Source organism: Sphaerimonospora cavernae (assembly GCF_042435035.1).
Taxonomy (GTDB): domain Bacteria; phylum Actinomycetota; class Actinomycetes; order Streptosporangiales; family Streptosporangiaceae; genus Sphaerimonospora; species Sphaerimonospora cavernae.
In genome coordinates, this window is record NZ_JBHMQT010000044.1 from 1 (window position 1) to 432,559 (window position 432,559).

The following is a 432,559-nucleotide window of genomic DNA, read 5'->3' on the forward strand; positions in this document are numbered from 1 at the left end:
AGCGGTCAGATCGACGCCGGGCCAGCGGCCATCACGCTCTGCGCACCGGCTGGTTGTTTACGTGACGACAAGTGGGTCTGCTCGGGATCGAGCGCGGCACGCGACGATTAAAGAGCCACAGGAACAGTCAAGGCCCGGGTGGGGATGTACTCCCTGAACTGGGCCTTTGCTCTTGGAGTGGGTGACGGGAATCGAACCCGCGCTGTCAGCTTGGGAATTGCATGGATCATGCCTCGTAGGGCGGCTGACCTGGGCGTCGGGCGGGTCATGAGTGACCGTAGTTGACCCCTCGTCACCCTGCTTAATGGCCCGCTAATGGCCCGACGATCAGCCCGTGACCTGGCCTTTCCTTGCGCGGTGCGCACGCTCCACCTGCCTGACCATCCCGTCGCCGTCGACCCGCCCGAAGGGCAAGCTGGCCCTGGTCTGCTCGGCTTGTCCCGGGTCGATGGCGACGGGATGATCAGGCCCCTACCTCAGCCCCCTACGGTCTTCGGCAATGTGCGGGCGATCACCCTGGAGCCGGAGCGCCCCCGCCGGAGGAACAAGAACGCCAGCTCACGCAATGGGAGAGTTGCGGTCGGCGGATCCCGCGAGCCCTCCGAGCCTCAGCACCATTCCTCGATATAGAGCAGACGTTGCCCAGTTTCATCGCCGAACTCGTAGCCCATGTACGCGATGTCAGAGGCCGCAGACCCATCTGTGAATGCATAGTTCCGGCGTACCAACTCAGACAGAGCACCCCGCTCCTCGTCTGTGACCCACCGCAAGTCAAAGCCGCCGGATTCGCCTAGCAATACCGGAACGTCGCGGCGGCGCATCAGGCTCCGGACAGTCCTGGGGTCAAGCTTGCGCCTCCGCACTTGCCAGGTGCGACCGTCGGGATCGGTCAGTTCCCCCGAAGAGCCGGGGCTCAGTTTAGCCATGTCACGAGTTTCGCCTACGTTGTGCTCGGCATACGATTCCGCGGCGGCCCGAGCTGCCGGCGGCCGGGACCGGCCCCCAGGCCGCATGCCCGGCCTCCGAGCGGGCGAGGGGCCGCGAGGCGGCGCGGAGCGCCGCCCTTGATCTACATAATGGCAATTCGGCAAACTGTTCATGCCCGGTGCGTCGCCTCGGGCTGATCCATCGAGAGGAAACGGGCCAGATGTCCGACGAGGCGTTCCGGATGGTCATGCTCTACGTCACGTTACCCGTACTCGTACTCGGAGCTCTCCTGTGCTTCCTGGGTATCTTCGTGCTGATCACTCATCGGGTTCCCATCTGGCTGCCGTCGCGTGCACGACAAGCTCAGTGGAAGCCGTACGGCTGGTCACAGATTTTTACGTTTACCTGGGTAACGACGATGTTTCTTCCTCAGGCGCTTAGTGTCGATCCACTATTGAGACTTGGCTTGATGGTTCCCGCCGTTGGCTTCATGATCATCTCATGGGTTTTCCTGTTCAAGGCTCGGCGCCCCGAAGAGGTCGAAGCATCACCCATATCCTGATCTCTCATACGCCATCGAGCCTGCCGGACGGAGCTTTACGTTTTGGTGTCCGGGAAGATAGCATCGATCATTACAATCAGAAAAACGACGGCTATCGCTGTCTCTAGAGCTATGCTGCCTGCCCTGATAAGGGTGACGTAGTCTCGATCCGACACATATACAACGTCGTTCTCTGACAGCTTAATCAAGCCCTGCTGGGCGGCGAGCGGATCTCCGTGGATTAGGCTGTTGTACTTGGCGACGGCATCCCCGAAACGAGAAAGTATCTCCTCGCTAGCTCCCGGGATCAGAGTAGCGAGACGCTTCCGCAAGCTAGCGCGCTGACCGTGTGGCCAGCCAGCCTCCCATAAATCAACAGCTTCTTGATGCTCGCGCAAATAAGAGAGGGTTGCAATTCTTTCAATTAGATGGCGAAATAGTATCATGGCCGACAAAAGGTATCCATCTTTGATCATTTGCCTGATACTTTTTGCAATGCTAGCCGATGCAGGAACGAGCTGGAGAGCGGCCTTTTGTAGCCGGGTAAGATTACTGCTCTTTCTGCTGCTCTCGCCGATTCGGGTGATCCGACTTTGGAGCATCTCAAGTTTTTCATCGAGAAAGATGACTCCCGAGAGCGACGAGTAAGGGTCCGTGGCTGGGTTGGGGTGCACGCTCAATACTGTCCTGCAAATCTTTCAATCCAGAAGCTCCGGACGACGGCTGGTGAGGGTGCGTCGGGCGGTGATAAATCGATCGTGGAACTCGTTGGCTAGGGCTTCGCGGCGATAGCGCTGCCGCAGGATGCGGTCCAGGTCTCCGGCTCGGTTGACGAGGTCGGGGAGGGACTTGCGTTCGATGTCGAATGCGGCCATGCCTTGTTCTACGGCGGCGTCGAGGTCTCCTCGTCGGGCGTGGACGATGCCGAGGTCTATGTGAGCGTCGGCAACCCGCATGGGCGCGTTGGATGTGCCGTCTGGGCGGGTGTGGATCTGGATCGTCTCCAAGGCGTGTTCCTCGGCCCGGTCGTTGTCCTCCAACCATGTGTAGGCGGTGGCGGCGTAGAAGACCCACTTGGCGTGGTCGAACACGAAGTGGTGATCCGGGTTCTCCGGGAGTGGAAGCTTGGCGAGGATGTCGGCTCCGCGTGAGAGTGCCTTGTCGGCTTCGCGGCGGTCGCCGATGCGGGCCAGACCGCGGGCTTCCTGCAACGTGAGCTGAACCTGTGCGCTGGATTGGCCGGCGACTGCCTGCCCCTGGCGGGCCGCGGTGACCACGTCTTCATAGCGGCCTTCGACCAGGGCGAACCAGGCGGACATCTCGTGTGCCCATCCCATGAGTTCGCCGTGCCCGACCTGGCGGCCCATCTCGAACGCGGCCCGTCGCGCTGTCTCGGCCTCTTCCCGCTCGCCCAGGTCGTAATGGACGCAGCCGAGCAAGGCGGTAAGCCATCCCGTGATGACGAGCAATTCGCGGTGCTGGTCGAGTGTCAGCCGACCGGAAAGCAGTCGCGTCACCTGGGCGAGGCGCTTCTGTGTCCTGTCACGCAACGTCGCGGCGGGAACGACGGGATAGGCGCGGCAGAGCAGATCGACGGCCTCGGCAAGGGCCTCCAGCGTGCCGGTTCCGACATCGGACGCTTGGAGCTGCTGGGCGAGTTCCATCGTGCCGTACAGGTCGGCCTCGGCCCGTAGCGCGTCCACGGGAATGATCTGGGTCTCGATCAGGCGGCTATTACCGTTTCCCTCTTCACGGGGGAGAAACCGAGATCTTCGGGTTGGAGTCCGGTGCCTGTGTCAGTGCGAGGCGGAACGGTGCGCGGGGCCAGGAAACTTCCCCGGACTCCCATCGTCGGATGCGTTCCTCGTCGACGGCAAGCCGTTCCTTGATGCCTATGGGCGTCTGGTTGATCCGGTCGGCCAGCTCGGCGCGGGTGAGGTGCTGCGCATTGCGCCAAGCGCGGAGCTGGACATTCGGGACGCTATTTGGCATCTCGGGGTCTTCCTCCCGTCAAGGGGTCCAAGAGGGGGGCAAGAGGGGGCCTTTCCGGGGGTCCTGTCGCGCTCACGTTGCCGGTGGACTTGCCATCAAGCGACACGGTACGTCAAGCGGCCTCCCGACGAAGGGAACGCCGGATGAACAAGGAGATGGCGACGGTGACCCGGCCAGAGGCGAACAGCGAGGCAAGACCCTGTCCTTTGTGTCGAGAACATGGCACCAAGCAGTGTCATTCGCGCCGTCAGCTTGTCGTCGGCGGGGCGAATGACGATCACAGCGACTCGGATGGGGAGCGGGATTGCCTCGACTGCCTCGACTGTTTCGATTTTCTCCAAGGGGCCGGGCCGAAGGGAACGGGTGATGAACCCCATTGATGCCGCTGCGGTGGCGAACATGAATCAGACGGCGGAGGCGAACAAGCTCATCCGGCTTCTCGACGCGTTGATCAGGCTTGGCATCGTCGCGGAGCTGCGCGACAACAACACCGCGCTCATGGTGAGTCCCCCTGGCGGCCGTGGGCTGCCGGTGTGGGTGTTCGTCGGGTACGGCGGGGCGTACTTCTCCTGGCAGTCGGCGGAGAAGCGGCGCCCGATGGCCGACGTGGCGGGCGCGGCGCAGGTGCTGGCCGCCTACGTGCGGCGCTGAGACCGGCGCGGCGCGGCTGTGAGCCGACCGGAGGCGTAGGGGCCGCCGGTCGGCGTCCATGAATCCTGCTCCGTCGCGCCTTTCCCCGGCAGGGTCACGTGCGCCTACAAGCCCCCGTAGTCCGTCTCCGGTCCTGCCGACCAGTGCTTTCACGCGCGCTGGGTGTAGATCAAGGCTTCTGGCTGAGGGTGGACGCTGCCAGCTTGTCTGCCCAGTCGTCCAGGCCGGCGGTGAGCACGTCCTCCAGCTTGTCCTTCCCGGTGGTCTCTGCAAGATCAGCGAGACACTCGCAGCGGGTCAGATCGCCGGTGACAGCGCAGAGGTAGATACCCATGATCCGCAGTGCGTGAGCACACGCTTCGTAGACCTGCTCCCCAGGGATCGGGATCTTCTTGGCGTACTCTCGTAGGAGTCCCCAGAGCCATCTGCCTGCCCTGTTCGGAGGGGACTCGCCCACCAGTATCTCGGCGACCAGGGCGTGAGCTTGGTCTCGCGCTTCCAAGAGATTGCGGGCGGCGACCGCAAGCGGGACGCATCCGGAATGCCGCATGGTCTGGAGTTCGCCCCAAAGCGGGCTTCCGAGGAGATTGGAAGCCCGTGTGACGACAGCGGACTTCCAACCGTCGGTTGTCACGCCGGTGGCGAGATCGATGATCGTATTCTCTATGGTGGCGACGGGTTCGGTAGCTGCTGCAGGTTCCGTAGAGCGCGGTCTCCTGGCTGCTGCAGCAAGGCGTCCTCGGTGATCAGCGCAGGGGGCTTTCCTGCGGCGGCGGCAGGGGAGACCTGTACGCGTCTGGGTGGAACCGCATAAACCGGCCATGAGCCGACCATCCGATAGACCGGCGTTTCGCCCTAGTGGCCAGATCGTCATGCTTTCCCATCCAGGCGGTTGGCCCATCCAGCCTCTCGGCAACATCGTGAGAGACAGTCCGTGAGGCCGTGCCGGCAACTCCTGTCATGCACAGATGGGCGTTCTGGTGGGGCCGTTTTCTTGTTCCAGAGGCAGGGCCCTTGCCTCGCGTATAACGTTCATGTTATGAGTTGGGGAGAGGTGGAACTGGAGCCCGAGGTCGACGAGTGGTTCGACTCGCTCAGCCAGGATGACCAGGAGACGGCTGTCTTCTACGTTGACTGCTCGCCGAGCGGGGAGTGCTCCTCGGCGAGCCGTACACCAGGCAGTTGTACGGCAAGCTCCGCGAGCTTCGATTCCATCTCGCCCGCGAGGCCGTACGCATCAGCTACTGGATCGCACCGGGCAGGCGCATCATCCTGCTCACGGTCTTCCGTAAGCAGCGAATGCGTGAAACGGCCGAGATCGAACGTGCGGTGCGAGCAATGAAGCGATGTATCGCGGAGGCTCACACAGCGGAAGAGGAGTGAGTGCCATGGCCGAGCGCAGGGCGTGGTCGGACAAGCGCGCCGAGATCATGAGCCGGCCCGGTGCCGGGGTCGCGTACGAGGCCGCACGAATCCGTTTCGAGCTCGGCGAAGCCGTACGGCGGCGGCGTGAAGAGCTCGGTCTCACCCAAGCCGAGCTCGCCGAACGGGCCGGACTCAAGCAGCCGGCGGTGGCCCGCTTCGAGGCAGGCGGCACCATGCCCACGATCCCCATGCTGGAACGCCTCGCCGAAGCGCTGGAACTCCGGCTCAGCGTCCAACTCCAGCCGCTTCCCGAAGCGAGCTGACCTTCGCTCCTGGAAGCCTTGACCGATCTATCGGCATGCGGCAGGCGGTGCTGGAAAGGCGATCACCGACGTGATCGACCGGCATATCGGCGCGGCCGACGAGCAGAGCGACGGCTCGGCGGGCGCGCTCGCTTCGCACGGGAGATCGAACGACCATAGAAACGATCAAGGCCCAGGTTGGAATTCACTCCCTGACCTGGTCCTTTGCGCGTGGAGCGGGTGGCGGGAATCGAACCGGACCAGTAAGAGACTTCTCACCCGCGGGTTTGCCGTTCGCGCTGGTCGCGCCTACCGGGTTGAGCCGGATTCTGTGGCGTTCTACCCACTCGTGCGGGTCCGATGTGCCCACGTGGGCACACCGTTGGTCCCGGCGTCCTGGAAGTGGATCAAGATGTCTGGTCGAGGGTGGGCGCTGCCGGCTTGTCTGCCTAATCGTCCAGGCCGGTGGTGAGCACGTCTTCCAGCCTGTCCTTGATCACCTCCCTCTCTATGGCATTTTCAATGGCATACTTGGTGGCATGGCTGACAACGTGGGCTTCCTCTCCGGTGACGGTCCCACCAGTGGCATCTCCGTCACCCTGACCGCCGGCACCCTGCAGGCGATCCGCGAGCGGGTCGGCAAGCGGGGCGTCTCGGCCTATCTGGAGAAGGCGGCCCGGCGGCAGATCGAGCGGGACAACCTGGACGAGCTGATCGCCGACTTCGACAAGATACATGGCCCGGCCGACCCGGAGGCGGTGGCGGCCAAGCGAGCCCGGCTCACCGGCGGTACCTCGGGCGCTGGGGCGGCAGCGTGAGCGGTGCCCTGCTCCTGGACAGCGAGGGCCTGGCGAAGGCAGTGCAGCGAGACCGGGAGGTCCACGAGTGGCTGACGGCCGCCCGCGACGCGGACCTGCCGGTGGTCACCTCGGCCGCGGTGCTGGTCGAGGTGATCCACCCGAAGATCAATGACGCCGCGCTGAAGTGGGCCTTATCGCGGCTGCGCGTAGAGCCGGTCACCCAGACGGTCGCGCAATCGGCCGCTGCCCTGCTGCGGATCGCGGGGCTACACGGCCACAAGTACGCCATCGACGCCATGCTGTGTGCGACCGCGCTCCAGTATTCCGGCCGGGTGACGATCCTGACCTCCGACGTGGAGGACATCGGACTGCTCACTGTCGGCCACTCACGCGTGCGGGCCGAAAAGGTCTGACCACGACGGCTCGACCTCGCTGCCACAGCACCGAGTCCTCGGAGTGCACGGGTCGCCCGCCCCCTTGGCGAACGGGAGTGATCCCTTCGCCGCACCGGGGCAGGCACTCAGCCCGCGGCGGCCGTATTCAAGAAGACCTGGGGCCTTCACCTGCTGGGAGCTTGGTGCGCCGATACCGAAGAATCGCTGGCGAATGCTGCTGCGCATGGGGGTCGGCCGGGTCGAACATGGTAGCCGATCACGTCAGGTGCTCGCTGTCCGAGTCTTGGTTCGGACCCGGACTCGATTCGTTCTCTCGTGGGCCGACTGATGGCTCGGGTCTGCTGCCGATGCCGATGCGGGCCGGAGGTGGGTTGTCCAGCGGACTCACCCAGGGGGCGCGGCGCCGCCTCACCTCCAGCCGGTTCGCTGTCGTAGCCACTCCAGCGCCGCCCTGCCCTGCGCGAGTTGGAACGCACGCAACGTGGGCAGGCCAGGCGGCGGAGGGAGGAGCCCTCTCTGCAGGAAGTATCCGGTCATCGCGGCCAGAACTGCGGTGACCGCGTCGGGGTCGGCATCCTTGGCGATCGGGTGGTCGTCGAAGACCGTGGCCGGCGGCGGCCCGCCCTGCATGGTCACGCTGGGCAGCATCCCGAGCAGGTCGAACCACGGCGCGGCCAGGCAGGCGTGGGGCCAGTCGACCACGAGTACCCGGCCATCGGCGGTGAGCAGCAGGTTGTCGGCCCGCATGTCGGCGTGGGCGAGGGTGGCGCCCTCGGCCGCCCGGCCCCAGGATTCCTCCAGGTCGGCCAGCCGCGGCAGGTGCCGTACGGCCCAGGGGTCGAGGGCGGCGGCGAGGTCTCCGTCACCGGCGGCCAGGCGTCGCCAGCCCCGGAACTGGTCGTCGAACCGCTCGGCGGCCGACGGGACGTCCACCGGGGCGGGGGTGAGCGCCTCGGCCAGGCCGGCCAGCGCGTCGAGCGCGAGGGACAGTTCGCCGGGGACCCAGGGCTGGGCGGGCATGCGCCCCTCGACGTCCTCGAACAGCAGCACCACCCAGCCGTCACGGTCGAATGAGGTGAGCAGCCGGGGCGCGGGCACATCGGCCGGCAGCGCGGCGGCCACCCTCGCCTCGGCGCGGTGGAAGCCGGGGCTGTGGGGGTTGGGCCGCGGCCCGACCGCCTTGACGAACGCCCGGCCGCCGCCGGCGAGCCGCAGCCGGGCGGCCACCCCCGGCGAAAAGCCCCCGCACTGCGTGACCGCCTCGGTCACCCGGTCGCCGAGGTGCCGCTCGACGGCGAGTCTCAGGTCCTCCGGCACCGCCGACCACGGGATCCGTACGCCCTCCGCAGGTGGTGGGGACGGAAGCACTTCCTGGTTCATCCCGGCATGATCCGTCCCCGTGTACAGGCACGACAATCGAGTTTCCAGGGCTCGGTGTCCGTCCACGATCAAGGCAGGCTGTGCCGCAGCAGGTGCACCGGCAGGCCTTGGATACCGGGAGCCCTTTCGCCGTGACGATGCTGGTCAGGTGCTCTGCGTCGCCCATCCCGACGGCGCTTCGCTGTGGCCAGCTATATCCCCTGCCAACAGAGCTCGCCCAGACCGTCGGTGCCACCGTCACGGTTGATCCCGGCTGAGCAAGCACGGCAACCGCCTGTTCGCACCGCCATCGGATGGTTGGAGGGGTAGGCGAAGCCGTCTCGCTCATCGATGGCAGGCTGTCGTCGCTGATCCCGCATGTCTCGCTCTGGCACCAATTCCCGTGATCTTCACGCACGCGATGAGGCGACGCTGCCGATCGCGAGGCGTAGACGATCACGGCGTTGCTTCGGATCTTGTTCGGCCGAATCGGGCCGGTCTTGGACTGGACTCGAACCGTTGGCCGTCGTCGTTGACGGCCGGAGCACAGGTTTGTGGAGTCGACTCAGCAGCCCGGGGCGGACCTCGGCCCAGTCGATCCAGCTCCTGGACTCAGAAGTCCTCCTCCTGCTGTGCGGTTCACTCTCCGAAGCCGGGAATCCAGGACAAGTCTTCATCGCTGTCTTCCGGGGGAGGCGGGAGGATCCCAGACAGGCCCTCGTCTACTTCGATCTTGTATTGCGTGGCTATTGCGGCGATGTAGAAACCCATGCGAGACCGCAAATCGCCCAGCGCAAGACCGAAAGCATTGGCCCCTGGTGGCCCCATTCGGTGTTCGAAGTTCCTGCCGTCCGGACCAGCGGCATCGACGAATTGACGACACGCGGCCCGCATAGCCTTGAGAATCTGGCGGAGTTCTTGCCCGATCTGATGTTGTGTGAGCTGTTCGGTTAGGAATGCCCTGATCTGGATGGCTGATATAACGCAGTGAACTTCGTCCTCGACATGCCTATCGCCGAAGAGCAGCCTGCGATCTTCAAGGAAAGCAACCACCTTATTGGCGATCTTCCTGTCCGTGTCTGCCTTCTGCCACTGGATACCGAAGAGCGATGTGCTCAGGCCTGTGATTTCGTAAGGGATGCGACCCATAGGCGTGAGCGTAGTTGTCCGGTTGACCGATCGTGGCCGATTCACGGTCGCTACCACTATCTGCGGACGCTCTTGGAGAGAACGCGAGCGCGTGCAGCGCCGATGCGGAGTTCCTTGCGGAGGGTTTCGGCGGAGATAGGCCTTCCGCCGGTGCGGGCACGGTGCTCGGTATCGAGTCGTCGCGCTGTCTCCAGCAAGGCGTCGTCGACACTGGCGTTGTCAGCGCGGGCAGTGCTGTCCGTAGTCCGGGTGCGGACTGTGACCGTTGATCTGGCAGGAGCGGAGCGGGCCACAGCGGCGACTGGGAGTAGTGCGGCGGGAGCGGGCGGCGTCGGGCTGGGGTCGGGTCGGTCCGGGACCGGACCCGGACTCGGTTCGTCGATCGTCGCCGTTAGGACGGTCGGGGACCCGGCTTGGTGGAGGCGGCTCAGAAGTCCGGGGCCGACCTCGGCCCAGCCGATCAACAGCAGCGGGGGGATGCTGTCGTAGGCCGCACGTCCCGGTGAACCCGCAGCGAGCGGCTCGGCGATGTTGAGCGCCAGCGTCGCGAGCCCGGAGAAGGCAAGCAGGATGCGGGCAGGTCTCAGCTCCGCAGGCTGAACGCCGCGGAGCTGCATGTGACGGATCCCGACCAGGAGACCGATGACCGACAGGTCGACGCTGGGCCCTACCAGCGGGGCCAGCCACGGTGCCACGCCCAGACGTAGTCCGAGAGCCCAGCAGTTGCCGAAGGAGAAGGTGAAGGTAAGGGCGGCGATGGCCACCATGGTCGTGGTGACGGTACGGCGCGCGAACGCAGCCGCGTGCGTCGCCTGCTCCTCGGGCGGCGAGTCCTGGCCCAGCCCAGGATCCGCCGGCTCTGCTTCATCTTCAAGCTCTTCATCAGTAGGGCGCCGGTTTGCGGTACGCCCGTTACGCCGGGGAGTCGCTGCCTTCCCTCCGCCTGTCCCTCGCTTGGAGGGGCAACCCGGCACCGGGCTGTCGGCCGCGACTGATTCCTTCGTGTCGTCCGTGATGAAAGTCACTGGGCCTCCGAGGCTGTCAGGCGACGGCGCGCAGGGAGCCGGTGAGCGCACGGTCGATGGCGTCGATGAGGTCCTGGTCGACGTAGGGGAGCAGGTGGCCGTACCGGTCGATCGTGGTGGTGATCGACTTGTGGCCCATGCGCCGCTGGATCGCCGCGAGGGGGATGCTCTCGGAGATCAACCACGCCACATGTGTGTGCCGCAAATCATGAATGCGAGGCCGCTTGGTCAGGCCGCGGCTGCAGGCGTCGTCGATGGCGGGGATCCAGCGGCGGTCATAGAAGGAGGAGTGGCGCCACCACGAACCGGTCGGTGAGTTGAAGACGAACTCCTTGGGTCCCTTGCCGACGATGTTCGGCAGGATCGCGTCCATCACCTCCGAGGACAGGGCGATGGTCCGGCGGGACTGCTTGGTCTTGGGCGGGCCGAGCTTGAAGGTGTTGTCCGCCTGACGCTTCCAGGCTCGCCGTACACGCAAAGCCGGGACAGGCTTGCCGAACGGGTCAATGTCGCGTACCTGCAGAGCAGCCAGTTCGGCGTAACGCAGGCCGGTGCCGACGAACATCGTGAGCATGTCGCGCACGTCCGGCTTGGCGCAGGCGCGGATCAGGGCGAACTCCTGCTCGGTGAGGAACACCATCTCGTCGTCGCCTTCGCCGTCGTCCAGGCGGGGCAGGCGGGTGCGCGCGGCGGGGTTGGAGGTGCGGAGCGGGGGGTCGGCCTCAACGGCGTCTTGGAGGATGGCGAACAGGATCCCGTGGAGGTTCTGGATGGTCTTGGGTGCCAGCGGGCGTCGCAGCCACTGCTTGGGGTTGGCAGGGTCGGCTACGCCGTGCTGGAGGGTGTTGACCCAGGTCCGCACGAGGACGCGGTCCAGTACGTTCCCGTCGCGGATGTCCAGGTCGCCGAAGGTCGGCAGGATGTGGTTGCGCAGGTCGCGTTCGTAGTCGTGGCGGGTCCGCTCCTCGATGCCCGACAGGCTGGCCACGAAGGTCGCCGCATAGTCGCGGAACGGGATCGGATCCACCTCGGGTTCCGCGGTTTCCGGTTCCGGCGTGGGCGGTGCCCAGCCGTACCCCCGGATCCACCCCCGGGCCACTGGTGGCCGGCGGCCTCGACCGCCAGCTTGAAGGTGACGGCCTGGGCCTTCTGCTCGAAGGTCTCCGACTGCCAGGCACCGTCACTTGCCCCGCCGAGCCGCCAGCGGACTCGGTAGCTGATCTTCTTTCCCTTGCCGGGACGCTTCTCGATACTCGCCACGAGGCAAGTGTCAGCAGGCCGTCGGTGATCCCAAAGGGAATCGATGGAAGAGGGATGTGCCCAAGATGTGCCCAAACGATCACAGTGAACAAGAAATGATCAAGGAATGCCCAGTTCAGGGGCTGTTTGGAAGTGGAGCGGGTGACGGGAATCGAACCCGCGCTATCAGCTTGGGAAGCTGATGTTCTGCCATTGAACTACACCCGCGTGGACCGACTGTGAAGTCGACCGCGTCCATACTCTAGCGGAAACTCGGCGTGCTGCCGCATACCCGGGGCCAGAACGTGGCGGGGTCGCCGGCATCCGGCCCGGAGCGCCCTGCCGTACGGCCCGCGCAGGGGACGGCGACCGGGGGGGCCGAGCCCGGGCGGTACACCCAGGGCGTGTGGGGGCCACTAGCCTTGCTCCCGTGCTGCTTTCCGACCGTGACATCCGCGCCGAGATCGAATCGGGCCGGGTCAAGATCGACCCGTACGACCCCGAGATGATCCAGCCGTCCAGTGTGGACGTGCGCCTGGATCGGTACTTCCGGGTCTTCGAGAACCACCGGTACCCGCACATCGACCCGGCGACGGAGCAGCCCGACCTGACCCGGCTGGTCGAGCCGGACGGCGATGAGCCGTTCATCCTCCATCCGGGTGAGTTCGTGCTCGCCAGCACCTACGAGGTGATCAGCCTCTCGGACGAGATCGCGTCGCGTCTCGAGGGCAAGTCGAGCCTCGGCAGGCTGGGCCTGCTGACGCATTCCACGGCGGGTTTCATCGATCCCGGCTTCGAGGGGCACGTCACGCTCGAGCTCTCCAACGTGGCCACGCTTCCGATCAAGCTGTGGCCGGGCATGAAGATCGGCCAGCTCTGCATGTTCCGGCTCAGCTCGCCGGCCGAGTTCCCGTACGGCTCGGCCAGGTACGGCTCCCGCTACCAGGGGCAGCGTGGCCCGACGCCGAGCCGGTCGTTCCTCAACTTCCACCGGACGCGGGTCTGATCCTCACCGTGTCCTCGGCGCGCATAGCCGGACAGGGTCGTACAGTCTGGAAGTCTCCCCCAGGCTACGTGTTTCCTGGGAGCATTGGGGCAACGTCAAGGGGGAGAGGGATGCAGGTGGGTTAGCCCGGGTCGAACTTCGTCTTTCCAGGGCCAACCCGTACTCTTCTCTGCGGACCATCCCCGCACATCTGGAGAAACCACGTGCGACTGCGTCTCACGCCTCGTGAGGACAGCTTCTACGATTTGTTCGCCCAATCGGCCAACAACATCGTTACCGCGTCCCGCCTCCTCGTCGAGATCATCAGCGACGGTTCGGACCGGGACGCCCTGGCGGAGAAGATGCGCGCCTGCGAACACGCGGGCGACGAGCACACTCACGCGATCATGAAGCGGCTCAATGAGAGCTTCATCACCCCGTTCGATCGTGAGGACATATACCGCCTCGCCTCGAACCTGGACGACGTGACGGACTTCATGGAGGCCGCCGCCGACCTCATCGTCCTCTACCAGATCGAACACCTCCCCAAGGAGGTCGTACTCCAGGTCGAGGTGCTGGAGCGCGCCGCGGAGCTGACCGCCGACGCGATGCCGCGGCTGCGCTCGATGCAGCACCTCAACGAATACTGGATCGAGATCAACCGGCTCGAGAACCAGGCCGACCAGGTGTATCGACGCCTGTTGGCGAAGCTCTTCAGCGGGGAGTTCGACACGCTCACCGTCATGAAGATGCGTGAGGTGATCGAGCAGCTCGAGTTCGCCGCCGACGCTTTCGAGCATGTGGCGAACACGATCGAGTCGATCGCGGTCAAGGAAAGCTAGGCGCGGGAAAGCCAAGTGGAGCTCGCCCTCGTCATCGGCGTGATCGTCATCGCGCTGGCCTTCGACTACACCAACGGTTTCCACGACGCCGCCAACGCGATCGCGACCTCGGTCTCCACGCGGGCGCTGACCCCGCGGATCGCGCTGCTCCTCGCGGCCGTGATGAACTTCATCGGCGCACACCTCGGCACCGCGGTCGCCCAGACCGTGGGTAAGGGGATCATCGGCGCACCGGTCGGCACGCAGGGTCTGTTGATCGTGGGTGGCGCGCTTATCGGGGCGATCGTCTGGAACCTCATCACCTGGTACTTCGGACTGCCGTCGTCGAGCAGCCACGCCCTGATCGGCGGCCTGGTCGGCTCCGCCCTCGCCGCCAGCGCCAGTGTGAACTGGTCCGGCGTGGTGGAGAAGGTCGTCATCCCCATGGTCGTGTCGCCCGTCATCGGGTTCTGCCTGGGCGGCCTCGTCATGATCGCCATTCTGTGGATCTTCCGCAGGTCCAACCCGCACCGCACCAGCCGTGGTTTCCGCTACTTCCAGCCGGTGTCGGCCGCCGCGATCGCGCTCGGTCACGGCCTGCAGGACGCGCAGAAGACGATGGGTGTCATCTTCCTGGCGCTCGTGGTCGGCGGCTACACCTCGCCCACGGCGGACATTCCGGAATGGGTCATCACGGCCTCGGCGCTGGCGATCTCCCTCGGCACGTACGCCGGAGGATGGCGCATCATGCGGACCATGGGCAGGCGGATCATCCACCTGGACCCGCCGCGCGGGTTCGCGGCGGAGGCGGCGGCGTCGTCGGTCCTCTACACGGCGGCCATCGGATTCGGCGCGCCGATCTCGACCACGCACACGATGACCACCGCGATCATGGGAGTGGGCGCGACCCGGCGTCTGTCGGCCGTGCGCTGGGGCATCGCGGGCAACATCGTCACGGCGTGGGTCCTCACCATCCCCGCCGCCGCGGTGGTCGCGGCCCTGGCCTACTTCCTCCTTCACCTGATCCTCGGCTAGCGGCGGCGCGGAACCAGGCCGCGCCCCCGCCGTACGGCTCCGCCACCGGGCGCCTCCACCCACCCGGGTACGGCCCACCGTCGTCACCGGCTGTACATCACGTCCGTGTTCCACCTGGTGAAGCCGAGGGACTCGTAAAGCCGGATCGCGGGGACGTTCTCCTCATCCACGTAGAGCATCGCCTGGGCCAGGCCGAGCGAGCGCAGGTGCGCCAGCCCGGCGAGCGTGAGCGCGCGGCCCAGGCCCGTGCCCCGCTCGTCCGGCGACACCCCCACCACGTAGACCTCGCCGATCGGCTCGTGGCCGTCGCCGGTGTCGTCGCCGCCGTGGACCTTCGTCCAGTGGAACCCCGCCAGCCTGTCGCGCCCCTGCCCGTCGTTCCCCTCGGTCACGCCAGGCCGTACGGCCAGGAAGAAACCGGCGGGGTCGAACCACGGCTCCTGTTCACGCCGCTTCAGGTCCTCCAGCGTCCACGCGCCCTGCTCCGGGTGGGTCGCGAAGGCCAGCGCGTTGAGCGCGAGCCAGGCCTCCTCGTCCCGCTCCGGCTCGAACGTGCGCAGCCGTACGCCTTCGGGGAGCTTCGCGGCGGGCAGCGGAGCCGGCAGCGGACGCCGCATCTGCCACAGCGACCTGGCCCGGGTGAGGCCCAGGCTCGCGGCCAGCCGGGAGGCGCCGGGGTGGTCGCCGTGCGCCCACAGGCGCAGCCGCCCGCCGCTCTCGGTCAGAACCGCCTCCAGCAGCCGCCGGCCGACGCCACGCCCGCGGAACGCGGGGTGCACCACCAATTCGCCGCTCGGGCCCTCGACCGGGTCGATCGGGTCCAGATGCGCGAAACCCGCGAGTTCCCCCTCCTCGCCGTCCTCACCGTCCTCACCGGCTATTCGGATCAGTACGGCTCTGGCCCCGGGATCGCCGCCATATCGCAGGTGGAGCAGCACGTGCTCGTTGAGCGGGCGGACGCCGTCCGCCTCGGTGGCCGCCTCGACGAGGGCCAGCACGGCCGCCACCTGGTCGTCTCCAAGTCGTCCCTGAATCTCCACATGCGTGTTCATGTCCCGCACATTAGGTGACCCGAGACCGAGGCGGGGCATCGGGTCGTCGGCGATAAACGCCATCTGCCGGCCCGACGGGGGCGGGCCTGGCTCAATGCCCGGCGGACCTGGTCCGTGCGCCGGCCTCCGGCTTCTTCGTCTCCGGCCGGGCCCGTGTCTCCGCTGTCTCCGTCGTCGCCTGGGTGCGTGTCCGCGGCTCCGCGCGGGGCTCGGCCTGCGGTTCGCCGGGGACGAACCGGTAGCCCACGTTGCGCACCGTTCCGATCAGCGCCTCGTTCTCCGCGCCGAGCTTCGCCCGCAGCCGGCGGACGTGCACGTCGACGGTACGGGTGCCCCCGAAGTAGTCGTAGCCCCAGACCTCCTGCAGCAGTTGCGCGCGGCTGAACACCCGGCCCGGATGCTGGGCGAGATATTTCAGCAGCTCGAACTCCTTGAACGTGAGGTCGAGCACCCGGCCGCGAAGGCGCGCGGTGTAGGTGGCCTCGTCGATCGCCAGGTCACCGCTGCGGATCTCGTCCGGGACATCCTCGGCGGCCTGCAGCGCCAGCCTCCCGATGGCCATCCGCAGGCGGGCCTCGACCTCCGCGGGGCCGGCCGTGTCGAGGAGGACGTCGTCGACGCCCCACTCGGCCGTCATCGCGGCCAGGCCTCCCTCGGTGACGATGACCATGAGCGGGCAGGTGATCCCGGTGGTACGCAACAGGCGGCACAGGCTCTTGGCGTGGGCGAGCTCACGGCGGGCGTCGACCATTACGGCGTCCGCCGGCGGGACGTCTATCAGCGCGGTGGCCTCCGCCGGCGCCACCCGAACCGAGTGCAGGAGCAGCCCGAGCGCCGGGAGGACCTGCGCCGAGGGCTCCAGCGCGTTGGTCAGCAGGAGCAGGTTGCTCACGTTCGCCTCCTCGGCGCGGCGGCCGTAGCCTACAAAACACGTATGGACCCGGGGGCCACGTCGCCCAGGTCCATTACTTCTAGGCTAGCTCACAGCGTTTATGCGTCCGGTGTGCGTCGGTCGTCTCAACGGCACGCGGCACGTCCGGTCTTGGCAATGCGCGGCATGGGCGTAGCGGAGGGAGTTGACGGCGATGGCCACGGGGACGGTCCGTTACTGGGCCGCGGCGAAGGAGGCCGCGGGCGTCGCGGAGGAGCCGTTCTCCGCTGAGACTCTGGGAGAGCTGATCACGCAGATCGCCCGGAATCCGCGGATCGAGCAGGTGCTGCGTCGTTCGTCGTTCCTCGTCGACGGCGCACCGGCGGGGCTTCGCGACCCGGCCACGATCGACCTTCCACAGGGTGCCGTGGTCGAAGTTTTACCCCCCTTCGCCGGGGGATGACGGGCTAGGCTGATCGCCCGGCCTGGCGTGCTCCATGGAGGAGTCGGATGCGAAAGTTGATCCTGTCGTTGATCGTGCTCGTCATCTTGCTCGCCATAGTCGACCGGGTGGCCGTCACAGGGGCGCAGCGGGAGATCGCCCGGCAGGTCGCGAGCGCGTACGACCTGGCGGAGACGCCATCCGTGGAGATCAAGGGCTTCCCCTTCCTCACCCAGGCGATCTCGGGGCGCTATGAGGAGATCGAGGTCGGCATCGGACCGATGACCCGGGAGGGCATCCGGCTGTCGAGCATCGACGCCACGCTGAACGGTGTGACCGCGCCGCTGGCCGACCTGATCCAGAACGCCTCTAAGACCCCGATCCGGGCCGAGCGCGTCACCGGCACAGTGGTGATCTCGCGGGAGACCCTGGCCGCCCGTGCGCCGCGCGGCATTCGCGTCGAGGGGGACGGCGGCGACACCCTGAAGGTCTCCGGCGACCTGACCGTGCTGGGCCGGACGGTGCCGGTCACCGCCGACCTCAAGATGGACGTCGTGCCGGGAGCGGTACGGCTGACGCCGACCAACGTGAAGATCGCGGGCGGCATCACGGTGCCGAATGTGGCCAGGCACCTCGGTTTCACCGTCCCGGTGAAGGACCTGCCGCTGAAACTCAAGATCATCAAGGTGAAGACGACGTCCCAGGGGCTCGCGATCCAGGGCGTAGCCGCCGATGTCCCGCTCCACTGAGCCGGACGGCGCCGCCGAAGCGGGTGGGCCGTCGAGAGCCGGTGGCTCCGTTGAACCGGACGGCCCCGCCGTACGTGATGAAGATGTGAGTCCAGCCGGAACCGCCGACGAGGAGCTCATACGCGCACTTTTCGAGGATCACGGAGGGCCGCTGTACGGCTACGTGCTGCGGTTGACCGGCGATCCGGGCAGGGCGGAGGACGTGGTGCAGGAGACGTTGCTACGGGCCTGGCGGCACCCCTCGGTGCTCGAGGGACGTCCGGTCCGCGCGTGGCTGTTCACCGTCGCCCGCAACCTCGTCGTCGACCAGCACCGGGCCCGCAGGTCGCGGCCGCAGGAGACGGGGGACGAGGCGCTCGCCGTGCTGCCGGCCGACGACGAGCTCGACCGGGCCGTTGAATCGTGGGCGGTCGCGGACGCGCTGGCGTCGCTGCGGCCCGAACATCGTGAGGTCGTCCTGGAGACGTACTACCGGGGGAGATCGGTGAAGGAGGCGGCCGAGATCCTCGGCATCCCGCCGGGGACGGTCAAGTCGCGCACCTATTACGCGCTCCGGGCGCTGAAACTCGCTCTGGAGGAACGGGGGTTGGCGCCATGACCTGCGACGACGTCCGGATCTCGCTCGGCGTCCACGTCTTGGGCGCGCTCGACGCCGAGGAGACCGCCGAGGTCGAGGCGCACCTGGACACCTGTCCCTCGTGCCGGTCCGAGCTCGCCGAGCTGTCCGGACTGCCCGCCGTGCTCGGCCGGGTGTCCGAGCAGGACATCGAACAGGCCGCCGCACCGCCGCCGGTGGTGCTGGAGCGGCTGATCGCCGCCTCGGCCCGGCGGGGCCGCCGATCGCGGACGATGCTGGCGCTGGCGGCCTCGGTGGTCGTGGCCGCGCTGGGTGGTACGGCATGGCTGTCGTCGGCCGTACAGCCCCCCGCCTACGACGCGAGCGTGGCCTCGGGGGCCTCCACCGTCGCCGACGGGGTGGCGCCGCGGGAGGCGAGCGACACGGCCGCCCGCGCCGCCGAGCAGCCCATCGAGACCAGGGACGGCGAGTCGCGGCCCGCGATCGCGCAACCTCAGGCGAAGGCCTCCCAGCCGGACACGACGCGGGAGAAGACGGAGGCCCACCCCAGCCCCGGCGCCACACCGTCCACCGCTGACGTCGCCACGCCCGGCCCTGAAGCCCAGACGTTCGGCACGACAGAGGCCGCGCCGCCCCCGCCGGTCTCGGAGGCGCGCGGACGCAGCGGCGACGTGACCCTCGCCGTACGGCTCACCGCCAAGGAAGGCGGGACCGACGTCCTCGCCAAGGTCGCGGGGGTGCCGGCCGGGACGGTGTGCACGCTGCGCGCCATCGGCCCGGACGGCGGCGCGTCGGCGGTCGGCACCTGGACGGCAGGGCCGGGAGAACTCGGGCCGGGCAAGAACGTCTTCGAGGGGTCGACATCGCTACTCGCCGGCGACATCCGGCGCCTGGAACTGTCCACATCGGACGGGCGCACGCTCGTGACGACCTCCGCCCCGGTCGCGAAACCGTCGTGATTTCGCCCGGGAATGAGCCGTCGGGGAGTGAAACCGCCGGGAAGTGAGCTGGCGGGGAATGAAACGTGCACAGCCGTGGGTTCCAGCACCTGATGGCAGGGATCGTCGTTCTCGTGGTCACGCTCGCGGTGGGCGTGCTCATCGGGCTCGTCAAGAGGCATCGCGACGGGAGGATGCGCGCCGTGGACAGTGGGCTCGCCGATGATCTCGCCGGTGGTCTGGGCGCGGAGCTCGGTGAGCGGGCCACTCTCGTACAGTTCTCCACCGCCTTCTGCCAGCCCTGCCGGGCGACGCGCCGGATCCTCGGCGAGGTGGCCGCGATGGTGCCGGGGGTCCGTCACATCGAGATCGACGCCGAGTCGCGGATCGATCTCGCCAGGCGTTTCGATGTGCTGCGCACCCCGACCGTGCTCGTGCTCGATGGCGCGGGAAACGTGGTGAAAAGGGCCTCCGGCCAGCCACGGAAGGCTGATGTGATCGCGGCGCTCGGTGTGGCGATGGTCGATCCGTCTCACGAGTCATCTCAACAAGCGGACAGCGAGTGACAGATTCCGAGACGACGGGTACTGTCATGGTCATGACTCCCACGACAGAGCTGCTGACGAAGCGGCGCGCGGTTGACTTCTGCCGCGTCGCGACCTCGCTCTGTCGCATGGCCTGAGGGTGATTCCCGCGGCTGCCTGCCGCTTTCCGCGAATCCTTCAGGAGCACCCCGAACGATGCAGATCGACCCGCGTGGTCCCCGTTTCGGTGCGGCCATAACAACCCTTGTTCTCGCGACAGTCCTGGTGACGCGCAGCTCCTGGCTGCTCGCGGCCCAGGCGCTGGTGTTCGCACTCGGCGCGTGCGGCGTCTCGCCGTACGGGCCGGTGTTCCGGGCGCTGGTGCGTCCGAGGCTGGGGCCGCCGCGCGAAATGGAGGACGCCGCACCGCCGCGCTTCGCGCAGGCCGTCGGTCTGGCGTTCGCGGTCGCGGGCCTGATCGGATTCGTGGCCGGGCTCACCCCGCTGGCCTTGGGTGCGACAGCAGCGGCACTGCTGGCCGCCTTCCTCAACGCGGTCTTCGGCTTCTGCCTCGGCTGCGAAACGTACTTGTTCATCCGCCGTCTACAACCTGGGAGAATGCAATGAGCCGTTCCGCCGTGCTGGTGGACGCCGACTGGGTGGAGGCCAACCTCGACACGCCTGGTGTCGTGCTCGTCGAGGTCGACGAGGACACCAGCGCCTACGCGAAGGGCCACATCCGCGGCGCCGTGAGGATCGACTGGAGGGACGACCTTCAGGACCCGGTCCGCCGTGACTTCGTCGACAGGGCGGGCTTCGAGGCCCTGCTGTCGGCCCGCGGCATCGCCAACGACGACACCGTGGTCCTCTACGGTGGCAACAACAACTGGTTCGCCGCCTACGCGTACTGGTACTTCAAGCTTTACGGTCACGAGAACGTGAAGCTGCTCGACGGCGGCCGCAAGAAGTGGGAGCTCGACTCCCGCGAGCTGGTCACCGACGTGCCCGAGCGGCCGGCCACGCAGTACCAGGCCAAGGAGCAGGACCTCTCGCTCCGCGCGTTCCGTGACGACGTGGTGAACGCGATCGGCAAGCTGAACCTGGTCGACGTGCGCTCGCCCGACGAGTTCACCGGCAAGCTGCTCGCCCCGGCCCACGTTCCGCAGGAGGCGGCGCAGCGGGGCGGCCACGTGCCGACCGCCCGCAACATCCCGTGGTCGAAGGCGGCCAAGGACGACGGCACGTTCCGCTCCAACGAGGAGCTCAAGGAGCTCTACGCGGGCGCCGGCGTCGACCTCGGCAAGGACACCATCGCGTACTGCCGCATCGGCGAGCGCTCGGCGCACACCTGGTTCGTGCTGCACGAGCTGCTCGAGCAGCCCAACGTGAAGAACTACGACGGATCATGGACCGAGTACGGCTCGCTCGTGGGCGTGCCGATCGAGCTGGGGGAGGCCCGCTGATGACCACTCAGGGTTGCGCCGCACCGGAGCAGACCATCGCGCTGCCGGCCGGGATCGACCTGTCCACCCAGGCCGTCATCCAGGGGGTCGTCTCCGGCCCCGGTACGGCCTACGCCCGCCTGCTCGACCACTCCGGCGAGTTCACCGGTGAGGTCGTCGTCTCCGACGAGGGCGTCTTCCGCTTCTTCGCCGCCCCCGGCCAGTGGACCGTCCGCATCATCGCGGGCGGTGGCGTCAGCAAGGACGTCGCGGTCGAGGCCAAGCTCGGCGAGGTCGCCCAGCTCGCGGTGTCCGTCTGACCGTCTCTTCCCCCATCCGTGCGAAGGCCGGTGCGTTCCCCTCGAACGCACCGGCCTTCGTCTGCGGATAGAACGATGCCTATGAGACGCAAGTACCGTGGTCTCTTGCGATGGGGAGCGAGGAGGGAGCATGTCTAGGATGAACGGGGACGTTCCGACCTCCGGTGGCGTACCGATCACAGAGGAGCTCATAGCCGCACTGGCGGAAGAAGCCGAAGCCGGATACGACGTGGATGTTCTTCGCCGCCGGGGGGGTAGGCGGCCAATCGGTTCCGCGCCTGCCGATGTGGTTCCGGTGAGGCTCGACCCCGAGCTGCGCTCTGCATTGCTCACGCGGGCCAAGCACGATCAAACCAGTGCCAGCGAAGTCATCCGCTGTGCGCTGCGGGCATGGCTCCACGTAGCCTGATCGAGCCAGGGTACAGCATCAGTTTCGATCACCAGTCGGCGTTGTCCGCCGCTGCCAACTCCTCTGGCGTTGGTACGGGGTCGGCTTCGGGCGGTGGGGCGGTCCGATCCCTGTAGTACTCGGTGATGCCGAGCACCATGGCTTCGATTTCCGCAACGTTGTCCACGTCCGCCACGAAAAGTCGCTCGACCCCTACGCTCCCTGCCCGGGAGCGATGAGCCGGATCCTCGGCACCGGAGCCACGAAACAGCTCCATGATCTCGTCGGCGGTCATCGGGGTTGTCGCTGTTCCGCGCAACCGACTGTTCACCCGCATTCCGTCACCTGTATCACATAGCTCCAATGTCCAACCTCTCAATGCTCAAGGTGACCAGGAAGACTTGCTCGGGTTGGACCTCACGCTCAGGCGGGTGGTGGCAAGACGGCGCCGACGGGGGAGTGGGTGAGCCGATAGCATGCGGCAGGTGTCTGGAACGTCCGAGATCGCCGCTCCTCGCCGGGGCGTCGGCAGGCCGACCTGGCTGCTGTCGCCGTACGCGCTGCCGTTGCATGCCTTCCGGATCGCCGCGAAGTGCGCACTGCCGCTGATCATCTGGTTCTCACTGGGGCGTCTCGTGCGGTGGGGGCTGCTCCTGCTGGCCGCGACGCTCTCGCACGGGTCGTGGTACCAGGCCCGGCTGGTCGTGGTGATGTTCCTGTTCACGCTCGTCGTGATGACGTCGCTCGCGACAACGGCCGGCATGCTGTACGCCATCCGGGACGCCCTCATGGAGACCAGGGCGCGCAGAGAAGCGGGAGAGGGCCGGGAGAGCCTACTCGGCGCACTCAACCGCACCGCCCTCGTTTTCGCCGGCATCTACCTCACCTGGGGATTCGCCTCCCAGGACGTCCGTGATTTCATGGAGATCGACCTGCGCCGGCAACCGGATCGCATCCTGGTCGACGTGTTCGCGGGTGAGGACAGTGGCGTGATGGCCGGGCTCATCAGCCTCGACGTGAAGATCTCCCTGGTGGCGATGGCGGTCGCCTACCTGATCAAGACGTTCTTCGGTCGACGCCACGAGGCCGGCAATGGTCGCCTCTCCGGCATCCTGGCCACCTTCGGTGAGCTCGCTTTCGTGTTCTATGGGATCAACGCGGTATACGCCGCCGTGGGGGCCCGCTCCGACTGGTTGGGTAGCCGGGAGATCGTCGCCGGATGGCAGGACTGGACGGCCGAGGCCAATGCGAGTGTTCCGGGCTGGGAGCCGTTCACCGGCTTCATCGGGGAGATCTGGCCGTACGCCATCGACGCGCTTGTCGTTCCGCTCGTGTGGCTGACGGTCGGCATCCTGGTCTATGGGGCGTACGCGGAGGATACCCGGACCACGATCAGGGGGACCCGTCTGGAGCGGGCGGTGGTGCATGTGGAACGAACGCACAACTGGACTCGACTGGCGCTCATCAAGCTGGGTGCTGGATGGACCGGCCGGTGGATCCCGCTGCTCAACTCGCTGCGACTCACCGTGCGCGGCGGGGCCCCGCTCTTCGGACTGTTCGCCCTGTGCTACGTGGGGCTGCGGGTGGGCGGGGATTACCTCGGGCGGGCAGGAGGCTATCTCGTGGCCATCGATGAGCCGTACATCTGGTTCATGACACATGTACCCGTCGGCTTCGTCACCGATCTACTGGTCACCACGCTGACCATGTGTCTGGTCGCCGCCACCTTCGATCTGGCGGCGACCAGACAGCGGCTCGGCCGCCGGTAGTCCCCGGGGGGATCTCCCGCGGACTCAGCGCAGGAACCGCAGCACGTGGTCCGGCTTCTCTGTTTTCACAGACTCCTTGAACATGTCCTCGACGGACTGCCCCGGGACGCTACGGGCGATGCTGGGGCGTAGGAGGATCTCGACCTGATCGGCGACGGACGGCGGGACCACGCCGACCAGCTCGATCCGGTACGGCGTGCCGACCTTGTTCTCCTCGGTGTCGAACGGTGTGTCGTTCTTGAGTTCCTCCATGAGCCAAAGGCGGCCGGACTCGTCCGTCAGCCGTAGCTCTGGAGAACCGTGGCGGATCGCGCCCTCGCCGTCGAGCGCGGTCCTGGTGACCACGGCCCTCATCCACTGTCGATCCGAGGTGTCCGGCTGTCCCGTCGGGTCGGAGATTTTCTCAAGCGACGCCTGCCAGGAAACGTGCTGCCAGACGCCGGGCTGGCCGGGCTGCACGGACTGGGTGTGGTCGCTGGGCCGCATATACCTGTAGACGTTGTAGCCGAACCAGGCAGGGGCACCGACGGCGAGGACTACCGACAGCGCCGCACCTGCCCTGAGCAGCACCGTACGGCGCGGGCTTCGGTTGGGCTCCTCACCACTGGGCTCCTCACCACTGGGCGTGGACTCGGCAGGGGGCTGCTCGGCAGGTGAAGGCTGCGCCGGCGGTGACTCCACGGACGGCCGCACCGTGGATGACGGCGCGCCGTGTGAAGGGGAGGCCGCGAGCGGGGTGGCTCGGAGGGCGGGGAATGGCTGGGTGGAGTCCGCTTCCCGCTCAGGCGGCCAGACCCGGACATCCTGGGGCGGCCGCAGCCGGCCGGGAATCGGGATCGCGACCGGCGCCTGAGGCAGCGGACCGCTGTAGGTGATGTCGGACGGGTCGTCCGGGATCTCCGTGGGCTGGCTCGGCGGTGGAGCGAACCAGTCGCGCTCGTGCGGCGTCTCGTTCGTGGGAGGCTCGGTCATCGCTTCTTACTCACGAGTGAGTGGTAGTCCTCTGCCTGCTTGATCAATCGGGAGGCCGCGTCGCCGGACAGGCCGAGGTCGATCTCGGCCTCCGGGGCGGAATAGTCGACGATCACCTCGGACGGGGGAGCGACGATCATCCGAGCGCCCGGTACGGCGTCCTTGGGTACCTCGAAAACCAGGACGCCACTCGACCAGAACCCTGGCTGGTAGCGCCTGTTGAAGGCGGTCAGGCTCACGTCCACCTTGTCGGTCGTCTGGTAGCGGCGGCCGTCCTCCGTGAGCAACACGACATTGGAGCCCGGGCTCAACCGCATGGGCACGCGGGTGGTGGTGATCGAGATGTCGACCAGGAGGAACAGGTTGCTGGTGCCCACCTTGGTCACGTTGTCGCTGAAGTCTGTGGTGTCCACGGCATTGGCCGCGGTCACCGAGCTCACCTTGATGCTGAAGCCGTGGGTCTCCACCACCTCGCCGACCAGCCCGTTGGCGGTGACCCGTGAGCTGCGCTGTTCGGTCGGCAGGATGAAGGTCTGCGCGTACACCGCCGCCGCCGCGAGCACGACGCCGGCGATGGCGGTCACGACACGCGCCCCGGCCCCCCTCCTGCTCGGCCGTCGGCACGACTCGACGGGTTGACGGGTCACGGGGGAGGCCCCGGACTGTGTCACGGCCATCACGCCTGCTCCTGCCGTACGGGCAGGGAGACCTGCGCGGCGACGGTTGGCGTGAACTCGCCGTCCTTGTCCTCTCCGACGAGTTGCCAGTAGTGGGTCCGGTCCCGAATGCCCAAGGCGCCGTAGAAGAGACGGCCCACGTCGACCCGGATCTCGGCGGGTGCCGTGGCCGTGGGTTCCAGTTCGTACTTCACGACCACCGTCGTGGTTATCCCGGGATGGAGCTGACGGCTTTCTATCCCGTAGCTCAGCACGAACACGTCGGCGCCGTACTTGCTCTTGATCTCCGGATTGACGCTGAGGAGGGATCCGGCGAAGGAGAGCGGCATTTCGGAGATCTTGCCGGGTTTGGGGAGGAGGCCGACCCTCGTGGTCTCTTTGCCGAGGTTGGTGACCTTGATGAAGATTTCGAGGTAGCGCTTGGTCATGCCGAAGCTGCCCTGCTCGGTCGTGTCGACGGCCTCGAGGAACTCCGTACGGAACTGGCCCTGGTCGATGGCCTGCCCCGGGGTGAGCTGTGGAGGCTTCTCCGGCGGGGCCTCCTTCAGCCCGCCCAACGCGGCGGTGACGCCGATCCCGGCTGCGGCCAGCGCTGCGGCGACCGGGACCAGGACCGGGCGTCGGCGACGGGTGCCATGACTGGGTGACGTCATGGCAAGCGATGGTAGTACGACCACACTCGCCCCATCCGCCTCGTTGATCCCGCCTCCGGCAGGACCATGCTCTCGATCCCGCCTGCGGCAGGAATATAAAGGGCGCGAATGGCGAGAAGCCCACCCTGACAGGGCTTTCAACTCCTACGCTGGTGATCGAGGCGGACATGGAGGACTGGGCTCGTGGGCGACCCGCACCCTGAGCATGCCCAGCCCCAGGCAGATCGGATCTACCTGGGCTGGCAGTACGCTCTGTTGTACCCGGATCCCGGGCCACCACCGAAGCGTCCGGCCCGGGATGACGTCGTCGCCGATGAGGATGCGGCCGGGCAGGACGACGAGTGGCTCCGCAGGGCACGGCTCCAGGAGGACCTGCTCAACCGCCCGGTACGGATCTTCCGTACGTTCATGACCGTTGTGGCGGCGGTGATCCTCGTTCTCGGCGTATTGGGCCTGCTGGCCTGGCCGCTCGTACTGCTCGGCCTGGTGGCGGCCGGCGGCGTCGCCGGGATCTGCGCGTACGCCATCCGGCAGGGCAACCGGACCGTCGACGCGCGGGTGAGCCAGCGCCGGGAGTCGGCCCGGCGCGAGCAGGAGCGGCGCCGCCGCGAGATCGTCTCCGCGCAGGAGGAGCACGCCGCGAAATACCGTGACTGGGCGGAGCGGAAGAACCGGTTCGACCGCCAGCTCACCTGGTACGCGGTGGCCGTGCCCGACGAGATCGACCGGGTCGACGTGGCGGGCGGCACGCTGCCGGGTTGGTCGGCGCTGATCACGCTGATCGGGGCGACCCGCCTCTACAGCGGGGGCCACCTGACCGTCCTCGACCTGTCCGAGGGCGCGATCGCCAAGGACCTGATCGAGCTGGCCAGGCGGGGCGGCGACGACCCGCTCGTCTGGGTGCTCCCGGTGGACCTGCCCCGCCTCGACCTGGGCGCGACGCTCAAGCCCGAGGCGTTCGCCGACGTGCTGGCGCACGTGGTCAGCGTCAGCGAGGAGACGAGCCGGGACATCGGCTTCGACAACGCGATCCTGGAACGGGTGCTGGAGGTCCTCGGCGAGAACGCGACGATCAGCCAGGTCACCGCCGCTCTGCGGGCACTGGCCCAGGTGGGCGACCCGCGCGACGACATGCGGTTCGGCCTGCTCACCGCGGGCCAGCTCGAACGCATCGGCATGCTGTTCGGCCGGGGCGTGGCCGACCGGGTGGTCATCGAACGGGCCTGGGCGCTGGAGTCCCAGTTGCGCAAGCTGGAGGCGCTCGGCACCGAGGCCGTACGGCTGCCGCCCGCCCGGCTGCGCGTGGTCAGCATGGATCGTCAGGCCGGCGTCTTCGGCAACCGCGTCCTGGGGACGTACGTCGCCACCGCGCTCACCCACATCCTGCGCCAGTCGCCGGCGAGTGAACGGCCCTGGTATCACACGATCATCGTCGCCGGGGCGGACAAGCTGCGCGGCGATGTGCTCGACCGGTTGATGGACGCCTGCGAGACCTCGCGCACCGGGCTCGTCCTGACCTACCGCAGTCTCACCCCGACGGTCCGGGAGCGCCTGGGCCGTGGCCACGCCGCTGTCGCGTTCATGCGCCTGGGCAACGCGGAGGACGCCCGGGTGGCGAGCGAGCACGTCGGCACCGAGCACCGCCTGCAGTTGGCGCAGCTCACCGAGACGTTCAGCTCGGCGGTGCACGGCGCCGGCGGCTTCTACACCTCCACCGTGGGTGCGGGCCACACCAACCAGGAGGAGAAGGGCGAAGGCGACCTCAGGGAGGACATCACGGAGTCGACCGAATGGGGTCGTCACGCCAACACGGTCGCCGAGGGGGTGCTGCAGCGGTCGCGCGAGTTCCTGGTCGAGCCGCACCAGCTCCAGCAGCTCCCCACGACGTCTGTGATCGTCACGCATGCGACGGCGGAGGGACGGCAGGTGAGGCTGGCCGACGCCAACCCGGCGATCCTCACCCTCCCCAAGACCACGCTGCACGAGTTCGGCGAGGTACGGCGGGCCGCGCTGGCCGCCGAGGAATCGAAACCGCACAGGTATGGAGGGCGGAGCCACGGAACGCGGCCTCAGGGAGCGGGGAAGTCGGAGCCACCCGAGCGGGAAGCCAGCGACAACCAGGACGATAGAGACAATCGGGACGAGGGAACCGCACCGCCGGGCGCTCCGCCCGCCGACGCAGCCCGATCTGAAGCCGGCCGATCTGAAGCCGGCCGATCTGACGCCGTACGACCCGGGGCCGCCCTGGCCGACTCCCTGCCCACTGAACCCCTGCCCGCTGACCCCCTGTCGGCCGACGCCCCGCCGCCCAATCTCGGCCCTCCGCCGCCGCGGCTGGACTGGCGCAGGCGGCAATAGACACGGTTTGGAACGGGTAAGGGCATCGTCAACACGGCCATGCGCACGTGATGGTTGAAGGAGTCTCTTCCCTGTTCGTCGTCGACCGAGGGTTCTCATGCATCCGTTTCCCCTGAGCGGGCCGTGGTACCGAATCCAGGCGATAACAGCCCCCTCGCGCAGTTCATCCGCTGAGTGGGACTTCGTCACGGTTCTCCCGGCTGTCCTTTCCGCCGCCCAGCGCAACCGGCCGTTCGTCATCGGCTGGCTCTCCCGGGGCTCGGGCGCCCCGCTCGAGCTGATCACGAACGCCGGGCCGCTCTCCCCGCCCCGCCCGCCCAGGCGTGCGACGGCACCCGGTGAGTCCCACGTCGCCAGTCCCCAGCCGCTGCTGTTCCCCGGTGGCGCCCGTGGGGTGGAGATCGGCGACGAGTGGCTGGACGACCTGGCGGACCTGGTGTGGACGCCGTGCCCCGGCCGCCAGGCACCCCCGTTGTACGGCAGGCGCGAGCCCGAGCCCGACGAGCACAAGCGGCCGACGCTGTTCGAGTCCACGCTGGTCACGCTCATGTCCCGGCCGTTCGGCTGGGTGGTGGTGGCCGAGCCGACCGACCTGCTCGACGCGGAGGTCACCCACCTGCGCACCCAGCTCAACGTGCTGCGACAGTACGGCGACGCCTCCGAGCGGTCGCGGTTCGACGCCGAGCGGGCCGAGCGCAGGATGCAGGAGCTCGACGCCTTCCGCGAGGCCGGGCTGTGGAACGTGCGGGTGCTCGCCGGCGCCGCCGGGCCCGACGAGCTGCGCCAGATCGCACCGGTGCTCGTCGGTTCCGTGGAGATGAGCCACCACCCCTACCGGCTGCGCAGCGCCATGTCGCTGCCGGCCCTCACCGGGGACGGCGGGTGCGATTCGGTGTACGGCTTCGCCGAGGCGCTCACGGTCAACCTGCAGGACTCCGCCGACGGCGCGGGCGCGCCGTTCGCGGCCACGGCGGGCGCGCTCGCCGCGCTCGCCGGACTGCCCCGGCGGGAGGTGCCGGGAGTGCGCGTGCTCGACGCCGGCTTCTTCGACGTGACGAGCGAGGCCGAGGTGGAGGGCTCGGGCGAGCTGATCGATCTCGGCGCGATCGTCGACGGACAGGACCGGACGGTCGGCACGTTCCGGGTGCCGCTGGCCACGCTCAACCGTCACGCGTTCGTCACCGGGGCGACCGGTTCCGGCAAGTCCCAGACCGTCAGGCACCTGCTGGAGCGGCTCACCGAGGCGGGGATCCCCTGGTTGGCGATCGAGCCGGCCAAGTCGGAGTACGCCGCGATGGCCGGCCGCGTCGAGCAACTGGCCCCGGTGACCGTGATCAACCCGTCGGCGCCCGGCAACGTGCCGATCAGCGTGAACCCGCTGGCTCCCGAGCCGGGCTATCCGGTCCAGGCGCACATCGACATGGTCCGGGCGCTCTTCATGGCCGCCTTCGACGCCGAGGAGCCGTTCCCGCAGATCATGTCACTCGCGCTGCAGCGGGTGTACGAGGCCAACGGGTGGGACGTGGTGACCGGGGGCGGCATCCCCGGCGCGGCCGTACAGCCCGCGGTGCCGACCCTCGAGCAGCTCCAGCAGCACGCGCTCGAGGTGATCCAGGAGATCGGCTACGGCAACGAGGTCCAGGCCGACGTCGAGGGGTTCATCAGCCTGCGCCTGCGCAGCCTGCGGGTGGGCAGCGCGGGCAGGTTCTTCGAGGGTGGCCATCCCGCCGACATCGGCGGGCTGCTTCAGCGCAACGTCGTGCTCGCGATCGAGGACGTCGCCAACGACGAGGACAAGGCGTTTCTGATGGGCACGTTGATCATCCGGATCGTCGAGCACCTGCGGATGCGGGCCAGGCAGGAGCCGCGGCACGAGCAGCGGGAGCGCGGGCTCCGCCACGTCATCGTGATCGAGGAGGCGCACCGCCTGCTGCGCGACCGCGGCGCCCAGCGCGCCTCCACCCACGCGGTCGAACTGCTCGCCGGGATGCTCGCCGAGATCAGGGCGTACGGCGAGGGCATCATCGTGGCCGAGCAGATCCCGACCAAGCTCGTGTCCGACGTCGTGAAGAACACGGCGCTCAAGGTCGTGCACCGGCTCCCGGCCGAGGACGACCGGCAGCTCGTGGGGGCGGCGATGAACCTGAGCGAGGACCAGTCCCGCCAGGTCGTCTCGCTCCAGCCCGGGCACGCCGCGGTCTTCGCCGACGGCATGGACCGGCCGCTGCGGATCCGGGTGCCGCTGGGGGAGGACCGGGAGCGCCCGACGCACAGCCCGGTGCCGCCGATCCGGGGGCGCCGCTCGGCCGCCTGCGGCGGCGAGTGCCGTACGGGCAGGGCGTGCACGCTGATCGAGCTGCGGGAGGCCGACCTGCTCGCGGCCGCACCCGAATGGGCCTGGCTGCGGATCTGGACCGACACGGTGATCCTGGCGTTCGTGACGAACCGGTCGCTGCCCGGGGTGCCGCGCGTGCTCTCCGACCTCTGGGCGGAGCTGCCGGTCAAGCGCCGGGAGTGCCTGCTGGCCACGCTGGTCGAGCAGGCGGTCGCCGGCCGGGCCTGGTCGCTGCGCACGTGCTTCGACCCCGCGCGGCTCACCGAGAGGGCCGCCGAGGTCGCGGCCGGGCTGCTCGGACAGCGGGAGCGGACGCCGCCGATGCGCGCCGGCGAACGGCCCGGGCCGGGCTGGGTGATCCCACAGGTCCGCTGGCTGCACGAGGTGGACCGGCTGTTCCCCTTCGGCCGCCCGGCGCCCGACCTGCGCAGTCCCGCTCCGGCCATGGAATACCCCCTGTTCGGGACGGGGGAGCCCGTCGCCGACGGCCCCGCCGAGACTGCCGAGACTGCCGAGACCTCGACGGCCTCCGCCGGCGGGCGAGGCGGCGCCGTGGCGCTCGGCGTCCGTACGGAGTTGCTCGGCCATCGGGCCAGGGCGCTGCGCCATCACCCGCTGTCGATGGAGGTCGACCGCAACCGGGCGCTGGCCTGGCGGGTGATCCTCGGCGACGACGAGCACGAGGGCATCCAGCGGGACGTGATGACCGTCGCGCTCGCGGTGGAGCCACGCGACCGGTTCAGGTACGTCGCCCAGACGATGGCGGCAGGCTGGCTGGAGACCGTGCTGTCGTGGCCGCGCCGCTTCGTGCTCCCCTTCGACGGAGAGACCCCGGCCGAGCTCTCCTTCACCGGCCCGGACGGGCTGGGTCGTGTTTCGAACGCCCCCTGAAGCACCCGACGCGCCGGTGGCGGCCGGGACGCGCCCGACAGGGACCCGTGGCAGGCGCACTAGGATCACGGGCATGAGTCAGCTTCCGTTGCGGGCGCAGCTTGCCAGCGCCCTGGGCCGTACGGCGGCGACGCTGTCCCGGGCCACCGGGCGTGGTGACGGTTCGGTCATCGGCGGCAGGGTCGGCCTGATGCTGGAGCCCGACCTGCTGCGCAAGCTCGCGGCGGACCGCAAGCTCGTGCTGGTCAGCGCCACGAACGGCAAGACCACCACGACCCGGTTGATCACCTCGGCGCTGCAGGAGCTCGGCGAGGTCGCGACCAACGCGTTCGGCGCCAACATGCCCGCCGGGCATGTCTCGGCGCTCGCCTCAGCCAAGGACGCGCCGTACGGCGTGCTGGAGGTCGACGAGAAGTACCTGCCCGAGGTGCTCGACACGACCCAGGCCGGCATCGTCTGCCTCATGAACCTCAGCCGTGACCAGATGGACCGGGCGGGCGAGATCTGGCAGCTCGCGCAGAAGTGGCGCAGGGCGCTCAGCGGAAAGCCGGTGCACGTGATCGCCAACTGCGACGACCCGCTGGTGACCTGGGGCGCCTCCACCGCCGCCCAGGTCACGTGGGTGGCGGGCGGGCAGCGCTGGCGTGAGGACTCCTGGTGCTGCCCCGAGTGCGGCGGTCCGCTCGACCGCTCCGCTTCCGGGGCCGCCTGGGCCTGTCGCGAGTGCCCCTTCCGCCGCCCCGAGCCCAGTTGGGTGCTCGACGGGGAGGACGTCATCGACCCGCGCGGCGCCCGCTGGCGGCTCGACATCCAGCTTCCCGGTGAGGCCAACCGGTCGAACGCCGCGATGGCGCTGGCGGTCACCGAGGCGTTCTGGCTCGATCCGGCCAGGGCCCTGCCCAGGTTGCGCATGGTCACCTCGGTCGCCGGGCGTTACACCATGGTCGAGCGCGACGGCCGCGCGCTGCGACTGCTGCTGGCCAAGAACCCGGCCGGCTGGCTGGAGGCGTTCGATGTCGCCGATCCCGCGCTGCCGATCATCCTGTCGGTGAACGCTCAGGGACCCGACGGCCGTGACACCTCCTGGCTCTGGGATGTGGACTACCGGGTCCTGGCCGGCCGTCCCGTGTTGGTGGCCGGTGAGCGGCGTCTCGACCTGGCGCTGAGGCTCGCCGTGGCCGGCGTGCCGTTCCAGGTCTGCGACTCGTTCCAGCAGGCGATGGCGCTCGTGCCGCCCGGTCGGGCCGATGTGATCGCCAACTACACCGCGTTCCAGCAGATTCGAGCGGAGTTCGGCCGTGCAATCTGAACTGTCTATTGTCTGGATTTATCCGGACCTGCTCAGCACCTACGGAGATCAGGGCAACGTGCTGGTGCTGGAGCACCGCGCCCGGGCCCGGGGCATCGCGACCAGGACGATCCACGTCCGCTCCGCCGATCCGGTGCCGCAGCAGGGGAACATCTACCTGCTCGGCGGCGGAGAGGACCGGCCACAGATCCTCGGCGCCGAACGGCTGCGCAGGGACGGCGGGCTGCGTACGGCGGTGGCGCGCGGCGCGGCGTTGCTGGCGGTCTGCGCCGGCTACCAGATCATGGGCTCGGTTTTCGGCGGTGAGGACGGCCGGCCGGTGGAGGGCATCGGCCTGCTCGACATCAGCTCGGTCCGGGGTGAGCGGCGCGCGGTGGGTGAGCTGGCCGCCGACGTCGATCCCGCCCTGGGCGGCCTGCCCAGGCTGACCGGATTCGAGAACCACATGGGCGTCACCAGGCTCGGGCCCGGCGTGCGCCCGCTCTCCCGGACGATCGTCGGGACCGGCAACGGCGACGGCACGGAGGGCTGCTACGCGGGCAGGGTCATCGGGACCTACCTGCACGGCCCCGCGCTCGCTCGCAACCCGGCCCTCGCGGACCTGCTGCTCAGCTGGGTCGTCGGGCCGCTCACGCCGATCGACGACAGCTGGTACCAGCGGCTGCGTGAGGAGCGCCTCACAGCCGTGCTGCCCCCCGCCTGAGTAGGAGAGTTCAGTAGACGAGGGCCTGGGTGCCGTCGGTGAGGATCTCCTCGACGAACGTCGAGGCCCCCGCGATCCGCACGCCTTCGATGACGTCGTCGACCGTGATGCCGCGGCGGGCGGCGCACTGCGTGCACAGTGTGACCCGGCCTCCCGCGAGCATCGCGTCGAGCAGGTCCTGCAGCGGCGGCGCCTCCGCCAGGGAGAACTCCTTGGCCCGGCCGGGCAGTGCGAACCACGACGACTCGCCCGTCAGCCAGAGCGAGACCGGTACGCCGGCGGCCAGGGCGGCCGCCGCGACGGTGAACGCCTGGTTGCACCGCTCGGGTGCGTCGGCCCCGGCGGTCACCTTGATCACCAGTGATCGTGCCATGCTCGCAGCCTAGTCCCTGAGCCTTCGGGCGACGGCGTCGCGTGCCGTACAAGTAGGGATAAATGCCTCCATGGGCGGGGAGTGCGCTCTCGGACGACGAGCACGGTGTCCTGTTGCTTCTAAGCTCGATTCCATGGACCAACATCCCGACCTTGAGCCGATCGCCTTCCTCCTTGGCCGCTGGGAGGGGGCCGGTGTGATCGGCTATCCGACGATGGAGAGCGCCAACTTCGGGCAGGAGGTGGCGTTCGGGCACAACGGAAAGCCGTTCCTCACCTACGAGAGCCGGACCTGGCTGCTGGACGCCGAGGGCGTCAAGGTCCGCCCGCTGGCCAGGGAGACTGGTTTCTGGCGGATCCTGCCCGAGCGCCAACTGGAGGTCTGCATCGCCCATCCCACCGGCATCGTGGAGATCTACGTGGGCGAGGTCGTCTTCCACAAGATCGAGCTGCGCACCGACATCGTCGCGCGCACCGTGACGTCCAAGGAGTACAGCGCGGGCCACCGGCTCTACGGCCTGGTGAACGGCAACCTCATGTACGCCTATGACATGGCGGCGGTCGGACAACCGCTCCAGTCGCACGCGTCGGCCGAGCTCAAGAAGGTCGCCGACTTCGACCCCGGAGCCGACGCCTGAGGCATGGAAGAACCCCGGGCGTGCTCCGCTTCTCAAGAGGCTCTTCTGGAGAGGATCTCTCTGAGAGGCGGGCCGGCTGGACCATGGCCGAGGACGTGAAACGTGCTCGGCCGCCGGCCGCCCGGGGTTCCGGTGACTGTTGTGGATTCGCCAGACGTCGTACGACATCCGGACGGAAGGTCCCGATGGGCGCCGCCTAGCGGACAGCCACCTCGCTAGCCCAAGAATGATCAACCATTGTTTGGACCACCTCCCTTCTGCGTATCTGCACCGTATGCGAGCCGCCCCGGGCCGGGCAAACGATTATCTGTGGGGGGATTCGCCCGGATATGTAACGTATGGCGATCTGGCCGTGCACAGCAGGCCATGACTCGTGAAACACGACCTAAACTCTGGTCATGGTCGAGACTTGGCACGAGGAGCTGCGCGCGCGGGGCTACCGGGTCACTCCCCAACGGCAGCTCGTGCTGGAGGCGGTCACCGAGATGGGGCACGCCACGCCGGAGGAGATCTGCTCGCGCGTGCAGGAGACCGCCCGGGGTGTGAACATCTCGACCGTCTACCGCACGCTGGAGCTGCTCGAAGAGCTTGGGCTGGTCACCCACACCCACCTCGGCCACGGCGCGCCCACCTACCATCTCGCCTCCGAGGCCGATCACGTGCATCTCGTCTGCCGGGGATGCGGTGAGGTCACCGAGGTCGCCCCGGATCTCGTCCACGGCCTGGTGTCCGCGCTCAACGAGCAGCTGGGCTTCGTCACCGATGTCCGGCATCTCACCGTTTTCGGGCGCTGCCGCGGCTGCCGCTGATCCGTACGGCGCACCCCAGCGGTAGCCTTGGGCCATGCGGAGCCCATTGCTTGACACACCTGGGGCGGTCGCCGGGGATGCACCGGACAATTCGGTCGCCGCGCATTACAGTGATCCGTACGGGGAGCAGCGCGCGCTCGCGGCCGGCCGGGCGCTCGTCGACCGGAGCAACCGGGGGGTCGTACGAATCTCCGGTCCCGACCGGTTGAGCTGGCTCAACAGCCTGAGTTCGCAGAAACTCGACACCCTCGAACCGGGCGCCCCCACCGAGACCCTGTTCCTCGACCCGCAGGGCCGGGTCGAGCACCACCTGACCCTGGTGGACGACGGCGAGGCCATCTGGGGCCATGTCGAGCCGGGCACCTCGGGAGAGCTGGTCGCCTTCCTGGAGAAGATGCGGTTCACGCTGCGGGTCGAGGTGACCGACGTCAGCCCTGATTACGCCGTGGTCTCCATCACCGCGCCGGGCGCCGCGGAGGCGGTGGCGATGGTCGGCGACGGCATCGTGACCGTCGGCGGCGATCTGCTGGTGCCGCGTGACCGGCTGGCCGGCCTCCCCGCCGACCTGGACCTGCGGCCGGCCGGGCTCTGGGCGTACGAGGCGCTGCGGATCGCGGCTCACATCCCCAGGCTGGGCTTCGAGACCGACCACAAGACGATCCCGCACGAGGTCGGCTGGATCGGCGCCGCCGTACACCTGACCAAGGGCTGCTACCGGGGCCAGGAGACGGTCGCCAGGGTCCACAACCTCGGCCACCCGCCGCGCAGGCTGGTCTTCCTGCATCTGGACGGCAGCGTGGACGTGCTGCCGCCGCACGGTGCGCCCGTGACGCTCGGCGTCGGCAAGCCGGTGGAGGCCGAGCCGGAGGCGGCCGTCGAAGGGGCGGCCGAGCCGGGTCAGCTCGGGTTCGTCGGCTCGTCGGCCCGCCATCACGAACTGGGCCCGATAGCCCTGGCCGTTGTGAAGCGGACCGTGCCGGTGGACATCGATCTGCTGGCGGGCGGCGTGGCCGCCGCACAGGAGGTCGTCGTCCCCCCGGACGCCGGCCGGAACGTCAAGATCGACCCAGCCCTGCGCCGCCGCCTCCGCTGACGAGGCCGGGATCAGACCTCGAGGATCAGGGTGATCGGGCCGTCGTTGGTCAGCGAGACCTTCATGTCGGCGCCGAACACCCCGGTCTCCACCCGGGCGCCCAACGCCCGCAGTTCCTCGATCACGGCCTCGACCAGCGGCTCGGCCACCGGGCCCGGCGCCGCCGCCTGCCAGGTGGGGCGGCGGCCCCGGCGGGCGTCGCCGTACAACGTGAACTGGCTGATCACGAGCAGCGGCGCGGCCACGTCGGAGCACGACTTCTCGCCATGCAGGACGCGCAGCCCCCACAGCTTGGCGGCGAGCCTGGCCGCCTCGGCCCGCCCGTCGGTGTGGGTGACGCCGATGAGCACGAGCAGGCCCGGCTCGTCGATCGCGCCGACGACCTTGCCTTCGACCACTACTGACGCGGAGCCGACCCGCTGAACGACAGCACGCATGGCCCCGAATTCTGCCATGCCGACCGGCTTCATAAACTGCCCACTATGTCTGAGCTGATCGTCGAGGTGGTCCGTTCCGGGTTCGTCGAGTCCGTCCACCGGGCGCGGGTACACGTGGTGAACGCGCAGGGTTCGCCGGTCCTGGTCCACGGCGACACGGAGAGCCTCACCTCTCCCCGCTCCGCGATGAAGCCGCTTCAGGCGCTGGCCATGGCCCGCCGCGGCCTGCCGCTCGAGGACGAACTGCTCGCGCTCGCCTGCGCCAGCCACAGCGGCGAGTCCTTCCACATCGACGGCGTACGGAAGATCCTGGCCGGGGTGGGGCTGGACGAGCACGCCCTGGGCTGCCCCGAGGACATGCCTCTCGACCGGGCGTCGCGCGATCGGGTCGTCCGGGAGCACGGCGCGCCCGCCAGGATCTACATGAACTGTTCGGGCAAGCACGCGGCGATGCTCGCCACGTGTGCGGTGAACGGCTGGCCGACCGAGGGATATCTGCGTCCCGGGCACCCGCTGCAGCGGGCGATCAGGGCGACGGTCGAGGAGCTCACCGGTGAACGGGTCGCGGCGACCGGCGTGGACGGCTGCGGCGCCCCGTTGTTCTTCGTCTCGATGGCCGGTGTCGTACGCGCCTTCCGCCGGCTCCCGGTGGCCGCCCCCGGCAGCCCGGAACGGCGGATCGCCGACGCCATGCGCGCCCACCCCCAGTGGACGAGTGGTACGGCACGGCCGGAGGCGGAGCTCATGCGGGCGATCCCCGGGCTGCTGGTGAAGGTGGGCGCCGAGGCGTTCAACGCCTTCGCCTTCTCCGATGGCCGGGCCGGCGCCATCAAGATCGTGGATGGCGGCGACCGGGCCCGTACGCCGGTGACGGTCGCCGCGCTGCGCGCTGTCGGACTGGACGCGCCGGAGCTGGCCGGACTCGCCACCATGCCGTTGTTCGGCGGCGGCGAGCCGGTCGGCGAGATCCGCGTCCGTCAGGCTTGAGCCGCCCCGGTCACTGCGATCGGGCGTGGCGGGCGGCGGAGATCGCACCGGACGTGGTCATCGTGAACGTCCGCATCGAGTCGGCGAACCTCGACAGATCCCACTCGGCCGGCCCCTCGTACCAGTACAGATTGTCGGCCCTGTGCCCGTTGCCGGTGCCGTACTGTCCGGCGACGCCGTCGCCCGTGCTCACCACGCGCGCCCACCGGTCCACGCTGTCGAAGATCACCGCGTACGGCAGATAGCGTGAGAACAGTTCGATCCGCTTGACGGCGGGCACATCGTCGATGCCGCCGGTCGCGAGGTGCTCCCGGAACCCCAGGACGCGCGCCAGGGCGGCGGCGCCCTTGGCGGTCTTGGCGGGCATGAACTGCCCACCGTATGCCAGCGCCGCCCCTGCGATGATCACAGCGAGTCCGAGCAGGCCGTACGTCGTGAGCCAGGCGAGCAGTGCGGTCGTCGCCATGCCGAGCACGATGACGATCACGCCGGCGGTCGTCCATCGAGTCCGGACGGAGTCCGGGCGCCTGGCGAACCATCCCTGTGTGACGACATCCTGATACAGCGCGTCACGCACCTTGTCGAGCTCGGCGGCGAACGACCCGCGAAGCCGCGACAGCGCCACCTCGTCCCGGCCGTCGAAGATCGCGTTGTGCAGTGCGCGCTCGTAGGGGAGCAGGCTGCCCAGCGGCGCCCTGGGCAGCCTGACAAGCCGCCAGTCCGGAGTCTCGTACGTCTGCCGGGGCTGTTCGTCGATGCGCAGATAGCCGCGTACGGCGAGATCGACGATGGTGGCGGTCACGTCGATCACGTCCGCGTGCTCGTCGAAGAGCGTGCCGATCTGACCGGGCCGCACCCCGTCCGGCGGAGTGAAATGACCGCTCTGGTGGCCGCTGACCTCGCCTGGTTCGCCGCCGATGATCCGGGCGTCGCGACCGCGGGCCCAGTACAGCAGGCCGACGCCGCCCAGCAGCAGGACCAGCAGCGCCACGAGTGAGAGCACGGTCACCGTGTTGAGCGCGAACGCGTTGGACAGCTCGAAGCGGCGCTCCAGGATCGGGGCGGCCCCGGTGGCGCCCGTCGGATAACCGACGATGACGGTCAGCGTCTGGCCGGCCACGAGGCCCTGGTGCTCGAACGCCGCGGTCGTGCCGGCCTCGTCGGTCGACGCCGCCGTACACGCCATGGCCGAGGTCGGCTCACCGGCGAAGCAGGTCAGGTTCTGCACCCTGCCGGGGCCGGTGACCCGCACCGTCGCGTTCCGCACCGGACCCGCCACGGCGAACCAGCGCAGCTCCTCGCCGGTCGCCACGGGAGTGACCGCGCCGGTCACGTCGTACTCGACGGTGCCGCTCTCCTTGACGGTCAGCGTCTCGCCGTCGAAGGTCGCGCCCTTGACGTTCGCGATCTGGTAGAGGCGGTCATGGCCGTCGTCGTAGCGGGTGCGGGTGAGCAACGTCCGCTTGAGCGGACCACCCGACAAGGTGATCGTCTCCTTGACGTGGAGCACGCCGTTCTTGCCGAGCTCCATGACCACGTCGTCGTCGGCAACGGTCGTTCCGCGATCCGCGGACGCGGACGCGGGCGCGGCCGCGGGGCCGAGCGCGGCGAGTGCGGCGAGGACGGCGAGCAGGACCGCCAACCGGAGCTGGCGAGCGACATCCATCATGAGGCCGCAGATTACCGGCCCTGAATGTCCGGCTCGTGCATTAGCTGGTCCTCGGCCGTAGGCTGTTCGGTCATGGCACGTACGCGCCTGTACCGGCATGGGGTCCTGACGGCCGAAGGCTTTCCGGTCGTCGACGTGTCGGATCACCTGGAGGATCCGTCCGCCGTCGTGTGGGTGGATCTGCACGCGCCCACCGAGGACGACCTGCGCGCGATCAGCGAGGAGCTGGGGCTCCACGAGTTGGCGGTCGAGGACGCCCTGCAGCGCAAACAGCGGCCGAAACTCGACGTCTACGACAGCCACAAGTTCCTGAACGTCTACGCCGCCCGCTTCGACGCGGAGTCGGGACGGCTGGAGGTCGCCGACGTGGCCGTGTTCATCACCGGTCACGCACTGGTCACCGTACGGACCTCCGACGACTTCGCCATCGACGAGGTCGTCCGGCGCTGGGACGAGTCGCCGCGCCTGGCCGAACACGGCGTGGCCTTCCTGATCCACGGGCTGCTCGACTACGTGGTGGACAGCCACTTCGACACGGTCGAGGCGATGGACGAGCAGATCGAGGCGCTCGAGGAGATGGTGTTCGATGAGCGGCCGGTCGGCCCCGACGAGCAGCGGCGCACGTACGAGCTGCGCAAGAGCCTGGTCACGCTCCGCCGGATCGTCATGCCGATGCGGGAGGTGGTCAACACTCTCCTGCGGCGGAACGAGGAGATCGGCGACGGTGCGCTGTCTCCGTACTTCCAGGACGTGTACGACCAGGTCCTGCGTGCCTCCGAATGGACCGAGTCGCTGCGCGACCTCCTCGGCAACGTCCGGGAGGCGCAGCTGACCATGCAGGGAAACCGGATGAATATGATCATGAAGCGGGTGACGAGCTGGGCGGCCATCATCGCCGTGCCCACTATGATCACCGGCTTCTATGGGCAGAACATCCCGTTTCCCGGCTTCGGCGCCCCGTGGGGGTTCCTGACGTCCACCTTGGCCATCGTGCTCGTGTCGGTGGTGCTCTACCGGGTGTTCCGCGCCCGTGACTGGCTCTGACCACCCGTCGCCGGCGCCTTACCAGGGACCGTACGGCCCCTGGCTGCCGCCGCCCCCGCGATACTCGTTCACCGCGGGCTTCACGTCGGCCAGGTAGATGCCGGCGGCGATGACCGAGATGATCGTGAGGAGGCCCGGCATCCCCATCCCGTAGTAGTTCACCGCGCCGGCGAAGGTGAACAGCGTCGCGAAGCCCAGGATGATGAGCCAGAGCGGCTTGGTCTGCTTGCCCGCCGCAGGGAAGGCGCGAGTGGGGATGCGCAGCGCGTGGATGAGCGCCCAGGCGCACATCACGAACGCCGCGATGGAGAGCAACCAGAAGATGAGGCTCAGGATGCTGTTCACCGGCCCGAACATGGACTCTCCCAGACGGTCATGGTCGCGTGACGTCCCCCAGACTAGTGTCCCCGGGCGACAGGTGTTGTCGGCCGATGATCGAGATGACTGGATCAGGGTCACCTCGGCGCATCCGCCATGTCACGCGGGATAGCAAAATATCCCTATTAAATATGGATATACGGCGTTGACTTTCGCCCTTGATGGGGTTTTTATGGAGATAGTTCCATAGTTCGACACTATGGAAACTCGAAGGGTATTCGACGTTAACTCTCGGTGTCAGCTTGGGGTTAGTCCGACTATTCGGGCTTTCTCACCCCCCAGGCAGAGGAGACATCGAGAGTGGATTCCAGGAAGAGGTCAGCGGTCGTCGCGGTGCCCGCGGCGGTCATTGTGATCGCCACCTCGCTGACGGCGGTGCCCGCTGCCTCGGCGATGACGAGGACCGCGGCCGCCCAGGCCGTCGCCGAGACACCCACGCCGCAGCCGGTGTTCGAGCCACCGGACGACCAGGAACGCAAGAGCGCCATGGTCAGCGCCGACAAGGCCCTCCTCGCCAACGCGGCACTGCTGCACAAAACAGCGGATGACCAGTTCAAGCTGGTACGGAGCATCGCCGGCACCCGCGGCCTGCAGTACCTGACCTACCAGCGCAGCTACCGCGGGCTGCCGGTCTACGGCGGCGACGTGATCGTTTCCACCGACAAGACCGGCCAGGTCGTCGACACCGTCGTCACCGGCCAGCAGGCCACGGTCAACGTCAACCCCAAGGCCACCGTCAAGGCGGACGCGGCGGCGGCCACGGCCCGCGCCGAACTGGCCACCGTCGAGAGCACGAGCACCCCGGAACCGCTGGTCCACGCCACGACCGACACCCCGCGCCTGGCGTGGGAGGTCGTGGTCACCGGCATGAGCAAGCAGCAGGCCCCCAGCGTGCTGCACGTCTACGTCGACGCCCGCACCGGCAAGGTGATCGACACCTGGGACGAGGTCAGAGACGGCATCGGTCACGGTTACCACAACGGCACCGTTACGATCGACACCTCCTATATCGACGGCTTGTACTACTTGATTGACCCGAATCGGCCTGGCATACGTTGCGACTGGCCGAACGGCACGTCCTTTGGCAAGACCGTCGACATCTGGGGCAACGGCTCGGGCACCGACCTGGAGACCGCCTGCGTCGACGTGATGTACGCCGCGCAGCAGGAATGGGACATGCTGCGCGACTGGCTGGGCCGCAACGGCCACAACGGCTCGGGCGGCTCCTTCCCCGCCCGGGTCGGCCTCAACGCCGTCAACGCCTACTGGAACGGCTCCTACACCCAATTCGGCCACAGCTCGGCCGGCAACCAGCTGACCTCGATGGACGTGGTCGGCCACGAGTACGGTCACGCCATCTTCCAGTTCTCCGGCTCCGGCGCCGGCAGCGGCAACGAGGAAGGCGGGCTCAACGAGTCCACCGGCGACATCTTCGGCGCGCTGACCGAGCACTACGCCGACAACCCCAACGACCCGCCGGACTACCTCGTGGGCGAGAAGGTCGACCTCGCCGGGCGCGGCCCGATCCGCAACATGTACAACCCGAGCGCGCTGGGCGACCCCAACTGCTACAGCTCCTCGATCCCCAGAACCGAGGTGCACGCGGCGGCCGGCCCGCAGAACCACTGGTTCTACCTGCTGGCCGAGGGCAGCAACCCCGGCGGCGGCAAGCCGGCCAGCCCGACCTGCGACAGCAGCACGGTGACCGGGATCGGCATCCAGAAGGCCGGCCAGATCTTCATGGGCGGCCTCAACCTCAAGACCGCTCCGTGGACCCACGCCAAGGCGCGGGTGGCCACGCTGCGGTCGGCGCTGTCGCTGTTCCCGGACAGTTGCACCGAGTTCAACGCGGTCAAGGCGGCCTGGGGCGCGGTCAGCGTCAACGCCCAGTCCGGTGAGCCGACCTGTACCGCCCCCCCGGCCAACGACTTCTCGCTCTCGATCAGCCCGTTCTCGGTCACCGTCCGGGCAGGCCAGTCAGCGAGCGCGACCCTCAGCACCCGGGTGACCAGCGGTAGCGCGCAGCCCCTGACGCTGTCGGCCAACGCGCCCTCCGGAGTGACCGTGACCTTGAGCCCGGCCACGATCACCGCCGGCCGGTCGTCCACGGTGACGATCGCCACGTCCTCGAGCGCCGCGGCGGGGACCTACACGATCGGCCTCAACGCGGCCGGCGCCTCCGCCAGCCACGCGACGTCGTTCTCGCTGGTCGTCATTGGCCGTGGGGCGACCACCTGGGCTCCCTGGACGGCGTACAGCGCGGGCAACGTCGTGACCTACGACGGCGTGCGCTATCACTGCCTTCGGTCGCACGTCTCGCTGCCCGGCTGGGAGCCGCCGAACGTGCCCGCCCTCTGGCAGCAGGAATGGTCCCCCTGGACGGTGTACAGCGTGGGCGACGTCGTGATCTACGGCGGCGTGAGCTACCGGTGTCTCCATGCGCACACCGGGCTGCCCGGCTGGGAGCCGCCGAACGTTCCCGCCCTCTGGCAGCGGCTCTGAGCACGACGCTGAAACACCGGTGGGACCGGTGACAGGGCGGGCGGCCCTTTCAGGATGGCCGCCCGCCCAAAGTCGTCCCCACAGGACTCCGCCATACCTACATCGGCGAGATTCTCAGGACTGGGTCGTCGTCTTCGCGCGGGTGCCGGCCGCCGGGCGCCGGGCGGCGGGCGCTGCGGTCTCGCCGGTGGGAGCGGGCGCGGCGGCGGGCTCGGCCCTCTCCGAGACGTCCTCGAGTTCCAGGGCGGTCTCGCCGGTCACCTTGCTGACGATCCTCCGGCCTCGGACGGCGAGGTCGTCATAGAGCCGGGTGAACCGGGTGGTGGCGGCGTCGGCGTACTCCCGTGCCTTCTCCGGGAAGTCCCTGGCCACCGTCTCGGCCTTGCCCTGGACGGTCGACGCGTACTCCCGTGTCCGCTCCACGGCGAAGTCGCCGACGCCGGCGAGCGCGTAGAACGGCTTGGAATCCGCGATCCTTTTAACCTGCGTTGCGAGGGTCATGGGCTATCCTTCCTTTACTTCCGGTGTAATGCCGTCGCGCGAGGGAACCGGGTCGTCCCCGAGATGCTCAGCCGATTGCGGCGGCTGGGCGGATTCGGCCCGGTTCTCCTTGCGGAACGATTCGTAGATGTCGATCAGCACCTGGCGTTGCCGCCCGGTGAGTGTGACGTCTGCCCGGATCGCGGCCAGCACATCGCTGTCCGGCTGCCGGTCCTCGATGAGGCCCGCCTGAACGTACAGCGCCTGCGCGGAGATGTGCAGGCCCTTGGCGATCTGGTTCAGGATCTCGGCGCTCGGCTTGCGCAGCCCCCGTTCCACCTGGCTCAGATACGGGTTGGACACGCCGGCCTGCGCGGCGAGCTGGCGGATCGAGATCTTCGCCTGCTGCCGCTGCTGGCGGATGTATTCGCCGAGCGAGCCGACCTTGGGCAGTTCCATGTCTCCAGTCTGCCTCCTGGTGCTTGCAATTGCAAACCCAGCGATTAACTTAAGCTAGCGCCCAAGAATCAGCCAGGAATCAGCCACAGCAACAGCGCCGATGCCGTCAGCACGACAGAGCCGGTCAGGATGAGGAAGCGGTGCGGGGCCGGGATCGTGGCCTCCGGCCGTACGAGCCGGTTCACCCTGGCCATCACGTTCGCTCCGGCGGTGCTCTTCGGCCTGCCCGGCATCCGCGCCGGGCCCGCGGGCGTACCACCGAGTGTGCCGAGTGCGCCGTCCGGAGTCGGGAGCGTGGCGGTCGCGGTCCCGAAGCGCAGCAGCGCCGTGGCGAGCCGCCGCGGGCTGCACTGCCGCCGGGCGCGGTCGTCGGCCGCCATCTCGATGAGCAGTTCCACCGATGCCTGCGCGTCCCGGATCAGCCTCGACCAGGGCAGCGCGCGGCGCAGCGCGGCGAACGGCAGCAGCACGAGGTCGTGCCGCTCCCGCACATGCGCGCTCTCGTGTGCCAGCACCGCGTGGAGCTCGTCCGGGGACAGCAGGCTCAGCGTCCCATTGCTGATCACGACCTCTGACCTCAGCCCGGGCAGGCAGTACGCCGCGGCTCCCGGGAAGTCCACGACGCGCACGCCGGGGACCGCGGGTTCGTCGCGGGCGATCAGCGAAAGCAGTTCGCGGTGCCGGCGCCGGGCACGCAGCGTCCGGGCTCCGGCGGCGAGTGGCAGCGCCACGAGAAGGGCCAGGAGCGCCAGACCGGACACGAGGGCGGTCAACCTGACCAGGTCGCGCAGGTCGTGCACTCCGTAGCTGAACGTCGTCAGCACCCCGGCGAGGCCGTGGACGACGCCCCTGCCGTACGGCTCGAGCGCGTAGGCGAGCAGCGCGCCGGTGGTGGCCAGTCCCCAGGTGACGCCGACCGACTGCCACAGCAGGATGGCGGTGCGGGGTGCGTGCCAGGTCCACCTGGCCTGAATGAGCCCCTCCGCCGCCAGGACGCAGGCGGTGGCGAGCGCCGCGAGGACAGCCGCCGCGATCAATGGTCCTCCAGCTCCGTGAGGGCTCTTCGCAGGATCTCCGCCTCGGTGCCCGACACGGCCTGGGCGAAGCGCGTCAGCGCCGCGTCGCGGTCGCCGGTCAGGTCGAGGGCTTCGAGCATGAGCTCGGCGACGTAGGCGTCGCGGCTCGCCGCGGGCTGGTAACGCCAGGCCCGCCCATCCCTCGTGCGGTTCAGGAAGCCTTTGCGGGAGAGCCGGTCGAGCACGGTCATCACGGTGGTCGGCGCGAGGTCGCGGTCCTCGATGAGGCGCCCGACCTCACGGGCTGTCAACGGGGCGCTCTGCGCCCACAGAATGTCCATGATGGTGCGTTCAAGCTCGCCGAGTCCCTTCACATCTTCAAGGCTACCCGTAGTAGTACTACGCACTGTAGAGAGGTAGGAGACATGAACGTCTTGCTCGTCCGCGGCGACATCACCGAGCAGCGGGTGGACGCGATCGTCAACGCGGCCAATTCGTCCCTGATGGGTGGTGGCGGCGTGGACGGGGCGATCCATCGGCGTGGCGGCCCCGACATCCTGGCCGAGTGCCGGGAACTGCGCGGGTCTCGTTACCCGGACGGCCTGCCGGCCGGCCAGGCCGTGGCCACCACGGCCGGGCTGCTGCCGGCCAGGTGGGTGATCCACACAGTGGGGCCCGTTTACTCGCGTGGCGAGGACAGGTCGCATCTGCTCGCCTCCTGCTACCGGGAGTCGCTGAACGTCGCCGCATCGCTGGGGGCCGCCACGGTGGCGTTCCCCGCCATCTCCACCGGGGTCTACCAGTGGCCGATGCGCGACGCGGCCCGGGTCGCCCTCTCGACGGTACGGCAGGCCTTGTCGCCGGGGTCGTCCGTCAACGAGGTGCGGTTCGTGCTGTTCGATTCCGCAGCCTATGCCGTGTTCGAGGAGAGCTTGGCGGAAACGAGGTAAGCATTCGGTTAGGGAGTGTTTCACCAGTGCTGCCCGTCGGCGGAGCAGACGCCAGGCTCCCAAGAACCTTCGGCGCCGCGACGGGGAGTCAGGGGGCCACGGCGTGCCAGGGAAGGGTGAGTTCGCCGAGCCGCCAGCGCGCGGGCCCACCGGTCGGGGATGCCGTCGCCACGGGCCAGTCCCGGGCCAGCGACTCGGCCGCCTTGATCCAGCGCTGGCGGCGGCCGTACGCACCGAAGGGGGCGCAGGCGGCCCATGCCCGGTCCCAGTCGGCGAGGAAGGCGTGCACCGGCTCACCCGGCACGTTGCGGTGGATGAGCGTCTTGGGCAGCCGTTCGGCCAGTTCCGATGGCTGTCCGAAGCCGCTGAACCGTGCCGCGAAGGTCAGTGTGCGAGGGCCTTCAGCGCCGAGCGTGACCCACACCGCCCGATGGCCGATCTCCGAACAGGTGCCCTCGACGATCAGCCCGGAGGGGTGGATCCCAGCGCGCAGACGGTCCCAGTGTGCCCAGGCTTCGGCCTCGCCGTACTGTCTGAGCACGTTGAACGCGCGCACGACCACGGGCTGCCGGTCGACCGGCAGCTCGAAGCCGCCGCGCACGAAGGACAGGCCCTCCCGTTCGTACGGCTTGGCCGCGGCGACCCGCTCGGGATCGATCTCGATGCCCACGATCTGAACCGTCGGGCACACCCGGCGCAACCTGCCGAAAAGCTCACATGTGGTGATGTGGGAGGCGCCGTAGCCGAGATCCACCACCAGAGGTCGCGCGGCCGACCGGAGCAGCGGGCCGTGCACGGCGGCGATCCACCGGTCGGACCGCCGCAGCCGGTTGTGCCCGGTGGTCCCCCGGGTGATCGTCCCGATCGGCCGGCTCCTCACGTGCCCCACGGGACTCACGTTGTCGAAGGAACGCGATGCACCTTGTGCTGGGCGGCCTGCGCACGCGGCCGGACGACCATCCGGTCGATGTTCACGTGCGACGGACGCGTGACGGCGAAGGTGATCACATCGGCGATGTCGTCGGCGGTCAGCGGGTCGGGGACGCCCTCGTACACCCTCTCGGCACGCTCGGCGTCGCCCCGGAAGCGGGTCAGTGAGAACTCCTCGGTCTTGACCATGCCGGGTGCGATCTCCACGATCCGGACCGGCTCGCCGCACAGCTCCAGCCGCAGCGTCTCGGTCATCGACGTCTGGGCGTGCTTGGCGGCGCAGTATCCGCCGCCCCCCTCGTAGGAGACGAGCCCGGCGACCGACGTCAGCATCACCAGCACGCCGTCGCCCGAGGCGATCAGCTTCGGCAGCAGGGCCCTGGTCATCCGCAGCGAGCCGAGCACGTTCACGTCGTACATGCGCTGCCAGTCGGCCACCCGTCCGGCGGCGACCGGTTCCAGGCCGATCGCGCCGCCGGCGTTGTTCACCAGCACGTCGCAGCGCTCGAGCGAGGCGGCCAGGGCGTCCACGGATTCCTGCGAGGTCACGTCCAGAGTCGCGGCCCGGACCCCGGGGACCTCGTCGGCCAGTTTGTCCAGCCGGTCGCGTCGCCGCGCCGCCGCCACCACCTCGAACCCCTCGGCGGCGAGCCGCCGGGCGGTCGCCTCGCCGATCCCGCCGCTCGCGCCGGTCACCACCGCGGTCCTGCGCTTCGTCACCGCAAACCGTCCTTCCCGCATCGTTCGGAACCTCGCTTCGGCCCCCGCGCGGGCGGCGTCGCGGGACACGTCCGGAGCGGGGACACCATCCTCTCAGGAGATGCATGTGGTCGGACGCACACGCACCCCCGGGAAGTTTGTAAAGAACTTTTCGGTTATAAGCCTCTCGGAGGTGGTTCGGGTGACGCTCAGACGGCGTCGGATCAACCGGGTCGCGACGATCAGCGTGCACACATCCCCGCTGGACCAACCGGGCACGGGGGACGCGGGAGGGATGAACGTCTACATCGTCGAGGTGGCCAAACGCCTGGCGGCACTCGGCATCGAGGTGGAGATCTTCACCCGGCGCACCGCGCGCGATCTGCCGTCGGTCGCCGAGATCGTCCCCGGCGTCCTGGTCCGTCACGTCACGGCCGGGCCGTACGAGGAACTGGACCGCGCCGACCTGCCCGGCCAGCTGTGCGGCTTCCTGTCCGGCGTGCTGCGCACCGAGGCGATGTACGACCCGGGCCGCTACGACGTCATCCACTCCCACTACTGGCTGTCCGGTCAGGTCGGCTGGCTCGCCAAGGAGCGCTGGGGAGTGCCGCTCGTGCACACCATGCACACGATGGCCAAGGTGAAGAACCTGCTGCTGGCCGAGGGCGACCGGCCCGAGCCGAAGATGCGGGTGCTCGGCGAGGAGCAGGTCGTCGAGGTCGCCGACCGGCTGGTGGCCAACACCGAGGCCGAAGCGGGGGAGCTGATCGACCTCTACGGGGCCGTCCGCGAGCGGGTGGCCGTCGTGAACCCGGGTGTCAACCTCACCGTCTTCCGGCCGGGCTCCAAGAGCGAGGCGCGTCGCCGCCTCGGCCTGGCGCGGGACGCGCACGTGCTGCTGTTCGTCGGCCGCATCCAGCCGCTGAAGGCTCCCGACGTCCTGCTCAGGGCCGCGGCGCGCATGCTCGTCGAGAACCCGGCGCTGCGGTCGAGGCTGGTCGTCGCCTGCGTGGGTGGTCCCAGCGGCAACGGCCTGGCCCATCCGTCGCTGCTCGCCGACCTCGCAGCCGAGCTGGGCGTCTCCGATGTCGTACGGCTCGCGCCTCCGGCCCCGCAGGAGGAGCTGGCCGACTGGTACCGGGCGGCCGACCTGACGGTGGTGCCCTCCCACAACGAGTCCTTCGGCCTCGTCGCGCTGGAGTCCCAGGCGTGCGGTACGCCGGTGGCCGCCGCATCCGTGGGCGGGCTGCGCACGGCCGTCCAGGACGGCGTCTCCGGAGTGCTCGTCGGCACGCACGACCCCGGCGACTGGGCCCGGGCCCTCGGCCGCCTCGTGGAGCGCCCGTCGCTGCTCGACGAGCTGTCCGCGAACGCCGTACGGCACGCGACGGGTTTCGGCTGGTCGGCGACGGCCGCGCGGCTGGTGGACGTCTACGCCGGCGCGATCGCCCAGCTCCACCGGATGCCCGTCGCGGTCAACTCGTAGTCTGGATGTATGAGACCGGACCAGGAAGGCCGCCGTCGCGCGGGTACGGACCCGGAGGGCGTGATCGAGGCCGCGCTGAAGTCGGCGGAGCTGTCGTACGAACGGCCCAGGCCCGGGGCGTTCCTGGTCAAGCTACCGGGCCAGCACAAGCTCGCCACCATGACCTGGCTCATCGTCGGTGACCAGGCACTCAACGTCGAGGCGTTCTTCTGCCGGCAGCCGGACGAGAACCACGCCGAGTTCTACCGGTGGCTGCTGCTCAAGAACGGCTCGACGTACGGCGTGCACTTCGCCGTCGACTCCATCGGGGATGTGCATCTGGTCGGCAGGCTGCCGCTCGACTCGGTGACCGAGGCGGAGATCGACCGGATCCTCGGCTGCGTGCTCACCTACTCCGACGAGTCGTTCGACCGTGCCCTGGAACTCGGCTTCGCCTCGTCCATCCGGCGTGAGTGGGAGTGGCGGGTCAAGCGCGGCGAGTCGCTGGCCAACCTCGAACCCTTCGCCCGGGTGATCGACTCCTGACGCCGCTCGCCGACGGAGTGAAAACCGTACGCCGATAAGATTGGCCGCATGGCGACTTTGGTGCTGCTGCGGCACGGTGAGAGCGAATGGAATGTCAAGGGCCTGTTCACCGGATGGGTGGACGTCACACTCTCGCCGACCGGCGAGGAGGAGGCACGACGGGGCGGTCGGCTCCTCGCCGAGGCGGGCATCCACCCCGACGTGGTGCACACCTCCGTGCTCACCCGGGCGATCAAGACGGCTGACCTCGCCCTCGAGGCGGCCGACCTGCTGTGGCTGCCGGTCCGCCGCTCCTGGCGGCTGAACGAGCGCCACTACGGCGCGCTGCAGGGGAAGGACAAGGCCCAGACCCGTGCCGAGTTCGGTGACGAGCAGTTCATGCTGTGGCGCCGGTCCTACGACGTCCCGCCACCGCCGATCGCGGACGACGACGAATACTCCCAGCTCGGTGACCGCCGGTACGGCACGCTGCCGCCGGAGCTGCTGCCCAGGACCGAGTGCCTGAAGGACGTCGTGGAGCGCATGCTGCCGTACTGGTACGACGAGATCGTGCCGGATCTGGCCGTCGGCCGTACCGTGCTCGTGGTGGCCCACGGCAACTCGCTGCGCGCGCTCGTCAAGCATCTGGAGGGCATCGGCGACGCGGAGATCGCGGGGCTGAACATCCCGACCGGCATTCCGCTGCGCTACGAGCTGGACGCCGACTTCCGCCCGGTCGGCAAGGGCGAGTACCTCGACCCCGAGGCCGCTGCCGCCGCCATCGAGGCAGTCGCCAACCAGGGCAAGAAATAACCCCCAAACGACCCCCTCCCGCCTCCCCACCCCCACCCCAGGGCGTGATCTTGCAATGCAAGATCACGAAGGGTGTTCGGCCTGATCGGCGGGCATGTCTGCGAGTTTCTGCGAGATCACAAACCGTGTTTGCGCAGGTCGGCAGGTAAGTCTGCGAGTATTCGCAAGATCACGGGAATCGGGAGGGTGTGGCGGTGTCCATGAACGAATATTGACCGCTGGGTGAAATTTGCCGGAAAGACCTGGTCATGACCAGGACGGCAGGGCAGGCGGATGGAATCGCCGCCTAGCATTCTTACCGTGAACGAGTTGCTGGCGAGTCTCGCGGCGATGGGCGGATTCGTCGCCGGCTCAGTCGTGATGCTCGCGATCCGCTGGCAGGCGAACTCCGAGGCGCGCGCGACGGCGGTACGGCCCGCCGAAACCCTGCCGTCCGGCGTCGCGTCGGTCCTCGCCGTGCTGCCGTCCTCGGCCGTCGTCCTGGACCGGGAGGACCGCGTGCTGCGCGCGAGTTCGGCCGCCCGGGCCTTCGGCCTGGTCCGCGGGGACTCTCTCATGGCGGCCGAACTGCTCGCGCTGGCCAGGAAGGTACGCAGGGACGGCGAGATCCGCGAGAGCGAGATAGAGACGGCCGGTCGCGAGTTCGGGCAGGAGACGACCACGTTCGCCGTCCGGGTGGCCCCGCTGGGCGCGCACGGCCAGGTGCTCGTCCTCGCCGAGGACCAGACCGAGCGGCAGCGGGTCGAGGCCGTACGCAGAGACTTCGTGGCCAACGTGAGCCACGAGTTGAAGACCCCGGTCGGCGCGCTGAGCCTGCTCGCCGAGACCGTACAGGGCGCGGCCGACGAACCCGACGCGGTGAAGCGCTTCGCCGGACGAATGCAGCATGAGGCGTCCCGCCTGACCTACCTCGTACAGGACCTGATCACGCTCTCGCGCATACAGGGCGGCGAGCCCATCCCGGCTCCCGGGCCGGTACGGATCGACGAGGCCGTCCATGACGCCATCGACCGCTGCAACACCAAGGCCTCGGCGAAGGACATCACGCTGGCGGCGGGCGGTGCGGAGGACCTGGTGGCCTGGGGAGACGACGAGCTTCTGGTCACGGCCCTGCGCAACCTGATCGACAACGCGATCGCCTACAGCCCGGAGCGCACACGCGTGGTGGTGAGCGCGCGGGTGACGCGGGGCGCGATCGAGGTGAGCGTGAGCGATCAGGGCATCGGCATCCCGGAGTCGGCCCAGGAACGGATCTTCGAACGGTTCTTCCGGGTCGACCCCGCCCGGTCCCGGGCCACCGGCGGCACCGGGCTCGGGCTCGCGATCGTCAAGCACGTGGCCGTCGCCCACGGCGGCGAAGTCAGCGTGTGGAGCAAGGAAGGCTCCGGATCGACCTTCACCCTCCGCCTGCCCGCGTTCGAGGACGGTCAGGCGGTCGACGCATCGAGTACGACCAACCCCCTGGAGGCCGCCAAGTGACGCGGGTTCTCGTCGTGGAGGACGAGGAGTCCTTCTCCGACGCCTTGTCGTACATGCTCCGGAAGGAGGGGTTCGAGGTCGCCGTGGCGGCGACCGGACCGGACGCTCTGGACGCCTTCGACCGCGACGGCGCGGACATCGTCCTGCTCGATCTGATGCTTCCGGGACTGCCCGGGACAGAGGTGTGCCGTACGCTCCGGCAGCGGTCGAACGTTCCCGTGATCATGTTGACCGCGAAGGACAGCGAGATCGACAAGGTCGTCGGCCTGGAACTCGGGGCCGACGACTACGTGACCAAGCCGTTCTCGTCCAGAGAGCTGGTGGCCCGCATCCGTGCGGTGCTGCGGCGGCGTGGCGACGTCGAGGAGCCGGAGTCGGCGGTGCTCACGGCCGGGCCGGTCCGGATGGACGTGGACCGGCATGTCGTGGCCGTACGCGGCCGGCGGGTGCAACTCCCGCTCAAGGAGTTCGAACTGCTCGAGGTGCTGCTGCGCAATGTCGGGCGCGTGCTGACCCGCGGCCAGCTCATCGACCGGGTATGGGGCGCCGACTACGTGGGCGACACCAAGACCCTGGACGTCCACGTCAAGCGCCTGCGCGCGAAGGTCGAGGCGGATCCCGCGAACCCGTGCTGCATCCGCACTGTCCGCGGCCTCGGCTACAAGTTCGATCCGATTGAGGACTGACCCAGGTTCCGGTTCCGGTACGGCTGTGACGTACCGGAACCGGATCATCAGGTGTCTCAGGTCTGCTCGTTGAGATCCGGGGCCGGGGACTCGGACGGCGTCGGGCTCGCGGTCGGAGACTCCGACGGCGTCGGGGTGGCGGACGGCGGGGCGGCCGGCGGAAGCGAGGCGAACTCGCGGCTCCTGGTGATCACCGGCACGTCGAGCGGGATGGCCCCGGCGTTCTTGAACTGCAGAGTGAGCCGCAGGGTCTCGCCGCCGCGCAGCGGCTGCTTGAGCCCCTCGACGGTGACGCCGGGCGTCTTGACGAGCGTGGCCGGCTGCACCTCGATCGGGCTGGGAACGTTGACGCGGACGGCCTGCTGGTCGTCCGTCGCGATGGAGGTGAGGGTGTCGGCGCCCTCGTTGTTACTCACGAGCGTGAGGTAGAGCGACGCCGAGCCTCCGGCGGCGATCTGCTGACCCGAATCCGGGCCGAGGACGAACGCCTGGCTGATCATGACGCCGTTCTTGCCGTAGCTCATGCCCGAGCCGGTGTTCTCTATGAGGACGCCCGCCTCTGTCGGGGAGTAGGGCATGTTGGTGTTGGCGTCGAAACCGGCGCCACACGCGGCCAGTGCAGGGATGGCGGTGAGGAGCGCGGCAATGGCGATCACCCTGCGGCGGCGGCTGCTGGTCACGGTTCGAGGTCTCCTTGGTACGGACGCGTATGGGGCAGCAATCACCTTATCCGCGCCGCTGACCGGTTCGACGGCCGCTCCCGGCGGTGTCGGAAAGGCCCAGCAGCGCAGGTCACCCCGTATGCCGGAAATGCCCATTCATAGAGTCGACGGCTTGTCAAGTCCCAAAACGAGGCTTTGACCTGCAGTTATGTTCCTTTCACTGTTCCGGGAGGCGGTGGCCGCGTGGTACCCTGGAGTACAGCGGAAGGGGTACTCGTCACATGACTTTCCAGGTCGGCGACACTGTCGTCTACCCCCACCATGGGGCTGCTCGGATCGAGGCCATCACGACCCGAACCATCAAGGGTGAGGAAAAGACCTATTTGGTGCTGAAGGTCGACAAGGGCGACCTTACCGTACAGGTGCCAGCGGAAAACGCCGAGCTCGTCGGGGTACGCGACGTCGTCGGCCAAGAGGGACTCGAGCGCGTTTTCGACGTGCTGCGCATGCCGCACACGGAGGAGCCCACCAACTGGTCTCGCCGCTACAAGGCCAACCTTGAGAAGCTCGCGTCGGGTGACGTCAACAAGGTGGCCGAGGTCGTCCGTGACCTTTGGCGCCGGGACAAGGAACGCGGCCTGTCCGCGGGTGAGAAGCGAATGCTGGCGAAGGCACGGCAGATTCTCGTGAGCGAACTCGCCCTGGCCGAGAAGACCAACGAGGACAAGGCCGAAGCTCTGCTCGACGAGGTGCTGAACTCCTGAATATGACATCGCCAAGGGTGGGCGTCGGAGTCGATGTCCACCCTTTCGCGTTCGGTAGGGATCTCCACCTCGCGGGGCTGTACTGGCCCGGGGAGACAGGCCTCGCCGGGCACTCGGACGGCGACGCCGCCGCCCATGCGTGCTGCGACGCGCTGCTGTCGGCCGCCGGACTCGGAGACGTCGGCGGCCTGTTCGGCACCGCCGACGCGAGATGGGCCGGGGCCTCCGGCGTCGCACTCCTCGAGGAGACCGTACGGCAGGTGCGGGCGGCCGGTTTCGAGATCGGCAACGTGGCGGTCCAGATCATCGGCAACCACCCGAAGATCGCACCGCGACGTGCGGAGGCGGAAAAGACACTGGGGGCGGCGATCGGCGCGCCGGTCAGCGTCAGCGCCACCACCACCGACGGTCTCGGTCTCACCGGCCGGGGCGAGGGCATCGCGGCCATCGCGACCGCTGTCATTCTCCGTTGACGTCGACCGTGACCACCCGGTGAGAACGTACGGGACCGCCGCTCTTTTTCGTTTGCTGGACGCATATTTCCCGGACGCGGGGTATCCCTCCCCCCTGAGAGTGAAAGGGTCACCCTCAAGGGGAGGTCGATATGACAATCGGGACGATTTTCGGCGCCATCATCATCGGTGCGATCATCGGTGCTCTCGGACGCCTCTTCCTGCCGGGCCGGCAGCCGATCGGCTGGATTCTGACGATCGTGGTCGGCATCGTCGCCGCGCTGATCGGGACCGCTCTCGCCCAGGTCATGGGCGTGTCGACCACGCCCGGCATCGACTGGATCGAACTGATCATGCAGGTGGTGTTGGCGGTCATCGGCGTCTCGATCGTGGCCGGCATCCGCGGCCGATCCCGCGTCTAGGCAATGGGTAGCCCGCAAGCCGGCGTGCGCGCAGCACGCGTCCGCCGCGCTGCGGTAGGCGTGGCCCGTCCACCGTGCGTGGCGGAACCGGTAAGCCGTGTCATGACCAGTGAGGGCCCGCCAGGCCGTTGAAGCGACCCGGCGGGCCTTAGCGCGTTGTACGGGTGTCACGGGTGATCCCCCGATCACATCCGTCTGGGTTCTCTCTGCCTCCGGGCCTGATTCCGCTGCCGCGGATGGTGGCGTGATCCGTGGTGTGATTCAACCGGTCAAGGTGGAATCGGCGATTATCGGCCGATCCGGTCGTTTCGGGGAGCTTCGTTATTTGGGCGGGAGCGGGGTGCTGCGCATGCGCCCGGACGGCGGGGCGAGTGGCACGTCGTCGGGGTCGTCGGGGTCGTCGTGGGCGCCGCTGGGGGCGTGCTGTCCCTCCGGGCCGGCGGCCTCCACGCCATGGGCCGGGTCAGAGGCGCCGGGGATGTGGCGGAGAGGTTGCGTGTCGACGCCCGACTCGTCCATCGTCGCGGGTTCCATCGCCCGTTCCGGCGCGGACGTGGGGTCGGACACGACATCGGGCACCGGAGCGGGCAGTGGGCCTGGCGCCGGCGTGGACCCGGCGGTCGAGGTGTCATCGGGAGCCTCGGACGCTGCGGAGGTGTGTGTCGACTCGGGCTCGTCGGGAGGTTCGCCGGCGGTCCGGCGTCTGGGATGGACGAGCACGTCACCCGTATGGGGACGGACCAGGTCACCCCAGCGGAGGGGGCGGTGGCGTGGCGGATCTGACGGCTCCGGTGACTCCGATGTCCTCGGGGATTCGGGTGGCTCTGGCGAGCCGGGTAGCTCTGCCGACCGGGATGGTTCTGGGGACTCCGAGGGCTGGTGAGCCTTGGCCGGTTCAATGGCCGAGGCTTCGGCGGCAGAGTCCCTGGTGTCGGTGCCTTGGGCGCCGGGGGACTGATCGGTGGGCGGCCGCCCCGCCGTGGACCGGAGACCGGAAACCGCATCCGCCTCGCCGGGGTCGGCGGGAGCGGGTGGCACAGCCGACGCGGCAGCCGTACCGACCGGGCCTGCCGGGGCGGTACGCGGATCAACGGCTGGACTGGGTTCAACGGCTGGACTGGGTTCGACGCCGGGCACGGACTCGAGGGGGAGGGATCTCCGCTCTCGGTCGAACGGCACGAAATCCTCGTCCTCCCCGGCCTCCCCGGCCTCCTCCTCGTCTCCCTCGTCCTCCTCGTCGTCGAGGTCGGCCCGGTTCGTACGTGCGTGCTTGAGAAGGAGCAGCAGCAGCCAGAGCCCGAGAACGAGCATCCCCCAGGGAAGCATCGCCACGACGACGGCCGCCTGCCCGGGGTCAAAGGTCGTCTCGGTGGCGGTCGACACGGCGGCCGCGGCGGCGGCCGCCAGCAGGAGGACCAGGATGAAGCCGGCCTGCGACCGCACCAGCGGTCGTACGCCGCGCAGCAGGGGAACGCACACCAGGGCGACGATCAGCAGAATGTCGAACGCCGCGGGGTAGAGGTAGGCGAGTTGCGGATCAGCGCGTCCGGCGAGGGCCAGTTGGCGCAGATCCTCGAAGGAAAGCGCGCAGGCCGCCCCAGCCAGCAGGGCAAGGGCGACGGCCGCCAGGCCGACGGCCGTACGGCGCAGCGCGAGGGGGGTCTCGGCGGCGGTGGATCGAGAGGAGCGGGAAGTGGACCGCACGACGGCGCGGGTGCCGTCGGCAGTGGTACGGCGTTCCGAGGTGCTGGCGACACCGTGTCCTCGAGAGTCGGCGCCACGGTGTCCTTGAGCGGGGGGAGTCGCGTTCATGGCTTTTCGAGCCTACAGAATGGGCCCGGTAGGTAGATCGGTACCGCAGGATCCAGTGTCGAAGTGGCACCACGGGGTCGTCGAGGGCCGTCGAGAGGCAGAGCCGGGCGGGAAGGGAGTGGAATCATCTGCGGCCGGAGAGCGTTAGGCGCTCTTCGTACAGCTGCTCTTCACATGAACAAGGGAGGATCCCGATGCTGCCGGACGGCGCCCGTGATCTGTTCGATGGAACCAACTTCGCCACCATCGCGAGCCTCAACCCCGACGGAAGCCCCCAGGCGTCGGTGGTCTGGGTCAAGGCCGACGGCGACGACGTCCTGTTCTCGACCGTGAAGGGCCGCCGCAAGCACCAGAACATCGTCCGCGACCCCCGGGTGTCGATCTTGGTTGTCGACGCGGCCAACCCCTATCGCTACGCCGAGGTCCGCGGTACGGCCGAGTTCGTCGATGACAAGACGGGCGAGCTGATCCAGGAGCTGTCCCGCAAGTACACTGGCCAGGACTGGGCGGAGGCCGACCCGAACGCCGAGCGAGTCATCGTGCGTATCACCCCGAACAAGACAATCGTCCGCTAGGTGATTTTTCGCTATTAGCGGGACTTATGGGGCACGAGTGCTGGCCGTACGGTGGGAAATGCGCCCGAGAACGCGTCCAGGGGCCTACAAGTAGGCCAGGAGCGCGGCGTCAGGCGTTAGCCTTGCGTGTGTGAGCCTGCACCTCTACGACACCAGCACTCGTGCTGTCCGCGAATTCGTTCCGGTCGAGCCCGGCCGGGTCTCGATGTACCTGTGTGGTGCGACCGTTCAGGCTCCGCCGCACATCGGTCACATCCGGTCCGGCGTCAACTTCGACGTGCTCCGCAGATGGCTGACGCGGCAGGGCTACGACGTGACGCTCTGCCGCAACGTCACCGACCTCGACGACAAGATCATCCGAGTGGCCGCCGAGGAAGGCGTTCCGTGGTTCGTGGTCGCCGAACGCAACCAGCGTGCCTTCGGCTGGGCGTACGACCAGCTCGGCTGCCTGCCGCCCACGGTCGAGCCGCGCGCGATGGGCCACGTCCCCGAGATGGTCGAGCTGATGCGGCGGCTCATCGACAAGGGCCACGCGTACGCCGCGGGCGGCGACGTCTACTTCGACGTCGTGTCGTACGCCGAGCGGTACGGCAAGCTCTCCAACCAGAGGCTGGAGAACATGCGGGCCGCCGGCGACACCGACACCGACTCACTCAAGCGCGACCCGCGTGACTTCGCCCTGTGGAAGGGCGCCAAGCCCGGCGAGCCGACCTGGCCGACGCCGTGGGGCCGCGGCCGTCCCGGCTGGCACCTGGAGTGCTCGGCGATGGCCACCAAGTATCTCGGAGAGACCTTCGACATCCACGGCGGCGGCGTCGACCTGATCTTCCCGCACCATGAGAACGAGATCGCCCAGTCGCAGGCGGCGGGCGACGGCTTCGCGCGCTACTGGCTGCACAACGGCCTGCTGAAGCTCGGCGGCGAGAAGATGAGCAAGTCGCTCGGCAACTCACTGCTGATCCCCGAAATGCTCCGCAAGGTCCGCGCTGTCGAGCTGCGCTACTACCTCGTCGCGGCCCACTACCGGTCGGAGATCGACTACTCGGAGGAGGCCCTCCAGGAGGCCGCCGCCGGTTACCGGCGGATCGAGGGGTTCGTCACGCGTGCGGCGGAGGTGATCCACGACGTGGACGCCGACGCCCCGCTGCCGCAGGCGTTCGTGGACGCCATGGACGACGATCTGAACGTCTCCCAGGCGCTGGCGGTGATCCACGAGGTCGTCCGCGAGGGCAACGTGGCATTGGCCCAGGGCAACAAGGAGCAGGTCGCCCGGCTGCTGGCCGAGACGCAGAACATGCTCGACGTGATCGGTCTCGACCCCAGGTCGGAGCAGTGGCGTGTGAGCGGCGACTCGGGGATGCGCGAGGTGGTCGACGCGCTGATCGCGGTCGCGCTGGAGCAGCGCCAGGCCGCCCGAGCCCGCAGGGACTACGCCGCGGCCGACGCGATCCGCGAGCAGCTCGCCGCCGCCGGCGTCGTGGTCGAGGACACCCCCAAGGGCCCCCGCTGGGAACTGGCCCGTTAGGCCGTGTCTGACAAAGCTCCCCGGCGCGGGCCGTACGCTAGAGACCATGGCTGGACGGGCTTCAGGGAAGCCATCAAAGAAGCAGGGGCCGACCAGGGGCACGGGCGGGAAGGGCCGTCGCTCCCTGGAGGGCCGCGGAGCGACTCCGCCCGCGCACATGCGACACTGGTACAAGGACAAGGCCCGCGCTGAGCGGGTCGAGCGCGAGGCCGCCGGGCGCGCGTCCGGCGAGCGTGCGGCGCGCACGCCGAGCCGCCAGCGCCGGGACGACGCGCCGGAGATCATCGGCGGGCGCAACCCCGTCCTGGAGGCGCTGCGCGCCGCTATCCCGGCGAACGCGCTCTACGTCGCGCAGCGGATCGACAACGACGACCGGGTCCGGGAAGCGATCAAGATTGCGGCTGATCGTGGCATCGCGCTGCTGGAGGTCACCCGCGACAAGCTCGACCGGCTGACGGAGAGCACTGTCCACCAGGGCATCGGTCTGCAGATCCCGCCCTATGAGTACGCCCACCCAGAGCAGCTCGTCGAGCGGGCGCAGGACGCCGCGGAGGTGCCGCTGATCGTGGCCCTCGACGGGGTGACCGACCCGCGTAACCTCGGCGCCATCGCGCGTTCGGCGACCGCGTTCGGCGCGCACGGGCTCGTCGTCCCGTCGCGCCGCTCCGCCGGTGTCACAGCGGGCGCGTGGAAGACCTCGGCCGGCACACTCGCCACCCTCCCGGTCGCCCGCGCCTCGAACCTGACCCAGACGCTCACCGCGTACCGCGAGGCCGGCCTGTTCGTGATCGGCCTCGACGGCGACGCGACCGTGGACGTCGCCGACGCCGAGTTGGCCACCGAGCCGCTCGTCGTGGTCATCGGCTCCGAGGGCAAGGGCCTGTCCCGGCTGGTGCGGGAGGCGTGTGACCTGGTCGTACGCATCCCCATGAACGCCGCGGCCGAGTCGCTCAACGCGGGCGTCGCCGCCGGGATCGCGCTCTACGAGGTCGCCCGTCGCCGTCGCCGGTGATTTCACCGTGACGATCGGGCCTCCGGCCCACTAAACTCGTCCCGGTAGGCCGCCTTAGCTCAATCGGCAGAGCATCTGTCTTGTAAACAGAAGGTCTGGGGTTCGATTCCCCAAGGCGGCTCTGACGTGCAAGGCCCCTGACCAGCAGTTTCGCGGTCAGGGGCCTTGTGATTTCGCGGCTCATCCGGTCTCTTCGCTGTCTTTGGGAGCCACCCTGGGAGCCACCCGCTTCCGTTGCCCCAGTAGAGCGCCGGTAATGGCCTCTGTCGCCGCCCGCCGGTCGCCCTCCATGAGATGGCCATATACGTCTTTGGTGATCGCGACGCTGGCATGCCCGAGGACTTCGGAGACCACGTGCAACGGGGTGCCCTGGGCGAGCATGAGCGAGGCCCCGGAGTGACGGAGCTCATGCGGGTGCCAGTGGCCCAGGCCCGCGTGTTTGGTGAGCCGGGAGAAGACGTGAGAGAAGTTGTCCGGGTCGGACGGACGGCCCGACGAGGTAGGGAAGATCAGGCCATGTTCCGCCCACGCATCGCCGGCCTTGAGCCGCGCGGCGTTGTGTTTCGCCCGGTGGGCCTTGAGCGCGTCGACGAGTTCGGAGGTCAGCGCCAGCGTCCGGCGTGACTTCGGGGTCTTTACCTCGCTTATGACGATCTTCGTCTTGGTCTCCGCGTTCGCGTCACGGTTCTTGAGCCGCTTCACCGAATGCGTCACCCTGAGCGTCTTCGCTTCCGGGTCGAAGGAGTCCCACATCAGGCCCAGGGCTTCACCCCGGCGCAGGCCGAAGACGAGCGAGAGGAGAACCACCAGGCCCAAGCGGTGTTCCGCGACCGCGTCAAGGAGCATGTGCGCCTCGTCGACCGTGAGGGTTCGGCCCTCGGCCTGACGGATGCGCGGGGGAAGGGAGAGCGCCGCGACGTTCCGCACAATCAGGCCCTCCCGTTCCGCCTGGCTGAGCGCTTTCCGGAGCACCGCCCGCATGTTGCGGATGCTGTTGCCCTTGTAGCCCTGCTCCCGCTTGGCCTGCCACAGCGCGTCCACCTTGGCGACCGTGAGGCCGGTCAGCTTGTGCCGCCCGAGGGTGGGCTTCAGATGCAGCCGTACCGTGTCCTCGTAGTCGTCCAAGGTCGAGTCGGAGATGTGGCCCGGCAGGGTGGCCAACCATCGGTCGAGGAACGCCCCGACCGTGATTTTGTCGTCGGGCACCGGAAGGCCCTTGTCCAGGCCCTCGCGGATCTTGCGGATCTTCTCGGCGACCTCGGCCCGCGTCTTGCCCGACACCTTCTTGCGGGCTCGCTTGCCGTCCGGTCCGTAGCCGAGCGAGATTGCCCCGCGCCACCGGTCGCCGTCCTTGTAGATGGAATCTTCGTTCTGGCCGCGCTTCCTGGTCATGCCGCTTGCTCCTGTTCCAGCCGGGCGACGAACTCGGCGAGAGCCGTCGCGGGGATCCTGCGAAGACCGTCGATGCGAACGGAGCGCAGCGCGCCGCACCGCATCAGTGCGTAGACCTTGGTCCGACCGATGCCGAGGAGCTTCGCTGCCTCCTCGGGCCGGACGAGCAGGGGAGAGAGATCACCTTTCATGCAGCCTCCTCTCTGATTGCCGAAGGATCTTGTCCGTCTGCTTCTGCTCTGAGCCGGTCCATGTGGTCGCGCCAGCGCTGGCGTTCGTGGACTGAGCGCAACAGCCGTACGCCGATCGGGTCGAGGTCGGCATCGGTGGGCTTGACGGGCCGCCAGAGGTAGCGGTGGGGGTCGGCCTGTTCGCCGTTGGGGAGGCCGAGGGCTTCCAGGACCCAGGTGCGCCGGTCCTGCTTGTGCTCGGTCAGGGTCTTGTTGGACCACTTGCGGGAGACCAGGACGCGCCGGCCTGCGTAGCCGAGGTGTTCGGGCTTGTGCGCCTTGCCCTTGCACCGGCCCGGGGCCATCCCCGCCTTGGCGCCCTTGGGCTGGATGCCGTACCGCAGCCAGTTCGGGCACGTCGGCGCGCACGGCTCGAACCGCAGCGCGTCGAGCATCCGCTCGGCGTGTTGGGCGGGGTTGTCGGTGTCGAGGCCGTCGCCGATGCTCTTGGTGAGGTACTTGGCCAGGTAGCGGATGCACTGGTCGGCATCCGGGGACCCCGCCAAGACGCCTTGGACGTCGAGCTGTTCGCCGAAGCGAAGCACATGCAGGGGCTCGGCGTCCTCGTCGGCGTCGAGCTGGTCGAGGGCCTGATCCCAGGTCGGCAGGACCTCACCGGTTTCCGGGTCGAGGTAGCCGACCCCCTCGGCCCACACGGGCAGGTGGTCACCGTCGAAGACGACCCGATCGGTTGGCGGCCACCACACTTGGTGATAGGTCGCCGCGACGATCTGCCGCAGCTCTGCCCGTGGCAGCGTGCCGCGCACGGCCATGTGCAGGTGTGGCGCGAGCCGCTTCTGTGGTTCGACGGTGGCGAAGTACTGCACGTCATAGCCCGCCACGCGGCGGAGGTTCTGCACGAAGCGGTCCACCAGCTTGGAGAAGTGCAGCGCATCCCGAGCCGCCCGCGCATAGTCGTACGTCGAGGGATCGACCGGCACACCGTCTTTGATCCGCCCGTAGGACGGGAGCGTGAGCGTGAGGAACATCGACGGCCGGAACGTCTTGCCGTCCTTCGTCGTGAAGGTCCGCCCGAGCGTCGTGGCGCTCATCTGCCGCTTGGGCAGGTCCGGGGCATCCTGTCGCCGCCTCGTCGAGCGGGACCGCTTGCCCGAGGTGCGGCCGAGGACGTTGCCGCGCATGCCCGCGGCGTTGATCTCCTCGTCCAGGTCGGCGAGCGCGGCGTCCAGGTCGGTGGTGTCGTCTCCGGCCTTTTCGGCCTCGTCGCGCCAGGCCTGGGCGTCGGCCCGCAGTTCGACGAGGTGACGCTGATAGTCGTCCGGTTCGTCGGGGGTGTTGACCGGCTCGGCTTCCAGGTGCCAGCCCTCCCGGCACTGGGCCATGCGGAGTTGCCGGTTCCGCTTGGCGCACGGCGGGCACTTGCTCTCCAGCGTGGCCCCACACGGCACATCGACGATCTCGGTTGCGCCGGTCGTCACGTCGAGGCGCTTGAGCGGGACGGGGCGGATGCACACGCCGTACCGCTTGGCGATCTCTTCGACGACATCCCGAGCGAGCGGCATCGCCATCCGCACCGCCCGAGGCGTCGCCCGGTCATTCGGATGGGTCACCAGCCACCCCCACACGAGCCGACCAGGTCAAGGGTGTCGAGGTTGTCGACGGCCCCGAGCGAGCCGAGGACGCCGAGGTTGTCGGCCGACTCAACGGTGTCGAGGAGGTCGGGCAGGCTGGGGCCATCGACCAGGACGCGGGCTTTGTGGCCACATTCGGCGCACTCGACGATGCCGCGCAGGGCGTCGAGCCAGAGTGTGTCGAGGGTGCCGCAGCCGGGGCAGTGCAGGCCGTCGAGGATGTGAGCGAGGCTCGTCATGGTCACGCTGCCTCGCTTCCGTACTCGAAGCCGTCGACCCCGCCGCGGCAGCCGTGCCCGGTATCGCCTGCGCAGCCGTTCGCCGTGTCCGTGCTTTCCGTACTGGCGTTGCCGTAGCGCTGGGCCATGTCGCGGACGTCGGCGTCGGAGACATACGCGGCCCGCACCCGTACCGGATCGGGTGAGGTCTTCAGGCGCAGATAGCCGACCCCGGCCCCGCGGTGGGGGATGGGTGAGATGTGGTCGGCCAGCGCGCCCCGGTCTCGTGCGCCGTCGCCGAGGACCATGTCCACCTGTTCGGACTCGTCGAGCCGGAGGGCGATCTTGTCGGGGAACAGGTTGCGGATGTTCATGACCTCCTTGCGGGGGTCCTGAAGCGCGGCCATGATCCCGACGCCCACGGCCCGGCCCTGCGTGGTCAGCGTGGCCAGGGCCGCCGTGATGCGCTGGCGAAGGTGCTTGTCCGGTTGGTAGGCGGTCAGGAACGCCACCTCGTCGACGACCACGAGGATGAACGGGTCATCGATCGTGGGTGTGTGGGAGCGCTGGAGGCCGGCAAATCGGTCGGCCCGCTCTTGCATCACCGAGACCGCTTCGTCGAGCAGGTCGGCGCACTCCGCCGGATCAGCGGCATACCGGCCCCGGAACAGGTCTCGGCCGAAGGACAGTTCCATCCGCTTGGGGTCCAAGGCCCAGACCTGCACGAGACCCGCGCGGATCGTGGGCAGCAGGCCCCGGATGGTGCCCCACAAGTAGGAGCCCTTCCCGGCACCGGTCGCGCCCGCGATCAGGACGTGGGTGCCGTGGACCTTCAGCCGCAGTGGACGCCCGTCTTCGCACCGGCCGATCTCGACCGGTCCCACGTCCGGATCATCGGGAACGGGGACGGCGGGCAGTGGCACGGCCAGCGGGTCACGCCGGGGGAAGGTCAGCACCAGCCGCCCCGCCCGCGCCACCGCGACTCGGCAGGAGGGGGCGCCGAACCCGTGCGCGAGGTGCTCGGCTCGGTCGGCCCAGTCCTTGACCGCCTGACCGGCGAGCATCTTCACGCTGACGCGGTCGGCCCACTCATCGCAGGTGACCCGGCGGAGGTGGGGCAGGTAGTCCCGGCCGCGCAGGTGGCGGCCGAGGCCGGAGATGACCACGACCGGCTGCCAGTGCCGCCGGTACACGACGATGAGCCGCCACCAGGCGAGCAGCCGCCAGCCGACCAGACGCAGGAAGGAGTCCCGCTCCAGCAGGAACCACGACAACCCCATCGCCGGAACGAAGCCGCCCACAGTCAACGCCATGGTTCGGCCGTACAGGGTCCAGATCACGCCGAGGCCGACCGGGACGGCGACCGCGACGGGGTGGCGGACGACGAGGCGGACCAGGCCCGCGATCAGGCGGAAGAGCCAGATCAGCAGGGTGACGATCGCGGGGGTCTTGACGACGGCCGGGCGGAACACGACCGCCGTGTCCGGGGTGGTGGAGACGAGGTTTCGCGCCTCGTCTCCGGGCAGTTTCTTGAACATTAGACTCAAGTCCTCTTCTGATATGCAGTCGGGAGAGAGTTCGGGGGCCGCTGGAATGCCAGTTCCAGCGGCCCCGCCTTATGTGGTCAGGCCGCCGCCGCACCACCGGGCGAGATGGCCGGACTGGAGCCGCCGGAGTGCTGGTGGTGCAGGCGCTCGCAGTCGGCCAGGTAGGACGCGGCGACGTTGAAGATCTGCCGGGCGATCGCCAGGTCGGTGGAGGTGACCGCGCCGGCCCCGGTCGTCGAGATCGATACGTCGGCGGTCTTGCTGCAGATGTCGAGGAACGGCCGCCCCGAGTCGAGGACACCGGCCGATACCCGCAGGCCGGGGGTATAGAACGACACCCCGACGCGGGAGGCCCCGTCGGAGTCGATCGACACCGTGACGTAGGTGTAGGGGTCCCGGGTCACGCCGCCGCCTCCTTACCCGCCGAGCCCGAGCCGGTGGTCTTGGTCGACTGCGGGCGCGGTGCCCGCATCACCCGTGCCGAGATCGAGTAGGCCAGGCGGCCGGTGGCTTGCTGCACGTACGGCTTGACCTCCAAGCCGTCGAACTCCACCGGTGCGATCGGCAGGCCCGGCAGCGACGGCGGGACGACCGGCTGCACCTCGGCGAGGATCTTCACGGTCACCGTCTTCTGCGCGGCCTTCAGCGAGGGGTCGGCGTCCATCACCGGCACCTGCCACACCGGCAACCCAGTGAGCTTGTCCTTGGCCTGCGTGTCCCGTTTGGCGTCGAAGTCCTTCGCCGCCTGCACCTCGCCCACGACGTAGCAGCCGTGCGGGAACAGCAGCGTGAAACTGATCGGAATGGGTCCCTGAAGAGCCATGACGAGTCTCCTTCCTTCCAGGACGAGGGGCCATCCGCTCGTCCACTTGTCCGACTGAGTTGATGGTAAGCCTTCTCCACTCGTCCGCACAAGTAACTAAGCGGATTTCGAGCGGGGAAAGGTCGTCAGCTCACCGGGTACACGTCTTCAAGCTCATGCAGGCCGCCCGGCAGGGCCAGGCTGAGCGCGAGCAGGACGACCCCGGCCGCGTCGTGCACGGTGGCCAGCACCCCGAGCACGGGAGCAGTCGAGCCGAGAAGGTCGGCCTCCTCCTTGGTCGGCTTACGCGCGGCCAGTCGTTCGGTGACGTGATCGAACCGCAGATGCTTGACCGCCTGGAGATGCTGGCGCACCCCGTGCCGCAACGGGTCGGGCTTGTCCAGGTCGGTGCCGAGGGCGATCTCCAGCGGGAACCAGAAGGTCTCCACAGCCGACGGCCGGTCCCCTTGTTTCGCGAGGCGTTGACGGGCGATCACGGGGGTTCGCTCGTCGACGCCGAGCAGGTGGGCGATGTGACGGGGTGCCGGCACCCGCTCCACGCTCACGATGGACTCGGCGGTTTCCGGGTGTTCGGTGGCGGCCAGGCCGGGCCGTACCCGATCCGTGGGGGTCTCGGGCCGTCCTTTGACGAACGAGCCGCGGCCGTGCTCGCGCTCGATCCACCCTTGCATGGCAAGGGTCTGCAATGCCCGGACCACGGTGGTACGGCCCACGCCGAACTCGCGGACGAGTTGCGTCTCTGAGGGCAGCATGGTGCCGGGGGCGTACTCCCCGTCCCGTATTCGCTGCTGGATCGCCGTCATCACCTGGGCGTACTTCGGAGGGGCGAAGTCCATGCTCATGCCAACCGCCCAATCACTTTTCCACTTGTCTGCATGAGTACAGTAGCGGCTGAGGCGCGGCCTGTCAGGAGGTCAACGGCCTGCGGGTGAGGGCTATCGCACGTGGCCGGACAGCAGCGCCGCCCAGACCTCCCGCGCTTCGGTCATCGTCCAGGCGTGGGTCTGGGAGACTTCCGGCTTGACCGGGTCGCCGCTCATCCGGCGGATGTAGGCCATTCCCCCGCCCGAGCACAGCTCATACCAGGTCTCGCGGTGTTCGCTGCAGGTCCAGGCCAGCACGCTGAATCGGGCGAACTGCTGGGAGGCGTGCCACAGCAGCGGCTTGGCCTCATCCGTCAGGGGCGGCAGGTGCGGCGCCAGGCAGGCGTTGAGGTCGTTGATCTGTCCGGTGACCGGGCTGATGCTCTTGTCGGGGGTTTGGGTGGTCACTTGGCCGTCCTTCCGAACCGGACCTGTCCGGCCGCGTCGAGGGTCGCCCGGAAGATCACCTTCCGGGACCAGTCGTCAGGGACCGTGCCGAAGTCGTAGACGCGGTGGATGATGTGTCCCCACGCCTTCGCCTCCGGAGCGGTCCGGCGCAGAGCCAGCCGGAGGGCGTCCATCGAGGCGGCCTGCTGGCTGCTGGTTCCGCATGCTCCGAGCTGCTCGACGCCACAGACCGTTTGGAAGACCTCCCACTCGAACATCTCGGCCGGCAACTGGCCGCCGTCGCAGTACAGGCAGTCCTCACGGGAGGAGGTGGCCAGCCCGAGCACGGTGGCCGCGACTTGGCCGCGACGGGTGACGATCTTCCAGCCGCGCCCGTCGCACGCAGTGCACTTAACTGGTGCTGTCATGCCGCAGAGAATGCACCGGGGGTAACTCTCTGGCCTATTCCCTTGGGATATACCACCGGGGTATATAGAGTTCCCGTCAACAGCCGTCATGCGCCACCAGCTCAGAGAAGCGACCGGAGGCCAGAATGCACGGGAACGCTTTCGAACCAATCCAGATCCCCGTCTCGGTATGGGACCGTGACGAAAGCCACGAAAGGCTCAAAAACCGCGACGTGGGGGGACTGTTCACCCTGGCTGTCAAGTACGCCGGGGCAAGTCAGATCCGGATCAGCGCCGCAACCGGCATAGCGCAGGGCCGCGTCAGTCAACTCATGCGCGGCCAGCGTCAGGTCACCGACCTTGAAGTCTTCGAGCGTGTCGCCGCAGGCCTGGGCCTGCCCGATCACGCGCGCATGCTGCTCGGCCTGGCCCCGCTCAACATCGCCTCACCGAACAACGATAACGACGACGAGCACCAGGAGCAGACCCGGGAATTGACCGCGCGGATCGAAGCGGCCACCGCGATCGACCCCGCAATGGTGATGATCCTCACCACCGACACCAACAATCTCCGCCTGTTGGACCGTCGGCTCGGCAGCGTCGCCATCGCCGAGAAAATGCGCGCCCAAATATCCCAAATACGGCGCGCCCATCGCCACGCTGTACGGCCCGGCATACGCGCACAATTGGCGCACGTGCTGTCCGAAACTGCCGCCCTGGCCGGATGGCAGGCCATCGACACCTGCACCCTGAACGACGCATGGGACCATCACGAGAGCGCCATAGCCGCCGGCCACCAAGCCGACAATGACGCCGTACTGGCCTACGCGCGAGGACAGCAGGCATACGTACTGATCGACCTTGGGCGCCCGGCCGAAGCCGCCGAGGTCATCCGCCACGTCCGCGCCACCTACGACCATCGCGTCCCCGGCCACCTGAGAACCTGGCTCGCAGCGGCCGAAGCCGAAGCCGCCGCGATCCTGGGCGACGAGATGGCCTGCCGTACTGCCCTGGACCAGGCCGCCGCGCTCCTGCCCGATGAGGAGGCGGACCCGAGCCTGCCCTACCTCGCGTTGAACGCCCACCACTTGGCGCGCTGGCGCGGAAACTGCCTGGTCCACTTCGGCGACCCCGAGACGGTCGAGGACCTGCGCTCAGCGCTCGCGGGCATGGACGGCACCTTCAACCGCGCCGAAGCCGGACTCCGGTGCGACCTGGCGCATGCCCTCCTCGCAATGGGCGAGACCGACGCCGCTCAGCCGCACCTGTACCGGGCCGAACATCTGGCCACCATGACCGGCTCACGCCGCCAGGGCCGACGAGTCCGCGAACTGCGGAACGCCCTTATCCGCGCGACCCGCTGAGCCGTTCCCGCGCGTAGAGCAGGCCGACCAGCACCCCGGAGTTCCATACATCCCCACGGGCGATCATGTCCGGGATCTCCTTCATCGGGATCCACTCGATGAGATCCGCCTCGACCTCCCCAGTAGGCTGCCCGACCAGCTCGGCCCCGCGGGCGAGGAACACCAGGTGCTCGGAGTCGACCATGCCGACCATCGGCTGAAACGTGATCAGGTGCTCGATCTCCGTGACCCGATAGCCGGTCTCCTCCTCCACCTCCCGAGCGGCCGTGTCCTTGGGGTCTTCGCCAACCTCGACCAGGCCGCCGGGCAACTCCCAGCCCCACCGATCGAACAGAAACCGATGCCGCCACATCATCAGCACCCGGTTCTGATCATCGACCACGACAGTCATGGCCGCCCGGCCCAGATGCACCGCATGATGCTCGAACCGCTCCCCATCGGGAATCTCGACATCGACCAGGCCCAACCGGATCCACTCGTTGTCATAGATCAGCCGCTCACCGTGCACGATCCAGCGCGTCTGCTCGTCGTTGATAGCCACACAGTGAAACTACCGCTCAAGATGACCTATGTATACGCCAACTCCAGAACGGCACCAGAGTAGAGACGAGGGAGCAGAGGACAATTAGGTCGCTGCCAACTGTCGATCACCTTGTCAGCCCGCCATTGAGGAGATGGCATGTTTGAGTTGCTCAAAAAGTGCGTTGCCCGCCATTCCGACGATTAACCCTTCTCCTACACGGGCCACGACGATCATAGCTCGCCTAAGCTTCGGTATTGGAACTTCTCCTTCCTTTGTTGCGGCGCGCAGAACCTCTAAAGCCTCCTGTAGCCCCTGAGGGTCCGCGGTGTCGGAGAAGCGATCTACGGCACTGTCGAGAACAGTCACGAGACGGCCGATCAGTCCATAATCGACCGTAGTGGAGACATTATAAACTGATCCGTGATCCCCGATATTTGAACCATAGATGTCCCCCAGGAAAACGTACTTACCTTCAGTCATAACCTTCGCCTGCCTTCTTTGTGGCCGATACTTATTTGCCTCAACCCACATCTTTCCGATAGTACTTAACTTCAGATGCCTGCTGGGCGAAATATTTAAGAAGCGAATAATCGCAAGCAGTTCAAGGGGAAGGTTGTATAGATTGCGGCGTCTAGTCGTCAGTTTAGCGACCAGTAGAGCTCGAATCGCGTGTAAAACAATCGGTGCTTCATGTCCTCGCTCGGAGAATTGGGCCAGGATCTGCGCTTCACTAACCTCTCCCTCTTCGGAGAGTTTCAGCAATAGGTCCTCAATCAGACGCCCCTCGAGGCTCGAACTCTCCCTGAGTGGCAGAGTCGAGTATCTGTCACGCCTGAGAAAAATCTCCTCCGGATTTGCGCAATAAGGATCACACCCCAAGCGAGTTAGCTGGAGAGACTCGCCGTCGACAGAGGGGATGATAGCCACGACAGGAAGGAAGTCCGGAAATGGATCTGCCCAATCTTCTGGCGCACAATGTGAGCTTACAGTCGATGGGGCGCGTGGCGGAGAAGTCGAATATCCTCTTTCAAGATCCATTTCCCATCGCTTCATATCGTGTACATAGCGCTCGCGCTCCCAGTCGCGATCTCTTTCTATTCGCTCATGGTGGCGCTGCCGTCGCTCCTTATTTGCTTTTCTGGTAGGGGCGCATTGTCTTTCGTATTCGCTTTGCGAGCAGACCCAGTCTCCCGGCAAAATCTCCGCCGCTTGAACAATAGAATACTTCCTGGCTCCTCGCCTAAAGATGGAGCGAGGAAAACGGGTAAATCTTGCTGACAGCTCGGCGCCTAATTGGAGTAGGTGAGAACCATTCGCGCACCAGGTAATCAAGCAGCCGGCACATACCGCAATAATCCCACCCAGAACACCAAAAGTTCTACTCAGGTTTGCGGAGGCCAAAGAAAACGTTATTATGCCCAACATCAATCGGGCGGCCCATAATGCTGCTTTCCGCTCAGCCCAAACCGACCGAGCGATCACGTCTGCGCTTATGCGTAGGTGATCTTTATCGTTCGCCTGCACATACTCATTATGTCTTATCGCGGACCCAAAGGCGTCGATCTAGCTGCTCGGATGAGAGCAAGCACCTAAAGCTGGGCAAACTTGCAACGAGATAGCTCGATGGCTGCCGAATTACCCTTTTAATGATCAAGGGCGGCGCTCCGCGCCGCCTCGCGGCCCCTCGCCCGCTCGGCGGCCGGGCATGCGGCCTGGGGGCCGGTCCCGGCCGCCGGCAACTCGGGCCGTCAGACCCAGAGAACATGGCCAATGCGGCTCAACCAGTGGCATCGCGGCTCCTGGTGATCTAACCTCTTTTTGATCGTCGAAGCCTATGGTCCTGCCCGTGGAGCGACTATGACTAACAACCTCCAAGCACGGCAACGAGAGACAGCCACCGCTTTGGATCAGGGGCAAACCGTTCTTCGAGGTCTTAGGGCGGTCCAGCGCCTCCGCGCGATATGGCTGCTAGCGAGCTTGGGTGCTACCGGGTTCCTTGGCTGGGCAATGCTCGTGGGTATATGGACCAACTATCGCGATATCTTCAGCGTTGTGGGAACGATTGCAGCTCTTGTGTCGACAGCCGCAGCTTCCATATTTCTTTTAAAAGCGAGACCTGACATCGATGAGGTCCGATACAAGCTTCACGAACTACAAGCTCAGCAGCGTAATTTGGCGGCAGCTCAAGAGGCCGATCCCTTAGTCGCCCTTCGGATCTATAGAGTGTCCGCTCTTGATGACATCAAGGATCTGGAACACCGCGCTAGTCGCAACCGGCGCACAGCGAACCTATTTCAGTGGGCAATCATCGTAGGCTCGGTGTCCGCCACTAGCCTTACTGGTGCTGCTGCAACTAATCCCGATACGCAGGATTGGTTCAGATGGCTTGCAGCGGCGATTAGTGCAGTGGTCAGTATATCTGCGGGGGCTACAGGGTTCTTCAAGTTTCGGGAGCGTAGCTTTGGTCAACAGCAAACAGCAGATGCCCTCAAAAAGCACTATAAAGCTGTTGAGCTTCGCATAGGCGAGTATGAAGGAAATGACGAAGAAGCTACTCTCGGGCGTTTTGCTCAAAATGTCGAAGCTTTGAAGGATGAGCAGCGTAAACGTGAGCTTCAATTGGAAGAGTCGACCGAAAGACGAGAGAGCCGGCAGGGATAGCGACAACAGCGGTTCCTACCCTTCTCGTTGCTCAAGTGCCCCGTTGTTGGGTCGGCAGTTACGGGGAGGATTGACGGAGGGAGATCAGTAGGGCTGGAGTACTACCCCTCTCGCGTAACCGTTGCCCGTTCGGCGGTTGGACCATAGACGTTTGAACTCTAAGCTCCCCACTCCTTCAAGATTGCCTCGCGTGCATGCTCAATAACTCGAAGCCCATTCACTGCCGTGTGGAACTGGCGCGCTGCGTTTCCGGCTGCACTCTTGCTCAAACGCCATAGGCGGTCCGACGACTCGTCAGGTCGGAATGCAGTCAAATTGAAATCAGTCTGGGGCGGAAAGGCATACATAGTAAGACTGCCGCAGTGATATTCAACCTTACTAAGCGACATGCTAAGGCTGGGAATTCTCTTAGATATATCATCGAGAGTGTCTCGGGCCTCATTAAAGCCAGCTTTGTCTAGTTCTTCGTCACTGAGGCTCTCATGCTCAGCAGTCTCGAAAATCTTCTGAAGCTGGTTGAGGGCCTGAGTCGCCCTCTTATAGTCATCGCGATGCTGTTCGCGTCGGAGTGCCCGCCGGTCGCGTTCTATCTGGTTTTGGCGACTTGATTCAGCCTCTTTGCGTGCCCTCTTCTGTACCTCAATATTATCCCGCTTCTGCAGCCGGTACACCATTACGGCCACAAGGATTGTGGCGATCAGGCTAAGTGAGCCGATAAATGACTGAACCAAGTCTCCAACTGACATCCGAACAGAATGCCACATGTGGGCCTCCGGCGGGGCGCTCCGGTTCCGGGCTGACAACCTGCTCTTTCCCGCAGCCCTTACGATCGCCTTGCTGCGGCTGGCCGCCGTAGCTGGTTGGGGGCGATCGACGGGCCGGGGGCCCGGCCCACCGGTGTCCCGGTGCGTTGCCGAAAGACTCACGGTGCAGATACGCGGCGCGCTGCCCGGCGGACTACCTCCACGGAGTACGAGCTGGTGGAGGGAGCGGTATCGATCCGGGTTTGGGAGCCACCTTGGGAGCCACCCGGACGGGCGATCATGAACTGAGTCGGACGGACCTGAACGACCAGAGCCCTGACCGGCAGCAGTACGAACGGCCCTGAATGATCCTGGAGATCGTTTGGGGACCTTGTAAACAGAAGGTCTGGGGTTCGATTCCCCAAGGCGGCTCTCGTGCACAAGGCCCCTGACCAGCAGTTTCGCGGTCAGGGGCCTTCGTCTGTCCGGGGCATTCTGGCAATCTTGCTAACACTCTTGCTACCGGATTCGTCCGCAGTGCTCCGGCCTTCAGGCTGGGGGTGAAGCGGACTCTCCCGCGTAGCGGGGCAGAGAAAGCCGATCCGCCGCCAGGCGGATCGGCGTCTTGGCAGATCAGGCAGGGCGGTTTTGCTGCTCGATGTACTGGCGCAGGACGCTGATCGGTGCGCCGCCCACGCTCCCGGCGAAGTAGGAGCCCGACCATAGCTTGTTCGCCTGGTAATAGTGGCGGGCCAGCTCGGGGAACTCTTGCCGCATCCTGCGGGAGGAGACGCCCTTGAGGCTGTTGACGAGCCGGGACAGGGCGACCTTGGGCGGGAAGTTCACCAGCAGGTGCACATGGCTGGCCTCGCCGTTGAACTCCGCCAGTTCGCACTCGAAGTCGGCGCAGACGTCCCGCATGATCTGCTCCATGCGCTCCAGGTGAGCACCGGTGAATACCCGATGCCGGAACTTGGTAACGAAAACCAAGTGAGCATGCAGGACGAAAACACAGTGCCTACCGGTTCTGATGTCTCCATATTCGGCCATAGACCAATGGTAGGATCATGGTGTGCAGCTCAGGTACAACTTCCGCCTCTACCCGACGCCGGGTCAGCGTCAAGCGCTGGCTCGGGCGTTCGGATGCGCTCGGGTGGTGTTCAACGACGGGCTGCGCGCACGAGGGGACGCCCGGGAACACGGCTTGCCGTACATCTCGGATGGCGAGTTGTCCAAGCGGGTCATCACCGAGGCGAAGAAGACCCCGGAACGCTCCTGGCTGGGCGAGGTCTCAGCCGTGGTCCTGCAGCAGGCGCTGGCGGACCTGAACACCGCCTACCGCAACTTCTTCGCCTCCCTGGCAGGGAAGCGGAAGGGTCCGAAGGTGGCTCCGCCCCGGTTCCGGTCGAAGAGGGACAACCGGCAGGCGATCCGCTTCACCAAGAACGCCCGGTTCGCGATCACGGCGGGTGGGAAGCTGCGCCTGCCGAAGATCGGGGACGTGGACGTCCGCTGGTCTCGCTCCCTGCCCGCCGGACCGTCCTCGGTGACGGTGGTCAAGGACGCGGCCGGACGGTACTTCGCATCCTTTGTGGTCGAGGTAGCCGAACAGCCCCTGCCGCCGGTCGAGTCCGAGACGGGAATCGACCTCGGACTCACACACTTCGCTGTCTTGTCGAACGGGCAGAAGGTCGCCACGCCGCGTTTCCTGCGCCGGGCGGAGAAGAAACTCACAAAGCTCCAGCGGGCGCTGTCCCGCACGGTCAAGGGGTCGAACAACCGGGCCAAGGCCCGCCTGAAGATTGCCCGCCAGCACGCGAAGGTCACTGACGCGCGCCGTGAGTTCCACCACCAGCTCTCCATTCGGATCATCCGTGACAACCAAACGGTGATCGTGGAAGACCTGGCCGTGGTGGGACTGGCACGCACGAGGCTGGCCAAGAGCGTGCATGACGCGGGCTGGTCGCGGTTCGTGACCATGCTGGAGTACAAGGCCGCCCTGTACGGGCGCGCCCTCCACCGGATCGACCGGTGGTTCCCCTCCTCCAAGCTGTGCTCGGAGTGCGGGACCGTCCAGCAGTCGATGCCGCTGAACGTCCGGGAGTGGACCTGCCTGTGCGGGGCGGTCCACGACCGGGACGTGAACGCGGCGAAGAACATCCTGGCCGCCGGACGGGCGGACAGACTAAACGCCTGTGGAGCGCAGGTAAGACCAGGCCCCGGCCTGGCACAGCGCGACGAAGCAGGAAGCCTCAGAGGTGCCGCATGAACGCGCGGCACGGGCTGAATCCTCGGCCTTCAGGCCGAGGAGCGCGTCAAACCAACTGGACGACCAGCACCCAGGCCAACGTCTGGTGCGATGGGACCGGACCGGACCAGAGCGGTACGGAGCAAGCATCGTCTGCGCGAAGGGGTCGAAGACAAAGCAGATCGATTATAGTAACGGTCCGTGGTTCGGAGATCGTCGAGGAATTACGATGACCTGTCCGTCGGGCTGGACGCGTGCGACGCAACCTAACCGTGAACACGTCAAGGCCTGACTAGGGCTTTGGAACGTTCTCGCTATTGGCGGGAAACCAGAAGCGCCCTCGGGCGCCGGCTTGTCATCGCGACAGGACGGGCCGGGGGCGCTTTCTCCTCGCTGGTGAATACCGGCCAGACACCGGGAAGCGCGCATGCTCCGTCTTGTTCCTCAGCGGCGACTTCCTGCCGGTTTCCGTCATGGATATGCGGTGGGAGCACTCGGTGCACTGGCATTTCTGGCATATTCGCTACTCGGGCTGGTCAAGTTCGCGACGTTACGGACCGGCATCTACGACCTGGTCATCTTCGATCAAGGCGTCCGAGGATATGCGAACTTCGAGCTACCGATGTCGTACGCGAAGGGAAACTGGCAGGAACTCGGATCGGCGTTCTCTCTGCTGGGGGATCACTTCTCGCCGATCCTCGTGTTACTGGCCCCGCTGTACTGGATCCATGACGGCCCCGAGACGCTCATCGTGGCCCAGGCCGCTCTTTTCGCCCTTGCGGTGCTGCCGCTGTGGGTCTACGTGCGACGGCAACTCGGCGCCGAGGCCGCATATCTGCTTGGCACCGCCTACGCCCTGTCTTGGCCGGTCGCTGAGGCGGTGAACTTTCATTTCCATGAGTATGCGTTCGTCCCGTTGCTCACGGGGATCCTGTGCGAACGGTTGCAGGCGGGACATCGAGGCCATGCCCTGGCGGCGGCCACAGCCTTGCTCTTGGTCAAGGAGGACTTGGGGATCTTTGTGGCTGGCCTGGGGGTCGGACTTCTCTTCATCAGCCGATGGCGCCGTATCGGGGCCCTGATGTTCGTCGGGGGAGCGGGCTTCCTGCTACTGGCCAGTCATGTGATCATCCCTGCGTCAGGCGGTGATCCCGATCGTTACTGGTACTTCAACGGATGGGGCCGGACCCCGGGTGAGGCGATCGAGCGCATCGTGACGCGGCCGCAAGAGGTACTGAGCGTTCTCGCCACGCCCGACACGAAAGTGTGGACGATCCTACTGCTCTTCGCTCCGTTGCTCTTCCTCCCACTGCTCTCGCCGTATGTGCTGGCACCCGTGGCCTTGCTGGCCGAACGCATGCTCGCCACCGACCCCGGGGCGGCCGGCTGGTGGGGAACGCGTTACCACTACAACGCCGCGATCATCATGGCTCTCTTCTGCGCCGCTGTGGATGGTGCGGCACGGCTTCGCCGGATGACCAAAGGTCGGCGAGTGCGGCAGTTCACCCGCTCCTGGGCGGCCGTCACGGCGATCGTGACATTGGGGATCATGCCGTTCTTCGCGCTGGGTGACTTGCTCAAGCCGAGTTGGTACCAAACGGGTCCCCGGTTCGCCACCGCCACGGAAGCTATGCGCCGGGTGCCGGACGGCGTCCTCGTGGAGGCGACCAATGCTCTCGGTCCGAACATTTCGGCGCGGGCCAAGGTCGTGGCCTGGGCAGCGAGGACCGCCGAGCGCACCGCCCGTGCACCGTGGATCCTGGCCGATCTCCGGGACAGACAACCGCACTTCGACTCGCTTCAGGACCAGGTTACGGACGTGGATCGGCTTCGGCGGCGCGGATACCGCGAAGTCTTCGCGAGAGATGGATATGTCGTCCTGTGCGATCCATCCTCGGTGTACCAACTGGCACAGGACAGGCTGTGCCCAAAATGAGTTCTGGGCCTCACCACGCCTGTGGACATCCCGGAATCGCCTTGTAAACAGAAGGTCTGGGGTTCGATCGGACGGACGAGCGAGCTTTCCGTTCGATCACGATCGCGTTGCGGGGTTTCGCGGCATGCCGAACGCGTCGAAGTCATGGGAACACTCCTCCGGTTTTCACGAAGGTCACGTACCCCAAAGGACCCATATGATCGCGATTATGCGTCGAGGCGTGGTGATGGTTGTGGCCGCACTGGTGGTGGCGGGCTGCACAGCCGAGTCGGAGCAGCCCAAGCCATCTCCTGCGGTCGCGTTCACGCGGGGGATGGCGGAGGCGGTCCTCGCCGAGGTCGTCGCCGGAGTCGGCAAGAACGGCGTCGCCGATTTCTGCGCCACGTTCGCGCGGAGCAAGGAGACGTGTGAGATTCTCCTGAAAGATGCCCTTCGAGAGTGCCTCCTGCCCGGAGACAAGCCGACCGTGAAGAGCGCGGTACGTCTGCCGGCCACAAGCAGGTCCGAAGAGACCTGGCGGTTGGTGGTTCAGGGGAGAACGCTCGACGGCCAGAAGTACGTTTCGGATTTCCCGGTCATCCGATCGGCGGGTGTGCCGAAGGCAGCATTAGCCATCTACTGGACAGGTTTGGGCTACGGCGAGGATATGGATGACCCGCCGAACTACACGATCGTCCCACAGAGCACCTGCCCCAAGTGACAGTGTCACGCCGCCTCTCACAGTTCGGCGGCGCGGTCGAGCAGCGCGTGAGGTTCGGACTCGCTGTGGGTGTGCGCAGCCGCCTGCCGGAAGAGGGCGGCATGACCGAGCCTGAGCGTCAGGGGACGGCCACCGCTTCGGTCGCGACGGCGTCGTCGTCCGAGGATCTGGCCGGGTGTGCGGGAATGGCCGAGGCGGTGGCGGCCGCGAGGAGCGCGATGCCACAGCCGATCAGCATGCAGGTGCGGAAGCCGCTTTCGGACGGCAGGGTGTGTCCGCCCAGTCGCACGGTCATCTGGGCCAGGACGACGCCGACCACCGCGGCCGACACCGAGGTGCCGATGGAGCGCATCAGGGAGTTGAAGCTGTTGGCCGCGGCGGTGTCCGACGAGGGAACCGCCCCCATGATCAGTGCTGGCATCGCCCCATAGGCCACCCCGATGCCCATGTTGCAGACGCAGGCGACGATGAGCAGGCCCCACGTCGACCCGAGCAAGGCCATAGAGGATCCGTACCCGAGCGCGATGACCAGGCTGCCGACGATCAGGGTGACCTTGGGGCCGCGGGCGGCCGACAGGCGTCCGCCGAGCGGTGAGACCGCTGTCATCACCAGGCCGGAGGGGGCCATCCACAGGCCGGCGGCCAGCATCGACTGGCCCAGGCCGTACCCGGTGGCCTCGGGCAACTGCAGGACCTGCATCACCACCAGTGACTGGGCGTACATCGCGAAACCGACCAGGATCGAGGCCAGGTTGGTCAGCAGCACCTGCTTGCGTGCGGTTATGCGCAGGTCGACCAGCGGGTCGCTCCGCCGCAGCTCCCACCAGCCCCACACCACCAGGATGATCGGCGATGCGGCGAGCAGCCCGATGGTGGCGCCGCTCGTCCAGCCCCAGTCGGCCCCGTTGGAGACCCCCAGCAGCAGACACACCAGACCGGCGCCCAGGCCGAGCACGCCGACCACGTCGAGACGGCCGGTGGCCCGCGTGGGCGTGGCGGGCACGAGCAGCCAGATCAGTACGGCGATCAGCGCGCTCAGTGCGGCCGAGCCCCAGAACAGGGCCCGCCAGCTCGCGTATTCGGCGACCGTCGAGGCGATCGGCATGGCGATCGCTCCGCCGATGCCCATGGACGAGCTCATCAGCGCGATGGCGGAGTGCAGCCGCTCGGGCGGGAGCAGATCGCGCATGGCGCTGATGCCCAGGGGGATCACGCCCATGCCCATCCCCTGCAGTCCCCGACCGACGATCATTGGGGCCGCGGTGTCGGCCAGCGCACTGATCATCGATCCGGCGATGAGTGGAAATGTGCTGATCAGCAGCATGCGGCGTTTGCCGTACAGGTCGCCGAGCCGGCCGATCACCGGCGTGGTGACCGCTCCCGCCAGCAGCGTGACGGTGATCACCCAGGCGGCGCCGGCGGGGGTGGTGTGCAGCATGCTCGGTAGTTGACCGATCAGGGGCACCACCAGGGTGTGCATGAACGCGGCGACGACGCCGGTCACCGCCAGCACGCTGACGATCCCGCTGGAGCGTGCGGTGGGCGTGGAGTCGGCCACGTGTATCTCTCTTTTCAGGACAAATCTGAGCAAAACGCATGATACATAACTGTGATTTAGGCATTCCTAAGTGGTCACGGACATGAGGAGGCGGCGGAGCGCGTCGAGGTACGGCTGGGCCGGGCCACGCCGGCGGCGGGAGGTGGCGATGCCGATGAAACGGCAAGGGCTGGACGGCTCGAGCGGGATCGCGACCAGGTCACCGCCTCGGGCATTTTCGGCCTCCGCCGCGACTTGACCTTGACGTCGGCGTCAAGGCTTAGCGTCTGGGATCGGGAGGGCGGCGGCTGATGCGGATCGGAGAGCTGGCCAGGCGCACGGGAGTGAGCACCCGTGCGCTGCGCTACTACGAGCAGCAGGGACTCATCCACGCCGAACGCTCGGCGAACGGATATCGGGAGTACGACGAGTCGGACGTGCGGCTCGTCGCGGAGATCCGCACGCTGATGACGGTCGGTTTCACGCTGGAAGACGCCCGGCCGTTCGTGGAGTGCCTGCGGTCGGGACGTCCGACGGGGAGTTCCTGCCCCGAGTCGGTCGCCGTCTACCAGCGCAAGCTGCTGGAGATCGACGCAGAGATCCGTACGCTGCTGGCCCGCCGGTCGGAGGTCGCCGCCCAACTGGCCGAGGCCTGCCCCGGCTGTCTGCTGTCGCGACGAGGAGAGACGCGAGGAGTGACATGATCACGCTTACCGCCGAGAATTTCGCCGAGCAGGTGCTGCGGAGCGACAAGCCGGTGCTGGTGGACTTCTGGGCCGACTGGTGCCCGCCGTGCCGGATGATCGCGCCGATTCTGGAGGAGATCGCCGAGGAGTACGGCGACCGCCTCACGGTGGCCAAGCTCAACGCCGACGACCACCCCGAAATCGCGCAGCGGTACGGCGTCATGGCGTTCCCTACGCTCAACCTCTACCGGAACGGCGAGGTTGTCCAGCAGGTGCGGGGCGCGAGGCCCAAGCGCCTCCTGCTGGCCGAGTTCGCCGCCCATATCTGATCTCTGCGCGTCTTGGGCGGTTTCGCCGCGACACTGCCCCTGAGCAGGTCCGCCGAGCCCATCGGCTGCAGGAGACCCGCGGCCCGGGCCGCCCGAAGGGACGGATCGTCGTACGGCCCTGACCGGCGCACCGAACAGTCGGGAGGCTTGACCAGAGGGTCGCAAGGCGAACGGAGCATTGACCGACACAAGGTTGTACGGACGTTGGTCCGCCATAACGTTGGACGTGAGGCTCATCGATCCAATGGACTGCCCACGCTCTCCTGGGGACCGGAACACATCCGCGAGCGGTGGCAGGGAACAGGGGACTCCCGTGATCGAGATGGCACGGCCGATCGCGCTGCTGCTCGCCCGCGTCGCTCTCGGCTTCATCTTCTTCGCGCATGGTTGGGAGAAGTTCGTGGTGTCGGGCATCGACGCCACGGCCGCCTACCTTCGGTCGGAGAGTGTGCCGCTTCCCTGGGTCGCCGCTCTGGGAACGGCCATCCTCGAGCTGGTCGGAGGCGCGGCCCTGGTGCTCGGGCTGCTGCTGCCGGTGTTCGGCATGCTGTTCACGCTCGACATGCTGGGAGCGTTCATCTTCGTCCATGCCGACAAGGGCATTTTCGTGAGCACCGACGGCTTCGAACTCGTCCTGGGGCTGGCCGCGGCCAGCCTGGCGATCGCCTTCAGCGGCGGTGGGATGCTGGCCGCCGACAGTCGGCTGCGGAGGCACCGGGCGAAGGCTTCCGAGCACGCCGTGCGGTGAAGCGCGCGCCAGCCGTACTGGCCGTACCACCCGGGTCGCGAGAGACTGGCGTCATCACATCCGTCGCACCACTCACGGCAGCAGGGAGCACGCCTGATGGCACAGCCACAGCCTACGTTCGTGATCGTCGGAGCAAGCCTGGCCGGGGCGAAGGCGGCCGAGGCGCTGCGCGGGCACGGGTTCGACGGCCGGATCGTGCTCCTGGGGGACGAGCAGGAGCGGCCGTACGAGCGTCCGCCGCTGTCCAAGGGATATCTGCAGGGCAAGCAGGAGCGGGAGAAGATCTTCGTGCACCCGCCGGAGTGGTACGCCGACCAGCGCATCGATCTGCGGCTGGGCAGCACGGTCGGCGCCATCGACCGGGACCGGCGTGTGGTGACCGTCTCCGGCGGCGACCGGGCCGGTGGGGAAGAGATCGGCTACGACAAGCTGCTGCTGACCACCGGTGCCTCCCCGCGCCGCCTTCCCGTCCCCGGGGCCGACCTCGACGGCGTCCTCTACCTGCGCGGCGTCGGCGACTCCGAACGCATCCGGCAGGTCTTCCAGACCGCCTCCCGCGTCGTCTTCGTCGGGGGAGGCTGGATCGGCCTGGAGGTGGCCGCCTCGGCCAGGGAGGCCGGCGTCGACGCGACCGTTCTGGAGGCGGACGAGCTGCCGCTGCTGCGCGTCCTGGGCCCCCGGATCGCCTCCGTCTTCGCCGACCTGCACCGCGAGCACGGCGTGGACCTGCGGCTCGGGGCGCAGGTCACCGAGATCGTGACCGATGGCGGTCGCGCCACCGGGGTACGGCTCGCCGACGGCACCCGGATCGACGGCGACGCTGTCGTGGTCGGCATCGGCGTCACTCCCAACACCCGGCTCGCCGCCGAAGCCGGCCTGGAGGTCGACAACGGCATCGTGGTCGACGCCTCCCTGCGGACCAGAGACCCGGACGTCTACGCGGCCGGTGACGTGGCCAACGCCTTCCACCCCCTGCTCGGCAGGCACATCCGCGTGGAGCACTGGGCCAATGCCCTGAACCAGCCCCAGGCGGCCGCGCGTTCGATGCTGGGCGAGCCCGTGGCGTACGACCGTGTCCCATACTTCTTCACCGACCAGTACGACCTCGGCATGGAGTACGCGGGCTACGCCGAGCGGTGCGATGACGTGGTCGTACGCGGCGACCTCACGCGGCGGGAGTTCATCGCGTTCTGGCTGGCCGACGGCCGGGTGCTGGCCGGGATGAACGTGAACATCTGGGACGTCGTAGAGCAGATCCAGGGCCTGATCCACTCAGGAGTCCGGGTCGACCGGGACCGGCTCGCCGACCCCGACGTCCCCCTGGATCAACTGATGACCAGTTGACGACCAGCTGCACACCGACTCCGGCCTCGTGCTCGCCTTCCAGGGTGTGGACGAGTACGTGCCGCCCCGCTGGCCTGATCCGGCCCGTCCCCAGCATTTCCATCTGGACGTCGACGTGCCGGACCTCGACCGAGCCCAACGGCAGGTCCTCCGGCTCGGTGCGACGCTGTTGGACGAGGGCGACGGGACCCGTGGATGGCGGGTCTACGCCGACCCCGCGGGGCACCCCTTCTGTCTCGTGCGCGGCTGAAGGCGCGATGTGTATCACACCGCCGCAGTCCGAGGCGGTGTGTGCCACCCATTGTTCTCACGGAGGCCCATCGTCAGGTCAGCCGGGTTCGGAGCGCCGTGCGGAGCGATCGCGGGTCGATGCCGGCGTCGGTCATGACTCTCACACCCAGGCCCTCGCCATCCCTGAGGATGCCGAGCAGGATGTGGCCGTCGCCGATTTCCCTGCTCTTCATCGCGAGCGCCTCCCGCAGCGACAGCTCCAGGGTCTTCTTCGCTCGGGAGGTGAAGGGAATGTAGCGGCCGCTGCGCAGCGTCCCGCGATGATTCAGGCTGGGCGGGCGGTCGAGGGAGCCAGGACCGAAGACGGCCTCGACCTTCTCCCGGACGGCTGACAGGTCGATGCCGATCACCTCCAGGGCGTCGGCGTCGAGGTCTTCGGCCGGGCTGCCCAGAAGCCGGGTGATCGCGTTGAGCGCCCGTTCGTGGTCGAGTCCGTGGTCGTTCAGCAACTGCGTCGACAGGCTCTCGGGCTGCCGCAGGAGGCCCAGGAGCAGGTGTTCGGTGCCGATGTGGGTGTGACGCAGCCCTCGCGCCTCTTCTTGGGCACGCTTGACCACCTGCCGGGCATCCTCGGTGAATCGTTCGAACATCTCTACTTCTCCCGCCTCATCAGTCCTCGTCCACCCGCGTACTTCTTGTGCACCGCCTGGCGCGAGACGCCCAGCAGCAGCGCGATGTCCTGCCAGGACCACCCCGCTTCACGTGCGTTCTCCACCTGGAGCGCCTCGAGCCGCTCGACCAGCAGCCGCAGTGCCCGTACGGCACGCAGGCCGATGGCCGGGTCCCGGTTGCTCGCGTCTGCGGCCAACTTCGCCGTGTCGTTCATGATGTCAACCTACGTTGACGCGACTCGGCTGTCAACCTATGTTGACGTCACTTTCCGCGGGGCTCGTGGGCGTCAGAGTTAGCCGAGGCCGAGGCAAGGTAGACGAACTGACCGCCGGCTACCGGATAGACCTCTAAGATCCCGAGAATTCCGGCTTTTCCGGTCCAACTGATCAAGGAGGGAAGACATGGTCGGCAACGTGCAGTGTGTGGTGCTGGACTGCCCCGATGCCGTGGCTCTCGCCCGCTTCTACCAATCGATTCTCGGCGGCGAGGTAAACCGGCCCGATCCTCGCTGGAGGGTCAGAGACACCTGGGCCACACTGCACACCGCTTCCGGTCTGGTGCTCGCGTTCCAGGGCGTGGACGAGTACGTGCCGCCCCGCTGGCCGGATCCGGCCCGCCCGCAGCACCTCCATCTGGACATCGACGTGCCGGACCTCGACCAGGCCCAGCGACAGGTCCTCCGACTCGGTGCCGCGTTGCTGGACGACGGCGACGGGATACGCGACTGGCGGGTCTTCGCCGACCCCGCAGGCCATCCCTTCTGCCTGATTCGCAACTGAGCGCGTGATCTCGTACGGCCCCGCCGTTCAGGCGATCGCGTGGGCGGCCGAACGGCTCCGCCAGGGTCGTACGGAAATGCGTGGTACGCGAATTTTTCGCGGACGTATCCTGCGGAGATGGCTGATCACCAGAGGGTCGTCGTCAACGGCATCCGGCTCGCCTACCGCGTCTACGGCCCCGCCGACGCCCCGCCGCTGGTGCTGCTCCACGCGCTGGGCGAGGACTCGACGGACTGGAACGGCGTGATCGACGCCTTCGCCGCGCACCGACGGGTGTACGCCCTCGACCTGCGTGGCCACGGCCGGAGCGACTGGCCGGGGGAGTACGGCCTCGAACTCATGCGGGACGACGTCCTCGCGTTCCTGGACACGCTGTCGCTCGCCCAGGTGGACGTGATCGGACATTCGATGGGCGGGATGGTGGCCTACCTGCTGGCCGAGGAGCACCCGGGGCGGGTGAACCGGCTGGCACTGGAGGACATCGGGGCCCCGATGCCGCGCGAGCGGCGCGTTCCCGCCAGACCGGACGGGCCGCTGCCGTACGACTGGGCGATGGTGACGGCCATCAGGGCGCAGATCGACGACCCCGACCCGGTCTGGCTGGCTCGACTGCAGGAGATCACCGCGCCCACGCTCGTCGTGGGCGGCGGACCGGCCAGCCCCATGCCGCAGGAGCGGGTCGCCGAGCTGGCCCGCCGCATCCGCGACAGCCGGCACGTCACCATCCCCGCCGGACACCTCATCCATCAGGCCGAGCCCGAGGCGTTCACGAGAGCCGTGCTGGCGTTCCTGCTGGGTACGGAAGATCCGCCGCGGTGACGGGTCCCGGGCTACCCGCCGTTGACGTCGCCGTTTCGCGGCAGATCGTCGAGTGCATCGAGGAGCCGGTCGACGTCGGACCGGTCGTTGTAGTGGACGAGCCCGGCCCGTACGGCGGAGCCCTCGTCGCGGATGCCGAGCGCCCGCGTCAGCTCCCAGGCGTAGCAGTGCCCGTCCCACACGTTGACCTTGCGCGCGGCGAGGTGCTCGGCGACCCGCTGCGGCGAGTGTCCGGCGACGTTGAAATACACGGTGGCGGTGCGACGGGCGGGCGAGCCGACCAGCCGCACACGGGACAGAGACGACAGGCCCTTGAGCAGGTGGGCCAGCTCGGCCTGCTCGTACGCCTCGACCGCCGCCATCGAGGCGAGCAGCCGTTCCCGGCGGGTTCCGGTGGCGTCCGGGTCCAGATCGGCGAGGTGATCGACCGCAGCCGCGACCCCGGCCAGGTCGGCGAAGGGCAGGGTGCCGGTCTCGAACCGGTCGGGCACCTCCGACGGCGAGGAGGCCAGCTTGTCGGGCTGGAGTCGCTCCAGCAGTTCCGGCCGGGCGATGACCGATCCGATGTGCGGGCCGGACCACTTGTAGGAGCTGGTCGCGTAGAAGTCGGCGCCGAGCGCGGCCACGTCGATCGGCAGGTGCGGGGTGGCGTGAACGCCGTCCACGTAGGTCAGCGCCCCCACCGCGTGGGCCCGTTCGGTGATCCGCGGAATGTCGGGCATGGTCCCCAGAATGTTGCTCGCCGCGGTGACCGCGACCAGTCTGGTGCGTTCCGTCACGAGCTCGTCGTACTGCTCGGCGGGCAGTTCACCGCTCGGCACGTCGACGGACGCCCAGCGGACGCGCGCGCCGGCGCGGGTCGCCGCCTGCACCCAGGGGCGTACGTTGGCGTCGTGGTCGAGCCGGGACAGCACGATCTCGTCGTCGGGTCCCCACTCCTTGGACAGCGCGTACGCGAACCGATAGGTCAGGGTGGTCATGTTGGGGCCGAAGACCACGCCCCGGGCATCTCCGCCGACGAGGTCGGCGACGGCCTGCCGGGCCTGCCCGACGATGGCGTCGGACCGGGCGCTGGCCGGGAACGCCCCGTGTGAGTTGCCGATGCCCGTGGTGTAGGCGGCGGCGATGGCGTCGATCACCGGCTGGGGCACCTGGGTGCCGGCTGCGGCGTCCAGCCAGGCGTAGCCGTCGGACAGCGCGGGATAAAGGGCGCGGACGCGTTCGATGTCGAAGCTCATGGCTCACCAGTGTCGTGAGATATCAGGCCGGTGGGAAGAGGGAATTTCAGTACGATATCGGGAGGAATATCGCCAAACTGGTAACCTCTGCCGATGAGCGGAAGAGCAGTGCTGGTGACGGGGGCATCCCGCGGCATCGGACGGGCGATCGCGCTGGCCTTCGCCGCCCAGGGCGACCGGGTCGCCGTCCACCATCGAAACTCCCCCGACCTGGCCGAACAGCTCCGGGCCGAGCTACCCGGAGACGGCCACGTGGTCGTACGGGCCGACGTCGCCGATCCCGCCGAGGCGCGGCGGATGGTCGAGGAGGTCGCGGCCGCCCTCGACGGCGTCGACGTGCTGGTCAACAACGCGGGGATCTTCGCCCACCACCCGATCACCGAGGTGACGTACGAGGAGTGGCAGGCCGTGTGGCGGGAGACGCTGGACGTCAACCTCATCGGTCCCGCCAACGTCACCTGGAATGCCGTACGGCACATGGGCCGCGGCGGCAGGATCGTCAACGTCTCGTCACGCGGCGCCTTCCGCGGTGAGCCCGACAGTCCCGCCTACGGCGCCGGCAAGGCCGGCATGAACGCCATGGGCCAGTCGCTCGCCATCGCCCTCGCCCCGCTGGGCATCGCCGTGGCCACCGTGGCGCCCGGTTTCGTGGAGACCGACATGGTGACCGAGCATCTCAAGGGGGAGCGGGGCGACGCGATCCGGACGCAGAGCCCGTTCGGGAGGGTGGCCAGGCCCGAGGAGATCGCGGCGGCCGTGCTGTATCTCGCCTCCCCGGCCGCCGAGTGGGCCAGCGGCACGATCGTCGACCTCAACGGCGCCTCCTACCTCCGCAGCTGAACTCAGAGAGGGTTTTCGAGACTTCGGGCGTATCTGACTTCCGGAACGGAGATTCCTCCGACGGGCCATTCGGTCTGGGATCCGTCGAAACGGAATCCGGCGCGCTCGTAGAAGCGTCGGGCACGGTGGTTCTCCGCCAGCACCCACAGGGTGAGAGCGGTGAACCCCGACTTTTCCGCCCGTCCGACCAGTTCTGCCATGAGGGCGCGGCCGACGCCTGTGCCGATCCGCGCCGGGGCCACGTACAGCGCGTATATCTCGCCGTCGGTGTCGGCGGCGTCGTCGTCACGGCAGGGGCCCAGAGCTCCCCAGCCTGTCACGCCCTGATCGTCTTCAACGACGAGGTTCTGGATGCGGGAGTCCTGTAGAAACAGCCTCCCGCGCCGTTCCGCGTCGGCCTCGACGCTGAGCCCGTCCAGGTAGTCGTCGGGAATGATCCCGCGGTACGCCGTCTGCCAGCCGGTGACGCGGAGCGTCGACACCGCCCGGATATCGTGCTCGGTCATGTCCCGGACGTGGACACCGCTCACGACGTGCTCCCCCTGTCAGGCGAATCCGATGCGGTGATCCTACGGTCGGGACGACATTTCGGTCGATCGGATACTCTCGTGGCCCTGATCGTCGCCTGACAGCGGGTTTACCGACGTGGGAAGAGGCAATTCGTGGCTCCCCGACATTTTCCGGCCGTTGCGATCGGCGTCCTGGTGGCGGGCGTGCTGACCGCGGGTGTGGCCACTGTTTTCAGCAGCGGGAGCGCCGAGACGGGCGGGCCCCCGGTGCCGGTGCCCACGTCCGCCGAGGACTTCGTCCTCCCGATGGACGCCTACAACGTGTCGGCCGCACAGCACGTCGAGATAGCGCGGGCGCGCGCCGATCTGGTCGAAGACTGCATGCGTGCGTTCGGGTACGACCTGCGGATCCAGGTGCCCGATGTAGCCTCTTATTCACAAAATGGGCTTGTCGATTGGCTTGGCGACCTGCAGGTCGACCGGTATGGCTATGCCGGACCGCCCGGCCGTACCCGGCAATCCGCAGCAGACGACGATCGAGGCATCTTCGCGGTCACGGACGACGAGTTCCGCGTCATGGTGGGCAAGACCGCCCGCGTAGGCGGCAAGAAGGTCCCCGTCGGAGGATGCGACGGGGCGGTCGAAGGAATCCTCAACGCCGGTGCGTCGGGTCTCGACGGTCAGGAGACCCCCGGAAAGACGGACGTCTACCGACTGGGCGACCTTCAGAGCGGGGCGGCCGAGTCCGCGTACCGGGACCCGGGATTGCACCGAGCCGGCGCGGCGTGGGCCGAGTGCATGCGCAAGGCCGGGTATGCCTATTCTCAGCCCGAGGAAGCCACAGCCGATCCTCGCTGGGCCATCACCGCCAAGAACGACCACGATCCTCCCCCGCAGGGGACCCCGGTGGAGATCCGAACCGCGGTGGACGACCATCGGTGCCGCCTGGAGACCAACTATTACGGGAAACGCCAGGCCATCTATGCCGCCCACCAACAGAAGGCCATCGACGCGAACCCACGTCTGCTCGCCGGCTTTCACGACCTGATGACCACTCGACTGCGTAACGCCCGGCAGGTCAACAGCGGCGCGCCGGTCGTACGCCCCTGGGACTGATCGGCCGGCGGCGCCCCGCGTCAGAGAGAGCGTCCGGCGGGTCGTGGTGGATGGTCGATGGTTTGCCGTGTCCACGTCACATAATGGTTGACGATGGATGCGGAGCGTGATGGAGCGGTCGACGTCAGCATCGTGGTGGCGGCGTACGACTGCCGTGCGCACCTCGACGACTGCCTGACCGCCCTCCTCGTGCAGCGCGTGAGCACAGAGATCATCGTGGTGGACGACGGCTCCCGCGACGGCACGCGTCGGCTCCTCGAGCTCTACGCGACCCACCACCCCCGCGTGATCACCGTGATCCGTCAGCGGCATACGGGCCTGCGCGGCAGGGCGCGCAACGTGGGGCTGGCGGCGGCGACCGGACGCTACGTCTTCTTCTGCGACCCGGCCGACCGCCTCGGCGTGGAGGCGCTGCGGCGGATGGTCGCCATGGGCGACCGGAACGGTTCCGACATCGTGCTGGGTAAGGTCGTCCGCCATGGCCGGGCGGTTCCCCGCCCGCCCGCCGCCCTCTACCGCGAGAACGCCGAGCGCGTGGCCTTACGCGGCAGCGCCGTCTACGACGATCTGTCCTGCGCCAAGCTGTTCCGGCGCAGCCTGCTCGAACGGCACGGCATCCGCTTCGACGAGGCGCTCCGCCTGGACGCGGACATGGGCGCGGATGCCGGTGTGGACGTGGGGGCGGGCTCGGCGGCGGATTCCGACACGGATGCCGCCTTGGACCTGGTCTTCTCGGTCCACGCGTACTGTCATGCCCAAGTGATCTCCGTGGTGGCCGATCACGACTGTTATCACCGGCTTCCTCATGCTGCCCGTCCCGACCTCGACGCCGCCGAGGCGGAACACGACGACCTCGATGCCGACGACTCCGACTCCGACGATCTGGACTCCGGCAACGTGGACTCCGGCAACGTGGAGTCCGGGTGGCAGGGGCCGATGGCCGGCGCCGACCCGCTCACCTGGCTGCGGGTGATCCGTACCCCCATCGCGTTGATGGCACGGCACATTCCGCCGGGGCCGCTGCGCGATCATCTGCTCCTGCGCCATTTCCACCTGGACATCTTCGCCCAGCTCGGCGCACCGTTCCTGGCCGCGGGCGAGGCCGAGCGCGAGAAGATCGCGCACGAGGTGGCGGGCATCTGCGCGGACTGGCTGACCAGGGGAGTGCGGGACCGGCTGGAGGGAGCCGACCGCGCCCGGGCCGGCTCGCTGCACGATCTCGACCGGCTCGTACGGCTCGCGCGCGTGGAGACGGCACGCCTCCGGCACCGCCTGACCGGCGTGGAGTGGCAGGGCGGACGGTTGACGATCTCCGGACGCGTCTCGCTCGGCGGCCTCGACGGGCAGCCGGGTGTCGTGCTGCGCGAGCGGACCTCGCTGGAGGAGCGTCGCCCCCCGGTCACGCGGGTGGCCGACGTGTTCAGTGCCGTGATCGAGGCGGCCTCGCTCCCCGCGGGCGTGTGGGACGTGTACGCGGCCGTCGAGTGCGAGGGTGCGCGCAGGCTGGCCAGGCTCGGGCGGAGGCGGGCCACCGGCGTGTGCGTCCCCGGCCCACGGTTCGCCGACGGCGTCGTGGTCGTGCCGTTCCTCACCCGGGCCCACGGTCATCTCACCCTCGACGTCGGCGGCCATGTCGTCCGGGTCCCCGGCTCGGTACGGCTCACGCGCAGCCAATGGGTGGGCAGACGTCTGCGGGTCGCGGGCCGCGTGCACGTGGGCAAGACGCCGGGGGCGGCAGCCGTACGGCACCTGATCTGGCGTGAGCGGTCCTCGGGCCTGGAACGGCGTGTGGCGGCGCGGGCGACCGGGCCGCAGACGTTCGCGGCGGAGACGGGACGCCTGCGTCCCGGGACGTGGGACGCGCATCTCGAGCTCGACGTCGGCGGGCCGCCCGCCAGGTTCCCGGTGAAGGTCGGCAGGCCGGAGGCGCTGGAGCGGCCGCTGCGCTGGTGGCACGGCCCGGTGCGGTGGACGGCCAGGCCGTACGCGACGGCGGTCAACCGTCGTCTCAGCCTCGCGGTGCGCGCGGCCACGCCGCTCACGTTGCTCCGGCGGGCGCTTCGCCGTCTCCGTGCCCTTCGTGTCGGCCCCGGTCTCGCCATGCCCCGTCTCCGGCGTCACTAATGGGGCACATCACTAGTTGCAAGTAGTTTGCAACTACACTCTCTTGCCTTAGAGTCGAAGCAATTACCCGTTTTGAAGGGGTTTGGCATGCACGTGCCCGATGGGTTCTTCAACCTCCCCGTGTCCGTCGGTGCCGGTGCCGTCGCCGTGACCGGGGTGGGGGTCTGCCTCCGCGGCGCCCGGCGTGAGCTGGATGATCGGACCGCGCCGATGGCCGGTCTGGTCGCCGCGTTCATCTTCGCGGTGCAGATGCTCAACTTCCCCGTGGCGGCCGGGACCAGCGGGCACCTGCTGGGCGGGGCGCTGGCGGCGATACTCGTCGGGCCGTACACAGCGGTCCTGTGTGTGTCCGTGGTCCTGCTCGTCCAGGGGTTCTTCTTCGCCGACGGCGGCCTGACCGCGCTGGGGATCAACATCACCCTCATGGCGATCGTGACGACGATCGTCGGCTGGGCGGTCTTCCGGCTGATCACGCGTAGCGTGCCGGGCAGCCGTGCCGCCATCGTGGCCGCGTCGTTCGTGGCCGCACTGGTGTCCGTGCCGGCCTCGGCGCTCGTGTTCACGTTGCTGTTCTGGATCGGTGGCACCGCGCCCATCGACATCGCCTCGGTGGCCGCCGCGATGGGCGGCGTGCACGTACTGATCGGAATCGGGGAGGGGCTGATCACCGCGCTCACCGTGAGCAGCGTGCTGGCGGTCCGGCCCGACCTGGTGTACGGCGCGCGCGGCCTGGCCCGGCGCCTGGTGCTGCGCACGGCTGAGGGTGGCGAGGTCCCGGTCACCGAGATCCCCGTCACCGAGGCCCCCGAGCCGACCGCCGCCCCCTCCGCAGCCCCCTCCGCCGGTCGCCTCCGTCCGCTGTTCATCGGTGGTGGCCTCGTGGCCATCCTGCTCGCCGGTGTGGTGTCCTTCTACGCCTCCAGCTCCCCTGACGGCCTGGAGAAGGTGGCCGCCGACAAGGGGCTGAACGCGCACGAGCAGGATCACGGCCTGAGCGACGCGCCGCTGGCCGACTACGGCGTCAAGGGAATCGACAACGAACGCCTGTCCGGCGGCCTGGCCGGGGTGGCCGGGGTCGCCATCACCGTTCTCGCCGGCGGCGCCGTCTTCTACACGGTACGGCGGCGGCAGCGGCACAAGGCCGCGGTGTGATTGTGGGACGTCAGTGAGCGCCGGGCATCACCACCAGCTCTACCGGGCGGGCGACACGCCCGTCCACCGGCTGCCGCCGCAGTGCAAGCTGGTGGCGGTGGCGGCCTTCGCGGTGGCCGTGGTGGCGACGCCGCGTGAGCGCTTCTGGGCCTTCGGGGTCTACGCGCTGCTGCTGGCGGCCGTGGCGGTGGCGGCGCGGGTGCCCGCGGGGTTCATCCTGCGCCGCATGGTCATCGAGGTGCCGTTCGTGCTGTTCGCCGTGGCGATCCCGATCATCGGCACGGGTGAGCGGGCCGAGGTGCTGGGGATGTCGCTCAGCGTTCCGGGTATGTGGGCGGCGTGGAACATCCTGGCCAAGGCGAGCCTCGGAGTGGTCGCCTCCATCCTGCTCGCGGCGACCACGGAGCCCCGGACGATGCTCCTGGGCGCGGAGCGGCTCCGCCTGCCGCGGCTGCTCGTGCAGATCGCGGCGTTCATGCTGCGCTACATGGACGTGATCCTCGACCAGATGCGCCGGATGCGGATCGCCAGGGAGTCGCGGGCGTTCGTGGCCAGGGACATCCGCCAGGCCCCGGTGCTGGCCAGATCGGCGGGTGCGCTGTTCATCAGGTCGTACGAGCGCGGGGAGCGGGTGCATCTCGCCATGCTGAGCCGGGGCTACGCCGGAGAAATGCCAGTAATTCGGGATTTGTCGGCGTCTGGGCGAGACTGGGGTATGGCCGTCATCCTGCCCTGCCTCGCCGCCGCGACAGCCGTACTCTCCTGGAGCATCGCATGACGGGCCCTCGCATGACGGGTGTGGACGCGCCGCCGTCGCTGAGGGTCAGCCGGCTGGCGTACGCGTACCCGGACGGGACGCAGGCGCTGTTCGGCGTGGACCTGACGATCCGGCGGGGGGAGCGGGTCGCGCTGCTCGGCCCGAACGGCGCGGGGAAGACCACCCTCGTCATGCACCTCAACGGCATCCTGACCGCGGGGCACGGCACGGTCGAGGTGGCCGGGCTGCCGGTGCGCAAGGACACGCTCCTGGAGATCCGCCGCCGCGTCGGCCTGGTGTTCCAGGATCCCGATGATCAGCTTTTCATGCCGACGGTCCGGGACGACGTCGCGTTCGGTCCCGCCAATCTCGGCCTGCGGGGCGATGAACTCGATCGGCGGGTGCGCGACGCGCTGACGCGGGTCGGCATGCTGGACGCGATCGACCGGCCGCCGCACCACCTGTCCTTCGGGCAGCGGCGGCGGGTGGCGGTCGCGACCGTGCTGGCGATGGAGCCGGAGATCCTCGTGCTGGACGAGCCGTCGTCCAACCTCGATCCCGCTTCGCGCCGGGAGCTGGCCGACATCCTGAAAAGTCTGGACGTGACCGTGCTGATGGTCACGCATGATCTTCCGTACGCGCTGGAGTTGTGCGAGCGCTCGCTGATCCTCTCCGGCGGCGTGATCGCGGCGGACGGCGCGACGCACTCGCTGCTCGCCGACGCCGGCCTGCTCGCCGCCCATCGACTTGAACTGCCGTACGGCTTCGCCGTCCCCGCTCTTCAGGAGTGATCCCCCAGTAAAGTGGGCCTCGTTGAGGAGGTACACGACGATGAAGCTGCGGCTCGCACGCCGTCCGCTCTCCGATGCCGTCGTCGTCGTGGCGGTGGAGGGGGAGCTGGATCTTTTTACCGCCCCGTTCCTGCGCGACGAGGTACGCGACGCCATCATGAATGACGGTCCGACGCTCGTTCTCGACCTCACGGATCTGTCGTTCATGGACTCGAGCGGGCTCAGCGTGCTGATCGAGGCGTGGCGGCTGGCCACCAGCGAGGGCGGCGTCGTCACCCTCGCCGCGCCGCAGCCACCCGTGGCCCGCATCCTCCGGACGACCGGGCTCGACCGGCGGATCAAGGTGTATCCGGACGTCGAGACCGCGATTTTGCCCGACCCCGAGTAGAACTTCATTCGGTTGTCGGGTTAGGGTCCGGCTATGGATCTGAACGGAGCATCAGCAATCGTCTCGGGTGGTGCCAGCGGCCTCGGCGAGGCCACGGCACGTGAACTGGCTCGGGTCGGCGCGACCGTGGTCATCGCGGACCTGAACGCCGAACGCGGCAAGGCGATCGCCGACGAGCTCGGCGGCGTCTTCGCGCAGACCGACGTGTCCGACGAGGCGTCCGTACAGGCAGCCGTGGAGGCGGCCGTCGCCACCGGCAAGCCGCTGCGCGCCGTGGTCAACAGCGCGGGCATCGGCTGGGCGCAGCGGACCGTCAACCGCGACGGTTCGCCGCACGACCTCGCGTCGTACCGCAAGGTGATCGACGTCAACCTCATCGGCACCTTCAACCTCATGCGCGTCGGCGCCGCCGCCATGGCCAGGACCGAGCCGGCCGACGCCGACGGTGCGCGTGGCGTGGTCGTCAACACCGCCTCGGTCGCCGGCATCGAGGGCCAGACCGGCCAGGTGGCGTACTCGGCCTCCAAGGGCGGCATCATCGGCATGACCGTGCCGGCCGCACGCGACCTCGCGGCCATCGGGGTCCGCGTGCTGACCATCGCGCCCGGCATCATCGACACCCCGATCTACGGCAAGATCGGCGACAAGAACGCCGATGAGTTCAAGGCCAAGCTCGCCGCCCCCGTGGTGTTCCCCAAGCGGATGGGCAGCGCCGCGGAGTTCGCCCACCTGGTCCGCTCGCTGATCGAGAACGACTACATGAACGGCGAGGTCATCCGCTTCGACGGCGGCATCCGCTTCCAGCCGAAGTGAGCCCACACCACTCAAGTCCGATCGGCGGAGGTGTTCATGTCTGACGAGGTTCTGGTAGAAGCCGATGGCGGCGTGGCCGTCGTCACCATCAACCGGCCGCGGGCCAAGAACGCGGTCAACGGTGCGGTGGCGCGCGGAATCGCCGCCGCCCTCGACGAACTGGACGAGCGCCGGGATGTCTCCGCGATCGTCATCACCGGTGCGGGCGGCACGTTCTGTGCCGGTATGGACCTGAAGGCCTTCCTCGGCGGAGACTTCCCGGTCGTCGAGGGGCGCGGCTTCGGCGGGATCACCGAGAGGTCGGCGCGCAAGCCGATGGTCGCGGCGGTCGAGGGGTACGCCCTGGCGGGCGGTTTCGAGATCGCCCTGTCCTGCGACGTCATCGTCGCGTCGGAGGAGGCGAAGTTCGGCCTGCCCGAGCCCAAGCGCGGTCTGGTCGCCGCCGCGGGCGGGGTCATGAGGCTGCCGCGCCGGATTCCGTACCACGTGGCGATGGAGATCGCGCTGACCGGCGACTTCTATCCCACGTCCCGGCTCTACGAGCTGGGGCTGGTCAACCGCGTGACACCCGCGGGCGAGGCGCTGGCCGGGGCGCTGGAGCTGGCCCGCAAGATCGCGGCGAACGCGCCGCTGGCCCTCGCCGCGACCAAGCGGGTCGTCATCGAGTCGGCCGACTGGTCACAGGAGGAGATGTTCGCGAAGCAGAGCGAGATCACCGGTCCGATCTTCGCTTCGAAGGACGCGATGGAGGGCGCGGCGGCCTTCGCCGAGAAGCGCGCCCCCAACTGGTCGGGGGAGTAGCCCTCCCGGACCCCTCCCTGAAGGTCCCGGCGCGTTCGGCGATGCCGAACTGCCGGGTTACGCCAAGCCGTACGGCACGGGCACGTGAGGCCGTGCCGTACGGCTCGAGCGGCGGAGGGGGAGGTCAGAGCCGGTCGACGACGTAGTCGACGCAGGCGGTCAGCGCCTCGATGTCGGCGGGGTCGACGGCCGGGAACATCGCGATGCGGAGCTGGTTGCGGCCGAGCTTGCGGTAGGGCTCGGTGTCGACGATGCCGTTGGCGCGCAGCACCTTGGCGACCGCCGCCGCGTCCACCTCGTCGGCGAAGTCGATCGTGCCGACGACGTTGGAGCGCTGTGCGGGGTCGGCCACGAACGGCGTGGTGTAGGAGGTCTTCTCCGCCCACGTGTACAGCCGGGAGGCCGAGTCGGCCGTCCGGGCCGTCGTCCAGGCCAGACCGCCCTGGGCGTTCATCCACTCGATCTGGTCGGCGAGCAGGAACAGCGTGGCGACCGCGGGAGTGTTGTAGGTCTGGTCCTTGACCGAGTTGTCGATCGCGGTCGGCAGGCTGAAGAACTCGGGGACGAAACGGCCGCTCTCGGTGATCTCGGTCACCCGGGCCAGCGCCTTCGGTGAGAACAGCGCGATCCACAGGCCGCCGTCGGAGGCGAAGCTCTTCTGCGGCGCGAAGTAGTAGACGTCGAACTCCGACGCGGAGACGGGCAGGCCGCCGGCGCCGCTGGTGGCGTCGACGAGCACGAGCGAGTCGTCGGCGGCGTTGGTCGGCCGCTGGATCGGCATCGCGACGCCGGTCGAGGTCTCGTTGTGGGTGAACGCGTAGACGTCCACGCCGTCCTCGGCCACGGCCGTCGGGTGGCTGCCGGGGTCGGACTTGATGACCGTCGGGTCGGCCAGCCAGGGGGCCTGCTTGGCCACCGTGGCGAACTTGCCGGAGAACTCCCCGAAGTGCAGGTGCTGCGACTTCTCCCGGATCAGCCCGAAGGCCGCGATGTCCCAGAACGCCGTGGTGCCGCCGTTGCCCAGCACGACCTCGTACCCCTCGGGGAGGGAGAACAGGTCGGTGAGGCCGGCGCGGACGCGGGCCACGAGGTTCTTGACGGGCTTCTGGCGGTGGGACGTCCCCATCACGCTCGCTCCGGCATCGGCGAGAGCGGCGAGCTGCTCGGGACGTACCTTCGAGGGCCCGCAGCCGAAGCGACCGTCGGCGGGCTTGATGTCAGCGGGAATCACGATGTCAGCCACGTGTTCCAGGGTAGTGAGCCCTGGCAGTGGTCCAGACCGCAGGTCCGGATGATGAGATCGAATGTCCGGAAAATCACATCGACCCAGGTGAAAGCCGGAGGAAAAGCCGAACAGGGCCCGCGGCGGTCGCCGCGGGCCCTCCCGAGGTCGTGACGTCAGTCAGGGCTTGCCGATGACCTCGGAGGCGCCGGGGACGTCGCCGATCGAGCGCTGCGGCGGGCCCACATAGTTGGCGCTGGGGCGGACGAGCCTGCCCGTGCGCTTCTGCTCCAGGATGTGGGCGGCCCAGCCGGCGGTGCGGGCACAGGTGAACATCGAGGTGAACATGTTGGACGGGACCTCCGCGAAGTCGAGGACGACCGCGGCCCAGTACTCCACGTTCGTCGCGAGCACCCGGTCCGGCTTGCGGGCGTGCAACTCTTCGAGCGCGGCAGTCTCCAGAGCCGCCGCGACCTCGTAGCGCGGCGCACCCAGTTCCTTGGCGGTACGGCGCAGCACCCGGGCGCGGGGGTCCTCGGCCCGGTAGACCCGGTGGCCGAAGCCCATGAGCCGCTGACCCTTGTCCAGCTCGCTCTGGACGTACTTGCGGGCGTCACCCACCTTCTCGACGCCCTCGATCATGTGCAGCACGCGGGCGGGGGCGCCACCGTGCAGCGGGCCGGACATCGCGCCGACCGCGCCGGACAGGGCGGCGGCCACGTCGGCACCGGTGGAGGCGATCACCCGGGCGGTGAACGTCGAGGCGTTCATGCCGTGCTCGGCCGCGGAGGTCCAGTACGCGTCGATGGCCTTGACGTGCTTGGGGTCGGGCTCGCCGCGCCAGCGGATCATGAAGCGCTCGACGATGCTCTCCGCCTCGTCGACGCGCTTCTGCGGCACCATCGGCAGGCCGGGACCGCGCGACGACTGCGCCACGAACGACAGCGCGGTCACCGAGGCACGGGCGAGATCTTCGCGCGCCTGGGCGTCGTCGATGTCGAGCAGCGGCCGGAAGCCGTAGGTGGGCGCCAGCATCGCCAGCGCGCTCTGTACGTCGACGCGGATGTCACCGGAATGGACGGGAACGGGGTACGGCTCCGCCGGGGGCAGCCCCGGCAGGAACTCGTTGTCGACGAGCAGGCCCCAGACGTTGCCAAAGGGTACGTTGCCCACGAGATCTTCGATGTCGACGCCCCGATAACGCAGGGCGCCCCCTTCTTTGTCCGGTTCCGCGATCTCGGTCTCGAACGCCACCACGCCTTCGAGCCCGGGTTTGAAGTCGGACATTCTCGGCCGCCTCCCTCTCTTGTGAAGTCCAGAGCCTTGATGTCGAGATACCGGCGCGTCAATTTAACCCTCATGGTCACGTTGCCGTGCCGCCGCCCCTCCCGAACGCAGTTCTCCCTGGTAGGGGCGATGCGCCGGGCATGCGTTGAGCGCGCAACAATACCGTTCCGTGGACAGCGCGCATCTGCCGGGGCTCCGGCACAGCTACGAGGGCGAGCCCCTGCTCGAATCGGACATGGCCGACGACCCGGTGACGCAGTTCACGCTGTGGTTCGCCGACGCCGTCGCCGCCGGGCTGCCCGAGCCCAACGCCATGATCCTCGCGACCGGCTCGGCCGGGGGGCGTCCCTCCGCCCGCACCGTCCTTCTCAAAGGTTTCGACGAGCGCGGTTTCGTCTTCTTCACAAACTACGAGTCCCGCAAGGGGCGCGACCTCGCCGAGAACCCGCTCGCCTGCCTGCTGTTCCCCTGGCATCCGATCAGGCGGCAGGTCCGCGTCGAGGGCCACGCCGTACGGCTCCCGCGCGAGGACAGCGCGGCCTATTTCCATTCTCGCCCGTATGGCTCCCGCATCGGCGCCTGGGCTTCGCGGCAGTCAGCGGTGGTGGAGTCGCGTGAGGCGCTGGACGTGCGTTACCGGGAGCTCGCCGGACGGTGGCCGGAGGATCCGCCGGTGCCGGACTTCTGGGGAGGTTTCCGGGTGGTGCCCTCGGAGGTCGAGTTCTGGCAGGGGCAGACCGACCGCATGCACGACCGCATCCGCTACCGGCTGACCGGCGGCGTCGGCGCGCGAGACGGCTGGACCCGCGAACGCCTCGCTCCCTGAGAGCCGCTGCGAGCCGCTTTGAGGGCCGCTTCGAGGGCCGCTTCGAGAGCCGCTCTGAGAGCCGTCCCGCTCTTCGGCAACGCGGCAGAGATCCGGACTGAGATAACGAGATCGTGGCGGCGGCCCGCAGATCGGCGAGGAACCCGGCGTAGGCCGTGCCGCGTCGGCGAGTGCGGGCAGGCTCAGCCCGGCCGGAAGGAATCGTTCCGCACCGATGTTTCCCATCCTGACACGCTTCCCCAATAAGGTCGGCTGCGAACGCGCGGGAGGTCGTAGCATCGATTTACAAGGACTGGAGGAGCCTTGACCGCACACGGCCTGATCGATACGACGGAGATGTATCTTCGTACGATCTTCGAGCTCGAAGAAGAGGGCGTCGTGCCGCTGCGCGCCCGGATCGCCGAACGGCTGCAGCAGAGTGGGCCTACGGTCAGCCAGACGGTCGCGAGGATGGAGCGCGACGGTCTCGTGAAGGTGCAGGGGGATCGGCACCTCACGATGACCGAGCTCGGGCGGCGGCTCGCGATCAGGGTCATGCGCAAGCACCGGCTGGCCGAATGCCTGCTGACCCAGGTGATCGGCCTGCCCTGGGAAGAGGTCCACGTCGAGGCGTGCCGCTGGGAGCACGTGATGTCGGAGGCGGTGGAAAGCAGGATCGTCGACCTGCTCGGCAACCCTCAGTCCTGCCCGCACGGCAACCCCATCCCGGGGCTCGCCGAACTGGGGGTGTCGCAGTCCACTATGACCGGAGATGAGGCGGTCTCGTCCATGGCGACCGTCGCCGGGGTGGGCTCGATCCCCGTTGTAGTGCGGCGAATCAGCGAACAAGTGCAAAGCGACCCCGCCGTGATGCTTAAACTCAAGCAAGTTGGGATACAACCCGGACGCGAGGTGACGCTCGCGGCTAGCGACGACGGTGTGCGGGTGACGGGTGATGGTGAAGCGGGCGGCATGGCCGTGGACCTACCGCGGGACGTCGCCGCGCACGTTTTCGTCACCAGACGATGACGGAAAGAGTTGTGCCTGGTTGAATCTGGACAGGAAGTCTCTCCTCCTTCTCCTCTCCCAGACCCAGCGGTCCCTCATGACATCAGCGACCCCTGCAGGAGCGCACGTGGCAGGCATGGCGAACACGCGTCCCCGGGGGGTGGTCGCGGGATGAAACGTTGGGGAGACCTGTCTAAGGAGGCGGCCGACCATCTGACGGCCGGATCGGTGCTCGACCAGGCTGAGATGGCGGTGGTCGTCACCGATCGTTTCAGTAACGTCCTCTACTGGAATCCGTTCGCGGAACGACTGTTCGGCAGGGCAGGGGCGCCGTCGGGCAAGGAACCCCTGGTGTCCCTCGGCATCATGGAGAAGGACCACCCGCACGCCGTCGACCTGGCCAGGCACGTGCTGCGCGGCGGTGTGTGGGAGGGCACGTTCGACGTCGTCCGCGCCGACGGCACGATGGTCTACGTACGGGCCCAGGCCGTACCGCTGCGGCACCCGTCCGGGCCGATCAGCGGCATCGTGATCACCGCACGCGAGGCGATGCGCGGCAACGAGCGGGAGAAGGACCGGTTCGGTCTGCTGGAGCGCATCGGCGAGCGGCTCGCCGGTTCCCTGTACGTCGAGGAGACGCTCAACCGGGTCGCCGACATGCTGGTCCCCCAGTTCGCCGACCATTGCTTCATCGAGTTGGTCCAGGGCGAGCGGCTCGTACGCAAGGTGTCCAAGCACGTGCACGGCTGGACGCCGCCGCCCGGCACCTGGTTGCCGGTCGGCGCGGAGATCAAATATCCGCTCGGCCACTACGCCGACACCGCGCTGCGACGTCAGGAGACCATCCTCGTCGAGGACTTCTCCCAGGTGAGCTATCCGATGCCGAGTGAGGGCTCGGCCCGGCTCTTCGCGCAGGTCGGGATGACCTCGGCGATCGTCGCACCGCTGTGCGTGCGCGGCGAGACGCTGGGCCTGATGTACCTCGGGCTGTCCAACCTCACCGAGCGGCACTCCCCGCACTACGACACCTTCGATCGGGACTTCATGGGCGCGGTCGCCACCCGGGTCGCGCTCGCCGTGGACAACGCGCTGCTGTTCGAGGAGGAACGGCACACGGCGGAGTCCTTCCAGAAGCACCTGCTGCCGCGTGATCTCCCCTCGTTCGACGGGCTGGAGATAGCCCACCGCTACTTCCCGGCCGCCCCGCTCGCCTCGCACGGCCAGGGCATCCAGACCCAGGTGGGCGGCGACTGGTACGACGTGATTCCGCTGTCGGCCGGCCGGGTCGGCATCGTGATCGGAGACGTGGAGGGGCGGGGGGCCAAGGCGGCGGCGGTCATGGGCCAGCTCAGGGCCGCGTTGCGGGCCTTCGCCCAGGACGACAAACCGCCCGCCGACATCCTCGCCCGGCTCGACGAGTGGACCCGCGTAGTGGCCGCGCCCGAGCGCGACGACTTCGGCGCCGACATCACCAATCCGCCGATCGTCACCTGTCAGTACCTCGTGTACGACGCGTGGTCGCGGCAGCTCTCCTTCGCCAACGCCGGTCACGCGCCGCCGCTGCTCATCGTCGACGGCAAGGTGACGGAGTTGGACATCACCGAGGTGGGTCAGCCGCTCGGCGTCCGGGCCAAGGGCGTGCACGCCGATCTCGTCTACAAGGAGGAGACGCTGACGCTGCCCCCCGGCGCGACCCTGCTCCTCTACACCGACGGCCTCGTCGACCGCCGGCCCCTCCGTGACTTCACGGGGCCCGCCTTCGAGGAGCCTGAGGATGACGAGGCGCTGCGGATGCTCCGGGAGGCGCTCGCCAAGGTCTCCATCGAGTCGGTCGAGCGCATCGCGGACGCGGCGATCGTCGCCGTGCCCGGTGAGATCGACGACGACATGGCGATCCTCGTGGTCAGATCGGTCGGAGCGGAGCTGGAGCTGCAGGAGCACACGTTCCCCGCTCAGCCGATCATGGTGGGGGAGGCCAGGCGGATGGCGTCCGAGGCGTTCGAGCGCTGGCGAGTGCCCGAAGAGCGGGCCGACCTGGCCTGCCTGCTGGTCTCCGAGGTCGTGACCAACGTCGTGCTGCACGCCGCCGGCGCCGGCGTGCCACGCCGTGAGCTGGTGCTCGAAGGCCCCCCGCTGCCGTTCGACGAGTCCTGGGACGTGCCGGGCTTCGAGGAGGAGATCGCCGGCGAGAAGGAGTTCACGCTCCGGCTGCGCTGCGGCCGGGACTCGATCTGGGTCGAGGTGTTCGACCAGGATCTGCGCCTGCCCCGCATCCGCAGCGCCGCTGAGACGGACGAGGGCGGCCGCGGCCTCTACCTCGTCGATCAGCTCGCCCGGCGCTGGGGTTCCCGGCCCACCAGGGAGGGCAAGGCCGTCTGGTTCGAGATCCCCATGAGCGGTCGCTGAGCGTCCCGACGATTACCCGCGCGTGTGGCTGGAAACGGCCGCATACTGATCACATGGACCCCGGACTCATCCTTCTTGTCTTCCTGGCGTTCCTGTTCGCGTGGCTGCTGAACCGGGTCCGCAGGTTCTTCCGGCTGGGCACCATGGGCTACGCGGGCGTGATGATCGTGTTCGTCATCGCCATGCTCGCCATCTGGGGCCAGCACGTCCGCTGAGCAATGGATATCTCTCAGCCGCTTGCCCGTGCGGCGATTCCCCGCAGCAGGCAGGCCAGGCCGCACTCGAACTGTTCGTCGAAGGAGCGGTCGCGAGCCTCGACGACCCGCCGGGCGAACTGGGGATACGCACCGCTCGTGACGACCTTGTGGATGTAGGGGGCCATGCTCGACCGCCACTGCTCCTCGGTGAGGCCCGTACGGCGCTGTGCCTCTCGCTCGGACAACTCCCGGGAGACGGCCCCGGCGACGTAGTCGCCGATGAGGGCCACGATGTCAGCCGCCAGGGTGATGTCGGAGGTGAGCTCCCCGGCCGTGGCGAGCGCGTGCTCCATCTTGCGTAGCGAGTTGGGGCCGAGCGCCGGACGGCTCGCCAGGACCGCGCAGAGCCAGGGGTGACTCAGGCGCGCGGCCCGCTGCCCGCGGGCCATCGTCGCCAGGTCCGCGTGCCAGTCGCCGGTCAGCGGTGGATCGGCGTCCCCGCCCAGGACGGCGTCGATCATCAACTCGATCAGCTCGTCGCGGCCGGCCACATGCCGGTAGAGCGATGTGGTGCCTGTGCCGAGGTCGGCGGCGACCCGGCGCATCGACAGCGCCTCCAGGCCCTCCGCGTCGGAGATCGCGACGCACACCTCGACGATCCGCTCGACGGTCAGTGCCGGCCGCCGGGGCGTCCGACGCTCCCGGCTCCACACCTGGCCGGGAAGTGAGCTCTCCGCACCCATGGCGCACATCGTACTCATGTGGATACACTGTTCCCTAAACGGGAACAGTGTTCCCAGAGGCCTTCGGGAGTCTTCGGAAGGGGAGTCATGCGTTCGACAGAGGTGCTGATCGTGGGCGGCGGGACGGTCGGCCTGGCCGCGGCGGTCTTCCTGGCCCACCACGGGGTGCGGGCCGAGGTGGTGGAGCGAGCGGATGGCCCACAGGTCCACCCTCGAGCCACCGGGGTGGGCAAGCGCACCGTGGAACTGCTGCGCGAGGTGGGCCTGGCCGACGTGGTGGACTCCGTGGCGATCGACCTGCGGGAGGGCGGCCTCGGCATGATCACCGTCGACACTCTGGCCGCGGCGGACCCGTCCGAACCTGCCTCATGGCCGTCCGCTGCGCCGTCCTCTTCCAGGCCGCCCTCTCTTGCGCCGTCCGGGCATGGTCGCTCGCCCTTCCCCTACACGCCCGCGGCGCTGCGCGGCACCTGCCCCCAGAACCGGCTCGATGTCGTTCTGCTGGCTGCGGCGCGAGAGCGTGGCGCGACTGTGTCGTACGGCACCGGGTTGGTGTCGTTCGAGCAGGACGGAGAGGGAGTCACGGCCGTTCTGTCGACGGGGGAGAGGGTGCGCGCCCGCTACCTGGTGGCGGCCGACGGGGCTCGCAGTGAGGTCAGAACCGCGTTGGGGATCGGACTGTCCGGCCCGGGGACGCTGGGGGAGCCCATCCAGAACGTCCTGTTCCGGGCCGACCTGGGCGGACTCATCCGTGGACGGCGCTTCGCGGTGTGCAGGATCACCAACCCGGAGGCGCCGGGCACGCTCATCATGATCGACGGCGAGAAGGAATGGGTCTTCCACATCGGGCTGGACCGGGAGCCGACGCCCGACCTGATCCGCACCGCCCTCGGCGTGCCGGACCTCCAGGTGGAGATCGTCAGCACGCTGGTCTGGCGGGTTCGGGCCCAGGTCGCGGACAGGTTCAGGGACGGACGGGTGTTCCTGGCGGGCGACGCCGCGCACACAGTTCCGCCACTGGGCGCCTTCGGCATGAACACCGGGATCGCCGACGCGCACAATCTCGCCTGGAAGCTCGCCTCGGTGCTCCGCGGCGAGGCCGGCCCCGCGCTGCTCGAGACGTACGGCACGGAGCGGCGTCCCGTGGCGGTGCTCGCGATGGAGCAGGCCCTGCTGCGCCTGACCGACCCCGCCCTGCACTGGGACCGCAGTCCGGCACAGGCCGAGGCCCGGGCGCGGGTGGGTGCCGTCAACGCCCCGATCGTCGACCTCGGGTATCGCTACGCGTCGGCAGCCGTGATCGACCCGGTTCCCGAGCTTCCCTCCGCGGAGGACGTCGCCCTCGACCTCGACGGGTCGCCGGGCTCACGCGTCCCGCACGCCTGGGTGGCCGACGGGGTCTCCACGCTCGACCTGATCCGCTGCCGCTTCACGGTCCTGACCACGCCGGACGGGTCGCCCTGGCTGGAGGAGGCGGACCGGCTCGGCCTGAACGCCCACGCGGTGGACCTGCCCGCGATCCCGCCCGGGGGCGCCATGCTGGTGCGTCCCGACGGGTTCGTGGGCTGGCGTACCGCCGGCGCGTCCGCGACAGCGCCGGACGGTGGACCCGAGGGGCTCGGCCGGGCGCTCGACCGTCTGCTGTGCCGTAGGGAGAGTTAGAGCTCAGAGGTCGAAGGAGCGCCCGATGATCTCCTTCATGATCTCGGTCGTGCCGCCGTAGATGGTCTGGACCCGGCTGTCCAGCCAGGCCCTGGCCACCGGATATTCGAGCATGTAGCCGTACCCTCCGTGAAGTTGGAGGCAGCGGTCGATCACCCTGTTCTGCAACTCGGTCGTCCACCACTTGGCCTTGGCGGCGTCCACGACCGTGAGCTCACGCGCGTTGAGGGCGAGCACGCACTTGTCCACATAGTGCCGCGCGATCTCCACCTCGGTGGCCAGCTCGGCCAGCAGGAACCGGGTGTTCTGGAACTGACCGATGCTCCTGCCGAACGCCTTGCGGCTCCGGCAGTATTCGATGGTCGTCTCCAGCACGCTCTCGGCGGCCGCCACCGCCGCGACCGCGATCGACAGACGTTCCTGCGGCAGATTGTTCATCAACTGGACGAAGCCCCGGCCGTCCTCGTCGCCGAGGCGGTTGGCGACCGGAACGCGGACGTTCTCGAAGAACAGCTCGGCGGTGTCCTGGGCGTGCATGCCGATCTTCTCGAGGTTGCGCCCGCGGGTGAAGCCCGCCATCCCGCGCTCGACCACCAGCAACGTGATGCCGCGGGCGCCCGCCGCGGGGTCGGTCCTGGCGACGACCACGACCAGGTCGGAGTTGATGCCGTTGGTGATGAACGTCTTCTGCCCGTTGACCACGTAGTGGTCGCCCTCGTGTACGGCTGTCGTACGGATGCCCTGCAGGTCGCTGCCGGCCCCCGGCTCGGTCATCGCGACCGCCGTGATCAGCTCGCCGGAGGCGAACCCGGGCAGCCAGCGCCCCTTCTGCTCCTCGTTCGTCAGGTCCACGAAGTAGGGAGCCATGACGTCGTTGTGCAGCGAGAAGCCGAGGCCCGTCGCGCCGGCCCGGATGATCTCTTCGACGATGACCGCGTTGTAGCGGAAGTCCGTGATGCCGGCCCCGCCGTACGCCTCCGGGACGGAGAAGCCGAACATGCCCAGCTCGCCGGCCTTCTTCCACACCTCGCGGGGGACGATGCCGTCCTTCTCCCACTGACCGTGACGCCGGGTCACTTCGCGGGCGATGAAATCGCGAACGGTCTCGCGGAAGAGCAGGTGCTCCTCGTCGAAGAGGTCTCGCCGCATCTGGTACGCCTCCGGCTCGGGGACTGCACTGCTGGGGGATTGGACTGCTCGGGGACTGGTCGACCTGGCCAGAATACAATTCTGTTACTCGTCGGTCGGTCGAGGCGGGCTCCTTGCTCCAAATCGGGCCAGGTGATTACAAATCCGCCACCATCGACGCATTCACCCGTACGGGTCTTGACCCAGCCCGTAAGATCTACCTTCGATTTACTTGCTTTCGCCTGTCTGGGCGGCCCTCGCGATCGGAGTGTGCGGTGGTTCGGTGGAAAGCGGGGCGGCGTGGTGTGCTCGCCGCCGCGGTCGTGAGCGTGATCGGAGGCGGGCTCCTCGCACTTCCGCTGACCTCAGCCCAGGCGGAGATGGCCCAGGTCGACCTCACCTACAGGTGTACCAAGGGCGTCGCGCCCAACCCGGTCGACCTGAAGATCACTCTCACTGTGCAGACCGCGCTGTCCGTCGGGCAGCCGCTGGATGTCAAATGGAACATCGCCTACGAGAACGGCACCAGGTTTCTGTCCCCCGGCCTGTTCCAGCCCGGCGCCCGTCTCTCGGCGACGGGTAAGGTCGGCGTCCTGGGCGAGAAGTGGCAGGGCGAGCTGCACTCGCTCGGCGCGAAGGACCAGGAGCGTCTGCAGGCCGGCGGTCCTCTGGCCCTGCCCGAGCTGATCTCCGGCGCGGTGAGCACGACGGACGAGGGCGTGTTCGCGATCGAGCCTCGCGATCTCCTGATCGACTTCACCCCGCCGCCTTCAGAGAAGGTCGTCAACGACGACGACCTCTCGAAGATCAGTTACGACGCGAACTGGATCGACTTCAACGACCGTGACCCCAAGTTCCACGACATCCACGAGGACGTACACGCGACCGAGGTGCAGGGCGCGAAGGCGACGTTCGAGTTCACGGGGACGGGCGTCGACTTCATCACCGAGCAGGACCACCGCGCCGGCGAGGTGGACTTCAAGATCGACGGGAAGCCGGGCATTCCGGCGACCGCCGACGCGTCCAAGGACGCCGACGGCAACCCGGTCGTGGTCGTCAACCAGGGAAACCACACGCTGTGGGGCATGCGCGGCCTGCCGTACGGCCCGCACACGCTCGAGGTGACGAACCTTGAGAACAAGTGGATGATGGTGGACGGTTTCAGGGCGGTCACGGAGCAGCTCCTCGACCCGCCGAAGCAGTTCCAGGCGACGTGCAAGCCGGTGAAGAAGCCCACAGCCATCAGGGTCGTCATCGGCGGCGGGAATTCGACCGCTGGCCCGTCGACCAGTCCTTCTGGTTCGGACGGCCCTTCGAACACCCCGGGTGGGACCCCTGGCGGGAACACCCCCGGCGGGAACACCCCCGGCGGGGAGACCCCGGGTGGGAGCACCCCGGCGAGGACGCCCTCGTTCAGTCCGCGTCCCACCGTGACCGTCACCGCCACCGCCACCGCCACCGCCGCCGCCTCGCCCAGTCCGACCGCGACGACCACGGTGACGATGACCGCGACGCCCACCGTCGCCCAGGTGGAGGTCACGCCCAAGGGTGGGGCGCAGACCGGCGAGGCCCCGGAGCAGACCTCCTCCGGGGGACTGCTCCTCGGCTCGGGTGGTCTGATGCTGCTGGTCGGCGTGTGGGGTGGCGTGGCGACGCTCAGGCGCAGGGCCGCCCATTCGGGTGACTCGTCGGCGACGCGCTGAGGGGACCGCGACGATGATGTCCACTCCAGACGGCGCCCCCGCCGCGGGGGAGAGCTCCGTTCCCGCTGAAGGTGCTCCGGGCGCGGAAGCCGCCAAGCCGGCGCGCGGGGCGCTGCCGCAGCCCGTCCTCGCGGCGCTGCTGGTGGTCGGCTCCTTCGGCGGGATCATCGCGGTCATGATCGGGATGTTGGCCGTGCTGTCGCCGGCGGAGCCGGAGTCGCCCGGCGGTCGGGTGGACATCCAGGGCGCGGGCAACATCGCATACCTTCCGGCGACCGTCGGGCCTGGCGGGCCGGACGCGCCGCTGACCGCGGCCGACCCGGCGGCGCCACCGCCGGATCCCGCGCTTCAGCCGTTTCCGCCGCTCACGCTGACCCCGAAAACGGCCTCGGCGGCGACGTCGAGGATGTCCGCGCTCACGAGGGCGAAGGGCAGGCCGACCAGGATCAGGATCCCGTCGATCGGGGTGTCCGCCCCGATCGGTTCGATCGGCGTGGACAAGAAGGGTGAGATCGATGCCCCGCCGCTGAGCAAGCCCAACCTCACCGGTTGGTACCGGTTCGGGCCCGCCCCCGGCGACCAGGGGCCGGCGGTCATCCTCGGTCACGTGAACACGCGTCAAGGCGCCGCGGTGTTCAGCCGGCTGCGCGAGATCAAGCGCGGCAACAAGATCGCCGTACAGCGTGCGGACGGTAAAACCGCCATTTTCACCGTGGACGGGGTCGAACAGGTCAGCAAGCTGAAATTTCCGACCAATCGGGTGTACGGCAACACCGCCACGGCGTCACTCCGCCTGGTCACGTGTGGCGGAGTGTTCAACGCCAAAGCGCATCACTACACCGACAACATCATCGTGTACGCCACGCTGACCTCGACCCGCGGCAAGAAGTGACCCCGCGGTTCGAGGGGTCTTTCCGAGCATCGTCGCCACGAACGCTTGTCAAGATCAGACCGGGGGGAAGTTGACTGGTAGATTACCTTCCTGTGGGGAGATCATGCCAATTTCACGACTTGTGCGGGCCCCGGCGCGGGTCCTGCGCGTACCCGATTGAGGATTCTCTCTCCAAGAGTGTCCGAATCCTGAGATCCTGGTGCGCCGGTTATTGGGGTGATTTGGGATGGGAGACAAGCCAGTGCTGAGGTCAGGGGCGCGGGGTCCTGTCATCAGGAAGGCGGCCCTGGCCGGAGCGGTCGGCGCCGGCGTCATCTTCTTCGGGCTGCCCGCCCTGGGCGCGCTGGCGCCGGCTCCCAAGACCGTGTCGTACGTATGCGTTCCCACGCCGTCGACGGAGGTCCCGCCCTCGCCCGATCTGTCGGTGACGCTGGGAGGTCCCGCGAGCGCGACACCATCCGAGCCGGTCACGCTGTCGTGGGAGAACTCCCAGGCGAACGTGCCGGTCGAGCGGCAACTCAAGGCCGTTGCCGAGATCCCCACAACCGATCACATCGTCATGGTCGGTGAACTCGTCATCACGGGGCCCGCGGCCAACACGACCGCCACGGTCACGGCTACGGCGACCGCTGTGCCTCAGGCGAAGATCGAGGCCGGTTCCCCCATCCCGTTCCCGACGATCAGCGCGACGGTGACGCCCACCGTGGCCGGGACGCTCGTCGTGAAGGCCGAGAAGTTCACGCTTCAGGTCGTTTCGGCCGCCGGTGGCGGTGTCATGTACATCTGTACGGTCGGGACCGCGGGGGCGAACATCGCCCCGGCCGAGGTTTCCGTCACCGTCACGCCCTCCGCGTCGAGTTCGTCCAGCCCCTCGCCCAGCCCCTCGCCCAGCCCATCTCCGAGCGCCACACCGAGCGCGACTCCGACACCCCGGCACACGAAAACCGTGTACGAGACGGTGACACTCGGCGCGTCGCCGAAACCGAAGAAGAAGGGCCAGGTGAATACGCCCGACGGCGGCGTGTCCACGGGCGGGGGCGGTGAGGCCGGCCCGGATGCGAGGGTCCTCATTCTCACCGGGGCGGGACTGATGCTGGCGGCGGCCGCCGGAGGACTCGTGCTGCGCACCCGCCGCCGGGCCGTACGGCAGTAGGGCAGCTCATGGGCACGCCACCGCCCGGGCACTATCCGCCGGATGGGTCCGGCGGGCCGTTCGGGCCGCCCACGGGGAACGCCGGCGCCCAGGGTGTTCCCGGTGCTTTCGTGCCGCAGGGTTATCCCCAGCCGGTGTACGGCCAGCCGATCTTCCAGCCGGTCGTGCTGCACCAGCAGGTCCAACCGCGGACTCAGGAGGACGCCGAGGCGCGGCCCGGGAGCGGCGTGGAGGGGCTCGGTACCCAGGCGATCAGGGGCGTGCTCATCCTCGCCGCCGTCGTGGGCCTGGTGATCGTCCTCATCGGGGCCGGATTCATGATCATGTCGCCGGACCAGTACACCACGCCGGACCGTACGTCGTTGCAACGGCCGGACGGCGTGAACCAGATGGCGGCCACCGTCGGCCCCGGGGGCCCCGGGAACCCCCTGACGCAGGCCGACCCGACCGCACCTCCGCCGCTCCCGCGCCTGCCCGCGGCTCCGCCGATGCAGCCCTCCTCGCCCAAGCGGCTGATCATCCCCAAGCTGGGCGTCAACGCGCCGATCAGATCGGTCGGTACGGACAAGTCCGGCGCCATCGAAACTCCGCCGATCAACAATCACAACCTCGCCGGCTGGTATCGGGGCGGCCCGACGCCGGGCGAGGTCGGCCCGGCCATCATGCTCGGCCACAAGGACACCCGGACCCGCGGCGCGGTCTTCAGCAGACTGCACGAGATGCAGTACGGCGACCAGATCGAGGTCGTTCGGATGGACGGCACCATCGCGGTCTTCACCGTGGGCGGCATCGAGCAGGCGGCCAAGCAGACGTTCCCGACCGGCCGGGTGTACGGCGATGCCGCGAACGCGGAGCTCCGGCTGATCACCTGCGGAGGTACGTACAGCCATGCGACCGGCCATTACGTCGACAATGTCATCGTTTATGCCGTTATGACCGGAACTCGGCTCGCGAAGGCGGACTCCTGAACGTCGTGAGTGCGCGCAGGTCCGCGGAACTGCTCGTGTATCGCGCCGGGTGAGGCTATCGTCTCAACAAGCGATCAAGAGGAGGGGCTGTGGGCTGGTTCTCCGATCTCCTACTGCCCGGCCGGCTGCGCACCGGACCGACGGTGCTGCTGTCCACCCGGCCGGACCCGAAGACGCTGCTGGCCGTCGCGCAACTCGCCGACCCCGAGGCGGTCTTCGACGGTGACGACATCCTTGCGGGCAGTTCCCGGATTCTCGCGGCCATCGAGGTGACCGGCGCGATCCTGGCCAAGCTCGGCCTGCAGGGCGAGGAACGTCTCTGGGCATGCCGGGTCACCGCGGAGGGGCCGCTGCCGGTGGACTTCTTCGACAAGAGCCTCGCGGAGGGCATCGCGTTCCGCCTGGCCGGCTGGTCCCTGTGTCAGGGGGAGCCGACCGATCCGACAGAGAGCGAACGGCGCGACCCCGTCGTCTACCTGCCCGCCGCGCCCTCGCCCGAGGAGACCATCGAGATCCTCCGAGAGCTCCTCAGCCCGGTCGAGTCGCTGGACGTCGACCGGTGGCCGGACGGCGAGCTGGTCGACGGCATCGTCCGCGTGCCGATGGGGCAGGGCGCCATCACGGACGTCTACGTGGGAGCCGACACGGTTGTCACCATCGAGGAAGGTCGTGGGATCCCCCCGGCCGCCCGGGTCCGCTGGCCGTACCTCACCGAGATCGTAATCGCGAAGATCTCCCCGCTCGCTTCCCCGGACGCGAACGAGCCCACGGGTGCCGTGGGCGATGGGCCCGGCGCCGAAGACGCCACCGGCACCGTCGACGGGTCCCAGGGCGACACCGACGGACAGGCGTTGGCGGCCCGAGCGGAGGTGGCGCTGGCATTGGCGCAGCGGCTGCGGGGCATCGCCGCCGACGAGGGCGGTTTCCAACTCGTCGAGCCGGCGGACATCCTCCCCGGCCGCCACACCTGAACTTCCGACGGCGATCCCCCCACCCCAGGTTGTGATCTCGCGAAAACTGTCAGTCATGCCTCTTGGCCTGCGCAAACCCCTGTCGTGAGCTTGCAGAAACTCGCACACATACCTCCTGACCTCGCGATATGTCGTCCATGATCTTGCATTGGATCGTCGGGGTGTGGCCCATGTGCCGGACAAACGTTCTGATGTAGCCTCTCAAGTAACCGAACTTTGCTCGGTTTGTTTGGAGGACTCCTGTGGCAGAGGCGTACATCGTCGGCGCGGTCCGCAGCCCCGTCGGCAAGAAGAAGGGCGGGCTGTCCACGGTTCACCCGACCGACCTGGCCGCGCACACTCTCGCTGCCCTCGTCGAACGCACCGGCGTGGATCCCGCCGCGGTCGATGATGTGATCATGGGCTGTGTCATGCAGTTCGGCCCGCAGTCGATGGACATCGCACGCAACGCCTGGCTCAGCGCGGGCCTCCCGGAGAGCGTGGCGGGCGTCACGATCGACCGGCAGTGCGGGTCCTCGCAGCAGGCTGTCCACTTCGCCGCCCAGGGCGTGCTGTCCGGCACGCAGGACCTGGTGGTGGCCGCCGGCGTCGAGTCGATGTCCATCGTGCCCATGGGATCGAGCATCACGGCCGCGCTGGAGAAGGGCATGCCCTTCCCGTTCGGCGAGAAGTGGGTCGAGCGGTACGGAAACCAGGAGATCTCCCAGTTTCGCGGTGCGGAGCTGATGTGCGAGAAGTGGGATCTGCGGCGCGACGAGTTGGAGCGCTACGCCTACGAGAGCCACCAGCGGGCCGCCAAGGCCGTCGCCAACGGCTACTTCAAGGACCAGATCGCGCCGGTGGGCGGCGTCGAGGACGACGAGGGTCCCCGGCCGGACACCACGCTGGAGAAGATGGCCGAACTCAAGACCCTGCGCGAGGGCGGGCGGATCACGGCGGCCACCTCGTCGCAGATCTCGGACGGCTCGGGCGCGGTGCTCGTCGCCTCCGAGCGGGCGGTACGCGAGCACGGCCTGACGCCACGCGCCCGGATCGTCACGCTGTCACTCGTCGGAGACGATCCCGTCTACATGCTGACCGCGCCCATTCCCGCGACGCGCAGGGCGCTGGAGCGGGCCGGCCTCGGCATCGAGGACATCGACGTCATCGAGATCAATGAGGCGTTCGCGCCGGTGCCGCTCGCCTGGCTGCGCGAGATCGGCGCCGACCCCGCGAAGACCAACCCGAACGGCGGCGCGATCGCCCTGGGCCACCCCCTCGGGGGCACCGGCGCGATCCTGATGACCAAGCTGCTGCACGAGCTGGAGCGCACCGGCGGGCGGTACGGCCTGCAGACCATGTGCGAGGGCGGCGGCCAGGCCAACGTCACGATCATCGAACGACTCTGATCTCCGTACGGCTTCGAGGGCACCCCGCGCCGGGGTGCCCTTCGCCCCGGGCTCCGCTGGGTTACGCTGAACCGTGACTCGTGGAATCCGGGTGAAGGAGGCGGGATGAGCGTCGCTTACGACGATCGTGAGCACTCCTATAATCACGGACCGTACATGATCGCCGACCTGGATCGAATGCCCAGGGATGCTCGGTATGAGCTCGTCAACGGATGGATCGTCATGTCGCCCTGGCCCAGCATTCGCCACGACCACGCGGTTCGGAACCTGCGGATGCAGCTGGAAGCGGCGGTCACACGAGTCGGCGCGGATCTCTACGTGAATGGTCCTGTCGACGTGTTCACGTCCACCGGGATACGCGTGCCCGATGTCGCGGTCATCGACGGCAAGGCGGCTCGGCGGGCAATCGAGCGAGACGATCGGGCCTATCAGGGAGCGGACCTGCTCCTTGTGGTCGAGGTCGTATCTCGAGAGAGCGGCAGCGAGCGCACCGACAGATACGAGAAGCCCAGCGAGTACGCCGCAGCGGGGATCGGCGAGTACTGGGTGGTGGACCTGGAACCTAAGCCGAACATCACGGTCTGGACGCTGGTGCCCGGTCATGGCGTCTATCGGCGGGCCGAGCGGGTCTTCGCCGGGGACCTGCTGGAGGTCCGCGCTCCGGTCGAGCTCACGATCGATCCGGCGGTGCTCGTCTCGGTCTGAGGTCGGCTCCTCGGCCCCTGGCGGGAACGGCCGGTCCGGGCCCCTCTCGATCGAGAAGAGGCCCGGACGGGCCGAGGGCCGACAAAACTACCTGACGTGCCGATGCACGTCCTCGAAATCCGACGGCCCGGGTCGCGACTGGGCGATCCAGGGACCGTCCAGTGAGGGGTCGAGGACGCCCTCCTCCAGGAACGCGTACCGGCCGTCGAGGACCAGGCGAGCCAGCCGTACGTCACGGGAGTCGGTGTTCTCCCACAGTCGGTCGAACATCGCCTCGGCACGCAGGCGCGCCTGATGGCAGAAGGTGTCGGCCAGTTCGTACGGCCTGCGCCCGTACTCGACGGCGTCCTCCTGGGCCTGGACGCATACGGCGGTCATGGCGAACAACTCGGCGCCGATGTCCACGATCCGGGAGAGGAAGCCCTGCTTGTGCTCCAGCCGTCCCTGCCAGCGCGACATGCCGTAGAACGTGGACCTGGCGAGCCTGCGGCTGGTGCGCTCGACGTAGCGCAGGTGATGGGCGAGCGCGCCGAACTCGGCGTAGGAATTCGGCAACTGCCCTGCCCCGGCGACCAGGCTCGGCAGCCATCTGGCGTAGAAGCCGCCCGCTTTGGCGGCCGCCCGCCCCTTCGCCTTGAGATCGGCCTTCGGGTTGATGAGTTCCCCGGCGACCGACAGGTGGGCGTCCACGGCCTCGCGGGCGATGAGCAGATGCATGATCTCGGTCGAGCCCTCGAAGATGCGGTTGATCCGCAGGTCGCGCAGCATCTGCTCGGCGGGCACGCCGCGCTCACCGCGAGCGCGCAGGGACTCGGCCGTCTCGTAGCCGCGCCCGCCCCTGATCTGGACGAGCTCGTCGGTGGCCTGCCAGGCCAGCTCCGATCCGTACAGCTTCGCCAGGGCCGCCTCGATGCGGATGTCGTTGCGCTCGTCGTCGGCGAGGCGGCTGACGAGGTTGACGACGGCTTCGAGGGCGTAGGCCGTGCCCGCGATGAAGGCGATCTTTCGGGCCACCGCCTCGTGCTCGCCGAGGCGGCGCCCCCACTGGACCCGTTCCCCGCACCACTCGCGGGCGATCTTGGTGGCCCACTTGGCGGCGCCCGCGCAGGTGGCGGGCAGCGAGAGGCGCCCGGTGTTCAGCGTGGTCAGGGCGATCTTCAGGCCCTGGCCTTCGCGGCCGATGAGGTTCTCCACCGGGACACGGACCTGATGGAAGCGGGTGACGCCGTTCTCGATGCCGCGCAGGCCCATGAACGAGTTGCGGCGCTCGACCGTGATCCCGGGGCTGTCGGCCTCCACCACGAACGCCGAGATCCTGGCGCCGGTGCGGGCCATCACCACCAGCAGGTCGGCCACGACGCCGTTGGTGGTCCACAGCTTGACGCCGTCGATGACGTACGAGTGCCCGTCGCGGACCGCGGTCGTGGCCAGCCGCGCGGGGTCGGACCCCACATCGGGCTCGGTCAGGAGAAACGCGGAAATTTCCCCACTCGCGCACCGAGGGAGGAAACGCTCCTTCTGCTCAGGCGTCCCGAACAGCCGCAGCGGCTGGGGAACCCCGATGGACTGGTGCGCCGACAGCAGCGCGCTCAGCGCCGGGCAGTACGACGCGGTGAGCTGCAGCGCCCGGCAGTAGTAGAGGTGAGCCAGGCCGAGCCCGCCGTACTCCTCCTCGATGGTCATCCCGAACGCGCCGATCGAGGCCAGGCCCTTGACCACCTCGTCGGGGATGACGGCCGTACGCTCGATCTGCGGCGGATCGACCTTTTCCTGCAGAAACCGCCGCAGCGTCCGCAGGAAGGCGTCCCCCTTTTTGATCTCTTCTTCCGGCAGCTTCGGCGCTGGGTGCACGAGGTCGAGCCGGAAGTCCCCGAGGAACAGTTGCCTGCCGAAGCTCGGCCGGGTCCATTCAGTCTCACGTGCCTGCTCGGCGACTTCTCGTGCGGTGGCGTAGTCGGTGGTCATCGCGGCCTCCTCAGACAGTGGGCCTCCCGCCGCGTCCCGGGATCCGCGGGACGCGTCCCGTAATGGGATACCTACCCACCAGTAGCCTGATAAGCGCTGTCGATGTGAATACTCGCCCGATACCAACCGCGTGGACTGCGTTTATTGAGATTGCGCCTATTGAGGGACGCGTGCCACGCAGAAGACGGTCTGGCCGAAGGGCGGCCGGATGATGCGCTCGATGAACCGCGTCATCGGCACGACGGTCCGGTCGTAGATCTTGACGAGCCGCGGATCGGGATAGCCGACGCCGCCTCGCCGTACCGCGGCCCACCACGCGATGCCGCCCAGGAAGTTGATCGGCTTGAGCACGTCGACGCCCAGCCCGGCGGCCGTGACCGCGGCGCGGAGCGTGGTGGGGGTGTACCGCCTTACATGTCCGACCTTGCGGTCAAAGTCCCCATAAAGCTGCATGTATCCGGGAACCCAGATGATGATACGTCCGCCCGGCGCGGTCACCCTGGCGAGGGACCGCAGGGCCTCGGCGTCCTCTTCGATGTGCTCCAGGACATTCATCATCACGACCGTGTCCACCGGATCGGCCAGGGGGATCTCGGCCGGCAGCCCGAACTGGAGCACGGAGACGTCGTCGCGATGGGCGAACCGCTTCTCGAGCTGCTCGACACAGTACGGATCGAAGTCGCTCACGACCAGCCGATCGAGACGCGGGAGGAACTGTTCGGCGAAATGCCCCAGACCGGACCCGATCTCGAGCATTGAGCGTCCGACGTGCGGGGCGACCATGTCGAACTCGTACTGCCGGTAGTTCTTCGCCTCATCGCCACCGAGGTGGTTCTCCAGAGCATCGTCTCCGGCCGCGGGCTGGACTACACGGTCATACCCAGACATAAGATCCTCTTTACGCGCTGACGGACGTCGAAAGTGTAGTGGTCACCGGATTCCGGGGTGCCGCTTCCGCGGCCTTCACCCGATGTCCTACCCCTAAAGCCTCCTGGGAGCGGGTGACGAGGCCGAGGACGTCGTTCAGGGGGCCTTCGTCAAGGCGTTCCGTCACCTGGGAAGCTTCCGTCGCGACGCGGCTTTCAAACCGTGGGGGGATCACTCCGGGGTGGTCAGCCAGGTGTCGATCTCAGTGATGATCTCCTTCTTCACCGTCTCCGGCGCCGCCGACGACCTGATCGACTGCCTGGCCATCTCCGCGATCTCCGCGTCGGTGAAGCCGTACACGTCCCGGGCGAGCTGGTACTGCGGCAGCAGCCGGGCGCCGAACAGCAGCGGGTCGTCGGCGCCGAGCGCGATCGGGACACCCGCGTCGAACAGCCGTCGCAGCGGTACGTCCTCGGGCTGCTCCGCCACACCGAGCCCCACGTTGGACAGCGGGCACACCTCGCAGGTGATCTGCCGGTCGGCCAGCCGCTCCATGAGCCGCTGCGACTCAGCCGCGCGGATGCCATGGCCCAGCCGGTCGGCGTCCAGATCGTCGACGCACTCCTCGACGCTGGCCGCGCCCAGCAGCTCACCTCCGTGCGGTACGGCGAGCAGCCCGGCCCGCTTGGCGATCCGGAAGGCGTGGTCGAAGTCCCTGGCGCGTCCGCGCCGTTCGTCGTTGGACAGGCCGAAGCCCACGACCCCCTTCCCGGCGTACTGCGCGGCCAGCCGGGCGAGCGTCCGCGCGTCGAGGGGATGGCGGGTGCGGTTGGCCGCCACGACCACGGCCATGCCGATGCCCGCGGCCCGCGCCGCCTGCTCGGCCGCGTCGAGGACGAGCTCGAGCGTCGATGTCAGCCCGCCGAACCGCTGGGCGTACCCCGAGGGGTCCACCTGGATCTCCAGCCAGCGGGAACCCTCACGCGCCTCGTCCGCCGCCGCCTCGTGCAGCAGTCGCCGGACGTCCTCCGGCCGCCGCAGCACCGACCGTGCGATGTCGTAGAGCCGCTGGAACCGGAACCAGCCCCGCTCGTCGGTCGCCCGCAACTTGGGCGGCCAGTCCTGGACGAGCGCGTCGGGCAGATGGACGCCCTGCTCCCGGGCCAGCTCGATCAGCGTCGTGTGCCGCATCGAGCCGGTGAAGTGCAGGTGCAGATGTGCCTTGGGCAGCGTGTCGAGTGGACGTGCCATTTTCATATGGTGCCGCATCCCCCGAGCACGCGTGATGCGCTCCTGGACTCGGCGGCCATCTCGGCCGGCTAGGACATGCGAAAAGGCCCGGATGCCGCCATCCGGGCCTTCGTCGTCAGCCTAGTGAGCTTCGCCGAGGAACTTGGCCAGACGGCTGACGCCTTCGACCAGGTCGTCGTCGCCCAGCGCGTACGAGAGCCGGAAGTAACCAGGAGTGCCGAACGCCTCGCCGGGCACCAGCGCGACCTCGGCCTCCTCGAGGATGATCTCGGCCAACTCGGCCGACGACCGCGGCCGCCTGCCGCGGACCTCCTTGCCGAGCAGCGCCTTCACCGAGGGGTAGGCGTAGAACGCGCCCAGCGGCTCGGGGCAGACCACACCGGGGATCTCGTTGAGCATCCTGACGATGGTCTGGCGGCGGCGGTCGAAGGCCGTGCGCATGGCGGAGACGGCCGACAGGTCACCGGAGACGGCGGCGAGGGCGGCGGCCTGCGCGACGTTCGAGACGTTGGACGTCGCGTGCGACTGCAGGTTGGTCGCCGCCTTCACGACGTCGGTGGGGCCGATGAGCCAGCCCACCCGCCAGCCGGTCATCGCATAGGTCTTCGCCACGCCGTTCAGCACGACGACGCGGTCCCGCAGCTCGGGTACGGCGGTGGCCACGCTGGAGAACGCGGCGTCGCCGTACACGAGGTGCTCGTAGATCTCGTCGGTGACGATCCACAGGCCCTTGTCGAGCGCCCAGCGGCCGATCTCCGCCACCTGCTCGGGGGTGTAGACGGCGCCGGTCGGGTTGGAGGGGGAGACGAAGAGCAGCACCTTGGTGCGCTCGGTCAGCTTCTCATCGAGCTGCTCGACCGAGGCGAGGTAGCCGGTCGTCTCGTCGGTCACGACGTCGACCTGGACACCGCCCGCCAGCTTGATCGCCTCGGGGTAGGTCGTCCAGTACGGAGCGACCACCAGGACCTCGTCGCCCGGGTCGAGCAGCGTGGCGAACGCCTCGTAGACCGCCTGCTTGCCACCGTTGGTCACGAGCACCTGGGCGGCGTCGACCTGGAACCCGCTGTCGCGCAGCGTCTTGTCGGCGATCGCCTGCTTGAGCTCGGGCAGGCCCCCGGCGGGCGTGTACTTGTGGAATCTGGGGTTCCTGCACGCCTCGACGGCCGCCTCGACGATGTAGTCGGGTGTGGGGAAGTCGGGTTCGCCGGCGCCGAAGCCGATGACCGGGCGACCGGCGGCCTTCATCGCCTTGGCCTTGCTGTCCACGGCCAGCGTCGCGGACTCGGAGATCGCGGAGATACGCGCGGAGATGCGAGGTCGGGTCATGCCTCCATCGTTCCAGATCCCCCATGTGGTTTCCCCGCCATATCCGGCACTGGAAGGCCGTGCTGCGGTACGGTCGAGGGGCACGGAGGCGATCTCCGGGCGACGCTGTGAGCTGGGACGCGGTCGGCGTGGACAACGTCGGTTCGACGTAGCCGCGATTCCCCCGTACACTTCACCGTCTAGTGGGCCACGCGGGGAACGTGCGGACGCATCAGGGCGTTTCTCGGGTATCGTGGTGCACGGCCTAGGGCACTGGCGCAATTGGTAGCGCTCCGGTCTCCAAAACCGGCGGTTGGGGGTTCGAGTCCCTCGTGCCCTGCGGAGTGCGGTCCGCGCAACAATGGCGTGAAAAGCGCGCCGCAAGCTGCGACGGACACGACGGATCAGGTGAGGACTGTGGCGATCGACACCCGCGGCGAGACCGCTGGAAAGCCAGGCAAGTCGACCGGTGAGAAGAAGACCAAGCGCACCTCTCCCGCCCTCTTCTATCGGCAGGTCGCCGCTGAGCTGCGCAAAGTCATCTGGCCACGGCGAAACGAGCTGGTCTCGTACACGGCTGTGGTCCTGGTCTTTGTGCTGATCATGGTTGGCCTTGTGTTCGGGTTCGACACCCTGCTGGGTAAGGCTGTGCTCTGGCTCTTCGGCAGCGGATCCTGATCCGGATTCGATCCGAGACGTCCCAGCACGTCAAGTCACCGAACGAAGAAGGAAGAGTCTCGTGTCCGAGTCCCCGATGCCGGCCGACCACTCCCGCGACGAGTGGGAGACCGAGCAGGACGAGGCCGTAGCGGAGGTCGGCGACACCGCGGCCGTCGACTCAGACGCTGCCGGCGACGACGCCGACTCGACCTCGGCCGCGCCGGAAGTCGACGAGGACGGCGACGTCGTCCCGGACGTCGACCCGGTTGAAGAGTTCAAGCGTCAGCTTCGCGGGCAGATCGGCGAGTGGTATGTGATCCACTCCTACGCCGGCTACGAGAACCGTGTGAAGCAGAACATCGAGAGCCGGATCGGCAACCTCAACATGGAGGAGTTCATCTTCCAGGTCGAGGTGCCGACTCACACGATCACCGAGTTCAAGGGCGGCAAGAAGACTCCGATCAAGGAGCGGGTGCTTCCCGGTTACGTGCTGGTCCGCATGGAACTGAGCGACGAGTCCTGGGCCGCTGTACGAAACACGCCCGGTGTGACCGGTTTCGTCGGCCTCTCGAACAAGCCGAGCCCGCTGAACCTCGACGAGGTCGCCAAGCTGCTCGCACCGGAGCCCTCCGAGGAAGTCAAGAAGACGACGACCAAGACGGTCACCGCGACCGTCGACTTCGAGGTCGGCGAGTCGGTCACCGTGATGGACGGGCCGTTCGCCACGCTCCCGGCCACCGTCAGCGAGATCAGCGCCGAGTCGCAGAAGCTCAAGGTGCTGGTGTCGATCTTCGGGCGGGAGACGCCGGTGGAGCTGTCGTTCAACCAGGTCTCGAAGATCTGACCGTCTGACTTAGACTCGATAGTCGTCCTCGCGCGCATGCGCGAGGATTTTGTAGGACCAAGGACCCGGAGAAGGACAAATGCCTCCTAAGAAGAAAGTCGCGGCGCTGGTGAAGGTCCAGCTTCCCGCTGGACAGGCCACGCCCGCGCCGCCGGTCGGTACCGCGCTCGGTCCGCACGGTGTCAACATCATGGATTTCGTCAAGCAGTACAACGCTGCCACGGAATCTCAGCGGGGCAACATCATCCCCGTCGAAATCACCATCTTCGAAGACCGCACCTTCACCTTCATCACGAAGACGCCCCCGGCGCCTGAGCTGATCAAGAAGGCGGCCGGCCTGCAGAAGGGCAGCCCGAGCCCGCACAAGGAGAAGGTGGGCAAGCTGACCCGCGAGCAGCTCCGCCAGATCGCCGAGACGAAGATGCGGGACCTCAACGCCAACGACGTCGAGGCCGCTGAGAAGATCATCGCCGGCACCGCCCGTTCCATGGGCGTCACGATCGCCGACTAGTCCTCGCGAGCCAAGCAACCGAGCACTGTGGCAGGGCCTGCGCCGGCCCGGACCACGAACTCCACAAGGAGCATCAAGTGAAGCGCAGCAAGAGCTGGAAGAACGCGGCCGCCCAGGTCGACCGCGAGAACCTGTACAGCCCGCTGGAGGGCGCCCGGCTGGCCAAGCAGACGGCCACCACCAAGTTCGACGCAACCGTCGAGGTCGCCCTGCGCCTGGGCGTCGACCCGCGCAAGGCGGACCAGATGGTCCGCGGCACCGTCAACCTCCCGCACGGCACCGGTAAGACCGCCCGGGTCCTGGTCTTCGCGACCGGTGCCCGTGCCGAGGAGGCCCGCGCCGCCGGCGCTGACATCGTGGGTGCGGACGAGCTCATCGACGAGGTGTCCAAGGGCCGCCTCGACTTCGACGCTGTCGTGGCGACCCCGGACCTGATGGGCAAGGTCGGCCGCCTGGGCCGCGTGCTCGGTCCGCGTGGTCTCATGCCCAACCCGAAGACCGGTACGGTCACGCCCGACGTGGCCAAGGCCGTCACCGACATCAAGGGCGGCAAGATCGAGTTCCGTGTCGACCGGCACGCGAACCTGCACTTCATCATCGGCAAGGCGTCCTTCAGTGAGCGTCAGCTCGTGGAGAACTACGCCGCCGCCCTTGACGAGGTGCTGCGTCTCAAGCCGTCGGCCGCCAAGGGCCGCTACCTCAAGAAGGTCAGCTTCAGCACGTCCATGGGTCCGGGCATCCTGGTCGACCCGAACGTGACGCGAGGACTGACCGCCGAGATCGAGGCCTGATCGTCTGATCGAAAATCGGAAGAACCCCTGCCCATCGCCGGGCGGGGGTTCTTTCGTGCATTCAGGTTTTCTTGTTTCCACCGAACAGCGTGATTCGCGCGAGACCGGCTGTGCCGTACGGGCGGAGAAGAGTGCAGCGGCTGTACACACTTCATGGGAATTTCCGCGGTTCGCCGCGTTCGGCTCCTTCGCCCAATAGGGTCAAGGGTAAGTAAACGGGGAACAGAAGGGATGCAACGATGCGCCGACTTCTGGTGGCCGCTGGTGCGGCGGCCGTGATCACGATCGCGGGATGTGGCTCGACCACGACGCCGACGCTGGAGAACGCCAAGCTTTCGGCCGCCGCGGTGCTCACGCAGAGCGCGAAGAAGGCCGATGAGGTCACTTCCTACTCTGCCGACCTCGTCATGGACATCACGGCGGGTGCGCAGGGTAAGGGCAACATTCAGGGGACGATGCTCTACCAGAAGACCCCTGAGCTGGCCACGGACACGACCCTCGACAAGGTCTCGTTCGCCGGCCAGGACCTGCCCGGGGGCATGCGGGTGATCCTCCTGGGCGATGTGATGTACATGAAGATGGACATGCTGAAGGCCCTCACGGGCTCTACCAAGCCGTGGGTCAAGGTGGACCTCAAACAAATCGGCTCCTCCGCGGGAGTCAACGTCGACCAGCTCCTCGGACAGTCCAAGCAGATGGACCTCAAGACCAGCGTCACGATGCTCACGGCGTCCAAGGACGTCAAGGAGGTCGGCGCGGAGCAGGTCGGGGGCGTCGACACCACGCACTACGCGGGAACGTTCCCGATCGACGAGGCGATCAAGCAGCTTCCGGCGGAGGCTCAGAAGAACATGAAGGGCCAGCTCCCGGCGGAGGCGAAGGACATGAAGTTCGACGCCTGGATCGACGGCGACGGGCTGCCCCGCAAGGTGCAGCTCAGCGGGGAGCAGAAGGAGGGCGCGTTCGCCGCCACCATGCTCTTCAAGGCATTCAACGAACCCGTCGAGATCAAGGCGCCGCCGGCCGACCAGGTGGGCGATCTTCCGCAGAACCTCCCGATGGGCGGCTGATTTGGCGTCCTGGGGATTGACACGTATTCTGGCTTCTGCCGAAGACCGCCGGTCGTCGCCGGGCTCACAGCCTGGCTGCCGAAGGATCCACTCAGTGGGTGGCCCGCGTAGGTGTATGTAGAAGCTTGGGACGTGTCACGTCAGTCCAAGCCCCGTGCGCCTGCGCCGGGGCTTGTCCGCTTTTGTGGGCCTTCGCCGGTGGCACATCTGGAAGGAGGCCCATGGCGAAGGCAGACAAGAGCGGTGCGATCGCCGAACTCAAGAGCGAGTTCGAGAGCTCCAGCGCCGCCGTTCTGACCGAGTACCGTGGTCTCACCGTCGCCCAGCTCAAGGAGCTGCGCGTTTCGCTCGGTGGGAATGCGAAGTTCGCCGTGGCGAAGAACACGCTCACCAAGATCGCGGCGAATCACGCCGGGATCAGCGTCCTGGACGACCTGTTCCAGGGGCCGACCGCCATCGCCTTCGTGAAGGGCGACGTGGTCGAGGCGGCCAAGGGTCTGCGTGATTTCGCCAAGGCCAACCCCCTCCTGGTGATCAAGGGGGGTGTCGTCGACGGCAAGTCGATGACCCCGACCGAAATCACGAAGCTTGCCGACCTCGAGTCCCGTGAGGTGCTCCTCGCGAAGCTGGCCGGTGCGCTGAAGGCCAAGCAGTCCCAGGCTGCCGCCACCTTCGCCGCGCTGCCCACCAACATGGCTCGACTGGCCGAGGCTCTGCGCGCCAAGCGCGAAGAGGCCGGCGAGTAAGGTCCGCGCAGGCGGCGGGGGAAGCGCGCACCGCGGTCCCTTTTCACGTTTTTCGCTAGATCCACGAGAGGAACACCATCATGGCGAAGCTCAGCACCGACGAGCTGCTCGAGTCCTTCAAGGAGATGACCCTCCTTGAGCTGTCGGAGTTCGTTAAGGTCTTCGAGGAGACCTTCGACGTCAAGGCCGCTGCCCCCGTCGCCGTTGCCGCGGCCGGCCCGGCCGGCCCCGCCGCCGCCGCTGAGGAGGCCGAGGAGCAGGACGAGTTCGAGGTCGTCCTCGAGGCCGCCGGCGACAAGAAGATCCAGGTCATCAAGGAGATCCGCGCTCTGACGAGCCTGGGCCTCAAGGAGGCCAAGGACCTGGTCGACGGTGCTCCGAAGCCGGTCTTCGACGGCAAGGTCAACAAGGAGCAGGCCGAGAAGGCGAAGGCGGCCCTCGAGGGCGCCGGCGCGACGGTCACCGTCAAGTAACGCTCTTCCGAAAGGGGCGGGTCCATCCAGGTGCCGGATGGTCCGCCCCTTTCGCATGTTCGCAGTCCGTGTGGCCGCGCGGCGTGGAAGTCGTACGACGATCGCCGAACCGGTGGGCAGATCGCGCAAGCTGATCTATGTTCGGAACTACCGCTCCTGGCGCGGTCGGCAGGGGAGCAGCGGGACCATCGGGAGCAGGGGGTGGCGGGCATGCGGCGGCGAGTTCCGTTCATCGGGCTCGTCGTCCTCGTGGCGGTCCTGTCGGGAACGGCCTTCCAGGTCAGGGCGAGCCGGGGCGCGGCGTGGGACGCGGTCGAGGCTCGACAGGAGGCGGTGCGTGCGGCGGCGGCTCATGCGATGAGCCTGTTGTCCCTGAACCACCGGACCATCGATGAGGACATGAAGCGGGTTCTTGTCACATCCACGGGCCGGGAGCACGAGCGGTACGCCGACGGCCGGGCTGCGTTACGGGCCGCCACCCTGAAGAACAAAGTCGTGCAGACGGGGGTGCTACGGGCATCCGCCCTGGAGTCTGCCCAAGCGGGAAAGGCGCAGGTCCTGATCGTCGCCGACGCGGTGATCCATTGGGAGGACGGCAAGAAATCTGCGCCTGAGGAGCGGTTCTTCCGTTGGCGCATGACGGTCACCGGGGTCTCCGGCCGGTGGCTGGTCTCCGACTCGGAACTGGTGCAGTGAGACGGAGACACGGGTGAGCCGGAGGTACGGGTGAGCCGGAGGCGCGGGCGGAGCAGGGTGCTGCCCGCCCTGCTGGCGCTCGTGGCCGTCGGGTTGGCCGCCGCGGCCCTGTGGATGTTCCTCGACCTGCGCCGCCTACAGGGGAGTGACGCGTCGGCCGCGTCGGCCCGCACGGCTGCCCGGTTATATGCCGCTGAGATGTTGTCGTACGACTATCGTACGATTGATCGGGATTTGGCCAGGGCGAGCGGTCATGCCACCGGAAGCCTCGTGGCTCACTTCCGTGAACTCGCCGGGACGCTGGGGCCACAGGCCCGGCAGCGGAAGACGGTTCAGCAGGCAGTGGTGGTGGCGGCGGGAGTGGAGTCGGCGACCCCGGACGAGGTCCACGTGCTGGTGTTCGTGAACATGGTCACGACCAGTACGCCACCGGGGAAGGAGAGCCCCCGGCAGGAGATCAGCCAGGGTAGGGCCCGGCTTGTCCTGGTTACGCAGGGCGACGGCTGGCGGGTCGCTCGGCTGTCCACCCTGCTGGGCGACGCTCCCGTTCGGTAGTTCGCGTTATTTAATTGTTAGCAAAGGCCGTGTTTAGGACGCGGATACGGGTGGGATACCTACGGCACGGCAGCGTCGACCCACGGTCAGCGTTGGACCCTTCGCGTGACAGAGCGTTACCCGGACGGGCTCTCGGGTAGGGACTGGAACCCTGGCGTTCGCGAGTCCCGTGAAGGGAAACACCCAGCGTGGCGGCTGTGAGTTAGGCGAAATGTCGGCTCTTGGGGTTGACGTATCGCCGCTGACGGGTGATGCTGCCAGCAACGTGGAGCGTAGAGCGAAAGCGGAGTGGACAGGTGTATGCCTATCGGCTACACTGCCCCTTTGCGCTGCCCTTTGACGACCGCTTCGCTGAGTGACTCCGAAACTCCTTGATTCTGGTCGTCTGGCGTGCGTGTAGTCAGTCCGCGAGCCCTCGGAAGGACATCTGTTGGCAGCCTCGCGCAACGCCTCCGCCGTACCCGTCGGTCCCCGTACCGTGTCGTTCGCACGTATCGAGGAGCCGCTCGAAGTTCCCGACCTTCTCGCCCTGCAGACCGAGTCTTTCGACTGGTTGGTCGGCAATGAGAAATGGAAGGCCCGGGTCGAGGCAGCTCGCCAGGCCGGGCGCAAGGACGTTCCCGCCCAATCAGGTCTCGAAGAGATCTTCGAGGAGATCAGTCCCATCGAGGACTTCTCCGGAAACATGTCCTTGTCGTTCCGCGACCATCGGTTCGAGCCGCCCAAGCACTCCGTGGACGAGTGCAAAGACAAGGACATGACCTACTCCGCCTCGCTCTTCGTGACGGCGGAGTTCATCAATAACGAGACCGGTGAGATCAAGAGCCAGACGGTGTTCATGGGCGATTTCCCGCTCATGACCTCCAAGGGCACATTCATCATCAACGGCACCGAGCGTGTCGTGGTCTCCCAGCTTGTGCGTTCGCCGGGGGTCTATTTCGACCGCACGATCGACAAGACCTCTGACAAGGACCTGTTCGGCTGCAAGGTGATCCCGTCTCGGGGCGCGTGGCTCGAGTTCGAGATCGACAAGCGCGACAGCGTCGGCGTGCGCATCGACCGCAAGCGTAAGCAGCCCGTCACGGTGCTGCTCAAGGCACTCGGCTGGACGAACGACCGGATTCTGGAGCGTTTCGGTCAGTACGAGTCGATGCGGGCAACGCTGGAGAAGGACCACACGTCCGGTGAAGAGGACGCGCTGCTCGACATCTACCGCAAACTGCGTCCGGGTGAGCCGCCGACCAAGGAGTCCGCGCAGACCCTGCTGCAGAACCTCTACTTCAACCCCAAGCGCTACGACCTGGCGAAGGTCGGCCGCTACAAGCTCAACAAGAAGCTCGGGGTCGACTCGGAGATCACGCAGGGCACGCTGACCGAGGACGACGTCGTCGCCACCATCGAATACCTCGTACGGCTGCACGCGGGCGAGGAGACGATGGGCGAGAACGGCTCGGTCATCGTCGAGACCGACGACATCGACCACTTCGGCAACCGGCGGCTGCGCACGGTCGGCGAGCTCATCCAGAACCAGGTCCGCCTGGGCCTGGCCCGCATGGAGCGCGTCGTCCGTGAGCGAATGACCACCCAGGACGTCGAAGCGATCACTCCGCAGACGCTGATCAACGTCCGCCCGGTCACCGCGTCGATCAGGGAGTTCTTCGGAACGTCGCAGTTGTCGCAGTTCATGGACCAGACGAACCCGCTGGCCGGTCTGACGCACAAGCGGCGTCTTTCCGCCCTCGGTCCGGGTGGTCTGTCCCGGGAGCGCGCCGGCTTCGAGGTCCGCGACGTGCACCCGTCGCACTACGGCCGCATGTGCCCCATCGAGACGCCGGAAGGCCCGAACATCGGTCTGATCGGTTCGCTGTCGTCCTTCGGCCGGGTCAACTCCTTCGGCTTCGTGGAGACTCCGTACCGCCGGGTCGTCGACGGCCGGGTGACCGATGAGATCGACTACCTGACCGCCGATGTGGAGGACAGGCACGTGGTGGCCCAGGCCAACACGGTCCTGAACGCCGACGGCGGCTTCGCCGAGTCCCGGGTGCTGGCCCGCCGCAAGGGCGGCGAGTTCGAGGCGGTGCACCCCTCCGAGGTGGACTACATGGACGTCTCGCCGCGCCAGATGGTGTCGGTCGCGACCGCCATGATCCCGTTCCTCGAGCACGACGACGCCAACCGCGCGCTCATGGGCTCGAACATGCAGCGTCAGTCGGTGCCCCTGCTCAAGAGCGAGGCTCCGCTGGTCGGCACCGGCATGGAGTACCGCGCGGCCACCGACGCCGGTGATGTCATCGCCGCCGAGAAGGCGGGCGTGGTGGAGGAGGTCTCGGCCGACTACGTCACGGTCATGAACGACGACGGCACACGCATCACCTACCGTGTCGCCAAGTTCAAGCGCTCGAACCAGGGCACCTGCTTCAACCAGAAGCCGATCGTCGCCGAGGGCGACCGGGTCGAGGTCGGCCAGGTCGTCGCCGACGGCCCGTGCACCGAGAACGGCGAGATGGCGCTCGGCAAGAACCTGCTCGTGGCGTTCATGCCGTGGGAGGGCCACAACTACGAGGACGCGATCATCCTGTCCCAGCGCCTGGTGCAGGACGACGTCCTCTCCTCGATCCACATCGAGGAGCACGAGGTCGACGCCCGTGACACCAAGCTGGGCCCGGAGGAGATCACGCGGGACATCCCGAACGTCTCCGAGGAGGTCCTGTCCGACCTCGACGAGCGCGGCATCATCCGCATCGGCGCCGAGGTCGTGACCGGTGACATCCTGGTCGGCAAGGTCACTCCCAAGGGTGAGACCGAGTTGACCCCGGAGGAGCGGCTGCTGCGGGCGATCTTCGGTGAGAAGGCGCGTGAGGTCCGAGACACCTCGCTCAAGGTGCCGCACGGCGAGTCCGGCAAGGTCATCGGCGTCCGCGTGTTCAGCCGCGAGGAGGGCGACGAACTGCCCCCGGGCGTGAACGAGCTGGTCCGCGTCTACGTGGCGCAGAAGCGCAAGATCACCGACGGTGACAAGCTCGCCGGCCGCCACGGCAACAAGGGCGTCATCTCCAAGATCCTCCCTGTGGAGGACATGCCGTTCCTCGAGGACGGCACGCCGGTCGACATCGTGCTCAACCCGCTCGGCGTTCCCGGGCGAATGAACGTGGGCCAGGTGCTGGAGACACACCTGGGCTGGATCGCAGCCCGGGGATGGGACGTCACCGGCATCGAGGAGGCCTGGGCCGAGCGCCTTCGCGAGAAGGACCTGGCCACGGTCGAGCCGAACACCAAGGTGGCGACCCCGGTGTTCGACGGCGCGCACGAGCAGGAGATCGTCGGTCTCCTGGAGAACACGATGGTCAACCGGGACGGTCAGCGTCTGGTCGGCGCCAACGGCAAGGCACGGCTGTACGACGGCCGCTCCGGCGAGCCGTTCCCGCATCCGATCTCGGTGGGCTACATCTACATCCTGAAGCTGCTCCACCTGGTCGACGACAAGATCCACGCCAGGTCGACCGGTCCGTACTCCATGATCACCCAGCAGCCGCTCGGCGGTAAGGCCCAGTTCGGTGGCCAGCGCTTCGGTGAGATGGAGGTGTGGGCCCTCGAGGCCTACGGCGCGGCGTACGCCCTTCAGGAACTGCTCACGATCAAGTCCGACGACGTGCTGGGCCGCGTGAAGGTCTACGAGGCCATCGTCAAGGGCGAGAACATCCCCGAGGCGGGCATTCCCGAGTCCTTCAAGGTCCTTATCAAGGAGATGCAGTCACTCTGTCTGAATGTCGAGGTCCTCTCCAGCGACGGTATGTCGATCGAGATGAGGGACACGGACGAGGACGTCTTCCGTGCCGCGGAGGAGCTCGGCATCGACCTGTCCCGGCGCGAGCCGAGCAGCGTCGAAGAGGTCTGATCTAAAAGCGAGGGGACATCAACGTGCTGGACGTCAACTTCTTCGACGAGCTGCGCATCGGTCTGGCGACCGCCGACGATATCCGCCAGTGGTCGCACGGCGAGGTGAAGAAGCCGGAGACCATTAACTACCGGACTCTCAAGCCGGAGAAGGACGGGCTCTTCTGCGAGAAGATCTTCGGTCCGACCCGGGACTGGGAGTGCTACTGCGGTAAGTACAAGCGGGTCCGCTTCAAGGGCATCATCTGTGAGCGCTGTGGCGTCGAGGTCACCCGTGCCAAGGTGCGCCGCGAGCGGATGGGCCACATCGAGCTGGCCGCTCCCGTCACTCACATCTGGTACTTCAAGGGCGTTCCTTCGCGCCTGGGTTACCTGCTCGACCTGGCCCCGAAGGACCTGGAGAAGGTCATCTACTTCGCGGCCTACATGATCACGCATGTCGACACCGAGATGCGTGAGCGCGACCTGCCGTCGCTGGAGGCCAAGATCTCTGTCGAACGGCAGCACATCGAGCAGCGCCGCGACGCCGATATCGAGGCCAGGCAGAAGAAACTCGAGGCCGACCTGGCCGAGCTGGAGGCCGCGGGCGCCAAGGGCGACGCGCGCCGCAAGGTGCGGGAGGGCGCCGACCGCGAGATGCGGCAGCTCCGCGACCGGGCACAGCGTGAGCTGGACCGGCTGGAGGAGGTCTGGAGCCGGTTCAAGAACCTCAAGGTCCAGGACCTCGAGGGCGACGAGCTGCTCTACCGCGAGATGCGCGACCGTTTCGGCCGCTACTTCCGCGGTGGCATGGGCGCTCAGGCGATCCAGGAGCGGCTGGGCAGCTTCGACCTGGAGGCCGAGGCGGAGAACCTGCGCGAGACCATCCGCAGCGGCAAGGGCCAGAAGAAGGCCCGCGCGCTCAAGCGGCTCAAGGTCGTGGCGGCGTTCCTCAACACGCGGAACTCGCCCAGCGGCATGGTGCTGGACTGCATCCCGGTCATCCCGCCGGACCTGCGCCCGATGGTGCAGCTCGACGGTGGCCGGTTCGCGACCTCCGACCTGAACGACCTTTACCGCCGCGTCATCAACCGGAACAACCGGCTCAAGCGTCTGCTGGACCTCGGCGCGCCCGAGATCATCGTGAACAACGAGAAGCGGATGCTGCAGGAGGCCGTCGACGCGCTGTTCGACAACGGCCGCCGTGGCCGTCCGGTGACAGGCCCCGGCAACCGTCCCCTGAAGTCTCTCAGTGACATGCTGAAGGGGAAGCAGGGCCGGTTCCGTCAGAACCTGCTGGGCAAGCGAGTCGACTACTCCGGCCGTTCGGTCATCGTCGTCGGCCCGCAGCTGAAGCTGCACCAGTGCGGCCTGCCCAAGCAGATGGCGCTGGAGCTGTTCAAGCCGTTCGTGATGAAGCGCCTGGTGGACCTGAACCACGCGCAGAACATCAAGTCGGCCAAGCGCATGGTCGAGCGGGCCCGCCCGGTCGTGTGGGACGTGCTGGAAGAGGTCATCACCGAGCACCCGGTGCTGCTCAACCGCGCGCCCACGCTGCACCGCCTGGGCATCCAGGCGTTCGAGCCGCAGCTCGTCGAGGGCAAGGCCATCCAGATCCACCCGCTGGTCTGCACCGCGTTCAACGCGGACTTCGACGGCGACCAGATGGCGGTGCACCTGCCGCTGTCCGCCGAGGCCCAGGCCGAGGCTCGCATCCTGATGCTGTCCACCAACAACATCCTCAAGCCGGCGGACGGCAAGCCGGTGACGATGCCCACCCAGGACATGGTCATCGGGCTGTACTGGCTGACCACCGAGAAGGAGGACGCCCAGGGGGCCGGCCGGGTGTTCACCACGGTGGCCGAGGCGCTCATGGCATTCGACCGCCGGGAGCTGGACGTCCAGGCCAAGATCCAGATCCGGATGAAGGACGTTCCGCCCCCGCGGGGCTGGGAGGCGCCCGAGGGCTGGGAGAACGGCCAGGCGTTCCGGCTGGAGACCACGCTGGGCCGGTGTCTGTTCAACCAGACGCTGCCGGACAACTACCCCTTCGTGAACTACCAGGTCGGCAAGAAGCAGCTCTCCGGCATCGTCAACGAGTTGGCCGAGCGGTACCGGAAGGTCGAGGTCGCCAACGCGCTGGACGCACTCAAGGACACCGGGTTCTACTGGGCGACCCGCGCCGGTGTCACGATCTCGATCGAGGACGTCGTGGCGCCGCCCAACAAGGCGGAGATCATGGATTCGTACGAGAGGCGGGCCGACAAGGTCCAGCGCGAGTACGACCGTGGTCTGATCACCGACGAGGAGCGCCGTCAGGAGCTCATCGAGATCTGGACCCACGCGACGGCGGACGTCGAGACCGACATGGTCAACGCGTTCCCGGACACCAACCCGGTCTGGATGATGGTCAACTCCGGTGCCCGCGGTAACAAGATGCAGGTACGGCAGATCGCCGGCATCCGCGGCCTGGTGTCCAACACCAAGGGTGAGACGATCCCGCGGCCGATCAAGTCCTCCTTCCGCGAGGGCCTGTCGGTGCTGGAGTACTTCATCTCCACCCACGGCCAGCGGAAGGGTCTGGCGGACACCGCGCTGCGGACCGCGGACTCCGGTTACCTGACCCGTCGTCTGGTCGACGTCGCCCAGGACGTCATCGTCCGGGAGATCGACTGCGGCACCGACCGGGCCGTCCCGCTGCGCGTGGGCGAGCGAGACTTCCAGGGCAGCCTGGTCAAGGCCGAGAACGCCGAGAGCAACGTGCATGGCCGGATCCTGGCCGAGGACGTCGAGGCGGACGGCAAGCTCGTCGCCTCGAGGGGCACCGACATCAACGACTCCGTGGTCACCGCGCTCGTCGCGGCCGGCGTCGAGCAGGTCAGGACCCGTAGCACCCTCGTGTGCGAGGCCAAGATCGGTGTCTGCGCTTTGTGCTATGGCCGTTCGCTGGCCACCGGCAAGCTCGTCGACGTCGGCGAGGCCGTCGGCATCATCGCGGCCCAGTCGATCGGTGAGCCGGGCACGCAGCTGACCATGCGTACCTTCCACACCGGTGGTGTGGCCGGTGCGGACATCACCCACGGTCTGCCGCGAGTCCAGGAGCTGTTCGAGGCGCGCATCCCCAAGGGTGTCGCCCCGATCAGCGAGGTCGCCGGCCGGGTGCGGATCGACGAGACCGACAAGACGCGCAAGCTGGTCGTCACTCCGGACGACGGCTCCGACGAGATCGCCTACCCGGTCTCGATGCGGTCCCGGCTGCTCGTCTCCGAGGGGCAGCACGTCGAGGTCGGCCAGTTGCTCGTCGCGGGTGCCCGCAACCCGAACGAGGTCCTGCGCATCCTCGGTCCGCGTGCCGTCCAACTCCACCTGGTCGACGAGGTCCAGCAGGTCTACCGCTCGCAGGGTGTGTCGATCCACGACAAGCACATCGAGGTCATCGTCCGGCAGATGCTCAAGCGGGTCAACGTGCTCGAGTCGGGCGACACCGAACTGCTGCCCGGCGAACTGGTCGAGCGGCCGCGCTTCGAGGCCATGAACCGCCAGACCGTGGCGGAGGGAGGCCAGCCCGCCGCCGGTCGTCCGGTGCTCATGGGGATCACGAAGGCGTCGCTGGCCACCGAGTCGTGGCTGTCGGCGGCGTCGTTCCAGGAGACGACACGGGTGCTCACCGACGCGGCGATCCACGCCAAGTCGGACTCGCTGCTCGGCCTCAAGGAGAACGTCATCATCGGAAAGCTCATCCCGGCCGGTACGGGCATGCCGCAGTACCGCAACATCCGGGTGGAGCCGACCGAGGAGGCGAAGGCGGCGATGTACACCGTGGGTGGCTACGACGGCTCCGCGGCGGACTACACGTTCGGCGCCGGCAGCGGCGAGGCCGTCCCGCTGGAGGAGTACGACTTCGGCCAGTACGGCCGCTAGGGAGACGACCCAGGTCGATAGGAAGTCAACAGGAAAACGCCCGGAGTGGTTCGCCACTCCGGGCGTTTTCCGTTTCCCGGCACAGTGACCCCGCTCATGCCGGTAGACTCAACGAGGGCCTTGTGTGGTCTGCGTGGAAGCAGGCCGCCGGAACAGGGAACGTGGACAGCGTCGATCCAGGCACGTTCGTTTTGACGAGCGGCGTCGGCCTGGGTAGTGTTGTCCTTCGTGCCCACGGTTTGTGGGCTCACATGCGTGTGCTCGAGAGCTCGCTCCTCGCATGGGAGACGGGTGTAGGCGCCGCGTGATTCCTCCAGATCGACCGGGTCTGCCCGGGTGTGGTGCGGCAAGCCTGCGACACGCCCGAGCGCGTGGGTCGGAGGGCGAGGAAGACCAGCAGGTCATGACACCGGCAGTACCTGCGAAAAGCACAGTCGGACGAAGAAACTGGGCCGAGCGTGGCCAAGGGATCTCGATCCGGCAACGACGTAGCACCGGCCAAGGCGCGAAATGGAGACGTAGTGCCTACTATCCAGCAGTTGGTCCGTAAGGGCCGGCAGGACAAGGTAACGAAGACGAAGACACCGGCGCTGAAGGGAAGCCCGCAGCTCCGGGGCCACTGCGTGCGCGTTTACACTACGACTCCCAAGAAGCCCAACTCGGCCCTGCGCAAGGTGGCGCGTGTCCGCCTCACCAGCGGCATCGAGGTCACCGCCTACATCCCGGGCGTTGGGCACAACCTTCAGGAGCACTCCATCGTGCTCGTGCGTGGCGGTCGTGTGAAGGACTTGCCGGGCGTTCGTTACAAGATCGTCCGTGGGGCGCTCGACGCTCAGGGTGTTCGCAACCGCAAGCAGGCCCGCAGCCGTTACGGCGCGAAGAAGGAGAAGAGCTGACATGCCGCGCAAGGGTTCCCCTGGCCGCCGCCAGTTGGTCGCCGACCCGGTGCACAACTCGCCGCTGGTGACCGCGCTGATCAACAAGGTTCTCCTGGACGGCAAGCGTTCGATCGCCCAGTCGATCGTCTACGGGGCCCTCGAGGGCTGCCGGGAGAAGACGGGCAACGACCCGGTCGTCACGCTCAAGCGGGCTCTGGACAACGTCAAGCCCACCCTCGAGGTCCGCAGCCGCCGTGTCGGTGGCGCGACCTACCAGGTGCCGGTCGAGGTGCGCGCGTCGCGCAGCACCACCTTGGCCCTGCGGTGGATCGTCCAGTACGCGCGGGCACGCCGCGAGAAGACCATGACCGAGCGCCTCATGAACGAGCTGCTCGACGCGAGCAACGGCCTCGGCGCCAGCGTGAAGCGGCGCGAGGACACGCACAAGATGGCCGAGTCCAACAAGGCTTTCGCCCACTACCGCTGGTAGTAGGCACCTACGACGAGTTAGGACGCGAGAGAAGTGGCCACCACGACCGCTCTTGAACTGGCCAGGGTCCGCAACATTGGGATCATGGCCCACATCGACGCGGGCAAGACCACGACGACTGAGCGCATCCTGTTCTACACCGGCATCAACTACAAGATCGGTGAAACCCATGAGGGCGCTGCCACCATGGACTGGATGGAGCAGGAGCAGGAGCGCGGCATCACGATCACGTCTGCCGCGACCACCTGTAGCTGGCTTGATCACACGATCAACATCATCGACACTCCCGGTCACGTGGACTTCACCGTTGAGGTGGAGCGTTCGCTCCGCGTTCTCGACGGCGCCGTCGCGGTGTTCGACGCGGTCGCCGGCGTCGAGCCGCAGTCGGAGACGGTCTGGCGCCAGGCCGACCGGTACGGGGTGCCCCGCATCTGCTTCGTGAACAAGATGGACCGTGTCGGCGCGGAGTTCCACCGCTGCGTCGACATGATCGTGTCCCGTCTGGGCGCGACGCCGCTGGTCGTCCAGCTTCCCTGGGGTGTCGAGGCCGAATTCAAGGGCGTCATCGATCTGGTGACGATGAAGGGCCTGATCTGGAGCGCCGAGGCTGCCAAGGGCGAGATGTACGACACCGTCGACATCCCCGCCGACCACGCCGAGGCGGCCCGCGAGTGGCGCGACAAGCTGATCGAGACCGTCGCCGAGAACGACGACGAGTTGATGGAGCTCTTCCTCGAGGGCGTCGAGCCCAGCGAGGAGCAGTTGGTCGCGGCCATTCGCCGGGCCACCATCAAGGGCGCGGTCAACCCGGTCATGTGCGGCACGGCGTTCAAGAACAAGGGCGTGCAGCCCCTGCTCGACGCGATCGTGGCCTACCTGCCGGCGCCGACCGACATCCCCGCCATCGACGGGCACGCCCCGGGCAACGAGGAGAAGGTCGTCGAGCGGCACGCCGACCCGGCCGAGCCGTTCTCCGCGCTCGCCTTCAAGATCATGAGTGACCCGCACCTGGGCAAGCTCACCTACATCCGTATCTACTCGGGCAAGCTCGAGGCCGGCACCGGGGTCATCAACTCGACCAAGGGCAAGAAGGAGCGGATCGGCAAGATCTACCAGATGCACGCGAACAAGCGCGAGGAGCGCGCGTCCGCGTACGCCGGTCAGATCGTCGCCGTCATGGGTCTGAAGGACACCACCACCGGTGACACGCTCAGTGACCCGGCGAACCCGGTGATCCTGGAGTCGATGAACTTCCCCGCTCCGGTCATCAACGTGGCCATCGAGCCCAAGACCAAGGGCGACCAGGAGAAGCTGGGCACCGCGATCCAGCGCCTGGCCGAGGAGGACCCGTCCTTCCAGGTCCGCCGCGACGAGGAGACCGGGCAGACGGTCATCTGGGGTATGGGCGAGCTCCACCTGGAGATCCTTGTCGACCGGATGCGCCGCGAGTTCAAGGTCGAGGCCAACGTCGGTCGCCCGCAGGTCGCCTACCGCGAGACCATCCGCCGGAAGGTGGAGAAGGTCGAGTACACGCACAAGAAGCAGACCGGCGGTTCCGGTCAGTTCGGTCGCGTGATCATCGCCGTTGAGCCCCTCGGCGAAGGCAACGACGGGTACGAGTTCCAGAACAAGGTCACCGGTGGCCGCATCCCGCGGGAGTACATCCCGTCGGTCGACGCGGGCTGTCAGGAGGCCGCCGAGTTCGGTGTGCTCGCCGGCTACCCGATGGTGGGGGTCAAGGTCACCCTCCTGGACGGCGCATACCACGAGGTCGACTCGTCGGAAATGGCTTTCAAGATCGCCGGTTCGATGGCCTTCAAGGAGGCCGCTCGTAAGGCGGACGCGGTTCTCCTCGAGCCGATGATGGCCGTTGAGGTCACCACGCCCGAGGACTACATGGGTGACGTCATCGGTGACCTGAACGGTCGCCGCGGACAGATCCAGGCGATGGAAGACCGGACCGGGGCCAAGGTCATCCAGGCCCTCGTCCCGCTGTCAGAGATGTTCGGCTACGTCGGGGACCTGCGCAGCAGGACCCAGGGCCGGGCGGTCTACAGCATGCAGTTCGACTCCTATGCGGAGGTGCCCCCGGGCATCGCCAAGGAGATCGTCGCGAAGGCTCGGGGCGAATAGGTTCCGCTCAGGACGACAGTCCCGCACGTACGGCGGAGCACTCACGCGAGTGCCCCGCCGTACAGAGCCTGAGTTAGTAGACGCAAGTCAAGTCAGAATCTCTAAGGAGACAGACCAGTGGCCAAGGCCAAGTTCGAGCGGAACAAGCCGCACGTGAACATCGGCACCATTGGGCACATCGACCACGGCAAGACCACTCTGACCGCGGCGATCACCAAGGTGCTTCACGACCGCCTCCCGCAGCTCAACGAGGCGACCCCGTTCGACAAGATCGACAAGGCGCCCGAGGAGAAGGCTCGCGGCATCACCATCTCGATCTCCCACGTCGAGTACCAGACCGAGAAGCGCCACTACGCCCACGTGGACTGCCCCGGTCACGCCGACTACGTGAAGAACATGATCACCGGCGCCGCCCAGATGGACGGTGCGATCCTGGTGGTCGCGGCCACCGACGGCCCGATGCCGCAGACGAAGGAGCACGTCCTCCTGGCCCGCCAGGTCGGCGTTCCCTACATCGTCGTCGCGCTGAACAAGTCCGACATGGTGGACGACGAGGAGATTCTGGAGCTCGTCGAGCTCGAGGTCCGCGAGCTGCTGTCGGCTCAGGAGTTCCCCGGCGACGACGTGCCGGTCATCCGCGTCTCGGCGCTGAAGGCGCTCGAGGGCGACGAGAAGTGGGGCGACGCGATCATCGAGCTGATGAACGCGGTCGACGACAACGTCCCCGAGCCGGTCCGTGACACCGACAAGCCGTTCCTGATGCCGATCGAGGACGTCTTCTCGATCACCGGTCGCGGCACGGTCGTCACCGGCCGTATCGAGCGCGGCATCGTCAAGGTCAACGAGGTCGTCGACATCATCGGCATCAAGGAGAAGGGCACCACGACGACCGTCACCGGCGTCGAGATGTTCCGCAAGCTCCTCGACGAGGGCCAGGCCGGTGACAACGTCGGTCTGCTCCTGCGCGGCATCAAGCGCGAGGACGTCGAGCGCGGTCAGTGTGTCATCAAGCCGGGCACGACGACCCCGCACACCGAGTTCGAGGCGCAGGTCTACATCCTGAACAAGGACGAGGGCGGCCGCCACACGCCGTTCTTCAACAACTACCGTCCTCAGTTCTACTTCCGTACGACTGACGTGACCGGCGTGGTGAACCTCCCCGAGGGCACCGAGATGGTCATGCCGGGCGACAACACTGAGATGCGCGTCGAGCTCATCCAGCCGATCGCCATGGAAGAGGGCCTGAAGTTCGCGATCCGCGAGGGTGGCCGCACCGTCGGCGCCGGTCGCGTGACGAAGATCATCAAGTAACCTTGACGATCACCAGGTAGGACCGTTGCCGGGCGGCGGTCGGGTCCGTCCAGGTAGTGTCAGACGGCACTGCCGAGGGGCCTGACCGCCGCACCGCGAAGGGGCCGCCAGCCGGCCCCGCCCACGGCGACGACACCGTGATCTCGCAGTCGTCTCGGCCGGAACGGCCGAGGGTACTGCCAGATCACGGTTCGGCTGGGTGGGATGACCTGCGGCATAGGGTGGAATGCCCTATCGGCCGCGTGAAGCTTTATACGACGACAGCGAAGGACACCGAGGCCATCATGGCGGGACAGAAGATCCGCATCCGGCTCAAGGCGTATGACCACGAGGTCATCGACAGCTCGGCCAAGAAGATCGTCGAGACGGTGACGCGGACCGGCGCCAAGGTCGCTGGCCCGGTGCCGCTTCCGACCGAGAAGAACGTGTACTGCGTCATCCGGTCGCCGCACAAGTACAAGGACAGCCGCGAGCACTTTGAGATGCGCACCCACAAGCGGCTGATTGACATCATCGACCCCACGCCGAAGACGGTCGACTCGCTCATGCGCCTCGATCTGCCCGCCGGCGTCGACATCTCGATCAAGCTCTAAGGAACGCACTGACATGGCTAAGCAGATCAAGGGCGTCCTGGGCAAGAAGCTCGGCATGACCCAGGTCTTCGACGAGGCGAACCGGGTGGTCCCGGTGACCGTTGTCGAGGCCGGTCCGTGCGTGGTGACCCGGGTTCGCACCCCTGAGAAGGACGGCTACTCGGCGATTCAGCTCGGGTACGGCCAGATCGACCCGCGTAAGGTCAACAAGCCGCTGGGCGACTACCTGCGCAAGCACGACATCACGCCCCGCCGCTACTTCGTCGAGGTTCGGACCGACGATGCCTCCGAGTACACGCTCGGGCAGGAGATCCTCGCCGACACCTTCGAGGCCGGGCAGTACGTGGATGCCACCGGCAAGAGCAAGGGCAAGGGCTTCGCGGGTGTCATGAAGCGCCACAACTTCGGTGGTCTGAGCGCTTCGCACGGCACCCAGCGCAAGCACCGCTCGCCGGGCTCCATCGGCGGCTGCGCCACCCCGGGCCGTGTCTTCAAGGGCCTGCGCATGGCCGGCCGGATGGGCAACGTCCGCACCACCATTCAAAGCCTCAAGGTCCACGCCGTGGACGCCGAGAAGAACCTCATCCTGATCAAGGGTGCGATTCCCGGTCCCAACGGCAGCCTCGTTCTCATCCGCACCGCCGCCAAGAAGGGGGTTGCCGCCAAGTGAACAGCATCGACGTCCTCGACGCGACCGGTGCCAAGACGGACACCGTGGACCTGCCCGCGGAGATCTTCGGCGCCAAGGTCAACGTGCCGCTGATCCACCAGGTCGTGGTCGCGCAGCTCGCGGCGGCCCGGCAGGGCACCCACTCCACCAAGACCCGCGGCGAGGTCCGCGGCGGCGGCAAGAAGCCGTACCGCCAGAAGGGCACCGGCCGCGCCCGCCAGGGCTCGACCCGCGCACCGCAGTTCGCCGGCGGTGGCACCGTGCATGGTCCCAAGCCCCGCTCGTACGACCAGCGGACGCCCAAGAAGATGAAGGCGGCCGCGCTGCGCGGCGCCCTGTCCGACCGGGCCGGCTTCGGTCGCATCCACGTGGTGACCGGCTTCAACACCGGTGAGACGCCCAAGACCAAGGTGGCCCTGGAGGCGCTGCGCAAGGTCACCCAGGCCCGCCGGGTGCTGGTGGTCCTGGACGCGAACGACGAGGTCACCTGGTTGAGCCTGCGCAACGTGCCCGAGGTTCACCTCCTGGACTCGGGTCAGCTCAACACCTACGACGTGATGTGCAGCGACGATGTGGTCTTCACCCGCGAGGCGTACGACCAGGTCGTGGCCCGGCTGGCGAACAGCGGGAAGGAAGAGGCCTGATGGAGAAGATCACCGACCCGCGCGACATCATCGTCAAGCCGATCGTCTCGGAGAAGAGCTACGGCCTGATCGATGAGCACAACCAGTACACGTTCCTGGTGCGCAAGGACGCGAACAAGACCCAGGTGAAGATTGCCATTGAGCAGATCTTCGGGGTCAAGGTGACCGGCGTGAACACGATCAACCGGCAGGGTAAGCGCAAGCGGACCCGCCAGGGTTACGGGCAGCGTCCGGGCACCAAGCGCGCGATCGTGAGCCTGGCCGAGGGTGAGCGGATCGACATTTTCGGTCAGATCGGCTAACGCGGCGGGATCATCACCATGTCAGCGCCGGGGGGACCGCCGTGAGGCGGACCCCGACCGGTAGGAACCGACAAAGGATGAACGAAAGAGATGGGCATCCGTAAATACAAGCCGACGACCCCGGGTCGTCGCGGCGCGAGCGTCTCGGACTTCTCCGAGCTCACGCGCAGCACACCGGAGAAGTCGCTGCTTGCTCCCCTGCACAACAAGGGCGGTCGTAACGTCCACGGCCGGGTTACCGCCCGGCACCAGGGAGGCGGGCACAAGCGCGCCTACCGGATCATCGACTTCCGCCGCCACGACAAGGACGGGATCCCGGCCAAGGTCGCGCACATCGAGTACGACCCGAACCGGACCTCCCGGATCGCGCTGCTCCACTACGCCGACGGCGAGAAGCGGTACATCATCGCCCCCGTCGGTCTGAAGCAGGGGGACCACGTCGAGAACGGTCCCGGCGCCGACATCAAGCCGGGCAACTGCCTGCCGCTCCGCAACATCCCGACCGGTACCTTCATCCACGCGGTGGAGCTCCGTCCGGGCGGTGGCGCCAAGCTGGGCCGCAGCGCCGGTGCGCAGATCCAGCTCCTCGCCAAGGAGGGCAGCTACGCCACGCTGCGTATGCCGTCCGGTGAGATGCGCCAGGTCGACGTGCGTTGCCGGGCCTCCGTGGGCCAGGTCGGCAACACCGAGCAGGGCAACATCAGCATCGGCAAGGCCGGCCGCAACCGGTGGAAGGGCAAGCGCCCCACGGTCCGCGGTGTCGCCATGAACCCGGTCGACCACCCGCACGGTGGTGGTGAGGGCAAGACCTCCGGTGGTCGCCACCCGGTGAACCCGAAGGGTAAGCCCGAGGGCCGCACCCGTCAGCCGAACAAGGCGAGCGACCGGCTGATCATCCGTCGTCGGAGCAAGAGGAAGAAGCGGTAGGAGCAGCCGACATGCCACGTAGCCTCAAGAAGGGTCCCTTCGTGGACGACCACCTGATGAAGAAGGTGGACGCCCAGAACGAGAAGGGCACCAAGACCGTCATCAAGACGTGGTCGCGGCGCTCCATGATCGTGCCGGACATGATCGGTCACACGATCGCCGTGCACGACGGCCGCAAGCACGTCCCGGTCTTCGTCTCCGAGTCGATGATCGGTCACAAGCTCGGAGAGTTCGCCCCGACGCGGACGTTCCGCAGCCACGTCAAGGAAGACCGCCGCAGCCGGCGGTAAGCGCCTTCAAGTAAGCATCAGAGGAGACAGCGATGGAAGCCAGGGCACAGGCGCGGTACGCGCGCCACACGCCCCGGAAGGCCCGCCGCGTGGTGGACCTCATTCGCGGGCTGCCCGCTTCGGAGGCGCAGGCCGTGCTGCGGTTCGCTCCCCAGGCGGCGAGCGAGACGGTTTACAAGGTGCTCTCGAGCGCGATCGCGAACGCCGAGCACAACTTCAAGCTCGACCGGGACACACTGGTCGTGAGCCGCGCGTGGGTCGACGAGGGACCGACGCTGAAGCGGTTCCGCCCGCGCGCCCAGGGTCGTGCCTATCGGATCAACAAGCGGACCAGCCACATCACCGTGATCGTGGAGTCCCGCGAGCCGAAGGGGAGGACCCGCTAGTGGGCCAGAAGGTTAACCCGCACGGGTTCCGCCTTGGTATCACGACCGACTTCAAGAGCCGGTGGTACGCCGACAAGCTGTACAAGTCGTACGTCGCCGAGGACGTGGCGATCCGCCGCATGCTGCAGAAGGGCATGGAGCGGGCCGGCATCTCCAAGGTCGAGATCGAGCGCACCACCGACCGCGTTCAGGTCGACATCCACACCGCCCGGCCGGGCATCGTCATCGGCCGCCGCGGCGCGGAGGCCGACCGCATCCGCGGCGACCTGGAGAAGCTGACCAAGAAGCAGGTCCAGCTCAACATCCTCGAGGTGAAGAACCCCGAGATCGACGCGCAGCTCGTCGCGCAGGGCGTGGCCGAGCAGCTGTCCAGCCGCGTCTCGTTCCGCAGGGCGATGCGCAAGGCCATGCAGTCCGCGATGAAGAGCGGGGCCAAGGGCATCCGGGTCCAGTGCTCGGGCCGTCTGGGTGGCGCCGAGATGTCGCGCTCGGAGTTCTACCGCGAGGGCCGGGTGCCGCTGCACACGCTGCGCGCGGACATCGACTTCGGCTTCTACGAGGCCCGCACGACCTTCGGCCGCATCGGCGTGAAGGTGTGGATCTACAAGGGCGAGGCCCCGACGAGCCGCGCCGAGCGTGAGGCGGCGGCTGCCGCCGCGGGCGCGCGGGCGGGTCAGCGCCGCGAGGAGCGGCGTGGCGAGCGTCCGCGTCGCGGCGGTGGCGGTGGCGAGCGTCCGCGTCGGGGCGGCGCAGGCCGCGGGGACCGTGCCGGCCGGGGCGAGGGCCCCAGGACCGACGCAAGCAGGAGCGAGGCGGCTTCGCAGGCCGCCCCCGAGACCGGCCCGGCGCAGCAGCCGGGTGCTGAAGGGAGCTGACCATGCTGATCCCGCGCAGGGTCAAGCACCGCAAGCAGCACCGGCCTGACCGTAGCGGCGCCGCCAAGGGTGGCACCCGGGTCGTGTTCGGCGAGTTCGGCATCCAGGCGCTTGAGCACGCCTACGTGACGAACCGCCAGATCGAGGCCGCGCGTATCGCCATGACTCGGCACATTCGCCGTGGTGGAAAGGTCTGGATCAACATCTTCCCGGACCGTCCGCTCACGAAGAAGCCCGCCGAGACCCGAATGGGTTCCGGTAAGGGCTCGCCGGAGTGGTGGATTGCCAATGTCAAGCCCGGCCGCGTCATGTTCGAGCTGTCCGGCGTCGCCGAGCCCGTGGCCCGTGAGGCCATGCGGCGCGCGATGCACAAGCTCCCGATGAAGTGCCGGTTCGTGAAGCGAGAGGTGGGCGAAGCCTGATGTTTCAAGCACAAGCTCCCCATGCTGTGCTCGCTGGGTTCGTCAAGCGTGAAGTGGGTGAGGCGTGATGGCGAAGGGTCTGACCGCCGCTGAGCTGCGGGTGGAGGACCAGGACGTCCTGGTCCAGAAGCTGAAGGAAGCCAAGGAGGAGCTGTTCAACCTCCGCTTCCAGTCGGCGACCGGCCAGTTGGAGAGCCACGGGCGGCTCCGCGCCGTCCGTCGCGAGATCGCCCGTATCTACACCGTGATGCGTGAGCGCGAGCTCGGCATCGTCACGGTCGAGAAGGAGTCGAGCGATGGCTGAGACAACCGAGGCAACTGAGGCGACCGAGGCCGGTCGCGAGGCCGCGCGGAACTACCGCAAGACCCGTGAGGGCCTGGTGGTCAGCGACAAGATGGACAAGACCGTCGTCGTCGCTGTCGAGGACCGCGTGAAGCACCCGCTGTACGGCAAGGTCATCCGTCGGACGACCAAGTACAAGGCCCACGACGAGCAGAACGCGTGCGGCGTCGGCGACCGCGTCCTCCTGATGGAGACCCGGCCGATGTCCGCCACCAAGCGCTGGCGAGTCATCGAGATCCTCGAGAAGGCCAAGTAACACGAACGCGCCTCGTGGGGGGTGGGTGGACCACCCCCCACGACGGTGTCCAAGGGGTCGGGCGGATCACCCGCACGGCCCGCCCGCGGCGGCGGTCGTACGGCTGTCGCCGGGGGAACAAGACCACATCAGGTTCCGCCAGGCTCATCCGCGAGGGTGAGAACCGGCGCGACACACAGGAGTTGACGTGATCCAGCAGGAGTCGCGGCTCAAGGTCGCCGACAACACGGGTGCGAAGGAAATCCTCTGCATCCGTGTTCTCGGTGGCTCGGGTCGGCGCTACGCGGGAATCGGCGACGTCATCGTTGCTACGGTGAAGGACGCCATTCCCGGCGGAGGCGTGAAGAAAGGCGACGTTGTCAAGGCGGTCGTGGTGCGCACAGTGAAGGAGCGCCGCCGCCCCGACGGCTCCTACATCCGCTTCGACGAGAACGCGGCGGTCATCATCAAGGACAGCGGCGACCCTCGGGGCACCCGCATCTTCGGCCCGGTGGGCCGGGAACTGCGCGACAAGAAGTTCATGCGCATCATCTCGCTCGCCCCGGAGGTGCTGTGATGCCGACGCCGAAGCTGCATGTGAAGAAGGGTGACCTCGTCCAGGTCATCGCCGGCAAGGACAAGGGTGCCAAGGGCCGTGTGATCGCCGCCAACCCGCGCGACCAGCGCGTGGTGGTCGAGGGCGTGAACATGATCAAGAAGCACTCCAAGGTGACCCACCAGGGTCCGCGCGGCGCCAAGGAGGGCGGCGTGCAGACCATGGAGGCCCCCATCCACGTGAGCAACGTCAAGAAGCTCAAGGACGAGGACAAGGCCGAGAAGAAGTCCGCCGGCAAGGACGAGTCCGGCGCGGCGGGTGAGGACAGCTGATGACCGCCACGACTGAAGAACGCGTCGTTCCGCGCCTCAAGCAGCGCTACCGCGAGGAGATCATCGCGAAGCTGCGTGAGGAGTTCGGGATCGAGAACATCATGCAGGTGCCCACGATCACCAAGATCAAGGTGAACATGGGCGTCGGCGAGGCCGCCCGCGACTCGAAGCTCATCGAAGGCGCCGTTCGCGACCTCACCGCGATCACCGGTCAGAAGCCGGCCGTCGCCCGCGCCCGCAAGTCCATCGCGCAGTTCAAGCTGCGCGAGGGCATGCCGATCGGCGCGCACGTGACGTTGCGTGGCGACCGCATGTGGGAGTTCCTCGACCGCCTGCTGTCCCTGGCGCTGCCGCGCATCAGGGACTTCCGCGGCCTGTCGCCGAAGCAGTTCGACGGCAACGGCAACTACACGTTCGGTCTGACCGAGCAGGTCATGTTCCACGAGGTGGACCAGGACAAGGTCGACCGGCAGCGGGGCATGGACATCACGGTCGTGACCACCGCGAAGAACGACGAGCAGGGCCGGGCGCTGCTGAAGCTCCTCGGATTCCCCTTCAAGGAGGCCTGATCATGGCGAAGACGTCGCTGAAGGTCAAGGCAGCGCGCAAGCAGAAGTTCGAGGTCCGGGCGTACACTCGTTGCTCCCGCTGTGGCCGGCCCCGCGCTGTCTACCGTAAGTTCGGGCTGTGCCGCGTGTGTTTCCGTGAGATGGCGCACCGCGGCGAGCTGCCCGGCATCACCAAGTCGAGCTGGTAAGCCCCGCCGGGCTGCCGGCCGTACGTCAGAAGTAGTAACCAACCGGGCGCTGTTCGCAGCGCCCACGACCGCACCGAAGGTCCGCCGCGTTTCGAGGAGACGAAACGAACCGGGCGGAAACCGCGGTGAGGAAGGCCACCGGCCATGACGATGACCGACCCGATCGCAGACATGTTGACGCGTCTGCGCAACGCGAACTCGGCCTATCACGACAGCGTGACCATGCCCTACTCAAAGATCAAGGCCCACATCGCCGAGATCCTGCAGCAGGAGGGCTACATCCAGGCCTGGAGCGTCGAGGACGCCAAGGTCGGCAAGAACCTCGTGGTGGAGCTCAAGTTCGGGCCCACCCGCGAGCGTGCGCTCGCGGGCCTGCGCCGGGTGTCGAAGCCCGGTCTGCGGGTCTATGCAAGGAAGGACAACCTGCCTCGAGTCCTGGGCGGGCTGGGCGTCGCGATCATTTCGACGTCCAGCGGCCTGATGACCGACAGGCAGGCCGGCAAGCGTGGAGTGGGCGGGGAAGTCCTCGCCTACGTCTGGTAACGAGGGGAGGAACCACAGCATGTCGCGAATCGGACGGCTGCCCATCCCCGTACCGTCGGGTGTCGAGGTCACCATCAACGGCCGGGATGTCCAGGTCAAGGGGCCGAAGGGCACGCTCGCTCACACCGTCGTCGAACCGATCGAGATCGCCAGGGCCGAGGACGGCACCATCGCCGTCACCCGCCCGAACGATGAGAACAAGGTTCGTGCGCTTCACGGGCTGTCTCGGACGCTCATCGCCAACATGGTGACGGGTGTGACGCAGGGGTACACGAAGACGCTGGAGATCGTGGGCGTCGGTTACCGTGTCCAGGCCAAGGGCCCGAACCAGCTCGAGTTCTCGCTGGGCTTCAGCCACCCGGTGGTCGTGGACGCTCCTGAGGGCGTCACCTTCCGCGTCGAGAAGCCGACGCTGTTCCACGTGGACGGCATCGACAAGCAGAGGGTCGGCGAGGTCGCCGCGAACATCAGGAAGCTGCGCAAGCCGGACCCGTACAAGGGCAAGGGCGTGCGCTACCAGGGTGAGGTTATCCGCCGCAAGGTCGGAAAGGCTGGTAAGTAGGCATGGCTGGGAAGACTGCGTTCGGCAAGCACACCGCCGCCCGCACGGTCTCGCGGGCCCGCCGGCACCGCCGCGTCCGGAAGAAGGTCGTCGGCACGGTGGAGCGTCCGCGCCTGGTCGTCAACCGGTCCACGCGGCACCTGTTCGTGCAGATCGTCGACGACACCAAGGGCCACACGCTGGTGAGCGCGTCCACCATGGACGCCTCGCTGCGCGGTGCTGAGGGCGACAAGACCGAGAAGGCGAAGAAGGTCGGCGAGCTTCTCGCTCAGCGGGCCAAGACCGCCGGGATCACCGCTGTCGTGTTCGACCGCGGTGGCAACCGCTACGCGGGGCGCCTCGCGGCCCTCGCGGACAGCGCCCGTGAAGGCGGGCTGGAGTTCTGATGACCTCGGCCCGTGACATGAGCAACGAGAAGAGGAACCACTGATGGCTGCAGCTCCGCGTCGCGGTGCGGGCGGCGGTGGCGAGCGGCGGGACCGTCGTGACGATCGCCGCGGCGGCGCCGCCGACAAGGGCGTCTCGTACATCGAGCGCGTCGTAAAGATCAACCGAGTGGCCAAGGTCGTCAAGGGCGGCCGGCGCTTCAGCTTCACCGCGCTGGTCGTCGTCGGCGACGGCAACGGCATGGTCGGAGTCGGGTACGGCAAGGCCAAGGAGGTGCCCGCGGCGATCGCCAAGGGCGTCGAGGAAGCCAAGAAGCACTTCTTCAAGGTGCCCCGCATCCAGGGCACGATCCCGCACACGGTGCAGGGCGAGGAAGCCGCCGGCGTCGTGCTGCTGCGTCCGGCCTCGCCCGGTACCGGAGTCATCGCGGGTGGCCCGGTGCGTGCGGTTCTGGAGGCCGCCGGGATCCACGACGTGCTGTCGAAGTCGCTCGGCTCCCAGAACCCGATCAACATCGTCCACGCCACCGTGCGGGCTCTGAAGGACCTCAGCCGTCCCGAGGAGATCGCCGCCCGCCGTGGGCTGCCGATCGAGGACGTCGCCCCCAAGGCCATGCTCAAGGCGCGTGCCGAGGGTCTCGCCGAGGCCGCGGCGGCGGCGAAGGCGGTGAGCTGACCGATGGCCCGACTGAAGATCACCCAGCTCCGATCGAAGATCGGTGGCAAGCAGAACCAGCGTGACTCGCTGCGCTCGCTGGGTCTGAAGCGGATCGGCGACGTCGTCATCAAGGAGGACCGCCCGGAGATCCGTGGCATGGCCGCCGTGGTGGCGCACCTCGTCCACGTCGAAGAGGTCGATTAGGCATGACTGAGAACGCTCCTCTCAAGATTCACGACCTCCGTCCCGCCCCCGGCGCCAACAAGGCCAAGGTCCGTAAGGGTCGCGGCGAGGCTTCCAAGGGCAAGACGGCCGGTCGCGGCACCAAGGGCACCAAGGCCCGTAAGACCGTCGCCCTCGGCTTCGAGGGTGGCCAGATCCCGCTCCAGCGGCGGCTGCCGAAGCTGAAGGGCTTCTCCAACGCCCTGTTCAAGACGACCTACCAGGTCGTCAACCTGGACAGGCTCGGCGAGCTGTTCCCGGCCGGCGGGACCGTCACCCTGGACGACCTCGTCGCCAAGGGCGCGGTGCGTAAGAACCAGCCCGTCAAGGTGTTGGGAACCGGAGACATCTCCGTGGCGTTGAACGTGCAGGCGCACGCCTTCTCGGCCACCGCCAAGGAGAAGATCGCCGCCGCCGGTGGTTCGGTCTCCGAGCTGTAGACACAGCCGAGGTCCGGCCAAGGATGTGCGGAGGCGCGGAGGTTCGTTATGAGCCTCCGCGCCCGTAGTGCGTTAGAGTTCGCTGGGCAGCGAGTTGACTCGCTGTTCGACCCCGTTTGTTGGCAAGAAGAAATGTCGATGGTCGCCCCCCAGCCCATCGCCGACCATTACCGCGTCTCTGGCGCGCAGGAGGGACCGTGCTAACCGCGATTACCCGGGCATTCCGGACGCCGGACCTGCGCAAGAAACTGCTCTTCACCTTGGGCATCATCGCGCTGTTCCGGCTGGGCTCGGTGCTTCCCACTCCCGGCGTCAACGCCGAGAACGTGCGTCTGTGTCTCGAGCAGGCCCAGGCCGGGGACGCCGCCAACATCTACGGGATGGTGCAACTTTTCAGCGGCGGCGCGCTGCTGAGACTTTCAGTCTTCGCGCTGGGCATCATGCCGTACATCACCGCGAGCATCATTCTGCAGCTGCTCGTGGTGGTGATCCCCCGTCTCGAGGCCCTCAAGAAGGAGGGCCAGGCGGGCACCGCCAAGATCACACAATACACGCGATATCTGACCATCGGGCTGTCGGTGCTCCAGTCGACGGCCTTCGTGGCGCTGGCCCGCAGCGGGCAGCTCTTCCAGGGCTGTCGTGAGCAGATCCTGCTCAGCCAGGAGGTCTTCCCGCTGGTGACCATGGTGATCGTGATGACGGCCGGCACCGCTGTGATCATGTGGCTCGGTGAGCTGATCACCGACCGCGGCATCGGCAACGGCATGTCGATCCTGATCTTCACACAGGTCATCGCGGTCTTCCCGGCCGAGCTGATCAACATCTTCCGGCTCAGCCCGTTCAAGTTCGCCGTGGTGATGATCACCGGTATCGCGATGATCGCGTTCGTGGTGTTCATCGAGCAGGCGCAGCGTCGCGTCCCGGTCCAGTACGCCAAGCGCATGGTGGGCCGGCGGATGTACGGCGGGACCTCGACCTACATCCCCCTGAAGGTGAACCAGGCCGGCATCATCCCGGTCATCTTCGCGTCCTCGCTGCTCTACCTGCCGCAGTTGGCGGTCACCCTGTGGGGTAACACCGAGAAGCCCAACATGGTCGTCGAATGGCTGGCGCGGAACATGGTCCGGGGCGACGAGCCGTTCTACGCGGCCGGCTTCTTCCTGCTGATCATCTTCTTCACGTACTTCTACGTGTCGATTACCTTCAACCCCACTGAAGTGGCCGACAACATGAAGAAGTACGGTGGGTTCATCCCGGGCATCCGTCCGGGTCGGCCGACCGCCGAGTACCTGGGCTTCGTGCTCAACAGGCTCACGGCAGCAGGCGCTCCGTATCTGGGTTTCATCTCGCTGATCCCGATCGTCGCGCTTGGTGCGGTCGGCGCGAGCCAGAACTTCCCGTTCGGAGGGACCAGCATTCTGATCATGGTTGGTGTGGGCCTGGACACGGTCAAGCAGATCGAAAGCCAGCTTCAGCAGCGTAACTACGAGGGCTTCCTGAGATAGTGCGCCTCGTCTTGGTCGGGCCCCCCGGAGCGGGTAAGGGGACGCAGGCCCAGTTCATCGCATCTCACCTGTCGATCCCGAAGATATCGACCGGTGACATCTTCCGCGCCAACGTGTCGGGAGGCACGCCCCTCGGCAAGCTCGCCAAGGAGTACATGGACCGCGGCGACCTCGTCCCCGACGAGGTGACGGTCGCCATGGTCCGCGACCGCCTGTCGGAGGACGACGCGCAGGAGGGCTTCCTCCTCGACGGCTTCCCGCGCAACGTGCCCCAGGCGGAAGTGCTCAAGAAGATGCTGGCCGAGTTCGGCACGGCACTCGACCTGGTCCTGGAGTTGGTCGTCGACGACGATGAGGTCGTCAGGCGACTGGCCGGCCGGCGCACCTGCCGCTCCTGCGGCAAGGTATGGCACGTGCTGTTCGATCCGCCGGCGGAACCGGGTGTCTGCGACGCCTGCGGCGGCGAGTTGTTCCAGCGCGACGACGATCGGGAGGAGACCATCAGGCACCGCCTGGAGGTCTACCAGGAGCAGACGGCTCCGCTGGTCGCCTTCTACGCCGACGAGGGCATCCTCGTGGGGGTGGACGCGACCGGGCCCGTCGAGGAGGTAACCCAGCGGGCGATGGCCGTACTACGACGGTTCGCCGACTAGGGGGCCGCCTGGCCGGGCCTGTCCGTCGCGACCGTGGGCCGCGCGCGTCAGGGCTGGTTTGCCGGTCGCGACCGAGTTGCTTACTCAAGGCGTGAACGCCACTCCAATGTATGGAGTGGCGTTCAGTCTTATATGGGACAATTGACACGAGGGGGTGCGAATACGTGTTCAAGAAGAGCCGGCACGGGATCCAGATCAAGAGCGCCGAACAGCTGGACAAGATGCGTGCCGCGGGACTGGTGGTGGCCAGGACACTGGAGCTGCTCCGGGCGGCCGTGGAGCCCGGGCTCACCCCTCTCGATCTCGATGCCGTCGCGGAGAAGGCCATTCGGGACGAGGGCGCCATCCCGTCGTTCAAGGGGTACCAGGGCTTTCCCGCCACGATCTGCGCCTCAGTGAACGAGGAGGTCGTGCACGGCATCCCGACGGACCGCCGGAAGCTGCGCGAGGGCGACGTCATCTCCATCGACTGCGGCGCGATCCTGGACGGCTGGCACGGCGACTCGGCCATCACGGTTCCGGTCGGCGAGGTCGACCCGAAGCTGACCGAGCTGATGCGGGTCACCGAGGAGGCCATGTGGCGGGGCATCTCGGCCCTGCGGGTCGGCGGCCACCTGTCGGACATCGGCTTTCGGGTCGAGCGCTACATCCGCTCTCAGGGCCGCTACGGGATCCCGCCTGAGTACGGCGGGCACGGGATCGGCACCGAGATGCACATGGACCCGTGGGTGGCCAACCACGGCAAGCCCGGCCGGGGACCGCGCTTCGAGGTGGGCATGTGCTTCGCGGTCGAGCCCATGGTCAACCTCGGCACCGAGCGCACGAAGGTTCTCGCGGACGACTGGACCGTGATCACGCTCGACGGCAGGGCCTCGGCGCACTTCGAGCACAGCGTCGCGGTGACCGAGGACGGCCCGCTGGTGCTGACCGCCCTCGACGGAGGCGCGTCCCGCTTCGGCTCCGGCGCGGACACCCCCTGACATACGGTTCACCTGGAGCTCCGGCGCCTCCAGCGCGGGATAATGGTTTCATCGCTCGATCAGCGGGAGTTGGAATGGCGGCAACGCCGGAGATGCGAGCCTCTGACGGTGACCGGGACCGGGTCGCCGCCGCGCTGCGTGAGCACGTGGCCGAGGGCAGGCTCACCGTCGACGAGTTCAACGATCGGTTGGAGCAGGTCTACCGGAGCCGGACGTACGGCGAGCTCGCCAAGCTCACGGCCGATCTGCCCGAGATCGACCTGCACACGCTGCCCGCCACCGTGGGCAGGACCGTCAGCCCGGCACCGCAGACGACGAGGCGTCGGACGGCTCTGAAGGCGGCCTGGGCCGGGTGGGCGACGGTCAGCGCCATCAACTGGTCGATCTGGCTGATCCTGGTCATCACCGGGGGGCAACTGATCTACCCCTGGCCTCTTTGGGTGATGGGCCCGTGGGGCGCCGCCCTGCTGCTCGGCTCGATCTTCGGCACGGCGGGCCAGGCTCGCCGCCGGTAGCCCGGTCTGGTCCGCCCGGGGCTCGTTCGGCCTGACACCGCGTGTTCGTTTCGCATTCCGGGCCGTGTTGTCGTAGACTCCTTTGTCGGTTCACTATGACCTTTTGCGCCAAGGCGGCCTGGCTGGCCGCCGCTCTCTGGAAGCGCCCGAAAGGTCGCGGCTACTTAGTGTTCCGAAGCCTCTGACGATCAATCAGTGAAACGCGAGGGCCATGGCCAAGAAAGACGGCGCCATCGAGATTGAGGGCACTGTGATCGAGTCACTCCCGAACGCCATGTTCCGGGTGCAGCTCGACAACGGCCACAAGGTCCTTGCCCACATCAGCGGACGGATGCGGATGCACTACATCCGGATCCTCCCCGACGACCGAGTTGTGGTCGAACTGAGTCCCTACGACCTGAGTCGTGGGCGGATCGTCTACCGGTACAAGTAGGTTCCCCCTCCCAGGAGGGCGGACCGCGCGGAACGAATTAGGACTATGAAGGTCAAGCCGAGCGTCAAGAAGATCTGCGACAAGTGCAAGGTGATCCGCCGTCACGGTCGCGTCATGGTGATCTGCGACAACCTGCGCCACAAGCAGCGCCAGGGCTAGTCAAGTCGCAACGGCCCCACTGAGTCCGCTCTGGAGGCGGACTCGAGGCACATGGGGCCGGACAACAGAAATCGCGTCTCACACCCGCGCAGGCGGTTTCCGGAAGCGGAAGCCGTACCACGTGGGAGACCCCCGGTCGGAGGCCGGGGCCCTCGCCCCGGGCATGGGGAGGGGAGGCGAGGCGCAGGACCTCCGCCATACCGAAGGAGAATGCCCGACCATGGCCCGCCTGGTTGGCGTCGACCTCCCCCGCGACAAGCGGCTGGAGATCGCTCTCACCTACATTTACGGAATCGGCCGCACCCGCGCCCAGGAGATCCTGGAGGCGACGGGCATCAGCCCCGATCTGCGTGTTCACCAGCTCACCGATGCCGAGCTGGTCCCGATGCGTGACTTCATCGAGGCGAACTACAAGATCGAGGGTGACCTCCGCCGCGAGGTTCAGGCCGACATCCGCCGCAAGATCGAGATCGGCTGTTACCAGGGCATCCGGCACCGCAAGGGGCTGCCCGTCCACGGCCAGCGGACGCAGACGAACGCCCGCACCCGCAAGGGCAAGAAGAAGACCGTGGCCGGCAAGAAGAAGCCGGGCAAGAAGTAGTCCTAGCAGCCACCATTCCAGGAGATAGCGCTTAAATGCCGCCGAAGAGCCGCCAGGGCGCACCGAAGAAGGTGCGCCGCAAGGAGAAGAAGAACGTCGCTCACGGGCATGCCCACATCAAGAGCACGTTCAACAACACGATCGTTTCGATCACCGACCCCAACGGGAACGTGATCTCCTGGGCCAGCGCCGGTCACGTCGGGTTCAAGGGCTCCCGCAAGTCCACCCCGTTCGCCGCGCAGATGGCTGCCGAGAACGCCGCTCGCCGGGCCATGGAGCACGGCATGCGCAAGGTCGACGTGTTCGTCAAGGGTCCCGGCTCCGGTCGGGAGACCGCGATCCGTTCGCTCCAGGCCACCGGCCTGGAGGTCGGGTCCATCCAGGACGTCACCCCCGTTCCGCACAACGGCTGCCGCCCGCCCAAGCGCCGTCGCGTCTGAGCTCAGGAGATAGAAAGAAATGGCTCGTTACACGGGTCCGGACTGCAAGCTCTGCCGCCGCGAGAAGACGAAGCTCTTCCTCAAGGGCAAGAAGTGCGAGTCCGCCAAGTGCCCCATCGAGATCCGTCCTTACCCGCCGGGTGAGCACGGCCGCGGCCGTCCGAAGGAGTCTGAGTACCAGCTCCAGCTTCGTGAGAAGCAGAAGACCCGCCGCATCTACGGCGTCCTCGAGAAGCAGTTCCACAACTACTACGAGGAAGCCAACCGCAAGGCAGGCAAGACCGGTGAGAACCTCCTCCAGATCCTGGAGAGCCGTCTCGACAACGTGGTCTACCGCGCCGGTTTCGCCGAGTCGCGCGACGCCGCCCGCCAGCAGGTGCGCCACGGCCACTTCCTGGTGAACGGCAGGAAGGTCGACATCCCGTCGTACCGGGTGCGCGAGCACGACATCATCGAGGTGCGCGAGAAGGCTCGCAACCTCATGCCGTACGAGGTCGCGCGGGCGGTCGCCGGTGACAAGACCGTCCCGGCGTGGCTGGGCGTGTCCGCCGAGCAGATGCGCGTCCTCGTGCACCAGCTCCCGGTCCGTCAGCAGATCGACACGCTGGTCCAGGAACAGCTGATCGTCGAGCTCTACTCGAAGTAGTAGGGCTCGTGGCCGGGGCTCGCGGTTAGAGTCCGCGGTCTCAGATACCGCATGGCGCCGTACGGCCCGCCCCGCGCGAGCCGTACGGCATCATGGTTGTAAGCGAGTGGCGTCAAATAGCGGGCGTCACCGTAATCGGGACAGGGAGTTCCCACATGCTGATCGCACAGCGCCCGAGCCTCCAGGAGGAGACGCTCGAGGAGCATCGGTCCAGGTTCGTCATCGAGCCGCTGGAGCCGGGCTTCGGTTACACCATCGGCAACTCGCTGCGGCGCACGCTGCTGTCGTCCATTCCGGGGGCGGCCGTCACGAGCATCCGCATCGAGGGCGTGCTGCACGAGTTCTCGACCGTGCCGGGGGTCAAGGAAGACGTCACCGACATCATCCTGAACCTCAAGTCGCTGGTCGTCTCGTCCGAGCACGACGAGCCCGTGGTGATGTACCTCCGCAAGCAGGGCCCCGGTGAGGTCACCGCCGCTGACATCGCGCCTCCGGCCGGTGTCGAGGTGCACAACCCCGACCTGCACATCGCCACGCTGAACGGCAAGGCGAAGCTGGAGATGGAGTTGACCGTCGAGCGCGGTCGTGGCTACGTCTCCGCGGCGCAGAACAAGCAGCCGGGTCAGGAGATCGGCCGGATTCCGATCGACTCGATCTACTCCCCGGTGCTCAAGGTCACCTACAAGGTCGAGGCCACCCGTGTCGAGCAGCGCACGGACTTCGACCGCCTGATCCTCGACGTCGAGACCAAGCCGTCCATGAAGCCCCGCGACGCGGTGGCCTCGGCCGGTAAGACCCTGGTCGAGCTGTTCGGCCTGGCTCGCGAGCTCAACGTCGAGGCCGAAGGCATCGACATCGGCCCGTCGCCGACCGACGCCGCCCTCGCGGCCGATCTGGCACTGCCGATCGAGGAGTTGAACCTCACGGTCCGCTCCTACAACTGTCTCAAGCGCGAGGGCATCCACACCGTGGGTGAGCTCGTCGCCCGCAGCGAGCAGGACCTCCTCGACATCAGGAACTTCGGCGCCAAGTCGATAGAGGAAGTCAAGCAGAAGCTGCACGAGATGGGCCTCGCTCTCAAGGACTCCCCGCCCGGATTCGACCCCACCGCGGTCGCCGGCGCCGGGTTCGACGACGAGGACGGCGGCTTCATCGAGACCGAGCAGTACTGACCTGCACGGTTCGTCGATCCGCTGATCACAACTGTCCGTCTCAGCTCGATGAACTGATGAGACGGCGATGACAAGTCACGACCGGTCCGCCGGTCGGCCCGACCCCGGTACCTCATACGGCCGGGGCGGGTTATTCACGAGGAGCATGAAATGCCCAAGCCCACCAAGGGCACCCGTCTCGGCGGCAGCCCGGCGCACGAGCGGCTGATCCTGGCGAACCTCGCCACCCAGCTGTTCCAGCACGGCCGGATCCGCACCACCGAGGCCAAGGCCAAGCGTCTCCGCCCGCTCGCGGAGAAGCTGATCACCAAGGCGAAGAAGGGCGACATCCACAACCGGCGCCAGGTGCTGACCGTCGTCCGGGACAAGAGCGTCGTCCACCACCTCTTCACCGAGATCGCGCCGACGTTCGCGGAGCGTCCCGGTGGCTACACCCGGATCACCAAGCTCGGCCCGCGCCGTGGCGACGCCGCGCCGATGGCTGTCATCGAGCTGGTGAGCGAGCCGATGAACGCGGTCCGCGTCGGGCGTACGGCTCCCGCCGAGGTGGCAGAGGTGGCCGAGCAGGGCCAGACGGAGGCGCCGGCTCAGGAGGGCACCGCTCAGGAGGCCCCGGAGGCCGCCGTCGCGGAGTCCGCTGAGACCGCCGTACCCGCCGAGAGCAGCGGAGAGACCAAGGCCTGATTCGCGGCATGGTGCGCGGACCCAGTTTCCCCTTGGGGAACCTGGGTCCGCTTTTCGTTGTACGGCTGCCTGAGGGAGGAGCTTCGTGGATCGAGACGTACGGCTGAGGCTGGACCTGGGCTATGACGGCACCGAGTTCTCCGGATGGGCCAAGCAACCCGGACGGCGCACCGTCCAGGGCGAGTTGGAGGACGCCTTCGGCCGGATCCTGCGACTGGAGGTCGCGCCCGCGCTGACTGTCGCCGGCCGCACCGACGCGGGAGTCCACGCCCGTGGCCAGGTCGCGCACGTGGACGTCCCCATGTCCGCGTTGGCCGCGGTCGGCACACGCCAGTCGGCCGCTCCCCGCGGCATGGACCAGGGCGGGAGCGAGGCATCCACCGGTTCGGCCGCTGGGGCGGCCGTCGGCTTGATCAGGAGGCTGGCCGGTGTGTTGCCGCCAGATGTCCGGGTTCATGCCGTCTCCGTCGCTCCTGAAGGCTTCGACGCCCGGTTCTCCGCGCTTTCCCGCCGGTACGGCTACCGCGTGTGCGACGCGCCCGGGGGCGTCGATCCCCTGCGCCGCCGCGAGGTGCTCTGGCACAGCCGTCCGCTGGACGTCGAACTCATGAACGCGGCGACCGTCCGGTTGCTGGGAGAGCACGACTTCGCCGCCTTCTGCAAGCGCCGCGAGGGCGCCACCACGATCCGTGAGCTGCGGCGGCTCGACCTGGACCGGGGAGCCGACGGGATCATCCTCGTGACTGTTTTGGCCGACGCGTTCTGCCACTCGATGGTCCGGGCTCTGGTGGGCTCCCTGCTGGTGGTCGGAGAGGGCAGGCGGCCGGTCGAGTGGCCGGGAGAGGTGCTGGGCAGAGCCGTACGCGACTCGGGCGTGCATGTCGCGCCCGCGCACGGTCTGACGCTGGAGGAGGTGCGCTATCCGGCCGAGGCCGAGCTGGCCCGGCGCGCCCTGCAGACGCGCCGGGTCCGCACGCTCAGCCGGTGACGCGCTTTTCGATCACCTTGGCGGTGTGATCGCGGAAGGCTCCGCTGATCGGCGCCAGGGTCTTGTCCTTGTCGTCAGGGGTGTGACCATCGGCGTAGGTGGCGTAGCTGAAGACGATGTAGCGCCCCCACACCATGCCGGCCGCGTAGCCGCCGGAGATCGAGACCCGGTCGGCGCGGCTGGCCCGGCTGCCGTCGAGACCGCGGAACCACACGTTGCCGCCGAGGTCCTTGGCCTGGTCGACGGCGAGCGCGGCCTCCTTGGAGGGGAGCACGGCGATGCCCGTCGTGACGGCGTGCTCCCGCTTGCCGTCCACATAGGTGGCGCGAACGACGCGCCGGCACTGGTGCTGCTCGAGGGCTCTGGCGAAGGCACCGGCGGCCACGTGCTCGCACTTCTCGGTGATGCCGACCTTCACTCGCCGGTATGTGCGCCCGGCGAGGGTGATCTTCTGCTCGGGGAACGTCTCGGAAACGGTCAGCGTCCGCGGATCGGTCGTCTCGGAGTCCAGGATCGCGGAGGCGGCGCCGGTCTGCTGGGGGAAGGAGGTCGCGTCGGGATCCGGGGCGGAGGCGTCCGCGGTGGGAGCGACGGTGGCTCCCGCCGTCCCGCCGTTCGCGGAGCCTGCCGACTGGTCGGCGTAGGCGAAGTAGGCCGCCGTGCCGATCGCGCCGATCACTACCACGGAGCAGGCGGTGAGCAGCAGCTTCCGCAGGCCACCGCCCCCGCCGCCGGTCGTGGCGGCGCCCGGGGATCCGTTGCCCGGCACGCCCGGCACGCCCCGTGTGGCCTCCGATGGCGGCGCGGCCGGTCCGAACCCCGGTGGCGGGGACGGCTTGCCGGCCCGGGCCGGTGTCACCGGGGTAAAGGCGAACGGCGTCGAGCCGGGTGTTGGGGAGCCGGACGGGGGCCCCTGCTGGGACACCGCCGGAGACATGGGGCCGGCGGGGGGCGCCGCGGCGGGAATAGGCCCTGGGGGCGTCTGGAGGGATGCCTGGGGCCGCACCTCTCGCGGGGCATCGGACGGCGATCCTCCCCCCGCCGGGAGCGCCCGCGTCTCCGGTGTCTCCCGCGGCGCGGGGACGCCGATCGGGATGCCGTCCGTGCTGTCGGTCGTGTGGGCGGTCACACGGGCGGACTCATGGGCGGACTTATGGGCGGAACCGGTGTCGGCCGCGCCGGCGGCGCTCTGCGAGGGGGCCGCGTCGGTCGGCTGGAGGGCCGGAGCTCCGTCCGGTGGTGGGACCTGCGCCTGTGGCGGCCCGGCCGATGTCGCCTCCGCCCCGCGCTGCGGGTGCCTCTGGTCGTCCCCGTGCGAAGTGGGTGCCGGTGAAGTGGGCGGCGGTGAAGTGGGTGCCGGGGAGGGGGGCGGCGGCCATGGAGCGCCGAACGGACGGGTGACGGCGGCGGCGGGCGCGCCGGGCCAGGCGGCGGGCGACGGATGGTCGGGCTCACCCGGCAGCCGGGGCGGCCACGCGGGAAACTCGGGGGGACCCGGCATGCGGAAGCGCGCGGTGTCGTCGGGCTGTGGGGTTTCAGGAGGTCGTGGGGTTTCGGAGGGCTGAGGAGGCTGCCCGTACGGCCGTTGGTCCCCCTGCGTCGGGGCATCTCCGTAGATCGGCTGATATCCCTGCGCTTCCTGACGCCAGTACGCCTGATGATGCCCCGGGGCCTGGGGATGGCCGTAGGTCCAAGTGGTATCGGCGGTGCCGTGCTCACCTGTGCCGTACTCATTTGGGCCGTATTCATTTGGGCCGTGCTCATTTGGGCTTCCCGCAATACCTGGGGCTCCCGGGGCGTCTGCCGGCGCCTGGCCGAAGCTCGGCGGTGGCATGGGGGGCGCCGCCGAGCCCTCGGCGTCGGACTCGCGGCGAGTCCACGCCGGGTCGTTTTCGTGCTCGGAACCGGAATCCTGGCCACGCATACGCGGAAGCGTATAGGCGCGCGCGAGATCGACGTGCCGCTATGGGCGTTTCCGTATATGCCCCGGCGGCGGCCCGCCCCCCGCTTCCATCGCCCAGAACGACGCGTCGACCGGCCGGTTTCAGGTGCGGCGACCCGTCAGCGAGCGGTGCTCCAGGGCCGGGAAGATGGTCTTGTCGGCGATGTCCGCAGCGGCTTGATACAGCTGCTTCTGCTCGGCCTTGGTGGGCTTGTGGCCATCCTTGAACTGGAACCACAGCAGAACCGCGTAGTGGCCGTACGCCCAGCCGCCGGCGTACGCATCCCCGGCGCCGCCCAGGTGCTTGGTGGCGTCGTCCTTGCCGGGCAGGGGCTTGAGGTAGTCAGTGCGCTGGGCGCCCCCGCCCGCCGAGGTGACCTTCTTGGCGTGGGCCGAGGTTGTGAGGTTGGCCACGCCTACCGTGCCGATGATCGTGCCCTTCGCGTCGGCGAAGCTCGCCCGGATGAGCTGGGCGCACCTGCCCGTCTTGAGCGCTTTCTGGATCTTCTCGCCGGAGACCCCGTCGGTGCAGGTCTTCTCCTTGCGGCGCACGGTCATGACATATGCCCGTCCGCCCCTGCCGAACTTCTTGTCGCCGAAGAGTTCCCCGAGCGTCAGCGGCATCTTGTCGGTGGCCCGCGATCCGGCGAAGCCGTACTTGCCCTTGGGCGCCTCCGGCGCCTGAAGCGTCGGTGTGGGCAGGGCGCGCGGCGCCGGCGGCTTCTCGCTGCGCGCCGCGACCCACAGCCCGAGGAAGAGCGCCCCGATCAGGGCCAGCAGGGCGCAGCCGAGCACGACTGGGCGACGCCACAGGGGAGCCGGGGCGTACGGATCCCATTCCGGGCCCCCGGACCGGGGTGAGGGCGTGCGTTCCGACAGCGGGCGGTCGGCGGCCGCGGCCTGGTCCGGCCGACCTCGGCGCCGGCCGGCGTACGGCGAGCTCTCGCCGGGTTCCTCCTGCCCGGCTTCCGGCGGTCCGCCGCCCGGGCTCTGCCACGGCGTCTCGTAGCGATTGCCATAGGGGTTCTCCCGAGACGCGCCGTAGGGCGAGGCGCCGTCGCCATATGGGGAGGAGGTGTTGCCGTAGGGCGAGGCGTTGCCGTACGGGGAGGTGCCCTGCGCACTCGGCGGAGGCGGTGACGATGGTGCAGGTGCAGGTGCAGGTGGTGCAGGCGGCTGGCGGGGTGTTAGCGGATCGCCGGGGTAACCCATGCCCTGAGATTAGTCGGCTGGCCGGACACGGGAGGAACGGTCAGGAATAACCGAAGTCCTCGGTCCACCAGGGGCCGCCCGGCCCCATGTTCACTCCGACGCCGGTCGCGACCAGGCGGCAGTTGAGGATGGTCGTCCGGTCCTGGCGGTCGGCCATCCAGCCTCGTACGACTTCCTGGGCGGTCTGGTAGCCACGAGCGATGATCTCCGCGCCGCTGTTGGTGTATCCGGCCGCGGCCATGCGGTCCCAGGGCGTGGCGCCGTCCGGGGAAGAATGATCGAAATGGTTGGCGGCCGCCATCTCGGCCGAGTGGGCGCGGGCGGACCTGACCAGACGACGGTCCAGCCGAAGCGGCGCGCATCCGCGCCTGGCGCGCTCGGCGTTGACCAGTCGTACGACCTGCCGCTCGAGCGAGGGGAAGGCGTCCGGGCCGACTCCGCCGTCGGTCGTCCCGCCGGTGTTCTCCCGGCCGAGCGTGCTCCACAGCGGACTCTCGCCATTCGAGCCGTCGATCACGTTGGCGGGTCGGCGCGGCCGCGAGCGGGGAGCCGGAGAAGGCTTGGGCACCTGCCCTGTCCTGGGTACGTCGGTACGCAGCACGTGGTCGAGCGGCGGGCGGTCCCTGGAGGGAGCGGCAGGGGCGCTCTCCACCGGAGTGGGGGAGGGAGCCTGGTTGCGCAGATAGACGTCGTCGATGTCCTCTCCGGGCGAGGTCGCCCGGCCGATGACGACGCCGATCAGCAGGATCGCCGTCGAGCACGCGAGCAGACCCAAAAGAGTCCCGCGCCGGGGCGTCCGTTGGGTATGCCGGTTGTGAGGGGGCTGCCACATACCGCAATCAAATATAGGGATGTCGGGGAGAGGGAGGTAAGTGTCGGCAGATATGGATTTGATGAAAGTTCAAAAACCATCTTTACGGACGGCTGAGCCCGATGCCCGGCCGCTGTTTTGACCGGGGGTCGGGAGGTCGGTAGTCTGCTAGTTCGTTGTGTGTGGATCGGTCTGCTCGATCGCGGACCGGTGCACGGCGCGTCCGGCGTCTTCTCCCGTACATGTGGAGACGGAGGTTGTGCCGTGCCTGCGCAACCTACCGAGTGTTCACATCCCGACAGAAGGCAGCACTGCCGTGCGCACGTTCTCACCGAAGCCCAACGACGTCGAGCGTCAGTGGTACGTCATCGACGCCACCGACGTCGTGCTCGGCCGGCTGGCCAGTCAGGTAGCGACCCTGCTCCGTGGCAAGCACAAGCCGATCTTCGCTCCGCATGTCGACACCGGTGACTTCGTCGTCGTCGTCAACGCCGACAAGGTCGCCCTGTCCGGCAACAAGCTCCAGCAGAAGAAGGCCTACCGCCACTCGGGTTACCCCGGCGGTCTCCGTGCCGTCACCTACGGCGAGCTCATGGAGAAGCGCCCCGACCGGGCCGTGGAGAAGGCGGTCCGCGGCATGCTGCCCAAGAACTCGCTCGGCCGGAAGATGGCGAAGAAGCTCAAGGTCTACGCCGGCCCCGAGCACCCGCACCAGGCCCAGCAGCCGGTGCCGTACCAGATCACCCAGATCGCCCAGTAATCGCCGAGCCAGGAAAGTTAGAGGAGAGCCGTGGCCGAGCCCACCGGTATCGAGACGCTCGTCGAGGGCGAGCCGGAAGAAATCTCCTCGGAGGAGTTCCCCTCCGAGTACACCACTGAGTCCGCTCCCGCCGACGACGCCGCCGTTCGTCAGCCCATCACCACCGGCAACTCGTACGGCACCGGCCGCCGCAAGCAGGCCATCGCCCGAGTCCGGATCGTGCCGGGCACCGGCAAGTGGACCATCAACGGGCGTTCGCTCGACGCCTACTTCCCGAACAAGGTCCACCAGCAGATCGTCAACGAGCCGTTCGTCGTGCTCGGCGCCGAGGACGCGTTCGACGTCATCGCGCGCATCGACGGCGGCGGCGTGACCGGCCAGGCCGGCGCGCTGCGCATGGGACTGGCCCGCGCGCTCGCCCTGCTGGACGTCGAGGTCAACCGCCCGCCGCTGAAGAAGGCCGGCTTCCTCACCCGTGACGCCCGCGCCACGGAGCGGAAGAAGTACGGTCTCAAGAAGGCCCGCAAGGCTCCGCAGTACAGCAAGCGCTAGCAGCAGTGTCTCTGGAGCCAGCAGGCGCCTCCTTGAGGGGACGCCTCTTCGGCACCGACGGGGTACGTGGGGTCGCGGGTCGCGACCTCACAGCCGAGTTGGCCATGGATCTGTCCGTGGCCGCGGCGCATGTCCTCGGCGATGCCGGGGCTTTCCACGTCAGCGTCGGGCGGCGCGGCCGCCCGATCGCCGTCGTAGGCCGGGACCCGCGAGCCTCGGGGGAATTCCTCGAGGCCGCCGTGGTCGCCGGCCTCGCGTCGTCAGGCGTGGACGTGCTCCGGCTCGGCGTGCTGCCCACCCCGGCGGTCGCGTACCTCACCTCAGCGTTGGGGGCTGACCTCGGGGTCATGCTTTCCGCTTCGCACAACCCCGCGCCTGACAACGGGATCAAGTTCTTCACGCGCGGCGGGTACAAGCTGCCCGACGCGGTTGAGAACGAGATCGAACGTCGGCTCGGGGAGAAATGGGACCGCCCGATCGGTGCGTCCGTCGGCCGTGTCCGGGACGCGTACGGCGAGGCCGACCGATATGTCTCGCACCTGCTGACCACGCTGCCGCACCGTCTCGACGGTTTGCGCGTCGTCGTCGACTGCGCGCACGGGGCGGCGCACATGGTCGCCCCGGAGGCGCTGCTGCGCGCCGGCGCCGAGGTGGAGACCATCGGGGCGGCTCCGGACGGTCTGAACATCAACGACGGGGCGGGCTCCACCCACCTGGACACTCTGAAGGAGGTCGTCGTCAAGCGCGGCGCCGACCTCGGGGTCGCCTACGACGGAGACGCGGACCGGTGCCTGGCGGTGACCGGCTCCGGCGAGGAGATCGACGGCGACCAGATCATGGCGATCCTGGCCCTGGCCATGCATGCCGACGGCCGCCTGGTCGGCGACACCGTCGTCGCGACCGTGATGTCCAATCTGGGCTTCAAGATCGCATTGCGGAACGCGGGCCTGACCATGGTGGAGACCGCGGTCGGCGACCGGTACGTCCTGGAGGCCATGCAGGAGGGCGGCTACAACCTGGGCGGTGAGCAGTCGGGCCATGTGATCATGCGTGATCACGCCACCACCGGTGACGGCCTGCTCACCTCGCTCCAGCTGATCGCCGAGGTGGCGAGGTCGGGGCGTTCCCTGGCCGAACTGGCCACTGCGATGACCAAGATGCCGCAGGTGCTGGTCAACGTCCGTGACGTGACCAAGTCGAAGGCGTCGGCGCCCGAGCTCCGTGCCGCGGTCGAGAAGGCCGAGGCCGAGCTGGGAGACACCGGCAGGGTGCTGCTGCGGCCGAGCGGGACCGAGCCCATCATCCGCGTCATGGTCGAGGCCGAGTCGCACGAGCGGGCCGCCGCCGTGGCGAACCATCTCGCCCAGGTCGTCCGTACGGTCTGCGGCTGACCGCCCCCACGCACTGAAGCGAACCAGGGCCGTCCGGATCCCGGGCGGCCCTTCGTCTTCATGCCAGGGCTTCTACCAGGATTGTCCGGTGATGCGTTCGTAGGCCTCGATGTAGCGGGCTCGGGTCGCGTCGACGACCTCCTGGGGGACCTCCGGAGCCGGAGAGGTCCTGTCCCAACCCGTGCCGGTCGCCCAGTCTCGGACGTACTGCTTGTCGAACGCGAACTGGGGGCCGCCCGGCTTCCAGTCGTCCAGCGGCCAGAACCGTGAGGAGTCGGGGGTGAGGACCTCGTCCCCGAGCACGAGCCTGCCGTCGGCGTCGCGGCCGAACTCCAGCTTGGTGTCCGCGATGATGACGCCGCGCCCGCGGGCGATCTCCGCGCCGCGCCGGTAGATCTCCAGCGTGATCCGGCGGAGCTCCTCGGCGACGTCCGAGCCCTCCTGGTCCATCACGTCGTCGAACGTGATGAACTCGTCATGCGCCCCGAGCTGGGCCTTCGTAGTGGGAGTGAAGATCGGTTCGGGAAGCCGCGATCCCTCCACGAGCCCGGCCGGCAGCGGCACGCCGGAAACCGAACCGTCGCGCTCGTACTCCTTCAGCCCCAGGCCCGCCAGGTAGCCGCGGGCGATGCACTCGACCGGGATCATGTCGAGCCTGCGGCACCGTACGGCACGGCCCGCGAACTCCGCAGGCACGTCCGACGCGGAGATTGTGTGGTTCGGCACGATGTCCGCCAACTGTTCGAACCACCACAGCGAGAGCCGCGTGAGGACCTTGCCCTTGTCCGGGATGGGCGTAGGCAAGATCACGTCATATACGGACACCCGGTCGGAGGCGACGAGGATGATGTCTCCACGGTCCTCGTAAACGTCCCGGACCTTCCCCGAATGGATCAGCTTCACTGTTGTGCTTCCTGTGGATCGTCAGATGGTGAGGAGCTTGTGTACGCGGTCGGCGCCGACGGCGAGCAGCAGGGTCGGCAGCCGGGGGCCGGTGTCGCGGCCTACCAGGAGCTTGTAGAGCAGGGCGAAGAACTCGCGCTGCGCCGTCTTCAGCTCGGGGGTGGGCTTGGCGTCGGGGGTGAGCCCCGCCTGGATCTTCGGCACGCCGTACACGAGTGTGGTCAGACCGTCGAGCGACCAGTGCTCGTCGAGGCCGTCCAGCAGGATCCGCAGCGACTCGCGCTCGGTCTCGCTGAGTGAGGTGAGCAGATCGGCGTCGGGGGTCTCGCGGACCTGGGTGCGCTGCTCGGCCGGGACCTGCGTGGTGATCCACCGTTCGGCGCGATCGAGCCGGGGCCGGACCTCGTCCAGGGAGGTCACCGGGCTGTCGGGGTCCAGGTCGCGCAGGATGCGCAGGGTCTGCTCGTCGTGGCCGGTCGTGATGTCCACGATCGAGGCCAGGGTCCGGTACGGCAACGGCCGCGGGGTGGCCGGGAGGAGGCCGGCGGCGGTGCCGACCGAGCGTTGGTGGGCGGCGATGTCGGCCGGCTGTGCCGTACCGTCCGCGACCTTCCGGACGAGCGAGTCCCACTCGTCGTACATCCGCTGGACCTCCTGGTCGAACGCGACCTTGAAGGACTGGTTCGGCCGGCGGCGCGCGTACAGCCAGCGAAGCAGCGGCGGCTCCATGATCTCCAGGGCGTCCGCCGGAGTGGGCACGCCGCCCTTGGAACTGCTCATCTTGGCCATGCCCGAGATGCCGACGAAGGCGTACATCGGCCCGATGGGCTGGTCGGCCTTGAAGACGTCCCTGACGATCTGCCCGCCGACGACGAAGGACGACCCGGGAGAGGTGTGGTCGACTCCGGAAGGCTCGAAGACGACGCCCTCGTAGGCCCAGCGCATCGGCCAGTCGACCTTCCACACCAGCTTGCCGTGGTTGTGCTCCGACAGCAGCACGGTCTCGGCGTGCCCGCACGCGCAGGTGTAGTCCAGCGCGGTGGTGTCGTCGTCGTAGGAGGTGACCGTGGTCAGGTCGCGGTCGCAGACCGAGCAGTACGGCTTGTAGGGGAAGTAGCCGGTCGCCGCCGAGCCGTCGTCCTCGCCGGCCGCGCCCGACCCCTCCAACGCGGCGGCCTCGTCCGCGTCGGTGACCGGCTTGGCGGCCTTGGGCTTGGTCCGATACTGCGCCAGAATCGCGTCGATCCTGCCGCGTTCGCGCATCGCGAGGAGGATCTGCTCCCGGTAGGCGCCGGAGGTGTACATCTGGGTCTGGCTGATGCCCCGGAACTCGACGCCCAGTTCGGTCAGCGCGGCGGCCATCGCCGCCTTGAAGTGCTCCGCCCAGTTCGGGTACGTGCTCCCGGGCGGAGCCGGCACCGAGGTCAGCGGCTTGCCGATGTGCTCGTTCCACGCCTCGTCGATCCCGACGGGGACCTTGCGGAAGCGGTCGAAGTCGTCCCAGGAGATGATGTGCACGCAGTCGTGGCCCCGGCGCCGGATCTCGTCGGCCACCAGGTGTGGGGTCATGACCTCGCGCAGGTTGCCCAGGTGGATCGGCCCGGATGGGCTGAGCCCGGAGGCGCAGACGATTGTTTTGCCCGGCGCACGCCGCTCCGCTTCGGCGATGACCTCATCCGCGAAACGAGAGACCCAGTCGGCCTCGATGCTACGAGCCACTGTCGGCGTGTCCTTCCTAGAAACCTGGCGTATCCGCTCTGACGCCCCAGAATCAATCCATAGCGTAGTCGCCTTTCCCGCCGCGGGTTTCCAGCGATGCCGGTGGGTCCCTCGTCACAGCCCTCACTCCCCACGCTCCGCCGGCTGGATCCATCGGAAGCGCCGAGCGTGAAGCACGGCGGGGCGTGCATCGCGGCAGGCGGTTTGCAGACCGCTTGACCATGGGGCGGCAGGCACGGTCACGCTCTCGTAACGAGTCCCGGTTCGAGCCCTCGATTCGTTGATTTATGGCCATATCTGGGTGATGCTGCGCAGCAATGATCAGGGGACGTACGCACAACGTTGCTGCGCCTGTCATCGGTGTTCACGCGGGCCGAACAGGGACGGCCAGCGCTGATCGAACGGGAGGGCGTCAGGGCTACTGGTACGCAGGTCTTTCTTAGGTAGGTCTTTCTGAGGGACGGGCGAACATCGCCCGGGGCGGCCGGATCACAAGCACGAGGTATGCGAGTCAAGGAGTTGACTTGAGCATTTCGTTCTTATCTGCCGTGTCCGCCAGGTGGGTGCGGCGGAGGAACCGTGACCGGAGCCGGCACCCCCGGGCCCGAACGATCACCGCCCTGACAGTCGGCGCGCTGCTCACCGCGTCTCTCACCGGTGCCATGACGAACGGCGGCGCCTCAGCCGACGCGACGGCGGTGCCCGTCGCGCCCCGAGTCGTCCCACTCCCGGTTTCGATGACCTCCGGCAAGGCCGGGGATGCCTTCACGCTCGGCTCGGGCGCCCGCATCGTGGTGAACGACGCCTCCGCCGTCGCGGTGGCCGACCGGTTGGCGGCGATCCTGCGTCCGTCGACGGGCTATGCCCTGCCGGTTTCGAAGGCGCCCGCTGTGGCGGGTGACATCTCGCTGGCTGTGGGTGATCCGGGTGTTCCCGATGCCGAGGGCTACCGGCTGGACGTCACGCACAGCGGTGTCGAGATCGTCGCGGCGAACGGGCATGGCCTGTTCAACGGGGTGCAGACGTTGCGGCAGTTGTTCCCCATCTGGGTCGAGAGCAGGACCGAGCGGCCGGCCGGCTGGACCATCCCCGGGGTGAAGATCTCCGACTATCCGCGCTACCAGTACCGGGGTGCGATGCTCGACATCGGCCGGCACTACGAGCCGCCCTCGGTGATCAAGACGTATATCGACGAGATCGCGGCGTACAAGGTGAACACGCTGCACCTGCACCTCAGCGACGATCAGGGTTTCCGCATCGCCATCGACGGCCGCCCCGAGCTCACCGACATCGGCGGTCAGTATTCCGGCGGCACGAGCAAGCCGCAGGACGGCGCAGAGAACGCCGACCCGGGCGGCTACTGGACGCAGGCGGACTACGTCGACGTGGTGAAGTACGCGGCATCGCGTTTCGTCACGATCGTGCCGGAGATCGACCTGCCGGGTCACACCAACGCGATCATCATGTCGTACGCCTCCGACGAGGCACAGGCGTACAAGGGCGGCACGATCTACGACCCGAGCGTCAACTGCAGCAACAAGAAGCCACCGGTCTGGAACCTCAGCAACCAGGTGAACTTCAGTGCGTTGTGCCCGGACAGTCCACTGACGTGGAAGATCGTCACGGACATCATCGAGCAACTGTCCGCCCTGACGCCGGGGCCGTACCTCCACATCGGCGGCGACGAGGTCTCCCCGCCGCTGCTGTCCCACGACCAGTACCGGGACTTCGTCGCGCGCACAGCGAAGATCGTCAAAGTCCAGGGGAAGACCGCGATGGGCTGGAACGAGATCGGCGTGGCGCCCTTCGGGTCGGATCCGGAGATGCCGCAGGGCGTCGTGCAGTACTGGGGCGTCGCTCCGGCCGGCGCGGGCGGTGACTCGGCGCGGACCGCGGTCCAGAAGGGCATGAAGATCGTCATGTCTCCGGCCAACAAGACCTATCTGGACATGAAGTACACCCCCGGCACGCCGATCGGCACCAGTTGGGCCTGCGTCTGCGACAACGACGTCTTCTACGACTGGGAGCCGAGCACGCTGGTTCCGGAGCGTACGGCTTCCGGCACCACTCTGCCCGCGGTCACCGACGAACACATCATCGGGGTCGAGGCGCCGATCTGGACGGAGACCCTCAAGAACCTCTCCCACATCGAGTTCATGGCCTTCCCCCGGCTCACCGCGATCGCGGAGATCGGCTGGTCTCCGAAGCCCGGATCTGATCACCCCGACCGCTCCCTGGCCTCGTTCAAGGTGCGTGAGGCGGCCCAGGGCGGGCGTTGGCAGGTGAAGGGGCAGAACTTCTACCCCTCTGCTCAGGTGCCGTGGGGCCTCGATCTGCTCGCCGGTGACAGGACGCTGAGCGACCGGAACGAGGTCTCCGGAGCGCTGGCGACCCTCGCCGCGCCCGGCAGGGCCCTCGGTGAGCTGTCGGCCACGATCGAGTGGGGCGACGGCACCAGCTCGAAGGGCGGGCTGACCGGCGTCGAGGCCACTGACCGGACCGCCAACGGCCTGTACACCCTCAGCGGTGATCACACCTACCGCGCCAATGGCGAGTACCAGGCGAAGGTGACGGTGTCCGTCGACGGCCGCGACCCCGTCGTCGCCGGTTTCACCGTGACGGCGAGCGGTGTGCCCGCGTGCACGACGACGATCACCGGGGCCCGCTCCGGTCCGTTGACCGTCTCCTCAGGTGTCGCGTGCCTGGACCGTGCGACGATCTCTGGCCCCGTGACGGTGAAGGCCGGTGCGGGACTGTACGCGTCCCGTTCCCGGCTGACCGGCCCGTTGACGGCGTCCGGCGCCGTCGATGTGCTGATGTGCGACACCACCGTCTCGGGGCCGCTCTCCCTGGCCGGCGGGGGGCGGGTCTGGCTCGGCAACCGGAACGGCGGCTGCGCACCGGCGAAGATCAACGGCCCGGTGACGGTCACCGGCACGACGGGTCAGGTGACGATCGACGGCGGGGTGGTGAGCGGTCCGCTCCATCTGCGGGACAACAAGGTGTCGGCGGCGCCGATCGTCGCCGGCAACCGCATCGGCGGCCCGCTGTCATGCGCTGGAAACTCCCCGATGCCGAGCAACGACGGCAGGCCCAACACCGTCTCCGGTCCGAAGACCGGCCAGTGCGCCGAGCTCTGATCCCCACCCCACGTGCGTGATCTCGCGGAAACTCGACCCGCGAGATCACCACGGGGTGGTGTGGTCAGGTGGTCCCCGGTTCGGGGTGGGTGTAGCGGTCACGGCCCGCCCACAGGGCGACGCACGCCTGCGCGAGCGCGAGCCCTGCGGTGAGGACGATGACGGGGGTCCAGGATCCGGTGCCGCCCGAGAGCCGCCCCGCGGCGATCGGTCCGGCGGCGGCCAGCAGGTAGCCCACCGACTGTGCCATACCGGACAGTTTGGCGGTCTGCGCGAAGGTACGGGTGCGCAGGCCGATGAGGGCGAGGGCGATCACGATGGTGCTTCCGGAACTGATCCCGGCGAGTACCACCCAGACCGGGCTCCAGCCGGGAGCCCACAGCATGCCGGCCATCGCGGCGACCATCGGCGTGCTCATCAGCACGCCGGTCGCGCGCTGGTCGGCCCGGGCGCCCATGATCACGGTCACCGTCAGCCCCGAGACGATGCCGACCGCCTGGAAGAGGAAGAGGTGCCAGCCGGCCGCGCTCGCCGGCACCCCGCGTGCCGTCTGGATCGCGGGCAGCCAGTTGATCAGCAGATAGAACGTCGCGGACTGCAGGCCCAGGAAGAACGTCACCTGCCAGGCGACGGGCGACCTCCAGACCGAGGTCTCCCGTATGGCGGGGACGGCGGGCGCGGCCATCCCCGCGGCCGTTCCCGCGGACGCCGTGCGGGAGCGCGTGCCGCGCATGCGCAGTGCCCAGACCCCGGCGGCCAGCAACGCGGGGCCGGCCCACACGGCCAGCGACCACCGCCAGCCGCTCCCGGTCGCGGCGGCGATCGGGACGGCGACGCCCGATGCGAGCGCCGCGAATCCGGTCATCACGGACGTGTAGAGGCCGGTGACCCGCGAGATCGCGCCGGGATGGTCGCGTTTGACGATCGAGGGGACGAGCACGTTGCCGAGCGCTATCGACGCGCCCACCACGGCGGTGCCGGCCCACAGCCAGGCGTTGCCCGGGAGCGACCGTACGGCGATGCCGGCGGCCAGCGCGACCATCGCCCACAGGACCACGCGTTCGGCCCCGAACCGGCTGCTGGTCCCGTGGGCGAGGGGGGACAGGACGGCGAAGGCGAGCAGCGGCAGCGCGCCGAGCGTGCCGAGGGCGGCGGTGCCGAGGCCGGTGTCGGCGCCTAGCAGGTCCAGGACCGGGCCGACGGAGGTCAGCGGCGGCCGCAGGCAGCCGGCCACGAGCAGGACGGCCAGGAGTTTCACCGCCGGGTGCACCGCGCTGCGATTTTCTCCGGTGGTGTGCGGTGTCGTGGATGTGCTCGACACGGTCATCCGCGACACCGCCACTCCCATGCATGTGGTTTGTCCATCATCGTAAGCGTCGCCGGAAACGCGGCCGCCGCTCGCCTCGGTCACAGAGCCCGGGATTCGGCGTCCTGCTCGAGCCAGGCCTGCAGCGGGTCGACGCTGCCGGTGATCGCCTCGTGGAACCAGGCGAACTGGCGCGAGGTCAGGTAGGCCTCGGCCCTGGTGAGGTCGGGCTCCGGCTCCGGACCGTCGTACAGGTCGCCGATCGACTTACCGGCGGGCACCACCAGGTTCCCCCGATGATCGCGGATCGGGCCTCGCCAGACGTCCAGCTCGCCGGCCTGGAGCGCGCGGGAGGCCTGGCGGGCGCGCTCCGCGGCCTCCGGTGGCACCACCGCGGCCGGTTCGGTGTTGCGGACCACCCCGTCCCTGGACCGCAGGTAGGCGTGCCGAGCCCGCCATGTCCCGTCCTGGATCGCGCGCACCTCACGGATGTAGAACGGCGCCCAGTCGATGTAGGCCACGTCCAGCACCGCACTCTGGTGCGCCGACCGCAGGTCCCGTCCCATCGACCACAACCCGCGCTCGGAGGCCATCCTGGTGATGGTCGGCATCTCGGTGAGCGTGCCGCCGAAGGTGTCGACGCCGAGGTCGATGAGCTCGGTCACGACCGCCGCCTCCAGCTCGGCCTGATCCTCGGCGAAGTAACTGCCGACCCAGCGGTCGTGGATGATCGCGTCGGGGTTCGCGGTCCGGACGCCGATCGCCCAGGCGTTGACGATCTGCAGGTCCAGCGGCCCGGGGGTGCCGCCGACGGCACCCAGGACACCGGTCTTGGTCATCGCCCCGCACAGCAGCCCCGACACGTACGCGTGTTCGTCGCGGGCCTCGCGGAAGGTGCCGAAGTTGGCCGCCAGATCGACGCCCTGGTTGTGCATGAACCGGGTGCCGGGAAAGCGTTCGGCGACCGGCAGGACCTCGAGTCCACCGCGGGTGTCGCAGGCGAACACCAGGTCGAAGCCGCGCTCGGCGAAGTCGGTGGCCGCCGCGGTGAAGCCCTCGGCCCGGCCGGCGCCGTCGGCCACCTCGGTGTGCACCGCACCGCCGAACTCGGCCTCCACGGCTTTCCTGGCCCGCTCATGGCTGTGCAGCCAGCTGCTGATGCTGTCGCCCACCTTGGCGCGGTGGATCCAGCCGACGCGGACCGGTGAAGAGGTAGTCATGATGTCCTTTGGGTCGTGGTGTCGAATTCCTGGGCCAGCAGCTGTCCGCCGTCGTCGAATACGGCCGAGGCCGAGATTTCGACGACGTCCACGCCGCTGTGGCCGCGCAGCCGCCCTATCGCGGTCTTCAGGTCCGGCCGGGGCGCGACGAGGGTGAACTGGGCGAGGAGTTCCTCGGGCACCAGATCGGCGGCGCGGTCGAGTGTTCCGCCGCCGAACAGCTCCCGCTTGACCGCCTCGACCAGCGTGGCGTCGATGCCCGCGGCCTCGCGGTACTCGTCGCGGAGATTGCCGAGTTCGAGCGCGACGCGGATCAGACCGTCACGGGTGACCGTCGTGCCGTCGCCGCCGTAGGCGACGCTGAGGCCGATGGTGACCGGCCGATCCATGCCCGACCGCAGCTCCGCCGTCACCTGCGGCAATAACGCGTGCGGAATGCCGGAGAGCAGCAGTCCGTCGGCATGGCGCAGCGCCATCTGGGCCATCGCCGGGCCTTTGGTGGCCACCCAGGTTTCGGCGCCGGGACACAACTCCCTGACCGCTCCCAGGGCCTCGCGGACCGCCGCGATCGGCCGCTGCGCGACCGCGCCGCCACCGGCCAGGATCCGCTCGCCGCCGCGTGCCAGCACCACGAAGGCTCTGCCGCCGGTCAGCTCCCGCAGGGTGCGCAACGCGTTCGCGGTGGTGGCCGGCGTCCGGGTGAACGGGTTCGTCACCAATCCCAGCCGGATCCGCTCGGTGGCGCCGGCCATGACGCCGAGCATCACCCACTGATCGCGGCCGTCCAGCCCGCGATCGGCGAGGTGGAACCGCCCGAACCCGCACCGGTCGGCGGCCCGTACCCGGTTCGAACCCGCATCGGTCGGACTGTCGGCCAGCATTACCCCTGAATGGGCGGTTTTTGCCGTCATGCCGGTTCCTTTCGCTCAGCAGGGTCGGCCAGATGACAGGCGACCCGCGTACCGTTGGCCGGCTCACGCATGGCCGGCACCTCCGTCCGGCACCGCTCGATCACCAGCGGGCAGCGGTGTTGGAAGGCACAGCCGGCCACAGGGATGGAGGTCGGCGGCTCGTTCAGCGAGAACCGCCGGCGCTCCTCGCGCCGCCGCCGCTGCCGTACCGGATCGGCCACCGGCGTGGCCTCCAACAGCATCCGGGTGTAGGGGTGGCCGGGCCGGCGGAAGACCTCGACCACCGGGCCGATCTCGACGATCCGGCCGCGGAACATCACCGCCAGCTGATCGCTGACGTGCGCCACCACATCCAGGTCATGGCCGATGAACAGGTAGGACATCCCCAACTCCGCCTGGACATCGGCGAACAGGTTGATCACCTGGGCCTGGGTCGAGACGTCCAGCGCCGCCACCGGTTCGTCGCAGACGATGAGCCGGGTCTGGCTGGCGAGGGCGCGCGCGATCGCGATCCGCTGCTGCTGGCCGCCGGAGAACTCCGCCGGGTAGCGATGCCGATGGTGCGCGGCGATACCCACCATGTCCAGCAGTTCGACCACCCGCGCGTCGGCGGCCGCGCCGCGCAGCCCCAGGTGCAGCCGCAACGGCTCGGCGATCGCATCGGCGACGGGGTGCGAGGGGTCCAGCGACGAGCCCGGGTCCTGGAAGACCGCCTGGATCTGCCGCCGCAGCTCCCGCGGCATCCGTGGGGAGGCCGCGCCGTACTCGTGATCGCCGAAGCTGATCGATCCGGTTGTCGGCCGCTGCAGTCCGAGTACGGCGCGGCCGGTGGTCGACTTGCCCGAACCGGACTCGCCCACCAGACCGAGCGTGCTGCCGGGCGGGATGGTGAACGAGACGTCCTCCACCGCCCGGACTACGCCGGCGCGGGTGAACGGCAGGCCTCGATGGGCGAAATGCACGGACAGGTTCCGCACCCGGAGCAACCCGGGATCGACCGGCCCCGAGGGCGCGCCGGAGCGCGGCTTCTCATCCGGCGGCGAGGCGGCGGGTTCTGAGGTGTTCACAGCCAAGGGTGCTCCTGTGCTCGCAGGCAGCGTGACCGGTGATCTCCGGTGAGCATGATGGTCGGGACGGCCGCGGCCGAACAGTCGGTCCTGACGTGGGCGCAGCGCGACTGGAAGCGGCAGCCGTCGGGCCACTGCCCCGGGGCCGGAACCGAGCCGGGAATGGTCGGCAGCCGCCGGCCGGTCAACGCCACGGGCCGGGCACCGAGCAGGCCGTGGGTGTAGGGGTGCGCGGGCGCGCGGAACAACTCCTCGGCCGGCGCCTGCTCCACCAACTCCCCCGCGTAGGCGACGATCGTGCGGTCGCAGGCATCGGCCACCACCCCCAGGTCGTGAGTGACCAGCAGCACGGCCATTCCGAACTCCGCGCGTAGGTCCAAGAGCAGATCCAGGACCTGTTCCCGGACGCGTACGTCGAGCGCGGTGACCGGCTCGTCGGCGATCAGCAGCTTGGGACGGCCGGCGATGGCCATCGCGATCATCGCTCGCTGGGCCATTCCACCGGAGAACTCGTGCGGATACTGCCTGGCCCGGCGTGCGGGGTCGGGAACGCCCACCTTCTCCAGCAGGGCGACCGCTTCGGCGCGGGCGGCGCGGACGCTGTGCCCGGCCAGCCGCAGCGGCTCGGCGATCTGGTCGCCGATCCGCATCGTCGGGTTGAGGCTGGTCTGCGGGTTCTGGAAGACCATCGCCAGGCCGTGTCCGCGGGTCCGCTCCCAGTCCGTCGCCGAGGCGCCGACCAGTTCGGTCCCGGCCAGACGGATGGAGCCGGCGGCGACGCGTCGCTGCTCGTCGAGCAGCCCCATCAACGCCAGGGCGATCGTCGACTTCCCGCAGCCGGACTCGCCGACCAGACCCACCACTTCGCCCTCGGCGATGTCGAAGGAGACATCCGAGACGACCCGCGTCTCACCGGCGGTGACCGTCAGTCCACTCACCCGGAGCAGCGGTTCGGCGTCGTCCGGTTCCGTGGCCGGTTCCGTGGTCGTGGTCGTGGTCGTGGTCGTGGTCGGGGTGGGCTGTGGGACGGTTTCCGCCCGCCGGCGGCGACCCGGCCGGATGCGGGGCATCCGTCGGCCGCCGCCCGGCTTCAACGCGGCCAGCAGCCCGTCACCGACCAGGTTCAGGGCGAGCACGGTGACCGTGATCGCCACCCCGGGCCAGACCACCAGCAGCGTGTCGGCTCCCTGGATGCTGGTGGCGGCCATGGCCAGCAGAGTGCCCCAGCTGACGTCCGGCGGCTGGGCGCCGAGGCCGATGAAACTCAGCGAGGCCTCGATGGTCAGCACCACACCGCATTGCAGCGCGAGTTGCACCATGATCGGCCCGAGGGCGTTGGGCAGCACGTGCCGTCGTACGAGCTGCCCGGTCGGCACCCCGATCACCTGCGCGGCCGCCAGATAGGTCTCCTCGCGGATGGCGGTGACCGCGTTGCGGCTCACCCGGATGAAGCCGGTGGAGAACACCAGCCCGAGCGCCGCCATCGACGGGCCGAGACCGGTGCCGAGCACCGCGATCACCAGCATCACCAGGACCAGCGCGGGGATGGCGAACACCAGGTCGTTGAGCCGCATCACGATCCGGTCCAGCAACCCACCGCGGAAGCCCGCCAGCAGCCCGATGGGCACGCCGACCGCCACCGCGATGCCCACGGCTTCGGCCACGGCGAGCAGCGAGATCCGGGTCGCCACCAGCATCCGGCTGAGCTCGTCCCTGCCCAGCTCGTCGGTGCCGAGCCAATGCTCCCAGCTCGGCTCGCCGAAGGCCTGTAGCAGGTCCTGCCGCTCGGGATCGTGGGGAGCCAGCCACGGCGCGAAGACCGCGACCACGACCAGCAGCCCCAGGTAGCCGGCGGCGATCAACGCCCACCGGTCGGTCCGGAACCGCTGCCAGATCCGGAGCACCTGCCCGGTGGGCGCCGGCTCCTCGGCGGCGGGGGCGGACGCCGGGTTGGTCATCGGGTCGGCTGTCGGGTTGGACTCAGCTGCGGACATGGTGCTGCTCATGCCTGCCTCGTCTTCGGATTGAGCGCCGACAGGAACAGGTCGACGACCAGGTTCACCAGCACCACGATCACCACCAGGGCCAGGGCCAGTCCCACCAGCAGCGGGACGTCGTGCTGCATGATCGCATTGCTCATCGCGCCGCCGATGCCCGGCAGTGAGAACACCTGCTCGACGATCAGTGAGGTACCCAGCATGATCGCCACCCAGAAACCGAGCTGAGTGACCACTGGGCCGGCCGCGTTCCGCAGGGCGTGCCGCCGGACGATCTGCGCCCGTGGCATCCCCTTGGCGTGGGCGGTGCGGACGTAGTCGCTGCCCATCACTTCGGCCATCGAGTTGCGCATCTGCCGTGCCAGCGCGGCCGCCGGGGTCAGTCCGAGCGCGACGGCCGGGAGGATGATGCTGCCCAGCCAGCCGGCCGGATCCGCGTCGATCGGGACATAGCCGATGGCGGGCAACCAGCCCAGCCGCAGCGAGAAGATCGCGACCAGGATCAGTCCGAGCCAGAAGGCCGGAAAGGCGACTCCGATGGAGGCCCCGGTGGTGGCCGCCCGGTCCCAGAGGGTTCGCGGCCGCAGACCGGCCATCACCCCCACGGGGACTCCCAACAGGCAGGCCACCACCGCACCGGCGACGGTCAGCGACAGCGTCACCGGCAGCCGGTCGGCGATGGTTCCCGCCACCGGCGCACCGTCGATGAGCGAGCGGCCGAGATCACCGCGTACCGCGTCCAGCAGCCAGGAGAGATACTGACTCGGCAACGGGGCGTCCAGCCCCATTTCCTGGCGCAGCCGAGCCACCTGGGCGGCATCGGCCTGCACTCCGGCCACGGACTCGGCGGCGTCACCGGGCACCAGATAGGTGATCCCGAAGATCACCGCCGACATCGCCAGCACGACCAGTGGTAGAGACACCAGCCGTTCGGCAAGGACCTTGCGCATGGGGTCAGCCCTGCCTGTCGACGCTCACGCCGTACACGGGCGGGCCCATGTAGCCACCGGCCCACGGCTGCAGGCCCTTGACATGGTCGGCGTAGGCCACGCCGACCGGGCTCCAGAAGGCCGGGATGACCACGCCTTCCTCGGTCAGGTCGGCCATCATCTCGCCGTACAGCGCCCTGGCCTTGGCCTCGTCGGAGACGCTGGCGACGGCCGCCTGCTTGGCGAGGTCCAGAGCCTTGGCGTAGGGCTGTCCGGTGGGGTTCATCGAACCGCCCTTGGGCGCCAGGGCGTCGGCGAGCATGGGAGCGTCCGGGACGAATACCGGCACGTACGCCAGGTGGTACTTGCCGGAGAAGACCTCGCGGCCGATCATCTGCGGCGGCGGGGAGACCACCTTCGCCTGGAAGCCCACCGCGTTGAGCATTCCGGCGACGGCCTCGGCCTCCGTCTTGTTCTGCGGGCCGGGCATGGCCGGAATGGTCACCGGCACGTCCTTCACACCGGCCTCGGCCAGCAGCGCGCGGGCCTTGTCCGGGTCGTAGGCGTAGGTGAAGGCGGGGTTGTCGACGTGACCGGGGTTGCCGGGAGAGAACAACTGGTCCGACGGGGTCGACATGCCCTTGCGGAACGGGGTGCCCGTCAGGGCCGCGCGGTCGAGCGCGTAACCGACCGCCTGCCGTACCCGCTTGTCGGCGAACGGCCCGCTGGGGTCGACGGTGACGACGCCGATCGGGTCACCGCCCTCGGAGACCGCGGTCGTCACCCCGGCCTGCTTGTAGCTCTCCAGTTCCTGGGCGTCGCCGATCATCGAGGCGTCCACCTGGCCGGTGCGCAGTGCGGCGACCCGCTGCTGTGCAGTGTTGATCAGCACGATCTCCAGCCGCTCCAGCGTCTGCTGGCTGGGGTCCCAGTAGTTCTTGTTCTTGGTGTAGACCCACTTCGAGCCCGGTACGGTGGCCTGCTCGTCCAGCACGTAGGCGCCGGCTCCGACCGGCATCCGGCCCAGGTCGGGGGAGTCGAATGCCTTCGGGCTCACCATCATTCCGGCGCCGGTGGTCAGCCCGAAGAGCAGCGCCGGCTGTGGGCCGTCGGTGTTGAGCACCACGGTGGTGTCGTCGGGGGTATCGATGCCGGTGACGTGGGCCAGCGTGCTGCCACAGCCGCCGCCGACGGCCTGGCATCGCTCCAGGTTCGCCTTGACCGCGGTCGCGTTCAGGGGCTCTCCGTCGCTGAACTTGAGGCCCGGCCGCAGGGTCAGGGTGACATTGTCGGCACCCAGCTTCCACTGGGTGGCCAGCCCCTCGACCACCTTGCCGGTCGGATCGGTACGCAGCAGCGGATCGTAGACCGGGAACAGGTAGTTCAGTCCCGAGGTGCCGGCTGAGCGCTTGGTGGGGTCGAAGGTGTCGGGAACGGTGAAGGTCGCGAACCGGAGCACCCCACCGGTGGTGTCCGCGGCGCTGGGACGGGTGGTCGGCGACTGCCCGCCACCACAGGCGGCCAGCGTGAGCAGACCGGTCAGGGCGACGGCGGCTGCGAGGCCTTTGGGACGATGACGCACAGCAGTCTCCTTTCGTTCGTTCGTTCGTTTCGTGTCGGGGTTGGTCAGAGCCGGGTCCGTACCGCCCACAGCTCGGGGAAGAACTGGTGTTCCACGATCTTTCGCAGCCAGCCGGAGCCGCTGGTCCCGCCGGTGCCGGGCTTGTAGCCGATGATCCGTTCCACGGTGATCAGGTGCCGGTAGCGCCACTGCTGGAAGCGGTCGGCGATGTCCATCAACGCCTCACCGAGCTGGTGGAGGTCGTTGCCGGGAGCCGGGTCACCGTAGACCTCGAACCAGGCCTGCTCCACCGAGTCGTTGGCGGCATAGGCCTGCGACCAGTCCCGATCCAGCGCCTCGGCGTCCACCTTGTGGCCCCGGGCGGCCAGCAGGCCGATGACGTCGTCGTACAGGCTGGGCGCGTGCAGCGCTTCCTCCAGCTCCTGATACACCCCGGCCACACCGCGGTGCGGGTTCAGCAGCGCCCGGACCTTGTTGCCCAGCAGGAACTCCAGGTGCCGGTACATGTAGGACTGGAAGCCCGACGCGGTGCCGAGATGGTCGCGGAAGGCGTTGAACTGAGCCGGGGTGAGCGTGCCGAGCACGTCCCAGGTGGAGACCAGCAGTTCCTGGATCCGCACCACCCGGCGGAAGGCCTCGAACGCGCCCGGCAGATGGTCGGCCCGGATGTGCCGCTGGGCGGCCAGCAGCTCGTGCCGCATCAGCTTGAACAGCAGCTCCTTGACCTGGCCCATGATGTAGAAGGCCATCTCGTCGTGGGCGCCGCTGCGGGTCTGCTGCAGGTTCAGCAGCACGTCGATGCTCTCGTAGTCGATGTACGGCGTGCTCCCGCCCGGCAGCTCCAGCAGCGGGGTGCCGCCGGTTCGGGCGACGGTCGCGGACCTGGCTTCGTCCGACGAACGCTCGATCAGCCGGGGTGTGGTGTTGGGGGAACCGGTCAAGGTGTCTCCAAAAGGGAAAGGGTGGACGCTCCCACCGGCGTCGCCGGGTCGGTGAGCGCGAAGACGTTGTCGAAGTGGTTCAGCCCGGCCAGTTCGTAGGCCTCGACCCGGTTGCCGGCCGCCGCCATGGCGGCGGCGAAGTCCCGACTCTGTGCCACGAACTCGCTGGTTTCGATCTCGCCCCAGGCCACCGCCACCCGGGCCGCGGTGCACCGCACCCGGTTCATCGGGCTCAGCCGCCAGGCTTCCCGCTCGGTCAGCCCCAACGGGTCGTTGACGGTGGTGGTGACCAGCGGGCGCAGGTCGTAGACGCCGGAGAGCAGGGTGACCGCGCGCAGCGGCACGCGGCCGTGCAACAGCACACAGGCCGCCAGGTGTGCGCCGGCCGAGCTGCCGGCGAGCTGGATCCGTTCGGGGTCGATCCCGTACGCGGGCGCGTGGCCGTGTAGCCAGCTGACGGCCCGGCAGACGGCGTCGGTGATCTGGGCCACGGAGGCCGCCGGCGCCAGTGGATAGCCCACCGAGGCGTAGGCCGCGCCGCGGGCGAGCACGGCGTCCGCGGGGAAGCCGGCGTCCTCCTTGCCGAGTTCCTGCCAGTAGCCGCCATGCACGAAGATCAGCAGCGGTGCGGGCCCGGGAGTCTCGGGCAGGAACAGGTCCAGCAGTTCGCCGGGGCCGGGGCCGTAGCGCAGCTCGACCGGCGGATGAGCCGACCGGGTGCGGGCGCTGGCGGTGGCGTAGGCCTCCAGCTCAGCGGCGAGCGAGTCGATCACCGAGCTGGGGGTGTACTCGCGCTCCAGGTCGGCGGCGTCCAGCGACTGCCACGATCTGCTCATCTCAATACCCCCCTTCCTGCCGGGAAGATCTGCTTGACGGAGGTCCGGCTCACCACCACGCCGTCCTTGAACACCACCCGGGCCGCCGGTCGCTCGGCGATCGCCTCCCGCGCGGAGGCGGCCGGCAGAGCGACCAGGTCCGCCCGCGCGCCGACCTCGACACCGGCCGGGGGGAGCCCCAGCACCTGCCGTGCCGTGCTGCTGACGGCGCTGACGGCGGCGTCAACGCCGGCGTGCCCGGCCAGCATCAGCAGTAGCGCCACGTCCAGCGGGTCGCCGTTGCCGAGGGGATTGAAGGGGTCCTGCACGTTGTCCCCGCCAGCGGCGACCAGGCAGCCGGCGGCGCGTAGTACGGCCACCGAGGTCAGGCCCCGGGGGGTGGCGACCGGGTGGCCACGGCCCTGCAGCCACAGATTGGTCGGGGGACAGGCCACCACCGAAATCCCGGCGGCGGCGGCAGCGGCCGCGATCCGGATCTGGGTCTCGGCTTCCTGCATCGCCAGGCTCGCGCAGTGGCTGGCGGTGACGCCCGTCGAGCGGCGGGCCATGACGAGCCCGGCCAACGCGAGCAGGTCAAGGTCGGTGCGCAGGTGCTCGTCCATGTGCAGGTCCACCGGGCAGCCCCGTTCGGCGGCCAGATCGAGGCAGTAGCGCATGGCCTCCAACGGGTCGGACTCGCCGTGGGGCACACCGCCGACCACGTCCGCGCCCTCAGCGAGCGCCCGCTCCAGGTCTGCCCGGCCGGTGGCGGCGTCCGGACCGCTGAGCGGTGCGCCCATGGCGACGATCTGGATGTCGACCAGGCCGGCCAGTCGGTCTCGGGCCGCTGCCACCCCGGCCAGCGCGGTGAAGTCGACCCCCGGGCCGCCGACATGGGTCCGGATCGCGGTCGTGCCCCTGGCCAGACCCGCCAGCGCGGCTCGGACTGCTCGCTCCTCGATGTCGCGAGCGCTCAGACCCGCGCGGTATCGCCGCCAGCCCCGCACCGCCCCGGAGAGATCGTCCGTCGGGTTCGCCACCGCCTCGGCGGTGTAGGCCTTGTCCAGGTGGGCGTGCGGCTCGGCGAAGGCCGGCCAGAGCAGATGTCCGGTCAGGGCGACGGCCTCCTCGCCGGGTGACGTCGTCAGCGACCCGGCGGGCACCACCTCGGTGATCAGCCCTTCGGCGACGCGCACATCCACCCGGTCACCGGCGCCGGTGGTCACGTCGAGCAACGCGGTCATCGGGGCGGCCAGACGAGGGGACGGCGGGTGGCTTCCGCACGATGGCAGGTGTCGGCGGCCTCGGCTTCGACGAACTCGTCGGAGCGGGCCGTCGCGATGCCGTCGGCGATCCGCCGTAGAATGGGGCACGGCCTCTGAACGCTCATCCGCCCCCGGGAGCCGGCGAGCGCCGGGTGAGCGGCCCGCACCGCCGCGTCGACGAGGTCGCGCGGGGCTTCGGGAAAAATTCCTACCTGGCTCCCGTCGACGGGCGAAAGCAGCGGAAAGGCCGGTCCCGTCGTCGTGAAGACACCGTTGACGTAGTGCGCGGGCTTCATGGCCACCATCGTGCAGCCCCTCGCGCATAACGGTCTAATACCACTATTCACCTTATATATATCAATTTCGTTATAGGTGTCATCAAAGTAGCTAGTCCGGAAATCGGGCCATTCTCGGGCAGGCGGCAGCGAGCACCGGCGCTCGGTGACGCGCCGGGGCCGGCCGTAGCTCCGCCGGTCAGGCGGGGAAAGCCGAACGGGACCTCTGGTGTCACGAGTGATCGGTCAGGATGCACCCGATCCCAGAAGTCCCGCTGCGCGCTGAAACCCCCTCATTCACGAGGGGGGGTGTCAAGCGTCCTTCGCCACACAGTCGGCCAGCGCGATGGCGGTACGCCAGCAGTCGTGGTAGGTCGAGTAGAGCGGTGTCGGCGCTATTCGGATGATGTCCGGCTCGCGGGCGTCGGCGACGACCCCGTGCTCGTGGCGCAGCCGCCGGGTCAGTTCCGCGGCGCTCCTGCCGCCCTCGACACGCAGGGAGAGCTGGCAGCCGCGGCGGGAGGGGTCCCGCGGAGTGACCACGGTGATCGGTCGGGTCGCCGTGACCTCGTCGAGCAGGCTCTCCAGGTAGCCGGTGAGCCGCACACTGCGAGCCCGCAGCTCGGCCATGCCGATCTCGTCGAACAGGTTGAGCGAGGTGCGCACCGGGCCCATGGCGTAGATCGGCGGATTGGAGATCTGCCAGGCGTCGGCGCTGGCCGGCGGCCGAGAGATCGGCTCCATCTGGAAGCGGGTCTCGGGCTCGGTGCTCCACCAGCCCTCGAACCGCTGAAGCGAGAGGTCGCCGAGGTGCCGCTGGTGGACGAAGACCCCGCCGAGGGCGCCGGGGCCGGAGTTGAGGTACTTGTATGAGCACCAGGCGGCGAAGTCCGACCCCGAATCGTGCAGCCGCAACGGGACATTTCCGGCGGCGTGCGCCAAGTCCCATCCGACGATCGCGCCGGCCGCATGTCCGGCCGCGGTGATGGCGGAGATGTCCAGGAGTTCGCCGGTGAGGTAGTTGACCCCGCCGAGCATCACCAGTGCGACCGTGTCGCCCTCGCGCTCCAGGAAGTCGAGCACCGCCTTGCCGTCGCCGAGCCGTACCACCGCCTTGTCGGGATCGAGGCCGTGAAAGCGGGCCTGGCTGCGTACCGCGTAGCTGTCGGAAGGAAACGCGGTGTCCTCGATGACGATCCGAGTCCGCTCACCCCGCGGCCGGTAGAACGACACCATCAGCAGGTGCAGGTTGACCGTCAGCGAGTTCATGACCACGGTCTCTTCGGGCAGTGCGCCGACCAGCCGGGCGGCCGGACCGGTGAGCTGCTCGTGATACGGCATCCAGGGGCGGTCCGCCTCCAGATGGCCTTCGACGCCGAGCCGGGCCCACGCGGCCAGGTCCTCCAGCAGTTCCTCCTGGGTGGCCCGGGGCTGCAGGCCGAGCGAGTTGCCCGCCATGTAGGCGCTCTCCGGATATTCCCCGCCGTCGGCGGGTGGGATCCGGAAAAGGTCCCGGTGGCCGAGGTCCTCGGCGTCGCGTCGCAGCGCATCCTCTTCGGTCGACTTCAGCGGGCCGTTTTCCAACGGGGCGATCATGTCCGTCTCTCCCTTCACGTGTGAGTTCTGGCCGACTGGAGATCGAGGGCGCCGCACCTCCTGCTTGAGCCGGTAACCCGGCACGTACGCGGCGACCTGCGTGGCCGCCTCGTTGTTCCGGTGCGCTCCGGCGGACGTCGCGTCCAGCACCACGGACACGTCATCGAAGCACGAAGCACCCTGAACATCAGGTCGGTGCCGATGTTCCCCGATCCGATGATCGCGACCTTGGCCTTGCTCATCGCGTTTCCTCCTCGCGGCGGCGGAACGGGTCGAACTCCTCGGTCATGCCAGCCCCAGGAATCTCCTCGCGTTGCCGCCGAGGATCGCGGCGCGCTCGGCCTCGCCGAGACCGGCGCAGGCGCGGACGGCCGCGCCCGGCTCCTGCTCGCCGAGCGGGAAGGGGAAATCGGTGCCGAGCATGACCCGCTCGACGCCCATCACGTCGATGAGCAGGCTCAGCGCCCGCGGGTCGAACACCGCCGAGTCGACGTAGAAGCGGTCGGTGTACGCCGAGGGGGGCTTGGGCGAGTCCTTCCTGACGATGTCGCGGTTGCGCCAGGCGTTGTCGGCGCGGCCGAGGAGGAAGGCGAAGCTGCCACCGCCGTGGCAGAAGCACAGGCGCAGCGAAGCGGGCAGCTTCTCGAACGCGCCGGACAGTGTCAGCGACAGGATGCTGAGCTGCGTCTCCGCGGCCATGCCGACCAGCCACGGCAGCATGTACCCCGTCATGCGGTCGGCGGCCAGCATGTCCCACGGGTGGACGAGCACCGGCATGTCCTCATCCGCGCAGTGGGTGAGGAATTCGATGATCTCCGGATCGTGCAGGTTGCGCGGGCCCACGTGGTTGCCGATGTGCACGCCCCGGTGCCCGGCGGCCCTGGCCTTGGTGACCATCGTGCGGGCGGTCTCCAGGTCCTGCAGCGGGACCTGACACAGGGGCAGCAGGCGGTGGGGGGCTTCGGCGCAGTAGGCGAGGATGCGGTCGTTGACCATCTCGCACCAGTCGGCGGCGCGTTCCGGCTCTGCCGCGTACCCGAACAGCAGCGGCGTGGACGAGACGGCCTGCACGTCGACGCCGGAGCGGTCCATCGCCTCCAGGCGCGCGCCGGCGTCCCACAGCTCCGGGGTGACGGGCCGGTAGTCGTCGTCGCCGCTCATCATCATGCCGTCGCGCAGCCAGGGCTCGCCGGCGCCGGCGAGGATCCGGCTCTCCTCCCGGGAGATGCGCGGGAAGACGTGGGCGTGGACGTCGATGATCTGGGTGGCGACCTGGGCGGCCGGGATCATCGGACCACCGGCCGAAGGTGCTCGGGCCAGTCCTTTCCGGGATGGGTCGCCCCGCAGTGCGGGCACGTGCGGTCGCCGTCGTAGTACGCCTGGAAGACGGGGGGCAGATCATCGACGATCGACTGGAGCTGGATCTCGGCACGGTGGACCAGCCGGTGACAGTCCATGCAGTACCACTCGAAGGCGTCCACTTCCCCCTGCGGACGGGCGTACTCGACGACCAGGCCGATCGAGCCGGGCACCGGCCGCTGCGGGGAGTGCCGGACATGCGGCGGCAGCAGGAAGACATCACCCTCCCTGATCCGTACGTCGACGGGAGGCCGGCCCTCCTCCTCCATGACGCGCAGCACCATGTCGCCCTTGAGCTGGTAGAAGAACTCCTCGATCGGGTCGTCGTGGAAGTCGGTGCGCTGGTTGGGGCCGCCGACGATGGTGACCATCAGGTCGGCGTCCTTCCAGATCTGCACATTGCCGACCGGCGGCCTGAGCATGTCCTGGTGCTCGTCGATCCACTTCTGAAGGTTGAAGGGAGGAATCATACGGCGCTCCTCTGCGGAATGTGGGCGATGCAGGAGATCTCGATGAGCAGGTGGGGGTGGGGGAGTTGGTGGACCGCGACCGTGGTGCGGGCGGGGCCGTTCTCGTCGAAATACTCTCCGTAGACCTCGTTGTAGCCGCCGAAGTCGTTCATGTTGACGAGATAGCTGGACACGTTGACGACGTCCGTGAGGTCTCCGCCCGCCGCCGCGAGCAGGTCGCGGATGTTCTCGATGACCGCCCTGGTCTGCTCGCGGATGTCCAGCGTGGTCGTGCCCATGGCGTCCGCGCTCGCCCCGGCGAAGGAGCCGTCGGGGCGGCGGGAGCTGGTGCCGGAGACGAACACGAAGTCGCCCGCCCTCCTGACGTGGGGGAACCTGCCGCGTGGAGCGGCCTTGCCCCGGACGAGCAGCGCGTCGTTCGTCTGGCCGTTCGTCTGGCCGTTCGTCTGGGCGTTCGTCTGGGCGTTCATCGTGTCGTCACCTCCGCACGGCCGAGACCCGCGGCGCTCACACGGACGTGGGTGCCGGCGGGAAGCGGGATGGCCGCCGTCGCGGCGCCCGCGAGGATGACCCACCCCGGCTGCAGCTCGATCCCGGCGGCTTCGGCCAGGCGGGCGGCGGCGACCAGCGACCGCATCGGGTCGCCGAGAATGGCCGCCGACGAGCCACTCGCGACGGTACGGCCGTCGATCTCCAGCAGCATGCCCACGTTGCCGACATCTCTGGGCCTGTGCCAGGGGCCGAGACCGAAGCCGGCGGCCGAGGCGTTGTCCGCGATGACGTCGGGCAGGGTGAAGCTGAAGCCTTCGTAACGGGAGTCGAGCACCTCATAGCCCACCGCGATCCCGCCGACGGCGTCGACCGCGTCGGCGGGAGTGCGCACCGGCCGATCGATCAGGAACGCGATCTCCGGCTCGATGCGCGGATGGATCAGATCGGCGGTGTCCACGTGGGACTCGATCAGCATGGCGTCGGTGAGCAGGCCCCAGATGACGTCGTCGACGCCCATCTGGACCATCTTGGCGCGGCTGGTGAACCCCATCTTGACGCCGATGAGGGACTCGCCGCGTGCCAGGCGCCGCTCGATCACCGCCCGCTGCACCTCGTACGCGGAGGGCACGTCGAGCGCGGCGGCGTCGGTGAGCCTGGGGACCGCGCGACGGTTCAGCGCCGCCTTGTCGAGGATCTCGGCGAACGAGTCCAGGTGCGGGTTCACATGTCCTCCTGGGGAGCGGGCGCCTCGTGGGCGAAGGCCGTGCGCACGTCGCCGAGCCCGTCGATGCGCGCTTCGAGCACGTCGCCGGGCGCGACGGGGACGACCGGCCCGAGTGCCCCGGTCAGCACGGTGTCTCCGGCCTGGAGCGGACGGCCGATCCTGGCCAGCGTGTCGGCCAGCCACACCGCCGCGTGGAGCGGGTGCCCGAGGCAGGCCGCGCCGACGCCGGTCGACACCTGCTCGCCGCCCCGCTCGATGACCATCCCGGCCAGCCGCAGGTCCACGTCGCGCAGCGGCACCGGGCGGGTGCCGAGGACGTACATGCCGGCGGAGGCGTTGTCCGCGACCGTGTCGGCCAGGGTGATGTCCCAGCCGCGGATGCGACTGCCCACGATCTCGATCGCGGGCAGCGCGAAGGCCGTCGCGCGGATCACGTCGGCGACCGTGTGCCGTTCGTACGTCAGGTCGTGTTCCAGCACGAGTGCGACCTCGGCCTCGGCGCGGGGCTGCAGCACCGCGCCGACGGGGATCTCCTCGCCGTCCGGTACGGCCATGTCGGCGAAGAGCATGCCGAAGTCCGGCGAGTCCACCCCCAGTTGCCGCTGCACCGCCGCGCTGGTCAGTCCGATCTTGCGACCGGTCAGGCGGCGCCCCTCCGACAGCCACCGCTGGGTGATCAGGTCCTGTACGGCATAGGCGGCGTCCGCGCCGTCGATCAGGTCGCGCACCGGTTCACAGGGGCTGCCGGACGCGTACGCCTCCAGCAGCCGCGACGCCGCGGCCTGGTGTCTTTCTGTCACGGATGTCCTCAAATCTTGACGCACACGTTGACGGGTTCCGAGAAGAAGTCGAGCGAGTATTCGCCACCCTCGCGTCCGATGCCGGACGCCTTCACACCTCCGAAGGGGGTGCGCAGATCCCGGAGATTCCAGCAGTTGACCCACACGATCCCGGCCTCCACCCGCGGAGCCACGCGGTGGGCGCGGGACAGGTCGGTGGTCCACACCGTGGCGGCCAGGCCGTACGGGCTGTCGTTGGCCAGCCGAACCGCCTCGTCTTCGTCGTCGAACGGCGCCACATGGCAGACGGGCCCGAAGATCTCCTCGCGGACGGTTCTGGCGGTCTGGGGCAGCCCGGTGAGCACGGTCGGCTCGACGTGGAACCCGCCGTCACGCCCGTCGCCGAAGCTCGGCACCCCGCCACCGGCGACCACCGTGGCGCCCTCCTCGACGGCGAGGCGGTAGTACGACAGCACCTTGTCGCGATGCTCAGCCGAGATCATCGGGCCGTAGTCCTTCAGCGCGCGTACGCGCTCGGCCAGGGCGTCGACGAACTCCTCGAAGCGGGGGCGCTGCACATAGACACGCTCGGTGCACAGGCAGATCTGGCCCGAGTGGGTGAAGCTCGACCGGACGGTCCCCTCGACCGCCTCGGCGAGGTCGGCGTCGGCGAAGACCAGGGCGGCGTTCTTGCCGCCGAGTTCGAAGGAGACCGGTGTGATGTGGTCGGCCGCGCTGCGCATGATGGCGGTCCCGGTGGCGGACGCGCCGGTGAAGGCGATCGCGTCGACGCCCGGGTGGGATGTGAGGTGCTCGCCCGCCGCGTTCGCGCCGTGGCCGTGCACGAGGTTGAAGGCGCCTGCGGGCAGCCCCACCTCGTCGATTACGGCGGCGAGCAGGGTCGCGGTGGACGGCGTCTCCTCCGACGGCTTGGCGACGACCGCGTTGCCCGCGGCCAGCGCGGGCGCGACCTTCCAGGTGAGCAGGAGCAGCGGCAGGTTCCAGGGCGAGATGATCGCCACGACGCCGAGGGGACGGCGGACGGTGTAGTTGAGCGCCTGACCGCTGCCGCTCCAGCCGGGAACGGTGGTGGGGTAGGCCCGTTCCGGACGGCCGTAGGCGAGGTCGGCGTAGGAACGGAAGTTGCCGATCGCCCGCGGGATGTCGACCGTGGCCGCCAACTCCCTGGGCTTGCCGGTGTCGACGACCTCGGCTTCGACGAACTCGTCGAAGCGGGCCTCGATGCCGTCGGCGATCCGCCGTAGCATGGAGCACCGCTCCTCGACGCTGGTCCGCCCCCAGGGGCCGGCGAGCGCCGTGCGGGCTGCCCGCACCGCCGCGTCGACGACGTCATGCGGGGCTTCGGGAACGACTCCTACCTGGCTTCCGTCGACGGGTGAAAACAGCGGAAAGGCCGTTCCCGTCGTCGTGAAGACACCGTTGACGTAGTGCGCGGGCTTCATGACCATCATCGTGCAGCCACTCGTACATAACAGTCTAATACCACTATTCATCACATATATATCGATCCTGTTATATTGCGCCATCGACGCCCAGATCGGTTCAGGGCGGCGAGGGGCGGCGAGGGGCGGCGACGGGCGGTCACGCCGTCGACGGCCTACGTGTCTCGGGGTGTGGGCATCGGCGGCGCTCTCAGTCCGCTCCCGCGGATATATCAAAGTGAGCCCCGATTCTGTGGCTCATATGATGTTCCGGTGATGTCCCGCCCCTTGGACCTGCTGAACGGCCGCCTCAAACTCAGACACCTGGTGCTCGTGACGACCATCGCCGAGCAGGGCGGCATCCTGCGTGCCGCTGAGCATCTCCACCTGGCGCAGCCCGCCGTCACGCGTGGGCTGCGGGAGGTGGAGCAGATCCTCGGGGTCGAGCTCTTCCACCGGGGCCCGCGCGGCGTCACTCCCACCCTCTTCGGCGCCGCCCTCGTCGACCACGCGCGCGCCGTACAGGCGGAACTGCGCCGGGCGGGTGCCCGGATCGCCGGCCTCGCCGACGGTGAGACCGGCACCGTCACCATCGGCACGCTCCTGGCCGCCACCAACGTGCTGCTGCCCCGCTCGATCGCCGCCCTCAAGGCAGAGCGCCCGGGCATCACGGTGATCGTCAAAGAGGGCACCTTCGACTCGCTCGTTCCCCGGCTGATCGACGGCGAGACCGACCTGATCCTCGGTCGGCTCAACTCCATCGAGGACTGGCCGGGCCTCCACCAGATCCCCCTCTACAACGAGCCCACCCTGCTGGTGGCCCGCGCCGGGCATCCCGCTCAGCAGGCGCGGACCCTGCCGGAACTGCTCCGATATCCATGGATCGTCCCGCTCGAACAGACCGCGCTGAAACACGAACTGGAGCAGGTGTTCCAACGCCAAGGGCTGTCAATTCCGGAAAATCGGGTTGAGTGCACATCCATTCTGACGATCCGCTCGCTGCTCCTGGCGACCGACATGATCGCGGCCCTGCCCGCGCTGCTCGTCAGGACCGACGATCGGCTCGCGGAGCTACCGGTGCCGCTCGCCTCCGTACGGCGCTCGGTCGGCGTGACACTGCCCGAAGCCCGCACCCTCACGCCCGCGGCCAAGGCCATGCTCGACCATCTGCGGCGGCAGGCGGAACCACTCCGCCGGGAACTACCCGACGAACCCCAGCGAATAGATCATGGCGGCGCGGCTCACTGATCGCTGCGAGAGGAGCTCAACCGACTGATCTCCCAGTCGTCTTTCCTAGTCGTCGCCGGTCAGGGAGAGGCCGCGCAGGCGCCGGCCGGCCCACAGCAGCGCGCCGACCGTCACGATGGCCATGGCCGGTACGGCGAAGCCGAGCGTGACGTCCGTGGAGAAGAAGGGCGACGTCGAGAAGTGGTCCGCGACGGACTGGGCCCACTGCTGGATGGAGAGCTTACGAGCCCCGGGGACGTAGCCGCCGACCACGCCCTCCCATACCAGGGCGTAGATGACCCCCACGGTCACGGCGTGCCGGGTGACCACGCCCAGCAGCAGGAACACCGCGGCGTAGGCCACGCCGCCGAAGAGCGCCCCGAGCGTGAAACCGTACGCGACGCCCGATTCGGCGCCGGTGAGCAGGTAGGCGGCGATGAAGGTCGGCAGCGCGGCGAACACGACGAGCAGCGAAGCGGCCACCGCGAACTTCGTCACCGCGATCACGGGCCGGGAGATCGGCTTGGCCAGCAGGTGGATGATCGTGCCGTCCTCGATCTCCGGCGCGATCACGCCGGTTCCCGCGATCAGTCCGAGCAGCGGCAGCATCGTGCCGATGGCGAACGTCTTCATCAGGATCACGGCCGTGTGCTCGTCCGGCCCGTCGACCGCTCTGAGCAGCGCGGCCATGCCGATCAGTGCCGTCGGCAGCAGCACCAGCAGCCAGATCCGCTTCCGTCCGAGCATCGCCCGGTAGGTGATGTCGGCCACCACAGCGTTCATCGGGAGCCCCCAGAGGTCGGGCCGCTGATCAGATAGGAGAAGACGCTCTCCAGGTCCTCGTCGGTGGGGGAGACCTGCCACAGGTGGACGCCGATGTCACGGGCGACCTTGGGCAGCAGCCGGGTGAAGCGCCGGAAGTCCACCGTCTGGACCTCGATGCCCTGCTCGGTCAGGGCGACCGCGCTGGAGGAGGAGTCGGAGATCAGCGCGGCGGCCAGTCGCCGGTCGTCGCTGGACCTGACGTGGAAGAGGTGCGGCCGGTCGGTCATCCGGCGCCGGATCTCGCGGTAGTCGCCCGACGCCGCGTGCCGCCCGGCGACCAGCACCTCGATCTGCTCGGCGACCCGCTCGACCTCTTCGAGGATGTGCGAGCTGAACAGGATCGTACGGCCCGCCCGGCCCATGTCGCGGACCAGATCCATGAGGTGCATCCGCTGCCGGGGGTCCATGCCGTTGAACGGCTCGTCGAGGAGCAGCACCATCGGGTCGTGCACCAGGGCGGCGGCCACCTTGACCCGCTGCCGCATGCCCTTCGAGTAGGTCTCGATCCTGCGGTCTTTGGCGGCGGTCATCTCCACCAGGTCGAGCGCCCGCAGGGCGGCGTCCGCCGGAGACGGCAGCCGGTGCAGCCGGGCGGCGGAAAGCACGAACTGCCAGCCGGTCAGGAAGCCGTACACGGCCTCCTTCTCGGGGACCAGGCCGACCAGCCGGTAGATCTCGTGGTTGCGCCAGATCGGCTGCCCGTTCAGCGTGGCCGTACCGGTCGACGGGGCGAGGAAGCCCGCCATCATGTGCAGCAGCGTGGACTTTCCGGCGCCGTTGGGGCCGAGCAGGCCGGTCACGCCGGGGCCGATCGTCATCGTGACATCGTTGACCGCTACGACGTTGCCGTACCAGCGGGACACCTGGCCGAGCTCGATGACGCCCTGCCGGGTGGTCGTGGGAGAGGTCGTCATGGTCATGCGGAGGCGGCCTTCCGGTAGCGCAGGAGGATGCCGGTCGCCGCGAGGGCTCCCACGGCCACCAGGATCAGGACCGGCCCCGGGCCGTTCGGGTAGCCGTTCGACGCCGCGACGCCGAACAGCGCGGACTGTACGGCTTCGACCAGGAAGAACGGATTGATCAGCAATGCCCAGGCGGCGGTGTCGTCCCGTCCGGTCGCCGACAGGACGAGGTAGAACACCCCGGCGACGGCCGAGGTGAACAGATAGAACGCGATCACCGACGCCACGCCCAGCCCGCGGCGCGGGGTGACGGACGCCAGCGCGATGCCGATCAGGGCGAGCAGCAGGGCCAGGATGACCGCGCCGCCCATCGCGGCGGCGTAGTCGCCGGTGTGGAGCGGCCCGGGCAGGTCGACGAGCAGCTCGCCGACGAACAGGACCGTGAGCGGCACGGCCAGCAGCAGGAACAGCGCGACCGTCAGCGCCGCCGCCTTGGCGATCACGTAGTCGATGACGCCGAGGGGGCGAGACAGGTACAGCGGCAGCACGCGGAACCGCAGGTCGGGCGCGACGAGGTACGGCGACTGCGCGGCCATGAAGATCGCGATGACCGGCTGCATGACGACCGCGTAGGTCGGGTATTCCGTGCCCAGCTCCGGCCGTTTCAGGATGGCCATGGCGGCGATCGTCACCGCGGCGGGCAGCAGCATGATGACCATCAGCAGGATCGGGATGATCTTCGCGCGGGCCGGGCGGCCGAGGCCGAACGCGCCGCGCAGGCTGTGTACGGCCAGGGCGTACACGGCGTTGGCGCGCCCCAGCCGCGGGCCCTCGTAGTGGCGGTATCCGATGTCGTGGATGACCGCGGTCGGCTCGGAGGTCATACCGCCGGCTCCTTCGGCGCGGGGTCCTTGGCTGTGTTCTCTTTGAACACATCCTCGATGCGGCCGCGGCGCTGCTCCAGCCGCACGAGATGGAGGTCGAGATCGCAGACGGCGTCGCGGACGGCGTCGAACGTGCGGGCCGGGTCGGCGTCCGGCGGCACCTGCACGGTCAGCAGCCTGCCCTGTACGGCCACCGCCTCGCCCATCCGGCCGAGGCGCTCGGCGAGGGACTCCAGCCCGTCCTCCACCTCGATGGCCACCGCCTGCGTGGTCCGGGTGAACTCGCGGATGGCCGAGGAGCGCAGCAGCCGCCCCCCGTCGATCACGATGACGTGGTCGCAGACCCGCTCGAGCTCGCCCAGCAGGTGCGAGGTGACCAGCACGCTGATGCCGAACTCGATGCCGATGCGCCGGATCAGCGCGAGCATCTCGTCGCGGCCCTGCGGGTCGAGACCGTTGGTCGGCTCGTCGAGGAAGATCAACTTGGGGTCGTGGACGAGCGCCTGGGCGAGCTTGACCCGCTGGCGCATGCCGGTGGAGTAACCGCCGATGGGCCGGTACCGCTCCTCCTGGAGGCCGACGTGGCGCAGCGTGTCGGCCGCGCGTTCGCGGGCCGCCGTACGCGGCAGGCCGGACATCCTGGCCATGTGGACCACGAACTCGGTGGCCGACATGTCGGGCGGCAGACAGTCATGCTCGGGCATGTAGCCCACGGCCCGCCGGATCCGCGGGCCCTCGGTGGTCGCGTCCATCCCGAGCACGCTCGCCCGGCCGGACGTCGGGGCGGCGAGGCCGAGCAGGATCTTGATCAGCGTCGATTTGCCCGCGCCGTTGGCGCCGACCAGGCCGGTCACCCCCGTTCCGGCCGACACCGTCAGCCCGTCGAGTGCCGTGACGCGGGGGAACCGCTTGGTCAGGCCCTCGGTCGCGAAGCATGTGCTCGCTGTCATGATCCGCACCCTACCCAGCGACCGGGCCCGGCGCGCGGCCTCCGCACGTGCCCTTCAGGTACGGCGGAGCCGTACGTGACGGATGGAGTGGTCGGAGCCCTTCCGCATGATCAGGCCGGCCCGGCCGCGGGTGGGCGCGATGTTCTCGATCAGGTTGCGTTCGTTGATGTCGCGCCACACGTTCCTGGCGAACGCGGTCGCCTCGTCATGGGAGAGCGCCGCGATGTGGTTGAAGTACGACTTGGGGTCGGAGAAAGCCGTACGGCGCAGCTTGTGGAAGCGGTCGACGTACCAGTTCCTGATGTCCTCGACCCGGGCGTCCACATAGATCGAGAAGTCGAAGTAGTCGCACACGGCGAGCGAGGCCGGCGGCGCCGGCTGGAGGACGTTGAGACCCTCCACGATGAGGATGTCGGGACGGCGTACCGTCTGCGTCGCGCCGGGCACGATGTCGTACTCCAGATGGCTGTAGACCGGCGCGTCGACCGCGGGGTGACCGGCCTTGACGTCGGCGACGAAGCGCACCAGCGCCCGCCGGTCGTAGCTCTCGGGGAAGCCCTTGCGGTGCATGATCCCGCGCTCCTCCAGCACCTTGTTGGGGTAGAGGAAGCTGTCGGTGGTGATCAGATCGACCCGCGGATGCTCGGGCCAGCGGGCCAGCAGCGTGTGCAGGAGGCGGGCCGTGGTCGACTTGCCGACCGCGACGCTTCCCGCGATGCCCAGCACGTACGGCAGGGGTGAGGCGGACTCGCCCAGGAACGCCCCGACGGCCGCGCTGCGCTGGCGGGAGCCGGTGAAGTGCAGATTGAGCAGCCGGGCGAGCGGCAGATAGATGTCCGTCACCTCGGCGAGGTCGATCGGGTCGTCGACGCCGCGCAGTTCGGCCAGCTCCGCCTCGGTCAGCGTGAGCGGCGTGTTCTTCCTAAGGTCACGCCACTGCTCCCTGCTGAGCTGGACGTATGGGTCCCCACCTGCCACGTCGGCCAAGCGTACCCATGGCCCGAGGGCCGACCGCCGGGGGGTGCGCGTGGCGTGTGCATAGCCTGTGGAGGAGCGTACGCTGACGGCGTGATCGTGGGCATCGGGGTGGACGTGGTGGACGTGGCCCGCTTCGCCGCCGTGCTGGAGCGCACGCCTGCCCTGCGCGGCCGCGTGTTCACCCGGGGCGAGCGTGGGCTCGCGGTGCCGTCGCTGGCCGCGCGGTTCGCCGCCAAGGAGGCGGTCGCCAAGGCGCTCGGCGCGCCGCCGGGCCTGAGCCACCACGACGCTGAGATCGTCATCGGCGAGTACGGCAGGCCGAGCCTGCGGATCACCGGCCGGGCGGCGGAGGTGGCGGATGGCCTGGGCGTCACCCGATGGCACGTGTCCCTGACCCACGACGGCGGCGTGGCCGTCGCCTACGTGATCGCCGAGTCCGGGTGACGGTTGTCCACAGGGCGATCGCGATCTAGGTTTCTGGAGGCTACCGTCGGACGCATGCGGACCGCCTACACCTCTGACCAGATCCGCGCCGCCGAGTTGGCGCTCATGGCGAAACTGCCTGAGGGAACGCTGATGGGCCGGGCCGCCGCCGGGCTCGCCGCCGTCTGCGCCGGACTGCTCACCGGGGTCCGCGGCCGGGTGTACGGCTCCCACGTCGTCCTCCTGATCGGCAGCGGGGACAACGGCGGTGACGCGCTGTACGCGGGCGCCCGCCTGGCCCGCCGGGGCGCCCGGGTCGTGGCGGTCCTTGCGGGATCGCGCGTGCATGAGGGCGGCCTGGCCGCACTGCGGGCAGTCGGCGGCAGGGCGACAGACCTACGCGTTCCGATCCCGGAGCAGGCGCGTGAACTGATCCTCGAAGCCGACCTCGTCGTGGACGGGCTCGTCGGCATCGGCGGCAGCGGAGCGCTGCGCGAGCCGTACGCCACGCTGGCCGGGCTGACCGCGCAGGCCTCCGGCCTGGTCGTCGCGGTGGACGTGCCGAGCGGGGTGGACGCGAGCACCGGGGGGGTGGACGGCGCCGCGGTGCGGGCCCAGGTGACCGTGACCTTCGGCGCGTACAAGAACGGCCTGCTCATCGATCCGGGGGCGCGGTTCGCCGGAGCCGTGGAGTTCGTGGACATCGGGCTCGGGCCATATCTCCCGGACCCCGGCGTCGCCGCGCCGACCGGCGAGGACGTGGCGGACCTGCTTCCCCGGCCGGGCGCCGAGAGCGACAAGTATCGGCGCGGGGTCGTGGGCATCGCGGCGGGCAGCGACCGGTACACAGGGGCGGCCGTGCTCGCGGTCGGCGGAGCCGTACGGGCCGGGGCCGGCATGGTCCGCTTCGTGAGCTCGGCGGAGCCGGTGCGTCTGGTCAGGGCCCGCTGGCCGGAGGCGGTCACCACGATCGTCGCCGATCCGCTCGGGGGGAATCCCGTCGAAGAGGTCGGGCGCGTGCAGGCGTGGGTGCTCGGCCCGGGTCTGGGGACCGGCGCCGAGGCGCACGCGGTGGCCCGTGCCGTGCTGTCCACCCAGGTCCCGGTGCTCGTGGACGCCGACGGGCTGACGCTGATCGCGCGGGACCGGGGGCTGCTGCGCAGGGACGCCCCCACCTTGATCACCCCGCATGCCGGTGAGCTGTCTCGCCTGCTCGGTGTGCCGAGGGAGCGGATCGAGGCGCGGCGTCTGGAGCACGTACGGCGGGCCGCCGCCGAACTGGGCGTGACCGTGCTGCTCAAGGGATCGACCACGCTGGTCGCCGAGGAGGACCGGCCCGTGCGGGTCAACACCACCGGCACGCCGTGGCTGGCCACCGGCGGCACCGGCGACGTGCTGGCGGGCATCGCCGGGACATTGCTGGCGGGCGGGCTCAGCTGTTACGACGCCGCCTCCGGCGCGGCGTACGTCCACGGGCTGGCGGCGCGCCTCGCGGTGCGCGGTGATCTGGCTGGGCGGGCCGAGGCCCCGATCGCCGCCCTCGATGTGGCACAGGCGCTCCCCGAGGCGCTGCGCGTCCTGTGACACCGGTCACCCTGTTATCGGGTCGTGATGCCCGTCGCGGTGTGGATCGCGTCCCGCTCAGTCGGGCCGACCTGCCACACTGGGAAAGTGAACTTTGCGACAACGCACCTGGTCACCCCTGCCGAGGCACGGGTGGATCTGGGCGCGGTACGGCACAACCTCGGGGTCCTGGCCGGACACGCCGAGGGCGCGGAGACGATGGCGATCGTCAAGTCCGACGGCTACGGCCACGGCGCCGCCGCGATCGCGGCTGCGTGCCTGGAGGCGGGAGTCTCGAGACTCGGCACCGCCCTTCTCTCCGAGGCGCTGACGCTGCGCGAGGCCGGCGTGACCGCGCCGATCCTCGCGTGGCTCATCACACCCGGAGAGCCGCTCGACGAGGCGGCGCTGCGGGAGATCGAACTGTCGGCCGCGGCGCCCTGGGCGATCGACGAGATCGCCGCCGCCGCGCGCCGCACCGGCCGCCCGGTGCGCGTACACCTCAAGGTGGACACCGGGATGTCCCGGGGTGGGGCGTCGGCGACCGACTGGCCGTCGCTGGTCAAGCAGGCGCTCGCGGTACAGGCCGAGGGCGCGATCGAGATCGTCGGCATCTGGTCGCACCTCGCCTGTGCGGACACGCCGGAGCACCCGGCCAACAAGCTTCAGCTCGTGGCATTCGACGAGGCGCTCGCCGTCGCGGACGAACTGGGGGTGTCCAGCGGTGCGATCCGGCACATCGCCAACTCGGCCGCCACCGTGACGCTCCCGCAGGCCCGGTACGACATGGTCCGTCCGGGCCTCGCGACGTACGGTCTCAGTCCGGTTCCCGAACGCGGCGATTTCGGGCTCCGCCCGGCCATGACCCTCGTCGCGCGGCTGGCGAACGTGAAGCGCGTGCCCGCCGGTTCGGGCATTTCCTACGGTCATCTGTACGTTACTGACCGTGAGACCACGCTTGGCCTCGTTCCGCTCGGGTATGCGGACGGCATCATGCGATCTGGTACAAATCGGGTCGAAGTGCTAGCGGCAGGGAAGCGCCGGCGGGTCGCGGGCCGGGTGTGCATGGACCAGTTCGTCATCGACCTCGGCGATGACTCGGCCGATGCGGGGGACGAGGTGATCCTGTTCGGGCCCGGGGACCGCGGCGAGCCGAAATGCCAGGACTGGGCGGATTCACTGGGCACGATCACTTATGAGATCGTGACGAGGATCGGTTCCCGCGTGCCCCGCGTTCACTCGGCCGGGGTTGATCCGGCCGGGGTTGATTCGGTCGGGCGCTGAGTCGCGGTTACGAGGAGGGCAGGTATGGGCACACGTCGTAAGGTCGGGATCGCGGGAGCGGTCGTCGGCGCGGCTTCGGCGGGCGCGGCAGTGGCCACGCTTGCCAAGCGGTACGCCGTCGGACGGATCCGGCTACGGCCCGACCTGGAGGCGAGCGAGCCCTTCGGCGAGTTGCGCGGACAGCCGGTGGCGCTGACGACGTCCGACGGCGTGTCGATCCAGGCCGAGGTCGACGGCGTCGAGGACGCTCCCCTCACGGTCGTCCTGTGCCACGGTTACTGCCTCTCGTCGGACTCCTGGCACTACCAGCGACGCGACCTGCGCGACACCCATCGGCTGGTGCTGTGGGACCAGCGATGTCACGGCGCCTCAGCCCGGGCGCACGCGGACGACTGCACCATCGACCGGCTCGGCGAGGACCTCGCCCTCGTCCTTCAGGAACTGGTCCCCGGGCCGTGCGTGCTGGTCGGCCACTCGATGGGCGGCATGACCATCATGGCGCTGGCCGAACGGCGGCCCGAACTGTTCGGCGACAAGGTCCGCGGGGTGTCGCTCATCGCCACCTCCGCCGGGAAGCTGGCCGAGGTCACCCTTGGCCTGCCCGCCCTGGTGTCGAGGATGGTGCACATCGCCATCCCGTCCGCCGTTTCGGTCATGCGCCGCCGTGGCGCGCTGGTCGACCGGGGACGCGAGGCGGGGACCGACCTGTCCTTCCTCGCGCTGCGCCACTTCGCCTTCGGCGACGCGAAGAACGTGAGCCCGACCCTGGTGGACTTCGTCGAGTCGATGATCCGGGGCACCCCCTCCGAGGTGATCGCCGACTTCTACCCGGCCCTCATGTCGCATGACAAACTGACCGCGCTCGACGTGCTGAACAAGGTTCCGACCGCGATCATCGTAGGTGATCGCGACTGGCTGACCCCGGTCGACCACAGCCGGGCGATCGCGGCAGCCGTACCGACCGCACAGCTGACCACTGTGCCGGACACCTCTCACATGGTGCAGCTCGAACGGCCCGACCTCGTCAACGAGGCGCTGCGCGAACTGCTGAAGCGAGCAGAGCGGGGGAACGGATGACCGACAGGCCGGAGTCCCGGGAGTTCCGGGCGGCGAACGCGGAGGAGACACGGGAACTGGGTGCCCGGATCGCGACGCTGCTCGGACCCGGTGATCTCGTCGTGCTCACCGGACCGCTCGGCGCGGGCAAGACGACGCTCGTGCAGGGCCTCGCCGAAGGGCTGAAGGTACGCGGTCCGATCACCTCGCCGACCTTCGTGATCGCCCGGGTCCACCCGTCGCTGTCCGGCGGCCCCGCGCTGGTGCACGCGGACGCCTACCGGATCGGCGGCGCACTGGAGATCGACGACCTCGACCTCGACGCCTCGCTGGCCGAGTCCGTCACCGTCGTCGAATGGGGCGAGGGCCTGGTCGAGGGCCTTTCCGAGGACCGCCTGGAGATCCTCATCAAGCGATTCGAGGGCGAGGAGCATCATCTCGAAGATGAGGGCCATCGTTCCGAAGACGAGGAGCGGATCGTCCGCCTCACCCCCGTCGGCCCCCGCTGGGCCGACATGACCCTCGCCTGATCCACCACCTCCCCACCACCCGGACCTCAGCCTCACAACCCCTTAACCCCGCCCGTGATCTTGAATTTGCTCGCACGGACCCTATCTGACCTGGCCGAACAGCTTTCATGATCTTGCAGTTTCTCGCACGGTGTGCCGTTGATCTGCGTGAACGCCTTGCGTGATCTTGCAGTCGTGGACAGGGGGACGGTCCAAAACGAAGATCTTGAGTCATGAATTGGCCTAGATTTTCGGGGTAAGGGATCCGGCGTGGGAGGGGTGGGGCCGATGGGCAGGGCCATGCGGGGCGCCGCGGCGGGGGCCGTCCTCCTCGCCGCGGTCGGATGTACGGCCCAGGCCGACGCCGGAGCGTCCGGCTCCCAATCCGGGACGGCGCAGCCCACGCCGACAGAGTCCGTACGGAGTTCCCGGCAGGACATTCGCGTCACGGTGGACCCGAAACGGATCGTCGGCGGCTCGACCAAATCCAACGACATCATGGCGACCGTTCTCATCACGGCGGCGTGCCCGTTGCCGCGGGGTGGACCTGAATATCGGGCGACCGCCAGGTCCGACGCCTTCACGGGCCTTGTCACGCTGGTGCCGCCGGCACGGCGGCCGGGGAAAACCGGCACGGCGACGTCCTCGCCCACCCCCGCTGCCGTCGTGCCGGAGGTGCGCGGCAGCGCGGTGATCAGGGCGAACGCCAAGCCGGGTGGCTACCGGGTGCAGGTGCGCTGCGAGGCCACCAACGACATCGGCGATGCCAGGTTCCGCATCGTCGAGCCCAAGCCTGAGCCTGAGACGACTCCGACCAAGACGAAGAAATACCCCACCAGGGCGCCGCACGCGGGCGGCGGCGGCACGGCCGCGGGCGGCCCGGCCGACGATTCCGCCCTGCCGATGGGCCTGACCATCGCCGTGCTGCTGGCCGCCGCCGGCGTCGGCGTCGTCGTGGTGCGCAGGCGTTCCGCGCCCCATCGACCCGCGCCCCGCCGACGTTCTGGGGACTGACCTTGGCGGTTCCCACCCGGTGGGTGGTCGTGGCGGGCATCGTCACCGGGTTCGCGATGTTCGTGCTGGCCGGTCCCCAAGATGACACCGAGAGTGGTACGGCTCAGCCTCGACGGGCGTCGTACGTCGTGCCCGAGCGGATCGACATCCCGGCGCTGAAACTCCAGGCCCCGCTGGTGAAGCTCGGTCTGACGACAGAGGGAGATGTCGAACTGCCGCCGTTCGACAAGCCGTCGGCCGCGGGTTGGTACACGGGCAGTGCCGTACCCGGCGATCCCGGCGCATCGGTGATCATCGGACATGTCGACACCAAAACGGCGCCCGCCGTGTTCTTCCACCTGCGCGATCTGAGCGCGGGCGCCGCGGTGAAGGTGCTGCGCAGCGACGGCATGACCGTGTCGTACCGGGTCGATTCGGTGGAACGCGTGCCCAAGGAGCGGTTCCCGGCCGAGCGTGTCTACGCGGAGGACGGCCTGCGGCTGATCACGTGTGGCGGTTCCTTCGACTGGTCGCGACATGAATACCGGGACAACGTCATCGTCTATGCCTCCCGGGCCGGCTCCACCTGATCCGCGCACGTTCCTGATCCGGCAACTGCAAGATCATGAACGTGATAATGCCTGGTCGGAGGATATGAGTGCGAGTTTCTGCAAGATCACGGAGGGTGAAGGCGCAGGTCGTACGGCACGGCCGCGAGAATTCGCAAGATCACGGGGGTGAGTGGGGGTGGGGTGGGGCGGGTGAAGGACTACGCTTGACGTTCGTGCTTGTCTTGGCCTTCGACACCGCGACCCCCGCCGTCACCGCGGCCCTGCACGACGGCGATCATGTGGTGGCCGAGTCGACCACCGTCGACGCGCGCCGCCACGGGGAGCTTCTCGCTCCCGCGATCGAACAGGTCCTGCGGGACTCCGGCGTGAGACTCCGGGACGTCACCGCGATCGTCGCGGGGACCGGACCGGGGCCGTACACGGGATTGCGGGTAGGCCTGATGACCGCCACGGCGCTCGCCTCGACGATCGGGGCGCCGGCGTTCGGGGTGTGCACGCTCGACGCGATCGCGTACGCGACCGGGCAGACCGGGCAGACCGGGCAGACCGGAGAGATCGACGGGCCGTTCCTGGTCGCCACCGACGCGCGCCGCAAGGAGGTCTTCTGGGCACGGTACGGCGACGCGGTGACCCGCCTCGACGGGCCGCGCGTCGACCGGCCGCACGACCTCCCGCCGGACCTGCCCGTGGTCGGGGCCGGTGCCCGCATGTACGCGGAGACGATCGGCGCCGACCGGGTCGCGGGCCCCGAGCATCCTTCGGCCGGCGCGCTGGCGGCCCTCGCGGCCGGGCGGCTCGCCGGGCTGACAGCCGAAGAGGCCGCCGAACTCGCCGAGATGCCGGACGGCCGCATCGACTCGGTGGAGAAGGCGCGTGAGCTGGGCGTGCTCGGCCCGCCCCGGCCGATCTATCTGCGCAGGCCGGACGCCCAGATCCCCGGAGCGCCCAAGCGCGTGACGGCGTGAGCGTGGTGGACCTGTGACCGACGGCACTTCGGGGCGGAGCGGCACGGCCGGACAGACCGTCGTGCTGCGCCAGATGCGCATTGAGGACCTGCCCGCGGTGATGGAGATCGAGCGCGGCACGTTCCCGGCCGACGCGTGGAGTGAGTCGATGATGCGCGGTGAGCTGCGGGACCAGCCACGCACCCGGCACTATGTGGTCGCGGAGGCGGGTGGGGAAATCGTCGGATACGCCGGGCTCGCGGCCGCGGCCGACCAGGCCGACATCCAGACGATCGCGGTCCTGGCCGGGCACCGCCGCTCCGGTGTCGGCGCCGCGATGATGGACGCGCTGCTCGCGGAGGCCGTACGACGCGGCGCGCGGTCGGTGTTCCTCGAGGTGCGCGCCGACAACGCCCCCGCACAGGCGATGTATGAGCGGTTCGGTTTCCAGCCGCTCGGGCTGCGGCGACGCTACTACGACGACGGGATGGACGCGATAACGATGGTGAAGGAGCTGGATCGAACGGGGGAGCGCCATGAGCAGGACTGACGAGCCGATCGTCTTGGGGATCGAGACTTCCTGCGATGAGACCGGCGTGGGCATCGTCCGCGGTCACACGCTGCTGGCCAACACGATCGCCTCCAGCATGGACGAGCATGCCCGGTTCGGCGGCGTGGTCCCGGAGGTGGCCTCACGCGCCCACCTGGAGGCGATGGCGCCGACGGTGGAGGGCGCGCTGGCCGCGGCGGGCCTGCGGCTGTCCGACGTCGACGCGGTCGCGGTCACCGCCGGACCCGGCCTGGCGGGTGCTCTGCTGGTCGGGGTCGCCGCCGCCAAGGCGTACGCCATGGGCCTCGGTGTCCCGCTCTACGGGGTCAACCACCTCGCCGCGCACGTGGCCGTCGACCAGCTCGAACACGGCCCGCTGCCCAAGCCGGCGATCGCACTGCTGGTCTCCGGCGGCCACTCCTCGCTGCTGCTGGTGCCTGATGTCGCACAGGACGTGGTCTCGCTGGGCTCGACCGTGGACGACGCGGCCGGCGAGGCGTTCGACAAGGTCGCGCGCGTGCTCGGCCTGCCGTTCCCCGGTGGCCCGTACATCGACCGGGCCGCCCGTGAGGGCTCGGGTACGGCTGTCGCGTTCCCCAGGGGGAAGTACGACGACGGCACGCTGGACTTCTCCTTCTCCGGGCTGAAGACGGCGGTGGCTCGGTGGGTGGAGGCACGTGAGGCGGCAGGAGAGCCCGTGTCGGTGGCCGACGTGGCCGCGTCGTTCCAGGAGGCGGTCGTCGACGTGCTCACCCGCAAGGCGCTGCAGGCCTGCGCGCGGTACGACGTCAAGGACCTTCTGATCGGTGGCGGAGTGGCGGCCAACTCGCGGCTGCGGGTGCTGGCGCAGGAGCGCTGCGACGCGGCGGGAGTGCGGCTGCGGGTGCCCCGGCCCGGGCTGTGCACGGACAACGGCGCGATGGTCGCCGCGCTCGGAGCCGACCTGGTCGCGGCCGGCGTGGCGTCGTCGTCGCTGGACATCCCGGCCGACTCATCCCTGCCGATCACGACCGTCCACGTGTGAACTGACCGATCACCGCCGGCGGCCCGCCTCTCCGTCAGGGCGGATCCGCCTCGATGCGTCAGCTCTGGTGAGGGCCGGCAAGCACATCCTCAGAATCATGGTGTGACCGCCAACCGCGGTTCAGTAGGTCGAACACTGTCTTCACGGCCGCGCGTGGATCGTGTCGACCCCTGGACAGGGTCGGGATTTCCAGGACGAACCGTGCGAGTGCCGCGCATGCGAGATCGTCCGTCGCCCGGCCGAGTTCCTCGGCGATCACGGCGCCGAGGACGTCCGCATGCCGCATCCACATACGCTCCGCGTACTCGCGGAGCGCGGGTGTCTGGTCCACCAGCGCGTTGAACCGATCTAGACGAGGATCCGAAACGATCGGCACCCAGGAGCTCAGCGCGTGGTCGCGGAGCGCCTCGACCACACCCTGGTCCTTGGGCCGTTCCCGGACGGCGGCGGTCAGCTCTGCCTCAACTTTCTCCTCGCGGTCGAAGACCAGTGCCTCTTTGCTTGGGAAGTGCGCGAAGAGGGTCGTCGTCGACACGTCGGCCCTGTCGGCGATGTCGCGGACGCTCACGCGTTCGAAACCGTGCTCCAGGAAGAGATCCAGGGCGGCGTCGGCGATGGCCTGCCTCGTCGCGGCCTTCTTGCGCTCGCGACGACCAGCGGTCGGAGAGTCGGGCATGGCGTCACCATATCCCAAACCTGGAGTGGAGCAATAACCGTAACGGTTGCACTTATGTACTCGCTTCTGCTTTGGTGGTCTCCGTAGGGGTGCCGCCCGTGGAGATCGCGGCGCCAGACCGACGAAAGGAACCACCGTGGACTCTCCAATGCCCGCGAACGCGCGGATCAGCATCATCGGCGCCGGCCCGGGAGGCCTCACATGCGCCCGCATCCTGCAGCGGCACGGCATCCCGGTGACCGTGTACGACCGCGATCCGGAGGTGAACTCCAGGAACCAGGGAGGCTCGCTCGACCTGCACGAGGAAGACGGCCAGTTCGCACTCCGTGAAGCGGGCCTGCTGGAGGAGTTCTTCGCGCTCGCCAGGTTCGAGGGGCAGGAGATGCGCCGGATGGACCCGGTGGGGAGCATGCTTTCCCACCATGTGCCGGACGAGGGCGAAACGATCAGCCCCGAGATCGACCGCGGCCAGCTTCGCGGTCTCCTGCTGCGCTCACTCGCCGCGGGGACGGTTCAGTGGGGACGTACTCTCGAATCTGTGAGCGGACCGGCCGAGGGGCCGCGAACGTTGACGTTCGCCGACGGGACGGCTGTTGAGGCGGATCTCGTGATCGGTGCGGACGGCGCCTTCTCCCGTGTCCGCGCTGCCGTGTCGCCCGCGACGCCGTACTACACCGGGGTCGGTTTTCTCGAGGCATGGTTCGAGGACATGGAGAACGCGCACCCCGAGCTGTCCGAGTTGGTCGGGAAAGGCAGCGCCCACGCGGCCGACGGGGAGCGCGGCCTCTTCGCGCAGCGGAACAGCGGCGGCCACATGCGCGTCTACATCATGCGGCGCGTCCCCGTGGACTGGATCGCGGTCAACGGGCTACGCCCCGAGGACACCGAGGGCATCCGCGCACATCTCCTCGGCGAGTACGCGTCCTGGTCACCCCGGATGCTCCGGTTGATCACTGACAACGACGGCGCCTACGTCGATCGCCCGCTCTTCGCCCTGCCGGTGTCGCACACCTGGGAGCACTCGCCCAGTGTGACGCTTCTCGGAGACGCCGCGCACCTCATGCCGCCGTTGGGCGTCGGCGTCAACCTCGCCATGCTCGACGCTGCCGAACTCGCGCTCGCACTCGTTCGCTCCGCCACCGTCGATGACGCCGTGCACGGCTACGAGAAAACGATGCTTGCGCGCTCAGCTGAAATTTCCCGGCTTCTCGAACACGGCGCCGACTCCCTGCTGGCCCTGCCCGACCTCGGACCGTTCAGTCGGGTTTGACCGGGTGACATAGCAGGGCGTACGGCCGATCTCCGATTCGAGTCAGTGTGATCACTGTCGAATTTGCCCCGGAAAGCCGGAGGTCTTTACGCAGTCGTTCGATATCGACCGCCGATCCGCGTTTCTTGATGGTGACGTTTCCGATGTCCCGCTCCCGGAGCGCCACGCGCAGCCGCTTGAGCGAGAAAGGCATGACGTCGGTGATCTCGTAGCATGCCGCCCATTCGGTTGCGACGGCACGGTCACCGGTGATGTAGGCGATCCGCGGGTCGAGCAGGTGTCCTTTGACGATCTCGGCGACCTCCGCCACCAGGTGCGCCCGGATCGCGGCTCCGTCGGGCTCGTAGAGGTACCGGCCCACCGGCCCGGCGGCCACCTCGGCGCCGGTGGACGTCAGTGTCGCGCCGGAGGGCAGCAGCGTCGCCCGGCGGCCCTCCGTGCCCGTCCCGGTCCAGGCGGTCCCGGTCCAGATGGCCGCTTCCTTCACCTCGCCCTTGTAGGAGACCCATTCGGCCTCCGCGCCGTCCGGGATGAACTCGTACGGGATGCCCGGGGCGACCTTCACGCAGGCGACAGGCGCCCGGGCGACCAGTTCGAGCACCGTCGGCCAGGCGGGGGAGTAGGCCATCGGGTCGAATACGCGGCCCCTGACGCTCCGCCTGGCCGGATCGGCGAACATCAGGTCATATCCGCGGGGATCGCACTGCGCGGCGTCCGCCGTACGGACCCGGACCGGGGCGGGCAGGTCCGGTGAGGACAGGCCCAGCGCGGAGGCGTTGGCGCGGGCGACCTCGGCGGTGAGCGGGTCGAGATCCACCGCGTCCACCGGGCAGCCGGCGCGGGCGAGCGCGACGAGGTCGCCGCCGATCCCACAGCACACGTCGAGCACCCTCGGCCCCGTTCCCGCCGCCGTGGCCGACTTCGAGCCGAGTGCCGCGATCCGGCGGGCGCGGTGTGCGGCGACCTCGGCGCGGGTGGCCTGTTCGAGGCCGTGCGGGGTGAAGTACATGGCGGCCGCGTCCGCGCCGAACTTGGCCTCGGCCCGGCGGCGCAGCGTCGCCTGGGTGAGCGAGGCCGAGGTCAGCGCGGGGGAGTATGTCCTGCGCAGCGCCGTGACCGCGGCGACCGGCTCGGCGCCGGCGGCCACGAGATCCACGGCCTCGGCCAGGGCCCGGCGTCCTTCGGGCGCGAGTAGTTGGCGAAACGCGTCGAGGTCCACGCCCACCGACGCTACCGCTGATCGGAGGCTTCCGGTCATGCCCCATCTGACCTGCGAGGCGGGTTCGTGTTGACTGTCCGGGCGCACTTGCATACTGTTTCGTGTTGGCACTCACCCGTAGAGAGTGCCAACTGCGACGAGACTGGTCTGACACCCGCGACGGCAGGCCGCTGGTCGCCTCTTCAGCTCATTCATCGCAATCTGAAGGGGAGGTCCGATCGTGACGACCGCCACCAAGGTTCCCGTTAAGCCGCTCGGCGACCGCATCGTGGTCCAGCCGCTTGAGGCCGAGCAGACCACCGCCTCCGGCCTGGTCATCCCGGACACCGCCAAGGAGAAGCCGCAGGAGGGCAAGGTCCTCGCGGTGGGCCCGGGCAACTGGGACGAGGACGGCAAGAAGCGGATCCCGCTCGACGTCAAGGAGGGCGACGTCGTCCTCTACAGCAAGTATGGCGGCACCGAGGTCAAGTACGGCGGCGAGGAGTACCTGGTGCTCTCCGCTCGCGACGTGCTCGCCATCATCGAGAAGTAAGCCGCGTACGGCATGCGGAGCCCCGGGACACGTGCCCGGGGCTCACTGCTCAGAAGGAGACGTGAATGCCCAAGATCCTGGAGTTCGAAGAGGACGCGCGGCGCGCTCTCGAGCGTGGCGTGAACGCCCTCGCCGACGCGGTCAAGGTGACCCTCGGCCCGCGCGGCCGCAACGTCGTCATCGACAAGAAGTTCGGCGCGCCCACCATCACCAACGACGGTGTGACGATCGCCCGTGAGGTCGAGCTCGAAAAGCCGTACGAGAACCTCGGCGCGCAGCTCGCCAAGGAAGTCGCGACCAAGACCAACGACATCGCCGGCGACGGCACGACGACGGCGACCGTGCTGGCCCAGGCGATGGTCCGCGAGGGCCTGCGCAACGTCGCGGCCGGCGCCGCGCCGCTGGCGCTCAAGCGCGGCATCGACGTCGCGGCCAAGACCGTCAGCGAGCGGCTGCTCGACAGTGCCCGCCACGTCGAGGACAAGAAGGAGATCGCCAATGTCGCGACGATCTCCGCTCAGGACGCCAAGATCGGTGAGCTGATCGCCGAGGCGTTCGACAAGGTGGGCAAGGACGGTGTCATCACCGTCGAGGAGTCCAACGCGATGGGCCTGGAGCTGGAGTTCACCGAGGGCCTCCAGTTCGACAAGGGCTACCTGTCGCACTACATGGTGACCGACCCCGAGCGCATGGAGGCCGTGCTCGAGGAGCCGTACGTCCTGATCCACCAGGGCAAGATCTCCTCGATCGCGGACTTCCTGCCGCTGCTGGAGAAGGTCGCCCAGACCAAGCGGCAGCTGCTGGTCATCGCCGAGGACGTCGAGGGCGAGGCCCTGGCCGTCCTGGTGACCAACAAGATCCGCGGCACCTTCACCTCCGTCGCCGTCAAGGCGCCCGGTTTCGGCGACCGGCGCAAGGCCATGCTGCAGGACATCGCGATCCTCACCGGCGGCCAGGTCGTCAGCGAGGAGGTCGGCCTCAAGCTGGAGCACGTCGGCCTCGAGGTGCTCGGCACCGCCCGTCGCATCGTGATCAACAAGGACAACACCACGCTCGTCGACGGCGCCGGTGACGCGCAGGCGATCGAGGACCGGGTCCGCGAGATCAAGCTGGCGATCGAGCAGTCGGACTCCGACTGGGACCGCGAGAAGCTGCAGGAGCGGCTGGCGAAGCTCGCCGGCGGCGTCTGCGTGCTGCGGGTCGGCGCCGCCACCGAGGTGGAGCTCAAGGAGAAGAAGCACCGTCTCGAGGACGCGATCTCCGCGACCCGTGCCGCCATCGAGGAGGGCATCGTCTCCGGCGGCGGCTCCGCGCTGGTGCACGTGTCCAAGGAGCTGGACGACCTGGGCCTGTCGGGCGACGAGGCCACTGGTGTCGGCATCGTGCGCAAGGCGCTGGTCGAGCCCGCCCGCTGGATCGCGGAGAACGCCGGCATGGAGGGGTACGTCGTCGTCTCCAAGATCTCCGCGCTCGACGCCGGGGAGGGCCTCAACGCCGCGACGGGTGAGTACGGCGACCTGGTGGCCCAGGGCGTCATCGACCCCGTCAAGGTGACCCGGTCGGCCGTGCAGAACGCCGCGTCCATCGCCGGCATGCTGCTGACGACCGAGGCGCTCGTGGTGGACAAGCCCGAGGAGGAGGCCCCCGCCGCCGCCGGTGGTCACGGTCACGGCCACGGTCACGGCCACTGAGCCCTCAGCCCATGATGCGCTGATCACCGGACCGCGGTCCGGTGACGCGAGCCGCGTACGGCTCCCGCCTCCCGAGGCGGGAGCCGTACTTTTTTCCGGCCACCACCGGCCGAATAAGCGGCAATAGGGACAGGTTGTTGGAATGTTCCAATGTTTAGTGATCGCTCGATTACTTATCGTTATCGGCGCGTCAATGTGACCAATCCGTAGCCGTCAACCATGACGACATGAACGATCGTGGCGGGCATCATGCCTAACGTGACCGAGGGACGCGTCGCCGACGCCGCAACTGGGGTAAGGCTTGCGACGAGATCGGATGAGTCCGACCTCAGGGAACTGACGAGCCTCGCCGTACGGGGAGATCGCGCCGCGATCGAGTCTTTGCTGGGACATCTGCGCCCGATGGTGGTTCGTTACTGCAGAGCCAGGCTCGGCAGGGTCTCGGGTCATTATCACATCGCGGACGATGTGGCCCAGGAGGTGTGCATCGCCGTGCTGTCGGCGCTGCCCCGTTACCGCGACATGGGGCGCCCGTTCGCGTCGTTCGTGTTCGGGATCGCCTCGCACAAGGTCGCGGACGCGCTGCGCAGTTCGGTGCGCTCGGCGGTGCCGACGCAGGACCTGCCGGACGGGCCGGACGAGAGGCCTGGGCCCGAGGAGACCGTGGTGCGTTACATCGAGGCGCAACGTGCGCGGGCCCTGCTCTCGCGGCTTCCCGAAAACCAGCGGGAGCTCCTGATCCTGCGGGTGGTATCGGGGCTCTCGGCCGAGGAGACCGGTAATGTACTGGGCATGTCACCAGGTGCCGTCCGGGTTGCCCAGCATCGCGCTCTCGCCAGATTGCGGCAGATCGCCGAGCTGGAGTCGATTGCTTGACCGCCCACGTGGAGGACGACACAGCGCTCACCGACACCGTCCTCGATGCGCTCGCACGTCGCGAGATCGTGGAGTCGGACGCCGACCCGGCCGTCCGGCTGCTCAGTGATCCCGCCGTCCGGCTTCTCAAAGCGCTCGTCGCCGACGTCGACGAGGCGGGCGGGGCGGCCGACTACCGGCTCTCCTCCGTGTCGATCACGCCGTCCACGTAGCCCCTGGCGTACTCCCAGCTGACGTAGTTGGCCGGGTCTGGGCGATAGGCCGGTTCGTGCACCTGCGGTCGGCCGTTGTCGATCATCTGCCGTAGGTTGCCGCGGAGCAGGTCCCAGTCGAAGTAATGCTGGTCGCCGCACTCCGGACAGTCGAGAACCAGGCCGAGCACGCCCTGAGGCTCCAGCAGGGAGCGGAAGACCTCCACGTCGGCCAGGTCGGTCAGCGCCTCGTCGCGCTCGGCATGGGTCAGCGGCTCGGGGTCGTCCGGCGCTCCGAGCTCCCCTGCGGGGTCGTTGGGGTCATCCGCGAAAGGATCGCGGGGGACGTCTTCCAGCACGCATCCCACCCTATGGCTACGACCGACCCGGCGGTGGAAAGTGAGCCCCGGCCGACAGGAGTCGGAGCGGCCGAGCAGCCGCCGTTTCTGGGCCGGCATCTATCTGATCTTCGGGGCCTGTCGTTCGCCCTCGCCGTCGTCGTGCCGCTGACTGCGGCCGCCGCACACGTTCAGCGGATTTCCGCGCAGGCATTGCGCATTGACGTTCCGTGACGCATCATTGACTTTGCGTTAGCACGGTGGCCGCGTCACTCGGGCGCGGAGGGGGGTTCGATGGCTGCGGCCGGTGCGATGCCCGTGAAGGTGGGGGGATCATTCGTGATCCCCCCACTTTTGGTTTGCGTGCGACCCATAGACTGACGTCGGTGCTGCGGAACAACCCCCCCGCCAAGGCGGGACGGGTTGGCGCAGGAGGGGTCGGCGCAGGAGGGTTGGAGATGGCCAAGTTCACCGAACCGGGGCTCACGTTCGACGACGTGCTCCTCGTTCCCGCCTATTCGGATCTTCAGCCGGGTGAGGCCGACACCACGACTCGTCTGTCGCGGAGCATCACGCTGCGCATCCCACTGGTGTCCGCGGCCATGGACACGGTGACCGAGGCCCGGATGGCCGTCGCGATGGCCCGTCAGGGCGGCATCGGGATCCTGCACCGCAACCTCTCGATCGAGGACCAGGCCCAGCAGGTCGACCTGGTCAAGCGCTCGGAGGCGGGGATGGTGACCAACCCGGTGACCTGCTCTCCGGATGACACGCTGGCCGATGTCGAGCGGCTGTGCGCCACGTACCGGATCTCCGGTGTACCGGTCACCGGCGCCGACGGCATGTTGGTAGGGATCGTGACGAACCGGGACATGCGGTTCGAGACCGACCACGGCAGGCCGGTCCACGAGGTCATGACCGCCATGCCGCTGGTGACGGCCCTCGTCGGGGTTTCCCGTGACGAGGCATTCCTGCTGCTCCGGCAGAACAAGGTGGAGAAGCTCCCACTGGTCGACGAGGCCGGGCGGCTGCGGGGCCTCATCACGGTCAAGGACTTCATCAAGAGCGAGCAGTATCCCCTCGCCACCAAGGACGCCAACGGGCGGCTCATGGTCGGCGCGGCCATCGGCGTCGCGGGCGACGCCGAGCAGCGCGCGGCGGCCCTCATCGAGGCCGGGGCCGACGTCATCGTGGTGGACGTCGCCCACGGGCACTCCCAGGGCCTGTGCGACATGGTCGCCAAGGTGAAGGCCAACGCCAACGGGCGGGTGGACGTGGTCGCGGGCAACGTGGCCACCCGGGCCGGGGCCCAGGCCCTGGTGGACGCGGGCGCGGACGCGGTCAAGGTGGGCGTGGGCCCCGGCTCCATCTGCACCACCCGCGTCGTCGCGGGCGTGGGAGCCCCCCAGCTCACCGCGATCTACGAGGCGGCCCGGGCCTGCGCGTCGGCGGGCGTGCCGGTCATCGGCGACGGCGGCCTGCAGTATTCGGGGGACATCGCCAAGGCGCTGGCCGCCGGCGCCGACACGGTCATGCTGGGCTCGCTGCTCGCCGGCTGCGAGGAGTCGCCCGGCGACCTGATCTTCATCAACGGCAAGCAGTTCAAGTCCTACCGGGGCATGGGCTCGCTCGGCGCCGTACGGAACCGCGAGCGCGGCGGGGAGTCCTTCAGTAAGGACCGCTACGCCCAGGCCGAGGTGTCCGGGGAGGACAAGTACATCCCCGAGGGCATCGAGGGTCAGGTGCCCTATCGCGGCCCAGTCGCGGCGGTGGCCCACCAACTCGTCGGCGGGCTGTGCCAGGGCATGTGGTACGCCGGCTGCCGGACGGTCTCCGAGCTGCACGAGAAGGCGCAGCTCATGCCCATCACGGCGGCGGGCCTCAACGAGAGCCACCCGCATGACATCCAGATGACGGTCGAGGCGCCGAACTACCACCGGCGCTGACACCACGTTCAACGGTCAGGAAGAAGAGAACAGGCGGCGATGAGTCAGGTGGAGATCGGGCGCGGCAAGAGCGGGCGGCGGGCGTACGCACTGGACGAGATCGGCATCGTGCCATCCCGGCGTACCCGCGATCCCGAGGAGGTCTCGATCTCCTGGCAGATCGATGCCTACCGTTTCGGCCTGCCGCTGGTGGCGAGCCCGATGGACAGCGTGGTCTCCCCGGCCACGGCCATCGAGATCGGCCGGCTGGGCGGCCTGGCCGTGCTGGACCTGGAGGGGCTGTGGACGCGCTACGACGACCCCGCACCGCTGCTGGAGGAGGTCGCCACCCTCGATGAGGCGGCCGCGACCCGGCGGCTGCAGGAGATCTACACCGCGCCGATCCGGGACGACCTGATCGGACGGCGGATCGAGGAGATCCGCGCCGGGGGCGTCACGGCGGCGGTACGGCTGTCGCCGCAGCGGACCGTTCAGCACCACAAGGCCGTGATCGACGCCGGCGTGGACATCTTCGTGATCCGCGGCACCACGGTCTCCGCCGAGCACGTGTCCGGCCGGGCCGAGCCGCTGAACCTGAAGCAGTTCATCTACGAGCTCGACGTCCCGGTCATCGTCGGCGGCTGCGCGACGTACACGGCCGCGCTGCACCTCATGCGGACCGGCGCGGCGGGCGTGCTCGTCGGGTTCGGCGGCGGCGCCTCGCACACCACCCGTAACGTGCTGGGTGTGGCGGTGCCGATGGCCACGGCGATCTCCGACGTCGCGGCGGCCCGCCGCGACTACCTGGACGAGTCGGGCGGTCGATACGTCCACGTGATCGCGGACGGCAGCATGGGCGGGTCGGGTGACATCGCCAAGGCCGTCGCCTGCGGCGCGGACGCCGTCATGGTGGGGTCGCCGCTCGCCAGGGCGTCCGACGCCCCCGGTCGCGGGTTCCACTGGGGTTCGGAGGCGCACCACCCCGAGCTGCCGCGCGGCAGGCGGGTCGAGTTCGGCACGATTGGCACGCTGGAGCAGATCCTGCACGGCCCGTCCGTCGTGGCCGACGGTTCCATGAACCTGATGGGCGCCCTCAAGCGCACGATGGCCACCGCCGGCTACTCGGACCTCAAGGAGTTCCAGCGCGTCGAGGTCGTCGTCGCGCCGATCCAACCCTGAGGCCGATCCAGCCCTGAGCTGATCCGACTCTGGGGTGACGCGCTGAAACGCGTGGGCGGGCGCCGGTCTCGTGGACCAGGTGCCCGCCCGTTGTGTTACACGTCGCGTCCGTCGTTTTGGGCCGGGCGCGACCGCCGGCCGGGTCAGGCCAGGTCTTGCGGCGTCAGGTCAGGTCTTTCCGGGGCCGGTTTTTCCGTCCGCCGCGCCGGGCGATGGTCCAGGTGACGGTGCCCCCGCCGAGCAGCAGCGCCATCGTCAGGCCCCACAGCGGTGGGACGTCGCCGGGATCCGCCTCCGCCGAGATCACCGGCCCCGGGCCGTAGCCGCCCGCGGCGCCGTCGTTCGCGTAGGCCGAGCCAGGCAGCTTGTCCGCGTATCGGCCGGCCACCAGGCGCTGGTAGTCCGCCAGCGGCATGCCCTGGTCACCGACGGAACCGCGCGCCTCGTCGTTGAGCGGGACGATCCGGCCACCCCTGAGTGCGTACCAGGCGTTGATCTGCGGTTCGCGGAAGATCTTGCCCGGCTGTGAGGCGTAGCGCTGCTCGTCATCGCCGCTGGCGATGTTGCTCACCTCCCAGCGGCCGGTACGTGAGCGGGTCGTCCAGATCGAGGCGGTCTGTCCGTCGGCCGAGGTGGCCGGGGTGGCCAGGAACGCGAACTGGGCGACCTCACTCGAACTGCCGGCGACGAACGCCGGATTGAGGTAGTTGACCACCACCATCTGCTCGCCGACCCGGGCCGCCACCGCCGGGGGCTGGACGCCCTGCGCGGGGGGTGCGCCCTTGTTGGCGAAGAACCGGCCGAGGGTCTGCCGGACTTCCACGCTGTTGGCCGCCGAACGGGCCGCCGCCATGTCGGAGGGCCCGGGCTGTGTGACCTGCGCGGCCGCCCGATCCTCCGCTTGCACGGCAGGGGCGGGGTCGGGATCATCCGATGCCGCGTGGGCGGCGACGGCCGGGGCGAGCACGACGGAGCCCGCCAGGGCGGCGACTGCGACGATGCGCTTCATGCGGGCCTCCTCATGCACCGATGTTGTGGAGGGAATGGGTCCAGAAGAAGTTCGAGTTGCTGACGTAGTAGTTGTAGGTCGCCCAGTTGTAGCGGGAGCTGGACGGCCACGGATCGCCCCAGTAGACCCACGACGTGCTCTTGTCGTAGCCGTAGATCGTCTGCATGTGGCCGCCGCCGGAGGTCCACTGGATGCGGGCCATGACCGGGTGGCGGGCGTCGATGTTCCTGATGATGGTGCTGTAGTTCAGGTAGCTGTTGATGTAGTTACCCGGCGAGATGCCGATCTTGTAGAAGGCGTTCTGGTCGTTGGCGAGGGTGGCCTGGTTGTTCGGGCAGCCGCTGTTGATCGTCCGGTTGAAGGCCAGGTTGCAGAACTGGTTCTGGCTGTAGGAGTAGCCGTAGTAGGCGGCGACCGTGTTGCCGGCGGCCGCCCAGCACCAGTTGGAGTACTGCTGGGCCTGCATCGTGATATTGAGGCGTTGCCAGGTGTAGGCGTGGGCGGTGCCGGTCGCCGCCATCCAGGTCCCGGCCGCCAGCGCGAGCGCGCCGGTCGTCCGCAGGAGCCTGCCGACTGGGGAAGGCATGTCGCACTCCTTGGGGGGAGGGGGGTGTGTTCGGCACGATGGTCCGGCTCGGCGGCGTGCCGTACAAGCGGCGTTACAGCTCGCCGTGGGTGGTCTGTGAACGGGTATGTGAAGCCCGGCATGACGTGGGCCGACAACCGTGACACCAGAGCAAGAGTCTGTGAATATTCACACATGTCGAGTGAGCGGGAATTGCAGGCCGCGCTCCGGGACGGACCCTTCCACGTCGCGTTCCGTGCCGCAGTGGAGTCGCGCGGCCTGACGCTGGACCGACTGCGGCACCGCCTGCGGGAACGCGGCCTGCGGGTGGGCACGACGAGCCTGAGCTACTGGCAACAGGGGCTGCGCCGTCCGGAACGCGCCGAATCGCTGCGTGCCGTACGTGCGCTGGAGGAGATCCTCACCCTGCCTCCCCGTTCCCTGACGGACCTGCTCGGCCCGCCCCGGCCCCGGGGGCGCGGCACGGGGCTGCCGCCGGGCGCGGTGGGCTATGCCACGATCCTGGACGCGGCTCCCGATCTGTCCGCCCTGTTGCGGGAGCTGGACTGGACGGCCGACGACCGGCGACTGCACATCGCCGCCATGTACGAGACGGTGCGGATCGGGGCCGACCGGAGCATCATCCGGCGCGAGACGCTCCAGGTGCTGCGCGCGCACGAGGACGCGGCCGACCGCCACATCACGATCTACCGGGGCGACACGGGCTGCGACGTGGATCGGGTCCGCATCCGGGCGCTGGAGGACTGCCGGCTCGGTCGGATCCGCCGCCATGGGCCGTCCGGCCTGGTGGCGGCTGAGCTGCTGTTCGACCGGGAGCTGCGGACCGGCGACACCCAGGTCGTCCGGTATGACCTGATCGACCCCAGCGGCATGGCGGGCACGGAGTACGAACGCGGCTTCCGCTTTCCAGCCGGTCAGTACACGCTCCGCGTGTGCTTCGACCCGGTCGCCCTCCCCGTCCGCATCCACGGATACACCCGGCGAGGGCCGGCGGCAGGCGAGAACGACCGCAGAGAGCTGACACTCAACGCGCACCACGCGGTCCACCTGATGGCCGAGTCCATCCGGCCCGGCCTGGTAGGCATCCGCTGGGACTGGCCCAGCTAATCCCCGTGATCTTGCGAATACTCGCACATCGAGCCATGACCTGTGCTTATGCCGTTCGTGATCTTGCAGTTTCTCGCAGACCTGTCCTTTGAACAGCGAAAACACTGTTCGTGATCTTGCACTCGCGACTGCAAGATCACGAACGGCATAAGCACAGGTCAGGTGGCTCGCCTGCAAGAAACTGCAAGATTAAAAAGTTGATTTGCGCAGGTCAAGGGGGTGGTGTGCGAGAAACTGCAAGATCACGGGGAGGGGGGTTGTGGCTCGGTGATCCAGGTGCCGCGCTTCATGACGCCGTCGACCTGGAGATCGTCGCCGAGCAGCACGAGATCGGCGTCCTTGCCGACCGAGATCGAGCCGACCCGGTGGTCCAGGCCGAGGACGCGGGCGGGCGTGAGCGACGCCATCAGCGCGGCGTCGACGAGTGAGGCGCCCATTTCCCGAACGGTCCGCCGGAACGCCATGTCCATGGTCAGCGTGCTCCCCGCGATCGAACCGCCCCCCGGATCGCCCCCGGCCAGTCGCGCCACGCCGTCCGCGACATCGACCGTCATCGGGCCGAGCCGGTAGCGCCCGTCGCCCATGCCCGCGGCGCCCATCGCGTCGGTGATGAGCGCCGTACGGCCCGGGCCCGCCTGGTGCGCGGCGAGCCGCAGCATGGCCGGGTGGACGTGTACGCCGTCGTTGATGAGCTCGACCGTGATCCGCTCGTCCTCGAGGAGGGCGGCGATCGGGCCGGGAGCGCGGTGGCCGAGCTGCGGCATCGCGTTGTAGAGGTGGGTCGCGACCGTGGCCCCCGCGTCGATGCCGGCGATCGTCTGCTCGTAGCCTGCGTCGCAGTGGCCGATGGCGGCGATCACCCCCTCGGCGGCGGCGTCCCTGATGAGGTCAAGGGCATCGGGCAGCTCGGGGGCGATTGTGAGCATGCGAACGTGGCCCCGGCCGGCCTTGAGCAGCGCCCGGAACTCCGCCCGGTCCGGCTCGCGCAGCTTCGCGGGGTCGTGCGCGCCGCACCGGGACTTCGCGATGTACGGACCCTCGAAGTGGATGCCGGCGAGGACTCCCTGCTCGCACAGGTCGGCCAGGGCGGAGGCCGCCCGGGCCAGCGCCTCCGGCGAGGCCGTGACCAGGCTGGCGATCGAGGTCGTCGAGCCGTGCCCGAGGTGGAAGGCCGCGACGGCGGCCGCGGACTCCGGATCCCCGTCGGGATAGGACCCGCCCGCCCCGCCGTGGGTGTGGATGTCGACGAACCCGGGCACGATCACCCGTCCGCCCAGGCTGTGCCCGTTGCCGTTCCGAGGACCCGGCCCCCGCCCGATGTGCGTGATCCGCCCGTCCTCGATGGTGAGCCAGCCGTCGTGTACCTCGTTCGGGGTCACTACGCGCAGATCCGAGAGAGTCATGCTCATGCGCCCCATCTTTCCGCTTCCGCTCGGCATCCGCCGTACTGGGTGGGCTCGCATGGCATGGATAGATTGAGGGTGATCGCAAAATATCTCGCGGTATGGAGAGTCGATGTCGCCGACAGAGGTCCAGTTGCTGCCCGTCACTGTTGGCGCCGATGCCCTGGCCGAGCTGACCGATATGGTCAACCGGGTGTACGCGGTCGCGGAAGAGGGCCTGTGGGTGGACGGCGCCGCCCGTACGACGGTCGAAGAGATGTCGGAGCTCGTCCGTGCCGGGGAGATCGTGGTGGCCCGGATGGACGGCCGGATCGTCGGCAGCGTCCGCGTGCAGCGGCTCGAGGGCGGAGTGGGCGAGTTCGGCATGCTCGCCATGGAGCCCGAGCATCGCGGAGCCGGCATCGGCCGGCAGCTGATCGAGTTCGTCGAACGGCTGAGCCGTGAACGCGGGCTGGCGACCATGCAACTCGAGGTGCTGGTCCCCCGGGATTGGCGGCATCCGTTCAAGGAGTACCTGAACGGCTGGTACACCCGGATCGGCTACCGGATCGTGCGCATCGGCTCCCTCGAGGAGACCAACCCGGACCTCGTCCCGCTTCTCGCCACCTCCTGTGACCTCCGCATCTACCACAAGAACCTCAGCCCCGCTCCCGTCGGCAGCCGGCCGTGACTTCCCGCGTCCCTGCTGTGGCAGCCGTCAGCGGCGATCGATGATGAACAGCGCGTCTGGCACTTCATCGTCCGCGCCGCGGCGACCTCGTGAGATGCCTGGGATGCACCAAGGCAAGGGTATTAACCTTGACGTCATGGCTCTCTGGGGTGACGTGGAACGCGCGGCGCTTGTGGCGCTGCTTCGCCATACCCCGACAGAGCAAGGCCGGCGTGACCTCGTCCAGCGGATCACTGAGAGGGGCTCTGTACTCGACCTGCTCCGGGAAAGGCTGGGTCCGGCCGACCTGTTCACCGATCCGATGGAAGACGCTGTACGCGAGGCGATGCGTGAGCTCGCTTCATGGGAACAGGAAGGCATCCACGTTCTCACCATGGGTGATGAGTGGTATCCGTACCGCCTCCGGGATGTCTTCGATCGGCCGCCATTGCTGTTCGGCCGGGGAGAGATCATTCCCGATGATCAAGGTGTCGCGGTGGTCGGGTCAAGGGCAGTCTCAGACCCTGGGCGGCGGGTGGCCGGAGAACTGGCAAGGGGCCTGGTCGAGCGAGGGCTGACTGTCGTCTCCGGCTTGGCAGCCGGCGTCGATGCGGCCGCGCATCGGGCCGCGATCCGGGCCGGGGGACGAACAGTCGCCGTGATCGGCACCGGCATCCGGCGCTGTTTTCCGCAGGAGAATCGAGATCTACATCGAGAGGTCGCGGATTACGGCGCGGTGATTTCTCAGTTCTGGCCCGACAAGGAGCCGGACAAGCAAACTTTCCCGCAGCGTAACGGGACGATGTCCGGATACGCCCTTGCCACCGTGATCGTTGAGGCCACAGAACGTAGCGGCACCCGAATCCAGGCCCGGAAGGCAGTCGAACATGGCCGCCCGGTTATCCTCCTGCGATCGGTGATCGAACGCACCCAATGGGCACGTACGGCTGCCCGTCTCCCCGATGTGCATGTGGTGGACAACGTCGAGGAGGCTATCGCTCTTGTCGACGAGGTGGTCGACCGGCCCAATCAGATCGAGCAACTGCTCATTTCGGCCCTCGGCGGTTGAGCGTGCCGCAGCCGGACGCGGACCTGCGAGTGATCATTCGCGCCCGTCTGGGTGCAATTATGCGCAATCCCACCCGCGAGCCGAATGTGACCTGCGAAGTCTGCGCGGTGCCGGTCGAAAGGCAGTACAGCCGTTGTTACCGCTGTCACCAGGATCTCCTCAACGCTCGGGTGCCGGTGGCTCAGCGAGTCGTGCCTCTCACCTACGCGGTTTACGGGGAACAGTCCAACAGCGACATGCACCGCTACAAGGACCCGATGCCAGACCTACAGCGAAGTAGGAATGCGTCTTTCCAACGCGTACTGCTGCTGGTCCTCGGCTTCGCCCTGAACCACGCGGAATGCATCGATCACGTTACAGGCATGCCGGTGACCCGACTGGTGACGGTTCCTTCGTTACGAGGACGCCCAGGTCGCCATCCACTTGCATTGGTGAGCGAAGCTCTGCCACTCCATTGGAAGCGTGTTGACCTACAGGCTGTTCCGGGAGTTCCTGAGGATCGGCGCCGCACAATCAACCCCGACCATTTCCTCCTACCAGCTCCGCAGGAAGTCAGAGGTCAGCACGTTGTCATCCTGGAAGACACCTGGGTTCAGGGCGGCCACGCGCAGTCCGCGGCGGCGTCAGTCCTCCGGGCAGGCGCGGCCGAGGTGACTGTCGTCGCTATCGCGCGGCGGATCCGACTGGATTCGCAGCGCTCAACCGTTGAGAAGCACCTGCACCAGATCCTTCAGGGCGCTGAGTACAACATTGAAATCTGCCCGGTCACGGGTGGTCCCTGTCCTTAGACATCCACCCCGGTTGACAGCTGTGGATCTCCTCTTCGGATAGCTCAAACCTTCTCGGCCGTCCGTAGTTCGGTGAGGTAGCGTTTGACGATCTGGCCGCCGTAGGAGCTGTCGATCAGGGTGGCGATGCAGTCGAGCAGGCCGTTCCGGGCGCCGTCGGGCAGGGCGCGGTGACCCGAGTAGGTGCCGAGCACGTCGAGGTATTCCTGAGTGGTGTAGGCGCACTCCCACTCGTAACGGCGGAGCCGTACCGGGCCGAACCTGCCGGAGGCGTCGATCTCGGTGCTTTCGGACGAGATCTCGGCGGCCGTCTTCATTCGTAGCCACGGAGGCGTGTACGGGTCGTATCGCTCATAGCAGCGCTGGACGTCCGCGAAGAACTCACTGCTGCCGCCGGCGATGTGGTGGGTGGAGATGACGGCCAGCGTGCCGCCCACGCGGAGCGCGTCCGCCGACTTGGTGACGCGTACGGCGGGGTCGATCCAGTGGAAGCTGGTGGCGGCGAGCACGATGTCGAACGGCTCGGGCGGCAGCGGCCAGTCCTCGAACGCCGCGGTGACGACCTCTACACGGGGGAAACCAGCGAGCTTGCCGCGGGCGAGGTCGGCCATCTCGGCGCCCAGTTCGACCGCGACCACCTCACAGTCACACTGTGCCAGCGGGACTGTGGCCTGTCCGGTGCCGCAGCCGATCTCCAGCACCCGGCTGCCGGGCGCGAACTCCGTGAACATCTCGGCCGGATAGCCGGGGCGCGCCCGGTCGTAGCGGACGGCGTCCTCAGTGAACGTACGGCGAAGTCGCAGGCGCTCATCGTCCGCGCCCGCACCGGTCAGTTGAGATAGCGGGTGAGGTAGGTCCATGACGCGCTGAGGTCCTCCGTGGGCGCTGTGCGGCCGGCGAAGCTCGGTCTCCTCGACCTCCTCCGGCCTGTTTTTTTATGCGCTTCATTGTCGCGGGACGGCCATCGTGAAGGGAGTGATTTTCTTGGTCACAGTGGTTGAGGCCGGACCCGTTGCGCGAACGAACGGTGGTATCCGGTACGGCGATGCCGTACCATCCGTCTCATATACGAAATCGTAGACGACACTCTCCGTCCCCCAACCCGAGAACAGGTCCCCTCATGGAGATGACGCTCGACACCTCGGCAGGATCCGCACGGACACCGCGATTGCTCACCCCGGGCCGGCTCTTCATCGGCGGGGCATGGCGTCCGGCATCGGATGACAGGGTGTTCGCCACGGTGGATCCGGCGACCGGCGAGGAGATCGGCTCGGTCGCCGAAGCGACCCGGGCCGACGTCGACGACGCGGTCGCCGCGGCGCGGTCGGCGCTGCACGACCCCGCATGGGCGGGCATGTCCCCGGCGGCGCGCGGGCGGCTGCTGTGGCGGCTGGCCGACCTGATCGAGGCCAACGCCGACGAACTGGCCCGCCTGGAGACCCACGACCAGGGCCAGCCGTTCGGCGTCGCGCGGCAGATCTCGGTCGGCGGCACGGCCGAGCACTTCCGCTACTTCGCCGGCTGGACCACCAAGATCGAGGGCGCGACGATCCCGGTGTCGCTGCCGAACGTCATGAACTACACGCGGCGTGAGCCCGTCGGCGTCTGCGCATTGATCACCCCGTGGAACTTCCCGCTGATGATCCTCGCCTGGAAGCTCGCCCCGGCGCTCGCCTGCGGCAACACGGTGGTGATCAAGCCGGCCGAGCAGACCCCGCTGACCGCGCTGAAGCTGATGGAGCTGTGCGAACAGGCCGGCGTCCCCTCCGGAGTCGTCAACCTGGTCACCGGCGGCCCCGACGTCGGCGCGGCGCTGGTCTCCCACCCCGGCGTGGACAAGGTGTCGTTCACCGGCTCGACCGAGGTTGGGCGCGGCATCCTGCGTGCCTCGGCGGACAACCTGGCCCGGGTCACGCTCGAGCTCGGCGGCAAGACTCCGGTGATTGTGGCGGCCGACGCCGACATCGAGCGGGCCGTGGCCGGCTGCGTCCAGGGCGCGATGTTCAACAGCGGCCAGGTGTGCGCGGCCTATTCCCGCTTCTATGTGGACGCCCGCCGCGCCGACGAGTTCGTCGAAAGGGCCGCCGAGATGGCGGGGCGCATCGTGCTGGGCCCGGGCATCGCGCCCGAGACGGAGGCAGGTCCGCTGGTCAGCGAGGAGCACCTGCGGCAGGTCGACCGGTACGTGCGCGAAGGGGTGACCGCGGGGGCCGAGCTCGTGACCGGGGGTGGGCGCGCGGAGGGCCCGCTCGCGGACGGGTACTTCTACCGGCCCACGGTGTTCAGCGGCGTCGATGACGGGATGAGCATCGCCCGTGAGGAGATCTTCGGACCCGTGATGTCGGTGCTGACCTATGACGATCCGGACGAGCTCGCCGGGCGGGTGAACGACAGCCCGTACGGCCTGGCCGCGTCGATCTGGACCGACGACCTGACGACGGCGCACCGGATGGCCGCCGATGTCCGGGCCGGGGCGGTGTTCGTCAACATGCTGCACACGCCCGACCCGGCGGCGCCGTGGGGCGGCTTCAAGAGCAGCGGCTTCGGCCGCGAGATGGGCGCGTACGCGCTGGATGTTTACACCGAGGTCAAGGGTGTCTTCATCAACCTCGACCCGCACTGACGACCTCGACCCGAACTGGACGAAAGGATGAGCATGGCGACGAACCGGGAGATCATCGAAGCGCATTACGCCGCCTCGGCGCGTGGGGATCTCGACGGCATGTTGGCCGACTTCGCCGACGACATGAGCTGGACCGAGATGGCCGGCTTCCCGTACGCGGGCACGTACGTGGGCCTGGACGAGATCCGCGAGCAGGTGTTCGGCCGGCTCGGCGCGGACTGGGACGGGTTCGACGCGACGCCGGAGCAGGTGATCGACGGCGGTGACGGCAACGTGGTGACGCTCGGGCTCTACACGGGCACATACCGGGCGACGGGCAAGTCGATGACGGTGCGGTTCGCTCATTTCTGGCAGGTGCGAGACGGGCGCATCGTGCGCTTCGAGCAGGTGACCGACTCCCACCTGGTGCGCCAAGCCATGCGGTAGCAGCAGGTCTGCGTAATAACCGACATTTGGGTAGATCCTTGGGAAAGGGGAAGTTAACCAGGATTCCCGGCGCGCTACTCGCGGGTAGATTTACCACGGCAGAGGCGAAAAGCCGTACAGAGGGAGCCCTATGTCGGTGAGGATGGGCGCGGCGCGGCTCGGCCCCGCCGAACGCGCCTCCGCGTTGGCGCGGATGGAGTCACAGGAACTCGACCTAGTGGTGATCGGCGGTGGCGTCGTCGGGGCCGGGGTGGCCCTGGACGCCGCGACCCGCGGCCTGTCCGTGGGGCTCGTGGAGGCGAGGGACTTCGTCTCCGGGACCTCGTCCCGGTCGTCCAAGCTGGTCCACGGCGGGCTGCGCTACCTGGAGCAGTTTGACTTCGACCTGGTCAGGGAGGCCCTGCGGGAGCGGTCGATGCTCCTGCAGCGGATCGCCCCCCACCTGGTGCGGCCGGTGCCGTTCCTGTTCCCGCTGACCCGTCCCGGCTGGGAACGGCCGTACATCGGAGCCGGGATGATCCTCTACGACACGCTCGGCTTCTCCTTCGGCGCCGGGCGCGGGGTGCCCGGGCATCGGCACCTGACCAGGAAGGCCGCCCTGCGGGTGGCCCCCGCGCTCAGGCGGTCCGCGTTCAGCGGGGCCGTGCAGTACTGGGACGCCCAGGTCGACGACGCGCGCTACGTGATGACGATGCTCAGGACGGCCGCGACGTACGGCGCGCACATCGCCTCACGCGTGCAGGCGATCGGCTTCCTGCGCGAGGGCGAGCGGGTCACCGGCGTGCGGGTACGCGATCTGGAGACCGGCGCCGAGCTGGACCTGCGCGCCCGCCAGGTCGTCAACGCCACGGGGGTGTGGACCGACGAGATCCAGCAGCTCGTCGGGGGACGCGGCCAGATCCACGTCAGGGCGTCCAAGGGCATCCACCTGGTGGTGCCCCGCGACCGGATCCACTCCCTCACCGGGATCATCATGCGCACCGAGAAGTCGGTGCTGTTCGTCATCCCGTGGGGCCGCCACTGGATCATCGGGACGACCGACACCGAGTGGACGCTCGACAAGGCGCGACCGGCCGCGTCCCGGGCCGACATCGACTATCTGCTCGATCATGTCAACTCCGTGTTGTCGGTCCCGCTGACCAGGGACGACGTCGAGGGCGTCTACGCCGGGCTGCGGCCGCTGCTCGCCGGAGAGTCGGAGGAGACCTCAAAGCTCTCGCGCAAGCACGTGGTCGCGCATCCGGTGCCCGGACTGGTCATGGTGGCCGGCGGCAAGTTCACCACCTACCGGGTGATGGCCGCCGATGCGGTGGACGCGGTCGCCCACGGTCTCGACCAGCGGGTGCCGCAATCCTGCACGCACCTGGTGCCGCTGGTCGGGGCCGAGGGCTTCCAGGCGCTGTGGAACTCCCGCCACCGTCTCGCCGGCTCGTCCGGCCTGCACGTCGCCAGGATCGAGCACCTGCTCAGACGCTACGGGTCCATGATCGACGAGGTGCTGGCGCTCATCGATCGGGACCCCTCGCTCGGCCGGCCGCTGACCGGCGCCGACGATCATCTCCGCGCCGAGATCGTGTACGCCGCGACGCACGAGGGCGCCCGGCACCTCAACGACGCGCTGACCCGGCGCACCCGGATCTCGATCGAGACCTTCCACCGGGGCGTGGCGGTCGCGCAGGAGGCCGCCGAGCTCATGGCGGGACCGCTCGGCTGGGACGCCGACCAGATCAAGCGCGAGGTCGATTACTACACCAAGCGCGTCGAGGCCGAGCGGGCCTCCCAGGAGCAGGACTCCGACCAGGAGGCCGACGCGATCCGTCTCGGCGCCCCCGAGATCGTCCCCATAGCCTGACCCCGTGTCGAGAACACCATGCAGGCTCGGCAGCCACTGAAATACGGTTAAGCGAACTGTATTTCAGTAGCGAGGTGATCGCTCGATGGTGGCCAAACCGGGACACATCTTCGACCGGGACTGGGAGTGGGAGGCGCTGACCTCCTTCGCGACCGGGGCTCAGGCGGAGGTCGCCTTCGGCGTAGTCAGCGGTCGGCGCAGGCAGGGCAAGACCTTCCTGCTCAAGAACCTGGCCGAGGCTCTCGGAGGCTTCTACTTCGAGGCGACGGAGGGCACGGAGATCGAGCTGCTCCGCCTGTTCGGGATGGCGCTGGCCAGGCACACCGGCTCCCCGGTGGGCTACCCGTTCGCGGACTGGCGGGACGCGCTCACCTTCTTCTTCTCGCTGCCCAGGGACCGTCCGATGCCACTGATCATCGACGAGTTCCCGTATCTGATGAAGGCGAACCCCGCGCTTCCGTCCATCCTCAAGCAGGAGATCGATCTGCGCGGCCGCACACATGGCGGAACCAGCAACGCACGGGTGCTGATCTGCGGTTCCGCGCTGTCGGTGATGGGCAAGATCCTCGCCGGTCAGGCCCCGCTGCGGGGGCGGGCCCGTCTGGAGCTCGTGGTCCAGTCTCTGCCCTACCGGGACGCCGCCGAGTTCTGGGGCGTGTCGGACGATCCACGCCTGGCGGCGATGCTCCACGCGATCGTCGGCGGCACCCCGGCCTACCGGGACGAGTTCGTGCTGGGAGACCGGCCGACGTCGGCCGAGGACTTCGACGGATGGGTGGTCCGCACGGTCCTCGATCGGCGGACGTCTCTCTTCCGTGAAGGCCGCTACCTGCTGGCGGAAGAGTCCGACATCCGTGACCCCGCCCTTTACCATTCGGTTCTCTCCGCGGTCGCGGAGGGGAACAACACCTGGGGCGGCATCGCGGGGCACATCGGCTACAAATCATCCGATATCGCCCATCCGCTCAATGTCCTCGAGGACTGCGGGCTGCTGGTCAAGGAGAAGGACGCCTTCCGATCGGGACGGACGCGCTACCGGATCGCGGAACCGCTCATCACCTTCTATCAAGCGATCATGCGTCCGGAGTGGACGGACCTCGGCCTCGGCCTCGGCGAGGAGGTCTGGCGTCGCTCCCGGCAGCGCTTCCTGTCCAAGGTGATGGGGCCGCATTTCGAGACGCTCTGCCGGGAGTACGCGTTGCGCTATGGCAGGGAGCACTTCGGTGAGGGCGGCATCGGCGAGATCGCGGCCGGCACGGTGGCCGACCCCGCGGCCAAGACCCAGATCGACGTGGACGTGGCCGTCCTTGGCCCGGCCTACCCCGGCGAGTCCCGGACGATCAGATCCCTGGGCGAGGCCAAGTGGGACAAGGTGATGGGCCTGCGCCACCTGGAACGCCTCCGCCGAGCCCGCGACCTGCTGTCGGCCAAGGGCTACGACACCTCCGGAACCACATTGGCCTGTTACAGCGGCGCCGGCTTCGACGGCGACCTCCGGGCCGAGGCCCGCAAGGACCCCGCCGTCCTCCTCGTGGACCTGCCCATGCTGTACGGCCAGGCCTGACATGGAGTGCGTCTGATCGACGAGGGGTGGGACCGGTAGGAACAACTTTCAGCGAGCGTACTCGTCGGCGTGACCGAGATTCAGCGCGACCGGTAAGCATCCGTCCGATGCTGAGCAGAGGCCACCTGGACCACGACCTGGCCATCGTCGATCAGATACAGCACGCGGTAGTCGCCTCGACGCGCCGACCACTGCGGGGCCAGAGGCTCGTCCAGTGGCTTGCCCACGCGATGGGGGTTGTCCAGAAGCGGTCCTGTGATGAACTCCCACACGGCAGGCACGATCTTAGCCGGCAGTCTCTCGGCGAGATCCTGCTTGGCCCGGCAGGTGAGCCGGAGTTCGTACCGCTCGCTCACAGACGACCGGACCGGCGAAGCTCGGCTTCCACCTCAGCCTGGGAGTACACCCGCCCGGCCGCCAGGTCGGCCAGTCCCTCCCGGATAGCGGCCACTGTCTCGTCATCGGCGAGGATCTCGATCATCTCGCGCATCGTGTCATAGTCGTCTACCGAGAGAAGCACGGCAGCGGGCACGCCGTTGCGAGTGATCGTGAAACGCTCGTGTGTGCTTCCTGCTGATTCGACGATGCCGGATAGGCGGGCACGTGCGTCCGCCAGAGGAACTACTGTCGCTGACATGTACAGAATTATAGACAAGTCGGTGATGGGATTCCAGCACGGCTCCCGTCGCCCGGGGCGGGAGCCGTACGACATCGGTCAGGTGAAGGGGATCCAGGCCTGGTCGGCGAGGTTGTCGATGGCGCTGACCTTGAGTCCGAGGTCGGAGACCGTCCACACGCTGTCGCCGATGACGACACAGCGCCGGATGCCCTGGTCGGCGGGGGCGAAGTCGGTGCGCTGCGGCTTCGGGGCCGCCGGGTGCTCAATCAGACCGGCCTTGGCGATGCCGTCGTCACCGACCCGCAGGACCAGCGCCGCGCTCCCGTTCGGGCCGTCGCCGGTCCAGTTCATGAGCGGGAGCATGGCCAGGCGGGACGGCTCCCAGTAGAGGAAGGCATGCGGGTCCCACTCGACCTCGGAGCCCGAGTCCCGCTGGTGGAAGCGGGACAGGAGCCGGGGCTGCGCCGGGTCAGCCACGTCGAACAGCGAAATCTGGGTGCCCTGCGCGCGGCCCTGCTTGTCCGCCTCCTGACCGATGCCGATCAGCCGTCCGGGACCGCCGGGATGGAGATAGGCCGAGTAGCCGGTGATCTTCAGCTCTCCGGTGACCTTCGGCGCGGCCGGATCGCGAAGGTCCAGCGTGTACAGCGGATCGGTCTGCCGGAACGTGACCACGTAACCGAGGTCACCGATGAAACGGACCGAGTAGATCCGCTCGCCCCGGCCCAGTCCGGTCACCTCACCCTTTTGGGTCAGCGTGTCGGCGTTCAGCACGTAGACGCCGCTCTCGCTCTTGCCGGGGCTCGCGCCGAACACCTCGGCGCCGCTGGTCGTCGCCACCCGCAGGTCGCCCGCGTTCTCGGACAGCGAGTACTGGTTGAGCAGCCGTCCGGGCACGCTCCCCGAGGTGACGTACCGCGGCGTGCCGGTCCCGCTGACGTCGAACCGGTGCACCTCCGTACGCTCCGGCGGTTCGGCCGCCCCGCTCGCACGTGCCTCGCCGGAGGCCGCCGGCCCGCCGAACCACCATCGGGGGTTGCTGGTGACGTAGAGGCTGCTCCGCGTGCCGTACACGGTGTCGCCGTCGGCGGCCACGCTGATCGGCCCGTCAGCGGTGAGCTCGCCGTTCAGGTCGATGGTGTGGATGGTCAGCATCGAGGTTCCGGTGAACTCGGCCGGATGGCTCACCCGGTCGCAGCCCACCCGTTCGGTACGGCTCACGCCGCCGGACTCGATCTCGTAGGACGGAAGCCACGCGTCGACGGGCGCGGCCAGCACCGCTTCGCGGTTGCGCTGGAGCAGCTTCGGCTCGGGCGTCTCCGGCTCCTGCCGGGGGAAGGCGATCTCCGGCTGGGACCGTACGACGATCCGTACGGTCGCCCCGACCTGGCGGGCGTCGACGTGCGAGCCGTTGACGGTCATCGCGCCGAGCGCCTTCGGCTGCTCCCCGGAGAGGTCCACCAGCGCATAGCGCGGGCCGGTCGGCCCCGGGCGGGCCTTCGCCATCGCACCGAACGGCACGATGCCGCCGCCCTCGAACAGCACGAGCGCGCGGTCCCCGGAGACGAGCAGGTCGGCCGGGGCCCAGCTCTGCTCCTCGGGAACGAGTCGCAGCGTGCCGGTGACCTGCCGCGTCGTGGTGTCGATCACGCGGAGCACGCCCCGGTTGACGGTGACCAGCCGCTTGCCGTCGGTCTTCACCAGGTCCGGCTCATCCACGCCGGACTCGTGCACGTTGGTGGTCGAGTACGGCTGACCGCCGGTGTCGGAAAGGGCGGTCGGCAGCTGCTTGCCGGCGGCCACGCTCTCCCGGGCGAACATCGGAACCATGGTGTCGAGGCCCCACGGTGTCACGTGTTCCGCCGTGGCGGCACGCAACCCGCTGAGCATCTCGTCGCAGTTCGTATAGGAAACCAGCCTGATCTGGCCGGTCAGGTCCACCGGCGCGGGCTCGGCCGGGCCGGATGGCGGTGCCGTACGGCCTCCGGAGCATGCCGCGGTCAGCAGTCCGGCGAGGGCGAGAACGCCCGCCGTACGCATCAATGTCCTCATGCCCCTACCACGGATCGATAGATCCGCCGGTTCGCCGTTCCGTCGTCTTGAAGGTTTTCTTACCGATCAGTAGCCAGGTTTTCGACACCGGAATATTCTTCCGGCATGGCTGCCACGATTCGGGCACTCGACGCCGCGATGGTCGATCGGGTCCTCAAACACGTCGCCTCAGAGGGTAAAACCAAGGAGATCCCGGCGCCCTTCACCGGGGAGCCGCTGGCCGAGGTCCCGGTCTCCACAGCCGAAGACGTCCGTACGGCCCATGCCAGGGCCAGGGCGGCGCAGGAGGCATGGGCGGCGCTGCCGATCAGGGAGCGGATCGAGCCGTTCCTGCGCCTGCACGACGCGATGCTCGACCGCCGGGCGGAGCTGCTCGACATCGTGCAGTGGGAGACGGGCAAGGCGCGGCGGCACGCGTACGAAGAGGTGCTCGACGCCGCGGGCTGCACGCTCTATTTCGTGCGTCGCGCACCGGGGCTGCTGTCGCCGCATCGGCGGCAGGGCATCTTCCCGATCGCCACCAGAGCCACCGAACTGCGCCATCCCAAGGGCGTGGTCGCTGTGATCAGCCCGTGGAACTACCCGCTGGCGCTTGGCGTGAGCGACGTGACCCCGGCGCTGATCGCGGGGAACGCGGTGGTGCACAAACCGGACACGCAGACCCCGCTGTCCGTGCTGTGGACGATCGACCTGCTCGTCGAACTGGGCATGCCGCGCGACATCTGGCAGGTGGCGCTGGGCGATCCGGCCGACATCGGCGATCCGCTGCTGGACGGCGCGGACTACGTGGCGTTCACCGGATCCACCCGCGCCGGTCGGAAGATCGCCGAGGAGGCCGCCAAGCGGCTCATCGGCTGCTCACTGGAGCTCGGTGGCAAGAACCCGATGATCGTGCTCGACGACGCCGACCTGGACGTGGCCGTACAAGGGGCCATCCGGGCCTGTTTCACCAACGCCGGCCAGCTGTGCATCTCGATCGAACGGCTCTACGTGCACGAGTCGATCGCCGACGCGTACTGCGACAAACTGGCGCGGACGGTGCGGAACATGAAGATCGGCGCGAGCCTGGACTGGGACCTGCAGATGGGCTCGCTCACCTACCGGCGGCAACTTGAGGCGGTGTCCGCGCACGTGGCCGACGCCGTGGACAAGGGGGCCAGGGTGCTGGCCGGGGGCAGGGCGCGACCCGATCTCGGCCCGCTGTTCTACGAGCCGACCATCCTGGACGGGGTCACCGAGGAGATGTCCGTCTGCCGCGACGAGACGTTCGGCCCGGTCGTCTCGATCTACCGCTTCGCGGATGAGGACGAGGCCGCCGAGAAGGCCAACGACACGCCGTACGGCCTGAACGCGTCCATCTGGACCGGTGACCTCACCAGGGGGCGGGCGCTCGCCGCCCGCCTCACGGCCGGCACGGTCAACATCAACGAGGGGTACGCCTCGGCCTGGGGATCGCATGACGCGCCGATGGGCGGGATGAAGGCGTCGGGCCTCGGCCGCCGTCACGGGACGGAGGGACTGCTCAAGTACACCGAGAGCCAGACCATCGCCAGCCAGGCCACCTGGCTGGGATTCGAGCCGATCCTCGGCATGACGTACGAGAAGTACGCCGACACCCTCGCCGTCGTCCTCAAGACGATGAAGCGCCTCCACCTCAAATAACCCAAAACCCCCAACCCACCCCCGCCGTGATCTTGCGAATTCTCGCAGAAGGATGGCTTGAGCTGGGGAAAGAGGTTTCGTGATCTTGCAGTTACTCGCATGCGCCATGCTTGACCTGGGTTTCAATTCTTCGTGATCTTGCAATTGCAAGATCACGAAGAGGGAAACGCCAGGTCGGGTGGATGCCCTGCGAGTAACTGCAAGATCACAAGAGGGAAAATGCCAGGTCGGATGGGTCGTCTGCGAGAAACTGCAAGATCACGGGAGGTGGGAGGGGGACATGGACTACGACGTTGTCGTCATCGGGTCGGGGTTCGGGGGGAGCGTCGCGGCGCTCAGGCTGACCGAGAAGGGATATTCGGTGGGCGTCGTCGAGGCCGGTCGGCGCTTCGATGAAAGATCGCTACCGAAGAACTCCTGGCGGGCCAGGGACTTCCTGTGGGTTCCCGCGCTCGGTCTGAAGGGCATCCAGCGCATCCACGTCCTGCGAGGTGAGAGCGGCGTCATGGTGCTGGCCGGAGCGGGAGTCGGCGGCGGTTCCCTCGTCTACGCCAACACCCTTTACGAACCGCTCGACCCGTTCTTCACCGACCCCCAATGGAGCCACATCACCGACTGGAAGGCCGAGCTCGCCCCCTACTACGACCAGGCCAAACGGATGCTCGGCGCGGTCCTCAACCCCACGATGACCCCGGCCGACGAGGTGATGCGCAAGGTCGCCGAACGGATGGGCGTGGGCGACACCTTCCATCTCGCCCCGGTCGGCGTCTTCTTCGGCGAGCCCGGCGTGGAGGTAGACGATCCATACTTCGGCGGGGTGGGACCGCGCCGGCGCGGCTGCACCGAGTGCGGCGAGTGCATGACCGGCTGCCGGCACGGCGCCAAGAACATGCTGATCAAGAACTACCTCTACCTGGCCGAGCAGGCCGGGGCGAAGGTCCATCCCGAGACCACGGTCATCGGCGTCCGCCCGGTGGAGGGCGGCTACGAGATCGCGGTCCGCCGTACCGGCCCGTTCGGCCGCACCCGCACGCTCACCGCCCGCCAGGTGGTCTTCGCGGCCGGGACGTACGGAACCCAGCACCTGCTCCATCGGCTCAGGGCGACCACGCTGCCCCGGCTGTCACCGCGGCTGGGCGTGCTCACCCGGACGAACTCCGAGGCTCTGCTCACCTTCGAACGCCCTACGGCGAAGGGCGAGAAACTCAACCGCGGCGTGGCCATCACCTCATCCATCCATCCCGACCCGCAGACGCACATCGAACCGGTCCGGTGTGGTGACGGCTCCAACGCGATGGCCGCGCTGCGCACCCTGCTGGTCGACGGGGACGGACGGGTGCCGCGCTGGCTGAAGTTCCTCGGGGCGGCCCTCCGGCGGCCCCACATACTGCCCCGGCTGTTCAACCTCCGCAGGTGGTCGGAGCGCGCGATCGTCGCTCTGGTCATGCAGGCCAAGAACAATTCCATCACCGTCACAGCACGACGTGGCCGGCTGCGGGCCGGACCCGGCCACGGCGAGCCGAACCCCACCTGGATCCCCGCCGGTCACGAGGCCGTACGGCACGCGGCGGAGGAGATCGGCGGCATACCCGGGGGCAGTTGGCTCGACCTGTTCGACATTCCCGCGACCGCGCACTTCCTCGGCGGCTGCGCGATCAGCGACTCGCCGGACACCGGGGTCATCGACCCCTATCACCGCGTGTACGGCTATGAGGGGCTGCACATCGTGGACGGCTCGGCGGTCTCCGCGAACCTGGGGGTGAACCCCTCGCTCACCATTACCGCCCAGGCGGAGCGGGCCATGGCGTTCTGGCCCAACAAGGGTGATCGCGATCCGCGTCCCGCGCTCGGCTCCGGTTACGTACGGCTCTCGCCGATCGCGCCGGCCCGTCCGGTCGTTCCGGCCTCCGCGCCGGGCGCGCTCCGCCTACCCATCGCGGAGATCACCCACAGCCCGGGCTCTGGAGCCGGTGATCTGTCAGGACCTTGGCAGTGACAGGGCGGGCATCTGCGGCTGGCGGAGATACTGCCCACGCTAGAGGTGCTCTGTCCATCAGATCTACCTGGGGAATGCGCTCATCATTGCGGTAGCCCGTCAATCTGGAAGATCTCAGCGTCCCAGGTGTGCTCGTTCATGCCGTCAAAGAAGGACTGCCAGGGGGTGGCCGAGAAAGCGTCGCGCAACTGCTCGAAGTTCTCCAACGTCTTAGTCGCTGGCCTGCCCTGCTTTCTGATCTTCTGTTGTACCTTCACCGGTGTCACGCCCAGCCTCCTGAACACCCGGGCCAGGACGGCGTTCAAGCCCTGTGCCAGGTCTTCGTAGGTGATGGTGAGCGCGTTGTCGGGCATCGATCGCTGCTGGGCAAGCACGGCCTCGGCGGTGGAGGCGAACCAGTCATGGCAGTGCTTGGCATCGAGAGCGAACGTGACGGCGCTCGGCTGTGAGACGGCCTGGTCCGCCTCCACCATCCAGTTCCCAGTGCGGAGCGCGAGCGTGTGGGACACCAGCTGTTCGAGAAGGTTCCTGCGATACAGATGCAGCCGGGCCAGGGAGGAATCCTCCGCCAACAGCTCCCATACCTCGCTCCACGCCCGGCCGCCGCGCCCGTGGCCGAGGTGGAGAGGGAACCCGGCGGCCTGTACGCCATGCTCCTCTCGCCACAGCATCCGAAGGATGCTCCGGGCCGGCGTGGTGAGATCATAGGGGAAGTGGTGGACGGCCTTGTCGTTGAACGGCTCCCAGGCGCAGCGCACCCCCGGATGCTGCTCCAAGCTCGTGCGGAGCAGGTGGGTGCCGGTGCGCGCCTGGCAGAAGACGACGAATCTGTTCATGGATGGGGTCCGCGACACGCCTCAGCCAGAGCCCAGCAGGTGTTCGCGATTGGCGAGGATGTACTGAATGTCCTCCCGGTAGGCGTCGGTGTGCCGTTCGTCGCGCTGGCGGTCGAACCAGGGATCGCCCAGTCGGATCTTCGTCTCGATATAGGCGGCGATGGAGGAGAGTCGGACGATGAGCAGGTCGAGCAGCTCAGCCGGGGTAACGCCGCGCCCGTAGGCGTCGGCGAACAACCGCAGCCGTGCGGCTTGGTCGGGCACGAGGTCCCAGCCGAACGCCTTGGTGGAGCGGGGCGCGGAGAGCGGGACGAATCGGTGGGCGGCGTAGCACAGGTCCCAGATCCGGTTCGACGGCCCGGCGAAGTCCCAGTCGATGATCGCTGCCACCCTGGCCCCGTCGTAGACGACGTTGTAGGGTCCGAGGTCGTTGTGGCCGATGCAGTCGACGTCGGCGGGGATCGTGGTGCGGTACTGCCAATTGCCGGGCTCGGGAGACACGAACCCGGTCGTGGCGTCATGCATGGCCCGGATGGTGCGGGCGACCTGCGTCAGCGCCTCGTCTGAACGCTGCTGCTCGTTGAGCGGGTAGGTGCCGGGTTGACCCGTGATGTAGCTGAGCGTCTCGGTCGCGTCGTCGGTGGACAGGAACTTCGGTGCTTGGGTGAACCCCACACGTTCGAAGTGGCGCAGCAGTGCCTGGACGTTCGGACTCCACGCGCCGGCGGCTCGCACCACGGTGTCGCCGTGACGCACGGGAGCGGAGTGATAGCCGCCGAGCAGTTCGTCGGTCATCGCCGGTCCTCTCGATGATCGGCACCCGGGGTGGGTGTCGGAAACAGTGATGTCCGCCGTGGCAAAGGGCATCGGACGGGATACGCCTCATGGTTGTCGATCTCGATCCGGACGTCGTCCAAGTACAGGACGGAGAGCCCTTTGCGAAGGCAGAAGTTCATCGCCTGCGCCCCGGTCTCGATGATCGGCTCGTTGTGGTCGTTGAGTGAAGTGTTGCAGAGCAGAGGCACGCCTGTCTGCGCGGCAAACGCGCTGATCAGCTCATACAAGCCGACGTCGTCGGAGGGAGAGACCGTCTGCACGCGAGCGGTGCGGTCGAGGTGGGCCACCGCCGGGATGAGGTGACCGCGATCCGGACTGACGGTGAACGTCTGCAGCATGTACGGGGAGATGCGGTCACCGTCGAACCATGTCGGCATCTGGTCGGCCAAGACGATCGGTGCCACCGGCCGCCACCACTGCCGCCTCTTCAGTGCGTTAAGCATGTCCCGTGAGGCTGGGGTCCGTGGGTCGGCGAGGATGCTGCGGTGCCCCAGGGCACGCGGCCCGACCTCCGATCGGCCCTGGACCCAGGCGACCGGCCCGCGGATCAGGTCCGCGACCGCCGTTTCCTTCGCGTACGGTGTCACCGAGGAGATGTAGGGGCGGAATTCGGCGATCATCTTCTCCGGCCGGCCGGTGTCTCCTCCCAGGTAGGCCCCGGGGAACTGGAAGGAGAACCCATCGGGAAAGCGGCGCAGGAACTGGGCCAGGGCGAGGCCGATCGACTGGCCGCAGTCGCTCACCGAGGGCGTCTCCAGGAACGTCGCGAACCCGAAGCGGTCCATCATCGCGCTGTTGGTCGGACAGTTGAGCGCGTATCCGCCGGTGATGGCGAGGGCGGTGTCGGCAGGGTCGATGTCGAACCGGTCAAGCGCACGTTCGATCGTCTGAGCGATCAAATCGACGCTCGTTTGCTGAACGGCCTTCATCACTGCGCTCGCGATGCTGTCGGCGGTCGAGAATCGATCGTCGATGTCCTCCAATCCTTCGTGCCCGGCTTGATCCACCAACTGCTCCAGCCGCCGGGCGATCTCCTCGTCCGCGTCGCGCCCATCTGCCAGGTGGCGGCTGTATATCTCCAGGCCCGTGAACGGATCGCCAATATCGGGAGCGAGCCTGGCGCTGCTCGCGGTGGCCAATGCCATCAGGGTTCCTTCGCGCATCCGGAAGGCCCGTGAGGCTGCGGAGTAGAGCTTCGCCGGAGAGGGGATCGGGAACAGTTCGAACGAACCGTGGTCGGCGTAGCCACCGACATACCAGTTCTGCGGCTTGCGCTGGACCACCGAGTCCGGGGTGTCGTCGACAGCCAGGCCGAGTACCCGGCCCTCGAAGAAGTGGCGGGTGTCGGAGAGCATTCCGCCCAGCAGGTGGCAGCGGCTGTGATACGGCAGGTCGGGCACGGCCGTGGCGACCACGTCATGGGCGCCCGAGCCCAGTCCGGGAGTCCCCCAGATGTCCTTGACGTCGCTGATCCGCAATCCGACGCCATGGAGGAGTTCGCTCAGCAACTCGTGGAAGGCCGACTTGTTCTTCAAGGCCACACCATGGTGCTTATAGCCGGAGATGCGCTCGAATTCCCAGACCGCCACCAGCTCCACCGCCGTCCCTCGCTTGAGCCAGGCGGACATGTTCTGGTCATGCCGGACCCATGATCGATTCTCGCCGGGGGCGCTTCCTGGAGGGGCGATGTACGCGGAGATGTAGAGCCCGTCTTCCATAGTGTGCCTCTCTTTCCGACTCGTTCTCACTGATGTCGCCGAGCGGTCAGCCAGCACGCCGGGAACATCGCGCGGACCGACAGGTCCTGCCTGTGCAGGAAGACCCTGCCGATTCGGCGTGCGGTCAGTCCGAGACCGGCCAGCAGCAGGATCAGGGTCTTGGAACAGAGGACCTCGCCCTTGCGTAGCTGCCTGGCCACGCGCAGCAGCGCGATGACGGCGCGTTCTGAGCGACTGTGTACGGACTCGTAGAAGTCCAACTCGTTGATGAGCTTGAGGATCGGAGCGAAGTCGACGATCTGGCTGCTCGACAGGCTGTGGCCTCCGATGTGAGTCACACTGACCGAGGTGTCGATCGCCACCCCCCAACAGGCCTTCCGCAGCCGGTGGCAGGTGTCGATGTCCTCGACATAGACGAAGTACCGCTCGCAGATCCCACCGATCGTCTCGATGGCCTGCGGACGCAGGACTAGGCATGCGCCGACCACCCAGCCGGTCAGATGTAGGTGCGGGGAGAGCTGCCGCGTGAGCACGTCGACCGGGGTCTCGTTGAAGACACGGCGGGTCTCGCTCCGCACGGTGCGGAATTGGTGCGCGGTGACCTGTTCGACGCCGTCCGCGGACAGCAGGACCGGAGACACCGCCCCGAGCCGAGGAGTGTCGCGGAGGACGGCGGTCAGCTTGAGCAGGTCGCCGGGGGCGATGAAGCAGTCCGGATCGAGAAGCACGACGGCAGATGGGCCGATGTCCTCATCTCTGAGATGCGCCAGCGCCTGATTCACCGCAGCTCCGTACCCTCGGTTGTGCTCGTTGCCGATCACTGCGTCGGCCAGTCCCAGTCGCTGGAGTGCCTGCACGGTGTCATCGCGGGAGCGGTTGTCCACGACGACGGTGTAGAACGGCTCGGCGTTCTCGCGGAAGGGGCTCAAGCAGCGTGCGACTGTGGCCGCCGAGTTGAGCGTGACCGTGATGACGGCCACCGGGCCGTCAGCCATGTACGGCCTCCTGGTAGATCTGAAGCATCCGGGGGAGCACCCGTTCCCAGTCGCCCTCCGCGAGGAAGTGCCGTGTCGACGGGGCTCGGGTCTGCTCGCGGAGTTCTGGGTCGTAGGGTGCGGTCTCCAGGACCTCCGCCAACCGGTCGCCGAATTCCAGGGCGCCATCGGCTGGGTCCGGCAGAAGGATCGCCGGGGTGTCACCCAGGGCCTGCGGTGTCCCGCCTACCGCCGTCGCACACACCGGCGTCCCGCACAGCAGAGACTCCACGTTCGACAGACCGAACGGTTCGTAGATCGCCGGGGACACATGGAGCGCGGCCTTGGAATAGAGCTGCCGCATTCCCCGGCGGCCGAGCCCGGATTCGAGCCAGACGACGGTGTGCCGCTCAGGAACCTTGGCGAGCCACGCACGAAACTCGGCCGCGTCCGCATCGGATTCAGGGGAACCGGCACGCGCCACGAGGGTTGTCGGCCGACGTAACCGCCGCAGCGCGGCGAACAGGTACCGGTAGCCCTTCTGCTTGCTGATGCGGCCGGTCGCCAGGACGAACGGGCGATCCCAGGGGAGGACCCGCTGAGGCAGCGCGTCACAGGCGTCGTCGTGGTACCACTGCGCAACCTCGTATGCGGGCGGAACCACGTGACTGCGTTCGATGCCGTAGTGCTTCGCCAAGTCCCGCGCGATCGCCTCCGACACGCAGATCACGGTTGACGCGGCGTTCAGGGCCGCCATCTCGGTGTCCACCGCCCGCTCGAACAGGTCGCCGTGTCGCGCGGCCCGCCATGGACGGTCGGCCTCGATCGAGTGCACCGTGCTCAGGTAAGGGCGACCTGACCGCATCGCCGCGATATGAGCCGCCATCGAGTGCGTGTGCACGACTTGCCCGAAGGTCTCTTGAGCGAAGGAGTCGGCCAGAGTGCGGTGGACCCGATACCGCTGCGACCGGGCAGGGGCCGGCAGAGGGATGGACGTGCTCTGCTCTCGGGGCGAACCCCTCAGCAGAGTCACGCTTACATCGGTGACTCGTGACAGATGGCGGTGCAGTTCGTAGACGTGGATTCCGGCGCCTCCGCGGACCAAGGGCGGGAATTCGCTGCTGACAAGGTGGATGTGCGGGACGGCGCCATCCCTTCCCCCGTTCATGGTTTCTCTCCGACCACGATGTCCTGGAAATCCAGGTAGCGGGCGTTCCCGCGCCATGAACCCCACTTGATGTCCAGGAGACGGATGCCGACCGAGTCGCACATCTCCCGAATGTCGCTCTCGCGGTAGTTGATCACGTGCTCGTCGCAGTCGTCGTGCTGGACGCGATATCCGTCGCGTTCGTAGGGGAAGGCGTAGCGGGCAGGAGCACCGATCGGCCCCACCGCGGCCGGGTTGTCGGGGCTCAAGAAGAACGTGCAGAGCAGTCTCCCGCCGGAGGCGAGGATCCTGCTGCATTCTCCGAGGTAGTTTGCGATCTCGCCGGGGAGCATGTGGGTGAAGACGGAGTTCGCCATGACGATGTCGTAGCGGTCGTCATCGGCGGGCAACGTGATCGCTGAGGCATCGTGAGATCCGTTCGGCGTGTAATAACCATTCCGAACGTCGATGTGGCGGAACCTCAGCTTCCTGTCCCGCGATGAGAGGTTCCGGCGACACCATTCGACCGCCGCCTCACGCGGGTCGACACCGATGTATTCACCGGTCTCGAGGTACCCCACCAGCGGCCAGGTCTTCCTGCCCAGGCCGCAACCTATGTCGAAGATGCGACTGGCGGGCGTGAGACCGGCCAGCGCCTTCAAGTGATCGAGATAAGCGAGCCCGTTCCGGCGGTACACCCATCGGCTCGATGGGCCTTCGTACATCATCTTCAGAGGCGGCCACGGCTGCCTGGGATACCGGAAGGAGACGTATCCATCGGCGACTTTCAGCGCGAGCCGGGCGAGTCGGGTGGGTCTGCTGCTCTCCAAGAAGGTCGAGTACCTGTTCATGAGGCGCTCTCCATGGTCAGCAGCGAGCGCTGCGCGACTCTGCGGTAGAGGCGCAGGTGCTCCTCGACGACGACGTCCTCGCTGAAGCGCTCAACCGACTTCTGCACCAGATCCGGTCGCAGGTAAGCGAGATCGTCCACGGTCATGGCCAGGGACTCCACGTCATGCCTGACGAACCCCGAGACGCCGTCCGCGACAAGTTCACTACATGCGCCGAGGTCGAGCGCGAGCACGGGCGTGCCGACAGACATCGCCTCCAGCATGACCAGACCCAGCGGCTCAGCAGGTCGGGAGAGGAAGAGCAAGGCGGCGCTGGTCCGCAACAGCAGCAGTCGAACAGGGTCGGCCACCTCGCCGACATGCACCAGTCGTCCGCCGAACCGGCTCCTGACCTCAGCGAACCACGTCTCGTTGCGGTGAGCGAGCGGTCCGGCGAGGATCAGCCGGCGACCCGTCGCAGCCGCGAGCCGGCACGCATCGACGATCCCCTTCTCGGGACGGACCTGTCCCAGGACCAGCAGATCCTTCGAGCGGGCTGTATCACGATCCAGTGACGGCGGCATGATGATCGGCCGTCCCCAACCTGCGAAGCCAACGTGCTTCAGGCCCCGGGCCTGGAACTCGGAAAGGTAGGCGAAACGGGCCGTCGGCGAAGCGGCGGGCAGTCGGTTGGTGTGCAGTGTGGTCACGACAGGGGTCGCGACGTGCTTCTCAAGCCACTCGATCATCTCCGGATCGTGGTTGTGGACGACGTCGCACCGGGAGAGGACGTTGGCGTACCTCGCCATGTGCTCCGGATCCGGCGTTCCTCGACGCCCCACGTATGGCACCTCGAATGAGCGCGGCGACACGCGTGACCCCTTGGCGACCACGGTCAGTACCTCGACGCGCCGGCTCAACGCGACGGCGAGGCCCGCGACGATCCGACCGACCGCGCCGTAACCGGCCGGTGGAGTGTGCTCCCGTTGCAGGCCTATAAGGGCGATTCGCATTGGTGGTTCCGCCTCCTTACGACGTTCGATCTTCGATGCATGACAGAGCGCGACCTCGGCGATGACCGATCATGCTCGACCCACCTCAGGGGCGCTGGGGCGAACCTGCTGGTCTGTCGGCTCGCCGTGCTGGCTTGCGGCCTTCACGATGGCGTCGGTCAGGCAGGGACCGGGCCCCAACACTGCCCAGATGATCTTTCCGTCGCCGAGGAGGTCTACTCCGACGTGCTCGGCAAGCTCGGCGACCAGGTACAGGCCGCGCCCACTGACGGCGTCAGGGGCGGGAACCTCTGCGGGGAAGTACGGCAGGGCGGTGGAGTAGTCACGCACTTCCAGCCGGACCCTGCCGTTGAGCAGGACCATCCGCAGCTCAAAGCGCCGGTCTCCAGCGTGCCGGACATTGCTGCACAGTTCGCTGGCGACCAGCATGCCTTGCTCCACGAGTGCCGACATTTCCCATAGGCGCAAGTGGGCCGCCACCTGGTGGCGGATCGGCCCCATCGCTTCGCTGCTGAACCGCTGATGCAAAGAGAACTGACCGTACGGGAGCGGCGGTTTCTCCCTGATTGCGGTATCCATCGCCCCTCCATGGGTGGCAGGTATACGGCAGGTCGTGTCGCACTCCGGGATCAACGCGGCAGGACCGGGGGTACGAGAAAGATGATGAAGGGAAAGCAGCTCTCGCGCAACAGATACGAGGAGAAAGTTTCTCCTGAGCAAGTGAGCGTGTAGCAAGATGCCGGATTGGGCTACCCTTCTCTCTGGGAGGTCTTCATGCCGGAGGTCAGAGCTACGGTGCGTCGTCGACGCCTGGGGCGAGAGCTGGAAGAGCTCCGCCATGCGCAAGGGCTGACCCTGGAGCAGGCCGCCGAGCTCCTGCAGCGGCCCAAGACCTCCCTCAGCAAGATCGAAAACGGCAAGCAGCAGCTGCCCGTCCGTGACGTGCCGTTCATTCTCGATAGCTACCAGCTGACCGACCCAGCGCGCCGCGAAGAGATCATGGAGCTGGCGCGCAAGGCCGCCCAGCGCAACTGGTGGCAGCAGTTCAAAGGCGTCGTGCGCGACCCTTTCGCCGACTACCTCAGCCTTGAGGAATCCGCCACCCGAATCTTCAAATGGTCACCGCTGCTCATCCCCGGGTGGTTGCAGACCGAGTTCTACGCGCGCCGTGTCGTCGCGGCCAGCCGCATGTGGCAGACCGACGAAGAGATCGACAAATTCGTCCAGTTGCGCCTGAATCGCAAGAAGGCGGTCATCGACCGCGACGATCCCCCCGAGCTGTGGGTCGCCCTGTCAGAGACGGCGGTACGCCAGCGCGTGGGCGGCCCCGACACCGCAGTGATGAAGGAGCAACTTGAGTATCTGCGTGACATCGCTGCCGACCGCCGCTACTCCCACGTCCAGATCGTGCTGCTGTCGTACGAGGCAGGTGAGCACGCGGGTCTGGAAGGCAGCTTCACCCTGATGCACTTCGACTCCGGCCCTGCGATCGTGTGCTTGGAAGCACTCACTTCGGCCCAATATCTTGAGGATGAAGACGCCGTGAAGCGATACACCACAGCCGCCGAGCACCTTCGCTCCGCCGCCCTGTCCCCTCGCGATACAATCGCGGCACTCAGTAAAATGATCAAGGAATTGTGACGAGATGTCTTCTCACCCCGCATCTGAGGCCATGACCTGGACCACGAGCAGCTTCAGCGACGGTGGAGCCAACTGTGTCATGGTCGGCCGCGGCGCCCCGGGCGTCGTAGGCCTGCGCGATTCCAAGTTCCCCAGCCTGCCGGCCATCGTGGTCTCCGCCGAGGCGTGGACACACTTCGCCGACTTCCTGCTGGCCGCGCCCGTCGACCACTGCCCTATCGAGGCCATCCCACAGGACAAAACCGACCTCTATCAACTCGACCTTGCCGGAGCGACCTGGATCAGCGCCCCGAAGGGCCTAGTGAGCGACCGGGTGCAGATGGCGTCCTTGCCGGGCGGTGCCGTCGCGCTTCGCCACCCCGCTGATGGGGCGACATTGCGCTACACCCGCGCCGAATGGATCGCCTTCATGCGCGGCCTTAACGCCGGGGAGTTCGCCACTCAAGCAGCCGCCTAACACGCACTGCTGGAGTTGCCCCGGGCGAGCAGCCTTTGAGACGAAGCCCGATCAGGTCGGCCTGCACCAAGCCGCCCGGCCGTACGGTGACCATCTTCTCCGCCCTCCGGGCCGTACGGTGACCGGCCTTGGTCCGGCTCGGCTAATGGGCGACGGCGGGGGCGTCAGGCGGGCACATGGCCTCGCGGCAGGTGTTGTTCCTGACCACGGCCAGCAATGAGCAGAGCGTCTCCACCTGTTCCGGTGTCAGGCCGTGGGTCAGTCGCCGCTGGACCTCATCGGCGATCCTGCGCACCTCCGGGCGCAGCGCGTCGCCCTTGGGCGTCGTGCTCACGATGCTGAGGCGCCGGTTCGAGGCACAGGGAGCGCGGCTCACCAGTCCGCCCCGCTCGAGGCGCTGCAGACTCTTGGTCATCGTCGACATGTCGATGCCCAGCAACGCGGCGAGCTTGTTCTGGAACTGCGGGCCGTTCTCCCACAACGCGATCAGCACCCGGTCCTGTCCCGGGTAGAGGCCGATCTCCGCCAGCAGGGCGGCGTGCAGGACCCGGTGGCCCCGCGACGCCGCGGCCATCAGGCAGCTGAGGCTGTCGGGGTCCTCCTCACGCGACACCGAACATGCCGTCGTGTCGTGAACCAGCGGCTCCATCATTGCGGGCCTCACCATCTCGGGGCCTTCTTACGCCACCAGGGTACCGCTTGCATATTGGTCGGCCAAGTTGTAAAACAGTTCGTGGCCGACCAAGTTGGTCGGCCAAATTGGCTGCCCAAGAAAGGGTTTCGAGTCATGCCGTTCACGTCTTTCGACCTCGGCTCGCTGCGTCTGCCCAACCGCCTGGTCATGGCGCCCATGACCCGTTCACGGTCATATGTGGACGGGATTCCCTCGCCGCTGGCGCCGCTCTACTACGCCCAGCGCGCCTCGGCCGGACTGATCATCAGCGAGGGGATCCAGCCCAGCCCGGCAGGCAAGGGCTACATGGACACCCCGGGGCTGCACACCGACGAGCAGGTGGCCGGGTGGCGCGAGGTGACGGACGCCGTCCACGCCGCGGGGGGCCGGATCTTCGCCCAGCTCATGCACGCGGGCCGGGTCGGTCATCCCGACAACACCGGTGCGGTCCCCGTCGCGCCTTCGGCCGTACGGGCGGCCGGGAAGATCTTCACCCCGAGCGGGCCGCAGGAGCTCCCCGTCCCGGTGGAGCTGTCCACCGGGGAGGTGGAGGCGACCATCCGGGACTTCGCCGGGGCCGCACGCCGGGCGATCGACGCCGGATTCGACGGCGTCGAACTGCACGGCGCCAACGGCTATCTCATCCACCAGTTCCTGTCGCAAAACGCCAACCTGCGTGACGACCGCTACGGGGGATCGGTCGCCGGCCGGATCAGGCTCGCCGTGGAGACCGCCACGGCCGTCGCCGAGGAGATCGGCCCGTCCCGGGTGGGGATCAGGATGTCGCCGGCCAGCGGCGCCCAGGACCTGGCCGAGGACGACGCCCACGAGGTCTACCCGGCCCTGGTGTCCGAGCTCGCCGAGCTTGACCTGGGCTACCTGCACCTGATGGCGACAGGCGGAGACGACCTCAGCCGGCGGATCCGCGACCTGTGGCGAAACGCCCTCATCGTCAACGACCCGGCCGGCACCGATCCGGCCGTCACCGCCGCGAAGTGGCTGGAGTGGGGCGCGGACGTGGTCGCGCTCGGCCAGGCGTTTCTGGCGAACCCGGACCTGCCGCTGCGCCTTCGCCTCGGCGCTCCGCTCAACGAGCCCGACCTCAGCAAGGCATACGGCGGCGACCACCGGGGCTACACCGACTATCCTTCGCTCACCCTGCACGCGGTCGCCGTCTGAGGAGCCGCCGTCTGAGCGGTCACCGTACCGGACTTGCCGCGCACAACGGGGGCCGCTCGGAGGGGCCCGGGCGCCGTGCGTGGCAGGTCCGCGTGGCAGGTCCAAGTGGCCAGTGCGGGTGGCCAGTGCGGGTGGCCAGTGCGGGTGGCCAGTGCGCTGGGAGGCCGCCGATAGACTGACACGTACCGCTCGATGCCTTTGGGGGTCACTTTCCGGTGTCTGACTTCGACACGGTTCTTGTGGTGGATTTCGGCGCGCAGTACGCGCAGCTGATCGCCCGCCGGGTGCGTGAATGTCACGTCTATTCCGAGATCGTCCCCTCGACGATGCCGGTGGCGGAGATGCTGGCCAGGAAGCCCAAGGCGATCATCCTGTCCGGCGGCCCCTCCTCGGTGTACGCGGAGGGCGCGCCGCCGGTGCCCGTCGGCCTTTTCGAGACCGGGGTGCCGACGTTCGGCATCTGCTACGGCTACCAGGCGATGGCCCTGGCACTGGGCGGAAAGGTGGCCAAGACGGGGAGTGCCGAATATGGCGGCACCTCGCTCAGCGTGCTCCGGGAGGGAGCGCTGTTCGCCGGGCTGCCGGTCACCCAGTCGGTCTGGATGTCCCACGGTGACACCGTGGTGGAGGCCCCCGCCGGGTTCATCGTCACCGCCTCGACCGAGGCGACGCCGGTCGCGGCGATGGAGGACGTCTCGCGTGGTCTGTACGGTGTGCAGTTCCACCCCGAGGTGCTCCACTCCGAGCATGGGCAGACCGTGCTCAAGCACTTCCTCGAGGCGGCCGGCTGCCGTCCGGCGTGGACGATGCTCAACATCGTCGAGGACGCGATCGAGGCGGTCCGAGTACAGATCGGTGACGGCCGCGCCATCTGCGGCCTGTCGGGCGGCGTGGACTCCGCGGTGGCCGCCGCGATCGTCCAGCGGGCCATCGGTGACCGTCTGACCTGTGTGTTCGTCGACCATGGCCTGCTGCGCAAGGGCGAGGCCGAGCAGGTCGAGCGGGACTTCGTCGAGGCGACCGGCGTGAAGCTGCGCGTCGTCGACGCCGCCGAGCGGTTCCTCAAGGCGCTGTCCGGCGTGACCGATCCGGAGGAGAAGCGCAAGATCATCGGGCGGGAGTTCATCCGGGTCTTCGAAGACGAGCAGCGCGCGATCCTCGCCGACGGTCCGGTGGACTTCCTCGTCCAGGGCACGCTCTACCCCGACGTTGTCGAGTCGGGCGGCGGCACCGGAACCGCCAACATCAAGTCCCACCACAACGTGGGCGGTCTGCCGGAGGACCTGAAGTTCGAGCTCGTCGAGCCGCTGCGCACGCTGTTCAAGGACGAGGTGCGGCGGGCCGGCGAGGAGCTCGGCCTGCCTCCGGCGATGGTCTGGCGGCAGCCGTTCCCCGGCCCGGGCCTCGGCATCCGGATCGTCGGGGAGGTCACCCGCGAGCGCCTCGACCTGCTGCGGGAGGCGGACGCCATCGCCCGTGAGGAGCTGTCGCGTGCCGGTCTCGACTCCGACATCTGGCAGTGCCCGGTCGTGCTGCTGGCCGACGTGCGGTCGGTCGGCGTGCAGGGCGACGGCCGCACCTACGGTCATCCGGTGGTGCTCAGGCCGGTGACCTCCGAGGACGCGATGACCGCCGACTGGGCCCGGGTGCCGTACGACGTGCTGTCGCGCATCTCGACCAGGATCACCAACGAGGTCAGTGAGATCAACCGCGTCGTTCTCGACATCACCAGCAAGCCCCCCGGCACCATCGAGTGGGAGTGACACCCCCAGGAGGAAGGGGTGGATCTTTCGGTGTGGTTTGTGTAGGGCGGGTATGGTATCGCGGTGATTGTCGCTCAGCCCGATACCGCCTCGCCGACCACATCAGATGGCCATAATGCCCGGCTCGGCTGGCTTGACGCGTTACGCGGGCTCGGCGCGTTGGCGGTGGTCGCCGAGCACACTCCGTGGTTGATGCCGTCGCTGCGGCCAGACTGGTTCAGTCTCGGCATCTACGGTGTTCTGGTTTTCTTCCTGGTCAGCGGCTACATCATTCCGGCGTCGCTGGAGCGCAGGGGCGACGTCCGGGCCTTCTGGATCAGCCGGTTGTTCCGTCTCTATCCGATCTATCTGCTGGTCGTCGGTGTTGTACTCGCCCTGGCCTTCTGGATGCCGGTGCGTCATTCCGTGCCGCGCCATCCCTCCGCGGTGGCCGCGCACGTGACGATGCTCTTCGACGTCGTGCATCAGGGTGGCATGGCCAACACGATGTGGACGTTGTCGTACGAAATGGTGTTCTACCTGATCGTGTCGGCTCTGTTCATGCGCGGAGTGCACACTCGCAGCGGGACGTTCGCCATCGTCTTCGGCGTGGTGGCGATCTGCGCCGGACTGGTGCTGTCCGGGCCGTTGCTCCCCGACCACTGGCCGGCCATCGTGTCATGCGTGATCTTCGTCGCGGGCATGGTCTGCCTGATCTCCGGCCGATTCCGCGCTGTCGCGGCCTACACCCTGGGGTTGATGGCCCTCGGGCTGCTCTTGTTCGGCAGCTACGTGCCTTGGTTCGGAGCGGCGATCCTCGCCGTGATGTTCACCGGGACGGCCATCTACCGCTGGGAGCAGGGCACCGGTGGTCTCCTGCCGGTGGCGGTCTCGGCGGCCCTGGTGGCGGCCGCGCCGGTGTGGTCGATCCAGGCGGGCTGGTGGTGGGTGCAGCCCGGCGCGTGGATCACCACGTTGGCCCTAGCCGGCGGCACCTTCGCCGCCGGCATGGCCCTGCGCGGGCGGACCGTGCCCGCGGTGCTGACCTGGCTGGGACTGATCAGCTACTCGGTCTATCTGCTGCACGTTCCGCTGATGGCGTACCTCAATGCCGCGGTGGGTGACCTGCGCGCCGCGCCGGTCGTCGTCCAGATGGCCCTCATGCTCGGCTACCTCGCGGTGCTGCTGTGCGTGAGCTGGTTGACGTACCGTTTCGTGGAATCCCCGGCGCGGCGTCTCGGCAGGTCGTTGATCGGCCGCGATGTCAGCCTTCGGTCCCGTCCGGGAACTCCGGGGTGTCCGATTCGTCCGGCGGCGCCTCGGGATACACCTCACCCGGGGTGAGCTCCTGGCCTTCGAGCAGCTTGGAGACCGTGACGAAGTGGTAGCCCTGCTTGGTCAGCTCCCGCAGCACGGTGGGCAGTGACGAGGCCGTCTCCTTGACGGTCTCGTGCATCAGGACCACGGCGCCCGGCTCGGCGATCTCGAGGGCCTTCGAGGTGAGGAACTTGACGTTGCGATAGTCCTTGATGTAGTCCTTCGTGGCGACCGTGCCGGGGACCTGCACCATCCCGAACTTGGCCACGATCTCCCGGGCCTCGTCCGGATAGAGGCCGCCGGGGGCGCGGAACATCACGGGGTCCTTCCCCGTGGCCTTCTTGATGATCCGCTGGGTGTCCCGGACCTCCGCGTAGATCTCCTGGGAGGTCAGATCGGTGAAGTACTTGTGGTCCCAGCTGTGGTTGCCGATCTCGTGGCCGTCCTTGGCGACCTGACCGACCAGCTTGAGGTTCTTCTTGACCCGGTTGCCGATCATGAAGAACGTGGCCTTCGCCTTGTATTTCTTCAGGACCTTCAGCAGGGTCTCGGTGTGCTCCGCCGGGCCGTCGTCAAAGGTCAGCGCGATGCACTTGTGCGTCGCGCAGTACGGCTCCTTGGCGGCCCGGCTCGCATGCGAGGGTGTGGCGATCGCCGCCGTCAGCACGCATGCGACGGCGACGGGGATCAATCGACGGAATGCCATGGTGGGGATGCTCCTCGGGGATCTTTGGACCAGCATCGTAACGGGTTCGCCTGGGAGGCCCCGTAAACCTTCCGCCAAGAACAGCCGTATGACGGCCACTTCACCCCTTCCTTTCGCGATGCTGTCCCGGTCAATGTGACGCGGGACGGCCGGAGAGACGACCGGCCGACGACCAGAAGGAGGGCGGGTGACCCGAGTCGCCGCCACCCGAGTCGCCACCATCCGGGCCACCACCATCCCGGGCACCGCGCGAGCCGTCGGCCGGGACTCGCGTACGTGGGGTGCATGCATCGGGTTCGAGTCCTGCCCCGAGTTGCTCGACCGCCTCTTCGAGGGTTTCCCCGGCCCCTGGATCCGTCTGGCGGAGCCCCGCCTGGCCGAGGTCGGCCCGGACACGCTCGCCGGAACCGGTGCCGCCGTCGACGCCACGGCAGAGGCCGAGCCGTACGACTCGGTCGTCATCGCGGCACGGGCCCTGGCCGACGTGCGCGGGGCCGTACCGATGCGCGAACTGCTGCCGCGGGCCCGGCGCGTGCGGATCGTGGTGGCGGAGGTCCCGTCGTGGGCGCTCCAGCCGCTGCCGGTCGCGGGTCAGAGCGAGACCTGGCGGCACCTGGTGGATCTCCGGGTCAGGCGCAGAGCGCGGGGCTGGCAGGTGGACGCCAGGTTCGCCGAGCCGGTGGCCGCGGGCGAGGTGCTCGCCCATGTCGCGCACGGACTCTTCGGGGCGCGCCGCCACCTGACCCAGCCGGTGATCGGCCTGGCCGGGGTCGGGGCCGCCCGTTGGCGGCCCGGCGACCCCAACGCGACGCCGGCGCCGCCGCGGGGGCCGGTCCCGCAACGGCGCGACGCCCCCGGATGCGATCTCCTGCTGCATATCACCGAGGAAGACGCGCTGCCCGAGGCTGTGCTGCCCAAGGCCACGGGGCATCGGGGCAGGCGGCCACCGGGCGGCCCGATCGCTTTCGTCGCCGGCCGTCCCCCGGAGTCTCGGCATCCAGACCCGCGCCCCGAGATGCTGCCTCCGGTCGACGAAGCCGTGATCAACCCCATCGGATTCCGGCCGCAGCCGTCGATGCCGTTGGCCGCGCTCGTCGAGCACGGCCCGGACCTCACTGTGACCTGCGGTTCCGACACGCTCGTACGGCTTCCGCCGGGCGGTGGCCTCACCGACGTCGACGTCGCCCGGCTGCGGGACGTGCGGGGTGTGGTGGTGCCGGCCCTGGAAGGAAGACCCCTGGTCGCGGCCGGGATCGTCGCGGCCCTGGCGGCGACCGGGATCCCGGTCGTCGCCGACGCCGACGCCGAGCGGGACGCCGCCCTGGGGCCCGAGCTCGCCGCCGCGCTGGCGGCGGTCGAGCCCGGCAGGCTCGGTTCCGACCTCCACCGGGAGGAGATCAGCATCATGTTGCGCCGCCGCGCGCTGCGTGTTCACGGAGCGGTGGCCCGCTGGCGCGGCATCGTCGCGTCCGCCGGGCTGCCCGTGCCGCCGGAGCCGTCCGTCTCGATCCTGCTGTGCACACGCCGTCCGGAGATGATCCCGTTCGCCCTCGATCAGCTGAGGCCGCAGCGCGGGGTGCGGGCCGAGCTGATCGTCGGCCTTCACGGGGTGGCCGCGAGGGAGGCGGTGATCGACGGCGGGCCCTTCCCGGTCACCGTCATCGAGGCTCCGGCCGAGTGGTCATTCGGCGAGGTGCTGAACCGGATGGCGGCGGTGGCGTCCGGATCGTTCCTGGCCAAGGTCGACGACGACGACTGGTACGGACCCGATCACCTCGGGGACCTGCTGCTCGCGCAGCTCTACTCGGGAGCCGACCTCGTCGGCTCGGCCGCCGAGTTCGTCTACCTGGAACCGATCAATGTGACGATCAGGCGCTCTATCGGGACCGAGCGATTCGCCCCGTTGGTCGCCGGGGGGACGATGCTGGTGGCCCGGGCCGTGTTCGAGGCGGTGGGCGGGTTCCGGCCGCTGCCGCGCACAGTGGACGGCCAGTTGCTCGAGGCCGTACAGGCGGTGGGCGGACGGATCTACCGCACGCACGGGTTCAACTACGTCCTGCGCCGCCGCGCCGCACGGGGACACACCTGGCAGCAGCCGCTGCCGTCGTTTCTCGGCTCCTACCGGGACCAGTGGCGCGGCCTGGCCTTCAACGAACTGATGGTGCGGAGATGAGCTGAATGACGATGTCATGGACGTCGGCCCCCCTGATTCCTTGGGCCACGCCGACCCCCACGGACCCGCCCGAGCCGGCGGGCCCTCGGTTTCTTTCGAGTCCTCTGATCCCACACAACGATTACGGCGTGCTCGGCACACCGCCCGAGCCGGGCGGGTGGACGCCGGAACTGTCGGTGAGCGTGGTGATCCCCGCATACCGGGCGGAGCGGACGTTGCCGCTGACGTTGGCCGCTCTGGCCAGGCAGACCTACCCGGCCCACCTGCTCGAGGTCATCGTCGTCGACGACGGCGAGGCGCCCATGGGGCCCCTGCCCGATCTCGTGCCGTGGCGGACCCGGGTGATCCGGCCGTGTCCCGGCGTCTGGGGCAAGCCGAGCGCCTGCGCGGCGGGAGCCGAGGCGGCCGACGGCGACGTCGTCCACTTCCTGGACGCCGACCTCGTGCTGTTCCCCGAGCACGTGGAGGCGCAGATGCGCTGGCACCACCTCGCCGACTACCTGGTCGTACTCGGGCATCTGCGGTTCGTGCCCGGGCTCGGCGAGGTGCCCGCCGGCGAGGTGCTGGCGGCGATCGAGGCCGGCGCGGTGGACAAGCTCTTCGAGGGCGGCACGCCGCAGTGGACGATGCGGCGCTGGGATGAGACGGCGGATCTGCGGGAGGCGGGTCTTCATGCCTTCTCCGTCACCGTCGGGGCCACGCTCTCCGTCCGGGCCGAACTGCTGCGGGCGGTCGGCGGGATGGACCGCACACTGGTGCTCGGCGAGGACACCGAGTTGGGATATCGGCTGGCCCAGGCGGGCGCGGTCTTCGTCGCCGATCGCGCCGCTCGCAGCCGGCACATCGGCGACTCCACGGTGATGCGGCGTGAGCAGGACGTGAAGCGGCACAACTGGCCCTACCTGGCCGAACGGGTGCCCGCCTTCCGCTGGCTGCGCGGACATCCCCACCGCCGTTATCTCGTCCCGTACGTCGAGGCCGTCGTGCCTGTGGGAGACGCCTCGTTCGAAGAGATCAGGGCCACGGTCGACGGTCTGCTCGCGAGTAAGCTCCCCGATGTCGCCGTGAAGATCGTCGGCCCGTGGGGACGGCTCGGCGACGGACGACGCGATCCACTCGACGACCCGTGGCTTGACCTGCGTCTCGTCCGCGGATGCTATGAGGGGGAGACCCGGGTCGCCTACTGCGAGAGCCTGCCCGAGGACTGCGCTCCCGTGCCCTTCAGATTCCACTGCCCGCCGGGTTGGGTGCCCTCCCGTAACACGCTCGGCTCGCTCATCAAGTTCGCCGACCAGCGCTGCCTCGGCGTCGTCTCCGTCGCACTCGAGGAGCGGGAGCCGACTGCGCCGGCCGAGGGACCTGAGATCGTGCACGCCCGGCTGGAGCGTACGGCGGCGCTGAACCGCGCCCGATGGTGTGCCCGAGGAAGTGTCGACGGGGGCGCCGCCGATCCCGGTGACCTGGACGATCTCGTCCACGAGATGTTCGGCACGCTGTGGGTCGCCGGGGACACCTGGGGCCTCGCGCGGGCCGGGACCGTCGCCGCGCTGGTACGGACGCCGCGCAAGATTCGACAGCAGCCCCGGAAGAACACGCCGCAGAACCCGCCGAGCCGGGTGTCCGGGCTGCGCAGGGTTCGAGGGCTGCGCAGGGTTCGAGGGCTGCGCGGTGTCGCGAGGTTGAGCCGTACGGCACGGCTCGTGCGGCGCCGGCTGCGCGCCATGGTCAGCCCGGGGTGAGGGGGTTTCCGACATTCCCCGGCCCGTCACGGTCGCCACGGAAGTTCCGCCCGAGTTGGAAGGACCCGCCTGTGCCTCGTCTCAGCGTCATCATCCCGATCTACGAGGTGGAACCCTACCTCGCCGCCTGCCTGGAGTCGGTGGCCGCCCAGACCTGGCGTGACCTCGAGGTCGTCATGGTCGACGACGGGTCCCGCGACTCCAGCGCGCTGATCGCCGCCGCCTTCGCCGAGCGGGATCCGAGGTTCCGGCTGGTCAGCCAGGAGAACGCCGGACTGGGGGCGGCTCGTAACACGGGGGTGCGGCACGCCACCGGCGAATTCCTGGCGTTCCTCGACAGCGACGACCTTCTTCCGGTCCATGCGCTCGAATATCTCCTCGCCGCCCTGCTGCGTACCGGCTCCGACCTGGCCTCGGGCAACGTGCTGCGCTTCGACGGGCGGCGGACCCGGCAGTCGGCGCTGCACCGCGCGGTCTTCGCCCGGCCGGCCATGGCCACGCACGTCACCAGGCAGAGCGCACTCCTGCGTGACCGGTTGGTCACCAACAAGCTGTGGCGCAGGACGTTCTGGGAGGCGGGCGGGTTCGCCTTCCCTGAGGGGGTGCTGTATGAGGACATCGCGTTGGCGCTACGCGGCCACTTCCTCGCCCGAAGCGTCGATCTGCTGCCCGCGCCCGTCTATCTGTGGCGGGTGCGTGACCGGTCGATCACCCAGGACAAGACCCGGCTCGGTCATCTGGAGGACCGGTTCGCCGCGGTCCGCTCGGTCCGGGCGTTCCTGGCCGAGCACGGTATGCGGGCGCAGATCCACGACTGGGACCAGACGGTCCTCGAAACCGACCTGACGAACTTCGTCGACGTGCTCGACCAGGCCGGCGGTGCGTTCCATGACCGGTTCCTCGAGTTGGCCAACGACTATTTGGACGAGGTGGCCGCGCCCGTGCTCGACGGGCTGCCCGCGCTGCGGCGGCTGCAGTGGCACCTGATCAGGCAGCGGCGGCTGGCCGACCTGCTCGACGTCCTGGCCTGGGACCGGCGGGTGCCGCCGGACGAGCGGTTCACCCGGCGGCTGTGGGGCTACCACCTCGACATCCCGCTGCTGCGGGAACGAGAGCCGAAGGTCCCGGCGGCCGTGTCGCGGGTGCGCGACGAACTCGCCCCGCGCACCCGGATCGACGCGGTCAGATGGGAGGGCGGCAAGCTGATCGTCGAAGGCCGGGCTGCCCCCGACTGCCCCCGGCCCGTCCGGCGTTATCACCAGCAGATCTTCGCGACGCTCGTGCACGGCAGACGGCGCGTCCGGGTCCCCGCCACGGTCATCCGTACCCGTGTTTCGGCCAAACCCAGGTCACGGCGAGACTGGGGCGGCTTCCGGCTGTCGATCGATCCGGGGTCGCTGGACCGCCGTCCCGGACTGTGGCATGTCGAACTGCGCGTGATCCATCGGGGTCTCCCGCTGCGCCGTGTACGGCTGGCCGACCCGCGCGCCGTCTGGGCGGACCGGGCCGGGCAGCGGAGCACCGGCCGTGACTTCTCCGTGGCGCCGCTGCTGACCGAGACCGGCCACCTCGCGTTGCGCGCGGAACGGGAGATCGCCAGAGCCGTCACGCAGAGCATCCGGGACGGCAGGCTCCGCCTGGTCGGCCGCGCGCTTCGCGACCTCGGCCCGAAGACCTCGCTCCTGGTCACGCGGCGGCCGGGCGGCGTGCCCCTCTCCTGCCCGGTCAAGGTCGACGGGTGCACCTTCGAGGCCGAGGTGGATCTGCGTGAGGTCATCGGCCGCGGCGCCCTCGGGAACGGCACGCTCGGGAGCCCGTACGAGATCCCGGGCATCTCGGGCATTCTCGGTGAGGAGCCGGCCGTGTGGCGCGTCGAGGTACGGACGGCGGACGGGGCCGTCACACCGGTCACCGCCGCCGACGATCTTTCGATCGGCCGGTACGGCACGGCGGGCCGGGAGATCGTCGTGCTGCCCGACCACTCCGGCTGCCTGATCCTCCGCGATCAGCCCGTCGCCGCGTTCGCCGACCTCACCGAGTGGCTGCCCGGGGGTGAGCTGCTCGTCGAGGGCGGGTTCGCCGCGCCGTACGGCCCGGCGGCATTGGTGGTGCGCTCGACCGAGGGGACGGACGTACGGCTCGCGCCGATCGAGGGAGCAGGCAGCCGGTTCCGGGCGCGGCTGGTGCCCGAGGAGGTCGATTCCCGGCGGCTGCCGCTGCCCCGCGGCCGATACGGCCTCGCGATCAGGGTCCGCGGCGACGATGGCGCCGACGATGGCGCCGGCGGTGGAGTCGGCGGTGGAGTCAGTGGCCTTACGCGGGACCTGCCCATCGAGCTGGACGCCGACGAACCCCTGGTGCACGAGACGGCCCGCCGCACGTTCGAGCTCGCCGCCGACGGCGAGGGCCACGCCCTGCTGACCGTGGGCAGCGACCTGTCGCCGAACGAGCGCGGCAAGAAGGCCCAGCGGGAACTGCGCACGAAGGCCTACCCGGCGATGCGCGGCAGATCGCTGCGGCCCGCCATGCTGTTCAGCGGCAACAGGGGGACGCGGTTCGCCGGGAGTCCGAGGGCGATCTACGAGGAGCTGCGGCGGCGAGGGGTGGAGCTGTCGTTCCTGTGCGAGGTGCGCGACGGCCAGGTGGCGCTGCCCGACCCGGTCGAGCCGGTGCGGTCGCGGGGGCGGGAGCACTACGAGGCGCTGGCCCGCTGCCGCTACGTCATCACTGACCACGACCTGCCGCCCTGGTTCGAGCGGCGGCCCGACCAGACGGTGGTGCAGACGTGGCACGGCCCGCCCGCCGCCCTGGCCGCGCCGGAGGAGGGCCGGCGGCCGGTGCGCAGTGCCGGGCAGTGGACCCACGTGCTGTCGCCCGGCCCCTGGTGGACGCCGCGGCTGCGGGAGACCTTCGGTTTCACCGGCTTCGCCGGCCGGGTGCTGGAGACCGGCCTGCCCTGCGACGACGTCCTGGTCGAGCCGAACGGGGACGCGGTCGAGGCGAGGCGGCTGGTCAGGCGGAGGCTGGGCGCGCCCGAGGAAACGAAGCTCATCCTGTACGTCCCCGACGATCGCGGGGGACAGGGTGATCGCGGCGGGCAGGGGAATCGCGGTGGCGGTCCGCTCGATCTGGAGCGAGTCCGGGCCGCCCTGGGAGAAGGCCACCTGCTGCTGGACCTGTGCGCCTCGACCCACCCCGATCCGCACGAGTTGTATCTGGCCGCCGACATCCTGGTGACCGGTCACCCCGGCGCGATGTTCGACTTCGCCGCGACGGGCCGGCCGATGCTGTTCCATGTCGAGGCGAACGCGGGCGGCAACGGCATCGAGGATCTGCGCCCGGAGGTGCCCGGGCCCGTCCTGCGCACCGCGGACGAGGTGATCGAGGCGATCCGCGAGGCCGACGAGGTCGCCGAGAAGTACGCGAGCGCGCTGGAGGCGTTCGTCGCGAGATTCCGCCCGCTGGCCGACGGCGCCGCGTCCCGCCGCGTGGTCGACCTCCTCCTCGAGGTGGCTTCTCGACCGTAAACGTAAGGGACGAGCTCGCAGCTTTCAGAGTGAAAGGGATGGCCTCGGGTCAAGGAAGTTCCAAGCGATGGCAATGGGGTCCTCTGAACCGGCGGCGTCTGGTGACGGTTCGTAGGCATCCTGTCACTTGTGATGACGCCGCCAGAACGCTCAATGGTCGACGCCTCTGCCGACGGCGAGGAGTATGTCGCGGCGTGTCTCGGTTCACTCTGCGATCACGCCGAGGACCCGGCGGGGCTGGCGCGGCTCGCCGCCGACATCGTTCCGGTTCTGGCCCGTCTGGATCCGGAGGTCGTACGCGAACTGCCGGCGCTCAGGCGGCTCCAGCTCTTCCTGGTGACGCACGGCATGTGGGACGAGCTGGCTGAGGTGCTGCGGTTCGCCGCCGAGTCGGACATCGCTGATCGCGGGGTGGTCCGGCGTGGGCTGCTGCGGCGACGCTGGTGTCTCGATTATCCGCTCCTTGGGGACGGCCGGATCCCCGCCGACCTCTTCGACGCGCGGCGCGACTTCGAGTTGCGGGCGTGCGTCGACGACGTACGGCACCGCGACGGCAGGCTCGTCGTCGCGGGCCACGCCTACATCACCCACCTGGACAGCCGCCGCAGCCGGATAGAGGTGTGGCTTCAGCGTGGGGGCAGTCGTATCGAGCTGCCGATCCGGCGGATCTCCAGACCGGACGTGACCGCCGACTCCCGGCAGTCCGCGGTGAACCACGACGACTCCGGCTTTCTCGCCGAGCTCGAGCTGCCCGCGCTGGCCCGGTCGGCCCGGCGGGCCGGCTGGCGTACGGGCCGCTGGACGCTGCGCGCCCGGGTCACGGCCCGCGGCGTGACCCGGACGGGCCGGGCGACCGGTGGCCGGCACGCGGGGGAGCGGACCTTCGACGCGGATGGCCTCACCGTGATGCTGTCCCGGGACCGCGGGCTCATTCTCCAGGATGTCGCTCCCCGCCAAGATGATCACGCCTGGAAGGGGGACAGGGTCACCGGCGTCCAGTGGACCGACGCGCACGAACTGGTCCTGACCGGGACGGGCGACGGCGACGCCGGCATGATCATGCTGGTACGCGGGCACGAGCGGCACGCCTGGCCGGTCCACCGTGAGGGGGACCGCTGGTCGGCGATCATCGGCGAGACCGCGCAGGGACTGCCGCTGCGAAGCGGCGCCTGGCGGGCGTGTACCGGTGGGGAGCCGGTGCGGTTGGCTCAGGCACTGGTGGCCGACCTGCCTGAGCCGCATAGGACCGCGGTCCACGAGGTCACCCTGCGGACCACCCGGTCCGCCGAGCTCCGCCTCGCCGTACGGCCCGGCCTCGGCCCGCACGAGCGCGGGCCGTATTCGACGCGCCGACGCCGGGAGGCGGCCCGGAAGCGCGGCGCCAGGCTCGTCGACGCGGCCCTGTTCGACAGCTACGGCGGCGGGCAGTACTCCTGCAACCCCCGCGCGATCTCCGAGGAGCTGGCACGGCGCCGCCCGGACATGGAGCTGGTCTGGGTGACCCGCGACGGGCAGTTCACCGTCCCGGCCCTCGGCGGGCGGATGAGGGTGCGCACGGTCCTGTACGGCTCACGCGAGCACGAGGAGGCCCTGCACACCTGCCGTTTCATCGTGGCCAACCGGCGCACCCAACCCAGGTGGTACGGCAAGCGGCCCGGCCAGATGTTCGTGCAGACCTGGCACGGCACCCCGCTCAAGCGGCTGGGCCGCGACCTCGCGGGCATGCGGTACGCCCAGCGGGTGCGCGAGGAGGACCTGGGGCGTCATGTCGCGGCCTGGGATGTGATGCTCTCGCCCAATCCGTTCTCGACGCCGATCCTGCGCCGGGCTTTCGGCTACGCGGGTGAGGTGCTGGAGTCCGGCTATCCCCGCAACGATCTGCTGTTCCGGCCGGAGCGTCGGCGGTCGGCACGTGAACGTCTGGGCGTCCCGGAGGATCGTCGAGTGATCCTTTACGCGCCTACCTGGCGGGACGACGAGCTGATCCACCCTGATGAGTCGTCGGCGTTCGACGTCGGCGGCGTCGCCGGGACCCTGGCCGAGGCGCTGGATGGCGATGACATGCTGCTGGTCCGGGCACATTATCTGGTCGCCGACCGGGTCGCGTTCCCCGGCAATGCCCTCGATGTGTCGAGATTTCCTGATATGGCGGACCTGCTAGCCGCCGCCGATGTGCTGGTGACCGACTACTCGTCGTCGATGTTCGATTTCGCCGGTACGGGCAGACCGATGGCCTTTCTCGCCCCGGACCTGGAACGCTATCGGGACGAGGTGCGAGGTTTCTACTTCGACTTCGAGTCCGAGGCGCCCGGGCCCATCGTGCGTACGGCCGACGACCTCGCCCAAGTCCTGAAATACGACGACTTCACATCGTACAAAGCCAGGTATCAGGATTTCAGCGAAAAATTCTGCCCATGGGACGACGGGCAGGCATCCGCGCGAGTGGTGGCGCGCATGCTCACATGAGGCGACCGTACGCGATCGCCGCACCGGCGGGCCTCGCGCTCGTCGCCGGCCTGTGGGACCTGGCCTCACCGCCGGTCTGGCGGGATGAGGCCGCTACCCTGAGCGCGGTCATCCGGACGCCGCATCAGCTGCTCCACCTGCTCCAGGCGGTCGACGCGGTCCACGGCCTCTACTACGCGCTCATGCACGTCGTCGTGGCGCTGTTCGGGACCGGCGAGGTGGTGCTGCGGCTGCCCTCGGTCGTCGCCGGGGCGCTGGCCGCGGCCGGCGTGGGCGCCCTCGGGCGGGCGCTGGGACACCGGCGGGCGGGCCTGTACGGCGGGATGCTGATGGCCACGATGCCGATCTTCTCCCGCTACGTTCAGGAGGCCAGGCCGTACCCGCTGGCCATGGCCGCGACCATCGGCGTGACCCTGCTGCTGCTGCGCGCGGTACGCGGGCCGTCCGCCGCCGCCTTCACGCTGTACGGCGTCGCGCTGGCCGCGCTGGGCTACGTCAACCTGTTCGCGTTCCTGGTGGCGGGGGTGCACGGCGTCTATGTGGCGCTGTCGAGGGGGCCGGTGTGGCGCTGGTGCGGGGCGGCCGCGGGGGCACTCGCCGTGGTGGGGCCGCTGGTGTGGCTGGCGTCGCGGCAGACCGCCCAGATCGGCTGGATCCCCCGGCCGGGTCCCGCGGAGACGGGCATGCTCGCCGTCGAACTCTTCGGCGACGTCGGCGCCGCGCACCCGGCGTGGCTGGGCGTCGCCCCACTGGCCTGGGCGCTCGCCCTGCTCGGCGTCGCACTATGCGTACGGACCAGCGGCGGACGAGATCTCCTCGCGCTGACGCTGCCGTGGCTGCTCGTGCCGCCGCTGGTGCTGCTGGCCGTCTCGTGGGCGGCCCACCCCGTCTACGTGTTCCGCTACGTGTTCTGCTGCCTTCCCGCTGCCGCGCTGCTGGTCGGGGCGGGGCTCGCCGTGCTGCCCTCTGCGCTGTCCCATGCCCTGGTCCGGCGGGCGGCGGTAGCCGTACTGGCGGTGGCCTGGCTGGGCCTGTCGATCCCGGGGCAGCTCGATGCCCGGGGGCCGGACGGCCGGCAGGACGACCCACGCCCGGTCATGGCGCTGCTCGCGTCGGCCGCGCGGCCGGGGGATGGAGTTCTGTTCGCCCCGGGTAAGGCCAGAAAGTACGCGGTGGTGTATCCGGGGGTCTTCGAACGCCTCGACGACGTGGCGCTGGCCCGCTCCCCCGAGAGCGACGGCAGCTTCCGCGGCCGGGAGGCCGGCCGCCGCGTGCTGGCCGACCGCCTCGCCGGTCTGCGCACTATCTGGGTGGTGGGCCACGCCGGAAAGGCCGCCCTTTCGAGCAGGCGGTTCGACCTGCTGCGCCGGTCCTTCGTCCCGACCGGTCGATGGACCTTCCGCGGCATGTTCGTCGCCCGATACTCGGCCGGAGGGAGCCCCGGATCGAGCCCCGGCCCGAACCGTCCGCTCAGCTGAGCTCGAAGGGTGCCGGAGTGGGGAAGTACGCCTCCAGGAAATCGGCCAGCAGGGCGTCCTGCTCGGAGGTGGTCGGGGCGGTGTCGTTGAGGCAGAACACGTCGTGTCTACGGCGCGCCAGCATCCGATGCAGCTTGCCCGGGGTCTTCGGCACCGACAGGTCCACGTACGTGTAGTCCACGATCCCCGGCACCGCCCGGCCGGTGAGATAGGCGTAATAATGCGCCAGCGACGAGACGGCCGAGATGTCGGAGGTCGTGCGGAACGCGCTGCGCGCCGTCGCCTCGAACTCCGCCGCGAACCGTTCCTCCATCTCGTACATCAGCGACCTGCGCAGCGCGTACGGCACGTGCTTGAGCTTCTGCGTCAGCGTTCGGCCGGACAGCTGCTCCAGGATGCGCCGGTTGTTCATGCCGGCCGCGTGGACCGGGGACTCCTCATGCTCCGGCGCTCCGAACGGGACGTGGACCAGGCTGAGGAAGAAACGAGACACCCCGTTCGCCTCGAAGAACGTGTGCGGTGACAGCGGGCGGCCGAGGAAGAAATCGTCGTTCAGGTAGAGGAAGTGCTCCGACAGCCCGTCGATGTGATGGAGTTGCGTCTCGATCGCGTGGGAGTTGAACACCGGCAGCGCCGAGGGATCGGTGAAGATCTCCTTGTGGTCCACCACCGTCACCATCGGATGCGAGCCGTCCAGCCACGGAGGCGTCTGCCCGTCGGACACGATCCACACGCGATTGACCCAGGGGGCGTACATCCACAGCGAGCGCAGCGAGTAGCGCAACTCGTCACGGCTGGTGAACCGTGCCTCCGTCGTGGCCATCTCGCTGAGCCCGCCGAAAGCCGTCCGCGCCCCGCCGAGCGCCCGGTCGCGACGGGCACGCCACGCCGGGTCGGCGCCGTCGACCCAGGTGTAGACGGCGTCGATCGGGAAGTCGATATCGCTGAGCAGCCGCCGGGTGAACTCCGGCCGGGTCGGATAGACACGCGCGCGCCGGGCGGCCGACACGAGCGTGTTGAACAACTCCTCGCCGCCCTCCACGATCTCGCCGTCGGCCGGGACGACATCGCAGGCGCCGTTCGGCCTGGGCGCCACCAGCACGCCGCCCTCGCGTGACCAGAACTCCAGATCGCAGCCGTGCTCAGCGCCGAGTGTCAGCGTCCGCGACGGGCTGGTGAATTCGACGGCCAGCCGCACGATCGAGGTGTCCCGCAGGATGGCCGCCGCGCGCCGGATCGGGCGCATCGGCTCGGTGTCCGCCGTCCGCGGCACCTGCCTGCCGTACGGCTGTGGCCCGGCGAGCAGCGGCAGGGCGCCGCACCGGGCGAGCGCGTCGAGCGCACGGACCCGCTCGCCGGCCTCGACCGCGATCACCGGAGGACGACCGGGCACCGGCCGGACACAGAAGAAACCCACCCCGGCATCAGACAACAGCGAGCAGACCAGGTCGAGCGTCTCGCGCCGGGCCTGTAGCGGACTCGCATCCGCGCGGACCAGCGCCGCGCGCGGCGCGGTCTCCCACGATGGCAGCCGTCTCTGCAGCCGCCGACACAACGCAACAACCGCCATGGTCTCCCCCTTGAGCACGGACTGTAACCGATCCGCCACTCGTTTGGCGGTCGATTTACCTACTTCCCGCAATGGTCAAGAAGTCGCAACGAGATGGCCCACCTGTTTCCGATTTGCATGTGATCAGACACGCACTGTAGTCATTCTTGCTGCATGGGACGTTTCACGCTCGACGACATCCTGGCGGCACGCAAGCCGAGAGACTCGTGGTGGACCGTTTTCATGGTCGATCCGCTCGCCTGTCGGCTGGCGTTGCTCGTGGCGAACCACACCAAGATCACACCCAACACACTGACCCGGCTGTCGATGCTGGGCGGCTTCGCCTCGGCGGCGGCGTTCCTCGAGGGCGCGCTGCTCCTGGGCGCGGTGCTGTTCTACCTGAGCTTCATGGTCGACTGCATGGACGGGAAAATCGCCCGGCTCAAGGGCACCGGCACGCCGTTCGGCCTCTGGCTCGACTATGTCGGCGACCGCATCAGAGTGGTCTGCTGTGCCTTCGGCCTGGGGTTCGGGGAGTACACCAGGACCGGAGACACCGACTACATGCTGGCCGCCGTCGGCATCGTCGTGCTCGACCTGTTCCGCTACATCAACGGCCCGCAGCTCAAGCGGGTCAAGGAGGCCACGCGCAGCCTGGCTCAGGCCCGAATGGACGCGGACTGCGTGTTCGTGGAGAGCGTCCTGGGCAGCCGGCCGCGCACCGAGGTCGGACAACTGGCGGACGAGGTCGAGGACGGCCGCAAGATCATCGACCTACAGAAGGAGTTCCATGCCCGGTTTCCCTGGTACGACCGGTTCCGGGTGTTCCTGGTCCGGCGGCGGGTGCGTACGCACGTCGTGAGCGGGATCGAGTTTCACGCCGCGGTGTTCGTGGTGGCCCCGGTGCTCGGATCATGGGCCCTGGTGCCGGTCACGATCGGAGCCGGCACGTTGCTGCTGGCCTTCGAGATGTCGCTCGTCTACCGCGTCTGGCTGGCCGCTCGGCAGATCCCGCAGAGCGAGCCCGAGAAGGAGAAGATCCTTGTCTGATTCGGCCGGTTCAGCCGGGTTTCACTGAATCGCATTCATCACGGGGGGATAGATCACATGCAGTCGGACAGGCCGATTTTCGTCGTCGGTTGCCCGCGTTCCGGTACCACCATGCTGCAGCTCATGCTGCACTCGCACCCGCGCGTCGCCGTACCGCCGGAGACCCGCTTCCTGGTCCCGGCCTACTTCTCGCGCCGCGCGTACGGCGACATGCGGCTGGCGGACAACCGCCGCAGGCTCGCCACCTGGATCGCAGAGGGGCGCAACACCAAGTTCCGTGAGCTGGGCCTGGACGCGGGGGAGTTCGTCCACGCCGCCATGCTCGGGCCGGGCAGCTTCGGCTCGGTCATCGGGATGGTGTTCAAGTGCTACGCGGAGCGGTTCGGCAAGCCGCGCTGGGGGGACAAGCGGCCGAGCTACTACCGGCACGTCGAGATGCTGATGCGGATGTTCCCCGACGCCCAGTTCATCCACCTGATCAGGGACGGCCGCGACTGCATCGCCTCGCTGAAGGAGATGCCCTGGTACAAGCCGGACACCTTCCACGCGGCCGCCAACTGGGCCGAGGCCATCGACTTCGGCCGCCGCCACGCGCGCAAGCTGCCGGAGGACAGCTTCTACCAGCTGCGGTACGAGGACCTGACCGCCGATCCCGAGACCGAGTTGGCGAAGCTGTGCGCGTTCATCGGCGAGGACTACGACCCCGCGATGTGCGAGCCACGACACATGGCGGAGGTGGCGGTGCCCAGGCACAAGGTCTGGCACAGCAACACCCATCGCGAGGTCACCACGGCCCACGCCGGCAAGTGGGTCAGCAAGCTGGAGCCGTGGGAGATCGCGCTCTGCGAGGACGTGCTGGGAGAGCGGCTGAGCTCACTCGGCTATGAGCTGACCGGCGCGCCGCGGGCCGACCGCGAGCACGTGGCCGCTTTCAAGTCGGCGGTGAGCAAGCGTCGTACGGCACGGGCCCGCAAGTACAACCGGGACCGGCTGACCAGGCTGCGTGAGCCCGGCCCGACCGCCGCCCTGCTCACCGATGGTCAGCGCATGCTCGCCGGCCTCCCTAGGCAGCGGTCAGCGGAACTCCTGCCCCGCTGAGCCGCATCCTTCCGCCAACCCCCAAACCCCTCAACCCCCGCTCAGCACGCTTCCACCCCCCATACACCTCCGACCGTTGTCTCCGACTCCCGCCCACCCCCCTCCCACCCCGCGCGTGATCTTGCAAAAACTTGCAAGGAGCGCCACTGACCTGCCCTAACATGGTTCGTGATCTTGCGGTTTCTCGCAACGGTGCGGCCTGACCTGGGTGAACGCCATTTGTGATCTTGTAGTTGACGTCATTCGATTGAGTGCGAGATCACGAATGGGAAAACGCGAGGTCGGAGGGTGGGCGTGCGAGTTTCTGCAATATCACGAAGCGAGACGTCCCAGGTCAGGCGGGATGTGTGCGAGTAATTGCAAGATCACGCCTGGGGGTGGTGGGGTTGTGGGCGTGGTGGGGGTGCTGGAAAAGGCGGCGGAGTAGGCGGATCACGACGCAGCGCCTTGGCGAGGATGGCGACGAACGCGGCGAACCCCAAACCGCCGATGAGCACGGGGATCATGATGACGGGATCGGGAGCGGGGCCGATCAGGTAGCGGATGCCGACGCCGATGAACAGCAGCCCGCTGAGCAGCGCCATCCAGTCGGTCCGGTGGACCCGGCGGAGGCGTTCGACCTTCCGGTCAGGCGGCACGGCGCACCTCCACATCGCCGATCCCCGCCCGCACGTGGAGCTCGATGGTGGGCGCGTCGGTCGTTCCGGTCACCTCGGGCTCGAGCACCCGGTCGAATCGAACGTCCGTACCGTCCTCGACCCTGTGGTCGATCTTCACCTCGCCCAGCCGGGCGTACCCGTGCACCTCCACCCGTGCGGTCGCCGGCACGATCACCGTGAGCTGCCCGACCGACACCGACGCGTTGAACCTGACCCGGGTGCCGGGCCGGAGAGCGAGGTCGCTCAGGTCGAGTCGGCCCTCGCCTATGCCCAGCGTGTAGTCCGTCGCGGCCTGCGAGACGTTCACCGGGTGCCAGACGAAGCTGCCGACCTTCCTAGGAATGCCGTTCATCGTCGATCCCGCGACCAGAACGAGCGACACGATCGTGCCGGCGGCGACGAGTGCCGCGCCCCGGCCGAACCACGTCGCGACGAGCAGGCCCGCCCCGATCGTGACGAGGACCGTCCCGCCGATCACCGGCAGACTGACCGAACCGGTGCCTGACTGCTGCACCGCAACCATGATCCCTCCAATCAGCAGGGCGAGGCAGATGGTGAGTCCGCCGATGAAAGACTTGGGTCGCTCGACCTTCACCCGGGCCGGGGGCGGCGGCACCGGCCGGTACGACTCCGTCGGCATGGGTTGGCGGGGCTGCCGCGGGGCGTACGGGCCATGTGGGGCGTACGGTTCGCCAGCGGTGTAGCCGTGCGTGCCGGCGCGAGCCTCCCGCGCCAGATCCGACAGCCGCCGGTAGCCCGCCGGCGCCGGATTCGGGGGATTGGCACCAAGGTGTTCCGGAGCGGGGTGTTCCGGAGCACGGATGCCGGAGCCGTGGAAGGCCGCTGCCGCACCAGGCTCCTGTCGGGAGCCGCCGCCGTAGGGCTGCCGGGGGGACACCGGTCCGTCGGCAGGCCCTGGGCCGTACGGCTGCGTGGCCGGCTGCGTGGTCGGCTGAGGGCCTGGCTGGGGGCCTGGCTGGGGGCCTGGCTGGGGGAACGTCGCCGTCGCCGGCATCGCGGGTGTCGGGACGCCCGAGGGCCTCGTGCCGCGCCGTCCGGTCGCGCGTTCCGGCATCGACTTGACCAGCGAGCGCAGGTCCACGCCGCGTGCGTGCGCGGCGAGCAGCACGATGGCCAGCAGCGTGCCGATCACGATCGTGCCCTTGTTGACCCCGCCCGACCCGACGTTGATGATCAGACCGAGTGCGAAGACCGCCGCCATCAGCGCGAGCACGGTCTCGGCGTCGAACAGCCGGCGGGTCCACTGCTCCAGGTGGCCGGGCTGCCCGCCGGGCTGTCGCATCAGCAGGAACGCGGCGACGTACAGCAGGATGCCGGTGCCGGAGGCGAGGACCAGCACGGCGAAACCGACCCGGAACAGCACCGGGTCCATGCCGGTGAACCTGCCGAGGCCCGCACACACCCCGGTCAGCATGCGGCCCGAGCCGTCGCGGCTCAGCACCCGCTCCGGCTCCGGACCGGCGGCGGGGTCCGGCCCGGGATCGGCGGCAGGGGTGGTCGGCGCTTCGGTCATGCTCCCAATCCTGGCGGCGCACGCCACCCGCCCACCATCGGGGTAACCCCTGACTCATCCCCGACCTCTCGGGGGGAGGACCAGGGCGGGCCCTGATGCGGGCGGCGGCCGTGGCGTGTGACGATGCTTCCCGAGATGTCTGAGATGCCTAACGCGACGATGCCTAACGCGACGATGCCCAGCGCCCCGGAGGCGCCGCCCAGGCTTGTCCGGCCCATGACGGGCCGGGTGATCGCCGGAGTGGCCCAGGGCGCCGCGGCCCAGCTCCGGCTCGATCCGGTGGTGATGCGGCTGGCTTTCGTACTGCTCACCGTCGTCGACGGGCTCGGTTTCGCGGCCTACGCCGCGCTGTGGATGTTCACGCCCAAGGAGCAGCTCAAGGGACGCGTGCCCGGCCGGGACTGGGGTCAGCTCGCGGCGTACGGGGTGCTGTGGCTGGTGCTCGCCGCTTTCGGCTGGCTGACCGGCGCGCCCAGTGGGGGGTACGGCACCTGGCCGCTGGCGATCGGGGGCGTCGGCGCGCTGATCCTGTGGCAACAGGCCGACCCGGACCGGCGGCAGCGTTGGATGAGCGGCGCGGTCCAGCAGGTCAACGCGACCTGGGTCCGTACGAGCATCGGGGCGCTGCTGGTCGTCGTGGGCGCGATCGGCTTCCTCGCCGCGAGCGGCGAGCTCGCCAAGGCCGGCACCGGGCTGGTCTTCACCGCCGTCGTCGTCGGCGGCATCGCGATGATCGCCGCGCCGTGGCTCGCCTCCCTCATCCAGGAGCTCCAGCGTGAGCGCACCGAGCGCATCAGGCAGGAGGAGCGGGCCGAGATGGCCGCCCACGTGCACGACTCGGTGCTCCACACGCTGACGCTGATCCAGCGCAACGCGCACGACTCGCGCGAGGTGACGCGGCTCGCCCGGTCGCAGGAGCGGGAGCTGCGCAACTGGCTCTACCAGCCGAAGCAGGACGCCGATGCCACGCTCGCCGCGGCCGTACGGCGAGTCGCCGCCGAGGAGGAGGACGCCCACGGCGTGCATATCGAGGTGGTCTGTGTGGGTGACTGCGAGCTGACCGAGGGCCTGGTGGCCTTGCTCCACGCCGCGCGACAGGCGATGGTGAACGCGGCGAAATACAGTGAGGCTTCGGTCATATCCGTCTATGCCGAGGTGGAGCCGGAGGAGGTGACGGTGTTCATCAGGGACCGGGGCAAGGGCTTCGTGCTCGACGACGTGCCGGAGGACCGGATGGGCATCCGGCAGTCGATCATCGGCAGGATGGAGCGGAACGGCGGCAGCGCCCGGATCAGGACCGAGCCCGGTGACGGGACCGAGGTCATGCTGACGATGAAGAGGAATCCGTGACCTCGGTGTCGCGGTGACAATGAGGGGATCATGAAGACCGTACGTGTGCTGATCGTCGACGATCATCGGCTGTTCCGGTCCGGGGTACGCGCCGAGCTGGGGCCGTCGATCCAGGTCGTCGGCGAGGCGGAGGACGTGGATTCGGCGGTGAAGGCGATCGCCGAGCTGGCGCCCGACGTGGTGCTGCTGGACGTGCACATGCCGGGTGGCGGCGGCCAGGAAGTGCTGCGGCGGGTCATCGGCTCGGGCGCCCAGGTCCGCTTCCTCGCGCTGTCGGTGTCGGACGCGGCGGAGGACGTGATCGGGGTCATCCGGGGCGGGGCCAGGGGCTACGTCACCAAGACCATCAGCGGCGGCGAGCTGACCGACGCGATCATCCGGGTGTCCGAGGGCGACGCGGTCTTCTCGCCGCGGCTGGCCGGGTTCGTGCTCGACGCGTTCGCGTCGACGGAGGCGCCGCCCATCGACCCGGAGCTCGACTCGCTCACCCAGCGCGAGCGCGAGGTGCTGCGGCTCATCGCGCGCGGCTACGCGTACAAGGAGATCGCCAAGGAGCTGTTCATCTCGGTGAAGACGGTCGAGACGCATGTGTCGAGCGTGCTGCGCAAGCTTCAGCTCTCCAACCGGCACGAGCTGTCCCGCTGGGCCACCGCGCGGCGCCTCGTCTGATTCGGAGTCGACGCCCGTTAGCGTCAATATGATCTTGTGGGCCAATAGTGGGGCGTACGGATCCGGTCGTGTGCTCTTTGGGGCTTCTCGCGGCCGCGAACGTGCTGAACAACCGGGTCGCCAGACGCTGGGCGCCGCTGACGTCGGCGGTCACGACCGCCGTCCTGATCGGGCTGGCCCGGCGTGAGGGCCTGAGCCTTCGGGACCTGGGCATCGAAGGGTGCGGCGCCCGCCTCGGTGGCACGCTCGCCGCGGGGGTTGCGGCGGTCTACGCGGCCGGCGTCGCCCTGCCCCGGACCAGGCCGCTGTTCCTCGACGAGCGGGCGCTCGCGCTCTCGCGCGGACGGCTGGCCGAGGAGGTCCTGCTCCAGGTGCCCGTGGGGACGGTCCTGCTCGAGGAGGTCGCCTTCCGCGGCGTCCTGCCCGCGCTGCTCGCGTCGCACGGGCCTTCCGGCCGCCCGCTCCCGTCGCGTACGGCAGCCGCCGCCTCGGCCGCGCTCTTCGGGCTGTGGCACGTGCTGCCCGCCATCGACATGGCGCGCGCCAACCCGGCGCTGAGCCGCCTCGCCTCGGCGGAGAGCTCGGCCGCGCCGCCAACAGCGCCGGAGACAGTGTCGGGAGCAGCACCTGGGACAGCACAGGTGGCGGTGCCCGGGGCCGTACGGCTGGTCGCGGGGACGGTCCTGTCGACTGGGGTCGCCGGGCTGTTCTTCCATGAGCTGCGTCGCCGCGGTGGGCTGCTCGCGCCCTCACTGTGCCACCTCGCCACGAACTCGCTCGGCTACCTCGCCGCCAGGCTGGCCAGGAGGGTCGACGCGCAGCGCCCGTGACAGCAGTCGCAGCGTCGGCTATGAGGCGCGTCTGTGCTGATATTCGCCGACCGCAGCCATGATCACACTGATAGGTACCACGGCGTCCTCTCGAGCCAGAGCCGCCTCCACCCATTCACGGATGAGCGCCGTGGGCTTGACCCCGCGATCCTGCGCTCGCTCCCGTACCTGATCCATAACCGCCTTCGGCAGCCGCAGTGAAGTGACGATCATCACCTCGTCGGCAGGCGCCGGTTCACGTGGAGTGGCCTGGTCCAGCTCCGCTGTCGTGTCGTGTTCGTCGTAGTAGGCGGCCAGTTCGTCGATCTTGTCTCGTGTCATGGTCCTCACCTCGCCTTCTGGATGAACGGTCGCTTCTTGCTTGCAGTCATGTCCCGTGTGGTGGCTATGTACCAGGCATCCGGTTCGACGGTGCTGTCCACCGCGACGATCAGCACGTATCGCCCTGCATCAGTCGTACCGTAGATCAAAGTGCTCTCGTCGCGACCCGGAGCCTCGAACCGAGGCCGGGTGAACAGCGCTTGCTCTACTTCCTTCGGCGTGATGCCATGCCGGGCGATGTGGTCTTCAGATCGCTCGGTCCAGTGGATTTCCCGGTACCCCACCCCAGGCACTGTACTACATTCGAATTACGATTTGTGGTGTGCGGTCGGAGCGTACGAGATCAGGCGGTCACGACGAGGTGGAAGGCCTCGGCGTAGGTGCCCTCGGGGAGACCGGCCTCCGACGCGTTCGCCGCGAGCCAGCCCTTCACCATGCCCTCCAGGTCGGCCATGTGCGCGGTCTGGCTCTCATGCGCCCGCAGTGCGGCGATCTTCCGGTCGACGGTCGCGGTGACGTCCACGAAGTGGTCCGGGGTCATCGTGCCGGACAGCCACACCTCGCGTACGGTCCAGGCCTCCAGGCCCTCGTCGGTCAGCAGTTCCGAGAAGGCGTACGGGTTGCGGGCGTCGGGGTAGACAGCGTCGAGGGTGGCGCCGCCGACGGCCCGGTGATCGGGGTGGCTCGGGCCGAGCCGGACGTAGTTGCGTTCGGGTGTGGACGTGATGACGAGGTCGGGACGCACCTGCCGGATCACCCGGGTGATGTCGCGCCGCAGGCCCAGGGTCTGCTCGACCGTCCCGTCCCGGTAGCCGAGGAAGCGGAGATCGGTGACGCCGACGCACTTGGCCGCGGTGGTCTGCTCGGCGCGGCGGAGGGCGGCCATGCCGCCGTTGTCGAGGTCCCGGTCGAACCCGCCCGCGTCGCCATCGGTGACCAGGCAGTACACGACCTCCTTTCCGGCGTCGGTGAGCTTGGCGATCGTCCCCGCGCCACCGAAATCGATGTCGTCGGGGTGCGCCATGACCACGAGCACCCGGTTGAGCTCGGCTTCGTCCAGCATCTGCGGCCTCCTCGTCCTCGCCACCCACCTTAAAGGGGAAGCAAAGCGATCGGGTGGAACGGTCCGGCACCGGATGTCGGTGGACCGCCATACCCTTGTCACGTGTCCACCCGAGCCGACGCCACCGCCCACCCCTTGCTCGACGGCCTCAACCAGCAGCAGCGCGAGGCCGTCCTCCACCGGGGCAGTCCCCTGCTGATCGTCGCCGGAGCCGGATCCGGCAAGACGCGGGTGCTCACCCATCGCATCGCGCACCTGCTGGCCGAGCGTGACGTCCATCCGGGGGAGATCCTCGCGATCACCTTCACGAACAAGGCGGCCCGGGAGATGAAGGACCGGGTCGAGCGGCTGGTGGGGCCGCGCTCCGGGGCCATGTGGGTGATGACCTTCCACAGCGCCTGCGTGCGCATCCTGCGGCGCGAGGCCAAGCGGCTGGGGTTCACCTCCAGCTTCTCGATCTACGATCAGGCCGACTCCCAGCGGCTCATGGCGATGGTCTGCCGCGAGCTCGATCTCGATCCCAAGCGCTATCCGCCGCGTTCGTTCTCCGCGCAGGTCAGCAACTTCAAGAACGAGCTGATCGACTATGAGACGGCGGGCGAGCGCGCCGGGACGCATCTGGAGCGCACGCTGGCCGAGGCGTACCGGACCTACCAGCGGCGGCTGACCGAGGCCGGCGCGATGGACTTCGACGACCTGATCATGCTGACGGTCACCCTGTTCCAGCTCTTCCCGGAGGTGGCCGAGCACTACCGGCGGCGGTTCCGGCACGTGCTGGTCGACGAGTACCAGGACACGAACCACGCGCAGTACGTGCTGGTCCGCGAGCTGGTGGGGCGGCCGGAGCTCAGGACCGCCGACGGGGACCTGGTCCGGGAGGGCGCCGGCGTCGACCCGGCGGAGCTGGTGGTGGTCGGCGACGCCGACCAGTCGATCTACGCCTTCCGCGGGGCGACGATCCGCAACATCCTGGAGTTCGAACGGGACTATCCGGCCGCGCGGGCGATCCTGCTGGAGCAGAACTACCGGTCCACGCAGACGATCCTCAACGCGGCCAACGCGGTGATCGCCCGCAACGAGGGCCGCAAGCCCAAGAGTCTGTGGTCGGACCAGGGCGCCGGACCGAAGATCATCGGGTATGTGGCGGACAACGAGCACGACGAGGCCATGTTCGTCGCCCAGGAGGTCGACCGGCTCACCGATGAGCACGGGATCACGCCCGGCCAGGTCGCGATCTTCTACCGGACGAACGCCGCCTCCCGCGTGTTCGAGGAGATCTTCATTCGCACCGGCCTGCCGTACAAGGTTGTCGGCGGAGTGCGGTTCTACGAGCGCAAGGAGGTCAAGGACCTGCTCGCCTATCTGCGGGTCCTGGCCAACCCGAACGACACGGTGTCGCTGCGGCGCATTCTCAACGTGCCCAAGCGCGGTATCGGCGAGCGGGCCGAGGCGATGATCGAGGCGTTCGCGAACCGGGAGCGGATCAGTTTCTGGGAGGGATTGCTCCGGGTGGGCGAGGCGCCTGGCATGGCCACCCGGTCGATCAACGCGATCAAGGAGTTCACGGCGCTGCTCGATCACTTGCGGAGCAGGGAGCTGCCGCCGGCGGAGCTCGCCGAGGAGGTGCTGAACGCCACCGGCTATCGGGCCGAGCTGGAGGGCTCACGGGATCCGCAGGACGAGAGCCGCCTGGAGAACCTCAACGAGCTGATCTCGGTGGCTGCCGAGTTCGGGGAGGCGAATGAGAACGGCACGCTGGTCGACTTCCTGGAGCAGGTCGCGCTCGTCGCCGACGCCGACCAGCTGTCTGGAGGGCCTGGGGGGGTCGTCCCCCCGAGCGACCGCGGTCCCGACGGGGACGACCACGGTGGCGTCGTCACGCTGATGACCCTGCACACCGCCAAGGGCCTGGAGTTTCCCGTGGTGTTCCTCACCGGGATGGAAGACGGGGTCTTCCCGCACATGCGCTCGATGGGCGACGTGAAGGAGCTGGAAGAGGAACGTCGCCTGGCCTACGTGGGCATCACCCGGGCCGAGCGTCGGCTCTACCTGTCCCGGGCCGCCGTCCGGTCCTCGTGGGGTTCGCCCTCGTTCAACCCGGCTTCGCGGTTCCTGGCGGAGGTTCCCGGCGATCTCGTCGAGTGGCGTACGGATCCGGCCAAGGATGCCAGGTCGGCCGCCACGTCCCGGGACAGCGCGGGTTTCCGAACGGACGCCCGTTCGTCCCGTACGGCTGCCGCCCCGGCGAGAAAGGGAGCGGGCAGTGTGCCGAACCTGGCGCCGGGGGACCGGGTCACACATGACGCCTTCGGCCTGGGCACGGTGATCAGCGTCGACGGCATGGGCCCCCGGGCTCAGGCGAAGATCGACTTCGGTGGCGTAGGCGAGAAGACGCTGCTCCTCGCCTACGCCCCGATCGAAAAACTCTAGGACTAGTTAATGGTCACGGAGGGGATGGAGGTGTCCTCCGTGTCGAGGTCGAGGTCGGTGATGCTGGCGACGTCCTTGGCCGCGGGGGCCTTGATGGAGACCGTTCGGCCCCAGCCGGTGAAGACCGTGTCCGTGGTCAGCTTCGAGCCCGACAGGCCGCTCGCGGACCCGCTGTGGGAGCTGACGACCCGGGTCACGACCCCCTTCGCGTTGGTGAACAGCTTCCAGGTCACCTTTGTCTTGGACTGGGCGGCTTTGGGCTTCTGGTCGAACAGCGTGCCGCGGAACCACTTCGACACCTTCCACAGCTCGCCGAACGTGGTGGTGCCGGTGTAGCCCCCGGAGACCTTCTTGCCATGCGCGAGCAGCGTCTTCAGGGTCTCGGGCTCGGTGACGCCGATGACCTGGCCCATGGTGCCGACCGCGCCGGACTGGGGGCCACCCGGGATCCTGAGCCAGGTCTTGTCCGCGGGCAGGAACGAACCGAAGAATCCGCCCTTGAAGTAGGCCGTGGTGCCGACGCGGATGGTCTGCTCCGGCGCGAAGAAGTCCCTGATCTCCTCGGACAGGTCCTCACGCTGGCTGGCTGTGAGGTTGAACTTGGTGGAGATGTCCGAGGCGGCGACGCCGCGCTTGCCGAACAGGAACTTGCCGGTGCGGCGGACCATGACGGTCGAGTAGTCGCCGTCGCCGAGCGTGGTCCGCTCGGAGAAGGCCACGCCGTGGCCGGTGACGAACTGCTTCTTGAGCGCGCTCACCGGGTCGGCGGCGGGTGCCTGGGCATGCGCGGGTGTGGCCAGCGCGGGGGCCACCGCACCGATGGCAGCCGTGCATGCCAAAGTGGCGATTAATCGCCTCATGAGTGATTCCTCCCGTAATGCACCCCGTCTGTTGGGGTGATCGTGACATCATGCCGAGTAATGATCACGGTAAAGTCACAAAAGTCGGCATTTATTGTGGATTTTTCGTGTGAGTGGAGACGCCAAGTCGCGTTATCGGTCCGCGCGCTTGAATGGCTTCCCCTTTGAAGGAAGCCGGCGGCGTGACGTGGGGCCTCGGTAGAGGAGGGCGACGGGCGTCTCGCGAACGCCGTACGGAACATGCCGTCGGCCCGGGGCCTGGTGAACGGGCCTGGTGAACGGGCCTGGTGAACGGGCCGGGGTGCTCATCCCGCTCGGCTCGGCCGATTCACCGGGCACGACCGGAATCGGAATGTCCGCCGATGGCGTGAACGGCGCGAGGGGCGGGAATCAGCCTGCGGGCAGCGGCAGTGAATGGGCGGGGGGTCACCATGGCGGGCAGAATCCGGGTCGTCGTCGCCAAGCCCGGACTCGACGGGCACGATCGGGGCGTGAAGGTCGTGGCGAGGGCGCTGCGCGACGCCGGCATGGAGGTCATCTACACCGGGCTGCACCAGACGCCGGAGCAGATCGTGTGGACGGCGATCCAGGAGGACGCGGCGGCCATCGGGCTGTCGATTCTGTCCGGGGCCCACATGACGCTCTTCGCCCGGGTGTTTGAACTCCTCCGGGAGCAGGACGCCGAGGACATCGTGGTGTTCGGCGGTGGGATCATTCCAGAGGCCGACATTCCCGAACTGCGACGGTTGGGGGTCGCCAGGATCTTCACTCCCGGCGCCTCGACACAGGAGATCGTCGAGTGGGTCCGCGCCACGGTGCCCGCGACCGTCTAGGCCCAGCAACACGACAAGCCCTGACATGTCACAACATCGTGCAGATCAGCGGCCAGGTTTTACGCGGACCCGATGACGAGGTCACCTTCATACGGGGGCTAGGCTTCATTGGCGGAAAATGCCGGGCGGAACGACGGTGCCCGGCGATCGACGTCAAAGGGGACGGACCCTCGTGGACCTGTTCGAACATCAGGCGAAGGAGCTCTTCGCTGAATACGGCATCCCGGTGCCGCGCGGAATCGTCGCGCACACCGCGGAGGAGGCGCGTGCGGCCGCCGGGCAACTGACCGGCCGGGTTGTGGTCAAGGCACAGGTCAAGACCGGCGGACGCGGCAAGGCCGGCGGTGTGAAGGTGGCCGACGACGTGGCCGACGCGCATGCGAAGGCGACGCAGATCCTCGGGATGGACATCAAGGGCCACACGGTCCACAAGGTCCTGATCGAGGAGGCCAGCCAGATCGCGGAGGAGTACTACTTCTCCTTCCTGCTCGACCGGGCCAACCGCACGTTCCTCGCCATCTGCTCGGCGTCCGGCGGAATGGACATCGAAGAGGTGGCGCACACCGCGCCCGAGAAGGTCGCCAAGGTGCCGGTCAGCCCGCTCGCCGGCGTGGACCGGGCCAGCGCCCGCGAGATCGCCCAGGCCGGCGGCCTGCCCGAGAAGGCGCTGGACGGCGCCGCCGAGCTCATCGAGAAGCTCTGGGCCGTGTTCGTCGACGAGGACGCCTCGCTCGTCGAGGTCAACCCGATGATCCTGTCGGCCGACGGCCAGGTGAAGGCCCTCGACGGCAAGGTCACCCTCGACGACAACGCGACCTTCCGCCAGGCGGAGCACGTGCAGTACGTCGACAAGGCGGCCGAGGACCCGCTCGAGGCGCGGGCCAAGGAGAAGCACCTCAACTACGTCAAGCTCGACGGCACGGTCGGCATCATCGGCAACGGCGCCGGCCTGGTCATGTCGACCCTCGACGTGGTCGCCTACGCGGGCGAGGCGTTCCCGGGCCGGCCGAAGCCGGCCAACTTCCTCGACATCGGCGGCGGCGCCTCGGCCGAGGTGATGGCGAACGGTCTGGAGATCATCCTCTCGGACCCGTCGGTGAAGTCGGTCTTCGTCAACGTCTTCGGCGGCATCACCGCTTGCGACGCGGTCGCCAACGGCATCGTGGCGGCCTTCACGCTGCTGGAGAGCCGGGGCGAGGCGGTGACGCATCCGCTGGTCGTCCGGCTGGACGGCAACAACGCCGACCTCGGGCGGCAGATCCTGGCCGACGCCGCGCTGCCGCGCGTCGAGCTGGTCGACACGATGGACGAAGCGGCCAAGCGTGCCGCCGAGCTTGCCACGGTAGGTGCGTAATGGCCATCTGGCTCACAGAGAACAGCAAGATCATTGTTCAGGGCATGACGGGTTCGGAGGGCACCAAGCACACCCGCCGCATGCTCGCCGCCGGCGCCAGGGTCGTCGGAGGCGTGAACGCCCGCAAGGCCGGCATCGTGCACGAGGGCCTGCCCGTCTTCGGCACGGTCAAGGAGGCCGCGGAGCAGACCGGTGCCGACGTGTCCGTCGTCTTCGTGCCTCCGGCCGCCACCAAGGCCGCCGTCAAGGAGGCCATCGACGCCGAGATCCCGCTCTGCGTGGTCATCACCGAGGGCGTGCCGGTCCACGACACGACCGAGTTCTGGGCCTACGCGGTGGAAAAGGGCGGAAAGACCCGCATCATCGGGCCCAACTGCCCCGGCATCGCCTCGCCCGGCGCGTCCAACGCCGGCATCATCCCGGCCGACATCACCACGCCCGGCCGCATCGGCCTGGTCTCGAAGTCAGGCACGCTGACCTACCAGCTCATGTACGAGCTGCGGGACATCGGTTTCTCCACCTGCGTCGGCATCGGCGGCGACCCCGTCATCGGCACCACGCACATCGATGCTCTGCAGGCGTTTCAGGATGACCCGGACACCGACGCGATCGTGATGATCGGTGAGATCGGCGGCGACGCCGAGGAGCGGGCCGCGGCCTACATCGAGGAGCACGTGACCAAGCCGGTCGTCGCCTACGTCGCCGGGTTCACCGCTCCCGAGGGCAAGACCATGGGGCACGCCGGTGCGATCGTGTCCGGCTCGGCCGGCACCGCCCAGGCCAAGAAGGAGGCGCTGGAGAAGGTCGGCGTCCGCGTCGGCCGCACCCCCAGCGAGACCGCCCGCCTCATGCGCGAGGTCATGCGGTCCCGCTGACCCACGGTTGCCGCAGCCGGGCGGCGTGGCTCCGAGGATTCGCGGGTCTCTGCTGGGATCATGGGGTAGCGTGACGGCCCTTTTCGACCAGCTTCGGACTGCCCCCCGTGCCGTCCTCAGCCGCCTCGGGGACGACGAGGAAACCCGTCGCCCGCTGCCCGTCTCCGGCATGCTGGCCGCGGTCTGGACACTCGGCGTCGGCCTGGCCGTACTGACCACGCTCACGCTCATCGGCTGGATGGCCGCGCCGCGCGGGGCCTTCGGCGAGGGCCTGCCCGGAGTGTTCCGTACTGCCTGCCAGCTCTGGCTCGCCGCGCACCACGCGGGGTTCGCCATCCCCGGCGGCGGCCGGATCGGACTGCTGCCGCTCGGACTGATGATCCTGCCCGGTGCGCTGCTCTATCGCGCCGGCCTGTGGATGGCCCGGGACGCCGACCTGCGGCTGCGCATGCCCGCCCGGCTCCCGAAGGGCACTCCCCGGGACGTCGAGAACGCCCGCCGGCGCGCGCAGCTCGTGCTCGTGGCGCAGGCGGGCATCTCGCTGGCCGCGCCGTACGCCCTGTTGGCGGGCGTCATTGCCCTGGTCGCACGCAACGAGGTGACCCAGCCGTTCCTGGGGGAGGCACTCGTCAGCCATTTCGTGCTGGCCTTCCTCACCGGATCCGTCGCCACCGCGCGCACGATAGGCCCGTGGCGGTCGATGCTGCGCCTGCTGCCCGAGCGGGCCCGCTCGCTCGTGGCCGGTACGGCTGCCGCGCTGACATTGCAGCTCGCCGCCGCCGCTGTGCTGGTGCTCGCCGCCATCGTGGTGAACTTCGGGGAGATCCGCGACCGCTCCGACATGCTCAGCCCGGGGTTCGTCGGCGGCCTGCTGCTACTGCTCCTCGAGGGCCTCTACCTGTTCAACGCCGTGATCTGGGGCTTGTCCTACATCGCAGGGCCGGGGTTCGCGATCGGGACGGGGACGCTGGTCGCGCCCACCGGCGTGAAGCTGAGCGCCGTTCCCACGCTGCCGATGCTCGGGGCGCTGCCCGCGCCCGGTACGACGCCCGCCTGGGTGATGGCTGTCATCGCGGCGCCGTTCGCCGCCGGCGCGGTCGCGGGCGTCGTCATGGCCCGCATCGCGCCGACGCCGTCGATCGAGGCCGCGCCGCTGTGGGGTTTCGTCTGCGGCCTGTCGACGGGCATGATGGCGGGCGCGCTCGCGGCGCTGTCGGGTGGCCCGCTGGGCGGAGCCCGGCTGTCGGTCATCGGGCCCTCGCCCTGGGAGGTGGCGCTGTCGGTCACGCTGGAGGTCGGCGTCGCGGCAGGAATCTCCGCCGGGCTCGCCAACTGGTGGCTGATCTCACGTCGCCCGGCCGTCGCGCCGGAGCCGGTACGGAAGGCGGGGGCGGCGATCACCAAGGCGGCCCGTCGCGTCCGGCCGCACGACCGGAACGCGCGTGTCCTTCCCGGGCACTGGATGGACGCCACCGAGGCGGACACCCAGCCGATACCCGTGATCAAGGATGACTGGCCCGACGAGCACGCGGCCGCGGCGGCGGAGACGTTCGGCGGCCGCGAGGACTCCGCCCGACAGCACGACAGGCAGCATGACAGGCGGGACGACAGGAAGGACATCGTGGACGAGTCCGACGACCGCGGCGGCCACGTGATCTACATGGACCCCTACGCCTGGGACCGCGAATAGGAGGGGTGGGGAAAGTCAGGCGGGAGTGTGGAAAGTCAGGCGGGGGTGGGGAAGTTGGGAGGAAGGGTGACGCCGAGCTTCTTCTCCAGTGACCGAATGAGCTGGTCGGAGCAGTGCTGCTGGGCCTCGACCGTTCCCGCGCCCTTGCGGCACTCCGTGTAGGCCGCGAGCTCGGCCGAGAAGTAGAACTGGAATGCTGTCGTCATCAGGCCCAGCACGAACGCGACGGACGAGATCACGATCGCGCCGGTCGCCACGCCGATCCGCTGCTTCGCGGCCTGAAGCGCACGCAGGTCGCGGATCGCGAGGATGATGCCGAAGATGGACAGCGCCAGCCCGGCGGCGGGCAGCATCACCGTGAAGATCAGCGCCATGATCGCCAGGGCGAGCGCCCTTCGGCCGCCGGTCTCGGGGGCCGACATCTGGAGGGGTGCTGTCACGTTCTCTTCGCCTCGCCTCGCGTTGCTCGGGGGTGGACCGTCGTAGATCGTGGTGGTCGGCGCCCGATACGCTTTTCGTGCGGGGGTCATCCCGTTCGCCGTTCGGGGACGGCCGGCCCACCGACCGTCTTCCAAGGAACCATCTCATGATGGTCACCTGCAAAACGAAGCCCGCTCACGAAGGAGTTCCGCCCTGTCCTTCCGGCTCGTGGTCCTCGTCTCGGGTTCTGGGACCAATCTACAAGCCCTGCTGGACGCCACGGCCAGTGACGCCTTCGGCGCACGCGTGGTCGCCGTCGGAGCCGACCGCCATGGCATCGAGGGTCTCACCCGGGCTGAGCGTGCGGGCGTCCCGACTTTCGTCGAGCAAGTGAGCGATCACGCGGACCGGGATGAATGGGACGAGAATCTCGCCGTGCGGATCGCGGAGCACAAGCCGGATCTGGTGGTCTCCGCCGGGTTCATGAAGATCCTCGGCCCGCGCGTGCTGGCGGCGTTTCCCGTGGTCAACACCCATCCCGCGCTGCTGCCCGCGTTCCCGGGCGCGCACGCGGTCCGAGACGCCCTCGCCTACGGCGTCCGCCTCACCGGATGCACAGTCCACCTCGTCGACACCGGCGTGGACACCGGGCCGGTGATCGCCCAGGAGGCGGTGGCCGTACGGGAGGGTGACGACGAGGAGACCCTGCACGAGCGGATCAAGACCGTCGAGCGGCGGCTGCTCGTCGAGGTCGTCGGCCGGATGGCCCGGGACGGCTGGACCGTGACCGGTCGAACCGTACGCATCGGCCGTACGGGCGAGCCCGGCGGCGCGGGCCGTACGGGCCGGGAGGAGAGCTTCCAGCAATGCCAGGAACCAGGAGGAACGAAGTGACCCGCATCGCCATCCGGCGCGCGCTGATCGCGGTATACGACAAGACCGGGCTGGAGGATCTGGCCCGGGGGCTCGACGCCGCGGGCGTGGAACTCGTCTCGACCGGTGGCACGGCCGCCGCGATCGCGTCCTTCGGCATCCCGGTGACGAAGGTGGAGTCGCTCACCGGTTTCCCCGAGTGCCTGGACGGGCGGGTCAAGACCCTGCATCCCCGGGTGCACGCCGGTCTGCTGGCCGACGGGGCGAACGCTTCGCACGTCAAGCAACTGGAGGAGCTCGAGATCGAGCCGTTCCAGCTCGCGGTGGTCAACCTGTACCCGTTCGCGGAGACGGTCGCTTCGGGCGCGTCGGACGCCGAGTGCGTCGAGCAGATCGACATCGGCGGCCCGGCGATGATCCGCGCGGCGGCGAAGAACCACGGTACGGTCGCCGTCGTCGTCGATCCCTCGTCCTACGGCGCGGCGCTGGCGGCGGTGGCCGAGGGCGGGTTCACGCTGACCGAGCGACGGCGGCTCGCCGCGGCCGCCTACGCGCACACGGCCTCCTACGACGTCGCGGTGGCCTCGTGGTTCGCCGACGTATACGCCCCGGACGGTGTCGACGAGTGGCCGGCGTTCATGGGTGCGGCCTGGCGACGCAGGGCGGTCCTTCGCTATGGCGAGAACCCCCACCAGGGCGCCGCGCTCTACTCCGGGCAGGAGGACGGCCTGGCCGGCGCCGAGCAGCTGCACGGCAAGGAGATGTCCTACAACAACTACGTGGACGCCGACGCCGCGTGGCGGGCGGCCTGGGACTTCGACCAGCCGTGCGTGGCGATCATCAAGCACGCCAACCCCTGCGGCATCGCGGTGGGCGCCGACGTGGCCGAGGCCCACCGCAAGGCACACGAGTGCGACCCCGTGTCGGCGTACGGCGGCGTCATCGCGGTCAACCGCGAGGTCACCCGGGAGCTCGCCGAGCAGATCGCGCCGATCTTCACCGAGGTGGTCGTCGCGCCGTCGTTCGCCGCGGACGCGCTGGAGGTGCTGCGCGGGAAGAAGAACATCCGGCTGCTCGCCTGCCCGACCGGCCCGCGCAACCCGGCGGAGTTCCGCCGCATCGACGGCGGGCTGCTCGTGCAGACGGCCGACCGCGTGGACGCGCCGGGCGACGACCCCGCCGCCTGGGAGCTCAAGACGGGTGAGCCGGCCTCGCCCGAGGTTCTGACTGACCTGGTGTTCGCGTGGCGGGCCTGCCGGTCGGTGAAGTCGAACGCCATCCTGCTGGCGTCCGGCGGCGCCACCGTGGGGGTCGGCATGGGCCAGGTGAACCGGGTCGACTCGGCACGCCTCGCGGTCTCGCGTGCGGGGGAGCGGGCGGCCGGCTCCGTCGGGGCCTCCGACGCGTTCTTTCCCTTCCCCGACGGCCTCCAGGTGCTGACCGAGGCCGGGGTGAAGGCGATCGTCGAGCCCGGCGGCTCGATCCGGGACGACGAGGTGATCGCGGCGGCCGCAGAGGCGGGCATCACGCTCTACTTCACCGGCACCCGCCACTTCTTCCACTGATTCGCCTGCGTTTCCGTTCGGTACGGCTCCCGGCGCCGGGGGCCGTACCGTGTTTTCTGGGGTAAATGGGATAAATGGTTCAAGGAGTCGGATACTCTTGGGCGCGGTTTCCCACTCCTTCCTCTCCCGGAGCTCTTCCATGCCTTTGCTCGACGTCGTGGCGAACTCTCTGATCCTGATGAACGAGCTGGGGAGCAGCCCGGTCGCCCTGGTCCTCGTCGCGATCGCCGCGGCCTACTTCGGCTGGCGGATCGTGGAGTTCATCCCCTTCACCCGCCGCATCATCGAGAGGCGCGAACAGCGCTGACTGAGAGGTGGGGCGCTGACTGAGAGGTGGGGCGGACTGACGGCCGTGGGAGGATGGCGGCATGAGCGCGAGGATTCTGGACGGCAAGGCGACGGCAGCGAAGATCAAGGCCGATCTCGCGGGTCGGGTCAAGGCGCTGGCGGCCCGGGGCATCAACCCCGGCCTCGGCACGATCCTGGTCGGAGAGGACCCGGGCAGCCAGATCTACGTGGCCGGAAAGCACCGTGACTGCGCCGAGGTCGGCATCGCCTCCATCCGCAAGGATCTGCCGGCTGACGCGAGCCAGGCGGACGTGACGGCCGCGGTCGACGAACTCAACGCCGACCCGGCGTGCACCGGCTACATCATCCAGCTCCCGCTGCCCCGCCACCTGGACACCCAGGCGCTCATCGAGCGGATGGACCCCGCCAAGGACGCCGACGGCCTGCACCCGGTCAACCTCGGCCGCCTCGTGCACATGGTCGACGCGCCGCTGCCGTGCACGCCGCGCGGCATCGTGGTGCTCCTGCAGGAGTACGGCGTGTCGATCAAGGGCGCCGAGGTCGTGGTGATCGGCCGGGGCATCACGGTGGGTCGCCCGCTGGGGCTGCTGCTCACCCGGCGTGCCGAGAACGCGACGGTGACGCTGTGCCACACCGGGACGCAGGACCTGGCATCCCACGTGCGCAAGGCCGACATCGTCGTGGCGGCCGCCGGCGTGCCCGGCCTGGTGACGGCGGAGATGGTCAAGCCCGGTGCGGCCGTGCTCGACGTGGGAGTCTCCCGGGTCGAAGGGAAGCTCGCCGGCGACGTGGCGCCGGACGTCCTCGATGTGGCGGGATTCGTCGCGCCGAACCCGGGCGGGGTCGGGCCCATGACGCGGGCCATGCTGCTCGCCAACGTGGTCGAGGCTGCCGAGCGGTCCTGACCCCCCGCCCCCCGGCCGCCCTCCTCGGGCCTTACGGACCGTCAGGCGCTGTCGGGGGAGTGCAGTCGCTGTGCGAGCCAGGGCAGGGCCTGGGGGAGTTCGCGGTTCCAGGTGGCGAAGTTGTGACCGCCGCTCGGCAGGATCAGCGACGAGGCCTGCATCGGGGGTTTCGCCGCGGCGAGGAACTTCTCCGTCGGCTTGTAGTCGGCCTCTCCCCGGCGGCTGCTCGTCACCAGTACCGAGATCGGCGGGGCGGGCAGATGGGCGAGCCGCCACATCAGGTCGCTCTCCTCGCGCAATCGCCGGCTGCCGCCGAACAGGTCGCCTGTGGTGACGTCGATCAGGGTGTGGTAGTAGCCGGAGAGCGAAACCACCGCCGAGAACGCGTCGGGATGGCGCATGCCCAGCTTCAGCGCGCAGTAGCCGCCCGTGGAGCTACCCAGGATGCCCCAGTTCGCGGCCTCGGTACCGACCCGGAAGGTGCCGGCCATGGCCTCCGGCAGGTCCTCGGCGAAATAGGTCTCCACCTGCGGCCCGCCGGGCACGTCAGCGCATTCGGTGTCCCGCGGGGGAGCAACCGTGGGGCGCATGAGCACCACCACGGCGGGGCTGACCTCATGGGCGAGGATCGCCTTGGCCATCCGGCCGGGAATGTTCATCCTGGTGATCAGGTTCCTGGCGTCACCCGGGTAGCCGGTGAGCGCGACGATCACCGGGAACCGGGAGTTCACGTGTTTCTTCTCGAAGTACTGCGGCGGCAGGTAGACGTACGCGGGTGAGCTCAGCCCCGACCGCGCCCCGGAGATGACGACCTGTTCGAGGCGCCCTACGGCGCGGCCCGCCCTGGCCTTGGGGACCAGGACCGGCCTGTCGCCGAGCACGCGGATCAGCCCGGCCTGTCCGGCGACCACTCCGCTGTCCGCCGCGATGATGGGCGCCGTGGACTGATCCGTACCGAACAGGTCGGCCCATGAGCCGTAGAACCCGAAGTAGGAGTTGACCACCAGGCCGATCGCGATGAGCGTGAGGGCCTGATCGCCGATCAGTAAACCGATCCGGCCCGCCACCGCCCGCCTGTTCCGCCTGCTCAGGTTCGGCCACAGCCACACCGTCGCGGCCAGGCTCGTGATCGCCAAGACCGCGAACAGCAGCTGAATCGCCGTGCCCGTGAGTTCCACGTCCGCCTCCCCCGCGGCCCTGTGTCAGTCGGCGTAGCCCAAGGTACTCCTCACAGGTAAGGCCAAGGTCAAGGAGCGTAGGGGGCGGACGAGCGCGGTTTCGCGGGGCTATCGTTTCCACCCGTGAGCGCTCGGACAGCAATTCTGCGCGGAGTGGTCTCCCGCCCCTGGATCCCAGCAGCCGCGGGTTACGCGGCCCTGGTGATCGGAGTTCTGGACATCGTCAAAGGCGTCGCCCCGCATTTCCGGGCGAGCAGGATCAGCGAGATCGCGAGCGTCCTGCCGGGAAGCGTCACCACTCTCGCCCAGGCGGCCACGCTGCTGGTGGGCATCCTGCTGATCATGTTGGCGCACGCCCTGCGCCGCCGGAAGGTGCGGGCGTGGCGAGCGGTCGTGGTGCTCCTGCCGCTCGGCGCCGCCATCGAGGCGCTGCGCTGGCGCCATCCGATCGCCGCGACCGTCAGCCTGGTGCTGTGCGTGGTGCTGCTGCTCAACCGGCGTGAGTTCTACGCTCTCTCGGATCCCCGATCACGCTGGCGGGCGCTGTGGAACGTTCTCGCGCTCGGGGCCTTCGACGTCACCATCGGATGGATCCTCGTCGCCACGCACACCAGGAGCGTGATCGGCCGGCCCACGACGAGCGACCAGCTCCAGCATGTGATCCTCGGACTGTTCGGCCTGGAGGGGCCCGTCGGCTTCTACTCGGACCGCACGGCCGACCTGGTGTACTTCTCACTGGCCGGGCTCGGCGCGCTCACCGCCGTCTCGACCATCTACCTGGCTCTGCGGCCCGAGCGACCGGCCGCCGCGCTCAGCGCCGACGACGAGGCCCGGGTCCGCACGCTGCTCGACAGGTACGGCACGCAGGACTCGCTGGGCTACTTCGCGCTGAGACGGGACAAGAGCGTGATCTTCTCGCCGAGCGGCAAGGCCGCCATCGCCTACCGCGTCGTCGCGGGTGTGATGCTCGCCGGCGGCGACCCGATCGGCGATGTCGAGGCATGGCCCGGGGCGATCAAGCGGTTCCTGGAGGAGGCCGGGCGGCACGCCTGGGTGCCCGCCGTGATCGGCTGCAGCGAGGCCGCCGGCAACGTCTGGACTCGCGAGGGCGACCTGGACGCCCTGGAACTGGGCGACGAGGCGATCGTCGAGGTGGCCGACTTCACCCTGGAGGGCCGGGCGATGCGCAACGTCCGCCAGATGGTCAACCGGGTCGAGCGTCTCGGCTACGACTGCCGGGTGCGGCGGGTGGGGGATCTCACCGAGGAGGAGCGGGACCGGATCAGGCGGGCCGCCGACTTCTGGCGCGGCACCGAGGTCGAGCGGGGCTTCTCAATGGCTCTGGGGCGCTTCGGCGATCCCGCTGACGGCGACTGCATCGTGGCCACCGCGCACAAGGAGACCGAGGAGGGCACGCCCGGCGGCGACATCCGCGCGGTCCTGCACTTCGTCCCCTGGGGGGGGCGACGGAATCTCCCTCGATCTGATGCGCCGCGACCGTCTGGCCGACCCGGGGCTCAACGAACTGCTGATCGTGAAGGCGCTGCAGGCGGCTCCCGATCTCGGGGTGACCAGGGTCTCGCTGAACTTCGCCATGTTCCGATCAGCGCTGGCCCGAGGCGAACGCCTCGGCGCGGGGCCGGTCCTGCGCGCCTGGCGTGGCATCCTCGTGCTCCTGTCCCGATGGCTCCAGATCGAGTCGCTGTACAAGTTCAACGCCAAGTTCCGCCCCATCTGGGAGCCGAGATTCCTGGTTTATCCGACGGCTCGGGACCTGCCCCGGATCGGCGTCTCCGCGCTCCAGGCGGAGGCGTTCCTGACGCTGGGCCTGCCGAGACCGCCGTTCGCGTGGGGAAGGAGCGGCATGATGCCCGGAAAGCCGGGCAGGTCGGGATAGTCGGCGAGCGCATGCTCGGCCGCCAGCGCGTCGGGCGAGGTCGGTGCGGAACACCCCGGCGCCGACCATGCGAGCCGGAATCGACACGGGCGACGAACTTTTTTCCGCGATTTCCGGCACGCCTGTCCGGTGGCGCCGAAATGCCTGGTCAGGAAGCGCGGCGGCCGGCAGCGGCTCGGTGGTGCTCGGGGTCGACCGGTGCGGTGGGCCGTTGCGGCGGCACGACGGGAGTGGGCCGCACCAGGCCCAGGGCGACGACCTCGTTGGCCAGCCGGGTCCGCCGGTTGCTTCCCTCGGGAATGCGGAACTTCTGGTAAAGCCTCAGCAGGTGTTGCTTGACGGCCGCCTCCGTCACGACGAGGTCGTCCGCGATCTCCTTGGCCGTCGCCGGCGCCACGAAGGCCTCGTCCGACAGGGCCGGTCGGCACAGCGACGTGAGCACGTCGACCTCGCGGCGGGTCAGTTCGGGTGCGGCGGCACGCCGCAGTTCGACCTCGGGGGCGAGATCCTCACGGGGGATCCCGCCGACGCGGGCACGGGCGGCGCCGAATGAGACGACGTCGCCGTCATCGAGGACCCTCCGGGCGATCGGCCTGCCGTTCACACGCGTGCCGTTGCGGGACAGGCCCAGGTCAACGACGTACAAGTAGGTCCCGCGACGGACGAATTCGGCGTGCAGCCGTGACACGCTCGGATCCGCCAGCCGGATGTCCACGCCTCGGCCACGACCGATCGTGGTGACGTCGGGGCGTAGCGGCATGATGTCGCCGCTGTCCTCGATCCGAATGAACGGCCCCTCCACGGCAGTTCCTCCCCAGGTAGCCCGCCGTTACTTTCGCTACACGTCCGGCTTACCCACCCGTGGCGATGGGGAATCTCCTTTACGAGAAGCAGAATCTTTCTTGTCGCTGGTCTGGACCAATCATGGGCGTTTTGTCTGCTCACGGGTAGACTTCGGAGGAAGATAAGCGGAGGAAATACTCATGGCTGACAAGCCCACCAAAGGCCTCGCCGATGTCGTCGCCGCGTCCACAGCGCTGAGTGACATCGACGGCAAGGCCGGACGGCTCTTCTATCGTGGCTACGACATCCACGACCTGACCGGCCGCACCACCTTCGAAGAGATCGCCCATCTGCTTCAGCGCGGAACGCTGCCGGCACGCGACCAGCTCGCCGAATACGGCGCCGAGCTGGCCCGGGGACGCAGCCTGGGCGGGCTCGCCGAAAACAACGTCGCCGAGATCGCCGAGAAGCAGGCACCGATGGCGGCCCTGCGCACGCTGGTCTCGTTGTCGGCTGCCGACGACCCGGACAAGAACTCCAACGCCGCGGACGCCAACCGCCGCAAGGCGGCGCGGCTGACGGCGCAGCAGCCGATCCTGGTCGCTCATTATCACGCCGCCAGAACCGGCGCCGAGATTCCGGAACCGGATCCTGAGCTCGGCATCGCCGCCAACTTCCTGCTGCAGATCACCGGACGGCGGCCGTCGCCGCGCGAGACGGAGATCTTCGACGCGTGTCTGGTCCTGCACGCCGACCACACGATGAACGCCTCGACCTTCGCCGCCCGGGTCTGCGCGGCCACGCTGTCCGACATGCATTCGGCCATCGTGGCGGCCATCGGGACCCTCAAGGGTCCCCTGCACGGCGGGGCCAACGAGCAGGTCATGCGTACGCTGGAAGCGTTGGACCCGAGCGGCGTGGCACAAGCCGTACGGGACAAGCTCGCGGCCGGCGAGAAGATCATGGGCTTCGGGCACCGTGTCTACAAGACGGAGGATCCCCGGGCGACGCATCTGCGGCGGATGTCGCGGGAACTCGGTGAGGCGTCCGGCGACGACACCTACTATCGGATGTCCAAGGAGATGGAGGAGGTCGTCTTCGCGGAGAAGGGTCTTTACCCGAACGTGGACTTCTACGCCGCGACGGTCTACCACTACCTGGGGATCCCGACGGATCTGTTCACCCCGGTCTTCTCCGTCAGCCGGATGTCCGGCTGGACCGCGCATGTGATCGAGCAGCACGCGGACAACCGGCTGATCCGGCCGGACAGCGAGTACATCGGGGAGCGCGACCAGAAGTGGATCCCGATCGACGAACGGTGACCCGACAGGTGTGAAGGCGAGCGGCAAGGGTCAGATCTGGAGGCCGTACCTGCTGGTGGTGGCGGGCGCGGCGGCCGGGCTGGGCGCGGTCGGCCTGGGGGCGGCACCCTGGGCGGGCGGCGCGACCATCGGCGGGTCGCTTCTCGTCGGGGCCGCGCTGCGCTTCCTCGGTTCCGGTCGCAGGGCAGGGATGCTGGCCGTGCGGAGCCGTAAGACGGACACGGCCGTGCTCGCCCTGCTGGGCGCGGCCCTGCTGGCAGGCTCCCTGAGCCTGCTGCTGCCGCCTCTGCACCATCCCTAGGGAACGTCTGACGCGACCCAGCTCGCGCCCTGGATCGAGGCACTACCACAGCCATCCGATAGCCTCAACGGCCAGTGAGCCTCAAAAAGGACTGTCTGGCCAGTTAGTTTCAGAAGGGGAACCCCACGCATGCCCAAGATCAAGGTAGCGGGTCCGGTCGTCGAACTCGATGGCGACGAGATGACGAGGATCATCTGGCAGTTCATCAAGGACCAGCTGATCCTTCCCTACCTCGACGTCGACCTGAAGTACTACGACCTCGGCATCGAGCACCGCGACGCCACTGACGACCAGGTCACGATCGACGCCGCCAACGCCATCAAGAAGTACGGCGTCGGCGTCAAATGCGCCACGATCACCCCGGATGAGGCCCGCGTCGAGGAATTCGGCCTCAAGAAGATGTGGAAGTCCCCGAACGGGACGATCCGCAACATCCTCGGCGGCGTCATCTTCCGCGAGCCGATCATCATGTCCAACGTGCCGCGTCTGGTGCCCGGCTGGACCAAGCCGATCGTCGTCGGCCGTCACGCGTTCGGCGACCAGTACCGCGCCACCGACCTCAAGGTCCCCGGCGAGGGCACGCTGACGCTGACGTTCACGCCGAAGGACGGCGGTGAGCCGATCGAGCTCAACGTCTTCGACTTCCCCGGTTCGGGCGTCGCGATGGCGATGTACAACCTCGACGAGTCGATCCGCGACTTCGCCCGCGCTTCCATGCGGTACGGCCTCAACCGCGGCTACCCGGTCTACCTGTCGACCAAGAACACGATCCTCAAGGCGTACGACGGCCGGTTCAAGGATGTCTTCGCGGAGGTCTACGAGACCGAGTTCAAGGCCGACTTCGAGGCCGCCGGCATCTCCTATGAGCACCGCCTGATCGACGACATGGTGGCCGCCTCGCTCAAGTGGGAGGGCGGCTACGTCTGGGCGTGCAAGAACTACGACGGCGACGTCCAGTCCGACACGGTGGCGCAGGGCTTCGGCTCGCTCGGCCTGATGACCAGCGTGCTCATGACGCCCGACGGTCGCACTGTCGAGGCCGAGGCGGCCCACGGCACGGTGACCCGCCACTACCGTCAGCACCAGCAGGGCAAGCCGACCTCGACCAACCCGATCGCCTCGATCTTCGCCTGGACCCGCGGCCTGCAGCACCGGGGCAAGCTCGACAACACCCCCGAGGTGATCGACTTCGCCGAGAAGCTGGAGCGGGTCTGCGTCGAGACCGTCGAGGGCGGTCAGATGACCAAGGACCTCGCCCTCCTGGTCGGCGGCGACGCCGAGTGGCTGACCACCCAGGACTTCCTCGCCGCGCTGGACGAGAACCTGAAGAAGAAGATGGCGTTCTGACCCGTCCCCTTCGACAGGCCGCACAGACAGGGCCGCCCTCCTCCGGGGCGGCCCTGTTTCACATTCCCGCCCGTGATCTTGCGAAAACTCGCAGTGATGCTGTACGACCTGCGCATTCACCGTTCATGATCTTGCAGAAACTCGCGCGGATGGGCTTTGGCATGGGAAAACAACCTCCGTGATCTCGCAGTGCAAGATCACGAAGGATAAAGGTGCAGGTCGAGTACGTCGACTGCGAGTTTCTGCAAGATCACCAACGGGTGAAATGCAGGTCGGCGCGATTTCTGCGAGTAATTGCAAGATCACGGCAATTGGATTGCGAGTGCGGGCCCGTAAAGTTGGGCTGACCGGATGCTTGCCCAACTTTGAGGGCCGCTTGCCCAATTTTGAGGGCTTTTGTCCAATTCTGAGGGTTGGTCGTCCAGCCCTGAGGGGTGTTCGCGCAAATTTGGGGGCGTGATGTCACAGATCGTGCCGCTCGGGCCCGGGGACCCGACCCGGCTGGGGCCGTTCACGCTCTCCGGCCGGATCGGCGAGGGCGGGCAGGGGATCGTCTATCTCGGCAGGAACGAGTTGGGCGACTGGGCCGCGATCAAGCTGCTGCACGTCAAGTTCAACGGTGACACGATCGCGCGGTCGCGTTTCGCCAGGGAACTGCGCGCGGCGCAGCGGGTGGCCGGCTTCTGCACCGCCCAGGTCCTCATGGCCGATGTCGAGGGCGATACGCCGTACATCGCGAGCGAGTACATCGAGGGAAGATCGCTGCGGGAGAGGGTCGAAGCGGCGGGTCCGCTGCGCGGCACGGAGTTGGACCGGCTGGCCGTCGGTACGGCGACCGCGCTGACCGCGATCCATCATGCGGGGATCGTGCACCGCGACTTCAAGCCCGACAACGTGCTCCTCGCCGCCGGCGGGCCCCGCGTGGTCGACTTCGGCATCGCCCGCATCGTCGACTCGACCGGCACCATCACCAGTCGGGCGATCGGAACCCCCGCCTATCTCGCTCCCGAGCAGGTCGCGGGCGGCGGGGTGGGCACGCCGACCGACGTGTTCGCCTGGGGCGCGACCATTGTGTACGCCGCGACGGGGAAGGCGGCGTTCGGCGGAGGGTCCATCGCCGCCACATTGAACCGGATCCTCAACGAGGACATCGACGTCAGCATGCTGTCCGATCCGCTTCGCGGGGTCGTGCGGGCATGCCTCAGCAAGCAGGCGGCCGACCGGCCGACGGCGGATCGTGTCCTGCTCGGTCTGCTCGGCCTCCCGGAGTCGGATGACGCCTCGGCGGTCGTGCTGTCACATGCGGCACGCCTCGCGGGCGCGGGCCGGCCGTACACCGGCTGACCCCGTACATCGGCTGTCCCTGGGCCCCGGCGGGCCCCGATGTTTAAACCGCCGGAGCGCGCGCAGCGGCGGCGTGTCGGAGGGATGCGCGGGCAGTTCGGCACGGTTGAATTGATCTCGAGCGTTCGGGGGAGCCGCATGGGTCGTAGGGTCGTCACGGGTTTGTTCTGCGTTTTCGTCGCCGGGGTGCCGCGCCCGGCGGTGGCAGTGGATCAGGTGGAGCAGTGGGGATCGGCGGATCTCACGGTACGGATCTCCGCCTCACCGAAGGTGGCGCAGCCGGGTCAGCCGCTGGTCTACCGGGTGAAGGTGCACAACAAGGGGCCGGGTGACGCCGTGCTGCCGGTGCTGCGGGTCAACGTGCCCCGCGATTTCCAGATCGTCAACGTCAACGTGGCGGAGTGCCGCCCGGCCCGTGGTTACAGCGAGGTGGTCTGCGAGTCGAACCGGGACGTCCTCGCCGGCGAGTCCGGCAGCTTGACGATCACCGGTGTGGTCCGGCCGGGGGCGCACGGCCCGCTCCGGGCCCAGGCCCGCATCGCTTCAGAGGTCGTGGACGGCCACGAGGCGGACAACACCGCGAAAGCGGTCACCAAGGTGGACGCGGGGGCGGATCTCGCTGTCCGTTTCCGGTCGTCGACCAGGTTCGCCCGGCCGGGGCACTGGTTTTCGGTACGGGCCGAGGTGCGCAACCGGGGCCCGCGCATAGTGCGGGACGCCTATGTCGTCTTCCAGCCCCGGCGGGCCCGGTTCCTGTCGGCGACCGGGGGACGCTGCCGGAGCCGGAAGGCGTTCGTCGCATGCGCCATGCCGCCGATCAGGTCCGGGTCCACCGGCCTGCTGAGGCTGATGTTCCGCGTGCCGTCCCACGCCTCGCGCGCCGTGTCCACGATGGCGACGGTCTACTCGCGCCACTTCGGCGACCGGCGGCCGGCCAACAACCAGGCCCGCATGCGGGTCTCGCTACGCCGAGGTTGACTCCTTTCCGGCCACGGCCGTCACGGCCGTCCAGGCGTCGGAGACGATGTCGCGCAGCGAGGGGTGGGCGGGTTTCCAGCCGAGCTCCCGCTGGATCTTCTCCGACGAGGCGACCAGCGCGGCCGGGTCGCCGGCACGGCGCGGGCCGATCGTCACGGGGATCTCGTGCCCGGTCACCTCGCGGCAGACGTCGATGACCTCCTGTACGGAAAAGCCCGAGCCGTTGCCGAGGTTGAAGATCCGGTGCGTGCCGGCCGTGGCGGCGTGGAGGGCCAGCAGGTGCGCACGGCCGAGGTCGGCGACGTGGATGTAGTCGCGGACGCAGGTGCCGTCCGGTGTCGGGTAGTCGGTGCCGAACACGCTGATCGACTCGCGCTCGCCGAGTGCGACCTTCAGGACGTTCGGGATCAGGTGGGTCTCGGGCGTGTGCCGCTCACGGAACTCGCCGTACGCCCCGGCCACGTTGAAGTAGCGCAGGCTGACGGCGGCCAGGCCGTACAGATCGGAGAACGTGGCGAGCGCGGTGTCGACGGCGAGCTTGGACGCGCCGTAGGGGTTGGTGGGCCGGGCCGGATCGGTCTCCAGGATCGGCGTGCGCTCGGGCTCGCCGTACGTCGCGGCGGTCGAGGAGAACACGATGCGGCCCACGCCGGCCTGCCGCATCGCGTCGAGCAGCGCGAGCGTGCCGCCCAGGTTGCTGGACCAGTACCGGCCCGGTTGCTCGATCGACTCGCCCACCAGCGACTTCGCCGCGAAGTGGAGCACGGCGTCGAACTCCGCGAAGCTCTCGCCGAGCAGGCCGCCGACCTCGGCGATCGAGCCCTGGACGAACCGTGCGCCGGTGGGCACGGCGTCCGCGTGCCCCGTCGACAGGTCGTCCAGCACGGTGACCTCGTGTCCCTCCTCGACGAGCTGGGCGGCCACCACGCTGCCGACGTATCCCGCTCCACCGGTGACCAAGAGCTGCACTGTCTCTCCTAAGTTTGATTCTGTTTATTAGTGTTTAATTCTGTACGACTGTCGCCCAGCCTACGCGCTGCCCGCGCGGAACGGGTTGAATGCCTGCAGAAGAGCGACCACATTGGGAACGGACGATGACGTGAGCAACGTCGCGGTGATCATCACCCTGGTCCTGATATTCATTCTGATCGGCGGCTTCTTCACCGCCACCGAGATGGCCATGGTGTCCCTGCGGGAGAGCCAGGTCAGGCGGCTCAGCGAGCGGGGCCGCCGCGGCGCCCGGGTGCAGAAGCTCGCCCACGACCCGAACCGCTTCCTTTCGGCCATCCAGGTCGGCGTGACCGTCGCCACCGTGCTTTCAGCCGCACTCGGCGCCGACCAACTCGCCGGGCGGCTGACGCCGGTCTTCGCGGGCTGGGGCTTGGAGCGGGGGGTCGCCGCCCCTCTGGCGTTCGTGATCGTAACGCTCGCCATCTCGTTCGTGTCCCTGGTGCTGGGCGAGCTCGCGCCCAAGCGCCTTGGCCGGCAGCGGGCGGAGGGGTGGTCACTGCTGGCCGCGCCGATTCTCGACTTCATCGCGGGTCTGTCGCGGCCGGTCATCTGGCTGCTGTCGATGTCGACCAACGGCGTGGTGCGGCTGCTCGGCGGCAATCCGGCGGCCGACCGGGCCGAGATGACCACTGAGGAGCTCCGTGAGATGGTGGCGGGCCACCAGGAACTCGCCCAGGACGAGCGTGACCTGATCGGAGAGGTGTTCGCGGCGGGTAAGCGCCAGCTCAGAGAGGTGCTGCTGCCGCGTACGGAGGTCGAGTTCATGGCGGTGGACACACCGCTGGCCGAGGCGGCTGTGCTGGCCGCGGCCATGCCGCACTCCCGGTTCCCGGTCTATCGAGACTCATATGACGACATCATCGGATTTGTCCATGTTCGGGATCTTCTCGACCCGGTCCTGACCGGGAGCGTCGAACCGATCAGCGAACTGGTGCCGATCCGGCCCGTCAAACTCGTGCCGGCGAGCAAGCGGGTCCTCACGACGCTGGCCGAGATGCGTGACGAGGGTCACCATCTGGCGATCGTGGTCGACGAGTACGGCGGGACCCGCGGCATCGTGACGCTGGAGGACCTGGTCGAGGAGCTCATCGGCGACATCCGCGATGAGTACGACCAGGACGGCGAGGCCGTACGCCTCATCGCCGGCGACATGGAGATCGAGGGTCTGGTCCATCTGGAGGATTTCGCGGACCAGACGGGTGTGCGGCTCCCCGAGGGCCCCTACGAGACACTGGGCGGATACGTCATGGCCGCGCTCGGTCACGTCCCCGAGCGGGGTGAGGCCGTCGAGGTGGTCGGCCTCAAGCTGACCGTCTCCGAGATGGACGGCCGGCGGGTCGCCCGCGTCCGGGTCACCCGTACGGCTGCCGCCCCAGATCAGGCACCCTGCGAGGCCCGAGCCGAGGCGCGTGACGAGGCCCGGGACGACGCGGCGCGGAACGCACAGAACGGGTAGGGGTGTGCCTGTCGCGGGCACCTGTCGACGCCTGACAGAATTACATGTCATGGCCCGTCCTCGCGTTCTGTCCGGAATCCAGCCCACCGCCGACTCGTTCCACCTCGGCAACTATCTCGGCGCGGTGCGGCAGTGGGTGGCCCTGCAGGACACCCATGACGCCTTCTACGCGGTCGTCGACCTGCATGCGTTGACCGTCACGCCCAAGCCGGAGGATCTGCGCCGCCGGACCAGGGTCGCCGCAGCCCAGCTGTTCGCGGTGGGGCTCGACCCCGAGCGCGCCGCCGTGTTCGTGCAGAGCCACGTCCGGGAGCACAGCGAGCTGGCCTGGTACCTGATCTGCCAGACCGGCATGGGCGAGGCCGCCCGGATGACCCAGTTCAAGGACAAGGCCGCCAAGTATGGCGAGAGCTCGGCGGGGGTGGGCCTGTTCACCTACCCGATGCTGATGGCCGCCGACATCCTGATCTACCAGACCGACCAGGTTCCGGTCGGGGTCGACCAGAAGCAGCACCTGGAACTCAGCCGCGACCTCGCGCAACGGTTCAACAGCCGCTATGGCCCGACCTTCAAGCTGCCGAATCCGTACATCCTGAAGGAGGTCGAGAAGATCACCGACCTCCAGGACCCGTCGGCCAAGATGTCGAAGTCGTCGTCCAGCCCGCAGGGCATCATCGACCTGCTCGAGGAGCCGGGCAAGCTTCGCAAGAAGATCATGCGAGCCGTCACCGACACCGGCTCCGAGGTCATCGCCGACGAGGAGAACAAGGCGGGCGTCACCAACCTGCTGCGGATCCACTCGGCGCTGTCAGGCATGTCGATCGCCGACCTGGAGGCGCGGTTCGCCGGTCAGGGCTACGGCGCCTTCAAGAAGGAGGTCGCCGAGGTCGTGGTGGACACGTTCGCCCCGATCCGCGAGCGAACCGAGAAACTGCTGGCCGACGAGGCCGAGCTCGATCGTCTGCTCGCCGTCGGCGCCGAGCGCGCTCGTGCGGTGGCCCGGGAGACCATGGCCCAGGTCCGCGACCGCCTCGGCCTGCTGCCCTAGGCAGGGTTCCGCTCGGGCGTCGATTCGCCGATGCCGGGTAGTGGTCACTGGATGAGTGGCGAGTCGGGCCTGATCGATCGGGCGAAGCGGTGGGTCGCCGCCGCCAAGGAGTGGGGCCGGGAGTTCGTCGAGCGGGAGCGGTTCCGGTACCGGTGGGTCGACCACCTCATCCGGACCGTGCAGCGCTATCACGTGCGCAGGGGCGATCGGTTGGCGGGCGCGCTGACCTATTTCGCGTTCCTGTCGTTCTTCCCGCTGCTGGCGTTGGCGTTCGCCCTGTTCGGGTTCATCGTGACGTTCCAGCCCGACGCGCTGGCCACGCTCATCAAGGCGGTCAACGCGCAGCTTCCCGGGCTCGCCCAGCAGCTGCAGATCGACCAGCTCGCCGGGGCCCGTGCCAGCGCGGGCGTCATCGGCCTGCTGGGCCTGCTGTATGCCGGGCTCGGGGCGGTCGACGCGCTGCGTACGGCGCTGCGCGACATCTGGATGACCAGCAGCCCGAAGCCGAGCTTCTTCGTCGGCAAGCTTCGAGACCTCGTCACGCTCGTGCTCCTTGGCGTGATCATGCTGGTCTCGGTCATCGTCAGTGGTTTCGCCGGCGGCGCGACCGGTGCCGTCGCCGGGTGGCTCGGCCTGAGTGACTCGGTGTTGGGTGAGTTCACGGTACGGCTCGTCGGGGCCGGCGCCTCCCTGCTGGCCGACATGCTGATCTTCGTCGTCATCCTGGGCTGGCTGGCCAAGCCCGACGAGCCGTTCCGAGTCGTGATCAAAGGGGCCCTACTCGGCGCGGTCGGCTTCGGGCTGCTCAAGCAGCTCGCGGCGCTGATCCTGTCGGGGACGCTGCACAACCCCATCTACGGGACGTTCGCGGTCATCGTCGGCCTGCTGCTGTGGATCAACCTGTCCGCCCGGCTGATCCTCTACACCGCCGCCTGGACCGCCACGGCCACCCTCGGCCCGCCGCCCGCGCCCAACCCCCTGCCATCGCCCGCCATTCCCGACCGCCCCCGGCAGACCGACTGCTAGCAGTCGGCCTGCCTTCGCCTCTGCGGGCTGGCCAGGACTCTGCGTGCCCGATCCCCCAGCCGGAAGTGGCCGAATCGTTCAGCGTCCATGTCGCCTGCCTGCCGCGATCCCGACATGACGTCAGGAAGCGGTCAGATCCAGCTTGCGCTTGAGATCGTTACCGTTGCGGTAGGGCCATCGACGGGGGAACTCTCGCTGTAGTCGTCCTATGACTATCCCCGGAGCGATTCCGATCTCCTCGGCGAAGGCCCGTACGGCGTCCTTCGAGGTCAGGCCACCCAACCGGGAGGCATGCTGGGACGGGATGAGGGTGTCCGCCGCGAACCGGTCGGCTTCCGCCTCTTTCGGATCGTCGGTCTCGGTCTTGCCGGCGATCTCGATGCGAATCGCATCGTCGCCGTTCAGCACGTGGTGAACCTCGTGAAAGAAGCTGAACCAGAGCTGATCGTCCGTACGATAGCGAAGGCTGAGTTGAATGACGCGCTTGGTTCCGAGCTTTCGAGTGACACCGCTTACGCGCGCCCCCCTGACCTCCTCCACGAAAACAACGGCCACACCACTGCTGGAGCAGATCTCCTGTAGGCGTGGCCGGAACTCATGCGCGGGCAGCACGGTCAGCGCCCGCAGATCGGGGATCGACCTTCTGAGTGCCGCGGCGTCGAAGGTCGCGCAGTGCATCTGCTGTGCCTCGATTTCCCCGAGGCGCAGCCAGGTGGCCAAGGGGCCGAGCTTCGAATCCTGGACCTTGGACTTTCTGAACGCGCATGCCGCCGGTTGCTCGTACAGCTCTCGCCATACGTCGACCGAGGCGATGGCGAAGAACGCGAGAAGCTGTTCGACGCGCGCGACCTTGTCTTTCGGCTCCTCCGGAAGCACCTTCCGTTTGACCAGTTCGGACACCGGAAGCTCTTTGAGCCACTCGATGTGCTGTTCCAGGTCTCTGACCGATCGAAGACGTGTGCGCGTCGACTGGTAGTCGGCTTCAAGCCGGTTCCACAGCCTCGCGGGAGTGCCGACCACGCGTTCCAGCGACTCGGCGACCTCGGGAGTGAGGCGTACGAGACCGTGAATCAGCTGATTGACATGTTTCGGGGACAATCCGACACGCTCTGCCAGCTCACGCTGGGTCATCCCCTTTTCTTCGAGAAGCTCCCGCAGGGTGTCCCCCGGCGGCACCGCGTAGTCGAGATCTCCAGCCGCATACAGGGTACGCGTGGTCTTCGCCCTGGCCATTGCCATCCCTCCTCACGCCGTTGCACCGCCTGCCGTACGGTCCACTTGGCCGACCCTCAGTGGTAGTCCACGATCTCGATGAGCACCACCGCCATGACCGCTGTCCAATCCAGCGAACCCTGATCGTCTGCGATCCACTCCTCAGGTTCGAAGATGAGCCGGTAGTTGGCGTCAAGCCGGACGGATAGCTGTCCTTTCCGGTCTCCTGTCAGCTCCTCGCAACGGCCGCCCAGCATGCGCATCTCATCGAGAGTCTCGGTCTGCTGGAACTGCTGAATGCGCTTCGCCAAGGCGTTGGCCCGGTCGTGGCCGAAGTGCTTGCGCCGCTCCTGATCGGACTCGCACCTCTTCCTGAACCTCGCGTTCTCGTAGTACACCTCCAACCTACCCGCGCCTCCCGCCTGCGAGATTTACCTAGTAGGTAAAGATGGCATCACTTTAATCGATACATCGTGAACCCGCGCGCAAAACGTGTCTGATCGACTACGAATTGAGAGATATGACGGAAAAGTTCTTCAAGGTGCTTGGGGACATCCCGGGGAACGGCCGTGAGGTCGGGTGGATGGCCCGCCTGCCGTCACGGGGAGCGGCTCGGCTGGGCCGCCGCCGTCGCGTTTCTCGAAGACAACGGTGAGACTCTGGTTTATCAGGACGTGGACGAGGCGGAGAGCCTCGTCATCTCACTGGCCAAGGGCGAGCTGGACGACGTTCCCGATCTCGCCCGTCGGTTCCGCGGCCTGGGCGGCCAGCTGGGAGTGGAGTAGCCGCGCGTTGCCGAGTCACTGAGCCGGATTTCGGTCAGGTACGGCTCGTGCGGCGTCGGCGGCGAATGCCGTAGACGGTGGCGCCGCCGCCGATGAGGAGCACGCCGCCTGCCAGCACGGCCACGACGACCGGGAGTGGGCTGTTCTCTCCGCCGACTCCGCCCGCCGCGGCCGCCGGGCTCGCGGCGGGCCGTCCGGGCCGTCCGGGCCGTACGGGCAGGACGTTGGGACCGGGGGACGGCGAGGGTGCCACCGGGCCGACGAGCCGGCCGATCGGCGCGGCCTTGCCCCGGTTGGCGAAGCCCCAGTCGAGCAACTTGGCCACCTCGTCCCAGAAGCCGCCCGGGTGATGCATGATCACGACGATGATCGTGTGTCCGTTTCGGGTGGCGGCGCCCACGAAGCTGCCCAGGGCCTTCGACGTCCAGCCGTTCTTGACGCCGATCATGCCGGGGTACTTCCACAGCAGCTTGTTGTGGTTGCCCATCTCGTAGTAGCTCGGCGGGGATTTGCTGGCCTTGGGGCTGTGATGACGGTTGTGGCCGTCAGATTGCTCGCGGTACTCCCTGTCGTAGTGCTGAGGGAGTTTCGGCGCGGGGAACTTGGCGACCTTCGTTTTGATGTACTCGCGGAACCGGGGCATCGCCAACCCGGCCCGGGCGATCAGGGCGAGGTCGTAGGCCGAGGTCCGCTGGCCCGGCTTGTCCAGGCCGTTGGGCGTCTTGGCCACCGTGTCGTACGCCTGGAGCCCGCGCGCCACGCCGTTCATGTCGGCGAGAGTCTTGCGCATGCCGCCGTTCGCCTCGGCGAGCGCGACCGCGGCGTCGTTGGCCGAGACCATGAGCAGCGCCCGCAGGAGATCGTCGATCTTGTAGATCGGTTCTGGGACGATCCCGACGGCGCTGCCGTCCACATTGCAGGCCTGATCGCTGGGTTTGACCTTGCGGTTCTTGTCGAGTTTGGGGATGAGGGTGACGGCGGTCAGCGTTTTGAGCGTGCTCGCGGGCCGGTAGTGGCCGTGCGGGTCCTTGGCCGCCAGCACGGCGCCGGTGTCGGCGTCGGCGATGAGGAAGGCCGAGGCCTCGGTCTTCGGCAGCGGTTTGAGGCCGGCGGGCACGATCACGCCGCGGCCGGCGAGCAGCCTGCCGCCCACCGTGCTACGCGGGGCGTCGTCGACGGTGCCGGGGTTGGCAGTGGCAGTCGGGCTCCGGGTGGCATTGGGGCTTTCGCCGGCACCGGGGCTTTCGCCGGCACCGGGGTCGACGGTGTCGGGAGAGGGGGACGGGGAGGGCAGGGCTGTCGCGCCGGCCGGTGCTTCGGCTGCCGGTGCTCCGGCTGCCGGTGCTCCGACGCCGAGCAGCGCCACGGTGGCGAGCGCCGTACCGAGCGCTGTCACACGTGCCGTCATGCGCGTCTTCGCCGACGTGGGGCCGTGGTTCGTCCTCTTGGGCAGCATAGGCGGATCAGCCTAGTCCTGAGTCCCTGCACATGCGGGACAGATCCCCCAAAGATCGCGAATATACGCATATGGGGCGGCCGTTGATACTAGAAGGATGACGAGACGTGTATCGGGCTTTCTGTTGGCCCTCGGCGCTTTCATGATCTTTGAATGGGTGAACCTCGGGTTCAACCTGCAGGACGGGCACGACACCGCCTTCTATGTGGTTCACGGTGTGCTGATCGCCGTCAACGTCATCCTGGGGCTGGTGCTCGGCGTCCTGGGTGTACGCGGATTGCTGGCATCGGCGGCACTAACCAAAAGCGCAACGGGCATTAAGGAAAGGAAGGACATTTCGATGTGATGGAGGCGAGCGTGGCGATCCAGTTCAACCCTTCCCGCGGCGCGACTCTGGGTGTGGAGTGGGAGCTCCAGTTGATCGACCGGCACACCCGCCATCTTCGCCAGGACGCCAAGGACGTGCTCGCCGCGGTCCCCGACCTGAGCGAGGGCCAGCGTCCGAAGGCCATGCACGAGCTCATGCAGTCGCAGATCGAAATCGTCACCGACGTCTGCCACACGGTGGCGGAGGCCGTACAGGACCTGAAGAAGAGCATCAGCAGGCTCACCGAGGTGGTCGGGCCCAGGGACACCGTGTTGGCCTGCACGGGCACCCATGCGATCAGCGAATGGCGCGACGCGGTTTACGCGCCGAGCCAGCGGTACGCCGAGCTGGTCGAGGACCTGCAGTGGCTCGCCCGGCGGATCCAGACGTTCGGTGTGCACGTGCACGTCGGGGTCCAGGACCGAGACAAGGTCATCCCGATCGTCAACGCGCTCGCCGCCCACCTGCCGCACTTCCTCGCGCTGACCTCGTCGAGCCCCTTCTGGGGCGGCAAGGACACCGGACTGGCGTCCAGCCGGGCGATCGTCTTCGGCTCGCTGCCCACGGCCGGGCCGCCGCACCTGCTCGCGGACTGGGCGGAGTTCGAGGAGTACATGGACACGCTGCTGCGGGCGGGGACGATCAGGAGCATCAAGGAGGTGTGGTGGGACATCCGGCCGCACCCCGACTTCGGCACCATCGAGATACGGATGTTCGACGGCATCCCCACGCCCAGGGAGGTCGGCATGGTCGTCGCGCTGTGCCAGAGCCTGGTGGCACGGCTCGACCAGCAGCTCGACCGCGGTTACACGCTGCCGCACCCGGCGGCCTGGGTGGTGCACGACAACAAGTGGCGAGCGACGCGGTACGGTCTCGACGCCAACGTGATCATCGATGACCGCGGGTCGACCGCGCCCATGCGGGATCTGCTGTACGAGCTGCGGCGCGACCTCGAACCGGTCGCCGAGCGGCTCGGCTGCGCCGAGGAACTGGCGGTCATGACCGAGGTGCTGGAGCAGGGCAATTCGAGCGAACGTCAGCGGGCGATCCTGGCGGACGGGGGGAGCCTTCAGGACATCGTCGACGCGACGGTTATCGAACTCGCCGAAGACAGGTTCGTAACGTCCCGTGTCCAGCAGCCTGGATGGGCGGATAGGTAATGGTTGCGCCACGCTTCGCATAAACTCGCAGGAAAACCGGCAGATCGGTGTATCGATCGCTAGACTGTCCCCCATTCTCGCTTGCGATCACAAGGAAAATGAACTAGCTGGACGGAGTCTGCTCTCGTGTTGACAGGGGATTTGGATCTAGAAACACTTATCCGGTTCCGCCGGGACATCCACTCCCACCCAGAGCTGGCCCGTCAGGAGATCCGTACGACCGCCGCCGTGGCGGACATGCTCAGATCCGCCGGACTGGAGCCACGGGTCTTCCCGACCGGGACCGGGCTCGTCTGTGACATCGAAGGGGCCGACGGCCCCACCGTGGGGTTGCGCGCCGACATGGACGCGCTGCCGATCCTGGACGCCAAGGACGTGCCGTACCGCTCGCAGAACACCGGCGTGTGCCACGCCTGCGGGCACGACGTGCACACGACCGTCCTGGTGGGGGCGGCCCTCGAACTCGCCAAGCGGCGGCAGCACCTGCCGGGCCGGATCCGGCTGGTGTTCCAGCCGGCGGAGGAGTCGTCCTCCAGCGGCGCGCTGGACATGATCGCGGGTGGCGCGATCGACGGCGTGGACGTGATCTACGCTCTGCACTGCGACCCGAGCCGCAAGGTGGGCGACGTCGGCATCCGCACGGGCGCGATCACCTCGGCCCAGGATCACATGGTGCTGCGGCTGCACGGCAAGGGCGGCCACTCGGCTCGGCCGCACCTGACCGTCAACCCGATCAACGCGCTGGCCTCCGTGATCGCCCGGCTCGCCGAGTCCGTGAACGAGTCCCTCGAACCGCACCAGCGGGTGCTCCTCGGGTTCGGCATCATCCAGGCCGGCGAGGCCGCCAATGTGATCCCGTCCCGCGCGCAGGCCGCCGGGACCGTACGGATCCCCAACGCGGACATCTGGGAGCAAATCCCCAGCATCGTGCAGAAGTCACTCACCGAGCTGATCGAGCCCTTCGGGGTCGAATGGGAGTTGGACTACAACCGGGTGTGCCCGGCTGTGGTCAACGACGCGGTGGCCACGAAGATCCTCTACAACTCGGCGCTCGCCGTCTGCGGCGAGGACCACGTGCAGGAGGCTCCGCAGAGCCTCGGTGGTGAGGACTTCGCCTGGTACCTCCGCCAGGTCCCGGGCGCGCTCTTCCGTCTGGGCGTCACGCATCCGGACGCGGAGGACCATGTCGACCTGCACAACGATCGCTTCGACATCGACGAACGGGCCATCGGGGTCGGCGTCCGGATGTTCGTCGAGACCGCGATGAACGCCCTGCAGTCCTACTGACCGGTAGTCGTACCGAGCCATGGCGGCCTTAGTGAGCGGCGGTCGGGGATGACCTGGAGTTTCCGCAGGCCGGCCAATGGGTCACAAGGTGGCGTGAGGTACATAACGGACACGTTGCGGACTGCGGTGCGGGTTTGGTCCACGCAGGTCAAAGAACTATCTTCCGTGCAGGGTTGCCGTGCGTTCCTCCATGCCGGCGACGGAAGCTGTCCCGGCGGGGACACGGAAGGGGTCTGCACACCTTGCTCCGCAATCGAGTTAGCAAACTGGCAGCCGCCAGCGCGGCGGGCGCCATGCTCATGGCCGTCGCCGCGTGTGGGGGTAATGACGACTCCACATCGACGGCCACATCCGAGGCGTCCTCGTCTGCCGCGCCCGCGGGCGCGGCTCTCAAGGTCGGTCTCGCCTACGACATCGGCGGCCGCGGCGACGGCTCCTTCAACGACGCCGCCGCGCGGGGCCTCGACAAGGCCGTCGCCGAGCTGAACGCCGACAAGAAGGAGCTGGAGGCCGCGGCGGGCGAGACGGACGCCCAGAAGGAGGAGCGGCTCCGCCTGCTCGCCTCCAACGGGTACAACCCGGTCATCGCGGTGGGCTTCGCCTACTCCGAGTCGCTCAAGAAGGTCGCGCCCGAGTTCCCCGACGTGAAGTTCGCCATCGTCGACGACGATGCCGCGACGGGTGCGAACATCAGCAACCTGGTGTTCGCCGAGGAACAGGGCTCGTTCCTGGTCGGCGTGGCCGCCGCGCTCAAGTCCGAGAAGGGCAGCGTCGGCTTCGTCGGCGGCGTGGACGTACCGCTGATCCACAAGTTCCAGGCCGGCTTCGAGGCCGGCGCCAAGGCGGTCAAGCCGGACATTCAGCTCCAGTCGAAGTACCTGACCCAGCCGCCGGACTTCGGCGGCTTCAACGACCCGGCCAAGGGCAAGACCGCGGCGCAGGGCATGTTCGACAGCGGCGCCGACGTGGTCTACCAGGCCGCGGGCGGCTCCGGCAGCGGCGTGTTCGAGGCGGCCAAGGCGGCCGGCGCGATGGCCGTCGGCGTCGACTCCGACCAGGCGGCTCTCCCCGCGTACGCCGACGTCAAGGACGTCATCATCACGTCCATGATCAAGAAGATCGACGTCGCGGTCTTCGACTTCCTCAAGCACGCGGCCGACGGCACGGTCCAGTCCGGCAAGACCGTCTACGACCTCAAGGCCGACGGTGTGGGCTACTCGACGACCGGCGGAAAGATCGACGACATCACGTCCAAGATTGACGAGTACAAGCAGAAGATCGTCGACGGCGAGATCACGGTTCCGAGCTCCTGAGCTCTGCCCGTCTGACCCGCTCCTTCGTGGGGCCCGGTGAAGTTGTCCACAGCCGTGCGGCAGTGGCCGCGCTTGCCGGGCACCCACGCCTACGATCTCGTCTGTCACCGCCCACCCAGGTACTCCTCAAGGAGGGGGCCGCCATTTCCACCGCGACCGTCACGGCACCCGCAGTAGAGCTCACCGGGATCACCAAAAGGTTCCCCGGCGTCGTCGCCAACCGCGACATCCAGTTACGGGTGACCAAGGGACAGATCCACGCCATCGTCGGTGAGAACGGCGCGGGCAAGTCCACCCTCATGAAGATCCTGTACGGCATGCAGCGCCCGGACGAGGGTGAGATCCGCGTCGAGGGAAAGCCCGTCGCCTTCCACACCCCGGCGGACGCCATCGCCGCGGGCATCGGCATGGTCCACCAGCACTTCATGCTCGCCGACAATCTCACGGTGCTGGAGAACGTCATCCTCGGCAGCGAGCCGCGCCGGGCCGGCGTCGCCGTAGACTTCCGCGCGGCCCGCAGGAAGATCAAGGAGATCTCCGACGCGTACGGCCTGGGCATCCGGCCGGATGTGCCGGTGGAGGAGTTGGGGGTCGGCGACCGCCAGCGGGTGGAGATCCTGAAGGTCCTCTACCGCGGCGCGCGGATCCTCATCCTCGACGAGCCGACCGCGGTGCTCGTACCCCATGAGGTCGACGAGCTGTTCGAGAACCTGCGCGGCCTGGTCCGCGAGGGCCTGACGATCCTGTTCATCTCCCACAAGCTCGACGAGGTCCTGCGGGTGGCGGACGCGATCACCGTGATCCGCCGCGGCACCACCGTGGCCGGCGTCGATCCCAAGGACATGACCGCTCGTCGCCTCGCCGAACTGATGGTCGGCAGCGAGCTGCCCAGCCCGGAGACCCGCGAGTCCACGGTCACCGACACCGTGGTGCTGTCGGTGCGCGACCTGACCGTACGCGGCGTCGACGGGCGGGCGGTCGTCGAGGGGGTCGGCTTCGACATCCACAAGGGCGAGGTGCTCGGCGTCGCCGGGGTCGAGGGGAACGGCCAGGCCGAGTTGGTCGAGGCGCTCATGGGCATCCGTCCCTGCACGACCGGTTCGCTCATCCTCGACGGCAAGGACATCTCCGGATGGCCGACGTTGAAACGGCGCGAGGGCGGCATCGGTTACATCCCGGAGGACCGGCACCGGCACGGGCTGCTGCTGGAGGCGCCGCTGTGGGAGAACCGCATCCTCGGCCACCAGACGCGCCGGCCCAACGTCAAGGGTCCCTGGATCGACCGCTCGGGGGCCCGGGCGGACACCCGGCGGATCGCGGAGGACTACGACGTCCGTACCCCCGGGATCGACACCGCGGCCGCCGCGCTCTCCGGCGGCAACCAGCAGAAGCTGATCGTCGGCAGGGAGATGAGCGGTGATCCAGTGCTGCTGATCGCCAGCCATCCCACCCGTGGCGTCGATGTCGGCGCGCAGGCCGCCATCTGGGATCACCTGCGCGACGCGCGCGCCGCCGGTCTCGCCGTGCTGCTGATCTCGGCGGACCTCGACGAGCTGATCGGTCTGTCCGACTCGCTCAAGGTGATCCTGCGTGGCCGGATCGTCGCGGACGTGGATCCCGCGAACGTGACCCCCGAACAGCTCGGCTCGGCCATGACCGGCGCCGGTGAGGCGGCAGCGCAATGAGTGAGCGAAAAGAACCGGCCGGGCGCGGCAGCGCCACGCTCGGAGCAGGTGGAGCCGGTGGGTTCCGCGATCGGCTGCTGGGGCGGGTGAAGCTCAGCGGCTGGCTGGCGCTGGCCGCTCCGCTGCTGGCCGTCCTGTTCGCGGCACTGATCACCTCGATGGTCCTGCTGATCGCGGGAAGTTCACCGCTGGACGCCTTCGACGCGCTCGCCCAGTACGGCACCCAGCCGCGCACGATGGCCGTCATCCTCAACAGCGCGACGATGTACTACATCTCCGCGCTGGCCGTCGCCATCGGGTTCCGGATGAACCTGTTCAACATCGGCGTGGACGGGCAGTATCGCCTGGCCGCCGTGGTGGCGGCCGGCGTGGGCGGGGCGGCGCTGCTGCCCGGTGTGCTGAACGTCGTGCTCGTGCTCGTGGTCGCGGTGCTCGTCGGCGCGCTCTGGGCGGGGATCGCCGGGCTGCTGAAGGTGAAGCGCGGCGTCAGCGAGGTCATCGCGACCATCATGCTGAACGCGATCGCCACCGGCCTCGCGTCCTGGCTCATGAGCAACCATTTCGGCGTTCTGACCGGGAACGAGCTGGCCACGCGGCCGATCCCGGGAGACTCCCAGATGCCGGGGATGGCGCTCATCGCCGGCACGCCGAAGCTGGTCAACGGCTTCCTCGTGGTGGCGATCATTCTCGGCATCGCCTATTACGTGCTGCTGAACCGCACCCGGTTCGGGTTCGAGCTGCGGGCCACCGGAATGTCCGAACCCGCCGCGGTCGCGAGCGGCATCGGGGTCAAGCGGATGATCGTCACCGCGATGGTCCTGTCCGGGGCGGTGGCCGGCCTGGCCGGGATGCCCGAACTGCTCGGCGAATCGCACAAATACAGCAACAACTTCCCGTCGGGCCTGGGCTTCGACGGCATCGCGATCGCGCTGCTCGGCCGGAACAACCCGGTGGGCATGGCCCTCGGCGCGCTGCTGTGGAGCTTCCTGAGCAACTCGTCCGACTCCCTCCAGATGCTCGACATCTCCAAGGAGACCGCGGACATCATGAAGGGCGTGACCGTGCTCTCGGTGATCATCGCGTACGAGCTGGTCCACCGATATCGGATCGTCGCCGAGCAGCGGCGGGCCGGTCAGGAGATGACCGCCGCACCGGCCGCGGAAGGGACCGCGGCGTGAGCGGGCAAGCGGAGGGAACGACCACGGCGTCGGCTCCGGCGGGTGGGACCCGGCCCACGCCGCCGACCCGCCGATTCCGGGTCACGACGCCGATCCTGCTGCTCGGCGGGGTCGGGCTGGTCGTGCTGCTGTCCGCCGTGCGCATCGTCACCGGTGCGAGCGACATCACCTCGGGCGGCACGGTCGCCGCCGCCCTCGGCCTCGCCGTACCGATCGGCCTGGCGGCCCTGGGCGGCCTGTGGTCGGAACGTGCCGGTGTGGTCAACATCGGCCTCGAAGGCATGATGGTGCTCGGAACCTGGTTCGGCGCCTGGGGGGCGCTCCAGTTCCACAGCCCGTGGGCCGGGGTGGTCGCCGGCGCGGTGGGCGGCGCCCTCGGCGGTGCGCTCCACGCGGTCGCCACCGTGACCTTCGGTGTCGACCACATCATCTCCGGTGTCGCGATCAACATCGTCGGTGTGGGCTTCACCCAGTATCTGTCGAAGCTGGTCTTCGAGAAGATGCCGGGCGGCGGGACCAAGAACTCTCCCCAACTCCCCGAGATGGGGAGGCTCAGCGTCACGTTCATCGACGGGCCGCTGCGGGCGCTGGAGGCCAGACAATGGTTCCTGCTGTCCGACTTCGCGGGCATCCTGCGTGGGCTCACCCAGGGCGTGTCGTGGTTCACGATCCTGGCGATCCTGCTGGTGCCGGTGTCGTACTACATCCTGTGGCGCACCGCGTTCGGCCTGCGCCTTCGGTCCTGCGGCGAGCGCCCGGTGGCGGCCGAGTCGCTCGGCGTCAACGTCTATCTCTACAAGTGGGCCGCCGTGGTCGTCTCCGGCCTGCTGGCCGGGCTGGGCGGCGCGTTCCTGTCGATCGTGGCGGCCGGGATCTACCGTGACGGGCAGACGGGGGGCCGCGGCTATATCGGCCTCGCCGCCATGATCTTCGGTAACTGGCGTCCGGGCGGGCTCGCCGGCGGCGCGGCGCTGTTCGGTTACACGGACGCACTGCAGCTGCGGCAGGGCGGGGTCTCGGTGCACGCGCTGCTGCTCGTCGTCGCGCTGCTGCTCGCCGCCGTCGCCGTCTACCAGCTCGTACGGCAGAGCCGTACCGTCGCCGCGTTGATCACCGCGGGGTGCGCGATCCTGGTCTTCGTAGTGTTCATGGTGACCGACACCGTGCCCGAGCAGTTCACCACGTTCACCCCGCACCTGACCACGCTGCTGGTGCTTTCGCTGGCCTCCCAGCGGCTGCGCATGCCGGCCGCGGACGGAATCCCCTACCGCAGGGGACAGACCACATGACGGGTCGCGAACGCGAAAGGGGAGCGAGATGACGATCGACTGGGCGGCGCTGCACGCCGCGGCGAACGAGGCGATGACGCACGCGTACGCGCCGTACTCGAAGTTTCCGGTCGGCGCTGCCGCGCTGGTGGACGATGGCCGGGTCGTCACCGGCTGCAACGTGGAGAACGCGTCGTACGGTATCGGGCTGTGCGCGGAATGCGGTCTCGTCTCCGCGCTGCACGCGAGCGGAGGTGGCCGGCTGGTCGCGTTCACCTGTGTCGACGGGCACGGTGAGCTGCTGATGCCGTGCGGCCGCTGCCGCCAGTTGCTCTTCGAGCACGGGGGTCCCGACCTGCTGGTCGAGACGCCGGAGGGGCCGATGCGGATGGCGGACTTTCTGCCGTACGCCTTCGGGCCGGACGACTTGTCGCGATAAGGGATAGAGGGCATGGGGTTTGACGCGATAGAGGTCATCACCACCAAGCGGGACCGCGGCGAGCTGTCCACCGCGCTGATCGACTGGGTGGTGGACGCCTACACGCGAGGTGAGGTCGCCGACGAGCAGATGTCGGCGCTGCTGATGGCCATCCTGCTCAACGGGATGAACCGCAGGGAGGTCGCGGACTGGACCCAGGCGATGATCCGGTCGGGGGAGCGGATGGACTGGTCGATCCTCGACCGGCCCACGGCTGACAAGCACTCCACCGGCGGGGTCGGCGACAAGATCACACTTCCGCTAGCCCCGCTGGTGGCCGCCTGCGGCGCGTACGTGCCGCAGCTGTCCGGACGGGGACTCGGGCACACCGGTGGCACGCTGGACAAGCTGGAGTCCATCCCCGGCTGGCGGGCGTCCCTGTCGAACGACGAGATGCTGCGGGTGATCCGTACGGCCGGCGCCGTGGTCTGCGCGGCGGGCAGCGGGCTGGCCCCGGCGGACAAGAAGCTGTACGCACTGCGTGACGTCACCGGCACGGTCGAGTCGATCCCGTTGATCGCTTCATCGGTCATGTCGAAGAAGATCGCCGAGGGGACGGGCTCGCTCGTGCTCGACGTCAAGGTCGGCTCCGGCGCGTTCATGAAGGATGTGGCCGCCGCCCGTGAGCTGGCCCGGACGATGGTGGCCCTCGGCACCGACGCCGGGGTGCGCACGGTAGCCCTGCTCACCGCGATGGACCGGCCGCTCGGCAAGGCCGTCGGCAACGCGCTCGAGGTCGAGGAGGCCGTCGAGGTCCTCGCCGGCGGCGGCCCCGCCGACGTCGTCGGGATCACCGTACGGCTGGCGCGGGAGATGCTGGAGGCGGCCGGGATCCCGGACGCAAGGGATCCGGAGGAGGCGCTGAAGGACGGCTCGGCGATGGACACCTGGCGGCGCATGATCACCGCTCAGGGAGGTGATCCGGACGCCCCGTTGCCGAAGGCGGCCGAGTCCCTGGAGCTCGCCGCGCCCGCTTCCGGCGTGCTGACCCGGCTCGACGCCATGTCGGTCGGTCTGGCGGCATGGCGGCTGGGCGCCGGCCGGGCCCGTAAGGAGGATCCGGTGTCGGCCGGAGCCGGGGTGACCCTGCACGCCAAGCCGGGCGACCCGGTCAGCGAGGGCCAGCCGCTGATGACGCTGCACGCGGACGACCCCGCGAGGTTCGAACGGGCCGTCGAGGCACTGGACGGCGCCTACGAGGTCGGGGCCTCGGCCGACCCCGGCCTGCTGCCGCTGATCGTCGACCGCATCACCGCGTAGCGCGAGTCAGGGGTGGAAGTGGCCGCAGCATCCGCGGGGGAAGATCTGCGAGAACCGGGAAGGAAGCCGCTGGCCGCCATCCGCCGCGGGCGGCTCCTCGGCGTGCTCCGTCCGGTTCCCGGTCAGTGAGAGCCACGGGCAGTTCATGTCCAGGCATGCCTAACCTGCGTAGGCGCAGCGGCCGATCCAGGTCCGCCTGTGAGCAGGCCACGATCGCCACGGGGACCCGGCGCGTCCTCATCTCACCTCCGGGAGTGCTGCTGTTGAAGCTCGGCCTCTTCTTCGATCTCCGTAACCCGCCTTTCTGGCGGCGCCCCTGGACCGATCACTACCGGCGCAACCTCGACCTGATCAGCGCCGCGGAAGGCATGGGCGCGGCATCGGTGTGGTTCACCGAGCACCACTTCCTCGAGGACGGCTACCTCCCTCAGCCGCTGACCTTCGCCGCGGCCGTGGCCGCCCGCACCTCCCGGCTCCGGATCGGCACCGCGATCCTGCTGGCCGCGTTGCGGCATCCCCGGCACGTCGCCGAGGAGGCCGCCGTGGTCGACATCCTCTCCGGCGGTCGGCTCGAACTCGGGATAGGCGCGGGGTTCGCCGAGCGGGAGTACGACGCGTTCGGTGCGGACATCCGGCGGCGCTACACGCTGACCGACGCAGCGGTCGTCGAGATCAGGCGGCTGTTCGCCGAGGGCGAGGTCACTCCGCCGCCCGTCCAGCGGCCGCTGCCGATCTGGATGGGCTACCAGGGGCCGCAGGGGGCTCGCCGTGCCGGTCGGCTCGGCGCGGGTCTGCTCTCCCTGGACCCGCGGCTGCTGGAGCCGTACGAGCAGGGGCTGGCGGAAGGCGGGCACGAGCCGTCGTCGGCCCGCATGAGCGGCATGTTCGACATCATCGTGGCCGACGACCCCGATGAGGCGCGGCGGCGCATCCTGCCGCACTTCGTCTACCAGTTGAACTCCTACCGGAGGATGAACGCGGGTGAGACCGAGTCGTATCGCGATCTGACCGTCGAGGAGGTGTCGGGCGGCGCCGGCCCGAAGGGAAAGATCCCGGGTCTCACCGTGCTGACGCCGCGGGATGTGGTTCAGGCGATCAGTAAGCGTACGGCGGGCCTGCCGGTGGAGCACGTCTACCTGTGGGCGAGCATCGCCGGGATGCCGGACGACCTCGTCGAGCGCCATGTGGAGTTGCTGTTCGGGAGTGTCGCCCCCGAGCTCCGCGCCGAGGCAGAGCCCACCGCCGGGTCCACTGCCGGATCCACCGCCGAGACCGGCTGCGGGACCTCCGATGACTGAGAGCTCCGAGATGAACGAGACATATGGGATGACTGAGAGCGGATTCGATGGGCGCGTCGTGGTGGTGACGGGGGGCGGGCGAGGCATCGGCCGCGCCCTCGCCCGCGCGTACGCCGAAACCGGTGCCACGGTCGTCGTCTCCGCACGCACCAAGGACGAGCTCGACGAGGTGGTCGACGGGATCCGGTCCAAGGGAGGCCGGGCACTGGCGGTGGTCGCCGATGCGATGGAGCGCGAGGCGGCACGGGAACCGGTGCGCACCGCGGTGCGCGAGTTCGGCCGGGTGGATGTCCTGGTCAACAACGTCGGCGCGGCGCTTGGCGCCGATCAGAACCCGTTCACCTGCGCCGACGCGGCGGTGGAGGACACCGTGACGCTGTGCCTGCTGTCCGCGTGGTGGATCTCTCGTGAGGCGCTGCCGCACATGAGGGAGCAGGGTTATGGCCGGATCCTCAACATCGGTTCCGGCGCCGCCAAGATGTCGGGCGCCCCGATCGGCTACACCACTGCCAAGCACGGTCTGGTCGGGCTGACCAAGGAGCTCGCCGCGCAGGTCGGATGGGCGGGCATCACGGTCAACTGCCTGTGTCCAGGATGGGTCCGTACGGGCCTGGCGGACTTCGATCGCCTCGCCGAGCAGTACGGCATGCCCGCCGAGGAGATCGAGGCGCGGGCCCGCGCCGAGAGCGTCCAGGGCCACATCCTCGAGCCGGAGGAGTTGTGCGCGATGGCGCTGCTGCTGACCTCGGAGCACGGCGGACGCAGAATCACCGGGCAGGTCGTCAGCGTCGACGGCGGCTGGAAGATCTGAGGCGGCGTTCCGGACGAATGCCGGGGGCCCGGGATGCCGACCGTCGCGCGCAGATAGGTGAGCGCCTTCTCGGCGCTGTCGTCGAGGCCGGCCCTGCGCTGTGTCCGGTTGCCGGCAGCCACAGGGTGGCCCCGGAGTACGCCGTGGTGCCGCCGAAGAGATCCGTCTTCTCGATCAGCAGCGTGTCCAGCCCGAGGGCGCCCGCCGTGTAGGCGGCGGTGCACCCGCCACCGCCCGAGCCCACGACGAGGACCTCGCATTCGATGTCCCAGCGGTCTTCGTTGGGAGCGTTCGCTGCTGACATGGGTTTCCCTTCCCGATCCTGGTGACGTGCCCGCGCAAGGGTAGGAATCGCCACCTTCCGCCAGGTAGGGCGCGTTCCCGCTGACCGGGAGGCGGCGTCGGCGTGAGCCGTACGGCGCCGGCCGACGCCAAGGCCGCCTGCCCCGAGTTCGCCCGCCTCGCGCAGGAGGGCACGGACAGCGCGTTCGTACCGTCCTGCCGGGCGCTGCGTGAGTCGATCGATCAGGCGGCGCGAGAGGACTCGATCCCGGAATCTCTGTTCAGCGAGCCGGCCCCGCTGCGCTAGGTCCTGTTTCAAAGTCATGCCCTGCTACGCACGGCCCGGGCCGTACGGCGGATGCCCGCGTTCTCAGTTCTCGAATCCGTGCCCCATCTCACTGGTTGAGAGGACTCGGTGCGGGACTGAGGACGTTCGCCGAAACTGGCCGACTGGGAACCGACGGGGAAGTCACCGTTGAAAGGACGACGCCATGGGCGAGAACACGACTGATCTTGCGGCTCGGGTGCGGAGGCTGGAGGCGGTGGAGGAGATCCGCCAGCTCGTCTCCCGCTACGCGCTCGCGCTGGACAGCCGGGACGTCACGACCCTGGCCTCCCTCTTCGTCGAGGACGTCAGGACGCATGACGGGCGGGTGGGCCGGGAGGCGCTGGCCGACTGGTTCGGGGAGATCCTGCGGCCGTACGGCATCACCTTCCACCTCGTCGGCAACCACGTCATCGACTTCGTCGACGAGGACCACGCCACCGGCGTCGTCTACGGCCGCCCGGAGCACGAGGTCGGCGACCTGTGGGTGGTGATGCCCATGCAGTACTGGGACCGTTACGAACGACGTGACGGGCACTGGTACTTCGCGTCGCGCAGCACGAAGGTGTTCTACGCCGCCGACGTGGAGGAGAACCCGCTGCGGGTGCCGGACAGGTTCAACTTCCCGGGGAACCCGTTCATTCACCGGGCCGAACTGCCCGAGCGCTGGGAGTCGTGGCGACGTTTCTGGGGGTCCGATCTCGGGGGCGGCTCCGCCGCAGCGGGTGGGTGAGCGCGACAGACAGCACTTCGAAGCACTCTCTGGTGTCTTTCGGGCGCTCGGCGTAGCCTGCTCGGCATGGTGAAGAGGATCGAGGGGCCGACGCGGATTCCCGTGCCGGGAGGCAAGGTCATTCGTGAGTACGTCGGCCGGGTGAACAGCGGCGACGACCGGGTCTCGATCGCGTACATGGTCGCCCCGTCCGGCTGGGAGGAGCCTGCCCAGGCCCCTGAGTTCGCTGAGTACACGCTCGTGCTCAAGGGCTCGGTCGTCGTCGAGCACGACGGAGGCACCACGGTCGTGTCCGCCGGCCAGGCGTTCGTCAGCGAGCCCGGAGAGAGAATCCGGTACGCCTCGGGGCCCTCGGGAGCAGAGTACGTCGCGGTCTGCCTGCCCGCGTTCTCCCCCGACACCGCGCACCGGGAGGAGTGACGGCGCCGGGGATAGGATTGCGTGATGAGCGACCGGAGCGAGGTGGGAACCGTGAGCCGCTTGCCCAGACTTGAGGAGATTCGCAAAGCACCCAAGGTGCTTCTCCATGACCATCTGGACGGCGGGCCGCGCACCCAGACGATCATCGATCTGGCCCGTGATCGCGGCCATGTCCTGCCGTCCGGCGATCCGGACAATCTCGCCGAATGGTTCCGGGACGCCGCCGACTCGGGCTCGCTCGAGCGCTACCTGGAGACCTTCGCCCACACGGTCGGGGTGATGCAGAGCCGTGAGGCCCTGGTCAGGGTCGCGGCCGAGTGCGCTCAGGACCTGGCCGACGACGGCGTGGTGTACGCGGAGGTGCGGTACGCCCCCGAGCAGCACACTGTCGGCGGGCTCACACTGGACGAGGTCGTGGAGGCCGTGCTGGAGGGCTTCCGGCTGGGCTCGGCGGGACCGGACGGACAGCCGCGGATCAGGGTCGGCACACTGCTCACCGCCATGCGCCACCAGGCCCGCTCGATGGAGATCGCCGAGTTGGCGGTGCGCTATCGCGACGTAGGAGTGGTCGGTTTCGACATCGCCGGGGCCGAGGCGGGATATCCGCCCACCCGGCACCTCGACGCCTTCGAGTACCTGCAGCGGGAGAACGCCCACTTCACCATCCACGCCGGCGAGGCGTTCGGGCTGCCGTCGATCTGGCAGGCCATCCAGTGGTGCGGCGCCGACCGCCTGGGCCACGGCGTACGGATCAACGACGACATCACCGTGTCCGGCGATGGCGAGGCGAAACTCGGGCGGCTGGCGGCCTACGTCCGGGACAAGCGGATTCCGCTGGAGATGTGCCCCACGTCGAACGTGCAGACCGGCGCCGCTCCGTCGATCGCCGAGCACCCGATCGGCCTGCTGCGCAGGCTGTACTTCCGGGTGACGGTGAACACCGACAACCGGCTGATGAGCCGGACGAGCGTGTCGCTGGAGTTCGCCAAGCTAGTGGAGGCATTCGGCTACGACTGGGACGACCTGCAGTGGTTCACGGTCAACGCGATGAAGTCCGCCTTCATCCCGTTCGACGAGCGACTGGCGCTGATCAACGGCGTGATCAAGCCCGGCTTCGCCCACCTGAAGTGGCGGGCCTGAGTTGGACAGGGCGAAAGAAGAGGTCTACCGGTCGAAGTTCAGCTGGATCTTCGGCTGGATCTGGCTGGTGTTCGCCGCGTGGAACACCTACGACCTGGTCATGCGCGGTTCGATGCCGTCGGCGCTGATCGCCGGGGCCGTGCTGGGCGTCATAACGGCACTGATCTTCATCATGGCGCTGCGCCCGGCGCTCGTGCTGGAGGACGGCGGCGTCCGCGTACGCAACCCGTTCAGGAACGCCTACATCCCCTGGCGTGCCGTCGACGACGTGATCGTGACCAGCGCGATCGTCATCGAGGCCGGCCGCGCCACGGTCCGGTGCTGGACGCCGCAGGTGACCGCCCGCGAGCGGGCCAGGACCAGGGCGCGCAGCGCCAAGGTGGCCTCCTCTGCCGACGCGTCCCGTACAGAGCGGGCGGTGGCCGAGGCGGTCGGTTCGCGTACGCACGCCGACTGGGCGGCCCAGCGGATCACCGAGATGAGCACGAGCCGGCGGGACGCCTCATCGGGGGAGACCTCCGTCACCTGGTCGCCGACCGCGATCGCCGTAGCCGCCGCCGCGCTCGCCCTGGTCGTGGTGACGATCATCCTCTCCTGAGCCGCCCCCGTAAGCCCGCCCGGCCTGCCGCACAGAGCGCGGTAACGGAGACCACTGCGGGCCTGACGAAAGTCAGGGGTGGACCCTGTCGTCCGGGCCCTGCGCCGGGATGCCGCGATGTACTTACCCTGCTCGGCGCCGGACTGTCCAACGCCCAGAACGCCAAGCGGCTCGGCCTCGTCGAGGGCACCGTCAAGGGCCACGTCAGCGCGATCTTCACCCGCCTCGACCTGCGAAATCGAGTACAGGCGGCCATCCTCGCCCACGAAGCCGGTCTCATCCCGGAATCATGCTCTCGCATGACGCCGCGAAGCGCGACAGCTCCTACACGAGGATAGAGAAGTTGCCTCGACCACGGGTGCACAACGAATCGCTGCGGAGCGGGTGCCGACGACACCCGTCCCTGACGGCGTCACCACTGGCGGCCCAGACCGTTGACCATTCGGAAAAACCGAAGATATATTCGTTCCATGCGAAGGGTCGCAGCGACTGCCGTGCCTGTGTTCCGGACACAGACCCAAGCAGATCTCCTCGCCGCCATCTACTTGCGGCGGGAGCGGCACTGGACTCTGGCGTCCCTGTCCAGAGAACTCAACGCCTCTCCCTCGACGTTGCACGCCGAGGTCAAGCGTCTGGAAGAGGCCGAACTGATCAACGCGACCGAGGTGGGTCGCTCCCGAATACTCGAACCCAACCTCAAACACCCCATCAGCAAGCCCTTGATTGAAATATTGTCCTATATGTACGGCCCTCAAGTGGTAATTGCTGAGGAGTTCGCCAATATTCCTGGGGCGGACCGCGTCCTTGTTTTCGGCTCATGGGCGGCTCGTCATAGCGGCGAACCGGGGCATGCACCACACGATATCGACGTTCTCGTCATTGGCGACGCCGACCGAACCGCTGTATACGCCGCCGCCGACAGGGCCCAAGATCGTATCGGAATTCCGGTCAATCCGGTCCTGGCCTCCACGCGTAGATGGCAGACTGCCACGGACGCCTTGATCCGGCAGATCAAAGCAAGCCCCACGATCGAACTCATCTCACGGGCTACCGACGGCGGACGGGAAGCAGGACAGTGACGCGGTGGACGCGCGGCGAGGCCGACATCGAGCGAATGCTCACCAACCAGGAACTACAGAGGGTTCGCGGCGAAGCGACCGATGGGCCGGGTTGGTTGGAGAAAAGCTTGGTCACTCTCGCAAGCGCTGGAGAGCTCACCGAGACCGATCCAAATTCCGCCTACACGCTGGCTTACGATGCGGCACGATTCGCTTGCGCGGGCCTGTTGGCTCAGCAAGGACTTCGTGCCACCACAAAGGGTGGACACTACGCGGTTCAGCAGGCCATAGTTCGCCAGTTTGGTCCCACTTTTGAACCTTTCGGCACCCTGCGCCGCCGGCGAAACGAACTCGAATACCCTGAATTCCCTGACGAGGTAGTCGATTGGGCCGAAGCGGAGTAAGCCATTACAATAGCCCAATCCCTCCTCGAAGCCGCCACCAAACTCCTGGACCACCTCGGCCTGTTCTGACAGCGGGGGAGTCTGTTTCGGGTCATCTGAAAGCCGGCCGGTGCCGGTCCATCGGCCGGTTAGAGGAGGCCGAGGGCGGCTGAGAGGTCTTTCTTGAGGGCCTCCAGGTCCTCGGCGGCACGTGCCCGCGCCGCGGCCACGGAGTCCTCGACCGGGATGACGATCTCCAGGTAGCACTTGAGCTTGGGCTCGGTGCCGCTGGGCCGTACGACGACGCGCGCGCCGCCAGCCAGGCGGTAACGCAGGCCGTCGGTGGGCGGCAGCCCGGCCACGCCCGCCGCCAGGTCCTCGGCCGACTCCACCTCGCGGCCGGCGAGCTCGGTCGGTGGCTCGGCGCGCAGCCGGGCCATGGCACGGCCGATCTCCTCCAGGTCCGTCACCCGGAACGAGAGTTGGGCGGTGGCGTGCAGGCCGTACCTCCTGGCCTGGTCGTCCAGCAGGTCGAGCAGCGTCCGCCCGGCCCGCCTGGCGTCGGCGGCCAGACCGGCCAAGGTGAGGGCGGCGCCGACGCCGTCCTTGTCGTGGACGGGTAAACCTTCATCGGAGCCGATGCTGTATCCCAGCGCCTCCTCGTATCCGAAGACCAGTCCGGGCCCGGCCTTCATGATCCATTTGAAGCCGGTGAGGGTCTCGGCGTGGCGCACGCCGTACGCCGCCGCGATCTTGGCGAGCAGCGACGACGACACGATCGTCGTGGCGACCAGGCGGTCGTCGCCGGAGGTGTGCCGCAGCACGTGCTCGGCCAGCAGCCCGCCCGCCTCGTCGCCGGTGAGCATGCGGTACCCGCCCTCCGGCAGGGGCATGCCGGCCGCGCACCTGTCGGCGTCCGGGTCGTTGGCCAGCACCAGGTCGGCGCCGATCGAGGTCGCCAGGCCGAGCGCGAGGTCCATCGCGCCCGGCTCCTCCGGATTGGGAAACGAAACGGTCGGGAAGTCCGGGTCGGGCTCCGCCTGGCGGCCGACCACTCTCGGCGCGGCGAACCCGGCCCGCGTGAACGCCTCGGTGAGCACGCCGTGGCCGACGCCGTGCAGCGGCGTGTACGCGATGACCAGGTCCCTGGCGTCCCCGACGGGGAGGGCGGCGAGGGCCTCCAGGTACGGAACGACGATCGTGTCGTGATCGAGCGTCTCCCAGCCGTCACCGAGCGGGAGCTCGTCCACCCGGCCGGTCGCGTCGATGGCCTGGGAGATCTCACGGTCGATCGGCGGGACGATCTGCGCGCCGTCCCCCCAGTAGACCTTGTAGCCGTTGTCCCGAGGGGGGTTGTGCGACGCGGTCACCATGATGCCCGCGTCGGCCCCGAAGTGTCGTACGGCGAACGCCAGCACCGGGGTCGGCCACCGGCCGCCCATCACGGAGGCGCGCAGGCCGGCGCCGGTGAGCACGGCGGCCGTGTCCCCGGCGAACACGTCCGACATGTGGCGCGCGTCGAAACCGATGACCACATGCCTGCCCGGCCCGAGGACACGGGCGAGCCCGGCCGCCGCCCGCATCACCGTGACGCGGTTCATCCGGTTCGGACCCGCGCCCAGCTCACCGCGCAGGCCCGCCGTGCCGAACTCGAGCTTTCCGCCGAACCGGTCCGCGAGCGCCGCCGTGTCCCGGCGATCGAGGATGTCCGCCAGCTCCGCCCGGGTCCGCGGGTCGGGATCCTGCGCGTGCCACTCGCGGGCGATGCGGACCAGGTCGTCGGTGGTCAAGGTGGGTTCCCCCTGAGTCATCCGTGGTCGTGTCCCGACAAATCATGCCCGGTTCGGCGGGTACGGCACGTCGGCAGACTTCCCCTAAAGTTTGTCGACCACCTTGGCGAGGAGACCGCCCATGCGGGTGGCGGTGGACCGGCCCACCTCGAGGACCTCCTCGTGGTTGAGCGGCTCACCGGTCAGGCCCGCGCCGGGGTTGGTGACCAGGGAGATGCCGAGCACCTCCGCGCCGGCCTCCCTGGCGGCGATCGCCTCGAGCACGGTGGACATGCCGATCAGGTCCCCGCCGAGCGTGCGCAGCATGCGGATCTCGGCCGGCGTCTCGTACGTCGGGCCGCGGAACGCCACGTAGACGCCGTCGGCCAGCGACGGGTCCACCTCGCGGGCGAGGGCGCGCAGGCGTCGGCTGTAGACCTCGGTCAGATCGACGAACGTCGCGCCGGTGATCGGGTTGCTCCCGGTCAGATTGATGTGATCGCTGATCAGGATGGGCTCCCCGACCCGCTGGGTCTCCGGGCGCAGGCCGCCCGCCGCGTTGGTCAGCACGACCGCGCGCACCCCGGCCGCGGTCGCCGTACGGACCCCGTGGACCACGGCCTCCACACCGCGGCCCTCATAGAGGTGCGTGCGGCCGAGGAAGATCAGTGCGTCGAGGCCCGCGCCGGTGCGTACCGCGCGGAGCGTGCCCGCGTGCCCGGCCACGGCGGGCGCGGTGAAACCGGGCAACTTCGTCACGGGAAACTCGGCCACCGTCTCGCCGATGGCGTCGGCCGCCGGCACCCATCCCGAGCCCATGACGAGGGCCACATCGAAGGAATCCACACCGGTGAGGTTGCGCAGCGTGCTCGCGGCCTCGGCCGCCAGGACATATGGGTCGTTGGTCACGCTAGTGAGCGTAGCGGTCACAACCCCGGGCGGTCCGTCCCCGGCGGCGTCGACGCCGGTCAGTCGCCCAGAGACTTGCACGGGCGGTTGCGCAGGCCGGTGACATAGTCGTCGGGCGCCCCGGCCTTCTCGGCGGCGTCGGCGAGGATGCCCACATATCGCGCCGACGGCAGGCCGCCCTCATAGGAGTCGAGGACATAGGTCCAGGCCAGCACGTCGCCCTCCAGGGTCGCGACGCGGAGCCGTACCTTGCGGTAGAGGCCGAGCGCGGTGCCCATCCATTCGTCGAGGGAGGCCTCGTCCCACTCGGGCACGTCGTACAGCACGACGAACACCTGCTCGCCGGGGTCTTCGACGATGGTCGCGAGCGCGCCCTCCCAGCTGACGTCCTCCCCGCCGAAGGTCAGGCGCCAGCCCGCGAACCATCCGGTTCCTCGCATCGGCGAGTGGGGAGCCCACTCGGCCATCTGCTTCGGGTCCATATTGCTGCCGTAGGCCGCATAAACAGGCACGGCACACAAGCCTAATCCAAGACCCCGGGCTTCGCCGAAGGGTTCGCGCACGCCGTGCCGCCGAAAGAGATTCGGTACGGCGGGGTCCGGCGGACTTCACCGGGCATGGGCCCGCCGGAATGCGGGAGAATGGGATATGTGACGAGGATTGTGATCATTGGCGGCGGTCCCGGCGGGTACGAGGCGGCGCTGGTGGCCGCGCAACTGGGCGCGCAGGTCACGGTGGTCGAACGGGACGGCCCGGGCGGCGCCTGCGTGCTCACCGACTGTGTGCCGTCCAAGACACTGATCGCCACCTCGGTACGCAAGCAGGCGCTGCTCGACGCGTCATCGGTCGGCGTCCACTTCGACGGTGGCCCGGACGGCGACACCGGCGGCGTCATCGCCGACATGTGCCTGGTGAACAAACGCGTCAAGGAGCTGGCGCAGGCGCAGTCCGCCGACGTCGCGGCGCGGCTGGCCGCCGAGGGCGTGGAGGTGATCCAGGCGGCCGGCCGCCTCGTCGACCCCCAGGTGGTGCGTGCGGGCGACCGGACGATCCGGGCCGACGTCGTCATCGTCGCCACCGGCGCACACCCCCGCGTGCTGCCCGGCGCCGAGCCGGACGGGGAGCGCATCCTGTCCTGGCGGCAGCTGTACGACCTGCAGGAGCTGCCCGAGCACCTGATCGTCGTGGGGTCGGGCGTCACCGGCGCCGAGTTCGCCGGGGCGTACCAGTCGCTCGGCTCCCAGGTGACGCTGGTCTCCTCCCGGGACCGGATGATGCCGAACGAGGACGCCGACGGAGCCGAGGTGCTGGAGGAGGTCTACCGGCGGCGCGGCATGAACGTCATGGGCCGCTCGCGGGCCGCGGCGGTCAAGCGCACGGCCGACGGCGTCGTGGTCTCGCTGGAGGACGGCCGCACCGCCGAGGGCAGCCACTGCCTGATGACCGTCGGCATGGTGCCCAACACTTCCGGGATCGGACTGGAGGACAACGGCGTACGGCTCGACCGGAACGGCTTCATCGAGGTCGACAAGGTGTCCAGGACCTCGGCTCCCGGGATCTACGCCGCCGGTGACTGCACGGGCGTGCTGATGCTCGCCTCCGTCGCGGCCATGCAGGGCCGGATCGCCGTCTGGCACGCGCTCGGCGAGGCCGTACAGCCCATCCGGTTGGCCACGGTCGCCGCCAACATCTTCACCGACCCCGAGATCGCCAACGTCGGCGTGTCGCAGCAGCAGATCGAGTCCGGCGAGATCGCCGCCAACGTGGTCAAGCTGCCCCTGGCGACCAACGCGCGGGCCAAGATGCAGGGGTTCAACGACGGGTTCGTCAAGCTGTTCTGCCGGCCCAACACCGGCATCGTGCTCGGCGGCGTCGTGGTGGCCCCCCGGGCGTCGGAGCTGATCCTCGCGGTGTCCGTGGCCGTGCAGCAGCGGCTCACCGTCGACCAGCTCGCGCACACCTTCGCCGTCTACCCGTCGCTGTCGGGCTCCATCACCGAGGCCGCCCGGCGCCTCATGTCACCGCTCACCACCGCCATCTGACGGCTCGTCCGTCCTGCTTGGCCCTGACCTGGGCCAGGGCCTCCTCGGCCGTTCCCGGGCATGGAGACGCCGTGATCTCGCACCAGGTCAAGTGCAAGATCACGGCGTTCAAAGGTGCAGGTGGCAGGCCATCCGTGCGAGTTTCTGCAAGATCACGGTTGGTGCCCGCCCTGGTGAGCGGGGATCGTTGCGAGAATTCGCAAGATCACGCGGGGGTTTTGGTTTTGGGGTGGGGTGGTTACCAGTCGCCGCCGCCGAAGTCTCCGCCGCCGAAGTCGCTGCCGCCACCCCAGTCGCCGCCGCCGAAGCCACCGCCGCCGAAGTCGCCGCCGCCCCAGTCGCCCCCGCCGGACTCGACGCCCGCGGCGTAGCCGGAGTCGTAGCCCGCGCCGTAACCGCCGTGGCCCCAGCCGCCGAAGGCGTGGCCGAGCATGGTGCCGACCATCATGCCGGTCAGCAGGTCGCCGCCGAAGCCGCCGTAGTACCCGTAGGCGTACGGCTGGTAGGCCGGGCCGGCATCCCAGTACGGCCTGCGCTCACCGTTGACCATGACCTCGCGCATCTGCGGATCGAAGCCGCGCTCCACCGCCTCGGCGTCCGCCGCGCAGGCGGGAACGTCGCGGACCGCGCCACCGGGCGGGGCCCACCGTACGTTGCGGACCGACGGGCCGTGCTGCGGGTTGAAGAAGCACGGGGGCAGCCGCTCGGGCGGCGGCTGGTTGTTCACCCGCGCCTTGACGCAGGCCAGTGCGTAGCGGCCGTCCTCCAGTGTCGAGGTGACCGTGCGCAGTTCGTCGGCGCGCTGCACCGCCGCCAGCTCGTTCTTGGCCCGCTCGTAGGAGTCGAGCGCACGCTGCCAGTCGGTCGTCGTCTCCGCCTGCGGCAGCATCTTCATGTCCAGGTCGAGGGCGGTGATCTCCTCACCGAACTTGGTGACGTCCTCCTCGACGGTCTGCTTCACCGCGGCGAGCTCGGCGGCCTCGCGCTCCTCACGCTTGCGCTTCTTACGGCGTCCGATAATCCACAAACCGGCTCCTCCTACGACCGCGATGCCCAAGATGCCGACGAGGACACCGCTACCGCCGCCGCCTCCGCCTACCGTGGTGCCACGGTCACGTGCGCCCTTGACATCGCCGTCCTTGACCAGGTTCACCCGGTTGACGAAGTCCTGCATACCGGTGACGAGATCGTTGTTGGCGTTCGTGGAGAGCTTGGCCAGCGTGCCCGCCGCGTTCTTGGGCAGATCATTCGATCCGGCGAACAGGGTGGTCCCGTCGAGCACCGCCACGGTCGCCTTCGACCGGCCGGCCTTGTCGAGCTCAGTCAGCAGCTGTGGGATATAACTGCTGACCTGGGCGGTGGTCACGGTGCCGTCGGGCAGCGCCGCCACATAGATCGGGGCCTTTGAATCCTTGATCGCCTTGCGGACCTCGTCCTGTTGGCTGGACGACAGCGGTGATCCGCTCATCTCATAGAAATGATCCTTGCTGTTCTTCCACGACGCGACGACGGTCGCCGGGTCCGGCGCGCTCGCGGCGTACGCCGCGGGGACCGCGGCGATCAGCGTGAACAGGCCCATGAGCAATGCGGTCAGGCCCACGCGTAGCGCCGCCACGGCGCTCCCCGCGTGGCCCAGCGGTTTCTTGATGGTCACGGCTTCTTTAGCCTCCTTCGCCCTTCTGGACGAACGGCGATGTGCGAAGGTTCCTCATCTGGCAACGCTATCCACTGAAGCATGCCCCGCGTCGGACCGGTTTCCCGTTCCATTACGAACGCGCCCCGGGAAATCTCCCGGGGCGCGTCTTTCCGGTTCACTCAGGCGTCCTTGATCTCGCAGATCACGGCGCCGGCGGTCACGGTCTGGCCGACGGAGGCGGCGAGACCGGTGATCGTGCCGGACTTGTGCGCCGCCAGCGGCTGCTCCATCTTCATCGCCTCGAGCACGACGATCGTGTCCCCGGCGGCGACGGCCTCCCCATCGGCGACGACGACCTTCACGATCGTGCCCTGCATGGGGCTGACCAGGGCGTCCCCGCTCGCCGCTGCCGCCTTCCTCGCGCCGCCGTTCGCACCGCCCCGCCTGGGCGCCGCCTTCTTGCTCTCGCCGCGGCCTGCCGTACCGAGACCGGCGGGCAGCACGACTTCCAGACGCTTGCCGCCGACCTCGACCGTGATGCGCTCACGCCCGGCCGGCTCGTCCGTCTCCGCGACCCCCGCGAACGGCGGGATCTCATTGACGAACTCGGTCTCGATCCAGCGGGTGTGCACGGAGAACGGCTCGTCGGTGAAGGCCGGGTCGTCCACCACGGCCCGGTGGAACGGCAGCACGGTCGGCATGCCGTCGATCTCGTACTCGGCGAGTGCCCGGCGCGACCGCTCCAGGGCCTGCTTCCGGGTGGAACCCGTGACGATCAGCTTGGCGACGAGCGAGTCGAACGACTGCGGCACGCTCATCCCGGCCTCGTAGCCGGCGTCCAGCCGTACCCCCGGGCCCGAGGGCACCCGCATCGAGGTGATCTTTCCGGGCGCGGGCAGGAAGTTGCGGCCGGCGTCCTCGGCGTTGATGCGGAACTCGAAGGAGTGCCCGCGCAGCACCGGGTCGTCGTATCCGAGGGCCTCGCCGTCGGCGATGCGGAACATCTCGCGGACCAGGTCGATCCCGGCGACCTCCTCGGTGACCGGGTGCTCGACCTGCAGCCGGGTGTTGACCTCGAGGAAGGAGACCGTGCCGTCCTGGCCGACGAGGAACTCGCAGGTGCCGGCGCCGACGTAGCCCGCCTCGCGCAGGATCGCCTTCGACGACGAGTAGAGCAGCTCCAGTTGCTCCTCGGTCAGGAACGGCGCGGGGGCCTCCTCGACGAGCTTCTGGTGGCGGCGCTGCAGCGAGCAGTCACGGGTGCTGACCACGACGACGTTGCCGTGCCGGTCGGCGAGGCACTGCGTCTCGACGTGGCGGGGGCGGTCGAGATAGCGCTCGACGAAGCACTCCCCACGGCCGAAGGCCGTCACGGCCTCACGCACGGCCGACTCGTAGAGGTCGGGGACCTCTTCCTTGGTGCGGGCCACCTTCAGTCCCCGGCCACCGCCGCCGAACGCCGCCTTGATGGCGATCGGCAGGCCGTGCTCCTCGGCGAAGGCGATCACCTCGCCGACGCCGGACACCGGGTCGGCCGTGCCCGCCACGAGTGGCGCCCCGACGCGCTGCGCGATGTGCCTGGCCTGGACCTTGTCGCCCAGCGCGGTGATCGCGGCGGGCGGCGGACCGATCCAGATCAGGCCCGCGTCCTGAACGGCCTGGGCGAAGTCCGCGTTCTCCGCCAGGAAGCCGTAACCGGGGTGCACGGCGTCGGCCCCCGTTTCGCGGGCGAAGGCGAGTAGCTTCTCGATGTCGAGGTAGGTCTCCGCCGGGCTCTGCCCGCCCAGCGCGTGGGCCTCGTCGGCCACCCGGACGTGGAGCGCCTCCAGATCCTGGTCGGCGTACACCGCGACGCTCTTCAGCCCCGCGTCCGCGCAGGCGCGGGCGATCCGAACAGCGATCTCACCGCGATTGGCGATCAGGACCTTGTGCACCGGCGTCTTCCCTTCCCTTGACAAGCCTTCCTGGAGTGTAAGGGGGGGCCTCGCGTGGGAGACGTCCGCCCCCGGTGTCCAGGCTCAACTGCCCGAAACCGTACGTTCGGCAGGTAACCGGCAGGGGCAACACGGACGCCGGGTTGAATCGGTATAGCGGCTCGGTATAGGGGCTTTACAAGATTGACCAGGGGTTTACGGTGAGAGCGGCCCTCTGTCGATTAAGGGAGTGAACTGAATGAGTAACAGCTTGCTCGGCGGCGACCCCGCGGAGATGCAGAGCATGGCCGCGCAGTTCAACCAGCAGGCGGACCAGGTTCGCACCACGATGGCCAACCTCGACCGTGAGGCGGCCAAGGTCGGCACCGCCTGGACCGGGCCCGGCGCGCAGCGCTTCCACGACGCCTGGCAGAGCTACCGGTCGGCCTTCCAGCGGATGTCCGAGGAACTCAACGAGGCGTCCCGCGTCATCAACACCTACCGCGGCAACATCGAGTCCGCCACCCGCTGACGCGCCGGCACCACGCTCACTGAACCGGGACCGCGGCCTGGATCGGGGTCGCGGTCCCGGAGATCACCAGCAGGCCTCGCCCGGTCGGGCCGCCGACGGCTCCGCGCGGCAGCCGTACGTTGAACAGATCGCCGTCGGCCGGGCTCTGCACCGACAGCAGCAGTCCCGTCCGCGCCTTCCTGGCCTCCGCCACGAAGCCCCGATAGGCGGTCGCCAGATCCCCGGTGGCTCCCGCGACGAACAGCCCGTGCTCTCCGTCCCGCCCGGTACGGAGGACCTCCTCCAGCGCGAGACCGAGCGGCGAGTCCGGGGAGATCAGCTCCGCGTCGTCGACGAGCACCACATAGCGCTCCCGCCCCTTGACCAGGCTGAGGAGATCCCGCGTCGCATCGCCCCCGGCCACGTCCCTGGCGTTCCCGTCGAGCACGGCGAGCACGCCGGCCGATCCGGCCAGTTCCCGCAGCGGGCTACGACGGGGGGTGACGGCGAGCACGGTGGTGCCCTGCCGAAGCAGCGATCTCGCCGCGGTGACGAGGCAGGAGGATCTGCCCGATCGGGGCGGCCCGGCGATCACCGCGGCCGGTCCCTGGCCGAGCAGATCCACGCCCAGCGGGGCGAGGGAGTCGCCGCCCGCGCCGAGCAGCGCCCACAGGGGCGACGGCGGTGAGAACGACGGCACGAGGTCCAGTGCCTGCTCGGCCGTGATCCGCATCGGCAGCGCGTCCACGCGCAGCGGCGGCTCGCCGGCCCAGACCCATCGGCCCCGGCTGCCATCGCCGTGGGCTCCGGCTTCAAGATCATAGCCGCCGAAGCGGGCGGCGGCCGTGCGGCCCAGCTCCTGCAGCACCGCCACCTGCGCGGGGCCGGACTGATCGGGGGACAGCAGCGCGATCTGGCTCTCCACCAGGCCGTGCTCCCCGACCGACAGTGCCCGGCCGGGGGGCATCGAGGTGGGCAGATCCCGCACCGGCAGCCCGGCCAGCCCGTAGTCGGCCGGATCGGCCAGCCGCAGGACCAGCCGGTCATCGAAGATCGTGGAAATCTGTCCGATCAGGCCCGACCGGTCGGAGGTGACCACCGCCCGAAGGCCGACGGCCGGTCCCTCACGCAGCAGTTGCATCAGCGCGTCGAGCAGGCGGCCGTAGTCGTAGTTCTCGAACGCCGCGACGTACCCCTCCCACCGGTCCAGCAGCAGCACCAGCCAGGGCAGCCGCCCGACCTCGTCGCTCGAAGATCGCGGCGCCCGGCCCCGTGCGGCCGTCCTGGCCTCGGTCAGCGAGGCGTATCCGGCCTCGGCGAGGAGCTGCTGGCGGCGTCCCACCTCGGCGCGCAGCCGGGTCAGCAGGCGTTCCACCCGGTCGAGTTGGTCGCGGGTGACCACGGCGCCGCAGTGCGGGAGGCCGACGAGGGGCAGCAGCGCCCCCGACCCGCAGTCGATCGCGTGGATGTGCACGTCCTCTGGCGAGGCCCCCGCCGCGATGGAACCCGCGAGCGTGCGCAGGGCCGTGGATCGGCCGCTGCGCGCCGCGCCTGCGATCAGCAGGTGCCCCCCGTGCCTCGGGTCGAGCACGAGCGGGCGCCTGCCCTGCTGCCACGGCAGGTCCACGAGTCCGAACGGCAGCGGCGGCACCTCCTGCGCGTCTGTCCGATACCTCCCGGCCGGGGCGAGCCGGTGATCGGAGGAGCCGCCGGCGGCCTCCGCCTGCCCGTCCGCGGGGACCGACAGCGTGACCAGGTCCGGCAGGGGCGGCAGCCAGGGACTGGGCTGGCCGGGGACGCCCCGCCCGGCCTCCCCGATCGCGTCCACCAGCAGGGCGAGGTCGGAGTCGTCTCCCGACTCGACCGCCGGGACCGAGACCGGACGGCCGAGCGCCGGCCAGGCCAGCTCCATCACCCGCAGGGCATCACCGCCCTGCCCGGCGCCGCCCCCGGACGCGGGGGCACTCCGGGGGCTGCGCCCGCCGATCCTGGCGGTCTGCACGGCCACAGCCGGGCCCGCCCCCGACCTGACGTAGCAGCGGCCCGGCGTGGACCGCGAGATGTGCGCCGCGTCCGGTGAGTCGATCACGTCGGCCGACTCGCGGACGTCGGTCACCCGCAGCGCGATCCGCAGCGAGGTGTTGGCCTGGATGTCGGCGGTCACCACGCCGCCCGGCCGCTGGGTGGCGAGGATGAGGTGGATGCCGAGCGAGCGGCCGCGCCGGGCGATGTCCACCAGGCCCTCGACGAAGTCGGGCAGCTCCGTCACCAGCGCGGCGAACTCGTCGATGATCAGCACCAGCCGGGGCATCGACGGCAGTTCCGCCTGCCGGGCGGTGGTCCCACCCGTTCTGCCCCCGCCGGGCCGCCCGTCACCCGTCTGCCCGGTGGGGTCGAACAGGCCGCCCGCCGTGCCGAAGAGGCCTCCGGCGGGGGCCTGCCGTACGCCTCCGGAGCCCAGCACCCAGGTCGCGCCGCGTGATCGCAGCCGCTGGTACTCCTCGATGTCCTTCGCGCCCGCCTCCAGGAGCAGGCGCTCCCGCCTGCGGATCTCGGCGGCCAGCGATGACAGCGCCCGCTGCGTCAGGTGACCGTCGAGGTCGCTCACCATGCCGACCGTGTGCGGGAGTCGTACGCACTCCTTGAAGGCCGCCCCACCCTTGTAGTCGATGAGCACGAACGTCATCTCGTCCGGCCGGTTGACGACGGCCAGCGAGGAGATCAGCGTCTGGAGCAGCTCCGACTTGCCCGCGCCGGTGGTGCCGGCGATGAGCGCGTGCGGGCCGTCCCGGCTCAGGTCCACCTCGAACGGCCCATCGGGACCGACGCCGATGACGGCCCGGGTCGACCGGCCCCACCGCTTGGCGATGTGGTCGGGCTCGCACGCGTCCGGGCCGAGCAGGTCGAGCAGTCGGGCAGAACCGGGTACGGCCGAGGCGGCGTCCTCGCGGCTCACGTCGCGCAGCGCGGCGAGCGCCCGGCTCAGGCGGTCGGCCCACGAGATCGAGACCTGGTCCGCGCGGATCCCGCCGAGGGCATCCAGGCCCCCGCCGTGCAGCCGCACCTCGCCGTCGGCCGAGCACGAGACGACGGTCGCGCACTCCTCCGGCAGCAGTCGCCGGTCTCCGTCGATGGCGATCGTGTAGACCCCGGCCCGCGGGCCCTGCCTGAGCACCTGCGGCATCCCCGGCAGGCCACGCAGCACCTGGGCGCCGTCCAGGATGACGAGCACGTCGAACGGCTGCTCGTCGTAGCCGGCGAAGGCGGGTTCCGTCTCGGCCGTCGCGCCGCCCCTGCTGAGGTTGCCGCCGCCGAGGTCGTCCCACCCCGTCGGCCCGCCTGTCAGTCGCCCACCGCCCAGCGCCGACGCCGATCCGCCCAGTCCCGGTTTGGTCTCGTCGTCGAGCCGTTCCTCGATCAGCGCGGTGAGTTCCGCGACCCGGCGGGCGGCGGCCTCGGGGTCGGCGCCGACGAGCGCGACGCTGTCCGCGCCGAGAGGCCCCCCGCCGCGGTGGCCGCAGTGGGGGAGCCAGCGCACCCAGCCCCACTGCCGGTCGCTGTCCGACCCCGCCGACAGCACGACGATGGCCAGGTCGCGCGGGCTGTGCAGGGCGGCGGCCTGGCCGACCAGCCAGCGTGCGCAGGCCAGCGCCGTCTTCCGCGGTCCGGTGACGCCGGCCACGCCGAGTCGCCGCATGACCAGCGCGACCGGCACGTCGTGACAGGTCGGCTGCTCGGGCCGGGACGCGTCCTGCGGGGCTCCGCTCTCGAGCTCGAACTCCAGCCCGGCGGGCAGATCGGCCAGGCCCACCCGCAGCCGCAGCGCGTCACGGTCGTGGATCCGGCGCTCCCACAGCCTGCGCCGCGGTCCGGTGGCGGTGAGCAGCACCTCGGCCGGGTCGGGTGCGCCGTCCCGGCGCGCCGCCTCGTCCTCCTTGACGGCCAGGGCGACCTCCGCCTCGAACGCCGCCAGGCGCTCCCGGTACGCCTTGACCGCCTGGCGGTGTTTCTTCTTGCCGTGCCTGCGGTCGCTCACCCACTGTCCGATCATGAGGAGCGGTGTCATGAACGCGAACAGCAGGTAGTACCAGGTCTTCAGGGCCACGGCCATGACCACGCCGAGCACCGCCGGGAGCAGTGCGGCGAGCAGTTGCAGCCGCATCCCCTCGGCCCGGCGCGGCTCCGCGGGGACCGTGATCCGCCGGCCGGGGACCGGCCGCCGCAGCCTGGGCGGGCGGTTGTAGGCGAGCCCGCCGTCCGGCAGCGCGTCCAGGTGGGTGTCCGGCGGCTCGACGGGGCCGAGCGAGAAGGCCGAGTTGCCGCATGAGAGGGCGCCCCACTCGGGCCAGGGCACGGCCTCGGTGAGCGGCACGCCCTCCAGCCGGGCGGCTCCCTCGCTCACGCTCTCTCGCCGCGCCGTGGCGCCCTGCCGTCGTCCCCGGCGTCGGCGCCACCTCTTCTTGACTTTCTTGCGCGGTACGGCGTCGCCCGGTTCCACGGTCACGCCGTTCGGGGTCAGGCGGATCACGGCGGCGACCGGGGGCATCCCCAGGTCGGGTACGGCTATCGCGCACGCCGGATCGGACCCGATCGTGTGCGCGCCGACGCCGAGCCGGTGGACCGAACCGGCGCCCGGGCCGCCCACGACGCGCAGCTCCACCAGCCCGTCGGGCTCCTCGCTCATCGTGGCCCACGCGGCCCGGGCGTCCAGGGCGACCACGTCGCCGTCGCGGAGCAGTCCGAAGACGGCCGCTTCCGGATCCAGCGGCCGCCCGTCCAGCCAGAGCCCACCACCCTGCCGCGGCCTGCGCGGGTCCGCACCGGCCCCGCGTCCGGCTCTCCCGCCGGCGGCGCTTCGGCCGTCGAGGTCGTACGGCGCGCGGGCGTGCGGGAGCCGTACGACATTGGAGGCGCGGCCGGACGGATCGTCGAGCGCGGCGACGAGATCGGCGGTGAGCGCGGCCACGGTGGCCGACTCGTCGCCTTCGATCAGCACGTCACGCCGTTCGTGCTCGGTGACCACGGTGAGCGTAATCCGCATGCGCAGACTCCCGGCGGGGGTCGGATAGGGGGACGTTCTGGTGCCCTGACCGTGTCAAGGCACCGCCAAAGCGTTTCATCCGCCGGACCTCCCCGGGAAGAACCCGCGGAGATCTCCCACGACGATTCGGCCCGCATTCAGGGCTTTGCCGCATGGACGTCCGGCGAAGGCCACGTTAGCGAGGAGATCCGGGCGTCGCGTGCCCTAATCGGTAAACCGCCATGTCATGCGCATCTCCCCGACATGGCCGGGATGTACGGCAGGCACGGATTCGACCGCGGCCGCTCGGTCAAGCACCTTGTGAACGGCGAGGCATCGGGAAGGGATCGTTACCGTTTATCACAAAATTTCTAGATTGGGTAGTCGCCTACCAATATGGTGATAGATCCATTCCCGTTGACAGGTGTATTGCCAACGGATAAGCATGGGACGCCGTATATCGCCACGCCCGAGACCGAAAGTCGGCCATAATGTGGTGAATGCGCAGCGAACGGTAAGGACCGTAAATAAATTGGAGCAGCCCGAAAACTGGGCGTGATCATCACTGGGAGCCCCCGAACAGATGAGGATCAGCGAGAAGGCGTCGCAGGACGGTCGCGGCGCGGTGAGTGAGCGGTCCGGACTGTCCGGGCCCGCGTCTCGCAAGCTTCCCGTCTCGCCCAGGGAGCGCAGGCCCGCGCTCGCGGCGCTCGCCGTGCTCCTCATCCTGGGCGGCGCCCTGGCGACCACGTTGCTGGTGATGCGCAGCGGCGAACGGGTGTCGGCCATCCGGGTCGGCCAGCAGGTCGGGGCGGGACAGTCGATCCCGATGTCCGCGCTGGAGGAGGTGGAGATCGCCGACACCGGCATCGCCCGGGTCCTGTGGCGCGACCGCGAGAGCGTCGCCAAGGGGTACGCCGCGGTGACCCTGCTGCCCGGCACGCTGCTGACCGAGACGATGGTGGCCGAGTCCAGCGGCGACGTGGGACCGGGCAAGGCGCTCGTCGGCCTCGCGCTCAAGCCCGGGCAGCTGCCGGTCGGCCTGCAAGTGGGCGACGTCGTCCAGGTGATCTACGTCGCGGGTGCCGACAAGGGCACGGACCAGGGGACGGACGGCGGGCAGCGGCGGGTGCTCGCCACCGCCGCACGCGTCCACAGCATCCCCACCCCCGGCCGGACCGGGGGAAGCGGGCTGTTCACGGTGCGCGTGGACACCTCCGCCGCGCCGGCCATCGCCCAGCACGCCTCAAACGGGCAGGTCGCCCTGATCAAGCTTCCCGGAGTGAAGTGACGTGGCGCTCATCGTCCTCGCGGCAGACAAGGGAGCGCCCGGTGTGACCACCGCGGCGACCGCCCTCGGCGCGGTGTGGCCCCGGCCGGTGCTGCTGGCCGAGTGCGACCCGTCGGGAGGCGACCTGGCCTACCGGCTGCCGGGGGAGGACGTGGGCGTGCTCAATCCGGGCCGGGGCCTGCTCAGCCTGGGTGCCGTGGCGAGGCGGGGGCTGCGCGCCGAGCTGATCTACGAGCACACGCAGCGGCTCGTCGGCGGCCTCGACGTGCTCACCGGGCTCACCAACGCAGAGCAGGCGGCGGGGCTGACCTGGCTGTGGGGACCGCTCGGGCGCTCGCTGGCGGCGCTGCCGGGCGCGGACGTCCTGGCCGACTGCGGCCGGCTCGGGTCGCACCCGCAGATGAACGACCTGATCGCCGAGGCCGACGAGGTGGTGCTGTTCACCCGGGCCAGCCTCGACCACGTCGCCCACCTCCGGGAACGGCTGACGCTGCTGGGCCGGCGGGCCGGCGTGGTGGTGATCGCCGATCCCAGGGCGTACCGCGCCTCGATCGAGGAGGTCCGGCGGATCGTCTCCGGCTGGGACGTCACGTTCGTCGGCGGCCTGGCACATGATCCGAAGGGTGCGGAGCTGCTGCGCGGACAGTGGGGCGGTCGGCTCGACCGCAGCCTGCTCATTCGGACCGCACGGGATCTGGCCGGGCGGCTCATGGCCCAGCTGACGGCCGATGTCGCCGCCTCCGACGCCCAGGGCGGCACGAGGCCGACGAAGGGGGCGACATCATGAATGTGGAGCAGCGGCCCGTCGACCACGGCCTGGTGAAGCGGTTCCGGCAGGAGGTCGGAGACCGCCTGGCACACCAGCGGCGGCTGGACCAGGCCAGCGGGCTGCCGCCGATGACCGGCGAGGACGAGCGACAGTTCGCCCGCGCGCTGATCGCGCAGGTTCTTGAGGAGTACGCCCGCGGCGAGATCGGCGTGGGCCGCACGCCGCCGACCGCCGAAGAAGAGGAGGCGCTCGCCGGGGGGATCCACGCCGCGCTGTTCGGCGTGGGCCGGCTGCAGCCGCTGCTGGACGACACCGAGATCGAGAACATCGACGTCAACGGCTGCGACCGGGTCTTCGTCGGTTACGCCGACGGCCGCGAGGTGCTGGCCGACCCGGTCGCCGACACCGACGAGGAGCTGATCGAGCTCATCCAGGTCCTGGCGGCGTATTCGGGACTGTCGTCCAGGCCGTTCGACACGGCCAACCCCCAGCTCGACCTGCGCCTGCCGGACGGGTCGCGGTTGTCCGCGGTGATGGACGTGACCGTCCGGCCGGCGCTGTCGATCCGCCGCGCCCGCCTGGGCAAGGTCTTCCTCAGCGATCTGGTCGGCAACGGCACGCTCGTGCCGGAGCTGGGCCGGTTCCTGTCGGCGGCGGTGGCGGCCCGCAAGAACATCATGATCGCGGGGTCGACGAACGCGGGCAAGACCACCCTGCTGCGCGCACTGGCCAACGAGATCCCGCCGCACGAGCGGTTGATCACCGTGGAGCGGGCGCTGGAGCTGGGGCTCGACCAGTTCCCCGAGCTGCATCCGAACGCCGTGGCCTTCGAGCACCGGCTGCCGAACTCGGAGGGCCAGGGCGAGATCACCATGGCCGAGCTGGTGCGGCGCTCGCTGCGGATGAACCCGTCCCGGGTGATCGTGGGCGAGGTGCTCGGCGACGAGATCGTCACGATGCTCAACGCGATGACCCAGGGCAACGACGGGTCGCTGTCGACCATCCACGCCAACTCCAGCATGGAGGTGTTCAACCGCATCGCCACCTACGCGCTGCAGGCCGAGGAGCGGCTGCCGATCGAGGCCACGCACATGCTGATCGCGGGGGCGATCGACTTCGTCGTGTTCATCGAGAAACGCAACGACTATCACCGGGGCGGCGGGCTGCGGCGGTACGTCTCCAGCGTCCGCGAGGTGACCGGGGTCGACGGCCGGGTGCTCTCCTCGGAGGTGTTCACCATGTCCGGAGATCAGCTGGTGCCGCACGCCCCGATCTCCTGCGCCACAGAGTTGGCCTATCACGGCTACGACCCCGCGCAGGGAGGGTGGCGATGAACGCCGGACTCTTCGGAGCGTTCGACCCACTGGTGCTGCCGGCCGGAGCGGTGATCGGCGGCGGGCTGTTCCTGCTGGGCCTCTCCCTGCACGGCACGCGACCCAGGCCGGCCCGCCCGGAGGGCAGGGCGAACCGGGTGCGGCTGCTGCGCGCCCTCACCACCAGGACGACCGTCGCCCTGATCACCGGAGTGGTCGTCCTGGCGGTGACCCGGTGGGCGGTCATCGCGGGGGGATCGGTGCTCCTGGTCCTCGCCTGGCGAGGCCTGACCGGCGGCGCCGCGGAGGAACGCGCGGCGATGCGACGGCTGGAGGCGCTGGCCGCCTGGACGGAGTCGCTGCGCGACACCATCGCCGGGGCCGCCGGCCTGGAACAGGCCATCCCGTCGTCGGTCCGGGCGGCCGCCCCCACACTGCAGCCACAGCTGCGGACGCTCGTCGACCGGCTGCACACCCGGATGCCGCTGCCCGACGCGCTGCGGATGTTCGCCGACGAACTCGACGACACCTCGGCCGATCTGGTGGTCGCCGCCCTCATCCTCAACTCGCGGCTGCGTGGCCCCGGGCTGCGGGACGTGCTGTCCGCTCTGGCGGTGTCGGCCCGGGAGGAGCTCGACATGCGGCGGAGGGTCGAGGCCGAGCGGAGATCGACCCGCAAGAGCGTGCAGATCGTGGTCGGTACGGCTCTCGCCTTCGCCGGCGCCCTGGTCATCTTCAACCGGTCGTATGTGGAGGAGTACGGCAACCCGCTCGGCCAGGCCGTGCTGGTCGTGGTCGCGGGCCTGTTCGGCGCCGGGTTCGCCTGGATGCGGCGGCTGGCCCGGTTCGACAAGCCCGCCCGCATCCTCGCCCCCTATCACCGTCCGCCGGTCAGGCAGAAGGAGGCCGGATGATTGAGACCGTGCTCGCGGGAGGCGTGCTCGGCATCGGGATCTTCCTCCTGATCAGGGCGCTGTTCCCGCCGAGGCCCGGGCTCGTCGCCAGGCTCGCCGCACTCGACGTCGCCCGCGACGGCACCGCGGCTCCGCGAGCGCCGCTCATCGCTCCCGAGGAGAACGTCAGCCCGTTCCGGCGCGGCCTGGGCGAACGGCTCGCGCGCTTCTACGCGGCCCGCGGCTGGGAGGCGCGCTCGACCAAGGCCGACCTCGCCCTGCTGGGGAAATCCTTCGAGGGGTTCCTGGCCACGAAGGTCCTGCTCGGTGTCTCGGGGCTGCTGGCCTTCCCGATCCTCTTCGCCTGGCTCGCGCTCATGGGCTGGGGCATGTCGGCGCAGGTGCCGTTCTGGTCCACGCTCCTGGTGAGCGTGGTCTTCTTCCTGCTCCCCGATGTGCAGATCAAGCGCGACGCGGCCGACCGGCGGCGCGACTTCCGGCACGCGGTGGGCGCCTTCCTCGACCTCGTCTCCATGAACCTCGCGGGCGGGCGCGGCGTTCCCGAGGCGCTGATGATGGCGGTGTCCGTCGGTAACCCCAGGCCTGCCGGTAACCCCAGGTCCGCCGCCGATCCGCTGCCCCACGGCAGGCCGGCCCCGGCGGGGACGGGCACGGGGGCAGGGGACAGGGCAGCCGGCGGCACGGGTACGGGTGCCGACGGCGCCGGTCCCCCGGCGGCGGGCTCCAACTGGGCGATGGAGCGGATCCGTGAGGCGCTGTCCAACGCCCGGATCGTCGGCATCACCCCGTGGCAGGCGCTCGGCCAGCTCGGCGACGAGATCAACGTGGATGAGCTGCGGGATCTGTCCGCGGCGCTCGGACTCGTCGCCGACGACGGTGCGAAGGTGCGGGCCTCGCTCACCGCTCGCGCGGCCACCCTGCGGCGCCGCGAGCTCGCCGAGGTCGAGGGCAAGGCGGGTGAACGGTCTCAGTCGATGCTGGTGGCGCAGCTCCTGCTGTGCGCCGGCTTCGTGCTCTTCCTTAGTTTTCCGGCAGCGATGAAGATGTTGGGGTCCTGATGCTCTGGTTGCACTACCTGATCGCCGTGCTGCGCGTACGGATCGACCGTGCCAGGAACGCTCCCAGCAGGGGAGCCTCGGCGGTCGAATGGGTGATCATCACGGCGATCATCGCCGGGGTCGCCCTGGGTCTCGCCACGCTCATCAAGAACCTCGTCGCCGGGAAGGAGGGCGAGATCACCTCCAACTTCGGCGGTGGCGGCGGTGGCCTGAATGAGCAGTGAGCCGAGGGATCGGAGCTCAGGACGCAGAGCAGCGAGCGAGCGTGGCGCGACGGTGATCGAGCTCGCCATGCTCATGCCGGTCATCCTGGCCGTGGTGCTGCTGGTCGTCCAGTTCACGCTCTGGTTCCACGGTCGGCAGGTGGCGGACGCCGCCGCGCGGGAGGGGGCCCGCATCGCCCGCGCTGCCGGCACCTCCGACGGCTGGCAGAGCGGGGCGGAGGCGAAGGCCAGGCAGATCATCCAGGCGGTCGGGCCCAAGCTGCTGCGGAACGCCCAGGTGCAGGCATGGGAGAAGGGCGACCAGCGGGGCGTCGACGTGACCGCCACCGCCGTACAGGTGGTGCCGCTGCTGCCCGAGACGACCTTCGAGGTCACCGCGCACTTCGGCGGTCCGATCGAATGTTTCCGTCCCGACGACGGCTCGGAAGGCTGCGAATGAGACGCGCCGACACCTCCGCCGACGGCCGGGCCGAGGCCGGTTCGACGGAGGCCGGTTCGATGGGGGCCGGTTCGACGGAGGCCGGTTCGATGACGGCCGAGACGGTGATGCTCGCCCCGGTTCTCCTGCTGTTCCTGCTGTTCCTGGTCGGGGCCGGGCGGATCGTGGAGGCGCAGGGGGAGGTCAACGGCGCAGCCAGGGACGCGGCCAGGGCCGCCTCGGTCCAGCGGAGCCTCTCCGAAGCCGAGTCGGCCGCGACGGAGGTCGCGCAGTCCTCGTTGTCGGGCGGCTGCTCCCCGCAGGTCAGCCTGTCGGGGACCGACTGGAAGGCGGGCGGGGTCGTCAAGGCGACCGTGACGTGCCAACTCGACCTGGGCTTCCTCGGTTTCAGTGGGGCCAAGCAGATGACGGGCGACTCCGTCGTGCCCCTGGAGCGGTTCCGGAGGTACGAGCAATGAGCCGTTGGCGTGGTTTCAGGAATGCTTCCTCCGGCGGGGCCTGCGATGAGGTGGACCGAGGGTCCATGTCGGTGTTCGTGGTCATCTTCTCGGCTGCCGTGTTCCTTCTCGCCGGCCTGCTGGTCGACGGCGGGTCGGCGATCAACGCGCGGCTCAAGGCCGCCGACATCGCGGAGCAGGCCGCACGCGGCGCCGCCGACCAGATCGACCAGGAGATCCTGCGGACGACCGGCGAGATCCGCCTGCTCTCCGCGGGCGGAGATCTCTGCGGACGTGCCGAGGAGATCGTGGGCGCGCATCAGGCCAACGGGGTGCGGATGACCCGATGCGAAGCGGGCGGCCAGACGGAGGTGACCGTCGGGGTGGCGGTTCACTGGGACGCCTACTTCCTCGGAGTGCTGGGTTTCAACGGCTCCGATATGGAGGCCGCCGCGACGGCCGCACCCAGCACGGGCACCGCCGCCCTGGCCCGGACATCGGGCGGCCTGAACGTTGGGGAGGGATGAGGCAGAAATGTCGCAAAAGTCCACATCCCCCGGCCCTCGTGAGCCCCTGCGCCGCTGGCCGGAGTCCGCGGGGGAACGACCACGTGGCCGTGGAGCCACGAACACGAGATCGACCGCGAACACCCGACCTGACGCGGGTGCCAGGCCGGACACCCCGGGCTCCATCCCCTCGAGGCCCGCCGACTATCGGCCCTTCGGGCAGACGCAGCGCGGGGCCGAGGCGCGGCGGGACCGCCGACCGGTCCGCATTCCGTCCAGGCGGCGGGCCCGTGACATCTTCTCCGGCCTCGGCGCGCTGCTCGCCCTCGTCGGGCTCGTGGGCGGCGTGCCGTACGCGCTGATCAGGCTGGCCGGCCCGCCCCTGTCGCCGGAACTGCTGAACCTCGATCTGCTCACCAGCCGGGTCGGTCCGGAGGCGATCATCGGGATCCTGGTCCTCCTGGTGTGGCTCGCCTGGTTCCAGCTCTTCCTGTGCGTGATCGTCGAGGTGTACGGCGGGTTGCGCCGCGTCGGCATGCCGGCCCGGGTTCCCCTGTCAGGTGGCCCCCAGGCCCTCGCCCACCGGTTGGTCTCCGCGGCGCTGTTGCTGTTCACGGTGACGGCGATGGCCGTGCCGTTCTCTCGGGCGACCGCACCCGCACCCGCATCGATTCAGCCCCAGGTGACGGCCCAGACGGCGGCGCTGTCCGCACCGGTCGCCGCCGAAGCGGAACAGGCGCCCCTGCATGCCCGGGAGGTCAAGAAGGTCTACGTCGTGCAGCCGCCGCACGGGCGCCATCACGAGAGCCTGTGGGAGATCGCGGAAAAGTGCCTGGGAGAGGGGCGCCGCTATCCCGAGATCTACCGGCTGAACAAGCACAAGGTGCAGCCGGATGGCAGCCGCCTGCACATCGCCGATCTCATCCGGCCCGGCTGGGTGCTCGACATGCCGGACGACGCAAGAAATATCCATATCGTCCCTGTGGACGAGGAGCGGCCGGAGATCCTCAAGGAGCATCGGGACAAGCCGGCGGAGCTCGACGGGCGCACCCAGTACACGCAGCCCGATTCCGCCGATGCCGGGCATGCCGAATCCCGCACCGCGAAGGCCGACACCGCCAGGCCGGACATCAACAGGCTGGAACCCGGCAGACCTCAACATGACAGGCCTCAACATAAGCCGTCCCTCGTCACCCCGCCGCCCGCCGCCTCCGAGCCCACGGCGACGGCCACGGTTCACCCCACCGCGGCACCGGCAGAGAAACCGCCGATAGCCCGGTCGGCCGACGGGCAGGGCGAGTCGGGCCAGGATGAAGCGGCCACCGGGCTGGAACTGCTCGACTACCTGGCCGCCGCGACACTGGCCGGCGCCGGGCTGCTCGCCGTGCTCGGCCGCAGACGCAGAGAGCAGCTGTGGCGGCGGGCGTTCGGATGGCGGATCGCACGCCCACAGGGGGACGCGGCCGACGCCGAGGTCGCCATCCGCCTCGGCGCGGACGCCCCCGGCAGCAGAATGCTCGACCTGGGCCTGCGGCTGCTCGGCAGGCTCCTGGCCGAGCGCGGCGCGCATCCGCCCACGATCTACGCCGCGCACCTGTCCGACCGGGGCCTCGACCTGTGGATCCATCCGGCCGACGAGAACGCCCCGCAACCATGGGAGGCGTGCGACGGCGGGCAGGTGTGGCGGCTACCGACGCACGAGGGGCGGCGGATCGACGGGCATGCGCTGGCCGACGTCCCCGCCCCCTATCCGGGCCTGGTCTCGCTGGGCATCGGCCAGGACGGCGGCAGGGTGCTCGTCGACCTGGAGGCCGCGCACGGGCTGATCAGCATGACCGGCGCGAACACCGTCGCGGCCCTGTCCGCGCTGGCCGTGGAGCTGGCGACCAACCGATGGTCCGACGACATGCGCATCACGCTCGTCGGCTTCGGCGAGGAGCTCACCGCACTCGCGCCCGAGCGGATCAGGACGGCCGGCAGCCTGGCCGAGGTCCTGCCCGAGTTGGAGAGCACGGCCGCCGAGGCAGGCTCGCCGGATGGAGACGCCCGGCCGGGAGGCGACGTCCTGACCGGCCGGATCCACGGTCGGGTGGCCGACCCGGCGTGGACCCCGCACTACCTGCTGTCGGCCATCAGACCCGACGACGACGAGGCACGCCGCCTCGCCGTGCTCGGCAAGGGCACCATGCTCGACAAGGGCAGGAGGACGGCGAACGGCTTCGTGCTCACAGGTGAGGTGCCGCACGCGACCTGGACCTGGGAGATCACCGAGACCGGCCGGGCCCGGCTGGACGCGCTCGGCTTCGAGGTCGACGCCCACCTGCTGCCGCGCAGGCACTACGACGCCGTCGTGGACCTGGTCCGTACGGCACAGCAGGCCGAGGGCGAGCCGCTCACGATCAGCGGTGGCGCGGCCGAGCGCCTGCCCGACGAGCCGCCCGAGATCGAGGTACGGATCCTCGGCGCGATAGAGATCACCTCGGTCGAACCGCTGGAAGAGGGGAGGGCGGCCCTCGCCCACGAGATGGTCGTCTATCTGGCCACTCATCCGGAGGGAGTCCACCCGGTCGTGCTCGGCGGCGTCCTGTGGCCGCGGGGAGTGCAGAAGGCGGTCCGCGACGCGACCATCACGCGGGTGGCCGAATGGCTGGGCAGCGACTCAAGGGGGCGGCCGCATCTTCTCCTCGACGACTCCGGCCGGCTGCGGCTCGGCCCCGGGATCCGTACCGACTGGCGGCTCTTCCAGGATCTGGTCCGCCGAGCGGTGGCGAGCACCGGTTCGGAGGGCGAGGCGGAAGCCGTACGGCTCCGCGAGGCGGAGGCCGAGCTGTTGGACCGGGCGCTGCGGCTGGTGCGCGGGCCGCTGCTGAACGGCAGGCCGGGCAAGCGGTACGCCTGGCTCGCGGCCGATCCGCTCGAGTACGACGTGACGGCGTGGGTGGCCGACGCGGCGCACGCGCTGTGCGAGATCCGCCTGGGACAGGGCGACCCGGACGCGGCGATGGCGGCGGCCAGGGCGGGCCTGCTGCTGGCGGCCGACGACGAGGGACTCTGGCGCGACATGCTGCGGGCGGCACACGCGACCGGTGACCTGACGCGGCTGCGCGCCGTCGCCGACGGCCTGGGGCGGCGGGCCGCCTCCCATCCGTACGGCGGCGGGATGGCCTCCGAGACCGAGGCGCTGATCGACGAGCTGCTGCCCAGCTGGCGCCGCGCCCCGGCCCAGGACCTCCCGACCTCTCGTCTCGCCTGATGGAGTCCATGTGTCGATGAAGAAACAGCACGGGGTGACCGCGAGATTCGCTCTCGCCACCCTGTCGGGGTGCGCGCTGCTGGCGTCGGCGGCCGGCTGCGGCCGGGCCGACGCGGATCGCGGTTTCACCCCGCGCGGCGTCGTCGAGATCTCTCCCGGAGCGGAGACGCGGGAGGCGGCGACACCGTCCGCCGCGGCGGACGGGACCGACGGGGCGGCGGGGCCCGAGATCCGGGTCGAATGGCCGGAGGGGCTCAGCTCGAAGCACAAAGCGCTGCTCAAGGCATTCGTCGACGACTACCGGGCCCAGTGGCGGGCCATCACCAGCCACGGCAAGGACCTGTCCTACACCGAGGGCGTCGTGGACGACGCGAAGCGAGGCGCGGTCAAGTGGGTGCACTCGTACGTCGATGAGAAGCTCTCGGCGAAGGGTGTGATCAAGCTGTACTCGCTGCGGGTGGTTGCCGAGGTGGAGCCGGGCGCCCAGGTCGCCGCCTGTCTGAACCAGTCCGGCCTGCGGGTCACCGACTGGCAGGGAAAGCTCCTGGCCAAGCAGCCCGACTGGATCAAGCGGCCAGAGTCGATCTTTCTCTACTCCGCGTCGTTACGGCATGAGGACGACGGCCGCTGGATCGTCGTCCGGTATCGCTTCGCGGACTATCCGGATGAGTACGCGAAGGAGTGCGTCCGATGAACGCCGGGCTGACATCGCTGCTGGCCGCCGCACTGGCTGGAGGTGTGCTGACCACGAGTGTGCTCACCGCCCCGGTGCCCCATGATCCCGAACCTCCGGTGAAACGACAGCGCACGCAGGTGAAGGGCTTCCAGCGTGGGCTCAGGGCCGGGGTGCACCTGAGGAATTCCTCCATCGCTCTCTCCGGCAACGGTCTTGTCGGCAAGGGTCTCAAGAGCGATGGCTATCGGATGCCTCGCCCCTGCTGGCGCGAGCCGATGATGACGGCCGAGGAGCTGCGCCGGAAAAGGGTCACCGAAAGAAAGCAGGACATCTCCCTGCCCCCCAGTGAGCGGGGAGTGTCGAACGAGGCTGTGGAGGAGTCCCGCCGCAAGCTCGGCGAGAAGGGCATGTGGTGGGGCCCCGCCGCCAACTGGAGTGACCCGGGAGCCGAAGCGTGTTATGCGGGCTTGGCGGAGCCGATCTGGGCGAGCGACGGGACCACTCCGGCTGGAGGGATCACAGCTGAGCAACTTCTGCAACTCGCCCGGGCCGCGCTGACCGTGCCGGAGCCAAAGATCAAGCTCAGTCCCGACGCGAAGAGCTACGTCAACCTGGAGACCTGGGTCTGGCTGGAGAGTGCACAGACGACGCCCCGGACCGTGACGGCCACGCTGCCGGGAGTCATGTCCGCGACCGTGACCGCGACGCCGCAGGCCCTGGAGATCAAGTCGGGCACCACCGACGACCGGGCGAAGATCGGCAAGGATTGCGGCACCACCGGCCACCCGTACAAGAAGGGTGAGGAGTTCAGATGCGGCGTGCAGTATCTGCGGGCGTCGATCGACCAGCCGCGCAAGGCTTACACGCTCACGGTGACGGCGGTCTGGAACGTCACGGGTAGCACCACGGGCGGCGACGCGACAGCGCTCACCTATGCCCCGATCCGGGTGTCGGCCTCCCGCGATGTCCCGGTCGACGAAGTCCAGACCATCGTCACGAACTGAGCCTCAACCCTTGTCGCTCTCCCGGGAGCGGTGCTCGTGGGCGAGCAGCCATTCTTTGACGTGGGTGCCGTAGTAGTAGCCGCCGTAGCCGCCTGACGAGGGCAGCACCCGGTGGCAGGGCACGAACGGGGCGATGAGGTTCTGCGCGCAGGCCGACCCCGCGGCCCGCGCCGCCGTTCTGGGCAGGCCGGCCTTCTCCGCGAGCAGGCCGTACGACACGGTCACCCCGGCGGGCACGGCCCGTAGCGCCTCGTACAGCCGCTGCCTGGTGGGCGTGCCGGGCTGCTCGACCGGGACCCGGTCGAGCGCGTCCAGTTTCCCGTCGAGATAGTCCCGTACGGCCTGCGCCGCGTCGGCGAGGTCACCCTCTTTTAGGGCGAGATCCCGTAACGCCGGCGGGAGCCGTACGAACATCTCGCGGGGGTCGGCGGTGAAGCCCGCGGCGACGAGGACCCCGTCGTGGGCGAGTAACGAGAGCGGACCCACTGGTGTGGGCACGACCTGGGCAATGATCACCGGCATGGCGGTCGTTCCTCCTTCTTCTTCTGAAGCTAGTGCCGTTGGTACCGGCAAAGTGCAAGATCATAAATTGGGTTTTCGCAGGTCAGCAGCGGTTTCTGCGAGTTTCTGCAAGATCACGACATGGAAGTGTGCAGGTCAGGGCACTACTCTGCGAGTTTTCGCAAGATCACGGTGGGGGGGTGGGGTGGGGTCCAGAGGTGGAGGGCGGCGTAGGCGCGCCAGGGGCGCCAGTGTTCGACCTCCTCGGCCGGGATGCCGAGGGCGGCCATGGCCTTCTTCAACACCAGGTCGCCCGTCGGCCAGGCGTCCGGGTCGCGCAGCGAGCGCAGGGCGATGTAGCCCGCCGTCCACGGCCCGATGCCGGGGATCCGCAACAGTCTGGCCGTGGCGTCCGCGGGGTCCTGGGCGCCGTCGAGGTCGATCTCCCCGGCGACGACGGCCTCGGCCAGCGCCCGCAACGTCGCGATGCGACGGGTGGTGAGCCCCAGCCCGGACAGGTCGGCTTCGGCCAGCTGCTCGGCCGAAGGGAAGAGAACCGATCCGGCGTTCTGATCCCAGCTGGGACCGGGGTCGCCGGACGTCCCGGCCAGTACGGCGATGCGGCCCAGGATGGTGCGGGCTCCGGCGACCGAGATCTGCTGGCCGACGACGGCCCGCACCGCCAGCTCGAACCCGTCGAACGCGCCCGGCACCCGCAGACCGGGCCGCAGCGCCACAAGCGGGCCCAGCGCTGTGGCGCCGAGGACGGTGGCGACCGCCTCCGGGTCGGCGTCCAGGTCGAGCAGCCGCCGGCAGCGTGACACGATTTTGGCGAGCTGCCGCATGTCATCGGTGTGCACGAGCAGCCGGATGTGGTCGTCGGCGGGCGTCAGCGTGAGTGCTCCGCCGGGGATCACCCGGGAGTAGCTCGTTACCTCGGCACGCGTCGATATGCCAGGTTCGGCGGGCATTCCGGCCGGCTGCGCGTTTTCCGGGCCGTCGCCGGACCAGGTGACGCTCTCCATGCCGGGGATCGCCCGGGCCGCGAGGAAGCGCAGCACGGAGTGCGCGTCGTAAGGCATGCGGTGGGTGAGCCGGAGGGTCAGCCCGGTGGCGGCACATGGGCGCGTCGAGTCGCCCGTCACAGTCGCGGACACCGCATGGCCCCTCCGCGCGAAGGCGGGACCTGTGAGCTCGCCGTGTCTGAGATCGCCATTTCTCAGTTCGGTGGGAGCGAAGCCGTACGACTCCTTCATCGCGGCGTTGAACTGCCGGACACTGCCGAATCCGGCGGCGAACGCCACATCGGTGATGGGCAGGGAGGTTTCGGTGAGGAGTTGCTTGGCGAGCAGCAGACGTCTGGTCCGGGCGACCGCGAGCGGGCCGGTCCCGATCTCGGCGACGAACAGCCGGTGCAGGTGCCGCTCGGTCACGTGCAGCCGCCGGGCCAGACCGGAGACGCCCTGGTCGTCGGCCACGCCGTCGTCGATCAGGCGGAGCGCCCGTCCCACCACGTCGGCGCGTACGTTCCAGCCGGGGTCACCGGGGCTCAGCTCTGGGCGGCAGCGGCGGCACGGCCGGAAGCCCGCGGCCTCCGCCGCCGCGGCGTGCCGGAAGAACCGCACGTTCCTCCGTACGGGCGTACGAGCAGGACAGATCGGACGGCAGTAGATGCCCGTCGAGGTGACAGCCGTGTAGAAGCGCCCGTCAAACCGGGGATCACGCGCGGACACCGCCAGATAGCAGGTGTCGAAGTCGAGCTGTCGTGTGGTCACACTTCCGACGTTATGCGCAGACCACGGGCTCGGACTCGCGGAAATCGGACCTGAGCGCGCCGCGCCGTCACTTGTCGGTCGTCATTTGCTCGAGATGCCCACCCCCAGATCGAACTCGCGGTAGACCCTGGCCCAGAAGCCGTCCCGCAGCCAGACCCGCGCCTCCGGATAGGGTCGCAGCGAGTGTCCAAGCTCCTTCTCGGCCTCGATCAGCAACTCAGTGTCGATCACGGTGGGCAGGATGGGGCCGGGCAGCAGATCACGAATGTTGTCGCGGCCCCGGGTGAGGATCCACTTCTGCGCGACATGCTCGCCGACCTCCTCCACCCGCGGACGGCCCGGGCCGAGCTTGGCGACCTGGCCCACCGGCGCCTTCGGCACGGGTTTCACCGTACGACCGGCGAACACCTGAGCGGGCGACGGCGTGGGCGGTACCGGTACCGGAACCGGTGCACGGGTGAAATACGGACGCAGAAACTCGGCACTCAGGATCTCCACCGTGTCCGATTCCCACACCAACCGCTCGGCCTGGTTCGTACCGAACGGCGGCTCGACCCCCCAAAGGTGGACGCGCACGCCGTACGCCTGGGCGGCCTCCACCGCCGGGACCATGTCCTCATCCCCGGCGATCAATACCGTGTCGCTCACCGCGTGGTGCCTGGCCAGTGCTTCCAAATCGCTGCGGATCTGCGCGTCCACGCCCTTCTGCTGCCCCCTGGCGTTCAGGTTGCCGAGCCGCACCTTCACCCAGGGGAGTTGTGCGATCACACGTTGGTCGACGGTGGGAACACGATCACGTGCCGCGTCGTACCAGTAGACCCTGAGCAACTCGCCGGGGATGCGCTCAAGAGCGTGCTTCTGGAGCGCCTGGATCAATTCGTCGGCCGATACGCGGTACTCCTTGCGCTCCTTCGCGCCTAACAGAACTTCGCCGGCCGCCGCATAGAGGTAACCAACATCAACAAGAACGGCATACTTCGCGGCAATGCCATGTGCGCTGAAGTCCGGGATGGCCATGCTGTCCTCCAGGACTCGTCACTAGATGATCGGGCTGACTATCATTCCCCCACTTTCTAGATAGTCCCAACTCTTGGGCCGGTTGACACCCCGTTCCGCCGATGTAATCGCACCGTGCTCGCGGGGATGCCGGTCTAGGGAGTGTTTCAAAAGTGCTGCCCGTCGCGAGCGCGGGGCCAGATGGATGCATCGCAAGGCGGAGGAGGAGCCCGTAGCGGAGCCTACGGGCGACGACGACAACGCAGCGAGGCGCCATCTGGACCGTGCGTAGCAGGGCATGACTTTTGAAACACGACCTAGACGCCGGGGAAGAAGGCCCTCCGCCAGGCGCCGGAACCGTGCGGCAGCGGCCCTCTCGTCTGGTATGCCGAGTTCCGCCAGTTCGCGGATTTCCGTACGGCCCCCGCCTCGGGGCCGGGGATCGCGGCGAGCACGGCGACGAGCGCGGCGACCTCCTCGGGAGTCGCCGCGCCACGCACGATCTTCACGAACGGCCCTTCTGCCGTCGTTTCTGGGGCCGCCGTCGTTTCTGGGGTCGCCGTCGTTTCTGGAAGCATGGTCACCTCCGGTGTCGCCGGGTCTGGACTGCCGGTCACAGCGGGATGTTCCCATGCTTCTTCGGCGGCAGCGCGGCCCGCTTCTGGCGGAGGGCGCGCAGCGCGCGGATGATCTGAACCCGGGTCTCCGCGGGGTGGATGACCGCGTCGACGTAGCCGCGCTCGGCCGCGAGATAGGGGTTGGCCAGCGTGTCCTCGTACTGGGTGATGAACCGGCCGCGGGCGGCCTCGGCGTCGTCGGCCTCGGCGAGCTCCCGCCGGTAGAGGATGTTGACCGCGCCCTGAGCGCCCATCACCGCGATCTGGGCCGTCGGCCAGGCCAGGTTGATGTCCGCGCCGAGGTGCTTGGACCCCATGACGTCGTAGGCCCCGCCGTACGCCTTCCGGGTGATGACGGTCACCAGGGGCACGGTGGCCTCGGCGTAGGCGAAGAGGAGCTTGGCCCCCCGGCGGATGATGCCGTTCCACTCCTGGTCGGTGCCCGGGAGGAAGCCCGGCACGTCGACGAACGTCAGCACCGGGATGTTGAAGGCATCGCAGGTGCGGACGAACCGGGCGGCCTTCTCCGAGGCGGCGATGTCGAGCGTGCCGGCGAAGCTCATCGGCTGGTTGGCCACCACGCCGACCGACCGGCCGTCGACCCGGCCGAAGCCGACCACGATGTTCGGCGCGAAGCTCGCGTGGACCTCCAGGAACTCCCCGTCGTCCAGCACGTGCGCGATGACCTGCTGCATGTCGTACGGCTGGTTGGCCGAGTCGGGGATGAGCGTGTCGAGCTCGCGGTCCTCGTCGGTGGTCTCCAGCGGCGCCTCCACCTCGAAGACGGGCGCCTCGTCCATGTTGTTGGACGGCAGGTAGGACAGCAGCGCTCGGGCGAACTCCAGGCAGTCCTTCTCGTCGGTCGCCTCGTAATGGGCCACGCCGGACTTCGAGCCGTGGGTGCGCGCGCCGCCCAGTTCCTCGAAGGTCACCTCTTCGCCGGTGACCGTCTTGATGACATCCGGCCCGGTGATGAACATGTGCGACTTTTCCTGAACCATCAGGACGAAGTCGGTCAGCGCGGGGGAGTAGACGGCGCCCCCCGCGCACGGGCCCATGATCAGTGAGATCTGCGGGATCACGCCGGAGGCGTGCACGTTCCGCTTGAAGATCTCGGCGTACAGGCCGAGTGAGACCACGCCCTCCTGGATCCGGGCGCCGCCGGAGTCGTTGATGCCGACCACCGGGCAGCCGGTCTTCAGCGCGTGGTCCATGACCTTGACGATCTTCTCGCCGAAGACCTCGCCGAGCGAGCCGCCGAAAACCGTGAAGTCCTGCGCGAACACCGCGACCGGCCGGCCGTCCACCGTGCCGTGCCCGGTCACGACGCCGTCGCCGTACGGGCGCTCGCGATCGAGCCCGAAGCTCGTCGAACGGTGTCTGGCGAACTCGTCGAACTCGACGAACGAGCCCTCGTCCAGGAAGGCCAGCAGCCGCTCCCGGGCCGTCATCTTGCCCTTGGCGTGCTGCTTCTCCACCGCCCGCGCCGACCCCGCGTGGGCCGCCTCGTGCCTGCGCCGCTCCAGATCGGCGATCTTGCCCGCGGTCGTGTGGATATCGATCTCGTTGGTGGCCTCGGTGCTCATCGGCCGATCACCGCTCCCCCCGGCCCGCTTCGCGGGTTCGCTCCGCACTCATGTCGGACAGGGTAACCAGCCGCTCACGGTGGGCCGCGTCGGGGTGGCCTCGCACGCCACCGGAAAATCCGGCGTACGGGACCGGCGTACGGGACCGTACGGAACCGGGGCCTCACCGCCGTTCGTTGGCTGAGACAGCGGGAACTGACGCCGACGGAATCTGGCAGGGTGAGGCGCATGACGGAAGCGGTGCGGACACGGGGTCTCCTCAAGCGGTTCGGGCAGCAGGTGGCGGTGTCCGGGATCGATCTGGTCGTGCCGAGGGGCAGCTTCACCGGGCTCGTCGGGCCCAACGGAGCGGGCAAGACCACGACGCTCAGCATGATCACCGGTCTGCTGCGCCCGGACGGCGGCCTCATCGAGATCGACGGCCACAACGTCTGGGCCGATCCCGTCAGCGTCAAATCACGCATCGGCGTGCTGCCCGAGGGGCTTCGGCTGTTCGAGCGGCTCTCCGGCCGTGAGCTGCTTCTCTACAACGGACAGCTGCGGGGCATCCCGTTGGACGAGGTCGGCAGGCGCGCCGACGAGCTGCTGCGGGTCATGGATCTCGTCGACGCGCAGGACAAGCTGGTGGTCGACTACTCGACCGGCATGCGGAAGAAGATCGGTCTCGCCGCCGCCCTGCTGCACAATCCGAGTGTGCTCTTCCTCGACGAGCCGTTCGAGGGCGTGGACCCCGTGTCGGCGAACACGCTGACCGAGGTCCTGCGCAGGTTCACCGCCTCGGGATCGACCGTGGTCTTCTCCAGCCATGTGATGGACCTCGTCGAGCGGCTCTGCGACTGGGTCTCGGTCATGGACCGCGGCCGGATCGTGGCACAGGGCCCGCTCGACGACGTCCGGGGTGAGCGGACCCTCAACGAGGCGTTCCTCGACCTCGTCGGCGCCCGCGGCAACGGCGACGAGGGCCTGTCGTGGCTTGGGTCGGCTACGGCGTGAGCGGGAGACCGGACGTGACACAGTCGATTGACATGACGACCGCGACGGGTGCGGGAGCGATGGGGACGCGCGCGACGGTGACGTTGTTCGTACGGCTCAAGCTGCGCCTGATCCGCGGCAACCTGCGCGGGGACCTCGCCAAGCAGCTCGGCTTCGTCTTCTCCTGTCTGGCCGCCGGTGTCGTCGCGGTCCTGGGGTTCGTGCTCTTCGCGGTGTTACGGCTGGCGCCGGCGGACATCGCCCGAGACGTCGGCATCGTGGTGTTCACGGTGGTCGCGGTCGGCTGGATCTTCGTGCCGTTGATGGCCTTCGGTCTGGACGAGACCCTCGACCCGGCCCGGCTGACGCTCTTCCCGTTGACGACCAGGCAACTCGTCGCCGGCATGTTCGCCGCTTCGGCGGCCGGCCCCTGGCCGGTCGCGTCGCTGGTCATGCTGAGCGGTGGTGTGGTGGCGCTGGCCTCCGGCCCCGGCGGAGTGCTGATCGGCCTGCCCGCCGTGCTGCTGCAGTTCGCCTTCTGCCTGGTGGTCTCCCGGGCCGTCACCACCGCGCTGTCGGGTGCGCTGCGCAGCCGGCGAGGCCGTGACCTGCTCACGGTCGGCGTCGTCTTCTTCATCGTCCTCACCCAGATCCCCGGCCTGATCATTAACCGGGGGCTCCCGGGGGACCCCAGGGAACTGCTCGCGGCCACGGCGGGGGTGCTGCGCTGGTCGCCGCCGGGAGTGGCCGCGCACGCGATCGCCGACGGCGGGCTCGCCGGTGTCGCGGAGATCGTCGTGCTCGCGGTGGTCGTCGCGGTGCTCGCCTGGCTGTGGATCGTGGCCCTGCGCCGGGCCCTCGTCACGCCGGACTCCTCCTACCAGGGCGGGGCCGTACGGCGGTCCCGAATGGGGTCGTTCCTGCCGGGCGGCATGCTCGGCGCGGTCGTCGCCAAGGAGCTCAAGTACGCCCGCAGGGAGCCGCGGGGGCGGATGAACTGGCTGGTCGCGGTCGTGGTGAGCGCCATCCTGATGTTCTCCCTGCGCGGGCGGCTCGACGCGGACGGCCCGGCGCTCGTGATCGGTCCCGTCGCCCTGGCCGCGTTGATGATGGGAATGCAGGCGGCCAACTCGTTCGGCATCGACGGACGGTCGCTGTGGATGAACGCGGTCGCCTTCGCCACGGTGCGGGACGTGCGCACGGATCTCGCCGGTCGGCATCTGGCCTACGCGATCGTCGCGCTGCCGCTGCTGGCGGTGCTGTCCGTCTTCGCGGCCGTGACCGGCGGTGATCCCTGGCTGGCGGTCGCCGCCACCGCCACGGGGTGGGGGGTGATGGGCGTCGCGCTCGGCGTCGGGGCGATGGTCAGCGTGCTGCTGCCGTACACCTTTCCCGAACGGCTGAACGCCTTCTCGGGGGCCGCGCCGGGGCAGGGCGGACAGGCGTTCGCCGCCACCTTCGCCGCGATGACCGGCACCACAGTCCTGGTGCTGCCCGTCGTCGTGCCGGTCATGTTCGGATTCTCCGTCTGGGCCGTGGTGGCCGTGCCGTACGGCCTGGCCGTGGCCTGGGGAGGCCGCCGCCTGGCCGCCTCGATCGGCTACCGGCGCATCCCGGACATCCTCGCCGCGGTCTCCCGCCCGACATAACCGAAGGTCAAGCGGGGTGACCTTGGTGGTCTAGTCCAATCGGTGGGGCGGGTTCCGGTCGCCGAACCCGATTCGCTAGCCTTCCGAACATGGCCGCCATCGCTCCCTCAGACCGTGACGGAATCCCTGCGGAAGGGCATGCCCCCGCTGAACGTAACAGTGCCGCGGCGGAGCTGCCCGAGGAGATGCGCGCTGACGTGCGCCTCCTGGGCGGCCTGCTGGGCCGAGTGATCGCCGAGCACGGCGGCGCAGATCTGCTGGCCGAGGTGGAACGGCTGCGCAAAGCCGTGATCGCCGCGCGGCGCGGCGAGACGACGGCCGACGAGGTCGCGGCCATGGTCGCCGAGTGGCCCATCGATCGGGCCGTCCAGATCGCGCGCGCGTTCACCTGCTACTTCCACCTCGCCAATCTGGCCGAGGAGCACTTCCGCATCCGCACCCTGCGCCGGCGTGACCGCGACGACGTGTCGGTGCGCGAGTCGCTGGCCGAGGCCGTACGGCGGCTGAGCGACGACGAGCGGCTGCCCGAACTGATTGAGGGCCTCGAGTTCCGCCCGGTGCTGACCGCGCACCCGACCGAGGCGCGACGGCGGGCGGTCGTCACCGCGATCCAGCGGATCAGCGCCCAGCTCGACGCGTACAACACGCCGGGCCGGGGCGCAGCGGAGCGGGACGAGGCCCACCGCCGGCTCCTCGAGGAGATCGACGTGCTGTGGCGCACCGCGCAGCTCAGGGCGAGCAAGCTCGACCCGCTCGACGAGGTGCGTACGGCGATGGCCGCGTTCGACGAGACGTTGTTCCGCACCGTGCCGCTGATCTACCGGTCGTTCGACGCGGCGCTCGAGGCCGGGACCGGCACGCGCGCGCCGCTGTCGCGGCCGTTCATCCGCTTCGGCAGCTGGATCGGCGGCGACCGCGACGGCAACCCCAACGTCACCGCCCGGGTGACCCGCGAGGCGATGCAGATCCAGGCCGAGCACGTCCTCATCGCGCTGGAGAACGCCGCCACGCGGATCGGCCGATCGCTCACGGCCGCCGCCGCCTACACGCCGCCATCCGCCGAGCTGCGGGCCGCGCTGGCGCGGGCGGAAGGCCATCACCCCGACCTCGTGTCCGAGATGGGGACCCGTTCCCCGCAGGAGCCGCACCGGCAGTGGCTGCTGTTCGTCGCCGCGAGGATCGTCGCGACCCGCCGCCGCGACCTCGACCTGGCCTACCGCTCGCCCGAGGAGCTGCTCGCCGACCTGCGGCTCGCACAGGAATCCCTGCGGGGCGCCGGAGCCGTACGGCAGGCCTACGGTGAGCTGCAGCACCTGATCTGGCAGGTGGAGACGTTCGGGTTCCACCTGGCCGAGCTGGAGGTGCGCCAGCATTCCAAGGTCCACGCCGAGGCACTGGAGGAGATCGCGTCCGGCAGGCCGTCGGAGCGCACCGAGGAGGTCCTGGCCACGATCCGGGTGATCGGCTGGATCCAGGAGCGGTTCGGGGTGCGCGCCTGCTCCCGGTACGTCGTCTCGTTCACCCGGTCGGCCGACGACATCGCGGCCGTCTACCAGCTGGCCGCGCACGCGATGGGAGACCGGGCACCGGTGCTCGACGTGGTGCCGTTGTTCGAGTCGGGCGAGGACCTGGACAACGCCACCGAGGTGCTCGACGGCATGCTCGCGCAGGAGTCGGTGCGGCGCCGGCTCGCGGACAACGGGCGGCGACTGGAGGTCATGCTCGGCTATTCGGACTCGGCCAAGGAACTCGGGCCGGCCGCCGCCACCCTGCGTCTTTACGACGCGCAGGCGGCGCTGGCCGCCTGGGCGGCCGCCAACGACGTCCGGCTGACGCTCTTCCACGGCCGGGGCGGGGCGCTCGGCCGGGGCGGCGGCCCCGCCAACCGGGCCGTGCTGGCCCAGGCGCCGGGGTCGGTCGCCGGCCGGTTCAAGGTCACCGAGCAGGGTGAGGTCATCTTCGCCCGCTACGGCCACTCGGCGATCGCCCGCCGCCACATCGAGCAGGTGACGAACGCCGTCCTGCTGGCCTCCACCACGGCCGTCGAGTCGAGCAACGCCGCGGCCGCGGCCAGGTTCCGCGACCTGGCCGAGCAGGTCGCCGGCGCGTCGGAGCGCGCCTACCGGTCGCTGACCGAGGCGCCGGGCTTCCCGGAGTGGTTCGCCCTGGTCAGTCCGCTGGAGGAGATCGGCTCGCTCCGGATCGGGTCCCGGCCCGCCCGGCGCGGCCTGGGCGCTCCGCGCTCGCTCGACGACCTGCGGGCGATCCCGTGGGTGTTCGCCTGGGCCCAGACCCGGGTCAACCTGCCCGGATGGTACGGCCTGGGCAGCGGCCTCGCGGCCGTGGAGTCCCGGGGCGGCCTGGACGAGTTGCGAGCGGCCTACCGCGAGTGGCCACTGTTCGCCGCGATGCTCGACAACGTCGAGATGTCGCTGGCCAAGACCGACCGGGCCATCGCCTCGCGATATCTCGCGCTGGGCGGCCGGGACGACTTCGCCGGGCAGGTCCTCGGGGAGTACGACCTCACCAGAAGGCTGGTGCTCGAGGTGACCGGGCACAGCAGGTTGCTGGAGAACCGGCACGTCCTCTCGCGGGCCGTACAACTGCGCGATCCCTACGTGGACGCGCTCAGCCACCTGCAGTTGCGTGCTCTGTCGGCCCTGCGGGCGGACGTCGGGATCTCCGGCGGCGGCCTGTCGGAAGCGGAGCGCGAGCGCCTGTCCACGCTCCTCCTGCTGAGCGTGAACGGCGTCGCCGCCGGCCTCCAGAACACCGGCTGACGTATTCCGGGGGGTCAGGCGTTGTCATCGGGCGTGATCCGCTCGGTGCCCGAGTAGACGTTGAAGCGTTCCTCGCGCAGGAACCCGACGAGGGTCACGCCGAACTCGCGGGCGACGTCCACAGCCAGGGACGACGGCGCCGAAACGGCACAGACGATCTGGACGCCGGCGGTCACCGCCTTCTGCATGATCTCGTAGCTCGCCCGACCGCTGATCAGCAGAACGTGCCGGTCGAGTGGCAGTCGCCCGCCCAGCAGCGCTGAGCCGACCAGCTTGTCGACCGCGTTGTGCCGCCCCACATCCTCGCGAACCCCGGCCGGCGACCCGTCCGGGGTGAAGAGTCCGGCCGCGTGCAGCCCGCCGGTCCGGCCGAACCCGCTCTGCGCCTTCCGCAGCAGGTGCGGCAGGCCGTACAGGACCTGCGGCGCGACGGCGAAACCCGGTGCCGAGGAAGCGGGTGTCGGGCAGCGGTCCCGTAACGCGTTCAGCGTCGCGGTGCCGCAGACCCCGCATGCACTTGAAGTCAGGAAATGTCGCTCAAGGGTGGCTATATCGGGCAGTGTGGGCAGGTTGAGCCGTACGGTCACCGTGTTGTAACGCTCTTCCGGCTCCAGATCCTCATCCGTGCAGTAGCCGATGGCGGCGATGTCGCCGGGCCCGATCACACCCTCGGCGTAGAGGAAGCCGGCCGCCAGTTCGAAGTCCGCGCCGGGAGTCCGCATGGTGATCGCGACCGTACGGCTCTCGCCCCCGGCCAGCAGCCGGATCTCCAGAGGCTCCTCAGTGGCCAGATCGTCACGGCGATCCCGTACGGCAGAGCCGGAAACCTGGCGGACGCGGGTCCGCGTCACCGGCCCCGGGCGGTGCACCGGCCGCTCTCTACCATCGTCATGCATGCGCTCCTCCAGATCCAGGCCCCTTCAGGCTCCAGGCTGCTGCCCAGCAGCCTGCCATGTTCATATGGACGGGCTTGAGTGGAGTCGTTATCGCCCGGACGGCGGCCAGCGCGTCCTGGGCGCGGGCGTGAGCACGGGCCTCGATCAGCTTGTTGAAGGCCGGCACCCGAAGGGCTGCGCTGTTCTTGGCCCGATCGAACTTAGGGGTGTTCAGCTTCCGGTAGGCCTCGGTCGCGTCCGCTGACAGCCACCCGCAGGGAGCGCACTCGGCGGTCTTGCCGACGTACCGTTCGCCGCTCAAGCGAACAGCACGTGCACCGGACAGCCGAGGCCGGACACCCGCGAAAGCCGAGCGTCGGTTGTCAGCAGGGGGCAACCGTAGGCTTCGGCCGCCGCAACATATGCGGCGTCATAGGTGGTGATGTTGGAGCGCAATTCCCACATGCGAGGGAGTAGGACGCGGGTGAGAGGAACGACCGGAGCGATCTCGCCAAGAGCCGTAATGGCTCCGGTCGCCTGGATCAGGGTGATCTTCCTTCCCAGCAGGTGTCCCTGGACAACGGAGGCAACCTCGGTCATCCAATGCTCTGGAGCGATCCAGCGGTCGTCGTCGGCGAGCGCGGCGCGGCACCTGTCTCCGACCGGTCCCTCGTCCAGCAGGGTGAAGGCGAAGACGGAGGCATCGACAACGATCACTGGTCCACCTCGGGGACGCCGAGTGTCTCGTCCCGCTCCCTGCGTGCGCTGTGCAGGGCTCCCAGAACATCGTCCACTGACAACCTGGTGCCGAATGAACGGCCCGACAGCCGCTGGATGACCGCAAGGTTGTCGTGGCGGCGCACCTCGTCGCCGACGACATCGAGCAGGTATGCCTGCAAGGACTGACCACGTTCGCGTGCTATCGCGGTGAGCTTGTCGCGCATGTCTTCGGGCACGTCACGGATCTGAAGAGCTACCATGCCTCCATCGTAGAGCGACGCATGCGAAAATGCATGCGCTTGTGCTGGTCACGGCATCGGCCACGGATCGCGCGGGAATGTCGGCCATGCAGGCCGGTGGCCCGTCGGGAGCGAGCGGGCATCGGGCGGTCCACCAGCACGGTTGCTCGGTGATGGCGGTCGGCAGCCGATGCGGGCAGTCCGGCAGCCCCTGCAGGTCGACGCCGCCGCCGATGCCGTACCTGAGGGCCGAGGTCGGGCCGAACAGCCCCACCGTCGCGGCGCCCGCCGCCGCGGCGAGCCGTACCGGACCGGTGTCGCCCCCGACGACGACGCCGCCCCGGTCGGCGACGGCGGCGAAGCACGCGGCGAGCTCCCGCAGCCCGGCACCCGGCAGGAACATCCCGCCCACCGCGTCACCAGCGGTGCCGTACGGCACGGCACCCCCGTCAGGCTCGGTAGGGGGCCGGCCGACGATCAGGACGGGGTGGCCGCGATCGGACAGCAGCCCGATGAGCTCGGTCCAGTACGGCCAGTGTTTGACGGCCATTCCGCTGCCGGTGACGAGCACGACCGGCGGGCGGCGAGCGATGGCCGTGCTGCCGGAAGCCGGGAGAAAGCTGCCATCAGCCAGGAGACACTCGCCGAGCAGTCGGCGGCCCCGGGCCAGCTCCGCCGCGGACAGGTGCACCCGCGGCCGGGCCAGGTCGTGCGGGTCATCGGCGCCGAGCAGCCCCTCGGCCTGCAGGATGCGCAGATAGCGCAGCCCGACGGGCTCATCGGGCGGCGGCCGTCGCCACAGATCGGTGACGCATCGGGCACCGGAGGCGGCGAGCAGGCCGGGGATGCCGTCGTAGCGGGTCGTGGTGACGGCGAGGTCCGGGCGGCGTTCGGCCAGCGCCTGCGCCACCGCCTCGCGCTCGGCGCCCGGGCGTCCATGCGCGGGGGTGCGCACCTCGGTGACGGCGGGATCGCCGCGGACCAGCTCCGCGCCCGGCTCGTGGGTGAGCACGCGCAGCGAAGCGCCGGGGTTGCGGCGGGCCAGGGCGTGCACCACGGGAAGAACCATGATCAGGTCTCCGATCCCGCCGAGGAGGTCGACCACGAGGAGGTCGGCGTAACGGTCAGGCATTCCGGCGTCCGTATGCCGCGCCGACCATGCTGTCGTAGAGCTCCCGATGCGCGGCGGCCACCCTCGACCACGAGTGCCGGGCGGCCAGCCGCCGCCCGGACTCGGTGAGCCGCCGCCGCAGCGCCGCGTCGCCCAGCAGCCGCTCCAGCGTGCCGGCGATGGCCGCCGCGTCGCGCCTGGCGGGGATCACGGCGACGGTGTCGGGGAGCACGCGCGGATCGGGGTCGTCCGGGACGGTGATCGCGGTCGGCAGCCCGTGCGCCAGCATCGTGAGCAGTGCCCCGCTCTTGGCGGTGACGCCGGCGGTGAAGGGCAGGACGCCCACGTCGGCGGTGTGCAGCGCCTCTGACACGGCGGCGGCGGGCAGATGGCCGGTGAATGTCACCGCGTCCGCCACGCCCAATCGCTCGGCGAGCGCGTCCAACTCGGCCCGGTAGGCGAGGGCCTCCGCCTCGGGCAGCGCCTGAGACGTGAACCCGCCGATGACCAGCAGGCGCAGGCCGGGACGCCGCGCCCGCAGGCATGCCACGGCCTCCAGCAGATATCGGATCCCCTTGACCGGGTGGACGAACCCGAAGAAGGCCAGCACGTCGCCGTGCCCGTCCAGGCCAGGGCCGCGGCCGTGGTCGGCCACATTGGGGGCCAGCGGGACCTCGATCGGCCGACCCCGGGTCCGCAGGCTCACCTGCCGGGCATGTTCCTGGTTGGTGACCACAATGGCCGCGCTGGCCGGGACCAGCCGCCCGGTCTCCCGGTCCCACAGCCGGGCACGCTCAAGTGGCCGCCAGACGGCGTCCGGCACCCATCCCGGCGCCGCCCACCACCCGTACTCGTGCAGGGTGGTCACCAGCGGCGTGGACGGCGGCAGCAGGGGCGGCAGCAGCCCGGGCAGCCCGGAGAACCGGTACGCCGACGGCGCGAACTGCACGTGGACCACATCGGGCCGCAGCCGCCGCACCTCCCGGGCCGCCCGCAGCGTGGCCGTGAGCCAGCCCACCGCCGAGCCGTCGCCGCGCACCCGGACCGACGTCGCCGCGACCCCGACATCGCCCAGCGCGTGCATCAGCCGCTCGACGTAGTCGCTGACCCCGTCCAGGTCCGCCGGCGCCGGGCCGTGGATCATCGCCACCCTGATCTGGTCCCGGTCCACCGCGCACACCTCCCGATCCCGCCACACCCGGCCGCCCGTACGGCGGCATGCGGGCACTGCCTACCCGTCGAGCCGAAAGCGACACCAGCCTTCGTTTCCTACCCGCCGACGGCTGTCGTTTGCCCTGTTCAGAGGTCGGGTAGCGCCATGAGATGGGGATGGAGCACCCCGCCGCGCTCGCCGGGCCGCCGATCAGATGGCGAGACCTGGACCGCGTGCTCGTCGTGCGCCCCGACAACCTCGGCGACGTGCTGATGGCCGGTCCGGCGCTGCGCGCGCTACGGCACGCCGCTCCAGGCGCCCGGCTGGATCTGCTCGCCGCGCCCGCCGGCGCCACGGCCGCACCGCTGCTACCCGAGGTCGACGCCGTGCTGACCTGCTCGGTCTCATGGCAGGAGGCCGGGTCACGCGATGTGCCGGTCGCCGCGGACCTGGATCTGGTCGACCGCATCGGACGCGGCGGCTACCAGGCGGCCGTGATCCTCACGTCGTTCTCCCAGTCGCCCTGGCCGGCCGGATACCTGTGCCGGTTGGCCGGTGTGCCGGTCAGGGTGGGCATGTCGAAGGAGTTCGGCGGTGCGGGCCTCACCCACTGGGTCCCCTCTCCGCCGGACGATCTGCACCAGGTCGACCGCTCGCTGCACCTGCTGCAACGGGTGGGGGTGCCGCGCGTCGAGGGGCGTCTGCGCATCCGAGTCCCATCCGGGGCGGCGCGCGCCGCCCGCGCGCTGCTCGACCGCCGAGGGCAGGCCGGGCCGTACGCCCTGATTCTGCCGGGGGCGTCCTGCCCGGCGCGGCGTTACCCCGCCGACCGGTTCGCCCGGGTGGCCGGGCGCCTCGCCCTCTCCGGCCTGCGGATCGTCGTGGCCGGGACCGCGAAGGAGGCCTCGGTCGTGGCCGAGGCGGCCGGCGACGTCCCCGGCGCGGTGATCCTGGCGGGAGAGCTCGACGTGCCGGCCCTCGCCGCCACCGTGGCCGACGCCCGGGTGGTGGTGTGCAACAACAGCGGCGGCGCGCATCTGGCCGCGGCGCTCGGCACGCCCGTGGTGGTGCTGTTCGCCGGCACCGAGCAGGTCGGGCAGTACCTCCCGCGTTTCGTCCCGGCGTCGGTCCTGACCGTGCCGACCGGGTGCGCGCCGTGCCGGCAGTTCACCTGCCCGTACGCCCTGGAGTGCCTGGACCTGCCGCCGGAACGGGTCGCCGCCGAAGCCGTACGGCTGGCGGTGCGTGGGCGGCCGTCCGCATGGTCGTCCGTACGGGGGCCCGGATGAAGAGGCCCGCATGAAACGGCTCTCGTTCCTGGTCGTCGGCACGCCGCGGTCGGGGACCACGCTGACCCAGCGGATCTGCTGCGAGCTGCCGCGTGTGGCGATGCCGCCGGAGACGCACTTCCTGCACCTGCTCGCACCCGACCTGCTCGTCCGGCGGCGCTTTCCCCTCACGCCCGAGGATGTCGCCGCCGAGCTGGACCGATTCGCGGCGCTGCCCACTTCGGCCGGGCTCCGGCTCGAGCCTGCCCGGGTGCTCGACCTGATCGGCCCGCGATGCGACCGGCTGATCGACCTGTTCTCGGCCGTCGTCACGGCGCTGCGCCCCCGGCTCACCGACGATGCCGCGCTGTACGGGGAGAAGCTGTACGGGGAGAAGACGCCGGAGCACCTGCTGTGGTGGCGGGCGATGACGGCGGCGGACCCCGAGCTCAAGGTCGTGGGGGTGGTCCGCGACCCGCGTGCGGTCGCCGCCTCTCACCGGGCGGTGCCCTGGGGCATCGGCGACGTGGCAGAACTCGCCGCCGAGTGGGCCTTCGACCAGCGGCGGATGCTCGCCGCGCGGCACTGGCTGGGTCCCGAGCGGTGCCTCGTCCTGCGTTATGAGGACATCGTCGCGGATCCGGTCGCGGCGCGTCTGCGGCTGGCCCGGTTCCTCGGCGTGCCGTTCCGTGACGCGAACCGTACGGCGGCCGCGGCCCCGCCGATCGTCCGGCCCATCGTGCAGGGGTGGGAGTGGTGGAAGGCGCGGGCGCTCGAGCCGGTCACCACAGAGCGGCGGGAGGCGTGGCACGGCGCGCTCAGCGCCGACGAAGCCGTACGCGTCGCGGACGTCGCCGGGCCGGAGATGGCGGCCTTCGGTTACCTGCCCGCTCCGCCGGCGTGCGGCAGCCGGCACGTGCCGGGTGCCCGGCGGCTCGCCGCCAGGCTCGCCCGGATGCGTGATCTGGAGTCACTGCCGGCCGTGTCCGCTCCGCGCCCCTCATATCGAGCAGGGGATCGATAGCCTGGGCAGATGAGGGAATCGCCCTACACCGATCTCGACCGGCCGCCGCTGTCCGAGGCGGCGCTGCGCAGAGCGCTCATCCGTCCGGGAGCGCTGTGGTCGTCCATCAGCGTGGTCGAGCGGACCGGCTCCACCAATGCCGACCTGGCCCGGGCCGCACGCGAAGGGGCCTGTGAGGGCACGGTGCTGGTGGCGGAGTCCCAGTTCGCCGGGCGCGGCCGGCTGGGCCGGGCGTGGGTCGCGCCGCCGAGGTCGGGCCTGTCGTTCTCGGTGCTGCTCCGGCCGGAGGGTGTGCCGCCCACGCTTCAGGGATGGCTGTCGCTGCTGGTCGGGCTCGCCGCCGCCGTAGCCGTACGGCGGGTCGCCGAGCTCGACGTCCGGCTGAAGTGGCCCAACGACCTGCTGGCCGGTGAACGCAAGCTCGCGGGCATTCTCGCCGAGCGGGTGGACACCTCGATCGTCATCGGGATGGGCCTCAACGTGTCCATGCGGCAGGAGGAACTGCCGGTGGACCGGGCGACCTCCCTCGCCGTCGAGGACGCCGTGTGCACCGACCGTGATCCGCTGCTGCGGGCGATTCTGCGGGAGATCGAGTCGCACTACCGGGCATGGGTGGAGGCGGGCGGCGACCCGGACGCCTCCGGACTGCGCTCGGCCTACCTCGCCTGGTCGGCGACGGCGGGGCAGGAGGTCAGGGTCGAACTGCCCGGCGAGCGCGTGCTCACCGGCCAGGCCGTCGGCGTCGACCGGTTCGGCCACCTGCTCGTACGGGCGCAGGGCGAGGAGCATGCCCTGAGCGTCGGCGACGTGGTCCACGTCCGCCCCGCCTCGGCCGGTGAGCTGTGAATCCGGCCGTGGTGATTCCCGTCGACCGGTGATTTTCGCTGGGGCGAGCGGCGGTTGGAGCGACCTTCCCCTGCGCGAACAGCAGGTGCGGATCGAAAGACCGCGATGCGAAGCGGGCTGGAACGTGTCACGATTTGCGCCATGGGTCTCCCCGATCATCACCTGACCGAGGGTGAGCGGATCATTCACGAGTTTCATCCGCACTGGAAGCGGTTGATCCTGCCGATCCTCGCCTTCATCGTCGTCGTTGTCGCCGCCGGCGCGGCGATCCACTTCATCCCGAGTGACTATGGGTACTCGGGGTATGCCCGGATCGCGGTGGCCGTGGTCGCCGTCGTCGCGCTGGCGTTGTGGTCGTTCATCCCGTTCCTGAGATGGAAGACGACCTCGTACACGCTGACCTCGCACCGGCTCGCGATCAGCACCGGCATCCTGAACAAGTCCGATGAGGACATCCCTATGGCGAAGGTCAACAGCGTGAGCTCCGACCAGCGGTTCGTCGAACGGGTCCTCGGCTGCGGCACGCTGCGCGTGGAGTCGGCCTCGGAGAAGGGCGAGATCATTCTCAGGGACATCCCGAGGATCCAGCTCGTCCGGCAGGAGCTGTTCCGGCTGGTGGAGGACGCTTCCGACGGGAACATCGACGGAAAGTAGACGAGATGGCGCGGGCCGCGCGCCGGCTGGGGGAGGGGGACGTGGAGATCAACGGGCGTCCCGGCACCGATGACGTGCGGCGGCTGCTTGTCGGGTCGCCGCCGGTCTACACCCGCCGTCAGCTGGCCGAGGCGGCCGGCATCTCCCGGGACCTGGCGGCGCGGATCTGGCGGGCGCTCGGCTTCGCCACGCTGCCCGATGACGCGGTGGCGTTCACCGAGGACGACCTGTCCGCGCTGCGGCGGATCCGCCATCTGATCGACGCGGGCCTGCTCGACGAGCGGACCGTCATCCGCATGACCCGGGCGCTGGGCCGTACGACCGGCAGGCTGGCCCAGTGGCAGGCCGAGATCATGGTCGAGGCGGTGCTCGACCAGACGGGCCGGCCGGGTGAGGGTGATTTCACCCAGGTGATGGAGACCGTCCGCCGTCTGCTGCCCGACTTCGAGGAGATGCTGGTCCATGTCTGGCGGTCGCAGCTGGCCGCGGCAGCGGGCCGGCTCATGTCGCTCTCCGAGCTCGGCCAGGAGATGGTCCCCTCACGTCTGATGCTCGCCGTGGGCTTCGCGGATCTGGTGGCGTTCACCAGGGTCACCCGGGAGCTCGACGAGCCGGCCCTGGCCGACCTCGTGGAGGGTTTCGAGGCCCTGGCCTCCGATGTCGTGGCGGCGCACGGCGGGCGGCTGGTCAAGACCCTGGGCGACGAGGTGCTGTTCACGGCGGGCGAGCCGCGGGCCGCCGCGCTCATCGCGCTCGACCTGGTGGACGAGATCAAGGCGGGGGAGGACGGGCCGGATGTGCGGATCGGGCTGGCGTACGGCCCCGTGCTCCCCGCGATGGGCGACGTCTTCGGCACGACCGTGAACCTGGCGGCCCGGCTCACCGCCATCGCCCGGCCGGGCACGATCGTCGCCGACGGTGAGATGGCCGGCGCGCTCGGGGGCGTGAGCGCCTTCGACCTGGTCAAGCTGCGCCGCCGTCCCGCACGCGGACTCGGCGTCGTCCAGCCGTACGTCCTGCGGAGGTCCGGCCGGGAACGCTGAACCGGGAAGGAAATGTGGCTCAGCCCACATGCCCCCAACATAGGCAAGCCTTGCCAAAGTGGGTTATCTTAGGTGTGCCTAACCTTCCTGGCTCCACCGAGAGGCCCTCACCGCCATGTACGTCTGCGTCTGCCGAGCCGTGACCGAGAGCGAGGTCCACGACTGCATCGCCGAAGGTGCGAAAACCGCTCGTCAGGTGCGCGACGCGACCGGCGCCGGAGGGGACTGCGCCACCTGTGTCCGTAAGATCTGTGCGATGCTGAAACGGTCAGATGACCTGGTGACCAGCGCATAGACCGAGGGGCCGCCATGCAGGGGGACAGAGAGATAATCACGCTGCTCAACGAGCAGCTGACCGCCGAACTCACCGCGATCAACCAGTATTTCCTGCACGCGAAGATGCAGGAGCACTGGGGATACACGAAACTGGCGAGCTACACCCGGCAAGAGTCCATAGACGAGATGCGGCATGCCGAGCGGCTCACCGACCGCATCCTCTTCCTGGAAGGCCTGCCCAACTACCAGAAGCTGGGCACGCTGCACATCGGGCAGACCGTGCGGGAGCAGCTGCAGGCGGACCTCGACCTCGAACTGGGGGTGGTCGCGCGGCTCCGGCCCGGGATCACGCTGATGCGGGAGCGTGGCGACGTCACCTCCGCCCGGATCTTCGAGGACATCCTCGCAGACGAGGAGCACCACATCGACTACCTGGAGACCGAGCTGAGCCTCATCGAGAGCCTGGGCGAGGCGCTCTACCTTCAGCGCTATGTCGGAGATCCTTCGGCGTCGTCCTGACGCCCCCTTCGCAATCACCGCAATCTTCCGGGTCGCCGGACTTCCGGACCATCGCGTTCACGTCCGCACGCCGAGCCGCCATGGCGGTGCGGCGGCGGACCGGCGAATGCTGTTTACCGTGACACATGGGATTTGGGGCACTTTGCGAGATGGGCGAGAAATGCCCGGATCGGGGTGCCCCGTTGCGTACTGACTATCCCGGATTTATCAGTGTTTGCCCAGGTCAATTGATGGGTCAATGACAAGTCAAACTGCGCGCTGTAGCCGGGAAACGAACGCTTAAGGTCCTACGATCGCTTGCATGACCTGCGTACTTCTCGCCGAGGATGACACCTCGATCTCGGAGCCTCTGGCGCGCGCTCTGCGCCGGGAGGGTTATCAGGTAGAGGTGAGCCCGGACGGCCCGCAGGCCCTTGAGAGGGCACTGTCGGGAGGCGTCGATCTGATAGTTCTCGATCTCGGCCTGCCAGAGATGGACGGGCTGGAGGTCGCCCGCCGTATCAGGGCGGAAGGGCACGGCACTCCCGTGCTGATCCTCACCGCCCGCGTCGACGAAGTCGACACCGTGGTCGGGCTCGACGCCGGTGCCGACGACTACGTGACCAAACCGTTCCGCCTCGCCGAGCTGCTCGCTCGCGTACGGGCACTTCTGCGACGCGGTACGTCCGAGACGCCGGTGGTGCAGGGCGTCCGCATAGACGCCGACTCGCGCCGGGCGTGGATGGGAGACAAGGAGCTGCACCTGACCACCAAGGAGTTCGACCTGCTGCGCGTGCTCGTACGGGACGCCGGCAAGGTCGTCACACGCGAGCAGATCATGCGTGAGGTGTGGGACACGAACTGGTGGGGGTCGACGAAGACATTGGACATGCACATCTCGTGGCTGCGCCGAAAGCTGGGGGACGACGCGGCGAAGCCGCGATACATCACGACGGTCCGAGGGGTCGGTTTCCGTTTCGAGCGCGAGTAGGCCGCCGTGCGGTGGTCAGTGGGGAGGAGCTAGCCCGTGCGCCGGCGCTTGCTGTCCTCGATGTTGCTCGTGGCGGTCATCGCCGTCGTGCTGTTAGGCGTGCCCCTGGGCGTGCTCGTCGTGCGACTGATCAACGACGAGGCCGAGCAGGTGCTGCGGGCCGAGGCGACGCGGCTGCTCGTCGGGGTGGAATACTCCGTCAGCCAGCAGCAGAAGATCGATCCGCACCAGCTCGCGAAGAACTATACGGATCGGTACATCCAGGTGTACGTCCGGGGGAACCGGCCGATCGCCGTGGGGTCGCCGCCGCCACCCGGCCGCGAGCTGGTGCAGGAGGCCCGGTCCGAGGCCGGCTACGTCCGGGTGGCCCAGGACTCGGCCCAGATCGAGCAGGACGTCCGGGCTCGGATGGTGCTCATCGTCGCGCTCGCGGTCATCGCGCTCGGAGTGGCCGTCGGCCTCGCGACCGTCACCTCACGCCGTCTGAGCCTCCCGCTCCAAGACCTGACAAAGATCGCGGAGCGGTTGGGCTCGGGTGACGCCAGACCCAGCCGGCACAGCTATGGCATCCCCGAGGTCGATCTGGTCGCGGAGGTGCTGGATCGGAGTGCGCTGCGGATCTCCGACCTGCTCGCGCGGGAGAGGGAGTTCGCCACCGACGCCTCGCACCAGCTCCGCACCCCGCTCACCGGGCTGACGATGCGCCTGGAGGAGATCGTCGGCGCGGCCGACCAGCCCGAGACGGTACGCGAGGAGGGGGAGGCCGCCATCGTCCAGGTGGAGCGGCTGACCGCGGTCATCGACGAGCTGCTGGCCGCGGCGCGGCGGCAGCGCCATGCCCAGACGGGTCCGATCAACGTGGACGACGTCGTGGAGCAGCAGATCACCGAGTGGGAGCCCGCCTTCCGTCGCGCGCAGCGCGCAGTCGTACGGCGGGGAGACCGGGGGCTGAGCGCCCTCGGTACGACCGGCGGGCTGAGCCAGGTCCTGTCCACGTTGATGGAGAACTCGCTGGAGCACGGCGCGGGCGTGCTGACCATCTACACGACGAGCACGGACAGATCGGTCGTCATAGAGGTGGCAGACGAGGGGCCGGGCATCCCGGAAAGCCTTGGGCACAAGGTATTCGAACGCAGCGTGAGCGGCGGGGGCAGCACCGGGCTCGGCCTGACGCTCGCCAGGGCCCTGGTCGCGGCCGACGGAGGCAGGCTGGAGCTGGTCAAGCGCCGCCCGGCGACCTTCGCGATCTTCCTGCGGCACGCCCGCGAGTACGGCCGTCACCGGGTGGTGAGCGGGCCGGCCTGAGGGAGGATCTCAGACGGCGGTGACCGGTCCCGCGTGCGCCTGCGCCGTTTCCGGGGACCTCTCCGTGTCCTTCTCCTGAGGCGTCTCCTGCGGCTGGGCCTGCCCGACGGCCTGTGCCTGCGGGCCACCCTCCTCCCCGGCCGGGGAGGAGAGGCTCGGCGGCAGATCGGCCGGGGTCTCCGGCAGCGCCAGGAACACCCACTTCTTGTAGGACCAGAAGCGGAACAGCGTGCCCAGCCCCACGCCGATGAACCGGGCGACGTTGTAGCTCACCGGGTCGTCCATCCTCAGCACGTAGGTGGCGAACGCGGCCAGGATCGCCGGGGGCAGCAGTCCGACGCCGTTGAGCACGAAGAACAGGACGTACTCTCGGACCATCCCGCTCTGCTTGCGATGACGGTAGGTCCAGAAGCGGTTGCCCAGGTAAGCGAAAGTCGCCGCCACGATCGTGGACGCGACCGAGGACTTCACCGGCCCCATGTCGAGGCCGAAGCGCAGCAGATTCGCGCCGCCGAAGTCGATGACGAAGGCGATGGCGCCCACCGTCCCGAACTTCAGCAGCTCATGGACGAGTGACGCGAACCGCTCGTAAGCGTGTCGGAGGAACTGCACGACCCGGCGGTCCTTCCTGTCGGCGGCGAGGTGCTCTCAGGGCTGAGATGTTTTCAGGCCGAGGTGCTCTCAGGCTACCGGTACGGCACGGCCAGGAGTGGGCCGCTGCCCGTAGATGACGCTCCGCCGCAGGTCAGCGAAGAATATTTCATGAAATATCTCGTTATCGAGGTCAATTAAGTGTCGTTCAGGGCCGTCCCATCGGTCGAAGACGTTGCCGGTCACGAGCCCGCCCGATGGTGCCGGCCACCGGTACTCCTTCCGGCTTCCTGAGATGCCCGATGGGCTCCGTCCGCTCAACCCCGTCCCGTGAGAATCAGCTGACGCCGATGCTCACGGGACGGGTCCTCCGGCCTACTTCCTGTTGGCGAGGGTGTGGGCGACCAGGGCGTTGGCGTGGCCATGTCCGAGGCCATGCTCGGTCTTGAGCCAGCCGACGAGCTCCATGTGCCTGGTCAGAGGCGAGGAGTCGATGAGGTCGATCCAGTCCTGAACGGGGCGCCCGTACTTGGCCTCGATCGCGGGAAAGTAGCTCGCGGGGTTGCCCTTGGACGGTGTGGTCATCGGAGACCTCCGAGGAAACCCCCGCCTTCAGGCGGGGAGGAATCGGACTCCCTGCGGAGCAGGGCACGGGCAGGCGATTCGCCAGCAGGCGAACCGTCTGAGGGTCGGACGAGTCTGAGGGTCAGGCGAGGGCCGTGTGGATGATTTCGGCGCACGCGACGACATCGATCGCCAGACCCTGGTGGTCACCGGGGAAGGCGAGCGGCTCGACGCCGAGCCGTTCGGCCAAAGCCCGCGCCGACAAGGCGGGAACACCGTCTCCCGAAGCCGTTCCGACGCCGACGGCGACAGGAACGGGGCCGGAGCGCAGCGCGGTGATGTCAGGGGCAAAGCGCAGCACGGGCAGCAGGATGTGGGCCAGGAAGTGGTCGAGGTTGCCCTGGATGCGGCCCATCGCCTCCAGAGCTTCGGGCGGCAGCTGGGAAGGGTCGGGCATCGCCGGGGGCGCGGCGTCGAGGCCGGCGACGGTGGCGATGAACTTGCCCATCGCCGCGCCCGCGCCCTGGTCACGGTAGGTGTCGTACACGTCCTGGAACACCGCCCGCCAGTGGTCGCGGTCGGGCAGCAGTTCGGGGAGGGGCGGCTCGTGCACGACCAGGGCGCGCACCTGTTCGGGGTGGCGTGCCGCCAGGTCCAGGGCGGTGAGCGCGCCGCCGCTGTTGCCTACAACGTAGGCCGGCCCGTCACCCAGGGCGGCCAGCAGGCGGTGAGCGTCGTCGCTGAAGACAGCAACGTTCTGGTCGGCCGGCGGTTCGGTCAGGGTGCTGCGCGACAGGCCTCGCTGGTCGTAGGTGACGACGGTGTAGCGGCCGGCCAGGCACGCCGCGAGCCCGGCCAGTGCCCCGGCGTCTGCGGGTGCGCCGGGGATCATCAGCAGCACCGGCCCGGCTCCCCGGACCTCGTAGTGCAGGCGTGCGCCGGGAACCTGGAGCATCCTGGTCTCGACCTCGGTCTGGATGTCGTTCATCGATGTCTTCCGTTCTTGGTCAGCGGGGTAGATCAGGCGGGCTGGTAGGTCAGGTCGAGCACGCCGGTGGTGAAGGCGGTCGAGCGGGCGAGCTTGAGGGGCACGGGCGTGGTGTCGTCGGGGAACAGGCGCTGTCCTGCGCCGACCACCAAGGGGTGGACCAGCAGGCGCAGCTCGTCCAGGAGCCCGGCCCCGAGCAGGGCGCGGACCAGGCTGATGCTGCCCGCGACCGAGATCGTGCTGCCAGGTCGCTCCTTGAGTTCTTTCACCGCGGCGACGACGTCGCCCTCGATGAGGGCCGCGTTGGTCCAGCCGACCTCGGTGAGGGTGGTGGAGGCGACCAGTTTGCGGATGCCGTTGATCGCCTCGGCCATCTCGCCGGTCTGGTGCGGCCAGACGGCGGCGAACGCCTCGTAGGTCACCCGCCCCAGCAGCAGGGTGTCGGCCTCGGCGTACATCTGGCCGACCGCCGCCCCCATCTCCTCATTCAGGTAGGGGTAGTGCCACGTCTCGGGCGCCTCCACCACGCCGTCCAGCGAGATGAACAGCCCGGCCACGATCTTCCGCGCCGTCATGCGATCACTCCTCACAAATCATCAGGTGGACCGGCTGGATAGCCGAACGAGAAGCAAGTTTGTCTTTTGCAAGCAAGCTTTGTCAAACGAAGTTCGCTATAGGATTGCAGCATGATGGCTCGTGAGTACAGACAGTTCTGCGGCCTGGCCCGCGCGTTGGAGATGGTCGGTGAACGCTGGACGCTGCTGATCGTCCGCAACCTGTTGTCGGGACCCCAGCGCTACACCGACCTGCGCAAGGGGCTGCCGGCCATTCCGACCAACATCCTGTCGGCCCGCCTCAAGCAACTTGAAGAGGCGGGACTGGTCGTCCGCCGCGCGCTGCCTCACCCCGAGCGTGCGGTCGTCTACGAGCTCACCGACTACGGACGCGACCTCGAACCGGCGCTGATCGTGCTCGGCCGCTGGGGTGCCCGCACGATGACCGAGCCCCGCCCCGGCGAAGTCCTCACCGCTGAGTCGGTGGCCATGGCCTTCCGCACCACTTACCGGTCGGAAGCGGCCCAGGACGCCACCGTCGGCTACGAGGTCCGCATGGGCGAGTTCACCCTCCGCCTACAGATCACCGCCGGAGCCCTGACGGTCGGCATCGGTCCGCACCCGGCCCCGGACCTCATCGTCGAGAGGCTGAACAACCAGGGGATCTACGAGCTCATGGTCGGCGCCAAGACCGCCGACCAGGCACTCACCGACGGCAGCGTGCGGGCGGAGGGCGATTCCGCACTTCTCCACCAGTTCGTCGAAATGTTCCGCTTCTGAGCGACCATCCAGCGGGATGCAAGTCGTCCACAGCTCGCAGCACGCCACATGCCGGCGACGCCGCCCCCGGGTGCGGCCTTCGAGCAGGCGCGGCAGCAGCCGGGCGGTGCCGATGACAGGGCCGCTTCACGCACCGCCGGGGGCGGCGCACTTTCCCGCAATCGGTAGGCTGGCCTGTCGTGAACAGCCCGAACGTTCCTCTTTCCGCTGAACGCCCGGAGATCGACCCGTCGGCGGGCCCCGTGGTGGGCATGGTCGGCGCGGGTCAGCTCGCCCGCATGACCCAGCAGGCCGCGATCGCGCTCGGCATCGAGCTGCGCGTGCTGGCCAACGCGCGCGACGAGAGCGCCGCCCGGGTGATCGCCGACACCCGCCTGGGCGACTACCGCGACCTCGGTGATCTCCGCGAGTTCGCCAAGGGGTGCGATGTCGTCACGTTCGACCATGAGCACGTGCCGACCGAGCACATCCGGGCGCTGGCCGCCGAAGGCATCGCCGTACGGCCCGGGGCCGACGCGCTGGTCCACGCCCAGGACAAGGCGGTCATGCGGGAGCGACTCACCGCGATCGGCGCGCCCTGCCCCGCCTGGTCGCGGGTCTCGTCCCTGGCCGACGTCGAGGCGTTCGCCGAGGAGCACGGCTGGCCGGTCGTGCTGAAGGCCGTACGCGGCGGCTACGACGGACGCGGCGTGTGGGTGTGCGCCTCGGCCGATGAGGCGCGTGAGGCGCTCGCCACCGGCATCGCGCTGCTGGCCGAGGCCTTCGTGCCGTTCGAGCGGGAGATCGCCGTGCTGGTCGCCCGGTCCCCGCACGGCCAGGGGGTGAGCTACCCGGTCGTGGAGACCGTGCAGCAGGACGGCATCTGCGTGGAGGTGATCGCTCCCGCGCCCGGATTCCCGGCCGAGGAGGCGGCGGTCGCCCAGCGCGTCGCGCTCGGCATCGCCCGCGACCTCGGCGTGACCGGGCTGCTCGCGGTCGAGATGTTCGCCACCAGGTCGGGCCTGGTCGTCAACGAGTTGGCCATGCGTCCGCACAACAGCGGCCACTGGACCATCGAAGGGGCCAGGACCTCCCAGTTCGAACAGCATCTGCGCGCCGTGCTCGACCTGCCGCTCGGCTCGCCGTCGCTCGCCGCGCCCGTCGTCGTCATGGCCAACCTGCTGGGCGGGCCCGACCCGGACGTGTTCTCGCGCTATGAGCACGTGCTCGCCAACGACCCCGGCATCAAGATCCATTTCTATGGCAAGGCCGTACGGCCCGGCCGTAAGATCGGGCATGTGACCGCGCTCGGCACGGACCTCGACGAGGTGCGGGCCCGGGCCCACCACGCCGCCGTCTGTTTGAGGGGACCGCTGAATGGCTGACGTCGGGATCGTCATGGGAAGCGACTCGGACTGGCCGGTCATGCGGCAGGCCGCCGAGGCGCTCGCCGAGTTCGGCGTGCGGTTCGAGGCCGACGTCGTCTCGGCGCACCGCATGCCGGCCGAGATGATCGAGTACGGCTCGCACGCCGCGGACCGTGGGCTCAAAGTGATCATCGCCGGCGCCGGGGGAGCGGCCCACCTCCCCGGCATGCTGGCCTCGGTCACCCCGCTGCCGGTGATCGGGGTGCCGGTGCCGCTGAAGTACCTGGACGGGATGGACTCGCTGCTGTCCATCGTCCAGATGCCCGCCGGGGTTCCTGTGGCGACCGTGGCCATCGGCGGGGCGAGAAATGCCGGGCTGCTGGCCGTACGCGTTCTGGCCGCTTCAGACGAGGGTCTGCGGCAGCGGATGGAGGAGTTCCAGGCGGCGCTCAAGGCGCAGGCGTACGCCAAGGGCGAGCGCCTGCGCGCCGAGGCCGCCGACCTGCACGCCCGAGACCACCACGCCTGAGACGGTCAGGGGCGGCCGAGGGCGCGGTAGTGCCAGCCGGCCTCACGCCAGGCGTCGGCGTCGAGCGCGTTGCGGCCGTCGACGATGTTGCGGGCCGCGACGACCAGGCCGAGATCCTCGGGGTCGATCTCGACGAACTCCTGCCACTCGGTCAGCAGCAGGACGACGTCGGCGTCCCGGGCGGCGCCGCGCGCACTGTCCGCGTAGCCGAGGTCGGGATGCGCCGTACGCGCGTTGTCCAGGGCCACCGGGTCATAGACCGTGACCTTCCCGCCGTGCCGCGCGATCGTGACGGCCACGTCCAGCGCGGGGGAGTCGCGGATGTCGTCGGAGTTGGGCTTGAAGGCCGCGCCGAGAACCGCGACAGTGCGGCCCTCGAACGAGCCGCCGACCAGTTCACGGGCGAGGTCCACCATGCGGGCCCGGCGTCGCATGTTGATCGCGTCGACCTCGCTGAGGAACGTGAGCGCCTGATAGGCGCCCAACTCGCCGGCCCGGGCCATGAAAGCCCGGATGTCCTTGGGCAGGCAGCCGCCGCCGAAGCCGAGGCCGGGGTTGAGGTATTTGCCGCCGATCCGCTCGTCGAACGACAGTGCCAGTGAGAGCTGCTTGACGTCCGCGTGGGCGGCCTCGCACACCTCGGCCATCGCGTTTATGAAAGAGATCTTGGTGGCCAGGAAGGCGTTGGCCGCCGACTTGACCAGCTCGGCCGTCGGGTAGTCGGTCACCACGATCGGGATCTCCTCGCCCAGCGGCGCGTAGACGTCGCGCAGCACCTTCTCCGCCCGGTCGGAGGCCACGCCGAGCACGATCCGGTCCGGCCGCAGGGTGTCCCGTACGGCGAAGCCCTCGCGGAGGAACTCGGGGTTCCAGGCAAGCTCGACCTGGGCGCCCGCGGGGGCGAGCCGTACCAGCTTCTCGGCCAGGCGCTCGGCGGTGCCGACCGGCACGGTGGACTTGCCGACGACCAGGCACTGGCGGTCGAGGTGGGGAGCGAGGGACTCGATGACGGCGTCGAGGTAGGAGACGTCCGCGCCGTACTCGCCTTTCTTCTGCGGAGTGCCGACGCAGACGAAGTGGACGTCGCCGAAGTTGGCGGCCTCCTCGAAGGAGGTCGTGAAGCGCAGCCGTCCCGACTCCAGATTGCGCCGCAGCAACTCCTCCAGTCCGGGCTCGTGGATCGGCAGGTTTCCGCGCCGAAGCCGGTCGATCTTCGCCTGGTCCACGTCGAGGCCCAGCACCTCGAAGCCCAGTTCGGCCATGCATGCCGCGTGGGTAGCCCCGAGATATCCGGTTCCAAGCACGGTGAGGCGGTACGGCACGGCATGCTCCCCTCTAGCTCACTGATTGTGAAGTGGCATGGTACCGGGCTGGTTTACTGCCCGTTGAACCACGTCCGCAAACTGGGTATGGGTCAACGGTACGGTGCCCTCCCTGCTCGGTCGATGGGGCCCGGGCGGATGTTCTGTTACCAGACTTGTCAGAATCGATCAGATTGATCTACTGGTAGGTAACATCTGCTCGGACGTCCTACTATCTCCTCATGAGCTTCCCTCTCTACGCGCCCGCCGAGGAGCACGAGATGCTCCGGGAGACGGTCCGGGCCCTCGCCGACGAGAAGATCGCGCCGCGTGCCGCGGCGGCCGACGAGAACGAGGAGTTCCCCTGGGAGGTCTACAAGGACCTCGTCGCCGCCGACCTGCACGCCGTCCACATCCCCGAGGCGTACGGCGGAGCCGGCGCCGACGCCCTCGCCACCGTCATCGTGATCGAGGAGGTCGCACGGGCCTGCGCGTCGTCCTCGCTGATCCCCGCCGTCAACAAGCTGGGCACGGTCCCGCTGCTGCTGTCGGCGTCAGAAGAGCTCAAGCAGCGCTACCTGGCACCCGTGGCGCGCGGCGAGGCGATGTTCTCGTACGCGCTGAGCGAGCCGGAGGCCGGCTCCGACGCCGCGGCCATGAAGACCCGGGCGGTGCTCGATGGTGATCACTACGTGCTCGACGGCACCAAGATGTGGATCACCAACGCGGGCGTGTCGGAGTACTACACCGTGATGGCCGTGACCGACCCGGGCGCCGGGGCGCGCGGCATCTCCGCGTTCGTCGTGGAGAAGGACGACGAGGGGGTGTCGTTCGGGGCCAAGGAGAAGAAACTCGGCATCAAGGGCTCTCCCACGCGTCAGGTCATCCTGGAGAACGTCCGGATCCCGGCCTCGCGCATGATCGGCGAGCCGGGCACGGGCTTCAAGACCGCGCTGGCCACCCTCGACCACACGCGCGTTACGATCGCCGCCCAGGCGCTCGGCATCGCCCAGGGCGCGCTCGACTACGCCGTCGGGTACGTCAAGGAGCGCAAGCAGTTCGGCAAGCCGATCGCCGACTTCCAGGGCCTGCAGTTCATGCTCGCCGACATGGCGATGAAGCTGGAGGCCGCCCGGCAGCTCACCTACGCCGCCGCCGCCAAGTCGGAGCTGGCCATGAACGGCACGCGGGTCAAGGACCTCACGTTCTTCTCCAGCGCAGCCAAGTGCGCCGCCTCGGACGCCGCCATGGAGATCACCGTCGACGCCGTACAGCTGCTCGGCGGGTACGGCTACACGCGCGAGTTCCCGGTCGAACGCATGATGCGCGACGCCAAGATCACCCAGATCTACGAGGGCACCAACCAAATCCAACGCATGGTCATGGCCCGCCAACTCCTGAAGTAGCCATTGACGTGCAGAAACCCCGCCTGCCGTAGTTGGTGGGCGGGGTTCGCTGTCCGCGGGGTGGACCTCTGAACGATCACCGTTCCGCGAAGAGGAGGGTGGGCTCGGCGAGGATGTCTCGTCCCGCTTCGCTCTTGTAGATCTCGTCGACGCTCCCGAACCTGGCCTCGGCGTAATCGAGTCCCAGCAGAGCGGCCGCTTCGCGGACCGACGCCTCGTCAGGCCCTTCGATCTCCAGAAAAGTGGAAAGCCCCGGCCAGGTGTCGAAGTCGAAGACGACATCCCCCAGACGCCACTCCTCACGGTAGTTCTCCTGGTAGCGGACCTCGCGTAGACCGATTCCGCGGAGGATGTCGGCCATGGCGTGAATGTCGGCGACTTCCGTTTCGATCTCGGTCGTGCCGTCGATCGTGGTGGCGTCGGTGACCTGCTTGAGTGTCAGCGTGGACCTGCCGCCCTCGTCACGCAGGCGGATCCACTGACCGTTGTCGAGAACGTCGTTTTCGAAGATCTTGCGGGTGAGCAGGGTGCGCGGGCTCGACTGGGCCGCACCCAAGGCGGTCAGCCTGGCCTGGAGGTCGGTGACATCGGCGTTGAGGAATTTCGCCTCGTACTCGTGCTTCATGGGACCTTCTTCGTAAGGAGTGGGGAATGGCGGGCAGAGCGGAGGGCGAGCAACAGGCCCATTCGGTGCGTGTGGTCCGCAAGCTGGCCGACGTGTGCTCGCTCGGTGAATTCGCTGGTGCGTAGCGTCAGTAGAAGGTCCCAGGAACCGGTGAAGTGGTAGCTGAGCCTCTCGGGCGAGGTGTAGTGCTCGATGAGATAGTGCCGTGGTTCGACAGGCATCATGAACTCCGCGCCGAACAGCCCGCCGGGGCGGACAAGCAGTTGCATGCGGGTGACGAACTCGGCAAGCGGGCGATGGTGGTTGATACTGTAATGCCAGGAGCAGCTCGTCCACACCGCATCGCAGAGCGTGTCGAGGGGGTGTTCGTAGGCCAGGAAGTCCTCCTCGACGACCTGCACCCGGTCGTGGAGTTCTTCGAGCTTGAGACGATCGATCAGGCCCGGTGCGTGGGTGTCGATGTCGCCTGGGAGCCGGGCCGGGCCGCCGTGCAGGGCGAGGGGGTCGCGCTCGATGGCGATGACGCGGTAGCCGGCGCCGCGGCGCCGAACTCCTGTTCCAGGTGTTCACCGAACGTGAGGAACGCGCGTCCATCGCGGTCGCGTCCAACGCCGCGTTCTCCGAATGGACGACCACCTTCACCGACCCGCGGCTATGCGCGGCCATCGTCGACCGGCTCACCTTCCAGGCCCACATCATCACCACCGGCACCGACTCCTACCGCCTCAAAAGCGCCACCGCCGCCGCTACATGACACCCCGCCCCCGGGGTCGGGCGGGCGCGACCCGCTGCCAGGGACGCTGCTTACCAGGCCGTCCTTCTCCCGAGCCAAGGGCGCTTCGCGCCGGCTCCGCCGACGGCCCTAACGGGCCGCCCTTGACCCGCGAGCCTCCACGGCCCGGTCAGGACAGGATTCCCGGTCAGGCCCCAGCCTGCCCCTTCCGCCCAACGCGTCCCTTCCACCCCCGCAGTCCCAAACCTCTAAGAACCGAGCATGGGGCCATTTCACAGGAGAACTCCACCCACCCCCCCGTCCGTGGTGGGTCCAAATCAGGGGAGCCCAGTGGGGCCACTGCGGGTTGACACAGCCACCGGTCCGCGGAGGAACGGGGGAAGAACCGCAAGGGGCTCCGCCCCCTGCACCCCCGGCACTCCTCAGAGATGACGTCATCTCCTCGCCGGCCACCCCGAGGGATGCCAGACCAGCCGCCCAAGGTCAAGCCGTCGAGTGTGGGCAGGACAACCAGCAGGCGCGGAAGGTCACCGGGACACATGTACATGCGAACGACGGCTTGACCCCAGGCGTCCGGCCCGGCATGGCTACGCCTGCCCGACGAGGAGATGACGGCCGACCAACGTAGGCGACCTTGGCCTGTCTCGATTTTGGGAATCAGGGAGGCTGCACGCGTTCGAACAGGTGCTCCTCAGCCCGCAGAAGTTCACGCTCGACCGTCTCAGCAAGATATGGGTTATCGATTAGCAGACCGAATTCGATGTTGCCGTGTTCGGCGCTCCAGGAGAAGTTCGCGCTCGTGGTCAATAAGAATCGGTGGTCCACGATGAGGAACTTGGCGTGGTTACGCACGTAGGTGCCGTCGAACTCCGTGGTCCGTAGCACGATCCCTGGTGCGAGGTGGGCGGCCACTTGCGTCGTTGAGGGACCGCGGCCGGTGCTGGAGTCGGCGGCGCGTGTGTCGAGGTACACCCGTAGTGCGATTTCCGGGCGTTGCGCGGCCTGTCTGAGCGCTTCCCACAGTCTGGAAGTGCGCTGGAAGTTGAACGTCGAGCAGGTGATGGACTGCCGTGCTCCATCAACAAGATCGACTGCCGAGCTCGTAAGCGGCCCGGACCGAGCCAGATGACCCGGCATCGTCCAGATGGGGCTCAGCGCCGTGGTGATCGACCGTGCACCCTCCACAGCCCGCAAAACGGCAACCACCGCATCCTTTCCCAACTGCGCAAGGAGCGCCCTGATCTCGGCACGTCGAGCCGTGGGGACGACGCGAAGAGCGGTGGTTAAGGTGTCGCCGTCACTCAGCCGGTCCACTATCCCTTTGGCCTCGGTGGAGGTGAGCCGCTGTCCCAGTTCCCGCGCTGCCCTGCCGTCAGTCCACATAGCCGAAGAAGCCGAGCTCACTTCCCGGGAGGTCGACGAGGAAGCGCCTGTCCAGGAACCGGTTCGCCCGCTCGCACGAGGTCTCCGACGCCATGGCACAGCAGTGGCAGGCTGCTCCGTGCAGGAAGTCTTCCGGGTCCTGGGGGGTGCGCATGGCGCAGATCGGGTCGGAGGAACATCGTGTCGCCCGGTGCAGGGCGTTGCTCACCACCCGTGCGAGCCTCGCTGGTTCGCTGAGCTGCACCAGCCCACCCAGGGTGCCGTCGCTGTCGGAGGCCGTTGTGCAGATCAGCAGACCCGCCGCCGCAGCCCGTCCCTCGGCCTCCGGCCACGCGTACAGCCGCTCGCTAAGACTCGCCGCCGAGTAGCCACATGTGAGGGCCAGTTCACGGATGAGCACATGCGCCAAGGTGTGAACCAGCCAGTAGCGCGGGGGCTTCAGCCGGGTGTCCGGGTCCACCAACTCGGCGGTCTCCGAGAACCTACGCTGGAAGTTCCGCCGGTGGGCGTCGCGATGGGCCTCCCACAGGGTGGTGTCGTAGACCCGTTCTTCCCACGTCGCCACAGCCGTCTCGTCCAGTTGGAGGAAGATTCCTTCACCGCGGTCCTCGGTTGCCACTGTCCATTCCGGGCGAACGGCGCGCGTCAGCGGGACGAGGCGGCGCGGCAGGTCTCCGACCCGGTCCATGGTGTCGATCCGGGTGAAGCCGACGATGGCGTTGACCTTCCTGAGCCGCTCGACCGCGAGCACGCGCGTGATCTCTGGGCGCAGCCCCGGAGCGAGTTCGCGCTTGGACAGCGTGAGACCGCTCATCTCGTCCTCATGCCGTGCACCGAGCGGGTCCTTCTGCAGGTAACGCCATTCCGGTACGAGCAGGTCCACCGGATCCCAGGTGCGGATCCGCTCTTCCTGCTCTTCGGCCGAGGCGGGTGGCTGCGCGGCCAGCTCGACGGCCTGGGTCAGGGCAGCATCAGAGAGGCCAGAGACATCGACCTTGCCGTCGAGAACATCCCGGAGAATCTCCAGATCGTCGCGATATTTCGCCAGTTTGTCGCCCAATGCGATCCGGATTTGATCCGCCAGATCGCTTGCCCGCTCTTCCTGCGACTCGGGCATCACAATGATCGACTGTGTGGCGGGGAACCAGAGGTTCGAAGCGCCGACCAGGATCAGCCGGGTGTCGAGACCACACCCGCCTGGCTGGAAAGCGTCCAGGTGCGGGTGACGGCCCCGGCATTTGGGCAGATTGTCGCTGGCCTTCTCGCCTTGGGCCTCGTTCATGGGACGAGTCAACCCGCAAGATCCGCACATGATCGTCGCCGTGGCGCCACGACCGGCCGTCCGATCGATCATCTTCAGAGCCGGGAACTCCGCGTCTGAGCAGCGTCTACCCCGATGTACCCACTGGTCGTAGGGGAACTCGTCCAGGTGTCCGTTCACGCAGGCCAGCAGATAACGAGCCGGTACGGCAGGCCGCCGGGCAGGTTTGCGGTTCTTGTCGCCCTTGCGCCCGATGCACTTTGCGTGCTCGAAACAGGCGAGATCCGTCCGGAACGGGTGGGTGTTGGTGTAGTCGAACTGCGACAGTGACCCCAGCATGTCACAGCCGGTGCAGCGCAGCCATTGCGGGAACACCCGGGCCGGCACCCCGAGATCGCTGCCCTCGTTCGACATGCTCAGTTTCTTGGCCTGCCACGGAAACGGCCGCAACTGCACATCCGGCGAACGCAGCAGCAGCCGCACGACCTCACGGAGCCGAGGCGCGCGGATCTGCGGAATTCCGTCCCGTCGCCGCCAGATCCGGTCCCAGTCATCCAGCCCGGTCGGCATGATCGTAAACTGGGGCAGATCCATGATCGCGCCGGGACCGTAGGTATACAGCAGAGACGAGGGCCGCCCGGAGCCGACCTTGGCACGGTTGTGCTTGCGCCCCTGCTCCGCCTCCCGGTCGGCGTCACCGAGGGGATCGACCGGGGACGATGCGTCGTAGATGAAGCGAGCGTCAGACATCGGAGCCCCCCGGCACCTGCCACTGCGGCGCATCCATCGGCGGAATGTAGATCAAGTTGTCTTTGATTGGGCTGACCAGCAAGTTGATCTCCGGCTGGACCTCACGCATGGAGTTGGCGACCACGAACGGTGCCGCGTCCCGGCTGTCGGCCATCGACCGCGCGTTCTCCGCGCCGATCATCAGCGGGCCGTACTGGGCATCGTCGAAGACCCGCTCATACACCAGCGCCTTCCGCAGGTCGGCGAGATACTTACGGCGATTCACCCACTGGTCGACCCGGTTGACCAGCCGCTTCCCGGCCAGCTCGGCGCTCTCCTCGCCGCCGGCGAGCTGGACGCGGCCGACCAGATCGTCGATCAGGCCGAGCACGAAATCCCGCTGACTCTCAATCCGTCCCGCACCGTCCTCGGGAGACAGTCCCGAAGGACTGGGTCCCTGCAGCACGCGGGCGGCGCTCACAAGTGCGCCGTCGAGACCGCGTTCCATCGAGGTGACCGAGAACGGTGTCACCGACAACGCCTCAACCTGCGCGTAGAAGGTCTCGTGGTAGTGGCGGAACTGCTCGTAATGCGCCAAGTCCCGTGGCCGGGCCCAGTTGCCCAGGGTGACCACCAGGCCGGGACGTTCGGGATCACGGCCGACCCGGGAGGACGCCTGGATGTATTCGGCGGTGTTCTTCGGCTGCCCGACCACGAGCATGAGCCCGAGCCTGGTCACGTCCACACCGACCTGAAGCATGGAGGTGGCCAGCACCGAGTCGTACGGGGCGAAGGGACGCGTGGGCGCCCGCTTCCCGGCCTCGCGCAGTTCCCGCAGCGCTTTCTTCCCGGCCATGGAGTCAAAGGACGGATCGAACGGGATGGCCATCTGGTCGAGGGTGGCGGTGATGTCCGAACTCGCCACCCGGGAGGTCAGCTCGGCCAGGTGCAGGTTGCCGAAGTTGGTGCCGGTACGGCTGGGCAGCAGTGACCACGGCCGCCGCTTGGCCAGCGCGGTTTGCACGTCGTCACCCATATACCGGGACATACCGGCAAGCTCGCGGGTGGCGCTGAAGTAGCCGACCAACGTCATGTACGGGTCGGCGACCACACCCGAACGGTCCAGCAGAAGCTGAGCTGCGGCCATGAGAACCTCGGCCACCCGGATCTCCGCTGTCGTGAGCCGGATGCCGGTGGTGCTCAGCCCGATATAGCGCCGTCCCGGATTTGTGTCGGAGATCTCGGCTTCCTTCGAGAAGAACGTATCGCCGGCGTCGAGCACCTGCGGCGGAAAGATGGTCACATCCCGCCCATACAAAGCACGGACCTGGTCGGGCGCGTTCCGCGCCGTCGCCGTCGAGGCCACCACCAGGGGGCGTACGGCATGGCCACCGGGAGCTCGCCAGCTCAGCATGACGTCGACAGCCACCTCGAACAGGCCGACCGTAGTCCCGAGAGCGCCGGTGATCAGGTGCAGCTCGTCCTGAATGATCAGATCCGGCGGGCGTAGCCGGGACACAGGACGGACCGCGGCAGCGGGCAACCCATCCTTCTTCGGATGCTTGTTGCCGTCCTGGATGTCGCAGTGCCGATAGTCGGGGTGGACGAATCCGTGCCGGTCACAGCGCCGAGACACATATCCGAAGAGGGAGGCCGCCTCGCCCTCCCTGGCCAGCCGGGCGAACTTGTCCACGGTGGCGATGAGGAAGGCCGGAACCAGCCGATAGATCTCCTCATCCACGGTGAGAACCGGGAGACCGTCACCGATCTCGCCACCCTCGGCAAAGGGGCAGCCCGACAGGTCATCGCTGCAGTAGACGTAGATCCGGCGCTCAGCGGCATGCGACTTGACGTTCCGGGCGCTGATCTTGCTTCCGCACCACGGGCATCGCTGGATCTGCAGCACCGTCAAGCGGTATCCGTGCCCCTTGCTGGCCTTCTCAAGTTGTGTCGCCGCTTCGTCGAAGCGCTTGGGGCTGACATCGGTTCCGACCCACAAGCCGATACGGAACGGCTCACTGCCCCAGGTGGCCGGATCCTTGGCACGTGCTAGTTCAGCCGCGCACACCAGCGCGGTGGCCCGCTGGAACTGCTGGGCGGTGAGCAGCCGCAGCGTGTAACGCATGAGCACCGCGATCCCGGCCCCGCCGTCAAGCTGCCCATCCGGAGTGGCGAGCAGACCCTGACGGCGCCGGATCGCGAAGGTGTAGGCGGCCAGGCCCAGATAGGCCTCGGTCTTACCGCCGCCGGTGGGGAAGAACAGCAGTTGCGCCTTGGCCAGATCCCCCGAACGGCGCTCGGCGGCCGGATCTGTGAGCGCGGGCAACTGCATGAGGATGAAGGCAAGCTGGAAGGTGCGCCAATGCGCGTAATTCTTCTTGCTCCGTACGGCGTCGCGGGCGGCTTCGATGCTCAGCTTCGGATCAGCTGCCCGCGCCTGGGCGACCTGTGACTGGATGCGCTGGTCGGCCATGACCTGGTTCATGAAGCGGAAGCATCGCAGCGCCTCAGCATCAGTGAGCAGGTGTTCCAACCCTTCGGCGAGCTGCCGCTGCACTTTGCAGGCTTCGCTGACCGCGTCCAGGCCCTCGTCTCGCAGGTGCGCGGGGAGCTCCTCCTCGACGCGGCGCTGCTCACCGTCGAGCCAGTCGGCATAGCCCCGCACGATCGGTTCGAGTCCCACTCGCAGCTCGTCCACGCTGGCCGCGGCCAGCGCCTCCATGCTGAGCAGCGCGTTGCCGACCTCTTCCGCAGTGACCTGCGGCGTTTCGCAGGTCGGCAGCCAGGTCGTCCAGACCTCGCTGGCCCGCCGCGCCCCCTTCTCAGCTTTCCAGTCCACCGAGCAGGTCCGCCCGATGGCGAACTCCAGCCGGTCGCGGTACTGCAGCTTGAGCCGCCGTAGCTCGTCATCCGGCTCGAAGCGCGTGTCCTCCAGCGCGTCGCGCACCGGCAGGAAGACCTCGGCGCCATCTGCATGGACCGAGATCTTGGTCTGGTAGAGCCAGGCGTTGACCGGAATCTTGATCGGGGTCACCCGGTCGTTGCAGAGCGCGATCTCGATCAGACGGCGGCCACGCTCGTGATCGTCGTAGCGGTCGATCCGCAGGACGACTTTGTCCTTGAGCACGATCGTCGTGGACTGCTTCGGGTCGAGATCGTCCACCTTGATGGTGTTGACGATCTCGATCGGGGTCCGCTTGTACCGGCGGAGATTCCCCCTGTCCTCGGTCTTCTCCTTGATCGGCTCGTACACGCCCCACGAGGTGGAGACGGTGAACGCTTCCAAGTCGAACGGGATCTGACAGCGCAACCCCATCGACGCCGGGATCATCAGTCCGCGCTGCTGCGGCTGGTCATCGACATCGTCCTCTTCAGAGCCGGCACTGCTGTCATCCACCGCGGTGATCGGCACGCCCCGGCCCTCTTCGGCATCGAGCGCATCGCCGACATCGGTGATGGTCTCGTCGGACTCGGCATCCCGTGGGTCGCCCTTGCCTTTCAGCAGTTTGACGGGAGCGATCCGGCCAATGAGATACGCCGAGTCCGGGACACCATCGAGGATCTCCTCCGGCCCGTTCGCCGGGCCGAGGATCTCCCGCTCAAGAATGTCGACCAAGTTCTCGCGCACGGTCCAGGATTGGCCGTCCGGCTCGTGCTTCAGCCGGTACGGCTGGTGGTCGTGGCGTGAGGGCTGCGGCGTGCTCACTCGTCATCCCCCTCGTCATCCCCCTCGTCCTCATCTTCCGCCGGAAGCTGCGCCTCTCCCTGGAGTTCGGCCCGGCGTAGATTCTCCTCCAGCAGCCGGTCCAGGATCTCCACCCGAGCGGCCGGGCTGACCGTCCACCGAGTCATCTGCCGGTAGGTGTGGAACCCGTGGTCAAGGGGCAGATCGCCCCACCCGTAGGCATCCATCACCGTCTGATCCAGCTCAACGTGGATCTCCCGCAACCGCGCCACATCACGATCGGCCGCGTCGGAGACGTCAGGGTCATTAATGAGGTTGTAGAGCTTGGTCAGACCGAGATCGCGCCTGAGCATGATTTCTCGCCGCTCAGTGTCGAGAGTGCGGCCAATCTCAGCCAACCGCTCGTTCGGTTCCGGACGCGGGAAGGTCTCGAATGCGCCGGATGGCGCATAGCTGGGATCAAGCCGCATGGTTGTGCTGTACTTCACACCCCACGCCCAGTGCAGCGACGAAGACAAGACAGTCTGAAGCTCGTATGAACAGCTCGCGAAAACCACGAGTCGATCGCTGAGTACCTGGTTAGCTGGTACGCGCAGCGGCATCATCGTCTTGCTTACACGAGTTAGCACCAGCATCTCACTCAGGTCTGCGATGGCCCTCCGCATGGAGGGGCGCTTCTCACCGAATTGCCACCAGTGGTCTCGGTAGACCTTCCGGTTGTTTTTGGCCCGCTCCGGCTTCACCCGCGCCAGCACTTGCTCATACGGCAAGACGTACCTTCGAGCCTCAGACTCTAGGCGTTCGTTGAAGTCGATCACCCATCGCGATGCGGAAGCGTCCGGTCGTGAGTTGAGATCTTCCCCGTTCAGATAAGGGAACAGGACAGCGGCGTTGCCCGGATCGGTCTCGATCCACGCGGTGGCTTCTTCAGGATCCAGAATGAAACCTAGCCCGATAAGCTTGCATCCCTCGAAAGTTATCCCGGTATTCTCGACAAGTCGCACCGGTGTGCCATAGACGCGGCCAGCGGGCTCAAGCAAAGTGGAGAGCTGCGCTACCTTGATATCGTCGCTGATCCTGGGCAGCGAATCGGGGACCTGCCTGCGTGTCCCCCAAACCGCCGCGTACTCCAAGTTGGCGCTCGCTGCTGGCCACGGCCTGCTTTGAATGGCCCGTGTAATGTTGAAACCGTCGGCAACCATCCGGCCGAGCCCAACTTCGCGTGTCTCGCCCTGCGCTACCGAGTTTGTTGCAATCAGTCCGAGGTTGCCCTTTGGAGTGAGCAGCGCCATGGCGCGTAGAAAGAAATATCCAACTAGGTCGGCCGTCCCCTTCTGCCCACCCGCCAGTACACCGACAAACCAATCTCGGATGTTGGTCCCCATTATTCCGGTGAGCTTGGATCCTCCCAGAAAAGGAGGGTTGCCGATGATGGCGTCGAAGCCGCCACGGTCCATCACATCTGGGACGGCGACGATCCAGTGCAGCGGCTTCCACCGCTCGTAGTCGGTCTGGACAGTCGGTGTGAGCCCGACCTCCAGGATCGCCTCCAACATCCGGCGATCCGCGGTCCCGCCACCTGCCGGGTAGGCGAGTTCCAGGGCGAGCCGCACGTTCTCGTACGCCTCGCGGAGTTGCTTGCCGGGCTTGCCGCCCCAGCGCAGCCCGGCTGCGACCACACCGTCGGCGATATCTCTGAGGTCGGCGACCAGGTTCTGGTAGTCGCGCCACTGACGGCGCTTGGTGGTGGCCGAGCGCTGCGGGTCGGCGTCGGTGACCTCGGTGGCGATCTGTTGCCGCAGCCGGGCCGCCTTGGCGAGCACGTCGTCAACGTCCACGCCGAGCACCGACAACTGCCCTTTGGCTGATGCCGGGTCGATGTGCATGTCCTTGAGCTGCTGCTCATTGGTCAACCCGAGGAGTGAGTTGCCGTGCAGGACCTTGTCGTCGACGAACGAGAACGGCAGTTTCGGGTCGAGCGACACAAGCCAAAGCGACAGCTTGCACATCTCCACGGCCATCGCGTTGATGTCCGCGCCGTACAGACACGACGCGACCACCATGCGGATCGCGTGGGTCCGCAGCTCGTGCGGCGTGCCATACGCGACGCCCTCCCGCTGCCAGGCCTCCACCAGACGGGCGCCCAGATACCTGGCCGCGCTGACCAGGAAAGCGCCCGAGCCGCAGGCGATGTCGGCGATCTTCAGGTCGAGGATCCGGTCCGACGAGACCGGCCGCCAGTCGTCGGAGTTGGCGGTCTGGTGTGGGCCCGGCTCGAAGACCAACGGCTCCAGCGCGTGCCGTACAACCTCTTCGGCCAGTGACTTCGGCGTGTAGTGGGCACCGGCCGAGGCGCGTGACGGAGTCTCGATGACCAGCACGCCGCCCGGCTGGACGACGAGCGGCCGGTTGCGCAGGTCGCGGCGGATGACTCCGATGAATGGGCGGAGTCGCTCCCGGATGTTCTCGTCCTTCGTGACTGAACGGACGGCGGTCTCGGCGTCCTCGATCTCGCTCGTGGAGCGGATCGCCTTGGCCAGGGCGGCCTTGGTCGGAGGTTTGGCGGCGGGCTGGTTCTGTTTGACCCAGGCCAGGATCGCGTCGGAGAGCGCCGTGTCACCCTTCTTGGTGGCGGCCAGGGATTCGAGGACCGTGAGCGGCATTTCCGGCTCTTCGCCGGGGCTGCCGATCAGGCCGACCGTGATCTCTTCGACAGTGTCACATGAATAGCCGAGCAGGCCCTCATAGATGTAGCCGATCTGCTCCACGTCGATGTCGCGGAAGGAGATCGGGCGCGCGGGCTGGCCCTTGAGCTGGGCGACCTGGACCGCGCGCAGGACCTCCAGCATCACTCGGTCGCTGACGGTGATCGCCAGTTGACCCTGATCGGTCAGCTTGACCAGGAAGGGGTAGCGGTCGGGGTCGAACAGGGAGCCCCCGTAGGAGGGCAGCCGCAGGTCTTCGAACGAGGCGCCGTGGTAGAGCGCCCGTGAGGTGGCCAGGAGCCGGTGCCAGGTCAGGTGGGTGGCGTCGAGTGCTTCGGTGCCCTCGTCGCGGGCGCGGGTGTCCAACGCGTCGAGTTCGTCGCTGATGCCGTACCCCATCGTGAACAGCCGGCTCTGCGGTAGCAGGCCGCGCTCTTCGGCGAAGAGCAGGAAGACGACGCGCATCATTACAGTGACAGCGGCTTCGTAAACCTCGGCTCGCTTGGCGGGCAGGGGGTCGGGCCCGCCGTTACGCTCGGCATCGAGGGCGGCTTCCGACATAGCCTGCACCAGCAGCTCAACGGCCCGGCGCACCTGAGTGCCGAGCGCTTCGGTGATCTCTTCGGCAGCGGCGACCGATTCGCCGAACAGCTCTGTCAGCCGGTTCTGTGGCTTGCCGCCGAGTAGGCGGCGGCGCTGCAGCAGCTCGATGAAGGCGTTGCGGACCTCGGGCTGGGCGATCCAGTCCTGGGCGTCGACGGTGCCGGAGGCGGGCATGGTCTTCTCGCGTACGCTGACGATCGCCCACCAGCGGCCGTCGGTGACGACGCCGATCGGCACGCCTGCCGTACGCAGGAGCTCTTCCATCCGGTCGATGGGGCTGGAGGCCCAGCCGTCATCGAGCGGGTCGCGCAGCGAGTCAGCCGGGTCGGTCACGAGCACGAGGGCGCCTGTCACGCCTTCGTGGGCGACGGCACCCGTCGCGCGCACGGTGACTGCATGGTCGGGCGAACGGACTTCTGGGCCACCCGGCTCAGTGACGTAGCTGTCGGCCCAGCCGAGCACCTCCCGCAGGACTGTCTCCACCCACGCGTCCCGCTCGCCGCGATAGAGGTCGAGAGAGGCCTCGTCCCGGTTGGCGTCCCAGTTCTCCCATGCCTTTTCGAATGCGGGCTTGGCGTCCTTGAGGGTAGCCAGGGCGTCCGGGTCGGGCTGCGGGATGCCGCTCTCCCAGACTCGCTTGAGCGGTGGCACAGCCAGGAACGGACCATCGGTGTCGACAAGCTCCAGCCAGGACCGGTGCAGCTCCGCGACCGTGGGAGCGTGCTTGCGGCTCATGCGTGGATCCTTCCGGCCTCGGCGTCCTGCGGGGTGAGGGCGAACACGATCGCGGCGGCGGACACGTGCGGCTTGATGTCGGCGTACCGCTCCCGGATGGCGACCACTTCGCGGTTCTCCTCCTCATCGAGGTTGTCCAGCCGGTTCCGCATAGCGCCGAGATCGATGCGGCGCTGCTTCTGTTGGTCGTCGACGAACAGTTGCTCTTCCTCCTGCCTGCGGATCTCGGCGCTGAGCCGATCGCGGGACTCACGCAGGTTGACCCGGAAGGCGGCGAAGATCTCGTGTGCTCGGGCGATGTCGGAGTTCCGACGCTCCTGCAGTGCCTCAGTCACCTTCTCCTGCCGAGACTCGGCCTTGCGCTCCATGGCGCGCAGCAGCCGAGACCGGAGTTGTCCCTCGTCGGTGTTCCACAGCTCCGCGAGGATTGTGCGGATGCTCTCATCGGCGAGCTTCAGATTCTCGGCGTCCAGCGCCTCGTCGAGGACCTTCTCTACCTTGGCCTCGGCAAGCGCCTGACCGCGGACCCGGATACCGGTGAGGAAGACCTCCTCATGCAGACGGAGCCCGCCCCGCCCCACGAGGACCAGCCGGGAGACGGCGGCGACACATGACTGGGGCAGGCCATCGACGATGACCGCGGTCACCCGGTGAACCGAGGAGTCCACGCTGAACAGCGCGCTGCGCAGGATGCGGGCCGAGCGCTGCATCAGCGCGTGGCCCAAGTGAATATGGACCAGGTCGGAGCGGCCCTGCGCCGCCTGGTCATCGAATGTGATGTTGCGCGGTTCGCCGGGCTTCAGCCGCGTGTCCAGGCCGCGCAGGGTGGGCTGCCAGGCCTCGCTCAGCGAGGGGATCTGGAAGACCTGGGCGTCGGTGTCCACCTCGGGGGTGTCCACCAGCGGCGGCTGTCGGGTAAGCGAGAGCGCGGTGTCGACGACCCGGCGGGCGTTGGCCGGCGTTAGGTGCATCTCGGCCTTGCGCTCGTCATAGGTGCGCGACAGCTCCGTGAGCCGCCGGTTCAGCTCCATGCCACCGGCGAGTGCCCGGTTGATGATGGCGTTGCCGTCGTCGGGAGCCGTCATCCTCGCCTTGCGGGAGGCACCCGTGGGGCTGAAGTGGTTTTGGATGTCGGCGTCGATGACCTGGTTGACCGAGCCGAGGTCCTGCGCGACGTTGCCGACCTTCTCTGCGATGCGCCGCATGAAGTCCATGTCCGCCGCATAGGTTGTCGAGTTGGCGATCGGCGCGAAGTGATAGATCTCCGGGGTCTTGGTCTGGCCGTACCGGTCGACCCGGCCGATCCGCTGCTCCAAACGGGACGGGTTGAACGGGATGTCGAAGTTGACCAACCGGTGGCAGTAGTCCTGCAGGTCGATGCCCTCGCCGGCGGAGTCGGTGGCCAGCAGCACCCGGACGTCGTGCTTGGACGGGTGCTCGGTGAAGCGGGCGCGGATCAGTTCGCGCTCTTCGGCCGGAGTGGAGCCCTGGATGATCTCCAAGCGGTCCTTGTAGCCGCGGGCGCGCAGGATGCGGGCGATCCACTCCAATGTGGCGGCGTACTCGGTGAAGACGACGACTCGCTCGTTGCTCCAATGGCCGCCCGGACGACAGATGGCGTCGAGGAAGGTGATCAGCGCTTCCAGCCGGGAGTCCGGCTTGTCCTCATAGCTCTGTCCCCAGTCGATGAGCCGCTCGATGTCCCGATCGGTCGCGGCCACCAGCGGATCGGAGCCCTTGCTGTGCCGAAGCGCGGTGAACTCCGGCTGCTCGACCTGGCCCTCTTCCTCATCTGACTGCTGGCTGCCCAGCACCTCCTGGTAGTAGGAGTCGTCATCGTCGAGGTGGAGCCGGTGACCTGTGGCGCCGGAGCTCTCGTATTGCTCCAGGGTCAGCGTGAACGACCACGGGCTGGACAGGAAGCGCTTTTTCAGGAGCATGGCGACGATGTCGCCCGAGCGGCCCTTGCCGTTGGCCTTCGCACTGCTGGTGAGGATCTCGTCGAGCAGCGCGAAGTGCTCCTGCTCTTTCTGGCTGGGCGAGAAGGGGATCTTCTTGAGTTGCCGGGCCTTGAAGCCCTTGTCCTTCAGGCTGGTCTTGAGACGACGCACGGCGACCTCGCGGAGCGCCCGTTCGTCGAGATTCGCGCCGCGGCTGAAGCGGCGGCCGTCGATCATCTCCAGGAGCGCGGTAAACGACTCCGGGTAGCCGTTGTGCGGGGTAGCGGACAAAAAGAGCCGGTGTTCGCACTTTTCGGCGAGCGCTTTGGTGGCCAGTGTCCGCTTGCTGTCCACGGCGTAGGCCCGGCCGCCGGTGATGGCGGTGGGACCGGCCGGGGCGACATGGTGTGCCTCGTCCACGACCAGCACGTCGAAGGCGTATCGCCGGGCGGAGCCGCTGTCGCGCACATCGGAGTAAACGTCGCGCAGGAGCCGCTGTGCCCGCAGCGTGGGCAGCCAGGCCATGCTCACGATGACCCGGGGGAAGAGCCGGAACGGGTTGGCATGCAGGCCGTGGGTCCGCTTGACCCGTGCCATCAGATCACTGTTGACGATGACGAAGTCAAGGCCGAACTTCTCCCGCATCTCGTCCTGCCACTTCAGCGCGAGGCTGGGTGGGCAGACAATGATTACCGAGCGGGCACGGTGCCGCAGCAGCAACTCCTGGACCACCAGGCCGGCCTCGATCGTCTTACCGAGGCCAACGTCATCGGCCAGGAGCAGGTTGGTCCGCGCGGACTGGAGCGCACGGCGCAGCGGCTCAAGCTGGTAGGCCTCGACGTTGGCGCCGCTGCGGAACGGCGCCTGATAGGAGTTGGCGTCGGCTGAGGTGACGGCGCCCCACCGCACGGCATCCACGAAGGCGGCGAGCGTGTTGGGATCGTCGAAGGCGTCGGGGCTGATCTTTTCGGGCAGTCCCTGGTCGGGGGCGACGGTATGGCCGACCTCAAGCTCCCAGACGACCGCGAGTTCCTCACCGAGCCGGTCCTCTTCCAGAGACTGGAGCCCGACGACGTGCGTTAGACCGGGCGTTCCCTCATCGGCCGGGCTGCGCGGCAGTCCCTGGGGCCGAACGTAGGTCACGGCCCACATCGACCCGCGGACGTTGACCACCTGGCCGGGATCAGGTAATGGCGGTGCCTGGGTACGCGTGCCCCGGGTGCCAACTTCGATCGCCACGTCCGTCTCCTTCATCCCCACCATCAAGCCCCGCACCCAATCCTGGCGGGTCTTTGCGTTTTTCGCAAGGAGCTTGCTAGCCTGTTTAGCGTGCCAAGCATTACCGATCGCGTACGAGACCTGATCGAGGCTGCAGGCCTCAGCCAGCATGCCTTCGCACAGCGGATCGGGCTCGACGACTCCAAGATGTCCAAGTCGCTGAGCGGCGCCCGCCGCTTCTCCTCGCTGGACCTGGCGCGGATCGCCGAGGAATATCACGTCAGCGTCGACTGGCTCATCACTGGTGAGGAACCGGCATTGGCCGTGGCTGCCAGGACGACCAGCGGACTGGCCGGTGAGGCCCTGACCATAGCGCGGCGCTACAGCACAATGCGTAGTGATTTGTCCACTCTCGGCTATGGGCAACCTTGGCGGCCCTTCGTCGTGAGTTCTGGTTCGGGCAGCTATAAGGAACGCGGGCAGAAGCTCGCCGAGCTGGCGCACGCCAAACTTCGTGAGGCGAATTGCTCAATCTTTGGCGGAGACTTGGCCGCGGTGGTTGAAGATGTCTTTGGGGTAGACGTCGCTATTGTTCAACTGGGGGAAGGCCTTGACGGCTTGGCCGTCTCGTCGGAGGAGGTGAAGCTCATCGTGCTTGCGACTTCCCACATTCCCGCACGGCAGCGCTTCACCCTGGCACACGAGCTCGGTCACCTGCTCGCAGGTGATGACCAGGACATTCACCTCGATCGGGATATCTTCGACAAGGCCCAGTCGAAGGACCCCACGGAGATGCAAGCGAACGCTTTCGCTTCGGCCTTCCTCATGCCCAAAGACCTGCTTCGCGCCAGGCTGCGAAAAGGCGTCCTCAACCAGCAGACCTTCGCCGACATGGTCTGCGATCTCCAGGTGAGCCCGTCAGCACTCGCCTTCCGGCTAAAGGAACTCCGCATCATCGACGCGGGCGGGTGCGACCAGTACAAGACCATGACAGGTGTCGATGCCGCGAAACTCGCCGGTAGGGGCGAATGGTTCGCACGCTGGGTAACCACAACGGGCACCCCCCGACCGCCGGGCATTCTGCTTCGGGACACCTACGCCGCATATGAGACGGGGGCGGCGACGCTCCGTCCGTATGCCAACCTCCTGGGTGCCGACGTCGATGAGTTGCGGGACGCGCTGGAGTCCGAGCAGGGGACGCCGAGTGCCCTATGACCACTACCTACCTGTTTCCCGACAACACGGTCTTGTGCAACTTTGCCTGCGTCAACCGGCTCGACCTATTACGAGTCGCGCTCAACGGACGGGGCCGGTGGACCGAGGCCGTGGCCTTCGAGGCGTCCCGGTCGGCTGCCCACGTGCCCGCCCTCACTGCCCTGGACGCGGGCTGCTGGCTCGGCGAGCCCATCGAAATCGATGATCCGTCCGATGCCCAGAAGATCGAGGCGATCCGTCGCGTCGTTTTCGGCGGCGACGACCAGAACCAGCTCAAGCACCTTGGCGAGGCCCAGACCTGCTACATCATTAAGCGCTGGACCGAGTTCGCCGGCGCTTGGTGGATCTCTGATGATCGGGACGCCCTGCGGTATGCCCGGTTTCAGGGGATCATCACGCGTGAGACCATCGACATCGTGAGCATGGTCGTCGCGGACGGTGAGATCGGGGCCGGAGACGCGTTCGATCTCATGCATACCATGTCCAAGGTCCACGACCGTCGTCTCCGGCTCCCTGACTGTGTTCGGGATCTCCAGCGCTGAAACTGCGCATCACGATCTGTTGGTCTTCATCTGGTCAGTGACCAGCCCACCGATGGTCGCGAACACTGCGCCGATCGCCACCATGTACAGACCCGAGCCGACGCTGGCTGCCACGTATGCCGACGACGACGGCGAGATCTCGGCGAGCTTCTCGTTGACAGAACCGAAATCCGCCAGGGCTATCACCCCGGCAAGCGCGCCGAACGCGATCGGCAACCGCTGGAGCCAACCCGGCACGGACGCGGTTACCCGGGCCAAACCGATCGCGAAGAGTATCGATCCGAGCACGAGCGTCACGACGCCGTCGCCACCGCCGTCGATACCGTTTCGGCTCACCGTACCCAAGATGGGCGCGGTGATTGTGATCCAGGGCAGGAACGAGCCAACAGCAACCAAGCCTCCTCCGAGCAGCGTGAGCAAGCCGAACGTCATGCCGTTCTTCTTGGGTGCCTGCTGGGGTGCGAACTGCACCCCGCCGGGCGGGCCAGCGATCGGGGGGCGGGTGACGTCTTGGCCAGGGTCCGGTTCGATCGTCTCGGACAAGGTTGCCAGCTCCTCTGCAGGGGGGTGGGGGTTGGTGCCTGAGGATAACGACAGCTTTCCGAGCTGTCACGGGAGAGGCTGGGCGTGGTTAAGGTCCGCACCCAGCCACCGCTTCACACTGCTTGCCGACAATACGGACGCGCACGAACGCCACCGATCGTTAGCCCTTCCCGAGCCGCGGGATATGTGTGGGGTGATCTTCCTTGGTTTGATCTTCAGTTAGGTCTGAGCCCCAGGTCAGAACCGGTACGGGCGGAGTAACCGTAGTGCTCTTGAAAACCGCTAGGCCAGGTGCAGACTTGCACGGAGGCTCTCTGCTCGTACGATGCGCGCTGTGCAGCGGCTTGCGCTCTTCGACCTGGACATGACACTCGTGAACCTGGATGAAGCCTTCTGGGTGTGGGCCGCAGAGTTCGCCGACGTGCATGACCTGGGGCCTGAGGCAGTTGACTGGTTGATCGGGCTGGAGAGCGGACGCTACCCAAGGGCAAGGTCACAGGTATCAAGCGTGGAACCATGATGGGGACCAGGAAGGGGACGGAACATAGACTCGAAAGCTAGCTTTACTTGGGAAGATAGGGGACTACTATCGGTCCATGACCCGCCCCTACGAGGAGTCCCATCCCTGGCTCACATTCAGCCTGAGCCTAGATGCAAAGGCTCTCGACCAAGAGACATGGATGCTGCTCGGCGAAGCGATCTCCAAGTGCGAGCACATTGCTGGCGTACCACTCCAGCCGGAAGTGGCGATGGAGCTCAACCAGATTTACCTCGCCAAGCACGCGCATGGCACTACCCAGATCGAGGGCAACACCCTCTCGGAAGAAGAGGTACGGCAGCTCCTTGACGGCAGACTCGACCTCCCAGCCTCGCAGGCGTATCTAGAGCAGGAGATCAAGAACATCGTCGACGGCTATAACATGATCATTGACGATGTCGCTCACAGCCGATCCCTTCAGCTCACGCCCGAACGCATCTCCGAGTTCAACAAGATCGTGCTCCGCGACCTGCCGCCGGAGGACAATGTCGTCCCAGGAGAGATCAGCCGTAGCAACGTGACAGTCGGTAAGGTCTATCGGGGAGCTCCGCGCGGAGATTGCGAGTACTTGCTCAGTCGCCTCTGTGACTGGCTGCACGAGCTCTCAGTTAAGACGTGGGACCACGACAACTACCGGATGCCGGTTGCGATCTTGTCGGCCATCATGTCCCACCTGTACCTCGCCTGGATTCATCCATTTGGCAACGGAAATGGCCGAACCGCACGCCTGATGGAGTTCCAGATGCTGGTGAAGGCTGGCGTCCCAACATTGGCGGCGCACGTGCTATCCGACTTCTACAACCGGACACGCTCCGAGTACTACCGGGTACTCGCCAGTACAAGTAGGGAGCCGGGCTACCCGGTACAAAACTTCATCCAATATGCACTGCGTGGTTTCGTGGACGAACTGCGAAGGCAAATCCAGGTCATCCGCAGCCACCAGTTGGGGGTTATGTGGGTGAACTACATCTATGGGCGGTTTCACGACAAGAACACGACCGCAGGTGTCCGACAGCGCAAGCTCCTGCTTGCGCTGCCTCCGGACAAGATCACTCCTCGGCCCAAAATTCCCGACCTGTCCGCCGAGATCGCACGTGAATACATGCAGTACACGCCCAAGCTCGTTAGCCGCGATCTGAACGCGCTGGAGAAGATGGGACTTGTGGAGCTGGATCGCCGCGGAGTTCGTCCTCGGATTGAGCTCATGCAGGCATTCCTTCCGCTACGAGCAGAACCAGAGGATCCCAACGGCCAGTCCGAGAACTGATGAATCAACTACGAGACGCCCGCCCCCTCCCGAAGGAGGAGCGGGCGTTCCGGTCCTCGGACTTGGCACCCTGCGGTCGGGGCCACTCGCCATGGAGTGACGTGGTGGCCGACTTCGGTGGGCGCGGGACATACGCGGGGTGATCTCCCGGGCAATGCGGGCCGCTTGCCGTGTTTATGCAGCTCACGTGGTGTAGATCAGCTGTACGACTACCGCTCTCCTAATGCGGGTGTTCAAGTGGGTCTCGGGCGAGATCCAGTCGGTGAACAGGGCCGGGGAGGTTCGGTGTCCATCCTTCGCTGATCGCCTTCAGGATGCACTGCGCGACGAGGGAGGGGCGGATGCTCACCGATTGTCCGCCGAGCCAGTTGTCGGGCCTGGAGTAGGGGAGCGTGACGAGGAGGACGCTGGCCGGCTTCTCTGCGAGTTCGACGGCGAAGGCCATGGGGGTCCAGCCGTTCCCCTGACAGTAGGTGGGCTTGTGGCGGACGCGCCAGCGGTACGCCACATCACTCACGGTGACGAGGCGAGAGCCCTTCTTGGGAAGCGTCACCGGACACCTCCTGATCATGGTCTGTTCCGTGGCTGTTCCGTGAGAGCGGCAAAACCGGTGGCAACCGACGGAAGGTCTCGGCAAGCGTACGCCCTGGTCAGCGGCAGGATCCAAGGGTTATCGCAGGTGGCCCATGAGCACGGCGGAGAACACCCAGATCTGCGAGGGCACCAACCAGATCCAACGCATGGTCATGGCCCGCCAACTCCTGAAGTAGCTCCTGACGCTCGAGAGCCCCGCTTCCTTCTACAGGAGGCGGGGTTCGCTGTCATCTTGGGACGAGCGGTTCCAATCCCGTGAGGAGGTCGCTGGCCAGGAGGGACGTAGCCAGCGCGACGGTCTCCGGCTCGCCGATCCCTTCCTCGGCCCGCCCTGCCATCAGGGCGCCAGGCGCGTCAGGCCCGGCCGCGAACAGTTCGGCGAGATAGGTGATCGCCTCTGCGGTCGTTTCGGCGCTGACCGGATCTTCGCGCAGGATTTTGAACACACGAACCAGTTCGGCAGTGTCGGTGCCAATCAGGATCCGGTAGGCGTCGTGGGCGTCCTTGTCGTTGAGGCGGTGCGGCGCGGCTATCCGCTCTGCGATCTTGTGAAGCTTGGCGACCAGTAGTGCCGCAGGCCCCGCGACTCTGGCCTGGTATGTACGTGAGTCCATCGGATCGAGGGCCGTGACCGTCATGCGGGGGCTGTCGACGACGGCGGCCTCAAGCCCCCGAGCGCGGCGAGCGGCCCGCCGGTCGTGAGGAGGAATCCTGGCGCCACGGGTGTTCTTCGTTCCCTGCCCGGCCAGGGCCTCAGGCACCATCAGATCGACGGGAATGCCCTCGGGGCTGAGCCAGGAACCGGGCTGGCTGCTGACGGGATCCCGATGGAAGCCCGCACGGGTCATGGCCTCCTCGAGGAGCGGGTCGTCGTCGAGTCGGCGGGGGTCGAGGGCGATGTCGCTGTCCTTGGTCGTCTCCGCCAGCGCGACGGGAATCCCGGCCGTACGCAGGTAGACCGCCTGGGCCCCGATCACGATCACCGCCTCCCGGTGCTCGTCGAGCGCCCCGAGGGCGTCGAGGAGGGCGGATCGGGCGCGGACGAGGAGGTCGTCCCTATCGACGCCAGGATGCTTCATTTCGCTTCATCCATTCAATGAGTTCTTCGGCTTCGGAGGGAGCCCGTCCTGGACCGGTCATCAAGTCGACCGCGACCTGTGCCGGTGCCGCGATCGAAAGCTGGGATGCGGTGACAAGGTGCCGTGTGAAGACGACGTCGATCTGGGGTTCGGCCAGCATGACGTTCGCACCGGCATCCGTACGGCGAAGACCCCACAACATCGCGGCCTGCTCCGCGTCCGCAACATAGATCATCGCCGAACGCGCGGGTGCGTACGGAGCCCATTCGGCAGCCGCGACCGTACCCGTGAAGACATAGGTGACGCTGCTTGCGCTCGCACGCCTCACCAGATCCGGCAGACCTCTCGGGGCGATCCACCGGGTGACCAGGCTGTTCCCCACGAACCCGTAGTCAATGCTCCAGCGGCGTAGTACAGAGACCCAGTCGGGCACGATCACCGCACCCGCGTCGTCCCGTACGATCAGACCCTCGCTCTCCAGGTACTCGATCACTCGATAGGTCGACCCCGTCGATACGCCGGCGAAGTCGATCAGCGTACGGATCGGCCAGGCCCTGTCGGCATCTATCAGCGCGCGCACGATCCTCGCGGCTGGAGCGCCCTTCAGAGTGCCCCGCGGCCGGCCCGGACCCCGCCATGGGTCCCGATCGGCTCCTCGATCCGCTATGTACAGCCCCGGGTGGCTCACGTTAATCCGGACATTCCCGGTGGCGTCGACGTAGGAAAGGCCCGCGTCGGAGAGGCGTCTGCGCACAGGCTCCGACAGGTACCGAGCCACGACCACCCCGTGGCTGTCAGGGAGCTTGCCCATGAGTGTTTCCAGGCGCTCTAGGAGGTGGGGAACGTCGCGGCTCTGAACCAGGCGTTTCACCTCCAGCACCAGCGTCGCCGTAGTGCCGCCTGGTGCCGTCACCGTCGCCAGCCTGTCGAGGTGGTCCCTGTGCGGCAGATCATCCTCGCGAACTCGCAGTGCCCATCCGTTCGGCAGGCGTTCGGTCAGAACGGCTATCCCTGCCCTGAGAACCTCCGCCGTGCGCAGAGGTGGTGACGCTTCCATACTCGCCCCCCTTCGGTGTTCAGGAAAAAGCCTATCTCCGCTGCCTGTGGAGAGCATGTATTTTCCGAACACCCAGCAAGATGACCAGCTGGACTCCCCAGCGGATGGCCCGACCCGGCTTGGACGTGGATAGCTGCATTCAGCACCCAGTAGAAAAGATCATTCAGATCGGGTGGTCACAGGACCAGGCCAGCCCCACCTATGTAACCGTGGCTGTTCGTTCGCCCGTCCGCGCGGGCGCGGCAGCGGGATGGGCTGCCTGATCGTCATCTGCCAGTCTGCGGTGGTGCGGCGGGTAGTTGCACCGTGACGCGGAGCTCGCCGGCGGGGCGTGGAGTGAGGGTGAGGGCTCCGTCGTGGGCTCGGGTGATGCTTTTGACGATTGCCAGGCCGAGGCCGACACCTGCGTGGTCGGTGCGTATACGTTCGGTGCCGCGCCGAAACGGCTCGACAAGCGTGGAAACCAATTGTGGGGCGTGCTTCTCGCCGGTGTTCTCGACAGTGAGCACCACAGTCTCGGGGTGAACGCTGGTCGTGACCCACACGGCGCCCTGTCCGTGCAGGTTGTGGACGATCGCGTTGTGCACGAGGTTCGTCGTCATCTGCAGCAGGAGCGCGTGGGAGCCGATCGTGGGGGTCATGCCGCCGGAGGTCTCGATGGTGAGGCCGAGTTCTTCTGCGAGCGGGAGGAGCCAGAGCGTGGGCAGCTCGGCGGTGCCCATCAGGATGGCGGGCGTGAAGGCGTTGATCAGGGCGATCAGCCCGTAGCCGAGACCGACGCCGACCAGTGTCCCGGTCAGCGACGCGAGCATCGTCTCGGTCCTGGTCATCGCGAACACGTTCTCCATCCTGCTCGCGCAACGACTCCGCGACTTCGCACTGCTGCGCTGCATCGGCACGACCCGGCGGCAGGTGGTGCGTTCGGTACGCCGCGAGGCGGCCGCCATCGGGGTGGCGCTCGCTGCTCTCCTCCTGGTCACCGGGCCGGCTCTGCTCGGGGTGGCGATGGTCCGAGGCGGTACGGCGCTCATGCTGGCCGGCGGAGGATCGGTGTTCGCCGGCGTACTCCTCTTCGGACTGGTGCTCGTCCCCCGCCTGGTTCGGATCATCGGCCCCGCCGGGCGGCTGGCGACCAAGAACGCGGTGCGCAATCCGCGCCGGACCGCCGCCACCACCACCTCCCTGCTGGTCGGCGTCACCCTGACGACCGCCGTACTCACCGGAATGGCCACGTGGCGTTCGTCGTTGGAGAGCAGATCGGCAGGGACCACCCCATTGATGTCGCGCTCACCGATCGGAGTCGGGTTCGCCTGGGTCGGCTACGAGACGGTCGTGAAGCGGGCTCTCAGCGACGCCGCCATGCACGTCCCCTGGCTGTCACTCGGCGTCGTCGTCCTCATCGCCGCCCTGGCCGGACTCCTCGCCGCTGTTCTCCCGGCACGGCGGGCCGCCCGGGTGACTCCGGCCGCAGGGCTGTCCCTCGACTGATACCTCCATCAACCGCTCAGGCGAGCGATCTCTGGGCAGCTTGATCCTCCCAACGGTAGGATTAAGGCATGGGTGAGCCGCTGAGGACCGACAAGATGAGCATCACCGTGCCCGCGGATGTCGCCGCCGAACTGCGGGCCCGGGCAGGACACGGCAACGTCTCGGCGTACGTCACGCATGCGCTGATCCGGCAACTGGAACATGATCGGTTGGGAGACCTGGTGGCGGAGCTCCGGGAGATCCATGGCCCGGTCACGGAGGAGGAGCTGGCGGCGGCTCGCGCCGAGTGGCCGACCGCGTGAAGCGTCGGCAGAGAGTGCGCCCGCGCGAGCATGGTGCGCTCGTCCTCGACAACGAAGGCCTGTCACGCGCGGCAACGGACAGGGCGATGTACGTCCGGCTTCAGGCCGCACACCTGGACGGTCGGCGTGTACTCACGTCGGCCGCCATCCTGGCCGAGACGCTACGCGGCGCCCCACGGGACGCGGGCATATATCGCGTTCTCGGTGGTGTGGTAGTCGAACCGGTGAGCCGCGAGATCGGCGAACAGGCCGGGAAATTGATCGGCGCGGCGGGGCTGGCCACAGACCAGGCTGTTGACGCCATGGTCGCGGCCACGGCAGCCGCCCAGGAAGGACCGGTCGTGATCGTCACGTCCGACGTGCCGCACCTGACCGCCCTGACCGCTGGTCACGAGCGCATCCACGTCGTCCACGTCGACAAGATCGGCGCATAACGTACCGTACGGTGCGTGCGGCCGTGCGCACGTCTATCCACAGTTGGGCGCCGCCGATCCGGTCGAATTCCGCGACCGATTCACCGACCGGACGGCGCCGATCGCCGCGGCCGAGCCGGCCTGGTTCGCCGAACTGACCGCGGCCAACGAGCTCGACCTGGCCGACCACGATCCGGCCTTCGCCGCGAAGTACGGACCTGACCTGCTGACGCTGTTCACTCGCGCCCGGCCGCTGTTGTCGACGGCGGCCTGGGCGGATTGCCAGACGATCCTGGCCGGGAAAGAGCCGACCGAGGCGGACTGACCGGCTCGACCACTCCACGCGGGCCGGACAGCGTCACACTATGTCCATGCCGAGCTGCAACGTCGCGCGGCTGAAGGTGGCGAGGATCCGCTGGTGGGTCTGCCGGGGGAGGGATCGGGTTCCGGGCTCGCCGAGTGGCGTGCCCGGCCGGGCCGGGGCTTCGCTCAGCAGGTCGTCGAGGCCGGCTCGGGCCACCATCAGGAGTCCGTGCGTGGCGCGGGTGCAGGTGACGGCGAGCCGGCCGAACGCCGAGTTGAACTCGTCGAGGTGGTCGGCGCCGGAGAGCGGGTGGATGGCGACGGTGATGGCGTTGGTCTGGCCCTGCCAGGAGTCGACCGTCGAGGTGAGGAGCACGCCGTCCGGCAGGTCGTACTTCTCCGTGAGGCGCTCGACCAGGGCGGTCGCGTCGTCCACGGCCTGGTTCCGGGTGGCGAGGACGACGATCAGGGGGTCACCGGAGGGCGCGGTCGAACTGATCCGTACCTCGTCCTGAGGGCTGCCGACGCCGTCGTACCGCCGCCGCACGACCGTGAACTCGTTCTCCAGGAGCGGCGTGAGCAGTTCCTCGATCACCCCGAGGAGCGGTGGGTCGACGTCCGCGGCCTCGGGGTCCGGCAGGCCATCGACCTCGAGCAGCGTCGGGGTGCCGGTGGCGACGGACGCCCAGACCGCGCCGGCGGCCCCGGCCAGGACCGGCAGTTCGACGGTACGGTCGCCCGGAGCGGCGACGCAGTCCAGCCGGTCCCAGTCGCTGTAGAAAGCCCGCCAGAGCGGAAGCTGGGCGGCCGTGGGTCGCCACACCGCGGGCAGATCGACGGTGAAGGTGCCGTCGTGGTCTTCGTAGGCGGTCGGCCAGGCACGGTAGGGGTTGTAACCGGGGTCGCCGCGCCACGGGTTCTGGCCGGGATCGATCGGCGGCAGTTGGCCGACATCGCCCACGCCGACGGAGAGCGGAGCCAGGCCCTCGACCATCGCGTAGCGGTGGAGTGGCAGCTGCCACGCCTCGTCGACGAACAGGACGTCGTACGGCAGGTCGGCGTTGGCGGCGGGGCCGAGATGATCGAGGAACCGCTGCGCTTCACCCCATGCGCCCATCTTGTGCGAGGTTCCGAGGACCACCGCGCACGTCGCGGGGATGCCGGTGGTGGAGGTGGCGACCGAGACGTGATCGAGCACGTCCTGCGGCACCTCCGGCAGCCGGTTCGCGGCCACGAACAGGCAGACCCGGGAAGCGCCCAGCTCCTTGCCCAGCTCACCGGCGAGTGGGAACACCTGCTTGTTGGCGAAGGCGGTGACGCCGACGCGGGTGCAGTTCGAATGGCCCAGGGCTGCTTCCACCATGCGTACGAGTGCGTAGGACTTCCCGGCGCCCGCGGCGGCGCGCAGCAGGATCTTGTCGTGGTCCGCCTCACCGTCCAGCACGGACAGGAGCGTGGTGATGGCCCGCTGAGCGGCCTCGATGTTCCCGTTGGCCGCGGCTTCGTGATGGATCGCGTCGCCGACGGGCGGGGCGGGGGCCGAGAAGGTGATCGTCATGGGGTTCAGTCCAGGTCGTCGATGGTCAGCCGGTCCGGGGCAGGCGTGGGCGAAGGCACCGGTCCATCGTCACCTGGCCCGACGTCGAAGCGTTCGTCGTCGACCAGCGGCGGCCAGACCTCGGGGTTGAGCTCACCGCGGGCCCGGCGTTCCGCGAGCTCGTCCGACCACTCGGCCTCGGCGATGGCGTGCGGCCGACAGCACCATCTGTGGCTTTCGGGGTCGGCGGCGTACGTGTCAGGCGTGCACGTGGCCTTGGGGGCGGACTGGTTGTCCAGGGACGGCCGTGTCACGGTGATCTCATGGCCGGACCGCAGCGCCTTGCCGAACCAGTCGGCGTCGGCCAGGACCAGTACGTCACCGACGGACAGGTCGGGCACGACGACGGGGTCCCAGCGGAGTCCTTCGACGCCGTCGATCGAGCTGAGCGCGCCGACCGGCAGCTGCCCGAATTTGAACGACCCTTTTTGGATCTTGATGGTCGTGCTCGGCTGTTCGACGAGGCCGCGGCCGTTCATGTGCAGCGCGACGACCCGTGACCCGCCGGCCAGACGTCGTGACCGCACCTCGAGGCGGACCGGGTCGAGATCGATTACCGTGGCGAGGGCCAGCTCGCGGATCCCGGCGTCGGCCGCCCTGTCGCGCGCGATCGAAGCGTCGGCCAGGCAGGTGAGCTGGTCGAAGCATTTCCGGTCGGCATCCAGCATGTCGACCTGGGAGTTTCGCCAGCTCCGGTGCGTACGAGAGAAGCGGACGAGGTCGGAGGCCTGCAGCGCGACCCGGCGGCCCCACACCTCCTGCGCGTCGCCTTCCAGGACGCGGTGCACATCGCGCAGCCGGGAGATCGGCAGCCTGTCGAGGACGCTCTGCGCCCTCTCAAGCACCCCGATGCGATAGTCGAGGGCCGCCTCCACCAGCTTGCGGTATGTGTCCTTGTCGCTCAGCACCCGGTGGATCTCGTCGGAGGCGGAGTTGGACAGCCGGGCGCCGGGGGTCTCCGGCTGCGCGGCGATGGTGTCGGAGACCTGGCGGTGGTCCAGCGGGTCGGCGGCCTCGGCCCAGGTGACGAGATAGTCCAACCGGCCGGCGTCCACGGCCGGACCGCCGGGCGTCACATGTGAGGCCATCACGGCCCGCATGTCGACGACGGGCGAGCGCAGGCTCATGGCCCGGGCCCGGTCCTCCTCCAGGAGGAAGCTGACCGCGAGCCGCTCGTCGGCCTGCAGCGGGTCCGGCAGCGTAGCGGGCTCCCCGTCGAAGGTCAGGGCCGGGCGGCCGCTGTCCAGGTCATGCTGCCAGCGCAGCCGGCTCAACTCGATCCCGGCCAGGGAATCGGCGGCGGTGGCCAGCAGGTCGGCGGTCGGACGATCCGGTACGACCAGGTGGACCGGACCGAGACCGGCCTCCTGGATCTCCCGGATGGCCACGCCCAGCATCCGCATCACCGCCCGTCGGGTGAGCGGTGAATGCGGGTCGGAGAAGACCCGCCGCACCCAGCGGTCCGGCCCGTCCGCCCCGACTTTCCGTACGGCCACGCCGTGTACGCCGAGAGCCGCGCCATCCGACTTCACGAGCACCAGGTCGATCGTGCCGGCCGACCCGCACGGGTCGGTACGCAGGCGCCCGGTCCATTGCGGGAGGCCGCTGATGGTGGCGCTGACCTGTGCCACGGTGCTGGGGGCCACGGTGCTGGGGGCCACGGTGCTGGGGGCGACGGTGTTCTGCGGCACGTGCCCGACCGGGTCGGTGCCGGACACGAGCCCGGAGACGAGCCCGGCCACGGCAGGCCGGCTGAAACGGTCGATTCCGATCTCGGCGAGCACGGCGAGCGGGTCGTCGTCGGCACGGAGCTCCTGCCGGCAGTACGCGAAGAGGTTGCAGGTCACACAGCTGTGGGGGTCGAAGGCCGCCGTCAGATGAGCGAGGTACGCCGACAGCTCCTCCTCCCTCGGGGAGGATCCACCGAGCTTCGCCTTCGCCTCGAGTCGTTCATCCGCCCTCATCCGGACTTCGACCCGGTGGTCGTCCAACAGCTCCACGACGGCCTCGGGCTGCAGGAAGGCGTTGCGCGGTACGGCCAGCGCGCCGTAGTGGTGCACCCGCATCCCGCTCGGCAGCCTGCTCCAGGCGGCGGCGGACTCGGCGCCCAGGGCGACCTGCAGGAATCCTTTGAGCATCCGGCCGTCGTCGATGCGTGAGCGAATCCGCTCGTAGTCCTTCGCGTCGCCCATGATGAGCCAGGAGCCGCCGCCCTCGCGGGGGCAGACGACCGCGAAGTCCGGTTGAACGGCGGTCGCGTCGGAGACATCCTCCAGGTTGACGTACGGCACGGCGAGCGCGGTCACCATGGTGGCCTCGCCGGAGGAGGTCGCCTTGGCATGCGCCTGGGTGAGTTCGGCGGCTGTGACGGCGACATCGCCGCGACAGTCACGCCGGCGCACGGCTTCCGGGCGGGGGAGGTCGAGCTGTCCGACTGTCTTCGTGAGCAGTTCGGAGACGAAGCGCTCGGAGTGCACGAGGCTCTCGAAGGTTATCGCCCGCATCCAGCGGGCCTCCGGGATCCCGGCGGTGATGTCGGGATGGCCGACCTGCACGGCCAGTGCCTTACGGGTCCTGCGGGTGAGGAACGGATCCGTCAGCCGGAACCGCTCGCATCCGGCATGCGCCGAGGCGGCGACGGCGCTCGTGCCACCTCCTGACTGAAGTCCCCCCACGTTCTGTGCTCCTTACTTCCCTGTCGCTTCCGCTAGGGCACTGTAGAACGAGCCCCGGACACATGGGCCGTCATCGCTCTGAGACAGGTCCTCAGCGTCAGTCGGGGAAGCTAAGGCCGCGGACGTACCGGACGCCGGTCCCGCCGCGGGTGTCAACTGAGAAACGGCGAATTTCGCCGTTTCTCAGTTGTGCTCAGTTGTGTGCTCAGTGGTCACGGGCGTCGGGGACGGCGGAGGTACGGCGATGCCGGTAGTGCTGGGTGACCAGCGCGATGACGCAGACCAGGGCGACCGTCCCGAACGCGATGTCGACGATGACGTCGCCGTCGACGAGGGACGTGATCACGTTGCCGGCCCCGCTGATTATCAGCAGCAGCCAGAGCGCGGGGCGTAGGAATCCGATGCGAGTGGAATCCTGGTCCGCATCGGAATCTCCTCGGTGGTGTGCGTTCATCACGGCAGGCTCCCCTTGGTGTGATCTTCTGGGTCTGTCCTGCGATGACGCTATGAACCGGTGTCGCCGCCCGCGATCCAGCGGACCGGACGGATGGGGTACAGCAGGCTGTACTTCTGTCCGATCGATCTGACGACGGTCTGCCCGGTGTTCTATCGTTATCGATCATGGGAGCATCCGCCCATGGCCGTGTACCGTCCCCCGGATCGGGGTCGGCGCGCCCGCGTCACCTGGTCGTACGCGCCCGCGCCGTCCTCGACGGGTTCGAACATCTCGTGGGCGGGCTCGGCACCGCGGTGTTGGCGCTGCTCATGCTGGTCTGTCTGATCGTCACCGCGTTTGCCTGCCTCGCCGGCATCGGCATCGTCCTGCTGCCCGGCATGCTGCGCGCGCTACGCGCCGTCGCCGATCGGGAGCGCGCCCGGCTGTCGCGCTGGGGCCCGGAGATCGTCGGTGCCGATCCGGTGCCGGCTGGTTGGCGTGCCGCCCTCGCGGACCCGGCCGTCCGGCGGGAGCTGTGCTGGCTGGTCTGTCACGCCACGCTCGGGCTGCTGCTCGGGGCGATCGGCGTGACGCTGCCCATCAAGGCGATGCAGGACGTCGTGTTCCCGCTGTGGTGGCATCTTCTGCCGCCCGAGGACGCCTCCGGCGAGGCGTTCGGACTCTGGACGGTGGACGGCGTGCCCGGCGCTCTCGGAGTCAGCCTGCTGGGCCTGGGATGGGTCGCGGTGACCCTGCCGGCCGAACCGGCTCTCGCGTGGCTGCAGGCCTGGCCCGGCCGACGGCTGCTCGCCCCCGATCGCGGCACCGACCTCGCGCTGCGCGTCGCGCGGCTCACCGCGACCCGCGCGGCCGCACTCGACGCGCACGCCGCCGAACTGCGGCGGATCGAACGGTCGCTCCACGACGGCACGCAGAACCGGCTCGTCGCCGTCACCGTGCTGCTCGGCGCGGCCCGCCGGGCATTGGCCCGCGATCCCGGCCAGGCCGAGGCCGTCCTCGAACGCGCACAGGACGCGGCGGAGCAGGCGCTGGCCGAGCTGCGCGCGGTGGTCCGCGGCATCCTGCCGCCGGTGCTGACCGATCGCAGCCTCGCCGACGCGCTGACAGGTCTGGCCGCGGGCTGCCCGGTCCCCTGCCGGGCAGACGCTGAATCCGGCGTGCGGTGCGTCGCGTCCGTCGAGGCCACCGCCTACTTCGTGGCGGCCGAGGCGCTCACCAACATCGCCAGGCACAGCGGGGCCCGGCAGGCCGCCGTCACGCTACGCCACCGCGGCGACCGGCTCCACCTCCGCGTCACGGACGACGGCGACGGTGGTGCGGACGAGCGCCGCGGCTCCGGTCTCGTCGGCATCCGCCGTCGTGTCGAGTCGCACGACGGGACCCTCACGCTCGACAGCCCGCCCGGCGGGCCCACCACACTGGAAGTGAGTCTGCCATGCGGATCGTGATCGCCGAGGATGATCCACTCCTGCGCGAGGGGCTGGCACTGCTGCTGCGCGCCGAGTCGCTCGACGTCGTGGCCACCGCCGACAATCCCGACGGTTTCCTGAGCGCCGTCGACGAGCACGGGCCCGACGTGGCCATCGTCGACGTCAGAATGCCGCCGACCCACACCGACGAGGGGATCGTCGCGGCCGTCGAGGCCAGGCGCCGCCGGCCCGGCCTGGCCGTACTCGTGCTGTCGGCCTACGTCGAGCAGGCGTTCGCCACCGAACTGCTCGCGCAGGGCAGCTCCCGGCTCGGCTATCTGCTCAAGGAGCGGGTCGGGCGGGTGGCGGAGTTCCTGTCCGCCCTGCACCGGGTCGCGGACGGCGGAACCGCGATCGACCCGGAGGTCGTCGCCCAGCTCTTCGCCCGCACCCGTCCCGACGCCGCTCTGAGCCGGCTCAGCCCACGCGAACGCGACGTGCTGGCCCTGATGGCCGAGGGGCTGGGCAACGTGGCCATCGCACAGCGGCTGTACGTCACCGAGGGCGCCGTTCACAAGCACATTCGCAGCATCTTCGCCAAACTCGACCTGGCCCCCACCGACCAGGCCGACCGGCGCGTCACCGCCGTACTGCGCTATCTGGAGAGCGCCCGCCTGCGAGCCTGAGAACTCCTGCGTCTCAGGAATGGTGGCGCCAGCCGTACCCTCGGATTCCAGTACACGGGATCGATCGTGAAGGGGGCTCGGCGGCACGCTGGACAGCGTCGAAACCACAACCATCCAGCAGGGAGTCCCCCATGTCGCATTCGCGTACCGCATCGCCGTCCACGCGCCGTCTGCTCGCGGCGGGCGCGCTCGCGGCTTCGCTCACCCTGGCCGTGGGCGCCGGTACGGCACCGGCCATCGCCGGAACCCGCGATACCCAGGCCGTCGCACAGAAGGAGCTGGACAAGCTGGTGCGCTCGGGTGAGTTCCCCGGCGCGCTGGCCCAGGTGCGCGACCGGGACGGGAACATTCACGACTACACAGCGGGCGTCGGCGACGTGCGTACCAAGGCGAAGGTGCCGGTCGACGGCCGGGTGCGCATCGGCAGCAACACCAAGACGTTCGTCGCCACGGTCATGCTGCAGCTCGTCGGCGAGGGCAAGGTGGGCCTGGACGCGAAGGTCGAGAAGTACCTGCCGAAGCTGATCCGCGGCAACGGCAACGACGGCCGGAAGATCACAATCCGCCAGCTGCTCCAGCACACCAGCGGCCTGCCGAACTACACCCGCTGGATCCCGGACATCTCCAAGCTCCAGCACCTCTACTCAGAACCCCGGGAGCTGCTCGACATGGCACTGGCGCACAGGCGGTCGTTCGTTCCGGGGAAGGGCTGGGAGTACAGCAACACCAACTATGTGGTGGCCGGCCTGATCGTGCAGAAGGTCACCGGCCGCCCGATCAGCGAGGAGATCGACAAGCGGATCACCGACCGTCTCGGGCTGCGGGACACGTACTGGCCGGGCATCGGCGACCAGACGATCCGAGGGACGCACCCTCACGGGTACACGGTCAAGAAGCCGGGCGCGAAGCCGGTCGACGTCACGAAGCTGGACCCGTCCTGGGGCTGGGCGGCCGGACAGCTCATCGGCAGCCCGGGGGACCTCAACCGGTTCTACCGCGCACTGCTCGACGGGAAGCTGCTCAAACCGGAGCAGTTGCGGCAGATGCGGGAGACGGTCAAGGCGAAGGGCCTGCCGGACGGCTGGGAGTACGGCCTCGGGCTGGTCAGGATACGCCTGAGCTGCGGCGGCTACGCGTGGGGTCACGGCGGCGACATCGACGGTTACGAGACGCGCAACGCCGCCACCGACGACGGCCGGGCGGCCGCGATCGCCGTGACGGCCCTGCCGAGCACCGAGGCCGGGGCGCTCAGAATGGTCGACTCCCTGGACCGCATCCTCTGCGCCGCCTCCTGACAACCGGTGGACAAACCGTATGAGGGCCGGGCGAAATGGCCTACGAAGCTCTCCGGTGGTCTGCGAAACTTTCGCGGTGACGACCAACGAAGGGGATTGGGAGCAGCGGATCGCGACCCTGTGGGCTGCCATCGACGACCACGAGCCCGAGGAGTTTCTCGCGAAGGTCCGCGAGCTGACCTCAGAACGCGTGCCGGATGACGCGAACGCGCTGTTCGAGCTGGCCTCGGCGAACGACTCAACCGGCCACGGCGACCAGGCCGCCCCGCTCTACCGGCAGGCCCTCGACATCGGGCTGACGGGTGAGCGGCGGCGGCGGGCCGTTATCCAGTTGGCCAGCACCCTGCGCAACCTCGGCCGGGTCGAGGAGAGCGTGGCCCTGCTGACCGCCGAACGGGAGGCCGGATCGGATCACCTCGATGACGCGGTCGCCGCGTTCCTGGCCCTGGCGCTCGCCGACGCCGGGCGGGAGAGGGAGGCCGCCTCGCTCGCGCTCGGCGCGCTGGCCCGTCATCTGCCCAGGTACAACCGCTCCCTCGCCTACTACGCCCAAGCCCTGCTCGACACCCCCGAACCCGCATGACCCCCTTGGTCGGGGAGTCGGGTTTACGAATGACATGAACGTGTCATGACCCTTCGTAGCGCTTTTGCGGATCGGGCGGTCGAAGGAGGACGCGCGTGATGGGGACATCGGCGGCCGGAGTGCTGGCGGCGGCCCCGCTGGGAGGGGAGGGCTGGTCCGAGGTCGTCAAACTGGGGTTGGCGTTCGTCCTGTCCGCGCTCATCGGGTTGGAACGGGAGTGGCGGAACAAGAGCGCCGGCCTGCGCACCCACACCCTGGTAGGGGTCGGCGCGGCGCTGTTCATGCTGGTCTCCAAGTACGGCTTCGGCGATGTGATCACCTCCGAACTCGTGGTGCTGGACCCGTCCCGGATGGCCGCCCAGATCGTCTCCGGGATCGGTTTCATCGGCGGTGGTGTGATCTTCGTGCGGCGGGACGCGGTGCGCGGGCTGACGACGGCCGCCGTCGTGTGGGTGGTCGCGGCGGTCGGGGCGGCGGCCGGGGCCGGTCTGCCCATCCTGGCCACGGGGGTGGCCGTCGGGCACTTCCTCGTGGTGTTCGGGCTGACCCCGATCGCCAACCGGCTTCCCCGCCCGGCCCGGCTGCCGTTCCAGCTCCGGCTGACCTACCTGGAGATCTCCGAGGCGCTGCCGGAGGTGTTGGAGACCTGTCGCCGCCGGAAGTTCACCGTCTCCGACGTCAGCGTCGAACGGTCCGCCTTTCACGTCGAACACGGCCACCTCATGGAGGCCGGCCGTGACAACGGCCGGGAGCATCTGCTGGGGGAGCAGATCGCCGGATCGTCCAAGACGTCGGCGGTGCTGTCCATGCGGGGGACCGGTTCGATCCCCGACCTGGTGGCCGAGGTGGCGGCCCTGCCGGGGATCGTCACCGTCAGCGGCGGCGTCACCGAGACCCCCAACGAATGACACGGCCCGTCCGCTCATCGGTGTGCTCACCGCCGTCTCGGTGGGCGCGGCGAGCATCCTGGTCCTGCTGACCCTTCTGGCCATCACTGTCGCGCTCAAGCGAATGTTTCGCGAAGCTCTGGCGAGCCCGCCACTGACGTGACACTCCCTAGCTCTTGCAGATGTTCTGGGTGGCGGTCCGGGCCGAGGGGGTCGCCGTGGGCGTGGGGGAGGAGGCCGCCACAGGAGCGACCGTCACCTTCTTGACGGTGTTGTGCTGCTGGCCGAGGACGACCTCGATGCCGGAGACGTCCGGCTGCTCGCGCAGCTCTGAGCCGGGGAACGCGGCGGCGACCGTGCGGGCCGAGTCCTCCCGGCCCGGCGGATAGCGGACCACGGTGCTCGCGAAATCGTGCTTGGCCGTGTTGCCGGGTGTCGACGGCACCTGGAACCCGGCGGCGACGAGAGCGGTCTTCGTGCGGGCGCCCAGCCCCGTGAGCGTCGTCCCGTTGAGCACGCGGACCGCGATCCGCTCCGGCGCGATCGTGAGCGCGGTCGGCGACGGCGACGGTGCCGGCTGCCCCGACGGCCTGGCGGAGGCCGAGGCGGAAGCCGTACCGGAGGGCTTGGGCGACGTCTCGATCAGGGGTTGGTCCTTGGCGATGCGCTGGAAGAGCTCCTGCGCGGCCGACTTGTCCCACAGCACCGCGGACTCGCCGGTCGGTGTCCGGTAGTTCACGTCGGCCAGCGGCACGGTCGCGAACGCCACGTCGTCGGTCGAGACGCTCTTGAGCTGGTTGGCCAACCCGAGCAGGTCGTCCGCCAGGGCCTTGTCGACGGTGATCGCCTTGAGTGCCGAGCCGACCATCCCGGTGAGCCTCGCCGGGTTGCTCAGCGTGCCGCCGCTGATCGCCTTGCTCAGCAGGGCCGAGATCACCTGCTGCTGCCGGTCGATCCGGTCGAGGTCGGACCGGGCCGTGGCACGAGTACGCGCGTAGGCCAGCGCGTTGACGCCGTCCAGGTTGTGCGTCCCGGGCTGCATGGTGAGCCGGGTCTTCGGGTCGTCGATCGGCACCGGGGTGCAGACGGTCACGCCGCCGAGCGAGTCCACGACATCGATGAAGCCGAGCACGTTGACCTCGATGTAGTGGTTGATGCGCAGTCCCGTCACCTGCTCGACGGTTCGTACGGCCAGTCTGGCGCCGCCGAACTGATAGGCGGCATTGATCTTGTGGGTGCCCTTGCCGGGGATCTCGGTCCAGGTGTCTCTGGGCAGGCTGACGACCGTCACCCGCTCGTGATCCTCCGACAGGTGGATGACCATCATCGTGTCTGTGCGCTGACCGACCTCGCGGCCGAGATGGAGCTGGTTCTGCTGCTTTCTGCTGAGGTCGTCCCGTTTGTCGACGCCGACCAGGAGGATGTTCATCGCGCCGCGTGGTCCGGCGCCACCCGCGGTTCCGGCGTCCACTGACTGGATCTGCTTGGCGGCGTAACCGGACGCCAGCCACAGTCCGCCGGAGCCGATCAGCACAACTCCCGAAAGGGTGCCGGAGATAATGACCGATCGGAGATTTGTCCGTTTTTGGCGGGCGCGTCGGGCTGCGATCTTGACCCCGCCGTAGCCGTCGCCGCCTATGCGGACGCCGGAGTCCTCCTCTTGGTCGCCAGGCATTCCCGTCCTCCGGTTGCCGCCTCCACCCCCCCGTACAGTAGCGTGAGCGCAACCATGAAGCCCTTTTCCGACTCGCGCCAGCAGAGTCAGACGCCCACGCGCGGCTGGCCACCGGTCTCCGTGATCATGCCGGTGCTCAACGAGGAGCGGCACCTGCGCGAAGCCGTACGGCAGGTCTTGGACCAGGACTACGAGGGCCCGTTGGAGGTCGTCCTCAGCGTCGGCCCGTCCAAGGACCGCACGCAGGAGGTGGCCGACGCGATCGCCGCGGAGGACCCGCGCGTCATCGTCGTGCCCAACCCGACCGGTCGCACCCCGAACGCGTTGAACGCGGCCATCGTCGCGTCCCACAACCAGATCGTGGCCCGGGTCGACGGACACGCGATGCTGCCCCGCGACTACCTCCGCACGGCCGTGGAGACTCTGGAGACCACCGGGGCCGACAACGTCGGCGGCATCATGGCGGCCGAGGGCATCACCCCGTTCGAACAGGCCGTCGCGTGCGCGATGACCTCGAAGATCGGTGTAGGCAACGCGCGTTTCCACACCGGGGGACAGGCCGGCCCGGCCGACACCGTCTATCTGGGCGTCTTCCGCCGTACGGCACTGGACCGGGTCAGCGGCTACGACGAGCATTTCCAGCGCGCGCAGGATTGGGAGATGAACCACCGCATCCGGGAGACCGGCGGCCTGGTCTGGTTCCAGCCGCGCATGCGGGTCACCTACCGTCCGCGGCCCAACGTCCGCGCGCTGGCCAAGCAGTACTTCCATTACGGCAGATGGCGTCGCGTGGTCGCGCGCACCCACCAGGGCACGATCAATTTACGTTATCTGGCGCCGCCCGCCGCGGTGGCGGCCATCGCGCTCGGCCTCGTGGTCTCGCCGTTCTTCTGGCCCGGGTTATTGATCCCCGGCGGCTACGTCGCGGCGATCATCGCCGGCTCCGTCGCCACCGGCCGGGGTCTGCCGGCGGCCGCGCTGGTACGGCTCCCGCTCGTGTACGCGGCCATGCACCTGTCGTGGGGCACGGGCTTCCTGACCAGCCCGCCCAGCCTCAGCAAGCAGCCGTCCGGCAGTCAGCGGGTCGGCAGGTCGAGCCAGGAGGCCGAGCGGGTCGGCCTAGAGGACCTCTTTGAAGACTGACGTGTCCAGGGTGAAGTCGATCGGGTCGGGAATGTAGATCTCCCGCCCGAACGTCACCGTCGAGATCACCTGGTAGCGGCCCTCCTTGGGCTCGCTGAACACGGTCACCGTCCCAGACTCGGCGAGGGGGTCGATGAGCAGCATCACGGGGACGCCGCCGCGCGCGTAGATGTCCGGCTTCAACTCCCGGTCGTCGTGGGCGCTGCCCGGGGAGACGACCTCGGCGACCAGCTTCAGACCGGACGACAGCAACTCCCTGCCACCCCAGCGGGTGCAGTTCACCGGGGCGAGCACGAAGTCGGGCACGACCGGTTCGTGCGTGCCATCGATGCACACATCGACGTTGCGCGTCCAGGCATGCCAACCGCGCTCGTCGATGATCGGGATGAGCGACTCGAAAAGCTGCATAGCCGCCCTGGCATGCTCGATGGTGCCCAAGCGGCTTACGGTCAGTCGACCGTCGATGATCTCTGCGCGGAGACACTCAAGGGGAGGCAGCGCGTCGAACAGCGCGCGAGGTGTGCTGGGCAGTGGCCGACCGGGAACCGGCGCCAGCGCCGGGCCGAGCGAAGTTTCCGAGTCCGCGACCATGGTTCGCACATCCCTTCGTATCCATGTCGATACGCACTGTAGACAACGCGAGTATTGCACCTGTCCCTGACAAGCGCATTCCTATGCGTGTACGGGCTCTCGCCGGGCCGCCCGGGCACAGGCGGTCTTGATCGCCTCCTCGAAGCGTGCCGGGGAGTCCCGGTGGTCCGGGCCGCCGAGCAGGTGGGCGCGCAGCCGCCGCCGGTCTTCCGCCATGACGTCCTCGCCGTCCCCGAGCAGGCGGAGGATGCCGTCGAGCTCGTCGAGATCCCCGGTGAGCAGGTAGGCCGCCTCGGTGCTCGGATAACGCGTGCGGAACTCCGCGTCCGGCAACCCGGCGACATTCGTGACGACGTACGGCTTGCCGCTGGCCAGGAAATCGGACACGACGCTCGATATGTCGGAGATGAGCAGGTCGGCGTCGTTGAAGCAGTCGTACAGGGCGGGCTCAGATTTGGTGACGGCCACATGTGGCACGGCCGAGCCCCCCGCTGAGCCGTCCGATGAACCCTCCGCCGCACGCAGCATCGCCATGATCTTCCGGTGGGCGGCGCGGGCGGCGGCCGACCGGTGGCCGGTCAGCGGGTGGGGCTTGTAGATCAACCGGACGCCCTGTCCCAGCAGGGCGCGCACCAGCGCCGGGCCCATCGTGACGATCGACGTGTGGAACAGGTCGTCGCTCCAGCCCTCCCAGGTCGGCGCGTAGAGAACCGTGCGGTACGGCACGGCCCCCTCGACGTACGGGCTCGTGCTCGCGATGCCGGCGAGCTGGGGGCGGCCGACCTCGGCGATGTCCTCGTCACGGACGCCCACGTCCGCGCGGCGGTATCTGTCGCGTCCGGCCGGACCGGCCACCCACACCTCGTCGTACACCCTGGTGAACGGGTTGAACGAGGCCTCCTTGTCGCTGTCGCCGTGGCCGATGAACACGCTGCGGATCCCCGGCACCCGCAGCATGTGGATGTTGTTGCCGGTGTTCGCGGGGAACAGGGCGACCCGGGCCGAGTCGAACCCCCGGAAGCTCATCAGGTCCACCGACGAGGGGACGCACACCACGGGCAGCGTCGTCGGACCCAGCGCGGCGACCATGGCGCGCTCCCGGAGGACGACGAGCACCCGCAGACCGATCCGCTCCAGCGTGCCGAGCCACATCGTGGCCTGGTAGGTCGCGCTGCGCGGCCCGGAGAAGTAGAGCAGCACCTCCGGCCGGTAGGCCCGCACCCGATCCTCCACGGCCGCGACGATCCGCCCGCGGTCACGCAGGTGCCAGGCCCGGCGCAGACAGACCACGAGGGCGGCCACCGCGGCCGTCTCGATCAGGAGCGCCGTGCCCGCTCCGGCCACACCCGGCAGACCGGCGGCCGTGCCGTACTCGCCGGACGGCCCGCCGACCGACTGGCCGAACGACCAGACGAGCGTGCCGAAGGCGGCCAGCCCGACGGGCAGCGCGTCCAGATACAGCAGGCGCAGGCCACGCCATCGGACGAGCGCCTTCGGCGGCGGCGGGGGGATGCGCAGCGACGGCAGGTCGAGGTTCCTGGTCGTCATCGGCATCAGTTCGTGGCACCGGTGCAACTGGTTGGCGAGCCCGGTCTGCACGGCCCGCGCCCCCTGGAACAGGAACAGCCCCCCGGCGAGCAGCACGAACCACCGGGTCCGGATCCCGGGCGTCCGCGCGAGCAGCAGTACGGCGGCCGCCTCCCGCGTCATGAACCGGAGCGTCGTGCCCAGATGGGCCCGGCCGAGCGCGTCGGCCGCCCGTTTCGGCAGTGCTATCTCCGCCGCGTACGAAAGCGGCACCAGCGCGGCGAACGCCCACGGCAGCGGCCACAGCGCCGCCGCCGTCAGCGCCGGATAGGAAGCGAGCAGCAGTCCGGTGAGCAGGGCGTTGCGCCCCTTGAGCCATCCCCCCATGCCTCGCTGCCTACCCACCACGGCAGCCGTTTGATCATCGTGTCATCGCAGGTCAAACCATCTCAGACACGGCTCAGTCGTACATCCACGACCTGCCCGGTGAGGCGGGACAGGAGGACGTCGAGGCTGGTGCGGGCGACGGCCTCGGCCGACAGCAGGGTCGTGGCGGGTTCGTCGCCGAAGGCGCGCAGGCGCATGGGAGTGGCGGTCCGCTCCGGGTTGACGCAGTTGACCCGGACCCCGTGGCCGGCCCACTCGTCGGCGAGCGCCTGTGTGAGGTTCACGACGGCGGCTTTGGAAGAGGAGTAGAGGCTGTAGGCCGCCCGGCCGCGCGTGTAGGACGAGGAGGTGTACAGCAGCAGGTGTCCGTCGCTCTCCGCGAGGTACTTGAACGACGCGCGGGCGACGTTGATCGGTCCGAGGTAGTTGACCCCGACCGTCTCCTCGATGACGTGCGGGCCCGCCTCGTCGAGCCTGCCCATGTGCAGTACGGCGGCGGTGTTGACGACGTAGTCGATCCGGCCGGTCTCGCCGTACACGCGGGCGAGGGCGTCGGCCACCGCCGCCGGGTCCTCGACCCGGACGCCGTTCTGGGTGCGGGAGAACGAGTGGACGGCCGCGCCGTACCCCTTGGCGAGCTCCACGATCTCCGCGCCGATGCCGTAGCTCCCGCCGAAGACGACCAGCGTGCGCCCGGCCAGGCCGTCGCGGTAGGCGTCGCCGGTCAGGGCCGGAGCGGTGCTCTCGGCGAGTTGGAAGAGCTTGTCGGCGATGAACACGTCGACGGGGTGGGTGACCTTCATGTTGTGCTCGCTGCCGGGCACGATGTAGATCGGCACGTCGGGCAGGTAGCGCAGCACCACGCCGCAGTCGTCGGTCGCCGGCCGCTCGGCGAAGGCCGGGTCGGCGAACGCGCGCTCGTACGCCGCCCGGATCACCGACAGCCGGAAGCACTGCGGGGTCTGCCCGCGCCGCAGCAGCGAGCGGTCGGGGATGTCGCGGATGATCTCTCCGCGTGGGCCGGGGGCGGCGACCACGATCGTGTCGGCGGACGGGATCGCCACCTCGACGGCCTCGTACCGTTCGAGCGCCGCGACGCACTCGCTGATGATCCGCGGCTCGACCAGCGGCCGGACCGCGTCGTGCAGCAGCACGTCGCATTCGGCGTCACCGATGGCGCGCAGGGCCAGCCAGGTCGACTCGGTACGGCTCGCGCCGCCCTCGACGACCTTGGTGACCTTCCGGTAGCCGTTCCGGCGCACCAGTTCCTCGGCCTCGCCGACGAAGCCGGGGGCCATCAGCACGACCACCTCGTCGATCTCCGGATGGCCGTCGAACACGTCGATGGTGTGCTCCAGGATCGTCTTACCGGCGATCTTCAGAAGCTGCTTGGGGGTGTTGAGGCCGATCCGCTGGCCGACACCGCCGGCCAGCACCACCCCGACCCTGCGCAGACGCGATTCCGCGATCATGTTTTCCTCCCCGCATCCGAAGATACCGGGGCACCAGGCGGGGAAAGGTGATTGCCACCACGTGATCGCTCGGTTACTTTGCGAGGTGAGCATGCGGTGACCGAGGTGAATTCGGAATGTCAATGCGGGCCGATCCGGACAGATCCGGCACGGCGCCGGGGATGAATCCAGGCGGTGACGCGGTGGCGGTGGTCCTGGCGACCACACCGGCCGCCGATCTGCCCTGCCCAGACGGCGCCAGTCTCCTGGAGCGGCTCACCCGCCAGCTCGTCACGCTGCCCGTCCGGGACGTCCACGTGGTGGCCAGACCGGACGGCACCCGCCCGTACGCGGCCGGGCCGTACGAAGTGCCCCACAGGCTGCCGGACACCATGAGCGACGGGCTCGCCGAAGACCTGCGGGTCGTGGCCAAGACGGCCAGGACCGCCACGTCACCGGTGATCGTGCTCGTGGCCGACGTCGTCGCCCACACCGAGGCCCTGGCCACGCTGGTCGCGGGCCCCTCCCGGCTCACCGGAGCCATCGTCGGGCCCATCGTCGGGGCCACGGCCGAGGCCGGTGAGCGGTCCCCGCTGCACCCGCCCGTACGGACGGAGTCGGGCCGGGTCGTGTCGGCGGGCAACTCCTTTCACGAGGTCGAGCGGGCCGACGGCGTCTTCGGCGGTGTGCTCCAGGTGGGGGAGGCGCACCTGACGAGCCTCGCCGAGGTGGCGGAGGAGCTGGCCGACCTGGCGGAGCGCCGTCGTCTCGGCCGGGTGAGCGACGCCGAGGTGCCCGACCTGCTGCTGGCCGGGCTCGTACGCTCCGGGGTGCCGGTCCGATCCGTCACGGTCGGCGCGCTGCGCTGTGACCGGGTGGCCGACAGCGCCGGGGCGGAGATGGCGATCAGCGGCCTGGCCGGGGTCGACGAGTCGCGGGCCCGGCTGGACGCGGCCGTCAAGACCGGCGACGGCTTCTTCACGACCTTCTTCGTCAGCTCCTGGTCGCGTCATCTCGTACGGCTCGCGGCCATGCTGGGGCTGACGCCCAACGCCGTCACCGGCATCTCGGTGGGCCTGGCGCTCATCGCGGCGATCTGGTTCTCCGACGGGCATCGGACGGGCCTGGTGGTCGGCGCCGTCGCGCTCTACCTGTCGTTCGTGCTCGACTGCGTCGACGGGCAGCTCGCCCGCTACACGCGGCGGTTCTCGACTCTGGGCGGCTGGCTCGACGGGATCTGCGACCGGCTGAAGGAGTACGTCGTGCTCGCCGGGCTGGCCTTCGGCTACCAGGCGCAGTCGGGCGAGCCCGGCGGCGTGTGGCCGCTCGCGGTGGCCGCGGTGATCCTCCAGGTGGTGCGGCACATGGTCGACTTCTCCTATGCCGGAGCCGTGGCCGACTCCGGCGCCGGGCACACCGCCGGGCCGCGTCGCCCCCTCGCCGAGCCCCGAGACGGGCCCAGGGACGAGCCCAGGGACGAGCCCCGGGACGGGCTGCTCCTGACCGAGCCGCGGGACGAGCCTCGGGGTGGGCCGGACAAGCCGGTCCGGATCACGACATCCCAGGCCGGGCCCTCCCAAGCCCTGCCGGGCAAGGTCACCTCGGGTGAGGCGGCCGCCTCGGTCGCGTCTCCACGCGCGCGGAGCGCGGCGTACTGGCTCAGAAAGATCATCGTGCTGCCGATCGGGGAGCGGATGGCGCTGATCGCGATCACGGCGGCCCTGTTCGACGCGCGGGTGACGTTCCTGGCCCTCCTCGGCTGGGGCGTGGTCGCGCTGGCCTACATGTCGGCCGGCCGGATCAGGAGGTCGTTCGGATGAGCATGGCATCCGCGGACACGACGGCGGCGCCACGCGGCACCGTGGTGGCCTACCGTGACGACGGGCCGCTGGCCCGGGCCATGGCCCTGCTGATCTCCGGTCAGCTCCCGCCACTCCCACCCGTGATCGCGGGTGCCTTCGTGACGGGCGCCCTGCTGCTCGCGGGGGCGACGGGACGCGACGATCTCGCCATGTTCGCCCCGGCCGTGCTCCTGCTGCTGGCCGGATCGGGCGGCGCCCACGCGCACGACGGCCGTCTCGACTGGCTGGTGCCGCCGATCCTGCGGCTCACGGAGTACGGTTTCATCACGGCCGTCGGCTTCGGCCGGTCCATCTCCCCGGTGCTGATCTTCGCGCTGCTCGGAGCGCTGGCCTTCCACCACTACGACGTCGTCTACCGGGTGCGGCAGCATGTCTGTCCGCCCCCGTGGCTGGCCGCGGTCGGGCTGGGCTGGGACGGCCGGCTGCTCATCGTCGCGGTCGCGGGCCTGTTCGACACGGTGACCATGGCGTTCGTGCTGCTGGCCGGATACCTGTGGGGCGTGTTCGGCTGGGAGAGCGTAACCTGCTGGGGCGCCACGCCGGGGGGTGGGGCCGCCGCGTCGGGAGGTGGGACGGCGGTGCCGGGAGCCCAAGAATGACTGTGTGGGCGGGGGGATTACGCGCACTGTGCCGAAAGCCAACTAACCTTTGGGGTTACTGCCTCACGCTCGACCTCAAGGAGTGCGCGAAATTGCTCGGAATGGTGCTGGCCGCCGGGGCCGGACGTCGCCTGCGGCCGTACACCGACACGCTGCCCAAGGCGCTGGTGCCGGTCGACGGTGAGACCACGATCCTCGACATCGCTCTGCGCAACCTCTCGGCGGTCGGCCTCCGCGACGTCGTCGTCATCATCGGCTATCAGGCCCAGGCGGTGCACGACCGCAAGGCCGACCTGGAGAGCCGCCACGGCGTCACGCTGACGCTGGTCCACAACGACAAGGCCGAGGAGTGGAACAACGCCTACTCCCTGTGGTGCGCCCGCGACTACTTCGCCCAGGGCGCGCTGCTGGTCAACGGCGACACCGTGCACCCCGTGTCGGTGGAACGGACCCTGCTCGCGGCCGAGAACGACGGCTCGGACATCCTGCTCGCCGTGGACGACGTGAAGTCGCTCGCCGACGAGGAGATGAAGGTCACACTCACCGGCGGCCGCCTCAAGGGGATCACCAAGCTGATGGATCCCACCGAGGCGTACGGCGAGTACATCGGCGCGACGCTCATCCGGCCCGGCGCCGCCGACCGGCTGGCCGACGCGCTGCGGACGACCTTCGAGCGGGACCCGCAGCTCTACTACGAGGACGGCTACCAGGAGATGGTCGACCGCGGTGAGAAGATCACGGTGGCGCCCATCGGCAAGGTCGAGTGGGTCGAGGTGGACAACCACGACGACCTCGCGAAGGCCCGTGAGATCGCATGGCGATACTGATCCTCACGGGTCTCCACGGGTCCCGGCGAGGAGATCTTCCCCGCGCTTCCACGGACGACCTCCCTTCCGGCCGCCCGCGGGCCCCTATCGTCGTCTGAGGAGTTCTGATGCCGATTTTGGCAAGGATGCTGCCGGCCCCCCTCACGATGGAGGTGCGACGGGGCGCGATCGCGCAGCTCGGCTCGCTGCTCGCCGACAGCCGGGTGGCCACCTCCGGGCAGGTGGCGATCGCGGTCGGCCCGAACCAGGGTGACCGGATCGCCGAGACGATCGCCCCTTCGCTCGGCGACGCCAAGGTCTTCCGGGTGGCCGATGGAACGGTCGACGCAGCCATCGCGCTCGGCGGCGATCTGCGCAAGGGCGCGTTCGAGGCGGTCGTCGGAATCGGCGGCGGCAAGACGATCGACGCCACGAAGTACGCCGCGTCGCTGGCCGGGATCCCGATGGTCGCGGTGGCCACCAACCTCTCACACGACGGCATCTGCTCGCCCGTGGCCTCCCTCGTGCACGACGGGGGCAAACCCTCCTTCGGCGTGCCGATGCCTCTGGCGATCATGGTGGACCTCGACTTCGTCCACGACGCCCCGCCGTCCCTCGTACGGGCCGGGGTCGGCGACGTGCTCGCGAACCTGTCCGCGATCGAGGACTGGCAACTGGGCAGGACCGAGCGCGGCGAGCCCATCGACGGAGTGGCGATCTCCATGGCCCGCACCGCAGCGGAGGCGGTGCTCGGGCGCTCCGACTCCATCGAGTCCGACGCGTTCCTGACCGTCCTGGCCGAGGCGTTGATCCTCTCGGGTATGTCGATGGTCATCGCCGGGTCGAGTCGGCCGGCCAGCGGCGGCGACCATGAGATCATGCATGCCGTGGACCAGCTCTTCCCCGGGACCGCCAGCCACGGCGAGCTGGCGGGGATCGGCACGGCCTTCTGCTTCTTCCTCCGTGAGGACGCCCACCGGCTCGGTCAGGTCAGGGGCTGCCTGCGGCGGCACGGGCTGCCCGTCACCCCCGGCGAGGTCGGCCTGTCGAACGAACAGTTCACCGAGGCCGTCATGCTGGCCCCGAGCACCCGGCCCGGTCGTTACACCATCCTCGAGCACCTTCGCCTGTCTGAGGCCGAGGTCAGGGCGAAAGTTGAGGACTATGTCCGCGCCATCGGTCGCTGAACTCCGCGCGGTCGCCCAGCCGCAGACCACGATGGATCGCCGCAGCGGCGAACACTGGGCCGGCCTGCTGTACATGAGGCGGCTGTCCATCTACGCCACCTGGCTGCTGGCCAAGACGCCGATCACACCCAACCAGGTGACCGGCCTGATGATCGGCTGCGGTGTGGCGGCCGGAGCCGTACTGGCCCTGCCGGGGATCTGGGCGGCTCTGGGCGCCGCGCTGCTGATCCAGGTCTATCTGCTGCTCGACTGCTCGGACGGCGAGCTGGCCCGATGGACGGGCCGCACGTCGATCACCGGGGTCTACCTCGACCGGGTGGGGCACTACTTCGCCGAGGCCGCGCTGCTCATCGGTCTGGGTTTCCGGGCCTCGCAGGTGGTGCCGGACTGGTACACGGTGCTCGGCTTCGCCGCCGCGCTGGGCGCGATCCTGATCAAGTCGGAGACCGACCTGGTCGACGTGGCCCGGGCCCGGTCCGGGCTGGTCGCCGCGACCGAGGCGCAGGCGGGGCAGTTCGCCTCCCGCCGGCTCGGCCTTGCCCGCAGGATCGTCGGGGCGACCCGGTTCCACCGGTTGATCCAGGCGGTCGAGCTGTCGCTGATCGTCGTGATCGTGGCCGTGCTCGACCTGTGGTTCCCCGCCACCCGGGTGCTGGTCGTCGCCTGTGCCGCCGTCGCGGGGATCCAGCTCGTGCTGCACCTGGTGAGCATCCTCGCGTCGCGGCGGTTGTCGTGACCACGCGGGGACGGGGGCGGGGATGGGGGCGTCGATATCCTCCTGGGAACTGTCGCGGCTTCACCTGCGGTTCGGTAACAGTTCGCTGGCAGTTCCGATACCCTTTTGCTTCAGTGTATTCCTCAGCGATACGCGGCGGATTCCGGATGGCCTGGCCACACAGACTCGGTGATCATGAAATCGTGTGCAGTGCGCCCAACGTCGAGGCGATGACGCCGTGAAGATTTCGTGTGTCATCCTCACCATGGGCAACAGGACCGCCGAGCTCGACCGTGCGGTCACGTCCGCGCTCACGCAGGCCGACGCCGACGTCGAGGTGGTGGTCGTCGGGAACGGCGCCGATGTTCCCGAGCTCACGGCCCGGCCGCTGCCGGGTTCCGCCGCCGCGGTCAAGACCGTACGGCTCCCGCGGAACGTCGGCATTCCGGAGGGGCGCAACCACGGCGTGCAGGAATGCACCGGAGACATCGTCCTCTTCCTCGACGACGACGGGTGGTACGCCGACTCCGCGGTCGCGGCGCACGTCCGCGACCGGTTCGCGCATGAGCCGGACCTCGCCGCGATCTCGTTCCGGGTGATGGACCCGGAGGGCGGCTCGGTGCAGCGGCGGCACGTGCCCCGGCTGCGCGCCGGCGACCCTGAGCGGTCGTCTCCGGTGACGACCTTCCTCGGCGGCGCCTGCGCGATCAGGAAGTCCGCTTTCCTGCAGGTGGGCGGGCTTCCGGAGCGGTTCTTCTACGCGCATGAGGAGACCGACCTGGCCTGGCGGCTGCTGGGCGAGGGCTACCGGATCGAGTACGACGCGCAGACCGTGATGTATCACCCGCTGGTGCTGCCGAGCCGGCACGCGGACTTCTACCGGCTGAACGCCCGCAACCGGGTCTGGCTGGCGCGCCGCAATCTGCCCTGGCTGCTCGCCGCGTGCTATCTGCTCAACTGGATCGTCCTCACGCTCGTCCGTGAGCGGTCCGCGACGGCGATCAAGGCGTGGTTCCGCGGCTTCGCCGAAGGGCTGCGCGAGCCGGCCGGTGACCGCCGCCCGATGGCCTGGCGCACCGCCTGGCGCATGCTCCGCCTCGGCCGCCCGCCCATCGTTTAGGTCATGCCTCCTCGGCGGCGGCGAACTCCATCGCCACGCGTTTGACGGTGGTGGTCATCAGGGCGTGCTTGGGCAGGCCGAGCTCGCTCAACTCCTTCGCGACCGGGTGGTTTCCCAGCCTGATCAGCGCGCCACCCGGTCGCCAGCGGATGCCGCTCGGGCGCACGATCCAGGGGACGCGACGGGTGACCCCGTCGGTGTGCGTGTAGGCGTCGATCATTTCGATGTCGTCCCGGCCGCCCGGCAGCGCCGCAGGTGGCGGCAGCGGGATGCCCGGCCGGATCAGCAGGTCGACGACCAGTCGGCCGTCCTTGCGCACGATGCACCGCTTGTACGGTGTCGCGAGGCGGAGGTCGATCTCCGCCAGTTCCTTGGGGAACCCCCAGATGCTTCGACCCGCCTCCAGCGTGAAGCCCTGGGTGACCGGCAGCCAGTGGATGAAGGCGCCGCCTCCGGTCGCGCCCAGATCTTTCAGACCGGCCAGCGGTCCACGCCGGGGCGGCGGTCCCGCCTCCGGCGGCCGTACGAGGAACCCCACGCCGAACTCGTTGTAGGCGTCCAGGTCGGAGTCCCGATACTGCACGAACAGCAGCATGCAGACGGCCCTGCCGGGCAGCACCTCGGTGACGTCCATCCCGGAGTAGGCGAGAACCGCCCGGGCGGGATCGGCCCGCACGAGATAGGTGGCGGCGCAGAGCGAGGCGTCCCGCACCTTCACCGGCATGTCCACCCGGCGTCCCTGAACAAGATGGCTGGCGTGGCTCGGCATGGCGTCGCGTGGTGACATGACTCCAAGTACAGCAAGCCCGGCGGTCGGATGACAGCCGTATCCTCCGGCGGGTCACGACCTGCACCCGGCTCTACGGGATCACAAGGGGGTGATCGCCGGGCAGGAGGGGCGAATCACCTCGCCTGTCCGGCATATGTCTGTGTCTGCTGCGAATGGGGCTGCTGTGCCTGGGATTGCTCTGGTTGTGCGGGGGGCTGCTGGACGCGCGGCCTGCGGTAGAGCCAGGTCAGCCTTGGTTCGAGCAGATAGCGGAACACGGTGCGGGTGATCGGCAGGCACAGCACGATGGACAGCGCGAACGTGGTGAAGGCGATCGTCGCCACCCCGAGCGGGCCGTACAGCCAGGGGAAGCTCAGCCAGCCCATCTGCTTTGCGATCAGAACGGGCACGCCGTGGAGCAGGTAGCAGTACAACGTGCGGGTGCCGAGGTCGGTGAACCACGTCTCCCTGCGGGGGATCAGTGACAGCACGGCCGTCGACATGGCGAGTGCGGCGGCGAGCAGGGCGACCCGCAGCGCCATGCCCTTCCACCAGACCAGGTGCAGTTGGTGATAGCTGTTCTTCCAGTAGATCGGGCCGAGCTTGACCGTGTAGTTCTTCACGAGGTAGATGGCCACCGCGGCGGCGACGACCAGTACGATCACGGACAGCACCCGCACCCAGCGCTGCCGGAGGAACTCGAAGAACTCGGGCTTGAGCACGAGGCCGATGACGAAGAACGGCATGAGCCCGAAGAAACGGTCCATGCTGAAGTCGCCGCTCAGGTTGGAGAAGCCCGCGAACAGGTAGATGGCCACGGCGATGGGCACGGGGTAGCGCATGCGCTTCCAGACCGGCGTGGACAGCCGCCAGAACAGCAGCGCCACCAGGTACCAGTTCAGCCAGGCCGGATCCATGATCGTGAGGGACCACTTCTGCCCCAGTGCGGTGCGGAGTAAGGCGTAGCCCACCTCGACGATCACGTACGGCACCACGAACGTGTCGACCAACTTGTTGGTCTTGGCGTTGGAGTTCCAGAAGTTCTTGGACAGGTAACCGCTGATGATGACGAACAGCGGCATGTGGAAGACGTAGACGAACAGGTAGGTCGCCCGTGCCGAGTGGGCGGCCAGGGTCGGCACCAGTGAGTGGCCCAGTGGCACCAGGGCGATCAGGAGAAACTTGACGTTGTCCAGATAGGGATCGCGCTGCCGCCTGCGGGAAGGCCGCGGGGCGGGATCCGGCTCCGGATCCGCCTGCCGCTCGTGATCCGTCTGTCGATTCCGATTCTGGTCGGCGGGCGGGTGGAGGAAGCCGAACCCGCCCTGACGGGCCGCTTGGCGCCCACCGAAGGGGTCGGCCTCCGGGCCTCTGGGAAACCCTTGGAGCCCATGGGGCTCAGGCGTGGCGTCCGGGCGACCTGAGTCGTCTCCGTCATCCCAGGTCCTGGCCGGCACCCAGGCGGGCAGCGGGGGTGGCGCCCCCTCGGCGAGCGCGTCCTCCCTTGAGTCCCCCGGGCCGCCGGATCTGCCCGCCGGAGGCGGCCCCGCCGAGGTCCGATGCCACGGGTCCCACTGCACGGGCGGCGGTGCGGCCTCGCCCGCGAGATCCGGCCACTGCGGCGCATGGAACTGAGACGGCTGGATCTCCGTCGCCGGGCCGCCCTGGTCCCAGTCCCCGTACGGCTCGGGCCGGTCGAAGGCCGCCGAGGGAGCTGAAGGAGTTGCGGGGTCGGGATGACCGTCCCGGGAGGTGGAGAAGTAGTTGAACTCGGCGGAGGCCGGGGAATCGTCTGGCGTCCCGCCGAGCCCGGCGGCACCCCGCCTGCGCGGGCGTCGGACCGGCAGGGGCTCCTTGTCGAGCTGCGCCCACGCCGCGGCGTCCGGCCCGGACGGATCATCCGGTCGGGCCGGGTTGTCTGGGTTGTCTGGATTGTCCGAGGCGCCGAGTGGGCCCGGCGTGGCCGGGGGTGTCGAGGCGGCCGTGGCCGCGGGAGCCGAGGTGCTGGGGGAGCCCGAGGTGCTGGGGAAGCCCGAGGTCGAGGGGCCGGGGGCGTTCTTCGCGCGCGCGTGATCGTCGTCGTCCGCCGGGCCCGGCCACTCCGCGGTGATCCGGCTGATCACGCCGGTGGGGGCCTCCTCCTCGGCATCGGGGGTGACGCCGGACTGCGGGACTTGGACCGGAGGGCGATGACGGATGTCGCTCACGAGAGAAACGCTCAGCTATCTGTTGGAGGCTCGGGCTGGTGGGGCTCGGAGGGACGACCGCGCCCCGCGAATCCTCGGATCGTGCGACGCGGTCCTGTTCGGACACTAGCGAAGGCGGCCCGGCACATCACCCTGAACGGGCGAACAAGGCGCGTTCGCCGATCACCAACCCTAACGTTCCCAAGAACGACTGTCGCCTCTGGGGCGAAACGTAACCGAGGCGACACCCAGCCCCCGTCCCGTGATCTTGCAGTTTCTCGCACGCCACCCTCCTGGCCTGCGTGAATCTCAATCGTGATCTTGCAGTTTCTCGCACCCGAGCGCTCTGGCCTGCGCCTATACCGTTCATGATCTTGCAGTCGTCAGTGCAAGATCATGAACGGCGTTTCCGCTGCTCAGGGCGTACGCCTGCGAGAAACTGCAAGATCATGGAACGCGAAATGCCTGGTCAGGGCTCGACGTGCGAGCATTCGCAAGATCACGGGATTGGGGGTGGGGGTTAGGGTCGGGAGATGGAAATATCGGTCACGTCTTGCACGCCAGGCATCTCCTTGAAGATCTTTCGGAGCTCGGCCATCGCCGGCGGCTTCTTCAGCTTCACGTAGAACGTCTCGGCTGCGTGGCGGAGATCGTGCATGGCGGACCCGTTCTCATCCCAATAGGAGTGACGGAGCATCTTGAGGTAGTGGACCGGGTCCTCCAGGTAGACGGCCTCGACGTCGGGCAGGGCCTTGATGCGGTCGAAAACGGCGCGCTTCTCGTCCTCGGTCGGCCTTCCCCGCTTCACGCAGCCGAATGCCGGCAGGCTGCTCGGCTCCGGGCAGAGCGAGATCTCGATGTCCGCCTTGTCCCACCAGAAGCCATCCCTGGTCAGAAAGACGTCCGACACTCCCATCAGAGTCTCGAACCGGCTCTTCAGCGCCCGCCAGTCCCCGGAGCCGATGCGGGCCTGGTACGACTCCGGAAAGTCGATGAGGTCGGGTTCCTGCCCCCCGGTCGACCTTTCCCGGAAGTCCGACAGGGCCTCCTCCCGGCTCTTGAAACGGAGATCCCGTAGTTCGGGCACCGCCCTGAGGGTGGCCTCGATCTTCTGCTTGTCGGCGGCCGTGGCGGATCCTCCGTCACGGCAGGTCTTCCGGCCGGTGTCCAACCGGGTCCCCCCGCACAAATACACCGAAAGAGTGCCCATCTGGGGCCACGGGCCGTCCGGGGGCGGCAGCGGCCGGTTGGATTTCTCGTACAGATGCCAGCCGCCCACACCGAGTCCGGCCACCAGTGCCGCCGACAGCCCGACCACGACCAGAAGCCGTCGATGCGCCCTCGACCAGTTGACCGCCCAGGCGGCTGCCCGCTCACCCGGTCGCGGGCCGTCGTCCGGATCGGCGCCGAACGACAGTTCCTCACTCTGCGAAGATTCCGGAGTCGAGTGCATGCGGGGACTGTACCGATCACGAGCGCGGGCTGGTCATCCAGACGTCGATGCTGAGCGACCAGGTGCCGTCGGGCGGGTCCACCAGAGACCGCTCGTCCTGGCGGGTGCGCAGGGCCACCACGCGGGTGGCCGTGCCGTACGGCTCGAGCTGGCCCGCCTCGGCCGCGAGCAGCACGGGAACGCGGCCGGTGGCCCGCACCTTGCCGATCAGCCGCGCCACGTCGGCGTACAACGGCACGCTGGTGCCGGGCGGGAAGTCGACCCGGGCGGCGGGCACGTCGCACACCCCGCGCACGAGCGGGCCGAAGCGGTCACCGGTGACCCGCTCGACGAACAGCACGGACGCGTTCGGCGGGATCGCGGCGCACAGGTCGGCCGCCGCAGCGGCCTCCCCCCGGTTGACCGGCGAGAACGCCGTGCCGATCGACGTGACGGCGGCCGGGGCCACGAGCAGGACGGCCCCGGCGGCGGCCACCAGCGGACCGGCACGGCGCCGCCCCGAGTTCCGGGCGCGCGCACGCAGCCACCGCAGCCCCCAGACGGCGAGCAGGATCAGCCCGGGGATCACCACGGGCACCAGCCGCCGCGAGGCCCACGGGTGATCGGGTGTGATGCCGGGCCGCCACAGCGTCGTCAGCGTCGTCCACCCGATGATCGCCAGCGGCAGCAGCCAGCCGATCTCCCTTCCCCGGGCCAGGCGGCGTACGAGCACGGCGGCCGTCAGCGTGGCCAGCACGACCGCGGGAACCCCGACGTACCAGAACACCCAGTGCAGCGAGTCCTCGTAGTAGAGACGGGTGCCGTCGATCGGCAGGCGGCCCGCCTCCTGCGTCTTCTCGATGAAATCCGCGGTCAGCCTGTCCTCCGGACTGATCGGGACCCGGTGTACGGTCTGCACCCAGGGGCGTACGGCGAGGCCCGCCATGACCAGCACGACGAGCCCGGCCGCGGCCTCGGGAAGCCATCGGATCAACCGCCGAACCCGCTGCGGAACCGGCTGCCGAAGCGACCGCCGGGCCGCGATCCACGGCGCCAGAGCCGTACCGGCCGCCGTGAGCACCAGGACGGCGGCACAGATGCCGAGCAGGGGCTTGAGCGAGCCGGAGAGATATTCCGCGTACGGCTTGGCGAGGGTGTAGCAGGCGGTGAGGCCCCACAGCGCTCCCACGGCGAGCCCACCCAGCAGCGGCACGCCCAGCCGCCGGTCCGCGTCGGCGAAGCCCGATGCGCCTCTCGTACGGGCGCGGGAGCGGGAGATGCGGTTGAGCGCGATGAGCAGTCCGGCGAACGGCAGCGCGGGCAGCACGTCGCGCAGGCCGTCGATGCGGACGAGCAGGGCGAGCCCGAAGAGCAACCCGGAAAGCGCGGCGGCGATCGCGCCGGCCCGGTCTGCGCCGGCCCGGCGCCTGGCGTCGGCCAGCAGGCTCAGGCCGCCGAAGATCAGGATCAGCGACGGAATCTCGCTGAAGGTGGTCCTGGAGGTGTAGAGAACGGGGAGGCTGACCGCGAAGGCGAGCGCCGCCGGTGGGGCCCAGCGGGCGCCGACCAGACGGGCCGTCGTCCCCGCGAAGATCAGCACGGCGAGCGCGCCCAGCACCGGCGGCACGAGCAGCAGGCCGGGGATGCCCGCCACCCAGTCGCCGATGGCGTGGATCATCGGCGGCCCGGCCATGAACTGCGGGAGGATCCCGTCGTCGGTGCCGTAGAAGCCCATGCCGTCGAACCGCAGGGCCGGGTCGGGGCCGCCGAAGTCTCCCCGGGGGATCGGTAGCGAGCCATGCCGCGCCAGCCAGACGGCGTACTCCGCGTAGGTGCCCGGATCACGCCTGACCAGCAGTTGCTCTCCGTGGAAGATCCCGTTGAAGACGCCGGAGGCGACCGCGATGCCGAAAACGGCCGCCGTCCGCCCGGCCGTCGCCGAGCCGTCCACCTCGGGCATGCGCCGCAGGCCGTACCGGCACAGCAGCACGGCCGACGCGCCGCCGACCAGCAGCATCGGCAGCGGCCGGAACCAGCCGAGAAGCAGCAGCGGCAGTCCCGCGAGCAGCCATCCGCCGAGGACGAGGGCGGGCAGCGCGGACCCGACGGCGAGCACGCGGCCCGCCGACGGCAGGGGAGAACGGGGAGACCGGTCGGTGGCGATGACGCCGAGCGTAACCGCCCGCTGCGACAATCGCCCGCTCTCCGGCTTCAAAGCGATCACGCGACTCCCCCGCACGTTCCGGTAGCGTACGCCGATGACCAGCAGTGCGGCCGGAAGGAATGTGTCGGTCTTGGCCCGGCGGCACGGGTGGTTTCCGCACAGCTGGTTTCTGGGGGTCTTCGGGCTGGGAACGGCCCTGCGGATCGTGACCATGCTCGGGTACCGACCGGCGCTGTGGTTCCCGGACTCCTACACCTACGTGGTGACCGCCATGCGGCCCCGGCCCGACCTCGTCCGGCCGGCCGGCTACTCGATGTTCCTGCGCCTGTTCGAGCCGTTCCACAGCTTCGCCCTGGTCACGTTCGTCCAGCACCTGCTCGGGCTGCTCGCCGGGACCATGATCTATGTCACCGTGCTGCGATGGTGCGGGCGCTCTCGGCGGAGTGTCCTGGCCGCCGCCGCGGCCACGGTCCCGATCCTGCTCGACGCGTATCAGATCGAGATGGAACACCTGCTCGTCTCCGACTCGCTGTTCACGTTCCTCGTCGTGGCCGCCGCCTGCCTCGTGCTGCGCCGCCCGCCGTCCACCCATCGGCCGTCGACGCCCGCTGTGGTCGCCCTCGGCCTGATCCTGGCCGCCGCGACGCTGACCAGGACCGTCGGACTCCCGCTCATCGCCGTCTTCGCTTTCTTTCTGGTCTGGTACGGCCTGCGCGGAGCGGGAGCCGTACGACGGGACGCGCCGCGGCGGGTGGGGGCGTTCGCGCTGGCCGCGCTCCTGCCGCTCGCGGCGTACGCGGGGTGGTTCTACGCGGCCCACCACCGGGTCGGCCTGGTCGGATCCAACGGGGTCTTCCTCTACGGCCGGGCGATGACGTTCGCCGACTGCTCGATCATGCGGCCGACCGCGGACCTGGCCGTGCTGTGCGATCCCCGGCCCCCGGCGGAGCGCCCGGCCATGCAGGACTACGTCTGGAGCGACGACTCGCCCCTGGTCCGGCTGCCCGGCATCACGTTCACCGAGGAGACCGACGCGCTGGCCGGGCGGTTCGCCTGGCTCGCGATCCGGAGCCAGCCGCTCGACTACGCGGCCGGGGCCCTGACCGAGCTGGGGCGGACGTTCAGCTGGCAGCGGCACGTCTATCCCGACGCGGAGACCTACGGGTACTACGAGTTCCCCGCGACCACGCCCGCACCGCCGGACCGGCACCCGGCGATCGTCGGGAAGGAGTTCGCCGAGCGGTACGAACGGGGATCCGTCGCGGTGCGGATCGCCGAGCCGTACGCCCAGTGGATGCGGGCCTACCAGCGGGTGGCGTCCCTGCCGGGGGCGTTGCTGCTGGTCGTGCTCGCCATTCCGTTACTTCGGCTGGTTCGGCTGGTTCGGCTGGTTCGGCTGATGCGGCGCGGCGCGGCGCGGGGATCGGGGGTGCCGTGGGGGCTTCCCTGGGCGACCGCCTGGGTTCTGCTGGTCGTTCCGGCGGCCACGGCGCAGTTCGATTACCGGTACGTGCTGCCCGCGACCCCGCTCGCCTGCCTCGCGGCGGCCCTGGCGATGAGCCCGGACGACCGACGTGACCAGCGGAACCGGTAAAACAACGGTAAAGTGGACGCAAATGCAATACCGCAAAATGTCCTAGTTTTAGTATGCTCTGCCGCTGAATCACCCGGGATCTCGCAGAGTGATCACAGTAGAGTGACCACGGTCCGGATCCCGCCGATCACGGCGCCTCGACTCGCCTCCGTGACCTAATCTCGTGAGCGCGAGGAGTGATCGCCAAGCAAGGAGGACACGTGCGCGAGCCGATCAGTAGCACCTCCGATCGTTCGCCCGTGCCTCTGCCGCACTCCGCGCCGAGGAGCGACCGATGAGCGAGCGTCGCCGCGCCTCCGCTCGCGACCAACAACCCCCATCCGTTCCGGCCGACCAGAAGGTCTGGGGGCCGCAGAACCCCGGGGCGTACGGCGGCGGTGCGCCGAGTGGCGGTTACGACGCCCCGGCCGGCGCGCGCGGTCGGCGAGGCCGTCGCGGCGATTCCTCCTACGAGGGCTCGTACGGCGACTCGTACAACGAGTCGTACGGCGACTCGTACGGCGCCGGCTCATATGGCGACGCCTACCAGGATTCTTATGGCGGTCCGGAGGAGTACGAGCCCTCTCGCGGGCGGCGGCGCGGCGGTCACCCGGCCGGTGCGGACACCCGGACCTACGCGTCGGCCGACGGCGGCGGCCTCTACGAGGCGGACCAGCCGAGGCGGCGTCGCGGGCGCAGGGGCGGCGACGAGGAGTCGGCCGCGGCGTTCGAGGCGGCGGCCCCTTCCGGCTACGACTCCGACGATTCCGGTGGCTCCGGTGGCTCCGGCCGTCGTGGTCGCCGTGGCGGTCGCGGCGGTGGCGGTCGCGGCGGTGGTGGGGACTCCGGCGATGGAGGGGGCGGCGCACGGCGCGGACCGGGAGCATGGGGCTGGGTCAGCATCGTCATGACCACCGTGCTGGCGGCCGGCACGCTCACCGCGTACAAGACGTATCGCAGCACAATGGACCTGATCAGCCGCGAGAAGTCCACCGACGAAATCGACAAGAACCGCCCCGAGAACCAGACGGGTGCGATCAATGTTCTGCTCGTCGGGTCGGACACGCGGACCGGGGCCAACAAGCGGTACGGCCAGCACATGGAGAACGACGGCGAGCGCACTGACACGATCATGCTCCTGCACGTGTCCCCGGACCGGGATGGCGCGACACTGCTCAGCTTCCCGCGCGACTCGATGGTGATGATCTCCGCTTGTAAGAACACGAAGACCGGCGCGATCATCCCGCAGCACCTGGGACAGATCAACGCGGCGTTCTCCGAAGGGGGGATGATCTGCACCCGGCGGACCATCGAGGACCTGACGAAGATCCGCGTCGACCACTTCGTGAAGGTCGACTTCACCGGCTTCAAGAACATCGTGAACGCGCTCGGCGGCATCGAGATCTGCCTGCCCCAGGCGGTGAACGACAAGAAGTCGAAGCTGGACCTCCCCGCGGGGCGACAGGTGGTCAAAGGCGAGGCCGCTCTCGGCTACGTACGGCTGCGGTACGGCATCGGCGACAACAGCGACCTCGGCCGGATCAAGCGCCAGCAGGTCTTCATCTCCCAGGTGGTGAAGAAGGCGACCAGCCGGGCCCTGCTCACCGATGTGGGCAAGCTGCAGGCTTTCATCGAGGCCACGGCCGAGTCGGTGACCATGAACGAAGACCTCAACACCGACACGCTCATCCAGATCGCGCAGAGCGCCTCGAAGCTCACCGCCAAGGGGTTCAAGGCGACGACCGTGCCGTGGGAGCCGTACGTCGCCGACAAGAACCGCGTGCAGTGGAAGCAGCCGGACGCGAACAACCTGTTCAACGCGATCCGAAGCGACGTCGATGTGACCCCGACCGCGTCTCCGAGCGCCGCCGCTGCCTCACCCGGCGCGAAGCCGAGCGGGCCGGCCGTCACCAAGCCGTCCCAGGTGAAGGTGCAGGTGTTCAACGGCACCAGCATGGACGGGAAGGCGCGGGAGGTGGCCGAGGCGCTGGCCGCCCAGGGTTTCGTGGTCACCGGCGTCGGCGACGCGCGCAGGCCGGACGGCACCGACCAGCCCAAGACGATGATCCGCTACACCGGGCAGGGCTGGGACTACGCCAAGATCCTCACGGGGAAGGTGCAGATCCGCAAGGGGGAGGAGATCGGCCAGGTCGCCCCCGAGACCGGGAAGACCGCCACCGGCCCGGCCACGCCCTTCACGCCCTCGTCACCCCCTCCGGACGCGCCGAAGGGCAAGGTCCGGGGTCCGGTGCTCCAGCTCGTGATCGGCAACGACTGGGAGGGCGTCAAGACCCCGATCCAGATCGGGGACAACGCCGTGACGTCCGAGACGAACATCTGCGCGAGCTGACCGTCACCCGCGGCGTCAGCCGTACGAGGGCGGGGTGATCCGAAGTGAGGCCGTGGTTTGACCGGGAAGAGTACCCTTGCCGGACGTGAGACCGCCTGAGACCTCTGGAAGCGCCGTGTCTGCCGTCGATAACCCGTACGTGACGATCGTCCTGCCGTGCTACAACGAGCAGGACCATGTGATCGACGAGGTCGAGCGCATCTGCGCGGCCATGGACGACAGCGGGTACACCTACGAACTGCTGGCCGTGGACGACTGCTCCACGGACGAGACCCTGGCCCGGCTCCGTGAGGCCGAGCCCCGGTTCCCGCACATGCGGATCAAGGCGTTCCACCGCAACGGCGGTTCCGGCACGGTCCGCAGGATCGGCACCCAGGAGGCCCGCGGCGAGATCGTCGTGTGGACCGACGCCGACATGACGTACCCGAACGAGCGCATTCCCGAGCTGGTCCAGATCCTGGAGAAGGACCATGCGATCGATCAGGTCGTCGGCGCGCGCACCAGCGAGGAGGGGTCGCACAAGTTCCTGCGCGTGCCCGCCAAGTGGTTCATCCGCAAGGTCGCCGAACGGCTGGCCGGGCAGAAGATCCCCGACCTCAACTCCGGCCTGCGGGCCTTCCGCAAGTCGGTGGCCAGGCCGTACCTGCGGCTGCTGCCCCCCGGCTTCTCCTGCGTCACGACGATCACGCTGGCGTTCCTGTCGAACCAGCACGACGTCCACTACATGCCCATCGACTACGCCAAGCGGGCCGGGAAGTCGAAGTTCAGCTTCGTCTCCGACGCCTACCGCTACATCCTGCAGGTGCTGCGGATGATCATGTACTTCAACCCGCTCAAGGTGCTGATGCCGGTGGCGCTCTGGCTGATCGGCATCGGCCTGGTCAAGGGCGTGTTCGACATGGTCACGGAGCTGTTCTACATCCGCACCAACACGATCACGATCTTCATGACGGGCCTGATCATCGCGGCGGTGGCGCTGCTGGCCGACCTGATCGTGCGTTCGAGAGGCGATTCGTGAGGATCGCGATCGTCGGCCCGACCTACCCCTACAAGGGCGGCGGAGCGCAGCACACCACGGAGTTGGCCCACCGACTGCGGGCCGAGGGCCACGACGTGGTGATCGAGTCATGGCGGGCGCAGTACCCGGCGTTCCTCTACCCCGGACAGCAGACGATCGACAGCCCGGAGGGCGAGCCGTACCCGAACACCCGCCGCGACCTCGACTGGCGGCGACCGGATGGCTGGATCCGCTGCGGCAGGCGGCTGCGCGAGGCCGACCTCGTCGTCCTCGCCGTGCTCAGCCCCGTGCAGGTGCCCGCCTACCTGGGCATCCTGTACGGCCTGGGCGGGCAGGCGAAGGTCGTGGCACTGTGTCACAACGTGCTGCCGCACGAGCGCAAGCCGTACGACGTGCCGCTCATGAAGGCCCTGCTGCGGCGGGTCGGCGGGGTCGACGGCGGGGTCAACGGCGGGGTTCTCGTGCACTCCGAGCAGCAGGCGGACGTCGCCGGTGAGCTCACCGGCACGCCGGTGCGGGTGGCCGCGCTCCCGCCGCACCTGCCCGCGCGCAGCCCGGGCGCCTCGGGCGGGCGCGAGCCGTACGGCAGGCTGCTGTTCTTCGGCATCGTCCGCCCCTACAAGGGGCTCGACCTGCTCCTGCGGGCGCTGACCCAACTGCCGGACGTCGGTCTGACCGTGGCCGGCGAGTTCTGGGGCGGTCTTGAGGAGACCAGGGCCCTCATCGCGGAGTTGGGCCTGAGCGACCGGGTCGAGTTGCGGCCGGGGTACGTCGCGGCCGACGACGTGCCGGGACTGTTCGCCGGGGCGGACGCCCTCGTGCTGCCGTACCGCACGGCGACCGCCAGCCAGAACGTGTGGCTCGGCCACGAGCACGGCGTCCCGGTGATCGCCACCCGCGTCGGCGCGCTGGCCGACAACGTGTCCGACGGCGTCGACGGCCTGCTGGTGGAGCCCGACTCGGTGGGCGCGCTGGCGGAGGCGCTCAAGCGGTTCTACGAACCGGGCACACCAGAGCGGCTGCGCGCCGGGGTCACCCCCGTCGACCCCGAGCCCTACTGGACCACCTACCTCGACACCCTCCTCCTCCCCCCCTCCACCTGACCCACCCACCCACCCACCCACCCCCGCGTGAGCTTGCAGTTGCTGGCACGTGTGCCCGCTCACCTGGGCATCTCCCTTTCGTGATCTTGCAGAAACTCGCACACAAGGTCGCTGAACAGCGGAAATATCTTCCGTGATCTTGCACTGCAAGATCACGGAAGGTGAAATCGCAGGTGAGCTTGGTGGGGTGCGAGTTTCTGCAAGATCACGAAGGTGATTTGCGCAGGTCAACTGCCATCACTGCGAGTATTC

General features: G+C 68.7%; 421 protein-coding genes, 3 tRNA genes and 5 pseudogenes. 266 read left to right on the forward strand and 163 right to left on the reverse strand.

What is annotated here, in order from left to right:
• Positions 1–608: 608 nt before the first annotated feature.
• A complete protein-coding gene (locus ACFHYQ_RS19910; protein ID WP_394302661.1) occupies positions 609–926 on the reverse strand; it encodes a hypothetical protein in 318 nt (105 codons plus the stop codon).
• Positions 927–1,147: 221 nt separating this feature from the next.
• Between ACFHYQ_RS19910 and ACFHYQ_RS19915 the strand changes: the two genes are divergently transcribed.
• Positions 1,148–1,489 carry a hypothetical protein gene (locus ACFHYQ_RS19915; RefSeq protein WP_394302662.1) on the forward strand — a complete coding sequence of 114 codons (342 nt, stop codon included), beginning with the start codon at positions 1,148–1,150 and terminating at the stop codon, positions 1,487–1,489.
• Positions 1,490–1,524: 35 nt separating this feature from the next.
• Here the strand turns inward: ACFHYQ_RS19915 and ACFHYQ_RS19920 are convergent, their stop codons facing one another.
• Genes ACFHYQ_RS19920 through ACFHYQ_RS19930 form a run of 3 tightly spaced genes read right to left on the reverse strand, consistent with a single transcriptional unit; the run spans position 1,525 to position 3,460 of the window.
• Positions 1,525–2,142, reverse strand: coding sequence for a DUF5677 domain-containing protein (locus ACFHYQ_RS19920; RefSeq protein WP_394302663.1), 618 nt, complete (start codon positions 2,140–2,142; stop codon positions 1,525–1,527).
• A gap of 24 nt (positions 2,143–2,166) precedes the next feature.
• A complete protein-coding gene (locus tag ACFHYQ_RS19925) occupies positions 2,167–3,171 on the reverse strand; it encodes an NsdA family TPR-like regulatory protein (protein ID WP_394302664.1) in 1,005 nt (334 codons plus the stop codon).
• A 46-nt stretch (positions 3,172–3,217) separates the two neighbouring features.
• Positions 3,218–3,460: a helix-turn-helix domain-containing protein gene (locus ACFHYQ_RS19930; protein ID WP_394302665.1), complete on the reverse strand. Its 243-nt coding sequence runs from the start codon at positions 3,458–3,460 to the stop codon at positions 3,218–3,220.
• 399 nt (positions 3,461–3,859) lie between these two features.
• On the opposite strand from ACFHYQ_RS19930, the gene ACFHYQ_RS19935 reads away from it, so the two are divergent.
• Positions 3,860–4,111: a hypothetical protein gene (locus ACFHYQ_RS19935; protein ID WP_394302666.1), complete on the forward strand. Its 252-nt coding sequence runs from the start codon at positions 3,860–3,862 to the stop codon at positions 4,109–4,111.
• A gap of 169 nt (positions 4,112–4,280) precedes the next feature.
• Here ACFHYQ_RS19935 and ACFHYQ_RS19940 read toward each other — a convergent pair whose 3' ends face one another.
• The gene (locus ACFHYQ_RS19940; RefSeq protein WP_394302667.1) at positions 4,281–4,745 is read right to left on the reverse strand and encodes a hypothetical protein; all 465 of its coding nucleotides are present in this window, start codon (positions 4,743–4,745) and stop codon (positions 4,281–4,283) included.
• Between the two features lie 518 nt (positions 4,746–5,263).
• Between ACFHYQ_RS19940 and ACFHYQ_RS19945 the strand changes: the two genes are divergently transcribed.
• The 4 genes from ACFHYQ_RS19945 to ACFHYQ_RS19960 all read left to right on the forward strand — a co-directional run bounded on the left by ACFHYQ_RS19945 (position 5,264) and on the right by ACFHYQ_RS19960 (position 6,991).
• Positions 5,264–5,494 carry a type II toxin-antitoxin system RelE/ParE family toxin gene (locus ACFHYQ_RS19945; protein ID WP_394302668.1) on the forward strand — a complete coding sequence of 77 codons (231 nt, stop codon included), beginning with the start codon at positions 5,264–5,266 and terminating at the stop codon, positions 5,492–5,494.
• 5 nt (positions 5,495–5,499) lie between these two features.
• Positions 5,500–5,799 carry a helix-turn-helix domain-containing protein gene (locus tag ACFHYQ_RS19950; RefSeq protein WP_394302669.1) on the forward strand — a complete coding sequence of 100 codons (300 nt, stop codon included), beginning with the start codon at positions 5,500–5,502 and terminating at the stop codon, positions 5,797–5,799.
• Positions 5,800–6,317: 518 nt separating this feature from the next.
• Entirely contained in the window at positions 6,318–6,596 is a 279-nt protein-coding gene (locus ACFHYQ_RS19955) for a hypothetical protein (RefSeq protein WP_394302670.1), read from the forward strand.
• On the forward strand, positions 6,593–6,991 hold the full coding sequence (locus tag ACFHYQ_RS19960; protein WP_394302671.1) for a type II toxin-antitoxin system VapC family toxin: 399 nt from the start codon (positions 6,593–6,595) through the stop codon (positions 6,989–6,991). Before ACFHYQ_RS19955 ends, ACFHYQ_RS19960 begins: the two co-directional genes overlap by 4 nt.
• A 390-nt stretch (positions 6,992–7,381) precedes the next feature.
• Here the strand turns inward: ACFHYQ_RS19960 and ACFHYQ_RS19965 are convergent, their stop codons facing one another.
• From ACFHYQ_RS19965 to ACFHYQ_RS19985, 5 genes are all read right to left on the reverse strand, one after another.
• Positions 7,382–8,353, reverse strand: a complete 972-nt coding sequence (locus ACFHYQ_RS19965; protein ID WP_394302672.1) for a phosphotransferase — start codon at positions 8,351–8,353, stop codon at positions 7,382–7,384.
• Between the two features lie 618 nt (positions 8,354–8,971).
• Positions 8,972–9,481 (reverse strand): DUF6650 family protein, encoded by a 510-nt coding sequence (locus ACFHYQ_RS19970; RefSeq protein ID WP_394302673.1) that lies wholly within the window; start codon positions 9,479–9,481, stop codon positions 8,972–8,974.
• Positions 9,482–9,537: 56 nt separating this feature from the next.
• On the reverse strand, positions 9,538–10,248 hold the full coding sequence (locus ACFHYQ_RS19975; protein WP_394302674.1) for a hypothetical protein: 711 nt from the start codon (positions 10,246–10,248) through the stop codon (positions 9,538–9,540).
• Between the two features lie 274 nt (positions 10,249–10,522).
• Positions 10,523–11,533: a tyrosine-type recombinase/integrase gene (locus ACFHYQ_RS19980; RefSeq protein WP_394302675.1), complete on the reverse strand. Its 1,011-nt coding sequence runs from the start codon at positions 11,531–11,533 to the stop codon at positions 10,523–10,525.
• Between the two features lie 366 nt (positions 11,534–11,899).
• Positions 11,900–11,973 (reverse strand) — tRNA-Gly (locus tag ACFHYQ_RS19985).
• A gap of 202 nt (positions 11,974–12,175) precedes the next feature.
• Here ACFHYQ_RS19985 and dcd point away from each other — a divergent pair.
• From dcd to ACFHYQ_RS20000, 3 genes are all read left to right on the forward strand, one after another.
• The gene (gene dcd / locus ACFHYQ_RS19990) at positions 12,176–12,751 is read left to right on the forward strand and encodes a dCTP deaminase (protein WP_394302676.1); all 576 of its coding nucleotides are present in this window, start codon (positions 12,176–12,178) and stop codon (positions 12,749–12,751) included.
• Positions 12,752–12,954: 203 nt separating this feature from the next.
• The gene (locus ACFHYQ_RS19995; protein WP_204018700.1) at positions 12,955–13,572 is read left to right on the forward strand and encodes a DUF47 domain-containing protein; all 618 of its coding nucleotides are present in this window, start codon (positions 12,955–12,957) and stop codon (positions 13,570–13,572) included.
• Between the two features lie 15 nt (positions 13,573–13,587).
• Positions 13,588–14,586, forward strand: a complete 999-nt coding sequence (locus tag ACFHYQ_RS20000) for an inorganic phosphate transporter (protein WP_394302677.1) — start codon at positions 13,588–13,590, stop codon at positions 14,584–14,586.
• Between the two features lie 83 nt (positions 14,587–14,669).
• Here the strand turns inward: ACFHYQ_RS20000 and mshD are convergent, their stop codons facing one another.
• Together mshD and ACFHYQ_RS20010 are read right to left on the reverse strand one after the other, a co-directional pair.
• On the reverse strand, positions 14,670–15,638 hold the full coding sequence (gene mshD, locus ACFHYQ_RS20005; protein WP_394302678.1) for a mycothiol synthase: 969 nt from the start codon (positions 15,636–15,638) through the stop codon (positions 14,670–14,672).
• 91 nt (positions 15,639–15,729) lie between these two features.
• Entirely contained in the window at positions 15,730–16,530 is an 801-nt protein-coding gene (locus tag ACFHYQ_RS20010) for a winged helix-turn-helix transcriptional regulator (RefSeq protein ID WP_394302679.1), read from the reverse strand.
• Positions 16,531–16,723: 193 nt separating this feature from the next.
• Here ACFHYQ_RS20010 and ACFHYQ_RS20015 point away from each other — a divergent pair, with 193 nt between their 5' ends.
• The 9 genes from ACFHYQ_RS20015 (at position 16,724) to ACFHYQ_RS20055 (ending at position 21,501) form a co-directional block, all read left to right on the forward strand.
• Positions 16,724–16,972 carry a MoaD/ThiS family protein gene (locus ACFHYQ_RS20015; RefSeq protein WP_055483130.1) on the forward strand — a complete coding sequence of 83 codons (249 nt, stop codon included), beginning with the start codon at positions 16,724–16,726 and terminating at the stop codon, positions 16,970–16,972.
• A gap of 47 nt (positions 16,973–17,019) precedes the next feature.
• Positions 17,020–17,700, forward strand: coding sequence for an LmeA family phospholipid-binding protein (locus ACFHYQ_RS20020; RefSeq protein WP_394302680.1), 681 nt, complete (start codon positions 17,020–17,022; stop codon positions 17,698–17,700).
• 85 nt (positions 17,701–17,785) lie between these two features.
• A complete protein-coding gene (locus ACFHYQ_RS20025) occupies positions 17,786–18,298 on the forward strand; it encodes a sigma-70 family RNA polymerase sigma factor (RefSeq protein WP_275409038.1) in 513 nt (170 codons plus the stop codon).
• A complete protein-coding gene (locus ACFHYQ_RS20030) occupies positions 18,295–19,236 on the forward strand; it encodes a zf-HC2 domain-containing protein (RefSeq protein ID WP_394302681.1) in 942 nt (313 codons plus the stop codon). Before ACFHYQ_RS20025 ends, ACFHYQ_RS20030 begins: the two co-directional genes overlap by 4 nt.
• 65 nt (positions 19,237–19,301) lie before the next feature.
• Entirely contained in the window at positions 19,302–19,781 is a 480-nt protein-coding gene (locus ACFHYQ_RS20035; RefSeq protein ID WP_394302682.1) for a TlpA family protein disulfide reductase, read from the forward strand.
• 32 nt (positions 19,782–19,813) lie between these two features.
• On the forward strand, positions 19,814–19,897 hold the full coding sequence (locus tag ACFHYQ_RS20040; RefSeq protein ID WP_372446775.1) for a putative leader peptide: 84 nt from the start codon (positions 19,814–19,816) through the stop codon (positions 19,895–19,897).
• A 58-nt stretch (positions 19,898–19,955) separates the two neighbouring features.
• Entirely contained in the window at positions 19,956–20,366 is a 411-nt protein-coding gene (locus ACFHYQ_RS20045; protein WP_394302683.1) for a DUF4395 domain-containing protein, read from the forward strand.
• Complete coding sequence (locus ACFHYQ_RS20050; protein ID WP_204018690.1) at positions 20,363–21,202, forward strand: sulfurtransferase; 840 nt, start codon at positions 20,363–20,365, stop codon at positions 21,200–21,202. Before ACFHYQ_RS20045 ends, ACFHYQ_RS20050 begins: the two co-directional genes overlap by 4 nt.
• Positions 21,202–21,501, forward strand: coding sequence for a DUF1416 domain-containing protein (locus tag ACFHYQ_RS20055; protein ID WP_204018689.1), 300 nt, complete (start codon positions 21,202–21,204; stop codon positions 21,499–21,501). Before ACFHYQ_RS20050 ends, ACFHYQ_RS20055 begins: the two co-directional genes overlap by 1 nt.
• Before the next feature lie 437 nt (positions 21,502–21,938).
• Here ACFHYQ_RS20055 and ACFHYQ_RS20060 read toward each other — a convergent pair whose 3' ends face one another.
• A complete protein-coding gene (locus ACFHYQ_RS20060) occupies positions 21,939–22,184 on the reverse strand; it encodes a hypothetical protein (protein ID WP_394302684.1) in 246 nt (81 codons plus the stop codon).
• Between the two features lie 190 nt (positions 22,185–22,374).
• On the opposite strand from ACFHYQ_RS20060, the gene ACFHYQ_RS20065 reads away from it, so the two are divergent.
• On the forward strand, positions 22,375–23,658 hold the full coding sequence (locus ACFHYQ_RS20065) for a hypothetical protein (RefSeq protein WP_394302685.1): 1,284 nt from the start codon (positions 22,375–22,377) through the stop codon (positions 23,656–23,658).
• Positions 23,659–23,682: 24 nt separating this feature from the next.
• On the opposite strand, the gene ACFHYQ_RS20070 is transcribed toward ACFHYQ_RS20065, so the two are convergent.
• Genes ACFHYQ_RS20070 through ACFHYQ_RS20080 form a run of 3 tightly spaced genes read right to left on the reverse strand, consistent with a single transcriptional unit; the run spans position 23,683 to position 25,960 of the window.
• Positions 23,683–24,630, reverse strand: a complete 948-nt coding sequence (locus ACFHYQ_RS20070; protein ID WP_394302686.1) for a hypothetical protein — start codon at positions 24,628–24,630, stop codon at positions 23,683–23,685.
• Complete coding sequence (locus tag ACFHYQ_RS20075) at positions 24,627–25,307, reverse strand: DUF4352 domain-containing protein (RefSeq protein ID WP_394302687.1); 681 nt, start codon at positions 25,305–25,307, stop codon at positions 24,627–24,629. The genes ACFHYQ_RS20070 and ACFHYQ_RS20075 overlap by 4 nt, the downstream gene beginning before the upstream one ends.
• Positions 25,307–25,960 (reverse strand): hypothetical protein, encoded by a 654-nt coding sequence (locus ACFHYQ_RS20080; RefSeq protein ID WP_394302688.1) that lies wholly within the window; start codon positions 25,958–25,960, stop codon positions 25,307–25,309. Before ACFHYQ_RS20080 ends, ACFHYQ_RS20075 begins: the two co-directional genes overlap by 1 nt.
• Before the next feature lie 183 nt (positions 25,961–26,143).
• Here ACFHYQ_RS20080 and ACFHYQ_RS20085 point away from each other — a divergent pair, with 183 nt between their 5' ends.
• From ACFHYQ_RS20085 to ACFHYQ_RS20100, 4 genes are all read left to right on the forward strand, one after another.
• Complete coding sequence (locus tag ACFHYQ_RS20085; protein ID WP_394302689.1) at positions 26,144–28,318, forward strand: hypothetical protein; 2,175 nt, start codon at positions 26,144–26,146, stop codon at positions 28,316–28,318.
• A 97-nt stretch (positions 28,319–28,415) separates the two neighbouring features.
• Positions 28,416–31,544, forward strand: coding sequence for an ATP-binding protein (locus ACFHYQ_RS20090; RefSeq protein ID WP_394302690.1), 3,129 nt, complete (start codon positions 28,416–28,418; stop codon positions 31,542–31,544).
• Positions 31,545–31,617: 73 nt separating this feature from the next.
• Entirely contained in the window at positions 31,618–32,853 is a 1,236-nt protein-coding gene (locus tag ACFHYQ_RS20095; protein WP_394302691.1) for a MurT ligase domain-containing protein, read from the forward strand.
• Entirely contained in the window at positions 32,843–33,556 is a 714-nt protein-coding gene (locus tag ACFHYQ_RS20100) for a type 1 glutamine amidotransferase (protein WP_394302692.1), read from the forward strand. Before ACFHYQ_RS20095 ends, ACFHYQ_RS20100 begins: the two co-directional genes overlap by 11 nt.
• A gap of 10 nt (positions 33,557–33,566) precedes the next feature.
• Here the strand turns inward: ACFHYQ_RS20100 and ACFHYQ_RS20105 are convergent, their stop codons facing one another.
• Positions 33,567–33,929 carry a DsrE family protein gene (locus ACFHYQ_RS20105; RefSeq protein ID WP_394302693.1) on the reverse strand — a complete coding sequence of 121 codons (363 nt, stop codon included), beginning with the start codon at positions 33,927–33,929 and terminating at the stop codon, positions 33,567–33,569.
• 133 nt (positions 33,930–34,062) lie between these two features.
• Here ACFHYQ_RS20105 and ACFHYQ_RS20110 point away from each other — a divergent pair, with 133 nt between their 5' ends.
• From ACFHYQ_RS20110 to ygfZ, 3 genes are all read left to right on the forward strand, one after another.
• Complete coding sequence (locus ACFHYQ_RS20110; protein ID WP_394302694.1) at positions 34,063–34,566, forward strand: heme-binding beta-barrel domain-containing protein; 504 nt, start codon at positions 34,063–34,065, stop codon at positions 34,564–34,566.
• Positions 34,567–34,964: 398 nt separating this feature from the next.
• Positions 34,965–35,375 carry a Fur family transcriptional regulator gene (locus ACFHYQ_RS20115; protein WP_394302695.1) on the forward strand — a complete coding sequence of 137 codons (411 nt, stop codon included), beginning with the start codon at positions 34,965–34,967 and terminating at the stop codon, positions 35,373–35,375.
• Between the two features lie 34 nt (positions 35,376–35,409).
• Positions 35,410–36,468 (forward strand): CAF17-like 4Fe-4S cluster assembly/insertion protein YgfZ, encoded by a 1,059-nt coding sequence (gene ygfZ / locus ACFHYQ_RS20120; protein WP_394302696.1) that lies wholly within the window; start codon positions 35,410–35,412, stop codon positions 36,466–36,468.
• Positions 36,469–36,479: 11 nt separating this feature from the next.
• Here the strand turns inward: ygfZ and dtd are convergent, their stop codons facing one another.
• A complete protein-coding gene (gene dtd, locus ACFHYQ_RS20125) occupies positions 36,480–36,905 on the reverse strand; it encodes a D-aminoacyl-tRNA deacylase (RefSeq protein WP_394302697.1) in 426 nt (141 codons plus the stop codon).
• Positions 36,906–36,950: 45 nt separating this feature from the next.
• Here dtd and ACFHYQ_RS20130 point away from each other — a divergent pair, with 45 nt between their 5' ends.
• Positions 36,951–37,892: an asparaginase gene (locus tag ACFHYQ_RS20130; protein ID WP_394302698.1), complete on the forward strand. Its 942-nt coding sequence runs from the start codon at positions 36,951–36,953 to the stop codon at positions 37,890–37,892.
• A 10-nt stretch (positions 37,893–37,902) separates the two neighbouring features.
• Here ACFHYQ_RS20130 and ACFHYQ_RS20135 read toward each other — a convergent pair whose 3' ends face one another.
• On the reverse strand, positions 37,903–39,561 hold the full coding sequence (locus ACFHYQ_RS20135) for a DUF2207 domain-containing protein (protein ID WP_394302699.1): 1,659 nt from the start codon (positions 39,559–39,561) through the stop codon (positions 37,903–37,905).
• Between the two features lie 72 nt (positions 39,562–39,633).
• On the opposite strand from ACFHYQ_RS20135, the gene ACFHYQ_RS20140 reads away from it, so the two are divergent.
• Positions 39,634–40,605: a magnesium transporter CorA family protein gene (locus ACFHYQ_RS20140; RefSeq protein ID WP_394302700.1), complete on the forward strand. Its 972-nt coding sequence runs from the start codon at positions 39,634–39,636 to the stop codon at positions 40,603–40,605.
• A gap of 18 nt (positions 40,606–40,623) precedes the next feature.
• Here ACFHYQ_RS20140 and ACFHYQ_RS20145 read toward each other — a convergent pair whose 3' ends face one another.
• Positions 40,624–40,962 (reverse strand): DUF2516 family protein, encoded by a 339-nt coding sequence (locus ACFHYQ_RS20145; RefSeq protein ID WP_394302701.1) that lies wholly within the window; start codon positions 40,960–40,962, stop codon positions 40,624–40,626.
• A 321-nt stretch (positions 40,963–41,283) separates the two neighbouring features.
• Here ACFHYQ_RS20145 and ACFHYQ_RS20150 point away from each other — a divergent pair, with 321 nt between their 5' ends.
• Complete coding sequence (locus tag ACFHYQ_RS20150) at positions 41,284–43,485, forward strand: carbohydrate-binding protein (protein ID WP_394302702.1); 2,202 nt, start codon at positions 41,284–41,286, stop codon at positions 43,483–43,485.
• A gap of 114 nt (positions 43,486–43,599) precedes the next feature.
• On the opposite strand, the gene ACFHYQ_RS20155 is transcribed toward ACFHYQ_RS20150, so the two are convergent.
• The 4 genes from ACFHYQ_RS20155 to ACFHYQ_RS20170 all read right to left on the reverse strand — a co-directional run bounded on the left by ACFHYQ_RS20155 (position 43,600) and on the right by ACFHYQ_RS20170 (position 45,814).
• A complete protein-coding gene (locus ACFHYQ_RS20155) occupies positions 43,600–43,986 on the reverse strand; it encodes a hypothetical protein (protein WP_394302703.1) in 387 nt (128 codons plus the stop codon).
• 3 nt (positions 43,987–43,989) lie between these two features.
• Entirely contained in the window at positions 43,990–44,424 is a 435-nt protein-coding gene (locus ACFHYQ_RS20160; protein WP_204019032.1) for a helix-turn-helix domain-containing protein, read from the reverse strand.
• Positions 44,425–44,492: 68 nt separating this feature from the next.
• Positions 44,493–45,461 carry a M56 family metallopeptidase gene (locus ACFHYQ_RS20165; protein WP_394302704.1) on the reverse strand — a complete coding sequence of 323 codons (969 nt, stop codon included), beginning with the start codon at positions 45,459–45,461 and terminating at the stop codon, positions 44,493–44,495.
• Positions 45,458–45,814, reverse strand: a complete 357-nt coding sequence (locus tag ACFHYQ_RS20170) for a BlaI/MecI/CopY family transcriptional regulator (RefSeq protein ID WP_394302705.1) — start codon at positions 45,812–45,814, stop codon at positions 45,458–45,460. Before ACFHYQ_RS20170 ends, ACFHYQ_RS20165 begins: the two co-directional genes overlap by 4 nt.
• A 51-nt stretch (positions 45,815–45,865) precedes the next feature.
• Between ACFHYQ_RS20170 and ACFHYQ_RS20175 the strand changes: the two genes are divergently transcribed.
• The gene (locus ACFHYQ_RS20175; protein ID WP_394302706.1) at positions 45,866–46,390 is read left to right on the forward strand and encodes an O-acetyl-ADP-ribose deacetylase; all 525 of its coding nucleotides are present in this window, start codon (positions 45,866–45,868) and stop codon (positions 46,388–46,390) included.
• Between the two features lie 88 nt (positions 46,391–46,478).
• Here ACFHYQ_RS20175 and ACFHYQ_RS20180 read toward each other — a convergent pair whose 3' ends face one another.
• Together ACFHYQ_RS20180 and ACFHYQ_RS20185 are read right to left on the reverse strand one after the other, a co-directional pair.
• A complete protein-coding gene (locus ACFHYQ_RS20180; protein ID WP_446746304.1) occupies positions 46,479–47,270 on the reverse strand; it encodes a class I SAM-dependent methyltransferase in 792 nt (263 codons plus the stop codon).
• A gap of 14 nt (positions 47,271–47,284) precedes the next feature.
• Entirely contained in the window at positions 47,285–48,040 is a 756-nt protein-coding gene (locus ACFHYQ_RS20185; RefSeq protein WP_394302708.1) for an SDR family oxidoreductase, read from the reverse strand.
• 181 nt (positions 48,041–48,221) lie between these two features.
• On the opposite strand from ACFHYQ_RS20185, the gene mshA reads away from it, so the two are divergent.
• The 5 genes from mshA (at position 48,222) to ACFHYQ_RS20210 (ending at position 52,987) form a co-directional block, all read left to right on the forward strand.
• The gene (gene mshA / locus ACFHYQ_RS20190; protein WP_394302709.1) at positions 48,222–49,505 is read left to right on the forward strand and encodes a D-inositol-3-phosphate glycosyltransferase; all 1,284 of its coding nucleotides are present in this window, start codon (positions 48,222–48,224) and stop codon (positions 49,503–49,505) included.
• Positions 49,506–49,514: 9 nt separating this feature from the next.
• Positions 49,515–50,030: a type III secretion system chaperone family protein gene (locus ACFHYQ_RS20195; RefSeq protein WP_394302710.1), complete on the forward strand. Its 516-nt coding sequence runs from the start codon at positions 49,515–49,517 to the stop codon at positions 50,028–50,030.
• A gap of 48 nt (positions 50,031–50,078) precedes the next feature.
• A complete protein-coding gene (locus ACFHYQ_RS20200; protein ID WP_204014308.1) occupies positions 50,079–50,822 on the forward strand; it encodes a phosphoglyceromutase in 744 nt (247 codons plus the stop codon).
• Positions 50,823–51,095: 273 nt separating this feature from the next.
• A complete protein-coding gene (locus ACFHYQ_RS20205; RefSeq protein WP_394302711.1) occupies positions 51,096–52,301 on the forward strand; it encodes a sensor histidine kinase in 1,206 nt (401 codons plus the stop codon).
• On the forward strand, positions 52,298–52,987 hold the full coding sequence (locus ACFHYQ_RS20210; RefSeq protein ID WP_394302712.1) for a response regulator: 690 nt from the start codon (positions 52,298–52,300) through the stop codon (positions 52,985–52,987). Before ACFHYQ_RS20205 ends, ACFHYQ_RS20210 begins: the two co-directional genes overlap by 4 nt.
• A 56-nt stretch (positions 52,988–53,043) precedes the next feature.
• Here the strand turns inward: ACFHYQ_RS20210 and ACFHYQ_RS20215 are convergent, their stop codons facing one another.
• Positions 53,044–53,667 (reverse strand): copper chaperone PCu(A)C domain-containing protein, encoded by a 624-nt coding sequence (locus ACFHYQ_RS20215; protein WP_394302713.1) that lies wholly within the window; start codon positions 53,665–53,667, stop codon positions 53,044–53,046.
• A 263-nt stretch (positions 53,668–53,930) separates the two neighbouring features.
• Here ACFHYQ_RS20215 and ACFHYQ_RS20220 point away from each other — a divergent pair, with 263 nt between their 5' ends.
• The 3 genes from ACFHYQ_RS20220 to ACFHYQ_RS20230 all read left to right on the forward strand — a co-directional run bounded on the left by ACFHYQ_RS20220 (position 53,931) and on the right by ACFHYQ_RS20230 (position 55,287).
• Positions 53,931–54,413, forward strand: coding sequence for a CarD family transcriptional regulator (locus ACFHYQ_RS20220; protein ID WP_030510364.1), 483 nt, complete (start codon positions 53,931–53,933; stop codon positions 54,411–54,413).
• Positions 54,414–54,415: 2 nt separating this feature from the next.
• A complete protein-coding gene (gene ispF, locus ACFHYQ_RS20225) occupies positions 54,416–54,886 on the forward strand; it encodes a 2-C-methyl-D-erythritol 2,4-cyclodiphosphate synthase (RefSeq protein WP_394302714.1) in 471 nt (156 codons plus the stop codon).
• 131 nt (positions 54,887–55,017) lie between these two features.
• Complete coding sequence (locus ACFHYQ_RS20230; RefSeq protein ID WP_394302715.1) at positions 55,018–55,287, forward strand: GlsB/YeaQ/YmgE family stress response membrane protein; 270 nt, start codon at positions 55,018–55,020, stop codon at positions 55,285–55,287.
• Positions 55,288–55,608: 321 nt separating this feature from the next.
• Here ACFHYQ_RS20230 and ACFHYQ_RS20235 read toward each other — a convergent pair whose 3' ends face one another.
• The gene (locus tag ACFHYQ_RS20235) at positions 55,609–56,991 is read right to left on the reverse strand and encodes a DUF2637 domain-containing protein (RefSeq protein ID WP_394302716.1); all 1,383 of its coding nucleotides are present in this window, start codon (positions 56,989–56,991) and stop codon (positions 55,609–55,611) included.
• Positions 56,992–57,293: 302 nt separating this feature from the next.
• Between ACFHYQ_RS20235 and ACFHYQ_RS20240 the strand changes: the two genes are divergently transcribed.
• From ACFHYQ_RS20240 to ACFHYQ_RS20255, 4 genes are all read left to right on the forward strand, one after another.
• Positions 57,294–57,674, forward strand: coding sequence for a PPOX class F420-dependent oxidoreductase (locus ACFHYQ_RS20240; protein WP_394302717.1), 381 nt, complete (start codon positions 57,294–57,296; stop codon positions 57,672–57,674).
• 130 nt (positions 57,675–57,804) lie between these two features.
• Complete coding sequence (cysS, locus tag ACFHYQ_RS20245) at positions 57,805–59,199, forward strand: cysteine--tRNA ligase (protein ID WP_394302718.1); 1,395 nt, start codon at positions 57,805–57,807, stop codon at positions 59,197–59,199.
• Between the two features lie 46 nt (positions 59,200–59,245).
• Positions 59,246–60,211: a 23S rRNA (guanosine(2251)-2'-O)-methyltransferase RlmB gene (gene rlmB, locus ACFHYQ_RS20250; RefSeq protein ID WP_394302719.1), complete on the forward strand. Its 966-nt coding sequence runs from the start codon at positions 59,246–59,248 to the stop codon at positions 60,209–60,211.
• Between the two features lie 48 nt (positions 60,212–60,259).
• Positions 60,260–60,332 (forward strand) — tRNA-Thr (locus tag ACFHYQ_RS20255).
• 59 nt (positions 60,333–60,391) lie between these two features.
• Here ACFHYQ_RS20255 and ACFHYQ_RS20260 read toward each other — a convergent pair.
• From ACFHYQ_RS20260 to ACFHYQ_RS20305, 10 genes are all read right to left on the reverse strand, one after another.
• Positions 60,392–61,603: a tyrosine-type recombinase/integrase gene (locus tag ACFHYQ_RS20260; protein WP_394302720.1), complete on the reverse strand. Its 1,212-nt coding sequence runs from the start codon at positions 61,601–61,603 to the stop codon at positions 60,392–60,394.
• A complete protein-coding gene (locus ACFHYQ_RS20265) occupies positions 61,600–61,794 on the reverse strand; it encodes a helix-turn-helix domain-containing protein (RefSeq protein WP_394302721.1) in 195 nt (64 codons plus the stop codon). Before ACFHYQ_RS20265 ends, ACFHYQ_RS20260 begins: the two co-directional genes overlap by 4 nt.
• Positions 61,791–63,404, reverse strand: coding sequence for a replication initiator (locus tag ACFHYQ_RS20270; RefSeq protein WP_394302722.1), 1,614 nt, complete (start codon positions 63,402–63,404; stop codon positions 61,791–61,793). Before ACFHYQ_RS20270 ends, ACFHYQ_RS20265 begins: the two co-directional genes overlap by 4 nt.
• Positions 63,401–63,670, reverse strand: coding sequence for a YheV family putative zinc ribbon protein (locus ACFHYQ_RS20275; protein WP_394302723.1), 270 nt, complete (start codon positions 63,668–63,670; stop codon positions 63,401–63,403). Before ACFHYQ_RS20275 ends, ACFHYQ_RS20270 begins: the two co-directional genes overlap by 4 nt.
• The gene (locus tag ACFHYQ_RS20280; RefSeq protein ID WP_394303015.1) at positions 63,667–65,181 is read right to left on the reverse strand and encodes an FtsK/SpoIIIE domain-containing protein; all 1,515 of its coding nucleotides are present in this window, start codon (positions 65,179–65,181) and stop codon (positions 63,667–63,669) included. Before ACFHYQ_RS20280 ends, ACFHYQ_RS20275 begins: the two co-directional genes overlap by 4 nt.
• Before the next feature lie 86 nt (positions 65,182–65,267).
• Positions 65,268–65,594: a hypothetical protein gene (locus ACFHYQ_RS20285; protein WP_394302724.1), complete on the reverse strand. Its 327-nt coding sequence runs from the start codon at positions 65,592–65,594 to the stop codon at positions 65,268–65,270.
• A complete protein-coding gene (locus tag ACFHYQ_RS20290; RefSeq protein ID WP_394302725.1) occupies positions 65,591–66,013 on the reverse strand; it encodes a plasmid replication, integration and excision activator in 423 nt (140 codons plus the stop codon). Before ACFHYQ_RS20290 ends, ACFHYQ_RS20285 begins: the two co-directional genes overlap by 4 nt.
• A gap of 125 nt (positions 66,014–66,138) precedes the next feature.
• Positions 66,139–66,855 (reverse strand): GntR family transcriptional regulator, encoded by a 717-nt coding sequence (locus ACFHYQ_RS20295; RefSeq protein WP_394302726.1) that lies wholly within the window; start codon positions 66,853–66,855, stop codon positions 66,139–66,141.
• Between the two features lie 93 nt (positions 66,856–66,948).
• Positions 66,949–67,284, reverse strand: coding sequence for a hypothetical protein (locus ACFHYQ_RS20300; protein WP_394302727.1), 336 nt, complete (start codon positions 67,282–67,284; stop codon positions 66,949–66,951).
• Positions 67,281–67,691 (reverse strand): hypothetical protein, encoded by a 411-nt coding sequence (locus tag ACFHYQ_RS20305; RefSeq protein WP_394302728.1) that lies wholly within the window; start codon positions 67,689–67,691, stop codon positions 67,281–67,283. The genes ACFHYQ_RS20300 and ACFHYQ_RS20305 overlap by 4 nt, the downstream gene beginning before the upstream one ends.
• A 212-nt stretch (positions 67,692–67,903) precedes the next feature.
• Between ACFHYQ_RS20305 and ACFHYQ_RS20310 the strand changes: the two genes are divergently transcribed.
• The gene (locus tag ACFHYQ_RS20310; protein WP_394302729.1) at positions 67,904–69,034 is read left to right on the forward strand and encodes an NsdA family TPR-like regulatory protein; all 1,131 of its coding nucleotides are present in this window, start codon (positions 67,904–67,906) and stop codon (positions 69,032–69,034) included.
• Here ACFHYQ_RS20310 and ACFHYQ_RS20315 read toward each other — a convergent pair.
• The gene (locus ACFHYQ_RS20315) at positions 69,015–69,575 is read right to left on the reverse strand and encodes an NUDIX hydrolase (RefSeq protein WP_394302730.1); all 561 of its coding nucleotides are present in this window, start codon (positions 69,573–69,575) and stop codon (positions 69,015–69,017) included. The two genes, ACFHYQ_RS20310 and ACFHYQ_RS20315, sit on opposite strands and share 20 nt — an antisense overlap.
• Positions 69,576–69,689: 114 nt before the next feature.
• Positions 69,690–71,081, reverse strand: coding sequence for a hypothetical protein (locus ACFHYQ_RS20320; RefSeq protein ID WP_394302731.1), 1,392 nt, complete (start codon positions 71,079–71,081; stop codon positions 69,690–69,692).
• A gap of 489 nt (positions 71,082–71,570) precedes the next feature.
• Here ACFHYQ_RS20320 and ACFHYQ_RS20325 point away from each other — a divergent pair, with 489 nt between their 5' ends.
• Positions 71,571–72,218 (forward strand): DUF4231 domain-containing protein, encoded by a 648-nt coding sequence (locus ACFHYQ_RS20325; RefSeq protein ID WP_394302732.1) that lies wholly within the window; start codon positions 71,571–71,573, stop codon positions 72,216–72,218.
• Positions 72,219–73,594: 1,376 nt separating this feature from the next.
• Here ACFHYQ_RS20325 and tnpA read toward each other — a convergent pair.
• The gene (gene tnpA, locus ACFHYQ_RS20330; protein ID WP_394302733.1) at positions 73,595–74,011 is read right to left on the reverse strand and encodes an IS200/IS605 family transposase; all 417 of its coding nucleotides are present in this window, start codon (positions 74,009–74,011) and stop codon (positions 73,595–73,597) included.
• 22 nt (positions 74,012–74,033) lie between these two features.
• On the opposite strand from tnpA, the gene ACFHYQ_RS20335 reads away from it, so the two are divergent.
• The 3 genes from ACFHYQ_RS20335 to ACFHYQ_RS20345 all read left to right on the forward strand — a co-directional run bounded on the left by ACFHYQ_RS20335 (position 74,034) and on the right by ACFHYQ_RS20345 (position 77,845).
• On the forward strand, positions 74,034–75,230 hold the full coding sequence (locus ACFHYQ_RS20335; RefSeq protein ID WP_394302734.1) for an RNA-guided endonuclease InsQ/TnpB family protein: 1,197 nt from the start codon (positions 74,034–74,036) through the stop codon (positions 75,228–75,230).
• 463 nt (positions 75,231–75,693) lie between these two features.
• Positions 75,694–77,145 (forward strand): DUF2079 domain-containing protein, encoded by a 1,452-nt coding sequence (locus ACFHYQ_RS20340; protein ID WP_394302735.1) that lies wholly within the window; start codon positions 75,694–75,696, stop codon positions 77,143–77,145.
• Between the two features lie 208 nt (positions 77,146–77,353).
• Positions 77,354–77,845 carry a hypothetical protein gene (locus ACFHYQ_RS20345; protein ID WP_394302736.1) on the forward strand — a complete coding sequence of 164 codons (492 nt, stop codon included), beginning with the start codon at positions 77,354–77,356 and terminating at the stop codon, positions 77,843–77,845.
• Between the two features lie 118 nt (positions 77,846–77,963).
• Here the strand turns inward: ACFHYQ_RS20345 and ACFHYQ_RS20350 are convergent, their stop codons facing one another.
• Positions 77,964–79,403: an MFS transporter gene (locus ACFHYQ_RS20350; RefSeq protein WP_394302737.1), complete on the reverse strand. Its 1,440-nt coding sequence runs from the start codon at positions 79,401–79,403 to the stop codon at positions 77,964–77,966.
• A gap of 290 nt (positions 79,404–79,693) precedes the next feature.
• Between ACFHYQ_RS20350 and ACFHYQ_RS20355 the strand changes: the two genes are divergently transcribed.
• The 5 genes from ACFHYQ_RS20355 (at position 79,694) to ACFHYQ_RS20375 (ending at position 82,739) form a co-directional block, all read left to right on the forward strand.
• Entirely contained in the window at positions 79,694–80,086 is a 393-nt protein-coding gene (locus tag ACFHYQ_RS20355; protein ID WP_394302738.1) for a MerR family transcriptional regulator, read from the forward strand.
• Entirely contained in the window at positions 80,083–80,397 is a 315-nt protein-coding gene (gene trxA / locus ACFHYQ_RS20360; RefSeq protein ID WP_394302739.1) for a thioredoxin, read from the forward strand. The genes ACFHYQ_RS20355 and trxA overlap by 4 nt, the downstream gene beginning before the upstream one ends.
• 322 nt (positions 80,398–80,719) lie before the next feature.
• Positions 80,720–81,145: a DoxX family protein gene (locus ACFHYQ_RS20365; protein ID WP_394303016.1), complete on the forward strand. Its 426-nt coding sequence runs from the start codon at positions 80,720–80,722 to the stop codon at positions 81,143–81,145.
• Between the two features lie 120 nt (positions 81,146–81,265).
• Positions 81,266–82,489: an NAD(P)/FAD-dependent oxidoreductase gene (locus tag ACFHYQ_RS20370; RefSeq protein ID WP_394302740.1), complete on the forward strand. Its 1,224-nt coding sequence runs from the start codon at positions 81,266–81,268 to the stop codon at positions 82,487–82,489.
• A 7-nt stretch (positions 82,490–82,496) separates the two neighbouring features.
• Complete coding sequence (locus ACFHYQ_RS20375; protein ID WP_394303017.1) at positions 82,497–82,739, forward strand: VOC family protein; 243 nt, start codon at positions 82,497–82,499, stop codon at positions 82,737–82,739.
• A gap of 73 nt (positions 82,740–82,812) precedes the next feature.
• Here the strand turns inward: ACFHYQ_RS20375 and ACFHYQ_RS29395 are convergent, their stop codons facing one another.
• The 3 genes and pseudogenes from ACFHYQ_RS29395 to ACFHYQ_RS20385 all read right to left on the reverse strand — a co-directional run bounded on the left by ACFHYQ_RS29395 (position 82,813) and on the right by ACFHYQ_RS20385 (position 83,606).
• Positions 82,813–83,130, reverse strand: coding sequence for a Clp protease N-terminal domain-containing protein (locus ACFHYQ_RS29395; protein ID WP_446746306.1), 318 nt, complete (start codon positions 83,128–83,130; stop codon positions 82,813–82,815).
• A gap of 90 nt (positions 83,131–83,220) precedes the next feature.
• Positions 83,221–83,370: pseudogene (locus ACFHYQ_RS29400) on the reverse strand (Clp protease N-terminal domain-containing protein); the annotation flags it as partial.
• A gap of 2 nt (positions 83,371–83,372) precedes the next feature.
• A complete protein-coding gene (locus ACFHYQ_RS20385) occupies positions 83,373–83,606 on the reverse strand; it encodes an RNA polymerase subunit sigma-70 (protein ID WP_394302742.1) in 234 nt (77 codons plus the stop codon).
• 187 nt (positions 83,607–83,793) lie between these two features.
• On the opposite strand from ACFHYQ_RS20385, the gene ACFHYQ_RS20390 reads away from it, so the two are divergent.
• Positions 83,794–84,171, forward strand: a complete 378-nt coding sequence (locus tag ACFHYQ_RS20390; protein WP_394302743.1) for a VOC family protein — start codon at positions 83,794–83,796, stop codon at positions 84,169–84,171.
• Positions 84,172–84,288: 117 nt separating this feature from the next.
• Positions 84,289–84,990, forward strand: coding sequence for an alpha/beta fold hydrolase (locus ACFHYQ_RS20395; protein WP_394302744.1), 702 nt, complete (start codon positions 84,289–84,291; stop codon positions 84,988–84,990).
• 11 nt (positions 84,991–85,001) lie between these two features.
• Here ACFHYQ_RS20395 and ACFHYQ_RS20400 read toward each other — a convergent pair whose 3' ends face one another.
• Positions 85,002–86,228, reverse strand: a complete 1,227-nt coding sequence (locus tag ACFHYQ_RS20400) for a cysteine desulfurase-like protein (RefSeq protein ID WP_394302745.1) — start codon at positions 86,226–86,228, stop codon at positions 85,002–85,004.
• A gap of 93 nt (positions 86,229–86,321) precedes the next feature.
• Between ACFHYQ_RS20400 and ACFHYQ_RS20405 the strand changes: the two genes are divergently transcribed.
• Entirely contained in the window at positions 86,322–87,068 is a 747-nt protein-coding gene (locus tag ACFHYQ_RS20405) for an SDR family NAD(P)-dependent oxidoreductase (protein WP_394302746.1), read from the forward strand.
• A gap of 2 nt (positions 87,069–87,070) precedes the next feature.
• On the opposite strand, the gene ACFHYQ_RS20410 is transcribed toward ACFHYQ_RS20405, so the two are convergent.
• Complete coding sequence (locus ACFHYQ_RS20410; RefSeq protein ID WP_394302747.1) at positions 87,071–87,598, reverse strand: GNAT family N-acetyltransferase; 528 nt, start codon at positions 87,596–87,598, stop codon at positions 87,071–87,073.
• Between the two features lie 132 nt (positions 87,599–87,730).
• Between ACFHYQ_RS20410 and ACFHYQ_RS20415 the strand changes: the two genes are divergently transcribed.
• From ACFHYQ_RS20415 to ACFHYQ_RS20450, 8 genes are all read left to right on the forward strand, one after another.
• Positions 87,731–88,693, forward strand: coding sequence for a hypothetical protein (locus ACFHYQ_RS20415; RefSeq protein WP_394302748.1), 963 nt, complete (start codon positions 87,731–87,733; stop codon positions 88,691–88,693).
• 93 nt (positions 88,694–88,786) lie between these two features.
• The gene (locus ACFHYQ_RS20420) at positions 88,787–90,817 is read left to right on the forward strand and encodes a glycosyltransferase (protein WP_394302749.1); all 2,031 of its coding nucleotides are present in this window, start codon (positions 88,787–88,789) and stop codon (positions 90,815–90,817) included.
• An 87-nt stretch (positions 90,818–90,904) separates the two neighbouring features.
• Positions 90,905–91,969: an energy-coupling factor ABC transporter permease gene (locus ACFHYQ_RS20425; protein WP_394302750.1), complete on the forward strand. Its 1,065-nt coding sequence runs from the start codon at positions 90,905–90,907 to the stop codon at positions 91,967–91,969.
• Positions 91,970–91,982: 13 nt separating this feature from the next.
• A complete protein-coding gene (gene cbiQ, locus ACFHYQ_RS20430) occupies positions 91,983–92,747 on the forward strand; it encodes a cobalt ECF transporter T component CbiQ (RefSeq protein ID WP_394302751.1) in 765 nt (254 codons plus the stop codon).
• Complete coding sequence (locus tag ACFHYQ_RS20435) at positions 92,744–93,517, forward strand: energy-coupling factor ABC transporter ATP-binding protein (RefSeq protein ID WP_394302752.1); 774 nt, start codon at positions 92,744–92,746, stop codon at positions 93,515–93,517. Before cbiQ ends, ACFHYQ_RS20435 begins: the two co-directional genes overlap by 4 nt.
• Before the next feature lie 40 nt (positions 93,518–93,557).
• Positions 93,558–93,905: an STAS domain-containing protein gene (locus ACFHYQ_RS20440; protein ID WP_204014426.1), complete on the forward strand. Its 348-nt coding sequence runs from the start codon at positions 93,558–93,560 to the stop codon at positions 93,903–93,905.
• A 33-nt stretch (positions 93,906–93,938) separates the two neighbouring features.
• Positions 93,939–94,718: an SDR family NAD(P)-dependent oxidoreductase gene (locus ACFHYQ_RS20445; protein WP_394302753.1), complete on the forward strand. Its 780-nt coding sequence runs from the start codon at positions 93,939–93,941 to the stop codon at positions 94,716–94,718.
• 36 nt (positions 94,719–94,754) lie between these two features.
• Positions 94,755–95,519: a crotonase/enoyl-CoA hydratase family protein gene (locus tag ACFHYQ_RS20450; protein WP_394302754.1), complete on the forward strand. Its 765-nt coding sequence runs from the start codon at positions 94,755–94,757 to the stop codon at positions 95,517–95,519.
• A 124-nt stretch (positions 95,520–95,643) separates the two neighbouring features.
• On the opposite strand, the gene serC is transcribed toward ACFHYQ_RS20450, so the two are convergent.
• Complete coding sequence (gene serC / locus ACFHYQ_RS20455) at positions 95,644–96,762, reverse strand: phosphoserine transaminase (protein WP_394302755.1); 1,119 nt, start codon at positions 96,760–96,762, stop codon at positions 95,644–95,646.
• Positions 96,763–96,921: 159 nt separating this feature from the next.
• A complete protein-coding gene (locus tag ACFHYQ_RS20460) occupies positions 96,922–98,028 on the reverse strand; it encodes a citrate synthase 2 (protein ID WP_394302756.1) in 1,107 nt (368 codons plus the stop codon).
• A gap of 169 nt (positions 98,029–98,197) precedes the next feature.
• On the opposite strand from ACFHYQ_RS20460, the gene pdxH reads away from it, so the two are divergent.
• The 4 genes from pdxH (at position 98,198) to ACFHYQ_RS20480 (ending at position 102,462) form a co-directional block, all read left to right on the forward strand.
• Positions 98,198–98,854 (forward strand): pyridoxamine 5'-phosphate oxidase, encoded by a 657-nt coding sequence (pdxH, locus tag ACFHYQ_RS20465; protein WP_239089497.1) that lies wholly within the window; start codon positions 98,198–98,200, stop codon positions 98,852–98,854.
• A gap of 303 nt (positions 98,855–99,157) precedes the next feature.
• Positions 99,158–99,862 (forward strand): iron-dependent transcriptional repressor DtxR, encoded by a 705-nt coding sequence (locus ACFHYQ_RS20470; RefSeq protein WP_394302757.1) that lies wholly within the window; start codon positions 99,158–99,160, stop codon positions 99,860–99,862.
• A gap of 150 nt (positions 99,863–100,012) precedes the next feature.
• Complete coding sequence (locus ACFHYQ_RS20475) at positions 100,013–102,247, forward strand: ATP-binding SpoIIE family protein phosphatase (RefSeq protein ID WP_394302758.1); 2,235 nt, start codon at positions 100,013–100,015, stop codon at positions 102,245–102,247.
• Between the two features lie 53 nt (positions 102,248–102,300).
• On the forward strand, positions 102,301–102,462 hold the full coding sequence (locus tag ACFHYQ_RS20480; RefSeq protein ID WP_394302759.1) for a hypothetical protein: 162 nt from the start codon (positions 102,301–102,303) through the stop codon (positions 102,460–102,462).
• A gap of 14 nt (positions 102,463–102,476) precedes the next feature.
• On the opposite strand, the gene ACFHYQ_RS20485 is transcribed toward ACFHYQ_RS20480, so the two are convergent.
• On the reverse strand, positions 102,477–103,187 hold the full coding sequence (locus tag ACFHYQ_RS20485; RefSeq protein ID WP_394302760.1) for a TetR/AcrR family transcriptional regulator C-terminal domain-containing protein: 711 nt from the start codon (positions 103,185–103,187) through the stop codon (positions 102,477–102,479).
• Between the two features lie 87 nt (positions 103,188–103,274).
• Here ACFHYQ_RS20485 and ACFHYQ_RS20490 point away from each other — a divergent pair, with 87 nt between their 5' ends.
• Positions 103,275–104,849: an FAD-dependent monooxygenase gene (locus ACFHYQ_RS20490; protein ID WP_394302761.1), complete on the forward strand. Its 1,575-nt coding sequence runs from the start codon at positions 103,275–103,277 to the stop codon at positions 104,847–104,849.
• Between the two features lie 3 nt (positions 104,850–104,852).
• Here ACFHYQ_RS20490 and ACFHYQ_RS20495 read toward each other — a convergent pair whose 3' ends face one another.
• Complete coding sequence (locus ACFHYQ_RS20495; protein WP_394302762.1) at positions 104,853–105,998, reverse strand: acyl-CoA dehydrogenase family protein; 1,146 nt, start codon at positions 105,996–105,998, stop codon at positions 104,853–104,855.
• A 254-nt stretch (positions 105,999–106,252) separates the two neighbouring features.
• Between ACFHYQ_RS20495 and ACFHYQ_RS20500 the strand changes: the two genes are divergently transcribed.
• The 7 genes from ACFHYQ_RS20500 (at position 106,253) to ACFHYQ_RS20530 (ending at position 113,757) form a co-directional block, all read left to right on the forward strand.
• Entirely contained in the window at positions 106,253–107,680 is a 1,428-nt protein-coding gene (locus ACFHYQ_RS20500; RefSeq protein ID WP_394302763.1) for a hypothetical protein, read from the forward strand.
• A gap of 13 nt (positions 107,681–107,693) precedes the next feature.
• A complete protein-coding gene (locus tag ACFHYQ_RS20505; RefSeq protein WP_394302764.1) occupies positions 107,694–108,572 on the forward strand; it encodes a class F sortase in 879 nt (292 codons plus the stop codon).
• A gap of 226 nt (positions 108,573–108,798) precedes the next feature.
• Complete coding sequence (locus ACFHYQ_RS20510; RefSeq protein ID WP_394302765.1) at positions 108,799–109,725, forward strand: hypothetical protein; 927 nt, start codon at positions 108,799–108,801, stop codon at positions 109,723–109,725.
• Between the two features lie 8 nt (positions 109,726–109,733).
• On the forward strand, positions 109,734–110,693 hold the full coding sequence (locus ACFHYQ_RS20515; protein WP_394302766.1) for a class F sortase: 960 nt from the start codon (positions 109,734–109,736) through the stop codon (positions 110,691–110,693).
• Positions 110,694–110,782: 89 nt separating this feature from the next.
• Positions 110,783–111,664 (forward strand): hypothetical protein, encoded by an 882-nt coding sequence (locus tag ACFHYQ_RS20520; RefSeq protein ID WP_394302767.1) that lies wholly within the window; start codon positions 110,783–110,785, stop codon positions 111,662–111,664.
• Positions 111,665–111,906: 242 nt separating this feature from the next.
• Positions 111,907–113,052: an acetyl-CoA C-acetyltransferase gene (locus tag ACFHYQ_RS20525; RefSeq protein WP_394302768.1), complete on the forward strand. Its 1,146-nt coding sequence runs from the start codon at positions 111,907–111,909 to the stop codon at positions 113,050–113,052.
• Positions 113,053–113,157: 105 nt separating this feature from the next.
• On the forward strand, positions 113,158–113,757 hold the full coding sequence (locus tag ACFHYQ_RS20530; protein ID WP_394302769.1) for a Uma2 family endonuclease: 600 nt from the start codon (positions 113,158–113,160) through the stop codon (positions 113,755–113,757).
• Positions 113,758–113,844: 87 nt separating this feature from the next.
• Here ACFHYQ_RS20530 and ACFHYQ_RS20535 read toward each other — a convergent pair whose 3' ends face one another.
• Together ACFHYQ_RS20535 and ACFHYQ_RS20540 are read right to left on the reverse strand one after the other, a co-directional pair.
• Positions 113,845–115,722 carry an acyl-CoA dehydrogenase family protein gene (locus ACFHYQ_RS20535; protein WP_394302770.1) on the reverse strand — a complete coding sequence of 626 codons (1,878 nt, stop codon included), beginning with the start codon at positions 115,720–115,722 and terminating at the stop codon, positions 113,845–113,847.
• A gap of 156 nt (positions 115,723–115,878) precedes the next feature.
• Entirely contained in the window at positions 115,879–116,610 is a 732-nt protein-coding gene (locus ACFHYQ_RS20540) for a class I SAM-dependent methyltransferase (RefSeq protein WP_394302771.1), read from the reverse strand.
• 103 nt (positions 116,611–116,713) lie between these two features.
• Between ACFHYQ_RS20540 and ACFHYQ_RS20545 the strand changes: the two are divergent.
• A pseudogene (locus ACFHYQ_RS20545) lies at positions 116,714–116,803 on the forward strand (sigma factor); the annotation flags it as partial.
• Between the two features lie 17 nt (positions 116,804–116,820).
• On the opposite strand, the gene ACFHYQ_RS20550 reads toward ACFHYQ_RS20545, so the two are convergent.
• Both ACFHYQ_RS20550 and ACFHYQ_RS20555 read right to left on the reverse strand, forming a co-directional pair.
• Positions 116,821–117,840 (reverse strand): adenosine deaminase, encoded by a 1,020-nt coding sequence (locus ACFHYQ_RS20550; protein WP_394302772.1) that lies wholly within the window; start codon positions 117,838–117,840, stop codon positions 116,821–116,823.
• Positions 117,841–117,960: 120 nt separating this feature from the next.
• Entirely contained in the window at positions 117,961–119,166 is a 1,206-nt protein-coding gene (locus ACFHYQ_RS20555) for a pyridoxal phosphate-dependent aminotransferase (protein WP_394302773.1), read from the reverse strand.
• 246 nt (positions 119,167–119,412) lie between these two features.
• On the opposite strand from ACFHYQ_RS20555, the gene ACFHYQ_RS20560 reads away from it, so the two are divergent.
• From ACFHYQ_RS20560 to truA, 49 genes are all read left to right on the forward strand, one after another.
• Positions 119,413–119,485 (forward strand) — tRNA-Trp (locus tag ACFHYQ_RS20560).
• Positions 119,486–119,562: 77 nt separating this feature from the next.
• On the forward strand, positions 119,563–119,823 hold the full coding sequence (secE, locus tag ACFHYQ_RS20565) for a preprotein translocase subunit SecE (protein ID WP_204014473.1): 261 nt from the start codon (positions 119,563–119,565) through the stop codon (positions 119,821–119,823).
• A 61-nt stretch (positions 119,824–119,884) separates the two neighbouring features.
• Positions 119,885–120,649 (forward strand): transcription termination/antitermination protein NusG, encoded by a 765-nt coding sequence (gene nusG, locus ACFHYQ_RS20570; RefSeq protein ID WP_394302774.1) that lies wholly within the window; start codon positions 119,885–119,887, stop codon positions 120,647–120,649.
• Between the two features lie 79 nt (positions 120,650–120,728).
• A complete protein-coding gene (gene rplK, locus ACFHYQ_RS20575; RefSeq protein ID WP_394302775.1) occupies positions 120,729–121,160 on the forward strand; it encodes a 50S ribosomal protein L11 in 432 nt (143 codons plus the stop codon).
• Positions 121,161–121,237: 77 nt separating this feature from the next.
• On the forward strand, positions 121,238–121,951 hold the full coding sequence (gene rplA / locus ACFHYQ_RS20580; RefSeq protein ID WP_394302776.1) for a 50S ribosomal protein L1: 714 nt from the start codon (positions 121,238–121,240) through the stop codon (positions 121,949–121,951).
• A 239-nt stretch (positions 121,952–122,190) separates the two neighbouring features.
• Positions 122,191–123,021: an SCO4651 family lipoprotein gene (locus ACFHYQ_RS20585; protein ID WP_394302777.1), complete on the forward strand. Its 831-nt coding sequence runs from the start codon at positions 122,191–122,193 to the stop codon at positions 123,019–123,021.
• 221 nt (positions 123,022–123,242) lie between these two features.
• Positions 123,243–123,767 carry a 50S ribosomal protein L10 gene (gene rplJ / locus ACFHYQ_RS20590; RefSeq protein WP_394302778.1) on the forward strand — a complete coding sequence of 175 codons (525 nt, stop codon included), beginning with the start codon at positions 123,243–123,245 and terminating at the stop codon, positions 123,765–123,767.
• Positions 123,768–123,847: 80 nt separating this feature from the next.
• Positions 123,848–124,240, forward strand: a complete 393-nt coding sequence (rplL, locus tag ACFHYQ_RS20595; protein WP_394302779.1) for a 50S ribosomal protein L7/L12 — start codon at positions 123,848–123,850, stop codon at positions 124,238–124,240.
• A 210-nt stretch (positions 124,241–124,450) separates the two neighbouring features.
• Positions 124,451–124,936 carry an Rv1363c family protein gene (locus ACFHYQ_RS20600; protein ID WP_394302780.1) on the forward strand — a complete coding sequence of 162 codons (486 nt, stop codon included), beginning with the start codon at positions 124,451–124,453 and terminating at the stop codon, positions 124,934–124,936.
• 30 nt (positions 124,937–124,966) lie between these two features.
• Entirely contained in the window at positions 124,967–125,491 is a 525-nt protein-coding gene (locus tag ACFHYQ_RS20605; protein ID WP_394302781.1) for an Rv1363c family protein, read from the forward strand.
• A 430-nt stretch (positions 125,492–125,921) separates the two neighbouring features.
• A complete protein-coding gene (rpoB, locus tag ACFHYQ_RS20610) occupies positions 125,922–129,386 on the forward strand; it encodes a DNA-directed RNA polymerase subunit beta (protein ID WP_394302782.1) in 3,465 nt (1,154 codons plus the stop codon).
• Between the two features lie 23 nt (positions 129,387–129,409).
• A complete protein-coding gene (locus tag ACFHYQ_RS20615; RefSeq protein WP_394302783.1) occupies positions 129,410–133,285 on the forward strand; it encodes a DNA-directed RNA polymerase subunit beta' in 3,876 nt (1,291 codons plus the stop codon).
• Positions 133,286–133,806: 521 nt separating this feature from the next.
• Positions 133,807–134,181 (forward strand): 30S ribosomal protein S12, encoded by a 375-nt coding sequence (gene rpsL / locus ACFHYQ_RS20620; RefSeq protein WP_055482768.1) that lies wholly within the window; start codon positions 133,807–133,809, stop codon positions 134,179–134,181.
• 1 nt (position 134,182) lies between these two features.
• On the forward strand, positions 134,183–134,653 hold the full coding sequence (gene rpsG, locus ACFHYQ_RS20625; protein WP_394302784.1) for a 30S ribosomal protein S7: 471 nt from the start codon (positions 134,183–134,185) through the stop codon (positions 134,651–134,653).
• 84 nt (positions 134,654–134,737) lie between these two features.
• Entirely contained in the window at positions 134,738–136,786 is a 2,049-nt protein-coding gene (gene fusA, locus ACFHYQ_RS20630) for an elongation factor G (protein WP_394303018.1), read from the forward strand.
• 117 nt (positions 136,787–136,903) lie between these two features.
• Entirely contained in the window at positions 136,904–138,097 is a 1,194-nt protein-coding gene (tuf, locus tag ACFHYQ_RS20635) for an elongation factor Tu (RefSeq protein ID WP_394302785.1), read from the forward strand.
• 284 nt (positions 138,098–138,381) lie between these two features.
• Positions 138,382–138,690, forward strand: a complete 309-nt coding sequence (rpsJ, locus tag ACFHYQ_RS20640) for a 30S ribosomal protein S10 (RefSeq protein WP_012887830.1) — start codon at positions 138,382–138,384, stop codon at positions 138,688–138,690.
• Between the two features lie 13 nt (positions 138,691–138,703).
• Entirely contained in the window at positions 138,704–139,360 is a 657-nt protein-coding gene (gene rplC, locus ACFHYQ_RS20645) for a 50S ribosomal protein L3 (RefSeq protein ID WP_394302786.1), read from the forward strand.
• A complete protein-coding gene (gene rplD / locus ACFHYQ_RS20650; RefSeq protein WP_394302787.1) occupies positions 139,357–140,004 on the forward strand; it encodes a 50S ribosomal protein L4 in 648 nt (215 codons plus the stop codon). The genes rplC and rplD overlap by 4 nt, the downstream gene beginning before the upstream one ends.
• Positions 140,004–140,306: a 50S ribosomal protein L23 gene (gene rplW / locus ACFHYQ_RS20655; protein ID WP_394302788.1), complete on the forward strand. Its 303-nt coding sequence runs from the start codon at positions 140,004–140,006 to the stop codon at positions 140,304–140,306. Before rplD ends, rplW begins: the two co-directional genes overlap by 1 nt.
• A gap of 90 nt (positions 140,307–140,396) precedes the next feature.
• Complete coding sequence (gene rplB, locus ACFHYQ_RS20660) at positions 140,397–141,233, forward strand: 50S ribosomal protein L2 (protein WP_394302789.1); 837 nt, start codon at positions 140,397–140,399, stop codon at positions 141,231–141,233.
• 11 nt (positions 141,234–141,244) lie between these two features.
• On the forward strand, positions 141,245–141,523 hold the full coding sequence (rpsS, locus tag ACFHYQ_RS20665; protein ID WP_204014529.1) for a 30S ribosomal protein S19: 279 nt from the start codon (positions 141,245–141,247) through the stop codon (positions 141,521–141,523).
• 32 nt (positions 141,524–141,555) lie between these two features.
• Entirely contained in the window at positions 141,556–141,909 is a 354-nt protein-coding gene (rplV, locus tag ACFHYQ_RS20670) for a 50S ribosomal protein L22 (RefSeq protein WP_204014538.1), read from the forward strand.
• Positions 141,909–142,784, forward strand: coding sequence for a 30S ribosomal protein S3 (gene rpsC, locus ACFHYQ_RS20675; RefSeq protein ID WP_394302790.1), 876 nt, complete (start codon positions 141,909–141,911; stop codon positions 142,782–142,784). Before rplV ends, rpsC begins: the two co-directional genes overlap by 1 nt.
• Positions 142,785–142,786: 2 nt before the next feature.
• Positions 142,787–143,206 (forward strand): 50S ribosomal protein L16, encoded by a 420-nt coding sequence (gene rplP / locus ACFHYQ_RS20680; protein WP_204014543.1) that lies wholly within the window; start codon positions 142,787–142,789, stop codon positions 143,204–143,206.
• Between the two features lie 67 nt (positions 143,207–143,273).
• Positions 143,274–143,510, forward strand: a complete 237-nt coding sequence (gene rpmC, locus ACFHYQ_RS20685) for a 50S ribosomal protein L29 (protein ID WP_394302791.1) — start codon at positions 143,274–143,276, stop codon at positions 143,508–143,510.
• Positions 143,503–143,805, forward strand: a complete 303-nt coding sequence (gene rpsQ, locus ACFHYQ_RS20690; RefSeq protein WP_394302792.1) for a 30S ribosomal protein S17 — start codon at positions 143,503–143,505, stop codon at positions 143,803–143,805. The genes rpmC and rpsQ overlap by 8 nt, the downstream gene beginning before the upstream one ends.
• 187 nt (positions 143,806–143,992) lie before the next feature.
• Positions 143,993–144,361, forward strand: a complete 369-nt coding sequence (rplN, locus tag ACFHYQ_RS20695) for a 50S ribosomal protein L14 (RefSeq protein ID WP_036328509.1) — start codon at positions 143,993–143,995, stop codon at positions 144,359–144,361.
• 14 nt (positions 144,362–144,375) lie between these two features.
• On the forward strand, positions 144,376–144,672 hold the full coding sequence (rplX, locus tag ACFHYQ_RS20700; RefSeq protein ID WP_394303019.1) for a 50S ribosomal protein L24: 297 nt from the start codon (positions 144,376–144,378) through the stop codon (positions 144,670–144,672).
• Positions 144,672–145,241 carry a 50S ribosomal protein L5 gene (gene rplE, locus ACFHYQ_RS20705; RefSeq protein WP_204014549.1) on the forward strand — a complete coding sequence of 190 codons (570 nt, stop codon included), beginning with the start codon at positions 144,672–144,674 and terminating at the stop codon, positions 145,239–145,241. The genes rplX and rplE overlap by 1 nt, the downstream gene beginning before the upstream one ends.
• A gap of 2 nt (positions 145,242–145,243) precedes the next feature.
• Positions 145,244–145,429, forward strand: coding sequence for a type Z 30S ribosomal protein S14 (locus ACFHYQ_RS20710; RefSeq protein WP_030451489.1), 186 nt, complete (start codon positions 145,244–145,246; stop codon positions 145,427–145,429).
• 144 nt (positions 145,430–145,573) lie between these two features.
• Entirely contained in the window at positions 145,574–145,972 is a 399-nt protein-coding gene (gene rpsH / locus ACFHYQ_RS20715; protein ID WP_204014552.1) for a 30S ribosomal protein S8, read from the forward strand.
• 19 nt (positions 145,973–145,991) lie between these two features.
• Positions 145,992–146,534 carry a 50S ribosomal protein L6 gene (gene rplF, locus ACFHYQ_RS20720; protein ID WP_394302793.1) on the forward strand — a complete coding sequence of 181 codons (543 nt, stop codon included), beginning with the start codon at positions 145,992–145,994 and terminating at the stop codon, positions 146,532–146,534.
• 2 nt (positions 146,535–146,536) lie between these two features.
• Complete coding sequence (gene rplR / locus ACFHYQ_RS20725) at positions 146,537–146,920, forward strand: 50S ribosomal protein L18 (protein WP_204014556.1); 384 nt, start codon at positions 146,537–146,539, stop codon at positions 146,918–146,920.
• Between the two features lie 43 nt (positions 146,921–146,963).
• Positions 146,964–147,596 (forward strand): 30S ribosomal protein S5, encoded by a 633-nt coding sequence (gene rpsE, locus ACFHYQ_RS20730; protein ID WP_062415242.1) that lies wholly within the window; start codon positions 146,964–146,966, stop codon positions 147,594–147,596.
• A 3-nt stretch (positions 147,597–147,599) separates the two neighbouring features.
• Positions 147,600–147,782, forward strand: coding sequence for a 50S ribosomal protein L30 (gene rpmD, locus ACFHYQ_RS20735; RefSeq protein WP_394302794.1), 183 nt, complete (start codon positions 147,600–147,602; stop codon positions 147,780–147,782).
• 2 nt (positions 147,783–147,784) lie between these two features.
• A complete protein-coding gene (gene rplO, locus ACFHYQ_RS20740) occupies positions 147,785–148,240 on the forward strand; it encodes a 50S ribosomal protein L15 (RefSeq protein ID WP_204014560.1) in 456 nt (151 codons plus the stop codon).
• Between the two features lie 197 nt (positions 148,241–148,437).
• Positions 148,438–149,745: a preprotein translocase subunit SecY gene (gene secY / locus ACFHYQ_RS20745; protein WP_394302795.1), complete on the forward strand. Its 1,308-nt coding sequence runs from the start codon at positions 148,438–148,440 to the stop codon at positions 149,743–149,745.
• On the forward strand, positions 149,745–150,398 hold the full coding sequence (locus tag ACFHYQ_RS20750; RefSeq protein ID WP_394302796.1) for an adenylate kinase: 654 nt from the start codon (positions 149,745–149,747) through the stop codon (positions 150,396–150,398). The genes secY and ACFHYQ_RS20750 overlap by 1 nt, the downstream gene beginning before the upstream one ends.
• Positions 150,399–150,562: 164 nt before the next feature.
• The gene (map, locus tag ACFHYQ_RS20755) at positions 150,563–151,378 is read left to right on the forward strand and encodes a type I methionyl aminopeptidase (protein WP_394302797.1); all 816 of its coding nucleotides are present in this window, start codon (positions 150,563–150,565) and stop codon (positions 151,376–151,378) included.
• A gap of 74 nt (positions 151,379–151,452) precedes the next feature.
• A complete protein-coding gene (locus ACFHYQ_RS20760) occupies positions 151,453–151,893 on the forward strand; it encodes a DUF1707 SHOCT-like domain-containing protein (RefSeq protein ID WP_394302798.1) in 441 nt (146 codons plus the stop codon).
• Between the two features lie 211 nt (positions 151,894–152,104).
• A complete protein-coding gene (gene infA, locus ACFHYQ_RS20765; RefSeq protein WP_030508344.1) occupies positions 152,105–152,326 on the forward strand; it encodes a translation initiation factor IF-1 in 222 nt (73 codons plus the stop codon).
• A gap of 45 nt (positions 152,327–152,371) precedes the next feature.
• A complete protein-coding gene (gene rpmJ, locus ACFHYQ_RS20770) occupies positions 152,372–152,485 on the forward strand; it encodes a 50S ribosomal protein L36 (protein WP_003956441.1) in 114 nt (37 codons plus the stop codon).
• Positions 152,486–152,705: 220 nt separating this feature from the next.
• Positions 152,706–153,086, forward strand: a complete 381-nt coding sequence (rpsM, locus tag ACFHYQ_RS20775) for a 30S ribosomal protein S13 (protein ID WP_394302799.1) — start codon at positions 152,706–152,708, stop codon at positions 153,084–153,086.
• A gap of 35 nt (positions 153,087–153,121) precedes the next feature.
• The gene (gene rpsK, locus ACFHYQ_RS20780; protein ID WP_020542285.1) at positions 153,122–153,526 is read left to right on the forward strand and encodes a 30S ribosomal protein S11; all 405 of its coding nucleotides are present in this window, start codon (positions 153,122–153,124) and stop codon (positions 153,524–153,526) included.
• Between the two features lie 19 nt (positions 153,527–153,545).
• On the forward strand, positions 153,546–154,172 hold the full coding sequence (gene rpsD, locus ACFHYQ_RS20785) for a 30S ribosomal protein S4 (protein ID WP_394302800.1): 627 nt from the start codon (positions 153,546–153,548) through the stop codon (positions 154,170–154,172).
• A 155-nt stretch (positions 154,173–154,327) separates the two neighbouring features.
• Entirely contained in the window at positions 154,328–155,344 is a 1,017-nt protein-coding gene (locus ACFHYQ_RS20790) for a DNA-directed RNA polymerase subunit alpha (RefSeq protein WP_204014583.1), read from the forward strand.
• Positions 155,345–155,494: 150 nt separating this feature from the next.
• A complete protein-coding gene (rplQ, locus tag ACFHYQ_RS20795) occupies positions 155,495–156,028 on the forward strand; it encodes a 50S ribosomal protein L17 (protein WP_394302801.1) in 534 nt (177 codons plus the stop codon).
• Positions 156,029–156,113: 85 nt separating this feature from the next.
• Positions 156,114–157,016 (forward strand): tRNA pseudouridine(38-40) synthase TruA, encoded by a 903-nt coding sequence (truA, locus tag ACFHYQ_RS20800; protein ID WP_394302802.1) that lies wholly within the window; start codon positions 156,114–156,116, stop codon positions 157,014–157,016.
• On the opposite strand, the gene ACFHYQ_RS20805 is transcribed toward truA, so the two are convergent.
• The 3 genes from ACFHYQ_RS20805 to ACFHYQ_RS20815 form a co-directional block, all read right to left on the reverse strand.
• A complete protein-coding gene (locus tag ACFHYQ_RS20805) occupies positions 157,006–158,517 on the reverse strand; it encodes a hypothetical protein (protein WP_394302803.1) in 1,512 nt (503 codons plus the stop codon). The genes truA and ACFHYQ_RS20805 overlap by 11 nt on opposite strands.
• A 543-nt stretch (positions 158,518–159,060) precedes the next feature.
• Entirely contained in the window at positions 159,061–160,170 is a 1,110-nt protein-coding gene (locus ACFHYQ_RS20810) for a hypothetical protein (protein WP_394302804.1), read from the reverse strand.
• A 40-nt stretch (positions 160,171–160,210) separates the two neighbouring features.
• Positions 160,211–160,945 carry a CAP domain-containing protein gene (locus tag ACFHYQ_RS20815; protein WP_394302805.1) on the reverse strand — a complete coding sequence of 245 codons (735 nt, stop codon included), beginning with the start codon at positions 160,943–160,945 and terminating at the stop codon, positions 160,211–160,213.
• A 352-nt stretch (positions 160,946–161,297) separates the two neighbouring features.
• Between ACFHYQ_RS20815 and rplM the strand changes: the two genes are divergently transcribed.
• From rplM to glmM, 3 genes are read left to right on the forward strand one after another with little or no spacing between them, the layout of a single operon-like run.
• The gene (rplM, locus tag ACFHYQ_RS20820) at positions 161,298–161,741 is read left to right on the forward strand and encodes a 50S ribosomal protein L13 (RefSeq protein WP_204014596.1); all 444 of its coding nucleotides are present in this window, start codon (positions 161,298–161,300) and stop codon (positions 161,739–161,741) included.
• 30 nt (positions 161,742–161,771) lie between these two features.
• Complete coding sequence (gene rpsI, locus ACFHYQ_RS20825; RefSeq protein WP_204014599.1) at positions 161,772–162,293, forward strand: 30S ribosomal protein S9; 522 nt, start codon at positions 161,772–161,774, stop codon at positions 162,291–162,293.
• A gap of 32 nt (positions 162,294–162,325) precedes the next feature.
• The gene (gene glmM, locus ACFHYQ_RS20830) at positions 162,326–163,684 is read left to right on the forward strand and encodes a phosphoglucosamine mutase (protein ID WP_394302806.1); all 1,359 of its coding nucleotides are present in this window, start codon (positions 162,326–162,328) and stop codon (positions 163,682–163,684) included.
• Between the two features lie 72 nt (positions 163,685–163,756).
• On the opposite strand, the gene ACFHYQ_RS20835 is transcribed toward glmM, so the two are convergent.
• Both ACFHYQ_RS20835 and lysS read right to left on the reverse strand, forming a co-directional pair.
• Entirely contained in the window at positions 163,757–164,587 is an 831-nt protein-coding gene (locus ACFHYQ_RS20835; RefSeq protein ID WP_394302807.1) for a phosphoribosylaminoimidazolesuccinocarboxamide synthase, read from the reverse strand.
• Between the two features lie 21 nt (positions 164,588–164,608).
• Positions 164,609–166,306 carry a lysine--tRNA ligase gene (lysS, locus tag ACFHYQ_RS20840; RefSeq protein ID WP_394302808.1) on the reverse strand — a complete coding sequence of 566 codons (1,698 nt, stop codon included), beginning with the start codon at positions 166,304–166,306 and terminating at the stop codon, positions 164,609–164,611.
• A 524-nt stretch (positions 166,307–166,830) separates the two neighbouring features.
• Here lysS and ACFHYQ_RS20845 point away from each other — a divergent pair.
• Entirely contained in the window at positions 166,831–169,446 is a 2,616-nt protein-coding gene (locus tag ACFHYQ_RS20845; protein WP_394302809.1) for a beta-N-acetylhexosaminidase, read from the forward strand.
• 64 nt (positions 169,447–169,510) lie between these two features.
• Here the strand turns inward: ACFHYQ_RS20845 and ACFHYQ_RS20850 are convergent, their stop codons facing one another.
• The 18 genes from ACFHYQ_RS20850 to ACFHYQ_RS20935 all read right to left on the reverse strand — a co-directional run bounded on the left by ACFHYQ_RS20850 (position 169,511) and on the right by ACFHYQ_RS20935 (position 188,637).
• Complete coding sequence (locus ACFHYQ_RS20850; RefSeq protein ID WP_394303020.1) at positions 169,511–170,773, reverse strand: CynX/NimT family MFS transporter; 1,263 nt, start codon at positions 170,771–170,773, stop codon at positions 169,511–169,513.
• 80 nt (positions 170,774–170,853) lie between these two features.
• Positions 170,854–171,972: a BMP family ABC transporter substrate-binding protein gene (locus ACFHYQ_RS20855; RefSeq protein WP_394302810.1), complete on the reverse strand. Its 1,119-nt coding sequence runs from the start codon at positions 171,970–171,972 to the stop codon at positions 170,854–170,856.
• Entirely contained in the window at positions 171,969–172,883 is a 915-nt protein-coding gene (locus ACFHYQ_RS20860) for an LLM class flavin-dependent oxidoreductase (protein WP_394302811.1), read from the reverse strand. Before ACFHYQ_RS20860 ends, ACFHYQ_RS20855 begins: the two co-directional genes overlap by 4 nt.
• Positions 172,880–173,950, reverse strand: a complete 1,071-nt coding sequence (locus ACFHYQ_RS20865) for an ABC transporter ATP-binding protein (RefSeq protein WP_394302812.1) — start codon at positions 173,948–173,950, stop codon at positions 172,880–172,882. Before ACFHYQ_RS20865 ends, ACFHYQ_RS20860 begins: the two co-directional genes overlap by 4 nt.
• Positions 173,947–175,956 (reverse strand): dipeptide/oligopeptide/nickel ABC transporter permease/ATP-binding protein, encoded by a 2,010-nt coding sequence (locus ACFHYQ_RS20870; RefSeq protein ID WP_394302813.1) that lies wholly within the window; start codon positions 175,954–175,956, stop codon positions 173,947–173,949. The genes ACFHYQ_RS20865 and ACFHYQ_RS20870 overlap by 4 nt, the downstream gene beginning before the upstream one ends.
• On the reverse strand, positions 175,953–176,897 hold the full coding sequence (locus ACFHYQ_RS20875; RefSeq protein WP_394302814.1) for an ABC transporter permease: 945 nt from the start codon (positions 176,895–176,897) through the stop codon (positions 175,953–175,955). The genes ACFHYQ_RS20870 and ACFHYQ_RS20875 overlap by 4 nt, the downstream gene beginning before the upstream one ends.
• A gap of 4 nt (positions 176,898–176,901) precedes the next feature.
• Positions 176,902–178,458, reverse strand: a complete 1,557-nt coding sequence (locus ACFHYQ_RS20880) for an ABC transporter substrate-binding protein (protein WP_394302815.1) — start codon at positions 178,456–178,458, stop codon at positions 176,902–176,904.
• 44 nt (positions 178,459–178,502) lie between these two features.
• Entirely contained in the window at positions 178,503–179,399 is an 897-nt protein-coding gene (locus tag ACFHYQ_RS20885; RefSeq protein WP_394302816.1) for a tryptophan 2,3-dioxygenase, read from the reverse strand.
• Entirely contained in the window at positions 179,396–180,235 is an 840-nt protein-coding gene (locus ACFHYQ_RS20890) for an alpha/beta hydrolase (protein WP_394302817.1), read from the reverse strand. The genes ACFHYQ_RS20885 and ACFHYQ_RS20890 overlap by 4 nt, the downstream gene beginning before the upstream one ends.
• Entirely contained in the window at positions 180,232–181,458 is a 1,227-nt protein-coding gene (locus ACFHYQ_RS20895; RefSeq protein WP_394302818.1) for an amidohydrolase family protein, read from the reverse strand. The genes ACFHYQ_RS20890 and ACFHYQ_RS20895 overlap by 4 nt, the downstream gene beginning before the upstream one ends.
• On the reverse strand, positions 181,455–181,775 hold the full coding sequence (locus tag ACFHYQ_RS20900; protein WP_394302819.1) for an aldehyde dehydrogenase family protein: 321 nt from the start codon (positions 181,773–181,775) through the stop codon (positions 181,455–181,457). Before ACFHYQ_RS20900 ends, ACFHYQ_RS20895 begins: the two co-directional genes overlap by 4 nt.
• A gap of 291 nt (positions 181,776–182,066) precedes the next feature.
• Positions 182,067–183,509 carry a kynureninase gene (gene kynU, locus ACFHYQ_RS20905; RefSeq protein ID WP_394302820.1) on the reverse strand — a complete coding sequence of 481 codons (1,443 nt, stop codon included), beginning with the start codon at positions 183,507–183,509 and terminating at the stop codon, positions 182,067–182,069.
• A 126-nt stretch (positions 183,510–183,635) separates the two neighbouring features.
• On the reverse strand, positions 183,636–184,640 hold the full coding sequence (locus tag ACFHYQ_RS20910; protein WP_394302821.1) for an amidohydrolase family protein: 1,005 nt from the start codon (positions 184,638–184,640) through the stop codon (positions 183,636–183,638).
• Positions 184,637–185,179: a 3-hydroxyanthranilate 3,4-dioxygenase gene (locus ACFHYQ_RS20915; protein WP_204014664.1), complete on the reverse strand. Its 543-nt coding sequence runs from the start codon at positions 185,177–185,179 to the stop codon at positions 184,637–184,639. The genes ACFHYQ_RS20910 and ACFHYQ_RS20915 overlap by 4 nt, the downstream gene beginning before the upstream one ends.
• Positions 185,176–185,649 (reverse strand): RidA family protein, encoded by a 474-nt coding sequence (locus tag ACFHYQ_RS20920; protein WP_394302822.1) that lies wholly within the window; start codon positions 185,647–185,649, stop codon positions 185,176–185,178. Before ACFHYQ_RS20920 ends, ACFHYQ_RS20915 begins: the two co-directional genes overlap by 4 nt.
• Complete coding sequence (locus ACFHYQ_RS20925) at positions 185,646–186,395, reverse strand: 2-keto-4-pentenoate hydratase (RefSeq protein ID WP_394302823.1); 750 nt, start codon at positions 186,393–186,395, stop codon at positions 185,646–185,648. The genes ACFHYQ_RS20920 and ACFHYQ_RS20925 overlap by 4 nt, the downstream gene beginning before the upstream one ends.
• Complete coding sequence (locus ACFHYQ_RS20930) at positions 186,392–187,195, reverse strand: 2-keto-4-pentenoate hydratase (RefSeq protein WP_394302824.1); 804 nt, start codon at positions 187,193–187,195, stop codon at positions 186,392–186,394. The genes ACFHYQ_RS20925 and ACFHYQ_RS20930 overlap by 4 nt, the downstream gene beginning before the upstream one ends.
• Positions 187,196–187,203: 8 nt before the next feature.
• A complete protein-coding gene (locus ACFHYQ_RS20935; RefSeq protein ID WP_394302825.1) occupies positions 187,204–188,637 on the reverse strand; it encodes a 2-hydroxymuconic semialdehyde dehydrogenase in 1,434 nt (477 codons plus the stop codon).
• A gap of 255 nt (positions 188,638–188,892) precedes the next feature.
• On the opposite strand from ACFHYQ_RS20935, the gene ACFHYQ_RS20940 reads away from it, so the two are divergent.
• Positions 188,893–189,864 (forward strand): LysR substrate-binding domain-containing protein, encoded by a 972-nt coding sequence (locus ACFHYQ_RS20940; RefSeq protein WP_394303021.1) that lies wholly within the window; start codon positions 188,893–188,895, stop codon positions 189,862–189,864.
• A 45-nt stretch (positions 189,865–189,909) separates the two neighbouring features.
• Here ACFHYQ_RS20940 and ACFHYQ_RS20945 read toward each other — a convergent pair whose 3' ends face one another.
• From ACFHYQ_RS20945 to coaA, 5 genes are read right to left on the reverse strand one after another with little or no spacing between them, the layout of a single operon-like run.
• On the reverse strand, positions 189,910–190,626 hold the full coding sequence (locus ACFHYQ_RS20945; protein WP_394302826.1) for an ABC transporter permease: 717 nt from the start codon (positions 190,624–190,626) through the stop codon (positions 189,910–189,912).
• The gene (locus tag ACFHYQ_RS20950; protein WP_394302827.1) at positions 190,623–191,588 is read right to left on the reverse strand and encodes an ABC transporter ATP-binding protein; all 966 of its coding nucleotides are present in this window, start codon (positions 191,586–191,588) and stop codon (positions 190,623–190,625) included. The genes ACFHYQ_RS20945 and ACFHYQ_RS20950 overlap by 4 nt, the downstream gene beginning before the upstream one ends.
• Positions 191,585–192,454 (reverse strand): ABC transporter permease, encoded by an 870-nt coding sequence (locus ACFHYQ_RS20955; RefSeq protein ID WP_394302828.1) that lies wholly within the window; start codon positions 192,452–192,454, stop codon positions 191,585–191,587. The genes ACFHYQ_RS20950 and ACFHYQ_RS20955 overlap by 4 nt, the downstream gene beginning before the upstream one ends.
• On the reverse strand, positions 192,451–193,404 hold the full coding sequence (locus tag ACFHYQ_RS20960; RefSeq protein ID WP_394302829.1) for an ABC transporter ATP-binding protein: 954 nt from the start codon (positions 193,402–193,404) through the stop codon (positions 192,451–192,453). Before ACFHYQ_RS20960 ends, ACFHYQ_RS20955 begins: the two co-directional genes overlap by 4 nt.
• Before the next feature lie 54 nt (positions 193,405–193,458).
• Entirely contained in the window at positions 193,459–194,382 is a 924-nt protein-coding gene (gene coaA / locus ACFHYQ_RS20965; protein ID WP_394302830.1) for a type I pantothenate kinase, read from the reverse strand.
• A 90-nt stretch (positions 194,383–194,472) separates the two neighbouring features.
• Here coaA and ACFHYQ_RS20970 point away from each other — a divergent pair, with 90 nt between their 5' ends.
• From ACFHYQ_RS20970 to tsaD, 10 genes are all read left to right on the forward strand, one after another.
• Positions 194,473–194,826 carry a holo-ACP synthase gene (locus ACFHYQ_RS20970; protein WP_394302831.1) on the forward strand — a complete coding sequence of 118 codons (354 nt, stop codon included), beginning with the start codon at positions 194,473–194,475 and terminating at the stop codon, positions 194,824–194,826.
• 54 nt (positions 194,827–194,880) lie between these two features.
• Complete coding sequence (locus tag ACFHYQ_RS20975) at positions 194,881–196,389, forward strand: NAD(P)H-hydrate dehydratase (protein WP_394302832.1); 1,509 nt, start codon at positions 194,881–194,883, stop codon at positions 196,387–196,389.
• An 87-nt stretch (positions 196,390–196,476) separates the two neighbouring features.
• Positions 196,477–197,652: an alanine racemase gene (gene alr / locus ACFHYQ_RS20980; protein WP_394302833.1), complete on the forward strand. Its 1,176-nt coding sequence runs from the start codon at positions 196,477–196,479 to the stop codon at positions 197,650–197,652.
• Between the two features lie 24 nt (positions 197,653–197,676).
• A complete protein-coding gene (locus ACFHYQ_RS20985) occupies positions 197,677–198,729 on the forward strand; it encodes an alpha/beta fold hydrolase (RefSeq protein ID WP_394302834.1) in 1,053 nt (350 codons plus the stop codon).
• A complete protein-coding gene (gene tsaE / locus ACFHYQ_RS20990; RefSeq protein WP_394302835.1) occupies positions 198,726–199,238 on the forward strand; it encodes a tRNA (adenosine(37)-N6)-threonylcarbamoyltransferase complex ATPase subunit type 1 TsaE in 513 nt (170 codons plus the stop codon). Before ACFHYQ_RS20985 ends, tsaE begins: the two co-directional genes overlap by 4 nt.
• 267 nt (positions 199,239–199,505) lie before the next feature.
• On the forward strand, positions 199,506–200,231 hold the full coding sequence (locus ACFHYQ_RS20995; protein WP_394302836.1) for a hypothetical protein: 726 nt from the start codon (positions 199,506–199,508) through the stop codon (positions 200,229–200,231).
• A gap of 2 nt (positions 200,232–200,233) precedes the next feature.
• Positions 200,234–200,800, forward strand: a complete 567-nt coding sequence (locus tag ACFHYQ_RS21000) for a class F sortase (RefSeq protein ID WP_394302837.1) — start codon at positions 200,234–200,236, stop codon at positions 200,798–200,800.
• 194 nt (positions 200,801–200,994) lie between these two features.
• Positions 200,995–201,747 carry a tRNA (adenosine(37)-N6)-threonylcarbamoyltransferase complex dimerization subunit type 1 TsaB gene (tsaB, locus tag ACFHYQ_RS21005; protein WP_394302838.1) on the forward strand — a complete coding sequence of 251 codons (753 nt, stop codon included), beginning with the start codon at positions 200,995–200,997 and terminating at the stop codon, positions 201,745–201,747.
• 73 nt (positions 201,748–201,820) lie between these two features.
• Positions 201,821–202,276 (forward strand): ribosomal protein S18-alanine N-acetyltransferase, encoded by a 456-nt coding sequence (gene rimI / locus ACFHYQ_RS21010; RefSeq protein WP_394303022.1) that lies wholly within the window; start codon positions 201,821–201,823, stop codon positions 202,274–202,276.
• Positions 202,263–203,300, forward strand: coding sequence for a tRNA (adenosine(37)-N6)-threonylcarbamoyltransferase complex transferase subunit TsaD (gene tsaD, locus ACFHYQ_RS21015; RefSeq protein WP_394302839.1), 1,038 nt, complete (start codon positions 202,263–202,265; stop codon positions 203,298–203,300). Before rimI ends, tsaD begins: the two co-directional genes overlap by 14 nt.
• Before the next feature lie 58 nt (positions 203,301–203,358).
• Here tsaD and ACFHYQ_RS21020 read toward each other — a convergent pair whose 3' ends face one another.
• Positions 203,359–203,976, reverse strand: coding sequence for a TetR/AcrR family transcriptional regulator (locus ACFHYQ_RS21020; RefSeq protein ID WP_394302840.1), 618 nt, complete (start codon positions 203,974–203,976; stop codon positions 203,359–203,361).
• A gap of 136 nt (positions 203,977–204,112) precedes the next feature.
• Here ACFHYQ_RS21020 and ACFHYQ_RS21025 point away from each other — a divergent pair, with 136 nt between their 5' ends.
• Positions 204,113–205,246, forward strand: coding sequence for an FAD-dependent oxidoreductase (locus tag ACFHYQ_RS21025; RefSeq protein ID WP_394302841.1), 1,134 nt, complete (start codon positions 204,113–204,115; stop codon positions 205,244–205,246).
• Here the strand turns inward: ACFHYQ_RS21025 and ACFHYQ_RS21030 are convergent.
• Positions 205,233–206,504: a class I SAM-dependent methyltransferase gene (locus ACFHYQ_RS21030; protein ID WP_394302842.1), complete on the reverse strand. Its 1,272-nt coding sequence runs from the start codon at positions 206,502–206,504 to the stop codon at positions 205,233–205,235. The two genes, ACFHYQ_RS21025 and ACFHYQ_RS21030, sit on opposite strands and share 14 nt — an antisense overlap.
• A gap of 181 nt (positions 206,505–206,685) precedes the next feature.
• Here ACFHYQ_RS21030 and groES point away from each other — a divergent pair, with 181 nt between their 5' ends.
• The 4 genes from groES to ACFHYQ_RS21050 all read left to right on the forward strand — a co-directional run bounded on the left by groES (position 206,686) and on the right by ACFHYQ_RS21050 (position 209,776).
• Positions 206,686–206,997 (forward strand): co-chaperone GroES, encoded by a 312-nt coding sequence (groES, locus tag ACFHYQ_RS21035; protein ID WP_446746305.1) that lies wholly within the window; start codon positions 206,686–206,688, stop codon positions 206,995–206,997.
• 65 nt (positions 206,998–207,062) lie between these two features.
• Positions 207,063–208,688, forward strand: coding sequence for a chaperonin GroEL (gene groL / locus ACFHYQ_RS21040; RefSeq protein WP_394302843.1), 1,626 nt, complete (start codon positions 207,063–207,065; stop codon positions 208,686–208,688).
• Between the two features lie 249 nt (positions 208,689–208,937).
• The gene (locus ACFHYQ_RS21045) at positions 208,938–209,564 is read left to right on the forward strand and encodes a sigma-70 family RNA polymerase sigma factor (RefSeq protein ID WP_394303024.1); all 627 of its coding nucleotides are present in this window, start codon (positions 208,938–208,940) and stop codon (positions 209,562–209,564) included.
• On the forward strand, positions 209,561–209,776 hold the full coding sequence (locus tag ACFHYQ_RS21050) for a hypothetical protein (protein ID WP_394302844.1): 216 nt from the start codon (positions 209,561–209,563) through the stop codon (positions 209,774–209,776). The genes ACFHYQ_RS21045 and ACFHYQ_RS21050 overlap by 4 nt, the downstream gene beginning before the upstream one ends.
• Here the strand turns inward: ACFHYQ_RS21050 and ACFHYQ_RS21055 are convergent.
• Entirely contained in the window at positions 209,737–210,114 is a 378-nt protein-coding gene (locus tag ACFHYQ_RS21055) for a DUF5319 domain-containing protein (RefSeq protein WP_394302845.1), read from the reverse strand. The genes ACFHYQ_RS21050 and ACFHYQ_RS21055 overlap by 40 nt on opposite strands.
• Before the next feature lie 437 nt (positions 210,115–210,551).
• On the opposite strand from ACFHYQ_RS21055, the gene guaB reads away from it, so the two are divergent.
• On the forward strand, positions 210,552–212,039 hold the full coding sequence (guaB, locus tag ACFHYQ_RS21060; RefSeq protein ID WP_394302846.1) for an IMP dehydrogenase: 1,488 nt from the start codon (positions 210,552–210,554) through the stop codon (positions 212,037–212,039).
• Between the two features lie 39 nt (positions 212,040–212,078).
• Positions 212,079–213,197: a GuaB3 family IMP dehydrogenase-related protein gene (locus tag ACFHYQ_RS21065; protein WP_394302847.1), complete on the forward strand. Its 1,119-nt coding sequence runs from the start codon at positions 212,079–212,081 to the stop codon at positions 213,195–213,197.
• A 163-nt stretch (positions 213,198–213,360) separates the two neighbouring features.
• Here the strand turns inward: ACFHYQ_RS21065 and ACFHYQ_RS21070 are convergent, their stop codons facing one another.
• Together ACFHYQ_RS21070 and ACFHYQ_RS21075 are read right to left on the reverse strand one after the other, a co-directional pair.
• Positions 213,361–214,206, reverse strand: a complete 846-nt coding sequence (locus ACFHYQ_RS21070; protein WP_394302848.1) for a hypothetical protein — start codon at positions 214,204–214,206, stop codon at positions 213,361–213,363.
• 10 nt (positions 214,207–214,216) lie between these two features.
• Complete coding sequence (locus tag ACFHYQ_RS21075; RefSeq protein ID WP_394302849.1) at positions 214,217–214,792, reverse strand: papain-like cysteine protease family protein; 576 nt, start codon at positions 214,790–214,792, stop codon at positions 214,217–214,219.
• Between the two features lie 174 nt (positions 214,793–214,966).
• On the opposite strand from ACFHYQ_RS21075, the gene ACFHYQ_RS21080 reads away from it, so the two are divergent.
• Positions 214,967–215,899, forward strand: coding sequence for a hypothetical protein (locus tag ACFHYQ_RS21080; RefSeq protein WP_394302850.1), 933 nt, complete (start codon positions 214,967–214,969; stop codon positions 215,897–215,899).
• Positions 215,900–216,141: 242 nt separating this feature from the next.
• On the opposite strand, the gene nagA is transcribed toward ACFHYQ_RS21080, so the two are convergent.
• Entirely contained in the window at positions 216,142–217,308 is a 1,167-nt protein-coding gene (gene nagA / locus ACFHYQ_RS21085; RefSeq protein WP_394302851.1) for an N-acetylglucosamine-6-phosphate deacetylase, read from the reverse strand.
• Between the two features lie 106 nt (positions 217,309–217,414).
• Between nagA and ACFHYQ_RS21090 the strand changes: the two genes are divergently transcribed.
• From ACFHYQ_RS21090 to ACFHYQ_RS21100, 3 genes are all read left to right on the forward strand, one after another.
• The gene (locus ACFHYQ_RS21090) at positions 217,415–217,972 is read left to right on the forward strand and encodes a GNAT family N-acetyltransferase (RefSeq protein WP_394302852.1); all 558 of its coding nucleotides are present in this window, start codon (positions 217,415–217,417) and stop codon (positions 217,970–217,972) included.
• Positions 217,973–218,108: 136 nt separating this feature from the next.
• The gene (locus ACFHYQ_RS21095; RefSeq protein WP_394302853.1) at positions 218,109–219,020 is read left to right on the forward strand and encodes a DNA-processing protein DprA; all 912 of its coding nucleotides are present in this window, start codon (positions 218,109–218,111) and stop codon (positions 219,018–219,020) included.
• Positions 219,017–219,808, forward strand: coding sequence for a phosphoribosyltransferase (locus ACFHYQ_RS21100; RefSeq protein ID WP_394302854.1), 792 nt, complete (start codon positions 219,017–219,019; stop codon positions 219,806–219,808). Before ACFHYQ_RS21095 ends, ACFHYQ_RS21100 begins: the two co-directional genes overlap by 4 nt.
• A 44-nt stretch (positions 219,809–219,852) precedes the next feature.
• On the opposite strand, the gene ACFHYQ_RS21105 is transcribed toward ACFHYQ_RS21100, so the two are convergent.
• Entirely contained in the window at positions 219,853–220,668 is an 816-nt protein-coding gene (locus tag ACFHYQ_RS21105; RefSeq protein WP_394302855.1) for a class I SAM-dependent methyltransferase, read from the reverse strand.
• 266 nt (positions 220,669–220,934) lie between these two features.
• Here ACFHYQ_RS21105 and ACFHYQ_RS21110 point away from each other — a divergent pair, with 266 nt between their 5' ends.
• The 4 genes from ACFHYQ_RS21110 to ACFHYQ_RS21125 all read left to right on the forward strand — a co-directional run bounded on the left by ACFHYQ_RS21110 (position 220,935) and on the right by ACFHYQ_RS21125 (position 226,273).
• Positions 220,935–222,431 (forward strand): aldehyde dehydrogenase family protein, encoded by a 1,497-nt coding sequence (locus ACFHYQ_RS21110; protein WP_394302856.1) that lies wholly within the window; start codon positions 220,935–220,937, stop codon positions 222,429–222,431.
• Positions 222,432–222,464: 33 nt separating this feature from the next.
• Positions 222,465–222,857, forward strand: coding sequence for a nuclear transport factor 2 family protein (locus tag ACFHYQ_RS21115; RefSeq protein ID WP_394302857.1), 393 nt, complete (start codon positions 222,465–222,467; stop codon positions 222,855–222,857).
• Between the two features lie 130 nt (positions 222,858–222,987).
• Positions 222,988–224,709 carry a glycerol-3-phosphate dehydrogenase/oxidase gene (locus ACFHYQ_RS21120; RefSeq protein ID WP_394302858.1) on the forward strand — a complete coding sequence of 574 codons (1,722 nt, stop codon included), beginning with the start codon at positions 222,988–222,990 and terminating at the stop codon, positions 224,707–224,709.
• Between the two features lie 85 nt (positions 224,710–224,794).
• Complete coding sequence (locus ACFHYQ_RS21125; protein WP_394302859.1) at positions 224,795–226,273, forward strand: AAA family ATPase; 1,479 nt, start codon at positions 224,795–224,797, stop codon at positions 226,271–226,273.
• Between the two features lie 80 nt (positions 226,274–226,353).
• Here ACFHYQ_RS21125 and ACFHYQ_RS21130 read toward each other — a convergent pair whose 3' ends face one another.
• The 3 genes from ACFHYQ_RS21130 to ACFHYQ_RS21140 form a co-directional block, all read right to left on the reverse strand.
• A complete protein-coding gene (locus ACFHYQ_RS21130; protein ID WP_394302860.1) occupies positions 226,354–226,629 on the reverse strand; it encodes a type II toxin-antitoxin system RelE family toxin in 276 nt (91 codons plus the stop codon).
• Positions 226,626–226,910, reverse strand: coding sequence for a type II toxin-antitoxin system Phd/YefM family antitoxin (locus tag ACFHYQ_RS21135; RefSeq protein ID WP_394302861.1), 285 nt, complete (start codon positions 226,908–226,910; stop codon positions 226,626–226,628). Before ACFHYQ_RS21135 ends, ACFHYQ_RS21130 begins: the two co-directional genes overlap by 4 nt.
• Positions 226,911–226,988: 78 nt before the next feature.
• The gene (locus tag ACFHYQ_RS21140; RefSeq protein WP_394302862.1) at positions 226,989–228,944 is read right to left on the reverse strand and encodes a beta-propeller domain-containing protein; all 1,956 of its coding nucleotides are present in this window, start codon (positions 228,942–228,944) and stop codon (positions 226,989–226,991) included.
• 105 nt (positions 228,945–229,049) lie between these two features.
• Between ACFHYQ_RS21140 and ACFHYQ_RS21145 the strand changes: the two genes are divergently transcribed.
• Positions 229,050–230,606, forward strand: a complete 1,557-nt coding sequence (locus ACFHYQ_RS21145; RefSeq protein WP_394302863.1) for a succinic semialdehyde dehydrogenase — start codon at positions 229,050–229,052, stop codon at positions 230,604–230,606.
• A gap of 280 nt (positions 230,607–230,886) precedes the next feature.
• Positions 230,887–232,602, forward strand: a complete 1,716-nt coding sequence (locus ACFHYQ_RS21150; RefSeq protein ID WP_394302864.1) for a GMC oxidoreductase — start codon at positions 230,887–230,889, stop codon at positions 232,600–232,602.
• A gap of 83 nt (positions 232,603–232,685) precedes the next feature.
• Here the strand turns inward: ACFHYQ_RS21150 and ACFHYQ_RS21155 are convergent, their stop codons facing one another.
• The 8 genes from ACFHYQ_RS21155 to ACFHYQ_RS21190 all read right to left on the reverse strand — a co-directional run bounded on the left by ACFHYQ_RS21155 (position 232,686) and on the right by ACFHYQ_RS21190 (position 240,536).
• Positions 232,686–233,438 carry a hypothetical protein gene (locus tag ACFHYQ_RS21155; protein WP_204017723.1) on the reverse strand — a complete coding sequence of 251 codons (753 nt, stop codon included), beginning with the start codon at positions 233,436–233,438 and terminating at the stop codon, positions 232,686–232,688.
• Between the two features lie 21 nt (positions 233,439–233,459).
• Positions 233,460–234,233 carry a phosphotransferase gene (locus ACFHYQ_RS21160; RefSeq protein ID WP_394302865.1) on the reverse strand — a complete coding sequence of 258 codons (774 nt, stop codon included), beginning with the start codon at positions 234,231–234,233 and terminating at the stop codon, positions 233,460–233,462.
• Positions 234,230–235,993, reverse strand: a complete 1,764-nt coding sequence (locus ACFHYQ_RS21165; protein ID WP_394302866.1) for a carbamoyltransferase C-terminal domain-containing protein — start codon at positions 235,991–235,993, stop codon at positions 234,230–234,232. Before ACFHYQ_RS21165 ends, ACFHYQ_RS21160 begins: the two co-directional genes overlap by 4 nt.
• A 26-nt stretch (positions 235,994–236,019) precedes the next feature.
• The gene (locus ACFHYQ_RS21170) at positions 236,020–236,988 is read right to left on the reverse strand and encodes a glycosyltransferase (protein WP_394302867.1); all 969 of its coding nucleotides are present in this window, start codon (positions 236,986–236,988) and stop codon (positions 236,020–236,022) included.
• A complete protein-coding gene (locus ACFHYQ_RS21175) occupies positions 236,981–238,192 on the reverse strand; it encodes a glycosyltransferase family 4 protein (protein ID WP_308440825.1) in 1,212 nt (403 codons plus the stop codon). The genes ACFHYQ_RS21170 and ACFHYQ_RS21175 overlap by 8 nt, the downstream gene beginning before the upstream one ends.
• Entirely contained in the window at positions 238,132–238,965 is an 834-nt protein-coding gene (locus ACFHYQ_RS21180) for a class I SAM-dependent methyltransferase (RefSeq protein ID WP_204017728.1), read from the reverse strand. The genes ACFHYQ_RS21175 and ACFHYQ_RS21180 overlap by 61 nt, the downstream gene beginning before the upstream one ends.
• Positions 238,962–239,957 carry a glycosyltransferase gene (locus ACFHYQ_RS21185; RefSeq protein WP_394302868.1) on the reverse strand — a complete coding sequence of 332 codons (996 nt, stop codon included), beginning with the start codon at positions 239,955–239,957 and terminating at the stop codon, positions 238,962–238,964. Before ACFHYQ_RS21185 ends, ACFHYQ_RS21180 begins: the two co-directional genes overlap by 4 nt.
• A 69-nt stretch (positions 239,958–240,026) precedes the next feature.
• Positions 240,027–240,536 carry an ATP-binding protein gene (locus ACFHYQ_RS21190; RefSeq protein WP_204017730.1) on the reverse strand — a complete coding sequence of 170 codons (510 nt, stop codon included), beginning with the start codon at positions 240,534–240,536 and terminating at the stop codon, positions 240,027–240,029.
• Between the two features lie 195 nt (positions 240,537–240,731).
• Between ACFHYQ_RS21190 and ACFHYQ_RS21195 the strand changes: the two genes are divergently transcribed.
• A complete protein-coding gene (locus ACFHYQ_RS21195; protein WP_394302869.1) occupies positions 240,732–241,598 on the forward strand; it encodes a helix-turn-helix domain-containing protein in 867 nt (288 codons plus the stop codon).
• 31 nt (positions 241,599–241,629) lie between these two features.
• A complete protein-coding gene (locus tag ACFHYQ_RS21200) occupies positions 241,630–242,055 on the forward strand; it encodes a DUF397 domain-containing protein (protein ID WP_394302870.1) in 426 nt (141 codons plus the stop codon).
• 142 nt (positions 242,056–242,197) lie between these two features.
• On the opposite strand, the gene ACFHYQ_RS21205 is transcribed toward ACFHYQ_RS21200, so the two are convergent.
• Positions 242,198–242,707: a MarR family winged helix-turn-helix transcriptional regulator gene (locus ACFHYQ_RS21205; RefSeq protein ID WP_394302871.1), complete on the reverse strand. Its 510-nt coding sequence runs from the start codon at positions 242,705–242,707 to the stop codon at positions 242,198–242,200.
• 135 nt (positions 242,708–242,842) lie between these two features.
• Here ACFHYQ_RS21205 and ACFHYQ_RS21210 point away from each other — a divergent pair, with 135 nt between their 5' ends.
• The 3 genes from ACFHYQ_RS21210 to ACFHYQ_RS21220 all read left to right on the forward strand — a co-directional run bounded on the left by ACFHYQ_RS21210 (position 242,843) and on the right by ACFHYQ_RS21220 (position 246,993).
• A complete protein-coding gene (locus ACFHYQ_RS21210) occupies positions 242,843–243,907 on the forward strand; it encodes an alkene reductase (protein WP_394302872.1) in 1,065 nt (354 codons plus the stop codon).
• A gap of 215 nt (positions 243,908–244,122) precedes the next feature.
• Positions 244,123–245,670 (forward strand): glutamine-hydrolyzing GMP synthase, encoded by a 1,548-nt coding sequence (gene guaA, locus ACFHYQ_RS21215; protein ID WP_394302873.1) that lies wholly within the window; start codon positions 244,123–244,125, stop codon positions 245,668–245,670.
• Positions 245,671–245,733: 63 nt separating this feature from the next.
• Positions 245,734–246,993, forward strand: a complete 1,260-nt coding sequence (locus ACFHYQ_RS21220) for an acyltransferase family protein (protein ID WP_394302874.1) — start codon at positions 245,734–245,736, stop codon at positions 246,991–246,993.
• Here the strand turns inward: ACFHYQ_RS21220 and ACFHYQ_RS21225 are convergent.
• Positions 246,914–247,672 carry a polysaccharide deacetylase family protein gene (locus ACFHYQ_RS21225; RefSeq protein ID WP_394302875.1) on the reverse strand — a complete coding sequence of 253 codons (759 nt, stop codon included), beginning with the start codon at positions 247,670–247,672 and terminating at the stop codon, positions 246,914–246,916. The genes ACFHYQ_RS21220 and ACFHYQ_RS21225 overlap by 80 nt on opposite strands.
• A gap of 187 nt (positions 247,673–247,859) precedes the next feature.
• On the opposite strand from ACFHYQ_RS21225, the gene ACFHYQ_RS21230 reads away from it, so the two are divergent.
• The 5 genes from ACFHYQ_RS21230 to ACFHYQ_RS21250 all read left to right on the forward strand — a co-directional run bounded on the left by ACFHYQ_RS21230 (position 247,860) and on the right by ACFHYQ_RS21250 (position 259,055).
• Positions 247,860–249,845, forward strand: a complete 1,986-nt coding sequence (locus ACFHYQ_RS21230) for a glycosyl transferase family 2 (protein WP_394302876.1) — start codon at positions 247,860–247,862, stop codon at positions 249,843–249,845.
• 128 nt (positions 249,846–249,973) lie between these two features.
• Complete coding sequence (locus ACFHYQ_RS21235) at positions 249,974–251,584, forward strand: glycosyltransferase (RefSeq protein WP_394302877.1); 1,611 nt, start codon at positions 249,974–249,976, stop codon at positions 251,582–251,584.
• 71 nt (positions 251,585–251,655) lie between these two features.
• Positions 251,656–255,111, forward strand: a complete 3,456-nt coding sequence (locus ACFHYQ_RS21240; RefSeq protein WP_394302878.1) for a bifunctional glycosyltransferase/CDP-glycerol:glycerophosphate glycerophosphotransferase — start codon at positions 251,656–251,658, stop codon at positions 255,109–255,111.
• Between the two features lie 153 nt (positions 255,112–255,264).
• The gene (locus ACFHYQ_RS21245; protein ID WP_394302879.1) at positions 255,265–257,577 is read left to right on the forward strand and encodes a CDP-glycerol glycerophosphotransferase family protein; all 2,313 of its coding nucleotides are present in this window, start codon (positions 255,265–255,267) and stop codon (positions 257,575–257,577) included.
• A complete protein-coding gene (locus ACFHYQ_RS21250; RefSeq protein WP_394302880.1) occupies positions 257,574–259,055 on the forward strand; it encodes a glycosyltransferase family 39 protein in 1,482 nt (493 codons plus the stop codon). The genes ACFHYQ_RS21245 and ACFHYQ_RS21250 overlap by 4 nt, the downstream gene beginning before the upstream one ends.
• On the opposite strand, the gene ACFHYQ_RS21255 is transcribed toward ACFHYQ_RS21250, so the two are convergent.
• The gene (locus tag ACFHYQ_RS21255) at positions 259,048–260,625 is read right to left on the reverse strand and encodes a stealth family protein (protein WP_394302881.1); all 1,578 of its coding nucleotides are present in this window, start codon (positions 260,623–260,625) and stop codon (positions 259,048–259,050) included. The genes ACFHYQ_RS21250 and ACFHYQ_RS21255 overlap by 8 nt on opposite strands.
• A gap of 153 nt (positions 260,626–260,778) precedes the next feature.
• On the opposite strand from ACFHYQ_RS21255, the gene ACFHYQ_RS21260 reads away from it, so the two are divergent.
• Entirely contained in the window at positions 260,779–261,654 is an 876-nt protein-coding gene (locus ACFHYQ_RS21260) for a CDP-alcohol phosphatidyltransferase family protein (protein WP_204017743.1), read from the forward strand.
• Positions 261,655–261,711: 57 nt separating this feature from the next.
• Positions 261,712–262,752, forward strand: a complete 1,041-nt coding sequence (locus ACFHYQ_RS21265; protein ID WP_394302882.1) for a sulfotransferase family protein — start codon at positions 261,712–261,714, stop codon at positions 262,750–262,752.
• 365 nt (positions 262,753–263,117) lie between these two features.
• Here ACFHYQ_RS21265 and ACFHYQ_RS21270 read toward each other — a convergent pair whose 3' ends face one another.
• Together ACFHYQ_RS21270 and ACFHYQ_RS21275 are read right to left on the reverse strand one after the other, a co-directional pair.
• A complete protein-coding gene (locus tag ACFHYQ_RS21270; protein ID WP_394302883.1) occupies positions 263,118–263,390 on the reverse strand; it encodes a hypothetical protein in 273 nt (90 codons plus the stop codon).
• A complete protein-coding gene (locus ACFHYQ_RS21275) occupies positions 263,380–264,945 on the reverse strand; it encodes a PspC domain-containing protein (RefSeq protein WP_394302884.1) in 1,566 nt (521 codons plus the stop codon). Before ACFHYQ_RS21275 ends, ACFHYQ_RS21270 begins: the two co-directional genes overlap by 11 nt.
• Before the next feature lie 144 nt (positions 264,946–265,089).
• On the opposite strand from ACFHYQ_RS21275, the gene ACFHYQ_RS21280 reads away from it, so the two are divergent.
• From ACFHYQ_RS21280 to ACFHYQ_RS21290, 3 genes are all read left to right on the forward strand, one after another.
• Entirely contained in the window at positions 265,090–266,295 is a 1,206-nt protein-coding gene (locus ACFHYQ_RS21280; RefSeq protein WP_394303025.1) for an ATP-binding protein, read from the forward strand.
• A gap of 30 nt (positions 266,296–266,325) precedes the next feature.
• The gene (locus tag ACFHYQ_RS21285) at positions 266,326–266,964 is read left to right on the forward strand and encodes a response regulator (RefSeq protein WP_394302885.1); all 639 of its coding nucleotides are present in this window, start codon (positions 266,326–266,328) and stop codon (positions 266,962–266,964) included.
• A gap of 68 nt (positions 266,965–267,032) precedes the next feature.
• Positions 267,033–267,794 (forward strand): CPBP family glutamic-type intramembrane protease, encoded by a 762-nt coding sequence (locus ACFHYQ_RS21290; protein WP_394302886.1) that lies wholly within the window; start codon positions 267,033–267,035, stop codon positions 267,792–267,794.
• Positions 267,795–267,812: 18 nt separating this feature from the next.
• Here ACFHYQ_RS21290 and ACFHYQ_RS21295 read toward each other — a convergent pair whose 3' ends face one another.
• The 3 genes from ACFHYQ_RS21295 to ACFHYQ_RS21305 are packed head-to-tail and all read right to left on the reverse strand — an operon-like array spanning position 267,813 to position 269,178.
• Positions 267,813–268,115 carry a CopG family antitoxin gene (locus tag ACFHYQ_RS21295; protein ID WP_394302887.1) on the reverse strand — a complete coding sequence of 101 codons (303 nt, stop codon included), beginning with the start codon at positions 268,113–268,115 and terminating at the stop codon, positions 267,813–267,815.
• Positions 268,116–268,120: 5 nt separating this feature from the next.
• Entirely contained in the window at positions 268,121–268,399 is a 279-nt protein-coding gene (locus tag ACFHYQ_RS21300) for a hypothetical protein (protein WP_394302888.1), read from the reverse strand.
• Between the two features lie 59 nt (positions 268,400–268,458).
• Entirely contained in the window at positions 268,459–269,178 is a 720-nt protein-coding gene (locus ACFHYQ_RS21305; RefSeq protein ID WP_394302889.1) for a PIG-L deacetylase family protein, read from the reverse strand.
• Positions 269,179–269,313: 135 nt separating this feature from the next.
• Here ACFHYQ_RS21305 and pcrA point away from each other — a divergent pair, with 135 nt between their 5' ends.
• A complete protein-coding gene (pcrA, locus tag ACFHYQ_RS21310) occupies positions 269,314–271,608 on the forward strand; it encodes a DNA helicase PcrA (protein WP_394303026.1) in 2,295 nt (764 codons plus the stop codon).
• Between the two features lie 2 nt (positions 271,609–271,610).
• Here pcrA and ACFHYQ_RS21315 read toward each other — a convergent pair whose 3' ends face one another.
• Positions 271,611–272,468, reverse strand: a complete 858-nt coding sequence (locus ACFHYQ_RS21315) for a hypothetical protein (RefSeq protein ID WP_394302890.1) — start codon at positions 272,466–272,468, stop codon at positions 271,611–271,613.
• Between the two features lie 431 nt (positions 272,469–272,899).
• Between ACFHYQ_RS21315 and icmB the strand changes: the two genes are divergently transcribed.
• The 4 genes from icmB to ACFHYQ_RS21335 all read left to right on the forward strand — a co-directional run bounded on the left by icmB (position 272,900) and on the right by ACFHYQ_RS21335 (position 277,220).
• Complete coding sequence (gene icmB, locus ACFHYQ_RS21320; RefSeq protein ID WP_394302891.1) at positions 272,900–273,301, forward strand: coenzyme B12-dependent isobutyryl CoA mutase small subunit; 402 nt, start codon at positions 272,900–272,902, stop codon at positions 273,299–273,301.
• Positions 273,302–273,473: 172 nt separating this feature from the next.
• A complete protein-coding gene (sucC, locus tag ACFHYQ_RS21325; RefSeq protein ID WP_394302892.1) occupies positions 273,474–274,655 on the forward strand; it encodes an ADP-forming succinate--CoA ligase subunit beta in 1,182 nt (393 codons plus the stop codon).
• Entirely contained in the window at positions 274,655–275,530 is an 876-nt protein-coding gene (gene sucD / locus ACFHYQ_RS21330; protein WP_394302893.1) for a succinate--CoA ligase subunit alpha, read from the forward strand. Before sucC ends, sucD begins: the two co-directional genes overlap by 1 nt.
• A gap of 70 nt (positions 275,531–275,600) precedes the next feature.
• Positions 275,601–277,220 carry a cell division protein PerM gene (locus ACFHYQ_RS21335; protein ID WP_394302894.1) on the forward strand — a complete coding sequence of 540 codons (1,620 nt, stop codon included), beginning with the start codon at positions 275,601–275,603 and terminating at the stop codon, positions 277,218–277,220.
• 35 nt (positions 277,221–277,255) lie between these two features.
• Here the strand turns inward: ACFHYQ_RS21335 and ACFHYQ_RS21340 are convergent, their stop codons facing one another.
• Positions 277,256–277,660 carry a hypothetical protein gene (locus ACFHYQ_RS21340; protein WP_394302895.1) on the reverse strand — a complete coding sequence of 135 codons (405 nt, stop codon included), beginning with the start codon at positions 277,658–277,660 and terminating at the stop codon, positions 277,256–277,258.
• A 193-nt stretch (positions 277,661–277,853) separates the two neighbouring features.
• On the opposite strand from ACFHYQ_RS21340, the gene purN reads away from it, so the two are divergent.
• From purN to ACFHYQ_RS21360, 4 genes are all read left to right on the forward strand, one after another.
• Positions 277,854–278,534, forward strand: coding sequence for a phosphoribosylglycinamide formyltransferase (gene purN, locus ACFHYQ_RS21345; protein ID WP_394303027.1), 681 nt, complete (start codon positions 277,854–277,856; stop codon positions 278,532–278,534).
• Positions 278,531–280,078, forward strand: coding sequence for a bifunctional phosphoribosylaminoimidazolecarboxamide formyltransferase/IMP cyclohydrolase (gene purH, locus ACFHYQ_RS21350; protein ID WP_394302896.1), 1,548 nt, complete (start codon positions 278,531–278,533; stop codon positions 280,076–280,078). The genes purN and purH overlap by 4 nt, the downstream gene beginning before the upstream one ends.
• A gap of 139 nt (positions 280,079–280,217) precedes the next feature.
• The gene (locus ACFHYQ_RS21355; RefSeq protein WP_394302897.1) at positions 280,218–280,385 is read left to right on the forward strand and encodes a hypothetical protein; all 168 of its coding nucleotides are present in this window, start codon (positions 280,218–280,220) and stop codon (positions 280,383–280,385) included.
• 61 nt (positions 280,386–280,446) lie between these two features.
• On the forward strand, positions 280,447–281,292 hold the full coding sequence (locus ACFHYQ_RS21360; protein ID WP_394302898.1) for a bifunctional methylenetetrahydrofolate dehydrogenase/methenyltetrahydrofolate cyclohydrolase: 846 nt from the start codon (positions 280,447–280,449) through the stop codon (positions 281,290–281,292).
• Positions 281,293–281,333: 41 nt separating this feature from the next.
• On the opposite strand, the gene ACFHYQ_RS21365 is transcribed toward ACFHYQ_RS21360, so the two are convergent.
• Positions 281,334–282,470 carry an alpha/beta hydrolase gene (locus ACFHYQ_RS21365; RefSeq protein ID WP_394302899.1) on the reverse strand — a complete coding sequence of 379 codons (1,137 nt, stop codon included), beginning with the start codon at positions 282,468–282,470 and terminating at the stop codon, positions 281,334–281,336.
• Positions 282,471–282,623: 153 nt separating this feature from the next.
• Between ACFHYQ_RS21365 and ACFHYQ_RS21370 the strand changes: the two are divergent.
• Positions 282,624–283,913, forward strand: a pseudogene (locus tag ACFHYQ_RS21370) (phosphatidylglycerol lysyltransferase domain-containing protein); the annotation flags it as partial.
• Between the two features lie 43 nt (positions 283,914–283,956).
• Positions 283,957–284,367 (forward strand): phosphatidylglycerol lysyltransferase domain-containing protein, encoded by a 411-nt coding sequence (locus tag ACFHYQ_RS21375; protein WP_394303028.1) that lies wholly within the window; start codon positions 283,957–283,959, stop codon positions 284,365–284,367.
• Positions 284,368–284,515: 148 nt separating this feature from the next.
• Here the strand turns inward: ACFHYQ_RS21375 and ACFHYQ_RS21380 are convergent, their stop codons facing one another.
• A complete protein-coding gene (locus ACFHYQ_RS21380) occupies positions 284,516–285,169 on the reverse strand; it encodes an FHA domain-containing protein (RefSeq protein WP_394302900.1) in 654 nt (217 codons plus the stop codon).
• A 181-nt stretch (positions 285,170–285,350) separates the two neighbouring features.
• On the opposite strand from ACFHYQ_RS21380, the gene ACFHYQ_RS21385 reads away from it, so the two are divergent.
• The 5 genes from ACFHYQ_RS21385 to ACFHYQ_RS21405 all read left to right on the forward strand — a co-directional run bounded on the left by ACFHYQ_RS21385 (position 285,351) and on the right by ACFHYQ_RS21405 (position 290,442).
• A complete protein-coding gene (locus tag ACFHYQ_RS21385) occupies positions 285,351–286,472 on the forward strand; it encodes a citrate/2-methylcitrate synthase (protein ID WP_394302901.1) in 1,122 nt (373 codons plus the stop codon).
• A 10-nt stretch (positions 286,473–286,482) separates the two neighbouring features.
• A complete protein-coding gene (locus ACFHYQ_RS21390) occupies positions 286,483–286,773 on the forward strand; it encodes a DUF3017 domain-containing protein (RefSeq protein WP_394302902.1) in 291 nt (96 codons plus the stop codon).
• Positions 286,774–286,902: 129 nt separating this feature from the next.
• Positions 286,903–288,120: an NADP-dependent isocitrate dehydrogenase gene (locus tag ACFHYQ_RS21395; protein ID WP_394302903.1), complete on the forward strand. Its 1,218-nt coding sequence runs from the start codon at positions 286,903–286,905 to the stop codon at positions 288,118–288,120.
• A 459-nt stretch (positions 288,121–288,579) separates the two neighbouring features.
• On the forward strand, positions 288,580–289,464 hold the full coding sequence (locus tag ACFHYQ_RS21400) for a serine/threonine-protein kinase (RefSeq protein ID WP_394303029.1): 885 nt from the start codon (positions 288,580–288,582) through the stop codon (positions 289,462–289,464).
• Between the two features lie 138 nt (positions 289,465–289,602).
• Positions 289,603–290,442 carry a hypothetical protein gene (locus ACFHYQ_RS21405; protein ID WP_394302904.1) on the forward strand — a complete coding sequence of 280 codons (840 nt, stop codon included), beginning with the start codon at positions 289,603–289,605 and terminating at the stop codon, positions 290,440–290,442.
• On the opposite strand, the gene galE is transcribed toward ACFHYQ_RS21405, so the two are convergent.
• Positions 290,428–291,411 (reverse strand): UDP-glucose 4-epimerase GalE, encoded by a 984-nt coding sequence (gene galE / locus ACFHYQ_RS21410; protein WP_394302905.1) that lies wholly within the window; start codon positions 291,409–291,411, stop codon positions 290,428–290,430. The genes ACFHYQ_RS21405 and galE overlap by 15 nt on opposite strands.
• Positions 291,412–291,541: 130 nt before the next feature.
• Between galE and ACFHYQ_RS21415 the strand changes: the two genes are divergently transcribed.
• From ACFHYQ_RS21415 to ACFHYQ_RS21425, 3 genes are read left to right on the forward strand one after another with little or no spacing between them, the layout of a single operon-like run.
• Positions 291,542–292,909, forward strand: a complete 1,368-nt coding sequence (locus ACFHYQ_RS21415; protein ID WP_394302906.1) for a hemolysin family protein — start codon at positions 291,542–291,544, stop codon at positions 292,907–292,909.
• A gap of 49 nt (positions 292,910–292,958) precedes the next feature.
• Positions 292,959–293,957 (forward strand): tryptophan--tRNA ligase, encoded by a 999-nt coding sequence (trpS, locus tag ACFHYQ_RS21420; RefSeq protein WP_204016137.1) that lies wholly within the window; start codon positions 292,959–292,961, stop codon positions 293,955–293,957.
• A 51-nt stretch (positions 293,958–294,008) separates the two neighbouring features.
• Positions 294,009–294,983, forward strand: coding sequence for a YihY/virulence factor BrkB family protein (locus ACFHYQ_RS21425; RefSeq protein WP_394302907.1), 975 nt, complete (start codon positions 294,009–294,011; stop codon positions 294,981–294,983).
• A gap of 120 nt (positions 294,984–295,103) precedes the next feature.
• Here the strand turns inward: ACFHYQ_RS21425 and ACFHYQ_RS21430 are convergent, their stop codons facing one another.
• Complete coding sequence (locus tag ACFHYQ_RS21430) at positions 295,104–296,216, reverse strand: helix-turn-helix domain-containing protein (RefSeq protein WP_394302908.1); 1,113 nt, start codon at positions 296,214–296,216, stop codon at positions 295,104–295,106.
• A 56-nt stretch (positions 296,217–296,272) separates the two neighbouring features.
• Complete coding sequence (locus tag ACFHYQ_RS21435; RefSeq protein WP_394303030.1) at positions 296,273–296,593, reverse strand: type II toxin-antitoxin system RelE/ParE family toxin; 321 nt, start codon at positions 296,591–296,593, stop codon at positions 296,273–296,275.
• Positions 296,594–296,764: 171 nt separating this feature from the next.
• Between ACFHYQ_RS21435 and ACFHYQ_RS21440 the strand changes: the two genes are divergently transcribed.
• Positions 296,765–296,980: a hypothetical protein gene (locus ACFHYQ_RS21440; RefSeq protein ID WP_394302909.1), complete on the forward strand. Its 216-nt coding sequence runs from the start codon at positions 296,765–296,767 to the stop codon at positions 296,978–296,980.
• A gap of 34 nt (positions 296,981–297,014) precedes the next feature.
• Here ACFHYQ_RS21440 and ACFHYQ_RS21445 read toward each other — a convergent pair whose 3' ends face one another.
• A complete protein-coding gene (locus ACFHYQ_RS21445; protein ID WP_394302910.1) occupies positions 297,015–298,388 on the reverse strand; it encodes a D-alanyl-D-alanine carboxypeptidase family protein in 1,374 nt (457 codons plus the stop codon).
• Positions 298,389–298,533: 145 nt separating this feature from the next.
• On the opposite strand from ACFHYQ_RS21445, the gene ACFHYQ_RS21450 reads away from it, so the two are divergent.
• The 11 genes from ACFHYQ_RS21450 to ACFHYQ_RS21500 all read left to right on the forward strand — a co-directional run bounded on the left by ACFHYQ_RS21450 (position 298,534) and on the right by ACFHYQ_RS21500 (position 310,541).
• Positions 298,534–298,782, forward strand: a complete 249-nt coding sequence (locus ACFHYQ_RS21450; RefSeq protein ID WP_204016228.1) for an SCO4848 family membrane protein — start codon at positions 298,534–298,536, stop codon at positions 298,780–298,782.
• An 11-nt stretch (positions 298,783–298,793) separates the two neighbouring features.
• Positions 298,794–299,963 (forward strand): glutamate--cysteine ligase, encoded by a 1,170-nt coding sequence (locus ACFHYQ_RS21455; protein WP_394302911.1) that lies wholly within the window; start codon positions 298,794–298,796, stop codon positions 299,961–299,963.
• A gap of 129 nt (positions 299,964–300,092) precedes the next feature.
• Positions 300,093–301,250 (forward strand): amidohydrolase, encoded by a 1,158-nt coding sequence (locus tag ACFHYQ_RS21460; RefSeq protein ID WP_394302912.1) that lies wholly within the window; start codon positions 300,093–300,095, stop codon positions 301,248–301,250.
• A gap of 242 nt (positions 301,251–301,492) precedes the next feature.
• Entirely contained in the window at positions 301,493–302,563 is a 1,071-nt protein-coding gene (locus ACFHYQ_RS21465) for a BMP family lipoprotein (protein ID WP_394302913.1), read from the forward strand.
• 143 nt (positions 302,564–302,706) lie between these two features.
• A complete protein-coding gene (locus ACFHYQ_RS21470) occupies positions 302,707–304,248 on the forward strand; it encodes an ABC transporter ATP-binding protein (protein ID WP_394303031.1) in 1,542 nt (513 codons plus the stop codon).
• A complete protein-coding gene (locus ACFHYQ_RS21475; protein ID WP_394302914.1) occupies positions 304,245–305,426 on the forward strand; it encodes an ABC transporter permease in 1,182 nt (393 codons plus the stop codon). Before ACFHYQ_RS21470 ends, ACFHYQ_RS21475 begins: the two co-directional genes overlap by 4 nt.
• On the forward strand, positions 305,423–306,715 hold the full coding sequence (locus tag ACFHYQ_RS21480; protein ID WP_394302915.1) for an ABC transporter permease: 1,293 nt from the start codon (positions 305,423–305,425) through the stop codon (positions 306,713–306,715). The genes ACFHYQ_RS21475 and ACFHYQ_RS21480 overlap by 4 nt, the downstream gene beginning before the upstream one ends.
• A gap of 28 nt (positions 306,716–306,743) precedes the next feature.
• Positions 306,744–307,133 (forward strand): cytidine deaminase, encoded by a 390-nt coding sequence (locus ACFHYQ_RS21485; RefSeq protein ID WP_204016151.1) that lies wholly within the window; start codon positions 306,744–306,746, stop codon positions 307,131–307,133.
• A gap of 12 nt (positions 307,134–307,145) precedes the next feature.
• Entirely contained in the window at positions 307,146–308,432 is a 1,287-nt protein-coding gene (locus ACFHYQ_RS21490) for a thymidine phosphorylase (RefSeq protein ID WP_394302916.1), read from the forward strand.
• A gap of 155 nt (positions 308,433–308,587) precedes the next feature.
• Positions 308,588–309,730, forward strand: a complete 1,143-nt coding sequence (locus tag ACFHYQ_RS21495; protein WP_394302917.1) for an LLM class flavin-dependent oxidoreductase — start codon at positions 308,588–308,590, stop codon at positions 309,728–309,730.
• A 28-nt stretch (positions 309,731–309,758) separates the two neighbouring features.
• Complete coding sequence (locus ACFHYQ_RS21500) at positions 309,759–310,541, forward strand: SDR family NAD(P)-dependent oxidoreductase (RefSeq protein ID WP_394302918.1); 783 nt, start codon at positions 309,759–309,761, stop codon at positions 310,539–310,541.
• Here the strand turns inward: ACFHYQ_RS21500 and ACFHYQ_RS21505 are convergent.
• The gene (locus ACFHYQ_RS21505; RefSeq protein ID WP_394302919.1) at positions 310,513–310,845 is read right to left on the reverse strand and encodes an FAD-dependent oxidoreductase; all 333 of its coding nucleotides are present in this window, start codon (positions 310,843–310,845) and stop codon (positions 310,513–310,515) included. The two genes, ACFHYQ_RS21500 and ACFHYQ_RS21505, sit on opposite strands and share 29 nt — an antisense overlap.
• Positions 310,846–310,947: 102 nt before the next feature.
• Here ACFHYQ_RS21505 and ACFHYQ_RS21510 point away from each other — a divergent pair, with 102 nt between their 5' ends.
• From ACFHYQ_RS21510 to ACFHYQ_RS21545, 8 genes and pseudogenes are all read left to right on the forward strand, one after another.
• Positions 310,948–311,130, forward strand: a complete 183-nt coding sequence (locus tag ACFHYQ_RS21510) for a hypothetical protein (RefSeq protein WP_394302920.1) — start codon at positions 310,948–310,950, stop codon at positions 311,128–311,130.
• A gap of 184 nt (positions 311,131–311,314) precedes the next feature.
• The gene (locus ACFHYQ_RS21515) at positions 311,315–311,881 is read left to right on the forward strand and encodes a nuclear transport factor 2 family protein (RefSeq protein ID WP_394302921.1); all 567 of its coding nucleotides are present in this window, start codon (positions 311,315–311,317) and stop codon (positions 311,879–311,881) included.
• Between the two features lie 66 nt (positions 311,882–311,947).
• Positions 311,948–312,301 (forward strand): cupin domain-containing protein, encoded by a 354-nt coding sequence (locus ACFHYQ_RS21520; protein WP_394302922.1) that lies wholly within the window; start codon positions 311,948–311,950, stop codon positions 312,299–312,301.
• A gap of 24 nt (positions 312,302–312,325) precedes the next feature.
• Positions 312,326–313,441, forward strand: a complete 1,116-nt coding sequence (locus tag ACFHYQ_RS21525) for an adenosine deaminase (protein ID WP_394302923.1) — start codon at positions 312,326–312,328, stop codon at positions 313,439–313,441.
• Position 313,442: 1 nt separating this feature from the next.
• Complete coding sequence (locus ACFHYQ_RS21530; protein WP_394302924.1) at positions 313,443–314,039, forward strand: hypothetical protein; 597 nt, start codon at positions 313,443–313,445, stop codon at positions 314,037–314,039.
• A gap of 113 nt (positions 314,040–314,152) precedes the next feature.
• Positions 314,153–314,377: pseudogene (locus ACFHYQ_RS21535) on the forward strand (response regulator transcription factor); the annotation flags it as partial.
• 132 nt (positions 314,378–314,509) lie between these two features.
• Positions 314,510–315,118, forward strand: a complete 609-nt coding sequence (locus ACFHYQ_RS21540) for a hypothetical protein (protein ID WP_394302925.1) — start codon at positions 314,510–314,512, stop codon at positions 315,116–315,118.
• Positions 315,115–315,501, forward strand: coding sequence for a hypothetical protein (locus ACFHYQ_RS21545; RefSeq protein ID WP_394302926.1), 387 nt, complete (start codon positions 315,115–315,117; stop codon positions 315,499–315,501). Before ACFHYQ_RS21540 ends, ACFHYQ_RS21545 begins: the two co-directional genes overlap by 4 nt.
• Before the next feature lie 128 nt (positions 315,502–315,629).
• On the opposite strand, the gene ACFHYQ_RS21550 is transcribed toward ACFHYQ_RS21545, so the two are convergent.
• The 3 genes from ACFHYQ_RS21550 to ACFHYQ_RS21560 all read right to left on the reverse strand — a co-directional run bounded on the left by ACFHYQ_RS21550 (position 315,630) and on the right by ACFHYQ_RS21560 (position 318,670).
• Positions 315,630–317,270, reverse strand: a complete 1,641-nt coding sequence (locus ACFHYQ_RS21550; protein WP_394302927.1) for a phospho-sugar mutase — start codon at positions 317,268–317,270, stop codon at positions 315,630–315,632.
• 84 nt (positions 317,271–317,354) lie between these two features.
• Entirely contained in the window at positions 317,355–318,158 is an 804-nt protein-coding gene (locus tag ACFHYQ_RS21555; RefSeq protein ID WP_204016160.1) for a purine-nucleoside phosphorylase, read from the reverse strand.
• A gap of 59 nt (positions 318,159–318,217) precedes the next feature.
• A complete protein-coding gene (locus tag ACFHYQ_RS21560) occupies positions 318,218–318,670 on the reverse strand; it encodes a gamma-glutamylcyclotransferase family protein (protein WP_394302928.1) in 453 nt (150 codons plus the stop codon).
• A 138-nt stretch (positions 318,671–318,808) separates the two neighbouring features.
• Between ACFHYQ_RS21560 and ACFHYQ_RS21565 the strand changes: the two genes are divergently transcribed.
• On the forward strand, positions 318,809–320,200 hold the full coding sequence (locus tag ACFHYQ_RS21565) for an NAD(P)H-quinone dehydrogenase (protein WP_394302929.1): 1,392 nt from the start codon (positions 318,809–318,811) through the stop codon (positions 320,198–320,200).
• A 238-nt stretch (positions 320,201–320,438) separates the two neighbouring features.
• Here ACFHYQ_RS21565 and ACFHYQ_RS21570 read toward each other — a convergent pair whose 3' ends face one another.
• Both ACFHYQ_RS21570 and ACFHYQ_RS21575 read right to left on the reverse strand, forming a co-directional pair.
• Complete coding sequence (locus ACFHYQ_RS21570) at positions 320,439–321,854, reverse strand: hypothetical protein (RefSeq protein WP_394302930.1); 1,416 nt, start codon at positions 321,852–321,854, stop codon at positions 320,439–320,441.
• 161 nt (positions 321,855–322,015) lie between these two features.
• Entirely contained in the window at positions 322,016–323,770 is a 1,755-nt protein-coding gene (locus ACFHYQ_RS21575; RefSeq protein WP_394302931.1) for an acetyl/propionyl/methylcrotonyl-CoA carboxylase subunit alpha, read from the reverse strand.
• Positions 323,771–324,008: 238 nt separating this feature from the next.
• Here ACFHYQ_RS21575 and ACFHYQ_RS21580 point away from each other — a divergent pair, with 238 nt between their 5' ends.
• On the forward strand, positions 324,009–324,281 hold the full coding sequence (locus tag ACFHYQ_RS21580) for a WXG100 family type VII secretion target (protein WP_204016164.1): 273 nt from the start codon (positions 324,009–324,011) through the stop codon (positions 324,279–324,281).
• Between the two features lie 16 nt (positions 324,282–324,297).
• Here ACFHYQ_RS21580 and ACFHYQ_RS21585 read toward each other — a convergent pair whose 3' ends face one another.
• The gene (locus ACFHYQ_RS21585; protein WP_394302932.1) at positions 324,298–329,301 is read right to left on the reverse strand and encodes a type VII secretion EssC family protein; all 5,004 of its coding nucleotides are present in this window, start codon (positions 329,299–329,301) and stop codon (positions 324,298–324,300) included.
• Positions 329,302–329,863: 562 nt separating this feature from the next.
• Between ACFHYQ_RS21585 and ACFHYQ_RS21590 the strand changes: the two genes are divergently transcribed.
• From ACFHYQ_RS21590 to ACFHYQ_RS21645, 12 genes are all read left to right on the forward strand, one after another.
• Complete coding sequence (locus tag ACFHYQ_RS21590; protein WP_394302933.1) at positions 329,864–330,571, forward strand: hypothetical protein; 708 nt, start codon at positions 329,864–329,866, stop codon at positions 330,569–330,571.
• Position 330,572: 1 nt separating this feature from the next.
• A complete protein-coding gene (locus ACFHYQ_RS21595) occupies positions 330,573–331,358 on the forward strand; it encodes a MinD/ParA family ATP-binding protein (protein WP_394302934.1) in 786 nt (261 codons plus the stop codon).
• Positions 331,355–332,674: a TadA family conjugal transfer-associated ATPase gene (locus ACFHYQ_RS21600; RefSeq protein WP_394302935.1), complete on the forward strand. Its 1,320-nt coding sequence runs from the start codon at positions 331,355–331,357 to the stop codon at positions 332,672–332,674. Before ACFHYQ_RS21595 ends, ACFHYQ_RS21600 begins: the two co-directional genes overlap by 4 nt.
• On the forward strand, positions 332,671–333,567 hold the full coding sequence (locus tag ACFHYQ_RS21605) for a type II secretion system F family protein (protein ID WP_204016169.1): 897 nt from the start codon (positions 332,671–332,673) through the stop codon (positions 333,565–333,567). The genes ACFHYQ_RS21600 and ACFHYQ_RS21605 overlap by 4 nt, the downstream gene beginning before the upstream one ends.
• On the forward strand, positions 333,564–334,625 hold the full coding sequence (locus ACFHYQ_RS21610; RefSeq protein ID WP_394302936.1) for a type II secretion system protein: 1,062 nt from the start codon (positions 333,564–333,566) through the stop codon (positions 334,623–334,625). The genes ACFHYQ_RS21605 and ACFHYQ_RS21610 overlap by 4 nt, the downstream gene beginning before the upstream one ends.
• Entirely contained in the window at positions 334,625–334,849 is a 225-nt protein-coding gene (locus ACFHYQ_RS21615) for a hypothetical protein (protein ID WP_394302937.1), read from the forward strand. Before ACFHYQ_RS21610 ends, ACFHYQ_RS21615 begins: the two co-directional genes overlap by 1 nt.
• Positions 334,839–335,288 (forward strand): TadE/TadG family type IV pilus assembly protein, encoded by a 450-nt coding sequence (locus ACFHYQ_RS21620; RefSeq protein ID WP_394302938.1) that lies wholly within the window; start codon positions 334,839–334,841, stop codon positions 335,286–335,288. Before ACFHYQ_RS21615 ends, ACFHYQ_RS21620 begins: the two co-directional genes overlap by 11 nt.
• On the forward strand, positions 335,285–335,746 hold the full coding sequence (locus tag ACFHYQ_RS21625; protein ID WP_394302939.1) for a TadE/TadG family type IV pilus assembly protein: 462 nt from the start codon (positions 335,285–335,287) through the stop codon (positions 335,744–335,746). Before ACFHYQ_RS21620 ends, ACFHYQ_RS21625 begins: the two co-directional genes overlap by 4 nt.
• 65 nt (positions 335,747–335,811) lie before the next feature.
• A complete protein-coding gene (locus tag ACFHYQ_RS21630; RefSeq protein ID WP_394302940.1) occupies positions 335,812–336,252 on the forward strand; it encodes a pilus assembly protein TadG-related protein in 441 nt (146 codons plus the stop codon).
• Positions 336,253–336,259: 7 nt separating this feature from the next.
• Positions 336,260–339,484, forward strand: a complete 3,225-nt coding sequence (locus ACFHYQ_RS21635) for a hypothetical protein (protein ID WP_394302941.1) — start codon at positions 336,260–336,262, stop codon at positions 339,482–339,484.
• Between the two features lie 16 nt (positions 339,485–339,500).
• A complete protein-coding gene (locus ACFHYQ_RS21640) occupies positions 339,501–340,178 on the forward strand; it encodes a hypothetical protein (RefSeq protein ID WP_394302942.1) in 678 nt (225 codons plus the stop codon).
• On the forward strand, positions 340,175–341,164 hold the full coding sequence (locus ACFHYQ_RS21645) for a hypothetical protein (protein ID WP_394302943.1): 990 nt from the start codon (positions 340,175–340,177) through the stop codon (positions 341,162–341,164). Before ACFHYQ_RS21640 ends, ACFHYQ_RS21645 begins: the two co-directional genes overlap by 4 nt.
• 3 nt (positions 341,165–341,167) lie before the next feature.
• Here the strand turns inward: ACFHYQ_RS21645 and ACFHYQ_RS21650 are convergent, their stop codons facing one another.
• From ACFHYQ_RS21650 to ACFHYQ_RS21670, 5 genes are all read right to left on the reverse strand, one after another.
• Entirely contained in the window at positions 341,168–341,686 is a 519-nt protein-coding gene (locus ACFHYQ_RS21650; protein WP_394302944.1) for a methylated-DNA--[protein]-cysteine S-methyltransferase, read from the reverse strand.
• 143 nt (positions 341,687–341,829) lie between these two features.
• Positions 341,830–343,440, reverse strand: coding sequence for an Ada metal-binding domain-containing protein (locus ACFHYQ_RS21655; RefSeq protein WP_394302945.1), 1,611 nt, complete (start codon positions 343,438–343,440; stop codon positions 341,830–341,832).
• Between the two features lie 81 nt (positions 343,441–343,521).
• A complete protein-coding gene (locus tag ACFHYQ_RS21660) occupies positions 343,522–344,457 on the reverse strand; it encodes an NYN domain-containing protein (RefSeq protein ID WP_204016174.1) in 936 nt (311 codons plus the stop codon).
• A 296-nt stretch (positions 344,458–344,753) separates the two neighbouring features.
• Complete coding sequence (locus tag ACFHYQ_RS21665; protein WP_394302946.1) at positions 344,754–344,945, reverse strand: acyl-CoA carboxylase epsilon subunit; 192 nt, start codon at positions 344,943–344,945, stop codon at positions 344,754–344,756.
• 104 nt (positions 344,946–345,049) lie between these two features.
• The gene (locus ACFHYQ_RS21670; protein WP_394302947.1) at positions 345,050–346,639 is read right to left on the reverse strand and encodes an acyl-CoA carboxylase subunit beta; all 1,590 of its coding nucleotides are present in this window, start codon (positions 346,637–346,639) and stop codon (positions 345,050–345,052) included.
• 228 nt (positions 346,640–346,867) lie between these two features.
• Here ACFHYQ_RS21670 and ACFHYQ_RS21675 point away from each other — a divergent pair, with 228 nt between their 5' ends.
• From ACFHYQ_RS21675 to ACFHYQ_RS21685, 3 genes are all read left to right on the forward strand, one after another.
• Positions 346,868–347,632 (forward strand): ABC transporter ATP-binding protein, encoded by a 765-nt coding sequence (locus tag ACFHYQ_RS21675; RefSeq protein WP_394302948.1) that lies wholly within the window; start codon positions 346,868–346,870, stop codon positions 347,630–347,632.
• Between the two features lie 14 nt (positions 347,633–347,646).
• Positions 347,647–349,260 (forward strand): hypothetical protein, encoded by a 1,614-nt coding sequence (locus tag ACFHYQ_RS21680; protein WP_394302949.1) that lies wholly within the window; start codon positions 347,647–347,649, stop codon positions 349,258–349,260.
• Positions 349,261–349,349: 89 nt separating this feature from the next.
• Positions 349,350–352,040, forward strand: a complete 2,691-nt coding sequence (locus ACFHYQ_RS21685; RefSeq protein WP_394302950.1) for a phosphoenolpyruvate carboxylase — start codon at positions 349,350–349,352, stop codon at positions 352,038–352,040.
• 14 nt (positions 352,041–352,054) lie between these two features.
• On the opposite strand, the gene fdhD is transcribed toward ACFHYQ_RS21685, so the two are convergent.
• Genes fdhD through ACFHYQ_RS21715 form a run of 6 tightly spaced genes read right to left on the reverse strand, consistent with a single transcriptional unit; the run spans position 352,055 to position 356,156 of the window.
• Entirely contained in the window at positions 352,055–352,936 is an 882-nt protein-coding gene (gene fdhD, locus ACFHYQ_RS21690) for a formate dehydrogenase accessory sulfurtransferase FdhD (RefSeq protein ID WP_394302951.1), read from the reverse strand.
• Positions 352,929–353,237, reverse strand: a complete 309-nt coding sequence (locus ACFHYQ_RS21695) for a hypothetical protein (protein ID WP_394302952.1) — start codon at positions 353,235–353,237, stop codon at positions 352,929–352,931. Before ACFHYQ_RS21695 ends, fdhD begins: the two co-directional genes overlap by 8 nt.
• Entirely contained in the window at positions 353,234–353,632 is a 399-nt protein-coding gene (locus tag ACFHYQ_RS21700) for a type II toxin-antitoxin system VapC family toxin (protein WP_394302953.1), read from the reverse strand. Before ACFHYQ_RS21700 ends, ACFHYQ_RS21695 begins: the two co-directional genes overlap by 4 nt.
• Positions 353,629–353,895, reverse strand: coding sequence for a hypothetical protein (locus ACFHYQ_RS21705; protein ID WP_394302954.1), 267 nt, complete (start codon positions 353,893–353,895; stop codon positions 353,629–353,631). The genes ACFHYQ_RS21700 and ACFHYQ_RS21705 overlap by 4 nt, the downstream gene beginning before the upstream one ends.
• Positions 353,873–355,006, reverse strand: coding sequence for a glycosyltransferase family 9 protein (locus ACFHYQ_RS21710; protein WP_394302955.1), 1,134 nt, complete (start codon positions 355,004–355,006; stop codon positions 353,873–353,875). The genes ACFHYQ_RS21705 and ACFHYQ_RS21710 overlap by 23 nt, the downstream gene beginning before the upstream one ends.
• Positions 354,999–356,156, reverse strand: a complete 1,158-nt coding sequence (locus ACFHYQ_RS21715) for a glycosyltransferase (protein ID WP_394302956.1) — start codon at positions 356,154–356,156, stop codon at positions 354,999–355,001. Before ACFHYQ_RS21715 ends, ACFHYQ_RS21710 begins: the two co-directional genes overlap by 8 nt.
• A 158-nt stretch (positions 356,157–356,314) precedes the next feature.
• Between ACFHYQ_RS21715 and ACFHYQ_RS21720 the strand changes: the two genes are divergently transcribed.
• The 9 genes from ACFHYQ_RS21720 (at position 356,315) to ACFHYQ_RS21760 (ending at position 364,043) form a co-directional block, all read left to right on the forward strand.
• Entirely contained in the window at positions 356,315–357,427 is a 1,113-nt protein-coding gene (locus ACFHYQ_RS21720) for a glycosyltransferase family 9 protein (protein ID WP_394302957.1), read from the forward strand.
• A 10-nt stretch (positions 357,428–357,437) separates the two neighbouring features.
• A complete protein-coding gene (locus tag ACFHYQ_RS21725) occupies positions 357,438–358,430 on the forward strand; it encodes a sulfotransferase family protein (RefSeq protein ID WP_394302958.1) in 993 nt (330 codons plus the stop codon).
• A 9-nt stretch (positions 358,431–358,439) separates the two neighbouring features.
• Entirely contained in the window at positions 358,440–359,276 is an 837-nt protein-coding gene (locus tag ACFHYQ_RS21730) for a biotin--[acetyl-CoA-carboxylase] ligase (protein ID WP_394302959.1), read from the forward strand.
• Positions 359,277–359,417: 141 nt separating this feature from the next.
• Complete coding sequence (locus ACFHYQ_RS21735; protein WP_394302960.1) at positions 359,418–359,930, forward strand: PH domain-containing protein; 513 nt, start codon at positions 359,418–359,420, stop codon at positions 359,928–359,930.
• A 5-nt stretch (positions 359,931–359,935) separates the two neighbouring features.
• On the forward strand, positions 359,936–360,973 hold the full coding sequence (locus tag ACFHYQ_RS21740; RefSeq protein WP_394302961.1) for an adenylate/guanylate cyclase domain-containing protein: 1,038 nt from the start codon (positions 359,936–359,938) through the stop codon (positions 360,971–360,973).
• Between the two features lie 115 nt (positions 360,974–361,088).
• Positions 361,089–361,268: a (2Fe-2S)-binding protein gene (locus ACFHYQ_RS21745; RefSeq protein ID WP_204016190.1), complete on the forward strand. Its 180-nt coding sequence runs from the start codon at positions 361,089–361,091 to the stop codon at positions 361,266–361,268.
• Between the two features lie 14 nt (positions 361,269–361,282).
• Positions 361,283–361,768, forward strand: coding sequence for a bacterioferritin (gene bfr, locus ACFHYQ_RS21750; RefSeq protein WP_394302962.1), 486 nt, complete (start codon positions 361,283–361,285; stop codon positions 361,766–361,768).
• A gap of 301 nt (positions 361,769–362,069) precedes the next feature.
• Complete coding sequence (locus ACFHYQ_RS21755) at positions 362,070–362,738, forward strand: response regulator transcription factor (RefSeq protein ID WP_030451323.1); 669 nt, start codon at positions 362,070–362,072, stop codon at positions 362,736–362,738.
• 36 nt (positions 362,739–362,774) lie between these two features.
• A complete protein-coding gene (locus tag ACFHYQ_RS21760; RefSeq protein WP_394302963.1) occupies positions 362,775–364,043 on the forward strand; it encodes a sensor histidine kinase in 1,269 nt (422 codons plus the stop codon).
• 9 nt (positions 364,044–364,052) lie between these two features.
• On the opposite strand, the gene ACFHYQ_RS21765 is transcribed toward ACFHYQ_RS21760, so the two are convergent.
• The 4 genes from ACFHYQ_RS21765 to ACFHYQ_RS21780 form a co-directional block, all read right to left on the reverse strand.
• On the reverse strand, positions 364,053–364,655 hold the full coding sequence (locus tag ACFHYQ_RS21765; RefSeq protein ID WP_394302964.1) for a GtrA family protein: 603 nt from the start codon (positions 364,653–364,655) through the stop codon (positions 364,053–364,055).
• A gap of 354 nt (positions 364,656–365,009) precedes the next feature.
• A complete protein-coding gene (locus ACFHYQ_RS21770; RefSeq protein WP_394302965.1) occupies positions 365,010–365,219 on the reverse strand; it encodes a DUF4287 domain-containing protein in 210 nt (69 codons plus the stop codon).
• Positions 365,220–365,340: 121 nt separating this feature from the next.
• Positions 365,341–366,186, reverse strand: coding sequence for an alpha/beta hydrolase (locus ACFHYQ_RS21775; RefSeq protein ID WP_394302966.1), 846 nt, complete (start codon positions 366,184–366,186; stop codon positions 365,341–365,343).
• A gap of 32 nt (positions 366,187–366,218) precedes the next feature.
• A complete protein-coding gene (locus ACFHYQ_RS21780) occupies positions 366,219–366,761 on the reverse strand; it encodes a dihydrofolate reductase family protein (protein WP_394302967.1) in 543 nt (180 codons plus the stop codon).
• A gap of 111 nt (positions 366,762–366,872) precedes the next feature.
• Here ACFHYQ_RS21780 and ACFHYQ_RS21785 point away from each other — a divergent pair, with 111 nt between their 5' ends.
• From ACFHYQ_RS21785 to purE, 3 genes are all read left to right on the forward strand, one after another.
• Positions 366,873–367,520, forward strand: coding sequence for a winged helix-turn-helix transcriptional regulator (locus ACFHYQ_RS21785; RefSeq protein WP_394302968.1), 648 nt, complete (start codon positions 366,873–366,875; stop codon positions 367,518–367,520).
• A 179-nt stretch (positions 367,521–367,699) separates the two neighbouring features.
• Positions 367,700–368,884, forward strand: coding sequence for a 5-(carboxyamino)imidazole ribonucleotide synthase (locus ACFHYQ_RS21790; protein WP_394302969.1), 1,185 nt, complete (start codon positions 367,700–367,702; stop codon positions 368,882–368,884).
• Positions 368,877–369,395 (forward strand): 5-(carboxyamino)imidazole ribonucleotide mutase, encoded by a 519-nt coding sequence (gene purE, locus ACFHYQ_RS21795; protein WP_394302970.1) that lies wholly within the window; start codon positions 368,877–368,879, stop codon positions 369,393–369,395. Before ACFHYQ_RS21790 ends, purE begins: the two co-directional genes overlap by 8 nt.
• Before the next feature lie 5 nt (positions 369,396–369,400).
• Here purE and ACFHYQ_RS21800 read toward each other — a convergent pair whose 3' ends face one another.
• Positions 369,401–370,717 (reverse strand): UDP-glucose dehydrogenase family protein, encoded by a 1,317-nt coding sequence (locus ACFHYQ_RS21800; RefSeq protein ID WP_394302971.1) that lies wholly within the window; start codon positions 370,715–370,717, stop codon positions 369,401–369,403.
• A gap of 221 nt (positions 370,718–370,938) precedes the next feature.
• On the opposite strand from ACFHYQ_RS21800, the gene ACFHYQ_RS21805 reads away from it, so the two are divergent.
• Positions 370,939–372,102 carry an acyl-CoA dehydrogenase family protein gene (locus ACFHYQ_RS21805; protein ID WP_394302972.1) on the forward strand — a complete coding sequence of 388 codons (1,164 nt, stop codon included), beginning with the start codon at positions 370,939–370,941 and terminating at the stop codon, positions 372,100–372,102.
• Between the two features lie 76 nt (positions 372,103–372,178).
• Here ACFHYQ_RS21805 and ACFHYQ_RS21810 read toward each other — a convergent pair whose 3' ends face one another.
• Together ACFHYQ_RS21810 and ACFHYQ_RS21815 are read right to left on the reverse strand one after the other, a co-directional pair.
• A complete protein-coding gene (locus ACFHYQ_RS21810) occupies positions 372,179–372,727 on the reverse strand; it encodes a class IV adenylate cyclase (RefSeq protein ID WP_394302973.1) in 549 nt (182 codons plus the stop codon).
• Positions 372,724–373,128: a hypothetical protein gene (locus ACFHYQ_RS21815; RefSeq protein WP_394302974.1), complete on the reverse strand. Its 405-nt coding sequence runs from the start codon at positions 373,126–373,128 to the stop codon at positions 372,724–372,726. The genes ACFHYQ_RS21810 and ACFHYQ_RS21815 overlap by 4 nt, the downstream gene beginning before the upstream one ends.
• Positions 373,129–373,274: 146 nt before the next feature.
• Here ACFHYQ_RS21815 and ACFHYQ_RS21820 point away from each other — a divergent pair.
• Positions 373,275–373,481: pseudogene (locus ACFHYQ_RS21820) on the forward strand (ATP-binding protein); the annotation flags it as partial.
• Between the two features lie 636 nt (positions 373,482–374,117).
• Here the strand turns inward: ACFHYQ_RS21820 and drmC are convergent.
• The 5 genes from drmC to drmD all read right to left on the reverse strand — a co-directional run bounded on the left by drmC (position 374,118) and on the right by drmD (position 387,740).
• On the reverse strand, positions 374,118–374,843 hold the full coding sequence (gene drmC, locus ACFHYQ_RS21825; RefSeq protein WP_394302975.1) for a DISARM system phospholipase D-like protein DrmC: 726 nt from the start codon (positions 374,841–374,843) through the stop codon (positions 374,118–374,120).
• A complete protein-coding gene (drmB, locus tag ACFHYQ_RS21830; RefSeq protein WP_394302976.1) occupies positions 374,833–376,854 on the reverse strand; it encodes a DrmB family protein in 2,022 nt (673 codons plus the stop codon). Before drmB ends, drmC begins: the two co-directional genes overlap by 11 nt.
• On the reverse strand, positions 376,847–380,539 hold the full coding sequence (gene drmA, locus ACFHYQ_RS21835) for a DISARM system helicase DrmA (RefSeq protein ID WP_394302977.1): 3,693 nt from the start codon (positions 380,537–380,539) through the stop codon (positions 376,847–376,849). Before drmA ends, drmB begins: the two co-directional genes overlap by 8 nt.
• The gene (locus ACFHYQ_RS21840; protein ID WP_394302978.1) at positions 380,536–384,309 is read right to left on the reverse strand and encodes an Eco57I restriction-modification methylase domain-containing protein; all 3,774 of its coding nucleotides are present in this window, start codon (positions 384,307–384,309) and stop codon (positions 380,536–380,538) included. Before ACFHYQ_RS21840 ends, drmA begins: the two co-directional genes overlap by 4 nt.
• A gap of 248 nt (positions 384,310–384,557) precedes the next feature.
• A complete protein-coding gene (drmD, locus tag ACFHYQ_RS21845) occupies positions 384,558–387,740 on the reverse strand; it encodes a DISARM system SNF2-like helicase DrmD (protein WP_394302979.1) in 3,183 nt (1,060 codons plus the stop codon).
• A 90-nt stretch (positions 387,741–387,830) separates the two neighbouring features.
• On the opposite strand from drmD, the gene ACFHYQ_RS21850 reads away from it, so the two are divergent.
• Together ACFHYQ_RS21850 and ACFHYQ_RS21855 are read left to right on the forward strand one after the other, a co-directional pair.
• Positions 387,831–388,934 (forward strand): helix-turn-helix domain-containing protein, encoded by a 1,104-nt coding sequence (locus tag ACFHYQ_RS21850; RefSeq protein WP_394302980.1) that lies wholly within the window; start codon positions 387,831–387,833, stop codon positions 388,932–388,934.
• Positions 388,931–389,476: a hypothetical protein gene (locus ACFHYQ_RS21855; RefSeq protein WP_394302981.1), complete on the forward strand. Its 546-nt coding sequence runs from the start codon at positions 388,931–388,933 to the stop codon at positions 389,474–389,476. Before ACFHYQ_RS21850 ends, ACFHYQ_RS21855 begins: the two co-directional genes overlap by 4 nt.
• Positions 389,477–389,485: 9 nt before the next feature.
• Here the strand turns inward: ACFHYQ_RS21855 and ACFHYQ_RS21860 are convergent, their stop codons facing one another.
• Positions 389,486–390,019 carry a hypothetical protein gene (locus ACFHYQ_RS21860; protein WP_394302982.1) on the reverse strand — a complete coding sequence of 178 codons (534 nt, stop codon included), beginning with the start codon at positions 390,017–390,019 and terminating at the stop codon, positions 389,486–389,488.
• A 325-nt stretch (positions 390,020–390,344) separates the two neighbouring features.
• Here ACFHYQ_RS21860 and ACFHYQ_RS21865 point away from each other — a divergent pair, with 325 nt between their 5' ends.
• Together ACFHYQ_RS21865 and ACFHYQ_RS21870 are read left to right on the forward strand one after the other, a co-directional pair.
• Positions 390,345–390,539, forward strand: coding sequence for a hypothetical protein (locus ACFHYQ_RS21865; RefSeq protein ID WP_394302983.1), 195 nt, complete (start codon positions 390,345–390,347; stop codon positions 390,537–390,539).
• Between the two features lie 76 nt (positions 390,540–390,615).
• Positions 390,616–391,824, forward strand: a complete 1,209-nt coding sequence (locus ACFHYQ_RS21870; RefSeq protein ID WP_394302984.1) for a Fic family protein — start codon at positions 390,616–390,618, stop codon at positions 391,822–391,824.
• A 220-nt stretch (positions 391,825–392,044) separates the two neighbouring features.
• Here ACFHYQ_RS21870 and ACFHYQ_RS21875 read toward each other — a convergent pair whose 3' ends face one another.
• The 4 genes from ACFHYQ_RS21875 to ACFHYQ_RS21890 form a co-directional block, all read right to left on the reverse strand.
• The gene (locus tag ACFHYQ_RS21875) at positions 392,045–392,377 is read right to left on the reverse strand and encodes a hypothetical protein (protein ID WP_394302985.1); all 333 of its coding nucleotides are present in this window, start codon (positions 392,375–392,377) and stop codon (positions 392,045–392,047) included.
• 268 nt (positions 392,378–392,645) lie between these two features.
• Complete coding sequence (locus ACFHYQ_RS21880) at positions 392,646–393,497, reverse strand: hypothetical protein (protein WP_204017920.1); 852 nt, start codon at positions 393,495–393,497, stop codon at positions 392,646–392,648.
• Positions 393,475–394,410: a hypothetical protein gene (locus ACFHYQ_RS21885; protein WP_394302986.1), complete on the reverse strand. Its 936-nt coding sequence runs from the start codon at positions 394,408–394,410 to the stop codon at positions 393,475–393,477. Before ACFHYQ_RS21885 ends, ACFHYQ_RS21880 begins: the two co-directional genes overlap by 23 nt.
• Positions 394,411–394,820: 410 nt before the next feature.
• Positions 394,821–395,366 (reverse strand): sensor histidine kinase, encoded by a 546-nt coding sequence (locus ACFHYQ_RS21890; RefSeq protein WP_394302987.1) that lies wholly within the window; start codon positions 395,364–395,366, stop codon positions 394,821–394,823.
• Positions 395,367–395,403: 37 nt separating this feature from the next.
• On the opposite strand from ACFHYQ_RS21890, the gene ACFHYQ_RS21895 reads away from it, so the two are divergent.
• From ACFHYQ_RS21895 to ACFHYQ_RS21910, 4 genes are all read left to right on the forward strand, one after another.
• Entirely contained in the window at positions 395,404–396,042 is a 639-nt protein-coding gene (locus ACFHYQ_RS21895) for a hypothetical protein (protein ID WP_394303032.1), read from the forward strand.
• A 68-nt stretch (positions 396,043–396,110) separates the two neighbouring features.
• Entirely contained in the window at positions 396,111–396,344 is a 234-nt protein-coding gene (locus ACFHYQ_RS21900) for a CopG family transcriptional regulator (RefSeq protein WP_394302988.1), read from the forward strand.
• Positions 396,341–396,778 carry a PIN domain-containing protein gene (locus ACFHYQ_RS21905; protein ID WP_394302989.1) on the forward strand — a complete coding sequence of 146 codons (438 nt, stop codon included), beginning with the start codon at positions 396,341–396,343 and terminating at the stop codon, positions 396,776–396,778. The genes ACFHYQ_RS21900 and ACFHYQ_RS21905 overlap by 4 nt, the downstream gene beginning before the upstream one ends.
• 43 nt (positions 396,779–396,821) lie before the next feature.
• Entirely contained in the window at positions 396,822–397,082 is a 261-nt protein-coding gene (locus tag ACFHYQ_RS21910; protein ID WP_394302990.1) for a hypothetical protein, read from the forward strand.
• A 33-nt stretch (positions 397,083–397,115) separates the two neighbouring features.
• Here ACFHYQ_RS21910 and ACFHYQ_RS21915 read toward each other — a convergent pair whose 3' ends face one another.
• From ACFHYQ_RS21915 to ACFHYQ_RS21925, 3 genes are all read right to left on the reverse strand, one after another.
• On the reverse strand, positions 397,116–398,618 hold the full coding sequence (locus ACFHYQ_RS21915; RefSeq protein WP_394302991.1) for a DEAD/DEAH box helicase family protein: 1,503 nt from the start codon (positions 398,616–398,618) through the stop codon (positions 397,116–397,118).
• Between the two features lie 5 nt (positions 398,619–398,623).
• Positions 398,624–401,332 (reverse strand): hypothetical protein, encoded by a 2,709-nt coding sequence (locus ACFHYQ_RS21920; protein ID WP_394302992.1) that lies wholly within the window; start codon positions 401,330–401,332, stop codon positions 398,624–398,626.
• A 205-nt stretch (positions 401,333–401,537) separates the two neighbouring features.
• Entirely contained in the window at positions 401,538–401,786 is a 249-nt protein-coding gene (locus ACFHYQ_RS21925) for a hypothetical protein (protein WP_394302993.1), read from the reverse strand.
• A gap of 167 nt (positions 401,787–401,953) precedes the next feature.
• Here ACFHYQ_RS21925 and ACFHYQ_RS21930 point away from each other — a divergent pair, with 167 nt between their 5' ends.
• From ACFHYQ_RS21930 to ACFHYQ_RS21950, 5 genes are all read left to right on the forward strand, one after another.
• Entirely contained in the window at positions 401,954–403,237 is a 1,284-nt protein-coding gene (locus ACFHYQ_RS21930; protein WP_394302994.1) for a sensor histidine kinase, read from the forward strand.
• A complete protein-coding gene (locus ACFHYQ_RS21935; protein WP_394302995.1) occupies positions 403,225–403,884 on the forward strand; it encodes a response regulator in 660 nt (219 codons plus the stop codon). The genes ACFHYQ_RS21930 and ACFHYQ_RS21935 overlap by 13 nt, the downstream gene beginning before the upstream one ends.
• A 131-nt stretch (positions 403,885–404,015) precedes the next feature.
• Positions 404,016–405,179 (forward strand): serine hydrolase domain-containing protein, encoded by a 1,164-nt coding sequence (locus tag ACFHYQ_RS21940; protein ID WP_394302996.1) that lies wholly within the window; start codon positions 404,016–404,018, stop codon positions 405,177–405,179.
• A gap of 76 nt (positions 405,180–405,255) precedes the next feature.
• Entirely contained in the window at positions 405,256–405,762 is a 507-nt protein-coding gene (locus ACFHYQ_RS21945; protein WP_394302997.1) for a tetratricopeptide repeat protein, read from the forward strand.
• Positions 405,763–405,860: 98 nt separating this feature from the next.
• Positions 405,861–406,670 carry an MgtC/SapB family protein gene (locus tag ACFHYQ_RS21950; protein ID WP_394303033.1) on the forward strand — a complete coding sequence of 270 codons (810 nt, stop codon included), beginning with the start codon at positions 405,861–405,863 and terminating at the stop codon, positions 406,668–406,670.
• 148 nt (positions 406,671–406,818) lie between these two features.
• Here ACFHYQ_RS21950 and ACFHYQ_RS21955 read toward each other — a convergent pair whose 3' ends face one another.
• Positions 406,819–408,324, reverse strand: coding sequence for an LCP family protein (locus ACFHYQ_RS21955; protein ID WP_394302998.1), 1,506 nt, complete (start codon positions 408,322–408,324; stop codon positions 406,819–406,821).
• Between the two features lie 54 nt (positions 408,325–408,378).
• Here ACFHYQ_RS21955 and ACFHYQ_RS21960 point away from each other — a divergent pair, with 54 nt between their 5' ends.
• Positions 408,379–409,467, forward strand: coding sequence for a glycosyltransferase family 2 protein (locus tag ACFHYQ_RS21960; RefSeq protein WP_394302999.1), 1,089 nt, complete (start codon positions 408,379–408,381; stop codon positions 409,465–409,467).
• Here the strand turns inward: ACFHYQ_RS21960 and ACFHYQ_RS21965 are convergent.
• The 3 genes from ACFHYQ_RS21965 to ACFHYQ_RS21975 form a co-directional block, all read right to left on the reverse strand.
• A complete protein-coding gene (locus tag ACFHYQ_RS21965) occupies positions 409,444–410,058 on the reverse strand; it encodes a Uma2 family endonuclease (RefSeq protein WP_394303000.1) in 615 nt (204 codons plus the stop codon). The genes ACFHYQ_RS21960 and ACFHYQ_RS21965 overlap by 24 nt on opposite strands.
• An 81-nt stretch (positions 410,059–410,139) precedes the next feature.
• Positions 410,140–411,972: a CDP-glycerol glycerophosphotransferase family protein gene (locus tag ACFHYQ_RS21970; protein WP_394303001.1), complete on the reverse strand. Its 1,833-nt coding sequence runs from the start codon at positions 411,970–411,972 to the stop codon at positions 410,140–410,142.
• A 62-nt stretch (positions 411,973–412,034) separates the two neighbouring features.
• On the reverse strand, positions 412,035–413,444 hold the full coding sequence (locus ACFHYQ_RS21975) for an SDR family NAD(P)-dependent oxidoreductase (protein ID WP_394303002.1): 1,410 nt from the start codon (positions 413,442–413,444) through the stop codon (positions 412,035–412,037).
• Between the two features lie 161 nt (positions 413,445–413,605).
• On the opposite strand from ACFHYQ_RS21975, the gene ACFHYQ_RS21980 reads away from it, so the two are divergent.
• From ACFHYQ_RS21980 to ACFHYQ_RS22005, 6 genes are all read left to right on the forward strand, one after another.
• Positions 413,606–415,243, forward strand: coding sequence for a CDP-alcohol phosphatidyltransferase family protein (locus ACFHYQ_RS21980; protein WP_394303003.1), 1,638 nt, complete (start codon positions 413,606–413,608; stop codon positions 415,241–415,243).
• The gene (locus tag ACFHYQ_RS21985; protein WP_394303004.1) at positions 415,240–415,884 is read left to right on the forward strand and encodes a DUF5941 domain-containing protein; all 645 of its coding nucleotides are present in this window, start codon (positions 415,240–415,242) and stop codon (positions 415,882–415,884) included. Before ACFHYQ_RS21980 ends, ACFHYQ_RS21985 begins: the two co-directional genes overlap by 4 nt.
• Before the next feature lie 92 nt (positions 415,885–415,976).
• The gene (locus ACFHYQ_RS21990) at positions 415,977–416,711 is read left to right on the forward strand and encodes a phosphocholine cytidylyltransferase family protein (protein WP_394303005.1); all 735 of its coding nucleotides are present in this window, start codon (positions 415,977–415,979) and stop codon (positions 416,709–416,711) included.
• A 125-nt stretch (positions 416,712–416,836) separates the two neighbouring features.
• A complete protein-coding gene (locus tag ACFHYQ_RS21995; RefSeq protein WP_394303034.1) occupies positions 416,837–417,877 on the forward strand; it encodes an iron-containing alcohol dehydrogenase family protein in 1,041 nt (346 codons plus the stop codon).
• Complete coding sequence (locus ACFHYQ_RS22000) at positions 417,855–418,613, forward strand: CDP-alcohol phosphatidyltransferase family protein (protein ID WP_394303006.1); 759 nt, start codon at positions 417,855–417,857, stop codon at positions 418,611–418,613. Before ACFHYQ_RS21995 ends, ACFHYQ_RS22000 begins: the two co-directional genes overlap by 23 nt.
• Positions 418,614–418,830: 217 nt before the next feature.
• Positions 418,831–419,712: a glycosyltransferase family 2 protein gene (locus ACFHYQ_RS22005; RefSeq protein WP_394303007.1), complete on the forward strand. Its 882-nt coding sequence runs from the start codon at positions 418,831–418,833 to the stop codon at positions 419,710–419,712.
• Between the two features lies 1 nt (position 419,713).
• On the opposite strand, the gene ACFHYQ_RS22010 is transcribed toward ACFHYQ_RS22005, so the two are convergent.
• The 4 genes from ACFHYQ_RS22010 to ACFHYQ_RS22025 all read right to left on the reverse strand — a co-directional run bounded on the left by ACFHYQ_RS22010 (position 419,714) and on the right by ACFHYQ_RS22025 (position 426,323).
• A complete protein-coding gene (locus tag ACFHYQ_RS22010; RefSeq protein ID WP_394303008.1) occupies positions 419,714–420,499 on the reverse strand; it encodes an acetoacetate decarboxylase family protein in 786 nt (261 codons plus the stop codon).
• 116 nt (positions 420,500–420,615) lie between these two features.
• Positions 420,616–422,688, reverse strand: a complete 2,073-nt coding sequence (locus ACFHYQ_RS22015; RefSeq protein WP_394303009.1) for an acyltransferase family protein — start codon at positions 422,686–422,688, stop codon at positions 420,616–420,618.
• Positions 422,689–423,187: 499 nt separating this feature from the next.
• The gene (locus ACFHYQ_RS22020; RefSeq protein WP_394303010.1) at positions 423,188–424,120 is read right to left on the reverse strand and encodes a permease-like cell division protein FtsX; all 933 of its coding nucleotides are present in this window, start codon (positions 424,118–424,120) and stop codon (positions 423,188–423,190) included.
• A 16-nt stretch (positions 424,121–424,136) separates the two neighbouring features.
• Positions 424,137–426,323: a hypothetical protein gene (locus tag ACFHYQ_RS22025; RefSeq protein ID WP_394303011.1), complete on the reverse strand. Its 2,187-nt coding sequence runs from the start codon at positions 426,321–426,323 to the stop codon at positions 424,137–424,139.
• 34 nt (positions 426,324–426,357) lie between these two features.
• Between ACFHYQ_RS22025 and ACFHYQ_RS22030 the strand changes: the two genes are divergently transcribed.
• The 4 genes from ACFHYQ_RS22030 to ACFHYQ_RS22045 all read left to right on the forward strand — a co-directional run bounded on the left by ACFHYQ_RS22030 (position 426,358) and on the right by ACFHYQ_RS22045 (position 432,307).
• Positions 426,358–427,857 (forward strand): hypothetical protein, encoded by a 1,500-nt coding sequence (locus ACFHYQ_RS22030; RefSeq protein ID WP_394303012.1) that lies wholly within the window; start codon positions 426,358–426,360, stop codon positions 427,855–427,857.
• Positions 427,858–428,131: 274 nt separating this feature from the next.
• Positions 428,132–430,186 carry an LCP family protein gene (locus ACFHYQ_RS22035; protein ID WP_394303013.1) on the forward strand — a complete coding sequence of 685 codons (2,055 nt, stop codon included), beginning with the start codon at positions 428,132–428,134 and terminating at the stop codon, positions 430,184–430,186.
• A gap of 115 nt (positions 430,187–430,301) precedes the next feature.
• Positions 430,302–431,204: a glycosyltransferase family 2 protein gene (locus ACFHYQ_RS22040; protein ID WP_239089916.1), complete on the forward strand. Its 903-nt coding sequence runs from the start codon at positions 430,302–430,304 to the stop codon at positions 431,202–431,204.
• On the forward strand, positions 431,201–432,307 hold the full coding sequence (locus tag ACFHYQ_RS22045) for a glycosyltransferase family 4 protein (protein ID WP_394303014.1): 1,107 nt from the start codon (positions 431,201–431,203) through the stop codon (positions 432,305–432,307). Before ACFHYQ_RS22040 ends, ACFHYQ_RS22045 begins: the two co-directional genes overlap by 4 nt.
• The last annotated feature ends 252 nt before the right edge of the window (positions 432,308–432,559 follow it).

Excerpts from the sequence above, each read along its gene's own strand:
- ACFHYQ_RS21260 (WP_204017743.1), top strand. The coding sequence starts at position 260,779 with ATGGGACGTTTCACGCTCGACGACATCCTGGCGGCACGCAAGCCGAGA.
- ACFHYQ_RS21660 (WP_204016174.1), bottom strand. The coding sequence starts at position 344,457 with ATGGCCATCCCGGACTTCAGCGCACATGGCATTGCCGCGAAGTATGCC.
- ACFHYQ_RS20295 (WP_394302726.1), bottom strand. The coding sequence starts at position 66,855 with ATGAGCATGGACTTCGCCCCTCCGAAGTACGCCCAGGTGATGACGGCG.
- rpmC (WP_394302791.1), top strand. The coding sequence starts at position 143,274 with ATGGCGAAGGGTCTGACCGCCGCTGAGCTGCGGGTGGAGGACCAGGAC.
- ACFHYQ_RS21630 (WP_394302940.1), top strand. The coding sequence starts at position 335,812 with ATGTCGGTGTTCGTGGTCATCTTCTCGGCTGCCGTGTTCCTTCTCGCC.
- rplQ (WP_394302801.1), top strand. The coding sequence starts at position 155,495 with ATGCCCAAGCCCACCAAGGGCACCCGTCTCGGCGGCAGCCCGGCGCAC.
- ACFHYQ_RS20260 (WP_394302720.1), bottom strand. The coding sequence starts at position 61,603 with ATGACCAGGAAGCGCGGCCAGAACGAAGATTCCATCTACAAGGACGGC.
- ACFHYQ_RS20945 (WP_394302826.1), bottom strand. The coding sequence starts at position 190,626 with ATGAACGCTGTGGTGGCCGACATCACCTACCGGGCGATGCTCGGACGG.
- rpsK (WP_020542285.1), top strand. The coding sequence starts at position 153,122 with ATGCCGCCGAAGAGCCGCCAGGGCGCACCGAAGAAGGTGCGCCGCAAG.
- ACFHYQ_RS21730 (WP_394302959.1), top strand. The coding sequence starts at position 358,440 with ATGAGGGAATCGCCCTACACCGATCTCGACCGGCCGCCGCTGTCCGAG.
- ACFHYQ_RS20160 (WP_204019032.1), bottom strand. The coding sequence starts at position 44,424 with ATGGAACTGCCCAAGGTCGGCTCGCTCGGCGAATACATCCGCCAGCAG.
- ACFHYQ_RS21250 (WP_394302880.1), top strand. The coding sequence starts at position 257,574 with ATGAGGCGACCGTACGCGATCGCCGCACCGGCGGGCCTCGCGCTCGTC.
- ACFHYQ_RS20555 (WP_394302773.1), bottom strand. The coding sequence starts at position 119,166 with ATGACCCGACCTCGCATCTCCGCGCGTATCTCCGCGATCTCCGAGTCC.
- ACFHYQ_RS21675 (WP_394302948.1), top strand. The coding sequence starts at position 346,868 with ATGACGGAAGCGGTGCGGACACGGGGTCTCCTCAAGCGGTTCGGGCAG.
- ACFHYQ_RS20460 (WP_394302756.1), bottom strand. The coding sequence starts at position 98,028 with ATGTCCGACTTCAAACCCGGGCTCGAAGGCGTGGTGGCGTTCGAGACC.
- ACFHYQ_RS22000 (WP_394303006.1), top strand. The coding sequence starts at position 417,855 with ATGTCCGCGCCATCGGTCGCTGAACTCCGCGCGGTCGCCCAGCCGCAG.
- ACFHYQ_RS21580 (WP_204016164.1), top strand. The coding sequence starts at position 324,009 with ATGAGTAACAGCTTGCTCGGCGGCGACCCCGCGGAGATGCAGAGCATG.
- bfr (WP_394302962.1), top strand. The coding sequence starts at position 361,283 with ATGCAGGGGGACAGAGAGATAATCACGCTGCTCAACGAGCAGCTGACC.
- ACFHYQ_RS21110 (WP_394302856.1), top strand. The coding sequence starts at position 220,935 with ATGACGCTCGACACCTCGGCAGGATCCGCACGGACACCGCGATTGCTC.
- nagA (WP_394302851.1), bottom strand. The coding sequence starts at position 217,308 with ATGAGCATGACTCTCTCGGATCTGCGCGTAGTGACCCCGAACGAGGTA.
- ACFHYQ_RS21145 (WP_394302863.1), top strand. The coding sequence starts at position 229,050 with ATGGCTGCCACGATTCGGGCACTCGACGCCGCGATGGTCGATCGGGTC.
- purE (WP_394302970.1), top strand. The coding sequence starts at position 368,877 with ATGGCTGACGTCGGGATCGTCATGGGAAGCGACTCGGACTGGCCGGTC.
- ACFHYQ_RS21400 (WP_394303029.1), top strand. The coding sequence starts at position 288,580 with ATGTCACAGATCGTGCCGCTCGGGCCCGGGGACCCGACCCGGCTGGGG.
- ACFHYQ_RS21280 (WP_394303025.1), top strand. The coding sequence starts at position 265,090 with ATGCCTAACGCGACGATGCCTAACGCGACGATGCCCAGCGCCCCGGAG.
- ACFHYQ_RS22010 (WP_394303008.1), bottom strand. The coding sequence starts at position 420,499 with ATGTCACCACGCGACGCCATGCCGAGCCACGCCAGCCATCTTGTTCAG.
- ACFHYQ_RS21090 (WP_394302852.1), top strand. The coding sequence starts at position 217,415 with ATGTCGCCGACAGAGGTCCAGTTGCTGCCCGTCACTGTTGGCGCCGAT.
- icmB (WP_394302891.1), top strand. The coding sequence starts at position 272,900 with ATGGCGGGCAGAATCCGGGTCGTCGTCGCCAAGCCCGGACTCGACGGG.
- ACFHYQ_RS21610 (WP_394302936.1), top strand. The coding sequence starts at position 333,564 with ATGATTGAGACCGTGCTCGCGGGAGGCGTGCTCGGCATCGGGATCTTC.
- ACFHYQ_RS20290 (WP_394302725.1), bottom strand. The coding sequence starts at position 66,013 with ATGGCTCTTCAGGGACCCATTCCGATCAGTTTCACGCTGCTGTTCCCG.
- ACFHYQ_RS21425 (WP_394302907.1), top strand. The coding sequence starts at position 294,009 with ATGAGTGGCGAGTCGGGCCTGATCGATCGGGCGAAGCGGTGGGTCGCC.
- ACFHYQ_RS21125 (WP_394302859.1), top strand. The coding sequence starts at position 224,795 with ATGGTGGCCAAACCGGGACACATCTTCGACCGGGACTGGGAGTGGGAG.
- ACFHYQ_RS21255 (WP_394302881.1), bottom strand. The coding sequence starts at position 260,625 with ATGGCGGTTGTTGCGTTGTGTCGGCGGCTGCAGAGACGGCTGCCATCG.
- trpS (WP_204016137.1), top strand. The coding sequence starts at position 292,959 with ATGGCCCGTCCTCGCGTTCTGTCCGGAATCCAGCCCACCGCCGACTCG.
- ACFHYQ_RS20995 (WP_394302836.1), top strand. The coding sequence starts at position 199,506 with ATGGGCAGGGCCATGCGGGGCGCCGCGGCGGGGGCCGTCCTCCTCGCC.
- ACFHYQ_RS20230 (WP_394302715.1), top strand. The coding sequence starts at position 55,018 with ATGACAATCGGGACGATTTTCGGCGCCATCATCATCGGTGCGATCATC.
- ACFHYQ_RS20485 (WP_394302760.1), bottom strand. The coding sequence starts at position 103,187 with ATGGGTGCGGAGAGCTCACTTCCCGGCCAGGTGTGGAGCCGGGAGCGT.
- rpsQ (WP_394302792.1), top strand. The coding sequence starts at position 143,503 with ATGGCTGAGACAACCGAGGCAACTGAGGCGACCGAGGCCGGTCGCGAG.
- ACFHYQ_RS21450 (WP_204016228.1), top strand. The coding sequence starts at position 298,534 with ATGACGAGACGTGTATCGGGCTTTCTGTTGGCCCTCGGCGCTTTCATG.
- rplC (WP_394302786.1), top strand. The coding sequence starts at position 138,704 with ATGGCTAAGCAGATCAAGGGCGTCCTGGGCAAGAAGCTCGGCATGACC.
- ACFHYQ_RS20045 (WP_394302683.1), top strand. The coding sequence starts at position 19,956 with ATGCAGATCGACCCGCGTGGTCCCCGTTTCGGTGCGGCCATAACAACC.
- ACFHYQ_RS21490 (WP_394302916.1), top strand. The coding sequence starts at position 307,146 with ATGGGGTTTGACGCGATAGAGGTCATCACCACCAAGCGGGACCGCGGC.
- ACFHYQ_RS21890 (WP_394302987.1), bottom strand. The coding sequence starts at position 395,366 with ATGCTCGCGTCGCTGACCGGGACACTGGTCGGCGTCGGTCTCGGCTAC.
- ACFHYQ_RS20850 (WP_394303020.1), bottom strand. The coding sequence starts at position 170,773 with ATGACCGTGTCGAGCACATCCACGACACCGCACACCACCGGAGAAAAT.
- ACFHYQ_RS20060 (WP_394302684.1), bottom strand. The coding sequence starts at position 22,184 with ATGACCGCCGACGAGATCATGGAGCTGTTTCGTGGCTCCGGTGCCGAG.
- ACFHYQ_RS20600 (WP_394302780.1), top strand. The coding sequence starts at position 124,451 with ATGCGGCGGCGAGTTCCGTTCATCGGGCTCGTCGTCCTCGTGGCGGTC.
- fusA (WP_394303018.1), top strand. The coding sequence starts at position 134,738 with ATGGCCCACATCGACGCGGGCAAGACCACGACGACTGAGCGCATCCTG.
- mshD (WP_394302678.1), bottom strand. The coding sequence starts at position 15,638 with ATGAACACGCATGTGGAGATTCAGGGACGACTTGGAGACGACCAGGTG.
- ACFHYQ_RS19935 (WP_394302666.1), top strand. The coding sequence starts at position 3,860 with ATGAATCAGACGGCGGAGGCGAACAAGCTCATCCGGCTTCTCGACGCG.
- ACFHYQ_RS20135 (WP_394302699.1), bottom strand. The coding sequence starts at position 39,561 with ATGATGGATGTCGCTCGCCAGCTCCGGTTGGCGGTCCTGCTCGCCGTC.
- ACFHYQ_RS21855 (WP_394302981.1), top strand. The coding sequence starts at position 388,931 with ATGACCACTACCTACCTGTTTCCCGACAACACGGTCTTGTGCAACTTT.
- ACFHYQ_RS20055 (WP_204018689.1), top strand. The coding sequence starts at position 21,202 with ATGACCACTCAGGGTTGCGCCGCACCGGAGCAGACCATCGCGCTGCCG.
- ACFHYQ_RS21160 (WP_394302865.1), bottom strand. The coding sequence starts at position 234,233 with ATGACCGACGAACTGCTCGGCGGCTATCACTCCGCTCCCGTGCGTCAC.
- ACFHYQ_RS21065 (WP_394302847.1), top strand. The coding sequence starts at position 212,079 with ATGAGTCAGGTGGAGATCGGGCGCGGCAAGAGCGGGCGGCGGGCGTAC.
- ACFHYQ_RS20955 (WP_394302828.1), bottom strand. The coding sequence starts at position 192,454 with ATGACCTCCGAGCCGACCGCGGTCATCCACGACATCGGATACCGCCAC.
- rlmB (WP_394302719.1), top strand. The coding sequence starts at position 59,246 with ATGGCTGGACGGGCTTCAGGGAAGCCATCAAAGAAGCAGGGGCCGACC.
- ACFHYQ_RS21355 (WP_394302897.1), top strand. The coding sequence starts at position 280,218 with ATGCCTTTGCTCGACGTCGTGGCGAACTCTCTGATCCTGATGAACGAG.
- ACFHYQ_RS21445 (WP_394302910.1), bottom strand. The coding sequence starts at position 298,388 with ATGACGGCACGTGTGACAGCGCTCGGTACGGCGCTCGCCACCGTGGCG.
- ACFHYQ_RS20015 (WP_055483130.1), top strand. The coding sequence starts at position 16,724 with ATGGCCACGGGGACGGTCCGTTACTGGGCCGCGGCGAAGGAGGCCGCG.
- ACFHYQ_RS21735 (WP_394302960.1), top strand. The coding sequence starts at position 359,418 with ATGGGTCTCCCCGATCATCACCTGACCGAGGGTGAGCGGATCATTCAC.
- ACFHYQ_RS21185 (WP_394302868.1), bottom strand. The coding sequence starts at position 239,957 with ATGCGAATCGCCCTTATAGGCCTGCAACGGGAGCACACTCCACCGGCC.
- ACFHYQ_RS21095 (WP_394302853.1), top strand. The coding sequence starts at position 218,109 with ATGGCTCTCTGGGGTGACGTGGAACGCGCGGCGCTTGTGGCGCTGCTT.
- ACFHYQ_RS21285 (WP_394302885.1), top strand. The coding sequence starts at position 266,326 with ATGAAGACCGTACGTGTGCTGATCGTCGACGATCATCGGCTGTTCCGG.
- ACFHYQ_RS21900 (WP_394302988.1), top strand. The coding sequence starts at position 396,111 with ATGGGTGAGCCGCTGAGGACCGACAAGATGAGCATCACCGTGCCCGCG.
- ACFHYQ_RS21870 (WP_394302984.1), top strand. The coding sequence starts at position 390,616 with ATGACCCGCCCCTACGAGGAGTCCCATCCCTGGCTCACATTCAGCCTG.
- ACFHYQ_RS21590 (WP_394302933.1), top strand. The coding sequence starts at position 329,864 with ATGAGGATCAGCGAGAAGGCGTCGCAGGACGGTCGCGGCGCGGTGAGT.
- infA (WP_030508344.1), top strand. The coding sequence starts at position 152,105 with ATGGCCAAGAAAGACGGCGCCATCGAGATTGAGGGCACTGTGATCGAG.
- tnpA (WP_394302733.1), bottom strand. The coding sequence starts at position 74,011 with ATGGCCGAATATGGAGACATCAGAACCGGTAGGCACTGTGTTTTCGTC.
- ACFHYQ_RS20900 (WP_394302819.1), bottom strand. The coding sequence starts at position 181,775 with ATGAAGCCCGCGCACTACGTCAACGGTGTCTTCACGACGACGGGACCG.
- ACFHYQ_RS20405 (WP_394302746.1), top strand. The coding sequence starts at position 86,322 with ATGAGCGGAAGAGCAGTGCTGGTGACGGGGGCATCCCGCGGCATCGGA.
- ACFHYQ_RS21165 (WP_394302866.1), bottom strand. The coding sequence starts at position 235,993 with ATGGAAGACGGGCTCTACATCTCCGCGTACATCGCCCCTCCAGGAAGC.
- rplW (WP_394302788.1), top strand. The coding sequence starts at position 140,004 with ATGGAGAAGATCACCGACCCGCGCGACATCATCGTCAAGCCGATCGTC.
- ACFHYQ_RS20080 (WP_394302688.1), bottom strand. The coding sequence starts at position 25,960 with ATGACGTCACCCAGTCATGGCACCCGTCGCCGACGCCCGGTCCTGGTC.
- ACFHYQ_RS21275 (WP_394302884.1), bottom strand. The coding sequence starts at position 264,945 with ATGACCGAAGCGCCGACCACCCCTGCCGCCGATCCCGGGCCGGACCCC.
- ACFHYQ_RS20395 (WP_394302744.1), top strand. The coding sequence starts at position 84,289 with ATGGCTGATCACCAGAGGGTCGTCGTCAACGGCATCCGGCTCGCCTAC.
- ACFHYQ_RS20110 (WP_394302694.1), top strand. The coding sequence starts at position 34,063 with ATGGACCAACATCCCGACCTTGAGCCGATCGCCTTCCTCCTTGGCCGC.
- ACFHYQ_RS21930 (WP_394302994.1), top strand. The coding sequence starts at position 401,954 with ATGGGAGCATCCGCCCATGGCCGTGTACCGTCCCCCGGATCGGGGTCG.
- ACFHYQ_RS21975 (WP_394303002.1), bottom strand. The coding sequence starts at position 413,444 with ATGATCGCGGAATCGCGTCTGCGCAGGGTCGGGGTGGTGCTGGCCGGC.
- ACFHYQ_RS20515 (WP_394302766.1), top strand. The coding sequence starts at position 109,734 with ATGGGCACGCCACCGCCCGGGCACTATCCGCCGGATGGGTCCGGCGGG.
- ACFHYQ_RS20095 (WP_394302691.1), top strand. The coding sequence starts at position 31,618 with ATGAGTCAGCTTCCGTTGCGGGCGCAGCTTGCCAGCGCCCTGGGCCGT.
- ACFHYQ_RS20910 (WP_394302821.1), bottom strand. The coding sequence starts at position 184,640 with ATGATCCCGGCCGCCCAGGTCGCCACCCAGATCATCGACGTCCACGCC.
- ACFHYQ_RS19950 (WP_394302669.1), top strand. The coding sequence starts at position 5,500 with ATGGCCGAGCGCAGGGCGTGGTCGGACAAGCGCGCCGAGATCATGAGC.
- ACFHYQ_RS20425 (WP_394302750.1), top strand. The coding sequence starts at position 90,905 with ATGCACGTGCCCGATGGGTTCTTCAACCTCCCCGTGTCCGTCGGTGCC.
- ACFHYQ_RS20390 (WP_394302743.1), top strand. The coding sequence starts at position 83,794 with ATGGTCGGCAACGTGCAGTGTGTGGTGCTGGACTGCCCCGATGCCGTG.
- ACFHYQ_RS20505 (WP_394302764.1), top strand. The coding sequence starts at position 107,694 with ATGATGTCCACTCCAGACGGCGCCCCCGCCGCGGGGGAGAGCTCCGTT.
- ACFHYQ_RS21155 (WP_204017723.1), bottom strand. The coding sequence starts at position 233,438 with ATGAACAGATTCGTCGTCTTCTGCCAGGCGCGCACCGGCACCCACCTG.
- ACFHYQ_RS21295 (WP_394302887.1), bottom strand. The coding sequence starts at position 268,115 with ATGACACGAGACAAGATCGACGAACTGGCCGCCTACTACGACGAACAC.
- ACFHYQ_RS20510 (WP_394302765.1), top strand. The coding sequence starts at position 108,799 with ATGGGAGACAAGCCAGTGCTGAGGTCAGGGGCGCGGGGTCCTGTCATC.
- ACFHYQ_RS21955 (WP_394302998.1), bottom strand. The coding sequence starts at position 408,324 with ATGCCTGGCGACCAAGAGGAGGACTCCGGCGTCCGCATAGGCGGCGAC.
- ACFHYQ_RS20240 (WP_394302717.1), top strand. The coding sequence starts at position 57,294 with ATGCTGCCGGACGGCGCCCGTGATCTGTTCGATGGAACCAACTTCGCC.
- ACFHYQ_RS20790 (WP_204014583.1), top strand. The coding sequence starts at position 154,328 with ATGCTGATCGCACAGCGCCCGAGCCTCCAGGAGGAGACGCTCGAGGAG.
- ACFHYQ_RS21385 (WP_394302901.1), top strand. The coding sequence starts at position 285,351 with ATGGCTGACAAGCCCACCAAAGGCCTCGCCGATGTCGTCGCCGCGTCC.
- ACFHYQ_RS21200 (WP_394302870.1), top strand. The coding sequence starts at position 241,630 with ATGACCTGGACCACGAGCAGCTTCAGCGACGGTGGAGCCAACTGTGTC.
- ACFHYQ_RS21315 (WP_394302890.1), bottom strand. The coding sequence starts at position 272,468 with ATGAGGCGATTAATCGCCACTTTGGCATGCACGGCTGCCATCGGTGCG.
- rplF (WP_394302793.1), top strand. The coding sequence starts at position 145,992 with ATGTCGCGAATCGGACGGCTGCCCATCCCCGTACCGTCGGGTGTCGAG.
- ACFHYQ_RS20140 (WP_394302700.1), top strand. The coding sequence starts at position 39,634 with ATGGCACGTACGCGCCTGTACCGGCATGGGGTCCTGACGGCCGAAGGC.
- ACFHYQ_RS21525 (WP_394302923.1), top strand. The coding sequence starts at position 312,326 with ATGAGCGACCGGAGCGAGGTGGGAACCGTGAGCCGCTTGCCCAGACTT.
- rpsD (WP_394302800.1), top strand. The coding sequence starts at position 153,546 with ATGGCTCGTTACACGGGTCCGGACTGCAAGCTCTGCCGCCGCGAGAAG.
- ACFHYQ_RS21225 (WP_394302875.1), bottom strand. The coding sequence starts at position 247,672 with ATGGCATTCCGTCGATTGATCCCCGTCGCCGTCGCATGCGTGCTGACG.
- ACFHYQ_RS21755 (WP_030451323.1), top strand. The coding sequence starts at position 362,070 with ATGACCTGCGTACTTCTCGCCGAGGATGACACCTCGATCTCGGAGCCT.
- ACFHYQ_RS19915 (WP_394302662.1), top strand. The coding sequence starts at position 1,148 with ATGTCCGACGAGGCGTTCCGGATGGTCATGCTCTACGTCACGTTACCC.
- rpsM (WP_394302799.1), top strand. The coding sequence starts at position 152,706 with ATGGCCCGCCTGGTTGGCGTCGACCTCCCCCGCGACAAGCGGCTGGAG.
- ACFHYQ_RS20975 (WP_394302832.1), top strand. The coding sequence starts at position 194,881 with ATGCGGACCGCCTACACCTCTGACCAGATCCGCGCCGCCGAGTTGGCG.
- tsaE (WP_394302835.1), top strand. The coding sequence starts at position 198,726 with ATGACCGACAGGCCGGAGTCCCGGGAGTTCCGGGCGGCGAACGCGGAG.
- ACFHYQ_RS20145 (WP_394302701.1), bottom strand. The coding sequence starts at position 40,962 with ATGTTCGGGCCGGTGAACAGCATCCTGAGCCTCATCTTCTGGTTGCTC.
- ACFHYQ_RS21600 (WP_394302935.1), top strand. The coding sequence starts at position 331,355 with ATGAATGTGGAGCAGCGGCCCGTCGACCACGGCCTGGTGAAGCGGTTC.
- ACFHYQ_RS20940 (WP_394303021.1), top strand. The coding sequence starts at position 188,893 with ATGTCCCGCCCCTTGGACCTGCTGAACGGCCGCCTCAAACTCAGACAC.
- ACFHYQ_RS20075 (WP_394302687.1), bottom strand. The coding sequence starts at position 25,307 with ATGGCCGTGACACAGTCCGGGGCCTCCCCCGTGACCCGTCAACCCGTC.
- ACFHYQ_RS20030 (WP_394302681.1), top strand. The coding sequence starts at position 18,295 with ATGACCTGCGACGACGTCCGGATCTCGCTCGGCGTCCACGTCTTGGGC.
- ACFHYQ_RS21965 (WP_394303000.1), bottom strand. The coding sequence starts at position 410,058 with ATGGTCGCGGACTCGGAAACTTCGCTCGGCCCGGCGCTGGCGCCGGTT.
- ACFHYQ_RS21705 (WP_394302954.1), bottom strand. The coding sequence starts at position 353,895 with ATGGTAGCTCTTCAGATCCGTGACGTGCCCGAAGACATGCGCGACAAG.
- ACFHYQ_RS20935 (WP_394302825.1), bottom strand. The coding sequence starts at position 188,637 with ATGAAGCCCGCGCACTACGTCAACGGTGTCTTCACGACGACGGGAACG.
- trxA (WP_394302739.1), top strand. The coding sequence starts at position 80,083 with ATGATCACGCTTACCGCCGAGAATTTCGCCGAGCAGGTGCTGCGGAGC.
- ACFHYQ_RS21360 (WP_394302898.1), top strand. The coding sequence starts at position 280,447 with ATGAGCGCGAGGATTCTGGACGGCAAGGCGACGGCAGCGAAGATCAAG.
- ACFHYQ_RS20475 (WP_394302758.1), top strand. The coding sequence starts at position 100,013 with ATGAAACGTTGGGGAGACCTGTCTAAGGAGGCGGCCGACCATCTGACG.
- ACFHYQ_RS21785 (WP_394302968.1), top strand. The coding sequence starts at position 366,873 with ATGATGGCTCGTGAGTACAGACAGTTCTGCGGCCTGGCCCGCGCGTTG.
- ACFHYQ_RS21985 (WP_394303004.1), top strand. The coding sequence starts at position 415,240 with ATGAGCATGGCATCCGCGGACACGACGGCGGCGCCACGCGGCACCGTG.
- ACFHYQ_RS20450 (WP_394302754.1), top strand. The coding sequence starts at position 94,755 with ATGTCTGACGAGGTTCTGGTAGAAGCCGATGGCGGCGTGGCCGTCGTC.
- rpsE (WP_062415242.1), top strand. The coding sequence starts at position 146,964 with ATGGCTGCAGCTCCGCGTCGCGGTGCGGGCGGCGGTGGCGAGCGGCGG.
- ACFHYQ_RS21190 (WP_204017730.1), bottom strand. The coding sequence starts at position 240,536 with ATGGATACCGCAATCAGGGAGAAACCGCCGCTCCCGTACGGTCAGTTC.
- ACFHYQ_RS21395 (WP_394302903.1), top strand. The coding sequence starts at position 286,903 with ATGCCCAAGATCAAGGTAGCGGGTCCGGTCGTCGAACTCGATGGCGAC.
- ACFHYQ_RS20420 (WP_394302749.1), top strand. The coding sequence starts at position 88,787 with ATGGATGCGGAGCGTGATGGAGCGGTCGACGTCAGCATCGTGGTGGCG.
- ACFHYQ_RS21745 (WP_204016190.1), top strand. The coding sequence starts at position 361,089 with ATGTACGTCTGCGTCTGCCGAGCCGTGACCGAGAGCGAGGTCCACGAC.
- ACFHYQ_RS21030 (WP_394302842.1), bottom strand. The coding sequence starts at position 206,504 with ATGACCGGAAGCCTCCGATCAGCGGTAGCGTCGGTGGGCGTGGACCTC.
- ispF (WP_394302714.1), top strand. The coding sequence starts at position 54,416 with ATGACATCGCCAAGGGTGGGCGTCGGAGTCGATGTCCACCCTTTCGCG.
- ACFHYQ_RS21540 (WP_394302925.1), top strand. The coding sequence starts at position 314,510 with ATGCGAAGGGTCGCAGCGACTGCCGTGCCTGTGTTCCGGACACAGACC.
- ACFHYQ_RS21170 (WP_394302867.1), bottom strand. The coding sequence starts at position 236,988 with ATGGCTGACGGCCCGGTGGCCGTCATCACGGTCACGCTCAACTCGGCG.
- ACFHYQ_RS21045 (WP_394303024.1), top strand. The coding sequence starts at position 208,938 with ATGCCTAACGTGACCGAGGGACGCGTCGCCGACGCCGCAACTGGGGTA.
- rplO (WP_204014560.1), top strand. The coding sequence starts at position 147,785 with ATGACTGAGAACGCTCCTCTCAAGATTCACGACCTCCGTCCCGCCCCC.
- ACFHYQ_RS21105 (WP_394302855.1), bottom strand. The coding sequence starts at position 220,668 with ATGGACCTACCTCACCCGCTATCTCAACTGACCGGTGCGGGCGCGGAC.
- rplE (WP_204014549.1), top strand. The coding sequence starts at position 144,672 with ATGACCGCCACGACTGAAGAACGCGTCGTTCCGCGCCTCAAGCAGCGC.
- ACFHYQ_RS20810 (WP_394302804.1), bottom strand. The coding sequence starts at position 160,170 with ATGGGTTACCCCGGCGATCCGCTAACACCCCGCCAGCCGCCTGCACCA.
- ACFHYQ_RS20890 (WP_394302817.1), bottom strand. The coding sequence starts at position 180,235 with ATGAGCAGATCGTGGCAGTCGCTGGACGCCGCCGACCTGGAGCGCGAG.
- ACFHYQ_RS19975 (WP_394302674.1), bottom strand. The coding sequence starts at position 10,248 with ATGGTGGCCATCGCCGCCCTTACCTTCACCTTCTCCTTCGGCAACTGC.
- ACFHYQ_RS21810 (WP_394302973.1), bottom strand. The coding sequence starts at position 372,727 with ATGAAGCACGAGTACGAGGCGAAATTCCTCAACGCCGATGTCACCGAC.
- guaB (WP_394302846.1), top strand. The coding sequence starts at position 210,552 with ATGGCCAAGTTCACCGAACCGGGGCTCACGTTCGACGACGTGCTCCTC.
- ACFHYQ_RS20495 (WP_394302762.1), bottom strand. The coding sequence starts at position 105,998 with ATGCGGCGAGACCTCTTCGACGAGGAGCACCTGCTCTTCCGCGAGACC.
- ACFHYQ_RS20915 (WP_204014664.1), bottom strand. The coding sequence starts at position 185,179 with ATGATTCCTCCCTTCAACCTTCAGAAGTGGATCGACGAGCACCAGGAC.
- ACFHYQ_RS20585 (WP_394302777.1), top strand. The coding sequence starts at position 122,191 with ATGCGCCGACTTCTGGTGGCCGCTGGTGCGGCGGCCGTGATCACGATC.
- ACFHYQ_RS19930 (WP_394302665.1), bottom strand. The coding sequence starts at position 3,460 with ATGCCAAATAGCGTCCCGAATGTCCAGCTCCGCGCTTGGCGCAATGCG.
- ACFHYQ_RS21305 (WP_394302889.1), bottom strand. The coding sequence starts at position 269,178 with ATGCTGGACGAAGCCGAGCTCAACCGGGTGCTCGTGGTCATGGCGCAC.
- ACFHYQ_RS21925 (WP_394302993.1), bottom strand. The coding sequence starts at position 401,786 with ATGAACGCACACCACCGAGGAGATTCCGATGCGGACCAGGATTCCACT.
- ACFHYQ_RS21740 (WP_394302961.1), top strand. The coding sequence starts at position 359,936 with ATGGCGCGGGCCGCGCGCCGGCTGGGGGAGGGGGACGTGGAGATCAAC.
- ACFHYQ_RS21070 (WP_394302848.1), bottom strand. The coding sequence starts at position 214,206 with ATGAAGCGCATCGTCGCAGTCGCCGCCCTGGCGGGCTCCGTCGTGCTC.
- rpmD (WP_394302794.1), top strand. The coding sequence starts at position 147,600 with ATGGCCCGACTGAAGATCACCCAGCTCCGATCGAAGATCGGTGGCAAG.
- drmC (WP_394302975.1), bottom strand. The coding sequence starts at position 374,843 with ATGTGGACTGACGGCAGGGCAGCGCGGGAACTGGGACAGCGGCTCACC.
- ACFHYQ_RS21505 (WP_394302919.1), bottom strand. The coding sequence starts at position 310,845 with ATGTCAGCAGCGAACGCTCCCAACGAAGACCGCTGGGACATCGAATGC.
- ACFHYQ_RS21865 (WP_394302983.1), top strand. The coding sequence starts at position 390,345 with ATGCGCGCTGTGCAGCGGCTTGCGCTCTTCGACCTGGACATGACACTC.
- ACFHYQ_RS21075 (WP_394302849.1), bottom strand. The coding sequence starts at position 214,792 with ATGCCTTCCCCAGTCGGCAGGCTCCTGCGGACGACCGGCGCGCTCGCG.
- ACFHYQ_RS21725 (WP_394302958.1), top strand. The coding sequence starts at position 357,438 with ATGAAACGGCTCTCGTTCCTGGTCGTCGGCACGCCGCGGTCGGGGACC.
- ACFHYQ_RS21950 (WP_394303033.1), top strand. The coding sequence starts at position 405,861 with ATGGGGACATCGGCGGCCGGAGTGCTGGCGGCGGCCCCGCTGGGAGGG.
- ACFHYQ_RS21645 (WP_394302943.1), top strand. The coding sequence starts at position 340,175 with ATGAACGCCGGGCTGACATCGCTGCTGGCCGCCGCACTGGCTGGAGGT.
- ACFHYQ_RS21495 (WP_394302917.1), top strand. The coding sequence starts at position 308,588 with ATGCCTAACCTGCGTAGGCGCAGCGGCCGATCCAGGTCCGCCTGTGAG.
- rplJ (WP_394302778.1), top strand. The coding sequence starts at position 123,243 with ATGGCGAAGGCAGACAAGAGCGGTGCGATCGCCGAACTCAAGAGCGAG.
- rpmJ (WP_003956441.1), top strand. The coding sequence starts at position 152,372 with ATGAAGGTCAAGCCGAGCGTCAAGAAGATCTGCGACAAGTGCAAGGTG.
- ACFHYQ_RS20805 (WP_394302803.1), bottom strand. The coding sequence starts at position 158,517 with ATGCCGGGTCCCCCCGAGTTTCCCGCGTGGCCGCCCCGGCTGCCGGGT.
- rplB (WP_394302789.1), top strand. The coding sequence starts at position 140,397 with ATGGGCATCCGTAAATACAAGCCGACGACCCCGGGTCGTCGCGGCGCG.
- ACFHYQ_RS20445 (WP_394302753.1), top strand. The coding sequence starts at position 93,939 with ATGGATCTGAACGGAGCATCAGCAATCGTCTCGGGTGGTGCCAGCGGC.
- rimI (WP_394303022.1), top strand. The coding sequence starts at position 201,821 with ATGCGCATTGAGGACCTGCCCGCGGTGATGGAGATCGAGCGCGGCACG.
- ACFHYQ_RS21375 (WP_394303028.1), top strand. The coding sequence starts at position 283,957 with ATGCGCCGCGACCGTCTGGCCGACCCGGGGCTCAACGAACTGCTGATC.
- ACFHYQ_RS21485 (WP_204016151.1), top strand. The coding sequence starts at position 306,744 with ATGACGATCGACTGGGCGGCGCTGCACGCCGCGGCGAACGAGGCGATG.
- ACFHYQ_RS21635 (WP_394302941.1), top strand. The coding sequence starts at position 336,260 with ATGTCGCAAAAGTCCACATCCCCCGGCCCTCGTGAGCCCCTGCGCCGC.
- ygfZ (WP_394302696.1), top strand. The coding sequence starts at position 35,410 with ATGCGGAGCCCATTGCTTGACACACCTGGGGCGGTCGCCGGGGATGCA.
- ACFHYQ_RS21515 (WP_394302921.1), top strand. The coding sequence starts at position 311,315 with ATGGGCGAGAACACGACTGATCTTGCGGCTCGGGTGCGGAGGCTGGAG.
- ACFHYQ_RS21405 (WP_394302904.1), top strand. The coding sequence starts at position 289,603 with ATGGGTCGTAGGGTCGTCACGGGTTTGTTCTGCGTTTTCGTCGCCGGG.
- ACFHYQ_RS21120 (WP_394302858.1), top strand. The coding sequence starts at position 222,988 with ATGTCGGTGAGGATGGGCGCGGCGCGGCTCGGCCCCGCCGAACGCGCC.
- drmB (WP_394302976.1), bottom strand. The coding sequence starts at position 376,854 with ATGTCTGACGCTCGCTTCATCTACGACGCATCGTCCCCGGTCGATCCC.
- ACFHYQ_RS21115 (WP_394302857.1), top strand. The coding sequence starts at position 222,465 with ATGGCGACGAACCGGGAGATCATCGAAGCGCATTACGCCGCCTCGGCG.
- ACFHYQ_RS22030 (WP_394303012.1), top strand. The coding sequence starts at position 426,358 with ATGACCAGCAGTGCGGCCGGAAGGAATGTGTCGGTCTTGGCCCGGCGG.
- ACFHYQ_RS20200 (WP_204014308.1), top strand. The coding sequence starts at position 50,079 with ATGGCGACTTTGGTGCTGCTGCGGCACGGTGAGAGCGAATGGAATGTC.
- ACFHYQ_RS21620 (WP_394302938.1), top strand. The coding sequence starts at position 334,839 with ATGAGCAGTGAGCCGAGGGATCGGAGCTCAGGACGCAGAGCAGCGAGC.
- ACFHYQ_RS20105 (WP_394302693.1), bottom strand. The coding sequence starts at position 33,929 with ATGGCACGATCACTGGTGATCAAGGTGACCGCCGGGGCCGACGCACCC.
- ACFHYQ_RS21615 (WP_394302937.1), top strand. The coding sequence starts at position 334,625 with ATGCTCTGGTTGCACTACCTGATCGCCGTGCTGCGCGTACGGATCGAC.
- rplK (WP_394302775.1), top strand. The coding sequence starts at position 120,729 with ATGCCTCCTAAGAAGAAAGTCGCGGCGCTGGTGAAGGTCCAGCTTCCC.
- ACFHYQ_RS21135 (WP_394302861.1), bottom strand. The coding sequence starts at position 226,910 with ATGTCAGCGACAGTAGTTCCTCTGGCGGACGCACGTGCCCGCCTATCC.
- ACFHYQ_RS19910 (WP_394302661.1), bottom strand. The coding sequence starts at position 926 with ATGGCTAAACTGAGCCCCGGCTCTTCGGGGGAACTGACCGATCCCGAC.
- ACFHYQ_RS20440 (WP_204014426.1), top strand. The coding sequence starts at position 93,558 with ATGAAGCTGCGGCTCGCACGCCGTCCGCTCTCCGATGCCGTCGTCGTC.
- rpsG (WP_394302784.1), top strand. The coding sequence starts at position 134,183 with ATGCCGCGCAAGGGTTCCCCTGGCCGCCGCCAGTTGGTCGCCGACCCG.
- ACFHYQ_RS21935 (WP_394302995.1), top strand. The coding sequence starts at position 403,225 with ATGCGGATCGTGATCGCCGAGGATGATCCACTCCTGCGCGAGGGGCTG.
- ACFHYQ_RS20760 (WP_394302798.1), top strand. The coding sequence starts at position 151,453 with ATGGCGGCAACGCCGGAGATGCGAGCCTCTGACGGTGACCGGGACCGG.
- ACFHYQ_RS20090 (WP_394302690.1), top strand. The coding sequence starts at position 28,416 with ATGCATCCGTTTCCCCTGAGCGGGCCGTGGTACCGAATCCAGGCGATA.
- ACFHYQ_RS21080 (WP_394302850.1), top strand. The coding sequence starts at position 214,967 with ATGTCGAGTGAGCGGGAATTGCAGGCCGCGCTCCGGGACGGACCCTTC.
- ACFHYQ_RS21520 (WP_394302922.1), top strand. The coding sequence starts at position 311,948 with ATGGTGAAGAGGATCGAGGGGCCGACGCGGATTCCCGTGCCGGGAGGC.
- dtd (WP_394302697.1), bottom strand. The coding sequence starts at position 36,905 with ATGCGTGCTGTCGTTCAGCGGGTCGGCTCCGCGTCAGTAGTGGTCGAA.
- ACFHYQ_RS19965 (WP_394302672.1), bottom strand. The coding sequence starts at position 8,353 with ATGAACCAGGAAGTGCTTCCGTCCCCACCACCTGCGGAGGGCGTACGG.
- rplR (WP_204014556.1), top strand. The coding sequence starts at position 146,537 with ATGGCTGGGAAGACTGCGTTCGGCAAGCACACCGCCGCCCGCACGGTC.
- ACFHYQ_RS21140 (WP_394302862.1), bottom strand. The coding sequence starts at position 228,944 with ATGAGGACATTGATGCGTACGGCGGGCGTTCTCGCCCTCGCCGGACTG.
- ACFHYQ_RS20950 (WP_394302827.1), bottom strand. The coding sequence starts at position 191,588 with ATGACCATGACGACCTCTCCCACGACCACCCGGCAGGGCGTCATCGAG.
- ACFHYQ_RS19955 (WP_394302670.1), top strand. The coding sequence starts at position 6,318 with ATGGCTGACAACGTGGGCTTCCTCTCCGGTGACGGTCCCACCAGTGGC.
- ACFHYQ_RS20205 (WP_394302711.1), top strand. The coding sequence starts at position 51,096 with ATGGAATCGCCGCCTAGCATTCTTACCGTGAACGAGTTGCTGGCGAGT.
- ACFHYQ_RS20040 (WP_372446775.1), top strand. The coding sequence starts at position 19,814 with ATGACTCCCACGACAGAGCTGCTGACGAAGCGGCGCGCGGTTGACTTC.
- ACFHYQ_RS20400 (WP_394302745.1), bottom strand. The coding sequence starts at position 86,228 with ATGAGCTTCGACATCGAACGCGTCCGCGCCCTTTATCCCGCGCTGTCC.
- tsaD (WP_394302839.1), top strand. The coding sequence starts at position 202,263 with ATGAGCAGGACTGACGAGCCGATCGTCTTGGGGATCGAGACTTCCTGC.
- ACFHYQ_RS20220 (WP_030510364.1), top strand. The coding sequence starts at position 53,931 with ATGACTTTCCAGGTCGGCGACACTGTCGTCTACCCCCACCATGGGGCT.
- ACFHYQ_RS21940 (WP_394302996.1), top strand. The coding sequence starts at position 404,016 with ATGTCGCATTCGCGTACCGCATCGCCGTCCACGCGCCGTCTGCTCGCG.
- ACFHYQ_RS21995 (WP_394303034.1), top strand. The coding sequence starts at position 416,837 with ATGCTGCCGGCCCCCCTCACGATGGAGGTGCGACGGGGCGCGATCGCG.
- ACFHYQ_RS20710 (WP_030451489.1), top strand. The coding sequence starts at position 145,244 with ATGGCGAAGACGTCGCTGAAGGTCAAGGCAGCGCGCAAGCAGAAGTTC.
- ACFHYQ_RS21780 (WP_394302967.1), bottom strand. The coding sequence starts at position 366,761 with ATGACGGCGCGGAAGATCGTGGCCGGGCTGTTCATCTCGCTGGACGGC.
- ACFHYQ_RS21960 (WP_394302999.1), top strand. The coding sequence starts at position 408,379 with ATGAAGCCCTTTTCCGACTCGCGCCAGCAGAGTCAGACGCCCACGCGC.
- ACFHYQ_RS20480 (WP_394302759.1), top strand. The coding sequence starts at position 102,301 with ATGGACCCCGGACTCATCCTTCTTGTCTTCCTGGCGTTCCTGTTCGCG.
- ACFHYQ_RS20550 (WP_394302772.1), bottom strand. The coding sequence starts at position 117,840 with ATGGCACGTCCACTCGACACGCTGCCCAAGGCACATCTGCACCTGCAC.
- ACFHYQ_RS21175 (WP_308440825.1), bottom strand. The coding sequence starts at position 238,192 with ATGGCGCGGGAACGCCCGCTACCTGGATTTCCAGGACATCGTGGTCGG.
- ACFHYQ_RS22035 (WP_394303013.1), top strand. The coding sequence starts at position 428,132 with ATGAGCGAGCGTCGCCGCGCCTCCGCTCGCGACCAACAACCCCCATCC.
- ACFHYQ_RS20985 (WP_394302834.1), top strand. The coding sequence starts at position 197,677 with ATGGGCACACGTCGTAAGGTCGGGATCGCGGGAGCGGTCGTCGGCGCG.
- ACFHYQ_RS20130 (WP_394302698.1), top strand. The coding sequence starts at position 36,951 with ATGTCTGAGCTGATCGTCGAGGTGGTCCGTTCCGGGTTCGTCGAGTCC.
- ACFHYQ_RS20960 (WP_394302829.1), bottom strand. The coding sequence starts at position 193,404 with ATGACAGCGAGCACATGCTTCGCGACCGAGGGCCTGACCAAGCGGTTC.
- ACFHYQ_RS21775 (WP_394302966.1), bottom strand. The coding sequence starts at position 366,186 with ATGAACGACATCCAGACCGAGGTCGAGACCAGGATGCTCCAGGTTCCC.
- ACFHYQ_RS19970 (WP_394302673.1), bottom strand. The coding sequence starts at position 9,481 with ATGGGTCGCATCCCTTACGAAATCACAGGCCTGAGCACATCGCTCTTC.
- ACFHYQ_RS21020 (WP_394302840.1), bottom strand. The coding sequence starts at position 203,976 with ATGCCCGACTCTCCGACCGCTGGTCGTCGCGAGCGCAAGAAGGCCGCG.
- ACFHYQ_RS20490 (WP_394302761.1), top strand. The coding sequence starts at position 103,275 with ATGCGTTCGACAGAGGTGCTGATCGTGGGCGGCGGGACGGTCGGCCTG.
- ACFHYQ_RS20540 (WP_394302771.1), bottom strand. The coding sequence starts at position 116,610 with ATGTCTGGGTATGACCGTGTAGTCCAGCCCGCGGCCGGAGACGATGCT.
- ACFHYQ_RS21205 (WP_394302871.1), bottom strand. The coding sequence starts at position 242,707 with ATGATGGAGCCGCTGGTTCACGACACGACGGCATGTTCGGTGTCGCGT.
- rplV (WP_204014538.1), top strand. The coding sequence starts at position 141,556 with ATGGAAGCCAGGGCACAGGCGCGGTACGCGCGCCACACGCCCCGGAAG.
- ACFHYQ_RS21430 (WP_394302908.1), bottom strand. The coding sequence starts at position 296,216 with ATGGCCAGGGCGAAGACCACGCGTACCCTGTATGCGGCTGGAGATCTC.
- ACFHYQ_RS22020 (WP_394303010.1), bottom strand. The coding sequence starts at position 424,120 with ATGCACTCGACTCCGGAATCTTCGCAGAGTGAGGAACTGTCGTTCGGC.
- ACFHYQ_RS20115 (WP_394302695.1), top strand. The coding sequence starts at position 34,965 with ATGGTCGAGACTTGGCACGAGGAGCTGCGCGCGCGGGGCTACCGGGTC.
- ACFHYQ_RS20345 (WP_394302736.1), top strand. The coding sequence starts at position 77,354 with ATGCGTCGAGGCGTGGTGATGGTTGTGGCCGCACTGGTGGTGGCGGGC.
- rpsJ (WP_012887830.1), top strand. The coding sequence starts at position 138,382 with ATGGCGGGACAGAAGATCCGCATCCGGCTCAAGGCGTATGACCACGAG.
- ACFHYQ_RS21805 (WP_394302972.1), top strand. The coding sequence starts at position 370,939 with ATGAGCTTCCCTCTCTACGCGCCCGCCGAGGAGCACGAGATGCTCCGG.
- ACFHYQ_RS20265 (WP_394302721.1), bottom strand. The coding sequence starts at position 61,794 with ATGAAAGGTGATCTCTCTCCCCTGCTCGTCCGGCCCGAGGAGGCAGCG.
- ACFHYQ_RS21770 (WP_394302965.1), bottom strand. The coding sequence starts at position 365,219 with ATGACCACACCGTCCAAGGGCAACCCCGCGAGCTACTTTCCCGCGATC.
- ACFHYQ_RS21150 (WP_394302864.1), top strand. The coding sequence starts at position 230,887 with ATGGACTACGACGTTGTCGTCATCGGGTCGGGGTTCGGGGGGAGCGTC.
- ACFHYQ_RS20535 (WP_394302770.1), bottom strand. The coding sequence starts at position 115,722 with ATGACCACCGACTACGCCACCGCACGAGAAGTCGCCGAGCAGGCACGT.
- ACFHYQ_RS20355 (WP_394302738.1), top strand. The coding sequence starts at position 79,694 with ATGCGGATCGGAGAGCTGGCCAGGCGCACGGGAGTGAGCACCCGTGCG.
- ACFHYQ_RS20050 (WP_204018690.1), top strand. The coding sequence starts at position 20,363 with ATGAGCCGTTCCGCCGTGCTGGTGGACGCCGACTGGGTGGAGGCCAAC.
- ACFHYQ_RS20385 (WP_394302742.1), bottom strand. The coding sequence starts at position 83,606 with ATGAACGACACGGCGAAGTTGGCCGCAGACGCGAGCAACCGGGACCCG.
- ACFHYQ_RS21980 (WP_394303003.1), top strand. The coding sequence starts at position 413,606 with ATGAATCCAGGCGGTGACGCGGTGGCGGTGGTCCTGGCGACCACACCG.
- ACFHYQ_RS20305 (WP_394302728.1), bottom strand. The coding sequence starts at position 67,691 with ATGACAGCACCAGTTAAGTGCACTGCGTGCGACGGGCGCGGCTGGAAG.
- rplP (WP_204014543.1), top strand. The coding sequence starts at position 142,787 with ATGCTGATCCCGCGCAGGGTCAAGCACCGCAAGCAGCACCGGCCTGAC.
- rpsS (WP_204014529.1), top strand. The coding sequence starts at position 141,245 with ATGCCACGTAGCCTCAAGAAGGGTCCCTTCGTGGACGACCACCTGATG.
- ACFHYQ_RS20195 (WP_394302710.1), top strand. The coding sequence starts at position 49,515 with ATGAGACCGGACCAGGAAGGCCGCCGTCGCGCGGGTACGGACCCGGAG.
- ACFHYQ_RS20365 (WP_394303016.1), top strand. The coding sequence starts at position 80,720 with ATGGCACGGCCGATCGCGCTGCTGCTCGCCCGCGTCGCTCTCGGCTTC.
- ACFHYQ_RS20070 (WP_394302686.1), bottom strand. The coding sequence starts at position 24,630 with ATGACCGAGCCTCCCACGAACGAGACGCCGCACGAGCGCGACTGGTTC.
- ACFHYQ_RS21880 (WP_204017920.1), bottom strand. The coding sequence starts at position 393,497 with ATGAAGCATCCTGGCGTCGATAGGGACGACCTCCTCGTCCGCGCCCGA.
- ACFHYQ_RS20530 (WP_394302769.1), top strand. The coding sequence starts at position 113,158 with ATGAGCGTCGCTTACGACGATCGTGAGCACTCCTATAATCACGGACCG.
- ACFHYQ_RS21500 (WP_394302918.1), top strand. The coding sequence starts at position 309,759 with ATGACTGAGAGCGGATTCGATGGGCGCGTCGTGGTGGTGACGGGGGGC.
- ACFHYQ_RS21245 (WP_394302879.1), top strand. The coding sequence starts at position 255,265 with ATGGTCGACGCCTCTGCCGACGGCGAGGAGTATGTCGCGGCGTGTCTC.
- ACFHYQ_RS20175 (WP_394302706.1), top strand. The coding sequence starts at position 45,866 with ATGAACGTCTTGCTCGTCCGCGGCGACATCACCGAGCAGCGGGTGGAC.
- ACFHYQ_RS21475 (WP_394302914.1), top strand. The coding sequence starts at position 304,245 with ATGAGTGAGCGAAAAGAACCGGCCGGGCGCGGCAGCGCCACGCTCGGA.
- ACFHYQ_RS20435 (WP_394302752.1), top strand. The coding sequence starts at position 92,744 with ATGACGGGCCCTCGCATGACGGGTGTGGACGCGCCGCCGTCGCTGAGG.
- ACFHYQ_RS21710 (WP_394302955.1), bottom strand. The coding sequence starts at position 355,006 with ATGCCTGACCGTTACGCCGACCTCCTCGTGGTCGACCTCCTCGGCGGG.
- fdhD (WP_394302951.1), bottom strand. The coding sequence starts at position 352,936 with ATGCATGACGATGGTAGAGAGCGGCCGGTGCACCGCCCGGGGCCGGTG.
- ACFHYQ_RS20855 (WP_394302810.1), bottom strand. The coding sequence starts at position 171,972 with ATGACTACCTCTTCACCGGTCCGCGTCGGCTGGATCCACCGCGCCAAG.
- ACFHYQ_RS21210 (WP_394302872.1), top strand. The coding sequence starts at position 242,843 with ATGCCGTTCACGTCTTTCGACCTCGGCTCGCTGCGTCTGCCCAACCGC.
- ACFHYQ_RS20020 (WP_394302680.1), top strand. The coding sequence starts at position 17,020 with ATGCGAAAGTTGATCCTGTCGTTGATCGTGCTCGTCATCTTGCTCGCC.
- ACFHYQ_RS21670 (WP_394302947.1), bottom strand. The coding sequence starts at position 346,639 with ATGAGCACCGAGGCCACCAACGAGATCGATATCCACACGACCGCGGGC.
- sucD (WP_394302893.1), top strand. The coding sequence starts at position 274,655 with ATGGCCATCTGGCTCACAGAGAACAGCAAGATCATTGTTCAGGGCATG.
- ACFHYQ_RS20155 (WP_394302703.1), bottom strand. The coding sequence starts at position 43,986 with ATGACCCTCGCAACGCAGGTTAAAAGGATCGCGGATTCCAAGCCGTTC.
- ACFHYQ_RS20860 (WP_394302811.1), bottom strand. The coding sequence starts at position 172,883 with ATGACGGCAAAAACCGCCCATTCAGGGGTAATGCTGGCCGACAGTCCG.
- ACFHYQ_RS21970 (WP_394303001.1), bottom strand. The coding sequence starts at position 411,972 with ATGGGGGGATGGCTCAAGGGGCGCAACGCCCTGCTCACCGGACTGCTG.
- ACFHYQ_RS21685 (WP_394302950.1), top strand. The coding sequence starts at position 349,350 with ATGGCCGCCATCGCTCCCTCAGACCGTGACGGAATCCCTGCGGAAGGG.
- ACFHYQ_RS21195 (WP_394302869.1), top strand. The coding sequence starts at position 240,732 with ATGCCGGAGGTCAGAGCTACGGTGCGTCGTCGACGCCTGGGGCGAGAG.
- ACFHYQ_RS21640 (WP_394302942.1), top strand. The coding sequence starts at position 339,501 with ATGAAGAAACAGCACGGGGTGACCGCGAGATTCGCTCTCGCCACCCTG.
- ACFHYQ_RS21650 (WP_394302944.1), bottom strand. The coding sequence starts at position 341,686 with ATGCCGGTGATCATTGCCCAGGTCGTGCCCACACCAGTGGGTCCGCTC.
- ACFHYQ_RS21265 (WP_394302882.1), top strand. The coding sequence starts at position 261,712 with ATGCAGTCGGACAGGCCGATTTTCGTCGTCGGTTGCCCGCGTTCCGGT.
- rplL (WP_394302779.1), top strand. The coding sequence starts at position 123,848 with ATGGCGAAGCTCAGCACCGACGAGCTGCTCGAGTCCTTCAAGGAGATG.
- ACFHYQ_RS20875 (WP_394302814.1), bottom strand. The coding sequence starts at position 176,897 with ATGCGCAAGGTCCTTGCCGAACGGCTGGTGTCTCTACCACTGGTCGTG.
- ACFHYQ_RS21585 (WP_394302932.1), bottom strand. The coding sequence starts at position 329,301 with ATGCGGATTACGCTCACCGTGGTCACCGAGCACGAACGGCGTGACGTG.
- ACFHYQ_RS21720 (WP_394302957.1), top strand. The coding sequence starts at position 356,315 with ATGGAGCACCCCGCCGCGCTCGCCGGGCCGCCGATCAGATGGCGAGAC.
- ACFHYQ_RS20280 (WP_394303015.1), bottom strand. The coding sequence starts at position 65,181 with ATGTTCAAGAAACTGCCCGGAGACGAGGCGCGAAACCTCGTCTCCACC.
- ACFHYQ_RS21180 (WP_204017728.1), bottom strand. The coding sequence starts at position 238,965 with ATGAACAGGTACTCGACCTTCTTGGAGAGCAGCAGACCCACCCGACTC.
- groL (WP_394302843.1), top strand. The coding sequence starts at position 207,063 with ATGCCCAAGATCCTGGAGTTCGAAGAGGACGCGCGGCGCGCTCTCGAG.
- rpsH (WP_204014552.1), top strand. The coding sequence starts at position 145,574 with ATGACGATGACCGACCCGATCGCAGACATGTTGACGCGTCTGCGCAAC.
- ACFHYQ_RS20920 (WP_394302822.1), bottom strand. The coding sequence starts at position 185,649 with ATGAACGCCCAGACGAACGCCCAGACGAACGGCCAGACGAACGGCCAG.
- ACFHYQ_RS21605 (WP_204016169.1), top strand. The coding sequence starts at position 332,671 with ATGAACGCCGGACTCTTCGGAGCGTTCGACCCACTGGTGCTGCCGGCC.
- ACFHYQ_RS21625 (WP_394302939.1), top strand. The coding sequence starts at position 335,285 with ATGAGACGCGCCGACACCTCCGCCGACGGCCGGGCCGAGGCCGGTTCG.
- ACFHYQ_RS21915 (WP_394302991.1), bottom strand. The coding sequence starts at position 398,618 with ATGACGATCACCTTCTCGGCCCCCGCCCCGCCCGTCGGCGACGCGATC.
- ACFHYQ_RS20870 (WP_394302813.1), bottom strand. The coding sequence starts at position 175,956 with ATGAGCAGCACCATGTCCGCAGCTGAGTCCAACCCGACAGCCGACCCG.
- ACFHYQ_RS20895 (WP_394302818.1), bottom strand. The coding sequence starts at position 181,458 with ATGACCGCGTTGCTCGACGTGACCACCGGCGCCGGTGACCGGGTGGAT.